At 60.9% G+C, this 362,094-nt stretch carries 337 protein-coding genes, 8 tRNA genes and 2 pseudogenes; 149 read left to right on the plus strand and 198 right to left on the minus strand.

Annotation, left to right across the window (positions count from 1 at the left end; genetic code table 11):
• Positions 1-7: 7 nt before the first annotated feature.
• The 9 genes from msrQ to mrcB form a co-directional block, all read right to left on the minus strand.
• The gene (gene msrQ / locus Q8O96_RS25230; protein WP_305949682.1) at positions 8-628 is read right to left on the minus strand and encodes a protein-methionine-sulfoxide reductase heme-binding subunit MsrQ; all 621 of its coding nucleotides are present in this window, start codon (positions 626-628) and stop codon (positions 8-10) included.
• Positions 628-1,641, minus strand: coding sequence for a protein-methionine-sulfoxide reductase catalytic subunit MsrP (gene msrP / locus Q8O96_RS25235; protein WP_305949683.1), 1,014 nt, complete (start codon positions 1,639-1,641; stop codon positions 628-630). Before msrP ends, msrQ begins: the two co-directional genes overlap by 1 nt.
• A 63-nt stretch (positions 1,642-1,704) precedes the next feature.
• Positions 1,705-2,562 carry a CDP-diacylglycerol--serine O-phosphatidyltransferase gene (gene pssA, locus Q8O96_RS25240; RefSeq protein ID WP_102865505.1) on the minus strand — a complete coding sequence of 286 codons (858 nt, stop codon included), beginning with the start codon at positions 2,560-2,562 and terminating at the stop codon, positions 1,705-1,707.
• A gap of 148 nt (positions 2,563-2,710) precedes the next feature.
• On the minus strand, positions 2,711-3,727 hold the full coding sequence (ilvC, locus tag Q8O96_RS25245) for a ketol-acid reductoisomerase (RefSeq protein ID WP_007959661.1): 1,017 nt from the start codon (positions 3,725-3,727) through the stop codon (positions 2,711-2,713).
• 45 nt (positions 3,728-3,772) lie between these two features.
• Positions 3,773-4,264 (minus strand): acetolactate synthase small subunit, encoded by a 492-nt coding sequence (gene ilvN, locus Q8O96_RS25250; RefSeq protein ID WP_016964842.1) that lies wholly within the window; start codon positions 4,262-4,264, stop codon positions 3,773-3,775.
• Positions 4,265-4,266: 2 nt separating this feature from the next.
• Entirely contained in the window at positions 4,267-5,991 is a 1,725-nt protein-coding gene (locus tag Q8O96_RS25255) for an acetolactate synthase 3 large subunit (protein ID WP_042940970.1), read from the minus strand.
• 549 nt (positions 5,992-6,540) lie between these two features.
• Positions 6,541-6,876 (minus strand): YqcC family protein, encoded by a 336-nt coding sequence (locus Q8O96_RS25260; RefSeq protein ID WP_102882215.1) that lies wholly within the window; start codon positions 6,874-6,876, stop codon positions 6,541-6,543.
• Positions 6,876-7,622: a M48 family metallopeptidase gene (locus Q8O96_RS25265; RefSeq protein WP_102865503.1), complete on the minus strand. Its 747-nt coding sequence runs from the start codon at positions 7,620-7,622 to the stop codon at positions 6,876-6,878. Before Q8O96_RS25265 ends, Q8O96_RS25260 begins: the two co-directional genes overlap by 1 nt.
• A 16-nt stretch (positions 7,623-7,638) precedes the next feature.
• Positions 7,639-9,960 carry a penicillin-binding protein 1B gene (gene mrcB / locus Q8O96_RS25270; RefSeq protein ID WP_207166562.1) on the minus strand — a complete coding sequence of 774 codons (2,322 nt, stop codon included), beginning with the start codon at positions 9,958-9,960 and terminating at the stop codon, positions 7,639-7,641.
• A 115-nt stretch (positions 9,961-10,075) separates the two neighbouring features.
• Between mrcB and Q8O96_RS25275 the strand changes: the two genes are divergently transcribed.
• The 4 genes from Q8O96_RS25275 (at position 10,076) to Q8O96_RS25290 (ending at position 13,387) form a co-directional block, all read left to right on the plus strand.
• Positions 10,076-11,632, plus strand: coding sequence for a bifunctional aminoglycoside phosphotransferase/ATP-binding protein (locus Q8O96_RS25275; RefSeq protein ID WP_102865501.1), 1,557 nt, complete (start codon positions 10,076-10,078; stop codon positions 11,630-11,632).
• Between the two features lie 92 nt (positions 11,633-11,724).
• Entirely contained in the window at positions 11,725-12,069 is a 345-nt protein-coding gene (locus Q8O96_RS25280; protein ID WP_102865500.1) for a pentapeptide repeat-containing protein, read from the plus strand.
• A 225-nt stretch (positions 12,070-12,294) separates the two neighbouring features.
• Positions 12,295-12,567, plus strand: a complete 273-nt coding sequence (locus Q8O96_RS25285; protein WP_011063495.1) for a TfoX/Sxy family protein — start codon at positions 12,295-12,297, stop codon at positions 12,565-12,567.
• A gap of 13 nt (positions 12,568-12,580) precedes the next feature.
• The gene (locus tag Q8O96_RS25290) at positions 12,581-13,387 is read left to right on the plus strand and encodes a Crp/Fnr family transcriptional regulator (protein WP_102865499.1); all 807 of its coding nucleotides are present in this window, start codon (positions 12,581-12,583) and stop codon (positions 13,385-13,387) included.
• A 227-nt stretch (positions 13,388-13,614) separates the two neighbouring features.
• Here Q8O96_RS25290 and Q8O96_RS25295 read toward each other — a convergent pair whose 3' ends face one another.
• The 4 genes from Q8O96_RS25295 to Q8O96_RS25310 are packed head-to-tail and all read right to left on the minus strand — an operon-like array spanning position 13,615 to position 17,176.
• On the minus strand, positions 13,615-14,478 hold the full coding sequence (locus Q8O96_RS25295; protein ID WP_102865498.1) for a ChaN family lipoprotein: 864 nt from the start codon (positions 14,476-14,478) through the stop codon (positions 13,615-13,617).
• 21 nt (positions 14,479-14,499) lie between these two features.
• Positions 14,500-15,267 (minus strand): heme ABC transporter ATP-binding protein, encoded by a 768-nt coding sequence (locus tag Q8O96_RS25300; protein ID WP_102865497.1) that lies wholly within the window; start codon positions 15,265-15,267, stop codon positions 14,500-14,502.
• Positions 15,267-16,304 (minus strand): iron ABC transporter permease, encoded by a 1,038-nt coding sequence (locus Q8O96_RS25305; RefSeq protein ID WP_102865496.1) that lies wholly within the window; start codon positions 16,302-16,304, stop codon positions 15,267-15,269. The genes Q8O96_RS25300 and Q8O96_RS25305 overlap by 1 nt, the downstream gene beginning before the upstream one ends.
• Positions 16,301-17,176, minus strand: a complete 876-nt coding sequence (locus tag Q8O96_RS25310) for a hemin ABC transporter substrate-binding protein (RefSeq protein WP_102865495.1) — start codon at positions 17,174-17,176, stop codon at positions 16,301-16,303. The genes Q8O96_RS25305 and Q8O96_RS25310 overlap by 4 nt, the downstream gene beginning before the upstream one ends.
• A gap of 218 nt (positions 17,177-17,394) precedes the next feature.
• Between Q8O96_RS25310 and Q8O96_RS25315 the strand changes: the two genes are divergently transcribed.
• Entirely contained in the window at positions 17,395-17,712 is a 318-nt protein-coding gene (locus Q8O96_RS25315) for a Rieske (2Fe-2S) protein (RefSeq protein WP_102865494.1), read from the plus strand.
• Positions 17,713-17,714: 2 nt separating this feature from the next.
• Here the strand turns inward: Q8O96_RS25315 and sfsA are convergent, their stop codons facing one another.
• Positions 17,715-18,422 carry a DNA/RNA nuclease SfsA gene (sfsA, locus tag Q8O96_RS25320; RefSeq protein ID WP_102865493.1) on the minus strand — a complete coding sequence of 236 codons (708 nt, stop codon included), beginning with the start codon at positions 18,420-18,422 and terminating at the stop codon, positions 17,715-17,717.
• Entirely contained in the window at positions 18,422-19,594 is a 1,173-nt protein-coding gene (locus tag Q8O96_RS25325; protein WP_102865492.1) for a pyridoxal phosphate-dependent aminotransferase, read from the minus strand. Before Q8O96_RS25325 ends, sfsA begins: the two co-directional genes overlap by 1 nt.
• Positions 19,595-19,933: 339 nt before the next feature.
• Here Q8O96_RS25325 and dksA point away from each other — a divergent pair, with 339 nt between their 5' ends.
• From dksA to Q8O96_RS25400, 15 genes and pseudogenes are all read left to right on the plus strand, one after another.
• Positions 19,934-20,374, plus strand: coding sequence for an RNA polymerase-binding protein DksA (gene dksA / locus Q8O96_RS25330; protein WP_011063504.1), 441 nt, complete (start codon positions 19,934-19,936; stop codon positions 20,372-20,374).
• 140 nt (positions 20,375-20,514) lie between these two features.
• On the plus strand, positions 20,515-21,414 hold the full coding sequence (gene gluQRS / locus Q8O96_RS25335) for a tRNA glutamyl-Q(34) synthetase GluQRS (protein WP_102865491.1): 900 nt from the start codon (positions 20,515-20,517) through the stop codon (positions 21,412-21,414).
• A 77-nt stretch (positions 21,415-21,491) separates the two neighbouring features.
• Complete coding sequence (locus Q8O96_RS25340; RefSeq protein WP_003176118.1) at positions 21,492-21,668, plus strand: hypothetical protein; 177 nt, start codon at positions 21,492-21,494, stop codon at positions 21,666-21,668.
• Positions 21,652-24,606, plus strand: coding sequence for a sensor histidine kinase (locus Q8O96_RS25345; protein WP_162884092.1), 2,955 nt, complete (start codon positions 21,652-21,654; stop codon positions 24,604-24,606). Before Q8O96_RS25340 ends, Q8O96_RS25345 begins: the two co-directional genes overlap by 17 nt.
• Before the next feature lie 22 nt (positions 24,607-24,628).
• Positions 24,629-26,056 (plus strand): sigma-54 dependent transcriptional regulator, encoded by a 1,428-nt coding sequence (locus tag Q8O96_RS25350; RefSeq protein ID WP_102865489.1) that lies wholly within the window; start codon positions 24,629-24,631, stop codon positions 26,054-26,056.
• A 744-nt stretch (positions 26,057-26,800) separates the two neighbouring features.
• Positions 26,801-28,198: a polynucleotide adenylyltransferase PcnB gene (locus tag Q8O96_RS25355; RefSeq protein WP_102865488.1), complete on the plus strand. Its 1,398-nt coding sequence runs from the start codon at positions 26,801-26,803 to the stop codon at positions 28,196-28,198.
• Positions 28,199-28,201: 3 nt separating this feature from the next.
• Positions 28,202-28,681 carry a 2-amino-4-hydroxy-6-hydroxymethyldihydropteridine diphosphokinase gene (gene folK, locus Q8O96_RS25360; RefSeq protein WP_102865487.1) on the plus strand — a complete coding sequence of 160 codons (480 nt, stop codon included), beginning with the start codon at positions 28,202-28,204 and terminating at the stop codon, positions 28,679-28,681.
• 394 nt (positions 28,682-29,075) lie between these two features.
• A complete protein-coding gene (panB, locus tag Q8O96_RS25365) occupies positions 29,076-29,876 on the plus strand; it encodes a 3-methyl-2-oxobutanoate hydroxymethyltransferase (protein WP_102865486.1) in 801 nt (266 codons plus the stop codon).
• Positions 29,873-30,733: a pantoate--beta-alanine ligase gene (panC, locus tag Q8O96_RS25370; protein WP_102865485.1), complete on the plus strand. Its 861-nt coding sequence runs from the start codon at positions 29,873-29,875 to the stop codon at positions 30,731-30,733. The genes panB and panC overlap by 4 nt, the downstream gene beginning before the upstream one ends.
• 470 nt (positions 30,734-31,203) lie before the next feature.
• Positions 31,204-32,868 (plus strand): glucose-6-phosphate isomerase, encoded by a 1,665-nt coding sequence (pgi, locus tag Q8O96_RS25375; protein ID WP_102882229.1) that lies wholly within the window; start codon positions 31,204-31,206, stop codon positions 32,866-32,868.
• Positions 32,869-32,996: 128 nt separating this feature from the next.
• Complete coding sequence (acs, locus tag Q8O96_RS25380; RefSeq protein ID WP_305949684.1) at positions 32,997-34,934, plus strand: acetate--CoA ligase; 1,938 nt, start codon at positions 32,997-32,999, stop codon at positions 34,932-34,934.
• A gap of 51 nt (positions 34,935-34,985) precedes the next feature.
• The gene (locus Q8O96_RS25385) at positions 34,986-35,852 is read left to right on the plus strand and encodes an oxygenase MpaB family protein (RefSeq protein ID WP_115580954.1); all 867 of its coding nucleotides are present in this window, start codon (positions 34,986-34,988) and stop codon (positions 35,850-35,852) included.
• A 44-nt stretch (positions 35,853-35,896) separates the two neighbouring features.
• Positions 35,897-36,025 (plus strand): annotated as a pseudogene (locus Q8O96_RS25390) (acetyl-CoA C-acetyltransferase); the annotation flags it as partial.
• Between the two features lie 115 nt (positions 36,026-36,140).
• Complete coding sequence (locus Q8O96_RS25395) at positions 36,141-37,157, plus strand: class I SAM-dependent rRNA methyltransferase (RefSeq protein ID WP_305949685.1); 1,017 nt, start codon at positions 36,141-36,143, stop codon at positions 37,155-37,157.
• Positions 37,158-37,262: 105 nt separating this feature from the next.
• Positions 37,263-40,181 (plus strand): DUF748 domain-containing protein, encoded by a 2,919-nt coding sequence (locus tag Q8O96_RS25400; protein WP_102865480.1) that lies wholly within the window; start codon positions 37,263-37,265, stop codon positions 40,179-40,181.
• A gap of 185 nt (positions 40,182-40,366) precedes the next feature.
• Here Q8O96_RS25400 and Q8O96_RS25405 read toward each other — a convergent pair whose 3' ends face one another.
• Positions 40,367-40,723, minus strand: a complete 357-nt coding sequence (locus tag Q8O96_RS25405) for a BON domain-containing protein (RefSeq protein ID WP_102865479.1) — start codon at positions 40,721-40,723, stop codon at positions 40,367-40,369.
• A 239-nt stretch (positions 40,724-40,962) separates the two neighbouring features.
• Complete coding sequence (locus tag Q8O96_RS25410) at positions 40,963-41,379, minus strand: pilin (protein WP_305949686.1); 417 nt, start codon at positions 41,377-41,379, stop codon at positions 40,963-40,965.
• Positions 41,380-41,604: 225 nt separating this feature from the next.
• Between Q8O96_RS25410 and Q8O96_RS25415 the strand changes: the two genes are divergently transcribed.
• The 4 genes from Q8O96_RS25415 to yacG are packed head-to-tail and all read left to right on the plus strand — an operon-like array spanning position 41,605 to position 44,517.
• Positions 41,605-42,822 (plus strand): type II secretion system F family protein, encoded by a 1,218-nt coding sequence (locus Q8O96_RS25415; protein WP_305949687.1) that lies wholly within the window; start codon positions 41,605-41,607, stop codon positions 42,820-42,822.
• Positions 42,823-42,824: 2 nt separating this feature from the next.
• Positions 42,825-43,697: an A24 family peptidase gene (locus tag Q8O96_RS25420; RefSeq protein ID WP_115580957.1), complete on the plus strand. Its 873-nt coding sequence runs from the start codon at positions 42,825-42,827 to the stop codon at positions 43,695-43,697.
• Entirely contained in the window at positions 43,694-44,317 is a 624-nt protein-coding gene (gene coaE, locus Q8O96_RS25425) for a dephospho-CoA kinase (protein WP_102865475.1), read from the plus strand. Before Q8O96_RS25420 ends, coaE begins: the two co-directional genes overlap by 4 nt.
• Positions 44,314-44,517 carry a DNA gyrase inhibitor YacG gene (yacG, locus tag Q8O96_RS25430; protein ID WP_102865474.1) on the plus strand — a complete coding sequence of 68 codons (204 nt, stop codon included), beginning with the start codon at positions 44,314-44,316 and terminating at the stop codon, positions 44,515-44,517. Before coaE ends, yacG begins: the two co-directional genes overlap by 4 nt.
• Positions 44,518-44,536: 19 nt before the next feature.
• On the opposite strand, the gene Q8O96_RS25435 is transcribed toward yacG, so the two are convergent.
• The 3 genes from Q8O96_RS25435 to Q8O96_RS25445 all read right to left on the minus strand — a co-directional run bounded on the left by Q8O96_RS25435 (position 44,537) and on the right by Q8O96_RS25445 (position 45,969).
• Positions 44,537-44,752: a hypothetical protein gene (locus Q8O96_RS25435; protein ID WP_102865473.1), complete on the minus strand. Its 216-nt coding sequence runs from the start codon at positions 44,750-44,752 to the stop codon at positions 44,537-44,539.
• Positions 44,753-44,815: 63 nt separating this feature from the next.
• The gene (locus Q8O96_RS25440) at positions 44,816-45,505 is read right to left on the minus strand and encodes an energy-coupling factor ABC transporter permease (RefSeq protein WP_102865472.1); all 690 of its coding nucleotides are present in this window, start codon (positions 45,503-45,505) and stop codon (positions 44,816-44,818) included.
• Positions 45,502-45,969, minus strand: a complete 468-nt coding sequence (locus Q8O96_RS25445; protein WP_102882239.1) for an FAD/FMN-containing dehydrogenase — start codon at positions 45,967-45,969, stop codon at positions 45,502-45,504. Before Q8O96_RS25445 ends, Q8O96_RS25440 begins: the two co-directional genes overlap by 4 nt.
• Positions 45,970-46,114: 145 nt before the next feature.
• Between Q8O96_RS25445 and Q8O96_RS25450 the strand changes: the two genes are divergently transcribed.
• The 3 genes from Q8O96_RS25450 to Q8O96_RS25460 all read left to right on the plus strand — a co-directional run bounded on the left by Q8O96_RS25450 (position 46,115) and on the right by Q8O96_RS25460 (position 48,465).
• Positions 46,115-46,744 (plus strand): DUF1780 domain-containing protein, encoded by a 630-nt coding sequence (locus tag Q8O96_RS25450; RefSeq protein ID WP_102882240.1) that lies wholly within the window; start codon positions 46,115-46,117, stop codon positions 46,742-46,744.
• Between the two features lie 188 nt (positions 46,745-46,932).
• The gene (locus tag Q8O96_RS25455) at positions 46,933-47,106 is read left to right on the plus strand and encodes a DUF3094 family protein (RefSeq protein WP_043274580.1); all 174 of its coding nucleotides are present in this window, start codon (positions 46,933-46,935) and stop codon (positions 47,104-47,106) included.
• 60 nt (positions 47,107-47,166) lie between these two features.
• Positions 47,167-48,465, plus strand: coding sequence for an NAD(P)/FAD-dependent oxidoreductase (locus tag Q8O96_RS25460; protein WP_102865469.1), 1,299 nt, complete (start codon positions 47,167-47,169; stop codon positions 48,463-48,465).
• Between the two features lie 61 nt (positions 48,466-48,526).
• Here Q8O96_RS25460 and Q8O96_RS25465 read toward each other — a convergent pair whose 3' ends face one another.
• Both Q8O96_RS25465 and Q8O96_RS25470 read right to left on the minus strand, forming a co-directional pair.
• On the minus strand, positions 48,527-49,429 hold the full coding sequence (locus Q8O96_RS25465; protein ID WP_207166571.1) for a proline iminopeptidase-family hydrolase: 903 nt from the start codon (positions 49,427-49,429) through the stop codon (positions 48,527-48,529).
• A gap of 88 nt (positions 49,430-49,517) precedes the next feature.
• The gene (locus Q8O96_RS25470) at positions 49,518-50,276 is read right to left on the minus strand and encodes a LuxR family transcriptional regulator (RefSeq protein ID WP_102865467.1); all 759 of its coding nucleotides are present in this window, start codon (positions 50,274-50,276) and stop codon (positions 49,518-49,520) included.
• Between the two features lie 297 nt (positions 50,277-50,573).
• Between Q8O96_RS25470 and Q8O96_RS25475 the strand changes: the two genes are divergently transcribed.
• Positions 50,574-51,785 carry a M24 family metallopeptidase gene (locus tag Q8O96_RS25475; RefSeq protein ID WP_305949688.1) on the plus strand — a complete coding sequence of 404 codons (1,212 nt, stop codon included), beginning with the start codon at positions 50,574-50,576 and terminating at the stop codon, positions 51,783-51,785.
• Between the two features lie 323 nt (positions 51,786-52,108).
• On the opposite strand, the gene Q8O96_RS25480 is transcribed toward Q8O96_RS25475, so the two are convergent.
• On the minus strand, positions 52,109-52,738 hold the full coding sequence (locus Q8O96_RS25480) for a response regulator transcription factor (protein ID WP_102865465.1): 630 nt from the start codon (positions 52,736-52,738) through the stop codon (positions 52,109-52,111).
• A gap of 329 nt (positions 52,739-53,067) precedes the next feature.
• On the opposite strand from Q8O96_RS25480, the gene Q8O96_RS25485 reads away from it, so the two are divergent.
• Together Q8O96_RS25485 and Q8O96_RS25490 are read left to right on the plus strand one after the other, a co-directional pair.
• A complete protein-coding gene (locus Q8O96_RS25485) occupies positions 53,068-54,243 on the plus strand; it encodes an EAL domain-containing protein (protein WP_305949689.1) in 1,176 nt (391 codons plus the stop codon).
• A gap of 121 nt (positions 54,244-54,364) precedes the next feature.
• The gene (locus tag Q8O96_RS25490; protein WP_371826209.1) at positions 54,365-58,012 is read left to right on the plus strand and encodes a transporter substrate-binding domain-containing protein; all 3,648 of its coding nucleotides are present in this window, start codon (positions 54,365-54,367) and stop codon (positions 58,010-58,012) included.
• Positions 58,013-58,110: 98 nt separating this feature from the next.
• Here Q8O96_RS25490 and Q8O96_RS25495 read toward each other — a convergent pair.
• From Q8O96_RS25495 to rluD, 7 genes are all read right to left on the minus strand, one after another.
• Positions 58,111-58,187, minus strand: a tRNA-Pro gene (locus Q8O96_RS25495).
• Positions 58,188-58,280: 93 nt separating this feature from the next.
• Positions 58,281-58,356: transfer RNA gene (locus tag Q8O96_RS25500), tRNA-Lys, on the minus strand.
• 5 nt (positions 58,357-58,361) lie between these two features.
• Positions 58,362-58,438: transfer RNA gene (locus Q8O96_RS25505), tRNA-Pro, on the minus strand.
• A 9-nt stretch (positions 58,439-58,447) separates the two neighbouring features.
• Positions 58,448-58,523 (minus strand) — tRNA-Asn (locus tag Q8O96_RS25510).
• 296 nt (positions 58,524-58,819) lie between these two features.
• A complete protein-coding gene (gene clpB / locus Q8O96_RS25515; protein ID WP_102865463.1) occupies positions 58,820-61,384 on the minus strand; it encodes an ATP-dependent chaperone ClpB in 2,565 nt (854 codons plus the stop codon).
• Positions 61,385-61,514: 130 nt separating this feature from the next.
• Positions 61,515-62,240 carry a peptidoglycan editing factor PgeF gene (gene pgeF / locus Q8O96_RS25520; protein ID WP_102865462.1) on the minus strand — a complete coding sequence of 242 codons (726 nt, stop codon included), beginning with the start codon at positions 62,238-62,240 and terminating at the stop codon, positions 61,515-61,517.
• Entirely contained in the window at positions 62,237-63,199 is a 963-nt protein-coding gene (gene rluD / locus Q8O96_RS25525) for a 23S rRNA pseudouridine(1911/1915/1917) synthase RluD (protein WP_102865461.1), read from the minus strand. Before rluD ends, pgeF begins: the two co-directional genes overlap by 4 nt.
• 150 nt (positions 63,200-63,349) lie before the next feature.
• Between rluD and Q8O96_RS25530 the strand changes: the two genes are divergently transcribed.
• The 3 genes from Q8O96_RS25530 to Q8O96_RS25540 all read left to right on the plus strand — a co-directional run bounded on the left by Q8O96_RS25530 (position 63,350) and on the right by Q8O96_RS25540 (position 66,209).
• Positions 63,350-64,372 (plus strand): outer membrane protein assembly factor BamD, encoded by a 1,023-nt coding sequence (locus tag Q8O96_RS25530; protein ID WP_102882249.1) that lies wholly within the window; start codon positions 63,350-63,352, stop codon positions 64,370-64,372.
• Positions 64,373-64,496: 124 nt separating this feature from the next.
• Positions 64,497-64,730, plus strand: coding sequence for a PP0621 family protein (locus Q8O96_RS25535; RefSeq protein ID WP_102865514.1), 234 nt, complete (start codon positions 64,497-64,499; stop codon positions 64,728-64,730).
• Positions 64,731-64,880: 150 nt separating this feature from the next.
• The gene (locus Q8O96_RS25540) at positions 64,881-66,209 is read left to right on the plus strand and encodes a sigma-54 dependent transcriptional regulator (protein ID WP_102865459.1); all 1,329 of its coding nucleotides are present in this window, start codon (positions 64,881-64,883) and stop codon (positions 66,207-66,209) included.
• On the opposite strand, the gene thiO is transcribed toward Q8O96_RS25540, so the two are convergent.
• Genes thiO through pilV form a run of 6 tightly spaced genes read right to left on the minus strand, consistent with a single transcriptional unit; the run spans position 66,206 to position 69,917 of the window.
• On the minus strand, positions 66,206-67,306 hold the full coding sequence (gene thiO, locus Q8O96_RS25545) for a glycine oxidase ThiO (protein ID WP_250330525.1): 1,101 nt from the start codon (positions 67,304-67,306) through the stop codon (positions 66,206-66,208). The two genes, Q8O96_RS25540 and thiO, sit on opposite strands and share 4 nt — an antisense overlap.
• Positions 67,307-67,362: 56 nt before the next feature.
• On the minus strand, positions 67,363-67,764 hold the full coding sequence (locus Q8O96_RS25550) for a type IV pilin protein (RefSeq protein WP_305949691.1): 402 nt from the start codon (positions 67,762-67,764) through the stop codon (positions 67,363-67,365).
• A gap of 15 nt (positions 67,765-67,779) precedes the next feature.
• The gene (locus Q8O96_RS25555; RefSeq protein WP_305949692.1) at positions 67,780-68,298 is read right to left on the minus strand and encodes a hypothetical protein; all 519 of its coding nucleotides are present in this window, start codon (positions 68,296-68,298) and stop codon (positions 67,780-67,782) included.
• Positions 68,285-68,725 (minus strand): PilX N-terminal domain-containing pilus assembly protein, encoded by a 441-nt coding sequence (locus tag Q8O96_RS25560; protein WP_115580966.1) that lies wholly within the window; start codon positions 68,723-68,725, stop codon positions 68,285-68,287. Before Q8O96_RS25560 ends, Q8O96_RS25555 begins: the two co-directional genes overlap by 14 nt.
• A 41-nt stretch (positions 68,726-68,766) precedes the next feature.
• Positions 68,767-69,477: a PilW family protein gene (locus Q8O96_RS25565; protein WP_305949693.1), complete on the minus strand. Its 711-nt coding sequence runs from the start codon at positions 69,475-69,477 to the stop codon at positions 68,767-68,769.
• Between the two features lie 8 nt (positions 69,478-69,485).
• Positions 69,486-69,917, minus strand: a complete 432-nt coding sequence (gene pilV, locus Q8O96_RS25570) for a type IV pilus modification protein PilV (RefSeq protein ID WP_102865454.1) — start codon at positions 69,915-69,917, stop codon at positions 69,486-69,488.
• A 390-nt stretch (positions 69,918-70,307) separates the two neighbouring features.
• Here pilV and Q8O96_RS25575 point away from each other — a divergent pair, with 390 nt between their 5' ends.
• The gene (locus Q8O96_RS25575) at positions 70,308-70,832 is read left to right on the plus strand and encodes a GspH/FimT family protein (RefSeq protein WP_268562409.1); all 525 of its coding nucleotides are present in this window, start codon (positions 70,308-70,310) and stop codon (positions 70,830-70,832) included.
• Here the strand turns inward: Q8O96_RS25575 and ispH are convergent, their stop codons facing one another.
• The 6 genes from ispH to murJ form a co-directional block, all read right to left on the minus strand.
• The gene (gene ispH / locus Q8O96_RS25580) at positions 70,833-71,780 is read right to left on the minus strand and encodes a 4-hydroxy-3-methylbut-2-enyl diphosphate reductase (RefSeq protein WP_102865452.1); all 948 of its coding nucleotides are present in this window, start codon (positions 71,778-71,780) and stop codon (positions 70,833-70,835) included. It lies immediately after the preceding gene.
• 103 nt (positions 71,781-71,883) lie between these two features.
• Positions 71,884-72,336, minus strand: a complete 453-nt coding sequence (fkpB, locus tag Q8O96_RS25585; RefSeq protein ID WP_115580968.1) for an FKBP-type peptidyl-prolyl cis-trans isomerase — start codon at positions 72,334-72,336, stop codon at positions 71,884-71,886.
• Positions 72,329-72,841 (minus strand): signal peptidase II, encoded by a 513-nt coding sequence (gene lspA, locus Q8O96_RS25590; protein ID WP_102865450.1) that lies wholly within the window; start codon positions 72,839-72,841, stop codon positions 72,329-72,331. The genes fkpB and lspA overlap by 8 nt, the downstream gene beginning before the upstream one ends.
• A complete protein-coding gene (gene ileS, locus Q8O96_RS25595) occupies positions 72,834-75,665 on the minus strand; it encodes an isoleucine--tRNA ligase (protein WP_102865449.1) in 2,832 nt (943 codons plus the stop codon). The genes lspA and ileS overlap by 8 nt, the downstream gene beginning before the upstream one ends.
• Positions 75,666-75,678: 13 nt before the next feature.
• The gene (gene ribF, locus Q8O96_RS25600; RefSeq protein WP_162884093.1) at positions 75,679-76,623 is read right to left on the minus strand and encodes a bifunctional riboflavin kinase/FAD synthetase; all 945 of its coding nucleotides are present in this window, start codon (positions 76,621-76,623) and stop codon (positions 75,679-75,681) included.
• Between the two features lie 129 nt (positions 76,624-76,752).
• On the minus strand, positions 76,753-78,291 hold the full coding sequence (murJ, locus tag Q8O96_RS25605) for a murein biosynthesis integral membrane protein MurJ (RefSeq protein WP_115580970.1): 1,539 nt from the start codon (positions 78,289-78,291) through the stop codon (positions 76,753-76,755).
• A 251-nt stretch (positions 78,292-78,542) separates the two neighbouring features.
• Between murJ and rpsT the strand changes: the two genes are divergently transcribed.
• Positions 78,543-78,821, plus strand: a complete 279-nt coding sequence (gene rpsT, locus Q8O96_RS25610; RefSeq protein WP_016967023.1) for a 30S ribosomal protein S20 — start codon at positions 78,543-78,545, stop codon at positions 78,819-78,821.
• Between the two features lie 111 nt (positions 78,822-78,932).
• Here rpsT and Q8O96_RS25615 read toward each other — a convergent pair whose 3' ends face one another.
• The 5 genes from Q8O96_RS25615 to rplU all read right to left on the minus strand — a co-directional run bounded on the left by Q8O96_RS25615 (position 78,933) and on the right by rplU (position 82,738).
• A complete protein-coding gene (locus tag Q8O96_RS25615) occupies positions 78,933-79,394 on the minus strand; it encodes a CreA family protein (protein ID WP_102865446.1) in 462 nt (153 codons plus the stop codon).
• Between the two features lie 19 nt (positions 79,395-79,413).
• Complete coding sequence (gene proB / locus Q8O96_RS25620) at positions 79,414-80,532, minus strand: glutamate 5-kinase (protein WP_047289314.1); 1,119 nt, start codon at positions 80,530-80,532, stop codon at positions 79,414-79,416.
• A 183-nt stretch (positions 80,533-80,715) separates the two neighbouring features.
• Positions 80,716-81,939: an Obg family GTPase CgtA gene (gene cgtA / locus Q8O96_RS25625; RefSeq protein WP_102865445.1), complete on the minus strand. Its 1,224-nt coding sequence runs from the start codon at positions 81,937-81,939 to the stop codon at positions 80,716-80,718.
• 194 nt (positions 81,940-82,133) lie between these two features.
• Entirely contained in the window at positions 82,134-82,391 is a 258-nt protein-coding gene (rpmA, locus tag Q8O96_RS25630) for a 50S ribosomal protein L27 (protein WP_003228360.1), read from the minus strand.
• A gap of 35 nt (positions 82,392-82,426) precedes the next feature.
• Complete coding sequence (rplU, locus tag Q8O96_RS25635) at positions 82,427-82,738, minus strand: 50S ribosomal protein L21 (RefSeq protein WP_007924746.1); 312 nt, start codon at positions 82,736-82,738, stop codon at positions 82,427-82,429.
• Between the two features lie 263 nt (positions 82,739-83,001).
• Between rplU and Q8O96_RS25640 the strand changes: the two genes are divergently transcribed.
• The 3 genes from Q8O96_RS25640 (at position 83,002) to Q8O96_RS25650 (ending at position 84,900) form a co-directional block, all read left to right on the plus strand.
• Positions 83,002-83,970, plus strand: coding sequence for a polyprenyl synthetase family protein (locus tag Q8O96_RS25640; protein WP_016967027.1), 969 nt, complete (start codon positions 83,002-83,004; stop codon positions 83,968-83,970).
• A 114-nt stretch (positions 83,971-84,084) separates the two neighbouring features.
• Positions 84,085-84,426, plus strand: a complete 342-nt coding sequence (locus Q8O96_RS25645) for a zinc ribbon domain-containing protein YjdM (RefSeq protein ID WP_016967028.1) — start codon at positions 84,085-84,087, stop codon at positions 84,424-84,426.
• A gap of 204 nt (positions 84,427-84,630) precedes the next feature.
• Entirely contained in the window at positions 84,631-84,900 is a 270-nt protein-coding gene (locus Q8O96_RS25650) for a hypothetical protein (RefSeq protein WP_102865444.1), read from the plus strand.
• Positions 84,901-84,989: 89 nt separating this feature from the next.
• Here the strand turns inward: Q8O96_RS25650 and Q8O96_RS25655 are convergent, their stop codons facing one another.
• The 3 genes from Q8O96_RS25655 to Q8O96_RS25665 form a co-directional block, all read right to left on the minus strand.
• Positions 84,990-85,607 carry an FKBP-type peptidyl-prolyl cis-trans isomerase gene (locus Q8O96_RS25655; RefSeq protein WP_044465159.1) on the minus strand — a complete coding sequence of 206 codons (618 nt, stop codon included), beginning with the start codon at positions 85,605-85,607 and terminating at the stop codon, positions 84,990-84,992.
• Between the two features lie 126 nt (positions 85,608-85,733).
• Positions 85,734-86,039, minus strand: a complete 306-nt coding sequence (locus Q8O96_RS25660; protein WP_115580972.1) for a DUF6482 family protein — start codon at positions 86,037-86,039, stop codon at positions 85,734-85,736.
• 133 nt (positions 86,040-86,172) lie between these two features.
• Complete coding sequence (locus Q8O96_RS25665) at positions 86,173-86,661, minus strand: TIGR00645 family protein (protein ID WP_102865442.1); 489 nt, start codon at positions 86,659-86,661, stop codon at positions 86,173-86,175.
• Between the two features lie 161 nt (positions 86,662-86,822).
• Here Q8O96_RS25665 and Q8O96_RS25670 point away from each other — a divergent pair, with 161 nt between their 5' ends.
• Positions 86,823-88,652 carry a hypothetical protein gene (locus Q8O96_RS25670; protein WP_305949694.1) on the plus strand — a complete coding sequence of 610 codons (1,830 nt, stop codon included), beginning with the start codon at positions 86,823-86,825 and terminating at the stop codon, positions 88,650-88,652.
• A 3-nt stretch (positions 88,653-88,655) separates the two neighbouring features.
• Here the strand turns inward: Q8O96_RS25670 and Q8O96_RS25675 are convergent, their stop codons facing one another.
• Positions 88,656-88,997, minus strand: a complete 342-nt coding sequence (locus Q8O96_RS25675) for a hypothetical protein (protein WP_102865440.1) — start codon at positions 88,995-88,997, stop codon at positions 88,656-88,658.
• A gap of 213 nt (positions 88,998-89,210) precedes the next feature.
• Positions 89,211-91,649, minus strand: a complete 2,439-nt coding sequence (locus Q8O96_RS25680) for a Lon protease family protein (RefSeq protein ID WP_102865439.1) — start codon at positions 91,647-91,649, stop codon at positions 89,211-89,213.
• Between the two features lie 276 nt (positions 91,650-91,925).
• On the opposite strand from Q8O96_RS25680, the gene Q8O96_RS25685 reads away from it, so the two are divergent.
• The 4 genes from Q8O96_RS25685 to Q8O96_RS25700 all read left to right on the plus strand — a co-directional run bounded on the left by Q8O96_RS25685 (position 91,926) and on the right by Q8O96_RS25700 (position 95,380).
• Complete coding sequence (locus tag Q8O96_RS25685) at positions 91,926-92,414, plus strand: DUF3015 domain-containing protein (RefSeq protein ID WP_011063564.1); 489 nt, start codon at positions 91,926-91,928, stop codon at positions 92,412-92,414.
• A gap of 92 nt (positions 92,415-92,506) precedes the next feature.
• Complete coding sequence (locus Q8O96_RS25690; RefSeq protein WP_102865438.1) at positions 92,507-94,360, plus strand: DUF4105 domain-containing protein; 1,854 nt, start codon at positions 92,507-92,509, stop codon at positions 94,358-94,360.
• A 99-nt stretch (positions 94,361-94,459) separates the two neighbouring features.
• Positions 94,460-94,816, plus strand: a complete 357-nt coding sequence (locus Q8O96_RS25695) for a hypothetical protein (RefSeq protein WP_305949695.1) — start codon at positions 94,460-94,462, stop codon at positions 94,814-94,816.
• Positions 94,817-94,888: 72 nt separating this feature from the next.
• Entirely contained in the window at positions 94,889-95,380 is a 492-nt protein-coding gene (locus tag Q8O96_RS25700) for a GreA/GreB family elongation factor (protein ID WP_305949696.1), read from the plus strand.
• Between the two features lie 6 nt (positions 95,381-95,386).
• Here the strand turns inward: Q8O96_RS25700 and gdhA are convergent, their stop codons facing one another.
• Complete coding sequence (gene gdhA / locus Q8O96_RS25705; RefSeq protein ID WP_305949697.1) at positions 95,387-96,724, minus strand: NADP-specific glutamate dehydrogenase; 1,338 nt, start codon at positions 96,722-96,724, stop codon at positions 95,387-95,389.
• 322 nt (positions 96,725-97,046) lie between these two features.
• Complete coding sequence (gene ettA, locus Q8O96_RS25710; protein WP_092309880.1) at positions 97,047-98,711, minus strand: energy-dependent translational throttle protein EttA; 1,665 nt, start codon at positions 98,709-98,711, stop codon at positions 97,047-97,049.
• 282 nt (positions 98,712-98,993) lie between these two features.
• On the opposite strand from ettA, the gene Q8O96_RS25715 reads away from it, so the two are divergent.
• The 5 genes from Q8O96_RS25715 to Q8O96_RS25735 all read left to right on the plus strand — a co-directional run bounded on the left by Q8O96_RS25715 (position 98,994) and on the right by Q8O96_RS25735 (position 107,493).
• Positions 98,994-102,842 carry a bifunctional diguanylate cyclase/phosphodiesterase gene (locus tag Q8O96_RS25715; protein ID WP_305949698.1) on the plus strand — a complete coding sequence of 1,283 codons (3,849 nt, stop codon included), beginning with the start codon at positions 98,994-98,996 and terminating at the stop codon, positions 102,840-102,842.
• Positions 102,843-103,035: 193 nt separating this feature from the next.
• Positions 103,036-104,289 carry a serine hydroxymethyltransferase gene (gene glyA, locus Q8O96_RS25720; protein ID WP_102865433.1) on the plus strand — a complete coding sequence of 418 codons (1,254 nt, stop codon included), beginning with the start codon at positions 103,036-103,038 and terminating at the stop codon, positions 104,287-104,289.
• 352 nt (positions 104,290-104,641) lie between these two features.
• The gene (locus Q8O96_RS25725; protein ID WP_102882270.1) at positions 104,642-105,955 is read left to right on the plus strand and encodes a C4-dicarboxylate transporter DctA; all 1,314 of its coding nucleotides are present in this window, start codon (positions 104,642-104,644) and stop codon (positions 105,953-105,955) included.
• A 79-nt stretch (positions 105,956-106,034) separates the two neighbouring features.
• Complete coding sequence (locus Q8O96_RS25730) at positions 106,035-106,748, plus strand: FadR/GntR family transcriptional regulator (RefSeq protein ID WP_102865431.1); 714 nt, start codon at positions 106,035-106,037, stop codon at positions 106,746-106,748.
• A 37-nt stretch (positions 106,749-106,785) separates the two neighbouring features.
• Entirely contained in the window at positions 106,786-107,493 is a 708-nt protein-coding gene (locus tag Q8O96_RS25735; RefSeq protein ID WP_102865430.1) for a GntR family transcriptional regulator, read from the plus strand.
• A 23-nt stretch (positions 107,494-107,516) separates the two neighbouring features.
• Here Q8O96_RS25735 and yjiA read toward each other — a convergent pair whose 3' ends face one another.
• The 3 genes from yjiA to Q8O96_RS25750 form a co-directional block, all read right to left on the minus strand.
• On the minus strand, positions 107,517-108,488 hold the full coding sequence (gene yjiA / locus Q8O96_RS25740; protein WP_102865429.1) for a GTPase: 972 nt from the start codon (positions 108,486-108,488) through the stop codon (positions 107,517-107,519).
• Positions 108,489-108,602: 114 nt separating this feature from the next.
• Positions 108,603-108,800, minus strand: a complete 198-nt coding sequence (locus tag Q8O96_RS25745; protein WP_007937254.1) for a YbdD/YjiX family protein — start codon at positions 108,798-108,800, stop codon at positions 108,603-108,605.
• 16 nt (positions 108,801-108,816) lie between these two features.
• Entirely contained in the window at positions 108,817-110,883 is a 2,067-nt protein-coding gene (locus tag Q8O96_RS25750; RefSeq protein WP_102865428.1) for a carbon starvation CstA family protein, read from the minus strand.
• A 286-nt stretch (positions 110,884-111,169) separates the two neighbouring features.
• Here Q8O96_RS25750 and Q8O96_RS25755 point away from each other — a divergent pair, with 286 nt between their 5' ends.
• Positions 111,170-111,538, plus strand: a complete 369-nt coding sequence (locus Q8O96_RS25755; RefSeq protein WP_115580976.1) for a PilZ domain-containing protein — start codon at positions 111,170-111,172, stop codon at positions 111,536-111,538.
• A 16-nt stretch (positions 111,539-111,554) separates the two neighbouring features.
• Here Q8O96_RS25755 and Q8O96_RS25760 read toward each other — a convergent pair whose 3' ends face one another.
• The 4 genes from Q8O96_RS25760 to katB form a co-directional block, all read right to left on the minus strand.
• Positions 111,555-112,283, minus strand: coding sequence for a hypothetical protein (locus Q8O96_RS25760; protein ID WP_371826210.1), 729 nt, complete (start codon positions 112,281-112,283; stop codon positions 111,555-111,557).
• Positions 112,284-112,316: 33 nt separating this feature from the next.
• Positions 112,317-113,684 (minus strand): DNA repair protein RadA, encoded by a 1,368-nt coding sequence (gene radA / locus Q8O96_RS25765; RefSeq protein ID WP_025129215.1) that lies wholly within the window; start codon positions 113,682-113,684, stop codon positions 112,317-112,319.
• A 45-nt stretch (positions 113,685-113,729) separates the two neighbouring features.
• Positions 113,730-114,290, minus strand: coding sequence for an ankyrin repeat domain-containing protein (locus Q8O96_RS25770; RefSeq protein WP_115580977.1), 561 nt, complete (start codon positions 114,288-114,290; stop codon positions 113,730-113,732).
• 67 nt (positions 114,291-114,357) lie between these two features.
• Complete coding sequence (gene katB, locus Q8O96_RS25775) at positions 114,358-115,899, minus strand: catalase KatB (protein WP_115580978.1); 1,542 nt, start codon at positions 115,897-115,899, stop codon at positions 114,358-114,360.
• 287 nt (positions 115,900-116,186) lie between these two features.
• Here katB and mscL point away from each other — a divergent pair, with 287 nt between their 5' ends.
• A complete protein-coding gene (gene mscL, locus Q8O96_RS25780) occupies positions 116,187-116,600 on the plus strand; it encodes a large-conductance mechanosensitive channel protein MscL (RefSeq protein WP_102865424.1) in 414 nt (137 codons plus the stop codon).
• 49 nt (positions 116,601-116,649) lie between these two features.
• Here the strand turns inward: mscL and Q8O96_RS25785 are convergent, their stop codons facing one another.
• Positions 116,650-117,426, minus strand: a complete 777-nt coding sequence (locus Q8O96_RS25785; RefSeq protein ID WP_102865423.1) for a ferredoxin--NADP reductase — start codon at positions 117,424-117,426, stop codon at positions 116,650-116,652.
• A 214-nt stretch (positions 117,427-117,640) separates the two neighbouring features.
• Here Q8O96_RS25785 and Q8O96_RS25790 point away from each other — a divergent pair, with 214 nt between their 5' ends.
• A complete protein-coding gene (locus Q8O96_RS25790) occupies positions 117,641-118,765 on the plus strand; it encodes a methyltransferase (RefSeq protein ID WP_115580979.1) in 1,125 nt (374 codons plus the stop codon).
• A gap of 65 nt (positions 118,766-118,830) precedes the next feature.
• On the opposite strand, the gene Q8O96_RS25795 is transcribed toward Q8O96_RS25790, so the two are convergent.
• The 3 genes from Q8O96_RS25795 to Q8O96_RS25805 form a co-directional block, all read right to left on the minus strand.
• Complete coding sequence (locus Q8O96_RS25795; protein WP_102865421.1) at positions 118,831-118,998, minus strand: DUF2474 domain-containing protein; 168 nt, start codon at positions 118,996-118,998, stop codon at positions 118,831-118,833.
• A gap of 112 nt (positions 118,999-119,110) precedes the next feature.
• Entirely contained in the window at positions 119,111-120,118 is a 1,008-nt protein-coding gene (gene cydB, locus Q8O96_RS25800) for a cytochrome d ubiquinol oxidase subunit II (protein WP_102882278.1), read from the minus strand.
• A gap of 3 nt (positions 120,119-120,121) precedes the next feature.
• Positions 120,122-121,561 (minus strand): cytochrome ubiquinol oxidase subunit I, encoded by a 1,440-nt coding sequence (locus Q8O96_RS25805; protein WP_102865419.1) that lies wholly within the window; start codon positions 121,559-121,561, stop codon positions 120,122-120,124.
• A gap of 574 nt (positions 121,562-122,135) precedes the next feature.
• Between Q8O96_RS25805 and Q8O96_RS25810 the strand changes: the two genes are divergently transcribed.
• Positions 122,136-123,374: an MFS transporter gene (locus Q8O96_RS25810; RefSeq protein ID WP_305949699.1), complete on the plus strand. Its 1,239-nt coding sequence runs from the start codon at positions 122,136-122,138 to the stop codon at positions 123,372-123,374.
• Between the two features lie 34 nt (positions 123,375-123,408).
• Here the strand turns inward: Q8O96_RS25810 and Q8O96_RS25815 are convergent, their stop codons facing one another.
• Entirely contained in the window at positions 123,409-123,705 is a 297-nt protein-coding gene (locus Q8O96_RS25815; protein WP_305949700.1) for a hypothetical protein, read from the minus strand.
• A gap of 334 nt (positions 123,706-124,039) precedes the next feature.
• On the opposite strand from Q8O96_RS25815, the gene Q8O96_RS25820 reads away from it, so the two are divergent.
• Together Q8O96_RS25820 and Q8O96_RS25825 are read left to right on the plus strand one after the other, a co-directional pair.
• Positions 124,040-124,318 carry a type II toxin-antitoxin system RelE/ParE family toxin gene (locus Q8O96_RS25820; protein ID WP_016966171.1) on the plus strand — a complete coding sequence of 93 codons (279 nt, stop codon included), beginning with the start codon at positions 124,040-124,042 and terminating at the stop codon, positions 124,316-124,318.
• 15 nt (positions 124,319-124,333) lie between these two features.
• Entirely contained in the window at positions 124,334-124,624 is a 291-nt protein-coding gene (locus Q8O96_RS25825) for a HigA family addiction module antitoxin (protein WP_305949701.1), read from the plus strand.
• On the opposite strand, the gene Q8O96_RS25830 is transcribed toward Q8O96_RS25825, so the two are convergent.
• Positions 124,602-125,177 carry a DJ-1 family glyoxalase III gene (locus tag Q8O96_RS25830; RefSeq protein ID WP_305949702.1) on the minus strand — a complete coding sequence of 192 codons (576 nt, stop codon included), beginning with the start codon at positions 125,175-125,177 and terminating at the stop codon, positions 124,602-124,604. The two genes, Q8O96_RS25825 and Q8O96_RS25830, sit on opposite strands and share 23 nt — an antisense overlap.
• Positions 125,178-125,239: 62 nt before the next feature.
• Positions 125,240-125,689 (minus strand): DUF4879 domain-containing protein, encoded by a 450-nt coding sequence (locus tag Q8O96_RS25835; protein WP_102865416.1) that lies wholly within the window; start codon positions 125,687-125,689, stop codon positions 125,240-125,242.
• Between the two features lie 207 nt (positions 125,690-125,896).
• On the opposite strand from Q8O96_RS25835, the gene Q8O96_RS25840 reads away from it, so the two are divergent.
• Both Q8O96_RS25840 and trmA read left to right on the plus strand, forming a co-directional pair.
• The gene (locus Q8O96_RS25840) at positions 125,897-127,192 is read left to right on the plus strand and encodes an NCS2 family permease (protein WP_102865415.1); all 1,296 of its coding nucleotides are present in this window, start codon (positions 125,897-125,899) and stop codon (positions 127,190-127,192) included.
• Positions 127,189-128,268 carry a tRNA (uridine(54)-C5)-methyltransferase TrmA gene (gene trmA / locus Q8O96_RS25845; RefSeq protein ID WP_102865414.1) on the plus strand — a complete coding sequence of 360 codons (1,080 nt, stop codon included), beginning with the start codon at positions 127,189-127,191 and terminating at the stop codon, positions 128,266-128,268. The genes Q8O96_RS25840 and trmA overlap by 4 nt, the downstream gene beginning before the upstream one ends.
• A gap of 207 nt (positions 128,269-128,475) precedes the next feature.
• Here trmA and Q8O96_RS25850 read toward each other — a convergent pair whose 3' ends face one another.
• From Q8O96_RS25850 to Q8O96_RS25890, 9 genes are all read right to left on the minus strand, one after another.
• Positions 128,476-129,813 (minus strand): TolC family outer membrane protein, encoded by a 1,338-nt coding sequence (locus Q8O96_RS25850; RefSeq protein WP_102865413.1) that lies wholly within the window; start codon positions 129,811-129,813, stop codon positions 128,476-128,478.
• Complete coding sequence (locus Q8O96_RS25855; protein WP_207166588.1) at positions 129,810-131,159, minus strand: HlyD family type I secretion periplasmic adaptor subunit; 1,350 nt, start codon at positions 131,157-131,159, stop codon at positions 129,810-129,812. The genes Q8O96_RS25850 and Q8O96_RS25855 overlap by 4 nt, the downstream gene beginning before the upstream one ends.
• Positions 131,156-132,940, minus strand: a complete 1,785-nt coding sequence (locus Q8O96_RS25860) for a type I secretion system permease/ATPase (RefSeq protein ID WP_115580985.1) — start codon at positions 132,938-132,940, stop codon at positions 131,156-131,158. The genes Q8O96_RS25855 and Q8O96_RS25860 overlap by 4 nt, the downstream gene beginning before the upstream one ends.
• Positions 132,941-133,158: 218 nt before the next feature.
• Positions 133,159-133,776 carry a heme acquisition protein HasA gene (locus tag Q8O96_RS25865; RefSeq protein ID WP_102865410.1) on the minus strand — a complete coding sequence of 206 codons (618 nt, stop codon included), beginning with the start codon at positions 133,774-133,776 and terminating at the stop codon, positions 133,159-133,161.
• An 83-nt stretch (positions 133,777-133,859) separates the two neighbouring features.
• Positions 133,860-136,565, minus strand: coding sequence for a TonB-dependent receptor (locus Q8O96_RS25870; protein ID WP_207166589.1), 2,706 nt, complete (start codon positions 136,563-136,565; stop codon positions 133,860-133,862).
• A 132-nt stretch (positions 136,566-136,697) separates the two neighbouring features.
• Positions 136,698-137,711, minus strand: coding sequence for a FecR family protein (locus Q8O96_RS25875; RefSeq protein ID WP_207166590.1), 1,014 nt, complete (start codon positions 137,709-137,711; stop codon positions 136,698-136,700).
• A gap of 63 nt (positions 137,712-137,774) precedes the next feature.
• Entirely contained in the window at positions 137,775-138,296 is a 522-nt protein-coding gene (locus Q8O96_RS25880) for an RNA polymerase sigma factor (RefSeq protein ID WP_102865512.1), read from the minus strand.
• Between the two features lie 121 nt (positions 138,297-138,417).
• The gene (locus Q8O96_RS25885) at positions 138,418-138,864 is read right to left on the minus strand and encodes a DUF2442 domain-containing protein (protein ID WP_305949703.1); all 447 of its coding nucleotides are present in this window, start codon (positions 138,862-138,864) and stop codon (positions 138,418-138,420) included.
• Positions 138,861-139,208 (minus strand): DUF4160 domain-containing protein, encoded by a 348-nt coding sequence (locus Q8O96_RS25890; RefSeq protein ID WP_305949704.1) that lies wholly within the window; start codon positions 139,206-139,208, stop codon positions 138,861-138,863. The genes Q8O96_RS25885 and Q8O96_RS25890 overlap by 4 nt, the downstream gene beginning before the upstream one ends.
• Before the next feature lie 261 nt (positions 139,209-139,469).
• On the opposite strand from Q8O96_RS25890, the gene aroQ reads away from it, so the two are divergent.
• Both aroQ and Q8O96_RS25900 read left to right on the plus strand, forming a co-directional pair.
• Positions 139,470-139,919 (plus strand): type II 3-dehydroquinate dehydratase, encoded by a 450-nt coding sequence (gene aroQ / locus Q8O96_RS25895; RefSeq protein WP_102865405.1) that lies wholly within the window; start codon positions 139,470-139,472, stop codon positions 139,917-139,919.
• Positions 139,916-140,770, plus strand: coding sequence for a shikimate dehydrogenase (locus Q8O96_RS25900; protein WP_115580990.1), 855 nt, complete (start codon positions 139,916-139,918; stop codon positions 140,768-140,770). Before aroQ ends, Q8O96_RS25900 begins: the two co-directional genes overlap by 4 nt.
• Positions 140,771-140,891: 121 nt before the next feature.
• Here the strand turns inward: Q8O96_RS25900 and Q8O96_RS25905 are convergent, their stop codons facing one another.
• From Q8O96_RS25905 to quiC, 3 genes are all read right to left on the minus strand, one after another.
• A complete protein-coding gene (locus Q8O96_RS25905; RefSeq protein WP_102865403.1) occupies positions 140,892-141,116 on the minus strand; it encodes a hypothetical protein in 225 nt (74 codons plus the stop codon).
• Between the two features lie 115 nt (positions 141,117-141,231).
• Positions 141,232-141,909: a TetR family transcriptional regulator gene (locus tag Q8O96_RS25910; RefSeq protein ID WP_115580991.1), complete on the minus strand. Its 678-nt coding sequence runs from the start codon at positions 141,907-141,909 to the stop codon at positions 141,232-141,234.
• 104 nt (positions 141,910-142,013) lie between these two features.
• Entirely contained in the window at positions 142,014-143,924 is a 1,911-nt protein-coding gene (quiC, locus tag Q8O96_RS25915) for a 3-dehydroshikimate dehydratase QuiC (protein WP_102865401.1), read from the minus strand.
• Between the two features lie 527 nt (positions 143,925-144,451).
• On the opposite strand from quiC, the gene Q8O96_RS25920 reads away from it, so the two are divergent.
• On the plus strand, positions 144,452-145,786 hold the full coding sequence (locus Q8O96_RS25920) for an MFS transporter (protein ID WP_102882294.1): 1,335 nt from the start codon (positions 144,452-144,454) through the stop codon (positions 145,784-145,786).
• A gap of 89 nt (positions 145,787-145,875) precedes the next feature.
• Positions 145,876-147,498, plus strand: a complete 1,623-nt coding sequence (locus tag Q8O96_RS25925) for a methyl-accepting chemotaxis protein (protein WP_305949705.1) — start codon at positions 145,876-145,878, stop codon at positions 147,496-147,498.
• A 6-nt stretch (positions 147,499-147,504) separates the two neighbouring features.
• On the opposite strand, the gene Q8O96_RS25930 is transcribed toward Q8O96_RS25925, so the two are convergent.
• From Q8O96_RS25930 to pcaQ, 7 genes are all read right to left on the minus strand, one after another.
• Positions 147,505-148,383 (minus strand): DMT family transporter, encoded by an 879-nt coding sequence (locus Q8O96_RS25930; RefSeq protein WP_305949706.1) that lies wholly within the window; start codon positions 148,381-148,383, stop codon positions 147,505-147,507.
• Positions 148,384-148,483: 100 nt separating this feature from the next.
• Positions 148,484-149,299, minus strand: a complete 816-nt coding sequence (locus Q8O96_RS25935; protein ID WP_305949707.1) for a sugar phosphate isomerase/epimerase — start codon at positions 149,297-149,299, stop codon at positions 148,484-148,486.
• Positions 149,300-149,306: 7 nt separating this feature from the next.
• Positions 149,307-150,359, minus strand: a complete 1,053-nt coding sequence (locus Q8O96_RS25940; protein ID WP_207166599.1) for a Gfo/Idh/MocA family protein — start codon at positions 150,357-150,359, stop codon at positions 149,307-149,309.
• Between the two features lie 577 nt (positions 150,360-150,936).
• The gene (locus Q8O96_RS25945; RefSeq protein ID WP_207166600.1) at positions 150,937-151,716 is read right to left on the minus strand and encodes an IclR family transcriptional regulator; all 780 of its coding nucleotides are present in this window, start codon (positions 151,714-151,716) and stop codon (positions 150,937-150,939) included.
• Positions 151,717-151,932: 216 nt separating this feature from the next.
• Positions 151,933-152,538: a protocatechuate 3,4-dioxygenase subunit alpha gene (gene pcaG / locus Q8O96_RS25950; RefSeq protein WP_102865394.1), complete on the minus strand. Its 606-nt coding sequence runs from the start codon at positions 152,536-152,538 to the stop codon at positions 151,933-151,935.
• Between the two features lie 10 nt (positions 152,539-152,548).
• A complete protein-coding gene (gene pcaH / locus Q8O96_RS25955; protein WP_207166601.1) occupies positions 152,549-153,268 on the minus strand; it encodes a protocatechuate 3,4-dioxygenase subunit beta in 720 nt (239 codons plus the stop codon).
• A 103-nt stretch (positions 153,269-153,371) separates the two neighbouring features.
• The gene (gene pcaQ, locus Q8O96_RS25960; RefSeq protein WP_102865392.1) at positions 153,372-154,301 is read right to left on the minus strand and encodes a pca operon transcription factor PcaQ; all 930 of its coding nucleotides are present in this window, start codon (positions 154,299-154,301) and stop codon (positions 153,372-153,374) included.
• Positions 154,302-154,440: 139 nt separating this feature from the next.
• Here pcaQ and Q8O96_RS25965 point away from each other — a divergent pair, with 139 nt between their 5' ends.
• Together Q8O96_RS25965 and Q8O96_RS25970 are read left to right on the plus strand one after the other, a co-directional pair.
• The gene (locus tag Q8O96_RS25965) at positions 154,441-155,337 is read left to right on the plus strand and encodes a neutral zinc metallopeptidase (protein ID WP_305949708.1); all 897 of its coding nucleotides are present in this window, start codon (positions 154,441-154,443) and stop codon (positions 155,335-155,337) included.
• Positions 155,338-156,309 (plus strand): alpha/beta hydrolase, encoded by a 972-nt coding sequence (locus Q8O96_RS25970; RefSeq protein ID WP_305949709.1) that lies wholly within the window; start codon positions 155,338-155,340, stop codon positions 156,307-156,309.
• An 86-nt stretch (positions 156,310-156,395) separates the two neighbouring features.
• On the opposite strand, the gene Q8O96_RS25975 is transcribed toward Q8O96_RS25970, so the two are convergent.
• The 3 genes from Q8O96_RS25975 to Q8O96_RS25985 form a co-directional block, all read right to left on the minus strand.
• Positions 156,396-156,989 (minus strand): HAD family hydrolase, encoded by a 594-nt coding sequence (locus Q8O96_RS25975; RefSeq protein ID WP_102865389.1) that lies wholly within the window; start codon positions 156,987-156,989, stop codon positions 156,396-156,398.
• A complete protein-coding gene (tesB, locus tag Q8O96_RS25980) occupies positions 156,986-157,855 on the minus strand; it encodes an acyl-CoA thioesterase II (protein ID WP_102865388.1) in 870 nt (289 codons plus the stop codon). The genes Q8O96_RS25975 and tesB overlap by 4 nt, the downstream gene beginning before the upstream one ends.
• A gap of 103 nt (positions 157,856-157,958) precedes the next feature.
• The gene (locus Q8O96_RS25985; RefSeq protein WP_102865387.1) at positions 157,959-158,528 is read right to left on the minus strand and encodes a GNAT family N-acetyltransferase; all 570 of its coding nucleotides are present in this window, start codon (positions 158,526-158,528) and stop codon (positions 157,959-157,961) included.
• A 75-nt stretch (positions 158,529-158,603) separates the two neighbouring features.
• On the opposite strand from Q8O96_RS25985, the gene Q8O96_RS25990 reads away from it, so the two are divergent.
• The 4 genes and pseudogenes from Q8O96_RS25990 (at position 158,604) to Q8O96_RS26005 (ending at position 162,917) form a co-directional block, all read left to right on the plus strand.
• Complete coding sequence (locus tag Q8O96_RS25990; RefSeq protein WP_207166603.1) at positions 158,604-159,524, plus strand: histone deacetylase; 921 nt, start codon at positions 158,604-158,606, stop codon at positions 159,522-159,524.
• A gap of 300 nt (positions 159,525-159,824) precedes the next feature.
• Positions 159,825-160,315, plus strand: a pseudogene (locus Q8O96_RS25995) (transposase); the annotation flags it as partial.
• Between the two features lie 170 nt (positions 160,316-160,485).
• Positions 160,486-161,499, plus strand: a complete 1,014-nt coding sequence (gene galE / locus Q8O96_RS26000; RefSeq protein WP_207166604.1) for a UDP-glucose 4-epimerase GalE — start codon at positions 160,486-160,488, stop codon at positions 161,497-161,499.
• A 185-nt stretch (positions 161,500-161,684) separates the two neighbouring features.
• Positions 161,685-162,917, plus strand: a complete 1,233-nt coding sequence (locus Q8O96_RS26005) for a TIGR03862 family flavoprotein (protein WP_305949710.1) — start codon at positions 161,685-161,687, stop codon at positions 162,915-162,917.
• A 78-nt stretch (positions 162,918-162,995) separates the two neighbouring features.
• Here Q8O96_RS26005 and Q8O96_RS26010 read toward each other — a convergent pair whose 3' ends face one another.
• Positions 162,996-164,330 (minus strand): DEAD/DEAH box helicase, encoded by a 1,335-nt coding sequence (locus tag Q8O96_RS26010; RefSeq protein WP_207166606.1) that lies wholly within the window; start codon positions 164,328-164,330, stop codon positions 162,996-162,998.
• Positions 164,331-164,603: 273 nt separating this feature from the next.
• Here Q8O96_RS26010 and Q8O96_RS26015 point away from each other — a divergent pair, with 273 nt between their 5' ends.
• The 3 genes from Q8O96_RS26015 (at position 164,604) to Q8O96_RS26025 (ending at position 171,811) form a co-directional block, all read left to right on the plus strand.
• Positions 164,604-167,033 carry a discoidin domain-containing protein gene (locus Q8O96_RS26015; RefSeq protein WP_207166607.1) on the plus strand — a complete coding sequence of 810 codons (2,430 nt, stop codon included), beginning with the start codon at positions 164,604-164,606 and terminating at the stop codon, positions 167,031-167,033.
• Positions 167,034-167,370: 337 nt separating this feature from the next.
• Positions 167,371-170,577: a discoidin domain-containing protein gene (locus tag Q8O96_RS26020; RefSeq protein WP_305949711.1), complete on the plus strand. Its 3,207-nt coding sequence runs from the start codon at positions 167,371-167,373 to the stop codon at positions 170,575-170,577.
• A gap of 178 nt (positions 170,578-170,755) precedes the next feature.
• Complete coding sequence (locus tag Q8O96_RS26025) at positions 170,756-171,811, plus strand: alpha/beta fold hydrolase (RefSeq protein WP_102865380.1); 1,056 nt, start codon at positions 170,756-170,758, stop codon at positions 171,809-171,811.
• Here Q8O96_RS26025 and yedA read toward each other — a convergent pair whose 3' ends face one another.
• The gene (yedA, locus tag Q8O96_RS26030; RefSeq protein WP_102865379.1) at positions 171,812-172,720 is read right to left on the minus strand and encodes a drug/metabolite exporter YedA; all 909 of its coding nucleotides are present in this window, start codon (positions 172,718-172,720) and stop codon (positions 171,812-171,814) included.
• A 159-nt stretch (positions 172,721-172,879) separates the two neighbouring features.
• Between yedA and Q8O96_RS26035 the strand changes: the two genes are divergently transcribed.
• Positions 172,880-173,332: an Lrp/AsnC family transcriptional regulator gene (locus Q8O96_RS26035; RefSeq protein WP_060841229.1), complete on the plus strand. Its 453-nt coding sequence runs from the start codon at positions 172,880-172,882 to the stop codon at positions 173,330-173,332.
• Positions 173,333-173,347: 15 nt separating this feature from the next.
• On the opposite strand, the gene Q8O96_RS26040 is transcribed toward Q8O96_RS26035, so the two are convergent.
• From Q8O96_RS26040 to Q8O96_RS26050, 3 genes are all read right to left on the minus strand, one after another.
• Complete coding sequence (locus Q8O96_RS26040) at positions 173,348-173,959, minus strand: PolC-type DNA polymerase III (RefSeq protein ID WP_207816031.1); 612 nt, start codon at positions 173,957-173,959, stop codon at positions 173,348-173,350.
• 27 nt (positions 173,960-173,986) lie between these two features.
• Positions 173,987-174,466 (minus strand): NYN domain-containing protein, encoded by a 480-nt coding sequence (locus Q8O96_RS26045; protein WP_060841231.1) that lies wholly within the window; start codon positions 174,464-174,466, stop codon positions 173,987-173,989.
• A 137-nt stretch (positions 174,467-174,603) separates the two neighbouring features.
• Positions 174,604-175,368, minus strand: a complete 765-nt coding sequence (locus Q8O96_RS26050; protein ID WP_305949712.1) for a DUF2076 domain-containing protein — start codon at positions 175,366-175,368, stop codon at positions 174,604-174,606.
• A gap of 180 nt (positions 175,369-175,548) precedes the next feature.
• On the opposite strand from Q8O96_RS26050, the gene Q8O96_RS26055 reads away from it, so the two are divergent.
• Together Q8O96_RS26055 and Q8O96_RS26060 are read left to right on the plus strand one after the other, a co-directional pair.
• A complete protein-coding gene (locus tag Q8O96_RS26055; RefSeq protein WP_102865376.1) occupies positions 175,549-176,211 on the plus strand; it encodes a YciC family protein in 663 nt (220 codons plus the stop codon).
• Positions 176,212-176,298: 87 nt separating this feature from the next.
• Positions 176,299-177,375: an endonuclease/exonuclease/phosphatase family protein gene (locus tag Q8O96_RS26060; protein WP_102865375.1), complete on the plus strand. Its 1,077-nt coding sequence runs from the start codon at positions 176,299-176,301 to the stop codon at positions 177,373-177,375.
• Between the two features lie 7 nt (positions 177,376-177,382).
• On the opposite strand, the gene hrpB is transcribed toward Q8O96_RS26060, so the two are convergent.
• On the minus strand, positions 177,383-179,902 hold the full coding sequence (hrpB, locus tag Q8O96_RS26065) for an ATP-dependent helicase HrpB (protein WP_250330507.1): 2,520 nt from the start codon (positions 179,900-179,902) through the stop codon (positions 177,383-177,385).
• 130 nt (positions 179,903-180,032) lie between these two features.
• On the opposite strand from hrpB, the gene Q8O96_RS26070 reads away from it, so the two are divergent.
• Both Q8O96_RS26070 and Q8O96_RS26075 read left to right on the plus strand, forming a co-directional pair.
• On the plus strand, positions 180,033-180,452 hold the full coding sequence (locus Q8O96_RS26070) for a polyribonucleotide nucleotidyltransferase (protein ID WP_102865373.1): 420 nt from the start codon (positions 180,033-180,035) through the stop codon (positions 180,450-180,452).
• 27 nt (positions 180,453-180,479) lie between these two features.
• A complete protein-coding gene (locus Q8O96_RS26075) occupies positions 180,480-181,376 on the plus strand; it encodes a cation diffusion facilitator family transporter (protein WP_102865372.1) in 897 nt (298 codons plus the stop codon).
• Here the strand turns inward: Q8O96_RS26075 and Q8O96_RS26080 are convergent.
• Positions 181,370-182,449 (minus strand): DUF6515 family protein, encoded by a 1,080-nt coding sequence (locus Q8O96_RS26080; RefSeq protein WP_305949713.1) that lies wholly within the window; start codon positions 182,447-182,449, stop codon positions 181,370-181,372. The genes Q8O96_RS26075 and Q8O96_RS26080 overlap by 7 nt on opposite strands.
• Positions 182,450-182,862: 413 nt before the next feature.
• Here Q8O96_RS26080 and Q8O96_RS26085 point away from each other — a divergent pair, with 413 nt between their 5' ends.
• The gene (locus Q8O96_RS26085; RefSeq protein WP_102865370.1) at positions 182,863-183,342 is read left to right on the plus strand and encodes an Lrp/AsnC family transcriptional regulator; all 480 of its coding nucleotides are present in this window, start codon (positions 182,863-182,865) and stop codon (positions 183,340-183,342) included.
• Between the two features lie 104 nt (positions 183,343-183,446).
• The gene (locus Q8O96_RS26090; RefSeq protein WP_003228500.1) at positions 183,447-183,656 is read left to right on the plus strand and encodes a DUF2788 domain-containing protein; all 210 of its coding nucleotides are present in this window, start codon (positions 183,447-183,449) and stop codon (positions 183,654-183,656) included.
• On the opposite strand, the gene Q8O96_RS26095 is transcribed toward Q8O96_RS26090, so the two are convergent.
• The 4 genes from Q8O96_RS26095 to Q8O96_RS26110 all read right to left on the minus strand — a co-directional run bounded on the left by Q8O96_RS26095 (position 183,651) and on the right by Q8O96_RS26110 (position 190,067).
• Positions 183,651-184,217 (minus strand): pseudouridine synthase, encoded by a 567-nt coding sequence (locus Q8O96_RS26095; protein ID WP_305949745.1) that lies wholly within the window; start codon positions 184,215-184,217, stop codon positions 183,651-183,653. The two genes, Q8O96_RS26090 and Q8O96_RS26095, sit on opposite strands and share 6 nt — an antisense overlap.
• 146 nt (positions 184,218-184,363) lie before the next feature.
• Entirely contained in the window at positions 184,364-185,836 is a 1,473-nt protein-coding gene (amn, locus tag Q8O96_RS26100) for an AMP nucleosidase (RefSeq protein WP_162884094.1), read from the minus strand.
• 137 nt (positions 185,837-185,973) lie between these two features.
• On the minus strand, positions 185,974-187,626 hold the full coding sequence (locus tag Q8O96_RS26105; protein WP_110596243.1) for an acyl-CoA dehydrogenase family protein: 1,653 nt from the start codon (positions 187,624-187,626) through the stop codon (positions 185,974-185,976).
• A 74-nt stretch (positions 187,627-187,700) separates the two neighbouring features.
• The gene (locus tag Q8O96_RS26110) at positions 187,701-190,067 is read right to left on the minus strand and encodes a hybrid sensor histidine kinase/response regulator (protein WP_102865366.1); all 2,367 of its coding nucleotides are present in this window, start codon (positions 190,065-190,067) and stop codon (positions 187,701-187,703) included.
• A 291-nt stretch (positions 190,068-190,358) separates the two neighbouring features.
• Between Q8O96_RS26110 and Q8O96_RS26115 the strand changes: the two genes are divergently transcribed.
• From Q8O96_RS26115 to Q8O96_RS26130, 4 genes are all read left to right on the plus strand, one after another.
• Positions 190,359-191,156: a hydroxymethylpyrimidine/phosphomethylpyrimidine kinase gene (locus Q8O96_RS26115; RefSeq protein ID WP_042941299.1), complete on the plus strand. Its 798-nt coding sequence runs from the start codon at positions 190,359-190,361 to the stop codon at positions 191,154-191,156.
• A gap of 18 nt (positions 191,157-191,174) precedes the next feature.
• Entirely contained in the window at positions 191,175-191,798 is a 624-nt protein-coding gene (gene thiE, locus Q8O96_RS26120; RefSeq protein ID WP_102865365.1) for a thiamine phosphate synthase, read from the plus strand.
• Between the two features lie 18 nt (positions 191,799-191,816).
• Complete coding sequence (gene hemL, locus Q8O96_RS26125; protein ID WP_102865364.1) at positions 191,817-193,100, plus strand: glutamate-1-semialdehyde 2,1-aminomutase; 1,284 nt, start codon at positions 191,817-191,819, stop codon at positions 193,098-193,100.
• Positions 193,101-193,321: 221 nt separating this feature from the next.
• Positions 193,322-193,876, plus strand: coding sequence for a tetratricopeptide repeat protein (locus Q8O96_RS26130; RefSeq protein ID WP_102865363.1), 555 nt, complete (start codon positions 193,322-193,324; stop codon positions 193,874-193,876).
• A 47-nt stretch (positions 193,877-193,923) separates the two neighbouring features.
• Here Q8O96_RS26130 and Q8O96_RS26135 read toward each other — a convergent pair whose 3' ends face one another.
• Complete coding sequence (locus Q8O96_RS26135) at positions 193,924-194,250, minus strand: DUF1820 family protein (protein ID WP_007927079.1); 327 nt, start codon at positions 194,248-194,250, stop codon at positions 193,924-193,926.
• Positions 194,251-194,384: 134 nt separating this feature from the next.
• On the opposite strand from Q8O96_RS26135, the gene miaB reads away from it, so the two are divergent.
• The 5 genes from miaB (at position 194,385) to lnt (ending at position 199,977) form a co-directional block, all read left to right on the plus strand.
• Positions 194,385-195,713, plus strand: coding sequence for a tRNA (N6-isopentenyl adenosine(37)-C2)-methylthiotransferase MiaB (gene miaB / locus Q8O96_RS26140; protein WP_162884095.1), 1,329 nt, complete (start codon positions 194,385-194,387; stop codon positions 195,711-195,713).
• A gap of 199 nt (positions 195,714-195,912) precedes the next feature.
• The gene (locus tag Q8O96_RS26145) at positions 195,913-196,932 is read left to right on the plus strand and encodes a PhoH family protein (protein ID WP_102865361.1); all 1,020 of its coding nucleotides are present in this window, start codon (positions 195,913-195,915) and stop codon (positions 196,930-196,932) included.
• Complete coding sequence (gene ybeY / locus Q8O96_RS26150) at positions 196,925-197,383, plus strand: rRNA maturation RNase YbeY (RefSeq protein ID WP_102865360.1); 459 nt, start codon at positions 196,925-196,927, stop codon at positions 197,381-197,383. The genes Q8O96_RS26145 and ybeY overlap by 8 nt, the downstream gene beginning before the upstream one ends.
• A gap of 42 nt (positions 197,384-197,425) precedes the next feature.
• Positions 197,426-198,265, plus strand: coding sequence for an HlyC/CorC family transporter (locus Q8O96_RS26155; RefSeq protein ID WP_011063653.1), 840 nt, complete (start codon positions 197,426-197,428; stop codon positions 198,263-198,265).
• A gap of 188 nt (positions 198,266-198,453) precedes the next feature.
• Positions 198,454-199,977, plus strand: coding sequence for an apolipoprotein N-acyltransferase (gene lnt, locus Q8O96_RS26160; protein ID WP_250330540.1), 1,524 nt, complete (start codon positions 198,454-198,456; stop codon positions 199,975-199,977).
• A gap of 45 nt (positions 199,978-200,022) precedes the next feature.
• Here lnt and Q8O96_RS26165 read toward each other — a convergent pair whose 3' ends face one another.
• Together Q8O96_RS26165 and Q8O96_RS26170 are read right to left on the minus strand one after the other, a co-directional pair.
• Entirely contained in the window at positions 200,023-200,784 is a 762-nt protein-coding gene (locus Q8O96_RS26165) for a YdcF family protein (RefSeq protein ID WP_102865359.1), read from the minus strand.
• A 123-nt stretch (positions 200,785-200,907) separates the two neighbouring features.
• Complete coding sequence (locus tag Q8O96_RS26170; protein WP_305949714.1) at positions 200,908-201,228, minus strand: hypothetical protein; 321 nt, start codon at positions 201,226-201,228, stop codon at positions 200,908-200,910.
• 260 nt (positions 201,229-201,488) lie between these two features.
• On the opposite strand from Q8O96_RS26170, the gene leuS reads away from it, so the two are divergent.
• The 5 genes from leuS (at position 201,489) to Q8O96_RS26195 (ending at position 207,571) form a co-directional block, all read left to right on the plus strand.
• A complete protein-coding gene (gene leuS / locus Q8O96_RS26175; protein ID WP_102865357.1) occupies positions 201,489-204,095 on the plus strand; it encodes a leucine--tRNA ligase in 2,607 nt (868 codons plus the stop codon).
• Between the two features lie 89 nt (positions 204,096-204,184).
• Positions 204,185-204,790, plus strand: coding sequence for an LPS assembly lipoprotein LptE (gene lptE / locus Q8O96_RS26180; RefSeq protein ID WP_102865356.1), 606 nt, complete (start codon positions 204,185-204,187; stop codon positions 204,788-204,790).
• Positions 204,791-204,829: 39 nt separating this feature from the next.
• Positions 204,830-205,867, plus strand: coding sequence for a DNA polymerase III subunit delta (holA, locus tag Q8O96_RS26185; RefSeq protein WP_305949715.1), 1,038 nt, complete (start codon positions 204,830-204,832; stop codon positions 205,865-205,867).
• A 156-nt stretch (positions 205,868-206,023) separates the two neighbouring features.
• Positions 206,024-206,185, plus strand: a complete 162-nt coding sequence (gene arfA, locus Q8O96_RS26190; RefSeq protein WP_007927093.1) for an alternative ribosome rescue factor ArfA — start codon at positions 206,024-206,026, stop codon at positions 206,183-206,185.
• A 63-nt stretch (positions 206,186-206,248) separates the two neighbouring features.
• Positions 206,249-207,571, plus strand: coding sequence for a lytic murein transglycosylase (locus Q8O96_RS26195; RefSeq protein ID WP_207166615.1), 1,323 nt, complete (start codon positions 206,249-206,251; stop codon positions 207,569-207,571).
• Between the two features lie 43 nt (positions 207,572-207,614).
• Here Q8O96_RS26195 and Q8O96_RS26200 read toward each other — a convergent pair whose 3' ends face one another.
• The 13 genes from Q8O96_RS26200 to Q8O96_RS26260 form a co-directional block, all read right to left on the minus strand.
• A complete protein-coding gene (locus tag Q8O96_RS26200; RefSeq protein WP_305949716.1) occupies positions 207,615-208,562 on the minus strand; it encodes an LD-carboxypeptidase in 948 nt (315 codons plus the stop codon).
• A gap of 162 nt (positions 208,563-208,724) precedes the next feature.
• Positions 208,725-209,747 (minus strand): lipoyl synthase, encoded by a 1,023-nt coding sequence (gene lipA, locus Q8O96_RS26205; protein ID WP_102865352.1) that lies wholly within the window; start codon positions 209,745-209,747, stop codon positions 208,725-208,727.
• Between the two features lies 1 nt (position 209,748).
• A complete protein-coding gene (gene lipB, locus Q8O96_RS26210) occupies positions 209,749-210,396 on the minus strand; it encodes a lipoyl(octanoyl) transferase LipB (RefSeq protein WP_102865351.1) in 648 nt (215 codons plus the stop codon).
• Positions 210,396-210,671, minus strand: coding sequence for a DUF493 domain-containing protein (locus Q8O96_RS26215; RefSeq protein ID WP_011063665.1), 276 nt, complete (start codon positions 210,669-210,671; stop codon positions 210,396-210,398). Before Q8O96_RS26215 ends, lipB begins: the two co-directional genes overlap by 1 nt.
• An 80-nt stretch (positions 210,672-210,751) precedes the next feature.
• Complete coding sequence (locus Q8O96_RS26220) at positions 210,752-211,909, minus strand: D-alanyl-D-alanine carboxypeptidase family protein (protein ID WP_305949717.1); 1,158 nt, start codon at positions 211,907-211,909, stop codon at positions 210,752-210,754.
• Positions 211,910-212,086: 177 nt separating this feature from the next.
• The gene (locus Q8O96_RS26225) at positions 212,087-213,088 is read right to left on the minus strand and encodes a septal ring lytic transglycosylase RlpA family protein (protein WP_102865349.1); all 1,002 of its coding nucleotides are present in this window, start codon (positions 213,086-213,088) and stop codon (positions 212,087-212,089) included.
• Positions 213,088-214,110: a lytic murein transglycosylase B gene (gene mltB, locus Q8O96_RS26230; RefSeq protein ID WP_371826211.1), complete on the minus strand. Its 1,023-nt coding sequence runs from the start codon at positions 214,108-214,110 to the stop codon at positions 213,088-213,090. Before mltB ends, Q8O96_RS26225 begins: the two co-directional genes overlap by 1 nt.
• Positions 214,111-214,115: 5 nt before the next feature.
• Positions 214,116-215,219, minus strand: coding sequence for a rod shape-determining protein RodA (gene rodA / locus Q8O96_RS26235; protein ID WP_102865347.1), 1,104 nt, complete (start codon positions 215,217-215,219; stop codon positions 214,116-214,118).
• Between the two features lie 31 nt (positions 215,220-215,250).
• A complete protein-coding gene (gene mrdA, locus Q8O96_RS26240) occupies positions 215,251-217,146 on the minus strand; it encodes a penicillin-binding protein 2 (protein ID WP_102865346.1) in 1,896 nt (631 codons plus the stop codon).
• Between the two features lie 12 nt (positions 217,147-217,158).
• On the minus strand, positions 217,159-217,626 hold the full coding sequence (gene rlmH / locus Q8O96_RS26245) for a 23S rRNA (pseudouridine(1915)-N(3))-methyltransferase RlmH (protein WP_011063671.1): 468 nt from the start codon (positions 217,624-217,626) through the stop codon (positions 217,159-217,161).
• Positions 217,627-217,635: 9 nt separating this feature from the next.
• Positions 217,636-218,058 (minus strand): ribosome silencing factor, encoded by a 423-nt coding sequence (gene rsfS, locus Q8O96_RS26250; RefSeq protein ID WP_015637171.1) that lies wholly within the window; start codon positions 218,056-218,058, stop codon positions 217,636-217,638.
• A 60-nt stretch (positions 218,059-218,118) separates the two neighbouring features.
• Positions 218,119-218,763, minus strand: a complete 645-nt coding sequence (gene nadD / locus Q8O96_RS26255) for a nicotinate-nucleotide adenylyltransferase (protein ID WP_102865345.1) — start codon at positions 218,761-218,763, stop codon at positions 218,119-218,121.
• Positions 218,763-220,028 (minus strand): glutamate-5-semialdehyde dehydrogenase, encoded by a 1,266-nt coding sequence (locus Q8O96_RS26260; RefSeq protein WP_102865344.1) that lies wholly within the window; start codon positions 220,026-220,028, stop codon positions 218,763-218,765. Before Q8O96_RS26260 ends, nadD begins: the two co-directional genes overlap by 1 nt.
• Positions 220,029-220,203: 175 nt before the next feature.
• Between Q8O96_RS26260 and Q8O96_RS26265 the strand changes: the two genes are divergently transcribed.
• Complete coding sequence (locus Q8O96_RS26265; RefSeq protein WP_102865343.1) at positions 220,204-220,890, plus strand: DNA-3-methyladenine glycosylase; 687 nt, start codon at positions 220,204-220,206, stop codon at positions 220,888-220,890.
• Between the two features lie 47 nt (positions 220,891-220,937).
• Positions 220,938-222,254: a bifunctional DedA family/phosphatase PAP2 family protein gene (locus tag Q8O96_RS26270; RefSeq protein WP_102865342.1), complete on the plus strand. Its 1,317-nt coding sequence runs from the start codon at positions 220,938-220,940 to the stop codon at positions 222,252-222,254.
• Between the two features lie 43 nt (positions 222,255-222,297).
• On the opposite strand, the gene Q8O96_RS26275 is transcribed toward Q8O96_RS26270, so the two are convergent.
• The 3 genes from Q8O96_RS26275 to Q8O96_RS26285 are packed head-to-tail and all read right to left on the minus strand — an operon-like array spanning position 222,298 to position 223,974.
• The gene (locus Q8O96_RS26275) at positions 222,298-222,888 is read right to left on the minus strand and encodes an LON peptidase substrate-binding domain-containing protein (protein WP_102865341.1); all 591 of its coding nucleotides are present in this window, start codon (positions 222,886-222,888) and stop codon (positions 222,298-222,300) included.
• 10 nt (positions 222,889-222,898) lie between these two features.
• Positions 222,899-223,615, minus strand: coding sequence for an LrgB family protein (locus Q8O96_RS26280; RefSeq protein WP_102882337.1), 717 nt, complete (start codon positions 223,613-223,615; stop codon positions 222,899-222,901).
• Positions 223,612-223,974, minus strand: a complete 363-nt coding sequence (locus tag Q8O96_RS26285; protein WP_115581012.1) for a CidA/LrgA family protein — start codon at positions 223,972-223,974, stop codon at positions 223,612-223,614. Before Q8O96_RS26285 ends, Q8O96_RS26280 begins: the two co-directional genes overlap by 4 nt.
• A gap of 178 nt (positions 223,975-224,152) precedes the next feature.
• On the opposite strand from Q8O96_RS26285, the gene Q8O96_RS26290 reads away from it, so the two are divergent.
• The 3 genes from Q8O96_RS26290 (at position 224,153) to Q8O96_RS26300 (ending at position 227,100) form a co-directional block, all read left to right on the plus strand.
• Positions 224,153-224,608 (plus strand): MaoC family dehydratase, encoded by a 456-nt coding sequence (locus Q8O96_RS26290; protein ID WP_102865338.1) that lies wholly within the window; start codon positions 224,153-224,155, stop codon positions 224,606-224,608.
• Positions 224,609-224,711: 103 nt separating this feature from the next.
• Positions 224,712-226,430, plus strand: a complete 1,719-nt coding sequence (locus Q8O96_RS26295) for a C13 family peptidase (RefSeq protein WP_115581013.1) — start codon at positions 224,712-224,714, stop codon at positions 226,428-226,430.
• A 28-nt stretch (positions 226,431-226,458) separates the two neighbouring features.
• A complete protein-coding gene (locus Q8O96_RS26300; RefSeq protein WP_102865336.1) occupies positions 226,459-227,100 on the plus strand; it encodes an oxidoreductase in 642 nt (213 codons plus the stop codon).
• A gap of 61 nt (positions 227,101-227,161) precedes the next feature.
• Here Q8O96_RS26300 and Q8O96_RS26305 read toward each other — a convergent pair whose 3' ends face one another.
• The 4 genes from Q8O96_RS26305 to Q8O96_RS26320 form a co-directional block, all read right to left on the minus strand.
• The gene (locus Q8O96_RS26305) at positions 227,162-227,449 is read right to left on the minus strand and encodes a YceK/YidQ family lipoprotein (protein ID WP_102865335.1); all 288 of its coding nucleotides are present in this window, start codon (positions 227,447-227,449) and stop codon (positions 227,162-227,164) included.
• Positions 227,442-228,074 carry a flavin prenyltransferase UbiX gene (ubiX, locus tag Q8O96_RS26310; protein ID WP_102865334.1) on the minus strand — a complete coding sequence of 211 codons (633 nt, stop codon included), beginning with the start codon at positions 228,072-228,074 and terminating at the stop codon, positions 227,442-227,444. Before ubiX ends, Q8O96_RS26305 begins: the two co-directional genes overlap by 8 nt.
• Positions 228,071-229,420 carry a UDP-N-acetylmuramate:L-alanyl-gamma-D-glutamyl-meso-diaminopimelate ligase gene (gene mpl / locus Q8O96_RS26315; protein WP_102882340.1) on the minus strand — a complete coding sequence of 450 codons (1,350 nt, stop codon included), beginning with the start codon at positions 229,418-229,420 and terminating at the stop codon, positions 228,071-228,073. The genes ubiX and mpl overlap by 4 nt, the downstream gene beginning before the upstream one ends.
• Positions 229,421-229,556: 136 nt before the next feature.
• Complete coding sequence (locus Q8O96_RS26320; protein ID WP_305949718.1) at positions 229,557-231,476, minus strand: sigma-54-dependent Fis family transcriptional regulator; 1,920 nt, start codon at positions 231,474-231,476, stop codon at positions 229,557-229,559.
• 376 nt (positions 231,477-231,852) lie between these two features.
• On the opposite strand from Q8O96_RS26320, the gene Q8O96_RS26325 reads away from it, so the two are divergent.
• The 22 genes from Q8O96_RS26325 to Q8O96_RS26430 all read left to right on the plus strand — a co-directional run bounded on the left by Q8O96_RS26325 (position 231,853) and on the right by Q8O96_RS26430 (position 255,727).
• Complete coding sequence (locus Q8O96_RS26325) at positions 231,853-233,373, plus strand: aldehyde dehydrogenase family protein (RefSeq protein WP_011063687.1); 1,521 nt, start codon at positions 231,853-231,855, stop codon at positions 233,371-233,373.
• A gap of 177 nt (positions 233,374-233,550) precedes the next feature.
• On the plus strand, positions 233,551-234,831 hold the full coding sequence (gene eutH, locus Q8O96_RS26330) for an ethanolamine utilization protein EutH (protein ID WP_115581015.1): 1,281 nt from the start codon (positions 233,551-233,553) through the stop codon (positions 234,829-234,831).
• A 25-nt stretch (positions 234,832-234,856) separates the two neighbouring features.
• Positions 234,857-236,293 carry an ethanolamine ammonia-lyase reactivating factor EutA gene (locus tag Q8O96_RS26335; protein WP_207166620.1) on the plus strand — a complete coding sequence of 479 codons (1,437 nt, stop codon included), beginning with the start codon at positions 234,857-234,859 and terminating at the stop codon, positions 236,291-236,293.
• Between the two features lie 28 nt (positions 236,294-236,321).
• Complete coding sequence (locus Q8O96_RS26340; RefSeq protein ID WP_305949719.1) at positions 236,322-238,517, plus strand: ethanolamine ammonia-lyase; 2,196 nt, start codon at positions 236,322-236,324, stop codon at positions 238,515-238,517.
• A gap of 51 nt (positions 238,518-238,568) precedes the next feature.
• Positions 238,569-239,963 carry an ethanolamine ammonia-lyase subunit EutB gene (locus tag Q8O96_RS26345; protein WP_102865327.1) on the plus strand — a complete coding sequence of 465 codons (1,395 nt, stop codon included), beginning with the start codon at positions 238,569-238,571 and terminating at the stop codon, positions 239,961-239,963.
• Between the two features lie 11 nt (positions 239,964-239,974).
• Positions 239,975-240,799 carry an ethanolamine ammonia-lyase subunit EutC gene (gene eutC / locus Q8O96_RS26350; protein WP_102865326.1) on the plus strand — a complete coding sequence of 275 codons (825 nt, stop codon included), beginning with the start codon at positions 239,975-239,977 and terminating at the stop codon, positions 240,797-240,799.
• A gap of 106 nt (positions 240,800-240,905) precedes the next feature.
• Positions 240,906-241,364, plus strand: coding sequence for an N-acetyltransferase (locus Q8O96_RS26355; protein WP_102865325.1), 459 nt, complete (start codon positions 240,906-240,908; stop codon positions 241,362-241,364).
• Between the two features lie 237 nt (positions 241,365-241,601).
• Positions 241,602-242,258, plus strand: coding sequence for a DedA family protein (locus tag Q8O96_RS26360; protein WP_102865324.1), 657 nt, complete (start codon positions 241,602-241,604; stop codon positions 242,256-242,258).
• Between the two features lie 5 nt (positions 242,259-242,263).
• Positions 242,264-243,076, plus strand: a complete 813-nt coding sequence (locus tag Q8O96_RS26365) for a zinc-dependent peptidase (protein ID WP_305949720.1) — start codon at positions 242,264-242,266, stop codon at positions 243,074-243,076.
• Positions 243,077-243,315: 239 nt separating this feature from the next.
• Positions 243,316-243,843: an inorganic diphosphatase gene (ppa, locus tag Q8O96_RS26370; protein ID WP_011063696.1), complete on the plus strand. Its 528-nt coding sequence runs from the start codon at positions 243,316-243,318 to the stop codon at positions 243,841-243,843.
• 549 nt (positions 243,844-244,392) lie between these two features.
• On the plus strand, positions 244,393-245,715 hold the full coding sequence (locus Q8O96_RS26375; RefSeq protein WP_102865322.1) for a UDP-glucose/GDP-mannose dehydrogenase family protein: 1,323 nt from the start codon (positions 244,393-244,395) through the stop codon (positions 245,713-245,715).
• 17 nt (positions 245,716-245,732) lie between these two features.
• A complete protein-coding gene (locus Q8O96_RS26380) occupies positions 245,733-247,064 on the plus strand; it encodes a flippase (protein ID WP_180988633.1) in 1,332 nt (443 codons plus the stop codon).
• Positions 247,061-247,738, plus strand: coding sequence for an FkbM family methyltransferase (locus Q8O96_RS26385; RefSeq protein ID WP_102865320.1), 678 nt, complete (start codon positions 247,061-247,063; stop codon positions 247,736-247,738). Before Q8O96_RS26380 ends, Q8O96_RS26385 begins: the two co-directional genes overlap by 4 nt.
• Before the next feature lies 1 nt (position 247,739).
• Positions 247,740-248,636: a glycosyltransferase family A protein gene (locus tag Q8O96_RS26390; protein ID WP_305949721.1), complete on the plus strand. Its 897-nt coding sequence runs from the start codon at positions 247,740-247,742 to the stop codon at positions 248,634-248,636.
• The gene (locus Q8O96_RS26395) at positions 248,633-249,439 is read left to right on the plus strand and encodes a methyltransferase, TIGR04325 family (RefSeq protein ID WP_102865319.1); all 807 of its coding nucleotides are present in this window, start codon (positions 248,633-248,635) and stop codon (positions 249,437-249,439) included. The genes Q8O96_RS26390 and Q8O96_RS26395 overlap by 4 nt, the downstream gene beginning before the upstream one ends.
• Before the next feature lie 121 nt (positions 249,440-249,560).
• Positions 249,561-250,493: a glycosyl transferase gene (locus tag Q8O96_RS26400; RefSeq protein WP_102865318.1), complete on the plus strand. Its 933-nt coding sequence runs from the start codon at positions 249,561-249,563 to the stop codon at positions 250,491-250,493.
• A complete protein-coding gene (locus tag Q8O96_RS26405) occupies positions 250,493-250,855 on the plus strand; it encodes an FdtA/QdtA family cupin domain-containing protein (protein ID WP_102865317.1) in 363 nt (120 codons plus the stop codon). The genes Q8O96_RS26400 and Q8O96_RS26405 overlap by 1 nt, the downstream gene beginning before the upstream one ends.
• A complete protein-coding gene (locus Q8O96_RS26410) occupies positions 250,852-251,949 on the plus strand; it encodes a DegT/DnrJ/EryC1/StrS aminotransferase family protein (protein WP_305949722.1) in 1,098 nt (365 codons plus the stop codon). Before Q8O96_RS26405 ends, Q8O96_RS26410 begins: the two co-directional genes overlap by 4 nt.
• Before the next feature lie 448 nt (positions 251,950-252,397).
• The gene (locus Q8O96_RS26415; protein ID WP_305949723.1) at positions 252,398-253,519 is read left to right on the plus strand and encodes a diguanylate cyclase; all 1,122 of its coding nucleotides are present in this window, start codon (positions 252,398-252,400) and stop codon (positions 253,517-253,519) included.
• Positions 253,520-253,686: 167 nt separating this feature from the next.
• Positions 253,687-254,058, plus strand: a complete 372-nt coding sequence (locus tag Q8O96_RS26420) for a cytoplasmic protein (RefSeq protein ID WP_102865314.1) — start codon at positions 253,687-253,689, stop codon at positions 254,056-254,058.
• A 10-nt stretch (positions 254,059-254,068) separates the two neighbouring features.
• Positions 254,069-254,518, plus strand: coding sequence for a DUF3828 domain-containing protein (locus Q8O96_RS26425; protein WP_102865313.1), 450 nt, complete (start codon positions 254,069-254,071; stop codon positions 254,516-254,518).
• A gap of 126 nt (positions 254,519-254,644) precedes the next feature.
• The gene (locus Q8O96_RS26430; protein ID WP_305949724.1) at positions 254,645-255,727 is read left to right on the plus strand and encodes a dienelactone hydrolase family protein; all 1,083 of its coding nucleotides are present in this window, start codon (positions 254,645-254,647) and stop codon (positions 255,725-255,727) included.
• Between the two features lie 53 nt (positions 255,728-255,780).
• Here Q8O96_RS26430 and nirK read toward each other — a convergent pair whose 3' ends face one another.
• The 7 genes from nirK to Q8O96_RS26465 all read right to left on the minus strand — a co-directional run bounded on the left by nirK (position 255,781) and on the right by Q8O96_RS26465 (position 267,209).
• Positions 255,781-256,872 (minus strand): copper-containing nitrite reductase, encoded by a 1,092-nt coding sequence (gene nirK / locus Q8O96_RS26435; protein ID WP_102865509.1) that lies wholly within the window; start codon positions 256,870-256,872, stop codon positions 255,781-255,783.
• Positions 256,873-256,985: 113 nt separating this feature from the next.
• Positions 256,986-257,801 (minus strand): YfaP family protein, encoded by an 816-nt coding sequence (locus Q8O96_RS26440; protein WP_305949725.1) that lies wholly within the window; start codon positions 257,799-257,801, stop codon positions 256,986-256,988.
• A 3-nt stretch (positions 257,802-257,804) separates the two neighbouring features.
• Positions 257,805-259,448 carry a DUF2300 domain-containing protein gene (locus tag Q8O96_RS26445; protein WP_250330479.1) on the minus strand — a complete coding sequence of 548 codons (1,644 nt, stop codon included), beginning with the start codon at positions 259,446-259,448 and terminating at the stop codon, positions 257,805-257,807.
• A gap of 1 nt (position 259,449) precedes the next feature.
• Positions 259,450-264,027: an alpha-2-macroglobulin gene (locus tag Q8O96_RS26450; protein ID WP_305949726.1), complete on the minus strand. Its 4,578-nt coding sequence runs from the start codon at positions 264,025-264,027 to the stop codon at positions 259,450-259,452.
• Entirely contained in the window at positions 264,024-264,683 is a 660-nt protein-coding gene (locus Q8O96_RS26455; RefSeq protein ID WP_102865308.1) for a DUF1175 domain-containing protein, read from the minus strand. Before Q8O96_RS26455 ends, Q8O96_RS26450 begins: the two co-directional genes overlap by 4 nt.
• Positions 264,668-266,380, minus strand: a complete 1,713-nt coding sequence (locus tag Q8O96_RS26460; RefSeq protein WP_115581025.1) for a DUF2138 domain-containing protein — start codon at positions 266,378-266,380, stop codon at positions 264,668-264,670. The genes Q8O96_RS26455 and Q8O96_RS26460 overlap by 16 nt, the downstream gene beginning before the upstream one ends.
• A gap of 37 nt (positions 266,381-266,417) precedes the next feature.
• Entirely contained in the window at positions 266,418-267,209 is a 792-nt protein-coding gene (locus tag Q8O96_RS26465; RefSeq protein WP_305949727.1) for a YfaP family protein, read from the minus strand.
• 594 nt (positions 267,210-267,803) lie between these two features.
• Between Q8O96_RS26465 and Q8O96_RS26470 the strand changes: the two genes are divergently transcribed.
• The 9 genes from Q8O96_RS26470 to Q8O96_RS26510 all read left to right on the plus strand — a co-directional run bounded on the left by Q8O96_RS26470 (position 267,804) and on the right by Q8O96_RS26510 (position 280,519).
• The gene (locus tag Q8O96_RS26470; RefSeq protein ID WP_305949728.1) at positions 267,804-269,375 is read left to right on the plus strand and encodes a BCCT family transporter; all 1,572 of its coding nucleotides are present in this window, start codon (positions 267,804-267,806) and stop codon (positions 269,373-269,375) included.
• On the plus strand, positions 269,372-270,673 hold the full coding sequence (locus Q8O96_RS26475; protein WP_305949729.1) for an OprD family outer membrane porin: 1,302 nt from the start codon (positions 269,372-269,374) through the stop codon (positions 270,671-270,673). The genes Q8O96_RS26470 and Q8O96_RS26475 overlap by 4 nt, the downstream gene beginning before the upstream one ends.
• A gap of 49 nt (positions 270,674-270,722) precedes the next feature.
• Complete coding sequence (locus Q8O96_RS26480; RefSeq protein WP_305949730.1) at positions 270,723-272,729, plus strand: CocE/NonD family hydrolase; 2,007 nt, start codon at positions 270,723-270,725, stop codon at positions 272,727-272,729.
• A gap of 77 nt (positions 272,730-272,806) precedes the next feature.
• The gene (locus tag Q8O96_RS26485; RefSeq protein WP_250330475.1) at positions 272,807-273,745 is read left to right on the plus strand and encodes a LysR substrate-binding domain-containing protein; all 939 of its coding nucleotides are present in this window, start codon (positions 272,807-272,809) and stop codon (positions 273,743-273,745) included.
• Positions 273,746-273,765: 20 nt separating this feature from the next.
• Entirely contained in the window at positions 273,766-275,079 is a 1,314-nt protein-coding gene (locus Q8O96_RS26490) for an MFS transporter (RefSeq protein ID WP_207815992.1), read from the plus strand.
• A gap of 308 nt (positions 275,080-275,387) precedes the next feature.
• Positions 275,388-275,630, plus strand: coding sequence for an exodeoxyribonuclease VII small subunit (locus Q8O96_RS26495; protein ID WP_011063724.1), 243 nt, complete (start codon positions 275,388-275,390; stop codon positions 275,628-275,630).
• Entirely contained in the window at positions 275,627-276,514 is an 888-nt protein-coding gene (locus Q8O96_RS26500; RefSeq protein WP_102882371.1) for a polyprenyl synthetase family protein, read from the plus strand. The genes Q8O96_RS26495 and Q8O96_RS26500 overlap by 4 nt, the downstream gene beginning before the upstream one ends.
• A gap of 112 nt (positions 276,515-276,626) precedes the next feature.
• Positions 276,627-278,525 (plus strand): 1-deoxy-D-xylulose-5-phosphate synthase, encoded by a 1,899-nt coding sequence (gene dxs / locus Q8O96_RS26505; protein WP_207815990.1) that lies wholly within the window; start codon positions 276,627-276,629, stop codon positions 278,523-278,525.
• Between the two features lie 101 nt (positions 278,526-278,626).
• On the plus strand, positions 278,627-280,519 hold the full coding sequence (locus Q8O96_RS26510; protein WP_305949731.1) for a TonB-dependent siderophore receptor: 1,893 nt from the start codon (positions 278,627-278,629) through the stop codon (positions 280,517-280,519).
• 16 nt (positions 280,520-280,535) lie between these two features.
• Here Q8O96_RS26510 and Q8O96_RS26515 read toward each other — a convergent pair whose 3' ends face one another.
• The 12 genes from Q8O96_RS26515 to nrdR all read right to left on the minus strand — a co-directional run bounded on the left by Q8O96_RS26515 (position 280,536) and on the right by nrdR (position 289,213).
• Positions 280,536-281,333, minus strand: a complete 798-nt coding sequence (locus Q8O96_RS26515; protein WP_305949732.1) for a cobalamin-binding protein — start codon at positions 281,331-281,333, stop codon at positions 280,536-280,538.
• Positions 281,333-281,752, minus strand: a complete 420-nt coding sequence (locus tag Q8O96_RS26520) for an MFS transporter (protein ID WP_305949733.1) — start codon at positions 281,750-281,752, stop codon at positions 281,333-281,335. Before Q8O96_RS26520 ends, Q8O96_RS26515 begins: the two co-directional genes overlap by 1 nt.
• Positions 281,749-282,366, minus strand: a complete 618-nt coding sequence (gene ribA / locus Q8O96_RS26525) for a GTP cyclohydrolase II (protein ID WP_102865295.1) — start codon at positions 282,364-282,366, stop codon at positions 281,749-281,751. Before ribA ends, Q8O96_RS26520 begins: the two co-directional genes overlap by 4 nt.
• Positions 282,367-282,479: 113 nt before the next feature.
• A complete protein-coding gene (locus tag Q8O96_RS26530) occupies positions 282,480-283,238 on the minus strand; it encodes an ABC transporter substrate-binding protein (protein ID WP_102865294.1) in 759 nt (252 codons plus the stop codon).
• 10 nt (positions 283,239-283,248) lie between these two features.
• On the minus strand, positions 283,249-283,752 hold the full coding sequence (locus Q8O96_RS26535) for a phosphatidylglycerophosphatase A (protein ID WP_102865293.1): 504 nt from the start codon (positions 283,750-283,752) through the stop codon (positions 283,249-283,251).
• Entirely contained in the window at positions 283,749-284,714 is a 966-nt protein-coding gene (gene thiL, locus Q8O96_RS26540; RefSeq protein WP_102865292.1) for a thiamine-phosphate kinase, read from the minus strand. The genes Q8O96_RS26535 and thiL overlap by 4 nt, the downstream gene beginning before the upstream one ends.
• Positions 284,715-284,732: 18 nt before the next feature.
• Positions 284,733-285,233 (minus strand): transcription antitermination factor NusB, encoded by a 501-nt coding sequence (nusB, locus tag Q8O96_RS26545; protein WP_102865291.1) that lies wholly within the window; start codon positions 285,231-285,233, stop codon positions 284,733-284,735.
• A complete protein-coding gene (ribE, locus tag Q8O96_RS26550) occupies positions 285,230-285,706 on the minus strand; it encodes a 6,7-dimethyl-8-ribityllumazine synthase (RefSeq protein WP_003185938.1) in 477 nt (158 codons plus the stop codon). Before ribE ends, nusB begins: the two co-directional genes overlap by 4 nt.
• A gap of 91 nt (positions 285,707-285,797) precedes the next feature.
• Positions 285,798-286,889, minus strand: a complete 1,092-nt coding sequence (gene ribBA, locus Q8O96_RS26555) for a bifunctional 3,4-dihydroxy-2-butanone-4-phosphate synthase/GTP cyclohydrolase II (protein ID WP_102865290.1) — start codon at positions 286,887-286,889, stop codon at positions 285,798-285,800.
• 16 nt (positions 286,890-286,905) lie between these two features.
• Positions 286,906-287,571 carry a riboflavin synthase gene (locus Q8O96_RS26560; protein WP_102865289.1) on the minus strand — a complete coding sequence of 222 codons (666 nt, stop codon included), beginning with the start codon at positions 287,569-287,571 and terminating at the stop codon, positions 286,906-286,908.
• Between the two features lie 47 nt (positions 287,572-287,618).
• Positions 287,619-288,752 carry a bifunctional diaminohydroxyphosphoribosylaminopyrimidine deaminase/5-amino-6-(5-phosphoribosylamino)uracil reductase RibD gene (ribD, locus tag Q8O96_RS26565; protein WP_102865288.1) on the minus strand — a complete coding sequence of 378 codons (1,134 nt, stop codon included), beginning with the start codon at positions 288,750-288,752 and terminating at the stop codon, positions 287,619-287,621.
• Positions 288,749-289,213, minus strand: coding sequence for a transcriptional regulator NrdR (gene nrdR / locus Q8O96_RS26570; protein ID WP_019095943.1), 465 nt, complete (start codon positions 289,211-289,213; stop codon positions 288,749-288,751). Before nrdR ends, ribD begins: the two co-directional genes overlap by 4 nt.
• Before the next feature lie 129 nt (positions 289,214-289,342).
• Between nrdR and Q8O96_RS26575 the strand changes: the two genes are divergently transcribed.
• The 3 genes from Q8O96_RS26575 to trxA are packed head-to-tail and all read left to right on the plus strand — an operon-like array spanning position 289,343 to position 291,412.
• Positions 289,343-289,801 carry a hypothetical protein gene (locus tag Q8O96_RS26575; protein ID WP_102865287.1) on the plus strand — a complete coding sequence of 153 codons (459 nt, stop codon included), beginning with the start codon at positions 289,343-289,345 and terminating at the stop codon, positions 289,799-289,801.
• Positions 289,798-290,508, plus strand: a complete 711-nt coding sequence (locus Q8O96_RS26580; RefSeq protein WP_102865286.1) for a methyltransferase — start codon at positions 289,798-289,800, stop codon at positions 290,506-290,508. Before Q8O96_RS26575 ends, Q8O96_RS26580 begins: the two co-directional genes overlap by 4 nt.
• Before the next feature lie 31 nt (positions 290,509-290,539).
• Entirely contained in the window at positions 290,540-291,412 is an 873-nt protein-coding gene (gene trxA, locus Q8O96_RS26585) for a thioredoxin (RefSeq protein ID WP_305949734.1), read from the plus strand.
• 92 nt (positions 291,413-291,504) lie between these two features.
• Here trxA and Q8O96_RS26590 read toward each other — a convergent pair whose 3' ends face one another.
• Positions 291,505-291,846, minus strand: a complete 342-nt coding sequence (locus Q8O96_RS26590; RefSeq protein ID WP_102882381.1) for a hypothetical protein — start codon at positions 291,844-291,846, stop codon at positions 291,505-291,507.
• 134 nt (positions 291,847-291,980) lie between these two features.
• On the opposite strand from Q8O96_RS26590, the gene Q8O96_RS26595 reads away from it, so the two are divergent.
• The 5 genes from Q8O96_RS26595 to Q8O96_RS26615 all read left to right on the plus strand — a co-directional run bounded on the left by Q8O96_RS26595 (position 291,981) and on the right by Q8O96_RS26615 (position 296,040).
• A complete protein-coding gene (locus Q8O96_RS26595; protein WP_115581035.1) occupies positions 291,981-292,574 on the plus strand; it encodes a DUF2796 domain-containing protein in 594 nt (197 codons plus the stop codon).
• Positions 292,575-292,638: 64 nt separating this feature from the next.
• Entirely contained in the window at positions 292,639-293,349 is a 711-nt protein-coding gene (locus Q8O96_RS26600) for an ABC transporter ATP-binding protein (RefSeq protein ID WP_102865282.1), read from the plus strand.
• Between the two features lies 1 nt (position 293,350).
• Positions 293,351-294,616 (plus strand): ABC transporter permease, encoded by a 1,266-nt coding sequence (locus Q8O96_RS26605; RefSeq protein ID WP_102865281.1) that lies wholly within the window; start codon positions 293,351-293,353, stop codon positions 294,614-294,616.
• Positions 294,617-294,641: 25 nt separating this feature from the next.
• The gene (locus Q8O96_RS26610) at positions 294,642-295,163 is read left to right on the plus strand and encodes a DUF3299 domain-containing protein (protein WP_102865508.1); all 522 of its coding nucleotides are present in this window, start codon (positions 294,642-294,644) and stop codon (positions 295,161-295,163) included.
• 178 nt (positions 295,164-295,341) lie between these two features.
• On the plus strand, positions 295,342-296,040 hold the full coding sequence (locus Q8O96_RS26615; protein WP_041120027.1) for an OmpW family protein: 699 nt from the start codon (positions 295,342-295,344) through the stop codon (positions 296,038-296,040).
• A 59-nt stretch (positions 296,041-296,099) separates the two neighbouring features.
• Here Q8O96_RS26615 and Q8O96_RS26620 read toward each other — a convergent pair whose 3' ends face one another.
• Both Q8O96_RS26620 and Q8O96_RS26625 read right to left on the minus strand, forming a co-directional pair.
• Positions 296,100-297,029, minus strand: a complete 930-nt coding sequence (locus Q8O96_RS26620; RefSeq protein ID WP_305949735.1) for an NAD-dependent epimerase/dehydratase family protein — start codon at positions 297,027-297,029, stop codon at positions 296,100-296,102.
• Positions 297,022-297,906 carry a sugar nucleotide-binding protein gene (locus Q8O96_RS26625; protein WP_102865279.1) on the minus strand — a complete coding sequence of 295 codons (885 nt, stop codon included), beginning with the start codon at positions 297,904-297,906 and terminating at the stop codon, positions 297,022-297,024. The genes Q8O96_RS26620 and Q8O96_RS26625 overlap by 8 nt, the downstream gene beginning before the upstream one ends.
• A 220-nt stretch (positions 297,907-298,126) precedes the next feature.
• Between Q8O96_RS26625 and Q8O96_RS26630 the strand changes: the two genes are divergently transcribed.
• Entirely contained in the window at positions 298,127-302,413 is a 4,287-nt protein-coding gene (locus tag Q8O96_RS26630) for a DEAD/DEAH box helicase (RefSeq protein ID WP_305949736.1), read from the plus strand.
• A 106-nt stretch (positions 302,414-302,519) separates the two neighbouring features.
• Here Q8O96_RS26630 and Q8O96_RS26635 read toward each other — a convergent pair whose 3' ends face one another.
• Positions 302,520-303,461, minus strand: a complete 942-nt coding sequence (locus Q8O96_RS26635) for a GlxA family transcriptional regulator (protein ID WP_243433865.1) — start codon at positions 303,459-303,461, stop codon at positions 302,520-302,522.
• Positions 303,462-303,620: 159 nt separating this feature from the next.
• Between Q8O96_RS26635 and Q8O96_RS26640 the strand changes: the two genes are divergently transcribed.
• The 13 genes from Q8O96_RS26640 (at position 303,621) to Q8O96_RS26700 (ending at position 320,889) form a co-directional block, all read left to right on the plus strand.
• Entirely contained in the window at positions 303,621-304,169 is a 549-nt protein-coding gene (locus Q8O96_RS26640) for a cysteine hydrolase family protein (protein WP_102865276.1), read from the plus strand.
• Positions 304,170-304,935: 766 nt separating this feature from the next.
• Positions 304,936-306,819, plus strand: coding sequence for a 3-dehydroquinate synthase (locus Q8O96_RS26645; protein ID WP_250330469.1), 1,884 nt, complete (start codon positions 304,936-304,938; stop codon positions 306,817-306,819).
• Complete coding sequence (locus Q8O96_RS26650; protein WP_102865274.1) at positions 306,816-307,700, plus strand: UbiA family prenyltransferase; 885 nt, start codon at positions 306,816-306,818, stop codon at positions 307,698-307,700. The genes Q8O96_RS26645 and Q8O96_RS26650 overlap by 4 nt, the downstream gene beginning before the upstream one ends.
• Positions 307,697-308,464 carry an EboA domain-containing protein gene (locus tag Q8O96_RS26655; protein ID WP_102865273.1) on the plus strand — a complete coding sequence of 256 codons (768 nt, stop codon included), beginning with the start codon at positions 307,697-307,699 and terminating at the stop codon, positions 308,462-308,464. The genes Q8O96_RS26650 and Q8O96_RS26655 overlap by 4 nt, the downstream gene beginning before the upstream one ends.
• 54 nt (positions 308,465-308,518) lie before the next feature.
• The gene (locus tag Q8O96_RS26660) at positions 308,519-309,403 is read left to right on the plus strand and encodes a TatD family hydrolase (RefSeq protein ID WP_305949737.1); all 885 of its coding nucleotides are present in this window, start codon (positions 308,519-308,521) and stop codon (positions 309,401-309,403) included.
• Positions 309,400-310,638, plus strand: coding sequence for a metabolite traffic protein EboE (gene eboE, locus Q8O96_RS26665; RefSeq protein WP_305949738.1), 1,239 nt, complete (start codon positions 309,400-309,402; stop codon positions 310,636-310,638). The genes Q8O96_RS26660 and eboE overlap by 4 nt, the downstream gene beginning before the upstream one ends.
• Complete coding sequence (locus Q8O96_RS26670) at positions 310,628-312,073, plus strand: alkaline phosphatase family protein (RefSeq protein ID WP_102865270.1); 1,446 nt, start codon at positions 310,628-310,630, stop codon at positions 312,071-312,073. The genes eboE and Q8O96_RS26670 overlap by 11 nt, the downstream gene beginning before the upstream one ends.
• Positions 312,052-313,239: a hypothetical protein gene (locus Q8O96_RS26675; protein ID WP_250330465.1), complete on the plus strand. Its 1,188-nt coding sequence runs from the start codon at positions 312,052-312,054 to the stop codon at positions 313,237-313,239. The genes Q8O96_RS26670 and Q8O96_RS26675 overlap by 22 nt, the downstream gene beginning before the upstream one ends.
• A 12-nt stretch (positions 313,240-313,251) precedes the next feature.
• Complete coding sequence (locus Q8O96_RS26680; RefSeq protein WP_305949739.1) at positions 313,252-315,678, plus strand: hypothetical protein; 2,427 nt, start codon at positions 313,252-313,254, stop codon at positions 315,676-315,678.
• A 66-nt stretch (positions 315,679-315,744) separates the two neighbouring features.
• Positions 315,745-316,692 carry a hypothetical protein gene (locus tag Q8O96_RS26685; RefSeq protein WP_305949740.1) on the plus strand — a complete coding sequence of 316 codons (948 nt, stop codon included), beginning with the start codon at positions 315,745-315,747 and terminating at the stop codon, positions 316,690-316,692.
• 13 nt (positions 316,693-316,705) lie between these two features.
• Entirely contained in the window at positions 316,706-317,992 is a 1,287-nt protein-coding gene (locus Q8O96_RS26690; protein ID WP_102865266.1) for a hypothetical protein, read from the plus strand.
• Between the two features lie 3 nt (positions 317,993-317,995).
• Positions 317,996-319,822 carry a hypothetical protein gene (locus tag Q8O96_RS26695; protein WP_115581044.1) on the plus strand — a complete coding sequence of 609 codons (1,827 nt, stop codon included), beginning with the start codon at positions 317,996-317,998 and terminating at the stop codon, positions 319,820-319,822.
• Between the two features lie 14 nt (positions 319,823-319,836).
• Positions 319,837-320,889, plus strand: a complete 1,053-nt coding sequence (locus Q8O96_RS26700) for a hypothetical protein (protein ID WP_305949741.1) — start codon at positions 319,837-319,839, stop codon at positions 320,887-320,889.
• Positions 320,890-320,985: 96 nt separating this feature from the next.
• Here the strand turns inward: Q8O96_RS26700 and Q8O96_RS26705 are convergent, their stop codons facing one another.
• Both Q8O96_RS26705 and Q8O96_RS26710 read right to left on the minus strand, forming a co-directional pair.
• Positions 320,986-321,495, minus strand: coding sequence for a single-stranded DNA-binding protein (locus Q8O96_RS26705; RefSeq protein ID WP_011063767.1), 510 nt, complete (start codon positions 321,493-321,495; stop codon positions 320,986-320,988).
• A 9-nt stretch (positions 321,496-321,504) separates the two neighbouring features.
• The gene (locus Q8O96_RS26710) at positions 321,505-322,899 is read right to left on the minus strand and encodes an MFS transporter (RefSeq protein ID WP_102865263.1); all 1,395 of its coding nucleotides are present in this window, start codon (positions 322,897-322,899) and stop codon (positions 321,505-321,507) included.
• A 177-nt stretch (positions 322,900-323,076) separates the two neighbouring features.
• Between Q8O96_RS26710 and uvrA the strand changes: the two genes are divergently transcribed.
• Positions 323,077-325,911 carry an excinuclease ABC subunit UvrA gene (gene uvrA, locus Q8O96_RS26715; protein ID WP_305949742.1) on the plus strand — a complete coding sequence of 945 codons (2,835 nt, stop codon included), beginning with the start codon at positions 323,077-323,079 and terminating at the stop codon, positions 325,909-325,911.
• 117 nt (positions 325,912-326,028) lie between these two features.
• On the opposite strand, the gene bfr is transcribed toward uvrA, so the two are convergent.
• The 49 genes from bfr to birA all read right to left on the minus strand — a co-directional run bounded on the left by bfr (position 326,029) and on the right by birA (position 361,985).
• A complete protein-coding gene (gene bfr / locus Q8O96_RS26720) occupies positions 326,029-326,493 on the minus strand; it encodes a bacterioferritin (protein ID WP_025129396.1) in 465 nt (154 codons plus the stop codon).
• Positions 326,494-326,648: 155 nt separating this feature from the next.
• Positions 326,649-328,097, minus strand: a complete 1,449-nt coding sequence (locus Q8O96_RS26725; protein WP_102865261.1) for a catalase — start codon at positions 328,095-328,097, stop codon at positions 326,649-326,651.
• A gap of 176 nt (positions 328,098-328,273) precedes the next feature.
• The gene (gene rplQ, locus Q8O96_RS26730; RefSeq protein ID WP_007924175.1) at positions 328,274-328,660 is read right to left on the minus strand and encodes a 50S ribosomal protein L17; all 387 of its coding nucleotides are present in this window, start codon (positions 328,658-328,660) and stop codon (positions 328,274-328,276) included.
• Positions 328,661-328,702: 42 nt separating this feature from the next.
• Positions 328,703-329,704 carry a DNA-directed RNA polymerase subunit alpha gene (gene rpoA, locus Q8O96_RS26735; RefSeq protein ID WP_007970428.1) on the minus strand — a complete coding sequence of 334 codons (1,002 nt, stop codon included), beginning with the start codon at positions 329,702-329,704 and terminating at the stop codon, positions 328,703-328,705.
• Positions 329,705-329,726: 22 nt separating this feature from the next.
• Positions 329,727-330,347 carry a 30S ribosomal protein S4 gene (rpsD, locus tag Q8O96_RS26740; RefSeq protein ID WP_011063772.1) on the minus strand — a complete coding sequence of 207 codons (621 nt, stop codon included), beginning with the start codon at positions 330,345-330,347 and terminating at the stop codon, positions 329,727-329,729.
• A gap of 18 nt (positions 330,348-330,365) precedes the next feature.
• Positions 330,366-330,755: a 30S ribosomal protein S11 gene (gene rpsK / locus Q8O96_RS26745; RefSeq protein WP_007924177.1), complete on the minus strand. Its 390-nt coding sequence runs from the start codon at positions 330,753-330,755 to the stop codon at positions 330,366-330,368.
• A gap of 30 nt (positions 330,756-330,785) precedes the next feature.
• The gene (gene rpsM / locus Q8O96_RS26750; RefSeq protein ID WP_003186020.1) at positions 330,786-331,142 is read right to left on the minus strand and encodes a 30S ribosomal protein S13; all 357 of its coding nucleotides are present in this window, start codon (positions 331,140-331,142) and stop codon (positions 330,786-330,788) included.
• A 130-nt stretch (positions 331,143-331,272) separates the two neighbouring features.
• Positions 331,273-331,389, minus strand: a complete 117-nt coding sequence (gene rpmJ, locus Q8O96_RS26755; protein WP_002555468.1) for a 50S ribosomal protein L36 — start codon at positions 331,387-331,389, stop codon at positions 331,273-331,275.
• Between the two features lie 24 nt (positions 331,390-331,413).
• Entirely contained in the window at positions 331,414-332,742 is a 1,329-nt protein-coding gene (gene secY, locus Q8O96_RS26760) for a preprotein translocase subunit SecY (RefSeq protein ID WP_007924182.1), read from the minus strand.
• Positions 332,743-333,177 carry a 50S ribosomal protein L15 gene (gene rplO / locus Q8O96_RS26765; protein ID WP_007924183.1) on the minus strand — a complete coding sequence of 145 codons (435 nt, stop codon included), beginning with the start codon at positions 333,175-333,177 and terminating at the stop codon, positions 332,743-332,745.
• Between the two features lie 3 nt (positions 333,178-333,180).
• A complete protein-coding gene (gene rpmD, locus Q8O96_RS26770; RefSeq protein ID WP_003176408.1) occupies positions 333,181-333,357 on the minus strand; it encodes a 50S ribosomal protein L30 in 177 nt (58 codons plus the stop codon).
• Between the two features lie 2 nt (positions 333,358-333,359).
• Positions 333,360-333,860 (minus strand): 30S ribosomal protein S5, encoded by a 501-nt coding sequence (rpsE, locus tag Q8O96_RS26775; RefSeq protein ID WP_007924184.1) that lies wholly within the window; start codon positions 333,858-333,860, stop codon positions 333,360-333,362.
• Positions 333,861-333,863: 3 nt separating this feature from the next.
• Positions 333,864-334,214 carry a 50S ribosomal protein L18 gene (gene rplR, locus Q8O96_RS26780; RefSeq protein ID WP_003186037.1) on the minus strand — a complete coding sequence of 117 codons (351 nt, stop codon included), beginning with the start codon at positions 334,212-334,214 and terminating at the stop codon, positions 333,864-333,866.
• Positions 334,215-334,224: 10 nt separating this feature from the next.
• Positions 334,225-334,758 (minus strand): 50S ribosomal protein L6, encoded by a 534-nt coding sequence (rplF, locus tag Q8O96_RS26785; RefSeq protein ID WP_025129400.1) that lies wholly within the window; start codon positions 334,756-334,758, stop codon positions 334,225-334,227.
• 12 nt (positions 334,759-334,770) lie between these two features.
• Positions 334,771-335,163 carry a 30S ribosomal protein S8 gene (gene rpsH, locus Q8O96_RS26790; protein WP_011063773.1) on the minus strand — a complete coding sequence of 131 codons (393 nt, stop codon included), beginning with the start codon at positions 335,161-335,163 and terminating at the stop codon, positions 334,771-334,773.
• A gap of 207 nt (positions 335,164-335,370) precedes the next feature.
• Positions 335,371-335,676: a 30S ribosomal protein S14 gene (rpsN, locus tag Q8O96_RS26795; RefSeq protein WP_003228726.1), complete on the minus strand. Its 306-nt coding sequence runs from the start codon at positions 335,674-335,676 to the stop codon at positions 335,371-335,373.
• Positions 335,677-335,689: 13 nt separating this feature from the next.
• Positions 335,690-336,229: a 50S ribosomal protein L5 gene (gene rplE / locus Q8O96_RS26800; protein ID WP_003210069.1), complete on the minus strand. Its 540-nt coding sequence runs from the start codon at positions 336,227-336,229 to the stop codon at positions 335,690-335,692.
• A 20-nt stretch (positions 336,230-336,249) separates the two neighbouring features.
• Complete coding sequence (gene rplX / locus Q8O96_RS26805; RefSeq protein WP_007896770.1) at positions 336,250-336,564, minus strand: 50S ribosomal protein L24; 315 nt, start codon at positions 336,562-336,564, stop codon at positions 336,250-336,252.
• A gap of 11 nt (positions 336,565-336,575) precedes the next feature.
• Positions 336,576-336,944, minus strand: coding sequence for a 50S ribosomal protein L14 (gene rplN / locus Q8O96_RS26810; protein WP_002555479.1), 369 nt, complete (start codon positions 336,942-336,944; stop codon positions 336,576-336,578).
• A 23-nt stretch (positions 336,945-336,967) separates the two neighbouring features.
• A complete protein-coding gene (gene rpsQ, locus Q8O96_RS26815) occupies positions 336,968-337,234 on the minus strand; it encodes a 30S ribosomal protein S17 (protein WP_003194644.1) in 267 nt (88 codons plus the stop codon).
• Between the two features lie 2 nt (positions 337,235-337,236).
• The gene (gene rpmC / locus Q8O96_RS26820) at positions 337,237-337,428 is read right to left on the minus strand and encodes a 50S ribosomal protein L29 (protein ID WP_002555481.1); all 192 of its coding nucleotides are present in this window, start codon (positions 337,426-337,428) and stop codon (positions 337,237-337,239) included.
• Positions 337,428-337,841: a 50S ribosomal protein L16 gene (rplP, locus tag Q8O96_RS26825; RefSeq protein WP_003228729.1), complete on the minus strand. Its 414-nt coding sequence runs from the start codon at positions 337,839-337,841 to the stop codon at positions 337,428-337,430. The genes rpmC and rplP overlap by 1 nt, the downstream gene beginning before the upstream one ends.
• Before the next feature lie 12 nt (positions 337,842-337,853).
• On the minus strand, positions 337,854-338,540 hold the full coding sequence (gene rpsC / locus Q8O96_RS26830; protein ID WP_007924192.1) for a 30S ribosomal protein S3: 687 nt from the start codon (positions 338,538-338,540) through the stop codon (positions 337,854-337,856).
• Between the two features lie 13 nt (positions 338,541-338,553).
• Positions 338,554-338,886 (minus strand): 50S ribosomal protein L22, encoded by a 333-nt coding sequence (gene rplV, locus Q8O96_RS26835; protein ID WP_003103908.1) that lies wholly within the window; start codon positions 338,884-338,886, stop codon positions 338,554-338,556.
• 13 nt (positions 338,887-338,899) lie between these two features.
• Positions 338,900-339,175: a 30S ribosomal protein S19 gene (gene rpsS / locus Q8O96_RS26840; protein WP_002555486.1), complete on the minus strand. Its 276-nt coding sequence runs from the start codon at positions 339,173-339,175 to the stop codon at positions 338,900-338,902.
• A gap of 16 nt (positions 339,176-339,191) precedes the next feature.
• Positions 339,192-340,016, minus strand: a complete 825-nt coding sequence (gene rplB / locus Q8O96_RS26845; protein WP_011063775.1) for a 50S ribosomal protein L2 — start codon at positions 340,014-340,016, stop codon at positions 339,192-339,194.
• A 14-nt stretch (positions 340,017-340,030) separates the two neighbouring features.
• Positions 340,031-340,330, minus strand: a complete 300-nt coding sequence (rplW, locus tag Q8O96_RS26850; protein WP_002555488.1) for a 50S ribosomal protein L23 — start codon at positions 340,328-340,330, stop codon at positions 340,031-340,033.
• Positions 340,327-340,929 carry a 50S ribosomal protein L4 gene (rplD, locus tag Q8O96_RS26855; protein ID WP_007924200.1) on the minus strand — a complete coding sequence of 201 codons (603 nt, stop codon included), beginning with the start codon at positions 340,927-340,929 and terminating at the stop codon, positions 340,327-340,329. Before rplD ends, rplW begins: the two co-directional genes overlap by 4 nt.
• A gap of 12 nt (positions 340,930-340,941) precedes the next feature.
• Positions 340,942-341,577: a 50S ribosomal protein L3 gene (gene rplC / locus Q8O96_RS26860; protein ID WP_007924205.1), complete on the minus strand. Its 636-nt coding sequence runs from the start codon at positions 341,575-341,577 to the stop codon at positions 340,942-340,944.
• Between the two features lie 80 nt (positions 341,578-341,657).
• Positions 341,658-341,969: a 30S ribosomal protein S10 gene (gene rpsJ, locus Q8O96_RS26865; RefSeq protein ID WP_003186070.1), complete on the minus strand. Its 312-nt coding sequence runs from the start codon at positions 341,967-341,969 to the stop codon at positions 341,658-341,660.
• A 140-nt stretch (positions 341,970-342,109) separates the two neighbouring features.
• Entirely contained in the window at positions 342,110-343,303 is a 1,194-nt protein-coding gene (gene tuf, locus Q8O96_RS26870; protein ID WP_060841339.1) for an elongation factor Tu, read from the minus strand.
• Between the two features lie 34 nt (positions 343,304-343,337).
• The gene (gene fusA / locus Q8O96_RS26875) at positions 343,338-345,485 is read right to left on the minus strand and encodes an elongation factor G (protein ID WP_102865260.1); all 2,148 of its coding nucleotides are present in this window, start codon (positions 345,483-345,485) and stop codon (positions 343,338-343,340) included.
• A gap of 30 nt (positions 345,486-345,515) precedes the next feature.
• A complete protein-coding gene (gene rpsG / locus Q8O96_RS26880; RefSeq protein ID WP_007925959.1) occupies positions 345,516-345,986 on the minus strand; it encodes a 30S ribosomal protein S7 in 471 nt (156 codons plus the stop codon).
• Between the two features lie 111 nt (positions 345,987-346,097).
• Positions 346,098-346,469 (minus strand): 30S ribosomal protein S12, encoded by a 372-nt coding sequence (gene rpsL / locus Q8O96_RS26885; RefSeq protein ID WP_003186084.1) that lies wholly within the window; start codon positions 346,467-346,469, stop codon positions 346,098-346,100.
• A 201-nt stretch (positions 346,470-346,670) separates the two neighbouring features.
• Positions 346,671-350,870 (minus strand): DNA-directed RNA polymerase subunit beta', encoded by a 4,200-nt coding sequence (rpoC, locus tag Q8O96_RS26890; RefSeq protein WP_102865259.1) that lies wholly within the window; start codon positions 350,868-350,870, stop codon positions 346,671-346,673.
• Between the two features lie 64 nt (positions 350,871-350,934).
• Positions 350,935-355,008 (minus strand): DNA-directed RNA polymerase subunit beta, encoded by a 4,074-nt coding sequence (gene rpoB / locus Q8O96_RS26895; protein ID WP_016968678.1) that lies wholly within the window; start codon positions 355,006-355,008, stop codon positions 350,935-350,937.
• Positions 355,009-355,229: 221 nt separating this feature from the next.
• Complete coding sequence (rplL, locus tag Q8O96_RS26900) at positions 355,230-355,595, minus strand: 50S ribosomal protein L7/L12 (protein ID WP_011063780.1); 366 nt, start codon at positions 355,593-355,595, stop codon at positions 355,230-355,232.
• Positions 355,596-355,675: 80 nt separating this feature from the next.
• Complete coding sequence (rplJ, locus tag Q8O96_RS26905) at positions 355,676-356,176, minus strand: 50S ribosomal protein L10 (protein WP_016968679.1); 501 nt, start codon at positions 356,174-356,176, stop codon at positions 355,676-355,678.
• Between the two features lie 199 nt (positions 356,177-356,375).
• A complete protein-coding gene (gene rplA / locus Q8O96_RS26910) occupies positions 356,376-357,071 on the minus strand; it encodes a 50S ribosomal protein L1 (protein ID WP_011063782.1) in 696 nt (231 codons plus the stop codon).
• The gene (gene rplK, locus Q8O96_RS26915; protein ID WP_003176435.1) at positions 357,071-357,502 is read right to left on the minus strand and encodes a 50S ribosomal protein L11; all 432 of its coding nucleotides are present in this window, start codon (positions 357,500-357,502) and stop codon (positions 357,071-357,073) included. The genes rplA and rplK overlap by 1 nt, the downstream gene beginning before the upstream one ends.
• Positions 357,503-357,620: 118 nt before the next feature.
• Positions 357,621-358,154, minus strand: coding sequence for a transcription termination/antitermination protein NusG (gene nusG, locus Q8O96_RS26920; RefSeq protein WP_010443972.1), 534 nt, complete (start codon positions 358,152-358,154; stop codon positions 357,621-357,623).
• Between the two features lie 9 nt (positions 358,155-358,163).
• Positions 358,164-358,532 carry a preprotein translocase subunit SecE gene (secE, locus tag Q8O96_RS26925; RefSeq protein ID WP_047306325.1) on the minus strand — a complete coding sequence of 123 codons (369 nt, stop codon included), beginning with the start codon at positions 358,530-358,532 and terminating at the stop codon, positions 358,164-358,166.
• A gap of 45 nt (positions 358,533-358,577) precedes the next feature.
• A tRNA-Trp gene (locus Q8O96_RS26930) sits at positions 358,578-358,653 on the minus strand.
• A 54-nt stretch (positions 358,654-358,707) separates the two neighbouring features.
• Positions 358,708-359,901: an elongation factor Tu gene (gene tuf, locus Q8O96_RS26935; protein WP_060841339.1), complete on the minus strand. Its 1,194-nt coding sequence runs from the start codon at positions 359,899-359,901 to the stop codon at positions 358,708-358,710.
• 84 nt (positions 359,902-359,985) lie between these two features.
• Positions 359,986-360,061, minus strand: a tRNA-Thr gene (locus Q8O96_RS26940).
• A 26-nt stretch (positions 360,062-360,087) separates the two neighbouring features.
• Positions 360,088-360,161, minus strand: a tRNA-Gly gene (locus Q8O96_RS26945).
• 24 nt (positions 360,162-360,185) lie between these two features.
• Positions 360,186-360,270: transfer RNA gene (locus Q8O96_RS26950), tRNA-Tyr, on the minus strand.
• 142 nt (positions 360,271-360,412) lie between these two features.
• A complete protein-coding gene (locus Q8O96_RS26955) occupies positions 360,413-360,859 on the minus strand; it encodes a hypothetical protein (RefSeq protein ID WP_305949743.1) in 447 nt (148 codons plus the stop codon).
• Between the two features lie 163 nt (positions 360,860-361,022).
• Positions 361,023-361,985 carry a bifunctional biotin--[acetyl-CoA-carboxylase] ligase/biotin operon repressor BirA gene (gene birA, locus Q8O96_RS26960; protein WP_305949744.1) on the minus strand — a complete coding sequence of 321 codons (963 nt, stop codon included), beginning with the start codon at positions 361,983-361,985 and terminating at the stop codon, positions 361,023-361,025.
• Between the last annotated feature and the right edge of the window lie 109 nt (positions 361,986-362,094).

Here is a 362,094-nt window from a genome sequence, read left to right on the forward strand (position 1 = left end):
GGGCTAATTACGCTTTTGTTGCAGAAGATGCTTTTTTAGCAAGAACCCGGGGAATCCGGCGCATGACTGACGGCACGCGCAACAACAGCAATAACGCGCCTATAGATGCATACACCGCCCACTCCTTCAGATCGGCCCGGACAATCCAGAGCATATGCAGCAATCCAAGCCCGAGAATGAAATACACCAACCGATGCAGCTTTTTCCAGCGTGCGCCCAGTCGGCGCTGACTGTAACGATTGGACGTGACCGCCAACAGCAATAGAAAGACGAAGCCCAGACTACCGACAAAGATATATGGCCGCTTGCGCAGCTCTACGCCCAACTGCGACCAATCCAAACCGAGAATGAATACGCCATAGGCACACAAGTGCAACACGACATAGGCGAAACACCACAACCCTAACTGCCTGCGCACCGCTATCCAACCCGCCCACCCAGTAAGGCGCTGCAACGGCGTCATACTTAAGGTGATCAACAGCAACACCAAAGTACCCAAGCCCAGACGATCAACCAAAACCTTGCCGGGGTCTGGCCCCAACACCGAAGCCCAGGCCTCATACAGCCAATACAGGGGCCAGACAGCCGCAGCAATAAAAACGGCGACACGCCAGAACGAATAACGCATCAGTAATTCTTCCGAAGGTCCATGCCGCTATATAGAGAAGCAACCTCGTCCGAGTAGCCATTGAACATCTGCGTTTCTCTTACGTTAGGACTGAACAGCCCACTCGGCAGACGACGCTCCCGTGCCTGAGTCCACCGAGGATGATCAACAGCTGGGTTCACATTTGCGTAAAAACCATATTCGTTGGCCGCAATGCTCTGCCATGTGGTCTTCGGCTGCTCACTGACCAGGCTGATACGCACAATCGACTTCACACTCTTGAAGCCATACTTCCAAGGCACCACCAGTCGCAGAGGCGCACCATTCTGGTTAGGCAGCTCACGCCCATACATCCCTACCGCAAGAATCGCCAATGGATTCATCGCCTCATCAAGACGCAAGCCTTCGACATAAGGCCAGTCGATCAAGGCAAAACCGGAACGCTGACCCGGCATGCTCTTAGGGTCCTGCAGTGTTTCAAAACGAATGAACTTGGCTTTACTGGTTGGCTCCACCTGCTTGAGCAACGCTGAGATTGGAAAGCCTATCCAGGGAATCACCATCGACCAGGCTTCTACGCAGCGAAGTCGATAAATACGCTCCTCCAGAGAGTAGGGCTTCATGAAATCTTCGAGGGTATAGCGTCCAGGCTTGGCGACCTCACCATCAACCACCACACTCCATGGTTCGGTCTTGAGCGCACCCGCGTTGGCCGCCGGATCCCCCTTGTCCGTACCGAACTCATAGAAGTTGTTGTAGTGGGTCGCATCCTTGAAAGGCGTGATCGCCTCTCCCTTGACTGTTACGGCTTGCCATTGGGTGTTGGTCAGCTTGTCAGAAAACCACGCAGGCGCACGGCCAGGCTCTACGTCGGCGTAACGCGCCATATCCTGCGCAACTGCCCAACGCGGCAAACCGGCAAAGGCCATGCCTGCTACCGCACCACCCAGCAAGCTGCGTCGAGAGAGATAAAGAGATTCAGGCGTGACATCCGACTCATTGCAGTCGGACGCTTTGGGGAATTTTAACAACATGGCAACTCCGCAGTATTGGAGGACAGATGTACCAATAGACTGCGGAGTATGGAGGAAATTACATCACTCGGCGCTTTTGCGACGACGCAGGTGCAACAGGTACTGGATAGGGCCTGAAGCTGCATAAGCCAGGAACACCAGCAGCAAAATACGTGGCGGATCGCTGAACACCACGGCAAACACCAGCACTACTGCCAGAATCGCTACAAAAGGTACCCGCCCTTTCAGATCCAGGTCCTTGAAGCTGTTGTACTTGATATTACTGACCATCAACATGCCTGCCGCCGCCACCATCAGCGCCACCAGAAACGACATCTTCGAACCCTGAATACCGTAGTCACTAAAAGCCCAGACAATACCCGCCACCACACCTGCCGCCGCAGGGCTGGCCAGGCCTATGAAATAACGCTTATCAGCAGTTCCCACCTGAGTGTTGAAACGTGCCAGGCGCAGTGCAGCACCCGCCACATAAATAAAGGCGACCATCCAGCCGACCTTACCCATATCGCCAAGAGCCCAACCGAAGGCAAGCAATGCCGGCGCTACGCCAAATGCAACCATATCCGACAGTGAATCGTACTCGGCGCCGAAAGCACTTTGGGTATTGGTCATGCGGGCAACCCGCCCATCCAAACCGTCAAGGACCATAGCGACAAAGATCGCAATAGCGGCAAAGGCAAAGTACTTGCTCGCCCCCGCCGTGTCCCCGGCACTCAGCGCACTCTGGGCACTCATGGAGCTGATAATGGAATAGAACCCCGCGAACAGGTTCGCAGTGGTGAACAGATTCGGCAGAAGATAGATACCACGATGCCGGACTTTACGGCCTTCAGCGTCATGCCCTTCTTCGACATGCTCATCGATCGGTAGCAGGCTTTCGGCGTCAGAGGCCTGGTTTGGCTCTTCGGGACGTTCGCTCATGGACAAATACCTTGCAACGGTGTGAAAAGTTTCGACAGATACCCAAGGGCCGTGATTCGGCCACAAAGGATCCAGCTTTATACCAGAACCTACCCGTCCAAACGAAAAAACGCGGCCTAGGCCGCGTTTTCTCTGACAAGACTCGAACTTAGTTCTTGGCTTTGTCGACGATTTTGTTGGCACCGATCCACGGCATCATCGAACGCAGTTGCTCACCGATGATTTCGATACCGTGAGCAGCGTTGTTACGACGCTTGGCGGTCATCGATGGGTAGCCAGTAGCGCCCTCGCTGATGAACATCTTCGCGTATTCGCCGTCCTGGATGCGCTTCAGAGCGTTGCGCATGGCCTGACGGGATTCGGCGTTGATAACTTCTGGACCAGTCACGTACTCGCCGTACTCGGCGTTGTTGGAGATCGAGTAGTTCATGTTGGCGATACCGCCTTCGTACATGAGATCAACGATCAGTTTCAGTTCGTGCAGGCACTCGAAATAGGCCATTTCCGGCGCGTAGCCAGCTTCAACCAGAGTTTCGAAACCGGCCTTGACCAGTTCAACGGTACCGCCGCACAGAACAGCCTGCTCGCCGAACAGGTCGGTTTCAGTCTCGTCCTTGAAGGTGGTTTCGATGATGCCGGTACGACCGCCGCCCACGCCAGCCGCGTAGGACAGGGCTACATTCTTGGCATTGCCGGACGCGTCCTGGTAGATAGCGATCAGGTCAGGAATACCGCCGCCCTTGACGAACTCGGAACGCACGGTGTGGCCTGGAGCCTTCGGCGCGATCATGATCACGTCGAGATCGGCACGTGGAACGACCTGGTTGTAGTGGATCGCGAAGCCGTGGGAGAAGGCCAGGGTGGCACCCTTCTTGATGTTCGGCTCGATTTCGTTCTTGTACAGCTGGGACTGGAACTCGTCCGGGGTCAGGATCATGACCAGGTCGGCGCCGGCAACGGCTGCAGCAACGTCGGTCACTTTCAGGCCATGAGCCTCAGCCTTGGCAACAGTGGCCGAGCCTTTGCGCAGGCCTACAGTCACGTCAACACCGGAGTCTTTCAGGTTGCAAGCTTGAGCGTGGCCCTGGGAACCGTAACCGATGATGGCAACTTTCTTGCCCTGGATGATCGACAGGTCGCAGTCTTTATCGTAGAAAACTTTCATGAATTTCCCCTATATCAGGCCGTTCCGGCCATTCGCTAATTTGAGTTAGATGCTCAGTACTTTGTCGCCACGGGCAATCCCGGTGACACCACTGCGTACGGTTTCCAGAATCGACGCGGTGCCGATCGATTGAATGAAACTGTCGAGCTTGTCGCTGGTACCGGTCAATTGAACGGTATACACGCTGGCGCTGACATCAACGATCTGCCCACGGTAAATATCAGTAGTGCGCTTGACCTCGGCGCGCTGTGCACCAGTGGCCTTGATCTTGACCAACATCAGTTCGCGCTCGATGTGAGCACTTTCCGACAGGTCCACCAGCTTCACCACCTCGATCAACTTGTTCAGGTTCTTGGTGATCTGCTCGATGATCTCATCATGACCAACCGTGGTGAGGGTGAGACGCGACAGGGTCGGGTCTTCGGTCGGCGCCACGGTCAAGCTTTCAATGTTGTAGTTACGCTGAGAGAACAGACCGACTACGCGAGACAAAGCGCCCGGTTCGTTTTCCAGAAGCAAGGAAATGATGTGCCGCATGATTAAGTACGCTCCGTCTTGCTCAGCCACATATCGCGCATAGAGCCGTCTTTGATCTGCATCGGATAGACGTGCTCGCTGGTGTCGACCTGGATATCAAGGAATACCAGGCGATCCTTCATGGCGAACGCTTCTTCCATCTTCGGCTTCAGATCCTTCAGATCAGTGATACGCATGCCCACGTGCCCATAGGCCTCAACCAGCTTGACGAAGTCAGGCAGCGACTCCATGTAGGAGTGCGAGTGACGGCTGCCGTAGCTCATGTCCTGCCATTGGCGCACCATGCCCAACACACCGTTGTTCAGGTTAACGATCTTGACCGGCAGACCGTACTGCAGGCAGGTGGACAGCTCCTGGATATTCATCTGGATACTGCCCTCGCCGGTGACGCAGGCGACATCATTATCCGGAAAGCTCAACTTGACGCCCATGGCTGCCGGGAAACCGAAGCCCATGGTGCCCAGGCCGCCGGAGTTGATCCAGCGATTGGGCTTGTTGAACTTGTAATACTGCGCCGCGAACATCTGGTGCTGGCCCACGTCGGAGGTGACAAAGGCATCGCCCTTGGTCACTTCGCACAGGGTTTCGATCACCGTTTGCGGCTTGATGATGCTGCCGTCGCCCTTGTCGTAAGGGAACAGGCCGCGATCACCACGCCACTCGTCGATCTGCTTCCACCAGCTGGCAACCGTGTCCTTGTTCGGGGTCTCGCCGATTTCCTTGAGCGCCGCGACCATTTCGGTCAGGACACTTTCCACAGGCCCCACGATAGGCACGTCAGCCTTGATGGTCTTGGAAATGGAAGCAGGGTCGATGTCCACATGAATGATCTTGGCGTTCGGGCAGAACTTCGGTGCACCGTTGATAACCCGGTCATCGAAGCGCGCGCCTACCGCAAGAATCACGTCAGCGTGGTGCATGGTCAGGTTGGCCGTGTAGCTGCCGTGCATGCCGAGCATGCCGACGAACTGTCGGTCAGTACCTGGATAGGCGCCCAAGCCCATCAAGGTATTGGTCACTGGCAGATTGAGCATCTTGGCCAGTTCGGTGAGCGGTGCAGAGCCGCCACCAAGGATCACGCCGCCGCCTGCATAAAGCACAGGTCGCTTGGCCGCCAGGAGCATCTCTGCCGCCTTGCGGATTTGCCCGGAATGACCACGGACAGCTGGGCTGTAGGAGCGCAGCTTGGCTTTCTTGGGGAAAACGTATTCGAACTTTTCAGCCGGGTTGGTCATGTCCTTGGGGATATCGACCACTACCGGACCGGGACGACCGGACTGCGCCAGATAGAAGGCTTTCTTCATGACTTCCGGGATTTCCGAAGCGTGCTTGATCATGAAGCTGTGCTTCACGATCGGCCGGGAAATACCGATCATGTCGGTTTCCTGGAACGCATCGGTACCGACCATGGTGCTAGGCACCTGACCGGAAATGATCACCATTGGAATCGAGTCCATATAGGCGGTGGCAATACCGGTAATGGCATTGGTCGCGCCCGGGCCGGAAGTCACCAGTACCACACCGGCTTTACCGGTGGCACGGGCATAGCCGTCAGCCATATGGGTTGCCGCTTGTTCGTGACGAACCAGGATGTGAGTCACTTCCGGCTCTTTGAACAGGGCATCGTAAACATGAAGGAGAGCACCACCTGGGTACCCGTAGATATATTTGACGCCTTCGTCACGCAAAAAGCGGACGAGCATCTCACCGCCAGATAAAAGCTCCACGTTGTTCACCTCTAAAACGCCAGAATACCGCCCTCAAAAGGGAGCGGGTCTTAATAGGTTTACTTCTCAGCAGAGCATGAGCGACGGTGGTCGCCGACTACGTCAGCACTGACTGAGCAAGTATTGGGAGCGCCCCAAAGTGTTGCGGGGTTTTCCCACCCAGCGCGAGGTAACGCGTTGCGGGTGTAGCACTTCGGCGCGGATGTGCGCCTCATGATCTGCTGAGTGGGTCTGCTTCTGGCAGTCCCTCTACAGCGGACTTTGGATTCTTCTGTTTCGTCCCCTTCAAGTCAAGTCGTCTATGTAGTTAATTCGAACTAAGCGCATGAGAACGCAAGAAAAAACCCAAAAACAACCACTGTCTGCACTTCGATTGCGCAATATTCGACAAGCAACTCAGAAATGCGCACCTTGACTTTGGTCATCGGCTTATAGACAGGGACTGGTCAAGGCTGCCGGCAGAACGGCAAGAAGAGCGCTAGGAAGAGCTGAGGAGGACGGTGCCTGGCATCCGAAGGCGACTGCCAGGCATACCTGGCAGTCTCGGATTCAGCGGGTGGCCGCGATGAGTTGATCGAACTCTTTGAGCAACATTCGCAACTGCAGATCGCGCCCCTGCATCGGCCGGGTGGAGAACACCATTTCGGCCATTTCCTGGATACCGGAGGCATTGGGTAGCGGCAGATCCTGCTCCAGGATCACCTTCATGCGCGGCAGGAAGATCCACTGCAGCCACTGCTCGAAATCCAGCGTATCCACGGCAAAAGGCTGAGTACTGGCCAGAGCCTCGGCACTGGGTGCTATCTCGTCCCACAGCCCCTGCACGCGCAACTCACGCTCGATCAGCAGCAACTGCTCGGCGATCTTGGGAAAACGCACATCCATCACAGCGAGACTCGGGCTTTCTGCCGTGCCTGGGCGGCACCAGCTGCATCACCCTGTTTCTCCCGTGCCTGGGCGATCAACTCCCACAAACTCGCCTGAAGATCGGGACGACCATTGGCAAAACTCAGACCGCGACGAGCAAACTGTTCGGCTTGCGGCGCATCACCCTGGGCCATGCGCACCTGAGCCAGGCGGTACAGCACCTGCGGCTCACGTGGAGCAACACGCTGCGCCCGCTCGAGGCTGGAAGAAGCACCGTTCAGGTCACCACTGGACTGCTGCTGTTGCGCAGTGGTTAGCAACGCTAGCACCGGACCGTCCAGTTGCTCATCAGCAGACAGGCCACCGGCACGTGCCGAAGGGATGCCACTGGGCGTGGAAGGCATGTTGTAGCTGCCCTGGTTAATCGGCGCCGGCTGATAGCCGGAGCCGTCCACCGGACCCGGGGTAATAGGCCCGGAGGTAATAGGCCCCGGAGTAATCGGCGAGCTGCTGATCGGCGCCGAAGCCGTTGCGCCACCACCCGGAACCATCACCACCACCCCGGAGTCCTCCGGAATCGCCTGTGCTTGAGCTTGCGCCGGACGCTTGATCGTCGTCTGTCGAAAGCCTCCGGAGGCAGAAATCCGCTCACTGTTGGACACGGCCGTGCCGGAGTCCACGACGGGAATGGAGCCGCGCTGCACACTGGCGCAACCGTTGAGCAACGCCAGAGCTGTAATAGCTGGAACCCACCACTTGTTCACGTCAAACCCTCATCGCTTAGTTCATCCAGCCCTTGACCCAATCCATCACATCGCTACCTGCCGGGGTTTCACCACCGCAGGAGGCGCCGGGAGGCGGTTCGCTGCCGCGAATATACGGCATCTGTACAGCCCCCGGACAGTTGGCATCGGAGCCCTGTCCGGTACGCGAATCGACCCAGGCTTGAACCACGTTGTCCGGCTGCGGCATATCCAGCGGCAGCGGATCGGCCTTGCGCATGAAACTGGTCCACACCTGTAAGGCACCCGTGGCGCCGGTAAACGGCGTCTTGCCATTATCGTCACGACCCAGCCAGACCACCGCCAGCAGGTCCTGGCTGAAGCCCGCGAACCAGCTGTCACGGGAGTCGTTACTGGTACCGGTCTTGCCCGCAAGCGCCAGGGTCTTGGGCAATACGTTGTAAACCGAGCTACCCGTGCCTTCGCGCATCACACGCTGCATCGCACTTTGGATCAGGTAGATAGACCCCGCATCGAATCGCTGCTGAATCTGGAACGGATAACGCTTGAGCGGTTCGCCTTCGGCCGTCAACACGCTGCGAATCCCACGCATTGGCGTATTGAAACCGCCATTGGCCAGGGTCTGGTACATGGTCGCCACTTCGATCGGGCTCATGCCACCGGCTCCCAGCAGCATCGAGGGGAACGCTGGGAACTCCCGGGTAACGCCCAGGCGCCCAAGGGTTTTCAGGACGTTGGGTACGCCCACTTCCAAGCCAAGCCGTGCGGTGGACAAGTTGTAGGAATGGGCCAGGCCCTGGTACAGGAAAACGGTGCCATGGGAACGACGGTCGTAGTTCTGCGGCTTCCACACCTGGCCGTCAGCGCCCTTCACCGAGAAAGCCTCATCGGAAAGCCAACTGGTCAGGGTGTACTGGCTGGGCTTTTCCAGAGCCGTCAGGTAGACCGCAGGCTTGATCAGCGAGCCGATTGGACGCACTGCGTCCAATGCCCGATTGAAACCCGCGAAGCTGGCTTGACGACTGCCGATCATGGCCTGGACTTCACCGGTTTCCGGATTGGTCACCACCATGGCCGCTTCAACGTCTTCCGAGCCCTTGCGTCCAGCCAGGCGTTTGAAGGTATCGTTGACCGAAGCCTCAGCCTTCATCTGCAGGATGGGATCGAAACTGGTGAAGATTCGCAGCCCTTCTTCAGTCAAGTCTTCGTCGCGATAATCTTCTCGCAACTGGCGCTTAACCAGGTCGAGGAAGCCTGGGAACGAGCTGTCCGCCAGGCTGCCGCGCTTGGTCACGCCCAATGGCATTTTTTTCGCAGCTTCAACCTGCTCGGCAGTGGCCACACCCTGTTGCTCAAGCAGGTCGAGCACCAGGTTGCGCCGTTCCAGAGCACGCTCCGGATAACGCCGCGGATTGTAATAGGAAGGACCTTTGACCATCCCCACCAGCAGCGCTACCTGATGCAATTTGAGCTCGGACAGCGGCTGGCTGAAGAAGAACTGGCTGGCCAAACCGAAACCGTGCACCGCTCGCTGACCATCCTGGCCGACAAAAACCTCGTTGAGATAGGCCTCGAGAATCTCGCGCTTGTCGTAATGCAGCTCCAGCAGCAGCGCCATCATGGCTTCATTGAGCTTTCGCGACAGGCTGCGTTCATTGGTCAGGAAGAAGTTCTTCACCAACTGCTGGGTCAGGGTGCTGCCACCCTGGCGCATCTGGCCCGACGAAGTGTTGACCCAGATCGCCCGGGCAATCGACTTCGGTGACACCCCGAAGTGCGAATAGAAGTCACGGTCTTCCACCGCCACCAGGGTTTCCAGCAGGTAGGGGGGAACCTGATCGATCTTGATCAGGATCCGGTCCTCCAGGTTTTTCGGGTACAGGCCTCCGATCAGCAGCGGCTCCAGCCGCACGACCGCAAGCTTGGCGCCCTTACTGCCGGACAGCTCCGCCACATAGTCACCGGAGAAACGCACGCGAACCGGCTGCGCTTGCTCCAATCCTTCATAGAACTGGAAGCCACGGGTATTCAGATCGACAGTGTTGCCGCTGACCGCAGCAGCACCGGGACCGTTGGCGACACTTTCGCGACGATAGCCCAGGGCATCGAGCTCCGTCAGGAAGTCCTCCTTGCTGAGCTTTTGTCCGACGAACAGCTCCAGCGGACGGGCATAGACCTTGGCCGGGATAGTCCAGCGCTTGCCGGAGAATTTTTCCTGGACCACAGCATCGAGGTAAACCGCAAAGCCAGCGAGCACTACCAAGCCGACCAAACTGAGCTTGAGCGCCCAGCCCAGCCAGGGGCGCAGGCCACCAGAGGGAGTTTTTTTAGCGGAACGAGAGGATCGGGTACGAGTCATGGCGGCGGATTATACGCACTTTATTCATCCTCAACATGCGCCACCCGAGGTTTGCGTTACCCCTCCCAACGGCCATAATGACGCCCTCGATTTTCCCGACTCTAAAGGATCACCCGTGAGCCAGTCACTGATCGCCGCCCTGCAAAACCCCGCTTTGTATCCTCATCCCGTAGAAGGGTTTCAGGTCATCGAAACCCACATCTCCTGGGTACTGCTCACCGGTCCCTTTGCTTATAAAGTGAAGAAGCCGGTGAATTTCGGGTTCCTCGATTTCACCAGCCTGGATGCCCGGGAGCATTTCTGCGGTGAAGAGCTGCGCCTGAACCAGCGCCTGACCCAGGACCTGTACCTGGAAGTCCTGCCGATCACCGGTAGCGCCGAAGCTCCAGAGCTGGGCGGCAACGGCCCGGTCATCGAATACGCGCTGAAAATGCGCCAGTTCCCTCAGAGCCAATTGCTCAGCACCTTGCAAACCAATAGCGAACTGACCACCGCGCACATCGACGAGCTAGCCAAGCAGATCGCCGAGTTCCACCTCAGCGCCCCCAAGGTCCCGGCCGCCCACGAAGCCGGTACACCGGAAAGCGTAATGGCGCCAGTACGCCAGAACTTCGAGCAGATACGCCCCTTCCTCAGCGATAAGGCCGACCTGCAGCAGCTCGAAGCCCTGGAGGCCTGGGCCGAGGCTAGTTTCGAACGCCTCAAGCCACTGCTGGCCCAACGCAAGAGCGAAGGCTTTATCCGTGAGTGCCACGGTGATATCCACCTGGGTAACGCCACTCTTATCGACGGTAAGGTGGTGATTTTCGACTGCATCGAATTCAACGAACCCTTCCGTTTCACTGACGTCTATGCCGACACCGGCTTCCTCGCCATGGACCTGGAAGATCGCGGCCTGAAAAGCCTGGCGCGGCGTTTCATCAGCCAGTACCTGGAACTGACCGGTGACTATCAGGGCCTGGAACTGCTGAACTTCTACAAAGCCTACCGTGCTCTGGTACGCGCCAAAGTCAGCCTGTTCAGCATGCCGGCCGATGCCACTCCGGTGCAGCGCGCCACCACCCTGCGCCAATACCGCAACTACGCCAACCTCGCGGAAAGCTACAGCACCATTCCATCACGCTTCCTGGCGATCACCTCGGGCGTCTCGGCCGTTGGCAAAAGCCGCGTAGCCATGCGTCTGGTGGAGGCACTGGGCGCCGTTCGCCTGCGCTCCGATGTGGAACGCAAGCGTCTGTTCGGCGAGCAACAAGTGCCGAACGACCCTCACGCCGGTATCTACAGCAGCGAAGCCAGCAGCGCCACCTACACCCGCCTGCATGAAATTGCCGAAACTATTCTGCGCGCTGGTTTCCCAGTCGTGATCGACGCTACCTACCTCAAGCGCGCGCAGCGGGATGCCGCAGCCAAGGTGGCCGAAGCCACCGGCACCCCTTGCCTAATCATCGACTGCAACGCACCCGAGGCAGTGGTCGCCAGCTGGTTGGCTCAACGTCAAGCCGATCAGAACGATCCTTCCGATGCCACTCTGGAAGTGATCGCCACCCAGCAAGCCACGCGTGAGGCCCTGACCGACGAAGAGCTGCTACGCAGCAAGCGCATCGAAACCAACGAAAGCGGTAGCCTGGATGCCCTGGTTGCCAACATTCGTCAGCGCCTCCCAGGCCTGTAAGCAGTAATTTCAGCCGTGAAGTGCAAAGACTTCACGGCTGAAAAATAGTGGCACTATACTGGCGTCATAAATCCAACACTGGTGACGTCGCCATGAGCCAACCGAAACTTCTGGATACTCCGCTTTACGCCCTGCTGCATAGAGACGACATCGTCGGTTTCAACCGCGAACGTCCAAAGGATCAACCCATCGACATGCGTGGCGGTGACTTCCGCGGCCTCGACCTGCGACAGTTGAACGCTCAGGGCATCGACTTCACTGACGCCTACTTCCGTTCCGCCGATCTGCGTGGCCTGGACCTGCGCAATGCCACCATGGAAGGCGCCAGCCTGGCCCATGCGCAAATCTCTGGCGCCTACTTCCCGGTAGAACTGACTGCCGACGAAATCCTCATGTCGGTCAACTTCGGTACCCGCCTGCGGTACAACACCCGCTGAAACCCCTGCACTGCTCTGTCCGGCGCCCAACTGCGCGCCGGACCCGCGACATCCCCATTGCTCCCTTACCCTGCAAGGCCCGAGCGCCCTCGCTGCCTCGCCCTGATCCCCCCCCTCCTTAGAAGCATTTGCGCCAAACCCGACCAAAGAACAGCGCGTTTTCTACTGAGCGCTACACTCCTTTGAGGCTGCCCACTCACCATTCGGCCATCGCCAGGAGGCTTAATGAATGATGAACTGCAACATTTGAAGAACCTTGGCAAGACCTCCGCACAATGGCTGCATGCAGTGGGCATCCATAGTGCTTCGGACTTGCGCCGCCTGGGCGCGGTAGACGCCTATCGGGCGGTGCGCACCCGCGGTTTTCGCGCCTCTAAAGTCCTGCTATACGCCATTGAAGGAGCCTTGATGGACATGCACTGGAACGACCTTCCTGCTGAACGCAAAGAGGCGTTGAACAAACAGCTGGACGCCATTTCCTCTCGCCACAAAAACTGACTGGCAGAACCTTATGTATCTGATGGGGGAGCAACCGGCCTACGCCGATGCCTTGATCAACCGTCTGCAAAGTATCCCGACGCAACTACTGGCGGGACTTTCACCCAGCGGTTCAGCCCTGGAATTTGAAGCTGTAGCGGACCTGTCCAGCGCACTGCCCGGTCACCAACTGTTCCTCCTCGACAGCGGCGTGATCCAGGCCAGCGTTGACGAACGACCACTTTTTTACCTGCATGAAGGGGATCTGGTGGGGTTGCGTCGAGGTATCGAGCAGCCACAGTGGCACTTGAGCAGCGACACACCACTGATATTGACCCCCTATTTGCGGACCGACGTGTTCCGGCATATCTACGCCGACGAACAGCGCTCGGAACTGTTGCTGCAATACCTGATTGGCCAGACCGCCCTACTCTCTGACGCAGTAGCTCGCTTGAAACCTCCGGAATTACGCAGCAACAACGGCTTCAAACGGGTAGCTTCCGGCGAGGTTCTGATTGCTCAGGGGGATGAGGCGGATCATGTGTTCGTGATTCTCGAAGGGCACGCCCAAGCCTTTGTCGATGGCCACAAAGTTGGCGATGTACCCAAGGATGAGATTTTTGGCGCGATGGCGGTCTTCACCGGAGAGAAACGCAGCGCCAGTGTGATCGCCAGCGAGCCGAGCACGATCATGCTGATTCCCAAGGAGCAGTTCCTCAGCCTGACCCAGAGCAATCCACGCATCGCCCACAGCCTGATCGAGAGCATGGCACGGCGCATCGACCTGCTGAACAAGGAAGTGACCCGTCTCATGGCCTTGAGCAGCCCGAGCCAAGATTGAACCAGCAGAGGATCCAAACAAGCGTTTAGCGAAATATGCGAAAACTGAAAAAGCCTTGTTGACTTCGAAATGAGAATCGTTATGATTATCACAACTGGTCGCGAGATCAGTCGATAACCTGGAAGACCAGTGGTTCGGACTCTCAGATTATCTCCTCATCAGGCTAATCACGGTTATTTGACCCGGCTCTTGCCGGGTCTTTTTTTGCCGGTGAAAAAGTGAGCCATTCAAGGTTTCAATTGCGCACAGTAATCCTTGGGTGGCTGGGGTGGCGTGTACCAGACGTAATCGGCCGATGCCGGGGAAACCTCACTTCCCTGCTCCGCCAGAATCAGCACCACAACTTCCTGCCCCTGATCCAGATCAGCCATATGCAAGGGCACCCCAAGATCCCGGCGCCCATGAAAAGATCCGGCAAACAGCAAGGCTGGAGTCGGTGCTGCCAGCAGCCGCTCGGCCATGCGCCGATCCCGCTGTTGCTGCACCGCCAGCATGGACGGCACCTGGCTTTCGGGCAGTAGGCCACAGTGGGACTCGCGAATTTGCGCGGACAAGAGCTGAGTCACCGGGCGGGCATTGCTCCGCGCCCCGGACAGAACAGGCGCCTGTGCATAAATCCTGCGCACGTCCTGAGTGTTCAGATTGGCTGCCAGCAAGGGATAGGGCTGCTTCAACGCATACCCCACCAGCGGACCGTAGAGACTCCAGTCCCAACCCGGTTGCCAGGCCAACGTAGCGGGTAATCCTTCAGGCAAACGCCGCCCATCCAGGGACCGCTTGACCTCATCGACTTTTGATTGCTGATCCGGATTGAGCATTTCCAACAACAGACTGCCCTGTTGCCGCTCCGCGGACATAGAGCGCAAGAGCCAGAGTTGCAACGCGTGATGATCGGCGTTGTCATGCTGCTCACCGACTATCAGCCTGGGCGCCTGTGCCAGGCGTTCAACCAGCTCGCCTGGGCTCAGCGCCTCACCATTGTGCAGATCAATAATGTTGCCTGGCTCCCGCGCAACCGGGGGCGGCAGCGTTTCCGGCATGCTGTGACAGGCCGCCAGCAACAAGGCCAGCAGTAGCGAGAGTGCACGCATCAGGTCTCTCCGTGTGTCAGATCAACGGGCAATGATCAACGGATGCCCGCGTTCAGGGTGCTGCTGCACCAGAACCTCCAGGCCGAACACCGCTTGCAACGGCTCGGAACGCAGCACCTCGGCTGGCGTCCCCAATGAATGCGGGCGTCCGCCTTCAAGCAGCAATACCCGATCACAGTAGCGCGCCGCCAGATTCAGGTCATGGAGGATAATCAGTACCGCCGCGCCGCGATCGGCAAACTCCCGGACGGCCTGCAAGGTGATGTGTTGATGCAACGGGTCGAGGGCAGACGTGGGCTCATCCAGCAACAGGTTGTGCCCACTCTGTCCTGGCCACAATTGCGCCAGGACCCGCGCCAGATGCACCCGCTGCCGCTCTCCACCCGACAACGCCAGGTAGCTGCGCCCCGACAGATGCATCACATCGGCCGCCTCCAGCGCGGCACTGACTATCTGCGCGTCACGCACGCGACCACTCTGATGGGGCAAGCGCCCAAGCCCCACCACTTCCTCGACCCGAAAAGCGAAGTCCAGACTCGACGCCTGAGGCAACACCGCCAGACGTTGCGCCCGCAATGTACCCTGCCACTGCGCCAACTCTTGCCCATCCAGCGACACTCGGCCCTGGTGGGCCGCCAACTCTCCACTCATGGCTCCGAGCAGACTGCTTTTACCGGCGCCATTGGGTCCAAGCACCCCCAATACCTGGCCCGGCAACAATTGCAGGTCCACGCCGGACAGAACATCTTTACCACCACGGCGGACATGCAGATTCTCGACTCGCAGCATCAGGCGCGCCCTCGCAACAACAGGTACAGAAAGAACGGGGCGCCGATAAAAGCGGTGACGATACCGATGGGCAATTCGGCTGGTGCCAGCGCCAGACGCGCCACCAGGTCAGCCAACAGCAGCAAGCTGGCCCCCGCCAGGATCGATGCCGGAAGCAAGGTGCGGTGATCCGGCCCCGACAGCAGGCGCACCAGATGCGGCACCACCAGTCCGACAAAACCTATCATCCCCGCTGCAGCCACGGCAGCTCCCACGCCCAGGGCAGTACAGAACACCAGCTCGCGCTTGAGTCCTTCGACATCGATCCCCAAATGCTTGGCCTCGGACTCGCCCAGTAGCAGCGCATTCAATGCCGTGGCCCGACGAGGCAACCACAGAGCTACCGCAGCCGTCACCAGCAGCAGCGGCCACAACCGCTGGTAACTGGCACCGTTCAGGCTGCCCAGGTTCCAGAAGGTCAAGGTTCGCAAGGTGGCATCATCCGCCAGGTAGGTGAACAAGCCCACAGCCGAGCTGGCCAGAGCCGTCAAGGCTATTCCCGCCAGCAACATGGTTGCTACATGAGTCTGGCCATTGCGCCGGCCAAGACGATAGACCAGCGCCGTAACTCCCAGGCCACCCAGAAAGGCACAGAGTGAAAGCAGGTAAGGGCCAATGGCTTCCGGTACACCGCCGAACATCGAGCCGCCAACAATGGCGATCGCCGCGCCCAACGCTGCTCCACTGGACACCCCCACCAGCCCCGGATCCGCCAGGGGATTGCGAAACAGTCCCTGCATGGCCACGCCGGACAGCGCCAGCACTCCACCCACCGCAAGGCCAAGCAAGGTCCGCGGCAAGCGGATCTGCCCGAGGATCAGCTCCGCCTGCTCCAGCCCCTGCCCATTGATCGGTATTCCAAGCAAGCGCAGGGCGGCGCGCAAGGTATCGAACAGGGGCAGGCTGACCGGCCCCAAGGCCAGTGACAGCCAAATAGCCAGGAGGCACAGGGCTCCCAACCCGAGAAACAGCGTTCTAGGTTTGACCAGACGACTCATTGAGCCGACTTGGCCTGGGGGTAGAACGCTGCCGCCAGGCGCTTCAGGCTATCCGGCAACCGAGGCCCCAAGCCCCCCACCAGCAGGGTCGGGTCCAATTCGACCACCCGCCCAGCCTTGACCGCCGCAGTAGACGCCAGCACCGGGTTTTCCTTGAACAGCGCAGCACGGGCCGCGTCGCCGCTCAGACTGCGATCGGAAAACACCAGGACTTGCGGACTCAAGCCGGCCAAGGACTCCACCGAAAACGGCTTGTAGCCGGTATGGGTCGCCAAGTTGTGCCCACCGGCCTGCTGCAGGAGCCAGTCCGCCGCAGTGTCCTTGCCGGCAATCAGCGGTTTACCACCAGCATGTCCCAGCAGCAGCAATACTCCCGGCGCCGCCTGGGCCTTCTGTGCCTCACTGACCCAGGCGTGTTGCTGTTCAAGCTGCTTTTGATAGTCCTGAAACAGCTCTGCGGCTTGCGCCTCGCGGCCCAGTAGTTGCCCCAGATGCCGCAAAGTGTGCTGCAAGGTAGGAAGATCGGCCTGGGCAGAAAACAGCTCGACCCTGACCCCGGCGCTACGAATCTGTGACAGCACCGGTGGCGGGCCCATTTCCTCTGTACCCACCAGAATCTGCGGCCGCAGGCTCAGGATGCCTTCCGCCGATAGCTGCCGTTGATAGCCAATGCTGGGCAGCGCCTTGAGTGATGCCGGGTGCTGGCTGGTGGTGTCGACCCCTACCAGCTTCGACTCCGCGCCCAGAGCTGTTACCCACTCAGACAAGGCCCCACCAGCACTGACCCAACGCTGCGGCAACTCATCGGCGGTGGCCCACTGGCTCACCAGCATTCCGGCACAGAACGCAATGGCGCTGGCACTCAGGCGCATAAGTACATTTCCTTTATAGACGTGGGGCCCGCGAAGCAGCTGTCCATGTGACATGCCAGGCAGAGCAGGCATCGAAATGAGCAAGCACCCCGTGTCGGGCGAGGCGGCCATTTGATAATTGTTTTCATTTAGCAGTCAAGCGTCGACATGTTTCATCCTGCCGCCACGGAAAAACTGTGACAGCCTTAGCGCAGAGCCTTGGGACCAAGAGGATAGACATGAAATTTCTTTGCGCCGGGAGTGACCTTCCCGAGGCCGGTAGCCGGGGTTTCCAGCTTGCGGGCTTGAAGCTCTTTGCCGTGCGCCGCGAGGGGCAGGCCTACGTGTATGCCAATCAGTGCCCGCACCGAGGAGTCCCCCTGGAATGGCAACCTGATCAGTTCCTCGATCCCAGCGCCAGCCTGATCCAGTGCGCCACCCATGGCGCACTGTTTCTGATCGAGAGTGGCGAATGTGTGGCAGGGCCATGCGCCGGGCAGTTCCTGAGGGCTATCGACTGCAGGGAAGACAGTCAGGGCATCTGGGTCGATCTTTAACCCTAAAACAGCACCTCTAGGCGCCGATCGATAGAGACTTCCTGTGCCGTCAGGCGAACGCCATAAGCCAGCACCTCGACACCGGCCGCTACCGCCTCCCTCAGGGCTACGGCATACCCCGGATCAATCTCCTCTGCCGGACGCACTGCTTCTATACCCGAGAGATTGACGCAATACAGCTGAACCGCACGTACCCCCTCCCGAGCCAGGCTTGCCAGTTCACGCAAGTGCTTGGCGCCGCGCTGGGTCACCGCATCGGGGAACGCCGCCACTGCGCAACCATCGAACCCCAGAGTGACACTCTTGACCTCGACATAGGCCGGACCGCACGGGTAATCCAGGCGAAAATCGATGCGACTGTTCTCCTGCCCATAAGGCACCTCGCGCTTCAACCCGGTGAAGCCGTTCAATTCATTGATCAGCCCCGCCCTCAACGCCTCTTCAACCAGGCTGTTGGCCCGCCCGGTATTGACGCAGGCCAGACGACCTTGAGGCGTTTCACTGATTTCCCAGGTGCCCGGCAGCTTGCGCTTGGGGTCGTTGGAACGGCTGAACCACACCTGCCCGCCTTCAACCATGCAATTGAACATCGAGCCGGTATTGGGACAGTGAATCGTCATCTGTTCGCCCGCAGCGGTTTCGATGTCTGCCAGGAAACGCTTGTAGCGACGCAGCAGACGCCCTTCTTCCAAGGGAGGATCGAAGCGCATCAGCCTTGCCAGCTCTGCAGGCCACGGGAGATACGCTGCACCGCTTCCTGGAGGCGCTCCAGGCTCTGGGTGTAGGCGAAACGCACATGGTGTCCCGCCTGGTGACGACCGAAGTCCAGGCCGGGAGTGAAGGCCAAGTGCTCGGTCTCCAGGAAGTGCCGGCAGAAAGCAAAGGCATCACCACCAAAAGCGCTGATATCGGCGTACAGATAGAAGGCTCCTTCAGGCTCCACGGCGATACCAAAGCCCAACTCGCGCAAGGCCGGGAGCAGGAAATCCCGGCGGCGCCCGAATTCGGCACGACGCTCCTCAAGCATGCTGATGGTTTGCGGCTCGAAACAGGCCAGAGCAGCGTACTGGGCCATGCTCGGCGCACTGATGTAGAGGTTCTGCGCCAGTTTCTCCAGCTCACCCACAGCCGCAGGCGGTGCCACCAGCCACCCCAGGCGCCAGCCGGTCATGCCGAAATACTTGGAAAAACTATTCAGGACGAAAGCGCTGTCATCCACTTCCAGCACGCTGGCGGCATCAGTGCCATAGGTCAGGCCGTGGTAGATCTCGTCCACCACCAGATGTCCGTTACGAGCCTTGATCGCAGCGGACAGGCCCGCCAGTTCATCACGACTGAGCACAGTCCCGGTAGGGTTCGCCGGGGAAGCAACCAGGGCGCCGACGCTGTCCTGATCCCAGTAACGCTCCACCAAGTCAGGAGTCAGTTGATAACGCACATCCGGCCCTACCGGCACCAACTGCGCAGCACCTTCCACCAGACGCAGGAAATGCCGGTTGCACGGATAGCCCGGGTCAGCCAGCAGCCAGTGCTTGCCCGGGTCCACCAGCAGGCTGCTGGTCAGCAGCAACGCACCAGAACCTCCGGGAGTGATCATGATCCGCTCGGGGTCGATATCCAGGCCATAACGCTGCTGGTAGAAACCGGAGATTGCCCCACGCAGCTCCGGGATACCTCGCGCCGCGGTGTAACGAGTCTTGCCGGCGCTCAAGGCCGCCTGCCCGGCCTTGATGATCGGCTCGGCGGTGGTGAAGTCCGGCTCGCCGATCTCCAGGTGAATCACATCATGTCCAGCGGCCTGCAACTCATTGGCGCGGGCCAGCAGGGCCATGACATGGAAAGGTTCGATAGCGCGACTGCGCGCACTGTAGGGCAGAGCCATTAGCCTTCCTTTATTCGAGGGGGAGCAAAAGTCCGATTCTACCCATCCAGTGAAGCTCGGGAGAACCCAACCCTATCCATGCGGTCTGTTGCCTTGCGCCAACTGGTGCAAACAGAAACCGCAGATTTGACTAAAATCAACGATTGAGCGGACCGATCTGCAAGCCATGCCAGAGTTTTCCCGTGTCTACGGACTGCGACTGGACACAGGCTCGACAACCGGGAGTAGCGCGCTCTGGTTTGATCTGGTAAGTTCGCCCGCTTGCAGCCGCAGGGCCGGCAAGTGTCGGAGATGGAGCAATCCTGCGCAATGGATTACAAGAGTAGAGGCGGTCCATTCATGCCCACCCAAGCAAAGCAACAGATTCAATCGATCAGCGGTTTTGAACCTTATGTTGAAACTGCGGGCGAAGAGTACATGGGCAAGCCCATGCGTGAGCACTTCACCAAGATCCTGAACAAGTGGAAACAGGACTTGATGCAGGAAGTCGACCGCACTGTTGATCACATGAAAGATGAAGCGGCCAACTTCCCTGACCCGGCCGACCGTGCCAGCCAGGAAGAAGAGTTCAGCCTTGAACTGCGCGCCCGTGATCGTGAGCGCAAGTTGATCAAGAAGATCGACAAGACCCTGCAGCTGATCGAAGACGAAGAATACGGCTGGTGTGAATCCTGTGGTGTCGAGATCGGCATCCGCCGGCTGGAAGCCCGCCCAACCGCCGATATGTGCGTTGATTGCAAGACCCTGGCGGAAATCAAGGAAAAACAAGTCGGCAAGTAATCGCCGGCCTGAACCTGAAACGGAGCGTATACACGCTCCGTTTTCGTTTCCGCCTTGCGCTGTAGAAGCGAGCTCACTCGCAAAAGCAATCCCCCCGTTCCTGTCATCACTCCGGGGCCAGCCCCGATAGCATCCTGCCCATGACTGCCTCCACATCTCCTTCTTCATACATCGGACGCTTCGCCCCCACCCCCAGCGGCTACCTGCATTTCGGCTCGCTGGTTGCAGCCCTTGCCTCTTATCTGGATGCCCGAGCTGTCGGCGGCCGCTGGCTGGTGCGCATGGAAGACCTCGATCCGCCCCGGGAAGAACCCGGCGCCCAGGCAGCGATCCTCAAGGCCCTGGAATGCTACGGTTTCGAATGGGACGGTGACATGGTCCGTCAGAGCGAACGCCACACTGCCTATGCCGAGGTGCTCAACCGCTTGTTCAACCAGGGCCTGGCCTATGCCTGTACCTGTTCACGCAAACAGCTGGAGCCCTACCACGGCATCTACCCGGGCCTGTGCCGCAACCTCGGCCATGCCCGAGAGCATGCAGCGATCCGCCTGCGCGTGCCGGAGCTGGAGTACCGCTTCACCGACCGGGTCCAGGGCGAGTACCGCCAGCACCTGGGCCGGGACGTGGGGGACTTCGTGATCCAGCGCCGGGATGGCCTCTATGCTTATCAACTGGCCGTGGTGCTGGACGACGCGTGGCAAGGCATCACCGACATCGTCCGTGGTTCTGACCTGCTGGACTCCACACCGCGTCAGTTGTACTTGCAGGAATTGCTGGGGCTGCCTCAGCCGCGTTACCTGCATGTGCCGCTGATCACTCAGCCGGACGGCCACAAACTGGGCAAGTCCTACCGCTCGCCACCACTGAGCGAAGATCAGGCGCCGCCCTTGCTATTGCGAGCGCTGCGGGCCCTGGGGCAGACAGCGCCAAGCGAACTGGCCGATGCCAGCGTGGCAGAGATCATGCGCTGGGGTACTGCGCACTGGGATGCAAGCTTGATTCCACGCACACTGAGCGTGCCGGAAGCCCAATTGAGCTGACGCCCCTTGCAGCTTGGCGCCCATCCGTTACCATCGCCGCACGTTTTCGGGCACGCACACAATAAAGAGAGGCCGAGATGTACATCTATCGCTTGGTCCTGCTCCTGGTAGTGGGGATCTATCTGTTCTCCCCCGCCATCATGGATTGGTGGATCGATGCTACTGGCGCCTGGTATCGCCCGTATCTGCTCTGGCTGATTCTGATCGTCGTGACCTTCATCCTGCAGAGCCAAAAAGATGCCGATGAGCTTTAGCCTGACCCAGATGATCCTGATCAGCGCCGCCTACTTGCTGGTGCTGTTCGGGGTGGCCTGGATCAGTGAGCGCGGCATGATTCCGCGCTCGATCATTCGCCACCCGCTGACCTACACCCTGTCGTTGGGGGTCTATGCCAGCGCCTGGGCCTTCTACGGCACGGTGGGCCTGGCCTATCAGTACGGCTACGGGTTCCTCTCCAGCTACCTGGGGGTGTCCGGGGCCTTCCTGCTGGCGCCGGTGCTGCTCTATCCGATCCTGAAGATCACCCGCACCTATCAACTGTCATCCCTGGCGGACCTGTTCGCCTTCCGTTTCCGCAGCACCTGGGCCGGCGCCCTGACCACCATCTTCATGCTGGTAGGAGTCCTGCCCTTGCTGGCCCTGCAGATCCAGGCAGTGGCCGACTCGATCGGCATCCTCACCCATGAACCGGTGCAACATCGAGTAGCGCTGAGCTTCTGCGCGCTGATCACCCTGTTCACGATTTTCTTCGGTTCACGGCACATCGCTACCCGGGAGAAACATGAAGGCCTGGTGTTCGCCATTGCCTTCGAATCGGTGATCAAGCTGATCGCCATCGGCGGCGTCGGCCTATATGCGCTGTACGGGGTCTTCGATGGTCCGCAACAGCTGGAACTCTGGCTACTGCAGAACCAGACCGCCCTCGCCGCGCTGCACACTCCACTGCAAGAGGGCCCGTGGCGCACCCTGCTGCTGGTGTTCTTCGCCTCGGCGATCGTCATGCCGCACATGTACCACATGACCTTTACCGAAAACCTCAACCCCCGAGCCCTGGTCAGCGCCAGCTGGGGGTTGCCGCTGTTCCTGCTGCTGATGAGCCTGGCGGTGCCGCTGATTCTCTGGGCCGGACTCAAGCTCGGCGCCACCACCAATCCGGAATATTTCACCCTGGGCATAGGTATCGCCGCCAATAGCCCAGCCCTGGCGCTACTGGCCTATGTCGGCGGGCTCTCGGCCGCCAGCGGCCTGATCATCGTCACCACGCTGGCCCTGTCGGGGATGGCCCTGAACCATCTGGTGCTGCCGCTTTACCAGCCCCCTGCAGAAGGCAACATCTATCGCTGGCTGAAGTGGACCCGTCGCGCCCTGATCGTCGCCATCATCATGGCCGGCTACGCCTTCTACCTGCTGCTGGGAGCCGAACAGGACCTCGCCAACCTGGGCATTGTCGCCTTCGTCGCTACCCTGCAATTTCTTCCCGGCGTGCTTTCGGTGTTGTACTGGCCGACCGCCAACCGTCGGGGCTTCATTGCCGGGCTGCTGGCGGGGATCCTGGTCTGGCTGGTGACCATGCTGCTGCCTCTGATCGGCAACCTGCAGGGTTTCTATATCCCGCTGCTGAACATGATCTACGTCCTCGACGACACGAGCTGGCACATGGCGGCCATCGCCTCGCTGGCAGCCAACGTACTGATGTTCACCCTGATTTCGCTGTTCACCAACGCCAGTACCGAGGAAACCAGCGCCGCCGAAGCCTGCGCCGTGGACAACGTGCGGCGCCCGCAACGACGGGAACTGCATGCCGCCTCGCCCCAGGAGTTCGCCACCCAACTGGCCAAGCCGCTGGGAGCCAAGGCCGCGCAAAAGGAAGTGGAACAGGCCCTGCGCGACCTGTATCTGCCTTTTGACGAACGCCGCCCCTATGCCTTGCGGCGTCTGCGTGACCGTATCGAGGCCAACCTGTCCGGCCTGATGGGACCGAGTGTCGCCCAGGACATGGTGGAAACCTTCTTGCCCTACAAGGCCGGCGGAGAAAACTATGTCACCGAAGACATCCATTTCATCGAGAGCCGCCTTGAGGACTACCACTCACGCCTGACCGGCCTGGCCGCCGAGCTCGATGCCCTGCGCCGTTACCACCGACAAACCCTGCAGGAACTGCCCATGGGCGTCTGCTCCCTGGCCAAGGATCAGGAAATCCTCATGTGGAACAAGGCCATGGAGGAGTTGACCGGCATTCCCGCTCAGCATGTGGTGGGATCGCGCCTGAGCACCATCACCAATCCATGGAAAGACCTGCTGCAGGGCTTTATCAACTTGCCGGACGAGCACTTGCACAAGCAGCATCTGGCCCTCGACGGCCAGACTCGCTGGCTGAACCTGCACAAGGCGGCCATCGACGAGCCGTTGGCTCCGGGTAACAGCGGCCTGGTGTTGCTGGTGGAAGACCTGACCGAAACCCAGACCCTGGAAGACAAGCTGGTGCACTCCGAACGCCTGGCCAGTATCGGACGCCTCGCTGCCGGGGTGGCTCACGAGATCGGCAATCCGATCACCGGCATCGCCTGTCTGGCGCAGAATCTGCGGGAGGAGCGCGAGGAAGACGGTGAGCTGACGGAAATCAGTGAGCAGATCCTCGAGCAGACCAAGCGCATTTCGCGCATCGTCCAATCACTGATGAGCTTTGCCCACGCCGGTAGCCATCAGCACAACGACGAAGCCGTCTGCCTGGCCGAAGTTGCCCAGGACGCCATTGGCCTCCTGGCCTTGAACCGGCGCAATTTCGAAGTGCAGTTCTTCAATCTGTGCGATCCCGACCACTGGGTCGATGGTGATCCGCAGCGGCTGGCGCAGGTACTGATCAACCTCCTGTCCAACGCCCGCGACGCCTCTCCTCCCGGCAGCGCGGTACGCGTCAAGAGCGAGGCTTTCGAACACACGGTCGATCTGATCGTGGAAGACGAAGGCAGCGGCATTCCCAAGAACATCATGGACCGATTGTTCGAACCGTTTTTCACCACCAAGGACCCTGGGGAAGGTACCGGACTGGGCCTTGCACTGGTCTATTCCATCGTTGAAGAGCATTATGGACAAATCACCATCGACAGCCCGGCCGATCCACAAAGCCAACGCGGCACCCGTATTCGGGTGACCTTACCGCGTCATGTCGAAGCGACGTCCGCTGTGAACTGAGACCGTCGAGAGAATTGAATCAATGCCGCATATTCTGATCGTCGAAGACGAAACCATTATCCGCTCCGCCCTTCGCCGCCTGCTGGAACGCAACCAGTACCAGGTCAGCGAAGCCGGCTCGGTGCAGGAAGCCCAGGAACGCTTCAGCATTCCCACATTCGACCTGATTGTCAGCGACCTGCGCTTGCCTGGCGCCCCCGGCACCGAACTGATCAAGCTCGGCCAGGGCACTCCTGTACTGATCATGACCAGTTACGCCAGCCTGCGCTCGGCTGTGGACTCAATGAAAATGGGTGCGGTGGACTACATCGCCAAACCTTTCGACCACGATGAAATGCTCCAGGCCGTGGCCCGGATTCTCCGCGACCGACAAAGCGCCGAGAACGCACCGGCAGATCGTCCAGCCACCAAGACGGGGAGCGTTGCGGACAAGGCCGGCGCCAGCAACCACAACGGCGAAATCGGCATCATCGGTTCCTGCCCGCCCATGCAGGACATGTACAGCAAGATCCGCAAGGTGGCGCCAACAGATTCGAATGTCCTGATCCAGGGCGAGTCCGGTACCGGCAAGGAACTGGTGGCCCGGGCACTGCACAACCTCTCCAAGCGGGCCAAGGCCCCCATGATCTCGGTGAACTGCGCGGCCATTCCGGAAACCCTGATCGAGTCCGAATTGTTCGGCCATGAGAAAGGCGCGTTCACCGGCGCCAGCGCCGGGCGTGCAGGCTTGGTGGAAGCGGCGGACGGCGGAACACTGTTCCTCGACGAAATCGGGGAGCTGCCACTGGAGGCCCAGGCGCGCCTGCTGCGGGTTCTGCAGGAAGGCGAGATCCGTCGCGTGGGGTCCGTGCAGTCGCAAAAAGTCGATGTCCGCCTGATTGCAGCGACTCACCGCGACTTGAAAAGCCTCTCGAAAATCGGCCAGTTCCGTGAGGACCTGTATTACCGCCTGCACGTGATTGCCCTGAAACTGCCCGCCTTGCGCGAGCGCGGCGCCGACGTCATTGAAATCGCCAATGCCTTCCTCGCCCGCCAGAGCGCACGCATAGGCCGCTCGGACCTGAAGTTCGCCGCCGACGCCGAACAGGCTATTCGCCATTATTCCTGGCCAGGAAACGTGCGTGAACTGGAAAACGCTGTAGAGCGCGCGGTAATCCTGTGCGAAAGCCCGGAAATCTCCGCTGACCTGCTGGGGATTGATATCGAGCTGAGCGACCTCGAAGACGATGACTTCGTCGGCCTGCCAGCGCAACAGGGCAACACCAGTCACGAGCCCACCGAGGATCTGTCCCTGGAAGACTACTTCCAGCACTTTGTCCTCGAACACCAGGACCACATGACCGAGACCGAATTGGCACGCAAACTGGGCGTCAGCCGCAAATGCCTTTGGGAACGTCGCCAGCGCCTGGGCATCCCGCGGCGCAAAAGCGGGGTAGCCAGCGAAAGCTGAACCCAGGCTGACCCGAGTGTGGGTAACACTCGACTTTGTGAAAAAAACTGTTACCTGTGTAATTGGACGTAACAAAAGCCGGGGCTAAAGGTAACGAAGCCCCGGTTTTTTTTGGCCTGAAAAACACCACCCGGCACGCCTAACCCCTTGTTTTACTGGGGATCGCAAAAGTTGGCACGGCAACTGCTATATGTCTAGCACAAGAACAATAACAAGCAATGCACAAGACAATAAAAATAAGACGAATCGACTCACGCATAATAAAAACAACACGGCGGAGGCGCAGCTAACTGATTCTTTTGGAGAGGCGTTGTATTTGGGGCATGCCCCACAACCAGGCCGAGAACAACAAAAACTGCCCTAAGGCAGAGCCTGAACTGGTTGGATCGAAAGGTCATTGCAACTCAGCGATCAAAGCAATCCGTTTGCTCTTGGCTCCCGATTGGGAGGGTCACTCTGGATAACCTCAGTGACAAGGGCGTTTAACAAAAACAAGAAGCCCGAAACCAATAATAAAAATAGAGCACGCAACTATTCTGGGGGAGCTTCGGCTCCCCTTGTGGTTTCCAGAATTCGCATTTCCCCCAAAAAAACCTACGCCAGCCCTGCTAGATCGCACCTTTGCGCAGGCCTGCACAAGTCGCGGCAGCTTCCTACACCATCCTTCGACTAAATGCTAGAATCCCCGCCCATCATGCGGTCATTCTTCGTTTTGGCCGAACATTCCTTCAAACAGTGCATCCCATGCTGAAGAAGCTGTTCCAGTCATTCCGTTCTCCCTTGCGTCGTACGCAACATAAACGCAGCACCCCTGAAGTGCTCAATAGCAGCCAACATTCGCTGCAACGTGCCCAGTTCAGCCGGTATGCGGTAAATATCGTCGAACGCCTGCAGAACGCCGGCTACCAGGCGTATCTGGTGGGTGGCTGCGTGCGCGACATGCTGCTCAACATCACCCCGAAGGATTTCGACGTCGCCACCAGCGCTACACCGGAGCAGGTCAAGGCCGAGTTTCGTAACGCACGGATCATTGGCCGTCGTTTCAAACTGGTGCATATCCACTTCGGCCGCGAAATCATCGAGGTCGCGACTTTCCGCGCCAACCACCCGCAGAACGACGATGAGGAAGACAGCAATCAATCCTCCCGTAACGAAAGCGGGCGAATTCTGCGGGATAACGTCTACGGCACCCTTGAAGAAGACGCGCAACGCCGCGACTTCACCATCAACGCCCTGTATTACGACCCGGTCAGCGAACGCATCCTCGATTACGCCAATGGCGTACACGACATTCGCAACAATCTGATCCGCCTCATCGGCGACCCTCGGCAGCGCTACCAGGAAGACCCGGTGCGGATGCTGCGTGCCGTGCGATTCGCGGCAAAACTCAACTTCGGTATCGAAAAGCACACCGCAACGCCGATCCGCGAACTGGCTCCCATGCTGCGGGAAATCCCTTCCGCACGTCTGTTCGAAGAAGTGCTCAAGCTGTTCCTCTCCGGCTATGCGGCCGACACCTTCGAAATGCTGGTGGACCTGCAACTTTTCGATCCATTGTTCCCAGCCAGCGCCGAAGCCCTGGAATACAACCCGACCTACACCCATACATTGATCAGTGAAGCCTTGATCAACACTGATTTGCGAATCAAGCAGAACAAGCCCGTGACTCCGGCCTTCCTGTTCGCCGCCCTGCTCTGGCCGGCCCTGCCCGCCCGGGTCCTGCGCCTGCAGGAGCGCGGCATGCCGCCAATCCCGGCCATGCAGGAAGCGGCCCACGAACTGATCGCCGAACAGTGCCAACGCATTGCCATTCCCAAGCGCTTCACCATGCCGATCCGCGAAATCTGGGACATGCAGGAACGGCTGCCACGGCGCAGCGGCAAGCGCGCCGACCAGTTGCTGGACAACCCGCGCTTCCGTGCCGGCTACGACTTCCTGCTGCTGCGTGAAAGCGCAGGTGAGCAGACTGACGGCCTGGGTGAATGGTGGACCGACTACCAGGACGCCAATGACTCCGAACGCCGCGACATGATCCGCGACCTGAGCGGCAAGGAAGACGCCAGCGGCGCACCACGCAAACGTCGGCGCAGCAGCGGTGCCAAACGCAAGCGTGCAGGCAGCTCCAGCGCTTCAGGCGAGTAATGGATGGAACGCATCTACATTGGCATGGGCAGCAATCTGGCTGCCCCTGAAGAACAACTGCGCAGCGCACTCGAGGCCTTGGCGCAGTTGCCCGCAAGCCACTTCCACGGCGTGTCGGCCTTCTATCAAAGCGATTCCCTGCTGCCCGGCCAGCCGCGCTACACCAATGCCGTGGCGGCGCTGGACAGTGACCTGGAGCCCTTGGCACTGCTTGATGCGCTGCAGGCCATCGAAAACCAGCAAGGCCGAGAACGTCATGAACGCTGGGGCCCTCGCACCCTGGACCTGGACATCCTCCTGTTCGGCGACCGCCTGATTGACGAACCGCGCCTCAAAGTCCCTCATTACCATATGCAGGCCCGCCCCTTTGTCCTCTATCCCCTGGCGGAACTGGCCCCCTCTGAATTGCAACTGGCCGACGGACGTACCCTGCAGGAGCTGCTCGACGCCTGTCCATTTGTCGGCCTGGAACGGCTGAAATAACCGCTGAAACGCATCAGTAACGGCGGTAACACTCCCGGCGTAACAAGGCGGTAACACATCTAATTGACTTCCAGAGTCCTCATCACGACTATAGGCGTCCCGTTGCCGCCATCCCGGCGTTAAAGGGCGCAATTCAAGCGAGGCTTGTTCGCGGCGACCCCAGGAAACGCTAGGCCAAGGCGCTTGTGCAACGGCGGTGGCACCCGCTGGTACACAGCCCCTTCTGGGCACAGAATAAGGCGTCCAACGCCACCAGCGCGATCCCGGTACCGCTTTCAAATCGCTTGGAACCAGGCTGTATAAGCACGACAAAAGACCGTGCGCCTGAATAACGAAGAATCACGCGCGTTACTCGCAGTAGTTTCCAAAGCGCCTGAAATGAGGACCCCTTTTCATGCCAGACATCACTCTGACCACCCTGCAAAGCCTCAAGCAGAAAGGTGAAAAGATCACCATGCTGACCTGCTATGACGCCACCTTCGCCCACACCTGCTGTGAAGCCGGCGTCGAAGTCCTGCTGGTAGGCGACTCCCTGGGCATGGTGTTGCAAGGGCACGACAGCACACTGCCCGTGAGCAACGCCGATATGGCCTATCACGTCGCGGCGGTCAAACGCGGCAACAACGGCGCGTTGATCCTCGCCGACCTGCCCTTCATGTCCTATGCCACCCCCGAACAGGCCCTGAGCAGCTCGGCCCAGTTGATGCAGGCCGGGGCGCACATGGTCAAGATCGAAGGTGCCGCCTGGCTGGCCGAATCGGTTCGCCTGCTGAACGAACGCGGCGTTCCGGTCTGCGTACACATGGGGCTGACCCCACAAACAGTGAATGTGCTGGGCGGCTACAAGGTCCAGGGGCGCAACGAGAGCCAGGCGCGGCAGATGCGGGCCGATGCCATTGCCCTGGAGCAGGCCGGTGCCGCCATGTTGCTGCTGGAATGCGTGCCCAGCGAGCTGGCGGCGGAAATCACTCAAGCGGTGAAAATCCCGGTGATTGGCATCGGTGCCGGCAGCGCCACCGACGGCCAGGTGCTGGTGCTCCACGACATGCTGGGCCTGTCTCTGAGCGGTCGCTCGCCCAAGTTCGTGAAGAACTTCATGGCCGGCAAAGACAGCATCCAGGCGGCGTTGAGTGCCTATGTCGAAGCGGTCAAGGCCGTTACCTTCCCAGGCGCCGAACACGGGTTCTCTGCATGAATACAGTCAAAACCGTGCGCGAGTTGCGCGCTGCGGTCGCCCGTGCCCGCAGCGAAGGCAAGCGAATCGGCTTCGTCCCCACTATGGGCAACCTGCACAGCGGTCACGCCGCCCTGGTGGCCAAGGCCGCCCAGCGAGTGGATTTCGTGGTGGCCAGTATCTTCGTCAACCCGCTGCAGTTCGGCGCCGGCGAAGACCTCGACAAGTATCCGCGGACCCTGGCCGCCGACCAGGAGAAACTGCTCGAAGCCGGCTGCCATCTACTGTTCGCCCCCAGCGTCGAAGAGATGTACCCCGACGGCATGGCTGGACAGACCCGGGTCAGCGTGCCACAGCTCTCCGAAGGCCTGTGCGGCGCCAGCCGCCCTGGTCATTTCGAAGGCGTGGCCACGGTGGTCAGCAAGCTGTTCAACATGGTCCAGCCGGACCTTGCCGTGTTCGGCCAGAAGGACTACCAGCAGTTGGCGGTCATTCGTGCCCTGGTGCATGACCTGAACATGCCGATCCAGATCATCGGCGAGCCAACGGTGAGGGCCACCGACGGCCTGGCCCTGTCTTCGCGCAATGGCTACTTGAGCGCAGAGCAGCGCGCCATCGCCCCCGTGCTGTACCGCAGTCTGAGCCAAATCGCTCAGGCCATTCGGGATGGCGAGCGTGACTATCCGAGGCTACTGGCCGAGCAACAGCAGCAGCTCGAGGCGGCCGGCCTGCGACGGGACTACCTGGAAATCCGTCACGCGAAAAACCTGCGTCCCGCCACTGCCGAAGACCGTGACCTGGTGATTCTGGTGGCGGCTTATCTGGGCGCAACACGCTTGATCGACAACCTGCATCTGGACCTCGACACGCCGGCATGACCGCCTGATTGCCCGAACGCCAACCTTCGGGCAAACTGCCGCCGGCTGGGGCCTGCAGCTGATACTGCAGGTCCTGTTCGAGGATCCGACCCAGGAATTTCCTATGCGTGCCATCTTGCCCAGGGTGAAAGCGATCTGCTCAGTGTCAGACCACGCAGGCGGTAGATGCCCCCGGCAACGAGCGGAGCCACGAAACCATGGGGTCCCCGTTGAAGCCAGCCGATTCCAACCCCGTTTATTCCCGCTGAAAGCCCCCATGCAGCCCTGATTGGCCCCGCCAGTACAAAATAGTACCGGCCACAAGGCGCACAAAGCCAAGACAGAACAGCACGCTGGAGTTACTGTTATCGCCCTGGGTGATTAATCGAATCAGCACAGGACTGAAGGAACGAGGTCCTTGAGACCGCGCAGGACGTTCCGGGCTTCTCAGTGTCCAAAAAGGCAGTTCAAGCAAAAGGAAAACCGCAGCGATGGCGTACTACCGCACTCCTCACGACGTTACCGCTCTGCCCGCCTGGCAAGCGTTGAAAGACCACCGCCAAGCCATGCAGGATTTCAGCATGCGCGAGGCGTTCAATACCGATCCACAGCGCTTCAACCAATTTACCCTGAGCAGCTGCGGACTGTTTCTCGACTACTCGAAAAACCTGATCACCAGCCAGACCCGCGATCTGCTGGTGAATCTGGCCAAGGAAGTCGGTCTGGCCGATGCCATCAAGTCCATGGTGACCGGTGAGCTGGTCAACGCCTCCGAAGGCCGTCCGGCGCTGCACACTGCACTACGCCGTCCAGTGGGCGACAAGCTGTCGGTCAATGGCGTCAACGTGATGCCGGAAGTACACAAGGTACTGAACCAGATCACCGAGCTGGTCGGGCGCATCCACGACGGCCTGTGGCGCGGCTACACCGAGAAACCCATCACCGACGTGGTCAACATCGGTATCGGTGGGTCGTTCCTCGGCCCGGAGCTGGTGTCCGAGGCGCTGTTGTCCTATGCCCAGAAAGGCGTGCGCTGTCACTACCTGGCCAATATCGACGGTAGCGAGTTCCATGAGCTTTCGGCGAAAATCCGTGCAGAAACCACGCTATTCATCGTTTCTTCAAAGTCATTCAACACCCTCGAAACCCTGAAGAACGCTCAGGCGGCGCGAGCCTGGTACCTGGCCCAGGGCGGCTCCGAAGCCGAATTGCACCGCCACTTCATCGCCGTATCGAGCAACAATGCGGCCGCCGTGGCCTTCGGCATTCGTGAAGAGAACATCTTCCCAATGTGGGACTGGGTCGGTGGACGCTACTCGCTGTGGTCCGCCATCGGCTTGCCGATCGCACTGGCCATCGGCATGTCCAACTTCAAGGAACTGCTGTCCGGTGCCTACACCATGGACCAGCACTTCCAAAGCGCACCGTTCGAGCAGAACATGCCGGTACTGCTGGCCTTGCTGGGAGTGTGGTACGGCAACTTCTGGGGAGCGCAAAGTCACGCGATCCTGCCGTACGATCACTACCTGCGCAACATCACCAAGCACTTGCAGCAGTTGGACATGGAATCCAACGGCAAGAGCGTGCGCCAGGACGGTACCCCGGTGGCCACCGATACCGGCCCGGTGATCTGGGGCGGCGTAGGCTGCAACGGTCAGCACGCCTATCACCAGTTGCTGCACCAGGGCACCCAGCTGATTCCGGCCGACTTCATCGTGCCGATCGTTAGCTTCAATCCGGTGGCTGACCACCACCAGTGGCTGTACGCCAACTGCCTGTCCCAGAGCCAGGCGCTGATGCTGGGCAAGACCCGCGCCGAAGCCGAGAGCGAACTGCGCGAGAAAGGCATGAGCGAAGCCGATGTGGCAAAACTCGCGCCGCACAAGGTGATTCCCGGCAACCGTCCGAGCAACACCCTGGTGGTGGAACGCATCAGCCCGCGGCGCCTGGGCGCCCTGGTAGCGCTGTACGAACACAAGGTCTTCGTGCAAAGCGTGGTCTGGGGTATCAACGCCTTCGACCAGTGGGGCGTGGAGCTGGGCAAGGAACTGGGCAAAGGCGTCTACAACCGTCTGGTCGGTAGCGACGAAACCCTGGCCGACGATGCTTCGACCCAAGGCCTGATCAACTACTTCCGCGGCCGTCACCGCGGCTGATCAACCTTCTCTGTCCCGGGAGCCGCCACGTCGGCTCCCGTCCGGGCCCCGGCCCTCCCCCCCTTGAACCTTCCTGACACTTGTGCGCACCCTTATGGCTTGTCGCAAAACAAGAATAAGGAACCGTCATGTTCGATATCAGCACTTTTCCGAAAGCCGATGCCGTCCGCCGGGCGGCGCAAATGAGTCAGGACGACTACCACCACCTCTACCGCCAATCCATTGAGCAGCCAGATGTGTTCTGGGCCGAGCAGGCCAAGCGTTTCCTGCACTGGAGCAGCCCCTGGGACAGCGTGCACAGCCACGACATGCGCACCGGCGAGGCCAGCTGGTTCCGTGGCGGCCAACTCAACGTCAGCTACAACTGCATTGATCGTCATCTGGAAAAACGCGGCGATCAGGCAGCCATCATCTGGGAAGGCGATAACCCCGCCGACTCACAGCGCATCACCTACAAAGAACTTCACGGGCATGTCTGCCGCCTGGCCAACGTGCTGAAAAGCCGTGGCGTGAAAAAAGGCGACCGGGTGTGCATCTACATGCCGATGATTCCCGAAGTGGCCTACGCCATGCTCGCCTGCACCCGGATCGGTGCCGTGCATTCGGTGGTGTTCGGCGGCTTCTCCCCGGAGGCCCTGCGCGACCGGATTCTCAACGCCGACTGCCGCACCCTGATCACCGCCGACGAAGGCGTGCGCGGCGGCAAACAGATTCCCCTCAAGAGCAACGTCGACAAGGCCCTGCTCAGTTGCCCGGACGTCAGCAGCGTGATGGTGGTCGAGCGCACCCGTCACCCGGTGAACTGGGTGGAGGGCCGCGACATTCACTACCAGCAGGCCGTAGCCGCGGCCAGCGACCAGTGCGCCCCCGAGCCGATGGACGCCGAAGACCCGCTGTTCATCCTCTATACCTCCGGCAGCACCGGCAAACCCAAAGGCGTTCTGCATACCACCGGCGGCTACCTGCTACAGGCCGCCATGACCTTCAAGTACGTACTGGACTACCGCGACGGCGAGGTCTTCTGGTGCACCGCCGACGTCGGCTGGGTCACCGGCCACAGCTATATCCTCTACGGCCCCTTGGCCAACGGTGCCACCACGCTGATCTTCGAAGGCGTGCCCAACTACCCCAGCACCTCGCGTTTCTGGGAGGTGGTGGACAAGCACCAGGTGAACATCTTCTACACCGCCCCCACCGCCCTGCGGGCCCTGATGCGCGAAGGCAACGACCCCGTGCAACGCACCTCCCGCAGCAGCCTGCGGCTCCTGGGCAGTGTTGGCGAACCGATCAACCCGGAAGCCTGGGAGTGGTATTTCAATGTCGTGGGCGAGCAGCGCTGCCCGATTGTCGATACCTGGTGGCAGACCGAGACCGGCGGCATCATGCTCAGCCCCCTGGTCAGCGCCCGACAGGTCAAACCCGGCTGCGCCTCGACGCCGATGTTCGGTGTACTACCGGTGTTGCTGGACGACCAGGGCAAGGAAATCCAAGGTGCCGGCAGCGGCATCCTGGCGATCAAGGCCAGTTGGCCGGCACAGATACGCAGCGTCTACGGCGATCCCAAGCGCATGATCGAAACCTACTTCGCGCCTTACCCCGGCTACTACTTCACCGGTGACGGCGCGCGCCGGGACGAGGACGGCAGCTATTGGATCACCGGACGCATCGACGACGTGATCAACGTCTCCGGGCACCGCATCGGCACCGCCGAAGTGGAAAGCGCCCTGGTGCTTCACGACGACATCGCCGAGGCCGCCGTGGTCGGTTACCCCCACGACCTCAAGGGCCAGGGGATCTATGCCTTTGTCACGCCCATGCAAGGCATCGAACCCGACGAGGAACTGAAAAAGCAACTGCTGGCCCTGGTCAGCCGTGAAATCGGCAGCTTTGCCAAACCGGAGCTGATCCAGTGGGCCCCGGCCCTGCCGAAAACTCGCTCGGGCAAGATCATGCGGCGTATCCTGCGCAAGATCGCCTGCAACGAACTGGAGACCTTGGGGGATACCTCGACCCTGGCGGACCCCAGTGTGGTGGAAGGCCTGATCGACAAGCGCCTGAACGCTTGAAACCGGCGCGGCCACGGCCGCGCCTTTTTTCACTACCCGCACCGAGCTGTCATGGAATTCATTCGCAGCCGTATCGAAAGCCAAGTCATGAGCTTGTCTGGCCTCTCCCTGGGGCAACTCGACCTGGAGCATCCCAAGGGCGACCCCGGTCTGTTCGGGCCGGGCTCGGTCAGTTGGCAGGTACACGCCGACTTCAGCAGCATGCTGATCGGCGGCATCAGTGCCTTGCTGATGCAAGCCCTGCACCCCCTGGCCCTGGCCGGGGTCTGGGACCACTCGAACTTTCGCCAGGACATGATCGGCCGCCTGCGCCGCACCGGCCAGTTCATTTCCGGCACCACCTTCGGCTCCCGTCAGGACGCCGAATGGCTGATCGAAAAAGTACGTACTATTCACCTGCATATCGTGGGCACCGCTCCTGACGGCCGTCCTTACGCCGCCAGCGATCCAGACCTGCTGACCTGGGTGCATGTGGCGGAAGTCAGCAACTTTCTCGCCGCCCACCTGCGTTACCTCAACCCTCGCCTGTCAGGGGCAGACCAGGACCGCTACTACAACGAGATCGCGCTGATCGCCGAACGTCTCGGCGCCCGGGATGTGCCCCGCTCGCGGCGGGCGGTGGCCGACTACCTGCAGGCCATGCGTCCGCAACTGCTGTGCGACGATCGCAGTCGCGAGGTTCTGCGCCTGCTACAGGCGGCTCCAGCTCCCAGTCGCCTGGCCAAACCTTTTGGCTCATTGATGATGCAGGCCGGTATCGACCTGCTGCCGGACTGGGCCAGCTCCATGCTTGACGTCAATCAGAACCCGCTGCAACGCCAGCTGATTCGAGCCAGCGTCAAACGCAGTACGCCGATGCTGCGCTGGGCGGTGCGGGACAGTTCGGTGCATCGAGCGAAACGACGCATGGGTCTTTAGAAGAAGACCGCTCATGCACAACACGCCCGGACAGTTCGCAATTGGCCGACCAGCCCCACGCCGTACCCAACATGATCCTGAACAAAGTCTGCGGCTCTGCCCTCAAGGCCTTGCACTTGAGCGCCCAGGCCATTGGCTGCGGCGATGCCAAAGTGATCATCAGCGGCGGCCAGGGCGTGGCATTGGCCATAGAGTCCGAGAGATCGCCTTCGCCAGCACTTGGCTCCTACAACGGGCAGGAGGCTGGTAAACTGCGGCGCCTTATTCCTCTTCTCCAAGGCGCCCTGCATGTCTTCCTTGAATCAGGCGCTGCGCGCCGCCCTCGATCACCGTCAAGACCTGCTCGCCGAACTGCACCAGCAAGGCACCGACTGCTATCGCCTGTTCCACGGCAGCCAGGAAGGCGCCGGTGGCCTGACCGTCGACCGTTATGGGCCGCAGTTGCTGGTACAGAGCTTTCACCAAACGCTGGAACGCGATGCCCTGCTGCAATTGCACGAGACCATCAATCAACAGCTGAACCTGTCGACCCTGCTGGTCTACAACGATCGCTCCCGCGGCAACTCGCGTATCGACCGTGAAGACTCGGTATTCCGCGCCGACGACAGTGCCCTGGAGGATCTGGTCGGCCATGAATGGGGGTTGAATTATCGTGTCCGTGGCCGTCATGCCGGGCAGGACCCGTTGCTGTTTCTCGATCTGCGCAACGCTCGCGGCTGGGTCAAGCAGCACAGCGCCGGGAAAAGCGTGCTCAATCTCTTCGCCTATACCTGCGGTGTCGGCCTCTGCGCTGCGGCCGGAGGCGCCCGGGAGGTCCTCAACCTGGACTTCGCCGAAGGCAACCTGGCGGTAGGCCGGGAAAACGGCCAGCTCAACCCGCAGCTACCCGGCATGCAGTTCGTGCAGTCGGACTACTTCCCAGCAATCCGCCAACTGGCGGGCCTGCCCATCAGTCAGCGACGTGGACAGAAGCTCCCCAGCTATCCGCGTCTTGAACAACGCCAATACGATCTGGTCTTGCTGGACCCTCCGGCCTGGGCCAAGAGTGCCTTCGGCACCGTCGACCTGCTGCGCGATTATCAGAGCCTGCTGAAGCCGGCGCTGCTGGCCACTGCCGAAGAGGGTGTGCTGATCTGCTGTAACAACCTGGCCAAGGTGTCGTTGCAGGACTGGCGAGAACAAGTGCTGCGCTGCGCCGAGAAAGCCGGGCGGCCAGTACGCGATTGCCAGGTCCTTGCCCCTGCTGCGGACTTCCCTTCCCAGGACGGACAACCGCCGCTGAAAACACTGATCCTGCAACTTTGATCAGGGGCAAAAAATCTGAACAATCCTGAAGACTGCGATGGTTTCGGAACCGTAAACGCGTGCCATACTCCAAGGCACTTCCGATCCAGATAGATGAAGCCTCGCATGACCAAAGGATTGATTCGCGCTCTCTGCGCCTTGTTGACCGCTCTCGCCCTTTACAGTCTGCTGGGCTTTCTGATTTTGCCGGGCATCGCCTTGCGGGTGGCCAACCAGCAACTGGCCAACTACGCCACGACCCCGGCCCATATCCAGCGTATCGAACTCAACCCCTTCAGCCTGGAACTGACCCTCTGGGGCCTGAGCGTCGGCGAACCGGGCAAGGAACAGATTGCCTTCCAGCGCCTCTACGCCAATCTGCAATTGGACAGTCTGTGGAAACGCGCTCTGCATCTGGCGGACATCGAACTGGACCAGCCCAAGACCGAGATCCTCTTCGACAAGGAAGGCAAGCTCAACCTCCTGGCCCTGTTCAAGCTGCCTGCCAGCGAACCGACCCCGAGCGATCCCGACGCCAAGCCATTTCCCGTTCGCATTGAACGCATCAAGCTGGCGGGCGGCTATCTGCACTTCAAGGACCTGCGCCCCAGCGAGCCCATCGAGTTTCTCTACAACAAGCTCGACTTTGAACTGAAGAACCTCAGCACCCTGCCGGATGACAGCGCCGACATGACCCTGATGGCCACCGGCCCGGAAGGTGGACAGATCGACTGGAGCGGCAACTTCAGCGTGACCCCACTGGCTTCAGAAGGCACCTTGAAAGTCACCGACGGCAAGATGAAAGCCTGGTGGCCCTATGTACGTGACGCCGTGCCGCTGGTGCTGGAAGACGGCGTGGTCAACCTCAGCACCCACTATAAATTCAGCCTGACCAAGGAAACCGAACTGCTGCTGGACAACACCTCCATCAGCGTTGCGCCATTCGCCATCAAAGCCCCGGACGGTCGCCCGCTAGCGCGCCTGGAGCGCCTGGACATCAGCGAAGCGACGGTGGACCTGGCCAAGCAGCACGTCATAGTCGGCAAGATCCGCAGCCAGAAACTGGAGACCTGGGCCGCCCTTGAAGCCGATGGCCAACTGGACTGGCAAAAGCTCTTCGCCAGCCAACCCGCCAAGCCGGCAGCCAAGCCTCAGCCAGCCACAGCCGATACCCCCAAGGAACCCGCAGTCCCCAGCAAGCCCTGGCAGGTACTGCTAAAGGATGTGGAACTGCGCAACTATCAGGTGCACCTGGCCGACCGCCAAGCCAAACCGGCCGTGGCGCTGGACGTTGGCCCGCTGAACCTGGATCTGAAAAACTTCGACAGCCTCAACCAGTCGCCTTTCACCCTAAAGCTCGATACCGGCCTGGGTAAACAAGGCAAGGTCAGCGCCACCGGCGAAGTCAATCTCAACCCCATCACCGCCAAGCTCAAGGTGCAGACCAAGGACATCGACCTGCGGGTCGCCCAGTCCTACATCAGCCCGTTCATTCGCCTGGAACTGCGCAGCGGCATGCTCGGCAGCGACCTGGCAGTGGACCTGAAGAAAGTCGAACCGTTGACCTTCAGCATCACCGGCCGGGCCGAAGTGGATCAGTTGCACACCCTGGACACCCTCAAGACCCGCGACTTCGTGAAGTGGAAACAAGTGGTGGTGGAGGGCCTGAACTATCAGCACGGTGACAGCCTGACCATCAGCCAGGTCAACCTGATGCAGCCTTATGCGCGCTTCATCATCAACGATGACCGCACCACCAATATCGACGACCTGCTGATTCCACAACCTGCAGGCGGCAGCAGCAAATCCTCGGGCAAGCCCGCCCCAAGTTCCAGCAAGCCACTGGGTATTCACATTGGTAAAATCGCCATCAACGATGGTTCGGCCAACTTCGCCGACCTGAGCCTGACACCAAACTTCGCCACGGCAGTCCAGCAACTCAACGGGCATATCGGCACCATCGACAGCCGCCAGGCCAAGCCGGCGGAAGTCGACGTCAAGGGCAAGGTCGACCGCTACGCTCCAGTGACCATCAAGGGCAGCGTCAACCCCTTCGATCCAATGGCCGCACTGGATATCGCCACCAGCTTCAAGCGAGTGGAGTTGACCACCCTGACGCCCTATTCCGGAAAATTTGCCGGCTTTCGTATTCGCAAGGGCCGACTCAACCTCGACTTGCATTACATGATCACCAAGGGCCAGCTCAAGGCCGAGAACAAACTGGTGGTCGAACAACTGCAACTGGGTGAAAAGGTCGACAGCCCAGACGCCGTAGACCTGCCAATTCGCCTGGCCGTGGCCCTGCTGAAAGACACCGACGGCAAGATTTCCATCGAGTTGCCAATTTCCGGCGACCTCAACAACCCACAGTTCAGCGTGATGCCAATCGTCTGGCAGACCCTGCGCAACCTGGTGCTGCGAGCAGCCCAGGCCCCCTTCAAGTTCATTGGCGGCCTGGTCACCGGCGGCGACTCTGAAGACCTGAGCAGTGTGTCTTTCGCGCCTGGCTCCAGCGAACTGAGCAAAGAGTCCGAGTCAGCCCTCACCACCCTGGCCAAGGCCCTCAAGGAGCGTCCGACCTTGCGCCTGGAGATCGAAGGCACCAGCGCCCAGAGCAGCGATGGTCCGCTGATCGCCGAACAGCGTCTGGAGCGCGAGTACCAGTACAACTACTACAAGATCCTGCAACGGCGCGGCGACAAGGTGCCGGCCCAGGCGTCCTTGCTGCAGGTTCCCGAGGGCGAGAAAGCGCCATTGCTGGAAGGCATTTACCGCACCCGTCTGAAACAGCAACCTCCGGCCGAATGGACCCAGCTCAGCCGCGACGAGCGCAGTGCCAAACTGCGTGAGGGGCTGATCAAGTTCTGGAGCGGCAGTGACGTGTTGCTGCGCCAACTGGGCCAGGAACGGGCCAGCAGCATCAAGGACTTCCTGGTGGACAAGGGCCAACTGGCCGATGACCGGGTCTACTTCATCGATGCCAACCTCGGCCAGGCCGAAAGCGACGGCAAGGTGATCACTCCGCTGCACCTGGACAGCGAGTAAGGCCCGCGCCGGCCTCAAGCAGCTCCACTTCCCCGCCCAATAGAACAGGCCCCGACACAAAGTGCCGGGGCCTGTAATGATCACATCCTTGTGATCTTCCGCATGAACCTTTGAAAGCAGCGGCAGACGTATCGCTTGGCTCGTCTACCGCGCCCTCTCCCTGTCCAGGCGAGAAGCTTGGAGTCTTACTCGGCTTTCAGGCCGTCGGCAGAGACCGCTTGAACGCCCTTGATTTTCTTGGTGATTGCCACTGCTGTGGCTTTCTGCGCCTCGGTAATGGCAACAGTGGACGACAGCGAGACGACGCCCTTGTTGGTTTCAACCTTGATGTCGGTGCCAGGAATGCCTTTCTCGGTTACCAGATCGCTTTTCACTTTGGTGGTGATCCAGGTATCGGAGGTGGCCTCTTTGGCCTTGGTCACTTCACCGGCAGCCACGACCATAGGCGACTGGGTGCTTTGAGTGGTCTGCGCAAATGCTGCGTTGGACATGGTCAGGGTCAGAGCGGTAGCAGTTGCAGCAGCGATAGCGAACTTCTTCATACGAGTAACTCCTGTTCTTTTAGAAAGCCTGCGCCGTGTCCTGGCAACAGGGTTATGAGGGATATTGCAGGTGCTGTGCCAAGTCCAGACCACATAAAAACCCCATAAAAAACAATAAGTTACAGATAAGGCGAAGAATCAGCATCATGCAAAATGCATGACCACACAACAATCTGCATGCAAGTTGCGGCTTTTTTCGACGCAGTTCATCAAGCCCACACCCAACAGCCTGCCAGGACTCAGGTGTCGTGCGCGGCACAGCCCTTGGGCGCATAGTCGGCCTCCACCGTGGTGTTGCACGTCCATCCCGAAGCTGGCGAACGGCTCAGTACCAGAGTCTTGTTCAACACTGCCCCCGGAGCATTGAGGAGGGTACAGCCGATACTGCCTTCACCGGTGGCGGCAGTGCCCTCGGCGCTCATTCGGCAGTTCAACGTCAAGGGCGTGCCACCGGCGAGGGCCAGAGTTGGGTCGATTCCCTGATTAAGCAGGTCCTCGATATTGACCTTCAGCGCCGACGCCTCGGCCAACGCGGCCATCATCTTGGCCCGCACCTGGTACTTGGAATACAGCGGCATCGCCACTGTGGTGAGAATGCCAATGATGGCCACCACCACCAGCAATTCGATCAGGGTAAAAGCGGATTGATGTTTCATGAGTTGCCTCCTGGCAAGAATACTCCGTGGGTAATCAGCAAGGCTTGAAGCATGCCCTGTGCCAAGCTCAACCCCACGGAATTCAAGGCCTGCAGCACTGATAGCCCATAACCTTGAGTACGAGGAGTTGCACAAACTGACAAATTTCGTCATCTAGCGCCCCTATGCGTCAGGTGCCCGGCGGCTAGGCTTCAAGAAGCTCACCCCTGCATCAAGGATTGAACCATGGCGGTAAAAGCACCTGTGGCCAGCGTCTATCTCTGGCAAGGCACCGACGGCCAGGGCCACAAGTTGGCCGGCGAGCTGAGCGCTACAAACCCGGCGCTGATCCGAGCTCAGCTGCGCAGGCAAGGCATCACTCCAACCCGGGTACGCCGCAAGCCCAGGGCCTGGCTCCGATCGGGCCAACGGATCAAGGCACGGGAGATCGCCCTGTTCACCCGGCAACTGGCAACCCTGATGCAGGCCGGAGTGCCACTGCTGCAAGCCTTCGAAATCATTGCCGAGAGCTTCGTCCAACCGCCGATGCGCCAACTGCTGGCCAGCCTCAAACGCGACATCGAGGCTGGCTCAAGCCTGGCCACAGCGCTGCGCCGACATCCGCGCCACTTTGACGAGCTGTACTGCAATCTGGTGGAGGCCGGCGAACAGTCCGGCGCCCTGGATACCCTGCTGGAACGGGTCGCCACCCATAGGGAAAAAAGCGAGAACCTCAAGGCCCGGGTAAAAAAGGCCATGGTCTATCCCGTGGCGGTGATCGGCGTGGCCGTCCTGGTCAGCAGCATCCTACTGATCAAGGTAGTTCCCCAGTTCCAGAGCCTGTTCGCCGGGTTCAACGCCCAATTGCCGCTACTGACCCAATGGGTCATCACCCTTTCCCATGTCATCCAGAACCACGGCGGATGGTTGCTCAGCGCCGGCCTGCTGATGGGAGTAGGGATCAGGCAGGCTTATCGGCGCTCGGAGCGCCTGCGGGACCGTGTGGATCAGGGACTGCTACGCCTGCCCTTGGCCGGCCCGCTGCTGTACAAGGCCGCAGTGGCCCGCTACGCCCGTACGCTGGCCACCACCTTCGCGGCTGGCGTGCCTCTGGTCCAGGCCCTGGACTCAGTGGCCGGAGCCAGCGGCAATAAGGTCTTCAGGCAAGCGGTGGAACGCATCCGCCAACAAGTGGCCAGTGGCATGCAACTGAACTTTGCCATGCGCGCCAGCGGCGTCTTCCCTACTATGGCGATCCAGATGACCGCCATCGGTGAAGAATCCGGAATGCTGGACCATCTGCTGGAAAAAGTCGCAGCACATTATGAGGTCGAGGTGGACCATCTGGTCGACAGCCTGACCAGCCTCATGGAGCCGTTGATCATGGTCATCCTGGGCAGTATCGTCGGCGCCCTGGTGGTTGCCATGTACCTGCCCATCTTTCAACTCGGCACAGCGATCTGAACATGTCATTGACTGAAGCCATGACCCTTTACCCCCTGGCCTTCGTGACTGCGGCCCTGGTACTGGGGCTGCTCGTAGGCAGCTTTCTGAACGTGCTGGTGTGGCGCCTGCCAAAAATGCTTGAACGCGATTGGCGGGCTCAAGCCCACGAAGTGCTGGGACTGCCCCCGGAGCCTGTGGCGGCGCCCTACAACCTGCTGCTGCCCCACTCCCAATGCCCCCACTGCGCACAACCGATCCGCCCCTGGCAAAACATTCCCCTGCTCAGCTATCTGTGGCTGCGGGGTCGTTGCGCCCACTGCAGGACCGTCATCAGCCGGCGCTACCCACTAACCGAACTGGCTTGCGGGCTGATCTCGGCGTACGTCGCCTGGCACTTCGGTTTTGGCTGGCCCGCGGGCCTGCTGCTGATCCTCAGTTGGGGGTTACTGGCCATGAGCCTGATCGATGCCGATCACCAACTGCTGCCAGACGTGCTGGTGTTGCCACTGCTGTGGCTGGGACTGATTGCCAACAGCTTCGAGGTACTGGTGAGCCTGGAGGACGCCCTGTGGGGCGCGGTACTCGGCTATCTGTGCCTGTGGTCAGTGTTCTGGCTGTTCAAATTGCTGACCGGCAAGGACGGCATGGGCCACGGCGACTTCAAGCTGCTAGCGATGCTTGGCGCCTGGGGCGGCTGGCAAATCCTGCCGCTGACCTTGCTCCTGTCCTCTCTGGTGGGAGCGATTCTCGGCACTGTCATGCTGCGCCTGAACCGGGCCAAGACCTCGACGCCCATCCCCTTCGGCCCCTTTCTGGCCATTGCCGGCTGGATTGCCTTGCTCTGGGGTGGTCAAATGACCGACTTCTATTTGCAGTTTGTCGGTTTCCAATGACTCGCTCCGTAAACACACCCTGGACCCTCGGCCTCACCGGCGGTATCGGCAGCGGCAAAAGCGCTGCCGCCCAGCACTTCATCGACCTGGGCGTGCATGTGATCGATGCCGATCACGCCGCTCGCTGGGTGGTGGAACCGGGCCGCCCGGCCTTGGAACAGATTGCCCAGCACTTTGGTGACAGCGTGCTGCAGGCCGACGGCCAACTGGATCGCGCGGCACTGCGCAAGTTGATCTTCGAAGTCCCCGAACAGCGTCGCTGGCTGGAGGCGCTATTACACCCGCTGATTGCCGAGGAGATCGTCAGCCATCTGGCCCGTGCCGAATCGCCTTACGCGATCCTGGTGTCGCCACTGCTGATCGAGTCAGGCCAGTTCCGGATGACCCAACGGATTCTGGTGATCGATGTGCCGCAACAATTGCAGATCGAACGCACCTTGCAGCGCGACCAGATCAGCGAACAGCAGGTCCAGGCGATTCTCCAGGCCCAGGCCAGCCGCGAGGAGCGCCTGCGTCACGCCGACGATGTGCTGGTCAACGACCGCGATCACGCCTGGTTGCGCAGCGAAGTCGAACGCCTGCATCACTTTTACCTAACTTTGCGTGGAGGCCAGTCATGAGCCAACCCCTGACCGTCGAATGCCCAACCTGTGGCGCCCCCGTGGAATGGACCGCGACCAACACCAACCGGCCGTTCTGTTCCGACCGTTGCAAATTGATCGACCTGGGGGCCTGGGCCGCCGAGGAACACAAGATTCCAGTGAGCCCGGATGCCGAGGACGAACTGTTCTCGGAGGAACTGCCGCCCCGCGCTCACTGAGTGCTCGAACCGACGCTGATCAGGGCCGCATGAAGCTGTAGTCCTGATCGTCGTCGAGGTTCTCCGCGAGGAACTGCAACTCGTCAGCCAGATCCTCGATGCTACGTACGCCCTTGCTCTGCTGCACCACCGCGCTGAGCAGCGCCCGCAGGCTCAAACCCGGTTCAAAACCTTCCTGCTGGGCACTGTGCAGACTGTCGCGCACTTCTTGCCGGGCCCACTGATAGACGCTCATGACCGCACTCCTGAGATTTTTGCCGAGCATGCAGCGCGGCCCCAGGCTCGGAGTTGATATGGATCAAGGGCGCGGGTCCTCATCCTTCCAGGGCGCACTGAGGTAGCGGGTGCGATTGAAGGTTTCCAGCCATTCCGGGCAGAACACCACCAGGGCGCTGATCACCATGCCGTTGATAAATGCCTCGGGAAAGATGATCAGCCACAGGTAGCCGACAAAATCCTCCAGCCATTCGGGCATGGCGAAACGCCCATCAAGCCACAAGAGCCCCAGGCCACAAAGCAGGCACAACAGCGCCGACAGGGCCGCGGCGAAGAATCCGGAGCAGAAGATATAGACGAAGGGATTGCGCGGTTGAGCCCGCTCCACCAGACCGGCACAGGCCTCGGTTACCGCCACCGGCAACAGGATCAGCAAGGCGCCATTGACCCCCATTGCCGCCAGTTCCTGCCGCCCCAGTGCCAGCAAGCCCAGCTGCGCAATCAGGCCACCGACAATCGCCAGTGGCCAATCCAGCAGTAAGGTCACCGCCGTCATGCCAATGAAGTGATAAGACACTCCAGTATCGAAATCCCGGCGCACCAACCACAGCAGAAACAACGCAAACACCGTTCCGAACAGTAGATGCTGACGGCGACTGTCGGTGAACAGCTCGACCCAGGGCGCCCGCCACACCGCCCAGATCAGAACCGGCACATACAGCAGCCAGCCGATACTCAGGCTTGCCGGTGACAGCAGCGCCGCGCTGATCATGGCCGGGCTTTCTCCAGCGCAGTCTTCAGTTGCTCGACGGTGGTGAATTCCTGCCGAGACACCAATTGGCCGTCCTGCAACTGCAGCCACAAGACCTTGTCCTCGGCGGCAGGGTAACGAGAGGCCACACGCCCTTCGCGGTCGAGCATCACCCGGTAGGGATAATCACGCATGGCCGGAACTGCGAACATCTTGGCGATCAGCGCCGGCATGCGCTGGATATCCGCGACAAACACCCCGTGACGCGCCTGCAGATAATCCTTGGGCTTGTCCTTGAGCGCCCCGTTCACCACCTTGGCCGCGTCCATACCGCGCGCCACCAGCAGGATCTGCGCCTGTGAATCGAGGCTGTAGGCTTGATCGAACTGATCCAGCAAGGTCCAGGGTGCCAGACGCTCACCGATTTCAAGGGCCTGGGCCCACAGGGGCAACAGGCCCAGCAACAGAATTGACCAGCGTTTCACTGCACACTCCTTATCGAGGGGTAGGACGGGAAACAGTCTACACCGCCCCTGGGCAGGCTCCAGCAAGCACCGCCAGGCACCGGGTGCAGAGGTTTTTCGAGAAGCGTGGTTTTTAAGGTCATATTTGAGCGCTAAGCTTGGAGATATGGATGACTCAGATTTTTTGCGCCTGCTCACCATTCAGGCCGAACAAGCCAACGCGTTTCTGTCCAATGCCCGCAAATGGGAGCGTGAGCGTTGGGTCTGCCAGCGCCTGCTGCAAGGCCTGAATATTCCCTATCGCAACGACGAATTCAGCGCCGCCGGGCAGGAGCCGCCGGATGTGCTGTTTCGCGAGGCCAGCTTCGAGGTGTTCTTCGTCCTTGATGAAGGCCGCCGACTCAATGATGAATGGCGCGACGAACTGCAACGCCGGCGCAGCGCATTTTCCCTGAGCCAACTGGTACGACGCGAAGCCAAGCCCAAGCGCATCCCGGCTAACGAACTGTTGCTGCGCCTGGGGCCGACCCTGCGCAAGAAGGCCCACAACTACAAGGAGCGTGGGATGAACCTCGGGGAGCTGGACATCATCGCCTTCGCCGCCCTGAAACGTGAAGTGCTGGATCTGAACAGCCACTTCCCGCCCCCCACTGAATACCTGCGCCAGGGCTGGCGCTCGCTGTCCCTGGTGGGACCGACCTTCGCCCGGGTGCTGTTCGCCCATCCGGATGCGCCGGAGTTCCTGCGTAGCAACCTGGGCCGCAGTATCGTTTTCGACGTCGGCATCAGTTTGTAAAGTCCGTCAATCCGCCTCGCCTGGGCATGGCGCAATGTTCCGGGCAATGGTAAAAAAGCGCTCTTGCCTGCCAACGCCGGGACTTCGTCATCGAGCCCCCACGCGCAGCGGCTATGCTCGGTAAATGCTCGATTGCATCGCGCTGTAACATTCCCCTGTGTTGCGACGTCTACCTGACGAGGCCCTTTATGAGCAGCCGCCTGAACCCCGACGACCAACGCCATGTCGAAGAATACCTGCAACTGCCCCAGCACCGAGTCGAGCGCCGGCCCTTTCGGCCGTGGATGCTCCTTGTGGTGGTGGTCGTGGTGACGGTCGCCCTGGGCCTGTTGAGCCGTTTTATCAGTTACCTGACGCTATGAGCTGCATCGCGCTCGCTCGGTTGACTGCACCGATTTCTTTTAGCCTTGCGAGATATCCCCATGACTCATCGTATTGTCATCGTTGGCGGCGGCGCCGGCGGCCTGGAGTTGGCGACCCGCCTGGGTAAGACCCTGGGCAAGCGCGGCACCGCCAGTGTGATGCTGGTGGACGCCAACCTGACCCATATCTGGAAACCCCTGCTGCACGAAGTGGCCGCCGGCTCACTGAATTCCTCCGAAGACGAACTCAACTACGTTGCCCAAGCAAAATGGAACCACTTCGAGTTCCAGCTGGGCCGTATGAGCGGGCTCGATCGTCAACAGAAAAAGATCCAGTTGGCTGCCACCTATGACGAGGAAGGCACAGAACTGTTGCCGGCCCGTGAACTGGGCTACGACACCCTGGTGATCGCCGTGGGCAGTACCACCAACGACTTCGGCACCCAGGGCGCCGCCCAGCATTGCCTGTTCCTTGACACCCGCAAACAGGCCGAACGCTTCCACCAGCAACTGCTCAATCACTACCTGCGGGCCCACGCCGGGCAGACAGATGCCGTGGAACAGATCAGCGTGGCCATCGTCGGCGCCGGTGCCACCGGTGTGGAACTGGCAGCGGAACTGCACAACGCCGCCCATGAACTGGCCGCCTACGGCCTGGATCGGATCCTCCCGGAAAACATGCACATCACCCTGATCGAAGCAGGGCCACGGGTGCTGCCGGCCCTGCCCGAGCGCATCAGCGGGCCGGTGCACAAGACCCTGGAGAAACTCGGGGTCAAAGTGCTGACCAACGCTTCAGTCAGTGAAGTGACCGCCGACAGTCTGATCACCGCTGATGGCCAGACCATTCCCGCCAGCCTCAAGGTGTGGGCTGCCGGCATCCGCGCGCCGGGTTTCCTCAAGGACATCGACGGCCTGGAAACCAACCGCATCAACCAGCTCCAGGTGCTGCCAACCCTGCAGACCACCCGTGACGAGAACATCTTTGCCTTCGGCGACTGCGCCGCCTGCCCTCAACCCGGCAGCGACCGCAACGTACCGCCACGGGCCCAGGCTGCGCACCAACAAGCCTCACTGCTGGCCAAATCGCTGAAACTGCGTATCGAAGGCAAAGACCTACCGACCTACAAGTACACCGACTACGGTTCGCTGATCTCGCTCTCGCGCTTCTCGGCGGTGGGCAACCTGATGGGCAATCTCACCGGCAGTGTGATGCTCGAAGGCTGGCTGGCAAGGATGTTCTACATCTCGCTGTACCGCATGCACCAAATGGCCCTGTACGGAGTGTTCCGCACGGCGATGCTGATGCTCGGCAGCCGGATTGGACGAGGCACCGACCCACGCTTGAAGTTGCACTAAGCGCCTGAAAGTACGCCCCGCTACGCAAGGTAGTGGGGTGCACGGGCGGGCGAAGCGTGTGCTACAGACACTCATCCAGAAAGCTCACCACCGTTCCCATACAGGCAACCCGCTCCTCGATATGGGGCATGTGGCTGGAGTTCTCGAACAGTGCCCAGCGAATGTTCGGAACGTTGTCCAGATAGGGTTTGACCACTACAGGGGTTGCTTCGTCGTAACGCCCTGAGATCAGCAGGCTCGGCACCTTGATTCGCGGCAGGCGCTCGACAACGCTCCAGTCCTGCAGGTTGCTCAGGAGAGGGAAATTCCTAGCACGCTGCGGCACACTTTCCACCGTGGTAGCGCAACATCCCCTGGAAAAAATGCGTACCACCTCTTCCGGCCAAGGCCGAAGCCGGCACACGTGCCGCTCAAAATACACCTGTGAGGCCTGCACGTACTCGGCGCTATGGAGGGTTCCAGCCTGCTCGTGGCCGATCAAGGTCTGCAAGACCCCCTCTGGCAAGGCCTCACGCAAACCCAGGGTTTCAGCCTGCCAGGTCCGCATGTCGGCCGGGGCATTGGCGATGATCAGGGCTCGCAGGCCCGCAGGGGTCAAGACGGCATGCTCGCTGGCCAGCGCCCCACCCCAGGAATGTCCGAGCAAGGCGTAGTCCTCACTGATGCGCAGGTGATCCAGAAGATTGTTCAGCTCTTCCAGATACAGCTCGACGCTCCAGAATGAAGAAGGCTTGTCCTCCAGGCGAGTGGAAAATCCACTGCCGAGATGATCGAACTGAACGATCGCCCGGCCACTGGCCGCCACATCCCTGAAGGCATCAACGGTGTCATAAGTGCAGCCCGGGCCGCCGTGCAATATCACCAGGGGCGTCAGACCACTCTGCAGATCCCCCGTCACCCGATACCAGGTCTGCCAGGAGCCAAAGGAGGCATAACCTTCCTGTGGTGGTTTACTTGCTTTCATTGCGCATCACTCCCTGATGACGATCACCCTGTGTCATTTTCGGCCTCGCCCCCGTATCAGCGATAAGACCGGGCCGGTTGTGCTCGCTTTAGTTTTCCAGCAAGCGATAGTGAACGGCTCGAACCACGGCCTGAACCCGATTCTTGGCGCCCAACTTGTGCATCGCCGAGGTCAGATGCAGGTTGATGGTGGCCACGGAACGCTGCAGGCGTTCAGCAATTTCACCAGAGGTCATGCCCTCGGCCGCCCATTTCAGGCACTCGCGCTCGCGCTTGGTCAGTTGAACCGGATAGCTGCGAATGCTTTTACTGAGCGGTAGGTAGAGGTGTTCCTGCAGAGCATGAGAAAGAAGCGTGAAATCCCTCAAGACCTGTTGCAGATCATGCAAGGCCACCTGGGTACTGCCCGAGCGCAAACCGGTCAGGCTGGCGAAACCACCACCAGGCAAGTGAATGGGAACAGTCATGCCATGGGACATTTGATGATGCTGCAGGTAACTCGATACCGGCGCGTGCTGCTGCCCCATAGCCTGGCGCAAGACGGTTTCCGCTTCGGGTCTGTAGGACCAGATAAAGGGAGAAATGCTGTCCAGCGCCACCTGCTGGACCGGGTCGATATGGTAATACCCCTCGTCGCACCAGAGCTCCAGCCAGTCCTTTGGGGTATTGCAGACCATTGCACTGGGAATGATCAGTTCGCCCTGCTGATCAAAAGGCACCGGACTGTAGTCGTAAACCAGGGCATCGAACCCCAACCCCGAGGCCACTTCCATGGTCCCCGCCATCCGCTCATGCAATGTGTTTCCGAGCAAAAGACGAGAGTTAACTTCCGCGAGCCTGCTTTGCATCCGTTCAGTCTCCTTACTGTCTGATCCTTAACAGCAGGGCCTAGAATGCCACGCTCGATAGGAGCCGACCAGGCAAAACCTATAAGAACTACTAGGTTGTGCTACCCGGTTTAGCGGTGCCCTTCATGAAAGAGGCCCATGTTTTAACCTATCCTGCCCCTCTGAACCGCCGCGCTGACAACCACATCAAGGTCGGTATCACGCATGCCCACACCTCCCCAGTCTGCTGCAATGCCGTTTCATGGCCCACCCGAGTGTGGCGCCGCGCATCGTTCATCGCAGACAAGGACCCGTGCCATGCAGATGCCCAAGACCCTTCAGATCCACAACGGTGAAAAAGTCCCTTCAACCTTCTCCCCTAAAGAGTACGCCCAGCGCCTGAGCACGCTGCGAGCCTATATGGCCCAGCAGGATATCGATGCGGCGCTGTTCACCTCCTACCACAACATCAACTACTACGCCGACTTCCTGTATTGCTCTTTCGGCCGTCAGTACGCCCTGGTGGTGACCCGGGAACGTAGCGTGCTGATCAGCGCCAATATCGACGGCGGGCAGCCCGGGCGTCGGGCGGTCTGCGATGATCAGGTGGTGTACACCGACTGGCAACGGGGCAACTTCTTCGTCGCGGTCAAACAGGCCTTGCCGCAGGCTGCACGGCTGGGCCTGGAGTTCGATCAACTGACCCTGCCCAGCCACCAGGCCTTCGCCGAGCTCTATCCTCGGGCGCAACTCCTGGATATCGCTGCACCGTGCATGAGCATGCGCATGCTCAAGTCAGTCGAAGAACAGGCACTGATCCGCCAGGGTGCACGCATCGCCGACATCGGCGGGGCCGCCGCCATCGATGCCCTGCAGGATCAGGTATCGGAATACGATGTGGCCCTGCACGCCACACAGGCCATGGTGCGGGAAATCGCCCGGACCTTTCCCGCAGCCGAATTGATGGACACCTGGACCTGGTTTCAATCAGGGATCAATACCGACGGCGCACACAATCCGCTGACCTCGCGGCGCATCAGCCCGGGAGAGATACTCAGCCTCAACTGTTTCCCGATGATCGCCGGTTACTACACCGCGCTGGAGCGCACACTGTTCCTTGGGCATTGTCCCGACGCGAATCTGCGACTGTGGGAAATCAACCTCAAGGTGCATGAGGCCGGATTGCAACTGATCAAGCCCGGAGCCCGCTGCAGCGACATTGCCCGACAGTTGAACGAAATCTACCTGGAACACGACTTGCTGCAATATCGGACCTTCGGCTACGGCCACTCGTTCGGCATCCTCAATCACTACTACGGGCGCGAGACCGGGCTGGAGTTTCGCGAGGACGTGGACACTGTGCTGGAGCCCGGCATGGTGGTGTCCATGGAGCCGATGATCAGGCTACCCGAAGGCAGTCCAGGTGCCGGTGGTTATCGTGAGCACGACATTCTGATCGTCAACTCCCAAGGCGCGGAAAACATCACCCGGCTGCCCTACGGACCACAGCACAACATCATCGGTCGCTGAAGAGACAATCAGGACCACTCGACCGGGATGCTCAACGCGCTCTTGATCAACAGGCATCTACAAAGCCAACAAGCCGTGAAGATTGCAGCGATTACCTCTGAAACCCCACGAGAAAAAGCTTAGGCAACAAGAGCTTTCAGGGCTTATCCAGGATGAGCCCTGAAACCCAATAGAAACAGATGCCATGCATTTCACTCAGGTGTCTACCCGGATACTTTCTAAGTCATGCACAACGAGCAAACACGGCATGCCCCATCGTTCGGTAGCGATCCAGACACAACTAAGTGAAAACTCGACATTACAAGTAACCGACCATGTTCACTTTATGGGATCAAAGCATTGCGCTTGGCAAACTCCGCCAGGCTTACTTGCGACCCCAACCCCAGCTTCTGCAACAGTCGGGTCTTGTAGGTGCTGACTGTCTTGTTGCTCAAGAACAGTTTTTCACCAATGGCCTTGTTGGAATGTCCCTGTGCTAGATACTGCAACACGATCATTTCCCGATCAGTCAGCAGGCCTATCTGCTCGGCCTCGGATTGTTGTTCCGCCGTGGGCATGGAAACATCCAAAGCCATCGACGGATAAAAAGTGTAGCCGGCCAACACAGCATTCAGAGCCACCACCAGATTGCCCAAATCCTCCTCCTTGTTGACGAAACCCCGAGCTCCCAGCTGAATACAGCGTCTGCAGAAGCTTTCAATCGACTGCGAGGTCAGCACCAGCACTTCAGTGGGCAAGCCCAGAGCCTTGATACGTGAAAGCACCTTGAGGCCATCCAACTTGGGAATACCGATATCGAGGATTACCACATCCGGCCTATGCTCGCGCACCAACTCCAGCGCATCCAATCCGTTGTCTGTTTCGGCCACCACCCGCATGTTGTTCTTTTCCAGCAAGACCTTAACGGCGAGCCGAACAACGGGATGATCGTCAACTATCAATACGCTGTGCATATTGTCACTTCACCTTAAAAACCCGGCCTTCGGTTGAGCCGGACCGACCGGAAAATACACGTAACCGCACCCTGTATGCTGCAACTTACGTATCCGTATAAAGACGCTGATGTCATGTAGAAGTTTCGTGCACAGCACCTTGATGTCGTCCAGAATTTTCAGATTCCTGGCAAATAACAGAGGATACAAGGGGTCAATGACTCCTCCTTAAGGAATCAGACAGTCTGATTTTTCAATGAGAAATTTCCTACTGCACATGAGGATTTACCTAATGGCTGCAACTCTAGAGCCTTAGCACTATGACCGGCAAATAATGACATGAGCCGGCAATGCAAAATTTGAACGTTCTGGTCCTGGAAGATGAACCGCTGCAACGCCTGGTTACCGTCACCGCACTGAAAAAAGTGATGCCTGGGCAGGTGCATGAAGCGGCCAGCGGTAGTGAAGCCCTGGCACTGCTGGAGCGCTGCGAAAGGATGGACATTGCCATCTGCGACCTGAAAATGCCCGGAATGGATGGTTTGGCCTTCCTGCGCCACGCCAGCCAAAGCGGCAAACTGCACTCCGTGATCCTGTGCAGCCAGATCGAGCCGATTCTGCGCCAAACTACCGTCTCGATGATCAGGGGCCTAGGCTTGAACTTCCTGGGTGATCTGGGCAAGCCCTTCAATCTGGAGCGCCTGACCACCCTGCTGACTCGTTATAAGAACCAGCGCCACGGCCTGCTCACTACTCTGAAACAGTCCGAACTACCCACCCTGGCGGACGTGATTCGCGGCCTGGACAACGGCGAATTCGAACCCTACTACCAACCCAAGGTGGCACTCGACAACGCGTCGCTCCAAGGAGCGGAAGCGCTAGCCCGCTGGAATCATCCACAGCTGGGAGTACTGCCGCCTTCGCACTTCCTGCACATCATGGAACACCACTGCTTGCTGGACCGCCTGTTCTGGCAACTGTTCGACCAGGGCCTGGCCTTGCGCCGCAAACTGGCGCAAAAAGGCATTCCCCTGAGTTTCTCGTTCAATCTGCACCCATCACAGCTGGCGTCCCAGACCCTGACTGAATCCATTGCCACCCTACTCGTGCTGTTTCAGGTTCCATCCAGCAGCATCACCTTTGAAATCACCGAAACCAGTCTGATCAGCGCTCCCGCCAGTAGCCTGGAAAATCTGGTACGCCTGCGGGTAATGGGCTGCGGCTTGGCCATGGATGACTTCGGTGCGGGCTACTCCTCCCTGGATCGCCTCTGCGAGTTGCCCTTCAGTCAGATCAAGCTCGACGGCACTTTCGTGCGCAAGATGGGGCATCACCCCAGAAGCAGCGCCATCATTAGCTACACGGTGGCGCTCGCCCGTTCATTGGGTATGTCGCTGATTATCGAAGGAGTGGAAACCCGCGAGCAGCAGCAACGCCTACTGGAACTGGGATGCGACATAGCCCAGGGCTTCGTGTTTGCACGCCCGATGCCGGAAAGCCATTTCATTGCCTACTGCATTCGTTAGTCCCTTGGGAGAGCCGATCAAAGAGGCGACCCGTTGCTCAGGTTCTGTACCGCCCGCCCGGCGCTCATTGCGCTGTGACTCGTTGATCGAGCCATCTGGCCCCCCACTATCTGAAGCGATCATGCATTCACGACTTTTCTGGCTTTTTATCTGCTTGGCGATATTGGCTGTTCAACCGGCAGCGGCCCAGCTTCCGAGTTTGCCCAATACGCTGTACAGCACGGCGCGCCTCGACCACCACGACCTTGCCCTTGACGATGAAGACTGGCGTTGGCTGCGCCACAGGTCGGAACTGAAAATCGGTGCCGTGGCTACAGAATCGTCCCCCTTCAATGTCAGCTACAACGACAATCACTACGAGGGCATTACCGCTGACGTCAGCGCTCTGATTGGGCAGATACTCGGGGTTCGTATCAAGATCGTGTCCTTTGCCACCCGGGCAGAGGCCATGCAAGCCTTACAGGCTGCCAATATCGACTTGCTAGGCAGCTACAGCTCCGAGCAGCCTGCCGAGGCCGTCAGGTTTACTCGTCCCTTCGCCGAAGCCCGACTGGCACTGTTCAAACGCAAGGATGAATTGCGCAAATCGCCTTCCAACCTGGACGGATTACGAGTTTCTGTGGCCCAGGAACACAGCACGCAACTGCAGTCGCACTTTCCCTTGGCCCACTTGATGGTCTATCCCACCCATGACGAGGCCATAGCCGCGGCAGCCTTCGGCCATGCCGACATGTACGTGGACGATGTTCTGAGCGCCTACTTCCGCATCAATCGTTCCTACTACGGCTTTCTCAAGTTCGAGCGCTTCGCCGACTTTTCCCAAGGCGGCTACGGCTATGCGCTCCAAGAGGATAACCAGCGCCTGCTGCGGATTATCAACCAGAGCATTGAGGCGATCGGTAAGGAAAAACTCCTCAATCTGAGTCGGCGCTGGGTGGGTAGCGGCTTCATTGCGTCGGACCAAAGGATGGCACTGACGCCGGAAGAGTCGCGCTGGATAGCCCGCAACCCAGTCATACGCCTGGTGATCAATGACGATCTGGCGCCCATTGCCTTCTTCGACGCCAATGGCGTTTTCTCGGGTGTCACCGCTGAACTGCTGGACGTGCTATCACAGCGCACCGGACTCGACTTCCAGGTCACCGCTCGCAACGGCGGCTACCCGGAACAGATTGAAGCCTTGCGCCAATCAGAGGCCGACCTGGCCATCATGACAGCCAGTGCACAACGCGAAGACAACCTGCGCTTCACTCGCTCCTTCCTGACCAGTCCCTTCGTCCTCGTGACCCAGACCGACAAGAAAGGCATGGCACAGCGGCCTGGAGACCTGGCAAACAAGCGCCTGGCCATCCCTTCCGGACACGTGACACTGCAGCATGTGCGCGAGCGCTACCCGCAAGCCGAAGTCATCGAAGTCGGCACCTCGCTGGACGCCATGAACATGGTCTATACCGGCGGCGCCGATGCCGCGGTGGTGTCATTGCCGGCCTCGCGTTACTACATTGTCCGCCTGTTCCAGAATCGCCTGGCTGTTGCCGATCTGATTCACACCCGGCAGGCGACCGCCAGCTTTGCCCTGAGGCGAAGCGATTCGGAACTGCAATCCATCATCGACAAAGCCCTGATCAGCCTCCCGACGGACGATTTGAACGCCATCGCCAACCACTGGCGCTCACCGCCGGGCATGAGCAGCGAAACCTGGCGCGACTACGCGTTGATGATCGCCGAAATCATAGCTGGCGCTTCGTTGCTGCTCCTGCTGTCGCTGCTCTGGGTCTTCTATCTGCAACGCAGAGTCAAGGCCGAGAAAACGCTCAATGAACAATTGCGCTTTATCGAGACCCTCGCAGAGAACATGCCTCCGGCCCTCTATCTCCGGGACATTGAGGGCAACATGCTGTCCTGCAACCGCAGCTATCTGCAGAGCGTCGGTCTGAGTGCCGAGGACGTCTTGGACAAGACTGTGCAGGAACTGCCTGATGAGCACTTTGCGGCAGGGCCCGACCTGCACCAGAACTACCTGCAAGCGATCAATGACGGCAAGACCATTACCTCGGTGCATGCCGTGCAATTGCAGGGCAAGGACGTCTGGATCGAGCACTGGATTCAGCCATTCCAGGACGCCACCGGTGTCATAAAGGGCGTGATCTGCGGCTGGCTGGACATTACCAAGCACCGTCATCTGGTTCAGGAACTGAAGGAGGCGAAGAATCTCGCCGATGAGGCCAGCCGGGCCAAGACCACCTTCCTGGCCACCATGAGTCATGAAATACGCACGCCAATGAACGCCATCATCGGCATTCTGGAACTGGCGCTCAAACGCGCCGACAGCGATCGGATCGAGCGCTCCAGCATTGAAATCGCCTACAGTTCGGCCAAGAGCCTGCTGGAGCTGATCGGCGATATCCTCGACATTGCCCGCATCGAGTCCGGACGCCTGAGCCTCTGCCCCAAACGCGCCAACCTGCGCGAACTGGTGGAATCAGTGGCTAGAGTGTTCGAGGGGCTGGCTCGGCAGAAATGCCTGAGCCTGATCCTCGAGATCGACTCCAGCATCAACGGCGATGTGCTGGTGGACGGGATGCGTTTCAAGCAGATCCTCTCCAATCTGGTGAGCAATGCCATCAAGTTCACCGAAGCTGGTTTTATCAAGGTGAGCATTTCCGGCGAGCTAGTGGAAAACGCTGTGCTGCGGGTCGAGCTCAGTGTCGAAGACTCGGGAATTGGTATTTCCCCCAGCAGCCAGCAACGCCTGTTCCAACCCTTCGCCCAGGTAGAGCGCAACGTGCAGAACATCGAAGGCACGGGGCTGGGCCTGGTGATTTGTCGTTCCCTGTGCGAAATGATGGGTGGCCAGGTGTCGATGAGCAGCACCCTGGGGCATGGCACCCGGGTGGATGTGGAGCTGCGTTTGCAAGTACTGGAGCGCACGGCCACCGCTGAGCGTCCGCCTCAGGTCAAGAGGCGCTACACACAACGTTTGCAGATTCTGGTGGTAGACGATCATCCGGTGAACCGCCAGGTCCTGCAGCAGCAGCTGTGCTTTCTCGGACATGACGTGTTCGAAGCGGAGAACGGCCTGGAGGCACTGCATCTCTGGCGCGAGCAGGACTTTGACGTGATCATCACCGACTGCCACATGCCCATCATGAACGGCGCCGAGATGAGCCGGGCGATCCGCCAGGATGAGCGGGACAAGGCCTGCGAACCAATGATGATCATCGGCCTGACCGCCGACGCCCAGCAGGAAGAAGTGGAACGTTGCATCCAGGCGGGAATGAATGATTGCCTGATCAAACCCATCAGCCTGGATGAGTTGGAAGAACGTCTGCTGACCATGGGACAGGCCGATGAGAGCGAACGTGAGAACCTCATCCCCACAAAGCACACCAGCCCCCGCTCTTCTCGGGTATTCGACCTGGAGTCCTTGCATACCCTGGTGGGCAGCGAGCCGACGATGTTGCATCACATCTTGAATGAGTTGCTCAGTAACAATCGCATGGACATGCAGAGCCTCGACACCTTGCTTCAAGAGCAGGCAACAGCTGAGTTGGCAGAGTTGGCGCATCGTATCAAGGGCGCTGCGCGCGTGGTCAAAGGCGAAGAATTGGTAGAGAGTTGTCGTCAGCTGGAAGATGCCTGCCTGAGCCCCGACCTGTCCCTGAACATGGTCAAGGAATGCGTGGAACAGGTGAGACAGGCCATCATCACCCTCGAACAGCGCCTGTTTGAACAACGTAGGGTCTGGGAAGAACTGCCTATCGACTGACAACAAGAGGCTCGCCTCTCGGGCGGCCCCTCGACCTCAGCGCTTTTTTGCAGACAAACGAAAAAAGGCACCTCTAGAGGTGCCTTTTATCGTGAATATGGTCGGGGTAAGGGGATTCGAACTCCTGACATCCTGCTCCCAAAGCAGGCGCGCTACCGGACTGCGCTATACCCCGGTAAAAAAAAGGCACCTTTAAAAGGCGCCTTCTGCGAACAGAGCTTTTGGCGTCTGATCTTAAGATTCGATTCCAGCGAACTGGTCTCAAAAATGGTGGGTCGTGTGGGATTCGAACCTACGACCAATTGGTTAAAAGCCAACTGCTCTACCAACTGAGCTAACGACCCAAAAATGGTCGGGGTAAGGGGATTCGAACTCCTGACATCCTGCTCCCAAAGCAGGCGCGCTACCGGACTGCGCTATACCCCGGTTTTAAATTGGCTCCGTGACCAGGACTCGAACCTGGGACCCAATGATTAACAGTCATTTGCTCTACCGACTGAGCTATCACGGAACTACATATTTCAAGCTACAACGTTTTTACTTCATCCTCTTTGGCTTTCCCGTATCGTTACGTTCATGCCTCTGAGGCGCGCTATTTTACAATCTTCAAACTACCTGTCAACCCCTTAAATTGCTTTTAAGACAATGATTTGCGACTTCATTGCCGGTTTCTTCTACATCAGAAAAAACCTATGGGGTGACTGACTGCGGGGCGCACTTTACAAGCCTTTTCCTTTCAGTTCAACGCCCTAGTGAAAAAAAAGGCCTCGCCATGCGAGGCCTTTTCATCAATACGCCACTGAGCGATCAGGCAAAGACGATTTCATCGTCCCGCACCGACGCAGTGACTGTTGCTCCTGGCAGGAAACCACCGGACAGGATCAACTGGGCCAACGGGTTCTCGATCCAGCGCTGGATCGCACGCTTCAGCGGCCGTGCGCCATACACCGGGTCGTAACCCACGGCGATCAGCTTGTCCAAGGCCTCGTCGCTCAGTTCCAGGCTCAGCTCGCGCTCCGCCAGACGGCTGCGCAGGCGCCCCAACTGGATCTGCGTGATGCCAGCGATCTGATCCCGTGCCAGAGGCTCGAAGATCACTACTTCGTCGACCCGGTTGATGAACTCCGGCCGGAAGTGGGTGGACACCGCATCCATCACCGCTGCCCGCTGTGCCTCGCGATCCCCTACCAACTCCTGGATCTGTGCCGAGCCCAGGTTGGAGGTCATGACGATCACCGTGTTGCGAAAGTCCACAGTGCGTCCGTGGCTGTCCGTCAGGCGACCATCTTCCAGAACCTGCAGCAGGATATTGAACACATCCGGGTGCGCCTTCTCGACTTCGTCCAGCAGGATGACCGAGTAAGGCTTGCGACGCACGGCTTCGGTCAGGTAGCCACCTTCTTCATAACCGACATAGCCTGGCGGCGCACCGATCAGGCGAGCCACGGAGTGTTTCTCCATGAACTCGGACATGTCGATCCGCACCATGGCTTCCTCGGTATCGAAGAGGAACTCCGCCAAGGCCTTGCACAACTCAGTCTTACCCACGCCGGTTGGGCCGAGGAACATGAACGAACCACTTGGCCGGTTCGGATCGGACAAGCCAGCCCGGGAGCGGCGCACTGCGTTGGATACCGCCACCACGGCTTCGTTCTGGCCGATCACCCGTTGATGCAGCAGGCTTTCCATCTTCAACAGCTTGTCGCGCTCGCCTTCGAGCATTTTCGACACCGGGATGCCGGTCCACTTGGACACCACTTCGGCAATTTCTTCCTCGGTGACCTTGCTGCGCAGCAACTGGTTCTCGCTGTGGCCGTGCTGGTCGACCATCTGCAGGCTGCGCTCCAGATCCGGGATCACCCCGTACTGCAGCTCGGCCATGCGGTTCAGGTCGCCTTTACGCCGCGCCGCTTCCAGCTCCTGACGCGACTGCTCGATCTTCTGCTGGATCTGCGCAGAGCCCTGCACTTCGGCTTTCTCCGAGGTCCAGACTTCTTCCAGGTCAGCGTACTCACGCTCCAGGCGGACAATCTCTTCCTGGAGTTTTTCCAGACGCTTGATCGCCGCCTCGTCGTCTTCCTTCTTCAGCGCCTGGGATTCGACTTTCAGTTGAATCAGGCGCCGCTCCAGACGGTCCAGCACTTCCGGCTTGGAGTCGATCTCCATGCGGATGCGGCTGGCAGCTTCGTCGATCAGGTCAATGGCCTTGTCCGGCAGTTGCCGATCTGTGATGTAACGATGGCTGAGCTTGGCCGCGGCAATGATCGCACCGTCGGTGATGGCTACCTTATGGTGCACCTCATAGCGCTCTTTCAGGCCACGCAGGATGGCGATGGTGTCTTCCTCGCTCGGCTCGTCCACCAACACTTTCTGGAAGCGCCGCTCAAGGGCTGCATCCTTCTCTATATATTGGCGGTACTCGTTGAGCGTGGTGGCACCGACGCAATGCAGCTCGCCACGGGCCAGGGCCGGTTTGAGCATGTTGCCCGCATCCATCGAGCCTTCGCCTTTACCGGCGCCGACCATGGTGTGCAGCTCGTCGATGAACAGGATGATCTGACCTTCCTGCTTCGACAGCTCGTTGAGCAGGGATTTCAGGCGTTCCTCGAACTCGCCACGGTACTTGGCACCGGCAATCAGCGCGCCCATGTCCAGGGACAGCAGGCGCTTGCCTTTCAGGCCATCAGGCACTTCGCCATTAATGATCCGCTGGGCCAGGCCTTCGGCGATGGCGGTTTTACCCACGCCAGGTTCACCGATCAGCACCGGGTTGTTCTTGGTCCGGCGTTGCAGCACCTGGATGGTCCGGCGAATTTCATCGTCACGCCCGATCACCGGGTCAAGCTTGCCCTCTTCGGCGCGCTTGGTCAGGTCGACGGTGTACTTGTCCAGGGCCTGGCGCGACTCCTCGACGTTGGCGTCATTCACCGCCTCGCCGCCGCGCAGGTTGTTGATGGCGTTTTCCAGGGCTTTCTTGCTCACGCCCTGACCCAGCAGCAACTTGCCGAGCTTGCTGTTTTCATCCATGGCGGCCAGCAGTACCAACTCGCTGGAAATGAACTGGTCGCCTTTCTGCTGGGCCAGGCGATCGGCCTGGTTGAGCAGGCGCGCCAGATCCTGGGACATGTTGACGTCGCCAGTGGGGTTCTGGATTTTTGGCAGTTGGTCGAGCTCTTTGCTCAGTTCCTTGCGCAGGCTGTTGACGTCGAAGCCCACCTGCATCAGCAGTGGCTTGATCGAGCCGCCTTGCTGTTCAAGCAGCGCCTGCATCAGGTGCGCAGGTTCAATGGCCGGATGATCGAGGCCAACGGCCAAGGATTGAGAATCGGATAAGGCCAGCTGCAATTTGCTGGTTAATCGGTCTATACGCATTAGTCACCTTCCTTTTGAGCAGGCCGGAGCGATGGACACACCTAAATAGAGAAACCTGCCAGATGTTTCTCTAGATGCGGTCGATTCTGGGAGATTCAAGCGTCAGCTGCTTGACGCAAGTCAGATTAGTCTAGCGTTCAAGCCAGATAAGGGAGGCAAAACGCCCGGTACGTGGGCTGCGCCGATAAGAGAAGAAGCGTGGGTCGGTCACGGTGCAGTAGCCACCACCATAGACCGCCGTCACACCCCGGGTGGCCAGACGCAGGCGCGCCAACTGGTAGATGTCAGCCATGAAACGCCCGGCATTGACGCTAGGGACAAAGGCTTGCTCCGCGGCCGCCAATTGGGCAACGAAAGCTTCACGGACCTCCGCACCAACTTCGAAACTCTGAGGACCTATAGCGGGCCCCAGCCATACCAAGACCTCAGCGGCAGGGACATCCAGGCTGTCGAGAGTGGCTTCCAGCACGCCAGCTGCCAGCCCGCGCCAACCGGCATGGGCTGCCGCGACCCGGGTTCCGGCTCGGTTGCAGAACAACGCAGGCAGGCAGTCGGCGGTCATCACCGCACAGGCAATGCCTGGCGTGGCGGACCAACTGGCATCGGCGCTGACCACGACGCCAGGATCGGCGTGAGCCACAGCAATCCCGTGCACCTGTTGCAACCAGGCCGGGGCAATAGCGAAGTGTTCGGTCAGGCGCCGGCGATTCTCGGCCACCGCTTGAGGCCGATCCTCAACGTGGTCGCCCAGATTGAGGCTGTCAAACGGCGCCAGGCTGACGCCGCCATCGCGGGTAGTAACACAGGCTTTGACCCCAGCCGGCGCGGGCCAGTCAGGAATCAGCCAGCCACTCATCCGATGAACGCCTCACGGTCCTGCTTGAGCAGCGACAACAACCAGACGAAGTCATCCGGCAACGGTGATTCCCAGCTCATGCGTTGACCAGTGGTCGGATGGTCCAACTCCAGGAAACGCGCGTGCAAGGCCTGGCGCGGGAAGTTTTTCAGCGACTCGACCATGGTCTGGCTGGCCGCCGGCGGAATGCGGAAGCGACCGCCGTAAGCCGGATCGCCCACCAGCGGGAAGTTGATGTGGGCCATGTGCACCCGAATCTGGTGAGTACGACCGGTTTCCAGCTTGACCCGTACATGGGTGTGGGAACGGAAGCGCTCCAGAACGCGGTAGTGGCTGACAGCCTGCTTGCCCCCCTCCATCACCGCCATGCGCTGGCGCTGCTGGCCGTGGCGACCAATGGGAGCATTGATCTTGCCCCCCGCAGTCACTACACCGATCACGATGCATTCATAGATGCGGCTGACGCTGCGGCTCTGCAGTTGAGCCACCAACTGGGTCTGCGCCTGAATGGTCTTGGCCACCACCATCAGACCGGTGGTGTCCTTGTCCAGACGGTGGACGATACCCGCACGCGGCACATTGATAATGTCGGGGATGTGATGCAGCAGGGCATTGAGCAGCGTGCCATCGGCATGGCCGGCAGCCGGGTGCACCACCAGGCCCGCAGGCTTGTTGATCACCAGGATGTCATCGTCTTCATAGACGATGTCCAGCTCGATGTCCTGGGCAATCCACTCACCCTGAGCCTCCTGCTCGGCGGTCAGTTCGAGAACGGCACCGCCGTGCACGATGTCCCGAGGGCGGATCACCGCTCCGTCAACAGTCAGGCGGCCGTCTTTGATCCAGGCGGAAAGGCGCGAGCGCGAATGCTCAGCGAATAGTTGTGCGGCGACTTGATCGAGGCGTTGACCGCCCAGTTCGGACGGCACCTCTGCGCGAAGTTCAATTTTATCGGACATGCTCGGACTGGGCGTCGGCACAGCCTTTGGTTTCGGCTGCGCGCTTGTGGTTAAATACGGCGTCTTTTGCCCCGAGGCTTTCAACGGGGCGCTCATCATAACAGGACGGCCCCGCCCAAGACAGCGGCCGTCATAGGGACGCAAGCCGCCATGCAAGTGAAACACCTGCTGCTGATCGCCATCCTCGCACTGACCGCTGCTTGCTCATCGAAGGAAGTCGTTGACGAAAACCTGAGCGAAGTCGAGTTGTACCAGCAGGCGCAGACCGACCTGGACAACCACAGCTACACCAGCGCCACCGCCAAGCTCAAGGCCCTGGAATCGCGCTATCCCTTTGGTCGCTACGCCGATCAGGCACAGCTCGAGCTGATCTACGCCAACTACAAGAATGCCGAGCCAGAGGCTGCGAAATCCGCCGCCGAGCGCTTCATTCGCCTGCACCCACAACACCCGAACGTCGACTACGCCTACTACCTCAAGGGCCTGACCTCCTTCGATCAGGACGTCGGCCTGCTGGCGCGCTTCCTGCCACTGGATATGACCAAGCGTGACCCGGGTGCCGCCCGCGACTCCTACAACGAGTTCGCCCAGCTCACCAGCCGCTTCCCCAACAGCCGCTACGCCCCGGACGCCAAGCAGCGCATGATTTACCTGCGCAACCTGCTGGCCGCCTACGAAATCCACGTGGCCGACTATTACCTGACCCGTCAGGCCTATGTCGCCGCCGCCAACCGTGGCCGCTACGTGGTGGAAAACTTCCAGGAAACCCCTTCCGTGGGTGACGGCCTGGCGGTGATGACCGAGGCCTACCAGCGTCTGCACCTGGACGAACTGGCTGCCACCAGCCTGGAAACCCTGAAGCTCAACTACCCTGACCACCCAAGCCTGGTTGATGGTCAGTTCGTGCCACGGGTGGCCGAAGCCGACAACCGCTCCTGGCTGAGCAAGGCCACCCTGGGCCTTATCGAGTCCCGTCCACCGCTGCCGCCGGGAGAAACCCGCGCCAATCAGGACGTGATGAAGCAGTATCAGGATGCCAAGGACGCGATCCCGTCGGAGCTCAAGCCTAAAGACAGCAACGGCGACGTGGTCGAGGAAGAAGAGCACGAGGCCACTGGCAACAACAGTGACCGCTCCTGGTTCAGCTACATGACCTTCGGCGTGTTCGACTGATAGCGCCGCAGTAAAAAAGGGAGACTTCAAGTCTCCCTTTTTCATGCCCGCAGCTTGATGGGCCTGTGCGCCCGCCGGGCGCTTGGATAAACTGCTCCCTCTTTTCCCCATAAAGCTGGTCACCATGGTTCGTCTACTGTTCTGGATCGCTCTGATTGCCGCTGCGGTATGGTTCTGGCGCAAATTCAAGCGCCCCGCTGCAACTCCCCGCACGCCCCAGGAGCCGGGGAGTACGCCAATGGTGCGCTGCGCTCACTGCGGCGTACACCTGCCTCAGGACCGGGCGTTGAGCCTGTCACAACAGTGGTACTGCAGCCAGGCCCATCTGGAGCAGGGCCCGGGTAGCAAGGATCGCTGAGCCCTACCCCCATCGTCCGCACAATTGGCGACAAAATAACCCGCCCCCGGCACCCTGCGCCGCCCACCCCAAGGGCCTAGACTGAGCTCTCGCCCCCCAACACGGGCGCTATTGCCCGCTGTTGACTGACCCATGAAAACGGCAGCCGCCATGAACCCAATGCCCAGGGTGCTGGTGGTCGATGAGGCCATGGAAGTCCGTGCCCTCGTGGAAATCACCCTCGGCCGCATGCGCCTGCACACCCAAAGTGCCCGCACCTTGCAGGAAGCCCGGACTCACCTGGCCCGGGAGCGCTTCGACCTGTGCCTGACAGACCTGCATTTGCCGGATGGCAGCGGACTGGACCTGCTGCTGCATATTCGCCAATGCCACCCTCAATTGCCGGTCGCACTTCTAAGCAATGACCCAGGCACGCAGGCCTGCGCCCTGGAAGTCGGGGCTTGCGACCTGCTGCACAAGCCGCTACACCCCATGCGCCTTCGAGAATGGATAAGCAGCAGACTGAAGCGGCTGCCCACCGCCACAAAAAAACTACCCGACCATCAGTTGTTGGGGCATTCACCGCCCATGGACAACCTGCGCCAACACATCGACAAGTTGGCCCCCAGCCTGGCGGCGGTCTACATCAGCGGCGAATCCGGCAGTGGCAAGGAGCGAGTGGCGCGTTTGATCCACCAGTTGGGTCCCAGGGCCAGGGCGCCCTTCATTCCGGTCAACTGTGGCGCCATTCCTGGCGAACTGATGGAGAGTGAGTTTTTCGGTCACCGCAAAGGCAGCTTCAGTGGCGCCCTGGCTGATCAGCCTGGACTGTTCCAGGCCGCTGAGGGGGGAACCCTGTTCCTCGACGAGGTCGCCGACCTGCCTCTTGCCATGCAAGTGAAGCTACTGCGTGCACTGCAGGAAAGGTCTGTGCGTCCGGTGGGCAGCCAGGAGGAAAGAGCCGTCGATGTGCGGATTCTCTGTGCCACTCACAAAGATCTGAAGTGCGAGGTAGAGTCCGGCCGCTTTCGCCAGGATCTCTACTACCGCTTGAATGTGATCGAACTGCGAGTCCCCGCGCTGCGCGAGCGCCCGGGAGATATCGAGATACTGGCGCGGCACATTCTGCAACGCCTGGCCAAATCCGGCGACAAGCCTGCCACCCAACTAAGCCCGCAAGCACTGCAAGCCCTGGAGCGCTACGACTTTCCCGGCAACGTACGTGAACTGGAGAACCTGCTGGAGCGGGCCCAGACCCTTTGCGAGGGTCCGTGGATAGAGCTGAGCGACCTGCATCTGCCTGTCAGTGAACACCAGGACCTCCCCGCCCCTTCGCTCCCTCCCAACCTGGACCTCGCGCTGCACCTGCAACAGGTGGAGCGCCATTTATTGCTCCAGGCCCTGGAGGAAAGCCGCTGGAACCGCACAGCGGCGGCCCGACGGCTGAGTCTGTCCTTGCGTTCGATGCGTTACCGCATGAAGAAGCTTGGCCTGAATTAAATTCGACCTTCGGGCGCATAGGGCGCCGGATCGATGATCGGCGCTTGTCCCAGCAGCAGGTCGCAAAAAAGCTGGCAGGAAGCGGGCGCCAGCACCAGGCCGTTACGGTAATGCCCACAGTTGAGCCACAAACCGGCAAAGCCGGGAACTGGCCCGATGTAGGGAATGCCCTCCGGCGACCCCGGACGCAGCCCAGCCCAATGCCCCACGACCTCAGCGTCCGCCAGTGCCGGGATCAGCTCGACAGCAGAAGCCTTGAGGCTTTCCAGAGCGGATGCAGTAGGCGTCTTGTCGAACCCCTCGTGCTCCAGAGTACTGCCTACCAGGATGTGTCCGTCACGCCGGGGAATCGCATAACGGCCCTTGGCCAGGACCATGCAGGACAGGAAGTCGGCAGCGCATTTGTACAGGATCATCTGCCCTTTGACCGGTTCCACCGGCAGTACAAGCCCCAGGCTGCCCAGCAACTCGCCACTCCAGGCCCCGGCGCAGAGCACCACCTGATCGGCGCGGATCTCACCCAGCGAACTGTGCACGCCTGCCACCTGCCGGCCTTCACAAATAAAGCCGCTGACGCTGCACTGCTCGTCGATGTGCACGTTGGGCAAAGCCTGCAAAGCGGCCTTGAGGGATTTGACCAGCCGCGGATTACGCACATTGGCCACATTGGCCATGTAGATCGCCCGCTGGTAGCCGCTCCCCAGCACCGGCACCCCATCATGTACCGCCGAGATATCCACAGCGCTCAGAGGCCGCCCCTCACGCCGCGCCCATTGCAGGGCCTGGGCCTCATCCTCCAGGTCCAGCCAGTAGAGCCCGGTGGTATGCACTTCGGGATCAACCCCGGTAGCACTCAGCAGTTGCTCCGCCAGCTGTGGATAAAAGTCCTGGGACCAATGGGCCAGCGCCGTGACTGCCGGACTGTAGCGCCAAGGGTACAGCGGCGAGACGATGCCTCCACCAGCCCACGACGACTCACGCCCCAGTTCCGAACGCTCTACAAGACGCACCTGCTGGCCCTGGGACGCCAGATTGAAAGCCGTGAGCAGGCCGATCACTCCGCCGCCCACCACCAGCACTTGCTGTTGCTTGACCATAATTCGATCCAATCATGAGAAAGACAGTGGGCGCCGCAGCTCCCCGATACAGAGACTCAGCGTCCCCAGCAATCCTTAGCCGCGAGCCCGTCGGCTTGACCGCTGATGCTGGTGGCACCTGTCTGATCGATGCTGAAGCTGCCGCATTTGTCCCCCGCCATCATCCCATCGGCTTTTGGCGTCGCGGTCAGCGAGAACCCGCTGTCGCTCAGAGCCGGGGTGATGCTGTAGTACTCATTGCCGGTGCTCAGATCCGGGGCGTTGCTGTAGACACCAGTCTTGGAGAAGTGGCGCTCAAGTTGCTGCGCCTGCTCGGTGAGCAGCACGGCGATTTCACTGCGATGGGGCTTCTTCATGTATTCGGTGATGCTGGGAAGGCTCAAGGTAAGGACCAGACCGATGATCGCAATCACGATCATGATTTCGATCAGGGTGAACCCTTGGTTGGATCTGCGCATGGTCAAGAATCTCGCTTACTGAATTTGTCGCCACAGGATGCGCCGGCTGCCACCGTCGTTTTTGTCCACCCGGGGGCTGATGCCGCCACTGGAATCGCGGATGATCTTGCCAGTGCCATGGGTGTGCGCAACCGCAGCGTCGAGCATCTTACCGCTGAACGCTTGCAGCTCGATCAATTTCCCACTACCAGTGTTTGAGTCGGGGCCATCGTTCTTGAACGGCAGAAGGTTGCAGGACACCCGCCTAGCGTCACGAACATGCACCAGCCGCCACGGAACCACACCCATGGGCTCGCCGGCACTGCTCATCGCTGCACAAGGCAAGACCTGTCCGCGTACAAGGGGCAGGGTTAATGGCCGAACATAAGGAGTGCCGGTTATCACTTCAGGCGCTGCTGCAACAGCGCCTGGGAGTAGGCTGTTGGCGGGACCGCGCGCCTGGGCAAATCCCCCTTGCCACAAACTGCCCAGCAACGTAGCGGCAACGACGAGCAACAGCCGGCTACCTTTCGAATCAGGTTCAGTATTTGGCATAAATGCTCTCCAAGACGCTGCGCGAATGACCGGCCAAACCCACGGCAGTCACTCGATACAAGGTGGCGACGGTATTGATCGGCAGGTTGACCGCATCCGTAGAAGCCCCCAGGTTCTGCACCCCATAGAAACCCTCTCTGGTGGCGATCCAGGTCACGGCGGAAACACTGTTGAAGCCCGCGCTGCTGACCGCTGCAGACTCAGCGGGAGGGGCACATTCAGAAGGATTGGCGCATACCGACAAACGATAGTCATCCATGCGCACCGCGTTTTCCCCGACGCGCAAGGCCGCTTCTGCAGCCTGGAATGCGCGGTTGTTCAAGGTCAGGCTGGCGCTCATCTTTTCCTGGAGGATGGCGTTCTGCAGCGATGACAGGCCGATCATGGTCAGCAGCAACAAGAACACCAGGCTCACCAACAGCGCCATGCCTCTCTCCCTGGTGGGCCCTGCGCGATTGATGCCAGGCATCAGGGCAACCTGTTACGCAAGGCCGCCACTAGCGTAAAGCGCTGCGGACGCACACGCTGCTGGGGATCGGACAATGTCAGCTGCAACCGCACGCTGCGAATACGTGCCGGATCTCCCGGGTTGCGGCTGTAGCTGGAAGCGGCACTATCCGTTGTGGTACGGGCCATACCGAAACTCACCTCGAAGGCCTCGACATTATCCAGCAGCACCGCCTGCTGCTTGCCCAAGCCGCTGCCCAGCATCAATTGGTGGTCCTGGAGGCTATAGAACAGCCGGCGCAAGGCCAGGACCTGCTGTCCGCCCTCCCCTTGATGAGCCCCCGAATAGACCACGGCGCTGCGCTGACAGTCGGTGACCAGGCTCCAGGTCGGCGTCCCGCCATAATCACCGATGTCAGCGGTGATCAAGGTCAGCTTGCGCTCGACATTGCTCCACTGAATCGGGGTAGCCGCGTAGCGGGAAAACTCCTTAGCCGTACTGCGATCATTGACGGTGCGCAGGCAACCGGAAAGCCCTGCCATGCGAATTTCCTGGAGCATCTTGCTCAAAACAAAACGCGCATCCTCCAGCAGGTAGGCCGAGGCGTTCTGGCTAAGGTAAGTAGCCTTCGCCGCGATAAACACCTGAGCCGCACCCAGCACCAGCACCAGGCTCAAAGCCAGTGCCAGCATTATCTCTACCAGCCCGAAGCCATGGCTGCCCTGCCTCATCGCGCCCCTCACGAATCCACGGCCACGCGGCTGCTGAGCACCAGAGCGCGCTGACTCCGCGAATGCCCCTCGGCCCGGGAATCGTCCCACGTGATGCGGATGGTATAGACCTGCTGATTGACACTGATACTGCCCTTAGCACTGGGGCCCCCGAAGTTCGCCACGTTGCTGGCGAAATCATGCAGGTCCTGATCCCGCACATTGCCCGGGCTGCCTGCGGCGGGCGTGGCAACACCATAGTCGGCCGCCGCATTGGCACGGATCCGGTCAAGCATGTCATAGGCGATAAAGCTGGCCTGGGCACTCATCCGTGAACTGTCGGTGTACTGCAAGGCCTTGATCTGGACCGCCGCGGCCCCCAGCAGCCCCACCGCGAGAATCAACAGGGCCACCAGCACCTCGATCAGGGTCATGCCGGCCTGTGCATGCTGCTCCCTCATGTTCCAATCTCCGTCACGCTCCCAAGCCCATGCAGACAACCACCGATCTCCGATGAAGCAGACTCGTGTGAGCCCACAGAAGCGATGGAAACCAATGCTCTCGACTTCAAAGGTTAGTGCCAGAGTCAGCCCCGGGCCGCCTCTCGGAACAACCCGCAATACATTGCTCACAGCCCCCTTACCTCTCCCTTGAGGCCGAGCCGCAAGGGCCCAGGCGCCGGGCCGTTTCAATCGGGTGAAACCCTTTGTACCCAAATACACCACCCACCCTGGAACAGGCATCGGCTATAACGGGCGGCGATTCGCCCCATCCCAGACCGGCAAGCTGGTCATCTGCTCAGCGCCTGCATACGGATAGCGTGAACGCCTCATCTCCAGGGAGGAGACACCATGCATGAAAAGGGCTTCAGCCTGATTGAACTGCTGATCGCGCTGGCCTTGCTGGCACTTTTGCTGCCGCTGTCCACGGCTGCGCTCAGTGAACTATTGCGCACCAATCGACAGCAGGAAGCGGCGCAGATGCTCGCCAGCGGCCTGCGCAATGCACGGGCGGCGGCCATCCTGCACCAGCGCACCGCGCTGATACATAGTCTGAACGACGACTGGAGCCAGGGCTGGCGCATCATTCTGGATGTCAGTGGCAAGGGGTGGGAGGATCCAGAGAATCCGCTGCTGATCGAGCGTCAGAGCGGTGGGCAAGTGCTGATTGTGGGTAATCGTCCGGTACAGCACTTCGTGCGCTTCAGTGCCCAGGGCAATCCGTTGCTGCCCAGTGGCGCCTTCCAGGCCGGCACCTTGCATATCTGCCAGGCCGACCAGGAACACAGCCGCCACCAGGTGGTGCTGTCGCGCAGCGGGCGGGTCAGCCTGCGCAGCGAAACCGCCGAGCAGGCCCTTTGCGTGGGAATGGACTGATCAGAGCAGGGAGCGAACCCGCAACTCTTTGGGCATGGAGAAGGTGATGTTCTCTTCGCGGCCAGCCAACTCGTCGGCACCGGTGGCGCCCCAGGCCTGCAACTGCTGGATCACCCCACGCACCAGCACTTCCGGCGCCGAAGCGCCGGCGGTAATGCCGATGCGCTCGACACCGTCGAACCAGCTGCGCTGCAGGTCCTCGGCACCGTCGATCAGGTAGGCGGGAGTGGCCATGCGCTCGGCCAGCTCGCGCAGGCGGTTGGAGTTCGAACTGTTGGGACTGCCCACCACCAGCACCACATCGCACTCGTCGGCCAGTTGCTTGACCGCGTCCTGACGGTTTTGCGTGGCGTAGCAGATATCGTCCTTGCGCGGCCCGCCAATGGCCGGAAAACGCGTGCGCAGGGCATCGATCACCCGGCTGGTATCGTCCATGGACAAGGTGGTCTGGGTCACGAACGCCAGGCGTTCAGGGTTCTGCACCTGCAGCTCGGCTACATCCTTTTCATCTTCCACCAGGTAGATGGCGCCGCCGTTGCTGGCGTCGTACTGACCCATGGTGCCTTCGACTTCAGGGTGGCCGGCGTGTCCGATGAGGATGCACTCACGACCATCACGGCTGTAGCGCGCCACTTCGATATGCACCTTGGTCACCAGCGGGCAAGTGGCATCGAACACTTTGAGACCGCGACCGGCCGCTTCACTGCGTACAGCCTGGGAGACACCGTGGGCGCTGAAGATAACGATGACGTCGTCCGGCACCTGTTCCAGCTCTTCGACGAAGATCGCACCACGATTGCGCAGGTCTTCGACGACAAATTTGTTGTGCACCACTTCATGCCGGACGTAGATCGGCGGCCCGAAGACTTCCAGGGCGCGATTGACGATTTCAATCGCCCGGTCCACACCGGCGCAGAAGCCACGGGGATTGGCGAGTTTGATTTGCATGCTGTGCCTCGTGTCTTGCGCGCAAGAAGTTAGATCGTTATAGACAGCGGATCGCCAGCAAACCAACCCCTACAGAATAGGGCACGGCATGCCGGCGATGCTGTTAAAGCGCTTTGACGTCGATGATTTCCACGTCGAAGGTCAAGGTCTTGCCGGCCAGCGGGTGGTTGAAGTCTACGGTGACTTGAGCATCATCGAAGGCTTTGACCACACCCGGCAGCTCAGTATTGGCCGCGTCATTGAAGATCACCAGCAAACCTTCCGACAACTCCATGTCCTGGAACTGCGAACGCGGGATGACCTGCACGTTCTGCGGGTTCGGCTGGCCAAAGGCGTTTTCCGGCTCAATCGTCAGGCTACGCTGGTCACCGGCCTTGAAGCCGAACAGCGCGGCCTCGAACCCAGGGAGCAGGTTGCCGTCACCGACCTTGAAGGTCGCCGGGGCCTTGTCGAAAGTGCTGTCTACGGTATCGCCGTTCTCCAGGCGCAATGCGAAGTGCAAAGTGACTTCCGTGTTCTGACCGATGCGTTGCTCAGTCAATACCTGTTCAGTCATGAACGGCTTCTCCGGTTTTCTTGCTCTTGAACATATCCAGGGCCAGCATCACCGCGCCAACGGTGATAGCACTGTCGGCGAAGTTGAATGCCGGGAAGTACCAGCGGTTCTGCCAGTGCACCAGGATGAAATCGATCACATGGCCCAGGGCAATGCGGTCATACAGGTTGCCCAAGGCACCGCCCAGTACCAGGGCCAGAGCGATGGCCAGCCAGGTTTCGTTACGCCCCAGGCGCTTGAGCCAGACCACCAGCACGGCGCTGACCACAATCGCGATCAGGGCGAACAGCCAGCGCTGCCAGCCAGAGCTGTCCGCGAGGAAGCTGAAGGCTGCGCCGGTGTTATAAGCCAGGGTCCAACTGAAGTACTCGGGGATCACCACGATCTGCTGGTACATGGTCAGCGAGCTTTCAAAGTGCAGCTTGCTGGCCTGGTCGATGACCAGGACCAGCAAGCTCAACCACAGCCAGCCCAGACGGCCGAAACGGCCTGCGGCGTTAGGCATAGTGACGAACCTCGCCCGCGCCGCTGATGTTATCCACACAACGACCGCAGATTTCCGGGTGCTCAGGGTTCACGCCGACGTCTTCACGGCAGTGCCAGCAGCGGGCGCACTTAGGGAAGGCCGACTTGACGACTTTGAGCTTGAGGCCCGGTACTTCGGTAGCCACGGCATCCGCTGGCGCCTGGGCAAACGGTGCCAGGCTGGCGGTCGAGGTGATCAGCACGAAACGCAGTTCGTTGCTCAGCTTGGCTAGGTCGGCGGTCAGGCCATCCTCGGCAAACAGGGTGACTTCGGCTTGCAGGTTGCCACCGACGGCCTTGGCCGCACGCTGAACTTCCAGCTCCTTGTTCACTGCAACCTTGACCGCCATCACGCCCTCCCAGTACTCGCGACCCAGTTCGAAGTCAGCTGGCAATTCGCTCAGGCCTTCGTACCAGGTGTTGAGCATCACGGATTCGTTACGCTCGCCCGGCAGGTATTCCCACAGTTCATCAGCGGTGAAGGCCAGGATCGGCGCGATCCAGCGCACCAGCGCTTCAGAGATGTGGTACAGCGCGGTCTGCGCCGAACGACGTGCCTTGCTGTTGGCGCCGGTGGTGTACTGGCGATCCTTGATGATATCGAGGTAGAAACCACCCAACTCCTGCACGCAGAAGTTGTGGATCTTCGAGTACACGTTCCAGAAGCGGTATTCGCCGTAGTGTTCCTGCAACTCGCGCTGCAGCAACAGGGTACGGTCCACGGCCCAACGATCCAGGGCGAGCATGTCCTCGGCCGGCAGGATGTCGGTGGCCGGGTTGAAACCGCTCAGGTTCGACAGCAGGAAGCGTGCGGTATTGCGGATACGGCGGTAGGCGTCGGCACTGCGGGCCAGGATCTGGTCCGACACGGCGATTTCGCCCGAGTAATCGGTCGACGCCACCCACAGACGCATGATGTCGGCACCCAAGGTGTCGTTGATCTTTTTCGGCTCGATCACGTTCTTCAGCGACTTGGACATCTTGCGGCCCGTCTCATCGACGGTGAAACCGTGGGTCAGCAGTTCGCGGTACGGCGCGTGGTTGTCGATGGCGCAACCAGTCAGCAACGACGAGTGGAACCAGCCGCGGTGTTGGTCCGAGCCTTCCAGGTACAGGTCGGCACGTGGGCCGTTCACGTGGCCCATTGGGTGCGAACCGCGCAGTACGTGCCAGTGAGTGGTGCCGGAGTCGAACCACACGTCGAGGGTGTCGCTGATCTTGTCGTACAGCGGCGCTTCGTCGCCCAGCAGCTCGGCGGCGTCCAGCTTGAACCAGGCCTCGATGCCTTCCTGCTCAACACGCTGGGCCACTTCTTCCATCAGCTCGACGGTGCGTGGGTGCAGTTCGCCGCTTTCCTTGTTCAGGAAGAACGGGATCGGCACGCCCCAGTTGCGCTGGCGGGAGATGCACCAGTCCGGACGGTTGGCGATCATCGAATGCAGACGCGCCTGGCCCCAGGCGGGGACGAACTTGGTGTCTTCGATCGCTTTGAGCGAGCGCGCACGCAGGGTGTCACCGCTGACCGGCTCTTTGTCCATGCCGATGAACCATTGCGCGGTGGCACGGTAGATCAACGGGCTCTTGTGGCGCCAGCAGTGCATGTAGCTGTGGCTGATGATTTCGGTGTGCAGCAACGCACCCACTTCACTCAGCTTATCGACGATGAGCGGATTGGCCTTCCAGATGAACTGGCCGCCGAAGAACTCCAGCGATGGCACGTAGACGCCGTTGCTCTGTACCGGGTTGAGGATGTCGTCGTTGACCATGCCGTAGCGCTTGCAGGTCACGAAGTCGTCTTCACCATAGGCCGGGGCCGAGTGAACCACGCCAGTGCCAGCCCCCAGTTCCACGTACTCGGCCAGGTACACCGGCGACAGACGATCGTAGAACGGATGACGGAAGTTGATCAGTTCCAGGGCAGAACCCGGGGCGGTAGCGATCACCGAACCTTCCAGGTTGTAGCGAGCCAGGCAGGACTCAACCAGCTCTTCGGCCAGCACCAGCAGGCGCTCGCCGGCATCCACCAGGGCGTAGTTGAACTCCGGATGGACGTTCAGCGCCTGGTTGGCCGGGATGGTCCACGGGGTGGTGGTCCAGATCACGATAGCCGCGGGCTTGGCCAGTTTGGCCAGGCCGAAGGCGGTGGCCAACTTGTCTTCATCGGCGATCGGGAAGGCCACGTCGATGGTCGAGGACTTCTTGTCTTCGTACTCGACTTCCGCTTCGGCAAGGGCCGAACCGCAGTCGAAGCACCAGTTCACAGGCTTGAGGCCCTTGAACACGAAGCCGCCTTTGACGATTTCGGCCAAGGCGCGGATTTCTCCGGCCTCGTTCTTGAAGTTCATGGTCTTGTACGGGTTGTCCCATTCGCCCAGAACGCCCAGACGGATGAATTCGGACTTCTGCCCTTCGATCTGCTCGGTAGCGTAGGCGCGGCACAGTTCGCGGGTTTTATCTGCGCCCAGGTTCTTGCCGTAGGTCACTTCGACTTTGTGCTCGATCGGCAGGCCGTGGCAGTCCCAGCCCGGAACATAAGGTGCGTCGAACCCCGACAGGGTTTTCGAGCGCAGGATCATGTCCTTGAGAATTTTGTTCAGCGCATGACCGATGTGAATAGTGCCGTTGGCATAAGGAGGACCGTCGTGCAGAACGAACTTCGGACGATCCTTGCCAATCTCGCGCAACTTTCCGTACAGGCCAATGCTGTCCCAACGCTGCAGAATCTGTGGTTCGCGCTGAGGCAGGCCGGCCTTCATTGGGAAGGCGGTGTCCGGAAGGTTTAACGTGGCTTTATAGTCGGTCATTTAAGGCTCTTCATTAGCGATTGGCGCTATGGATACGTGCCACTTGGGCACGGGCGGCGGCAACATCCGCATTGATCGCCGTCTTCAACGCCTCCAGGGAGGCGAAACGCTGCTCTTCACGCAGCTTGTGGTGGAAAACCACCGTCAAACGCCGGTCATACAGATCGCCGGCAAAATCTAAAAGGTGAACTTCAAGGTGGGCCTTGCCATCACCTGCGACTGTGGGCCGGACGCCGATATTGGCGACCCCCGGCCACGTCTTGCCGGCGATGTCGACACTCACCAGGTAAACCCCGGAAAGTGGCACACGCCGGCGCTTCAATTGCACGTTGGCAGTGGGCGTACCCAACTGGCGTGCCAGTTTCTGCCCGTGCAGGACCCGCCCGGCAATCCGGTACGGCCGACCAAGCAGACGCTCGGCCAGTTCAAAATCTGCTGCGGCCAAGGCATTGCGGACCTGGGTGCTGCTGACACGCAAACCATCCAGTTCTACGGTCTGCGCTGCCTCGACGGTAAACCCGTGGTTGGCGCCAGCCTGCTGCAGGAACTCGAAATCTCCGACCCGGTCGCAACCAAAACGGAAATCGTCGCCGACTTCCAGGTGCTGCACGCCCAGGCCATCCACCAGGATCCGTTCGACAAATTCATTGGCGCTGAGTTTGCTCAGACGCTGGTTGAACGCCAGGCACAACACCCGATCGACACCGGCCTGGGCCAGCAGTTGCAGCTTGTCACGCAGGCGGGCCAGGCGCGCCGGCGCCGTCTCGGGGGCAAAGAATTCCCGCGGCTGGGGCTCGAAAATCACCACACAGCTGGGCACGCCCAACTCGAGCGCACGCTCACGCAGCCGGCCCAGGATGGCCTGGTGACCACGGTGAACACCGTCAAAGTTGCCAATAGTGGCGACGCAGCCCCGATGCTGGGGGCGCAGATTGTGGAGGCCTCGAACCAGCTGCATAACGCGCTTCTTGCTCATAAAGTGGTCGATTATAACCACACCCGACGGCCGACGACAGGCAGCACCGTCACCCAAATTGATCGAACCGACAAAACCGGTAGTTGCCTCGCACCAACGACTAAACAGCCGTCAGTTCAAGGCCTTGCGATTGAAGTCGCGCAAACGGAAGCCCAGCAGGGCCAACATGCCGAAATACGCCACCACCCCAGCCACCACCAACACGCCCAAGCGCAGGAAACGCTGGAGCATGTGCCCCTGGTCCCAGGCCGGCATAAAGTGCAGCAGCCCCAGCAATACCGCCGACATCACCGTCACAGCCACGATCAGCTTCAAGGCAAACAGCCCCCAGCCCGGCTGCGGCTGAAACATCTGCTGCTTGCGCAATTGGTAGAACAACAGCCCAGCGTTGATACAGGCACCAGCGCTGATGGCCAAAGCCAGGCCAGCGTGCTTCAAGGGACCGATAAAGGCCAGGTTGAGCAGCTGGGTGACGATCAGCGTGAAGATGGCGATCTTCACCGGTGTGCGAATGTTCTGCTGTGCGTAGAAACCCGGCGCCAGCACCTTGATCACGATGATCCCCAGCAAGCCCACGGCGTAAGCCACCAACGCACGCTGAGTCATAGAGGCGTCGAAAGCGCTGAACTCACCGTACTGGAACAGCGACACCGTCAACGGCTCGGCAAGTATTCCCAGCGCCAGGGAACATGGCAGCACCAGGATGAAGCACAGACGCAGCCCCCAATCGAGAATCCGCGAGTACTCATGGCGATCCTTGTTGGCGTAGGTCTTGGCCAGGGTCGGTAGCAAAATAGTGCCCAGGGCCACGCCCAGCACACCGGAAGGCAACTCCATGAGACGGTCGGCGTAATACATCCAGGACACAGAGCCCGCGACCAGGAAGGAAGCAAAGATGGTGTTGATGATCAGCGAGATCTGACTGACGGACACCCCGAGGATCGCCGGCAGCATCTGCTTCATCACCCGCCAGACACCGGTATCACGCACATTCAGGCGAGGCAGCACTAACATGCCGATCTTCTTCAAATGCGGCAGCTGATAGAGCAATTGCGCCAAGCCCCCTGCCAGCACTGCCCAGCCCAGGGCCATCACTGGAGGATCGAAGTAGGGCGTAAGGAACACCGCGAAGATGATCATGCTGACGTTGAGCAGAGTCGGCACGAACGCCGGCACCGAGAAGCGGTTCCAGGTATTGAGAATCGCCCCGGCCAGGGAGGACAGCGAGATCAGCAATATATAAGGAAAGGTCACCCGGAGCAGATCGGAAGTCAGGGCGAATTTTTCCGGGGAGTCGACAAAACCCGGTGCCGTAGCCCAGATCACCCAGGGTGCAGCGATGATGCCCAGGGCAGTGACCAGGGCCAGAACCAGGGTCAACAAGCCCGATACATAGGCAATGAAGGTCCGAGTCGCCTCGTCCCCCTGCTGACTCTTGTACTCCGCCAGAATCGGCACGAAGGCTTGAGAGAAGGCTCCCTCGGCAAAGATCCGCCGCAACAGGTTGGGCAACTTGAAGGCAATGAAGAAGGCATCCGTAGCCATCCCGGCGCCGAACGTGCGCGCGATGATGGTATCGCGGACAAACCCCAGTACCCGGGAAAGCATCGTGATAGAGCTGACCGCGGCCAATGACTTGAGCAGGTTCATGAAAAGGTTGTTTGCCTGTAGATAAACAGCAGGCGAAAAGACGCCCACTTATGCGATACTCCGCGCCGCAACAGCACAGAGCCAAAGCTCGCGAGTTTACAGGTCAAGCGCCGGAAATAAATATCCCGCCTCTTCAGATCGACCACTCAGCGGAACGCATCAGCTGCCCTTGACAAGACTTCAACTCATCGGCATGATTCGCGGCCTATTTTGTTTGCTATTTCCCAAAAAGTCTTTCGAGGAGCTCGACGGTGGCCAACACACCTTCCGCCAAAAAACGTGCAAAACAGGCTGAGAAGCGTCGCAGCCACAACGCCAGCCTGCGTTCCATGGTTCGTACCTACATCAAGAACGTAGTTAAGGCCATCGACGCCAAAGACGCTGCTAAAGCGCAAGCCGCTTATGTTCTGGCCGTGCCAGTTATCGACCGCATGGCCGATAAAGGCATCATCCACAAGAACAAAGCTGCTCGTCATAAAGGTCGTCTGAATGGCCACATCAAGGCTCTGAACCTTGCTGCTGCAGCCTAAGCGACACGCTTGTTAAAAAACCGACCCAAGGGTCGGTTTTTTATTGCCTGCAATTTACCCGCCCGCAACAAGCCAGCCCCATCAGGGGCCGACCCGGCAATTCTCAACAGGTCATTGATGAGGCCAAGGCAGAATAGGAATCGCCGTTACCGCATTCTGCGGACTGCCCTCGATCACACGATCGCTATAGACCAGATACACCAGGGTGTTGCGCTTCTTGTCGAGGAAGCGCACCACCTGCATGGTCTTGAACACTAGCGAGGTGCGCTCCTTGAAGACCTCGTCACCATCCTTGAGCTCGCCCTTGAAAGCGATCGGCCCCACCTGGCGACAAGCAATGGATGCCTCAGCACGATCCTCAGCCAAACCCAAGCCACCCTTGAGACCACCCGTCTTGGCTCGCGACAGATAACAAGTCACGCCATCCACCTTGGGATCATCAAAGGCCTCGACCACGATCCGGTCGTTAGGCCCGACAAATTTGAACACCGTGGACACCTGGCCAATTTCCTCGGCCGACACCATGAACGGCATCGCCAAGAGCAGACCCAACAATCCTTTTGCTATGCGCATTCGCTTTTCCTTAGGTCACTTACACCAGAATCAGGTTATCGCGGTGAACCAATTCCGGCTCAGCCATGTAACCCAGGACACCGACAATCGCATCAGAGGGCTGACCGATGATTTTCTGCGCCTCAAGGGCACTGTAGTTGGCCAGGCCGCGGGCAATTTCACGCCCATCAGGCGCCACGCACACCACCATTTCACCGCGACGGAAACCACCCTGGACCTGCTTGACCCCCACTGGCAACAGACTCTTGTTGCCCTGAGACAGGGCCGACACAGCCCCCTCATCCAGCACCAGGGTACCGCGGGTTTGCAGATGCCCGGCAAGCCACTGCTTGCGCGCCGCCAACATGCCACGCTCCGGCGACAACAAGGTACCGATGCGCTCCCCCGCCTTCAGGCGATCCAGCACCCGCTCCAGACGCCCACCAACAATGATGGTATGCGCCCCGGAGCGCGCCGCCAGGCGCGCCGCTCGCAACTTGGTCTGCATACCACCACGCCCCAACGCCCCACCAGTACCGCCAGCCACGGCATCCAGCGCCGGATCATCGGCCCGCGCCTCGTAAATCAACTGCGCATCGGGATTGTTGCGCGGATCAGCATCGAACATGCCATCGCGATCAGTGAGGATAACCAGCAGGTCCGCCTCCACCAGATTGGCCACCAGCGCCGCCAGGGTGTCGTTATCGCCGAAGCGGATTTCATCGGTCACCACGGTGTCGTTTTCATTGATCACCGGAATCACCTTGAGCTCCACCAGTGCCCGCAAAGTACTGCGAGCATTGAGGTAACGCTTACGGTCCGACAGATCGTCATGGGTCAGGAGAATCTGCGCCGTATGCCGGCCATGCTCGGCAAAGCTCGACTCCCAGGCCTGCACCAAGCCCATCTGGCCAATGGCCGCAGCCGCCTGCAGCTCATGCATCGCACTCGGTCGTGCGGTCCAGCCAAGGCGACTCATTCCGGCCGCCACAGCACCCGAAGAGACCAGTACCAATTCGACACCCGCCTCATGCAAGGCCACCATCTGCTCGACCCACACGCCCATTGCCGCGCGATCCAGTCCCTTGCCGTCCGCCGTCAGCAGTGCACTGCCGATCTTCACGACCCAGCGCTGCGCACCCGTCACCTTGCTCCGCATCTTATTCAACCTTTGCCAGCGAGCAGCGCGACCGAGCGCCACTCATGGGGTTATTCGTATTTAAGCCTTGCAGATACCAAAACGCCGCTCGAATGAGCGGCGCCTTGAGAGCTGGCTGGCAGCGATGATAACACCGCGCCCGCCCAGATAAACCGTGTTCGCGGACAAGCCCGCACCACAGGATCAGTCGCGGACGTAGATGATTTCCGGGCCGTCCTCGTCATCCACATCCTCTTCATCCCAGTCATCGTCGCCGATGTCATGGACACTCTTGACGCCGCTACGGCGCAGGGCACGCTGATCGTCCAGCGCCTGCAACTGGGCACGCGCCTCATCTTCGATGCGCTGATCCAGCTCGGCCAGCTCATCGGCATAGGCCGGGTCGGCTGCCAGGCGATCGGCACGATCTTCCAGATAACGCATGATGTCGCGACTCAGACGCTCGGTACCATCCTTGGAGATGGCCGAGATCACGTACACCGGACCAGTCCACTCCAGGCGATCAACGATCTCCTTGACGCGCTCCTCACGCTCCTCCTCAAGAATCTGATCGCTCTTGTTCAGCACCAGCCAGCGCTCACGCTCAGCCAGGGACGGACTGAACTTGACCAACTCGTTGACAATCACTTGCGCAGCATCCGCCGGATTGGTTTCATCCAGCGGAGCCATGTCCACCAGATGCAGCAGGATGCGCGTACGCGCCAAGTGCTTGAGGAAGCGAATCCCCAGGCCAGCACCATCGGAAGCCCCTTCGATCAGACCTGGAATATCGGCGATTACGAAGCTCTTCCAGCGGTCGACACTGACCACGCCCAGGTTGGGCACCAGCGTGGTGAATGGGTAATCAGCCACTTTCGGCTTGGCGGCGGAAACCGAGCGAATGAAGGTACTTTTACCGGCATTCGGCAAACCCAGGAGACCGACGTCCGCCAACACCTTCAATTCCAGCTTGAGATCACGCTGCTCACCCGGCTTGCCCGGAGTGGTCTGTCGCGGCGCACGGTTGGTACTGGACTTGAACCGGGTGTTACCCAGGCCGTGCCAGCCACCCTGCACCACCATCAGGCGCTGACCAGCCTTGGTCAGGTCGCCGATGACTTCCTGAGTACCGGCATCAATGATGGTGGTACCGACCGGAACCCGCAGCTCCAGATCCTCGCCCTTCTTGCCGGTGCAGTCGGTGCTGCCACCATTGGAGCCGCGCTCAGCATCGAAGTGCCGGGTATAACGGTAGTCCACCAGGGTGTTGAGGTTTTCGTCTGCGACCATGTAGATCGAGCCACCATCACCACCATCACCGCCGTTGGGACCACCGTTCTCGATGAATTTTTCCCGACGGAAACTCATGCAGCCATTGCCGCCGTCGCCAGCTTTTACTCGAATCGAAACTTCATCAACAAACTTCATGATCAAACGCCTCTCACCGCACGGGCGAGCTGAAGAAACCAAGACATAAGACTCTTGCAAAAATGAGCGCAGCGACCTCAATCAACGACCGAAACATCCAACGCTGGCAGCTCGTACAAACAGTTTTGCAAGAGACTCATCCCACAAACGAAAAAGCCCCGTCGCGAGACAGGGCTTTTCCAGCGATCGCGCAATTAAGCTGCGACGACGCTCACGTAACGACGACCGAAGGCGCCTTTTACTTCAAACTTGATCACGCCTTCGATTTTCGCGAACAGGGTGTGATCTTTACCCATGCCAACGCCGTAGCCAGCGTGGAATTGGGTGCCGCGCTGACGCACGATGATGTTGCCGGCCTTGATGACCTGGCCGCCATACATCTTCACGCCAAGGCGTTTGGCTTCTGAGTCGCGACCGTTACGGGTACTACCACCAGCTTTTTTGTGTGCCATGAGTTCAATTCTCCTAGTGAGGAATTAGGCTGAAATTAAGCCTGAATACCGGTGATTTTGATCTCGGTGAACCACTGGCGGTGGCCCATACGCTTCATGTGGTGCTTACGGCGACGGAACTTGATGATGCGGACTTTATCGTGACGACCTTGGGAGATCACTTCAGCCTTGACGGTTGCGCCAGCAACAACAGGTGCGCCGATGTTCACGTCGTCGCCATTGGCAACCAACAGAACGCGGTCAAAAGTCACGGACTCGCCAGTGGCGATTTCCAGTTTTTCGATCTTCAGGTATTCACCTTCAGCGACCTTGTATTGCTTACCGCCGGTAACGATTACTGCGTACATGGTATTTCTCCGATAATCCTGCTCACCCAGCTCTTTATAAGAAGAGGTATTGGCTGGCATGGCTGCATGGGGCTGGAACGGCCCAAGTGCAATTGCGTAAGGCAGGTGCTGCCCAGGAAGTTCAGGGTGCGCGATTGTACGCAAGGCACAATAGCGATGCAAGTGCCGTTCAGGCGGCGGCAAGCACCGCCGGGAGCGCGCCTTGACACCTGCGGACGCGGGTCCTAGCATGCCGCGCAACCCTTCTGGAGCACCTGTCGCTGATGCAACCCCAAGCTTTCTACCGCGCGGTGGCGGACGATTTTAGCGCCGTCGACGGCATCATCAAGAAACAGCTGACTTCCCGAGTGCCGCTGGTTTCAAAAATTGGCGACTACATCACTTCGGCCGGAGGCAAGCGCCTGCGTCCTTTATTAGTGCTGCTGTGTGGCAAGGCACTGGGGCGCGAAGGCGACGATTTGCGCCTGCTGGCCGCCACCATCGAGTTCCTGCACACCGCCACCCTGCTGCATGACGACGTGGTCGACATGTCCGGCATGCGCCGTGGCCGCTCGACCGCCAACGCTATGTGGGGCAATGCGCCCAGCGTCCTGGTGGGAGACTTCCTGTACTCCCGTTCGTTCGAAATGATGGTTGAACTGGGCTCGATGCCGGTCATGCGCATCCTGTCCCAGGCCACGCGGATCATTGCCGAAGGCGAAGTCCTGCAACTGTCCAAGGTGCGCGACGCCAGTACCACCGAAGAAACCTATATGGAAGTCATCCGCGGCAAGACCGCGATGCTCTTCGAAGCCTCGACCCACAGCGCAGCCGCCCTGGCCGGCGCCACACCGGAACAGGCCGAAGCCCTGCGCACCTTCGGCGATCACCTGGGCGTGGCCTTCCAACTGGTGGACGACCTGCTGGACTACCGTGGCGACGCCGAAACCCTGGGCAAGAACGTGGGTGACGACCTCGCGGAAGGCAAACCCACCCTGCCGCTGATCTACACCATGCGCGAAGGCACCCCAGAGCAGGCAGCCCTGGTTCGCCAGGCCATCCAGAAAGGCGGTATCGAAGACCTGGAAAGCATCCGCGCCGCCGTTGAGGCTTCGGGCTCCCTGGACTACACCGCGCAATTGGCCCGCGACTACGTGGCTCGCGCCATCACCTGCCTGGAAGCTCTGCCACCCAGCGAATACCGCGACGCTCTGGTGGAGTTGAGCGAATTCGCCGTCGCTCGCACCCACTAAAGCGCACCGGCTCCTGCCGATTGGCAGGAGCCGGCGCAACTCCCCAGCGCCCCCTCCCCGAAAAAACCCTATACAATGTGCGCTTTTTAGCCATCCTGACTTTGAGGAGCTTAAGTGAGCACTTTGCCACCCTGCCCAAAATGCAATTCCGAATACACCTACGAGGACGGCACCCAGCTGATCTGCCCCGAGTGCGCCCACGAGTGGTCCGCCAGCGGCGAAGCCGAAGCCGCATCCGACGAAGCCGTGAAGAAAGATTCGGTGGGCAACGTGCTGCAAGACGGCGATACCATCACCGTGATCAAGGACCTCAAGGTCAAGGGCACCTCCCTGGTGGTCAAGGTCGGCACCAAGGTCAAGAACATCCGCCTGTGCGATGGCGACCACGACATCGACTGCAAGATCGACGGCATCGGCCCGATGAAGCTCAAATCCGAGTTCGTCCGCAAGGTCTGACGCCTGCACCCTCTCGCGCCTGCCGCGAGAGGGTATCCCGCCTATACCCCCGCCATGCTTGATCCACACACCTGCTAGCGAAAAGCCAGCCGATTTGATCGAAAACAATTTCCACACAGAAAAAAGCAGAAACCGCCAATAGGTACTTGCTATTCATTGAATAAGAATTATTCTCATTGAAACCCATTCAAGGAGATGACACCCATGACTTATTTGATTGATGCCTGGCTGGACCGCCCACACCCCTACCTGCGCATCCTGCATCGGGAAACCGGGGAAGTCTGTGCTGTGTTGGAAGAGGAAGCCCTGAGCGAGCTGCAGGACCAGGGAGATCTGGACCTGATCGGCTTGAGCTCCAGCGAACCGCTGGTTCTCAAGGAATTGGTGCGCAACCTGTTTTTGTTCTGCTACGCCAGAGCCTTGCGGCCAACCGGCGCCGATGGCCACAGCCTGGGCGCAAAAATTCGTCTATGAAACCAAAACCGCGAAAGGGGCAAGTTGGCCGAGGATGAACTGACCGCGCGTGCGCGGCCGTCATCGCCAGCCATCTGGCCCCTACCGGGTTACAGAACGTCCAGCAGCTCGACGTCGAACACCAGAACGCTGTGCGGCGGGATGCTGCCCACGCCTTGTGCGCCGTAAGCCAGTTCGCTCGGCACGTACAGACGCCATTTGCTACCGGCGTTCATCAGTTGCAGCGCTTCGGTCCAGCCGGCGATCACGCCGCCTACCGGGAACTCAGCAGGTTGGCCACGCTCGTAGGAGCTGTCGAACACAGTGCCGTCGATCAGGGTGCCGTGGTAGTGAGTACGCACGCTGTCTTCACGGGATGGCTTGGCGCCGTCGCCCTGGGTCAGCACTTCGAACTGCAGACCGGAAGCCAGAGTGGTGATGCCTTCACGCTTGGCGTTTTCCGCCAGGAAAGCCAGACCGGCACCCGCAGCAGCTTCGGCTTTGGCAGCGGCTTCAGCTTGCATGATTTCGCGGATGACCTTGAAGCTCGCGGACATTTCTTCCTGACCCACACGGCTTGGCTTACCGGCGAAAGCGTCGGTCAGACCCGCCAGGATCGCGTCCAGGCTGACGCCCGGTGGAGGGTTGTCGCGCAGTTGGTCGCCCAACTGACGGCCAATGCCGTAGCTGACGCGGGTTTCGTCGGTGGACAGATTTACTTCGGACATGACACTGCTCCGCTGTGCGGACGGCTCGGAAAGGCCGCAGGAACACAGCGCCTCCCGGAGCGCCCGGAATCAAAAGGGCGAGCAGACTAGCACAGAAGCCCGGCACGGATCATCGCCGTGCAGGCCTCAGCTACCCGAGTGCAGAGTGATGGGCACTTTCAAGCTTTCCTCGACACCCACGGACAAGCCGCACATCTCGTCATGCACTGACGTGTGAATCAGATTGAACGGCAACTTGGGAAAGGACTGCAGGACCTCACGAGCATGCTCCACGGAGCGCAGATGAAACATCTGACCCTGGGCATCGCTCAGTGGATAAGCCGCCCCGTGCATGCGCGCCTCAAGCAGATAGATTCCGCCCTCCAGGGAGATCAGATTCAATTCGTCGACTTTTCCGGCAATGGCGTAGGCATTCATTTCTTGCAGATTCATGAGAGCACCTCGTGCTTTTACAGCCCTGACAGCTACAGGCATATGCCCCAGCCAGGAAAAGCACAAGCCACAAACAACGCCGCCCGTCCGTTTCGCAACGGCCGGGCGGCATTCATTCACGCAGCGAAACCTGTCAGTGCTTGGTCAGCTTGTCCAGGTAACCCATGGCAAACGCCGAAATCACGAACGTCATGTGAATCACCACGTACCACAACAGGTACTCGGTAGGGATGTTCTTGGCATCCATGAACACTCGCAGCAGGTGGATCGACGAAATCGCCACGATGGACGCGGCCACTTTCATCTTCAACGACGAAGAATCCATCTTGCCCAACCAGTTGAGCTTCTCCTTGTCTTCGTCGATGTCCAGTTGCGACACGAAGTTCTCATAACCGGAGATCATCACCATCACCAGCAGACCACCTACCAGCGCCATGTCGATCAACGACAACAGCACCAGGATCAGGTCGGACTCGGCCATGGAAAACACATTGGGAATGACGTGGAAGACTTCCTGGAAGAACTTCAATGCCAGTGCCAGCAAGCCCAGAGACAAACCGAAGTAGATCGGCGCCAGCAGCCAGCGTGAGGCATACATTGCATTCTCGATAAAACGTTCCATTGAATCTCGCACCCGGTGTAAAAACGGCGGCGAGTATATCAGCGCCGGAAACCCCCATAAACCACAGACAATCACCTGATCCACGGGTTTTTCCGGGCGTATTTTCTGCTAGTGTCGAAGCCATTGCTCACGCTCACCGACATTGGACAGGAAGATTGGAAATGGATGTGCGATTGCCTTTGGCCAGTGTCGGCCTTGGTCTGGCGCTGCTGATCAGCGGCTGTTCTCCCAGCGACGAAAAGAAACAGGCGAGCCTCGAAGAGAAAACCGTACAGTTTGAACAGTCGCTGGACGCCATCCAGGATCCGAAGCTCAAGGACGCCATTGCCAATCTTGGTGGCTCCCTCCTGCTGCTGGAACGAGCACAGCTCAAACTTGACAGCAAGCCGCTGGAAACCGAATACGGCGACGACAGCCTGGCCCTGCTCAAGCACTATCCCACTGCCCAAGCCTTGGTGGACACCTACGTCAACGGTCTGTTCGTACTGCGCAAATCCTCCAATTCCGACTACCTGACCGATCTGCAGCCCGTCTTCCCCTTCAGCTTCAACATGCCCACACAGTTCCCGTTTCCCCACGGGCTGGAATGGCAGTCGGTCACCCTCAGCAACAAAAAAGTCATTCCCTTCCAAGCCGAATGGTCGGAGACCGATCCGGGCATCCAGCTCAGCCCCTCCAGCTCCAACCTGACCAATCCGGATGACTTGACCATCACCTACCCCTTTATCGAGGGCCTGGAGGTGGACAACAAGAATCAGCCGCAGCCAGTTTCCCTGCAAGGCAAACTGGAGGTGATAGCCCCAGGTCGGGTGCTCGCTTTTGAACTGACCAAGGCCGACATCGGCAAACCGCGTCAGGACGGCAATATCCGCCTGACCCTGTTGACGCTGGACAGGAACGTTGCCGAGATCGAGCTGAGTAATAGCGCCCCCCTGCCCGCAGAAGCCAATGATGTCGCCCTCAATCCCTTGCTGGCCCAGGCCCGTGACAGCAAGGGGCAGATTCTGTCCCGCGCAGGCTCGATCAACGAAAGCGCCCAACAGATTGCCTTCTACCAACAGCAGTTGGCCGAGATGCAAAAGCAGAAGGCGTGGAGCGAGGCATTCGAGAAACAACTGGAGGACGAGCAAAAGGCCTTCGACCAGCAACACACCAATCATTACGCCAAGGTGTATTTCAATGGCCTGGTGGATCGGCTGGAAGTCGCGGTACTGGATTTCTCCCAGGCCAGCGTCACGCGCAAGGACCTGGACCTGCCGGTACATCGTTTCGACCGCAATACCACCGACAGAAACATCCAACCGCTGCCAATGCCGGTGGTGGTCTATGACGATCAAGCCCCCCACTACCTCAAGGGCGCACAGCTGGACGAAGAGTCACTGAAAAAATCCGTGACCATCAGCCAGTCGGTGGAAGATGCCAGCGCAGCGCGCATCGAGTTCAACCACCCGCGGACCTTCAATGATGAGTTGCTGGGCTCAGAGTTCAGCACCAACGATACCCCGCTGACTTTCTTCACCCAGAACGAAAAGGGCCAACGGGGTGAACCGATCGAACTGCCGGACGAGGCCTTCGACATCGACCCATTGCGGGGCGTCATCACCTACGACCTCAACCTTTTCCCGGAAACCCCCGCCTACGCCGTAGGCTCCATTCCTCTGTTCCTGGCCACCATCGAGAAGAGCAGCATCAACGCTCAACAGCTGCCCAAAGGCCTAGAACTCAGGGGCAACGCCTTGATCGTCGACCAGAAACTCTTTCCTGCTGATGCCTGGCGCTTCTTTGCCAAGGACGCCAGCGGCCAATACCTGAAGGAGATTCTTGCAAGCAGCCACAGTGCTTCGGCCGACGGTACGGCGTTATTCGATGTGCACTACTTCTACGGCGAGCCCTGCCAGTTGGAAAGCTACACCCGCAGCACACTCGACACTGTGCAATACGGCTTTGAGGTCAAGCTCGACAAAGCCGAGTCGACGCCCCCGCCCCCCTAAGGATCAGTGTTCAGGATGGAACTGGAAATCACCGGCATGGCGTCCCCGCTCACCATTGATCTGACGTAACTGGGCCTGCAGATGCAGGCACCAGATCTGTGGATCATCGGCCAGCTGATAGCCATGGGTGGTCAGGCTTTCAACAATCGAATCAAGGATGGACTCCGCCACCACAGGTCCACAGAACGGGCCTTGGGACTTGATCGCTGAGGGTTGTTCACCCGCCATTCCGGCGGCGAAGAGAAGGGTCCACATACCGTTGTCCCCCGCCAGTGGGCGGACGCTGCATTCGATACGGGTGACCAAGCCAAGGCATTGGCGGGTGAGGCAAAGGTTGCGCGACATGGCGGCGACCCTCGGTAGAACCACTGTTCAGCCTTCAATAGAGGACTGTTTCGATCCAGCGACGACTGTCGTTCTCCTTGCCCTGAGAATAGAAGAAAAGCCTGATAAACAAAGTTGACCGATCCAACAGGCGCCGAATGGTCTATTTTGAGAAATTGGCGTCAGCCCTCTGACGCCGCTGGCGAGGGACAAAGCCCTCGCCAGCGGCCACTGTCACGCCGGCTTGGCCTCTGTCAGCGCCTCTTGCGCCAGTTCCTTTTCCGCTTCTTTCAGGTCTTCTTCGCTGATCATCTCGGCAATGACCCGCAGGCGCTCCACCACCCGCGCGTTGACGCTGCCTTCGGGGAACTGACCTTCGGCATCCGGTTCACCAGCCGGCTCGCCCACCAGCAGGCTCAGGGCCTCATCAGCCTGACGCACCGCATACACATGGAACTGTCCAGCACGTACGGCCTGCAGTACCTTCTCGTCGAGCATCAAAGTGGCCACGTTGGCCTGAGGAATGATCGCGCCCTGCTCTCCCGTCAAGCCGCGGGCTTCGCACAGGCGGAAGAAGCCTTCGATCTTCTCGTTGACTCCGCCCACAGCCTGCACCTCGCCGAACTGGTTGATCGAGCCGGTGATGGCGAAACACTGTTTGAGTGGAGTTTTCGACAACGCCGAAATCAACGTGCAGGCCTCCCCCAGCGAAGCACTGTCGCCATCCACGTAGCCGTAGGACTGCTCCAGGGCAATGCTCGCGGAAATCGCCAGGGGGAACTCCTGGGCATAGCGACTGCCCAGGTAACCGGTCAGGATCATCACCCCCTTGGAGTGGATGGGCTGGCCAAGATTGACCTCGCGCTCGATGTCGACGATGCCACTGCCACCGGGGTAGACCGTGGCGGAAATCCGCGCTGGCACGCCGAACGCCGAGTCCCCCACTTCCAGTACCGTCAGGCCGTTGCACTTGCCCACGGCGGCACCATCGGTGTCGATGAGAATGATGCCGGCGAGCATGTCATCGAGAATCCGTGCCGATACCCGACCGGTACGCGTCGCCTTGGCCTTCAGCGCCCTTTCGATATGTCCAGCATCAGTCATTTCGTCCGAAGCCAGGTGGCGGATAAAGTCGGCCTCGCTGACCAATTGGAACAGATCGCCGATCCGCGCCGACAGACGCCCCTGGTGCTCCGCCAGACGCGCGCTGTAGGTGGCCAGGCGCGCCACCGCATCAGCGGTCAGCGGGGCCATGCCCTCCTCCGAGGTGCGGGTTTTCAGCAACTGGGCAAACTGCTCCAGGCTTTCATCCACCATCGGGATGTCTTCGTCGAAGTCCACCAGTACCCGGAACATTTCCTGGAAGTCCGGATCCAGGTCCTGCAGCGTGTAATACAGCTGGCGAGCACCAATGATGATGACCTTGACCTGCAGCGGAATCATCTGCGGCGTCAGGGTCACGGTCGCCAGACGCCCCATCTCGCCCAGAGGCGATTCCATCTTCAGCTTGCGCGATTGCAGGGCACGCTTCAGGGCGTCCCAGACAAAGGGTTCGCTGAGCATCTTCTCGGCTTCCAGAATCAGGAAACCACCATTGGCTCGATGCAGTGCACCGGGACGCAACTGCCGGTACGTGGTGTAGAGCGCGCCCTGGTCGGTGCTGTACTCGATCCGGCCGAACAGGTTGTCGTAGGTCGGATGCGGCTCGAACACCACCGGCGCGCCGCCACTGGCCGGGTGGCCCACCACCAGGCTTGGGCAGTACTGTTCTTCCAACAGCTTGCGTGCCACCGCATCGGTCTTGCTGTCGTCCACCAGTTGCTCGACCACGGTCTTCAACAGATAGACCTGCATGGCTTGCAAGTAACCGCAGACCGCAGCGTTTTCCGCGTACTTCTCGGACAGTGGCGCCAACAACGGCTGCAGGGCCAGGGTGATGGTTTCTTCATTGAGCTGACGCAACTGGTTGCTCGACTCGCGCTTCCACTGCGGCAAGCTCGCCAGCTCTTCATTAAGGCGCTCTTCCAGAGCGGAAATATCCTCGTGGAAACGCTCGCGATCAGCCTCCGGCAGTTGGGCGAACTCGGCTTCGTCCAGGGCCTTGCCATCGAGCATCGGGGTAAAGGCGATATTGCTGCTGTCGCGGTACAGCGCCACGTCCTTTTCCAGGGCCAGACGCTCGATCACGTCCAGGGCGCGGTCGTAACGCTGGTTGAAAGCGCGGTCGATGGCGCTCTTCTTCTGCTGATAGGACGGATGCTCGAAGACTGCCGGGAACGTCGCCAGCAGGTTATCGATCAAACCGTTGATGTCGCTGATGAAACTGCCCGCGGCACCGGCCGGCAGTTCCAGCGCCCGAGGCTCCCGGGGCTCGTCGAAATTGTTGACATAGACCCAGTCTGACGGGGTCTGCAGGCGCTTGCCTTCAGCCTTCAGATAGCGCTTTACGAAAGAAAAGCGCCCCGTGCCAGGTTCCCCCATGACAAACACGTTGTAACCGGGGCGTGGCATGGCCACGCCGAACTGCAAGGCTTCGACCGCACGTTCCTGGCCAAGCACACCGCGAAAGGGCTCCAAATCATTGGTGGTCGAGAAGCTGAACTGTTCAGCAGAGAAAGGACGGGTCAGCGCTTCAGGCGCAAGACGCAGGCTGGCAGCAACAGGATCAGGCATCGGGCTTCCTTACATCAGGCGGGGCAGATGGCGGCATTCTGGCGCCGGGTATGCCCGGCTGGCAAGGCGCGCCTCAGGGGAAAGCATAGACAAGGCGGATACAGCTACCCGCCCCATGTAAAACCAGCTATTTCAGGCATTGTTTTGTAAAAATCTACGGAACCCATGGAACCTGCCTAAACTCCAAACTGCGCGGCTGGATAGATAACCGGCCCACTGGCGCCAATCAGCGCCAGTCTCCCTGTCCATTGGTATGCACACAAAGAGAACAACGCTATGAAACGGATTCTTCTCGGTACTCTTTTCACCGCTGTATCCCTCAACGCCATGGCTCAGGCGCCAGGTGGTCCGGATTGCGGCTGGGGCAACATGCTGTTCGAAGGTCAGCGTGGTACTCCAGCGCACTTCCTGGCTTCCACCACCAACGGCACCTCCGGTAACGCGACCTTCGGCATGACTTCCGGCACCAACGGCTGCTCCACCAATGCATCACTGACTTACGGTGGTAAATCCTGGTTCGCCATGAACGGCATGATGAACGAGCTCTCCGAAGACATGGCCAAGGGCCAAGGCGAAGCCTTGACCACCTACGCCGTGGTACTCGGTGTCGCCCCTGAAGACCGTGCGCACTTTGCTGCGGTCACCCACGAACACTTCCAACAGATCTTCAGCAAGGCTGACGTGACCGCGGAAGATGTGCACACCAATACCCTGGCCGTGTTGAAGAACGATGCGCGCCTGGCGAAATACGCCACTCCAGCTTAAGCTCGACCCGCCCGCTCCCCCCGGGGAGCGGGTTTTGTCTTCTTGACCTTGCCCATCTTGGGTCTTTGTATTTCCGACTTAAGTTGCCCACCATGCTCAAACGCCTTGCCTACCTGGCGCTCTTTGTCTGCGCCCCGCTGTATGCCGCGCCCCACATCGATCCCCAACGTTTGCAGCAACTGGCCAATGACCCGTTCTGGATTTCCATCGGACACTATGAAACCGCCAAACTGGGCGGCTGGCGCAGTTATGTCAGTGATCCGAAGTTCTTCCTCGCAACCGATGGCGCCCACCATCCCGACGCCGAGCTGAGCGCGACGCTGAACGCCCTCTACGCTGCCCCCGACGCCGGTGACCGGCATGCGCAGTGCGTCTATCCGTCCCGCACTCGCTGGCTCAAGGCACAACTGGGGCTGAATGACTTGCCCCAGGTCGAGTGCACCGAATTCAAACAATGGTTCAAGGATGTCTCGCCCCACAGCACCGTGATGATTTTCCCCGCGGCCTACCTCAACAGCCCCTCCTCGATGTTCGGCCATACCCTGCTACGCATCGACCAGGCCGACGTACAAAGCAACAACACGGCCCTGCTCAGCTACGCGATCAACTTCGGTGCCTATATCGAAGGTTCGGACAACAGCATCCTCTACGCGTGGAAAGGCCTGATGGGCGGCTACCCCGGACTGTTCGCCCTGGTGCCCTACCAGGAGAAGCTTTCGGAGTACCGCAGCCTGGAAAACCGCGACCTGTGGGAGTACCGCCTGAACCTGACGCCAGTTGAAACCGAACGCATGGTTGAGCACGTCTGGGAGCTCAAGCAGATCAAGTTCGACTACTTCTTCTTCGACGAGAACTGCTCCTACCGCCTGCTGGAGTTGCTACAAGTCGCCAGGCCCAGCCTGCGCCTGACCGGACAATTCCCCTTGACCGCCATTCCCACCGACACGGTGAAGGCGGTCAAGGACGCCGGGCTGGTGGAGCGCATCGACTATCGCCCGTCCCGGGAGCGGGAGCTGCTCAGCCGCGCCCAGCCCCTGAGCCACGACGAACAGCAATGGGTACTCAAGGTCAGCGCCGATCAGAAACAACTGCAGGGCGCCGAGTTCAAGGCCCTGCCGCGGGCTCGCCAGGCCTTGATCGTCGACGCTGCCTACCGTCTTGAGCGTTACCGGGCCAACGGGCTGGAGCGCGATACCGAGCGCTCCCAGCGCAGCTTCGAACTGTTGCGGGCGATCAACCAGAACCCCGCGCCGGAACTACAGATCGAACGCCCTGGCCTGCCGGAAGATGGTCACCAGTCCCGTACCTGGCAACTGGGGCTCGGAACCCGGGACGACAAGGCCTTTGCCGAATACGGCCTGCGCATGGCCTACCACGACCTCAATGACAACGCCGAGGGTTTCCCATTGGGGGCGCAGATCGAAATCCTGCAGATGAAACTGCGCCAGTACGAAGGCAACCGCTGGCAGTTGCAACAACTGGACCTGGCGACCATCCGCTCCCTGACTCCACGCAACGAACTGCTGCAACCCTGGTCCTGGCAAGTCACAGGCGGCCTGGAGCGGGTGCCTGGCAAGCACGACGATGAAACCCTGGTCAGCCACGTCAACGGCGGCGCCGGCGGTACCTGGCAGTTGGGCGAGGACACCCTGGGTTTTGTCCTGGGCACAGTGCGGGTAGAACACAACGCCGACTTCGCCGGGTTCATCGCCCCGGCGGCAGGCTTCAACTCCGGGCTGCTGTGGAAGAACCCACTGGGCAACTTCAGCCTCGAAGCCAAGGGCGATTACTTCACCAACGGCGAAGTCCGCCGCAGCCTGAGCCTCAACCAGCAATGGGAACTGTCCCGCAACCTGGGCCTGCGCCTGAGCGCGCAGCGCGAGTTCAGCCAATTGGCTAGCCCGGTCAACGAAGTCATGCTCGAACTCAAGTGGTATCACTATTAAGAACAGCTGCAAGCCTCAAGTTGCCAGCGACAAGGTTTTCACGCGTCGCCGACAATCGCCCTTCTAGACTTCACTCAGGTGAAGCCTGGGAGTGACTCGATGTGGCGTTTTGGTTGGGCAGTGCTGGCACTGGCACTGATCGGTGGTTGTGAGTCGAACCACGAGTATTTGCTCAAGCAAGGCTATCCGCCGGCCTTTGTCGACGGCTTCGACGCTGGCTGCGTCAGCGGCCGTCAGGCGGCAGGATCGATCAGCGGGGAGTATCGCAAGGACGTTCCGCGCTACCTCAAGGACCCGCAGTATGCCGAGGGCTGGAACGATGGTTTCCGCCAGTGCCAGGGCATGCTGGAGAACCAGGACCGCAATGAGAACCGGGAACGTCACTGGAACGAACGGGAACGTGCCTGGCAGCAGGAGAAGGACCGTGACGCGGCTCGGGCCTATCGCTCGCAGTAAGTCGTTTTCAGCTAACCGCCCGGGTCAAAAGCCTGCAACCATGGTCCATCGCTCCCTTTAAGGAGAACAACCATGAGCCGCGCTTTCGTCAATGAAGATCTGGCCGCAGCCCAGGTCGAGCAACCCGTGGAACGTCAGATCAGCACCCTGCCCAACTACGTCACGCCCCTGGGTTTTGCCGAGTTGCAGACCAAGGTGGCAGAACTGCACAGCCAGCACTCGGCACAAACCGACTTGGGGGACGCCGCAGACCAGCAGCAGGTGGCGGAACTGGAACGGGACCTGCGCTATTTCTCGTCACGCCTGCACAGCGCCCAGGTGGTCAATGCGAGCACCTGCGACAAGGTGCAGATCGGCAACCGGGTGACCTTCGCCGATGAACAGGATCAGCAACAGAGTGTGCAGCTGGTTGGTGAAGACCAAGCCGATGCCGCCAGAGGCCTGATCAATTGGGCCTCGCCCCTGGGCCGTGCCCTGATGGGGGCGCAACCCGGTGACGAAGTCCTGTGGCAACGGCCGGCTGGGGATCAGTTGATCGAAATCATCCGAATCGAACTGGCCTGAGACGGCTCAGACCACGCCCTGGGCCAGCATGGCATCGGCAACCTTGACGAAGCCGGCGATGTTCGCCCCTTTGACGTAGTTGATCCGACCGTTCTCTTCGCCGTAATGCACGCAAGCATGGTGGATCGACTGCATGATGGCGTGCAGCTTGCTGTCCACTTCACCGGCAGTCCAGAGCAGGCGCATGGCGTTCTGCGACATCTCCAGCCCGCTCACCGCCACTCCGCCGGCATTGGATGCCTTGCCCGGCGCAAACAGAATGCCGGCGTCGATAAAGATATCCACAGCCTCCAGGGTGGTGGGCATGTTGGCGCCTTCGGCAACACAGGTGCAGCCGTTGCGCAGCAAGCTGTGGGCAGCATCGGCATCCAGTTCGTTCTGTGTGGCGCACGGCAGGGCGATGTCGCAGGCCAGGTCCCATGGCGTCTTAGCGGCCCGGAACTCCAGGCCGAAGCGGCTCGCCAGCTCGCTGATCCGCCCGCGGGTGACGTTCTTCAGCTCCAGCACCGCTAGCCATTGGTCTTCGCTCAAGCCCGATTCGCAATACAAGGTGCCCTCGGAGTCGGACAGGGAAATCACCTTGCCCCCCAGGTCCATCACCTTGCGCGCGGCATATTGCGCCACGTTGCCGGAACCTGAGATCGCCACGCGCTTGCCCTCGACCCGGTCACCACGACGCTTGAGCATCTCCTCGGCGAAGTACACGCAACCGAAACCTGTGGCCTCCGGGCGGATAAGACTGCCGCCGTAGCTGATGCCCTTGCCCGTAAAAACTGAAGTGAACTGGTTGCTCAAGCGCTTGTACTGACCGAAAAGGAAACCGATTTCCCGGGCCCCCACACCAATGTCTCCCGCCGGCACGTCCACATCGGCACCGATATGCCGGTACAGCTCGGTCATGAAGGCTTGGCAGAAGCGCATCACTTCAGCATCGCTCTTGCCTTTGGGATTGAAGTCGGAGCCACCCTTGCCGCCGCCCATGGGCAGGGACGTCAGGGAGTTCTTGAAGGTCTGCTCGAAGGCGAGGAATTTCAGCACCCCCATGTTGACCGACGGATGGAGGCGCAAGCCGCCCTTGTAGGGACCGATGGCGCTGTTCATCTGGATGCGGAAACCACGATTGACCCGGACCTTGCCCTGATCGTCGACCCAGGACACGCGAAACACCACAGTGCGTTCCGGTTCGCAGATTCGCTCGAGAATACCGGAGCTCAGATAGTGCGGATTGGCCTCGAGAAATGGCCAGAGGCTGCGCAGGACCTCTTCCACCGCCTGATGAAACTCAGGTTGGTCCGGATCGCGCTTTTTCAGGCGGGCGAGGAAATCTTCGACGGATTCGATCATGGGAAGTCTCGGCAAATTTATTGTCGTTAAGGGGAGATTTGCCCGGGACTTTATCAATTCAACTCGCACCGCGACAGCGCAAAATGTCGCAGATATGAATTTAAATGGTGCATTAGATATAAATGACGACGATTTCCAGGGATTTTGTGCACGGATTTGGTGGCACAAATTGCATGACCTGCACGTTTTTGGGGAGCCGCAGAAAACCCTTCGCCGGTCAGCCGACGCCTACCGCAACGGCAGTATTTTTCTAGGCGCCGGCTTACCGGCGAACAAAAAAAACGGAGCCCGAAGGCTCCGTTTTTTTCAAGCAGCGAACCGATCAGGCCAGCTTCTTGTGCCGCACACGGTGCGGTTGCGCTGCGGCTTCGCCCAGGCGCTTCTTGCGATCGGCTTCGTACTCGGTGTAGTTGCCTTCGAAGAACACCGCTTGCGAATCGTCTTCGTACGCCAGGATGTGAGTGGCCACCCGGTCCAGGAACCACCGATCGTGGGAAATCACAATGGCGGCGCCCGGGAAGTCCAGCAGGGCTTCTTCCAGGGAACGCAAGGTTTCGACGTCGAGGTCGTTGGACGGTTCGTCGAGCAGCAGGACGTTGCCGCCCTCTTTCAGGGTCAGGGCCAGGTGCAGACGGCCACGCTCACCACCGGACAGGTCCTTGACGAACTTCTGCTGGTCGCCACCCTTGAAGTTGAAGCGACCGACGTAGGTACGCGACGGGATCTCGTAGTTACCAATGCGGATCTGGTCGGAACCGTCGGAAATCTGCTGGAACACGGTCTTGCTGCCGTCCAGGTCCTCACGGCTCTGATCCACACAGGCAAGCTGCACGGTTTCACCGATCTCGATGCTGCCCGAATCCGGGGTTTCCTTGCCCATGAGCATGCGGAACAGGGTCGATTTACCGGCACCGTTACCACCGATCACGCCGACAATGGCGCCTTTGGGCATGGAGAACGACAGATTGTCGATCAGCACGCGATCGCCGTAGCCCTTGGTGACGTTCTTGAACTCGATGACCTTGTCACCCAGGCGCGGACCGGCCGGGATATAGATCTCGTTGGTTTCGCTGCGCTTCTGGAATTCCTGGGACTGCATTTCCTCGAAGCGTTGCAGACGAGCCTTGGATTTCGACTGGCGGGCCTTGGCGCCTTTGCGCACCCACTCCAGCTCTTCCTTCATGGCCTTTTCATGGGCCGACTGCTGCTTGGATTCCTGGGCCAGACGCGCGGACTTGGCTTCCAGCCAACCCGAATAGTTGCCCTCGTAAGGAATACCGGCGCCGCGGTCGAGTTCGAGAATCCAACCGGCGACGTTGTCCAGGAAGTAACGGTCGTGCGTAATCGCAACCACGGTGCCTGGGAAGTCGTGGAGGAAGTGTTCCAGCCAGGCCACGGAATCGGCATCCAGGTGGTTGGTGGGCTCGTCGAGCAGCAGCATGTCGGGGGCGGACAGCAGCAGGCGGCACAGGGCCACACGACGCTTTTCACCACCGGACAGGTGCTCGACCTTGGCGTCCCAGGCCGGCAGGCGCAGGGCGTCGGCGGCCACTTCCAGCTGACGCTCCAGGTTATGACCGTCGCTGGCTTGCAGGATGGCTTCCAGCTTGGCCTGCTCGGCGGCCAGCTTGTCGAAATCGGCATCCGGCTCGGCGTAGGCGGCGTAGACTTCGTCCAGGCGTGCCTGGGCGTCCTTGATCACGCTCACCGCTTCCTCGACCACTTCACGCACAGTCTTGGTTGGATCCAGTTGTGGTTCCTGAGGCAGGTAGCCGATGTTCAGGTCCGGCATCGGACGGGCTTCACCTTCGAACTCGGTATCGACGCCGGCCATGATTTTCAGCAGCGTGGACTTACCCGAACCGTTGAGGCCCAGTACGCCGATCTTGGCGCCGGGGAAAAAAGACAGGGAGATGTTTTTCAGGATTTCCCGCTTCGGCGGAACAACTTTGCCCAGCCGATGCATGGTGAAGACGTATTGAGCCATGGTGAACCTAGCGTCAGTGACAGATGAATAGAACGGGCCGGGCCCGGGCCAGGCCATGCGCGGCACCGGCATTGACCATGATCAATACCGACGGGCGGAAAAAGCCTGATTGTTTGGAGCTGGAACGCTCCCGCGTAACCGGCAAAACTACCTCAATGCACGATCCAGGTCCAGCCAAGCGGGACTGGCACTTTGCCACAACTCAAGGCATGCTAGCCGCCCTTCGGGCGTCCGGCTTATAGTGCACGTCGCGCCAGCCCAGCCAAACCGCAGGATCACAGCTTGTCCAACGTCATTTCGCCACAGCCCGCGCGCGCTAAAGCCTCCGCGTCGGCCCTTCCTTTGCGGGGCACACTCAAAGGCGCACTGGCGACGCTGGTGCTATTGCTCCTGGCCCTGTTGTTCTGGCAACTGCTCGATCAACTGCAGCAAACCCGCAAGGACCAGCGCCAGCACGCCATCGACTACAGCGCCGATCTGGCCGACCACCTGAGCCTGAACCTGGCGCTCAATGCCCAGATCGCCCTCAATCTGCTACCGACCGTCGAAGCCCCCCAAGACAGCCAGCAACAACAGCAACTGCTGCAAAAGCTCCAGCGCTCCCTGCCGGACGTCCGCAGTTTCGCCCTGCTGGACAGCCAGGGGCAGATCCTCAGCGACAGTGCCGCCGACAGCCAGGATGCTCTCTGGCTCGCCGAACTGGTCCAGCGCAGCCGTTCCCAGCGCTATTACTACAGCAATCCTGCCGACGGTTCAGTGGTGCATGTCTTGCTGCACCAGGCCAGTGGCTCGACTCGCAGTTTCTGGGTACTGCGCATGTCCCCCAGTTTCCTGCAGCCCCTGGTGCGGCAAAGCGAGGAAGGTTTCAAGCCGACTTGGGTGATCGAGAATCGCCTGAGCCGACAGGTGATCAAGCGCGATGAACGCAGCGCCCCGACCCCAGGCATGCTGGCCCCCGACGAGATGGCCAGCAGTGTGCTGCTGGTGCCTTTGAACAATAGCGACTGGCAACTGCGCGGGCTGTTCGACCAACGGGCGGTGATCGAGGAACTGCTGCCGGCCTTTATCGGCAAGTGCCTGCTGGGCCTGGCGTTCTCCCTGCTGCCGGTGATTGCCCTGCTCAACATGCGTCGGCGCCAACGCCAGCTCCACGAGGGCCGGCGACGCTATCAGGATATTTTCGAGGGCACAGGGGTCGCCCTCTGCGTCCTGGATATCTCCGGGCTCCCGGAGCTGCTCGGCCAACACCATTTACACAACAGCGAGCAGCTCAAGCGCTGGCAAACCAGCCATCCGGACCACCCTCGCCAGTTGCTGAAAGAATTGCGCATCACCGAAGTCAATCAAGTGGCGCTGCGCCTGCTCAATGTCGAATCCAGCGACCAGGCCTGGCAACTACTGATCGAAGGCTGCCCGAAGAACGGCAACGCCATCGGCGGCCAGTTACTGGAAGCCGTGGTCAACCAGCAGAAACAGTTGGAACTGGAGATCAAGCTCAGCGACGCCCAGGGCAATGACCAGCATCTATGGCTGGTACTGCGCCTGCCGGAAGCGACAGAGGATTACAGCGCCGTGATCCTCAGCATCAGCGACATCACCAGCCGCAAGCTGATCGAGCTGTCGCTGCTGGAGCGCGAAGGTTTCTGGTCGGACGTGGTGCGCACCGTGCCCGATCACCTGTATGTGCAGGACGTGATCAGCCAGCGGATGATCTTCAGCAACCACCACCTGGGCCAGACCCTCGGCTACAACAAGACCGAACTGCACCAGATGGGCGAATACTTCTGGGAAATCCTCCTGCACCCGGAAGACGCCGACCTCTATCACCGCCTGCGCCAGGAACAGCGCCACTCGGCCTACGCCCAGCTCCTGCAATGCCAACTGCGCTTCCGCCACCGCAGCGGCCAGTGGCGGCGCTTCGAGATCCGCGAACAGGCCCTGGCCCGGGATCGCTACGACCAGGTGACGCGAATCATCGGCGTGGCCAAGGACATCACCGACCAGATCGAGGCCAGCGAGTCGCTGCGTGACAGCGAACAGCGCTACCGCATGCTCGCCGAAAGCATCAGCGACGTGATCTTCTCCACTGACAACAAGCTGTCGCTGAACTACGTCAGCCCCTCGGTGCATGCGGTGCTCGGCTACGACGTGGAGTGGATCTTCCAGAATGGCTGGCAGTCCACCATCGCCAACCCACAGCAACTGGCCGGCATCTACACCCTGATGGACCGGGTCAGCAAGGCCCTGGACAAACCCGAGCAACTGGCGCAGTTGCGCAGCCAGGTGCAGACCCAGCTGTTCCTGTTCGACTGCCTGCGAGCCGATGGGCGCAAGATCCCCATCGAACTGCGCCTGGTCCTGGTGTGGGACGAACACGGCGCCTTCGAGGGCGTACTCGGGGTTGGCCGCGATATCAGCCAGCAACGCCGGGCGGAAAAAGACCTGCGCATGGCGGCCACGGTATTCGAGCACTCGACTTCGGCGATCCTGATCACCGACCCCGCCGGCTACATCGTCCAGGCCAACGAGGCCTTCAGCCGGGTCAGCGGCTACGCGGTGTCCCAGGTGCTTGACCAGTTGCCGAACATGCTCACCGTCGACGACCAGCAGGAAGCCCACCTGCGTTATGTGCTCAAGCAGTTGCACCAGCACAGCAGCTGGGAAGGCGAAGTCTGGCTCAAGCGCCGCAATGGCGAGCACTACCCGGCCTGGGTCGGCATCACTGCAGTGCTCGACGATGAAGGCGACCTGGCCAGCTACGTGTGCTTCTTCAGCGACATCAGCGAGCGCAAGGCCAGTGAACAGCGGATTCACCGCCTGGCCTACTACGACGCCCTGACCCACCTGCCCAACCGCACCCTGTTCCAGGACCGTCTGCACACCGCGCTGCAATCGGCGGAGCGGCAGAAGTCCTGGGTGGTGCTGATGTTCCTCGATCTGGACCGTTTTAAGCCGATCAACGACTCCCTGGGCCACGCGGCGGGCGATCGCATGCTCAAGGAAATGGCCACCCGCCTGTTGGGTTGCGTCGACGATGACGACACCGTGGCGCGCATGGGTGGCGACGAATTCACCCTGCTCCTGCAACCGCGCGCCAGCCGCGAGATTGCCCTGAACCGGGCCATCAATGTGGCCGAGAAGATCCTCGCCAGCCTGGTCAAGCCCTTCGTCCTCGAAGGTCGGGAGTTCTTCGTCACCGCCAGTATCGGCATCGCCCTGAGCCCTCAGGACGGTAAAGAACTGAGCCAGCTGATGAAGAACGCCGACACCGCGATGTACCACGCCAAGGAGCGCGGCAAGAACAACTTCCAGTTCTACCAGGCCGACATGAACGCCAGTGCCCTGGAGCGCCTGGAGCTGGAAAGCGACCTGCGCCACGCCCTGGAACAGGAAGAGTTCGTGCTCTATTACCAGCCGCAGTTCAGCGGCGACGGCAAACGCCTGACCGGTGCCGAGGCGCTGCTGCGCTGGCGTCATCCGCGCCGCGGGCTGGTGCCGCCGGGCGACTTCATTCCGGTCCTGGAAGAACTGGGCCTGGTGGTGGATGTGGGCGACTGGGTAATCAGCGAAGCCTGCCGCCAGCTCAAGTCCTGGCACCAGGCCAAGGTGCGGGTGCCGAAGGTCTCGGTGAACATTTCCGCGCGGCAGTTCTCCGACGGCCAGCTGGGCATGCGCATCGCCACCATCCTCAAGGACACCGGCCTGCCGCCGGCGTGCCTGGAGCTGGAGCTCACCGAAAGTATCCTGATGCGCGAAGTCAGCGAGGCGATGCAGATTCTCGACGGCCTGAAGAATCTGGGCCTGAGCATCGCGGTGGACGACTTCGGCACCGGCTATTCATCGCTGAACTACCTCAAGCAGTTCCCCATCGACGTGCTGAAGATCGACCGCACCTTCGTCGACGGCCTGCCGTCCGGCGAGCAGGATGCGCAGATCGCCCGCGCCATTATCGCCATGGCCCACAGCCTGAACCTGGCGGTAATCGCCGAGGGCGTGGAAACCCACGAGCAGCTGGAGTTCCTGCGCGAACACGGCTGCGACGAGGTCCAGGGCTACCTGTTCGGCCGGCCGATGCCAGCCAACCGCTTCGAAGCGCAGTTCAGCAACGACGCGCTGTTCATGTTCGACTAACCCCCGCGTACGTAGGAACCGGCTTGCCGGCGAAGGCGATTCAGGGGCCTTTTCGCTGGCAAGCCAGCTCCTACGAGAGATCACGTACTACGTGAAGGCCACTTGTCTGCGACATGATGTCCTTTCATATGCCATCTAAAACCCATTGGGTTAGAATGCCTCCCCTTTCTGCCCCCGATCCTTGAGGACCGCCATGTTCAGCCGTGATTTGACTATTGCCAAGTACGACGCCGATCTCTTTGCCGCCATGGAGCAAGAAGCTCAGCGTCAGGAAGAGCACATTGAGCTGATCGCTTCGGAAAACTACACCAGCCCAGCGGTGATGGAAGCTCAAGGCTCGGTACTGACCAACAAATACGCCGAAGGCTACCCAGGCAAGCGCTACTACGGCGGTTGCGAATACGTCGACGTGGTTGAGCAACTGGCCATTGATCGCGCCAAGGAGCTGTTCGGCGCCGACTACGCCAACGTCCAGCCACACGCCGGCTCCCAAGCCAACGCAGCGGTCTACCTGGCCCTGCTGCAAGGCGGCGACACCATCCTGGGCATGAGCCTGGCCCACGGTGGTCACCTGACCCACGGTGCTGCCGTTTCCTCCTCCGGCAAGCTGTACAACGCTGTTCAGTACGGCATCGACGCCAACGGCCTGATCGACTACGACGAAGTCGAGCGCCTGGCCCTTGAGCACAAGCCGAAAATGATCGTGGCCGGTTTCTCCGCCTACTCGCAGATCCTCGACTTCCCGCGTTTCCGCGAAATCGCTGACAAGGTCGGTGCCTACCTGTTCGTCGACATGGCCCACGTGGCCGGTCTGGTCGCCGCTGGCGTCTACCCGAACCCAGTACCATTCGCCGACGTGGTCACCACCACCACCCACAAGACCCTGCGCGGTCCACGTGGCGGCCTGATCCTGGCTCGCGCCAACGCCGACATCGAGAAGAAGCTGAACTCCGCAGTATTCCCGGGCGCCCAGGGTGGCCCGCTGGAGCACGTGATCGCCGCTAAAGCGATCTGCTTCAAGGAAGCGCTGCAGCCTGAGTTCAAGGCCTACCAGGAACAAGTGGTGAAGAACGCCCAAGCCATGGCCGAAGTGTTCATCGCACGCGGTTTCGACGTGGTTTCCGGTGGTACCAAGAACCACCTGTTCCTGCTGTCGCTGATCAAGCAGGACATCTCCGGTAAAGACGCCGACGCCGCTCTGGGCAAAGCGTTCATCACCGTGAACAAGAACTCCGTGCCTAACGACCCACGTTCCCCGTTCGTCACCTCCGGCCTGCGCTTCGGTACTCCGGCTGTGACCACCCGTGGCTTCAAGGAAGCCGAGTGCAAGGAACTGGCCGGCTGGATCTGCGACATCCTGGCGGACCTGTCCAACGAAGCGGTGATCGACGCCGTGCGTGAGAAGGTCAAGGCCATCTGCAAGAAGCTGCCGGTATACGGCGCTTAATCAGCCCGCAGACCGCAACAGAAAAAGCCCGGCCCAGCGCCGGGCTTTTTTGTGCCTGGATGGCCGCCGCACCAGGCGCTGAAAGGAGCCTGCGAGGTCTTGCGAACGCAAGATACTCGGGCGGCCGTTCCAGCCGATCGCAGCCTACGGCAGCGGCTACAGTGGCCAGGGGAGGAAAAACCACTGGTCAGACCGGTAAAGCCAATTTTCGTTCAGCCTCTTGTAAACCCATAAAACCCGAGCGTAGACTGCGCCTGCACTGGACATACCGGTAAGACCACAATAATTAAGTCCTCCGTCCGCTGTGCTCCCCCGCACACGGCAGACAGGACACCGACCAGGATTCCTCCCCATGCTCAGATGGTGCTCGCGCTCGATTTTCCTCCAGGTTGTGCTCGGACTGATGCTTGGCATCGTCTGCGGCCTCACCCTCCCCGAATACTCCTCACAACTCAAACCACTGGGCGACGGCTTCATCAAGCTGATCAAGATGCTCATCGGCCTGATCGTGTTCTGCGTGGTGGTCAGCGGCATCTCCGGCGCCGGCGATCTGAAGAAGGTCGGCCGCATCGGCCTCAAATCAGTGATCTACTTCGAGATCCTCACCACCATCGCCCTGGTGATCGGCCTGGTCATGGCCTTCAGCACCGGCATCGGCAGCGGCGCCAATATTCACCTGGAGCAGCTGTCCACCGCCGACATGGGCGATATCGCTCAACGCGGCCAGCACATGCACACCACCACCCAGTTCCTCATGGACCTGATCCCCACCTCGGTGATCGGCGCCTTTGCCGAGAACAATATCCTCCAGGTGCTGCTGTTCTCGGTGCTGTTCGGCAGTGCCCTGAACCTGGTGGGCGAAGCCGCCTCCGGCATCTCCCGGCTGATCAATGAACTGAGCCACGTGATCTTCCGCATCATGGGCATGATCGTGCGCCTGGCGCCCATCGGCGTGTTCGGCGCCATCGCCTTCACCACCAGCAAATACGGTCTGGATTCGCTGCAGCACCTGGGCAGCCTGGTGGGCCTGTTCTACCTGACCTGCGTCGCTTTCGTCGCGCTGATCCTCGGCCTGGTCATGCGCCTGTCGGGCCTGCGCATGCTGCCCTTCCTCAAATACCTGCGCGAAGAGTTGCTGATCGTTCTCGGCACCGCCTCCTCCGACGCCGTCCTGCCGCAGATCATGCGCAAGCTGGAGCACCTGGGCATTGGCAGCTCCACCGTGGGCCTGGTGATTCCAACCGGCTACTCGTTCAACCTGGATGGTTTCTCCATCTACCTGACCCTGGCCATCGTCTTCATCGCCAATGCCACCGGCACGCCGTTGTCCATGTCGGACCTGTTGACCATCCTCCTGGTGTCGCTGATCACCTCCAAGGGCGCCCATGGCATTCCCGGTTCGGCCCTGGTGATCCTGGCCGCGACCCTGACCGCGATCCCGGCAATTCCGGTGGTGGGCCTGGTGCTGGTGCTGGCCGTGGACTGGTTCATGGGCATCGGTCGCGCCCTGACCAATCTGATCGGCAACTGCGTGGCCACCGTGGCCATCGCCCGCTGGGAAAAGGACATCGACGTGCAACGGGCCAACAAGGTGCTCAGTGGTCAACAGGGCTATACCTTCCAGGCGCGAAAACCGGTGGCCGGTGCCCACCAGCAGGAATTTTGATCCAACCTTGTGCCTGCCGACGGCAGGCACAACAATCAGCGCGGCAACAGCGCGCTACCGATAGCTCATGGAGTCAACAGTGATCAGCTCGTCAACGGTTGTGAATTCAGTGGTAGAAAAGCTCCGGGCGGCCCTTGCCCGAGGCCAGTGGCGCTCCGGCGACATGCTGCCCGGGCAACGTGAATTGGCCGAGCAACTGGGCATCAGCCGCCCCAGCCTGCGCGAAGCGGTGATCGTCCTGGAAACCCTGGGCCTGGTGCGCTCCATGCCTGGCAAGGGCGTGGTGGTGCTGGATGCGCCCCAGAGCGAAGCCCAAGGTGCCGAGCGCAGCGTGGCCGGCGCCAGCCTCGAGGACGTGCTGCAACTGCGCTACACCCTGGAGCCCTTCATCGTCGGGCTGGTGGCGCAATCCATCAGCAGCAAGGAAGTCGGCCAGCTGCGCCTGACCCTGATGGACATGCGCGAAGCCCTGGAGGCCAATGACAGCGAAGCCGGGGTCAATGCCTACATCGCCTTCCACGAAGAACTGTTCACCCTGACCAGCAACCCGATCTTCCAGAACGTGGTGCAACAGACCAGCAATGCCCTCAAGCAAAGTGCGCAGATCCTGCGCAATTCGCCGGAGCACCTGGCCGAACGCCTGGAAGAAAATGAAGCCGTGGTGCGGGCGATCCGCAACAAGAACAGCGCCCTGGCCAGCGCCGAGATGCGTCGGCACATCCTCCAGGAAGGCCAGCGCATGGGCATCGAACTGAATATTCCGGACGATCACCTGGGCTCCAACGCCCTGTAATCAACCCCCGAGTCAGCAACTGGACTGGAGACAGGCCATGGTCAGCTACGCCCTGAAAAACAACCCCTTCACCCTGGTGGCCAGCCTGCCTCGGCGTCAGTGCGGCGAAAAAAAACTGCTGGTCGATGATGTCTATCCACAGATCTTCGACGCCATTCTCGAACAGCGCATCGCACCCGGCAGCCGCTTCACCGAAGACAGCCTCGGGCAGGCCTTCGGCGTCAGCCGCAGCATCATCCGCCAGGTCCTGGCGCGCTTGTCCCACCAGCAAGTGGTGATCCTGCGGCCCAATTACCGCCCCCAGGTCGCGGCTCCTGACCTGGAGCAGACCCGGCAGATCCTGCACGCCCGGCGCCTGACGGAAATCACCCTGGTGCGCCTGGCCTGCCAGCAACCCCGGCGCCAGTTGCAGTCCCTGCGACAGTTGATCGCCCGGGAACGTGAAGCCATTGAGCGCGACCAACGCGGTCCGGCCATCCGCCTGTCCGGGGAGTTCCACCTGCAACTGGCTGAAGTGGCCGGCAACGCCCCACTGGCGCAGTTTCTCGGCAGCCTGGTGCCGCTGACCTCCCTGGCCATCGCCCAGTTTGAAGGCCGCGCCCGCCACTGCTGCGCCTGGCAAGAGCACGCGACGATCATCGATGCGCTACAGGCGGCTGACGTCGAAAAGGCCGAAGCCCTGATGAACCGCCACCTGGATCACCTGGAACAACGCCTGCTAGGCACAGCGCCCGCCGACCTGTAGGAGTCGGCTGGCCAGCGAGGACTTCAGCCCCCCAGCATCTTCTCGAAGCCCTGCCGGATCTTCTCTTCCGGCAGATCGTCGGCAATGAACACCATCACACTCTCCCGCGCCTCGCCCTCAGCCCATTCGGTATCCCAGTCGAAGCCGTAAAGCTTGAGCACGCCCTGGAACACCATGCGCCGTGGCTCGTCGATCACGTTCAGCACGCCCTTGTAACGCAACAATTGCTTGCCATGATCCTCCAGCAGCTCATTCATGAACTCGCTGAGGCGATCCAGATCCAGGGCCTGTTCAGTGCGCAGCACCAGGCTGGAAATCCGATCCACCGAGGGTGCCGGGCTCACCGGACGCAGGCTGATGCCGCCGCCCAGATCAGCATTCAAGTTGAAGCCCCGCACATCCAGCAGTTCCGCCAGATCGATCCGGCCGTGCTCCACCAGGCGAATCGGCGCCCGGCGGTTGATCCGCGTCAGGCGCTGGCTGAGGGCCTCGAAGGTCTGCTCATCCACCAGGTCGCGCTTGCTCACCAGCAGCCGGTCGGCAAAGCCGATCTGCGCCTGGGCGATGGTCTGGGTCAGGTGGAACTCGGCGTGCTTGGCATCCACCAGGGTGATGATGCCGTCGAGGATGTAGCGCTCACGCAACTCTTCATCAATGAAAAAGGTCTGCGCCACCGGAGCCGGGTCGGCCAATCCGGTGCACTCGATCACCAGTCGATCAAAGGCGATCTCGCCACTGTCCAGGCGCTCCAGCAGCAGATACAGGGCCTTGGTCAGGTCGGTGTGGATGGTGCAGCAGACACAGCCATTGGACAGGGTCATGACCTGGACCGGCTCGTCCCCCAGCAGCTGGGTGTCGATACCGGCATCACTGAACTCATTCTCGATCACGGCGATCTTCAAACCGTGCTCGGCCTTGAGCAGATGACGCAGCAAAGTGGTCTTGCCGGCGCCGAGGAAACCGCTGAGCACGGTGACGGGAATAGGATTTTGCAAAACAGGATCTCCCACGCATAAAAACGTAGGAGCCGGCTGACCGACGATGGCGTCAATCAGAGCGCTATCGCCGAGCAGCCGGCTCCTACATGGGTGTGGCTTACACGCTGTACTTCAACAGCACTTCGGACCGCCCTTGCCGCCGTACCGCGCTTCCTGGCGTTCACGGAAGAACGCCTCGTACGACATCACCGGCTTGTCCGGGTGCTTGGTTTGCATATGCTCGACGTAGTTGTCGTAGTCGGGCATGCCGACCATCAGGCGCGCGGCCTGACCGAGGTATTTACCGAGGCGACTCAGGTCATTGAACATGGTTGCAATCCTCGGGTTACGCGTCAGGCACAGCCTGGTAGGGCGATTCTTTATCCGTACGTTCCTTGCTGCCCCAAGCCGCGATACCGACCTTGAGCGCGTAGAACAGGATGCTGAACACCACCAGCAGGAACAAGGCAGTCAGGGTCGCGTTGGTGTAGGCGTTGAAGATCACGTGCTGCATCTGCGTGATGTCCTTGGCCGGAGCGAGGATCTGACCATTGGCCATCGCATCGCTGTATTTCTTCGCCAACGACAGGAAGCCGATCGCCGGGTTGGCGTCGAACAGCTTGATGAAGCCTGCAGTCGTGGTGCAGATCAGCAGCCAGACAGCCGGCAGCAGGGTGACCCAGATGTAGCGCTGGCGCTTCATCTTGATCAGGACCACGGTGCCCAGCATCAGGGCAATACCGGCCAGCATCTGGTTGGAGATGCCGAATAGCGGCCACAAGGTGTTGATGCCACCCAGCGGATCGATCACGCCCTGGTACAGCAGGTAGCCCCACAGGGCCACGCAACCGGCGGTAGCAATCAGGTTGGCGGTCCAGGATTCAGTGCGTTTGAGCGCTGGAACGAAAGACCCCAGCAAATCCTGGAGCATGAAACGACCGGCACGGGTACCGGCATCCACCGCGGTCAGAATGAACAGGGCTTCGAACAGGATCGCGAAGTGGTACCAGAACGCCATGGTGTTCTCACCCGGCAGTACTTGGTGGAGGATCTGCGCGATACCCACCGCCAGGGTCGGTGCCCCACCGGCACGGGCCAGGATGGTGTTTTCACCGATGTCCTTGGCCACCGCCTGCAGTTGTTCCGGGCTGATGACAAAACCCCAACTGCTGACAGTCTGCGCCACGGCCACCACATCACCGCCGACGATGGCCGCCGGGCTGTTCATGGCGAAGTAAACGCCAGGCTCGATCACCGAAGCCGCGACCATGGCCATGATCGCTACGAAGGACTCCATGAGCATGCCGCCGTAGCCGATGTAGCGGGCATTGGCTTCGTTATCCAGCAGCTTGGGCGTGGTCCCCGAGGAGATCAACGCATGAAAGCCCGACACCGCGCCACAAGCGATGGTGATGAACAGGAACGGGAACAGGCCGCCTTTCCATACCGGGCCAGTGCCATCGGTGAACTGGGTCAGGGCCGGCATTTTCAGCTCGGGCATGGTGATCAGGATGCCAATCGCCAGGGCGATGATGGTACCGATCTTGAGGAAGGTCGACAGATAGTCACGGGGCGCCAGGATCAGCCACACCGGCAGCACCGCGGCGACAAAACCGTAGCCGATCAGCATCCAGGTGATCTGGATGCCGGTGAAGGTAAACATCTTGCCCCAGACCGGATCGGCGGCCACCTGCCCCCCCAGCCAGATGGAACCCAGCAGCAATAGAACGCCGATCAACGAAATCTCGCCGATGCGGCCCGGGCGGATGTAGCGCATGTACACGCCCATGAACACCGCGATCGGAATGGTCGCCATCACCGTGAAGATGCCCCACGGGCTCTCGGCCAGGGCCTTGACCACGATCAGCGCCAGTACCGCGAGGATGATGATCATGATCAGGAAGCAGCCGAACAGCGCAATGGTGCCGGGAATACGCCCCATTTCCTCACGAACCATGTCGCCCAGGGAACGGCCGTTACGTCGGGTGGACAGGAACAGCACCATGAAGTCCTGAACCGCACCGGCCAGGACCACCCCGGCGATCAGCCACAGGGTACCGGGCAGGTAGCCCATCTGCGCCGCCAGGACCGGGCCCACCAAGGGACCGGCGCCGGCAATGGCCGCGAAGTGGTGACCGAAGAGAATGTGTTTATTGGTCGGCACATAGTCCAGACCGTCATTGTTGAGCACGGCGGGAGTGGCCCGACGTGGGTCCAGCTGCATCACATTATTGGCAATGAACAGACTGTAGTACCGGTACGCCACCAGATAGATGGCCACCGCGGCCACCACAATCCACAAGGCGTTGATCGCCTCGCCGCGACGCAATGCAACTACGCCGAGGGCGCACGCTCCTACGATTGCCAGCAGCAGCCAAGGGACATGGCGCAGCAGGCTATTATTATTTTTCATTTTTTTATTCCGGCCAGGGGGATAGAAAAACAGCATTTCGAGTGTAGCGCTACTGTTCTCAAAGACCACCCCCCACGTTGGTCTAGAGCCTTCTTTTATCTTGTGAGCGGCATTTTTTGGGACATTTTTCTGCGCAAGGCGCACCGCCACAAAACCCTGAATCAGCCCCATTCGTCCGGCAAGCCGCGAGCACGGCGGCATTGCATTTTTTTTGCGGTCCGATGGCTTTGTAGCGACAGTCATAAACCGGGGTCTATAGTCAGTGCACCACGCAGAGGGCCAGCCCATGAGCGAGCAACACGCCGAACGCCGACGCTTCAAACGCATCGCCTTCGATGCCACGACTGAACTGAGTCAAGGCACCCACCGCTGGCCGGTGCGGCTGCTGGACCTGTCCCTCAAGGGACTGTTGATCGAACGCCCCGATCCCTGGCTCGGAGATCCCAACCGCCCCTTCGAAGCCGATGTTCACCTGGGCCTCGATGCCGACGTGCGTATGGATGTGCAACTGGCCCACGACCATAACGGTCAGTTGGGCTTCGTCTGCCTGCACATCGGCCTGGAGTCCATCGAACACCTCAGGAGGTTGATCGAGCTGAACCTTGGGGACCCCGAGGAGTTGGAGCGGGAACTGGGTGCACTGATCAGTATTTGATCAAAAGCACCCGTGTTCAGGGGAACAGCGCGGTTTCGGGAAAGTCGCTTTCCGTGTCCCAGTAACCCGCTTGCTGCCGCGAAGATGCTGTCCATTGGCCGTCGACATAACGGAAGGTGCGATAGGTGGTGATGAACTCTTCGTTCTCCATCGTCGACGCCGATGACACCTGCTGGATGCTTTCGGTGCCCCCTTCCCGGGACGGCACGATCCGCCACGCCGCCTTGCCAGTCTGGGCGAACACCAGCGGCTGCCTTTCCCCTCCTTCCCCCAGATAGAGCACCGAGTCCAGCTGACCCTGCTGCGGCATCAGCACTTGCGTGGCCGGACCACTGTAGCTGCCCATGGGGGCGGTCTGGTCGACAGTGAGGAAAAACGCCGGCGATGGCAGGCCGTTGAGCGGCGCCTTTTCCACCGTGGCCAGGGGATAGTCCAGGGGCTTCTGCGCCAGCACCTCGCCGCTGTCGGAAACCAGGCGCACCTGAGCGCCCAAGGGCGTGGTCGGGTGATCGTCCTCGGACTGGGCAAAGCTGTCGGCGTCCAAGCCATTGCCCCAGCTGTCGGCGTGCAGTTGCGGCGTGATGCGCACATCCTCCAGCACCTCCAGCAGCGAACCATCGCCCACCAGCACTTGCTGGGCCACGCGATAGCCCTCGGGCACCTCGCTCGGCTGCGCCACGGCAAAGCCGCTGCCACACAGCAGGCTGAGGCCCAGCCACCAGCCCTTCAACTTTGTCATGCCCATTACCTGCTTCCTTCCATGAGAGCCCAGCTCGATTTATTCGAAGAGCGCATCCAACGCCTGTTCCAGGCGGGTCACGGCAATGATCTTCAAGCCCGGCGGCGACTCTTTCGGCGCATTGCCCTTGGGCACGATGGCCCGTTTGAAGCCGTGCTTGGCGGCCTCTTTCAAACGCTCCTGGCCGCTGGGCACCGGACGCACTTCACCGGACAGGCCGACTTCACCGAACACCAGCAAGTCATGGGGCAGCGGACGATTGCGCAAGCTCGACATCACGGCGGCCATCAACGCCAGGTCGGAGGCGGTTTCCAGCACCTTGACCCCACCCACCACGTTGAGGAACACGTCCTGGTCATGGGTCGGAATCCCGCCGTGGCGGTGCAGCACCGCCAGCAGCATGGCCAGGCGGTTCTGATCCAGGCCCAGGGTGACCCGGCGCGGATTGGCCAGGTGGCTGTCATCCACCAGCGCCTGGACTTCAACCAGCATCGGCCGGGTGCCTTCCCAGGTGGCCATCACCACGCTGCCGGGCACTTCTTCCTGAGCTCGTGTGAGGAAAATCGCCGAAGGGTTGGACACCTCCTTCAGACCGCGGTCGGTCATGCCGAACACACCCAGCTCGTTGACCGCACCAAAACGGTTCTTCACCGCCCGCAGCAACCGCAGGCGGCCGTCGGACTCGCCTTCGAAATACAGCACGGTGTCGACCATGTGCTCCAGCACCCGCGGCCCGGCCAGGGCGCCTTCCTTGGTCACGTGGCCCACCAGGAAGATCGCCGTGCCGCTCTGCTTGGCGTAACGCACCAGCAAGGCCGCGCTCTCGCGCACCTGGGACACGCCGCCGGGAGCCGATTGCAGCTGTTCGGTGAAGATGGTCTGGATCGAGTCGATCACCATGACCTTGGGTTTTTCCACCCGAGCGGTGGCGATGATGGTTTCGATGCAGGTCTCGGTCATCACCCGTAACTGATCCTGGGGCAGGCCCAACCGCCGGGCGCGCATCGCTACCTGCTGCTGGGACTCCTCGCCGGTGACGTACAAGGCCGGCATGCGCGTGGCGATGTTGCACAGGGTCTGCAGCAGGATGGTCGACTTGCCGATCCCCGGATCGCCGCCGATCAGCACCACCGATCCGTCCACCAGGCCACCGCCCAGCACCCGGTCGAGTTCGCCGGAGGCAGTGGAGAAACGCGGGATTTCCTCGACGCTGACTTCCGCCAGGGTCTTGATCTGCGCCTGCTGCCCGGCCCAGCCGGTGCGCCCGGCAGGTGCCGCGGCGCCGCCACTTTCGATCATGGTCTCGGTCAGGGTGTTCCAGGCCCCGCACTCACCGCATTGCCCGGCCCATTTGGGAAAGGTGGAGCCGCACTCGGTGCAGCCGTACATGCGCTTGGCCTTGGCCATCTGAACCCCCGGCAAAAACCGCGATGATAGCTCAGCTGGAACCGATCAGCGCGGCGCCGTGGTGCGTATCTGCCCGCTGGCCAGACGCGTGGCGCTATTGCCCAGCGGGTCTTCGGCATTCAGGTCAGCGCCCTTGGCGGCCAAGGCGTCCAACAGTTCGACCCGCTTGAACAACCCGGCGTACATGGCCGCCGTCTGCCCGGCGCCATTGCGCTGATCGGGACTGCAATCGGTCGCCAGCAAACGCCGAGCGATCTGCACCTCGCCCTTGAAGATCGCCCCCATCAACGCCGTGTTGCCGCGTTTGTCCTGGGCACAGGCATTGGCGCCGGCGTCCAGCAGGCGCTCCACTGCCAGACCCTGGCCGTGATAAGCGGCGAGGATCAATGCCGTGTAGCCCTTTTCATCCTGGGTATCGAGGGAGTAACCAGCCTCGATAAAGGTGTCGAGCATTTCCACATCGCCCCGGCGGGCGGCATCGAAATAGTAGTGTTCCAGCTGCACCTTGACCGCCACCGGGTCGGCGGCGGTCGCGGGTTCGGCCGCCGGCTGCGCGTAGGCGGCAAACGAACAGGCCGCTGACAGCAGCGCTGTAAAAAGACGCATGGCGCGACTCCTCTGTCGGAAAAAGTCGTCACGCCCAGGCGGGCGTGACGGAGTGAAACGCGCTCGATCAATCGCTCAGCTTGGCCGCCAGCGCCTTGACCCGAGTCAGGTCGCCCTTGGCCACACCGGTCACGCCGGTGCCGTACTCCGGGTCGGCCTTATACAGGAACGACAGAATGATGTGCTTGCTCTCGTCATCGGTGGTGGCCAGGGAGCCGCCAAAGCTGTCGATCAGGTCCTGACGTTCCTTCTTGCTGAAGGAACGGTACAGATCACCGGCCTGCTTGAAGTTCTGCTCGCGCTGGATCTTCGCCTGCTGGGTGCTGCCCGACAGTGCCAGCTGGCTGTAACGCGCGATTTGCGGCTCTTCGCGGGGCATCAGGCGGCTCGGCTGGTAGTTGACCCCCGTGCTGGTGTGGCCCAGGTTCATCGCACCGTCCTGGTTGCCGTTGTTCACCGGATTCTTCGGTGCGTTGATCGGCAGTTGCAGAGCATTGGCGCCGATGCGGTACATCTGGGTATCGGCATAGGAGAACACCCGGCCTTGCAGCAGGCGGTCTTCCGACGGCTCGATCCCCGGTACCAGGTTGGACGGGGCCATGGCCACTTGCTCAGTCTCTTGGAAGACGTTGGCGGGGTTACGGTTCAACACCATCTGTCCCACTTTGCGCTCGGGTACATCCGGCCAGATCTTGGTGGCGTCCAGGGGATCGAAATCAAACTTGGCCAAGTCTTCGGGTTTCAATACCTGGACATACAAGTCCCACTTGGGAAAGTCCCCTTTATTAATGTGGGTTACCAAGTCATGGGTCATATGGCTGTAATCACGCCCTTGTACCTCGACCACCTGTTTCGGATCGAGATTCTTCAGACCTTGCAGACTCTTCCAGTGAAACTTCACGTAGTGCACTTCACCCTTGGCGTTGATCAACTTGTAGGCGTGCACCCCATTACCATCCATTTCCCGGTAACTGGCCGGAGTTCCGGAGTTGGAATACAGCTCGGTCAATGTGCGAGTGGCTTCGGGAACATGAGAGAAGAAATCAAAACGTCGCGAGTCATCATCCAGGTTGGTACGCGGATCGGGTTTGAACGCGTGCACCATATCCGGGAACTTGATGGCATCGCGAATGAAGAAGGTCGGGAAGTTGTTGCCGACCAGGTCCCAGTTTCCCTCTGCGGTATAGAACTTGGTGGCGAAACCCCGTGGATCACGCAAGGTTTCCGGGGAGTGGTTACCATGCACCACCGACGAGAAACGCACGAATACCGGAGTCACCTCGCCGGCGGCAAACACCTTGGCACGGGTCAGGTCGCTGAGGTTGTCGGTGACGGTGAAGGTGCCGTGGGCGCCGGTGCCACGGGCGTGTACCACGCGCTCTGGAATGCGCTCGCGATCAAAACGCTGAAGTTTCTGGATCAGTTGCACATCTTGCAGCAACACCGGGCCGGTGGCGCCTGCGGTCTGTGAATTCTGGTTATCGCCCACTGCCGCGCCATTGTCGCGAGTCAGCGTGGCGGCCTGTACGGAAAGGGAAAGCAGACTGGCGGCAAGCACGCCCAGTACGCGTCGCTGGGAAAAACTCCCAAGGCCAAGAGAAGCGGTCATGTTGAATTCCTCTAGTTATATAAGGCGCATCTCGGTGCGCCTGCTAGAGGCTAGTGACTAAACATTTGAAAGATAAATAGAAAGGCCATAACCCATCGATTGACAGAATGTTCTGGTTATCTCGTCAAATGCGGGGTATATCGCGCGCGATCCGATGGCACTTTGAAAAAACTCTTTGCCTGTTTATCGGTCAATAACCTCGCGTGCTGTTAAAAGTTGTGTCGGCAAAATGCTTTTTGCTGAATTACACTGCCGTAACCAACCTCATCTGTAACAAGGAATAACCTATGGGCGTGCTAAGTGAGTTCAAGGCCTTCGCGGTCAAAGGTAACGTGGTCGATATGGCCGTGGGTATCATCATCGGCGCCGCGTTCGGCAAGATCGTCTCGTCCTTTGTCGGCGACGTGGTCATGCCGCCCATCGGCGTGTTGGTCGGTGGGGTGAACTTCGGGGACCTGGCAGTCACGCTGAAAGCGGCGGCAGGGGATACACCCGCGGTGGTTCTGGCCTATGGCAAGTTCATCCAGAGCATCATCGACTTCCTCATCATCGCCTTCGCCATCTTCATGGGCGTCAAGGTCATCAACCGCCTGAAACGCGAAGAAGCCGTGGCCCCTACCCTGCCACCGGTACCGACCAAGGAAGAAGAGTTGCTGGGAGAGATCCGCGATCTGCTCAAGGCGCAGAACAACAAGCCCTGATACAGGCTTCAGCACTCGAAGAAACGGCGCCCCCAAGGCGCCGTTTTGGTTACCAGTAAGTCTCCACCGCCACCTGCCCCGGCCGTCGACTCAGGCTCAGGTTCATCCCTCGCTGCTTGAGCAGCGCACGGGTGTCGTCAATCATCTGTGGGTTGCCGCAGAGCATCACCCGGGAATGCTCGGGGGTCAGTTCCACGCCAGCGGCGCGTTCCAGCTCGCCGTTCTCGATCAGTTGGGTGATGCGCCCATTGAGGCTGCCCGGGTGCTGCTCGCGGGTCACGGTGCTGATGAACTGCAACTTATGCGCGAACTCGGCCAGGTACTCACGTTGCGGCAACTCGGCAAGCAACTGCTGATAAGCCAGCTCCCTGGCCTCGCGCACGCTGTAGACCAGGATGATGCGTTCAAATTTCTCCCAGACCTCGAAGTCCTGGAGGATCGACAGGAACGGCGCAATCCCGGTGCCTGTGGATAACAACCAGAGATCGCGACCGTCGACGAAACGATCCAGGGTCAGATAGCCAAAGGCCTGACGATCCACCAACAGGCTGTCCCCCACTTCCAGGCGGCTCAGCTCGCTGGTGAACTCGCCACCGGGCACCACAATGGAAAAGAATTCGAGAAACTCGTCGAACGGCGACGACACCATGGAATAGGCGCGCCATACCGTGCTGCCATCGGCCTTGGTCACCCCGAGACGAGCGAACTGCCCGGCGCGAAAGCGAAAACCCGCATCCCGGGTGGTGCGCAGGGTGAACAAGCTGGAGGTCAGCGGCTGGACCTCGAGCAGGGTCTGGCGAGTGTACTTTTCTTCACTGGCGGTCATGACGGGCTCCACAAAAGCGATGCGCTAGTGTCCCGCAAAGCGCCGGACAGAAACACCGGCGGTTTGTAGTGGCATAGAGCGCGGGCAATCCCCGGCAAAAAAACGTACCATTTAGCCCCGCTTCGAACGGCCCGCGCCTGCGCTGTTCGAGGGTTCCCGTGCGCGCGACAGCCCCCACCGCCGGGACATTCACCGATTACCTAGAGTCCGCCCCATGCCCCTGCTTGCAAGCCCCTTCGCCCAGCTCGACCTGATCCGCCAGCCCGAACAGCAAAACGAGCCGCTGCAAGCCTTCGACGCAGCGGACGAATACCTGCTCAACCATCTGGCCGAGCAGCAACCGACCAGCGATACCCGGGTGCTGATCCTCAACGACAGCTTCGGCGCCCTGGCTGCAAGCCTGCTGGGCAAGGTCCAGGTCAGCAGCAGCGGCGATTCGTACCTGGGCGCCCTGGCCCTGGAAAAGAACCTGGTGCGCAACGGCCTGCCCTTCGACGCCCTGCGGGTGATACCGGCCAGCGAGCCGTTGCACGGCCCCTTCGACCGGGTGCTGATTCGCGTGCCCAAGACCCTGGCCCTGCTGGAAGAACAGCTGATCCGCCTGCAGGGACAACTGGCCCCTGGCGCCCAGGTCGTGGCGGCGGCCATGGTCAAGCACCTGCCCCGCGCCGCCGGTGACTTGCTGGAGCGCTACATCGGCCCGGTGCAGGCCTCCCTGGCGGTGAAAAAGGCCCGCCTGCTGGTCGCCACGCCAGAAGCCAGACCGCCGGTCGCATCGCCCTACCCGACCCGCTATCGCCTGGAGCAGCCGGCCATCGAGCTGCTCAACCACGCCAACGTGTTCTGCCGCGAAGGCCTGGACATCGGCACCCGCGCCTTCCTCCCGCATCTGCCACAGAACCTCGGCAGCGCCCGGGTCGCGGACCTGGGCTGCGGCAACGGCGTGCTGGCCATCGCCAGCGCCCTGGACAACCCCCAGGCCCACTACACCCTGGTGGACGAATCCTTCATGGCCGTGCAGTCGGCACGGGAGAACTGGCAGGCACTGCTGGGCGAGCGCGAAGCCGAGATGCGCGCCGGCGATGGCCTGGCCGGTCAGGCGCCGCAGTCCCTGGACGTGGTGCTGTGCAACCCGCCGTTCCACCAGCAGCAGGTGGTGGGCGACTTCCTCGCCTGGCGCATGTTCCAGCAGGCCCGGGAAGCCCTGGTGGTGGGCGGTGCGCTGTATATCGTCGGCAACCGTCACCTGGGTTATCACAGCAAGCTGGCGCGGCTGTTCCGCGGCGTCGAACAAGTGGCGGCCACGCCCAAGTTCGTGATCCTCAAAGCGCGCAAGTAACAGGCAAAAAAAACCCTCCGCTGGCGGAGGGTTGAAACCGCGCCGCAAGGCACGGGATGGGATGATCAGTGGGTAGTCAGGCCCGCGGCGCTCATGAACATGCGCATCAGGCTGGCCACCACGAACAGGGCCAGCACACTGCCACCCCAGATCATCGCCAGCCAGCCCAGGCGCCGCCACAGGGGCTGTTTTTCCGCCTGTTCGATTTCCTGCAAAGAGTGTTTATCGCTCATGATTTCAACTCCTGCTTGACCCAAACCCTCGCCGGGGCTGGCTGGCCAGTGAAAGCGCCGGCCAGCCAGGCACAAGGTGCAAGGGCCTGTTCGCCGGCAAGCCGGCTCCTGCCTAGTGGTAACCGTCTTCGTGGGTGACCTTGCCGCGGAACACGTAGTAGCTCCAGAAGGTGTAGCCCAGGATGAACGGGATGATGAACAAGGTGCCCACCAGCATGAAGCCCTGGCTTTGCGGCGGCGCCGCGGCGTCCCAGATGGAGATCGACGGCGGCACGATGTTCGGCCACAGGCTGATACCCAGGCCGCTGTAGCCGAGGAAGATCAGCACCAGGGTCAACAGGAACGGCGTGTAATGCGCGTTGCGGGCCACAGCACGGAGCAGGCCGTACATGGTCACCAGCACCAGGATCGGCACCGGCAGGAACCAGAACAGATTGGGCAGGGTGAACCAGCGCGCCGCGATGTCGGCATGGGCCAAGGGCGTCCAGATACTGACGATGCCGATCACCGCCAGCACCACATAGGCCAGGGGCCGGGCCAGGTCATGCATCTGCTGCTGCAGCTTGCCTTCGGTCTTCATGATCAGCCAGGTGCAGCCGAGCAAGGCATAGGCCACCACCAGCGCCAGGCCGCAGAACAGGGTGAAGGGCGTCAGCCAGTCCAGGGAGCCACCGGCAAACTGGCGGTCCACCACCGGCAAGCCGTCGATGAATGCGCCCAAAGCCACACCCTGGAAGAAGGTCGCCGCCGCCGAGCCGCCGATAAACGCCTTGTCCCAGATATGACGCTTGTCTTCCTTGGCCTTGAAGCGGAACTCAAAGGCCACCCCGCGGAAGATCAGGCCGATCAGCATCAGGATCAGCGGCAGGTAGAGCGCCGAGAGCACCACCGAGTAGGCCAGCGGGAAGGCGCCGAACAAGGCCGCGCCCCCCAGCACCAGCCAGGTCTCGTTGCCGTCCCAGACCGGGGCGACGGTGTTCATCATCACGTCACGGTCGCGGTCGTCCTTGACGAACGGGAAGAGAATCCCGATCCCCAGGTCGAAGCCGTCCATGACCACATACATCATGATGCCGAAGATGATAATCACGGCCCACAACAGCGGAAGATCAATACCCATGACTCAGTTCCCCTTGTTCAGGCGGGTGCCGTGGTCGGCGTCGTGGTCATCGTCGGCTGCGGACAGCGGACGGGCCGGAGTACGTTTCTGCCCGGGACCACCGTGGCTGGTTTCGGCACCTTCGTTGGTGACCGGGCCTTTGCGCACCAGGCGCATCATGTAGCCCAGACCCACGCCGAACAGCGAGAAATACACCACCACGAACAACGCCAGGGTGATACTCATCTGCACAAAACTGTGTGCGGACGAAGCATCCGCCGTGCGCATCAGGCCATAGACCACCCAGGGCTGACGGCCGATCTCGGTGGTGAACCAGCCCGCCAGGATCGCGATCAGGCCGGACGGCCCCATCCACAACGTCAGGTACAGGAACGGACGCGAGGTGTAGAGGGTGCCGCGCTTGCGCAGCCAGACACTCCACAGGCCAGTGAAGATCATCAGCATGCCCAGGCCCACCATGACCCGGAACGACCAGAACACAATGGTCGAGTTGGGACGGTCTTCGGGCGGGAACTCCTTGAGCGCCGGCACCTGCTTGTCCAGCGAGTGGGTGAGGATCAGGCTGCCCAGGTAAGGGATTTCCACTGCGTATTTGGTTTTCTCAGCCTTCATGTCCGGCCAGCCGAAGAGGATCAGCGGGGTCGGCTCATTACCGACGTTTTCCCAGTGACCTTCGATGGCGGCGATTTTCGCCGGTTGGTGCTTGAGGGTATTAAGACCGTGGAAGTCACCGATCACCGCCTGCACCGGCGCCACGATCAGGGCCATCCACATGGCCATCGACAGCATGCGACGAATGGCCGGGTTGTCGCGCCCCCGCAGCAAGTGCCAGGCTGCGGACGAGCCGACGAAGAACGCCGTGGCGACGAACGCCGCCACCGCCATGTGCGCCAGGCGATAGGGGAATGACGGGTTGAAGATCACCGCCAGCCAGTCCACCGGAATCACTCGGCCGTCAACGATTTCGAAGCCTTGCGGGGTCTGCATCCAACTGTTGGAGGACAGAATCCAGAAGGTCGAAATCAGCGTGCCAATGGCCACCATCACCGTGGAGAAAAAGTGCAGCTTGCGCCCGACCTTGTTCCAGCCGAACAGCATGACCCCGAGGAAACCAGCCTCGAGGAAGAACGCGGTGAGCACTTCATAGGTGAGCAAGGGGCCGGTGACAGCACCAGCAAAATCGGAGAAACGGCTCCAGTTGGTGCCGAATTGGTAGGACATCACCAGACCGGACACCACCCCCATGCCGAAGTTGACAGCGAAGATCTTCGACCAGAAGTGGTAAAGATCACGATAGGTATCGTCGCGGGTCTTGAGCCACAGGCCTTCGAGTACCGCCAGATAACTCGCCAGACCAATGGTGATGGCCGGGAACAGGATGTGGAACGAAACGGTGAATGCGAACTGAATTCGGGCGAGATCAAGCGCCTCTAAACCGAACATAAGCTTTCCTCTATCAGGTAAAACCGGCTGCGGGCCAAAGGCCAGCGCCTACTGCCCCCACGGATATGGAGTTCGGCGAATTCGGATTCGTTCTTTTTTAAACCATCGCAACGTAGGGATTCTGGCCCTTGGGCCGCCACATCAAACCGCTGGAAAAGGTTTTGATCTGGGTCAAGCAACGTTAAAAGAGTAGTCCTATTTTCAGCGCGCAACTCTGTGGTTATTTGCCGCGTGACAGCTTGCCTCACCCCGCCAAACCCGGGGTTTTCCCAGCTTTTCCCCACACAAAACGCCTGTAGCCGCTGCTGAGTCTGCGAAGCTGCGAAAGGCCGGGCCGCATTCGGTACGCAGGGTCTTGCCTGGCGATTGCCCGTCGAACCTGCGGCGTACTCAAGAGCCTGGCGTCTCCTCCGGAGCCGTTCGCAGCCTGCGGCAGCGGCTACAAGGGTTGGCGGCCCGGCATACGAGCAAAAAATCAGATAGATGCGCAGCTAACGATTTTCCCGCACGCCGCAACTATTGGTTACATCTTGGTGATAACCTCGTCGCACTCCCCGCTCAGATTGACCGCCCGATGCCCAGCCAAGACCCTCTGTTGCTCCGTCACCATCGCCCGTTCATCGCTTTCTGGCTGGCCCGGATCTTCACCGCCAGTGGTTTCCAGATGCTCACCGTGGCCATCGGCTGGAACCTCTACCAACTGACCGGCAACGTGCTCGACCTGGGCCTGGTGGGGCTGGTGGAGTTCGCCCCGCGCGTGCTGTTCATGCTGCACACCGGGCACGTGGCCGACCGCTACGACCGGCGCCGAGTGGCGGCTATCTGTCAGTCGCTACAAGCCTTGATCGCCCTGGCCCTGGCCGTCGGCAGCCTGACCGACAGCGTGACCCGGGAAATGATCTTCATCCTGGCCTTCCTCCTCGGCGGCGCCCGTTCCTTCGAGATGCCCACCACCCAGGCCCTGCTGCCGAGCATCGTGCCAGCGGCGCTGTTTCCCCGGGCGGTGGCCGCCGCGCAATCGGCGCAACAGTCGGCGACCATCGTCGCCCCGGCCCTGGGCGGGTTGCTGTATGCCTTCGGCAGCGTCTGGGTCTACGGCCCCACCGTGGTCCTGTACCTGATCGCCTGCCTGCTGATGCTCAACCTGCCGGCCCGGCAGACGCCGCTGAACAAGGGCAAGGCCACCCTCGATTCGCTGCTGGCGGGGATTCGCTTCATCCGCAGCCGCCCGGACATCCTCGGCGCCATCTCCCTGGACCTGTTCGCGGTGTTGCTGGGCGGCGCCACCGCATTGCTGCCGGTGTTCGCCAAGGACATCCTGTTGACCGGCCCCTGGGGCCTGGGCCTGCTGCGTTCGGCGCCAGCGGTGGGCGCACTGCTGATGTCACTGTGGCTGGCGCGTTTCAGCGTCGAGCGCAAGGTCGGGCGGGTGATGTTCACCGCCGTCGGCGTATTCGGCGTGGCCACCATCGCCTTCGGCCTCTCGACTTCGTTCTGGTTTTCCCTGGCGGTGCTGGTGGTGCTGGGGGCGGCGGACATGATCAGCATGGTGATCCGCGCGTCCTTCGTGCAGCTGGAAACCCCGGACGAAATGCGCGGCCGGGTCAGCGCGGTGAACGGCTTGTTCATCGGTGCTTCGAACCAGCTGGGGGAATTTGAATCCGGGCTGACCGCCCACTGGTTCGGCACCGTGCCGGCGGTGGTGCTGGGCGGGGTCGGCACGCTGGTCGTGACCGGGGTCTGGATCAAGCTGTTCTCGACTCTGGCCAAGCGCGATCGGATGATCGAGCGAGTGGAAGAGGCCAAGGCCTGAAGCCGCGCCGGACGGGCGCGGCCAGATTCAGTTATCAATGACTGGGCTGAGCCTCAGCGGCTACACGCCATTTCGCCGCCTCCAGCAGGTCGCAACCATCCTGGGTCAGTACATAGAGCACATCGATGATGTGCGGGATGTCCTTCACATCGCCGTGGCTGAAGTTCAGGCAGCACAGGGTTTCCAGCAGGTTGGCAGCAGTGCGCATGCGTTGCTCTGCAGCCTCGTGCAACGCCTCAGTGGACGCATTGGCGTTGATGAAGAGAACACCTGGAAGGCCAGCGCTGGATTTGAGCGGGAGGTAGCGAGGAGTATCAATTGAAATATTCATCGAGAAATCCTTTTTGGTCATGAATGCACTGGGCTGAATAACAACCCAGCGCCCGCCGAACTTGAATGCAAAGCGCCTTCTAATTTCGGGTGACCAAACCCGTTCGCTGAATTGGCAGCGACGGCGCGAACTATAGAAGTGCTGGAGCGAACGGTGCAATGAGCGGCCTGTTAACCTTTGTTACCCGCTTTCGAGCCCCACCGTCAGGCCGCTGTAGCCGGCCCTCTCCAACAACAATCAATGCACGCAACCACCTCGTAACAGCGCGTTGATCATTCTCTGCAATACAAAACCGCTACGAAGAGTGTAATGTATCGCCTTACACTCACTCCCCATGATCAAGTCCTTTCAGCACAAAGGCCTGCGCGCCTTCTATGAAACCGGATCGACTCGTGGAATACGGGCTGAGCATGCACGCCGGCTGGCCCGCCAGCTGTCGTTCATGGATCACGCCAGCGAACCGGCAGACCTCAACCTGCCGGGTTGGCGGCTGCACCCACTCAAGGGCGACCTGCACGGCTATTGGTCTTTGGTGGTGTCCGGCAACTGGCGAGTGATCTTTCGTTTCGTAGGTTCGGATATCGAACTGGTCGATTATCTGGACTACCACTGAACAGGAGGCAGGATCATGCCCATTCACAACCCACCCCACCCCGGTGACACCCTGCGCCAGGATGTCCTGCCCGAGCTGGGCATCAGCGTGACGGAGCTGGCCCGGCATATCGGCTATGCCCGCCCGCATCTGTCCAAGGTGTTGAACGGCCATGCGCCGATCCGCGCGGAACTGGCGGTCCGCCTGGAACGTGCCGGAATCGGCAAGGCCAAGGTCTGGCTGGCGGTGCAGGCCGATTACGACATCTGGCACACCGAGCAGGAGTTGCAACCGGTGATCGAGCCTATCGCGGCCCATGTCGGCTGAGCCCTATACCGACAACTCTGCTGCCACCTGAGCGCTTGCCGCGACCGCACAGCGCCTCCACCAGGGCCAGGGCAAACGTCAGGGCCGCGCCGGAACCCTGGGCGGTGATGCAGTTGCCATCCACCACCACCGGCTGGTCGACAAAGGTACAGCCCAACAGCTGATGGCTGGCGCTGGGCAGGCAGGTCATGCGCCGCTGGCGCAGCACGCCATAGGCCTGCAAGGCCAGGGCCGGTGCTTCGGCGATGCCGGCGAAGAACCTGCCAGCGGCCGCCTGATCCTTGAGCAGCTGCATTAAGGGTTGATGGCCCGCCAAATGCTGGGCACCTACCGCGCCGCCGGGCAGCACAATCAGGTCGAAACGCTGGGCCAGCACATCCACCAGCATGGCGTCGGCGGTCAGTCGGGTGCCGCGGGCGCAGGTGAGCATGCGCCGGTTTTCGACGCTGGCCGCCAACACCTCGATTTCGGCACGGCGCAGTACGTCGATCAGGGTCACGCTTTGCAGGTCATCAATGCCTTCGGCAAGGGTGACCAAGGCTCTGAAGGTCATGGGGATGACTCCACAAGGAAGGTCTTTAGAGCTTAGTCAGCTTTGCCGAACGCCGTTCGGGGCTACCTGATGTAGATCTGCGCACTCAGGGTATTGCCCGGCGCGTTGATCGAGGTGTTGCTGAAGCTGAAGGTGCCTTCCTGCTTGCCCGCCAGGTCGAAGACATAGATGTAGCCCACGGTGATTCCCGAGTTGCCGCAGGGCACATAGGCGGAGCCGTCCTCGCACACCGGCGAGCGAGTGCCGTCGACCTCGAAACCGTCCAGGTTCACATGGGGCTCGCGGCCGTAGCCGATCTCCAGCACGTAGACCTTGATGTTCGGACCGTTGTGGTCGCACTGGGTGCGTTCACGCCCATCGGAGACATCTTCCAGGCCGCAGGAAGGTGACAGCACCTTGAGAATCTCCACCTGGCTCAACGGCGGCGCCGAACGCGCCAGGGCCGGAGACGCCAACCAGCAGGCTGCTGCCCCCAGCAGCGTCAATGCTGTCATTTTCACTGTGCTGCGCATAAATCCCCCCTTAAAAGCAGCGCGCAGTATGCGCTACTTGCCAGCAGTGCAAAACATCGCCGACGATCGCAGCCATTGGCCCACGCTGCTGGTATGATGCGCGGCTTTTTCCGACCCAGGGCAAATCCACAGGCACCTTATAAAGTCTGTGCTTTGCTGTTGGAGTCGATACATTCACGGCGCCCGGCGGCGCCACGGGGAGCAGACATGCTGGAAAGGCTGTTTCAACTCAAGGCACACAACACCAACGTGCGCACCGAGATTCTTGCGGGCGTCACCACCTTCCTGGCCATGGCCTACATTCTCTTCGTCAACCCGAGCATTCTCGGCGAGACGGGCATGGACAAGGGCGCCCTGTTCGTTGCCACCTGTCTGGCTGCCGCCATCGGCTCCACCATCATGGGCCTGATCGCCAACTACCCGATCGCCCTGGCCCCGGGCATGGGCCTGAACGCCTTCTTCACCTACACCGTGGTCCTGCACATGGGCCACACCTGGCAAGTGGCGCTGGGTGCGGTGTTCATCTCGGCGGTGCTGTTCTTCCTGCTGTCGATCTTCAGAATCCGCGAATGGATCATCAACAGCATCCCCCTGCCGCTGCGCTCGGCGATTGCTGCCGGTATCGGCCTGTTCCTGGCGCTGATCGCCCTGCACAACGCCGGCATCGTGGTCAGCAACCAGGCCACCATGGTCGGCCTGGGTGATCTGAAAAAGCCGGCACCGATCCTCGCCACCCTGGGCTTTGCCCTGATCGTCGCCCTGGAAGCGCTGAAAGTGCGCGGGGCGGTGCTGATCGGCATCCTCGCGGTGACCATTGCCTCGATCATCATGGGCTTCACCCCGTTCGCCGGCGTGACCTCGATGCCTCCGTCCCTGGCCCCGACTTTCCTGCAACTGGACATCAAGGGCGCCCTGGACATTGGTCTGGTGAGCGTGATCTTCGCCTTCCTGTTCGTTGATCTGTTCGACAACTCCGGCACCCTGATCGGCGTCGCCAAGCGCGCCGGCCTGATGGGCAAGGACGGCCACATGCCGAAAATGGGCCGCGCGCTGATCGCTGACAGCACCGCCGCCATGGCCGGCTCCCTGCTGGGCACCTCGACCACCACCAGCTACATCGAATCCGCCGCGGGCGTGAGCGCCGGTGGCCGCACCGGCCTGACCGCCATCGTGGTGGCGATTCTGTTCCTGCTGGCACTGTTCTTCTCGCCGCTGGCGGCCAGCGTGCCACCGTTCGCCACCGCGCCAGCACTGCTGTTCGTGGCCGTGCTGATGACCTCGGGCCTGGCGGAAATCGACTGGGAAGACATCACCGTCGCCGCCCCGGTGGTGGTCACCGCCCTGGCCATGCCGTTCACCTATTCGATCGCCAACGGCATCGCCTTCGGCTTCATTGCCTGGACCGCGATCAAGCTGCTGTCGGGCCGCGCCCGCGAGCTGAACGCACCGCTGGTGATCCTGTCGATATTGTTCGTGATCAAGCTGGGTTGGTTCGCCGCATGACTTTTGACGCCGCAAGCTACAGCACCCAATTGAACGACAAGGTCACGCGCCTGCGTGACCTGCTGGCGCCCTTCGCTGCGCCCGAGCCCCAGGTCTTCGACTCGCCCCTGCAGAACTTCCGCCTGCGGGCCGAGTTCCGCCTGTGGCGCGAGGCCGGTGAACGCCATTACGCAATGTTCTCCCAGGACGACAAACGCACGCCGATCCTCATTGAAGAGTTCCCCATCGCCAGCCAACGCATCAACCAGTTGATGCCCCGGCTCAAGGCCGCCTGGCAAGCCAGCGCGCCTTTGAGCCACAAGCTGTTCCAGGTGGAGTTCCTCACCACCCTGGCGGGCGACGCGATGATCACCCTGTGCTACCACCGCCCGCTGGACGAGCACTGGCACAAGGCCGCGAGCCAACTGGCCGCCGACCTCAATGTCAGTGTGATCGGCCGTTCCAAGGGCAAACGCGAAGTCATCGGCCAGGACTACGTGGTGGAAAAGCTCGAAGTCGGCGGGCGTACCTTCAGCTATCGCCAACCCGAAGGCGCCTTCACCCAGCCCAACGGCACGGTGAACCAGAAGATGCTCAACTGGGCCTATGAAGCCCTGGGCGAACGCCAGGACGACCTGCTGGAACTGTACTGCGGCAACGGCAACTTCACCCTGCCCCTGGCCACCCGGGTGCGCAAGGTACTGGCCACCGAGATCAGCAAGACCTCGGTCAACGCCGCCTTGAGCAACCTCAGCGAAAACGCTGTGGATAACGTCACCCTGGTGCGTCTGTCCGCCGAAGAGCTGACCGAAGCCCTGAACGAAGTGCGGCCGTTCCGCCGCCTGCAGGGCGTGGACTTGAAGAGCTACGAATTCGGCAGCGTGTTCGTCGACCCGCCCCGGGCCGGCATGGACCCGGACACCTGCGAACTGACCCGGCGCTTCGACAACATCCTGTACATCTCCTGCAACCCGGAAACCCTGGCGGCCAACATCGCCCAGTTGCATGACACCCACCGCATCACCCGCTGCGCGCTGTTCGACCAGTTCCCCTGGACTCACCACATGGAATCCGGGGTCCTGCTGACCCGCCGCTGATTTGCCCCGCTGCCCAACGGCCGTCCTCGAGACGGCCGTTGTCATTCACGGCCGCCGATCCCCCTACCGCTTCCTGTAGCCGCTGCTGCAGGCTGCGATCGACTGCGAAGCTGGCGCAAACCTGACACCGCGGTGCATCAGGCACGTCTGCGTCGCCGGGTGTGCGGGGCTGCGCCCCGGTCGCAGCCTGCGGCAGCGGCTACAAGGTCAGCCCGCGGGTTGAAAGTACCCGGCCAGTTGCTGCAGGTCCTGTTCATTGAGCAGGCCGGCGTAATACTTGAGCTCAATCCGTGCCAGCAGGTAGGCATGCCGGGCATCCGCCAGGTCACGACGGGCAGTGAACAGTTGCTGCTCGGCGTCCAGCACATCGAGGTTGACCCGCTCGCCACCCTGCACGCTTTTGCGGGTCGCGGTCACCAGGGCCTCGGCTGAGCTGACGGCCATTTCATAGGCGCGGACCTTGGCCGCCGCACTGGTGTTGAGGTTGAACTGCTTGCGCAGCTGGTTGAGGGTGTTGGCGGTTTGCGCATCCAGTTCATATTGCGCCTGGGACAGCTGACTGGCCGCCTGGCGGGTCGAGGCCGAGACCGAACCACCGGCAAACAGCGGCAGGCTGACCTGGATACCCACGGTGTTGGTGTCGTACTGCTGGTTGTAGGTGCTCTCCGAATCAGAGCGGGTCTGCCGGCTGCTGGCGTACAGGCTGATCTTGGGCAGGTGCCCGGCGCGCTTGCGCTCCACTTCGTATTCCGCCGCCCGCAGGGCCTGCTGCTGGGAAGCCAGTTCAGGGTTGTTGGCCATGGCCAGGTCACGCCAACTGTCGAAGCGGTTGGGCAGCAGCGGCTGGATCTCGAACTGCCGGGTCAGCGGGTCCAGCTCGTCGATCTGCAACGGCTCGCCGACTATGGCTTGCAGCTCGCGCAGGGCCGCATCCTGCTGGTCCTGGGCCTCGATCTCTTGCGCCAGGGCCAGGCTCAAACGGGCCTGGGTCTCCAGCACATCGGTGCGGGTGCCCTCGCCGCCCTTGAGCAGACGTTCATTGAGCTGCAAGCGTTCGGCGTAGGCGCGCTTCTGTGCCCGGCTCAGCTCGATGCGCTCCTGGGCCAGCAGCGCCTGGCTGTAGGCACTGAGCAGGCGCACCGCCAGTTCCTGGCTCTTGCCGCGAAAACGCTCGTCGGAAAACAGCGCCTGGGCCGAGCCCTGGCGATAGCGCGCATAGGCCTCGTAGTCCAGCAGTGGCTGTTGCAGGGTCAGGGTCGAGGCGTAGCTGCGGTAGTCACGATCGGTGGTGACATCGCCACGAACCGTGTCCTGGGTCACCTCGGACTGGTTGCGCGAATTGTTGTAGCTCCAGGACAGGTTCGGCAACAGCCCGGCACGGCCGATGGCCCGGTTCTCTTCACCGGCATCGCGCTCCTTGATCGCCGCCTGGAAGGTCGGGTCGTTACGCAGAGCCAGATCGTAGGCATCGAGCAAACCCAGGGCCAGGGCCGACGGGCTGCTCAGCAGGCACAGCAGCGCGAGGAAGCAAAAGGCGCGAGTCATTCTTCCACCAACGCCATATGGGTCCGGTCCAGCAACGGCTTGAACAGGTAGTTGAGCATCGAGCGCTCGCCGGTACGGACAAAGGCCTCCACCGGCATTCCCGGACGGATCTGCAAGCCCTGCAACTGCTGCATGCCTTCGGCGCTGACCGTGGCGCGCAAGGTGTAATAGGGCTCTTCGGTACGTTCGTCGACCTGGCGATCGGCGGACACCAGGGTCACCTCCCCCGGCACCCTCGGCGTGGTGCTCTGGTTGAAGGCCGAGAACATCAGTTCCACGGGCAGCCCCGGGTGCACCTTGTCCACCAGTTGCACCGGCACCCGCGCCTCCACCAGCAGCGGCTCGTCCTGGGGCACGATGTCCATCAGCGGCTGGCCCGGCTTGATCACGCCGCCCTCGGTGTACACCTCCAGGCCCACCACCACACCGGCAGCCGGGGCGCGCACCTGGCTGTTGGCCAGTTCGAACTCGGCGGAGGCCAGGCGATTGCGCAGGTCTTCGGTGCGAATCCGGGTGTCGGCCAACTGGCTGCGCAGGTCTTTCTGGAAATCCTCGGTGGACTGGCGGATGCGCAGGCGCAGTTCGAGGATCTGCCGCTGCAACTGGCCGATGCGGCCGAAGTCCTCGGCGATCGAGCCGTCGATCTGCGCGTACAGGCGTTCGCTGTCCAGCAGGCGATTGCGTGGGATGTAGCCGTCCCGGGCCAGCTCCCGCAGGCCCTGCAACTGTTCGTTCAAGGCACTGCGCTGTTGCCGCTTGCTGGCCTGGGAATCCCGGGTACCGCGCAACTGCGCTTCGGAGCCGGCAATGGTCTCGGCAATGCCCTGTTGCTCCATGCTCAGGGCCTGGCGCCGACTGCTGAACAGCTGTCGTTGCAGGGCCAGGCTGGCGGCCACCTCAGGTTCGCTCGCCAAGGCCTGGAGCTGTGGATCGAAGACGATCTCGCTGGCGCCATCGCGCTCGGCATTGAGTCGCGCTTCGCTGGCCAGGGAACCCAAGTACTGACTGCGCAAGGACTGCATCTGGGTGCGCAGGGGGGTCTCGTTGAGGCGCAGCAACACCTGCCCGGTGCTGACCCGGTCGCCCTCCTTGACCTCGATCCGCTCGACGATGCCGCCGCTCTGGTGCTGCACGGTCTTGCGATGGCCCGAGACCATGACCTTGCCCGACACCGCCACGCCCTTGTCCAGCGGCGCCAGGGCGGCCCAGCCGATAAACCCGGCAAAGCCTCCCAGCACCAGGAGCCAGCCGAGGCGTGAATACTTCCTTTCGTCCAGGACCAACACATTGTTCGCTGCGGGCCCTGGGGCAGGCGCCGTGCGGCCTGTGGATAACCTCGCGTTCATGCTTTCTTCCCTTCGCCGCCGGCCACGCCCAGTCGGTAATTCATGTTCAGGCTGGTCACCGGATTGCTCACCGGTACCGCGGGCGGCGGCGCGGCCTTGGCTTTCTGGTTCGCTTCCAGCACCCGCGCCGTCGGGCCGAAGGCTTGCAGCTGGCCTTCGCGCAGAATCATCAGCTGGTCGGTCAGGCTCAGCACATTGGGTTTGTGGGTGATCAGTACCAGGGTCCGCTGCCGTTGCTTGAGTTGGCCGATGGCCTGCAGCAGCGCCTGTTCGCCAGCTTCATCAAGGTTGGAGTTGGGTTCGTCGAGCACGATCAGCGCCGGCAAGCCGTACAACGCGCGCGCCAGGCCGATGCGCTGGCGCTGCCCGCCGGACAGCCCGGCACCACCCTCACCCAGGCGCGTGTCATAGCCCTGGGGCAGTTGCAGGATCAACTCATGCACCCCGGCCATTTGCGCAGCCTGCAGGACCTGATCGGAGTCCAGCGGACCGAAACGCGCGATGTTCTCGGCAATGCTGCCGGCGAACAGTTGGATGTCCTGGGGCAGGTAGCCGATATGCGGGCCCAGTTGCTGCTTGTCCCACTGGGCCAGGTCCGCGCCATCCAGGCGCACCTTTCCCGTCAGGGGCGTCCAGGCACCGACCAACAGCCGGGCCAGGGTGGACTTGCCGCAACCGGAAGGGCCGATCACCCCCAGGACCTGGCCGGCCTCCAGGGTGAAACCGAGGTTGCTCAGGGCCGGACGGCGACTTCCCGGGGCACAGGCACTCAATTGCTCGACACTCAACTTGCCCTTGGGCGTCGGCAGGCTCATGCGCACCGGCCGCGGCGGGTTGGCCTGCAACAGCTCGGACAAGCGCTCGTAGGCCAGGCGCGCCGAGCTCCATTGCTTCCACACCGCGATCAACTGGTCGATGGGGCTGAGCACCCGGCCCATGAGGATCGAGCCGGCGATCATCATCCCCGGAGTGATCTGCCCCTGCACCGCCAGCCACGCGCCCAGGCCCAATACCAGGGACTGCAAGGCCATGCGCACGCCCTTGGACCAGGCGCTGATAGTGGCGGTCTTTTCACTGGCCAGGTTCTGCTGAGCGAGAAAGCCCTGGTGACCGACGAACCAGCGCTCGCGCAGCGCGCCGAGCATGCCCATGGCTTCGATGGCGTCGGCGTTGCGCAGGTTGGCCGTGGCCTGCTGGCTGGTGATGATCGACAACTGGCTGGCCTGGGCCAGCGGTGCCTGGCAGATATGCTGGTTGATCCAGGCCAGCGCCACCAACAGCAGCGCACCGCACAGGGCCAACAGACCGAGCCAGGGGTGAAAGAGGAAGATCACCAGCAGATAGACCGGGAACCAGGGCGCGTCGAAGAAGGCGAACAAGGCATTGCCGGTGGCGAACTGGCGCAGCGCGGTCAGGTCATTCAAGGCCTGGCCGGCGGCCTGGGGGCTGCCCTTGAGCTGGGCCTCGAACGCCGCGTCATACACCCGCTGGTTCAGGCGCATGTCCATCTGGGTGCCGAGGTGGATCACCACCTGGCTGCGCACCCACTCCAACGCCCCCATCAGGCCGAACAGGCCGAGGATCATCAGCGTCAGCATCAACAGGGTCATCTGATTGCCCGAGGCCAGCACCCGGTCGTAGACCTGCAGCATGTACAGGGCCGGGGCCAGCATCAGCAAATTGATCACCGCCGAGAACAGGCCGATGTTGAAGAAGCCGCCCTTGTAGGCCGTCAGGGCCGCCAGCGTCTCGGAAGCGGCAAGTGGATTCGGCCTGCTCATCAAGGTGTCCTGTGCAGAGTTTAGGGATACAAGGTCTTCCGCTCAGGCAGAGCGGAACGACAAGAGGCGCGCCCGGTGCGTTGACAGGCACCCCGGCGCTCCCCAGAATTTGCCACCGCCGCCGCCCTGGCCTTCGAAAACTCGGGCGACGGAGGTGAGTCAGACCAGCGAATGGAGGAGCGATCCTGCATTCGCTTTTTTATGCCTCAAGCCAGCACTCAGGCGGCCAGTGCCCAGTCCTGGGCCACGTCCTGCACACCCACCAGGCCGACATCGGCTGCGGCGGCGGCAGCCGGGGTGACGTGGGCCACACCGGCGGCGGCCAGGTCGTCGAAAGTGGAGTTCACCGACAGGCTTGGGTCGATCGCCTTGAGCAGGGCATCGATCTCGCCGGCCAGCGCCGAACTGTCGCCGCTCATCAGGCCGTAGACCACCTTGTGCACTTCACCGGCACGGCCTTCATCTTTCAGGCTGTTGAGGCCCAGGTTGCTGAAGCTGACTTCCTGGCTGACCAGGTGGTAGTTGCTGCCCGAACCACCGGCGAGGGTGTCGCCCAGGGAAACGCTGTCCAGCGAGCCCCACAGGGTGTGGCTCGGGTTGCTGAACAGGGTGTAATGCAGGTTGCCGTCGGCCACGAAGGCGGCGTCGCTGGCGGTGCTCTTGATGGCGTACTGGGTGCCGTCGAACGGGCCCGGGTTGAAACCACCGGTATTGGTGCCATCAACCACTTCGCCTGGGCGGTGGTTGACGTCGCCGAAGTAGGCCGACCAGTCAGTCAGGTATTGCGCAACAGTGTTACCGCCGTAGGTAGCGCTGTAAGAGATCGAAATGCTCATGCAAAACTCCAATACATTAGGTGGGTCAGGTCCGCAGCACGCCAGTGCCTGCTGCGGTTTTGCCCTTCAATGGGCAAAAGCGGTCAGAACTGATATTCCACGGTGCCCTGCAAGGTGCGGCCACGGCCGAGGGTGAAGGCCAGGACATCGCCGAGGGGCACCAGGTAGGCGCGATCGGTGACGTTTTCCATGGCTAGGCGCAGGGTCAGTTCTTCAGTGGCGCGGTAGCTGCCATACAGGTCGTAGACGGTGTAGGGCTTCCAGTCGGCCGGGTAGACGCCGGTCTGGCTCACGGTCCCGGTCGCCGAGCCGGCGATCGAGTAGCCGGCGCTGTAGCGGGCCCGGGCACCGATATCCAGTTTGCGTTCGAAAAAGCGCGCACCCAGGGTCAGGGTGCCGCGGTCCATGGGCATGTGTTCGGCCGAACCGAGGATCGCGGCGTTGCAGCGGCTGGCATTGTTGGCCGCCTCATCGGGACGCATGCCGGTGACAATCGCGCCCCGCCCTGTGCCGTTCTTCACCGGCTGGGTCACCCCTCCCAGCCAGGCGGTCTTCATGCAGAAATCGTTGTCGCCGATCATGTGGGTGTAATTGAGCTGGCCGTAGGCGCGACCGGCGTCATAGTCGAGCTGGTACTCGACGCCCTTGAAGCGGGTGCTGCTGAGATCGTTGACGTAGGCGCTGTTGCCGATGCCGGGTGAGCCATAGCCCGGGGGCTGCACGCCCATGGCCATATAGATGAAATCATCGACCCGGGTATCGAAGTAGGCCACCTTGATGCCCAGGCGGTCATCGTTGAACCAGAGGTTTTCCTTGAAGACGTTGACCCCCGCTTCCCAGGTGGTGGAGCGCTCTGGCTTGAGGAAGGGGTTGGGAAAGGTGCTCTCAGAACCTCCACCATGGGGGCGTCCGGTGATCATGGTTTCGGTCACCGCCGGTGGCCGCCAGCCCTTGCCATAGCTGGCGAACAGTTGCAGCCACTCGACCCCGGGCTTGACCGACAGGCCGAAGGTCGGCGAGAAGCGCCCTGCCTGGTTGTCGATGTCATAGGCCACCGGCACCGAGATTTGCTGGGGCGTCTTGCCGATCACGAAGGTGCGGGTGTTGATTCCGGTTTCGCCGCGCAGGCGGTAGCGGTCGTAACGCAAGCCGGCATTGAGGTTCAGCCAACCGTCGTAGTCGAAGTCCAGGCGGGTGAACAGGCTACCCAGGGCTCGATCGCCCTCGGGGGTCATGCTCGCCGCAGGCGAGGCGCTGACCGCCGAGCCCTTCGGCACCGGCTGGCTGGAGTCGGGGCGGACCTTGTCGTAGAAGAACTCCAGGCCGTAGTTGGCCTTCAGCGTGGACAGCCCGCCCAGGGCAAAGGTCGACGTGTTCTGCGCCTGGGCGCCATAGGTATCGGTCTGGTAGGTGATCGAGTAGCCAGGGCTGCTGCGGCGGGTCAGGGTGCTCTGGTCATTGCTGTTGTCGACGTAATAGAGCTTGGCCTTGAAGTCGATCAGCGGGTTGTCCGGGGTGTAGCTGTAGTCGATGCCGAAGTTCTGCGAATGCACATCGCTGCTGCCGAGCTTTTCCCAGAGCTGATCCTTGTTCTCGGTGTTCATCATGTTGGCGTCGTCGTAGGACACCTCAGTGGTCAGGTAGCTCAGTTGCAGACGCTGGTCCTGGGGCAGGTTGAGCCCCAGCTTGACCAGGCGCGAGCGCATCACCGAAGCGGAATAGGCCACCTTGGAATGCTTCACCCGATCATTGATCGACGGGTCCATCCAGCTGCCGGTGCGCAATTCGCCAATGCCGCCACGGGTCCCCGGCTTGTAGTCCCCCAGGTGTCGTTCACTGGCGGCCAGCAGCATGTCCCAGACTTCGGTGCCGATGGCGAAGGCGGAACTGCCGATGAAGTGGGTGCCGTTGCGGCGGCCGCCCAAGCCGGTGGTCAGGCGAATTCGGCCACCGATCTCCTGGCCGGGCTTGAGCAGGTCACGGGCCTCGATGGTGCGAAAGTTGGCAACCCCGCCAATGACGCCGGCGCCGCCCATGGTGGAGGTGGCGCCCTTCTCCACCACCACTTCGGAGAGCAGCTCGGGGTCGACATAGAGCGTTCCGTTGCGCTGCTGGTGGCCGCTCTGCTGATAGTTCTGGCGCATGCCGTCCACCGACATGTTGACCCGACCATAGTCCTGGATACCGCGGATGTTCACCGACACGCCCGGGTCCTGCTGGCTGAGCGCCGAATACACGCCGGACGTTTCCTCCAGCATTTCGGCGGCATGCCGCGGTGGATTGCGATCAAGTTGCTCGCGCCCGACCACGCTCACCGAGCGCGGCGCGTTGTACACCCAATCGCTCTGCCGGCCTTCGAGGTCACCGGAAATCGTGGTGGGGGCCAAGGCCAGGGCGCCATCACGTCCGGTTTCCACCCGACTCAGGGTCACCTGGCGCTCGCCGCTAAAGCGGTACTCCACCGGCGCATTGCCCAGCAGCCGGGCCAGTCCTTCCTCGGCACTGTAGCGGCCCTTGAGCGGCGAGCTGTGCAAACCATGCAGGCGCAAACTGTCGAACAGCACCTGTACCCCGGCCTGCTCGGCAAAAGCCAGCACCGCACTGCCGAGGGCCTGGGCAGGGATATCGAAATCCAGTTCGCGTGGTTGCTGAGCACTCTGCGGGGCTAGGCCCACGGGCTCTGCCGCGTGCAACAAACCGCCTCCTGCCAACAGCCCTGCTACGCCCAAGTGAATGGCCAGGGCCAGACGACTTGCGGCGTGAATTCCAGTGCGACTGCCTACCCTCATGTTCCTGATTCCTGCGCTGGCTACTTTTAGTGCATGCGAATGCATCTCAATTAGCTAGACGTGCCAGGCAGGAAAACTCAGTAAGGTTTTTTCAGTTATTTTTCGCCGAAGGTGAAAAAAGGCCCGCCGGCCTCAATAAATCAGGCTGACGCCGGCCAGGTCGAAACGCTGCACCTGCAACTCCTGGGTGAGGGTGACCAGGGCCGCGTCGAGCATATCCAGACGGAATACACCGCTGACCTGACGCTGGGCCAGGGCACTGTTGGCCAGCACCACTCGCCCGGATCGATAGCGATTGAGGCGCTCCACTACCGCGCTCAGGGGCTGGCGGTCGAACACCAGGACGCCGCGCCGCCAACTGGTGGCGCGCTGCAGGTCGAGCCCATCAAGTGCCACCACCCCCGACTGCGAGTCATAGCGCACGCTCTGTCCCTCTTGTAGAACCCGCTCGGAAACGCCGCGTTGCGCCGGGGTATCCAGGCTCACGGCGACACTGTGCTGCAACACCCCAACCCAGGCTTGTTGATCGCTCTCGCGCCCGACCACAAAACGGGTGCCCAGGGCCCGGGTCTGGCCGCTAGCGCTGTGCACGATGAAAGGTCGTTGCTCCTCACCGACCATGGGCGCCACATCAAACACTGCGGAGCCGGCCAGCAATTGGATCTGACGCTTGTCGCCGCTGTAATCCAGGCGAATGGCGCTGCTCGAGTCCAGCTCCACTTGGCTGCCATCGGCCAGTTGCACGGTGCGCACCTCGCCCTTGCCGGTCTGGTAGTCGGCCTGCAGGTACAGCAGTGCCTGCGGCCCTTGCAGCCAGCCCAGGGCCACCGCCAGAACCAGCATGGCCGCACTGGCGACCCGCACCAGCCGGCGTCGACGGCGCGGGCGCTGTATTGTCGCCGCAGGCCGTTCCACCTGGCGTCTTGGTGGGGCAGTGGCCGCCAACTCGGGGTCCAGGCGCAGCTCGCCCAAGGCCTCCCAGGTCTGCCGGGCAAACACCAGAGCCTGGGAATGACGCGGGTCCTCGGCCTGCCATTGGGCAAGCTGCGCCTGCTCGGTGGCGCTCAGGCCTCCCGCGTGCAAACGCACCGCCCAATCGGCGGCGGCCTCGGTGATACTGCGCTCTTGCGGACCCTGGCTATTCACGTGTGAATCTCGATTTCTCGTTATATATAAGCAGTGACGTCTGACCCCGACTTTTACCGTAACTCACTGGTCAACCGGCCGACCGTCGGTAGCCTGCAGGCGTTGCATCACATAAGCCAGCGCCCGGGACAGGTGCTTTTGCACCGAGCTGTCGGAGATATTCAGGTGCCGGGCCACCTCGGCGTGGGTCATGCCTTCGATACGGTTCAGGCGGAAGATTTCCTGAGTGCGCGCAGGCAGCTCCGTGATCGCCTGTTTCAGTGCCTTGCGCTGTTGTTGCGCCATCGCCTGAGCCTCCAACCCGGCCGCCTCATCCTCGATGTCGGCCAGCACTTCATGGGGCACGGTCTCGGTCTTGCGCCGCGCCTCCTGACGTACATGGTCGATCAGCAGGTTGTTCGCCGTGCGGTAGAGATAGCCCTGGGAGTTGTCGATCCGCTCACCGCGCGTTTGCTCGGCCAGCCGCAGAAAACTCTCCTGCACCAGATCTGCGGCCAACTGCGGGTCCCGTACCTTGCGCGCCAGGTACCCACGCAAGGTCGCGGCATGCTTGAGAAACAGTCCCTTGAGATCCACGTCCGACAAACCGACTCCCTGGAACATGAAGGAAATTGCCGGCATCTTACGGTCAGTCGAGAATGATTTTCAATTGATATCAGTATTCATTAGCGATCGCTTACACCAGCTGCCAGCCGCTTTCCAGGACCTAGGCTGGCACCTCGACCTTGCGCGGCCGGCCGCCCTTCTTGCCGTTCAGGCGCGCCGCCCGAGCCTTGGCCGCGCTGCTTTGCCGACCGTTGCGGGAGGCGACCAACTGGGTCGCCAGTTTCATCAGCGGCTCGCTGGCCGACAGCAGCCCGACAATCGACACCTGCAGGTCCAGGGCCTCATGGCACACCGCCGTGGCGGAAAAGCCCAGCTGCAGTTGCTGCAACTGGGTGTCGCTCAGCGCCGCCAGCTCCGGATAGTTTTCCACAGGCAAATGAATCGAGCTGCCATCGGCAAAGCCCAGGCACAGGCACCCGGCCGCATAGCTCAAGGTACTGACTTGCAAACCCGCGTCGTGACGCGCCTCACCACGTTCGACCGCTTGATCCAGCTGCTCCTGGGTCAAGGGCACATCGACAGGCACCGCTGCTTTGACGACTTTCATAGTTCGATCTCCACTCCTTGCGCCGCACCCACCAGGGTCAGGCGAGTCAGGTTTCGTTGTTCCTCGTAATGCGCTGACTCGATCAGGTACACCCCGCAGCCGGCGCTTGAACCTTCCACCACAGCGTTCGCTTGCCAATCCCACAACTGCTGCTCAAGGCACAAGGTGCGCAGCTTGCTCCACCCGATACGCCGAGCCAGATGCACCCGTTGCTTCAAGGCCTGGCGCAAGCCTTCAAGGACTGCCAGTGCCGGGCGACGGCCATGGGGGACAACGTCCCAGAGCTCGACACCGTTGTGCCAGAAGCTGAAGCGAAAACGGGCACTCCAACGACCGCCATCCAAGTGAGGTGACCTGCTTGAGGTTAGTCCCGGAGAAGGTCAGGAAGGCCTCCGGGCGGCCGCAAAGTCGTCAGCATTTATTGCCGGGCAAGGCCTCGCCACGGCCATCGCCCATAACAGCGTTCGGTTATCGAACACTTAATCAGCCTTCCCGGGTTCCGCTCTCGGCCATCAATTGACCAAATTAACCAGTTAGTACAATTTACCTCCCCAGTGCCTCGTACCCGCTCCCGAGGCTGACAATAACAACGGAGATCTACCCCCATGCGTCCTATCGTTCTGGTGCTTAACGGCCCGAACCTGAACCTGCTCGGCAGCCGTGAACCTGCCACTTACGGCCACGAAACCCTGGCCGATGTCTCGGCCTTGTGCGGCCGTGCCGCCGAGGAACTGGGCCTGGCCGTAGAGTTTCGCCAGACCAACCACGAAGGCGAATTGCTCGACTGGATCCACGCCGCCCGCGGGCGCTGCGCCGGCATCGTGATCAACCCCGCCGCCTGGACCCACACCTCGGTGGCGATCCGCGATGCGCTGGTGGCCAGTGAACTGCCAGTGATCGAAGTGCACCTGTCCAACGTCCACGCCCGCGAACCCTTCCGCCATCACTCCTTTGTCTCGGGTATTGCCCTGGCGGTGATGTGTGGCTTTGGCAGCCACGGCTATCGCCTGGCGCTGGAACACTTCAGCCTGCGGTTCAAGGAGCAAGGTCTATGACAGGCCATACAGGCGTACTCGCCGGACTGATCGGCGCCGGCATCCAGGCTTCACGCACCCCGGCCCTGCATGAACACGAAGGCGACGCGCAACGCCTGCGCTACCTGTACCGGCTGATCGATCTGGACCAGCTGGGGCTCGACAGCAGCGCCCTGCCCGACCTGCTCAGCGCCGCCGAACGGATGAACTTCACCGGCCTGAACATCACCTTTCCCTGCAAGCAGAGCATCTTGCCGCTACTGGACGAACTGTCCCCGGAAGCTCGCGGCATTGGCGCGGTCAACACCGTGGTCCTCAAGGACGGCAAACGGGTCGGTCACAACACCGACTGCCTGGGGTTTGCCGAAGGGTTCCGGCGCGGTCTGCAAGGCGTGGCCAGACGGCACGTGGTGCAGATGGGGGCCGGCGGCGCCGGAGCGGCAGTGGCCCACGCCCTGCTCAGTGAGGGTGTGGAGCAACTGAGCATTTTCGATGTGGAAAACCAGCGGGCGCAGAGCCTGGCGGACAACCTCAACCAGCATTTCGGCGCCGGTCGGGCCAAGGCCGGCACCGACCTGCCCAGCACCCTGGCGAGCGCCGACGGCCTGGTGAACACCACGCCCATGGGCATGGCCAAGCTGCCGGGCACGCCGGTGCCGGTGGAACTGCTGCGGGCGGAGCTGTGGGTCGCCGAGATCGTCTACTTCCCACTGGAAACCGAGCTGCTGCGCAATGCCCGCGCCCTGGGTTGCCGAACCCTGGACGGCGGCACCATGGCGGTGTTCCAGGCGGTCAAGGCGTTCGAGCTGTTCAGCGGTCAGAGCGCCGACCCGCAACGCATGCTGGCGCACTTCCACAGCATGAATGGCTGAAATACGCCTGTAGCCGCTGCCGCAGGTTGCGACAGGCCCCGCAGGGGCCTCGGCATCCGTCAGGACGCTGGCGAGCCTGCGGCTCGTTCGCAGCCTTCGGCAGCGGCTACAGGTACTGCGTTTACTCGGGCTTGAGCTGCAGGCGCGCGAGCAGGCCGATCAACAGCACGTTGAAGAGAATCATCAGCAGACTGCCGAACAGGCCCACTACATTGATCAGCGAGCTCGGCAGCCAGTCGAACACGCTGAAACCGGTCAGGGACAGCAGGCGCTCACCGAACCAGAACGAGTCAACGACGATCATCAGGATCAGGATGATTTTAAGCGTTGGGACGGGGTTACCCATGGTGCCTTCCTTGTCGTGGGGGATGATGCGAGAGCCGGGGTGGCGAGGCGATCTTACGGACGCTTTCGCCAGCAAGCCAGCGCCTGACCAGCCAACCCGGCCCTAAAGCTCCGGGTCAGGCCTGCAGGTAGCGCAGCACCGATTCGCAGATCATTTCCCGGTGCCGCTGCTTGATGGCTTCGTCCGGCAGGTCGATCTGGAAAATCTCGCCAAAGGTATGACGGTTCGACACCCGATAGAAACAGAACGAGCTGATCAGCAAATGCACGTCCAGCGGGTCCAGGCCGCTGCGGAACACGCCTTCCTGCGCACCGCGCTCAAGGATCTCGCCCAGGGCATGGAGGATGGTGTTGTTCATCGCCTTGATCACGCCGGACTGCTTGACGTACTCGCCCTTGTGGATGTTCTCGATGCTGACGATACGCACGAAATCGACATTGCGGTCGTGGTGGTCGAAGGTGAACTCCACCAGCCGGCGAATCGCCTCCCGCGGCGCCAGCTCGGCCAGATGCAGGCGGCTCTCGGTGCTGCGGATATCGCCGTAGAGTTTTTCCAGGACTTCGACGTACAGCTGCTCCTTGCTGCCGAAGTAGTAATAGATCATGCGCTTGGAGGTATGGATGCGCTCGGCGATCGCATCCACCCGCGCACCGGAAAGTCCCTGCTGGACGAACTCGACAATGGCTTCTTGAAGGATGTTCTCGCGGGTTTTTTCCGGGTTGTTCTTGCGACTCTTGCGCGGTTCGAGAGCAGGCTCATCGGACGCAATCGAGCGTTCACTGGTCATTGTCATTCTGGGCTCACGGCCATCACTGAACACGCGGGCGATTATGGGCCGCGTCCAGTCGCGAAAGAAAGCACAGAGGCGGTGGATTACCGCCTCCGGTTACCAATGCGCTACAACTTGGCCTGGCGCACCGCGCCACTGCGAGACTTGGCCATGGCCGCCAGGCGCACCGCAACGTTGGCCGCACCATAGCCGGCGTAGCCGTTCTTGCGCTGGATGATCTCGAAGAAGAACCGCCCCTCGAACGGTTCGGTGTAGACGTGAAACAGCTCGCCGCCCTGGGCATCGCGGTCATACAGGACGTTGTAGTAGGCCAGTTCGCTGAGAAACTCGTCGTCGAAATCAAAACGCGCCGCCAGGTCATCGTAGTAATTGAGCGGAATATCCAGCAGCGGCACTCCGGCCTGCTTGGCCCGGCTGACCTCGGCAAAAAGGTCGTCGCAGTCGAAGGCAATGTGATGCACCCCGCTACCACGATAACTGGACAGTGCGTGGGAAATCGCGGTGTTGCGGTTCTCCGAGATGTTCAGCGGCAAGCGGATCGAGCTGCAACGGCTGCGCAGGGCGCGGCTTTTCACCAGGCCATAAGGATCGGGCAGCACCACTTCATCATCGGCCTCGAAATCCAGCAGGCTCTTGTAGAACAGCGCCCAACTGTCGAGGCTGTCCGCCGGCAGGGCCATGGCCATGTGGTCGATACGCTTGAGGCCGCCCTTGGCCTGCACACCGTCATGCATGTTGAAGTCGGTGTCGTACAGGTGCTGGCCGCCCTGCTGCGGGTCCACCAGATAGATCAGGCTGCCATCGGGCTCGCGCACCGCCGCCAGTTCCAGCTCGTTGGGGCCTACAAGCCCGCGATAAGGCTGGCCCTTGTAGGCCACCGCCCGCTCCAGAGCCTTGGCGCTGTCCTTGACCCGGATGGCCGTGGCACACACCGAAGGGCCATGGGCCTCGAAGAAGCTGTGGGCGAAGGAATAGGGCTCGGAGTTGAGGATCAGGTTGATATCGCCCTGGCGCATCAGGCTCACGTTCTTGGAGCGATGCTGTCCAGCCTTGGCAAAACCCAGGCGTTCCAGCCAGCTCCCCAGCTTGGCGCCCAGGGCATCGTCCACCGCGAACTCAAGGAACTCGGTGCCGCCATAGGCTTCAACCGCTGGCGGGGCGAACAGCGTGTCCAGGTTGGCCACCGGCTGCGCCTCCTGCAGCAGGCGCTCGCGGGTCTTCTCCTCCAGGTACAGCAAGGAGCGCAAGCCGTCGGCGGCATTGGCCCGCGGCGGCGCGGCGCGAAAGCCGTCGTTGAAGATTTCCAGGGACAGCGGCCCGGTGTAGCCGCTCTTGATGATCGGCGCCAGAAAGCCCGGCAGATCGAACTCGCCCTGGCCCGGAAAACAGCGGAAATGCCGGCTCCACTCCAGTACATCCATGGCCAGGATCGGTGCATCGGCCATCTGCACGAAGAAGATCTTGTCCCCGGGAATCTCGGCAATCGCCGTCGGGTCGCCCTTGAGCGACAGGGTATGGAAGCTGTCCAGCAACACTCCGAGGTTGGGGTGATCGGCGCTGCGCACGATGTCCCAGACCTGTTGATAGGTGTTCACGTGACGGCCCCAGGCCAGGGCTTCGTAGCCGATGCGCAAGCCACGCAGTGCGGCCCGTTCGGCCAACAGGTGCAAATCATCGATGAGAATCTGCCGGTCCCCGAGGCTGTCGGCCTGGGCGTTGCTGCACACCAGCACCAGGTCGGTGCCCAGCTCCTGCATCAAGTCGAACTTGCGTTCGGCACGTTCCAGGTTGCGCGACAGGCGATCGCGACGGCAGCCCTCGAAATCCCGGAATGGCTGGAACAGGGTGATGGCGATCCCCAGGTCGGCGCACATCTGCCTGATTTCCCGAGGGCTACCGTCGTAATAGAGAAGGTCGTTCTCGAAAATCTCCACCCCATCGAAGCCGGCGGCGGCGATGGCTTCGAGTTTTTCCGGCAGGGTGCCGCTCAAGGAAACGGTGGCAATGGAACGCTGCATGATTGAACTCCCGGGGGATGACGGCCGGTGGCACCCGAGCCTTTTATTCGATGTTGCGGATTATTCCACAGCATGATTTAAAGTGTACGAACCAGTTAGTTTTGTGTTCGATTATCGAACAAAAAGCCGCTTGGCGAATTGACGATTTTTCAGCCACTGCGCACCATCGACAGCACATTGAGCCGCCCCAAGAAACCGTGGCTTCAATCACCCAGACCCAGAACACACCATAAAAATTTTAAAAATCGGGTACATCCTCATGCTTGCACTCAACGCCCCGCCCTGCTGCTCATCCCTTTGGCTCGCGCCTGGAACGGCCTCAATCGGCACCCTGGATCACGACCCGCTACTGCCCTGAGCGGATCGTCGTACCGATGGCGTTCGCCGGCCCGCAATCAACGGCTCGACGAACCAAACCAGCCGATCAATCACCCAGTCCCTGGCGCTCATGCCCTCGCTGACGATTGATCACGCGCCCTTGAGTTCCGACGAGCCCTGGCTCGTCAGTCACTGAACGGATGGCCTATATGATTCCTTCCCAAAGCTCTCGCATCGCCCCGAGCCTCAGTGTTGCCGGCGGCATCGGCGACAAGATCCGCGGCGCCATGGCCGTCGGCAAGACCCGCTGGGGCATGCTCGCCCTGGTGTTCTTCGCCACCACCCTGAACTACATCGATCGCGCCGCACTGGGCGTGATGCAGCCGATCCTGGCCAAGGAAATGAACTGGACGGCGATGGACTACGCCAATATCAACTTCTGGTTCCAGGTCGGTTACGCCGTGGGCTTCGTGCTGCAAGGGCGCCTGATCGACCGAGTCGGCGTGAAACGGGTGTTCTTCTTCGCCGTGCTGCTCTGGAGCCTGGCCACCGGCGCTCATGGCCTGGCCACTTCGGCGGCGGGCTTCATGGTCTGCCGCTTCATTCTCGGGCTCACTGAAGCCGCCAACTACCCGGCCTGCGTGAAGACCACGCGCCTGTGGTTCCCGGCCGGCGAACGCGCGGTAGCCACCGGCATCTTCAACGCCGGGACCAACGTCGGCGCTATGTTCACCCCCATGCTGCTGCCGTTGATCCTCCACGCCTGGGGCTGGCAAGCGGCGTTCCTGTGCATGGCGGCACTGGGCGGCGTCTGGCTGCTGTTCTGGGGCCTGAAGTACTTCAACCCGGAAGATCACCCCAGCGTCAAAGCCTCGGAACTGGCCTATATCCAGCAACAGGTGGAACCCGAGCCGACCCGCGTGCCCTTCAGCCGCATCCTGCGCATGCGCGGCACCTGGGCCTTCGCCCTGGCCTACTCGCTGACCGCGCCGGTGTTCTGGTTCTACCTGTACTGGCTGCCGCCGTTCCTCAACCAGCAGTACAACCTGGGAATCAACGTCACCCAGATGGGCATCCCGCTGATCATCATCTACCTGACCGCCGACTTCGGCAGCGTCGGTGGCGGCATCCTCTCCTCGTTCCTGATCGGACGCGGCATGAACCCGATCAAGGCGCGGCTGCTGTCGATGTTCCTGTTCGCCTGCTGCATCATCGGCGTGATCATGGCCGCCGGCACCGCCAACCTGTGGCTGGCCGTGTTCGCCATCTCCCTGGGGATCGGTGCCCACCAGGCCTGGACCGCCAACATCTGGAGCCTGGTGATGGACTACACGCCCAAGCACATGATGAGCACCGTGTTCGGCTTTGGCGGCATGTGCGCGGCCATCGGCGGCATGTTCATGACCCAGATCGTCGGCCACATCCTCACCGTCACCAACAACAACTACACCCTGCTGTTCACCCTGATCCCGGCCATGTACTTCATCGCCCTGACCTGGATGTACTTCATGGCCCCGCGCAAGATTCCTCACGTAGAAGACTGATGCTCCTTTCACGCAGGCCCGCCCAGGGCCTGCGTTTTTTTTATCGCCACCCTCCCCCCTTTTGTTTTTCCACACTCGGAGATCGTCCCATGACGCTGGGTAACCTGAGCATCGCCAAACGCGCCGTGATCAGCTTCGGCGTGATTGCCCTGCTGGTCCTGCTGCAGGGGCTGTTCGCCCTCAAGCAAGTGGCCGAAGTCCGCGCCACCGGCCAGCACACCGAAAACATTTCCCTGCCCAGCACCCGCTACCTGGGAGAAGTGCGCGACTACGTGCTGAGCATCCGCGTGCTGAGCCTGCGCATGGCCCTCAACCGTGAACCCAAAGTGCTGGAAAGCACCATTGCCCGCCTGCATCAGGTGCAAGCCTGGCTCGACCAGGCCCTGGCCAGGTTCGCGCCGCTGGTGGGCGATCACAACCGGGTGCAGTACGAGACATTCCTCGCCACGGTCAAGAGCTACCAACAGGCCCTGGCCCAGTACGAAGCCCTGTCCCAGGACAATCGCAGCAGCGAGATGACGGCCCTGCTCAACGGCAGGATCCAGGATTACTCGACCCAGACCGGCGACCAGTTCGCCGAACTGATGAACATGACCGCCGAGGAAGTCAGCCAGTCGGCCCAGCATGCAGACGCGCTGTACACCCAGGTCAAAGTCACGGTGATCGGCGCCCTGATCGCCGTCGCCCTGCTGACCCTGTGCCTGGCCTGGCTGCTGATTCGCAGCATCGTCGTGCCCATCCGCCAGGCCGTGGGCGTGGCCGAACAAGTAGCCGCCGGCGATCTCAGCCGCCCGATCCACAGCGAGGGCAGCGATGAAACCGCGCGCCTGCTCAAGGCCCTGGCCAGCATGCAGGCGAGCCTGCGTGAAACCCTGCAACTGATCAGCAGCACCTCGACCCAACTGGCCGCCGCCGCGCAACAGATGAGCCAGAGCACCCACCAGGACTCCAGCCGCCTGCAGCAGCAACACAACGAAATCGAGCAAGCCGCCACCGCCGTCAACGAGATGACCGCGGCCGTCGAGGAAGTGGCGCGCAACGCGGTGTCCACCTCCGACACCACCCGCCAGTCCACCACCCAGGCGACCCAGGGGCAGGCCCGGGTGATCGAGACCCTGGACTCGATCCAGGCCATGAGCAGCGATGTCGGCACCGCCTTGCAGCAAGTGCAGACCCTGGCCGAGCAGTCACGGGAAATCGGCAAGGTGCTGGACGTGATCCGCGCCATTGCCGAACAGACCAACCTGCTGGCCCTGAACGCCGCCATCGAGGCCGCGCGGGCTGGTGAAGCCGGGCGTGGTTTTGCCGTAGTGGCAGACGAAGTGCGGGCCCTGGCCCATCGCACCCAGCAGTCGACCCAGGAAATCGAACAGATGATCGGCCGGGTCCAGGGCGACACCGACAGCGTGGTGCAGTCCATGCACGGCAACAGTCAGCGGGTGGCCCAGACCCTGTCCATCGCCGAACAGGCCGGGCTGGCCCTGGGGCAAATCACCCGGGCCATGGAGCAGATCCACGAGCGCAACCTGGTGATCGCCAGTGCCTCGGAAGAACAGGCCCAGGTGGCCCGTGAAGTGGACCGCAACCTGCTGAACATCCGCGACCTGTCCCTGGAAAGCGCCGACGCCGCCACGCGCACCAACGCCACCAGCCAGGAGCTGTCGCACCTGGCGGCCGGCCTGCAGAACCTGGTGGTGCGCTTCCGCTTCTGAGTCGTCTCAGCGGCGGCGTTGCTGCCAGGCCGCCGCCAGCCCGCTGAGGCAGATCACGGCGATGCCCACTTGGGTAATCGCATCCGGCGTGTGGTTGAACAGCAGCCAGCCCAGTAGCCCGGCAAAGACAATCTGGCAATAGCCGAACGGCGCCAGCAGCGCCGGCGCCGCGTGACGGAAGGCCTGGGTCAGGAACAGGTGGGCGCACATGCCACAGGCCCCCAGCGCCAGCATCAGCACGCCATGGACAAAGCCCGGGGGCTGCCAGAAGAACGGCACCAGCGCACTCATCACCAGGGTGTTGCACAGCCCGGCGAAGAAGTTGCTGGTGGTGGGGCTGTCATGCTCGGCCAGCTTGCGCGTCAGCAACTGATAGAAGCAGAAGAACAGCGCCGAGCAGAACGGCAGCAACACCGCCGGCGTGAAGAGTTCACCGCCCGGGTGGACGATGATCAGCACCCCGACAAAACCGCAGATCACCGCCAGCCACTGGCCTCGGGTCACCTGCTCGCCGAGCAAGAGCACCGACAACGCGGTGACCAGCACCGGCGCGAGAAAGTTGACCGCCGTGGCCTCGGCCAGGGGAATGAACAGCAGTGCCGAGGTGAACAGCAAGCTGGTGCTGAGCAGGCACAAGGCCCGCAGCACTTGCAGCAGCGGTCGCTTGCTGCGCAGCACCCGCAGGCCGGATTGCGGCAGGAAGATCCCGGCCATCAGCAAGGTATGGACCAGGTATCGGGCCCAAACCACCATGATCACCGGGAAGAACCCCGAGAGGTATTTGGACAGGGCATCGTGGCTGGCGAACAGAAAGGTCGCCAGGACGATCAGCAGGATGCCCTTGAAAGGCTGATTGATCCCGGAAAGGGGCGTGCTGCGGGTCATGGGCATTCCTTGGGGTGATTGAAGACACGGCTTCGCGGCCAGCCGGCACCGAGCGGATAGGCGCAGGAACCCGCTGGCCGGCGAAAGCCCTCCCGCCGACTCAGGTCCTGGCCAGCAGCGCGCGAGTTGCATCCAGCGCCATCTGTGCCCGCTGCAAGGCACTCACGCCCTGTTCGAGCAATTGCACCGTGGGAATTTCCAGACTCAGGGGCAACTCCGGCGGCAGACACTTGAGCAACCCCGCCAGATCACAATCGCCCTGCCCCGGAAAACGCCGTTCGTTACGGGCCTGGCGCAGGATCTCCTGCATGTCGTCCGGACGCGGCCCGGCCACGTCGCACAACTGCGCGTAACGCAGGCGCGCCGGAGCGACCTTGGCCAGGTCCGCCAGACGCGAACCCGAACGGTCGAAATGGAAGGCGTCCACCAGGATGCAGCCATTGTCACGACCGGCGTTTTCCACCACCCGCACGGCCTGCTCCAGGTTGCGCGCGTCGGTCCAGGGCATGAACTCCAGGTGCGGGTGCAACCCGTACTGCCGCGCCAGATCGCACAGGGCGGCGAAGTTGTCGGTCATGCGCGCCTCGTCCGGGTCATTGCCCGCCACCAGCAACTCGCTGGCGGCGAACTCGGCGCCCACCGCCAGCAGCGCTTCGAAGTCCCCCACCCGGGTCTGCGGCTTGAGCCGCAGGATCTCCACATCCAGCACCCGCACGCCGCTATCGCGCAGGCGCGCCAGGGTCTGGCGACGCAAGCCGGCATCCGCCACCAGCGGGAAGTGATGCTCCTCCGGGGTCGCCGGTTCCAGGCGCAGGCCGACATGGCTGTAGCCGGCCCGGGCCGCCACCTCCACCATCTCCGGTGGCGATAGCTCCAGCACGGTCAGGCTGGCCAGGGAAAAAATCCGCTCACTCATCAGTCGTTCACTCAATCGGGGTGGGGGTGCAGGCGCGACCCGTGGCCGCGGCCTGGCGAATCGCTTCAACCAGCGCCAGGGTGCGCGCGGCATCGGCGGCACTGACCAGGGGCGCGACTTCGCCGCGGGCGACTTGGACGAAGTGCAGCAATTGCAAGCGCAGGGCCTCGCCCGGATCAAAGGCTTCCTGCTGCATCAGTAAGGGTTGATGCCAACCCTCCCCGGCTTCGGCGTAATGCCAGCGCTTGAGCTGGGGAATGCTCAGCGCGCCCTCGGTGCCGGCCAGCAGGTAGCAAGGCTGATCGGCCTGGCGCGGGTACACCGGGTTCTCCCCGGCATCCAGCTCCCAGCTCCAGGGCGCGGCCGCGGCATCGGAACCGGTCAGGCTGCCCAGGGCGCCGTTGTCGAACTGCAACAGCACCGCGGCGCAATCTTCGTTGGCGTAGCCGCGCACGCTGTTGCTGGTGATGGCCTGCACTTGTCGCACTTCGCCACACAGGTGGCGCAACAGGTCCAGGTCGTGGATCAGGTTGGTCAGCAACATGCCGGCCCCGGCCTCGCGGCGCCAGGGAATATCGAAGTAGCTCTCGGGTTTGCGCAACTGCCAGAGCGCGGTGACGTTGGTCAGGCGACCCAAGGCGCCGCTGTGCACCAGTTCATGGGCACGGGCGATCAACGGGTTGTGTCGTCGATGGTGGCCCACCAGCACCGGCACGCCCGTGTTGCGCGATGCCGCCACCAGCTCGCGCACTTCATCCAGGTGCACACCCACGGGTTTTTCCAGCAGCACCGGCACGCCTGCGGCCAGGCAATCCAGGGCCGTGCTGACGTGGAGGTTGTTGGGATTGGCGACAATCACCGCATCCGGGCGCACGTCCTTGAGCAAGGTCCGGTGATCGCTGAAATGCGGCACCTGCCATTGCCCGGCAATGGCTTGCGCCTGGGGTCCGGGATCGGCCACGGCGCACAGCCGGGCCTCGGCCAGGGTCTTGAGGTGCTGGTAGTGCTGCTGCCCCATGTTGCCGACGCCGATCAGGGCAATGCGCAGTGGCGGGTTCAATGGAAGATCCTCTTGTGATTGTTATAGGGACAATGAATTCCAAATATTTAGAACTCAGTTCCATTTTCATACAAGAGGGATAAAAAATACCGTCCGATTATCGAACGGCTTTGTGCCGAGCCGAGGCTCGTGTAGCCGCTGCCGCAGGCTGCGAACGGCTGTGCAACAGACGCGGCGGTATCAAGGCCACCACCTGCTCGACGGTAGATCGCCAAGCAAGGCCCTGCGGGCCTTTGCGCAGCCTCGCAGGCTCGGCAGCGGCTACAGAGGGCATACCGAAGCCTATGTAGCCGCTGCCGCAGGCTGCGAACGGCTGTGCAACAGACGCGGCGGTATCAAGACCACTACCTGCTCGACGGTAGATCGCCAGGCAAGGCCCTGCGGGCCTTTGCGCAGCCTCGCAGGCTCGGCAGCGGCTACAGAGGACAAGGCCATACCGAAGCCTTTGTAGCCGCTGCCGCAGGCTGCGAACGGCTGTGCAACAGACGCGGAGATATCAAGGCCACTACCTGCTCGACGGTAGATCGCCAGGCAAGGCCCTGCGGGCCTTTGCGCAGCCTCGCAGGCTCGGCAGCGGCTACAGGTTGAACAGTTCGGAAGCCTGGCTGGCGGCCGACAGCTCTTCGGCAAATCGCAGCAGCAACGGCGCCAGTTCATGCAGCCGCGCCAACGGTAGGCGCGCGCTGGGACCGGCGATGCTGAGCACCCCCACCACCCGGCCATCGATGGGATGGCGCACCACCGCGGCAATCGCCGAGGTGCCGACCGCCGAGCTTTCTTCGACCCAGGCATAGCCCTGCTCGCGGGCCAGACGCAGGCGCTCCAGCAACTCGATGTTCGAGCGCGGTGCATTGGGCCCCAGGTCCGCCGGGGGCTCCACACCCTGGCGTTCCACCAGCGACAACGCCTCGGCGTCACTCAGCGTGGCCAGCCAGGCATGCCCGGAAGCGGTGTAGAACAGCGGCGCCTCGCGGCCCATGTCCGGATCGTAGCGCAGGCCGGAACGGGCGCCCTGGGACTTGGCGATCCAGGTCTGGCGCTCGCCTTCGATCACCCCCAGGCGTACCAGCTCGCCGGACTCCTGGGCCAGACGATCGAGTACCGGCTGGACAATGTCGGCACCGCTGACCGCAAGGTAGCGAAAGCCCATGGCCACCAGCCGGGTGGACAGCTGGTAACGCAGGTTGTCCGGGTTCTGGCGCACGTAGCCCAGGCGAATCAACTCCGCCAGCAGGCGATGGGTTGCACTTTTGGGGATCTCCAGTTGTTCCGCCAGGGTCTGCAACGGCAGGCCGCGGGGATCACCGGTAAGACGTTCGAGAACGCTGAAGACGCGTTCGATTTGACTGCCAGCCATGGTCGGGTCCCGACAAAATTTGGCCGATTCTAGTGACAACGGGCCGGTTGGGGAACTGCGCGGCAGGGTTCGATGACCGCCCAGAAGCGACGAGGCCGGACCTTGGGGCCCGGCACAACGTCTTGTGCGCAGATTAGCCGAGCCCGGCTATTTTTTGGAACAACCTTCCATAAACCAGTCAGGACCGAAACTTGCCATCGGTGGCGGGACGCTGGGTCAAAAATCGAAGAACACCGTCTCGCCCTCACCCTGAATGCGGATATCGAAGCGGTAGGCGCGCTGGCCGTTCACTTCACAGGGGTGGGCCAGCAGGGTTTCCCGACGTTGCGGCTGCTCGATCAGGTTCAACACCGGGCACTGGGCGTTAGCCTCCGGCTCGTCGGCAAAGTACAGCCGGGTATGCAGGTGGATGTTGATGCCCCGGGCAAACAGCGACAGGTTGATGTGCGGTGCCATCGGCACGCCGGCGGCGTTGTTCACCACCCCGGGCTTGACGGTATGGAGGGTCCATTCCCCGGCATCGAAGGTGGTGGCGGTGCGGCCAAAGCAGTTGAAGGGCTTTTCCGTGTCGAACACCGGGTCGTAGACCCCGGCAGAATCGGCCTGCCAGAACTCCAGGAAGGAGTCGCGCACCAGGTGGCCGTTGCCGTCGTACACATGGCCGATCAGCAGAATCCGCTCGCCCGGCGCATCGGGCTTGGCCATCTGGTTCCAGATCTCCTCGGGACGGGTCGGATTTCCCGCCGCCGCCAGGGCCAGGCCGATGTGCACATAGGGGCCGGCCGTTTGCGAGGGGGTTTCAGGCAGCAATTGAACAGGCATGGCAGGCTCCTCAGCAGTTTTCGAAGTGGGTCTTGCGCTGGCCGCGCAGCACGATGTCGAAGCGGTAGGCCAGGCAATCCATGGGGTTGGCGCTGCCCATGTCCAGGCGCGCGATCAGACTCTGCACCGCGTCCGGGTTGGCGATGGACTTGACGATCGGGCACAGCGGGATCAACGGGTCGCCTTCGAAATACAGCTGGGTGATCAGCCGCGTGGCAATCGACGGGCCGCTGATGGAGAAGTGGATATGCGCCGGACGCCAGTCGTTGGGACCGTTGCGCCATGGGTAAGGCCCGGGCTTGATGGTGCGGAAGCTGTAGTAGCCGTCACGGTCGGTGAGGGCTCGGCCGACGCCGCCGAAGTTCGGATCAAGGGGCGCCAGGTAGCGGTCGTTCTTGTGCCGGTAGCGGCCACCGGCGTTGGCCTGCCACATCTCCACCAGGGTGTGGGGGATCGGCTTGCCGTATTGATCGCAGACTCGCCCGGAAACGATGATCCGCTCCCCGATCGGCAAGCCGCCGTGGTTGAAGTTGAGCAGCAAGTCGTTATCAAAACGCCCGGTGCGCAAGTGGGAGAAGTCCGGGCCGCTGGTTTCACTGGCCGATTGCGGAATGCTCACCAGTGCCTGGCGCGGCGAGCGGGCGACGGAGGTCTTGTAGTCGGGGGTCAGGGCCTTGGGGTGCCAATTACGGTCGCGAATCACGAAGCGACTGTTGTCTGCATCAGACATGTCGATCTCCTGTTGTTTGATTTATGGAGCGCAGCCGGCGCAGTTTCAAACAAACCAGGAGTGGGGAAAATTGAAAAGCCGCCCGCCATCCATAACCAAAAGGTTATGGATAACTGCCCTCGTGATAGGCCCGCCCCACTTCCCTGAGCACGTCCACCGCCCATTGCGCCGCCAGGGACAGCGGCAGGCTGGCATTGCTGGAGATACCCACCGAACCGCCGGGCTCGCGCAGGCCCAGATCCAGCTCCTGCAACTCGCCATTGGCCAGATCCAGGCGCACCGCATCCAGTGGCGCTATCCACAGCGCATCGCTGGACAGGGTGTAGCGCCGGCTCAGGGCCACCGACAGGGTTTCCAGGCGTTGTTGCGACTGGGCGATACCGCACTGAATGAACAGGCTGTCGGCGTGCTTGCGAATGCTGGTGCCAGCCAGGGGCAGTACCAGCGGATAGGCGCTGAGCGCATCGCGATCCAGGGGCCCGGCCGCCAGGGGATGCTCGGGGCGGGCCACCAGGGTCATGGATTCGCTGTACAGGTGCTCGAAGCTCAGGCCGTGGATCTCCGGACTCTCGGTCATGCGGCCAACCACCAGATCCAGGTCACCGACTCGCAGTTGCGAAAGCAGATGAGCGCTGGGGCCGGTCAGCACACTCACGGTCAACGCCGAATGCCGCTGGTGCAGGCGCCGCATCACCTCCGGCAGCAGCAGGCTTTCCACCGTGGACAACACGCCGATGCGCACCAGCCCGGCGGCGTATTCGCCGCCGCGCAAACTGCTGACGCCTTCGCGCAGGGCCTGCACCGAAGGCCCTGCATAGCGCAGGAAGGCTCGCCCGGCTTCGGTCAGGCTGAGCCCGGCCTTGCTCCTGGCAAACAGCCGAGTGTCCAGCAGCTCCTCCAGTTCCTTGAGGGTTTTCGACATTGCCGGCTGGCTCACCGACAGCACGTCGGCGGCCCGCGCCAGGCTGCCTTGGCGGGCCATTTCAAGAAAACACACCAAGTGACGGAATTTGATGCGGGTATCGATGTTCAATAGGAAGCCCCGAATGCGCCAGGAGCGGAGAGATCCGCGATCGGGCCATGGTAGCGTGCGCAAAAATCCCTGACGACCGGACTGGCGCCGCTGCCTGCCAGCAGCAACACTGACCAGCAGAAAAAACGAGGACTCCCCCATGCTTTGGAAAAAAGGCCGACGCAGCGACAACGTCGTGGATGCGCGAAATGACAGCGGTGGCGGCGGTGGTGGCGGCGGCCTGCGTTTTGGCGGTGGCAAGGGGCTGAGCCTGACGGCGATCATCCTGATCGTCGGTATCGGCTGGGCCACCGGCCAGGACCCGCTGCAGATCCTCGGTCAACTGGTGGGCCAGAGCGGCCAGACTTCGGCCCCGGCTACCACCCAGGCGCGCAAGAGCCCACCGGCCAATGACGAGCAGGCGGAGTTCGTCCGCGCCATCCTCGGCGACACCGAAGACACCTGGGGCCAGATCTTCCAGCAGGCCGGCCGCCAGTATCAGGCGCCCAAGCTGATTCTGTTCCGTGGCCGGGTCAACTCCGCCTGCGGCTCCGCCACCTCTGCCAGCGGCCCCTTCTATTGCCCTGCCGATCAGCAGGTGTACCTGGACATGGACTTCTTCCGCGAGATGGCCCAGCGCTTTTCCGCTGCCGGCGACTTCGCCCAGGCCTACGTGATTGCCCATGAAGTCGGGCACCACGTACAGACCCTGCTGGGGGTCTCGGCGAAAATGCAGGCCGCACGCCAGCAAGGCCGGCAAATGGAAGGTGACGGCGGTCTACTGGTGCGCCAGGAATTGCAGGCCGACTGTCTGGCTGGGGTCTGGGCCTACCATGGGCAGAAGCGCCTGAACTGGCTGGAGCCCGGGGATGTGGAAGAAGCCCTGAACGCTGCCAATGCCATCGGTGACGACCGACTGCAGCAACAGGGCCAGGGCCGGGTCGTACCGGACTCCTTCACCCACGGCACCTCGGCGCAACGGGTGCGCTGGTTCAAGACCGGCTTCAGCCAGGGCCAGGTTGGCCAGTGCGACACCTTCGCCGCCAAGAGCCTGTAGATGGGCCGACTGCTGGCGGCATTACTGTGCCTGGGCTGCCTGGGCGCCCAGGCCGCGGAACACACAGTCAAGGTCGTCAGCCCCGAACGCCTGCCCCTGGAGGGCGGGCAACTGGCCCTGGGCCTGAGCCAGGACTGGCGCCAGCCACTGCCTGGGGTGCAGCGCGCGCTGATCATGGTTCACGGTCGGCTGCGCAACGCCCAGACTTACCTCAAGAGCGGCGAAAGTGCTTCACGACAAGCAGGGCAAAGCGCCGCAACCCTGGTGATTGCCCCCCAGTTTCTCAACCAGAGTGACATCGCCCGCCATCAGCTACCGGACGCGCTACTGCGCTGGAAAGGTAATGACTGGATGGCCGGCGAACCTGCTGCCGGCCCCGTGGCCATCAGCTCCTACGCGGTACTGGATGCCGTCCTCCAGCGTCTGCAGGACCGCCAGTTCTTTCCTGCACTCAAGGAAGTGGTGATTGCCGGCCACTCCGGCGGCGCCCAGGTGGTGCAGCGCTATGCCCTGACCACAGGGCAACATGCCGAGCTGAAGCAGTCCGGAATCGAACTGCGCTACGTGATCGCCAATCCGTCGTCCTACGCCTACTTCGATGCAACGCGCCCGGTGGCTTTCGAGCCGGCCAGTTGCCCGGGGTTCAACGACTGGAAATATGGCCTGAACCGGCTCCCGGCCTATGCCAGCGCCCCATCCCCGGCGCAGCTCGAACAAGGCTACGTGATACGCCACATCACCTACCTGCTGGGCCAGCAGGACATCGACCCCAACCACCCGGCCCTGGACAAGAGCTGCGCGGCCGAGACCCAGGGCGCCTACCGGCTGATTCGCGGGCACAACTACTTCGACTACCTGATGCGGCGTCACCCGCAAGGCTTGCCACAACGGCTGGTGGAAGTGCCCGGGGTCGGGCATGACGGCGACAAGATGTTCACCTCCCCCGCAGGGCAGGCGGCGCTGTTCAAGTAGAGAAAGGCGCTGTCTGAAATGGCGCTTTCGCCGGCAAGGCGGTTCCTACGGGACGGGTAAGAACCGACTTATCAGCGAACAGGCCCTCAGGCCGACAGCAGTTCGCGTAACTGCGCGCAATCCCGGGCATGCCAGTCGGTCAGCTCCGGCCAGGGGTTGTCCGGCAGGTTCACCAGCACCGTGCGCGTTCCCGCGGCACGCCCGCAGTCCAGGTCGAAGCGGTAGTCACCGACCATGACCATGCGCTGCGGCGCCACATCCCAAGCCTCGGCCAGTTTCAGCAAACCACCGGGATGGGGTTTGGGCGGGGCCTCATCGCGCCCCAGCACATCAGCTTCGGCAAAGCAGTCCGCCAGGCCGATGGCCTCCAGGGTCACGTGGGCCAGCTCCCGGGCATTGCGGGTGAGGATGCCCAGGCGATAACCGCGTCCGGCCAGTTCCCGCACCAGTTCCACCGCACCCGGCGCCGGGCGCGAACCCAGGGCCAGGTCGCGCTCGTGCTCCAGCAGCCAGGCGTGCTTGGCCGCAGACTCCTCTGCCGGCAAGGCCGCCAGGTGAGTGAGGATGTCGTCCTCCGGAGGAATCGACAGCGCCTGGCGGATCGCCGCGAAATCATGCACGGCGATGGTCAGGGTGCCGTCCATGTCGAACACCCAATGTTCTATGTCTGAAAGACTCATGCCCAATCCTTGCGATGACGGATCAACCCTTCCTGAGTCACCGAGGCTACCAGTTGACCGGCACGGTTGAACACGCTGCCCCGGGAGAAGCCCCGGGAGTTACCGGCCCAGGGGCTGTCCATGGCGTACAGCAGCCAGTCGTCGGCCCGCAGGTCGGCGTGGAACCACAGGGCGTGATCGAGGCTGGCGACCTGCATGTCCTTCTGCCACACCGACTTGCCATGAGGCAGCATCGAGGTGGTCAGCAAGCCGAAGTCCGACGCGTAGGCCAGCAGGTACTTGTGCAGGGCCGGGATGTCCGCCAGGGCGCCGTCGGCGCGGAACCAGACGTACTTCACCGGGTCCATCGGCTGCGGGTTGTACGGGTCCTTCTCGGTCACCGGGCGCACTTCGATGGGCTTGGGGCACAGCAGCTTCTCGCGCATGTGCTCGGGAATCAGGTGCGCACGCTGGGTGGTGATTTCCAGTTCCGACGGCAGGTTCTCCGGCCCGACCACCTGGGGCATGCTGTTCTGGTGCTCGAAGCCTTCTTCGTCGTACTGGAAGGAAGCACTGCAGGTGAAGATCGGGTTGCCCTTCTGAATCGCCGTCACCCGCCGGGTGCTGAAGCTGCCACCGTCGCGCACCCGATCCACCTGGTAGACCACTGGCAAGGCGGCGTCGCCGGGACGCAGGAAGTAGCCGTGCATGGAATGCACGTGGCGTGCTTCCTCTACCGTCTGACTGGCCGCGGACAACGACTGGCCGAGCACCTGGCCGCCAAACAGCTGGCGAAAACCCAGGTCCTGGCTGCGACCGCGAAACAGGTTTTCTTCAATGGCTTCCAGGGTCAACAGATCGACCAGATCATCCAGCACATGACTCATTCAGACTCTCCTCACACAGGGCAACACCGCGCAATCTCGGCTGCGGCGGTGATATCAATTGGGGCCAGGTATCTCGTCGGCACATTCTAAACGTGCGCGCCTGCTATCCATGCAAGGTTTCCAGCCATTGTTCGCGGGTAATGCGGTACAGCACATGCTCGCGCAACGGATGATCGGCGGCGAGTTTAGGGTGTTCGAAATCCTCCTGGGCCGCGTGATGCATGCCAATGGCCTGCATGACTTTCTGCGACGGCAGGTTATTGCGGGTGGTGAAGGCCACGACTTCGTCCAGGGCCAGTCGATCGAACGCGCAACGCAAGGCAGTCCAGGCCGCTTCGCTGGCATACCCCAGGCCCCAGTGTTCCCGGGCCAGGCGCCAGCCGATCTCCACCGCAGGGGTAAAGGGCGCTTCGAAGCCCACCTCCAGCAGCCCGGTAAAGCCGATAAAGGCACCGTTATCCTTACGCTCAAGCGCCCAGAGGCCAAAGCCATGTTCGGCGAAATGCCCGCGTATGCGCCCGATCAGCGCGGCACTTTCCAGACGACTCAAGGGCGCGGGAAAGTAGCGCATGACCTGCGGATCGGCACACATCGCGGCAAATGCCGGCAAATCATCGTCACGCCACTGGCGCAGCAGCAGACGCGCGCTTTCGAGTTGCAGTATTGGCTCCATCAGGCCCCTCCGTTTCCGTGGGTGCAAGTCTACATCGCTGGTAGGATCCTTCACGGGTTCCTCTAAGAAAATGCCATGTCATTGCCACTGATCTATCACGACGACTACAGCCCCGAGTTCCCGGCGGAGCACCGCTTTCCCATGGACAAGTTCCGCCTGCTGCGCGACCACCTGGTGGACAGTGGCCTGACCCACGATGCCGATCTGCTGCGCCCCGAGCTGTGCCCGGCCGAAATCCTCGCCCTGGCCCACGACCCTGGCTATATCGAACGCTACATGAGCGGCGAGTTGTCCCGGGAAGACCAGCGGCGTCTCGGCCTGCCCTGGAGCGAAGCCCTGGCCCGGCGCACGGTGCGCGCTGTCGGCGGCTCCCTGCTGACGGCCGAAAAGGCGCTGCAACATGGCCTGGCCTGCCACTTGGCCGGCGGCACCCACCACGCCCACTACGACTACCCGGCGGGGTTCTGCATCTTCAACGACCTGGCCGTGATCAGCCATTACCTGCTGCAAAGCGGGCGGGTGGGGCGGGTTTTGATCTTCGACTGTGACGTGCATCAGGGCGATGGCACCGCTCGGATCCTGCAACATACCCCCGACGCGGTGACCGTCTCGTTGCACTGTGAAAAGAACTTCCCCGCACGCAAGGCCCAGAGCGACTGGGATATCCCGCTGCCCATGGGCATGGGCGACGCCGACTACCTCAAGGTGGTGGACGACGCTCTCAACTACCTACTGCCCCTGTATCAGCCAGATCTGGTGCTCTACGACGCCGGGGTCGACGTGCACCAGGACGATGCCCTGGGCTACCTCAAGCTCACCGATGCCGGCCTGGCCGAGCGTGACGAGCGGGTCATGCGCCACTGCCTGGGCCGCGACATCCCGGTGGTCGGCGTGATCGGCGGCGGCTACAGCAAGAATCGCCAGGCCCTGGCCCGACGCCACGGCATCCTCCACCACAGCGCACAACGCGTCTGGGAGTCGTCAGGCTGCTACTGAGCCCTTGCGGCCTTACCCACATCCACTGTGGAGCCGCTTGTGGATAACCTGGGAGAAAGCCTCTACAGCCCTTGCTCTACGGGGCTTCAAGGCTATCGCCTGTTTTTTGATCAATGTCACCAGACGGTCATGTTGTTGTGGATCGCTTACCCCCAATACCTGTGGAGCTGCCTGTGGATAACCTGAGTGAAAGGCGCTAGATCCCTTGCTCTGCAAGGCTTGTAGAGCGGTGTCTGTTTTTTGATCAGGGTAGCGACACACCTCCCTGGCGTTTTTCGACGCCCGCACTCGTTGCCAGATAACGGTTTGCTCGATAAGCCAGGTGGGGCCGTAAACCTTTTCTGCCCCGCGAAGCTGTGCGTCGCGTCCTTGAGCCAGTCACTCAACCTCACATCGGTAAAGCTCGATGGAGTTGCCGAAGCATCATGCAGTCGCACGATTATCTGCGTCATGGCACCGCCACGCTGTTCACGGCCTGGACTCACTTCAGGGGCATTTGATTAGGAATATTGAATATCAACATCGGCATCAACAGTGGCTGGAAGTTTCTCAAGAAGATCAATCGAGAAATACCCAAGCATCTACAACTGCATTTGATTACCGACAACTACACCACCCACAAACATCCCAATATGAAAGCGTTGCTGGAAAAACATAAACACTTCCAAGTGCACTCCCCCCCGACGTTCAGCTCTTGGATGAACATGGTCGAGCGCTTTTTCCGGGACATCACCGTGTATTTGTGTGAGGGGACCACGTTTGCGAGTGATCAAAAGCAAGATCTCGCGATCTGACAAGCGCACTGGACATCGGGCTTGACGCGAGCAAATTTTATTATGTTGTCAGAATGAAAGCGTTAAAAACCTATTGGCAGTGCTGTATCATTTTTCAAAATCCACCATCAGATCCAGATAATACTGCGGCCGGACTGTCAGCACTCACTTGAAACAGGCTCATAACTATGCGGTTCTTAATAACTGGCGGTGCAGGGTATATCGGTTCACACACATTGCTGGAATTGCTTCAAGCAGGCCACGAGGCGGTGGTTCTGGATAACCTGTGCAATAGTTCCATGCTCTCGCTACAGCGCGTGCAACAAATTACCGGTAGCCCCCCTGTATTTGTTCAAGGTGATGTTTGCGACCGCGCCATCCTTGACCGTATTTTTACCCAGCACGAGATTGATGTGGTACTGCACTTCGCTGGCCTGAAAGCCGTCGGTGAGAGCGTAAAGCAGCCCTTGTCCTACTATCAGAACAACGTGAGTGGCAGCATCACCTTGTGCCAGGCCATGGCCACCGCAGGCGTCTACCGCCTGGTGTTCAGTTCCTCCGCCACAGTGTACGGCGACCCGGTGCAGATACCGATTGTCGAGAGCTGCCCGCTGGGAACACCTACCAACCCCTATGGCACCTCCAAGTTAATGGTCGAAAAGATGCTGCAGGATATGGCAACTGCCGATCCACGCTGGTCAGTTGCCCTGCTGCGCTACTTCAATCCGGTGGGCGCACATCAGAGTGGACTTCTGGGCGAGGACCCCAACGGCCTGCCGGAAAATCTACTGCCCTACATAAGCCGTGTCGCAGTGGGAAAACTCGAAAGGCTTTCCATCTATGGCAACGACTATCCGACCCCCGATGGCACCGGTGTTCGGGACTACATTCATGTCGTTGATCTTGCCAAAGGGCACGTAGCAGCCGTGAACTACATTTCCCAGCACACCGGTATAAATGCCTGGAACCTCGGGACTGGGGTGGGTTACTCAGTACTGGAGATGATCCAGGCCTTCGAGGACGCCTCTGGCTGCAGCATTCCCCACACGTTCTCCCCACGTCGCCAAGGCGACATTGCGCAATGCTGGTCAGACCCGTCCAAGGCACTTCAGGATCTGGGCTGGAAGGCGGAGCTCGGGTTGAAGGAGATGATGGAGGATACGTGGCGTTGGCAGTCGAATAACCCAGATGGGTACCGGTAGTTTTAGATGAAGACTGCACTGGCCGGCGCGACTGCATCATGCGTTTACGGGGTTCGTGCAGATTTAGTCAAGGACTTGGTTACTGCCGGTCATGACGTTGTACCAATGGCCGGCAACTCATCCAGCAACTGCTGTTCCCGAGCAGTGCTTACAATAACCACCCCTCCCATTTTCTAGGCTTTTTGATGTCCCCCTCCCCTACTTCCCACGTCGCGATCATCGGCGGCGGTCCCGCCGGCCTGATGGCTGCCGAGGTACTGAGCCAGGCCGGCGTTCGGGTCGATCTGTACGACGGCATGCCATCGGTGGGCCGCAAGTTCCTCCTGGCCGGGGTCGGTGGCATGAACATCACCCACTCCGAAGCCTACCCGGCCTTCCTCTCGCGCTATGCCGAGCGAGCCCCGCACATCGCCCCGCTGCTGCGCGAGTTCGGCGCCGAGGCCTTGTGCCAATGGATTCACGGCCTGGGTATCGACACCTTCGTCGGCAGCTCGGGACGGGTCTTCCCCACCGACATGAAAGCCGCGCCGCTGCTGCGCGCCTGGCTCAAGCGCCTGCGCGACGCCGGGGTGGTTATCCACACCCGGCACCGCTGGCTGGGCTGGAATGCCGACGGCAGCCTGCGCATCCGGCACCCCGAAGGCGAGCGCGCGGTAGAGGCCGATGCCACCCTGCTGGCACTGGGCGGTGGCAGTTGGTCGCGCCTGGGTTCCGATGGAGCGTGGCTGCCCCTGCTGCAACAGCGCGGAGTGCAGGTAGCCCCCTTGCAACCAAGCAATTGCGGGTTCGAGGTCAGTGCCTGGAGCGAGTTGCTGCGCAGCAAATTCGCCGGGGCGCCGCTGAAGAACGTGGCCATTGGCCTCAATGACGACATCCCCCGGCTGGGGGAATGCGTGATCACTGCCAGCGGTATCGAAGGCAGTCTGATCTATGCCCTGTCGGCGCCGATCCGCGACAGCATCCACCAACACGGGAAAGCCACCATTCATATCGACCTGCTGCCGGGCAAGCCTTGGGACAAGGTCCAGGCCGCCCTGGCCAAGCCGCGTGGCTCGCGCTCCATGGCCAAGCACCTGCAGAGTCAGTTGGGGATCGAGGGGGTGAAAGCGGGGTTGCTGCGGGAGCTGACGGGCGCCGACACCTTCAACGATCCGGCGCGCCTGGCGGCGGCGATCAAGGCACTGCCCTTGACCCTGGTACGCCCACGGCCCTTGGACGAAGCCATCAGCAGCGCCGGCGGCGTCGCCTTCGAAGCGCTGGATGAAAGACTGATGCTGGAGCAACTGCCCGGGGTGTTCTGCGCCGGGGAAATGCTCGACTGGGAAGCCCCCACCGGCGGTTATCTGCTAACCGCCTGCTTTGCCAGCGGCCGTCGGGCCGGGCTGGGAATGCTGGAGTGGCTGCAACACCGGCCATAAATAGCTTCGCCGGCCAGCCGGCTCCTACGGGGGATTGTAGGAGCCGACTGGCCGGCGAAGAGGTCAGCACAATTCAGATCAAGGCTTGCGCTTGCGTGGCCCGGTGTTGAACGCCGGGACCTTGCGTACCGGTTTCACCGCCGGGGCTTCGGCCACTTCACCACTGTCCACCCACTTGCCCAGGTTGCGCTTGCCGCCACCGCCGGACGTTTTCGGTTTCTTGGGCTTTTTCGGTTTTTTCACCACCTGACCGCTGGCGTCGGTTTCCGGTACCCGGTGCTCGGGCTCGAAATCCTGCTCTTCATGGCGCTTCAAGGTCTGGCGAGTGAGCATCTCGATTGCCGACAGTAGGTTGACTTCGTCGGCACACACCAGGGAAATCGCCTCACCGGTAGAGCCGGCACGGCCGGTACGACCGATGCGGTGGATGTAGTCCTCAGCGACGATCGGCAGGTCGAAGTTGACCACCAGCGGCAGGTCTTCGATGTCCAGGCCACGGGCCGCCACGTCGGTGGCCACCAGGATCTGGATCTCGCTGGCCTTGAACCGGTCCAGGGCGCGCTGGCGCGTGGCCTGAGGCTTGTCGCCATGGATGCCGTCGGCGTTCACGCCCTGGCCCTGAAGCTTTTCCACCAGCGCATCCACGCCGTTGCGGGTCTTGGCGAACACCAGCACCTGCTTCCAGCGGTTCTTGCGCAGCAGGTGGCTGAACAGCTCCGGCTTGCGCTTCTTGTCCACCGGCACCACCCATTGCTTGACCGTGTTGGCGGCCACATTGCGCGGACTGACCTCGATGCTCAGCGGGTCGTTGAGCATCTGCCCGGCCAGTTGGCGGATGGCATCGGAGAACGTGGCGGAGAACAGCAGGGTCTGGCGCTTCTTCGGCAGCGCGGCATAGATGCTCTTGAGCTCCTCGGAGAAGCCCAGATCCAGCATGCGGTCGGCCTCATCCAGCACCAGGGTCTGCAACTGGCTGAACTTCACCGCGTTCTGGCGGAACAGGTCCAGCAGACGCCCCGGGGTCGCCACCAGCAGATCGATACCTTTGCGCAGTTTCATCATCTGCGGGTTGATGCTGACCCCGCCGTACACCGCGTAGGTGCGCAGCGGCAGGTGCTCGGCGTACTGACGCACGCTTTCGTGGACCTGTTCGGCCAGCTCCCGGGTCGGCACCAGGATCAGCGCGCGCACCGAGTTGCTGTCGACCTTCGGCCCTTCCATGGTCAGCAACTGCAGCAGCGGCAAGGCAAAACCGGCAGTCTTGCCGGTGCCGGTCTGGGCCGCCGCCATCAGGTCACGACCGCCCAGCACCGCCGGAATGGCTTGTGCCTGTACCGGGGTCGGGGTCTGGTAGCCGAGGGTTTCAAGGGCGCGCAGCAAGGGGTCGATCAGGCCAAGAGTGGCGAATGTCATTGGGGGTACCGTAGGAAAAAGTCAGCACAGGGAGGCAATGGCCGGCAGTTTACCGCACTTTTGCGCGCTTGCTTTCCCGACCGCCGCTTGGCATCTCCGGCCATCCACCGCCTCGTACATGACCGAAAAGGCCTGGCGGACATGTACAAGCAACAGGTCGATTCATAAGATTCATCGCGCCGGCAAACCTCCCAAACACACCTCATCAGCGCCTGTCACTCAACGATTCCCCAAACAGGTTTCGCACTGCGCTGTGCCTTTCCTGGAGTGGTTATGCCCCACCGCACATTGCCTCCCCTTTCCCTGGCCGACGCCATCCGCGCAGCCGGCCTGGGTGCCGTCCTGCTCATGCCCTTGGCCAACCCGGCCCTGGCCGACGAGACATCACCCGCCACATCTGCCGTTGCCAGCGCCGCTGTGATCAGCGGCCCGTTCATCGACATCCAGGCCTTGAACCCCGATCCCAGGCTGCGCAACGCGCCTGCCGCCAGTACCGAGCGCCTGACCCAGGCCACCGGACTGAGCATCGGCGCCCTGCGCCTGGATCAGGACGATCGCTTCAAGGACATCAAGGTCCTGGTGGGCCGGGCCCAGGGCCCCGCTCGTCTGGCATTCGGTGAAAGCAATGTCATCGTCACTGCCCGCAGCGACGGCAGCTTCATTGCCCTGCTGCCCAATGCCACCATTCGCGGCGATGCCAATGGCCAGCAGACGCTGATCCCCGCCGAAACCAGGCACTCCCATGCGCCCGGCAACATCGACTATGTGCAGTCCGAGCAAGCCCAGGAGCCCAACCTGCTGCAGACTCGCAACGGCCAGCGCAGCTTTCAGGTCGACCGCAACGCCCAGGGCGAAACCGTCATCGACCTGCTGGCCGGTTTCTCCCAGGCCGCCGCCGACTACATCGGCGACCACGAAGCCTACGCCCTGGCCCAGGTCGCCTCGGTCAACCATGCCTTGCGCCAGTCACAGATCGAAGGGGTACGCCTGCGCCTGGTGGGCACCCAGGTGATTGCCGAGGATCACCCGATCACCTCCGGCCCCGACGGCACCATGCGCAAGGTCAGCACCCTGTTCGCCGAAGGCATGCGGCAATACAGCCCCGACCTGGTGACCGGGTTCTTCGTCGGCACCCCGGGGGTCGACACCATGCTCGGCTGGGGCAATATCAACGGCCGCTACTCGATCAACAACATCAAGTCCCCCACCACCTTCCGCCACGAGGTGGGGCACAACATCGGCGGCGATCATTGCTCGGACGGTAGCAGCGACCGTTTCGGCTACCACAACGGCCGGGTGGGCACGATCCTGTGTGGCAACCACGTGGGCTACTACTCCAACCCGGAGGTCAGGGACAACCTGGGCGTGCCCCTGGGCCAGCTGGGCACCGCCAACATGGCCCGCCTGTGGCGTGAAGGCGCCCAGCGCATGTCCGCCTACAGCCCGGCGGTGATTCCCATGGATCACGAGGAAGCCCAACCGCTGCTGAGCAAATCCATCGACCTGCGACGGGACGCGATCCACTACGAGGCCCTGGACATTCCCGAGGGCACCGAGCGCCTGGCGTTGTCGATCAACCACGGCCCGCGCCATGAACGCGCGGGCAAGGTGCAACTGCTGCTCAAGCACGGCGCCCGCCCCAGCGCCAGCGACTATGACTACCGCTCCCTGGAAAACCATGGCGTCGCCCTGGGGGTCAATCATCCCAAGCCCGGACGCTGGTACGTCGGGGTACGAGCCGAGAAGAACAAGAGCGCCAGCGACCAGTTGCTCGAAGGCCATGTCTTCGCCAAGACCCGGGAAACCAGCCAGGCTCGCTACCTGCGCTTTGTCGCCACGTCGTCGATCAACGGCAGCAACGTCGCCAGCATCGCCGAACTGCTCCTGGCCGACGCCAAGGGCAAGCCGCTGCCAAGAAGCGGCTGGCGCGTCCACTCGGTCAACGGCAAGACCTCCGGCATCGACAACAGCCTGTGGTTCGTCGATGGCAAACCGAGCTCGTACTGGAGTTCGGGCAGCGCCCGCTATCCCCACGAGATCATCATCGACCTCGGAGCAGAGCGGGGCTTCTCCTCCTTGAACTACCTGCCGCGGCAAAACAACGATGCCGCCGGCAACATCAAGGGCTACGAAGTGTATGGCGGCGACAGCCCGACCAGCGCCTGGGCGCTGCTGGCCAAAGGCGAGTTCAGTGCCGACAACGAGGTCAAGTCCGTTGCCCTCAAGCCAGTCGAGGCCAGCCTGCCACCTGTCGCCGTGATCAGCGGTCGTAGCCAGGCCAACGCCGGTGAACGGGTGCTGCTGGATGCCTCGGGCTCCAGCGACCCACAAGGCAAAGCCTTGAGCTTTGCCTGGCAAGTCACGCCGGCACTGGACTTCAGCCATGACGGCGCAAGCGTCAGCTTCAACGCCCCGCAGCTCAAGCAGGACACCCGCTACCGCTTCACCCTGAGCGTGGACAACGGCCAGAAAACCGCCACCGCCGAGCACAGCGTCACGGTCCTCGCCCCACCGCAAACGGCGCCCGGCTGCACAGCTGCCTGGAATCGCAGCAAGGCCTACCTGGGCGGTCAGAAAGTCAGCCACAACGGGCGCTTCTTCCTCGCCCGCTGGTGGACCCAAGGCCAGGAGCCGGGCAACCCGGCGTTCACCGGGCCGGACTTCAGCGGCAAGGTCTGGAACGACCTCGGCCCCTGTCACTGACAGCCGCCGGGGGCTTCACGCCCCCGGCAACCAGCCCCCTTCCCCCAGCACAGGCGACGGCCCCTGTGGCCGCTACCTGCGTGACCTCGCCTGCCTCTCTGTGACACCGCACCCATGCTGTTGTTTAGCGGCCTGGACGCTCCGCCCCACCCGCTCCGGCGATCCTGCCAGGCGCCTAGGACCGGTACGAAAAGCCCCCTGTTCGATGTACGCCCGGAGCGCCCCTGCCTATGATGCCCTCCGCCGGCAAAACTCCTTATCCACCTTCTCAGCGCGGACGCTTTAGCGGTCCTGTTCGCCAGGTTTCGCACCGCGCCGAGACTCTCCAGGAATAGTTATGTCGAGCTTCAGATTGACTGCCTTGTCCCGCGCTACCCGCCTATGGGGCGCCAGCCTGGGCGCCGCCCTGCTCTTGCCCCTGGGCATGGTCCAGGCCGATGTCGGCCAGTACACTCCCGATGCGACTCTCGGCGCGACGGTGATCCAGGGTCACTTCATCAACCTGCAGTTGCCCGGCGCCAGGGCGATGCCGTTTGGCGCCGCCGAAACCGGCACTGAGCAGTTGCAACAGGTCACCGGGATGCGCATCCGCAACCTGATCGGGCAACAGGACGATACCTTCAAAGACCTGCGGGTCATGACCGGCCAGTTGGAGGGACGCGCACGGACCCTGAGCGCCCCTGGAGAGATGACCCTCGCCGCGCGCCCAGACGGCAGCTTCATCGCCCTGTTGCCGGACGCCAATGCCATCATTCGCGGCGACGCCAACGGCCAGCAGTCGCTGATCCACTTCGACGCCGGAGCCACCTTTGCCCCGTCGAGCGTCGACTACCTCACCGATGACGGCAGCGAAACCCCAGCCCTGAAGGAGTCGCAGAGCGGCCTGCGTAGTTTCCAGGTCAACCGCAACGTCCAGGGCGAAACCGTGATCGACCTGCTGGCCGGGTTCTCCCAGGCCGCCGCCGACTATATCGGGGACCACGAAGCCTACGCCCTGGTCCAGGTCGCCTCGGTCAACCGCGCCTTGCAACAGTCCAAGGTCCAGGGCGTGCGCCTGCGCCTGGTGGGCACTCAGGTGGTGCCTCAGGATGCGGCCATCACCGGCAACAACCTGGGCCAGGTCAGCAAGGTCTTCGCCGAAGGCATGCGTCGCTACAGCCCCGACGTGGTGGCCAGTTTCGTCATGGGCACCCCCAGCCAGGACACCGCCGTAGGCTGGGGCTACATCAACGGCCGCTACACCATCAACTCCATCAAATCGGCCACGGTCTTCCGTCATGAGCTGGGCCACAACATCGGTGGCAGCCACTGCTCCGATGGCAAGAGCTACCGCTTCGGCTACAACAACGGCCGGGTCGGTACCATCCTCTGCGGCAACCAGGTGGGCTATTTCTCCAACCCGGACGTCAAGGACAGCCGCGGCGTGCCGCTGGGCCACGCGGACACCGCCAACATGGCCCGGGTCTGGCGGGAAAACGCGGCGCGGATGTCGGCCTACAGCCCTTCCGTGGTCCCGCTCGAACAGGAGCAAAGCACCTCGATCCTCAACCAGAAAGTCAGCCTGGCCAGCGGTCAGACGCGCTACTTCCCGGTGGATGTGCCCGAAGGCACCCGGCGCCTGGTATTCACCGTGGTGGACGGCGAACTTACCGAGAAGGCCGGCCAGATCCAGTTGCTGCTCAAGCGCGGCGCCCAGCCCAGCGGCTCAAGCTACGACTACCGCTCGGTACGCAGCCACAACGTGTCCCTGGGGGTGAACGACCCGCAGCCGGGGCGCTGGTACCTGGCGCTCAACACCGACAACCGGGCCACTCATGACCAGGTGCTTGAAGGCCACGCCTATGGCCTGACCCAGGACACGGCCCAGGGCCGCTACCTGAAATTCGTCGCCACCTCCGCGGTGGACGGCAAGGACAACGCCAGCGTCGCCGAACTGCTGCTGGTGGATGCCAAGGGCAAGGCCCTGCCCCGCAATAGCTGGAAGGTCATGTCCACCAGCAGCGCGGTGCCTGGCGCAGCGGTCGGCAACCACGCCATCGACGGCAACCCCAACTCCTACTGGAGCACGGCGGCGGGGGCGCGCTACCCCCATGAAATACTGATCGACCTGGGAGCCGACAGCCGTTTCTCGCAACTGCACTACCTGCCGCGCCAGGACGCCGGCCTGAGCGGCAACATCAAGGGCTATCAGGTCTACGGCAGCAGCAGCGTGAACGGCGGCTGGACCCTGCTGGCCGACGGCGAATTCAGCGCCGACAACGAGGTCAAGGCTGCGTCCCTCAAGCCGGTGAATGCCGGTGAACCTCCGGTGGCGGTGATCAGCGGCAAGACCGAAGCCAACGCCGGGGACAGGATCGTCCTCGATGCCTCGGCCTCCAGCGATCCCCAGGGCAATGCCCTGAGCTTCGCCTGGGAAGCCTCGCCGCGCCTGGACTTCGACTACGACGGCGCGCGCATCAGCTTCACCGCGCCCGAGCTGCAGGAAGACACCCGCTACCGTTTCACCCTGACCCTGAGCAACGGCAAGCAGAGCAGCACCCGGACCCACGAGATGCTGATCAAGGGCAAGGCCGGCACCGCCAGTTGCAAACCGGAATGGACGCTCAGAGGCACTTACGTCGGCAACGATGTGGTGCAGTGGAAAGGTCGTCAGTACCAGGCTCGCTGGTGGACCTCCGGCGCCGAGCCGGGCCTGGCCAGCACCACCGGCCCGGACGGCGCCGGCAAGGTCTGGCGGGACCTGGGCCCGTGCCAGAGCGAGGGTGAGAAACCGGTCGAGCCACCGGTGGAAGAGGTCAAACCGCCGGTAGCGGTCATCGGCGGCGCGAGCGAGGCCAAGCCCGGAGAAACCGTGTACCTCAACGCCACAGGGTCCAGCGACCCGGCGGGCCTGAAGCTCAGCTACAGCTGGAGCATCAGCCCCAGCGTCGCCTTTGACGCCGCAGGCACCCTGATGAAGTTCGTCGCCCCGAAGGCCGAGCAGGATGTCACCTACAACGTCAACCTGACGGTGAACAACGGCAAGCACAGCGCCACCCGCACCCATCAGGTCAAGGTCCTGGCCGAGAAGCCGGCGCCGGTCAAGCCGCCGGTGGCGAGCATCGTCGGCGTCAGCCAGGCCAAGGGCGGTGAAACGGTGACCCTGGATGCCGCAGGCTCCAGCGATCCGGCCGGTCTGGCGCTGAGCTACCAATGGACCGTGACGCCCAGCGTCGCCTTCCAGGCCTCGGGGTCGAAACTGACCTTTGTCGCGCCCAAGAGCGACAAGGACACCAGCTACCGCTTCACCCTGAACCTGGGCAACGGCAGCCACACGGTCAGCCGCGACCATAGCGTGACCGTGCTGGCCGACAGCGTGGAGTCGCCAGCCGGTTGCCTGGGCGCCTGGAGCCGTCAAGGTACCTACCTGGCCAACGACAAGGTCAGCCACAACGGCCGCTACTACATCGCCCGCTGGTGGACCAAAGGCAACGAGCCGTCTGCTGCCAGTGTCGGTGGCGAAGGCAGTGGCAAGGTCTGGCGCGACGCCGGCGCCTGTAACTGATGCCTGAGGCGTGACCGCTTGCTCCGCAATCCGGTCACCCTTTCCCGGCCACTTCAGGTAAAAGGATGGGCGGCGACTGCCATCAGTCGTCGTCCGCCCTCTGCCGCTGAACGCCGTCGACTCCTCCAAGGCGCGCCCCCACTGGCAGAACACCGATGCTTTGCCAATGGAGATCCGAATGCGCAAATCTGCCCTGTCCGCATGGATGCTAGCGGGCCTTTCCCTGTGCCTGTCCCAGGTGCAGGCCGCCGAACTCATCGGCTTTCGTGAAGTGACGCTGGCGGACGCCAGTCAGCAGCGCCCCCTGCATGTCGCCCTCTGGTACCCCACCACGGCCACCGTCCCTCTCCTGCCATCGGCTGAAAACCCGATTTTCCAGGGTGTAGCGACCATCAAGAATGCCGCCCCTAGCGGCTCTGCCCATCCGCTGGTGGTGCTATCCCATGGCTATCGCGGCAACTGGCGCAATCTCAGCTGGCTGGTATCGAGCCTGGTGGATCAAGGCTATATAGTCGCGGCTCCCGACCATCCGGGCACCACCACATTCGACCAGCGCCCCGCGGAAGCCGCCAAGCTCTGGGAGCGCCCGCGTGACCTGAGCCGGGTCATCGACAGGCTCACCCGCGATAACACCCTGGCCGGCACAGTCAACCCGCAGCGCATCGCCGCCATCGGCCACTCCCTGGGCGGCTGGACGGTCACCGCGCTGGCCGGCGCCCGCTACAGCCCGGAACGTTACCTGGAGGAATGCCGGCTGCATCCCAATCCACGCCTTTGCCACATAGCTCCGGAACTGGGAATCACCGCGCACAATCAGGGCCCGCTGAGCACCGATCTGCGGGACCCGCGAGTCAAGGCCGTCGTTGCGCTGGACCTGGGGTTCGCCCGCGGCTTTACCCCCGAAAGTTTGTCGACACTGCACACACCGGTTCTGGTCCTGGGGGCCGGAGTGAACATCGCGGACATGCCCGTGGAAGAAGAGTCGGGCTATCTGAACGCCCATCTGGCGTCCCCGCCTTCGCGCTATGAGGTCCTGGCCAATGCCAGCCACTTCAGCTTCATGCAAGTCTGCAAGCCAGGCGCCGTGGCCCTGCTCAAGGAAGAGGCGCCTGGGGATGAGATTATCTGCCGCGATGGCGATGCCGGTGATCGCCAGGGCATCCACCGGCAGGTGGCAAAGCTGATCGGCGACTTTCTGGATCAGAAGCTTGCCGGCCAACCACCGGCAGGCTGATCAGACAACCTCTTGCTGAGGAGCGGCTTTCGGCTTGCGCCACTGGGGCAGGCCGATCAGCACCACCGCGCTGATGATCACCAGCATGGCCAGGCCCTCCTCGATGCCGATGGTTTCACCGACAAAGACGATCCCCAGCAGCACCGCCACCGCCGGATTGACGTAGGCATAGCTGGTGGCCGCGGCCGGCCGCACGTGCTTGAGCAGGTACATGTAGGCGTTGAAGGCGATGATCGACCCGAAGCCGGCCAGATAGGCCAGGGCCAACCAGCCTTCCAGGGGCGGCATGGCGTCCAGATGCTCGCCGCTCAAGACGCTGCCGATCATCAGCACCACGCCACCGACGAGCATTTCCGCAGCGCTGGCCATGGCCCCCTGAGGCAGCGGCAGGTGCCTGCTCCACACTGAACCGAAGGCCCAGGCCGCGGCGGCGAAGAGCAGCAAGGCCGCACCCAGCGGGCTGGATTGCAGGTTGGAACCCAGGTTGAGCATGCCGATACCGATCATCCCGAGGATGATCCCGGCCCACTCCAGACGCGTGTTGCGTGCACCCCAGAAATAGCCGCAGAGCAAGGTGAACAAAGGCACCGTGGCCACCGCCAGGGCCGCCACTCCAGAGGTCACCCCGGAGTGTTCGGCCAGCGTCACCGCACCGTTGCCGCAACTGAGCAGCAACACGCCGATGATCCCCGCGGCCTTCCATTGCGCCCAGGTCGGTGCCGGAACCCCGCGCCAGCGCAGGAAGGCATACATCAAGCTGCCGGCGATGATGAAACGCACACCGCCGAGCATCAATGGTGGCCAGTACTCGACGCCGATGCGGATCACCAGATAGGTCGACCCCCAGATCACGTACAGGGCAAAAAAGGCGGCAATCAACGGCAAGGGAAAACGGCTTTGGCCAGGCATGGGGGCAGCTCGGAGCAGGCAGGGGGAGGACTATTCTAGAAAGGTGACCCGGGGAACTTAAGTTACAAAAAGTGTTTATAACGGCAGTACACTTTCCAAAACATGGAGTTCAGGGCTATATGCCGTGCTTTCGAAAGTCGTACCTATTAGAGGCCTTCCATGGACAAATACGATCGCTTGCTCCTGGCCAGCCTGCTGGAAAACGGCCGGGCGAGTTACGCCGAGCTGGCGCGCAAGGTCAACCTCTCGGCGCCGGCAGTGGCCGAGCGCGTGGCCAAGCTGGAGGCCAGCGGCGTGATCACCGGTTATCAGGCCAAGGTCGACATGGCCAAGGTGGGGCTGCCGATCCAGTGCGTGATCGAACTGCGCCTGGCCCAGCATGGCAACCAGAAGAACTATGACGAACTGATCAAGATCCCCCAGCTCACCGAGTGTCATCGGGTGACGGGAGATCCTTGCGTGATCATGCAGGCTGCCGTGGGCTCGATGCCGGAGCTGGAGGAACTGATCAATCGCGTGGCCCAGTTCGGTTTCAGCAAGACTTCCATCGTGCTGTCCAGCGCCATCGAACGGCGGGTGCCCCTGGGGCAACTGGAAAGCAACGGCAAATGAATCCGGAGCCTGGGCTCAGCCCCCGCGCTGACGTTTGAGGTGCTCGGGGATCTTGGCCGCCGGGACTTTCTGCAGCTTGCAGAGAAAGTCGTGGGACAGCTCACGCACGCCATGGGTGTGCCGCAGCTCGCTCGCCAGATGCGCCACCAGGTTGGCGGCCATTTCCGCATCGGCCATGGCCCGGTGCGCCTGACCGGTGTGGGGCAAGCCGGCGAATGAGGTCAGGGTGCCCAGCTTGTGGTTCGGCGCCGCCGGCATCAGGCGCCGGGCCAGCAGCAGGGAACAGGCGAAATTCTGCAAGCGGGTGCGCTTGATCCGCCCCAGTTCGAAATCCCAGAACTTCTGGTCGAAGGCCGCGTTGTGGGCCAGCAACGGCGTGGTGCCGACAAACTCGTTGACCTCGTTCATCACCTGATCCGCTGGCGGGGCGCTGCGCAGCATGGCGTTGCTGATGCCGGTCAGTTGTTCGATAAAGCCCGGCACCCGCACACCGGCATTCATCAGGCTCTGGTAACGCTCGACGATGCGCCCCTGCTCAAGAATCACCACGGCGATTTCCGTGGCCCGGCAACTGCTGCTCGGGGAGATTCCGGTGGTTTCAAAGTCGATGACGGCAATACGTTCCAAACCTGTGCAGCTCCGTATAAAAAATGATCAGCTTTTCAGCAGCAAGGCGCCTTCGATCGGCACATAGCGGGTAGCGGCGCGAATCAGCGAATTGGCAGTCAGACCCGGCACGCCATAAGCCACCGCGCTGACCCCATGCTTGTGGATGATGCGCTCGAGCAGCAGGTCGAAGTCGCCGTCGCCGGAGGCCAGCACCACTTCGTCGACCTGGGCGGCCGCGTCCATGATGTCGATGGTGATGCCCACGTCCCAGTCGCCCTTGGCCGAGCCATCGCTGCGCTGAATATAGGGTTTGAGTTTTACCGTGAAGCCCAGGTTGCGCAGGATCTGCTGAAACTGCTGCTGCTTGCTGTCACCGCGATCGATGGCATAGGCATAGGCTTCGACGATCTGCCCTTGCTTGCTGATATCCGCCCACAGCGCCGCGTAGTTGAAGTGACAACCATAGGCCTGGCGGACGGTGTAATAGAGGTTCTGGACGTCGGCGAACACCGCGATTTTCTTCACCGCTAATCCTCATGGCGCAGCAGCGCAGGGGCTGGAACGGGGCTCAAGACCCGAAAAGTCGCCCAGTATGCCAGTCACAAGGAATGTTCCGCGAATAATCGGTCCGGGGCAGGTGCCTGCCCCGGACCGACGGAGCCTCAGACGAAGGAATCGTCGTCGGAGAAGAACGAACTGTCGTCGTTGCCGTAATCGGCGTTGCTGAAGCCGCCCTGGTCGCTGTTGCCCCAGGAGTCGTTGTTAGCCAGCCGCTGATCGTCATTGCCCCAGCCACTGTTGTCGCTGGCCGGTGCCGGTTCTTCCTTGATGACTTCGACGACTTCCTGAGGCTGCTGGTTGCTGTGGAACAGGCTGCTGATGCCCTGGGCCAGCATCACCCCGCCGGCCACGCCGGCTGCGGTTTTCAAGGCCCCACCGAGGAAGCTGCTGCCGGCAGCCGGTGCCGGTTGCGGCGCATAGTTCTGCTGCGGGGCGCCGAAATTCTGCTGCGGGGGCGCGCCAAAGGAAGAACGCGACGGCTCACGCCAGCCACCGCCGGAGGATGGCGCCACACTCGGGGCCTGCGCGGGAGCCGGTTGCGGCTCGCGGGAACCGCCGAAGATGCTCGACAGAAAGCCGCCACTGGCCGCCGGAGCTGCAGCGCGGGCCTGGGAGCGAGCCTGTTGCAGTTCGGCCTGCAACTGCTGCACTTGCTGGCTCAATTGTTTGTTCTGCTCATCGAGGCTTTTCAGGGCAGCCTCCTGCACCAGGATCGCCTGGGTCATGAAATACCCGGCCGCAGGCTGGCGGATCAGGTGTTCCTTGATCCGCGCTTCGGCCTGGGCGTCACGTGGAGCTGAGTCCGTCTCGGCTTGTTGCAACCGTGAAAACAGTCCATCGATCAGGGTTTGCTCTTCGCTGTTCATGGCGACCTCTTTAGATTGCCGGTAAAAATCTGGTCCGTGCCCCCACAGGGCCGCGGCACGCACCAGTTATGGGGTTGGGGCGACGACTTTCAATGGTCTTTACTCAAGGTTTACGTTTGCTCCCGAGGGGCCAGCTTCGGTTAAAGTGTTCAACCGCTTGGTCAACTGCGATCCCCATCAATGACTCCGTTAGATGTTCTGCGCGACTCTTTCTATTTTTTCCAACGCAACTTCGGCCGCATCGCCCAACTGTGCCTGCCCCTGGTGATTCTCGAAGCGCTGCTGCAACAAGGCGTCAGCAGCGCCCTGGGCGAGAATGCCTTTCCCGGCTCCAGCGTGGTGGTGGGGCTCTTGCTCTATCCGCTGTACACCGGCGCGCTGATCCTGTTTCTCGACGCCCGCACCCGGGGGGAATCGCCTCGCAACCGTGATCTTTGGGCCATGGCCCTGAGCCTGTGGCCGCGCTTCGCCGTGCTGACGGCGGTCAGCACGCTGCTGATTCTTCTCGGGCTGTCGCTGTATTTGCTGCCGGGGCTGTGGCTGATGGTGGTGCTGGCCTTCGCCGAGTACCTGCTGGTGCTCAAGGGCCTGGCGCCCCTGGCGGCCATCAAGGAAAGCCTGCGTCTGAGCCGCGGGCACTTCCTGCGCATCCTGTTGTGCATCCTGGCGGTCATGGCCCCGTTGTGGCTGCTCAAAGGGGCGAGCGAAACCGCCTATCCCGATCCGCACAACCCGATCCTGTCCCTGGCCATCGACAGCGCTTACAGCTTCCTGCAGCTGTTCACCAGCGTGGTGCTGTTCCGCCTGTTCATGCTCATCAACGAGCCAACGGACAACCGCTGATTCACCTTGCGGCCGCTCTACCCCTTGGGTGAGCGCCGCGCACTCGGTTATGCTCCGGCCCATCCTGCAACGCCATAAGCCGAGCCGATGACCCGTCTACTGCGCATCACCCTGTTGAGCCTGCTCCTGATCGGCCTGGTACTGGCCGGCCTGATCTACAGCCTGACCTGGCGCCCTCTGCCCAAGGAAACCCTGACGGTCAGTTGCAGCGCCCAGGCCACGCCGCTGGTGCCGGGCCAGGCACTCAAGGTGATGACCTGGAACCTGCAGTACCTGGCGGGCAAGCGCTACGTGTTCTGGAACGACCAGGCCCGGGGCGAGGACGAACGTCCGACCCTGGAAGACATGGCCTTCAGCCTCGACGAAGTGGCCCGGGTCATCCGCGACGAACAGCCGGACCTGGTGCTGCTGCAGGAAGTGGACAACGGCGCCAAGGCCAGCGCCTATCAGGATCAACTCAAACTCCTGCAGGAGCGGCTCGCCGACCTCTACCCCTGCAGCACCCAGGCTTACGACTGGAAGGCGGACTTCGTGCCCTCGCCGCACATTTTCGGCAGCGTCGGCCGACAACTGGCGACCCTCAGCCGCTACCGCATCGATCACGCCGAACGCTTGCAACTGCCGGTTGCCCCGCACCCGCTCATCAGCCGGCAGTTCCAGCCCAAGGACGCCCTGCTGCTGAGCTACCTGCCCCTGAGCGATGGCGGCCAACTGGTGGTGCTGAACACCCATCTGGAACGTGCACAGCGCGCCGACGACACTCAGCACAAGCAGGTGACGGCCATTGCCAAGGTTCTGGACAAACTGGAGAGCCGCGGCACCCCCTGGCTGATTGGCGGCGATTTCAACCTGCTGCCCCTGAGCCAGTACCAACGCCTGAGCGAAGAACAGCGCGCGCCCTACAACGCTGACAGCCCGCTGCACCTGCTATGGGACAAGTACCCGATGATCCCCAGCAACACCCAGGCCAGTGGGGTCGACCGTGCTCGCTGGCTGACCCACTACCCCAACGACCCGAGCCTCGACGGCCCGGATCGCACGGTGGACTACCTGTTCTACAGCCCACGACTGAAGCGGGTTGAATCCCGAGTACGCCAGGACGACACCCAGCGCATCTCCGACCACCTGCCGGTGCTTGCCCGGTTCCTGTTGCCGGCGTTGTAACCCCGCTTCACTTGCGGGGTTTGATCCGCGCCGTAGCCTCGGCAATCAGCGGATCGTCCGGCCAGTAATGCTTGGGATAACGGCCCTTGAGATCCTTCTTCACCTCGGCGTAAGTGCTGCGCCAGAAGTTCGCCAGATCCTGGGTGACCTGCACCGGACGCCGCGCCGGCGACAGCAGGTGCAACTTGACCACTTGGCGGCCACCGGCAATCCGCGGCGTGTCCGACAGCCCAAACAGCTCCTGCAGGCGCACCGCCAGAATCGGCGGCTGCTCACTGTAGTCCAGACGGATCGAGGAACCCGAAGGTACCGTCAGATGATGCGGAGCCAGCTCGTCCAGGCGCTGGGGCAGCGGCCAGGGCAACAGGTTGTGGACAATGCTGGCCAGCTCCAGGTTGGCAAAGTGACTCAGTCGCGACACCTTGCCCAGGTAGGGCTGTAGCCACTGCTCCAGCCCTGCGAGCAAGGCGCCATCACTGACATCCGGCCATTGGCTCTCGCCCTTGTCCGCCAGATCCAGCTGCCGCAGCAAGGTCACCCGAGCCTGCCACTGGCGCAGCTCCGGGGTCCAGGGCAGCAGCTCCAGGCCCTTGCGCCGCACCAGATTGACCAGGGCCTGGCTACGGGCTGACTCGTCCAGGCCGGTGAGCGGTTCACGGCTGAGTACCAGCTCACCAACCTTGCGTTGACGCTCGGCCCGCAGCACGCCTTCGCGCTCGTCCCAATCCAGCTGGTCGACGTTGCGCACCTGCTCTGCCAGCACCGTATCGAACAGGGTCGGATCAAAATCCGCTGCCAGGTAGATGCGCTCCTCACGCTGGCCCTGGCGGCTGCCCAGGTCGGCGATCACCAGCCAGGGCTGCTTCATCAGGTTGTCGGTTTCGCTGAACAGCGCCGCACGGCCGTTGGCCAGTCGATACTCGGCACCACCGGGACGGCGCTGCTGGGCCACCCGATCGGGGTAGGCCAGGGCCAGCAAGGCACCAAGCCAGCGCGGATGCTCGGGATCGGCGACCGCTGCCTCGGGCTGCCCTCGCAGGTAGCCACGGTACTGCCGCGCCAGTTGCCGCGCACGCTGGACACCACCCTGGGCACCACGGGCCGCGCGCTCTTCCCCGGAAAGCAGCACCAGGCGACTGTGCAGGTCGGCGCCGGCCCCGCGCAAAATGTCCCGTTCCCCCAGCAGGGCCGCGACCTCGCAGGCCATCTGCGCCAGCCCCAGGGACTGGCCGCGCAACAGCAAGTGGGCAATGCGCGGATGGGCCGGCAACTCGGCCATGGCCTGACCGTGGCGGGTCAGTGTGCCGTCATCGTTGAGCGCTCCCAGGCGCTGCAACAGGTCCTGGGCCTGTGCATAAGCGGCGCTGGGAGGCGGGTCCAGCCAGGCCAGCTGATTCGGGGTCACGCCCCAGCGCGCCAGTTGCAGGGCCAGACCGGCCAGGTCGGCCTGAAGGATCTCCGCGCCGGCATAGGCCGCCAGTTGTTCCTGCTGATCCGCCGACCACAAGCGATAGCACACGCCAGGCTCCAGGCGCCCGGCCCGGCCGGCGCGCTGGGTGGCGCTGGCCCGGGAGATACGCTGGGTGTCGAGGCGGGTCATGCCGCTGCCGGGATCGAAGCGCGGCACTCGGGCCAGCCCGGCGTCCACCACCACCCGCACGCCGTTAATGGTCAGGCTGGTTTCGGCGATATTGGTGGCCAATACCACTTTACGCCGCCCCGCCGGGGCCGGATCGATGGCCGCGCGCTGGGCGGCCAGGTCCAGCTCGCCATGCAGTGGACAGAGCAGAATCTCACTGCGCTGTCCCAAGGACTCGGCCAACTGCTGATGCACTCGACGAATCTCGGCCTGGCCTGGGAGAAACACCAGCAGGCTGCCGCTTTCATCGTTGATGGCTTCAAGCACGGTCTGCACCACCCGCGGTTCGATGAACTCGCCGGGCTGGAACGGCCGCCCCCAGCGCTGGGTCACCGGGAACATGCGCCCCTCACTGCGCAGGATCGGCGCATCGCCCAGCAGCGTGGAAAGACGTTCGCCCTCCAGGGTCGCCGACATCAACAGAATCTTCAGGGGCTGCTCGTCACGAAACAGCTCCCGGCCATTGAGGCTCAAGGCCAGGGCCAGGTCGGCATCCAGGCTGCGCTCGTGAAACTCATCGAAGATCAGCAGGCCAACCCCTTCCAGGGCCGGGTCGTCCTGCAGGCGTCGGGTGAGGATGCCTTCGGTGACCACTTCGATACGGGTCCGCGGGCCGACCTTGCTCTCCAGGCGGATGCGGTAGCCCACGGTTTCACCGACTTTCTCCCCCAGTTCGCTGGCCAGGCGCTCCGCCGCAGCCCGGGCCGCCAGGCGCCGGGGTTCGAGCATGAGGATGGTCTGTCCGGCCAGCCAGTCCTGATCCAGAAGCGCCAGGGGCACACGGGTGGTCTTGCCGGCACCGGGCGGGGCTTCGAGCACCGCTTCATGGCGCGCCGCCAGGGCCTCGCGCAATGCAGGCAAAACTTCATCAATTGGCAAAGAATTCATGCTGGCTCCAAAACAGAGGCGCGAGTATAACGGCGAACTGCCTGGGGTTAATCATGGTCTGAGTGCTGATCGACAAGACTCAATGCCCCGCTCCATTTCGCTTTGTCTGCATATTTACCAGGAGATATCCATGCGTATTCCCCACCGTGTCATTGGCGGCGTTCTGGTGACCACTCTGCTGACCCAACTCACGGCCTGTGGCTCGATCTTCTTTCCCGACCGCCGCGGCCAGATCGACGGCAAGATCGATCCAGTGGTGGTGGTGCTCGATGCCGTGGGCCTGCTGTTCTATGTCATTCCGGGGCTGATCGCCTTTGGCGTCGACTTCGCCACCGGGGCGATCTACCTGGAGCCGGGCAAGACCGCGCAAATCGCGCCGGAAAAACTCCAGCAAGCCATTGGCGCCGACGGTAAAGTCGACAACCGCAAACTGCAGGCCATTCTGGAAAGCGAACTGGGGGGCAGCTTCCCTCTGGATGATCCGCGCCTGATCCAGCACAAGGGCAGCGTGCAGCAATTGGCCTTGTACGGCCTGCAGCCTGCAGCCTGACTCCAACCTTCAAGGAACCCGCCGCCGATGATTGGCAACCCGGAACACGCTCGCCTCCTGCGCCTGGCCACCCGCGCCTCGGTTACGGTGGCAGGCATCCTGATTGTGACCAAGGCCATCGCCTGGTGGCTCAGTGGCTCGGTGAGCATGCTGGCGGGGCTGACCGACTCGGTGCTCGACGGCTTCACCTCGCTGCTCAATCTGTTGGCGGTGCATTACGCCCTGCGCCCGGCCGATGATGATCACCGCTACGGCCACGGCAAGGCGGAGTCCCTGGCGGGCATGGCCCAGGCGCTGTTCATCGCCGGCAGTGCGGTGCTGATTGCCTTTCAGGCGTTCGAACGCCTGCAGCACCCGGAACCGGTAGGCGCACCCTGGCTGAGCATCGGGGTGATCGGGCTGTCGTTGGTGCTGACCATGGCGCTATTGATCCTGCAGCATCGGGTGATCCGCGAAACCGGCTCCAACGCGGTACGGGCCGACTCCCTGCACTACCGCTCCGACCTGCTGCTCAATGGCAGCATCCTCCTGGCCCTGGTACTGGCGGCCTTCGGCTGGCATCAGGTGGATGCCTGGTTCGGCCTGGGGATCGCCGTCTACATTCTCTGGAGCGCGATCCAGATCGCCCGGGAAAGTTTCTCGGTGCTGATGGACGAGGAACTGCCCGCCGATGTCAGCCAACACATGCTGGAACTGGCCTGCAGTGTGCCCGGCGTGCTGGGCGCCCATGACTTGCGCACGCGGATTTCCGGCAGCCACTGGTTCGTCCAACTGCATCTGGAACTGCCCGGCGACCTGAGCCTGTCGGTGGCCCACGCCATCAGCGATCAGGCCGCCGACGCGATCCACCAGGCCTATCCACGGGCCGAGGTGCTGGTACACGCCGATCCGCAGGAAGTGGTCGACACCGCCAGGGCTCAGTAAGTGACCTGGTAGCCCCGCGAGCTCAGGCAGTTGCCCTGGGCCTGACGGTAGGCCTGCACCACTTGCGGGGCCGGCTGATAGGTTGCGCTGGCCGGATCGAAGCCACTCTGCTGCACCGCCCAGCGATAGCAGTCGTAGCGATCCTGATCGATCTGCTGTGGCGACTGGCCGTTGACCGGGTACGCCAGCACATCATAGCCATTGCCAGTCGGCTGCTGGTCCGGCGGCGGCACACCCACGGGCGGTTCGACCACAACATACTGCTGGGTGTTGGCTTCATAGGTGTAATAAGCCCCGGCAGCGAGGAAAAACAGCGCGCTGCCGATCCACACTTCCCGCGCGTAGTCAGGCAGGTAGGCCACTCGAATCCCATAAGGCGGGCGCACCACCACATACCGTGGACCTTGTGGACGATACCAATAGCCCCCCGAGAAAAAGTAATCCTGGCCACGGTAAGGCACCCGGTAATTGCGCTCGGGGAAACGGTCAATCACGTAACCCGGGCGATACTGCGGACCTGGCCCCCAGCCGTTGCCATGCCCGTCGGGACGGCCCGGCCAGCGATAGTCGTTGGGGCGACCATGGTCGGGACGCGAGCCTGGACCACCGGCCTGCCAATGCGGGTTGTAGTCATTGCGCCGGGGAATGTCCTGGTAGTAGCCGCGCAGGGGTTCCTGGGTCTGGCGCACGGTATCGGGACGGCTCTGGATGGGCAGCCCTGGCGCCGGCTGCGGCTGCTGAGGAGCCGGTCGCCCCTGCTGATTGGGATCATGCTGGGGACGGTTCTGCCACTGCCCACCCGGATTCTGGCCGTTGTGTTCGAACTGCCGGCTGTTATCGCCACGAATGATCTCATTCTGCGGACGCGGTTGCTGCGGGGCAGGTTGCGCACGTTCAGGCGAGTTCGCCGGACCGCCCTGATGGCCCTCGCCACGCCCTTCGGGGGCATGCTCACGCTGCCCGCCGGAAGGTGCTCCCTGCAGTCTCTCGTCCCGCTCATCGGCGAGCACTTGCGCGCTGACGCTCACGCACAACACACCAACACCTGCCAAACGCCAGATGCGCGACTTCATGCTATTCCTCACTGCGGATTGGGGCCTGTACCTAAGACTGAAAAAGCCTGGGGCGGTTCTGCAGCAGATTATCAGTCACGAGACTTATTTCGCAGGCAATAAAAAAGGGCGGCCCGTCGGCCACCCCTTGAGATTTTGTCCGTGCTCGACGCTTGTGGCGCCGGCTCACCTCACTCCGTCTTCTGGACAGGGTGTAGCCCGGGGGCCGGATCAACCCTGTGGGGTTGGCGGCCGCGGCAGGCCTGATTCGGCGGGCCGCAGTGGACTCTATGTCCGGGCAGTGATTCTGGTGATAAGAATAGGCCTGGGCCGGCGACAGCGGATTGCGAAGATTGCTTGCAAAAACACCTCTTGCGCAATTTTTAACTCAAGATAGATAATTCAACGCAATACTTATGACAAAGGCCTGATTGATGAGCAAACTCGACCGCTATGACCTGAGTATTTTGGCGGAATTGCAACGCGATGCCCGCATCTCCAACCAGGAACTGGCCGAGCGCATCGGTCTGTCGCCCTCGCCCTGCTCGCGCCGGGTCAAGCAGCTGGAAGACGACGGTTATATTTCCCGCCAGGTCGCCCTGCTGGACCGCAAGATGCTCGGCCTGAGCCTGACCGCCTACGTATTGATCGGCATGGACCGGCACACGCCGGAACGCTTCGAGAACTTCGAAGCGGCCATCCGCAGCCTGCCCCAGGTACTGGAATGCAGCCTGGTGACCGGTGTGGACGCCGACTACCAGCTCAAGGTGGTGGTGCCGGACATGGATCACTATCAGAAGTTGCTGCTCGGCCACCTGACCCGTATCGACGGCGTGACCAGTGTGCGCTCCAGTTTCGTGCTCAATCAGGTGCTCAACAGCACCGAACTGCCCCTGACCCACCTGCGCAGCTGAATAGCGGCTGTGGCGACGTAACGCAGGCAGATCAATGCTCGGCAAGTGTCCCATGGCGTATACTCGCCCGGCGTTTTTTGACCTGCCTGCAATGGAGATGATCGATGGACCCAGCAGTATTCGAAGAGTGGATGATGACCGGTCTGGTCAGCATCCTGATCATATTCATGGGTTTCATCGTCTGGGACCTGGCCAAGAAGTCCAAGGCCGGACGCTTCGGCTCCTTTATCCTGTTCTTCGTACTGGGCCTGGGCGTGGCCGCCTTCATCATCAAGAGCGTGGTGATCGGCCTGATCGAATCCGGCGCTCTATAAGCGCGCCGGCACTTCCTTCCACTGGCCCTGATCCAGGCCATCCAGGGTCCAGTCGCCAATCCTGACCCGCACCAGCCGCAAGGTCGGCAAGCCGACGGCGGCGGTCATGCGCCGCACCTGGCGATTGCGCCCCTCACGAATCACCAATTCCAGCCAATGAGTAGGCACGCTCTTGCGAAAGCGCACTGGCGGATTGCGCGGCCACAGCTCTGGCTCTTCCAGCCGTCGCGCCTCAGCCGGCAAGGTCATGCCGTCGTTCAACTCCACGCCGTCACGCAAGCGCTGTAACTGCTCAGCGCTGGGTTCGCCTTCGACCTGTACCCAATAGGTCTTGGCCAACTTGTGCTTGGGATCGGCGACCCGCGCCTGCAACTGCCCGTCATTGGTCAACAGCAGCAACCCTTCGCTGTCGCGGTCCAGGCGCCCGGCCGGGTAGACCCCGGGAATGGCGATGAAATCCTTGAGCGTCGCCCGTCCCTCACCATCGCTGAACTGGGTCAGCACGTCGAAAGGCTTGTTGAACAGGATCAGCTTCGGCTCGGCCGGTGGCGCCTTGGCCACGCGCTTGGAGGGAGAAACGGAAAACGGCTTCGCGCCAGGGCGACGGGAAGCAGGACGGGACGGACGGGACATGGGATCAGGAACATTCAGCGATCAGGACCGACAATGCTAGTGGCCTGATCGCCAAATGACCATGGATTAAACGCTTAGCGGAAAGGCGGCTCGTCGAAGCTGCGCAGTTTGCGCGAGTGCAGGGAGTTGAGCTCACTGCGCATCAGGTCCACGGCTTCGATACCGATCTTCAAATGCTGGCTGACCGCCCGCTCGTAGAAGGCATTGGCCGCCCCCGGCAACTTGATCTCACTGTGCAGGGGTTTGTCCGAGACACACAGCAAAGTGCCGTAAGGCACCCGCAGGCGATAGCCCTGGGCCGCGATAGTGCCGCTTTCCATATCCACCGCCACGGCCCGGGACAGGTTGATGAACGGACGTTCCTCGGCCCAGCGCAGCTCCCAGTTGCGGTCGTCGTAAGTCAGGACGGTACCGGTGCGCAGGCGCTTCTTCAGTTGCTCGCCCTTCTCCCCGGTGACATTGGCCGCCGCTTGCTGCAACGCCAGCTGGACCTCGGCCAAGGCAGGAATCGGAATGTTCGGCGGCACCACGCGATCAAGAATGCCGTCACGCCGCATGTAGGCGTGAGCCAGGACGTAATCGCCGATGGTCTGGGACTGCCGCAGTCCACCGCAGTGGCCAATCATCAACCAGCAATGAGGGCGCAGCACCGCCAAGTGGTCAGTGATGTTCTTGGCATTGGAGGGGCCGACGCCGATATTCACCAGGGTCACACCGTGGCCATCGCTGGCCTGCAGGTGATAGGCCGGCATCTGGTAGCGATGCCAGACAACACCAGCGGCGATTGCCGAAGCCTCGCCATGATCCATGCTCTTTTCAATGATCACGTTGCCCGGCAGGACCATGCGCACAAAACGCGGATCACTGCGCAGTTGCTCCAGGCCATGGACGATGAACTGGTCGACGTAACGGTGATAGTTGGTTAGCAGGATCCACGGCTGCACATGACGCCAGTCGCTGCCGGTGTAATGCACCAGGCGCCGCAAAGAGAAATCGACCCGCGCCGCATCAAACAGCGCCAAAGGCAGCGGGTGAGTGTTTTCCCAGTCGTAGAGACCGTCGGCGATACCGTCGGTGGCAGCCGACAGGTCGGTGCTGGGGAATACCCGGGCCAGGGCCGCCGCGGTTACGCCGGAACCGGCCAGTTCGTCGCCCTGTTCCACCACGTAGGGATAAGGAATGTTCTGCTCGCTGACACCCACTTCCACCGTGACGGTGAAGTCATGCATCAAAGGCACCAGTTGCTCGAGCAGATAATTGCGAAAGGCCGCGGGATGAGTGACGGTGACGCTGTAGGTGCCCGGCAGTTGCACCTTGGCATAAGCCCGGGTGGTCTGCGGAACTTCGCCATGGCAGTGGTAGGTCAGGCGCAATTCGGGATAGCGAAACAGCGCTCTTTGCTCGGCATCCGGCTCGACCCGGTCCTTGAGGTAACGCTTGAGCGCCTGGCTCAGGGCCGTGGTGGCCCGCTCATGCAAAGCAGCAAGCCGATCCACGGCTTGCTCGGCGGTTTGAACGACAATAAAAGCTTCGGTCACGGTAAGCATCCTGTGTTCTGATCTTGCAGGCGTTCATCTTGCCTGCAACACCGCCCCACGGGAACAGCGGAGTTACAGGAGCCGGCGTGTCGGCGCTGGCCATGGCGACAACGCCTCTTCGCCGACAAGCCGGCTGCTACGAAAGGTCAGAAGCCTTGAGGCGTGGAGCGGGCAACAATGGCGGCTACGTCCAGCCCGCGGGGCAAGGTACCGTAGACCCGACCGCTCTGCCCTCCAAGACGACTGGCGATAAAGGCGTCGCTGACCACCTCGTTACCAGCCTCAAGCAGGAGCTTGGCCTGCAGGCCCAAGGCAATGTCCTCGGTCAGTTGGCGGGCGCGGTACTGGATGTCGCCGGTGTCCCTGAAGCTGTCCTTGAGCGCCGCAATATGCGCCGCCAGACGCTGCTCGCCATGCCCGTCCCCCAGCTCGGCAAACAATACATCGAGTACCCCGGGCTCTTTCGACAAGGCCCGCAGCACGTCCAGGCATTGCACGTTGCCTGAGCCTTCCCAGGTGGAGTTCACCGGCGCCTCGCGGTACAGCCGCGGCAGGATGCTGTCTTCGACATATCCGGCGCCTCCCATGCATTCGGCGGCCTCGTTGATCATGGCCGGGGCGCGCTTGCAGATCCAATACTTGCCCACTGCCGTCACTAGCCGAGAGAACTTCGCTTCCTGGGCATCGTCCTGATGATCCAGGGCTCGTCCCATGCGCATGCTCAAGGCCAGGGCCGCTTCGCTTTCCAAGGCCAGGTCGGCCAGCACGTTCTGCATCAGCGGTTGCTCACTGAGCACCCGCCCGCCGACGCGGCGATGGGCACAATGATGGCTGGCCTGAGTCAAGGCCTGGCGCATCAGCGAGCTGGAGCCGACCATGCAGTCAAAGCGAGTCATGGCGACCATTTCGATAATGGTGGGTACGCCGCGCCCCTCGTCACCGATCATCCAGGCCAGAGCGCCACGGAACTCCACTTCGCTGGAAGCATTGGAGAGGTTGCCCAGCTTGTTCTTCAAGCGCTGGATATAGAACTGGTTGCGGCTGTCATCCGGACGATGACGGGGCAGAAGGAAACAAGTCAGGCCCTTGTCGGTCTGGGCCAGGGTCAGGAAGGCATCGCACATCGGCGCCGAGCAGAACCACTTGTGCCCCACCAGCTCATAAGCCTGCCCCGGTCCCGGGGCTCCCACCGGATAGGCTCGGGTGGTATTGGCACGAACGTCGGTCCCGCCCTGCTTCTCGGTCATGGCCATGCCAATCGTCAGCCCGGTCTTGTGCTGCATGCCAACATTACGCGGGTCGTATTGAGTGGCGAGGATCTTCGGCAACCACTGCTCGGCGATGTCCGGCTGCAGTTTCAGCGCCGGCACGCAGGCAAACGTCATGGTCAACGGGCAACCGCTGCCCGCCTCGGCCTGACTGTGCAAATAGGTCATGGCGGCGCGGGCTACATGAGCCCCCGCTTGTGGGTCGGTCCAGGGCAGTGAGGTCAGCCCGCCCTCGATGGCCGCCTGCATCAACTGGTGATACGCCGGATGAAACTCCACCAGGTCGATCCGGTGACCAAAGCGGTCGTGACTGGAAAACACCGGTTTGTTCTGATTGGCCAGGAACCCCGCCTCCATCAGCGGACCACCCGCCAGGGCGCCATAGGCATCGACCCGGGATTCGGCCCAGCCGGCATCGAAGCGCCGCATCCACTGCTGTAACGGCAGGTCGATCCGATAGAGGTTGGCGCCGTCCAGGGCGGGCGGCTGGTTGGTGACTTCGTGAGTTTCAGCGAACTGGTGGAGGTTCATTGCGGGACTCCTTCAGGGTGTGCCAAGACCCCAGTTAAGCACCCGCTCTACCCCGAACAAAGTGGCATATCAGCCTAAATATCGGCACTTTCGCCTTGTTCAACACAAAGTACCCGCTTCAACAGCACCGCTTGCAGTGCCTCGAATTTCACCGGTTTGCCCAGGCAGTCGGCTCCTGCTGTCGCTGCACAACCTTCAGTACCAGGAGCGCAGGCCAGCAAGATGGGCAGGTGGGCGTATCCGGGCATTGCCTGGGCCTGAAGACGAAATGCCCCCAGTTGCGCTGCTGTGATCTGGCCATCGATCAGCACCGCGCTGACAAGTTCACGCCCCAGCAGTTGCAGCGCATCGGTGGGACTGCCGACGGTGCGTACTCGGTACCCCAGCTTGAGCAACATGCCCCGCACCACCAGTTGATCGACGTCGTTATCGTCCATCAGCAGCACGGTACAGTCCTGGGGCGCACGCCGATGAAGGGCTGTCGGCGCCCGAGGAGTGGGTTCCTGGACATCGAACTCCACCAGCAAGCGGAAACAACTGCCCTGTCCAGGCGTGGACTCATGGGTCAATTGCCCGCCCAGCAAGTCCACCAATTGCCGGCAGATCGCCAGGCCGATGCCCAATCCGCCGTATTCACGCGTCATGGAACCGTCGAGCTGGAAGAAACGCTGGTACAGCGTCGCCTCGTCCAGATTGACAAAACCTATCCCGCTGTCGATCACCTCAAAGCTCAGGCTCACTCGCTCGGCCGAAACAGACCGGGTGACCACCCGCAACACCACGCCACCGGAATGGGTGAACTTGACGGCATTCTCCAGCAGGCACTCCAGGCAATGGCTGAGCTTGCAGCGATCTCCCTGCAAGCGGTCGGGCAGCCCGGCACTGAGGTCGACCTGAAAGGACAGGGACTTGGCCGCCGCGCTGGCGCCAAACTGGGTTTGCAGTGCGCTGAGCATCGAACGCAGGCTGAACGGCTGGCGCTGGGCGCTGAGCTTGCCGGCTTGCAGTTCGGTCAACGTGAGGATGCCGTTGACCATGCGCATCATGTCCCGTGCCGAGCCGGCGGCGGTCTGCTGGTACTGCTCCATCTCCGGGTCCAGTTCCAGGGTCTGCATCAGCTCAAGCGAGCCGATGACACCGTTCATCGGCGTACGCAACTCGTGGGTCAGGGTAGCCAGGAACTCATCCTTGAGACGGTTACTGTGAGCCAGTTGCTGGTTCAGCACTTCAAGCTTCTGCCCGGCCTCAAGCAGCGTCTGGGCTTGTTGCTCACGCATCGAGTTGATCCGGTCGGCCAGGGCCAGGGATAGCAGCGCCACCTCGATCGCCGAGCCGATCTGGCTGGCGTACATGGTCAGGAATACGTTCGGCAGGTAACCCAGCACCATCAAGGTGTTGATCACCCCACCGAACAGAAAGGCCGACCAGGCAATGATGAAATAACGCGCCACCCGCAATCCGCGACACCAGGCGACGATCCCCGCCACATAAATCACCACGGTAAACAGCAGCGCCAAGGTGGTTGCCAGGCGCAAGGCCAGGGCGTAGCTGGTCATCAGTGACAAGGCCATGACCACTGCGCCGAACGCCATCAGCGCCAGCAGCACCCGGTCAACCCAGGGACTGTGCCGGGAGGTCTGCAGGAAACTGCGGGCGAACTGACTGCCGAACAGCCCCGCGGCGCCGATGAAGAATGGCGTCGCCGCATTGGCCCACCACGGACTGTTGGGCCAGAAGTACTCCACTGCGGCACCGTTGACCGACAGTTGATAAAGACCGAACGAAGCGATGTAGACGATGTAGTAGAGGTAGCTGGTGTCACGCACGCTGAGATAGATGAACAGGTTGTACACCAGCATGCCCAGCAACACCCCGTAGATCAGCCCCAGCACGTAGAGCCGCACTGGCTGCGCCTCAAGGTAGGCAGTGGTGGACCAGAGGCTCAGCGGCGCCTGGATCGAACCTTCACTGGCCAGGCGCAAATAGACAGTCTTGTGCTCATGGGGGGAGAAATTCAGGTTGAACAGGTAATTGTTCTGGCGAATCTGTCGGCTGTCGAATGGCAAGGCATCGCCGGTGCGCTCCGCCAGACGAAAGCCACCGGCTTCATCGGGGACGTACAGATCCAGGTGATCCAGGGGCGGATAGGCCAGTTCCAGCAACCAGCTGCGCTGTGCCGTGGGATTGCCGGGGCGGTATTGAAGGTCGATCTTCAGCCAGAAGGCCGAACGTGAGTAACCGGCATTGAGGGTGTCTTTATCGTGGGGCTTGAAGTGCTCAGCCAAGGGCCCCGAACTAACATCGGCAATGGTTGCTTCGCCACCCGCGTCTTCGAATACTTGCATCACTCGGCCCAAAGGCAAGCGTTGAGTGAACTCGTCGAACTCGACGGCGCCAGCCAGCATCGGCAAGCTCAACAGCAACATCAGCAAATAGCGCATTAAAGCCCCAGCGTGGCTTGTCCGGTGGTGTCAGGAAGTCCCCCATTTCCCTTGAGCAGACGCAAGACCGGCATGACCTGTTATTGGTTTGAATGCACTCTAGCATAGCCGTTGATGGCCAATGAACACCATTGAAAATTTTAGTCTAAAGGCTCTAGAACGGGCCTTTCAGCGCAATCCAGCGAGCTAGAGCTGTTGCATCGGTCAAGAAGATCGAACACGGCAAAGCGACAACTTCCATTGCGCACCAGGCGCCGCGAAAAAAAGCGTTTGGTGGTAAGCTCGCCGCCCATGAATATCTACAGCTCTCGCCCCGTTGTCCTCTGTCTCTCCGGCCACGACCCCAGTGGTGGCGCCGGCTTGCAGGCAGATATCGAAGCCCTGCTGGCTCAGGGTTGTCACGCAGCTCCGGCTGTCACCGCCCTGACCGTGCAAGACACGGTCAACGTCAGCGATTTCCGCGTTCTGGATCGCGAGTGGGTATTGGCCCAGGCCAATGCCGTGCTCAACGACTCCACTGTCGCCGCGGTCAAGCTGGGCATGCTGGGCTCCCTGGAGATGGTCGACACCGTGGTCGAACTGCTCCAGGCACACCCACACCTGCCCCTGGTGTGCGACCCGGTGCTGCGCGCCGGCGGCGGTGGCCGTCTGGGCAAGGATGAAGTGGGCTACGCCATGCGCGAACGCCTGCTGCCCCTGGCCACCATTGCCACTCCCAACCTTCCCGAAGCCCGAATTCTTGCGGAACTGCCAGAAGGCAGCGCCGACCAATGCGCCGAAAAACTCCTGCCGTTCGTCAAGCACCTGCTGATCACCGGCGGCCATGGCGATGAACACGAAGTGCACAATCGCCTGTACAGCCGTGACGGCCTGCGCGAGACCTACACCTGCCAGCGTCTGCCAGGCAGCTACCACGGCTCCGGCTGCACCCTGGCCAGTGCCCTGGCCGGACGTCTGGCCCAAGGCGAACATCTGGCCAGCGCCGTAAAGTCGGCCCTGGACTACACCTGGCGCACCCTGCGCGACGCCGAGCAACTGGGCCGCGGCCAGTTTGTCCCGCGCCGCTTGCCGTTGGATTTCTGCTCGTAATGTCATGAGGCCCGCTCAATGAAACTACGTGGTCTGTACGCCATCACCGACAGCCAGCTGTTGGCCGGCAAGTTCCTGAAGTACGTGGAGGCAGCGCTGGAAGGCGGCGTCACCCTGTTGCAGTACCGCGATAAAAGCGATGACCAGGCCCGCCGTCTGCGGGAAGCCGAAACCCTGCTGAACCTGTGCGAGCGCTACAAGACCCGCCTGATCATCAACGATGACGCCGAGCTGGCGGCACGCATCGGTGCCGGCGTGCACCTGGGCCAGAGCGACGGTCCCCTGACGCCGGCCCGCGCCCTGCTGGGGCGCCAGGCCATTATCGGATCGACCTGCCACGACCAATTGCCACTGGCCGAGCAAGCCGCGAAGGAAGGCGCCAGCTATGTCGCCTTCGGCCGCTTTTTCAATTCCACCACCAAACCCGGCGCGCCCACGGCCAGCCTGGAGTTGCTGGATCAGGCCCGGGCCAGCCTGCATCTGCCGATCTGCGTGATTGGCGGCATCACCCTGGAAAACGCCGCTCCCCTGGTGAACCACGGCGCCGACCTGCTGGCGGTGGTTCACGGCCTGTTCGGCGCCGATAGCGCCGACGAAGTGACCCGTCGCGCCCGCGCCTTCAACGCCCTATTCAACAGCTGATTTTTTGAGAGCCCGATCATGTCCCGTTCCGAAACCCTGTTTGCCGACGCCCAGAAACACATCCCTGGTGGCGTCAACTCGCCGGTCCGCGCCTTCAAGAGCGTGGGCGGCACCCCGCTGTTCTTCAAGCACGCCGAAGGTGCCTACGTCACTGACGAAGACGACAAGCGCTATGTCGACTATGTCGGGTCCTGGGGCCCGATGATTCTCGGCCACAGTCACCCGGACGTGCTGGACGCGGTACGCAAGCAGCTGGAGCATGGCCTGTCCTACGGCGCCCCGACTGCCATGGAAACCGAAATGGCCGATCTGGTGTGCTCCATCGTTCCCTCCATGGAAATGGTGCGCATGGTCAGCTCCGGCACTGAAGCCACCATGAGCGCGATTCGCCTGGCCCGTGGCTTTACCGGCCGCGACAGCATCATCAAGTTCGAAGGCTGCTACCACGGGCATTCCGACAGCCTGCTGGTCAAGGCCGGTTCCGGCGCCCTGACTCAAGGCGTACCCAGCTCTGCCGGTGTACCTGCAGCTTTCGCCAAACACACGCTGACCCTGCCCTTCAACGACATCGCTGCAGTGGAAAAAATGCTGGCGGAAGTGGGCCAGGAAGTGGCCTGCATCATCGTCGAACCTGTGGCCGGCAACATGAACTGTGTGCCGCCGGCACCGGGCTTCCTCGAGGGGCTGCGCACTCTTTGCGACCAACACGGCGTAGTGCTGATCTTCGACGAAGTGATGACCGGCTTTCGTGTCGCTTTAGGCGGCGCCCAGGCCCATTACGGCGTGACTCCAGACCTGTCCACCTTCGGCAAGATCATCGGCGGCGGCATGCCAGTGGGCTGCTTCGGCGGCAAACGCAAGATCATGGAACACATTGCGCCCCTGGGTCCGGTCTACCAGGCCGGCACCCTGTCCGGTAACCCGCTGGCCATGGCTGCCGGCCTGACCACCCTGCGCCTGATCAGCCGCCCGGGCTTCCACGCCGAACTGAGCGACTACACCAGCCGCCTGCTCGAAGGCTTGCAGCAACGCGCCGATGCCGCAGGCATTCCGTTCGTCACCACTCAGGCGGGCGGCATGTTCGGCCTGTACTTCAGTGGCGCGGACGATATCGTCACCTTTGACGATGTGATGGCCAGCGATGCCAACCTATTCAAGCGCTTCTTCCACCTGATGCTGGAAGGCGGCGTGTACCTGGCGCCAAGTGCCTTTGAGGCCGGTTTCACCTCGATCGCCCACGGCGAGACTGAGCTGCAACTGACCCTGGATGCCGCAGAGCGCGCATTTGCCGCCCTGAAATAAGCGCTACATGGCTGGCATGGTGACCGACCATGCCAGCTTCGTGCTTTACTCGAACTTTCCCTTGGCAAAGGGGGAAATACGCGGCAAACCAGCGGATATCGCGGCCACGCAGCAGAAAAACGAGTAAAGACTTTGTAAGGTTGGCCCTGCTTATTTCATAATGCGCGCTTATTGGACCCCCTCGCCGGGTCCGCGCGCCCCTCAGAGGTAAGTCGATTCCCATGAACCGCACCGGCCGCGCCCTGACATTGGGCTGCCTGTTGCTCCTTCAGCCCCTGCTCGCGCACGCACAAGCAGGCGGCAACTCGTTGTTGATCCCAGCGATGGGTCGCTGCACCCTCGATCCCCAGGCACAGGAACAGGCCGAGGCGCTAGCCGCGTGCCAGAAAGCCGCCGATGAAGGGGATGCACAGGCGCAATACGAGTTGGGTGAGTTCTACTACGAGGGTAAAGGCGCGCCGCAGGACCTCAATCAAGCCCTGAGCTATTTCGAAAAGGCCTCGTTGCAAGGCCATGCCCAGGCGCAGTTCAAGCTCGGCACCATGTTCTTCCACGGCGAAGGCGTGCCGGCCAACAACGTTCAAGCCTACATCGTGCTGAAGATGGCTGCGGTCAATGGTGCCGAAGACGCCCTGGACACTGCCGACGAAGTCGCCGAGCACATGCAGCGTGACGAACTGGAAGTTGCGACCCAGGTGCTGGGGCAGATCTTCCGTAAATACCTGATGGAACTGCAAAGCGCCGATGGGCGTTCGCCTTTCTCGCCCCTGCCGTAACCGCTTTACGCCACTCACCGGCAAACTGGCGCCTACGCAAACCAGGCTTACTTTTCGGGCATTGGCATGGGAAACGGCATGACGTTGCTTACGCCACGAGCCTCGCTGATCTTTGGTGTGCCTAGGCGCTCCACTTCGTCGATGCGCACAATCGAATGCATCGGCACAAAACTGCGCACAACGCCTTCGAACTGAGCCTTGAGTTTTTCTTCGCTCGGATCGACGACCACTTGCGTGCGCTCGCCAAAGACGAACTCTTCCACTTCCAGAAAGCCCCACAGATCACTTTGATAGATCTGCTTGGCGTACATTTCGAACACCTGGCCCTGGTTGAGAAAAATCACCTTATAGATTGGGGCTTCACGTTTGGTCATGGTGGGCGGGCAACACATCGGGGGACAAAAATAGGGCGCGAACTATAGCATAGCTACCCGATGCACAACGCTAGGAACCTGTAGGTATGGCCCCTATAATGCGCGGTTCTTTGAATCACGTGAGACCGAGGTCCATGGCCAAGAAGCTTTACATCGAAACCCACGGTTGCCAGATGAACGAGTACGACAGCTCGCGCATGGTAGACCTGCTGGGTGAACATCAGGCCCTGGAAGTCACCGCCCGCGCCGAAGACGCTGACGTCATCCTGCTCAACACCTGCTCCATTCGCGAGCGCGCCCAGGACCGGGTGTACTCGCAACTGGGGCGCTGGCGCGAGCTGAAGCTGGCCAACCCGGACATGGTGATCGCCGTCGGTGGCTGCGTGGCCAGTCAGGAAGGCGCGGCCATCCGTGATCGAGCGCCCTACGTGGACGTGGTCTTCGGCCCGCAGACGCTGCACCGCCTGCCGGAAATGATCGACGTCGCTCGCGCCACCAAGCTGCCGCAAGTGGATGTCTCATTCCCGGAAATCGAAAAGTTCGACCACCTGCCCGAGCCGCGCATCGACGGCCCCAGCGCCTATGTGTCGGTGATGGAAGGCTGCAGCAAGTACTGCACGTTCTGCGTAGTGCCTTACACCCGCGGCGAAGAGGTCAGCCGGCCATTTGACGACGTGATCGCCGAGATCATCCACCTGGCGGAAAACGGTGTGCGTGAAGTCACCTTGCTGGGCCAGAACGTCAACGGCTACCGGGGTCAGACCCACGACGGGCGCATGGCGGACCTGGCCGAGTTGATCCGCGTAGTCGCCGCTGTCGATGGTATCGAACGAATTCGCTACACCACCTCGCACCCCCTGGAGTTCTCCGACAGCCTGATCCAGGCTCATGCCGAAGTACCAGAGCTGGTGAAACACCTGCACCTGCCGGTGCAATCGGGCTCGGACCGCATTCTGGCGGCGATGAAACGCAATCACACAGCTTTGGAATACAAGTCCAAGCTGCGCAAGCTACGGGCGGCAGTCCCGGGAATCTGCATCAGCTCGGACTTTATCGTCGGCTTCCCCGGCGAGACGGAGAAAGACTTCCAGCAAACCATGAAGCTGATCGAGGACGTAGGCTTTGACTTCTCCTACTCCTTTATCTACAGCCAGCGCCCAGGTACCCCGGCTGCAGACCTCGCCGACGACACACCCGAAGCGCTGAAGAAGGAGCGTCTGAACGCACTGCAGCATCGCCTGAACCAGCAAGGATTCGAGATCAGCCGACAAATGGTCGGCTCGACCCAACGCATTCTGGTCACCGATTACTCCAAGAAAGACCCTGGCGAATTGCAGGGCCGTACCGAGAACAACCGGATCGTCAACTTCCGTTGCGACAATCCCACACTGATCGGCCAGTTCGCCGACGTGCACATCGATTCGGCGCAGCCCCATTCGCTGCGCGGCTCGCTGTTATCGTAAGCACTGACTCGTGTAGGAGCGGGCTTGTGCAGGAGCGGGCTTACCGGCGAAGAAACCTTCAAGAGCACCTTCGCCGGCAAGCCGACTCCTACAAAGAAAGCATCACCGGCCATTGCACCGCATAAGAGCTTTCGCACCCAGGCCGCTGGCGTTATCCTTGAATTCATCTTAATTGCCGTTGGGCGGCTAAAAAACGACCTTGAACGCACCCATAGAACCTCATCGTTTCATCCTCGAGCCCTTCGAGGCTCGCCGCTTCGCCAATCTGTGCGGGCAATTCGACGAGCATTTGCGCTTGATCGAACAGCGCCTGATGATCGAGATCCGCAACCGCGGCAATCAGTTCGAGCTGATTGGCGAACCCAAGCACACCACCTCCGCGGAAAATCTTCTGCGCCGTCTCTACCGGGAAACCAAGGGCACCGAGCTATCGCCGGACCTGGTACACCTGTTCCTCCAGGAATCCGCCGTGGAAGAGTTGGACAACCCATCGGTGGCCGATGCCGCCATAGCCCTGCGCACCAAGAAAGGCATGATTCGCCCTCGCGGCCTGAATCAGCAGCGCTATGTCAAAGAAATCCTCGGCAATGACATCAACTTCGGCATTGGCCCGGCCGGTACCGGCAAGACCTACCTCGCGGTGGCTTGCGCCGTAGATGCCCTGGAGCGCGAGCAAGTGCGGCGCATCCTGTTGGTGCGGCCAGCCGTGGAAGCGGGCGAGAAGCTCGGTTTCCTGCCCGGCGATCTGGCACAAAAAATCGACCCGTACCTGCGCCCGCTGTATGACGCGCTGTATGAAATGCTCGGTTTCGAACAGGTGGCCAAGCTGATCGAGCGCCAGGTCATCGAGATCGCGCCTCTGGCCTATATGCGCGGCCGGACCTTGAACAACAGCTTCATCATCCTCGACGAAAGCCAGAACACCACCGTGGAACAGATGAAAATGTTCCTCACCCGAATCGGTTTCGGCTCCACCGCAGTGATCACCGGCGACATCACCCAGGTCGACCTGCCCAAAGGCACCAAGTCGGGCCTGGCCCAAGTGATCAACGTGCTCAAGGATGTACCCGGCATCAGCTTCACTCACTTCATGCCCAAGGACGTGGTGCGCCATCCACTGGTGCAACGCATTGTCGAAGCCTATGAACGCTTCGAGCTGCGAGCCGAGGACGAGGCCGCCAAGGCTTCAGCCGACAGAGGCAACCGCCGCGATGCTTGAGCTTGACCTGCAACGCGCCAGCCAGCAGCCGGCCCCCAGCGATGAAGAGTTCCGCCAGTGGTGCGAACTGGCTCTGCGCCAGCGCACCGCCGATTCGGAACTGACCATCCGCCTGGTGGACGAAGACGAAGGCCGTGAGCTGAATCACACCTGGCGTCACAAAGATTACGCAACCAATGTGCTGTCATTTCCTGCCGACGTGCCGGATGAACTGCTGGATATCCCCTTGCTGGGGGACCTGGTGATCTGCATTGCGGTGGTCGAACGCGAGGCCGCCGAACAAGGCAAGGAACTTAAGGCCCACTGGGCCCATCTGGTCATTCACGGCTGCTTGCATCTGTTGGGTTACGACCATATAGATGATGACGAAGCCGAAGAAATGGAAGCACTGGAACGAACGTTGCTTGCTGAGCTGGGTCACCCCGACCCGTATGCAGACGACGAAAGCTGATCAACAACCACCTGTAACAACCAAGGATTCAGAGCAATCGCTATGAGCGAAGATCGATCGAGCAACGGGCAAAAGTCATGGCTGGGCAAACTGACCCAGGCTTTTGCCCATGAGCCGAAAAACCGCCAGGAGCTGCTGGAGCTGCTGCGCGAAGCCCATCAGAACAAATTGCTGGACAGCGAAGCGCTGGCCATCGTCGAAGGCGCCATCCAGGTAGCTGATCTGCAAGTCCGGGACATCATGGTTCCGCGCTCGCAGATGATCAGCATCAAGGCGACCCAGACACCCCGGGAGTTCCTGCCTGCAGTCATCGATTCGGCGCACTCGCGCTACCCGGTGATCGGCGAAAGCCATGACGACGTGATGGGCGTCCTGCTGGCCAAGGACCTGCTGCCGCTGATCCTCAAGGAGAACGGCGACAGCTTCAACATCAAGGACCTGCTGCGCCCGGCGACCTTCGTCCCCGAGTCCAAGCGCCTGAATGTGCTGCTGCGCGAGTTCCGCGCCAACCACAACCACATGGCCATCGTCATCGACGAATACGGCGGCGTGGCGGGCCTGGTGACCATCGAAGACGTGCTGGAACAGATCGTCGGCGACATCGAGGACGAGCATGACGTCGAGGAAGACAGCTACATCAAACCGCTTCCCAGCGGCGACTTCCTGATCAAGGCGCTGACGCCGATCGAGAACTTCAACGAGTTTTTCGACAGCGACTTCTCCGATGACGAGTTCGATACCGTGGGCGGCCTGGTGATGAGTGCTTTCGGCCACTTGCCAAAACGCAACGAAATCACTGAAATCGGCGCCTATCGCTTCCGCGTGCTCAACGCCGACAGCCGGCGGATTCATCTGCTGCGCCTGACCCCCATCTCCCGCTAAGGACAAGGGGCATCAGCCCTCCCCCGCACAGAATCATCGTCCCCAGGCCAAACCTGGCCTGGGGACGACAGATCTCGGGGGCGGACTGTCAAACAGCGCTGCAGGATTCGCTGCTCATCTGAATCCACCCACCCCATCTCCTCGTGCCCCGCCCGGCGCGAAACAGGAAAGAGCTGATGAAACGCCTCTTGCAGCGCTCAACCCGACCCGGCTGGCCCGGCAACCTGCTAGCCGTTGCAGCCGGCGCCATTACCACCCTGGCCTTGGCGCCCTATGACATCTGGCCGCTGGCGCTGCTGGCGGTAGGACTGTTCTATGCCGGTCTGCGGGAGCTCACGCCCCGCCAGGCCCTCGGCCGGGGCTGGTGCTTCGGCTTCGGCCTGTTCGGCGCCGGTACCAGCTGGATCTACGTCAGCATCCACACCTACGGCGGCGCATCGGCTTTGCTCGCCAGCGTGCTGATGCTGGCCTTCATCGCCGCCATTGCCTGGTTCTTTGCCCTGCCCGCCTGGCTCTGGGCCCGCTGGCTGCGGCGCAACGAAGCACCGCTGGCGGATGCTCTGGCTTTCGCTGCCCTGTGGCTGGGGCAGGAAGCGTTTCGCGGCTGGTTCCTTACCGGTTTCCCCTGGCTCTACTCTGGCTACAGCCAGCTCGACGGTCCCCTGGCCGGACTCGCGCCTGTAGGCGGCATCTGGCTGATTTCCTTCTCCCTGGCGTTGACCGCTGCATTGCTCTACAACCTGCCGCGCCTGATCAAGGCCGGACGCAAGGGGTTTATCGCCGCTGGCCTGTTGCTGCTGGCTGCGCCCTGGGCAGTTGGCCTGGCACTCAAAGGTCACGCCTGGACCAGCCCTTCGGGTGATCCGCTTTCGGTCGCCGCCATTCAGGGCAATATCGAACAAAGCATGAAATGGGACCCGGCCGAGCTCAATGCCCAACTGGCTCTGTACCGCGACATGAGTTTCAGCAGCAAGCGGGTTGACCTGCTGGTCTGGCCGGAAACCGCGGTTCCGGTGCTCAAGGAGTCCGCCGAGGGCTACCTGACGATGATGGGCAACTTTGCCGCCGAGCGTCATTCCGCATTGATTACCGGCGTTCCGGTGCGCCAACTGGTGCACCATGAAAAACGCTACTTCAACGGCATCACCGTGACCGGCGAAGGCGATGGCACCTACCTGAAACAAAAACTGGTGCCCTTTGGCGAGTATGTGCCCCTGCAGGAGCTGCTGCGTGGCCTGATCGACTTCTTCAACCTGCCAATGTCGGATTTTGCCCGCGGCCCGGCCGACCAGCCGTTACTGCAAGCCAAGGGGTATCAGATTGCGCCGTTCATCTGTTACGAAGTGGTCTACCCTGAGTTCGCCGCCGGTCTTTCGGCCCGCAGCGACCTGCTGCTGACCATCAGCAACGACACCTGGTTCGGCACCTCCATCGGCCCTCTTCAGCATTTGCAGATGGCGCAGATGCGCGCCCTGGAAGCCGGACGCTGGATGATCCGCGCCACCAACAACGGAGTCACCGGGCTGATTGATCCGTTCGGCAAGATCACCGTGCAGATTCCACAGTTCGAACGAGGCATTCTCTATGGCGAAGTAGTGCCCATGCATAACCTGACACCGTACTTGCAGTGGCGCTCATGGCCACTGGCAGTGCTCTGCGCCCTGCTGTTTGGCTGGGCCTTGTTGGCCAGCCGCATCGCCAAGACCGTTTAGAAAGCTTCGCCCGCAAGCCGGCTCCGACTGGAGTCGGCCCTGTGATCAGCGATAAAAGAGGCGATAACCTAACTGGCCCACCGCCTCGTTCAGCAACTGGCCGCTCTGCCAGATCGACTTGAACTCCGGCATCCAACCTCCCAACGGCCGAGCGTTGTCCACGCCCAGAAATCCTACCGGTGCTGGCACCACAACAAACCCTGCGCGCTCAAAACTCCAGACCGAACGGGGCATGTGCCAGGCCTGGGTCACGACCACCACGCGCTTGATACCCAGTGGCTGCAAGACTTCGGCGCTGAACTGGGCGTTTTCCCAGGTGGTGCGGCTACGACCTTCCTGCCAGCGCACGCTCACGCCAAAGTCATTGAGCAGCGATTCGGCCATCAGCGCAGCTTCGGTGGGCGGCGTACCGTAATGCAGGCCGCCGCTGGTCAACAGGGGCAGCCCGGAAGCCTTGGCCAGCCGCGCGGCATAACGCTCGCGCTCCAACCCCACACCCGTGGGCTGATCAGAACCCCAAGCCGGATCACCCCGCTCACGGCCGGAACCCAGGACCACGATCGCGTCCGCCTGCTCTGCCAGGCTGGCCCATTGGCTCTGTGGCAAGGGCGGCAACCGTTCAAGCCCACGGGCACCCCACTCCACCATTACCGGCAGGCTCATCAACCAGAAGCCGCCCAAGCCCAGGACAAAGCACCATCGCGCCAGCCGAGGCCTGGACCGACGCAGACTCCAGGCCAGTAGAAGCAACAGCAAGAGAATGCCGGGCGGCAGCAGTAACTGTTTGATGAAATAACGAAAAGGCATCGAGCATCTCCAAAAGATGCTCGAAGCCTAAAGGGGATACCCATGCGGCAACAACCGTTGCCAGGCACTTTCGCTTTCGAGGTCCTCGGCAACGACCTCTCAACCCAATGAAGGGCTCGGGACCTACTTGAACTGCTGGGACCGGACGCTTACCGAATCCCTGAAGGGCGCCTGATCCTTCAACCAAATGACCTTGGCCGAACGGGGCCTTTCCTGGTGTTGCGGACTGCCCGATACATTGACCTGCATTTCATGCTGACTGCGGGCCAGGTAGGCCCTGATCAACTCGAACTCAGCAGGGCTCAACCCCCGCAGCTCCAACTCGACCGGCCGTTCATTGCGCAGTCGATCCGCAGTTCTTGCCGCATCCAGGGCCAGAGCCAGTCGATTCAGCAGCCTTTCATACACCTCCGGTTCTGTTACTTTTCGCTGCGACTCAAGCATCCGTTCACCTCATCGAAGATAAGAATCACTCCCCTTTTTGAGCTTAGTCGGACAGCTGGAAGCGACGCGCCGCCGCGACCAACGGCCCGCGCGAGCAATCAGGGTTTCCCTCGGCAGAGTGCGGTCATGTATGCTACGGCGCTTCCTGTAACTCCACTTCCAGCTCCACCGGGCCCTGAAAAACGCCGTATTTGGCGCCATCACTACCCGAGGTTGCGTTGAAGAGGATTAGGCCACCCCTATTCAGTACAAAAGTAGCCATGCACGAACACTATCAGCCCCGTGAAATCGAAGCCGCCGCCCAGTCGTTTTGGGATGAGCAAAAGTCCTTTGAAGTCAGAGAACAGCCAGGCAAGGAAACTTACTACTGCCTATCGATGTTCCCTTACCCCAGCGGCAAGCTACACATGGGGCACGTGCGCAACTACACCATCGGCGACGTGATTTCCCGCTACCAGCGCATGCAAGGCAAAAACGTCCTGCAACCCATGGGTTGGGACGCCTTCGGCATGCCGGCGGAAAACGCCGCGATGAAGAACAACGTCGCACCGGCCAAGTGGACCTACGAAAACATCGCCTACATGAAGACCCAACTGCGCAGCCTGGGCCTGGCGGTGGACTGGTCTCGTGAGGTCACTACCTGCAAGCCGGACTACTACCGCTGGGAACAGTGGCTGTTCACCCGCCTGTTCGAAAAAGGCGTGATCTACCGTAAGAACGGCACCGTGAACTGGGACCCGGTCGACCAGACCGTCCTGGCCAACGAACAGGTGATCGATGGCCGCGGCTGGCGCTCCGGCGCGCTGATCGAAAAGCGCGAAATCCCGATGTACTACTTCAAGATCACCGCCTACGCGGATGAGCTGCTGGAGAGTCTCGACGAGCTGCCGGGCTGGCCCGAGCAGGTCAAGACCATGCAACGCAACTGGATCGGCAAGTCCCGTGGCATGGAAGTGCAGTTCCCTTACGATCAGGCGTCGATCGGCGAAACCGGCACCCTGAAAGTCTTTACCACCCGTCCCGACACCCTGATGGGCGCGACTTACGTCGCCGTCGCGGCCGAACACCCGCTGGCCACCCTGGCCGCCCGCAACAACCCTGAGCTGCAGGCGTTCATTGCCGAATGCAAAGGCGGCAGCGTTGCCGAAGCCGACATGGCGACCCAGGAGAAAAAAGGCCTGCCGACCTCGCTGTTCGTCGAGCACCCACTGACTGGCGAGAAGCTTCCGGTCTGGGTCGCCAACTACGTGCTGATGCACTATGGCGATGGCGCAGTAATGGCAGTGCCTGCCCACGATGAGCGCGACTTCGAATTCGCCAGCAAGTACGGCCTGCCGATCAAGACCGTGGTGCGCACCAGCGCCGGCGATGAGACGCCTGCCCCTTGGCAGGACGCTTACGGCGAGCACGGCGAACTGATCAACTCCGGCGAATTCAACGGCCTGGACTTCCCCGGCGCGTTCGACGCCATCGAAGTGGCCCTGCTGAAGAAGAACCTCGGCCAATCGCGTACCCAGTTCCGCCTGCGCGACTGGGGCATCAGCCGCCAGCGTTACTGGGGCTGCCCGATCCCGATCATCCACTGCGACAGCTGCGGCGATGTGCCGGTGCCGGAAGACCAATTGCCGGTCGTGTTGCCGGAAGATGTGGTGCCGGACGGCGCCGGTTCGCCCCTGGCACGCATGCCTGAGTTCTACGAGTGCAGTTGCCCGAAATGCGGCGCACCGGCCAAGCGTGAAACCGACACCATGGACACCTTCGTCGAATCGTCGTGGTACTACGCCCGCTACGCCTCGCCGCACTATGAAGGCGGCCTGGTGGAAAAATCGGCAGCCGACCATTGGCTGCCGGTGGACCAGTACATCGGCGGTATCGAACACGCCATCCTGCACCTGCTCTACGCGCGCTTCTTCCACAAGCTGATGCGTGACGAAGGCCTGGTGAGCTCCAACGAGCCATTCAAGAACCTGCTGACCCAAGGCATGGTGATCGCCGAGACCTACTACCGTCGTGAAGCCAACGGTGCCTACACCTGGTTCAACCCGGCGGACGTCGAACTCGAACGCGACAGCAAGGCCAAGGTCATCAGCGCCAAGCTGATCGCGGACGGCCTGCCGGTGGAAATCGGCGGCACCGAGAAGATGGCCAAGTCGAAGAACAACGGCGTCGACCCACAGTCGATGATTGACCAGTTCGGCGCAGACACCTGCCGCCTGTTCATGATGTTCGCCTCGCCACCAGACATGAGTGCCGAATGGTCGGACTCCGGCGTTGAAGGCTCGCACCGTTTCCTCAAGCGCGTCTGGCGCCTGGCTCAAGCACATGTCACACAGGGCCTGCCGGGCACACTGGACATCGCCAGCCTGAACGACGAGCAGAAAGCCATTCGCCGCTCGATCCACCAAGCCATCAAGCAGGCCAGCCACGACGTGGGCCAGAACCACAAGTTCAACACCGCAATCGCCCAGGTGATGACGCTGATGAACGTGTTGGAAAAAGCCCCGCAAGGTACCGAGCAGGATCGCGCACTGGTTCAGGAAGGCCTGGAAACCGTAACCTTGCTGCTGGCGCCGATCACCCCGCACATCAGCCACGAACTGTGGAATCGCCTGGGTCACGCCGACCCGGTGATCGACGCCGGCTGGCCGGTATTGGACGAAAGCGCCCTGGTTCAGGACAGCCTGCAACTGGTCATCCAGGTCAACGGCAAGCTGCGCGGCCAGATCGAAATGCCGGCCAGCGCCAGCCGTGAAGAAGTCGAAGCCGCGGCGCGCAGCAACGAGAACGTGCTGCGCTTCACCGAAGGCCTGACCATCCGCAAGGTCATCGTGGTGCCTGGCAAACTGGTCAACATCGTCGCCAGCTAATTGGATCGGGCGCCCGGTCCGGGACCGGGCGCCGAACAAAACCTTCAGGGCCACAAGGTTGGCCCATATGGTTTCAAGGGGAGCAATACATGATCAAACGTAACCTGCTGGTGATGGGCCTGGCTGTTCTGCTGAGCGCCTGTGGCTTCCAGTTGCGCGGCACGGGAACCCAGGAGCTGACCATCAAGGAGCTCGACCTGAGTGCTCGGGACGCCTACGGCACCACCGTGAAAATGCTCCAGCAGCAACTGGAAAACAGTGGCGTACGGGTCCATGCCGGCGCGCCCTACAAGCTGGTGCTGCTGAATGAGGAAAACTCCCAGCGCACGCTCAGCTACACCGGCGGTGGCAGCTCGGCCGAATACGAGATCAGCACAACCCTCAGGTACGAGATCCTGACTCACGACAACCTGCACCTGCTCAACGACAAGCTGGAAGTGCAGAAAGTCTTCCTGCACGACGGCAACAACATCACCGGTTCGGATCAGGAATCGTCGGAAACCCGCAAAGAAATGCGTCGCGACCTGATCCAGCGCATGCTGATCCGCCTGCAACTGCTGACCCCGGAACAGCTTGCTCAGTTGCAGGCTACCGCCGAGGCCAAAGCCAAGGCAGAAGCCGAGGCCCTGGAAGCCGCACGCAAGGCTGAGGCGGAAACTCCGCAACAGTCTCCCTTGGAACTGCCGAACCAGTAAGCCTTGCGGGGCGCTCAGGCGCCCCTCTGGCCCCCGCCTATGAAACTCGCCCCCGCCCAACTCGGCAAACACCTGCAAGGCACACTAGCGCCGGTCTACGTGATCAGCGGCGACGATCCCCTGCTGTGCCAGGAAGCCGCCGACGCCATTCGCTCTGCCGTGCGCCAGCAGGGATTCGACGAGCGCCAGGTCTTCAGCGCCGATGCCAGCTTCGACTGGGGCACCCTGCTGCAAGCGGGGGCCAGCATGTCGCTGTTCGCAGAAAAGCGCCTGCTGGAGTTGCGCCTGCCTTCGGGCAAGCCTGGGGACAAGGGTGCAGCAGCACTGATCGAATACTGTTCGCGTCCGGCCGAAGACACGGTGCTGTTGATCAGCCTGCCCAAGCTCGACGGCAGCGCACAGAAGACCAAGTGGGGCAAGGCCCTGGTCGAAGGTGCCCAGACTCAGTTCGTGCAGATCTGGCCGGTGGACGCCAACCAGCTTCCACAGTGGATTCGCCAGCGCCTGTCACAGGCCGGCCTGTCCGCCAGCCAGGACGCCGTGGAGCTGATCGCCGCCCGGGTAGAAGGCAACCTGCTGGCGGCCGCACAGGAAATCGAAAAGCTCAAGCTGATGGCCGAAGGCGGGCAGATCACCGTCGAAACGGTACAGGCCGCCGTGGCCGATAGCGCTCGCTTCGACGTGTTTGGGCTGGTGGATGCGATTCTCAACGGCGAGGCCGCCCATGCCTTGCGCATGCTTGAGGGACTGAGGGGCGAAGGCGTCGAACCGCCGGTCATTCTCTGGGCCCTGTCCCGGGAACTGCGACTGCTGGCCAACCTGGCACTGCAATTCAGCCAGGGTGTACCACTGGACAAGGTGTTCAGTCAGGCTCGCCCTCCCGTCTGGGACAAGCGCAAACCCCTGATGAGCAAAGCCTTGCAGCGCTATTCGGCGCAACGTTGGGGCCAATTTCTACTGGATGCCCAGCGCATTGATGCCCAGATCAAGGGCCAAGCCAGTGGTTCGCCCTGGAGCAGCCTGAGCCGGCTGTCGCTGCTGATGGCCGGCCAACGCCTGGCCCTGCCTGCCGAATAATCGCGCTACTTATCTTTTGCTTGCACTAGGGTCTGTTCTCGTTTGGCCCAGCAACGCGGCTCGTCACCAAACAGGAACAGACCCTAGACAGCAACTCCACTCTGGCCGATGATTCGCGCCGCAACACTTCTATTCCTGAAACAGCGAGCACTCACCATGAGCAAGCCATCCAAGCATGGCCCCAACAAGGCCAAATCCATCATCGCCCAGCCACTGTTCCGCAGCCGTCAGGAACGCCCGGCCAAGGGCAAAGGCAGCTACCGCCGCGAAGCCTTCCAGTCTAAAAGCTGGGAGGCTTCTTACTTTCTGGCCGCCTAAAGCCCTGAACCCCGTTGGCATGATAAGGTCTGCACCTGATTGTTATTCTCTCTGGACCTGTGCATGCCCTTTTGTCTTTCTCGTCGTTGGCACATGCGCCAACTGATCGCTGCCTCCAGCCTTGTTCTACTCGTCGCCTGCGCGGAGAAACCCACTGCCGCCGACGCCCAGCCGCTACCCAACCTCCAGGCAGCCCCCCTTGCCGCACCTGCCACCGTCGCACCACTGGCCGTCGACAATCTGGACATCCAGCCCACTCAGACCTTCGATGAATGGATGAACGCATTCCGCGCCGAAGCCTTGGGCGCCGGGATTCGCGCCGATGTATTCGACCGTGCCTTCGCCGGGATCACCCCGGATATGAGCGTGATCAAGGCCGACCGCAGCCAACCGGAATTCACCCGCCCCGTCTGGGAATACCTGGATGGCGCGCTGTCCCCGGTACGGGTACGCAAGGGCAAGGCACTGCTGGTCCAGTACAGCGACATCCTGCAACGGATCGAACAGCGCTATGGGGTTGATCGCCAGACCTTGGTGGCCGTTTGGGGCATGGAGAGCAATTTCGGTGACTTCCAGGGCAACAAGTCGGTGATTCGCTCCCTGGCAACCCTGGCGTATGAAGGACGGCGCCCGGCCTTTGCCAACAGCCAGCTGATTGCCGCCTTGCAGATCATTCAACACGGCGATATCCAGCCAGAGAAGATGCTGGGTTCCTGGGCCGGGGCCATGGGCCAGACCCAATTCATTCCAACCACCTACAACACCCACGCTGTGGACTTCGACGGCGATGGTCGGCGCGATATCTGGAACAGCCCGGCCGACGCCCTGGCCTCCACCGCTCACTATCTGCAAAGCTCAGGATGGCAAAAGGGCCAGCCCTGGGGTGTTGAAGTCCAGCTCAACAGCGGCTTCGACTATGCCCTGGCCGATGCGTCCACCCGCAAGACCGTGGCCGAGTGGATGCGCCTGGGGATGACAACCGCCAATGGCAAGGCGTTGCCTTACGGATCAGAGCAATTGTCCGCTTCGTTGCTGCTGCCTGCGGGTTATCGGGGGCCGGCGTTCCTGATCCTGGATAACTTCCGAGCGGTGCTCAGGTACAACAACTCATCGTCCTACGCCCTGGCAGTCAACCTGCTGTCCGAACGCTTCGGCGGCGCCGGCCTGATCAGTGGCGACTGGCCCAAGGACGACCTGCCCCTGAGCCGCTCCGAGCGCATCGAATTGCAGAGCCTGCTCAACGCCAACCAGTATGACGCCGGCAACCCCGACGGCATCATCGGAGCCAACACCCGCAAAGCCATTCGTAGCGCCCAGCAAGCATTGGGTTGGCCCGCAGACGGCTACCCTACTCACAAGTTGCTGGACAGCCTGCGCAACCGCTAAGCCCGGAGCTGGCGAAGGGCTTCCCCCTTCGCCAGGGCCAGCCCTACTTGAACACCACGTCCTGTGCCAGGGTCAACTCCCTCACCCCTGCGTCCAGCCTGACCAGAGCGCCCATGGGCAAAGTCAGGTTCGGGTCACAATGGCCACTGCGCCATCCTGCCAGCACCGGAATCCGCAGCGGCTCGAAGGTCTGCTTGAGCAGGCGGCACAATGCGCTGAAGTCCACACCGGCCACATCCCCCACCAAGACGCCCCGCAGGTTGTCCAGTTTGCCGGCCAGCCGCAGGTGATTGAGCAAGCGGTCAATACGGTACAACGGCTCGTTGACGTCCTCGATAAACAGGATGACGCCGTCGGTATTGATTTCGTAAGGCGTGCCCAGCGTGCTGGCAATCATCGACAGATTTCCCCCCAACAGCGGACCCAACGCAATGCCCGGCTCCACAGTGGTCAATGGGAAAGCCACGGGATGAGACAGCAGACTGCCCGCCTTTACCTGGCCCCGGAGCAGGTTGAAAAAGGACGCCTCGGTTGGCGGTTGCTTGTCACCCAGCAGGTCGGCATTGAGCATGGGTCCGTGAAAACTCACAAACCCGGCATAGCGGTTGATCGCCAGGTGCAGGGCGGTGATATCGCTGTAGCCGACAAAGGGCTTGGGGTTGCGCCGCAGCAACTCAAAGTCGATCTTGTCCAGCAAACGCGGACTGCCATAGCCCCCGCGCAGGCACACAATGGCGTCGACTTGGCTATCGGCAAAGGCGCTGTGCAAGTCATCGAGGCGCACCTCGTCGCTGCCAGCCAGATATCCCTCCTGCTGGCCAACGCCGGGAAAGATCCGCAGCGTATAGCCACGGGAACGCATCCATTGAAAGGCTTTTTCGGTATCCAGCACTGCGGGACCGGCGGGGGCAATAAGGCCGATGACGCCTTCCGCAGCCAGTGCCGGCACCGGCAGGTGAGCATGAAGGGCAGCAGTCGGTTGGATGGGCATGCAGATTCTCCCTGTGTGAATTCACTCAAGCACAGTAGCCATGAATCTCGTTAAACAGAAGAGGATGACGCGACCGGGTGGGCGAAAAACAACCGAGACTGCAGAGGTGCTCGAAAGAGCCGGGAAACTGCCCGCAAGACCCAAGCCTTGCGGGCAGGCAAATCAGGAAACCAGGCCTTCTCTGGCCAGTTTCGCTTGTTCGTCGGCGTGATACGAGGAACGTACCAGCGGGCCCGAAGCGACATTCTTGAAGCCCATCTTGTAACCTTCCTCGGCGAACCAGGCGAAGGTATCCGGATGCACGAAACGCTGAACCGGCAAGTGGTTGCGGGACGGCTGCAGGTACTGGCCAAGGGTCAGCATATCGATGTCGTGCTCACGCATGCGCTTCATGACTTCGATGACTTCGTCGTCGGTTTCGCCCAGGCCCAGCATCAAGCCGGACTTGGTCGGTACATGGGGCACTAGTTGCTTGAACTTCTGCAGCAAGGTCAGCGACCACTGGTAATCCGAGCCCGGACGCGCAGCCTTGTACAGGCGCGGCACGGTTTCCAGGTTGTGGTTGAACACATCCGGTGGCGTGGCAGCGGTGATTTCCAGGGCTACATCCATGCGACCGCGGTAGTCGGGCACCAGGGTTTCCAACTGTACGTTCGGCGACAGCTTGCGGATCTCGCGAATGCAGTCGGCAAAGTGCTGGGCACCGCCGTCACGCAGGTCGTCGCGGTCCACCGAAGTGATCACCACATACTTCAGGCGCAGGTCGGCGATGGCCACTGCCAGGTTCATCGGCTCGTCGACATCCAGAGGTTTTGGACGACCGTGGCCAACGTCACAGAATGGGCAGCGACGGGTGCAGATGTCGCCCATGATCATGAAGGTTGCGGTACCGCCGGAGAAGCATTCGCCCAGGTTCGGGCAGGATGCTTCTTCGCAGACGCTGTGCAACTTGTGCTTGCGCAGCAGTTGCTTGATCCGGTCGACTTCCGGGGATACCGGAATACGTACCCGGATCCAGTCCGGTTTCTTCGGCAGTTCGGTGGTCGGAATGATCTTCACCGGAATGCGCGCAACCTTCTCCGCACCGCGCAATTTGACGCCGGCTTCAACTTTCGGACGTGGCGCCCGCTCGGAGACATCCACCGTCGGGATCAGGGTTTGAACAGCGTCTTGCGCAGTAGTCATATCAGTCGATTCCGCCCGTTAGGGTCGTCTGCTCAGCATAGTCGAGGTGTTTGACGAGCTGCGCACGCAGCCGGGCACTTACCTCGGCAAATTCAATCGGCCCTGCATGGTCGCTCAGCTGGGTCATCGCCAACCCGGCATAACCACAGGGGTTAATCCGTCGAAACGGCTGCAAATCCATGTCCACGTTCAAGGCCAGGCCATGAAAGGAACATCCATGGCGGATACGCAGGCCCAGGGAGGCGATTTTCGCCCCTTCGACGTAGACACCCGGTGCATCGGGCTTGGCCGCCGCCGGCACGCCGTAGCTGGCCAACAACTCCACCAGGCATTGCTCCATGCGACTGACCAGATCACGCACGCCGAATCCCAGCCTGCGCACATCCAGCAGCAAGTAGGCCACCAACTGGCCGGGACCGTGATAAGTCACCTGTCCGCCGCGATCGGCCTGCACCACCGGTATATCTCCCGGCAGCAGCAGATGCTCGGCCTTGCCCGCCTGGCCTTGGGTAAACACCGGCGGATGCTGCACCAGCCAGATTTCGTCTGGGGCGCTGGTGCCTCGTTCATTGGTAAAGCGCTGCATGGCCTGCCAGACCGGCTCGTAAGCCATCAGGCCAAGCTCACGAAAGCCCAGCGTCTGTGGCATCACAGCACCATGTGGACGACACCGGTAGCACGCAGGGCACTATTGATATCACGCAGTTGGTCTTCACCGGTGGCGGTGATGTGCAGTTGTACCGTGGTGTACTTGCCGTTGCTGCTCTGACGCTCGGCCAGGGACTTGATGTCCAGCTTGGCGTACTTGGCGAGTATCTCGATCACGGTGTCCTTGAAGCCGACAACCGTGTCACCGATCACCTTGATCGGGTAGTCATCGACGGGAAATTCAATCTTGTGCGACTTAACGTCAGTGTCTGTCATGGCAGTAACGGCCTCGTAAGCCGGACGACGGACATGGCCCCCGCTCCACTTCGGAGCGGGGGCCATGCAGGTCGACAATATCAGTTGAACAAGCCGTAGAAGAATAGACGGATGCTATCCCACATGCGGCGGAAGATACCACCTTCGTCGACCGCTTCCAGGGCGATCAGGTCAGCGCTGTGCACTACCTTGTCGTCCAGTTTCACTTCGACTTTACCAATCACGTCGCCCTTGGCGATCGGCGCAACCAGTTGCGGGTTCATGGTCATGCTGGCGGCGAGCTTTTTCAACTGGCCTTTAGGCATGGTCATGGTCAGATCTTCAGCCAGACCGGCCTTGACCTGATGAGAGATGCCCTTCCACACCTGCGCCTGAGCCAGCTCGGTGCCTTTCTGGTAGAAGGTCTGGGTTTCGAAGAAGCGGAAACCGTAGGTCAGCAGCTTCTGGGTTTCGGCGGCGCGGGCCTGCTCGCTGTTGGTGCCGAACACCACGGCGATCAGACGCATGCCATCACGTACTGCCGAAGACACCATGCAGTAGCCGGCTTCATCGGTGTGGCCGGTTTTCAGACCATCGACGGTCTTGTCGCGCCACAGCAGCAGGTTACGGTTAGGTTGCTTGATGCCGTTCCAGAAGAACTCCTTCTGCGAGTAGATCGCATAGTGGGCAGGGTCTTCATGGATGATCGCGCGAGCCAGCACCGCCATATCATGGGCCGACGAGTAGTGCTCAGGGTTCGGCAGGCCGGTCGGGTTCATGAAGTGGCTGTTGCTCATGCCCAGATCGGCAGCCGTCTTGTTCATCATGTCGGCAAAAGCGTCTTCGCTGCCGGCAATGTGCTCGGAAACCGCAACACTGGCGTCGTTGCCCGACTGAATGATGATGCCGTGCAGCAAGTCGCTGACGGTGACTTGCGAACCCACCTTGATGAACATCCGCGACCCGCCGGTACGCCAGGCGTTCTCGCTGACGGTTACCGGATCGTTCTCGCCGATCTGGCCGCGACGGATTTCCAGGGTCGCGATGTAGGCGGTCATCAGCTTGGTCAGACTGGCCGGTGGCAGGCGCTGGTCACCATTGTTCTCCACCAGCACGTTACCGCTGCTGGCGTCCATGAGCACATAGGATTTGGCGGCCAGTTGCGGTGGCGACGGCATCGCTTCGACCGCCCAGGCGGCGGGCGTGATGATCAGCGGGACAAGCAGGCACAGGCGTTTGGCAAAGGTGGTGATGTTCATCCGTCTCTCGAAGTTGCTAATGGAAACTTGCCCGAGGGCAAAACTATTTCAGACAGCCTTCTAAAGGGCTGTCGCGTGTTCAGTTGCTCACTCACTGACCCTTGCCGGGCTTTTGTTGTTCGACGAGCCAACAACCAGGGTCCGCCCCCCAATACCGCAAGCGGACCCTCAATCTTCTTACTCGGCAGTCACCACACTGGGCTGGCCAAGGTTAGCCAAGCGCACACTGTTCTGCGCTTGCTGAGCCTCACCCGGCGTGCCGAATGGCCCCAAGCGTACCCGATGCAGCGTCTGCTGATTACGTACGATCGAGCTGATGAACACCGGGGCGCTCACCATGCTGCTCAATTTAGACCTCAACAGCTCCGCAGCGTCCGGGTTGGCGAAGGCCCCCACCTGCAGATACTGGCCTGAGGCGGCTGCAGGAGTGTTTTTAACTTGTACGGGAACTACCGCTGCGGCGTGTTGCTGGGGCGGCGGTGTCCATTGCTCGACAGTACCGGCCGAAGCCGTGATCACCGGCGCGTTATTTTGCGCCACTTGCGGCTCATTGAGCATCAACGGCGCAGGACGGCCACGCTGGGCCCACCACTGCTGCGGATCAATGCCTTCGACCTTGACCCGAGCGGTGCCGGTCTCGGCATAACCGAGCTTCTTTGCAGCCGCGTAGGACAGGTCGATGATGCGGTCGGAGTAGAACGGACCACGATCGTTGACCCGCAGGATCACGCTGCGATTGTTGTCCAGGTTGGTGACCTTCACGTAACTGGGCAACGGCAGGGTCTTGTGTGCGGCACTCATACCGTACAGGTCATAGACCTCGCCATTGGCGGTGTTCTGACCATGGAACTTGGTGCCGTACCAGGACGCCGTACCGGAGGCCACGTAGTTCTTGGACTCCTGGATGGGGAAATAGGTTTTGCCCAGCACCGTATAGGGGTTGGCCTTGTACGGGCCGGTGTGCAGGGTCGGGGTCGCATCGGGAATGCGCGAGACGTCGACGTCCCACCAGGGCGCGCCATCCTTGTGTGCACGGTTGACGTCCAGGCCCGGCATGGCGCGCACGCCACTCGTGGACTTGTGCTGCGGCGAGCGGCTCGTCGAGCAACTGACCAACAACAAGGACAACGCGGCAAAAGCCACCAGCTTCAGGGGTTTGCGGATTGGCATTGCCAGCATTACTTGACGCCCCGTGCTTGGACCAGTTGTTCAGACAACTGATGTACGGCCATGGCATACATCACGCTGCGGTTATAGCGAGTGATCGCGTAAAAGTTCTTCAGGCCCATCCAGTATTCCGGGCCACTGTCACCTTCCAGACGGAAAGCGGTGACCGGCAGATCATCGCGCAGCGCATCATGACTCGACCAGCCCAAGGCCCGCAACTCCCCGACCGTCTTGGTCGGCTCTATCCCTGTGGTCAAGCCTTCGTCCACGCGATCGCCACGCACGTCGGCGCGACTCACCACCGGCTCGCCGGCCACCCAGCCATGACGCTTGAAGTAGCTGGCAACGCTGCCGATGGCATCGTCCGGGTTGGTCCAGATATTGATGTGGCCATCACCGTCGAAGTCCACCGCATAGGCGCGAAAACTGCTCGGCATGAACTGCGGCAGCCCCATGGCTCCCGCGTAGGAGCCCTTGAGGCTCAAGGGATCAAGTTGCTCTTCACGGACCAGCAGCAGGAACTCGCGCAGTTCCTTGCGGAAGAATTCGGCGCGGGGCGGATAATCGAAGCCCAGGGTAGATAACGCATCGATCACCCGGTAATTGCCGGTATTACGCCCAAAAAAGGTCTCAACGCCGATAATCGACACTATGACCTGGGCCGGTACGCCATATTCCTGCTCGGCGCGAGCCAGAACCGCCTCATGCTGACGCCAGAAATCCACACCGCGGGCAATGCGCGCGTCGGTGATGAACATCGGCCGGTATTCTTTCCACTGCTTGACCCGCTCGGCCGGCCGCGAAATGGCGTCAAGAATCGATTGCTTGCGCTCGGCCTCGCGGAACACCCCCATCAGCTGTTCCCCGGCAAAACCATAGTCCCGGGTCATTTCGCCAACGAATTCGGCCACTTGCGGCGAACCTTCGTAATCACCGGCGAACGCGGGTTGCGCTGCACCAAGGATGCTTACCAGGCCGACCCACGGCGCATGCCGAGCAGCCCAGCCACGCATTACTTGCATTGAATTCTTCACCTTAATCAAACCTGCGCGATCCACTTGCGATGGGTATGGATCGACATCAAAACCCCAAACGCTGACAGTAGCGTCACCAGCGAAGTTCCTCCGTAGCTAATGAACGGCAACGGAACCCCCACTACCGGCAACAAGCCACTGACCATACCGATGTTGACGAAAACGTAAACAAAAAACGTCATGGTCAGGCTGCCTGCGAGCAACTTGCCGAACAGCGTCTGCGCCTGAGCGGTGATCACCAACCCGCGCCCGATCAACAGCAGGTAGATCAGCAGCAGCGCACAAATGCCCACCAGGCCGAACTCCTCGCCCATGACCGCAATAATGAAGTCGGTGTGGCTCTCCGGCAAAAAGTCCAGGTGCGACTGCGTACCCAGCAGCCAACCCTTGCCGAAAACCCCGCCGGAACCGATGGCCGCCTTGGACTGGATAATGTTCCAGCCCGTGCCCAGGGGGTCGCTCTCGGGGTCGAGAAAAGTCAGGATTCGCTGTTTCTGGTAGTCATGCATGATGAAGAACCACATGGCTATGGCCACCGGCACCGCGGCCGCCAGCACACTCAGAATCCAGCGCCAGCGCAGCCCACCCATGAACAGCACGAAGGCGCCACCGGCCAGGATCAGCAGGGCGGTGCCCAGGTCCGGCTGACGCACGATCAGGATGAACGGAATGCCGATCAGTATCAGGCTGATCCCCACATGCTTGAGATGGGGCGGCAAGGTGCGCTTGGACAGGTACCAGGCGATGGTCGCCGGCATGATGATCTTCATGAACTCCGACGGCTGGAAGCGGATCACCCCGGGAATGTTGATCCAGCGGGTCGCGCCCATGGCGTTGTGGCCCATGACGTCCACCACCACCAGCAACACCACGCCGAACACATAGCCCAGAGGCACCCAGCGCGCCATGAAACGTGGCTCGAACTGGGCGATGACAATCATCGACACCAAGCCGATGCCGAAGGACGTGGCCTGCTTGGCCAGCAGATCCCAGCTCTTGCCACTGGCGGAATACAGCACGAACAGGCTGCCGGCGGCCAGCGTCAACAGCAACACCAGCAAGGGGCCATCGATATGCAGGCGCTGCAACAGCGTCGCACGACGGCGCATCACATCCTCACTGGAGAGGATGCGGTCAAAATTACTCTTCACGGGCCGTAGCCTCCGCGCTGATAGGGCTGGCGAACTCAGGCTTGAGCTGGCCGTCCTGGCCGAGAAGCCAGGCATCCATCACCTGGCGCACCACGGGAGCCGCAACGCCGGAGCCCGACTCGCCGTTCTCGACCATGACCGAAACTACGATCTTGGGGTTTTCCGCCGGGGCGAAGCCGACAAACAGGGCGTGGTCGCGATGGCGCTCCTGAACCTTGGAGCGGTCGTATTTCTCGCCCTGCTTGATCGCCACCACCTGGGCGGTACCACTCTTGCCGGCAATCCGGTACTGCGAACCAACCGCAGCCTTGCGCGCAGTGCCGCGGGCGCCGTGCATCACCTGCTGCATGCCGTGATTGACCCTCATCCAGTCCGACGGGTCGCGCAGGACGATGTCCGGCATCGGGTTGTGATCCACCGGCTTCTCGCCTTCGATGCTCTTGGCCAGGTGCGGTCGGTTCCACTTGCCCTTGCTGGCAACCAGAGCGGTCGCCTGGGCCAGTTGCAACGGCGTCGACTGCATGTAGCCCTGGCCGATCCCGAGAATCAGGGTTTCTCCCGGGAACCAGGCCTGACGCCGGGTGGCGCGCTTCCACTCGCGGGTCGGCATCAGCCCCGGGGATTCCTCGAACATGTCCAGGGAGACCTTCTGGCCGATGCCGAACTTGGTCATGTAGGCCGAGAGCCGATCGATCCCCAGCTTGTGGGCCAGGTCATAGAAATAGGTGTCGTTGGACCGCATGATCGCGGTGTCCAGGTCGACATAACCGTCACCGCTTCGGTTCCAGTTGCGGTACTTGTGATCGTAGTTGGGCAGTTGGTAGTAGCCCGGGTCGTAGACGCGGGACGAGGCCGTCACCACCCCGGCATCCAGCCCGGCAATCGCCACCGCCGGCTTGATGGTCGAACCCGGTGGATACAGACCGCGCAGCACCCGGTTGAACAGCGGCCGATCAATGGAATCACGCAATTCGGCATAAGCCTTGAAGCTGATACCGGTGACGAACAGGTTCGGATCGAAACTTGGCTGGCTGACCATCGCCAGAACTTCCCCGGTGCTCGGGTCCAGCGCCACCACCGCACCGCGGCGGCCGCCCAGAGCCAGCTCCGCGGCCTCCTGCAACTTGATATCCAGGCTCAGGACAATGTCCTTGCCGGGAATCGGGTCGGTGCGCTTGAGCACCCGCAGCACTCGGCCACGGGCGTTGGTTTCAACTTCCTCGTAACCCACCTGGCCATGCAATTCCGGCTCGTAGAAACGTTCGATGCCAGTCTTGCCGATATGGTGGGTGCCGCTGTAGTTCACCGGGTCCAGGGACTTCAGCTCTTTCTCGTTGATCCGCCCCATATAGCCCACGGAGTGCGCAAAGTGTGCGCCCTGCGGGTAGTGCCGGACCAGTTGCGCAACCACTTCCACCCCGGGCAGACGGAACTGGTTCACCGCAATGCGGGCTATCTGCTCTTCCGTCAACTCGAACAGGATCGGCACCGGTTCGAAAGGGCGCCGCCCCTGTTTCATGCGCTTTTCGAACAGCACCCGGTCTTCCGGGGTCAGTTCCAGCACCTCGACAATCACATCGAGGACCTGCTGCCAGTTGCCGGAACGTTCGCGGGTCATGCTCAGGCTGAAACTGGGCCGGTTATCAGCAACTACCACGCCATTGCGGTCGAAAATCAGTCCGCGAGTCGGGGGAATCGGCTGCACATGCACCCGATTGTTCTCCGACAGCGTGGAGTGATAGTCGTACTGAATCACCTGCAGGTAATACAGCCGGGCAATCAGCACGCCAATCAGGCAGACCACCATAATGGCGCCGAACACGACCCGGCTACGCACCAGACGGGCGTCTTTTTCGTGGTCCTTGATGCGGATCGGCTGGGACATTAGGGGCGCGGGCTACTTGTGGTAAGGGTGCCCGGACAACACGGTCCAGGCGCGATACAGCTGTTCACCGATGAGAATCCGCACCAGCGGGTGCGGCAAGGTCAGCGGCGACAGCGACCAACGCTGATCCGCTCGCGCACAGACTTCCGGCGCCAGCCCTTCCGGGCCGCCGACCATGAAATTCACGGTGCGCGAATCGAGACGCCAACGATCCAGTTCCACCGCCAACTGCTCGGTGCTCCAGGGTTTGCCGTGCACCTCGAGGGTGACGATGCGCTCGTTATGCCCGACCTTGGCCAGCATGGCTTCGCCTTCCTGACGGATAAAGCGAGCCACGTCGGCGTTCTTGCCCCGGGTATTGAGCGGAATTTCCACCAGTTCCAGCGCCAGCTCGGAGGGCAGACGCTTGGCATACTCGTGCCAACCCTCTTCCACCCACTTGGGCATGCGTGAACCAACAGCGATCAGACGCAGGCGCACAGCTGTCCCTTATTGCTGGTCTTTGTTGAGCTTGGTGAAGTGCTCGTGGCCATGCTCCGGGCTGTGGTGCTTGCCATCGGCCGCGCGGCTCTGCTCGGCGCCCTGCCACAGACGCTCCAGGTCATAGAACTGACGAGCCGAGGCAGTCATCATGTGCACGATCACATCGTCCAGGTCCAGCAGCACCCAGTCGCTGTCGCCCTTGCCTTCTTCACCCAGCGGACGCACGCCCTGGGCCTTGACCATCTCGCGGACCTTTTCCAGCATCGCGCCGATCTGGCGATTGGAGGTACCGGTGGCGATGATCATGTAGTCAGTGATGCTTTGCTTGTCGCGAACATCGATCACCAGGACATCCTGGGCCTTGACGTCTTCCAGCGCGGCAACAGCCACCTTGACCAGATCTTCGCCTTTCATTACTTGGTTAGTCATATAAAACTCGTTCAGCTCGTATGTTTGGAGCGCCGCTCAGCACAGGCCGGCAGCGTTCCTTCAGTTCGGCGCACGGTAAAGTCCGTGAGCATCGATATAGGCCAGGACCGCGTCAGGCACCAGGAAACGTACCGACTTACCGCTGGCCAGCAGTTGACGGATCTGGGTGGCGGACACCGCAAGCGGCGTCTGCCAGACGAATGCAATGTGTCCCCCCGGCCCTTGCAGGGCCAGTGGGTCGCTCACCGAGCGCGCCGCCAACAGGTTGCGCAAGGCATCCGGTGGCTCGCTGTCGGCATCCGGGCGTTGCAGCACCAGGATGTGGCAATGCTGGAGTAATTCTTCCCAACGATGCCAGGTGGGCAGGCCGCAAAACGCGTCCCAGCCCAGTAACAGAAACAACTGGTCATCCGCGGCCAACTCGGCCCGCATCTGCTCCAGGGTGTCGATGGTGTAGGACGGCTTGTCCCGTTTCAGCTCACGGTCGTCCACCACCAGGGGTGAAACGCCCGCCACCGCATATTCGACCATCGCCAGACGATCGAGCGCCGACACCTGCGGTGTATCCCGATGCGGCGGCCTGGCACTGGGTGTCAGGCGCAGCTCATCGAGTTGCATGGATTCAGCCACCTCCAGCGCACCACGCAAGTGGCCGATATGCACTGGATCGAAGGTGCCGCCCAGCAGACCGATACGTTTGCCCATCAAGTGCGCACGTGACCGTCGCCGAAAACCACATACTTCTCGCTGGTCAAGCCTTCCAGGCCCACCGGGCCACGGGCGTGCAGCTTGTCGGTAGAAATGCCGATCTCAGCGCCCAGGCCATATTCGAAACCGTCGGCAAAGCGCGTAGAGGCATTGACCATGACCGAACTGGAGTCCACTTCATTGAGGAAGCGCCGAGCGTCACTGAAGTTCTCGGTGACGATGGAGTCAGTATGGTGCGAGCCGTAAGTGTTGATGTGTTCGATGGCCTGCTCCAGGTTGTCCAGCACCCGGATCGAGAGGATCGGCGCGGTGTACTCGGTGCGCCAGTCTTCTTCGGTCGCTTGCAGCACATCGGCGCCAAGAATTCCTCGGGTTTGCTCGCAGCCACGCAACTCGACGCCCTTGTCGCGATAGATCGCAGCCAATGGCGGCAATACGCGCTCGGCAATGGCGGCGTGAACCAGCAGGGTTTCCATGGTGTTGCACGGCGCGTAGCGCTGGGTCTTGGCGTTATCGGCAATACGAATCGCCTTGTCCAGGTCCGCCGCCACATCGATATACACGTGGCAGACGCCGTCCAGGTGCTTGATCACCGGCACTTTGGCATCGCGGCTGACCCGCTCGATCAGGCTCTTGCCGCCACGAGGCACAATTACGTCGACAAACTCGGGCATGGTGATCAACGCACCCACCGCGGCGCGATCAGTGGTTTCCACCACTTGCACCACGTGAGGCGGCAGATCGGCAGCCGCCAATCCCTGCTGAATGCAGGTGGCAATGGCACGGTTGGAATGAATGGCCTCGGAACCACCCCGCAGGATGGTGGCGTTGCCGGACTTCAGGCACAGGCTGGCAGCATCGATGGTCACGTTCGGACGGGACTCGTAGATGATGCCGATCACTCCCAGGGGCACACGCATCTTGCCCACCTGGATGCCCGAAGGCAGGTAGCGCATGTCGCGGATTTCACCGATGGGGTCAGGCAGCTTGGCCACCTGACGCAGGCCTTCGATCATTTCATCGATACGCGCCGGAGTCAGCGCCAGACGATCCAGCAGAGCCGGTTCCAGACCATTGGCCCGGCCGTTGGCCAGGTCCTGCTCGTTGGCTGCGGTCAGCTCCGGTCGCGCAGCGTCCAAGGCATCGGCAGCCGCCAACAGCGCACGGTTCTTCTGCGCAGTGGTGGCACGGGCGATCACCCGGGAAGCTTGGCGGGCAGCGCGACCCAAACGGGTCATGTAGTCAAGAACGGACTCAGTCATGGTCTGGTGTGGTCTTGGCAAAGAGGAAAGCGGCTGATTATAGCTGTCGCGCCCGTTCACGGACAGCGGTCACGGGCGGATGGTCGAAATGGAGTGTAAATACCCGCAGTTCAGCCTGAATTAAGCCTGGAGTTGTTACCATTACGTCACTTTTTCCGCCATAACCCTCGCCACCATGTCCATCCTGACCTCTGCGAACCCGCCCAAAGCCTTGCCTGACGGCTTTTTCGACCGTGACGCCGAGCTTTTGGCCCGTGAACTGCTGGGCAAAGTCATTCGCCATAAAGTCGGCGAGCTGTGGTTATCCGCGCGCATTATCGAAACCGAAGCCTATTACTGCGAGGAAAAAGGCAGCCACGCCTCCCTCGGCTACACAGAAAAGCGTAAGGCTTTGTTTCTCGATGGCGGCCACATCTATATGTATTACGCACGCGGTGGCGACTCGTTGAACTTCAGCGCCCAGGGGCCCGGCAATGCGGTACTGATCAAGTCCGCCTATCCCTGGGTTGACACCGTCTCCGGCCCGGCCAGCCTGGCGCAGATGCTACTGAACAACCCGGACGCCAGTGGCCGCCCGCGCCCCTCGCAAAAGCTCTGCGCCGGCCAGACCCTGCTGTGCAAGGCCATGGGTTTGAAAGTCCCAATCTGGGATGCAAAGCGCTTCGATCACGAAACCCTTTTCGTCGAGGACGTCGGCAGCGCAGTGCCGCACATCATCCAGACCACCCGCCTGGGTATCCCCCGCGGTCGTGACGAACACCTGATGTACCGCTTCGTCGATGCCGCCTATGCGCCCTACTGCACACGGAACCCGCTGCGCCGTGGCCAAGTCGAAGGTCGCGACTACCTGATCCTCGACTGATTAGCGCAACCCCGTACCCGCCAGACACTGACAATGGAGTTGAAATTATGGGCCCATGGCTCGACAGCGTGACCGCCTGGCTGACCACCAACCCGCAATGGCTGGCCGCCGCTGTATTTATTGTGGCCTGCGTGGAGTGCCTGGCCATTGCCGGCCTGATCGTTCCGGGAACGGTGCTACTGTTCGCGATTGCCGTGCTGGCGGGCAACGGCGCGCTGTCACTGGGAGAAACCCTGCTTCTGGGGTTGTTCGGCGGTTTGCTCGGGGACGTGGTGTCCTACCTGCTGGGGCGTCACTTTCACCAAAGCATCCGGCGCCTGCCGGGACTGCGCCATCATCCGGAATGGATCAACGGCGCCGAAGCCTATTTTCAGCGTTACGGCATCGCCAGTCTGCTGGTAGGACGCTTCATCGGCCCGCTGCGGCCAATGTTGCCAATGGTTGCCGGCATGTTCGACATGCCATTTGTACGATTTTTCGCCGTCAGCCTGCTGGCAGCCGCGGGCTGGTCGGTGGCTTACCTGCTGCCAGGCTGGGCCACGGGTGCGGCGATTCGCCTGCCGCTGCCCGAAGGCTTCTGGCCACAAGCCGGTGTCGTGGCCGGCAGCCTCGCAATACTGATCGGCTTGAGCGTCGCCAGCAGCCTGCGTCGCCATCGTCGGGCTACCCTGCTGATGTCCGGCCTGAGCCTGTTGATCCTGGCAGGGCTGTTCATCGGTTACCCCTATCTCACGCAGTTCGACCAGGGGCTGATCGCCCTGGTGCAGGAACACCGGAACCCGACCCTGGACAAGATCATGGTGATGGTCACCCAGATCGGCGAGTTTCGCGCCATGTTCATCATCAGCGCGGTACTGACCCTGCTACTTCTGGCCCTGCGCCAATGGCGTCACGCCGTATTCGCCGGCGCCACCCTGATGTGCACCGCACTGGCCAACACTGCCAGCAAATGGTTCTTTGCGCGGGTACGTCCCGAGGTCCTGACCGAGCCCCTCACCAGTTTCAGCATGCCCAGCGGGCACTCTTCTGGCTCCTTCGCCCTGTTCCTGACCCTGGCGGTATTGGCAGGCCGTGGCCAGCCACCACGAATGCGCCTGACCTGGCTGCTGCTGGGCTGCCTGCCGGCGGCATCCATTGCCTTGTCCCGGGTCTACTTGGGGGCTCATTGGCCAACCGACATTCTCGCCGGTGCCATGCTCGCGACCTGTGTCTGCGCCGCCAGCCTGACCCTGATTCAATGGCAAGAATCGCTCAAGCCGATGTCGGCCAAGGTCTGGTGGCTGCTACTGCCAGTCATGCTGCTGTTGTGCGGATTCATGGCGACACGGCATCTGCCTCACGCCCTGCTGCGATACGCCTATTAAGCGTGCAGGCGGCAACCTGTAGCCGCCGCTAGAGGTTCAGGTCTCAGGCGAAGAGCTCGCCCTGCAGTTCATCCAGCAGTTGCTGGATGGCATCGAGACGCTGCTGCGGATCATCCAGTTGCAGCAGGTCGATCTTGTCCTGTTCGGAAAAGGGCAACAGGTAGGCCAGCTGATTGGCCAGGGACAATTGCCCCTGGGCCTCGCTGCCCATGTCCAGGGCCTCCACCATCGGATGCTCGGCCAGAGCCTTGAGCAGCGCGATCAGGTCTGCGTCCTCATCCTGCAATGGTTGCTCCGCAGCCTCCGCCAGCCACTGGACCTGGGCCACCGTCAGTTGGTCTTTCTGCACTTCGCTCTCCAGCACGCGGAAGCGTCGACCACCCTTGACCCTGATTCCCAACAGTCCATTGTCCTGCTGGTGAAAGTCGGTAATCAGTGCTTCGCACCCCACCAGGGCATAGCCTGGCGCGGCCGTACCGACCTCCTCGCCCTCCAGGATGCACACCACCCCGAAGCCGCAACCCTGCTTCATGCAGCGGCCGATCATGTCCAGGTAGCGCGCCTCGAAAATCTGCAGATCGAGGATGCAGTCAGGGAACAGCACGGTATTCAAAGGAAACAGCGCCAGGCTCATACACCCATCCTTAAACCAGCAAAGACACCGCCAACGGCAGCAGTACCGCCGTGGCCACGCCCATCAGACTCATGGCCAGCGCCGCAAAGGCGCCGCACTCCTCACTCTCCTGCAAGGCCACCGAAGTGCCCACCGCATGGGCGGTCATGCCCAGGGCCATGCCCCGCGCCTCAGGCCCATGAACGCCCAGGCGGTCGAGGATACTCGGGCCGAAGATCGCCCCGATCACCCCGGTAATCAGCACGAACACCGCCGCCAGAGCCGCGACGCCACCAATCTGCTCGGCCACCAGCATAGCGATCGGCGAAGTCACCGACTTGGGTGCCATGGTCATGAGGATCATGTGCTCAGCACCGAACCACCACCCCAGCAGTACCCCCAGGCTGGTGGCCAGCACCCCGCCCACCACCAGCGTAGTCAATATCGGCCAGAACAATTGGCGGATGCGCCGCAAGTTGAGGTACAGGGGCACCGCCAGGGCCACCGTGGCAGGGCCCAGCAGAATGCTCAGAATCTCGGTGCTCTTGCGGTACTCCGCATAACTCAAACCACAGCCGAGCAGCACACCGATCACCAGCAGCATGGACACCAGTACCGGCTGCAGGAACATCCAGCGAGTTTTCTCAAAGGCCGCCAGCACCAACTGGTAGGCACCCAGGGTGATGCCGATGCCGAACAGCGGATGGTGAATCACCGCCGCCCAGGCGCCTTGCCAATCAACACTCATTGACTGTCCTCCTGGCGGGACTGGCGCTTGACCAGGCGCTGCATCAGCACACCGACAAAGGCCATGGAGATCACCAGAGACAGCACCAGCGCGCCACTGATCGCCCAGAAGTCCGCGGCAATATCCCGGGCATAGACCATCACTCCGACCGCAGGCGGCACCAGTAACAGCGGCAGGTATCGCAGCAAACTGCTGGCCGCCAGGTTCAACGGCTCGCCCACTTCGCCGCGCACCACCAGAAAAACCAGCAGCAACAACAGGCCGATGATCGGCCCGGGAAGTACGGGCAACAGCAGATGATTGAGCGCCGTGCCGAGCAATTGGAACAGCACCAGCCATGTCAAACCGCGTAACAACATACCGCCTCTCCAGCCAGATCCCGTGGCGCATTATAAGCACGCAGGCGCTATGAACCGGCATTCGCCAAAAGCATGGATGTTTACCGGGAAGGATCGCCATGATGATCTAAAGTGGATACTTCAGACCACAAAGCACTGGGTCGAATACTAAAAAATCGTTGAACCAAGGAGAGTCTCAATGCCCTATGTTCCTGTTGCAGAGCTCAAAGATTATGTCGGGAAGGAACTCGGACGTTCCGCATGGCTCACCATTGACCAGGAGCGTATCAACCTGTTCGCCGAAGCCACTGGCGACTTCCAGTTCATTCACGTGGACCCGGTCAAGGCAGCGAAAACGCCGTTCGGCACCACCATCGCCCACGGGTTCCTGACCCTGTCGCTGATCCCCAAACTGATGGAAGACATCCTCGTGCTGCCCGAGGGCCTGAAGATGGTGGTCAACTATGGCCTGGACAGCGTGCGCTTCATCCAGCCGGTGAAAGTCGACTCCAAGGTGCGTCTCAAGGTCGAACTGACCGACGTCACCGAGAAGAAACCCGGCCAATGGCTGCTCAAGGCCACGGCCACCCTGGAAATCGACGGCGAGGAAAAACCTGCCTATATCGCTGAGCCTCTTTCGCTCTGCTTCGTCTGAAATGTCCCTGATGCGAAACAGCTCATGCTGTTTCGCTCAACCTCTCTATATATAAGTCACACCGCTGCGGCATACTCGGTCCCCTAATTATCCGGAACCCGTTATGCGCCCACTTGTACCCCTGGTCTTGACTCTCTTGCTCAGCGCTTGCGGAGACGGCGAATCGCTGTTGCCGCCCGATGCCCGACTGCCCGACGGCGGGCGCTATCGCGGCGACCTGGTCAATGGCCTGCTCCAGGGACAGGGACGCATCGACTACCCCAACGGCAGCTGGTACGCCGGCCAGTTCGACAAGGGCCAATGGCATGGCCAGGGCGAATGGCACGGCAGCAATGGCGAGGTCTATCGCGGCCAGTTCCAGCAAGGGCTGTTCCACGGGCAAGGCACCCTGACCACCAAGGACAGCAGCTACAGCGGCGGCTTCAAACTAGGCCGCCGGGACGGCGAAGGCACCCTCAAAGAAGACGGCATGACCTATCGCGGCGAGTTCAAGGCCGACCTGTACTCGGGCCTGGGCCGCCTGGAACTGGAGGACGGCAGCCAGTACCAGGGTCAATTCGCCAAGGGCAAGCCCAATGGCGAAGGCCAGCGCAGCGATGCCAGCGGCAACCAGTTCAGCGGCAACTTCGTCAACGGCCAACTGGAAGGCAACGGCACCTTCAACAGCGCCGAAGGCGACATTTATGTCGGTGGTTTCAAACACAACCAGCTCAATGGCAAGGGCCGCTACGAAAACTCCGACGGCGACGTCTGGATCGGCCAGTTCAAGGAAGGCGCCCTGGGTGGCAAGGGCGAGCTGATCGGCGCCGATGGCAGCCATTATGTCGGCACCTTCAGCGACTGGCGCTTCAGCGGCGAAGGACGACTGAACCTCAGTGACGGCAGCTTCTACATCGGCGGCTTCGACAGCGACAACTACCAGGGCCACGGTGTGCTGGTGCTGCGCGATGGCAGTGTGCAAAGCGGTGTCTGGAGCAATGGCATGCGGGTTCGCGACGCCGACGGCAAACTACTGCCGGACCCCTTGGAAACTGCTCTGCTGGTCCAGGGTCGCCTGCTCAAGGAGGCCCTCGATGCGGTGCCTGCCTCCAGCCCGACCATCGAACTCTATAGCCTGACCCTGGCCGGTGACGGCAAGCAGAGTGTCTTCCTGCGCGAAGCCGACTACGTCAGCAACATGCTCGCGAGCCGCTTCGGCGCCTACGGTCAGATCCGCCTGGTCAACCACCGGGACCACCTGATGAACCGGCCCATGGCCACCCGGGAGAACCTGCGCCGCGCCGCACAGACCCTGGCCGAACGCAGCGGCCCCGAGGACCTGGTGTTCATCTACCTCACCAGCCATGGCACCAGCGAGCACGAACTGGTACTGGATCAGCCGCGCATGGAGTTGACCGACCTACCAGCCGATGAACTGGCCATCGCCTTGGCCCCCCTGAAAAACCGCGACAAGATCATCGTCATCTCGTCCTGCTACTCGGGCGGTTTCATCCCTGCGCTCAAGGACGAACGAACCCTGATCATGACCGCCTCCCAGGCCGACCGGGTATCTTTCGGCTGTTCCGAAGAAGCCGACTTCACCTACTTCGGCGATGCTATGTTCGCCCAGGCACTGAACCAGACCGATGACCTGGAGCACGCCTTCAAGCTGGCCCGGGCCACTGTGGCCGAACGTGAACAGGCCGATGGTTTCGAAGCGTCAGAACCACAGATCTGGGCCCCCAAAGGCGTGATCGCGCATTGGCAACAATTGCGCAAACAGCAGGCACGAAAAGCGCTGCAAAGTGTCTCTATAGGCAGCAAGGAAGCACAGAGCAACTAAGCTGAAACAGTATCAAGGGGGAATGACTATGTACTTGACGCCTCAGCATATCCTGCTCGCCGGCGCCTCCGGACTGACCGGAGAGCATCTGCTCGATCGCCTGCTCAACGAGCCCACCATCATTCGTGTTCTGGCACCCAGCAGACGCCCGCTAAGCAAGCACCCACGCCTGGAGAACCCCGTCGGCGATCCGGCGGTATTCCTGCCGCAACTGAGCGGCAAGGTGGAGATCGCCTTCTGCTGCCTGGGCACCACCATCAAGCAGGCGGGTTCCGAAGCGGCCTTTCGCGCGGTGGACCTGGACATGGTGGTGGCCTTCGGCAAACGCGCCCTGGAAATGGGCGCGCGGCACCTGATAGTGGTCAGCGCCCTGGGCGCCGACCCCAAGTCATCGATTTTCTACAACCGGGTCAAAGGTGAAATGGAAGAGGCCCTTAAGCAGCAGGGCTGGCCACAGCTGACCATTTGCCGGCCGTCACTGCTGCTGGGAGACCGGATCGAACCGCGCCTGACCGAACAACTGGCCGGCCCGTTGTCGCGACTGATCCCGGGCAAGTACCACGGCATCGAAGCCTGCCAGTTGGCACGCGCCATGTGGCGGTTGGCCCTGGAAGAGCAAAGCGGCACTCGGGTCGTCGAATCCGATGAGTTGCGCAAGCTAGGTAAATAAAGCACTCGCCGGCAATCCGGTTCCTGCACATAGCTGCAGGAGCCGGATTGCCGGCGAAACACTACAACCCACCCGTTGCCTGAAACCCCACCCCCAACACTGTCAGCACCGACAACGGCAGCAACAGCGTATCGAGCAAGGCGCTGGCCGGCAGGTCTACTCCCGGATAGCTCGGTGCCTCGGCGCCAAAGCGGTCCATGGCACAGCAACCACCCTGCATGGCATAAAGATCCAGGCGCGTCCCCGAATACACCACCGGCGCCCCAGGTTGTGCGGCGTTCAAGGTGCGGACCGTGGCACAGCCCCCCAACTGCAGGGCAGCCAGTAGCATCAGCAGGGATTTATTCATCGCTGCTCAAATGATGCTCGCCCCAGCGCGGCAACATGTCCTGGGGGATGTTCAGCAGATTGAGAATCCGCGCCACGACGAAGTCCACCAGGTCATCGATGGTCTGCGGCTGATGATAGAAACCCGGCGAGGCCGGCAGGATAGTCACGCCCATGTTCGACAACTTGAGCATGTGCTCCAGATGAATGCTGGAATAGGGAGCCTCGCGAGGCACCAGAATCAACTGCCGGCGCTCCTTGAGGGTCACGTCCGCAGCCCGTTCGATCAGGTTGTTGCAAGCCCCGGTAGCAATCGCCGACAAGGTGCCGGTGGAACAAGGCACCACCACCATCGCCGCCGGCGAGCCGGAACCCGAGGCTACCGGCGACATCCAGTCTTCCTTGCCGTACACCCGGATCTGCCCCGCCGCCGCACCGGTGTACTCGGTGAGAAAGGCCTGCATCATCTGCGGCTTGGGCGGCAGGGTCACATCGGTTTCCGTGGCCATGACCAACTGCGCAGCCTTTGAGATCAGAAAGTGCACTTCCCGATCCTCACGCACCAGGCAATCCAGCAGGCGCAAACCGTACTGGGCGCCCGAGGCACCGGTCATGGCCAGGGTGATGCGTTCCGGGCCGTTGCTCATTGCAGTGCCTCGGCCAGTTTGCCGTGCAGGCCGCCGAAGCCGCCGTTACTCATGATCACCACCTGGGTGCCCGGCTTGGCCTGGCTTTTCACCCGTTCGATGATGCCTTCCAGAGAGTCGCTGACAATCGATGGCACCGAACACAAGGCCGCCGTTGCCGCCAGGTCCCAGCCCAGGTTGGCCGGTGCGTACCAGATCACCTGATCGGCCTGGTTGACGCTTTCCGGCAGCCCATCACGGTGGGCGCCAAGCTTCATGGAGTTGGAGCGCGGCTCGATGATGGCGATCACCGGTGCGTCGCCGACCCGCTTGCGCAGGCCGTCCAGGGTGGTGGCGATGGCCGTCGGGTGGTGGGCGAAGTCATCGTAGATGGTCACGCCATGCACTTCGGCGACCTTCTCCATGCGGCGCTTCACGCTCTTGAACGCACTCAGGCCAGCAATGCCCATCGACGGCACCACGCCAACATGACGAGCAGCGGCCAGCGTCGCCAGGGCATTGGCCACGTTGTGCTGCCCGGTCAGTTCCCACTCCACCACGCCCTGGCTCACGCCCTCGAACATCACTTCAAAGGCCGAACCGTCGGCACTGAGCAACTTGACCTGCCACTGACCACCGGCACCGGTGGTCTGCACCGGCGTCCAGCAGCCCATCTCGATGACCCGCTGCAAGGCAGGTTCGGTGGTGGGATGAATCACCAGGCCTTCGCTGGGAATGGTCCGCACCAGATGGTGGAACTGCCGCTCGATGGCTGCCAGGTCAGGGAAGATGTCCGCATGGTCGAACTCAAGGTTATTGAGGATCGCAGTGCGCGGGCGGTAGTGGACAAACTTCGAGCGCTTGTCGAAGAACGCGCTGTCGTACTCATCGGCCTCGATCACGAAGAACGGTGTGCCGCCCAGGCGGGCCGAAACGGCGAAATTCTGCGGCACCCCACCAATCAGGAAGCCCGGGCTCATGCCGGCATGCTCCAGTACCCAGGCCAGCATGCTGCTGGTGGTGGTCTTGCCGTGGGTGCCGGCTACCGCCAAGACCCAGCGCCCTTGCAGGACATGGTCCGCCAACCACTGCGGGCCGGAAACATAGGGCAGGCCTTTGTTCAGCACATACTCCACGGCCGGGTTGCCCCGGGACATGGCATTGCCGATCACCACCAGATCCGGAGCCGGGTCCAGCTGGGCCGGGTCATAGCCTTGAGTCAGCTCGATGCCCTGGGCTTGCAGCTGGGTGCTCATGGGGGGATAGACGTTAGCGTCGGAGCCGGTGACATGATGGCCCAGTTCTTTAGCCAGAACCGCCATCGAGCCCATGAAAGTGCCGCAGATACCGAGAATATGGATGTGCATAGTCGACCTCATAAAACATCGGCGCAGGTTAGCCTAGAGGGCTGCAAATCGCACCCATTAGCTGACCGGGAGGCTGCTGAGCTTGCCGCTGCTGGCACAAGGCAAGCGGCCCTATACCGGCGGTCACAGGTGCGGTTTAACGCGCAATACCGTGTTTGCGCAGCTTTCTATAGAGGGTGTTGCGGCTGACCCCCAGCTGTTCGGCGGTATGGGTCATGTGCCAGCGCTGTTGCTCCAGGGCTGCCAGTAACGCAACCCGCTCGGCGTCCTCCAGGGGGCGCTCCTGCGCTTCGGCAACCGGCTCGCCAACTGGCGCCGGGCGGCTGTTGCGGATCAGCGGCGGCAGGTCTTCCAGACCAATGCGGCCGTTTTCACACAAGGCCGCCAGGGTTCGCAGGACGTTGCGCAATTGCCGCACGTTTCCCGGCCAGGAATAACTCAACAGGCTCTGACGCGCTGCTTCGTCCAGCACCACCGGTTGCCCACCCGCTTCTTCGGCCAGGAGAAAGTCCAGCAACTGGGATTTGTCGCTGCGATCACGCAGGGCCGGCAGCGCGATCTCCAGGCCATTGAGCCGGTAATACAGATCCTCACGGAAACTGCCGTCGCGGACCCGCTCCAGCAGATCCCGGTGGGTGGCGCTGATGATCCGCACGTTGACCGATTGCGGCTCACCGCCAATCGGCACCACCAGGCGATCTTCCAACACCCGCAGCAAACGCGTCTGCAGGGCCAGGGGCATATCGCCGATTTCATCGAGGAACAAGGTGCCGCCATCGGCCTGCTGCAACTTGCCGCGCATGCCCTCCTTGCGTGCCCCGGTAAAGCTGCCGCCGCGATAACCGAAGAGTTCGCTCTCGATCAGGCTCTCCGGAATCGCCGCGCAATTGAGGGCGACAAAGGTTTTATCCGAACGGGCACTGCCCTGGTGCACGGCCTTGGCGAAAGCCTCCTTGCCGGAGCCGGTTTCACCATTGATCAACAGCGGCACATCACGCTCGAACACCCGCGAGGCGCGGCGAAAATCATTCTGCAGCCCTTCATCCCCAAGGCAGATGCTTGAAGTGCGTGGCGACGTAACACCAGCCGGCACCCGCGGTGCTGGTTGCGATACCGGGTGCGGCTGACCGCGCAACAAGGCAAACAGGCGCCGCCCATCCCGGGTGCGCAAGGGCCAACTGGCGCTGGCATTGATGCTGGCGCGACTGAGCAATTCATCCAGGGAACAGTCGAAAAAGCTGTCCACCGGCTTGCCCAGCAAACCACCGCGAATATGCCCCAGCAGATTCAGGGCGCTCTGGTTCACCGCACAGATTCGCCCTTCGCCGTCAAATGCCAGCAAACCCTCGCTGAACAGCCCCACAGACTCCGCCTGCAGATGAAAGCGCAGCAGCCACTGGTTCTCAAAATAACGCAGGAAATAGCAGCTCTCGATCATTTTCGCCGAGAGATTGACCAAAGCCATGGTGTGGAACTGACTCTGCCGGGAAACATCCTGACGCGCCGAGGACACATCCAGCACCGCCAGCAATTCGCCATGGGGATCGAACACCGGGCTCGCCGAGCAGGTCAGGCCAGTGTGCCGGCCACGGAAGTGCTCGCCCTGGTGAATGGTCAGCGACTGGCGCTCCACCAGGCAGGTGCCAATACCATTGGTGCCTTCCCGGGCCTCGCTCCAGTCGGCGCCCAGCCAGAGACCGGCATGCTCGAAAATCTTGCGCTCGCTAGGGGCGGTGATGCAGTTGAGGATTACCCCTCGGGCATCGGTCAGCAGCACGGCATGGCCCGCGCCGGACAATTGCTGGTGCAGGTTGGCCATCTCGGTGCCGGCTATTTGCAGCACATCCTGCAGGCGTTCGCGACTTTCCAGCAGGCGACCATGCTCCAGCACTGTGGGGGCCATGGCCTGGGCCGGATCCAGGTGATAGTCCTCAAGGCAGCGCAGCCAGGAGCGAGCAATGGATGGATCGCTGCCGGGGCCCTGCAAATGGGCTTTACCCTGGGCCACCGTCAGCACCTGCTGGGCATGTCGACTCAGATGATTACTACTGTGCATTTCTTATTATTCTCCTGATGCGCTGTCACGCTCAGACGGAACACTGGCGCCGCTGCAGGCCGCAATCGGCCCTGTAAAGAAGGACAGACCATCAGATCTATCCGACAAGATTCGACACGCGAACCAGCATCCTCCAGCCGCTGTTTCATTGCAATGCCGGCTAGACCCATGAGTCACAGCTTGTGCCATCCAGGTTACAAACTGTCACTCAGTGCCGTACCAGATTCGTCACACGCTGCCGTTGGCACCGCTTCGAAACATCCGCAAACCCTTGATTCGTATGGCCTGCACCCCACTGGCCCGACCTTTGCTCTACGCTTGGTATGCGCTATAGCGCGTCCTCCCCCATAAGCATAAAAGCCAGGAGATACCCACCATGCGTTACGCACACCCCGGTACTGAAGGCGCTATTGTTTCGTTCAAGAGCAAGTACGGTAACTACATCGGCGGCGAATTCGTTGCGCCAGTCAAAGGCCAGTACTTCACCAACACCTCGCCAGTCAATGGCCAGCCGATTGCCGAATTCCCCCGCTCCACCGCCGAAGACATCGACAAAGCGCTGGACGCCGCCCATGCCGCCGCCGACGCCTGGGGCGCCACCTCGGTACAGGCCCGCTCGCTGATCCTGCTGAAGATCGCCGACCGCATCGAACAGAACCTGGAACTGCTGGCCATCACCGAAACCTGGGACAACGGCAAGGCGGTACGCGAGACCCTGAACGCCGACATTCCCCTGGCCGCCGACCACTTCCGCTACTTCGCCGGTTGCCTGCGGGCCCAGGAAGGCAGCGCCGCGGAAATCGACGGCAACACCGTGGCCTACCACATCCATGAACCCCTGGGCGTGGTCGGGCAGATCATCCCGTGGAACTTCCCGATCCTGATGGCCGCCTGGAAACTCGCCCCAGCCCTGGCTGCCGGCAACTGCGTGGTACTCAAACCCGCCGAGCAGACCCCACTGGGCATCACCGTACTGATGGAAGTGATCGGCGACCTGCTGCCACCGGGCGTGCTCAACGTGGTGCAAGGTTTCGGCCGTGAAGCCGGCGAGGCCCTGGCCACCAGCAAGCGCATCGCCAAGATCGCCTTCACCGGCTCGACTCCGGTGGGCTCGCACATCATGAAGTGCGCCGCCGAGAACATCATTCCGTCCACCGTGGAACTGGGCGGCAAGTCGCCGAACATCTTCTTCGAAGACATCATGCAGGCCGAACCGAAGTTCATCGAAAAGGCCGCCGAAGGCCTGGTGCTGGCGTTCTTCAACCAGGGTGAAGTCTGCACCTGCCCCTCCCGCGCCCTGGTGCAGGAGTCGATCTACGACGAATTCATGCAAGTGGTGATGAAGAAGATCGAGCAGATCAAGCGCGGCGACCCGCTGGACACCGACACCATGGTCGGCGCCCAGGCCTCCGAGCAGCAGTTCGACAAGATCCTCTCCTACCTCGACATCGCCAAGAACGAAGGCGCGCAGCTGCTCACCGGCGGCAAGGTGGAGAAACTCGAAGGCGACCTGTCCAGCGGCTACTACATCCAGCCGACCCTGCTCAAGGGCACCAACAAGATGCGCGTGTTCCAGGAAGAAATCTTTGGCCCGGTGGTCAGCGTCACCACCTTCAAGGACGAAGCCGAAGCCCTGGCGATTGCCAACGACACCGAGTTCGGCCTGGGTGCCGGGGTCTGGACCCGCGACATCAACCGCGCCTATCGCATGGGCCGCGGGATCAAGGCCGGCCGCGTGTGGACCAACTGCTACCACCTGTACCCGGCCCACGCCGCGTTCGGTGGCTACAAGAAGTCCGGCGTTGGCCGTGAAACCCACAAGATGATGCTCGACCACTACCAGCAGACCAAGAACCTGCTGGTGAGCTACGACATCAACCCGCTGGGCTTCTTCTGATCGACCCTCCCGGCGACCCAGGTCGCCGGGAGGCCTTTTCGCGGCCTTGCCGCACTTGTTCACCTGCTCTGATCCGGTGCCAAAGGCTGGCCGGACGGAACACTGCTGTCGGAAGTTCTGCGCCAAACCAGTCGTGCACAGACCCTGCTTGAAAAACAATAACAAGGGACAAACGCAATGGATCAGATCGGCAACTACGTGCTCTACCTCATCATGCTCTGCGCCGTAATCGGTGCCTTCGCCGCCATCTATGACAGCGAGCGAGGCTTGGGCAAAGAATTCATGGAAGGCATCCATGCCACCGGCTACATCTTTGTGCCGGCCGCAGGGATCATGGCTTCCATTCCCTACCTGACCGTGGTCATCGAGACCGTCTTCGGTCCGTTCTTCAACTCCCTGGGCGCCGACCCGGCCCTGGCGGCGACCATGATCATCGCCTCGGACATGGGTGGCTATCAGCTGGCCTCGGCCCTGGCCGCCAGCAAGGAAGCCCTGGTGATGGCCCTGATCACCGGCTTCATGGGCGGCGCCACCATCGTCTTCTCGATCCCCATGGGCCTGGCGATGCTCGACAAGCGCGACCACAAGTACATGGCCCTGGGGATCATGTCCGGCATCCTCACCATCCCCGTCGGGGTGATGATCGCCAGCCTGATCCTGGCCTTCAGCAACCCGGTGGTACGCGAACTGGTGAGCACCAACGGTGAAGCCAGCTACCAACTGGCCCTGGGCCTGGGCAGCATCTTCGCCAACCTGCTGCCGATCCTGATCTTCGTCGTGGCCCTGGCCCTGGGCCTGCGCTTTTTGCCGGACATGATGATCAAGGGTTTCATCATCTTCGGCCGCGCCATGGACGCGGCCATCAAGCTGGTGCTGGTGTTCTCCATCGTCGAATACTTCACCGGGGTCTTCTCCGTGGTATTTGGCGGCTGGGGCTTCCACCCGATCATCGCCGACGCCCAGGACCAGACCCGCGCCCTGGAAACCGCCGGCTACATCGGCATCATGCTGGCCGGCGCCTTCCCCATGGTCTACCTGCTGCGCAAATACCTGGGCAAGCCTCTGGAAAACCTCGGCGGCAAGATCGGCTTGAGCGCGGTAGGCAGCGCCGGCATGCTGGCGACCATCGCCAACATCCTCGCCATGTTCCGCCTGGTGCGCCTCATGCCCCCCAAGGACAAAGTGGTGAACATCGCCTTCGGCGTCTGCGCCGCCTTCCTGCTGGGGGACCACCTGTCCTTCACCGCCAACTTCCAGCCCACCATCATCCTGCCGGTACTGATCGGCAAGATCAGCGCCGGCTTCGTCGCCGTCGGCCTGGCCTACTGGCTGTCGGTGCCCAAGGCGCTGCAACTGGAGGCTCAGGATCGGGCAGCGGGCATCATCGCCCCGGGCGAGTACCTGGGCGGCACTGCGCTGGACACGCCGGAACCTGCAGGCCAGAAGGCCACCGCCTGACTGCGGCGCGGCGAGGAACGCCTGCATGCAAGCCATCACGGGCGGCGCATCGGTACTGCTGCTGGGGCTGGACTTCGGGTCCACCACCAGCAGCGCGCTGATCGCCCAGGCCAGCCTGAGCAGCCACTGCATCACCGGACGCATGGCCCTCAACGAGCCACGGGTACTGTTTCGTGGCGAGCCGGTGTTCACCCCGTTCAAGGGCCAGGTCATCGATGAAGCCGCGATCCGGTCCCTGATCGAAACCTGGCTCGAACAGGCCGGCGTAAGCCCGCAACAGCTGTTTTCCGGTGGCGTGATCATCACCGGTCTGGCGGCGCGGCGGCACAACGCCCAGGCCCTGGCGCAACTGGTCGGCCAATTGATCGGCAACGCCCTGATCACGCGCGCCGACGACGGCGGGCTGGAGTCCTGGCTGGCCTTCATGGGCAGCTGTTCGGCGCTGAGCCGCTTCCACGCTCGGCAACCGATACTCAACCTGGATATCGGCGGGGGCACCACCAACGCGGCCTGGGGCCTGGATGGCAACGTCCTGGCCAGCGGCTGCCATTTCATCGGTGCCCGGCACTTGCAGTTCGAGCCGGGCAGTTATCGTCTCAGCGGCGTTTCGGAGTTCGGTCAGGCACTGCTCGATCACCTGGCAATCCGCAAGCATCCCGGACAGGTCCTGGAGCGTTCCGAGCTGGAGGCGGTGGTCAATTGGTACATCGATGCCCTGGTCGCCATTGCCGAAGGTGATCGCCACTTCTTTGCCGGCCCGCTGGGCCAACTGACCGAGCAACTGCCGCTGATCCTCCCTGCACGCAATGCCGACCCGGCCCTGACTTTTTCCGGTGGTGTGGGCGAGCTGCTCTATCGCCACCTGCAAGGCGAACCCATGCCCGGCACCACCTATTACGGCGATCTGGGCATCGATCTGGCCCTGGCCATTGCCCGCCAACCGCGACTGGTGCAGGCGGCCACCCGGCTGGTGCCGGAAAACCGCGGCCGGGCCACGGTCTACGGCCTGACCCTGCACAACACCGAGATTTCCGGCAGCACCCTGTTTCTGCCCCAGCCCGAGGTGCTGCCCCTCAAGGACCTGCCCATCGTCGCCCGGCTGCCCATGGATGCCACCGAGCAGCAACTGGACGACGCCCTGGCCCTGGCACTGAGCAGTTGCGACGGCGCTTGCCTGCAATTGCTCGACAACGGCCAGGCGCCACGACTGGAGGACATCCGACAGCTGGGCGCACGCCTGGCCCGCGCCCTGGAGCAGGCACGACCCGCCCCGGACTGGCCGCTGGTGCTGCTGTTGGAAAGCAACGTCGGCAAGGTCCTGGGCAACTACGCCACGGATTGGGGGCGCAGATCTTGCAACCTGATCGTCATCGATGAAGTACGCGAGCGTTCGGCACACTTCATCAACCTGGGAAAACCCCACCAGCACATCGTGCCCGTCGCCTTCTACGGCGTGCACTGAGCCGATGCCGGCCAAGGAGCGTCTTGCCATGTCACTCACCGCACTGCAGCACATCCGCCTTCCCGAAGCGCTTGCCGAACGGGCCTACAGCACCCGGGTGCTGGACCGCGAGATAGGCTTCGCCAGCCTCAAGGCGGTGCTCGGCGCCGCCGACATCAGCAAGGCCGGGGACCGGGTGGCAGGGCTCGCGGCGGCTGATGAAATCACCCGCGAGGCGGCGCGCAAGGTGCTCTCAGAACTGACCCTGGATCACTACTTCCAGCATCCACTGACCGATCGCCACGGCCGCATCGACAGCGTCATGCAGGTCAACTACGACATCGACCACAGCGTCTTTGGCGAAATCGCCGACCTGACCCTGGGCGCCCTGAAAGATCGCCTGCTGCGCAGCCATGGCACTGAAATACGCCGTATCGGCACGGCCCTGACCGGGGTCATGGTGGCGGCCCTGGCCAAGCTGCTGGACGTGCATGAACTGATCCTGCTGTCGAAAAAGCTCAAGAGCGGCGCGGCGGCCAAGGCCCGGACCCTGGTGGGCCTGCCCGGTACTCTGTCGTCGCGGCTACAGCCCAACCATCCCACCGACAACCTCAGCGGCATCACGCTGCTGGTCTACACCGGCCTGAGCATGGGCTCGGGGGACGCGCTGATCGGCCTTAACCCGGCCATCGACACCGTGGACAACATCAGCGCCACCCTGCGCCACCTGGATAAATTGCGTAGGGAAACCGGAGCGCCGACGCAGATCTGCGTGCTCTCCCACATCAAGACCCAACTGGCCTGCCTCGACCAGGGCGCGCCAGTGGAAATCATGTTCCAGAGCCTGGCCGGCACCGAACGCACCCTGACCGACGAGTTCGACGTCACCGTGCAGTTGCTGGATCAGGCCTGGCAGACCATGACCGAGCGCGGCCCGCTGCGCGATGTTGCAGAAAACTTCATGTACTTCGAGACCGGCCAGGGCAGCGAGCTGACCTACGGCAAGCACGAAGGCATCGACATGACCACCTGCGAAGCCCTGTGCTACGGACTGGCCCGGCGCTATCGGCCGTACATGGTGAACAACGTCACCGGTTTCATCGGCCCGGAAACCCACCTCGACAACTTCGAGATGACCTATTCCTGCCTGCAGGACCAGTTCATGGGCAAGCTGCTGGGGCTGCCCATGGGCATGGCGCCCTGCTACACCCTGCACTCCCAGGTGACCGTGGAAGGCCAGCAAATGGCCACCGAATTGCTGACCGCCGCCGGTGCCAACTTCTTCATGGACGTGTACCTGAGCACCGACCGCATGCTCGCCTACTTCGACACCAGCGCCCACGACAACCAGACCCTGCGCGAAGTCCATGACCTGGCGCCGGCCCCGGAATACCTGCGCTGGGCCCTGGGCAAGGGGATTTTCCAGGAGGACGCCCACGGCAACGTGGAACGCGGACCGAACTGGGGCAACCCGCGGATTTTCTGTGAGTCGGACATCGATTTCCAGCGCCTGCTGGAGTCCACCCCGGCCACCTACGGCTTCGACAACGCCGGCCCACGCCCGGCCAACGCGGTATCGCGGACCGTGCGCGCCAACCTCGCGGTGGCCCGAGAGGCGATCTACGTCGACCTGCGCCCTGCCGAAATCGCCGCCATTCCCCTGCGGGAACTGCGCACTGCCGCCCCGGACAAGCTGGCCCACCTGCAGGACCCGGAGTTGGGCGCGCGGCTGACCGAGGAGGTGCTACGGCGCCTGCAACCGGAATACAACGACGTGCAGATCGTGATTTCCGACGGCCTCAGCGCCGAGGCCATCCACCACAACATTCCCGAGCTGCTGCCGGTGCTGCTGGACGGTCTGCAGAGTCGCGAGCTGCGCATCGGCCAGCCGATCCTCGCGCCCTATGGCCGGGTCAAGCTGGCGGAGTCGGTGGGTGAAGCCCTGCAACCGCAACTGATCATCGTGCTGATTGGCGAGCGTCCCGGCGGCGATGCCCTGGCCTCGCGCAGCATGTCCGCCTACCTGGGCTACCGCCTGCCGGACGACCAGGCACGCCGCGCCGCCGCCCAGTTCAGCGGCAATCCGGACATTCGCTACGAATACACCGTGATTTCGAACATCTACAGCGGTGGCCTGCCACCGCTGGAAGGCGGCAGCCTAGTGGCGGAAAAGGCCTTTGCCATCCTCCACCACCGGGCTGCCGGAAACCGTCTGGAAAACCTGCTGAAGAAGGTGGCATCCTGATGATCCGCCAGCACTCGGCAACGCCCCTACATCGTTGAAACGGAGACTGAGATGGCCCAATTTTCCCACAGCGTAGGTTCTCAGACCTATCGCTTCGACAGCCTCAAGGAAGTCATGGCCAAGGCCAGCCCGGCCCGTTCCGGAGATTTTCTAGCCGGTGTCGCCGCCCTCAACGACGGCGAACGGGTCGCTGCCCAGATGACCCTGGCGGATATCCCCCTCAAGCACTTTCTCGAAGAAGTGCTGATTCCCTATGAGTCCGACGAAGTCACCCGGCTGATTATCGACAGCCATGACAAGCAGGCCTTCGCCACCGTCAGCCACCTCACCGTTGGCGGTTTTCGCGATTGGCTGCTCAGTGACGCCGCCGACGAGCAGAGCCTGCGTGCCCTGGCGCCGGGCCTGACCCCGGAAATGGCTGCCGCGGTGTCGAAGATCATGCGCGTGCAGGACCTGATCCTGGTGGCGCAGAAGATTCGCGTGGTGACACAGTTTCGCGGCACCCTGGGCCTGCGCGGGCGCCTGTCCACCCGCCTGCAACCCAACCACCCCACCGACGAGCCAGCGGGCATTGCCGCGAGCATTCTCGACGGCCTGCTGTACGGCAACGGCGATGCGATGATCGGCATCAACCCGGCCACTGACAGCATCGCCTCGATCTGCGCCATGCTGGAAATGCTCGACGCCATCATCCAGCGCTACGAGATCCCGACCCAGGCTTGCGTGCTGACCCACGTCACCACCTCCATCGAGGCCATCAATCGCGGCGTGCCCCTGGATCTGGTGTTCCAATCGATTGCCGGCACCGAAGCCGCCAACGCCAGCTTCGGCATCAACCTCAACGTGCTCCAGGAAGGCTACGAAGCAGGCCTGAGCCTGAACCGCGGCACCCTCGGGCAGAACCTGATGTACTTCGAGACCGGCCAGGGCAGCGCCCTCTCGGCCAACGCCCACTTCGGCATCGACCAGCAAACCTGTGAAACCCGCGCCTACGCCGTGGCCCGGCACTTCAAGCCGTTCCTGGTCAACACCGTGGTCGGTTTCATCGGCCCGGAATACCTGTACAACGGCAAGCAGATCATCCGCGCCGGCCTTGAGGACCACTTCTGCGGCAAGTTGCTGGGCGTGCCCATGGGTTGCGACATCTGCTACACCAACCACGCCGAAGCCGATCAGGATGACATGGACAACCTGCTGACCCTGCTGGGCGTGGCCGGGATCAACTTCATCATGGGCATCCCCGGCTCCGACGACATCATGCTCAACTACCAGACCACGTCCTTCCACGACGCACTCTATGCTCGCCAGACCCTGGGCCTGAAACCTGCCCCTGAGTTCGAACAATGGCTAGCCAGGACCGGTATCTTCACCCAGGCCGACGGCAAGGTGCATTTCGGCAACAACCTGCCACCGGCTTTCCGCCAGGCACTGGCCCAGCTGGGATAAGGAACAGGCACATGCAAAAACATCCGACCGACTCGCAAAATCCCTGGCTGGAACTGCGCCGCCTGACCCCCGCGCGCATTGCCCTGGGCCGCACCGGCACCAGCCTGCCGACCGGTGCCCAACTGGATTTCCAATTCGCCCACGCCCAGGCCCGGGATGCCGTGCACCTGCCCTTCGACCACGCCGGCCTGAGCGCCCAACTGGCCGAGCGCGGCCGTGACAGCCTGCTGCTCCATAGCGCCGCTACCGATCGCCACAGCTACCTGCAACGCCCCGACCTGGGGCGCCGGCTCAGTGATGAATCGGCCCAGAGCCTGCGCGACTACGCCAGCGCCCATCCCGGTGGGGTCGACCTGGCGGTGGTGGTGGCCGATGGTCTGTCGGCCCTGGCGGTGCATCGCCACACCCTGCCCTTTCTGGCGCGCATGGAGGAACAGACCGCCGCCGAAGGCTGGTCGCTGTCGCCGGTGATCCTGGTGGAACAGGGTCGGGTAGCGGTGGCCGACGAGATTGGCGAACTGCTGGGGGCGAAGATGACTGTGATCCTGATCGGTGAGCGTCCCGGGCTCAGTTCTCCCGATAGCCTGGGGTTGTACTTCACCTACCAGCCGAAAGTCGGGCTCACCGATGCCTATCGCAACTGCATCTCCAATGTGCGCCTGGAAGGCCTGAGCTATGGCATGGCCGCCCATCGCCTGCTGTACTTGATGCGTGAAGCCTGCCGCCGGCAATTGTCGGGAGTAAACCTCAAAGACGAAGCGCAAGTGCAGACTCTGGACAGCGACTCAACGGCAGACATGAAGGGCAACTTCCTTCTGGGGCCGCCCCAAGCGTGATTTTGCAAGACGATTGCGCTTTTTTTCCGCTTTGGGCAGCATCGGAACACGGCTGCCCGAGTCATCCAACCTGTGCCGTCACATCCACTTGAAGTTGAGAGCCACCATGCGGATTACTCAAGCAACCCTCGAGCACCTGGATCTGTTGACCCCGTTATTCGTCAAATACCGCGAGTTCTATGGCGCCCTGCCCTATCCGGATTCGTCCCGGGCCTTTCTGGAAAAGCGCCTGCGCCGCAAGGAATCGGTGATCTACCTGGCCCTGGCCGATGATGACAGCAACAAATTGCTGGGTTTTTGCCAGCTGTACCCAAGCTTCTCCTCCCTGTCGCTCAAGCGCGTATGGATTCTCAACGACATCTACGTCGCTGAAGATGCCCGGCGCCAGTTGGTGGCCGACAACCTGATGCGCACCGCAAAGAAGATGGCCAAGGAAACCAACGCCGTCCGCCTGCGTGTGTCCACCAGCAGCAACAACGCCGTGGCGCAGAAAACCTACGAGTCCATGGGCTTTCGCGAAGACAGCGAGTTCAAGAACTACGTCCTGCCTCTCAGCGATAGCTGATCTCACCAACAGCGGCCTGCGGGCCGCTTTAGTCCCTCAGGCCGGGGATGATCCCAGGGGGCCTGCCGCGCTTTGCACGCCGAAACGCCCCGCTACAATCTGAACACGCATTTCACCTCTCTGCCTTTATAATGGCCGCCCTTTTCGGCGCGTAAGAAAAGCTACACGTCCTTGTAGTCCCTTTCTCCGAGTCATCGCACAGGCCTGCCGAGCCAGGCTGTCACCACAGGTGCCCCCATGGATTTCAACCCGATCGACCTAATCCTTCATCTCGACGTTTACCTCGACATGCTGGTGAAAAACTACGGGACCTGGATCTACGCCATCCTGTTTCTGGTGATTTTCTGTGAAACCGGCCTGGTGGTGACGCCGTTCCTGCCCGGGGACTCCTTGCTGTTCATCGCCGGCGCAGTCGCTGCGGGCGGCGGCATGGACCCGGTGCTGCTGGGGGGCCTGCTGATGCTGGCGGCGATCCTCGGTGACAGCACCAATTACGTGATCGGGCGAACCGCGGGCGAACGGTTGTTCAGCAATCCCAATTCGAAGATCTTCCGTCGCGACTACCTGCAGAAAACCCATGATTTTTATGAAAAACACGGTGGCAAGACCGTAACCCTGGCGCGCTTCCTGCCGATCATCCGCACCTTCGCACCGTTCGTCGCTGGCGTGGCCCGCATGCCCTACCCACGATTCTTCGCTTTCAGCGTGATCGGTACCATCCTCTGGGTCGGCGGCCTGGTGACCCTGGGCTACTTCTTCGGCAACGTACCGTTCATCAAGAAAAACCTGTCGTTGCTGGTGGTGGCCATCATCCTGCTGTCCCTGGTGCCGATGATCATTGGCGTGCTGCGCAGCCGCTTCGGCCGCAGCGCTGAAAAAGCCGAAACCCGCTAAACACCATGTGGTCCCTCAGTGCCTGGCGCCGCAAGCGCCGGCTGGCCAAGCACCCGGTCAGCGATGAAACCTGGCAGCGGGTGCGCCAGCACCTGCCCTTCCTCGACGGCCTCAGCGTTGCCGAGGACCAGTGGCTCAGGGAAGCCAGCGTGCTGTTTCTCGATGACAAGCACCTCACCGCCCTGCCCGGCGTGCAGCTGCATCAGGAACAACGCCTGTTGCTGGCAGCCCAGGCGCAACTGCCATTGCTGCACCTGGGCGACCTGAACTGGTACCAGGGCTTCCATGAAATCATTCTTTATCCCGACGACTTCCTCAGCCCCCAGCGCCACCGCGATGCCAGCGGTATCGAGCATGAATGGGACGGCGAGCACAGCGGCGAAGCCTGGCAACAGGGGCCGATCATCCTTGCCTGGCCCGGGGTGCAAGCCAGCGGCGGCTGGGAAGCCTACAACCTGGTGATCCACGAACTGGCCCACAAGCTGGACATGCTCAACGGCGACGCCAATGGCCTGCCGCCGCTGCACAGCGACATGCGAGTCAGCGACTGGGCGCAGGTGATGCAAAGTGCCTACGACGATCTCAACCGCCAGCTCGACCATGATCCGGACGCCGAAACCGCCATCGATCCCTACGCGGCGGAAAACCCGGCGGAGTTCTTCGCCGTCACCAGCGAATACTTCTTCAGTGCCCCGGACTTGCTCGTGGCGGCCTATCCGAAAGTCTATGAACAGTTGCAGCTGTTTTATCGGCAGAATCCATTGGCCCGACTGCAGCAACTTCAAGCTGAAGATCCGGTCTATCAAACGCATCACTAATGTCCTGTCGCGCCGATACGTTGTTCATCTGAAGGCCAGTTGAAAGACCACTGCACCGCCTGCCGACCGATGGCAAAACCGCCGGTCGCAAGGCTCGCCCGAACATGTCTGCGAGACAGTACAACCAAGGTTCTACGACCCTTGGCACGTAGCAACGGTTGCGGAGTGTGTCTATAATCGCCGCCACTTTTTGGTCAATCCGGCCAAGTCATTTGGTCAACTAACGGGGGCAACGCCCAATGAGCTACAGCAAGATTCCGGCGGGCAAAGACCTGCCGAACGACATCTACGTCGCTATCGAAATCCCGGCCAACCACGCGCCGATCAAGTACGAAATCGACAAAGACAGCGACTGCCTGTTCGTTGACCGTTTCATGGCCACCCCCATGTTCTACCCGGCCAACTACGGCTTTATCCCCAACACCCTGGCTGACGACGGCGACCCCCTCGACGTGCTGGTCGTGACCCCGTACCCAGTAGCGCCAGGCTCGGTGATCCGTGCTCGCCCAGTGGGCATCCTGAACATGACCGACGACGGCGGCGGCGACGCCAAAGTGATCGCGGTTCCTCACGACAAGCTGTCCCAGCTGTATGTCGACGTGAAGGAATACACCGACCTGCCAGCCCTGCTGCTGGAACAGATCAAGCACTTCTTCGAGAACTACAAAGACCTCGAAAAAGGCAAGTGGGTGAAGATCGACGGTTGGGGCAATGCCGATGCAGCCCGCGCCGAGATCCTGAAGTCGGTTGCCGCCTATAAAGGCTGAGAAGCAGCGTTAAGCTTCGAGCGACAAGCTTCAAGAGAAAGCCCCGAGTGATCGGGGCTTTTTCGTACCTGTTCCCCCATCACAATCGTCCTGCCAGCCAACAAGGCCGCACCAAACACGCACCCGGCAACAAATTCCCACGCACTATTTTCGTCCCCAGGGCCTCTGGATAGCGCTTCGCACTGGGAATTGCCGGCGAATATGCGTATGCTGCGCCCCACATTTGCGCATCGACCCTCCCTGCGGTCAGATCGCCCGACGAAGCGGATGACTTTCCTGCCCAGTCCCACAGCCAGCCGCAAGAGCTGGGTGTACGTTTTGAAGGCTGGTGCGGTTTACCAAAAATGAACCAAGCCAGTCCCCGAGAAGCCGGCCACAAGCCGGCTTTTTAATTACACCGAAATAATCCTACCCAATTCTAAAATCTCCCTGATAGCCTATGCACAAAAAGGTCTGGAACCAACAAGGTACGGGGCAAAAAACACCGAGCACTACCTAGCACCCCCTGCTACAGGTCATATCTGCAGTTTTTCTAAGAAAGGATTATTTATGAATGTCACCGTTTTCGGCACGGGCTATGTTGGGCTTGTCCAAGGAGCTGTGTTGGCTGAAGTGGGACATCATGTGGTGTGCGTTGATGTTGATCAAAATAGAATCGAAAACCTGAAAAAAGGAAAGATTCCGATCTATGAACCGGGTCTAGAGGCCCTAGTAACAAATAACTACGCGGCTGGTCGCCTACAGTTCACGACTGATGCAGCCGAAGGTGTGATGCATGGTGATATCCAGTTCATCGCGGTAGGTACACCTCCCGACGAGGATGGCTCAGCCGACCTCAAATACGTCCTGACGGTAGCTGAAACCATCGCGACAAACATGCAAAACTCGAAAATTATCATCAACAAGTCGACCGTACCTGTAGGTACAGCTGACAAAGTGGGGGCGTGTGTTGCCACAGCCCTCTCCAAACGCAACAGAGCTGATCTTGGTTTCGATGTTGTTTCAAACCCAGAGTTTCTGAAAGAAGGTTCTGCGGTAGCAGACTGCATGCGTCCTGATCGTATTGTGATTGGAACGGCGAGCAAACGCGCTGAAGATGCCATGCGCGAACTCTATGCGCCCTTCAACCGCAACCATGAAAAAATCATTATCATGGACGTTCGCAGCGCGGAGCTGACGAAATACGCAGCCAACTGCATGCTTGCGACAAAAATCAGCTTCATGAACGAAATGGCCAACTTGGCGGAAAGACTGGGCGCTGATATTGAAATGGTTCGCCAAGGCATCGGTTCCGACCCGCGCATCGGCTATCAGTTTATATATCCAGGTGCAGGTTATGGCGGCTCCTGCTTCCCCAAAGATGTCCAAGCCCTGGTTCGAACCGCTGAATCCATAGATTTCGACGCAAGGGTTCTCAAAGCTGTCGAGCATCGTAATAACGAACAAAAGCGCGTCTTATACCAAAAAATACTCAACCATTTTAAGGGTGAGCTAAAAGGTAAGGTCTTTGCGCTTTGGGGTCTGAGCTTCAAGCCCAATACCGACGACATGCGCGAAGCTCCCAGCAGAGTATTGATGGAAGCGCTATGGGCAGCCGGAGCTATTGTTCAAGCGTTCGACCCAGAAGCAATGAGTGAGGCGCAGCGGATTTATCAAGACAGGGCCGACCTTCGCCTATGCCTAAGCAAAGAGGCGGCACTGGAGGGAGCGGATGCCTTGGTAATCATTACTGAGTGGCAGGCGTTTAAAGCTCCCGATTTCGGGCTGATTTCAGCGAAACTTAGTCAGCCGGTTATTTTTGATGGTCGGAACTTATACGAACCGACAAGAATAGGGGGCTTGGGCTTTGAATATTATGCAATTGGTCGTTAGTACAGACTATAAATTCCGTGAATAAGTTAACTTTATTATTGCATAAGCTCACACCTAAATCTGTTCTAAAAAAACTACAGCTTAGGGCCGACTTACAAGTTATAGCTTACAATAGCGGCTGGCTTCTACTTGACAAAGGCCTTCGCCTCCTACTTGGATTGTTTGTTAGTGCATGGGTTGCGCGCTACTTAGGACCAACTGAACTTGGAGAGCTTTCTTATACCATTACTTTGATTGCATTCTTTCAAGCCATAGCAAGCTTAGGTGCGGAATCCATCGTAGTTAGGGATATATCTCATAAAAGCTCCGATGCAGGCGAGATACTTGGCACAATTTTTGTTCTGAGACTGGTAGTTGGGCTTCTATGTTGGCTAACTATAATTGCGTTCTTAATTGTAACGAACGGACTCCACGAGCGTATAGTCCTACTAGCAACTCTAGCAGGCTCGGTTTTAGTCTTTCAAGCTGCCGACACAATAGATCTATGGTTTCAAAGTCAAAATCAAAATCGAAAAACCGTAGTTGCAAAAATGATTGCCTACTTACTATCAAGTAGCACGAAGATTGCACTAATATTATACGAAGCACCCTTGGAAGCTTTTGCAGCAGCTATCGCGCTAGATATGGCGTTTACCGCTATTGGCCTTTATATAATTTACAAAAAATCTGCAAAAAAGAATAGATGGCTGGCAACAAAAAAGTGTGCTCGTAGAATCCTTCGAGAATCATGGCCTTTTATCATTAGCGGGCTATCCATCATGACCTACATGAGAATAGACCAGTTAATGATTAAAAACTCCCTCGGAGCCGAGGCTCTTGGACTTTACTCCGCCATGCTCCCACTATCTACTTTGTGGCATGTCATACCAACGACGCTGAGTATCGTTCTACTTCCATTTATATCGAAGAAAAAAATAGAAAGCGCTGAAGCATACAACAATACACTTCTAAGTATATTCAGATATTTTTTGGCCTGCAGTGTAACAATTGCAATAGCAGTATCAGCACTATCACCCTTCATAATTACTGCACTCTACGGCCCGACATATAAAGACGCCGCTGCGATACTTAGCATTCATATATTTACAATCATACCCGTTTTTCTCGGAGTCGCACGCAGCCTATGGATTGTAAATGAAAGAAGATCAATGCTGTCGCTTTACTCTACACTTATTGGTGGCGCCATTTCTGTAACCTCTAACTGGATTCTGATACCGATACTGGGTATGACAGGAGCCGCGATTGCAGCAGTAGCTTCTTATTCCATCTCAGCAGTTCTCCTAACCGCCATATTTGATCCTAAAATATTCCTTATGCAACTAGGGATTCGACATTCGGAAAAATCATGAAAAAAAAACTAAAGAGCATCATAAAAGGCATCTTTAATCGCCACTACTACTCAAATAACTCATACGCACAAGAGGGGGAAGATTTAATTATCGACAGACTTTTAGAGAAAAAAAATAAAGGATTTTATCTTGAAGTAGGTTGCCATCACCCATTCCGCTTTTCAAATACATACTTCTTCTACAAGAAAGGCTGGAGTGGACTCTGCATTGACCCATTGCCTGGAGTAGGTGAAGAATTCAGTCGTTGGAGAAAACGAGATACCATTATCGAGAAAGGTGTCTCAAGCACAGAAGGCCACTTAATGTATTATATGTTTAATGACCCTGCGCTGAACACTTTCGACGAAGCTCTCGCTAAGAAAAGAGACGGCTTCCACGGATACAGACTTATTGAAAAAAGGAAAATTCAAGTTAGCCCACTTTCCTCCATTATCGAAGATAGCGGCTACAATGGAAAAATTGACTTTTTATCAGTAGATGTTGAAGGTCTTGATCTTGAAGTTCTGCAATCCAACAACTGGGAAAAATATCGCCCCAAAATTGTAGTTGCCGAGTCTCTTTCCCAAGAAGTAGTATTTTTCAAAGACCGCATATATCAATACCTCCAGGATCTGGACTATAAATTTTATGCAAAAACAGGTAACAGCTTAATCTTTATCGACGCTCGAGGTTAATGTGTACGCACCTGTTATTTTGTTCGTATATAACCGCATCCATCATCTCCAAGTCACGATAGATTCATTAAAGCTTAACAAGCTAGCTCCCAAAACAGACTTGATAATTTACTCGGACGCAGCAAAAAACAAACAAAGTGCAGAGGACGTATTAAAGGTTCGACTTTACCTCACAAAAATAGATGGTTTTCAGTCAATCACCATCATTCATCGAAAGTCAAATTTCGGCCTCGCCAACTCCATTATTGACGGTGTTAGCGAGACACTAAAAACATACAAACGAGCTATCATCTTAGAAGATGATTTAGTTACAAGCCCATACTTTCTTAACTACATGAATGACGCTCTTGAAATGTACCAAGAGCACTCTGAGGTCGCGAGTATTCATGGCTACATTTATCCGATAAACAATAAAAACCTGCCTAATTATTTTTTCATAAAGGGAGCAGACTGCTGGGGCTGGGCAACCTGGGACCGTGCCTGGCAACACTTTGAAGCCGATGGAAACTTGTTACTAGAACAAATTAATAACGCCCCTGACAAAGCGGATTTTGACTTCTCAGGAGGCTACAAATATACAAAAATGCTTCAAGATCAAGTGGAGGGTAAAAATAACTCCTGGGCTATACGCTGGTATGCATCTGCATTCCTAAGAGGAATGGTTACACTTTATCCATCACAATCATTCGTCCATAATATTGGCAATGATGGCTCAGGCACTCATTCTGAAACAACTAATCATTTTGATGCCGACATTTTGAAACATTACCCCCCGTTGTCATTGAATAGTACAAAAGAGAATACAGTCGCCCGGACTCGAATAACGGAATACTTCTACTCCACCAGACCGAGTTTTTTTCGCCGAGCCATTCGTGCAATTATGCGGAGAATACGATGAAGAAAATTATAAAGCAGTTTCTACCGCCAATAATTCTTAGCGCATACAGAGCGATTAAAAGCTCACGTTTCGGCTTTATGGGAGACTACCCATCCTGGCAAGAAGCTGAAGACGAATGCAAGGACGGCTACGCCGCAGGTCCCATCTTTGAGAGTGTTAAACAGGCCGCACTTAAAGTGAAGAGTGGAGAGTATTTTTGTGAACGTGACTCTGTACTTTTCGAGTCCCCCCAATACTCTTGGGAGTCGCTGGCCTGTCTAATGCATGTTGCCGCTCGCTCCTCCGGCGAACTGAATGTGCTGGACTTCGGGGGCAGCCTGGGCAGTAGCTATTTCAACAATCGACTGTTTATCTCTGGACTGAAGACACATTGGTCAATTGTTGAGCAGGAACATTTTACAAGCTTCGGTTCAGAACACCTTGAAGACCAGAGTCTTTGCTTTCATAAAACCATTGAAGAAAGTATCAGCGCGCATCAACCAAATGTAATTTTACTCTCGAGTGTCCTGCACTATCTACCTGAGCCGTACGAGTGGCTTGAACGGTTACTCTCGGTTGCCCCCCCCTTCGTTTTGATTGATCGAACCCCCATGGGAAAAAATGGTCGAGACATAATCAAAGTACAGCGGGTACATCCATCTATATACTCAGCGAGCTACCCCTGTCGCATACTCGACCTTGACAAGATAATCAGCTATTTGAAAAGCCACAATTATAAAATCCTAGAATGTTTCCCTACACATATTGACGGTGACATCAAAGGCGGTGAGTACATGGGGATCTTTGCTGAAAAAATCGCTTAACTTTCAGCCATCAACTTGCACCCAAACGTAAACACCCAAGAAAAACCAAAGCCTCAGGGATAGCAACATGTATAATTTTTGCACATTATTTGACTCTCGATACATGTCTCGAGGACTTGCCATGTATGAATCCTTGAGCGTCAACTGCCAGACTTTTCATTTATTCATATTCGCATTTGACAAACTATCCTACGAATACCTTTCAAACGAAAATCTTCCTAACGTAACGATAGTATCCCTAGAGGAGTTTGAAACCGAGGCGCTGCTCTCAGTCAAGAAAGAGCGTAGCCCAGGTGAATACTGTTGGACATGCACTCCCTTTACTATCCTGCATGCACTAGAGCATTATAATTTAGAAAACTGCACCTATCTGGATGCAGATCTATATTTCTTTTCAAATCCAGTCGTTCTCATTGATGAGATGCAGAACAACTCCGTCCTAATCACGGAACACCGCTACACAGAGATATACAATCAAGAGACTACCAGTGGAAAATACTGCGTTCAATTCATGACCTTCAAATCCACAAAAGCAGGGATGAAAGCCCTTCGCTGGTGGGCAGAAGCATGCCTAGAGTGGTGTTTCGATAGGTTCGAAGATGGGCGCTTCGGCGATCAGAAGTATCTGGACGACTGGACGGAACGCTTCGAGGAGGTTCATGTGCTCTACCATTTAGGTGGTGGTGTGGCCCCTTGGAATGTACAACAATATGCCTTTACTCTTACTGATCAACAGGTAACAGGCACTGAGTTGACTACACAGCAAGCATTCGACTTGGTCTTTTTCCACTTTCATGGATTTAAAATCCTACCAGATCAGAAGGTTGATCTTGGGGGGTATAGACTCTCCGAAAAAACCAAAAAAATGGTATACCAGCCATACGTAAAGCATCTCATGCAAATTGAGCAGTCAATTCAAACCAAGACGTCAGCCACTGGCAGCCTATCCATCACCAGGCCCGCTCCCAATGACTGGAGGAGCCTCGCACGAAAGTTGCGACAAAAAATAACCGGGTGTTATAATATTCATTTAATCAACTGGTTTTATAGATAATGGCCAAACTGATAGTTATCCCAACATTTACTGATGCACGAGGATCTCTATCAGTAATAGAAAAACAGATACCATTCTCAGTAAAGCGAATTTATTACATTTACAATGTTGTAGGTCAGCGTGGCGGACACCGTCATAAAACTACTAAACAAGCGCTGATCTGCCTGGGTGGTAGTTGTAAAATTTTTGTAGATGATGGAACTGATAAAAGGACCTACACTTTAGATAGTCCTGACCAATGTTTGCTTTTGGATGCAAAAGACTGGCATACAATGCAAGATTTCACCACATCAGCGACTTTACTGGTCCTAGCTTCTGAGCTTTATGATTCATCTGACTATATTGATGAGAAATATCCATGATCGAATATGAAAATCTAGGTCGTCTGAACGCTTCTTTCTTCACGGAGTATGAAAGCGCCTTCAAACAAGTGCTCGAAAGTGGATGGTACGTACTAGGAAAGAATGTCGCTCAATTCGAGTCAGCTTTTGCTGAATATTTGAGTGCGGATTACTGTACTGGTGTCGCCAACGGCCTTGATGCATTAGTTCTTGCACTGCAAGCACTAGACCTCCAAGCCGGAGATGAAGTCATCGTTCCAGCAAATACCTATATTGCAACCATTATCGCGATTGTGCGCCTTGGATTGAAGCCTATATTGGTTGAACCCTGCCTTTACTCTTACAATATAGATCCTGGTAAAATCGAAGCCCATATTACACAACGAACTCGAGCCATTTTGGTTGTACACTTATATGGCAAATCCTGCGATATGGATCCAATTCTAGATATCTGCAAAAAGCATGAACTACGCCTTATTGAAGATTGCGCTCAGTCTCACGGCTCGACCTATAAGGGCAAGATAACAGGCACCTTTGGAGACTTCGGTTGTTTCAGCTTCTACCCTACTAAAAACCTGGGAGCGCTGGGTGACGCTGGAGCTGTTATAAGTGCCAATGAGGCTCTAGATAGCGTCATAAAAAAACTAAGAAACTATGGATCTGTAAAAAAATACCATAATGAATTAGTGGGCTACAACTCCAGACTTGATGAATTACAAGCTGCGTTCCTGAATATAAAACTCAAGTCACTAGAGAAAATAAACAAACATAAACAGGCTCTGGCTGAAACATACTTCACCCATCTTGACAAGGAATTCATCAAGCCTCTTCGCAATGAAGACTTTGGAGATGTATTCCATATCTTCAATATAAGACACCCCCATCGCGACAAGCTGAAAAACTATCTCTTAGAGCATGGCGTAGGGACCGAAATTCACTATCCGATCCCCCCTATCGACCAGGTTGCCATGAAGGGAATTATTAGCGGTAGCTTCCCCATATCCGAGCAAATACACAAAACCACATTAAGCTTGCCCATCTCTTTCTTCCATACTAAGGAAGATATTCTTTTCGTATGTAAAACTGCGAATAGTTTTATTGCCGAGCACGGGTAAGCTCAGAAAACAACAGAGCACCTATGCGCCAAACACAGACCAGCTCTTGTTTGGCCAGCTCACCTTTTAAACACTTTCCTGTTCAACACCCAAAAACACACTCATACAAAACCCAATAAGATTTAAAGTGACACACCAAAATACCATCATTTTTTGAACAATTACTTTTCAATCAACACCATCCCCCAAAAAAACACCTGAACCACCAAATTTTAAAACCCACTGACAACCCCGACACCATTTACATAACATCAACTCATCCCCTACAACTTACGTTCAGAACGAAACAAAAAAAGATTAATAAGAGCTCCAACTGTAAGTTTCCAGCACCATTTACAATTGCACCAATACTCGCAACTCAGCCCTGATAGGATGCTTGGCCATATTCCTGAGTACGGAACTTCACATCCCCACACTGCTCGTGGTGTCAGTCTTCATTTTCTTCTTAATGGGACTGCTAACCTTCCATGCCTGGCTGCGGGAAACCCGTGAGCGTGCATTGGCCTACCTAGGCGGCACGATGTTGCTGGCGGCTGCCGGAATGTTGCTTGTCAGCTTGCGCGACCTTGAGGCCGAGCTAGTGCCCAAGGTCCTAGGCAACGTGACCCTTTTACTCAGCGCAGCCTTAAACTGGACGGCCATGCGGGTATTCGCCGGACGTCCGCCCCATGCACCGGGCATGCTCGCCGGGGCCGGCATCTGGCTGGCCCTGTGCATGGTTCCAGCGTTCTACCAGTCGATGACGGTTCGGGTCTCGGTGTATTCGCTGCTGGTGGCCGGCTATGGCCTGCTGATCATGCTGGAGTTCTGGCGCAGCCGTCGGCAGTTGGAAGTTGCCTATATGCCTGCCCTGGCCCTGACTCTGCTGCACACCGTGTTCTACAGCGTGCGCGCGGTGATTGACCAGGGCCTGGCCATGGATCAGGTGCTCAAAGGCTACGGCGCCGGAGTGCCGCTGTTCTCGCTCATGTTGTTCGAATCGATGCTGTATGTGATCGGCATCGCCTACGTGACCCTGTGCATGGTCAAGGAACGGGTCGAACTGCGCCTCAAGGCCGCAGCCTTCTGTGACGCCCTGACCGGCATCGGCAACCGCCGGGCGTTCATGGTCCATGGCGAGCGGATGCTGCTCGAATGCCAGCGTCGAGGCGCGCCAATAGCCTTGCTGTTGTGCGACCTGGACCATTTCAAGCGTTTGAACGACGCCTTTGGCCATCAGACCGGTGACCAGGCGCTGATCGCCTTCAGCCGGGTACTCTCAGACACCCTGCGCGGCAAAGACGTGTTTGCCCGCATCGGCGGTGAAGAGTTCGCTTGCCTGCTGGAATCGACCGACGAGCAGTCCGCCGTGCGGGTCGCCGAACGGATTCGCCAGGCATTTGCCCGGTTGCCTCTTTTGGAGCCAGGGCTGCTCAGTGTCAGCATTGGCGTAGTAACCAGTGAAACCCAAGGCTACGATCTGCCGCGCCTGCTTTCCCTGGCCGATGAAGCCCTGTATGGGGCCAAGGACCGGGGGCGCAACCGGGTGCAAACGGCGGCGCGCAACGTCCCTGAGCTACAGCCGGGTTGAATGGTCAGGGCAACCTTTGCCGAAGTGGACTCAACGCGGTTTTAGCGGCCTTAACGATAACTGTGATACGCCCCCCAAAGCCCGAAGAAAAGGCACTTAGCCAGTATTTCCGCCCCCGTTGCGCAAGCATAGAATCGCCGCTCTTCAGGACTCTCGGATAACAAGGAATGTGGAATAAACAAGCCGCTATCAGTCACTTGAACGCGCACGCTCACGCCGGCAGTACCGGGCGCTGCGCGGCCTATACCCGCAAAGCAATCGAAGCCGGTGGCGGTGGGGTGATTTTGCACAGGAAGCACTCGGCCAAGGATTTCGGCTCATCATTGACCTCCGCCGGTTTTATCGAGCAACCGGCCGGCCAGGCGCCCGCAGCAGGCGACGTGGTCATCATCCAGCCCATTCCCGGGCACCCCCACGGCCACATGGCGATGTTCAACGGCACCATCTGGGTGTCAGACTTCAAGCAACTGCACGGTTTTTACCCGGGGCATTCCTATCGGGTGCAGAAGCCTGCCTACAAAATCTATCGCCATCCGTAAGGGGTTCCCCATGAGAATGCTGTTCTGCTCGCTGCTGGCAGCGGTCGCCATGCATCAGTCGGTCGCCCTGGCCGACTGCGCCAGCTCGCCAAAACCCGCCACCCAGGCGTTCTACAGCTGGTACCTGCAAACCTTCAGCGAAGACAAGGACCCGATCACCGACAGCGTCCCCGAGATGAAGAAATACGTCACGGACTCGCTGATCGCCAAGATCAAGAAACAGATGGCCAGCCCCGACGGCCTGGAAGAGGACTACTTCCTCAAAGCCCAGGACTACATGGATGAGTGGCTGACCCAGATCAAGGTCAGCGAACCGCAGGTCCAGGGCTCCAGCGCCAAGGAACAGGTGACGCTGGGCAGCACCCCGGACACCACCCAGATCGTCGATGTGCGGATGATCAAGGACAAGGGCTGCTGGAAGATCGACGAGGTACTTTCCACCGCCGATCAGAGCGACTGATCTGGCATTTCGGCGTTGAATCCAGCCAGTGCACGGGTCGTCCGCCAGGGCGATCCACCATGCTAAGCTGCGCGCCGTTTCGGGCAACGGCCCGGGACTTCCTTCACTGAAAAAGGACGCTCAGTCATGTCGTTGCCGGCCGCAGTACGCCTGCCCCTGTCATTCCTCTCGTTGTTCGGGGCTCTGAGCCTCAGCGGTTCCTGGGCCCATGCCGATGCGCAACAGGACGTCGCCAAGGGCCGTTGGCAAGGCCTGGCCAGTATGGCCAACCTGTACCTGGACGAGGCCACGCCGGCGGATTTCATTGAGGCCGGGGACAACGAAAAGAGCCAGCATGACAACTACGCTGGCGCCCTCGCCTACTACCTGACCGCCGCCCGCCTCGACCCGAAGAATGCCTACGCCTCTTACCAGGCGGCAGGCAGCCTGGCCGCCATGGACAAGAACAAGCGCGCCGCCGAATTCCTCGATCAGGCCCGCGAGCGAGGCTTCTGGCAGTTGGTGATTCTCAAGGAGGACGACGAACTGCAATCCCTGCAGCAGACCCCGGCCTACCAGAAGCTGCTGCGAGCCGCGGAACAGAACTACCCGGCCAAGGCCAAGGATGCCGGCCTTGCGGCCTTCAGTATTCCCCAGGGCAAGGCCCCGGCCGCAGGCTGGCCGGTGGTGGTCTGGCTATCGGGATTCGGCACCGAGGGCAGCGACGGCGTCGATATGCGCACCGACCTTGTGGGCGAGCAGGCCGTGCTGGTGGGCATCAACGGCACCCTCAAGCGCGATGAGCACCAGTTCATGTGGCAGCAGCACTCTGTAGCGCCCACTCAGGAAGCGGTCAGCGCGGCGTTGAAGAAACTGGAAAAACAGACTCGCATCGACCGCTCGCGCATTGCCCTGATGGGCTTCTCCCAAGGCGCCGAGCACGCCTCGCACTTGATCGCCGAATACCCGCAGCAGTACAGCGGCGCGTTGCTGCTGTCCCCCGGCGGCTACCGGATTCCGTTCGGCGAAACCCGGGCCCGGGACAAGCGCATCGTCATTGTCCATGGCGCCCAAGAGCACGAGAGCAACCAGAAGCTCACCGCCACCACGCAACAGGCCCTGGAACCCGGCAACCAGGTCCAGAGCCATGAACATGCCGAAGGCCACACCTTCCAGGACGATTGGCGCCAGGCGTACCCGGGCTACCTGAAGTTCGCCCTGAACCTCTGATGCCAGGTTTCGGAGCCGCGGCTTGAACCCCGCGGCCACGGCGCGGCTTCAGGTCAAGGCTTGGCCGGAACAATGGGCCCCGGGGCCTTTACCTGGGTCATCAGGTCATCGTCCCAGGTGCCTTCGACCTTGACCTGAGCCAGGGCCCCCAGCTCCATGGCCTCGATCAGGTTGTGGTTGAGGTACACGTAGGTGCCGGGCTGCTTGAAGGTGTAGAGCGCGGCCAGCGCCGAACCGCCGGGGATGAACCAGGTTTCCAGATTGCGCAAAGGGGCATTGGCGAACTTGCCGGTGGTCCAGACCCAGTCGCCATGGCCGCCAATCAGGTGCGGGCGGCTGTCGCGGTTGGCCTGGGAGTGGATGAACAGCACGCTTTCCCCGACCTTGGCGGTCAGCGCATTGGCCCCGGTCAGAGCCCCAACCCGGCCGTTGAACACCACATGGCTCGGGGTCAGCTTGCGCATCACTTCACGGGTGTCCTGGTAGCTGGAGGCCAGGTCCGGGTAGTCCTTGTAATGCCCGTCCTTGTCCTTGGGGATATACAGATCGAACTCACCGATGGTGTAGGCGCGGTCATAGTGCAAGGGCTTGCCGGCAGGGTCTTTCAAACCATCGCGAGGCAGCACCATCAAGGTTCCGCTCATGCCCGAGACCACGTGCCAGGGCACCATGCCCGACGGCGCGCAGTGATAGACAAAGGTGCCGCTACGATCAGCCTTGAACCGCAGCACCACCTCCTGGCCCGGCACGACCTGGGTCAGCGCGGCCCCGCCCAGGGCGCCGGTGGCGGCGTGAAAATCGATGTTGTGGGGCATGCTGTTGCTGGCCGGGTTGCTCAAGGTCAGCTCGACGTAGTCGCCCTCGTGCACCACCAGCGTCGGGCCGGGCATGGAGCCGTTGAAGGTCATGGCCTGCAAGGTGGTGCCCTGGTCATCCACCTGCATCTTTTTCTCTTCCACAGTCATGCGAAACTGCACGACCTTCGGCGGCCCGCTGACCACTTGTTCATGGGCGTGCACCTGGGGCGGTGCCACCAGGTCAACCTTGACCCTCTGCAAGCCGTCGGCACCGGCAGCCAACACCAGGCCGGAGGCACAACTGCCGACCACCACACAACACTTCAACCACGATTGAAACCTACCCATGTTGCGCATTTCCCTGCCAATGAATGGTGATTCATTGCAAGGCAAGCGCCGGGCAACCGTATTGTCTCAGGGCAATGAACCAATGCTCGGGCAGGCGGATAGATTGAGCCCGATCATGGATAGCTGAAACTGCGTACCAGGGTCAGCTCCCCAGGCGCCCGCATCGGCACGATGAAGGATTCGCTCTTCTCATCCGGCGTGCCCTCCTCGGTAATCACCGTGACCTGGGCCGTGGTCAGGGGCTGCACGGCGTTTTCCTGGCCGCCGTCTTCATCGTCACTGCGATAGCCGCCACCGTAGTAGTTCACATACACCAGGTACTGGCCCTTGAGCGGCGCCGGCATGGAGAAGATTTCCGGGCCGTAGCCGGTGGTCACGTCCACGTCCAGGGCCGCGCCGTTGGGGGCCACGCGCTCGCCGTACCAGATGTGCGCGCCGTCTGGGGTCACCAGGTGCAGGTCGAGGTCGGTGTTGTCGCTGTCCCAGGACAGCAGCACCCGCAACTTGGGCGGAGTCACGCCACCGCCGGTATTGAGGAACTGCACGCGCTTGCGCTGCTGGCCGTCCGGGCTGCGCACCTCAACGCTGTTGCTGCCATTGGGGAAGGAATATGGCCGGTCGAAACCACCTTGTTCATTGAACTTGAGCGGCATGCTGACGCCATTGACGATCAGTTGGCCCGGCTCCTTGCTCGCTTTGGGCGCGCCTTTGATCTGCCCGCTGATACGCGCGCTATCGGCCTGGCCCTGGGGCGTGTTCACCGAGGAGGCTGGGTAGTTGACCTCCTGAATGTATTGCTCGCCATCGACGGCGCGGGTCCGCCAGCCGCCTTTGGGGGTGTCGAGCCGAATGCCGCTGTCGGCCAGGGCCATGGGCAGGCTGAACATTCCACAAAGGAACAGGAGGACCGGGGGAGCAGGAAGTTTCATGGCCTATTCCAATAAAAGATGACGGGCGAGCCCTTCGATGTAGGTTTCATCCTGGCCGTTGGGATGAGCTTCAAAGGCCAGGTGCAGGTATTCGTGAGTCAGGTCGAGGCGGTCTTGCAGCGAGAGCACGCCACGCACGTAGATGCGTTGTCGTTCGCGGTCGACGTAGGGCCGACCGAAGCTCAGGCGGCACACGGCGAACTGGCTGATTTCGTTGTAGCCGATCTCTTGCTCCAGCGGCTGGCGCCAGCGCCGACGCTGGTTCAACAGCCATTCCTGAGCTGCGGGCAAGGGTTCGCAAGACGCCACCGGGTTGTCCCAGCGGCTGAGGCTGGCCCGAGGGTAGGCATGCAGCAGGATGGCGTCGTAACGCTGGCCAGCGCGCGCCTGCTCAACGGCCTGCTGCCAGGACAGTTTGTCCGGCGCACTCAGGTCCGAGTGGTAGGTGACTTGCGTGCCAGCCAACACCAGATCACTGGTCCAGGCGGCAACGGCGCGGGCCTGGGCGGTCGCCGGGCGCGGCGCGACCCGCTGGCGATTGCTGCTGTCGTCGATGCTCAGGCATTCGCCGCTGCGTCCGGCGTTCTGCAGCAGGTAGGTGCGGATCGCCACGGCCAGGGCCTTGGCGGCCTCCGCCGGTTCACTGCTGGCCTCGCGTTGCAGCACACGGGCCACATATTCTTCACGGTCCAGGCGCGCCACCAGTCGCTGGGCCGCAGGGTCTTGCTGCAGGAACAACTCGCCGGCGCTGTGGATATCCAGCCGGTTGCCGTTGGCAAATTCCACCCGATAATCCCCTTGCAGAGCGCCCGGCCTGGCTGGCTGCCCCTTCTGGCTGACGCTTTTGAGCGGGTAGCGGGAAAACAGGCTGACTTCCACACAGCGGCCTTTATCCACAGGCGGATTGTCCGGCAGCACTTGGTTCAGGGCCTGGGCGTAGTCCTTCAGCACCCGCTGGCTAGTACCGCGCCCGCCCACCCACAGCGGCGTACCATCCACCAGCCAACCGGCAAAGCCGCCCTGGCGCGACTGCGGGTCCTGATCCGCCAGCCAGCTCCAGGTCTTGACCCGCAGGCGCCCACCCAACTCGCCCGCTACGGCACCGTCACCGGCATTGAGCACCACATCCAGCAGCACGCGCCGCGCCGTATCCCGTGCTGGCAGCAGCGCCAGCACCTGCAACAGTTGCGTCACCGGAACCCGGGTCTGGGGTTGCAACTGGTCCAGGTCCTGCAGCCAGTTCGGAGCATTGCGCGCTTGCCAGTAGGCGCGCCAGTCAGCACTGGACAGCTGCAAGCGCTGAGGCTCGAAGTACAGACCACAGGAGCGAACCAGGGCCTGATCCCGGGCAATGCTGCCGCCTGCCGTGCAGCAATAGACCTCGTCCTTGGACTTGCCCTGGCAGGCATAGGCCGGTTCTTGTGCGCCGGTATCCACCAGCCAGGCGTAGACGAAGAGTTTCCAGATGCTGCCCAGGGGCGCTTGCAGATCCTGCGGCAACGGCTCGCGAGCCAGCACCTGGGTCTTGCTCAGGCTCACCAGCTCACTGTCCGGGGCGGTTTTCCAGGCCAGGCGCAGAGGCTCGTCCTGGGCTGTCACCAGCCCAGGGAGTAGACACAGGCACAACCAGGCCCAACACCGCGTCATGTTATTTGACCGTGACCTGACCCAGTGCCGGCGTGCGTTCCTGGGCCTGATGCTCTGGCGCATACACCTGGTAGTAACGTGCCGCAGGCAGGTTGAACTGGCCCTTCTGGGAGAAGCGGATCAGATGCCGCAGACGCACTTCGCTGTTGTCGTTCAACGCATCCAGCGGCACCGCGTAACTCATCTGCCCGGGTTCGAAACGCGCTTTTTCCAGGGACGCCGCTTCAGTGCCCGCAGGACCGGCCAGCTTGATGCCCCAGGTGGTGCGTTCGACATCGGCGCCCGGCGGCAACGGCACTTCCAGCATGCCGTACAGCAGCGGCCGGTTGCCCTCGTTGGCGATGATCACTTCGTCCAGATACAGGCCGTCACTGGCGATCGGCTTGTTGCCCACCGGCTCCAGCTTGAAGGTGAAGGCTTCATCCCCGGGCACCAGGCGCAACAGGCGACGGGTAATGTTCACCGGCGACGGCGTGCCCATGTCCAGCTTGCTCAGGTAGCTGACCGAGGCCTGCAGCGGACGCTCCGGCACCTTGTCCAGGGTCAGCACGGCCGGCACCTGCGGCCCTTGCCACTGCCAGTAGCGTTCGCCGCTGGCGCCCTGCTGCTGTTGCCAGCCCTGCCCCGGATTCAGGGCCTCGGCCGGTGCCGACTGGGCCACGCTACGCTGCAGCCAGGTCAGGGCCAGAGCACGGTCCAGGGTCGGTTGCGATGGCAGCAGACGTTGCAGCAATGCGCGCGCCGTCGCTTGATCGAAAGGCTTCAAGGACAGATTCATTGCCTGAGCGAACGGCTGCGAGCTGATGTCGACCTGCTGCTGTGCCGCCTCCAACTGCGCCACGAAGGCAGGTGGCGGCGTGACCTTGGCGTCCCGCGCCAGGGCGGCTGTCAGCACCCGGGCGCTGGCCAGGCCGAGGGCCGAATCCGGGTCCACCATCACCAGGCTGTCGCTGCTGTCGTCATCCATGCTGGCAGCCGGACCGGCCCCCACCTTGGCCAGGTCGTCCATCAGTCCCCTGACCAGGGTATTGATCGGCAGGTTCATCTCACGGGCGAAGGACAGGATCAGCGCCCGTTGCAGCAATGGCGTGCTGCCGGCCTGCTTGGCATAGACCTCCAGCACCCGCTGCCAGTGTTCCGGCGGCAGGTTCAGGTCCATGACCTTGCTGGCATTCCAGTCAGCGTAATAGGCATAGGCGGTGAGGAACGCATCCGGTTCGGCGTCTTCACCCCACCAGGTGAACGCCGCTTCCGGCCCGGCCAAATGCACCAGGCGCAGGCGACTGTTCTGCATGATCAGGCGCAAGCGATCGCGAATCTGCGGGTTGCTGGCCAGCGCCGGGTAGGCAACGCTCAACGGCAGCAACTGGCTGGCGGTCTGCTCGACGCCGCCATAGGGGTATTCCAGCAACCCATCCAGGGCCGAACGGAACAGCGCTTGCGGGCTGTCGTCCAGACGCAGGCGAATCTCTGCGGCATCGGCCGGCAGGCCCAACGGCGTCGTGGTGCTGACCACGTCCAGGCTCTGGGTTTGCACCGTCTGCCAGCCGGCCGCGCTGCTCACCAGACGCACAGCCAGGGCGTCCACTGTCTTGCCGCCCTGCACCAGCTCGGCGCTCCACTCGCCATTGCCAGGGGCAATGGCCGGCAGCGCCACATAGTTGATCCCGCTGTTCAAGGTCAGCGGCAGGCGCTGGGATTCCCCGGCGTAATGAATCACCAGCTCGGCCTTGACCGGTTGTTCGGACTGGCTGAAGGCAAACACCCCCAGGTCCGGCTTGTCGCCACTGCGGAAGCGGCTCGGGCCGCTCCACTTCAGGTACAGAGCCTTGTCGGAACGAACGAACTGTTTCTTCTGCCCCACTTGGCCGTCATCGGCGATGGCCCGAGCGGTAATGCGCCAGCGGGTCAGGGAATCCGGCATGCGGAAGGTGAAACGCGCCTTGCCGCTGCCATCGGTCACCAGCTCCGGCTGCCAGGCGGCGGTGTCGACGTCTTCACGACGTGGCCGCTCCAGCACCTTGACCCCACGCTCGCTGCGGTTGGCCTTGCCCGGTGCGGTGGGGCTGCCCGGCAGGGCCACGTCGTAGCTGATGAACGACAGGCTGGCGCTGGTGCGCACGTTGTTGCGCCGAGGGTGGTAGAAGAACTGGTCGATGGTCGGCGCCACTTCCGGCTGCAACGCGTAGACCATTTCGTCCACCACGCTGACCGTCAGGTGCGCCGGCACCGGCTTGCCGGCGAACTGGGTGGACAGGTCCACGGTGACCAGGTCACCCGGCTGGTACTTGTCTTTGTCGGTGTGGATGGCCACATCGATCTGCGGTGTCAGCACCTTGATCCCGGCATTCTGGAAGCTGTATTCGCCGCCCTTGGTGTAGAGCACAGAGAACGTCAGGTTCGGTGCGAAGTTGTCCTTCACCGGCACCCGGGCGCGGTACTGGGTAGGGCTGAGTTTTTCCACCTTCAGCCAGTCGCCGCCCTTGGACAGCAGCGCCGTGGCTTCGACCTTGTCGCGCTCCAGCGACAGCAGCGCATCGTTGATCGGCTCGGGGAAGGTAATCAGCGCCAGAGCTTCGTCACCGGTCTTGTATTCGGCCTTGTCGAGAACGATTTCCACGGTGCCCGGCACCGCTTTAACGCCTTCGCCGGTGACCGAGTGGCTGGTGCCGCCCAGCACTCGGTCGTGCTCGTCCTTCAGGGTCAGGTTGTAGGTGCCGGGACGTTCGAAGGCCAGGGCAAAGCCCTTGTCGGCCTCGCCCAGCTTGCCCTCGCCGGTGGACTGGTCTTCCAGGCGCACCCAACTGTAGCGGCTGGGGGAAACCTTCTGGCTCTGCTCGCCGGTGTTCTGGTTGACGTAGCTGAACTGCACCTTGTCGCCGGCGGCGCTGAAGCGCTGTGGCGCACTCAGGCTGAAGCTTGCAGCGCCGCGCTCGATGAGGATTTCCTTGGTGGTCTTGACCCGGTACGCCGCACCGTCACTGGCGAACACGGTGAGCATGTAGCGGCTCGGCTTGCTGGCCGCTGGCAGGTCGAGGGTGGCACTGCCCTTGGCGTCGGTGGTCAGCTCGGCACTGGTCAGTTCCACCGGGAACTGGCCCATGTACTGCAGTTCGTTGTCCACCATGGACAGCTGCTGGGCCCGCAGGCTCAGTTGCAGGCGCGCATTGGCCACCGGCTTGCCGTCCGGATAGAGCAGTACCAGGTTGCCCTTCACCGGCTCGCCGGTCTTGAAGTCCGGCTTGGCCAGGCTCAGGGCAATCTCGAAGTGCGGCTTGATGTATTCGGCCACGCGGAAGGCGCTGCTGTAGACCTGGTCCTTGTAGGCAAAACGCAACTCATAACCACCGGCCACGGCATTTTCCGGCAGTTGGAAACGGCCTTGGGTGCCGGACTTGGAATCCAGATTCAGGGTCAGGTTCTGCAGCGCGGTGCCGGCGGCATCCAGCACGCTGACATTCACCGTGCCGGCACCCGGCTGCACCGAATCCCGGGCGTTCTTGAACTCGCGGCCGACGATTTTCAGCGATACCCAGTCCCCCGGGCGATACAGCGGCCGGTCGGTGAACGCATAGAGCTTGGTGTCGTAGATTTCGCTGTCGTAATAGAAGTTCTCGGAGACGAACACCCCGCCTTCCTGGTCCTCGCCGATCACGTAGGAGCGCTCGGGGCTGACGTGTTTCAGGCGCACCAGGCCCTGCTCGTCAGTGGCGCCGCTGTTCATCACGCCCAGGCCGTCGGTCCACAGCACGTTGACCTTGGGCACAGAGTTGCCTTCATGCTTGCCTGCGGCCCAGACCAGCAGCTCGTCACCGGCAATCTTGCTCACCGCCACGGTGTTGGAGACGAAGACCATGGTGGTCGCGCGGTACTTGCCCACCAGGGCTTCCACTAGGTACAGGCCCGGCTTGAGTTGCCCCAGCGGGATGTAGACGTTGCCCGGCGCGACGTTGATGAACTGGCTGGAGGAGCCGGACAGGTCAACCCCAGCCGGCGGCTGGATCGGCTTGGCCTGCCACAGCGGATAACGGAACTGGGTCACCAGCGGCAGCCCCGGAATCAGGGCGAACTGCGGCTGGGCGTCATAGGGCGTCGGCGCCAGCATCGAATTGCCGACCTTCAGTTCCGGCACCTCCTCGGTCACCTGCTTGCGTGACTCGTAGGAGAAGGCGCGCTGCATCACCCGGCGGGATTTGCGATACCAGTTGTCCCACAGGTAGGCCAGGGTGTTGGACAGGCCCTCGCCCTTGAACTGGCCGTCACTGACCACCCGGTGCAGGTTCTTCTGGCGCTTGAGGAAGTCCAGCGGCTGGTTGATCCGGTACACCCGGATGTCCGCGCCGCCGTAGGGCTCCATGCGAAAGCGCCGGTAATCCCGGCCCGGAGCCTCAAGGCGCACCATGGCCTGCTCGTCGCTGGCAAAGCTGCTGTCGGCCAGGAGGAAGAAACTCTCGCCGGAGACCGCCGCGTAATCGCTGGACGGCACCGAGTCTTCGGCATTGACCAGGCTCGCGGGGGCCGCGAGGGTCAGAACAACAGTCAGTCGAAACAGAAAACGCCACATACGCGATTCGCTCATTGGGTGAGGAAGTTCAGTCGATAGATGCCGATGAAGTTGGGGTTGGCGGGGTCGGGTATCCATCGAGTGTCCTTCCATGTCATCAGTTGCTGCACGCTGGCCGAGCGCATGCCGTTGTCGGTGGGGGTGGTGGTGCCGGTGTGATAGGCGATGTTGCGGCCCATCCAGATCATCAGGTGCTGGTCGTCGCCCTGATCGAAGAACAGCAGGTCACCGGGGCGCGCCTGGCCCAGGTCACGGCTGACCAGATGGCTGTTGAACTGGATCAGCTTGATGGCGTTGACGTAGGGCCCGGTCTGGCCGCCGCCCTGCTGCCACTGCTGGGCCAGGCCACGCTGGCCTTCGCTCAGTTGCAGCTCCGGCGGCAGGTAGCGATTGGACATGCCGTTGGCCCGCAGCCATTTGCTGTCGTGGGCCTTGAGCGCTTCGTTGGCGGCAAAGCGCACCAGGCCGGCGCAGTCCTGCTGGTACCAGCGCGGGCTCGGCCCCTGGCTCAGTTGCTCCTGGGCAATGCGCACGAACCAGGCGCGAAACACCTGGGACTGCTGCACATCCAGTGGCGGAACCTGGGTCGCGCCCACGGCATTGCTCAGCAACAGGGCCAGCAGGCCGAGGCTGGAAAGACTCTTGCGCCATGCACTCACAGCGCGCGCCATTGCAGGGGCAGCCATTGCCAGTGACCGTTGGGCTCGCTGCCTTCGGGCAGAGTCAGGGCGTACTTGCCGTAACCGCCAAGGGTGCGCAGCTTGGGCACCAGGTAGGTTTGCGCAGCGTTGTTGAACACCGGCTCCATGTCCTGGGGCAAGCTGTCGAAGGTTTCCTGCTGGATCAACTGCGCCAGGGATTGCGGGCCCAGGTACACCGGCATCAGTGCATCCTTGGGTACCACATCGGCCAGGGGCGGGAAGCGTTTATCCAAAGTATCCAGGGCCTTGCTCACCAGCTTGTCGTCCAGGGAGAACACCAGGGTCGAACCATGGCGAGCCAGGCTGACCTGCATGAAGGCGCGGCCGGTGATGGCCTGCGGGTCCTTGGCCTCCTTGGCCGGATACTGACCGAAGTTGGAACTGACCTGGCGCTGCCACTGGTGTACCTCGCCGTTCTGCTGCTCGACCACAGGGAAGATGCGCTCCGGCACCTTGCTTTCCCGGGCCCCGACCATGGAACCGAACAGCTTGCCCAGTTCCCCATCGAGCTGGGTGTTGTCCTTGTCCTTGAGGCTGGCCACCAGCAGCGGCGTGTACAGCCGCGAATCGGCGTACCAGCACAGGCCGGCGGTGCCGGCCATGTGTTCAGTCAGGCTGCTGGCCACCGCTTCTTCGGCACCGAGCTTGACCAGCAGCGGTTTCTGCTGCTCCGCTGCCAGGGGCAGCGCCACGCAGGCACTGGCGCCCATGGGCATGGCCTGCCAGATCGGCTTGAAGTCGAAGGCCGGCTGGTTGTCCTGCTCTTGCATGGCCAGGTAGCTGTGCCAGCCCTTGGCGTCCATGTCGAAGCGCAGGCCGGCGAAGTTGGGGATGAAACGCTGGTAACCCATGGCCAGGACACTGGAGTTGACCGCCAACCGCTGCTGCACTTCAGGCTTGCGCGCCTCCAGGCCAAAGGCTTCGGGGAACAGTTTGTCACCGTTGAGCAGGGCTTCCAGGGCAGCGGTGGAGACGGCGCCATGCTCATCGTCGGCACCGCTGCTCAGGTCATACAGCTTGGCCGGGTTGGACAGCACCACCAGTTTGTCGCCGTGGGAAGCGAACGCCAGGGATTTACCGGCGTTGTAGTTCAACTGGTAGAGGGTCACCGCATCGCCGCCGACCTTCAGCTCAGCCAGCTTGCTCAGTTGCGTGTCGTCCAGGGCAACCTTGGCCAGGGGCTCCAGCAGCTTGGCCAGCCCGCCACGATCCATCACCAGCAGGAAATCCTTGAGACGCCCATCGACACCGCGCCACAGCGCCACATCCGCCGGCTGGTCGAACAGTTGCTCGATCAGGTTGTCCTGCAATTTCAGGTCATGCTCGTAGATGATCCGCCGCAGGCTGCCGATCAGGCCCAGGCGGTCGGCGTGGGCCTGGTAATAGAAGACGAAGTCTTCGGTCAGGGTGTCCTTGAGGAAAGGCACCGCCAGCAGGTCCTTGGGCAGTTGCGTCAGGGAGTGGGTTTCCAGTAGCCCGTCGGGGCGACTCAGGCCCAGCTTGTCGCCGGCCAGTTCGACCACCGGGGTCTTGGGCTTGCAGCCCACACCCGCGACTGCGGCGGCGACCAGACACAGGCCCGCGACCAGTGCTGGCCAGCGCCGTTTGCTACCGGGTTGTACAGGGCCGGGAACGCCGGCCGCCGGGGATGCTGTGTTTTCGCTCATGATTCACAAAGCCCAATTCATCCGTGGTGCGGGATGTTCAGTAGTTGAAAGACTTGACCAGCAACAGGTCGCCGATGGCCCGCATGGGCACGATAAAGGTCTCGCGTTTCTCATCGACGGTGTTTTCGTTAAGGATCAGGTTGATCTGCGAGGTGATCACCTCGTTCTGATTGCTGCCTTCGTCGAAGTTGTACCCGCCACCGCCGAAGTTGCCCCAGTAGTTGACGTAGATCAGATAGGTGCCCCGCAGCGGCGCGGTCATGGTGAACATTTCCGGGCCCGGCCCGTCGACGCCGTCCGGGTCCAGGCCGCCACCGTTGGTCAAACCGGGGTGACCGAAGAACGCGTGCTGACCGTCGGGGGTGATGATGTGCATGTCCAGCTCGGCCTTGGGATCATCCCAGCCCAGCACCACGCGAATGCGTGGGGGCGTCTTGTTCTGATTGGCTTCGTAGAATTGCACGCGTTTGAGGGACTTGCCCTCGGAGCTGCGCACTTCGACGCTGTTGGAGCCGGCGCCAAATGCATAAGGGCGAGCGAAGCGGCCCTGTTCGTCGGTGTAGAGGTTCAGCGGATTGCCGTTGACCGACAGGCTATGGGGCTGGCGCATGTGACCGATCGCCTTGAGCTGGCCCTCGATCAGAGTGCGGTTGCGCTGAATGCCACGGTCGATGGGTGGCGTCGGATAGGCCACCCGGTCCTGCTCGGTACGGTCCAGCAGTCCGGAATAGCGCCAGCCGGCCAGGGGTTCCTGAAGTTCGGCGGAAGGTTCGGCGAACGCCGCCCCGGCCACCAGCAAGGTCAGCAGGAGGGAGGATAAAACGCGCATGTAATGCGTCCTGCCATGCATGGGAAAACCCTGGCGCCAGATCCTCGGCGCGGCTGCGAATATTCAGAAAGAGTGCCCGGCGACAAAGGGCGCTGGAAAGGCCGCAGATTAGCGACTTGGCGCCTGTTGCACAATTGGCGAAAAGGGATTTTGCAAGGCAATCGACACCCTGCTGAAGTCCGGCCCGCAGGTGCCACTACGGCGACATTATCCGCGCCGAAAAAGGTGGCCATACGCCATTAATTGCACACCTCATCAGCCGACAAGAAAAACCCTTAGTTCAAGTACGAATCTGCCCCAGAGGCCCCCTCTCCCAAGCACTCGCAAGCGTCCGGCCGCCAACCACCGACGGCTGCCGATCGACCCTGCGGCAAGCGCTCTGCAATGCCTGCTACACCAATCGGCCCGGCCATCGCCCATGGCAGCCAGGGGCCATCGCGCATTCCCTCAGGGAATGACCCCATACCCATTAGTCGATTGCTACAGCGCACCACTCAACGCTTATCTAAGAACGCCGCAGCGTTGCACCGCGGCGCCCTGTGATTGCGGCCTCGCCTGGCCATAAAAAAGATAAGCAACGGGAGTGCCTCACTGATGAAGTATCCGTTAAGAGCCTGGGTCTTCTGGCCCACCTTTCTGATTCTGCTGGCAGCCGTGATCGCCAGCTACCTTGATCTGCAGGGTTTCCTGGCGGTGAGCAGGCAGCTCAACCGGATCATCCTCGACAACTTTTCCTGGCTGTTCAGTGCCGGCAGCTTCTTCCTCCTGGTACTGACCGCCATCGTCTACTTTTCGCCCCTGGGGCGGGTGCGCATCGGTGGCGAAGACGCCAAGCCCCTGCTGAGCAAGCCGCGCTGGTTCATGGTGGCCCTGTGCACCACCCTGGCGGTCGGCGTGCTGTTCTGGACCACCGCCGAGCCGCTCTATCACCTGTATGGCCCGCCCACGAGCCTGAACATCGAAGCCGGCAGCAGCGAGGCCAAGCACTTCGCCATGTCCAGCATGTTCCTGCACTGGACCCTGACGCCCTACGCCATCTATCTGGTGCCCTCACTGGTGTTCGCCCTGGTGTTCTACAACCTGCGCGGCCACTTCTCCATCGGCGCCATGCTGCAACCCCTGCTCGGCCAGGCATGGGTCAAGCGCCATGCCGGACTGATCGACACCCTGGCGATGTTCGCCCTGGTGGCGGGCATGGCCTCTTCCCTGGGCACCGGCGCCCTGACCCTGTCCGGCGGCCTGAGCCAGTACATCGGCGGAGAAACCACACCGCTGCGCCTGGGACTGATCATCGCGGTGATCGTCGCCACCTTCGTGTTCTCCGCCGCCAGCGGCTTGCAGAAGGGCATCGTCAAGTTCTCCACCTTCAACACCTGGATCATGCTGGCGCTGGGGCTTTTCGTTCTGGTCTGCGGGCCGACCCTGTACATCTTCAGCCTCGGCATCGAGTCCTTCGGCACCTACCTGCAGACCTTCTTCGGCCGCAGCCTGTTCACCGGCGCGGCCAGTGGCGATAACTGGCCCCAGAGCTGGACGGTGTTCTACTGGTCGGTGTGGTTCGCCTGGGCCCCGGTGAGTGCGATGTTCCTGGGCAAGATCGGCCGTGGCTATACCGTGCGCGAGTTCATCCACATCTCCATGCTCTACCCGGCGCTGTTCACCGCCCTGTGGATCTGCATCTTCTCCGGCAGCAGCCTGTACTTCGACGCCCAGGGTGATGGGGTGCTCAACCGCGTGCTCAGCGAGCAAGGGGTGGAGCATGTGCTGTACCAGGTGTTCCAGCAGCTGCCGGCGAGCGGCCTGATCATTGCCTTCCTGCTGTTCATTGCCTTCATTTCCTTCGTCACCGCTGCCGACTCCAGCACCGACGTCATCGGCAATCTGTGCAGTCGCGGGGTCACTGCCGACTCCGATCTGGACGGCAGCCCGCTGCTCAAGGTGATCTGGGGCGCGATCATCGGCTGCGTGTCCTGGGTGATGGTGGCCTACGTCGGCATCGACGGGGTCAAGATGCTCTCCAACCTGGGTGGGCTGCCGGGCATGCTGATTGTCCTGCTCTCCAGCAGCGCACTGATCATCTGGATGAAAAACCCATCCTTGCTGACGCCGCCGCGGCCAGCGCAAGAGCCCGGGGAAAGCCACTCGCCACGAGGGCCTATCCCATGAACGTCCGTCTCCTGATCCTGGGCGGCCTGGGCCTGACGCTGCTCTGCCCCGCGCTGGCCCACGCCAGTCAGGCGCAATCCCGGGGCTTTGTCGAAGACAGCCGAATCAACGGCCTGGTGCGCAACAACTACCGCAACAACGACCATCGTCAGTTGGACCTGGATGCCCGCGAGTGGGGCCAGGGCCTGCAGCTGGACTACGCCTCCGGCTACACCCAGGGCACCCTGGGCTGGGGCCTGGATGCCCATGCCTATTTCGCCACCCGACTCGACAGCGGTGGTGGCCGGGCGCGCACCATGATGCTGGTCAGCGACAGCGACGGCAGCAGCCGCCGGGAATCGGCTACCGCCGGGGCCGCGCTGAAAATGCGCCTGTCCAATACCGAGCTCAAGTACGGCGACCTGCGGCCACAGACCCCGGTGCTGGCCCTGGCCGACAACCGGCTGATGCCGGCGACCGCCACCGGCCTGGCCTTCAGCAGCCGCGAGGTGGAAGGCCTGTTGCTGGAGGGCGGGCACTTCACCGCCTCCCGGGACTTCAACCAGACCGGCCATCGGGGCGGCTTCCACGCCGGTTACGCCAGGGTCGAGGGCGGCGACGCCAGCTATCTGGGCGGCACCTACCAGTTGCATCCGCAGGTCGAACTGGGGCTCTACAGCTCGCGCTACCAGGACCTGTGGCGCCAGCATTACCTCAACCTCAACCTCGACCAGCCCCTGGACGCCGAGGAGCGGCGCAGCCTGAACCTGGACCTGCGACTCTACCGCTCCCTGGACGACGGCAAGGCCCTGGCCGGGGATATCGCGGTAACGGCCTGGTCGGCGGCGCTGGCCCTGAACCAGGGCCCGCACACCGTGACCCTGGCCCACCAACGCATCCATGGCCAGCAGCCCTTCGACTACCTGGCCCTGAGCGGCGGCGGCTTCCACGGCTCGATCTACCTGGCCAACGCCTCGCTGATCGCCGATTTCAACGGCCCCGGCGAGCGTTCCTGGAGCCTGGGCTACCGACTCGACCTGGAACACCTGGGCCTGCCCGGCCTGACCTTCGGCACCCGCTACATCCGTGGCAGCCATGTCGACGGCCGGCGGATCCCCCAGGACAGCCCCTACCGCTACTACGCCGACAAGGAGCGCCAATGGGAGCGGGACATCGACCTGAGCTACCGGGTGCAGAGCGGCGTCGCCAAGGACCTGTCCCTGAGCCTGCGCCAGGGCACCTACCGCATCCACGGAACCTCGAACGGCGATATCGACCACATCCGCCTGGTCACCGAATACCCCTTCAGCCTGCTGTGATCCACCGCGCTCGGCCCGGTGCCGGCCCCTTTTTCGACTGGAGTAGCCCATGGACGTCATCCGCGACTTTCCCCATCCGATCCGCGAGATCGAGCACTGCCTGATCCCTCTGCGTGACGGCACCCAACTGGCCGCGCGTATCTGGCTGCCGGCCGATGCCGGCACCCGGCGTTACCCGGCAATTCTCGAATACCTGCCCTATCGCAAGCGCGACGGCACCGCCGTGCGCGATGCCCTGACCCACCCCTGGATGGCGGGCCAGGGTTACGCCTGCGTGCGCGTGGACATGCGCGGTAACGGCGAATCCCAGGGCTTGATGGCCGACGAGTACCTGCCGCAGGAACAACAGGACGCCCTGGAGGTGCTCGACTGGCTCTGCGCCCAACCCTGGTGCGACGGCAACCTGGGGATGATGGGCATCTCCTGGGGCGGCTTCAACGGCCTGCAAGTGGCAGCCCATCAACCCGCAGCGTTGAAAGCCATCATTACCCTGTGTTCCACCGACGACCGCTATGCCGACGACATTCATTACAAGGGCGGCAACCTGTTGATGGAAAACCAGGGCTGGGCCGCCACCATGCTCAACTTCAGCGCCGCAGTACCGGACCCGCTGCTGGTACCGGACTGGCAGGCGCAATGGCAGCAACGCCTGGACGCCATGCCGATGCTGGCCGAAACCTGGCTGCAGCATCAGACCCGTGACGACTACTGGCGCCAGGGCTCGGTGTGCGAGGACTACGCGGCGATCAAGGCCGCGGTGTACTGCATCGGCGGCTGGGGCGATGCCTACAAGAACAGCGTGCCGCGCCTGATGCAGCACCTGAATGGCCCGAAGAAAGCCCTGCTCGGCCCCTGGATTCACAAGTACCCGCACTTTGCCGTGCCCAACCCGGCCATTGGTTTTCTCCAGGAGGCCAAGCGCTGGTGGGACCACTGGCTCAAGGGCACCGACAACGGGGTGATGGACGAGCCCGCCTGCACCTTCTACCTGCAGGACGCCGTGCCGCCCAGGGCCAGCTACGCCGAACGCCCGGGTGTATGGGTGCAGACCGCCGGCTGGCCCGATCCACAGATCCAGTGGCAGACCTTCAGCCTCAGCGACAACGGGCTCAGCGCGGGAGCGCAAGCGCTGAGCGCAAGTCGCAGCATTTGCTCGCCCCTGACCACCGGCCTGCATCAGGGCGAGTACTGCGCCATCTGGTTCGGCCCGGACGGCCCCACCGACCAGCGCCGGGACGACGCCCACTCGCTGTGCTTCGACAGCCAGCCCTTGAGCGAGCCCCTGGCCTTGCTGGGCGATGTGCGCCTGGACCTGCGCCTGACCTCGGACCAGCCTTGCGGGCAGATCGTCGCCCGGCTCAATGCCGTGGCCCCGGACGGTCAGGTGGCGCAGATCACCTACGGCACCCTGAACCTGTCGCTGCGCGACGACTTCGCCGTGGCCAGCCCACCCGAGCCCGGCGCGCCCCTGCAGGTGCGCTTCAACCTCGACCATGTCGGTTATCGCCTGCCGGCCGGTTATCGCCTGCGCCTGGCGTTGAGCACCGCCAGCTTCCCGTTGCTGTGGCCGGCCCGGGAGCTGACCACCCTGACCCTGCTGCCCGAGGTGCAGAGCGTGCAGTTGCCGGTGTTCATCGGCGAAGCCGTGGCGTGTCCGTTCGAAGCCCCGCAAAGCGCCCCGCCGGCCAACCTGGAAATCATCCGCGCCGCCGCCCCCAAGCGCACCCTCAGCGAAGACGTGGCCAGCGGCGAAGTCTGCGTGCGTATCGACGACGACCTGGGCGCCATGCGCTTGCTCGATCACGGCCTGTGGGTCGACCAGCGCTGCACCGAGCAGTACCGCACCCTGCCCTGGGACCCGCTGTCGACCCGGGCCGACATCCAATGGCACTACCGGGCCGGCCGCGGCACCTGGTCGGTGGAAGTGGACAGCACCCTGGGCCTGCACGCCGACGCGCAATGGTTCTACCTGCGCGCCACCCAGGTTGCGCGACTCGATGGCCGGCAGATTCATCAACGCCAGTGGCACAAACGGATCGCCCGATCCACGCTGTAAAGCGTGGCAGGATGCCCAATCTCCGAGACTCGGCGGGACGCAGGACACAGCGCCCGCCCCTGTAGACTGGTACCCGCATGTCGCATCGAAACGTCGATCTGCCCCCTCTCAACTGCCTGCAGCCTTTCGAGGCCGTGGCCCGTCATTTGAGCTTTACCCGGGCCGCCCAGGAACTGAACCTGACCCAGAGCGCGGTCAGCCGCCAGATCAAGCGGCTGGAGGAAAACCTCGCCCGGCCGCTGTTCCACCGCCACAACCTGGGCATCAGCCTGACCCCGGCGGGCGAGCGTTACTTTCGCACCATCCAGCGCCTGCTGCGCGAGCTGGACCGCGAGTCGGCGGAACTGCGCCGGCGCGGCGCCGAGCGCCAACTGACCCTGGCCAGCACCCCGACCATCAGCTCGATCTGGCTGGCGCGCCTGCTGCCAGCGTTCCAGAGCCTGTATCCGGAGCTGGACATCCGCATCCTCTGCAGTGAAAGCCCCCAGCACCTGGATGTCAGCGAGTACGACCTGGGACTGTTCTATCACCTGGACGAGTTGCCGGCGCCCCTGGGCCTGGAGCTGACCCCGGTCTTTGCCGGGGAGCAGGTGATCTGCGTCTGCAGCCCGGACTACCTGAGCCGCAAGGGGCCGATTCGCGATGCGCAACACCTGCTGCAGGAACACCGGCTGCTGATCGTCGAAGACCACTATCACGACTGGCTGACCTGGTCCGACTGGTTCAGCGCCGTGGGCGCGACCTATCACTCCCCGCAACATGCCCTGCGCACCAACAGCTACCAGTTGCTGATGCAGTCGGCGGTGATGGGCCAGGGCGTGGCCCTGGGCTGGGAAAGCCTGCTGCAGGACGAACTCGCCGCCGGACGCCTGCAACGCGCACTGCCGCAGCGCATGCCCAGCCGCGGGCGCCTGAACCTGATGCAACCGCACCACCGCAATCCGCCATCCGCCGTACGCCGCTTTCGCCAATGGCTGCTGGAACACACCCACCTTGCCCACGACACCGGCCCTTGACCGCCCCGACCTGACGACTCATGAACCTGAACCTGCTGACATTCCCCGCGCTCTACTGCGCCACCCTCCTGATGCTTGCCGGCAACGGGCTGTTCTTCAGCTTTATCGGCCTGCGCCTGACCAGCGACGGGGTCGGCGAACTGTGGATCGGTGGCCTGACCGCCGCCTATTACGCCGGCATGGTCTGCGGCGCCAAGTTCGGCCATCGGATGATTGCCGCCGTGGGCCATATCCGCTCTTACGTCGCCTGCGCGGGTGCCGCGACCATGATCGTGCTCCTGCACCTGCTGTTCGAAGATCTGTGGTTGTGGCTGGTGCTGCGCTTCATCACCGGCCTGGTGATGATGAACCAGTACATGGTGATCGAAAGCTGGCTCAACGAGCAGGCGGGCAACCAGCAGCGCGGCGCGGTGTTCGCCGGCTACATGGTGGCGGTCTCCCTGGGCTTGATGCTGGGTCAGAGCGTGCTGATCTGGCGTCCCGAGCTGGACTTCAAGCCTCTGCTGATCGTCGCCCTGTGTTTCGCCGCGTGCCTGATACCCGTCGCCCTGACCCGACGCCTGCACCCGGCCAAGCTAGTGACAGCACCCCTGCAGATCGGCTTTTTCTGGCGCCGGGTGCCGCAAGCCCTGAGCACGGTGTTCATCACCGGACTGCTGGTCGGTTCGTTCTATGCCCTGGCACCGGTGTTCATCACCTTGAGCGGCCTGGACACGGCCCAGGCCGGCACTTTCGTCGCCGTGGCGATCCTGGCCGGGCTGTGCGCCCAGTGGCCGCTCGGCTGGCTTTCGGATCGCCTCGACCGCGCGCGACTGATCCGCGCCTGCGCGCTGCTCCTGTGCCTGGTGACTGTGCCTTTGTGGGGGCTGTTCGGCCTGTCGTTTACCTTCTTGCTGCTGTTCGCCTGCCTCAGCGGCCTGCTGTTGTTCAGCCTCTACCCGCTGGCGGTCGCCCTGGCCAACGACCACATTGAGCAACCCCAACGCGTGGCCCTGAGCGCCATGCTCCTGGCCACCCACGGCGTCGGCGCCTGCCTGGGGCCGCTGCTCAGCGGCGCACTGATGAACCTCTATGGCCACAACGCCTTATACATGGTGTTTTCGCTGTTCGCCCTGCTGCTGGCCTGGCGGGTACAACCGAGCAAGGTCAGCGGGGAGTTCCGGGTCGACGACGCGCCGTTGCAGCACGTGGCCATGCCCGAGCATCCGCCAAGCGTGCAGGCCTCGACCCTTGATCCACGCATCGAGGCTGTGCCCGGGGAGTGGCTGATCCAGGCACCACCGCCCGGTGAACCAGGGCGCAGCACGCTCAAGACCGACGCTGCATCCGCCTGATTCAGGCAGGGTGCAACTGGACGCTGAGCCGAATAGCGCATTTATTCGGCTCATCCCCGAAGAGCCCGCCCATGGACCACCCACGCTGGATCTGGCAACAGCACGGCGCCTGGCCTGGAACTCTCTCTGGAAAGCCGCACCAGTCCACGCAGCGAAGACCTGCCGGAGCGTCTCGGCACCCTGGAAAAACCCCGTGAAACGCTCAAGCCAGGGCCAGTGAAACGCGTGCCAGCGAGCGCTTCTCATTTGCCCGAAACCCCGGTGTCTGCTAGTGTCGCGCCGGTTTAACGTCAACCGGGATAGCCGCCATGGCCCGCAAAAAAGCTGCCTTAGATTTCGAACAATCCCTCGCCGACCTGCAAACCCTGGTCGAGCGTCTGGAGAACGGCGAGCTGTCGCTGGAAGACTCGTTGACCGCCTTTGAACAAGGCATCGGCCTGACCCGTGATTGCCAGGCCGCACTGGCCCAGGCCGAGCAGAAGGTGCAGATCCTGCTGGAGCGCGACGGCGAACTGGCCGAACAACCTTTCGACGCGGAACAGCCAGAATGATTGCCGCTTATCAGGCCACCAGCCAGGCCCGCGTCGACGCTGCAATGCACACCCTGTTCACCGCGCCAAGCCCCGAACTTGCCCGTCTTTATGAAGCCATGCGCTACAGCGTGATGAATGGCGGCAAGCGTGTACGCCCGCTGCTGGCCTACGCCGCCTGCGAGGCCCTGGGCGGCCGGCCCGAGCAAGCCAACGGCGCGGCCTGCGCGGTAGAACTGATTCATGCTTACTCCCTGGTCCACGACGACCTGCCGGCCATGGACGATGACGACTTGCGTCGCGGCCAGCCCACCACCCACAAGGCGTTCGACGAAGCCTGCGCGATCCTCGCCGGCGACGGCCTGCAGAGCCTGGCCTTCAGCGCCCTGCTGGACCCGGGCCTGAGCGACGCCAGCGCGGAGATCCGCCTGCGCATGGTCACCACCCTGGCCCAGGCCGCAGGCCCGGCGGGCATGGTGGGCGGCCAGGCCATCGACCTGGGTTCGGTGGGGCTCAAGCTCGATCAGAAAGCCCTGGAGTACATGCACCGGCACAAGACCGGCGCGCTGATTGAAGCCAGCGTGATTCTCGGGGCCCTGGCCAGCGGCCGGGCCGAGAAAGACGAACTCAAGGCCCTGCAGACCTACGCTCAGGCAGTCGGCCTGGCATTCCAGGTGCAGGACGACATCCTCGACGTCGAAAGCGATACCGCCACCCTGGGCAAGCGCCAGGGTGCCGACATCGCTCGGGACAAACCGACCTACCCGGCGCTGCTGGGCCTGGCCGCAGCCAAGGAATACGCCCTGGAATTGCGGGACCAGGCGCTGCATGCGCTGCGTCCGTTTGACGCAGCGGCCGAGCCCTTGCGCGAGCTGGCGCGGTATATCGTCGAGCGCCGCAGCTGATCGACTCCCGATAGCCGGACCGCATATCGGCCAAGTTCGGCGCTCCGCGTGGGCAGCTTGCGATGCATAAGGTAAACTGCCGCCTCTTTCTATACCTATAACGATTCGCCTGATGCCCACGACGTTTCATGAGATTCCCCGCAAACGCCCTACCACGCCGCTGCTCGACCGTGCCCAGACGCCGGACGGCCTGCGTCGGTTAGGTGAAGCCGAGCTGGAAACCCTGGCCGATGAGTTGCGCCTGGAATTGCTCTACACGGTCGGCCAGACCGGCGGGCATTTCGGTGCCGGCCTCGGGGTCATCGAGCTGACCATTGCGTTGCATTACGTGTTCGACACCCCGGACGACCGGCTGGTGTGGGACGTGGGTCACCAGGCGTATCCGCACAAGATCCTCACCGGTCGTCGCGAACAGATGGCCAGCCTGCGCCAGAAAGACGGCCTGGCGGCCTTCCCGCGGCGCTCCGAGAGCGAGTACGACACCTTTGGCGTCGGCCACTCCAGCACCTCCATCAGCGCCGCCCTGGGCATGGCCATCGCCGCCCGCCTGCAGCACAGCGAGCGCAAGGCCATCGCGGTGATCGGCGACGGCGCCCTGACCGCGGGCATGGCCTTCGAGGCGCTGAACCACGCGCCGGAAGTGGACGCCAACATGCTGGTGATCCTCAACGACAACGACATGTCGATCTCGCGCAATGTCGGCGGGCTGTCCAACTACCTGGCCAAGATCCTCTCCAGCCGCACCTACGCCAGCATGCGCGAAGGCAGCAAGAAAGTGCTGTCGCGCCTGCCCGGTGCCTGGGAAATCGCTCGCCGCACCGAAGAATACGCCAAGGGCATGCTGGTCCCCGGCACCCTGTTCGAAGAACTGGGCTGGAACTACATCGGCCCCATCGACGGCCACGACCTGCCGACCCTGATCGCCACCCTGCGCAACATGCGTGACCTCAAGGGCCCGCAGTTCCTGCATGTGGTGACCAAGAAGGGCAAGGGCTTCGCCCCGGCGGAAGTCGACCCGATCGGCTACCACGCCATCACCAAGCTGGAACCCCTGGATGCTCCGGCGGCCGCACCGAAAAAGGCTGGCGGTCCGAAGTATTCCGGCGTCTTCGGCGAGTGGCTGTGCGACATGGCCGCCGCCGATCCGCGCCTGGTGGGCATCACCCCGGCGATGAAGGAAGGCTCGGACCTGGTGGCCTTCAGCGAGCGTTTCCCGCTGCGCTATTTCGACGTGGCAATTGCCGAGCAACACGCAGTGACCCTGGCAGCCGGCATGGCCTGCGAAGGTGCCAAACCGGTGGTGGCGATCTACTCCACCTTCCTGCAGCGCGGCTATGACCAACTGATCCACGACGTGGCGGTACAGAACCTCGATGTGCTGTTCGCCATCGACCGCGCCGGCCTGGTGGGCGAAGACGGCCCGACCCACGCCGGCAGCTTCGACCTGTCCTACCTGCGTTGCATCCCCGGCATGCTGGTGATGACCCCGAGCGACGAGAACGAGTTGCGCAAGATGCTCAGCACCGGGCACCTGTACAACGGCCCCGCCGCCGTGCGCTACCCGCGCGGCACCGGCCCCAACGCGCCGATCGACAAGGACCTGGAACCGATCGAGATCGGCAAGGGCGTGATCCGCCGTCAAGGCAAGCAAGTGGCCCTGCTGGTATTCGGCGTGCAACTGGCGGAAGCCCTGCAAGTGGCCGAAAAGCTCGACGCCACCGTGGTCGACATGCGCTTCGTCAAACCCCTGGATGAGGCCCTGGTCCGCGAGATCGCCGGTAGCCACGAACTGCTGGTGACCATCGAGGAAAACGCCATCATGGGCGGCGCCGGTGGCGCGGTCAGCGAGTTTTTGGCCCGCGAAAGCATCCTCAAGCCGATCCTGCACCTGGGCTTGCCCGACGCCTACGTCGAGCACGCCAAACCGGCGCAGATGCTTGCCGAATGCGGCCTCGACGAAGCCGGCATCGAAGCTTCGGTGCGCCAGCGCCTGGAACTGCTGGGCCTGTAACCGCCACACTCGAATGCACACGCCCGCCACGCGGGCGTGTGCTGCAAGACCCGACCTTTCGCTGTACGCGGTCAAGGCCGCAGTGCGCTAATGGAATAGCCATGCAACTTGCTCGCTTTGCCCTGCCCCTTTGCCTCCTGCCTTGCACTGAACTCCTGGCCGAGACTCTCGGGCGCGATCAGGCATTGAAACTGTCCGAGACACTGATCAGCACCAACCGCCAGGTACAGGCGCGCAACGACAGTAGCGCGGCGAACACGGTATTCACCCGGGAAGATATCGACCACCTGCAACCCACCAGCCTGACCGACCTGCTGCAACGGGTGCCCGGGGTCCAGGTTGCCCAGAGCGGCGGCCGCGGCAGCCTGCCAGGCATCTTCATTCGCGGCACCAACTCGGCCCAGAGCCTGGTGCTGGTGGATGGCCAGCGCATCAGCAGTTCATCCTCCGGCGACAGCAATCTGCAATTCATCAGCGTCGAGCAGATCGAGCGAGTGGAAGTGCTGCGCGGCTCGCGCTCGGTGATCTACGGCAGCGACGCCATTGGCGGGGTGATCCAGATCTTCACCCGGCGCGGCGCCGAGTCGGGACTGCATGGGCGCATGCGCGTCGCCGCTGGCAGCAACCAGACCTGGGAGCGCAGCCTGGGCCTTTCCGGCGGCGACGCCCAGACCCGCTTCAGCCTCGGCGCCAACCTGGATGAAAGTGCCGGAATCGACTGGACCCACGCCTCCTACCCCAGCGATGCGGATCACGATGGCTACCGCAACCAATCCCTGAGCTTCACCCTCAGCCATGCCCTCAGCGACGACCTGGAAGTGGGCTTCAACCTGCTGGATAACCGAGGCCGCAGTCGTTATGACAACCCGTTCGGCCCGGAGCAGGATCTTTACACCGACTTCACCGTCAGCAGCGTCAGCGGCTTTATCGATGCAATGGTTAATGATCACTGGCAGTCTCGACTGGAACTGGGCCACAGCGAGAACCGCGACCTCAAGCGCGATAAGCTCAGCGACCAAAACAGCGTGTTTAACACCTACCGCGACTCGCTCGCCTGGCAAAACGATCTGCGCCTGAATGCGCAGCACAGCCTGATCCTTGGCGCCGACTGGTATGAGGACCGACTCAATACCGGGCCGGCCTTTTTCATCGGTAGCACCCCGCTGTACTTCGCCGAAGACAGCCGCTGGAATCGTGGAGCCTTTATCCAGCATCGGTTTCAAGGCGAGAGCTTTTCCACCGAACTGGGCCTGCGCCGTGACCAGAACCAGCAGTACAGCAGCCAGAACACCTGGAGCGGCACCCTGACCCTGCCACTGAATCCGGACAACGACCTGCTGCTGTCCTACAGCGAAGGCTTTCGTGCGCCGAACTTCAGCGACCTGTATTACCCAGGCTTCAGCAACCCGGACCTCAAGCCGGAGCACTCCAGGAGCTACGAACTGCAATGGCGCAGCCAACTGACGCCAAGCAGCCGCCTGGAAACATCGGTGTACCGTACCGACATCAGGGACGCGATCATCTTCGACTTCGGCGCGCAGCGCCCGGAGAACATCGGCTCGGCGAGGATCAATGGCCTGGAAACGGCCCTGAAGCAGGAGTGGTTCGGCTGGCAGAGCAGCCTTGGCGCCGCCATCATCGACCCACGCAACCGTCAGAGCGGAGAGCAACTGCCACGCCGAGCCAGGCGCACCCTGAACCTGGATCTGGACCGGCAGTTCGAGCAGTTGGGCCTGGGCGCCAGTTGGCAGTTGGTAAGCGATAGCCGTGAAGATCAAGCTCCGCAGAAGCAGGCGCGACTCGGCGGCTATGGGCTGGTTGGATTGCGCAGCAGCTGGACCGTCAATCGCGAGATCAAACTGGACCTGAAGCTCGACAATTTTTTCGACAAGTCCTACTCCCGAGCGCTCTACAGCTACCAAGGCGGCGACTATGACTACCGCACTGAAGGCCGCACCTGGATGCTCGGCGTGACCTGGACGCCCGAGCTGTAAGATCCGCCGAAGGGGCTCAGCGCTCAGGCGCGATCAAGGCACAGAGCTTGGCCGTCGCCGCGATCATCTGCCCGCTGGGTCGCTCCAGCCCCTTGTCCCTCACCAGCAACAGCCGCCCCTGCTGCACCGCCGTGATCTGCGGCCAGGCCTTCCAGGCATCCAGCTGCCCCTGGGCGGTGGCCAGGATCGCCTGCGGATTACGCTGCAACACCGATTCGATGCTGACCTGGGGCGCCGGCAACGACTGGTCGGCAAACACATTGCGGGCGCCACAGACGCTCAGGGCTTCGCTGATGATCTGGCCACCGCCCACGGTATACAGCGGCCGGTCCCAGACCTGGTAGAACACCGGCAATGCCGGTTCGCGGTGATAGCGGGCACGCAAACCGGCCAGTTGCCCGTCCAACTCGGCGGCCAGTTTACGAGCGGCCGCCGAGCGCCCCAGACGCTCGCCGATTTCGGCGATCTGCGCCGTCAGTTGCTTGAAGTCATGAGGCTCGGCGACATAAGTGGGGATCCCCAGGCGCGCCAGCTGATCGCGCTGGACCGGGCCGATGCTGCCCGGCCAGAGCAAAAGCAAATCCGGTCGAAGGCTCAGCAGACGCTCGATATCCAACTGGCCGTAACGCCCTACCGAAGGCAGGTCCTTGAGCGGTGCCGGCCGCTCACCGGCATCCAGCACGCCCACCAGCAAGTCGGAAGCCCCCAGCTCGACGACGATTTCCGAGAGTGACGGCGCCAGGCTGACCACCCGCTGCGCCGCCAGTGCCGGTGTGCCGACCAGCAGGCACAGGACCGCCAGCCAGCGCCACATCAGCCGAGCTGACGAGGAATACGGTAGAGGTAGAACAGCACTGCGGTGGACAGGGCCAGGAGCATCAGCGGCACCGCTTCCAGGCCGACGAACACCGCCAGGGCACCGATCCAGGCTGGCAAGGATGCCGCCAGGAAGGCGGCACGACGACGGGCCGCCAGGGTGATCCAGGCGGCAGGTTCCTCAGGGGTATCCAGGGCCTTGCCAGCGGCGATCAAGGCATGTTTGTAGCCGTTGAAAAAACGCAGGCTGACGAACATCGAGGCCGTACCGGCGATAAAGAATGGCATCGTCAGCACTGGCATCAAGGCCTCGCCCTGACCAAACACCAGGTTGATCACAAACAGCGGCAGCAAGGCCAGGGCCAGGTATTGCCACCAGCTTACGGTCAGACGCCGTTTGACTTGACCCCGAGTCACGCGCGGTCGACCTCGCCCTGGTGCTCGTTGCCCATCATGTGGTCGAGCTTGCTGGCCTTGGTCGCCAGGTACAGCTTGTTGTGGGGGTTGTGCCCGGTGTGCAGCGGCACCCGCTCGGCAACCTGGATGCCCATCTCGGTCAACGCTTTGACCTTGCGCGGGTTGTTGGTCATCAGGCGTAGGGACTTGACCCCCAGATGCTCGAGCATCGGCAGGCACATGCCGTAGTCACGCTGATCCGCGGCAAAGCCCAGGCGCTCGTTGGCTTCCACGGTATCGGCGCCACCATCTTGCAGCTCATAGGCACGGATCTTGTTCAGCAGGCCAATACCGCGACCTTCCTGACGCAGGTACAGCAATACGCCGCGACCTTCCCGGGCGATGGCCCGCAGGGCGGCTTCCAGCTGCGAGCCGCAATCGCAACGCTGGCTGAACAGGGCGTCGCCGGTCAGGCATTCGGAGTGCAGGCGACCGAGAACCGGCGCGCCATCGGCGATGTCCCCCAGGCTGAGCACGACGTGCTCGCGACCGGTGGCTTCATCGAGAAAACCATGCATGGTGAATTGCGCAAAAGGCGTAGGCAGCTTGGAAGCGGCAACAAAAACGACGGGCACTGTTGTGCTCCTGATCTGTATGAGGACTGGAGATTCGCAGAGGCGGCATTGTAACAGCAGCCTCCACTGCACGCTTAGGCTGAATTATCGGAGATAAAGATCGATAAGTTTGATCAACGGACCGCCGGACGCGGACTCCCATCAAAGGGATAAGGCTGCTTCCAACGCTCGAAGATTGGCCGTAATCGCCCTGTACTCACCAACTGCGCCATGCGCTGGTCATACAGCTCGCGCATTTCCCGGCCCCGGGGATTACTGGCAAACCCCAGGTACAGCGGCAGCTCGGCCAAATGGGTGCGCTTGAACTGGCTCGGGTCCTGAGCCTGGCTCAACACATAATCGATCTCGGTCTGGGCATCGATATAGTAGTCGGCGCGACTGTAGAGCAGCATCGGCAGGATACCGACACGGCGCCGGATCTCGTTGTAGCGGCGAACATTGGGCAGGTAGTCCTGGTACTTGTAGCCACGCACCCAGACCAGCCGGTAACTGCCGAGCGTCGCCAGGCTCAGTTCCGGACTGCTCGCCAGGCCCAGGGCGTAGATGTGGTCCGTGTCGTAGTTCCAGTGCGGGTACAACACGCCCGGCGATTCGTCGCGATAAGCCCCAACCTGTGCATCCACCTCGCCGCGCTGCACCAACCCGACCGAACGGGTATAAGGCACGCTGCAACGCTCGATGGTGATTCCCACGGGCTCGAAGACTTCGCGCAGGATGGCCCAGGCCAACCCATCGCCGTCGGCCTCGGTGTATTCGCTCCAGACCTCACTGGCGATGCGAATCTGCCCGGATGGCGCCTGCAGCTCGCCGGCCCGGACGCTGCAACAGCTCCAGGCAACCAGCAACACCAGCAGCACGCGGCAGACATCCATGCCTAATTCCTCAGTTGAAGCACCACACCAGCCCTTGCATCGCCAACCAGGCAAACACGCCAGCCAGCACATCATCGAGCATGATGCCGACACCGCCATGCACATGCCGGTCGACCCAGCGAATCGGCCACGGCTTGAGAATGTCGAAGAAACGGAACATTAAAAACCCCGCCAACAGCCAGTACCAGCCCTCGGGCACCAGCCACAGGGTGATCCACATACCGACCATTTCGTCCCAGACGATACCTTCGTGGTCATGCACCCGCAGATCGTCGGCGACCTTGCCGCACAGCCAGAAGCCGAACAGCATGGTGACGCCGAGCATCAGCCAGTAGCCCCAGTCCGGCAACATCTGCCACAGCGGGATAAAGGGTAGTGCAACCAGCGAGCCCCAGGTGCCTGGCGCCTTGGGCAAGGTGCCGGAACCAAAACCGAACGCCAGGAAATGCCAGGGATTACGCCAGACCGACGGCGGTACGAACTCCGCCGGGACCTGTTTGGGATGATCTGTCACGGTGTCTCCGCAAAGTGTTGATAACCCCGGGTGCCGGGGGTGATGTCCTGGCCGCCGGCGTCCAGCAGGGTCACACCCTGCCCGGCCACCACTTGCCCCACCACCTGCACCGGCCAACCAGCCGCCAACAGCGGCGCCAGCTCGGCAGGCGGCAAGGTAAAGGCCAAGACATAGTCATCGCCGCCACTCAAGGCCGCAGCGCGGGCACCCTGTTCTCCAAGAAAGCTCAACAATGCTGGCGACAGTGGCAGTTTCTCCACCTCCACCTGCAAGGCGACCTTCGAAGCGGCCGCGATATGCCCGCAATCGGCCAGCAGGCCATCGGAGATATCCAGGGCCGAGGTGGCCTTGCCCCGCAGTGCCTGGCCCAGGGCCAATTGCGGTTGCGGTGACCAGTAGTGAGCCAGCAAGGGGGCGGCGATGCTTGCATCAGCGCTGCGCTGGCCCAGGACCAGCGGCAGGGCTCCGGCGGCATTGCCCAGCTCACCGCCGACGCACAGCAAATCACCCACACGGGCACCACTGCGGGTCAGGGCAAGGCCTGCGGGCACTCGCCCGAAGACGGTCAGGGTCAAGGTCAGCGAGCCACGAGTGGTGTCGCCACCGATCAGGCGCACGTCGCAACTCTGGGCCATGGCGTTCAGGCCACGGGCATAGGCCTGCAGCCAATCGGCGCTTACCGTCGGCAGGGTCAGGGCAAGGGTAAAGGCCAGCGGGGTGGCGCCCATGGCAGCCAGATCGCTGACAGCCACCGCCAGGGAGCGTTGGCCTAAAAGATAGGGGTCGCAGGGATCGGCGAAATGCACACCGGCCACCAGGGTGTCGGTGGAAATCGCCAACTGCTCGCCCGAAGCAACCGCCAGCAAGGCGCAGTCGTCACCAATCCCCAGGGCAACACCCTCGCCGCCTTGCGCACAAGGCGCGGCAGCGAAGAAGTTACGGATCAGCTCAAACTCGCCCATGGCAGCTGCAAGCGCGGTTCAGCGCTTGAACGCCTTCACTTCAGCTTCACGCAGGCGTGGGGCCAGCTTGTCGAGAACACCGTTGACGAACTTGTGGCCGTCGGTGGAACCGAAAACCTTGGCCAGTTCGATACCTTCGTTGATCACAACGCGGTACGGCACGTCGACGCGCTTGAGCAGTTCCCAGGTGGACAGCCGCAGGACCGCCAGTTCAACCGGGTCCAGCTCATCGATGGCCAGGTCCAGGCAAGGCACGAGCGCGTTGTCGATCTCGTTCTTGTTGGCCGGAACTCCATGCAGGATCTCCCGGAAGTAGGCGCCGTCGATGTCAGTGAAATCGTTGTCGACCCGAAACTGCGCTTCGATCTCGTTCAGCGAATGCTTGGCCATGTGCCATTGGTACAGCGCCTGGGTCGCGAGCTGACGGGCTTCGCGACGCTTGGCGCTCTTGGATGGCTTGCCGGCGTTGGCAGGCTTGGGATCGCGCGGGTTGAAACGATCGCTATCGTCGCTAATCACTTGGCCTCCAACTGCGCCAGCAGGCTGACCATTTCCAGGGCGGACAAGGCAGCTTCGGCCCCTTTGTTGCCGGCCTTGGTGCCGGAACGTTCGATGGCTTGTTCGATCGAATCAACGGTCAGCACGCCGAAGGCCACTGGCACGCCGAACTCCATGGACACCTGGGCCAGGCCCTTGGTGCATTCGCCGGCTACGTATTCGAAGTGCGGAGTACCGCCACGAATGACCGCGCCCAGGGCGATGATCGCCGCGTATTCACCCTTCTGTGCGACTTTCTGCGCGACCAACGGAATTTCGAAGGCGCCAGGGGCACGGATGATGGTGATGTCGCTTTCGCTCACGCCATGGCGAACCAGGGCGTCAACCGCGCCGCTGACCAGGCTTTCGACGACGAAGCTGTTGAAACGGCCGACCACCAGGGCATAGCGGCCTTTAGGGGCGATGAAGGTACCTTCGATGGTCTTCAGGGTCATTCGACAAATCTCTTAAAGAGCCAGAGCGTGTCTAGCACACGCTCTTCAGTGATATTTGAACCGCGAATTTCAAGCCGGAAACGACCGGCTTTTATTCGGAGGGCACGTATTCTACAACTTCCAGGTCGAAACCGGATATCGCATTAAACTTCATCGGCGCACTCATCAGGCGCATTTTGCGGACGCCCAGATCGCGAAGGATCTGCGAACCGGCACCGACGATGCTGTAGGTGGTGGGTTTCTTCACCGGCTGGTGTTCCGCGGTTTCACGGATGTGCGCCAGCAGTACATCGCCATCCAGCGGGTGACCCAACAACAGCACCACGCCACTGCCGGCCTCGGCCACTTTGACCATGGCCGCGCGCAGGCTCCAGCGGCCCGGCTGCTTGACCATCAGCAAGTCGCGCAGCGGGTCCATGTTATGCACGCGCACCAGGGTCGGCTCTTCAGCACAGATATCGCCCAGGGTCAGGGCCATGTGCACGTCGCCTTCCACCGAATCACGATAGGTCACCAGGTTGAACTGGCCCAGTTCGCTGTCCAGGGGCTGCTCGGCAATCCGCTGAACGGTACGTTCGTGGATCATCCGGTAGTGAATCAGGTCGGCGATGGTACCGATCTTGATGTTGTGTTCAGCGGCGAAGGCTTCCAGTTCGGTACGACGGGACATGGTGCCGTCGTCGTTCATCACTTCGCAGATCACCCCGCTTGGCTCGAAACCGGCCATGCGCGCCAGGTCGCAGGCGGCTTCGGTGTGGCCGGCACGGGCCAGGGTACCGCCGGGTTGGGCCATCAGCGGGAAGATGTGACCCGGGCTGACGATGTCCTCGGGCTTGGCGTCCTTGGCCGCTGCCGCTTGTACGGTACGCGCACGGTCAGCGGCAGAGATGCCGGTGGTCACGCCTTCGGTGGCCTCGATGGAGACGGTGAACTTGGTGCCGAAGCCGGAACCGTTGCGCGGCGCCATCAGCGGCAGCTTGAGCAGCTCGCAGCGCTCGCGGCTCATGGGCATGCAGATCAGGCCACGGGCGTGCTTGGCCATGAAGTTGATGTGCTCGGCCTTGCAGCACTCGGCGGCCATGATCAGGTCGCCTTCGTTCTCGCGGTCTTCGTCATCCATGAGGATGACCATCTTGCCTTGGCGGATGTCTTCAACCAGTTCTTCGATGCTGTTGAGCGCCACGCGGCACCCCCTTGAGTCAGGATTTGAGATAGCCGTTAGCGGCCAGAAAACTTTCGGTAATGCTGCTGCCGGTGGTGGCTTCGGCCGCCTTGTCACCCAACAGCAGGCGTTCCAGGTAGCGCGCCAGAAGGTCGACCTCGAGGTTGACCTGCCGACCCGGCCGGTAGTCGGCCATGATGGTTTCCGCCAGGGTGTGGGGCACGATGGTCAGCTCGAACTCGGCGCCATTCACCGCGTTGACCGTCAGGCTGGTGCCGTCGACGGTGATCGAGCCTTTATGGGCGATGTACTTGGCCAGCTCCTTCGGCGCACGGATACGGAACTGAATGGCCCGGGCATTTTCTTCCCGCGCCACCACTTCGCCGACACCGTCGACGTGACCGCTGACCAGGTGACCGCCCAGGCGGGTGGTCGGGGTCAGGGCTTTCTCCAGGTTGACCCGGCTGCCGGCCTTCAACTGATGGAAGGCCGTGCAATCGAGGGTCTCACGGCTGACATCGGCCCAGAAACCGTCACCCGGCAACTCGACTGCGGTCAGGCAGACGCCGTTCACCGCGATGCTGTCGCCCAGTTTGACGTCGGCCAGATCAAGCTTGCCGGTTTCTACATAGACCCGCACATCTCCGCCTTTTGGGGTCAATGCGCGAATGCTGCCGATGGATTCGATGATGCCGGTGAACATGGAGTCCTCCTCGAGAACAGGGCCGCCGGGTAGGCGAAAGTCGGGAATTATACGCTCGCTGGCGGGGTCGGGATGGCAGTGACTCGCCAGTCATCGCCCACTGCACGCATTTCAATGATCTTGAGCAACGGTGCCTCGCTCATCTGCGCCAGCGGCCAGTCCAGCAACGGCCGCGCCGAGGAACCGAGGAACTTGCCGGCGACGAAGATCTGGTACTCGTCCACCAGCCCCTGCTGGGCAAAGGCTCCCGCCAGCCGCGGGCCGGCTTCCACCAGCACTTCGTTGACGCCACGGGCGGCCAGCTCCAACAGCAAGCGATGCAGGTCGACCTGGCCATCGGGGCCGGGAACGATCAGGCACTCCGGGCCGTTGGCATATTGCTCTTCCACGGCCGCACAGGTGGCCACCAACACCGGTCCGGCCTTGAAGAACGGCGCGTCGAGAGGCACCCGCAAACGGCCATCGATCAACACCCGCAGCGGTGGGCGACTCATGGCCAGGGCAGTCTGCTCAGGGTCCAGGCCCAGCTCAGCGGCGCGCACGGTCAGCCGGGCGTCATCCGCCAGCACTGTGTCGGCACCAGTCAGCACCACCGAAGATTCGGCCCGCAGACGCTGCACCGCGGAGCGGGCAGCAGGCCCGGTAATCCATTGGCTCTCGCCACTGGCCATGGCAGTGCGACCGTCGAGACTCATCGCCAGCTTGACCCGCACATAAGGCAGGCCGTGCTCCATGCGTTTCAGGAAACCCTTGTTGATCCCCCGGGCCTCGGCTTCCAGCACTCCGCTGTGGGTGTCGATGCCGGCCTGGGCCAGACGCTGCAAGCCGCGCCCGGCCACTTCCGGGTTCGGGTCCTGCATCGCCGCAACCACCCGCGCCACCCCGGCATTGACCAGGGCATCGGCGCAAGGCGGTGTGCGGCCGTGATGGCTGCAAGGCTCGAGAGTCACATAGGCCGTGGCGCCACGGGCCAGTTCCCCGGCGGCACGCAGGGCATGGACTTCAGCGTGGGGTTCACCAGCCCGCACATGCCAGCCTTCGCCTACCACCTGGCCGTCGCGAACGATGACACAGCCGACGCGGGGGTTGGGATGGGTGGAGTACCGGCCCTTGCGCGCCAGTTCCAGGGCACGGGCCATGTAGTGCGCGTCGAGTACCGCTTGCTCCGGGGACAGGCTCATTGCTTGGCCGGCTCGCGGGCGAGACGGTCGATCTCTTCGCGGAATTCGTTGAGGTCCTGGAAACGTCGATAGACCGAAGCGAAACGGATATAGGCGACTTCATCGAGCTTCTGCAGCTCGGTCATCACCAGTTCACCCACGACCAGGGATTTGACTTCGCGCTCGCCAGTGGCCCGCAGCTTATGCTTGATGTGCACCAGCGCCGCCTCCAGACGCTCGACACTGACCGGGCGTTTTTCCAGGGCGCGCTGCATGCCGGCGCGCAGTTTTTCTTCGTCGAAGGGCTGACGGCTGCCGTCAGTCTTGATCAGGCGCGGCATCACCAGTTCGGCAGTTTCGAAGGTGGTGAAACGTTCACCACAGGCCAGGCATTCACGCCGGCGGCGCACCTGTTCGCCCTCGGCGACCAGACGCGAGTCGATGACCTTGGTGTCGTTGGCACCGCAGAAGGGACAGTGCATGGTGGCAGGCAACAAAAAAAGGGAGGGCCATGGTAGCGCATCCCACTGGCAAGACAAGCCATAGCCTTTACGGTATACAGACCGACTATTATGTTTCGCACATGGACATTCGCCTTGTTGGAGCTTCAGATGCCGCTCAGACCGCTCGTTTTGCTCAGTCTCGTCAGCCTGCTGGTCGCTTGCAGCAGCGATGCCCCAAAACCTGCGGCCCCCTCTTCTTCACAGCAACAGACCACGCAAAAAAATCAGGAACCTGCCGATCTTGGGCCCTTGCCGGCCTACCAGCGCGAACTGAGCGGTACCCTCGACGGGGTGCCGGCCGGCGCCAACGTCGAACTGGCGCTGTTAGTAATCGATGAGCGCGGCCGTCCGCAACGCTTGCTGGCCAGCAACAACTTGACCGGTACCAACCAGGCCCTGCCCTTTCGCCTGCGTTTCGCTCCCGACGCCTTCCCCGCCGGCGCCCGGGTCGAACTGCGCGGCCGCGCCAGCCAATCCGGCCAGTTGATCCTGCACCTGCCGGCAGTACGCATCGACCAACCCACCACCCAGGCCCTGGGACCACTGCAATTCGTCAAAGCCCCATGAAGGTACCGCTCGACCTGCAAGACGCCCTCAGCGAGCTGCTGGGTGATGCGCAACTGGTGGCCTGCGAGCTGCCCGACACGCGCCTGAAACTCTGGCTGATCGACGCCCAGAACATGGACCGCGCCTTCACCCCGGAAGAAACCCGACGCATTCTCCATGAACCGCCTTACTGGAGTTTCTGCTGGGCCAGCGGCCTGGCCCTGGCCCGTTACCTGGCCGAACACCCGCACTGGGTGCAAGGCAAGCGGGTGCTGGACTTCGGTGCCGGCTCCGGGGTGGCGGCGATTGCCGCGGCCAAGGCCGGTGCCCTGGAAGTGGTGGCTTGCGACCTCGACCCACTGGCCATCGCCGCCTGCCGGGCCAACGCCGCACTCAACGACGTCGATCTGAGCTATTCAACGGACTTTTTCGCCGAGGCTGATCGCTTCGACCTGATCCTGGTGGCGGACGTGCTCTATGACCGAGCCAACCTGCCGCTGCTGGATGAATTCCTCAGCCGCGGCCGCGAAGCCCTGGTGGCGGATTCCCGGGTCAGGGACTTCCAGCACCCGCTGTATCAGCGCCTGGAAATGCTCAACGCCCTGACGCTGCCTGACCTGGCCGAGCCTTGGGAGTTTCGCAATGTGAGCCTGTATCACGCGCAGCGGCCATTCACCGGCGACCCGGCTGCCACGGGCAATAGCGATCTACTTCGCGCAACTTTATAGTGGTTCCATTCCCGCTTATTCGAGATACCCCATGAGTCAGGACACGCCGTATATCTTCGACGCCCGCACCGCTGATTTCGACCAGTCGGTGATCGAGAATTCCTTCCACAAACCGGTCCTGGTGGACTTCTGGGCAGAATGGTGCGCGCCCTGCAAGGCGCTGATGCCGATGCTGCAACAGATCGCCGAGAGCTATCAGGGCGAGTTGCTGCTGGCCAAGGTCAACTGCGATATCGAGCAGGACATCGTCGCCCGCTTCGGCATCCGCAGCCTGCCCACCGTGGTGCTGTTCAAGGACGGTCAACCGGTGGACGGCTTTGCCGGCGCACAACCGGAATCCGCAGTACGGGCGATGCTCGAACCCCATGTGCAGATGCCGCCACCCCCTGCCGCCGACCCGCTGGAGCAGGCCGAAGCCTTGTTCAGCGACGGCCGGATCGGCGACGCCGAGGCCCTTCTCAAAGTGCTGCTGGGGGAAGACAACAGCAACGCCAGGGCCCTGATTCTCTACGCCCGCTGCCTGGCCGAGCGCGGCGAACTGGGCGAAGCCCAGACCGTGCTCGACGCGGTCAAGAGCGATGAACACAAGGCCGCCCTGGCCGGTGCCAAGGCGCAGATCACCTTCCTCAAGCAGGCCGCGGACCTGCCGGATGCCGCCGACCTCAAGACGCGCCTGGCCAAGGACCCGCTGGACGACGAGGCAACCTACCAGCTGTCGATCCAGCAACTGGCCCGCCAGCAATACGAAGCGGCGCTGGAAGCCTTGATCAAACTCTTCATGCGCAACCGCAGCTACAACGAAGGCATTGCCCACAAGACCCTGCTGCAAGTTTTCGACCTGTTGGGCAACGATCACCCATTGGTGACCGCGTATCGCCGCAAACTGTTCGCCGCGCTGTACTGAGACTGATCTGCCGGCTGATGGAGGAGCTGGCTTGCCAGCGAAAGGGTTCTGACAGACAGAACCCATTGGCCAGCAAGCTGGCTCCTACAGGATCATTGCACCCAGCTGTAGAGCGGCGTATCGGCGCCGCTGATCACCTTGACCTCGGCGCAGTGGCGCAAGCGCACCAGCAAACGCTTGCCCGCCGCCGCGCTGCCGGTCAGCCCCTGCAACTGCTCCAGCAACTCGGGCCCGCTGATCTGGCCCGCCTTGCGCAACAGATCCTTGGCGGTCTGCCACAACGCATCGTCCTGACTGGCCGGCCGGGTAGCTACCGCGACACTTTCAGGCTTGGCCGCCTGCAACTGCGCGCCCAGTTGCGCCCAATCGCCTTCGTCCAGTTCCAGGGTCAAATCCACCGGCCAATCGCCGATGCTTCCACGAATCCGCAACATCGCTGTGCTCCCACATTTTTCTGACGAGCATGCTCCCACGCGTCTTGCGCAACGCCAAGCAGGCGGTCAAACTCTGCGGCCTATTGTTATAAGATCACATAACATTTATTTCATCTTCGCCCTGGAGACTTGCTATGCGCCGTCTGCTACTCGCCCTGCCCTTCGCCCTGTTGCCGCTGGCCGTTGCCCAGGCCGCGCAAGCCCATGATCACGAGCATGAACACGGCAGCCTCGGCGCCCATGAACACGGCGTGGCCCGTTTGAACGCGGTGCTCGACGGCCAGGCCCTGGAGCTGGAACTGGAAAGCCCGGCGATGAACCTGGTGGGGTTCGAACACGCCCCCAGCACCGACGCCGACAAGGCCAAGGTCGCTGCCGCCCGCACTCAACTGGAACAGCCCCTGGTGCTGTTCAGCCTGCCCAAGGCCGCCGCCTGCACAGTGGCCAAACAGGAACTGGAGAGCCCGCTGTTCGGCGACAAGCCCGAAGCCGATGACCACGATGACGATGACAAGGACGCGGCAGGTCATGAACATCACCACGAACACAGCGAGATCCACGCTCACTACCAGTTCACCTGCGCCAAGCCGGACGCCCTGAAGCACCTCGACCTGGAACAAGTCTTCAAGACCTTCCCCGCCACCCAGAAAATTCAGGTACAACTGATTTCGCCAAACGGCCAGCAAGGTGTCGAAGCCACCGCCAAGGCTGCCACCCTGAAGTTCTAAGCGCTGCGCCTGTAGCCGCGGCTTCCAGCGGCGGCTACACCACTCACTGCATGATCGGCCCAACATGACCCAAGCACTCATCGAACTGTCCGACCTGGGCTTCAGCTGGCCCGGCCACCCTCAGTTGCTGGACATCCCGAGTTTCCGCCTGGAAGCCGGCGAAACACTGTTCCTCAAGGGCCCCAGCGGCAGCGGCAAGACCACGCTGCTGGGCTTGCTGGGCGGGGTACAGAAACCCAATCAGGGCAGCATCCGCCTGCTGGGCCAGGAGCTGACCGAGCTGGCCGCCGGAGCACGTGACCGCTTTCGCGTCGATCACACCGGCTACATCTTCCAGCAGTTCAACCTGCTGCCGTTTCTCTCGGTACGCGAGAACGTCGAACTGCCCTGCCACTTCTCCAGACTGCGGGCCAGCCGCGCCATTCAGCGCCACGGCAGCGTCGATCAGGCGGCTGCCACTTTGCTGGCCCATCTGGGTCTGAAGGACCCCGACCTGCTCGGCCGTCGTGCCGACTCGCTGTCCATCGGCCAACAGCAACGGGTCGCCGCCGCCAGGGCCCTGATCGGCCAGCCAGAGCTGGTGATCGCCGACGAACCCACCTCGGCGCTGGACTACGACGCCCGGGAAGCTTTCATCCAACTGCTCTTCGCCGAGTGCCGTGAGGCTGGAGCCAGCCTGCTGTTCGTCAGCCATGACCAGAGCCTGGCGCCGCTGTTTGATCGCAACCTGTCGCTGGCCGAACTCAATCGCGCCGCCACGCCCGCAGAGGTCTGAGATGTATCTGTTCCGTCTAGCCATGGCCAGCCTGGCTAACCGCCGCTTCACCGCGATCCTCACCGCCTTCGCCATTGCTCTCTCGGTCTGCCTGCTGCTGGCGGTGGAACGGGTCCGCACCGAAGCCCGGGCCAGTTTCGCCAGCACCATCAGCGGCACCGACCTGATCGTCGGCGCCCGCTCCGGCTCGGTGAACCTGCTGTTGTACTCGGTGTTTCGCATCGGCAACGCCACCAACAACATCCGCTGGGACAGCTTCGAGCACTTCGCCAACAACCCTAAGGTGAAGTGGGCGATCCCGATTTCGCTCGGTGACTCCCATCGTGGCTACCGGGTCATGGGCACCACCGAGGCCTACTTCCAGCACTACCAGTACGGTCATCAGCAGAGCCTGCAACTGGCCGTGGGCCGGGCTTTCGCCAGTGATCCTTTCGAGGTGGTACTGGGGGCCGAAGTCGCCGATGCCCTGCACTACAAACTTGGCGACAAGCTGGTGCTGGCCCACGGCGTGGCGGCCATCAGCCTGGTCAAGCATGACGACAAGCCCTTCACCGTGGTGGGTATCCTCAAGCGCACCGGTACTCCGGTGGACCGCACGCTGCACATCAGCCTGGGCGGTATGGAGGCGATCCACATCGACTGGCACAACGGCGTGCCGGCCCGTGGCGACGGTCGTATTACTGCCGATCAGGCGCGCAACTTGGACCTGACGCCCCAGGCGATCACCGCCTTCATGCTTGGCCTCAACAGCAAGATTTCGACCTTCGCCCTGCAACGGGAGATCAACGAATTTCGTGGCGAGCCGATGCTGGCGATCCTGCCCGGCGTGGCCCTGCAGGAACTCTGGAGTCTGATGGGCACCGCCGAGAAAGCCTTGTTTGTGGTGTCGCTGTTCGTGGTTCTTACCGGCCTGATCGGCATGCTCACGGCAATCCTCACCAGCCTCAACGAGCGTCGCCGGGAGATGGCCATCCTGCGTTCGGTAGGCGCCCGTCCCTGGCATATTGCAACATTGCTGGTACTAGAAGCCTTTGCCCTGGCACTGTTCGGGGTCCTGGCCGGTCTGGGCCTGCTGTACCTGGGCATCGCCCTGGCCCAGGGCTACGTGCAATCGAACTACGGCCTGTACCTGCCGCTGTCCTGGCCCAGCCAGTATGAGTGGACGTTGCTGGGCGGTATCCTGATCGCCGCGCTGCTGATGGGCAGCGTGCCGGCCTGGCGCGCCTACCGGCAATCCCTGGCCGATGGCCTGTCGATTCGTTTATGAGCACCGCTTTATGAAAGCCCAACGCCTGCTGCGCCCCCTGCTTGCCCTGTCGCTGCTGATCGCCACGCCGCTGTGGGCGGCCGGAGCGCCGAAGGATCTGACCTGGTCGGAAATGATCCCGCCGGACGCGCCGCCGGAAGTGCCGAACATGCAGCCGCTGCACGACCTGTCGCAGATGAGCGATGCACTGGCCGCCGAATCGGCCCCCGCCGCCAAGCAGGACCTGCCCAATGCGCCGGTGGTGAAGAGCCTGGACGGCCAGACGGTGCGCCTGCCCGGCTATATAGTGCCCCTGGAAGTAAACGAGGAAGGCCGCACCACGGAATTTCTCCTGGTGCCCTACTTCGGCGCCTGCATCCACGTGCCACCCCCGCCGTCGAACCAGATCGTCCACGTCACCAGCGAGCTCGGAGTAAAACTCGACGAGCTGTATCAGCCTTACTGGATCGAGGGCGCCATGCAGGTCAAACCCTCTACCAGCGAGCTGGCGGACGCCGGCTACCAGATGGCGGCGCAGAAGATCTATGTCTATGAGTTGCAGGAGTGAGTGCAGCAGCGGTGCCGGCTCGGACAGGGTTCGGGCACCAGGCCAAAAGAGTGCAGAACAAAAGAATAGTTCAGCCCTGCCACCGGGGTTCGCCATTTCATTGAGCTGAGTCAAGGCAGTCAACTTGACGATCCTTACCATTGGACATAGCCAATTTGAATCGTCCTTTGGAGCTCCCATGCACAAGTCTCTGCTTAGCGCTTCCCTGATCGCGCTCGCACTCGCCGCCCCGATTGCCAACGCCCATGAAGCTGGCGATATCCTGATCCGCGCCGGTGCCATTACCGTCAATCCAAAAGCCAACAGCTCCGACGTCAAGGTCGACAGCGGCCCGTTGGCCGGCGCCAACCTGGGCGGCAAGGCGACCATGAGCAGCGACACTCAGCTGGGTCTGAACTTCGCCTACATGGTGACCAATAACGTCGGTATCGAACTGCTGGCCGCCACTCCGTTCGAACACGATGTGAAGATCAAGGACACCTCCCTGGCCGCCGCCAACGGCAAGCTCGGTACCCTCAAACACCTGCCGCCGACCCTGAGCGTTGTGTACTACCCGCTGGATAGCAAATCGGCGTTCCAACCCTACGTCGGTGCCGGTATCAACTACACCTGGATCTACGACGAGCACGTCGGCAGCCGCGCCCAGGCCGCAGGTTTCGACAATTTCCGCGCCAAGAACTCCTGGGGCCTGGCCTGGCAGGTCGGTGCCGACTACATGCTGACCGACAAGATCATGGTCAACGCCCAGGTGCGCTACATCGATATCGATACCCGTGCGTATGTGGATAACAACGCCCTGGCCGCCGGCACCCGTGCCAAGGTCAATGTCGACGTTGATCCTTGGGTCTACATGGTGGGTCTGGGCTACAAGTTCTAAGCCCGCCGACAATAAAAAAGGCGCCTCGAAAGGCGCCTTTTTCATGCCTGCACTTTCCCTCAGCGCCCCATCAGGCGGGCGAGGCCGACACTCATCGGAGTCGGCTCGGGAAACGTGAAGCGCTGCAGCAGACGCTGGTTGCTGGCGCGGGAATGACGGATGTCACCGGCCCGGGCCGGACCGTAGCTGATGGCAGGCAATTCGCCGACCACCTCGGCCAGGGCCGCAAGCATCTGCTTGAGGGTGGTGGCCTGATTCAGGCCGACGTTGACCGCCCCCACTTCCAGCTGCGGTGCCTCGACGGCCTGCACCAGCACCTGCACCAGATCACCGACGTAAACAAAGTCCCGCGTCTGCTCGCCATCGCCGAACACGGTAATGGGCAGCCCCTGTTGGGCCCGCTCGCTAAAGATGCTGATGACCCCGGAATAGGGCGAGGAAGGGTCCTGACGCGGGCCGAAGATATTGAAGAAGCGGAAGATCGCCGGCTCCAGGCCATGCTGGCGCCGATAGAAATCAAAATAATGCTCGCTGGCCAGCTTGTCCGCCGCATAAGGGGTCAGCGGCGCCTTGGCCGTGTCCTCATCAATGGACTGGCCTTCGCCGTTGTTGCCGTACACGGCCGCGCTGGAGGCGAACAACACCCGCTTGACGCCGCACTGGCGCATGGCCTCGCAGACATTCAGGGTGCCGATGAAATTGCTCTGGTGAGTCTGCACCGGATCGTCCACCGAGGCCTGTACCGAGGCCACCGCCGCCAGATGCGCTACGGCGCAACAGCCTTGCATGGCACGGCTCACCAGCCCCGCGTCGGCGACGTCGCCCTCGATCAGTTCTACCCGCGGGTCGTCCAGCGGCAGGTTGCTCGGTTTGCCAGTGGACAAGTCGTCCAGCACCCGCACCGAGTAGCCCTTGGCGAGTAGGGCGTCGGTCAGGTGCGAACCAATGAAACCGGCGCCGCCGGTGATCAATACAGGGCCATCAGCCATGACGATAAAACCTATCCAGTAAGGCCGGGAGCGCGGCACGCCAGGCGCGCGGCTTGATCCCGAAGGTATGAAGAATCTTCTTGCAGGCCAGCACCGCGTGCTGCGGTTCTTCGGCAGCATCGCCACAAGCGGCATGGGCCTGGGCAGTCGGGGCCTCGATGGCCAGCGGGTGCAGTTGCCGTGCTTCCGTCAGCACCGCCTGGCCCAGAGCCAGGGGCGTGGTCGCTTCCTGGCCGGCATAGTGATAGGTGCCCCACAGCGGCGCGGCACAATCGAGCTGCTTGAGCACCGAGATGATCACCCGCGCGGCGTCGTCCACCGGGGTCGGATTGCCCCGACGGTCGTCCGCCATCAACAGTTCTTCCGGGGATTCGGCCCGGGCCAGGAAACGCCCGAGAATGCCGTCGGAGCTGTCGTCCAGCAACCAGCCGAAACGCAGCAAGACGTGCTGCGGACAGGTGGCGCGAACGCTCTGCTCGATCCGCCACAGTGCCTGACCGCGCAGCCCCAGGGGCACCGGCTCGTCTTTCTCGCTGTAGGCGGTGGCCCGGGAACCGTCGAACACTCGATAGCTCGAAGGCTGCGCAAGAATGATGTTGTGATGCTGGCAAAGCTCCGCCAGCCGTTCGACCGCGCGCTCCTGAGCACTCAGGCGTGCCTCGCTCACCGTCTCCGCCTGAAACCAGTCGAAGTAGTAAGCCAGGTTGATCAAGGCATCCGGGCGGGTGTCGTCGAGCAGTTGCGTGAGGCTCGCGGCATCCCAACCGTCTTGCGGCGGACGGGGGGCGAGGAAACCGATGTCCTCCTCCGCACCCAGGCGAATCAGCGCCTGCCCAAGGGCATTTCCGCCGCCCAGTAACATAAGGCGCATTCGCATAGAGTCAGCAGGCCCAGTCTGTTCAGAACGATGGTTTGGATCGGCCAGTCCCGTGGGTTTGACCGTCGAGAATTGCCGGAATCGTTGCATTTTGCGGGTTTGTGGCGCAAGCGTCACTGAGAAAGTGTCGGTGCGACCTTGTGCCCTCAGCGCCGACTGCGACGCCAGCTGCACAGCACGCTACTTGCAAGTTGCCCCGAGCGGCCGCATAAACCCATCCATGACCCTCGCCGAATCCATGAACCCGGTCCTGGACGGTTTTCATCCCGCCGTCAGCGCCTGGTTCGAGCGCACCTTTGCCGCCGTGACCACGGCCCAGGCCCGCGCCTGGCCGTTGATCGCCCAGCGCCGCTCGACCCTGATCGCCGCCCCCACCGGCTCGGGCAAGACCCTCACCGCCTTTCTCGCCGTGATCGATGACCTGGTGCGCCAGGGCCTGGCTGCTGGCGGCCAGTTGCCGGACGCCACCCTGGTGGTCTACGTCTCGCCGCTCAAGGCCCTGAGCAACGATATCCAGATCAACCTGCAGGAGCCGCTGGCCGGCATCACCGAACAACTGCGTCTGATGGGCCTGCCGGAACTGTGCATCCGCACCGCGGTGCGCACGGGCGACACCCCGCAGAAAGAACGCAACGCCATGCGCAAGAGCGCGCCACAGATTCTCGTCACCACCCCGGAATCGCTCTACGTGCTGCTGGGTTCGGACTCCGGACGCAAGATGCTGGCCAGCACCCGCAGCGTGATCGTCGACGAGATCCACGCCCTGGCCGGGAGCAAGCGCGGCAGCCACCTGGCCCTGAGCCTGGAGCGCTTGCAGGCGCTGTGCGCCGAGCCCCTGTTGCGCATCGGTCTGTCGGCCACGCAGAAACCCATCGAGGCCGTGTCACGTTTTCTGGTGGGGCATGCGCGGCCTTGCGACATCGTCGACATCGGCCATGCCCGCCCCCGGGACCTGGATATCGAAGTGCCCCCGGTGCCGCTGTCGGCGGTCATGGCCAATGACGTCTGGGAGCTGGTGTACGAACGCCTCGCCACCCTGAGCCGGGAACACCGCACCACGCTGATTTTCGTCAACACCCGACGCCTGGCCGAGCGGCTGGCCCGGCACCTGAGCGAACGCCTGGGCAAACAGGCGGTGGCCGCGCACCACGGCAGCCTGGCCAAGGAGCAGCGCCTGGAGGCCGAGCAGCGGCTCAAGGCCGGGGACCTGCAAGTGTTGATTGCCACCGCCTCCCTGGAGCTGGGCATCGATATCGGTGATGTCGACTTGGTGTGCCAGATCGGCTCGCCGCGCTCGATCTCGGCCTTTTTACAGCGCGTCGGGCGCTCCGGCCACCAGGTCGGCGGCACCCCGAAGGGCCGGTTGTTTGCCCTGACCCGGGACGACCTGATCGAATGTGCCGCTCTGCTGGACTGCGTGCACCGCGGCGAGCTGGACAGTCTGCTGATTCCCCATGCGCCGCTGGATGTGCTGGCCCAGCAGATCGTCGCCGAAGTCAGCTGCCAGGAATGGCCGGAAGGAGCGCTGCTGGACCTGCTGCGCCGGGCCACGCCGTACGCCGACCTGGATCAGGCCCACTACCAGGCCCTGCTGCAGATGCTTGCCGAAGGCTTCAACGGTCGCCAGGGCCTGCGCAGCGCCTATCTGCATCGCGATGCCCTGACCCGCACCCTGCGCGGCCGTCGTGGGGCCAAGCTGACGGCGGTCACCAGCGGCGGCACCATTCCCGACAACGCCGACTACAGCGTGCTGCTGGAACCTCAGGGCCTGAACATCGGCAGCGTCAACGAAGACTTCGCCGTGGAAAGCATTGCCGGCGACGTGTTCCAGCTGGGCAACACCTCGTATCGCATCCTGCGGGTGGAAGCCGGCAAGGTGCGGGTCGAGGACGCCCAGGGCCAGCCGCCGAACATCCCCTTCTGGCTCGGTGAGGCCCCGGGGCGCAGTGCCGAGCTGTCCAGCGCCGTGGCCCGCCTGCTGGCGCAACTCGACGCCCTGCTCGGCGCGACGCCGGGCCAGTTGCAACCGGCCATCGACTGGCTGCAGCAGGCGCTGGGGCTGAACCGCGCCAGCGCCGAGCAACTGGTGGATTACCTGGCGCCCGCGCGCCTGGCCCTGGGCGCCCTGCCGTCCCAGGACACGCTGATCATGGAGCGTTTCTTCGACGAATCCGGCGGCACCCAACTGGTGATCCACAGCCCCTTCGGCAGCCGCATCAACCGCGCCTGGGGCCTGGCCCTGCGCAAGCGTTTCTGTCGCACCTTCAACTTCGAACTGCAGGCTGCCGCCAGCGAGGACGCCATCGTTCTGTCGCTGTCTACCAGCCACAGCTTCGCCCTGGATGAAGTCTGGCGGTATCTGCATAGCAACAGCGCCGAGCACATCCTCATCCAGGCGCTGCTGGACGCCCCACTGTTCGGCGTGCGCTGGCGCTGGAACGCCGGGATCGCCCTGGCACTGCCGCGCTACAGCGGCGGGCGCAAAGTGGCGCCGCAGATCCAGCGGATGAAAAGCGAAGACTTGATCGCCAGTGTGTTTCCCGACCAGATCGCCTGCCTGGAAAACCTCGCCGGCGAACGGGAAATCCCCGATCACCCGCTGGTGGAACAGACCCTCGACGACTGCCTGCACGACGCCATGGACAGCGAAGGCTGGCTGCAGCTGTTGCGGCGCATGGAACAGGGTCAGGTGCGCCTGCTGAGCCGCGAGTTGCCGGCGCCCTCGCCCCTGGCGGCGGAAATTCTCAGCGCCAAGCCCTACACCTTTCTCGATGACGCGCCTCTTGAAGAGCGCCGCACTCAGGCGGTATTGGCGCGGCGCTGGAGCGACCCGCAAGCCACCGACGACCTTGGCGCACTGGATGCCGACGCCATAACCGCCGTGGCTGAAGAGGCGTGGCCAAACCCGGCCACGGTCGATGAAATGCACGAAGCCCTGATGAGCCTCGCCGCCATCAGCGAGGCTGAAGCCCAAGCCAGCCCCCAGTGGCCGCAATGGCTGGCAACCCTGGCAGCCCAAGGCCGTGCCTGCCGCTTGCCGGTGGGCCCCAGTGAACAGGTATGGCTGGCCCTGGAACGCATTACCTGCCTGCAAGCCCTGTATCCCCAAGCGCCTGTGCAGCCGGCCCTGAAACCCGTACCCGGCTTCGATCAGGCCTGGGACCCGGAACCTGCGCGAGTGGAACTGATTCGCGCGCGCCTCAGCGGCTTTGCCCCCCAGACCCTGAGCCAGATCGCCGCCCCCCTGGGGCTGCCTCCCGGGCAAATCACCCAGGCCCTGGTCCAGCTTGAAACCGAAGGCTATGTACTGCGGGGGCGCTTCAGCCCCGATTGCCAAGAAGAACAGTGGTGCGAACGCCACCTGCTGGCACGAATTCACCGCTACACGGTCAAGCGCTTGCGCCGGGAGATCGAACCGGTGGCCCTGCAGGACTTCATGCGCTTCCTGTTCGACTGGCAGCACCTGTCCCCAGGCACCCAGGGCCAGGGCAGCGCCATGCTCGCCGAAGTGGTCAGCCAGCTCGCAGGCTACCCGGCGGCGGCCTCAGCCTGGGACAGCGACCTGCTGCCGGCGCGGATCAAGGATTACTCCGCCAATTGGCTGGATGAGCTGTGCCGCAGCGGCAAGGTGGTCTGGAGCCGGATCAACAGCACGGGCAAGACCGCCAGCAGCGCCCTACGCAGCACGCCGATCGTGCTGCTGCCACGCTCCCAGGCCGCTCTCTGGAGCGCATTGACCTGTCCGGCCGACAGCCACGAGCTCTCGCCCAGGGCGCAGAAAGTCCACAGCGTACTGAGCCAGCAAGGCGCTCTGTTTTTCGATGAGCTGCTGCACGAAGCCCACCTGCTGCGCAGCGAACTGGAAAGCGTGCTCCAGGAACTGGTGGGCGCCGGCCTGGTGAACGCCGACAGTTTCGCCGGGCTGCGCGCCCTGATTACACCGGCGAGCAAACGCCAGAACCGCAGCAGCCGACGAGGTCGCGGGGCCTTTGTCGGTGGCATGGACGATGCCGGACGCTGGGCCTTGCTGCGTCGTTCAGCGACTCAAGACTCGACAGCCACCCTGGAACAGGTGGCCATGACCTTGCTGCGCCGTTACGGCGTGGTGTTCTGGCGACTGCTGGAACGCGAGGCGGACTGGCTGCCCAGCTGGCGCGAACTGCTGCGCACCTTCCATCGGCTGGAAGCCCGGGGAGAGATCCGTGGCGGGCGCTTTGTCAGCGGTCTGGCCGGCGAGCAGTTCGCCCTGCCGGAAGCCATCCCGCTGCTACGGGAGGTACGCCGCCGGCCCCATGACGGCAGCCTGATCGCGGTGTGTGGCGTGGACCCGCTGAACCTTGCCGGCACCCTGCTGCCCGGGCCCAAGGTGGCGGCACTCAGTGGCAACCGCCTGGTGTATCGCGACGGCCTGCCCGCCGCGGCCGAGATCGGCGGCACCCAACACTGGTGGCTGGAACTGGAACCCGAGGCCGCCCAGGCCCTGCGCAACAAACTCATCCAGCACTGACCCTCCCCTGCGGGAGCCGGCATGCTGGCAGAGGCGGCAGCGTCAATCCCCGGCCATTGCCCGGTCTTCCCAACAGCTACAGGGCCGGGCTTTACCGCTGCCGGGTCTATTGCCCTCGATTGGCGGCACTGGGAGACACACCGAAACGGTTGCGGTATTCGCTGGGGGCCAGGCCGGTGATTTTCTTGAACAGGCTGCGAAAGGTCGCCGGGTCCTGGTAACCCACGGTCCAGGCGATGTGATCGATGGTGCCGTTGGTGAACTCCAGCATCTCCCGCGCCTTGCCCACCCGCAGGTGCTGGCAGTACTGGGTCGGTTTGAGGCCGGTGGCGGCGCGGAAACGTCGCAGCAGGGTGCGCTCTTCAAGACCCGCCTGTTGCGCCATCGTCGGCAGCGACACATCCACCGCGCCATTGGCCTGCAGCCAGTGCTGCAACTTGAGGATCGCCCCATCACCATGGTTGAGGATCGGCGCGAAATTGCTACCGCACTGGCTGGCGCTGTCGCTGTGCTCCATCACCAGAAAACGCGCCGTGGCACTGGCGATGCTCGGCCCCAGCAGGCGGTCCACCAGGCGCAGTCCCAGTTCGGCCCAGGCCATCAGCCCGGCCGTGGTGATCAGGTCGCCATCGTCGACTATGGGCTGGTCAGCCTCCAGGCGCACCTGTGGATAACGGGCGGCGAACGCCTTGGCCGAAGTCCAGTGGGTGGTGGCGCTGCGGCCATCGAGCAGGCCACTCTCGGCCAACAGGATCGAGCCCACACAGACCCCGCCAAGCGTGGCGCCGGCCGCATGCTGCTGGCGCAACCAGCTCACCAGGGCAGAGGACGACTGGTTTGCGGAAAAACCTGCCAACGAAGGCGGTATCACCACGGCCAGTAGCTTGCCGCTCTCTCCCTCCTGGCTGTCATAGATCCGCCGTGGGCCTTGTGCCTCAGAGGCTTGCCAATGGCTGACCCGCAACCGCGGCAGTTGCGCCAGGGGCTGCTCACCGGCAATCCGATTGGCCACTTCGAACAGATCGGTCAGACCATGCACTGCCGCCATCTGCACCCCGGGATAAAGCAGTACGCCCAGTTCGGCGACCGAGCCTTGAATGCCCACTGTCAGTTTTCCCCCTGTTAATGTCGATGCGGCCAATCCTCCTGGGAGCAAGGGCCACCGATACTGGGCCCCAGGTTATCCACTCACTTGGAGGCAACACCCATGGCCAAACAGGCGCTCATCGTAATCGATATCCAGAACGACTACTTCGCCCACGGCAAATGGCCCCTGGTCGGGGTCGACGCAGCGGCGGACAACGCGGCAAGGCTGATCCAGGCCTTTCGCCAGAAGGCGCAGGCGGTGGTGCACATCCGCCACGAATTCACCTCCGACAGCGCGCCCTTTTTCACCCCAGGCTCCGAGGGTGCGCACTTGCACCCCAAGGTGCTGAACCGCGCCGACGAACCCGTGGTGCTCAAGCACTTCGTCAACTCGTTCCGGGAAACCGAGCTGCAGGCGATCCTCCAGCAACAGGGCATCGATGAACTGGTGATCGTGGGCAACATGAGCCACATGTGCGTAGAGGGCACCGCACGGGCCGCTGCCGACCTGGGCTACCCGGTCAAGGTGATACACGACGCCTGTGCCACCCTCGACCTGGAGTTCAACGGCCAGCGAGTAGCGGCGGCGCAAGTACAAAGCGCGGTGATGTCGGCCCTGGCATTCGCCTACGCCGATGTCCTGTCCACCGAAGAGTTCCTCGCGGCCTGATCGCTTGCATTCTGCGCCGACGATGGCGGTGAGCTCAGCCTCACCGCCGTTTGTGTCTGGGCAGACAGGCATGCCCCAGACAGATATCAACGGGCAAGGACGCCACACCGCCTGTTGTCGCCAGCAAGACAACTTTCCGAACTACTTACGAATGATTCTTGTTATTCAGGCTAATTGTTAGTTGCGACCAAACTCTCGTCGCCACAACTCAAAGCGGTCAAATAAATGGCGCCATTAACAATGATCGACATTCAATAGCTAACTAATGGAAATGTTTTAACCCCCGATTATTTCAAATCCTGCCTTGAGCTTTACCAAGAGTCGCTTCGCGCCTAATAACATCAACACTTATAAATCTCAGTGCTTACTTCTTACGGTTACCTCTAATTCAATATAGCCAAAGCGAATAATACATATAACAAAAAACAAGCTCACCTATCACAGGACTCCCCACCCCCGGATTCATTGCCCTTAAAGCCAAGCAACAAGGTTGCACCACGTCCCTGGGGAGGGTGTTTGCAACAGTATCAACAGCAGAACTCGATACTTTCCCAGCGCGCCAGAAAAGAGCCTTGCGAGCCACTTCAATCACCTTACTTGCAAATCCAGCGGCCTTGGCTAAGTTGATAGCTACTCGCCACTGAAGTGCTCTTCAGCCGCCAGAAAACCAATAAAAAACTGTCGAGGAACTCAATAACCGGACGCCCCCGCCTGCCCCAGCTGAGACTGACACGGAATTAGTCATATTAATCAAGAGGGATGCTTGATGAAGCGCAGTTCATTGCCTCGAGTTTTTTCATTCAAGGGTGCGGCCGAAAATTACTGGCTCTCGTTAGTGCTGTTTTCGATCCTGGTGGTCGCAAGCTTCCTGCTGTTTGAACAACAGATCCAACAGTTGCTGAATCACCTTGGCAACTTCCTCCCTTCCGATCCCGTGCAACGCACCAGCCTCGCTCTGCTGCTGGTCACCCTGCTGGCCCTGGACGTGCTCTTGCCGGTGCCTTCCAGCCTGGTGGCGCTGCTGGCCGTTGCGGTTCTGGGCGCCGTTGGCGGCTATCTGGTGATTTTCATCGGCCTGTGCCTGGGAGCCTGTCTGGGCTACTGGCTGGGGGCCGGCTACTTTCGCCTGCTGTCCAACTGGCTGGGGCTCAGGAGCTGGCAGCCGGGGCAACTGGCCTATCGCCTCAGCACCCTGTCGCTGATCTGCCTGCGCGGAGTTCCAGTGCTGGCAGAGACCTCGGTGCTGGCCGCGGGCATGCAGCGTTATCCACTGCGCCAGTTCCTGCTGGTCACCACCCTGGCCAATGCCGGGCTGGCCCTGGCCTACGCCGCCATCGGCAGTTTGCTGGTGGAGCAGAACGCACTGCTGGCGACCATTCTCGCCAGCATGGTGCTGCCGGGGCTGGTCCTGGGCGCCCGCAGCCTGCTCAAGCCTCGCGCTGCGCAGCCGCCGATGGAGCAAAACCATCCTCTGGAAGGACGCTTCGAGGTGAGCTACCACTACCCGGTGCTGTTCACCGATCACATTTTCCAGGCCGACAATCCCTGCCTGCACCGGCAACTGGTCCACGCGCAACAGGGACGCACCACCGTGCTGGTGTTCATCGATGAACAATTGCTGCAGTGCTGCCCACAACTGCCGCAACAGATCGACGCCTATTTCAGCGCCCACGCCGCCGACCTGCATCTGCAGGCCGCACCGATCCCGGTGCCGGCGGGCGAACTGAGCAAGACCCCGGACGTGCTCCAGCAGTTGTATGCCCACATGCTTGAACACGGCCTGGACCGCCATTGCTATGTGCTGGCCCTGGGCGGCGGCGCGGTACTGGACGCCGTCGGCTATGCCTGCGCCACCTTTCATCGGGGGATGCGGCTGATCCGCATCCCGACCACGGTGCTGGCCCAGAACGACGCCGGCATCGGGGTCAAGAACGGCATCAACGCGTTCGCCCAGAAGAACCTGCTGGGCGCCTTCTACCCGGCCACGGCAGTGATCAACGACTTCCAGCTGCTGCTCAGCCTGTCGCCCCGGGACCAGATCGCCGGGCTGGCCGAAGCGGTGAAAGTGGCCGTGATCAAGGACGCTGCATTCTTCCAGTGGATGGAGCAGCAGGCCGAGGCCCTGGCGAGCTTTGAACACAGCGCCAGCCGCTACGCCATCTTCCGCTGTGCGCAATTGCATCTGGGCCATATCACCGGGGCCGGCGACCCCTTCGAACGGGGCAATGGCCGCCCCCTGGATTATGGGCACTGGGCTGCGCACAAGCTGGAGAACCTCAGCCAGCACCGCTTGCGCCATGGTGAGGCGGTGGCGGTGGGCATGGCCCTGGACGCGCTCTATGCCAATGCCACCGGCTTGCTGAGCCATGCTGAAACCCAGCGCCTGTTGCAGCTGCTGGACAAGCTCGGCTTCAACCTGTGCCCGCCGGAGTTGCGGTTGCAGGATGCCCAGGGCCGCTCCCTGGTGCTGCTGGGGCTGGAGGAGTTTCGCCAGCACCTGGGGGGCCAGTTGTCGATCCCGATGCTCAACCGCCTGGGCCAGTCCACCGATGTGCACCACATCGAACTGCCGGTCATGGAGCAGGCCCTGCTGCGTCTGAGCAGTTTCGGTGGGCCGGACTTCGCCTGGACCGAAGGCTGCGCCCAATGAGCCACTCCTCCCTGACCACCTGGCTGACCCTGGGCCGGGTATCCAACCTGCCGACGGTGTGGACCAACGCCCTGGCCGCCGCGTTGCTGGCCAGCAGCGCCACCACCCTGGCACCGCCCTCGCCACTGGTGTGGACCCTGCTGCTGGTGGCGCTCTCGGCGCTGTACCTGGCCGGGATGCTGCTCAACGACCTGCTGGATGCCGATTGGGACCAGCAACATCAGAACCCGCGGCCGATTGTCCTGGGCCTGGTCAGCCGGACTCAGGTCAGCCTAGCCACCGCTGCCCTGTTGCTGCTAGCGGCGCTGTCGGTACTGGGCCTGAGCCACCTGATCGCGCAGCCCCATTGGCTGCTGGCCAGCGCCGGCTTGCTGCTGCTGTTCATCCTGGCCTACAACCTGCTGCACAAAAAATACCCCCACAGCGTCTGGCTCATGGGCGGCTGCCGCTCGGCCCTGTACCTGACCGCCGCCGCCAGCCTGGCCATGCCACCGCAGCCGCTGTGGCTGTGTGCCGCGCTGCTGGGCACCTACATCGCCGGCCTGACCTACCTGGCCCGACTGGAGCATCGCAACCAACTGCTCAGCCGCCTGCCGCTGCTGCTGATGCTCAGCCCCCTGGCCCTCGCCGCTTACGCAGACAACGGGGTGTTCTGGCTGGTCCTGCTGCTGTGGCTGGGCTGGTTGGGCTGGCACTACCGGCGTCATTTGGCCAACCCGCAACAGCGGCAGATTCGTGCCTTTATCGGTGCCGGCCTCGCCGCCCTGCCGTTGTTCGATGCCCTGGTGCTGGCCCTGGCCAATCAACCCCTGGGCAGCCTGCTGTGCGTGCTGGTGTTCTTTCTGCTGCCCCACCTTCAACGCTGGATCAAGCCGACATGACCATGGACGTCACTTTCCCCGCCTCGCTCCCGCTCGTCATGCGCCATGAGGCCTTTGCCGAACGCCGCCGCCAACTCGACGACCAGCTCGACGACGAGAACCGCCGCTGGTGGCTCGCCGCCCTGGAGCAACTGGCCAGCCAAGCGTCGGCCAACACCCTGGTGCTGCTCAGCAGCCAGTGCAAGCGTCGCTTTGGCAACGCCGAGGTCAGCGCCAGCCCAGGCTGGAACCGGACTCAACTGGCCCGCGCCTTGCTCCTGGAGCAACTGCTGGAACAGCAGGCCGGCGGCGATCAACTGGCCCTGCTGCGCCAGCTGTTTCTGTGGGGCGACGACCAGGAAAAAAGCGTGCTGCTCAGGGTCCTCGACGACCTCGACACAGAGGGTCGCAGCCTCGAACTGGCGCTCCAGGCAGGACGTACCAACAACCGTGAAGTGTTCGCCGCCCTCGCCCTGGACAACCCCTTTCCCGCTCGCCACTACCACGACCGGGCCTTTCACCAGTTGCTGCTCAAGACCCTGGGCATGGGCCTGGACAGTGGGCGCATCGAAGGCCTGGCCCAGCGCCACAGCGTCGACCTCAACCAACTGGCCCTGGAGCATATGGAAGAACAGTTGGCGGCGTTCCGCAGTGTCAGCGACGGGCTGCCCCATGCCATCGCCTTCGAGCTGTTGAGCCAGGCCCAGCGCCAACGCTTGCGCCACCTGTGCCAGCAGCGACGACTGCCACCGCACTGGCTCCAGCACTTGCCACCCGACGCCTGATTCGACACCGGCGCACCCACTCCATTTTCTCTACCACTGCATCAGGGACTCACCATGCCGAAGTACTTCGACCCGCACATTCATATGGTCAGCCGCACCACCGACGACTATCAGAACATGGCCGCCGCCGGTATCACCGGGGTGATCGAGCCGGCCTTCTGGCAAGGCCAGGCGCGCACCAGCGTCGGCAGCTTCATTGACTACTTCGACACCCTTCTGGGCTGGGAGCGCTTTCGCGCCAGCATGTTCGGCATTCACCACTTCTGCACCATCGGCCTCAATCCCAAGGAAGCCAATGACCTGTCGGTGGCCAACGAGGTGCTGGAGATCCTGCCGCGCTACCTGGTCAAGGACGGTGTGGTAGCGGTCGGCGAGATCGGCTACGACGACATCACTCCCGAGGAAGAACGCTTTCTCGCCGCGCAACTGGAGCTGGCCAAGCAGTTCAACCTGCCGGTGCTGGTGCACACCCCACATCGGGACAAGATCGGCGGCACCAAGCGCACCCTGGCGGTGATCCGTGAAGTGGGCATCGCCGAGCATCTGGTGATCATCGATCACCTCAACGAACTGACCCTGCCCCTGGTGCTGGACAGCGACTGCTGGCGCGGGCACTCCATCTACCCCAACACCAAGATGTCGGAGCAGCGCATGGTGGCCCTGCTCAAGGAGTACGGCACCGAGAAGATGGTGGTCAACAGCGCCGCCGACTGGGGCATCAGCGATCCGCTCAAGGTGCCCAAGACCGGCCAGGCCATGCTCGCCTCCGGATTCAGCGAGGCTCAGGTGGAACAGGTGCTGTTCCATAACCCGGTGGATTTCTTCGCCCAGAGCGGACAACTCGACAAGCAACAGGTGAGCACCCCGCTGCCCATCGATCAGCGTCGCCAATGGCAGGACAACTCCGCCCTGCGCGGCCAGGAACCGGTGGTCAAATGAGCGCCCGGGCCGGTTGGAGCGCCGCGCAGATCGGTTACTGCAGCAACGTGCACCCGGCGCGGGACGTGGCCGGCCTGGAAAGTTCGATCCTCCAGCACTTCCAGGGGGTGCGCCGCCAGCGTGGCCTGGCGGTGCAGGACAGCGGCCTGTGGATCAGCGCCCAGGCGGCCGCCGAGCTGCAGCAGCCCGCAGTGCGCGAATCCTTCCTCGGGCTGTTGCACGACAGCGGGATGCGCCTGACGTCCCTCAACGGCTTTCCCTACGGCCAGTTCCATCAGGGTGCGGTGAAGGCCGAGGTCTACCGACCGACCTGGGCCGAACCACAACGCCTGGAGTACAGCCTGCAACTGGCGGAGTTGCTCGCCGCCGCGCTGCCCCTGGACTGCCAACAGGGCGTGATTTCCAGCGTGCCCCTGGGTTATGCCGCCCTTTGGGACGACGCCCAGCAACAACAGGCCGAGGCCCAGCTGTTGCAGTTGACTGCCGGGCTGGCCAGCCTGCATCGACGCAGCGGCAAGAAGATCCTGCTGTGCCTGGAGATGGAGCCGGACTGCGTACTGGAAAACACCGATCAGGCCATCGCCTTCTTTCAGCGCTGGAAAGCCACCGACCCCCACCATCAATACCTGGCGCTGTGCTTCGACGTCTGCCACCAGGCGGTGGTCTTCGAGGACTGTTACCAATCGCTGCAACGGCTGCTGCAGGCGCGTATTCCGGTGAGCAAGATCCAACTGTCCAATGCACTGATCTGTCACTTGCCGGTGACGGACCTGGCACGCCGCGAGCAGGTACTGCAGGCCCTGGGCAACTTCGCCGAAGCCACCTACCTGCATCAGGTGAAGGCCCGTGACCGCAAAGGCCAACTGCTGGCCTGGGCCGACCTGCCCAAGGCACTGCAGGCGGTGGAAGCGGTGCAGGGCCAGTGCCGCGAGTTGCGCATTCACTTTCACGTGCCCTTGTTCAGTGAACAGTTCCTGTTGCCAGAGCTCAACGGCAGCCAGCAGGCCCTGATGCGCACCTTCGACTTTCTCGCCGCCCATCCGCAGTGCCAGCCGGTGCTGGAAGTCGAGACCTACAGCTGGAACGTACTGCCCGGCACCCTGCGTCCGGACACCGAACAAGCCCTGCTCAAAGGCATTGCCGCAGAGCTGCAGTGGGTTGAACAACAGTTGCGCCAGCGGCAATTGCTGCATGGGCAATCGTCCCCCATGGAGGCGCCAGCCCATGCCCTCTGAAGCACTGCGCCAGCCCCTGCTGCTGATCAACGTGGTCGGCCTGACCCCCAGCTTGCTGGGCCCGGCCACGCCGCGGATCAACGCCCTGCTGCAACGGGCCAAAATGGCCCGGCTGCGCCCGGTGTTCCCGGCCGTGACCTCGACGGTACAGGCTTCGATCCTCACCGGCTTGCCACCTTCGCAACACGGCATTGTCGGCAACGGCTGGTATTTGCGCGATCAGGCCGAAGTGCGCTTCTGGCTGCAGCCCAATGCGCTGATCCAGGGTGAAAAGGTCTGGCAGACCTTGCAACGTGAGATCCCCGGCCTGCGCTGCAGCCAGCTGTTCTGGTGGTTCAACATGTACGCCGAGGTGGATGCCGCCATTACGCCACGCCCCCACTACCCGGCCGACGGGCGCAAGATGTTCGGCCTCTACTCGTCACCGCCCGGGCTGCACGAACGCATCGAACGGCAGATTGGCGAGTTTCCCTTTCCGGGCTTCTGGGGCCCGGCGGCGGGCATTGCCTCCAGTCGCTGGATCGTCGACTGCGCCATCGCCGAGTTCCAGATCAGTCGCCCCGACCTGCAACTGATCTACCTGCCGCACCTGGACTACAGCCTGCAACGCCTGGGGCCCGAGCATCCGTCAATCAGCGACGAAGTGCGGGCCATCGACCATGAAGTCGGGCGCCTGCTGGACTTTGCCCAGCAACAAGGCGCGGCGGTGATGCTGGTTTCCGAATACGGCATCGAAGCGGTGCAGCAATCAATCTCCATCAACCGCGTGCTGCGGGAACAGGGCCTGCTGCAAGTACGCCGTTCCCTGAGTTGGGAGCTGCTCGACCCCGGCGCCAGTGCCGCCTTTGCCGTGGCCGACCATCAGATCGCCCACGTCTACGTGCGCCAGCCCAGGGACATTGCTCGGGTCAAGGCCCTGCTGCAGCGCCAGCCGGGCATCGAGCAGGTACTGGATAAAACCGAACAGCGGGCCTGGCAGCTCGATCACCCGCGCAGCGGCGAGCTGGTGGCGGTGGCCGCCCCGGGCTTCTGGTTCGATTACTACTACTGGTTCGACGACCGCCTGGCCCCGGACTTCGCCCGCACCGTGGATATCCACCGCAAGCCGGGCTATGACCCGCTGGAGCTGTTCATCGATCCGGCGATCCGCTTTCCCAAGCTGCGGGTCGCCCGCCGCCTGCTGCAGAAGAAGCTCGGCTTTCGCTACTACATGGACCTGATTCCCCTGGACACCCGACTGATTCGCGGCAGCCACGGACGCTTGCCGAGCAACGATGAGGTGGGACCGCTATTGATCACCGATTGCGATTTACCACTGCCGGAGCATCTGCCGGCCACTGCGGTAAAGCACCTGCTCCTAGAGCATTTCCTAGGGCGCCCCTATGACGACACGGCTCAAGCCAAGGAGATTCCATGCGGCGAACCATCCCTATAGCGGTACTCAGTGTGTTGAGCGGTCTCGCTCAGGCACAGAGCCCGAACACCTTCGATTGCAACAAGTTCCTGACCTTCGCAGACGACCCCACGACCACTCTGGCGACGTTCAAGCAGAGCCCGGAAACCATGGCCTGGAACTGGTTTGTCTGCCTCAACCAGCCGGATGCCAGCCATAACAACAATCGGGTCTGGGAAACGTTCAAGCCTTCCGATCAGGTTTACCTGTTGAAGGGGGCCGAGCCCCTGCCCTACTCCGACCATGAAAACCTGCCGAGCGAAGTCCCGGAACTGGCACAAAAGCAGGGCATGGACCCCAAAGGGCTGTTTCAGTTTCTCGGCAACGACATGCCAGGCAGCCCGCAGAACGGTATCCAGCAGGTGGATGGCCTGGCTTTGAAAATGCGCAGCGGCCCACCGGTGCCACCGTCGAAAAACGAACAGTTGGTGCGCTTTCACCTGTTGATGGGCGAGGACACCTTCAACTACATCGTCGCCAACAAGATCTACAACCGCGATGGCCTGGCCAAGCTCACCAGCAACCTGGACTTCCCGGACACGGCCTGGGAGCTGAAAACCTCCTGGTTCTGGATCGGCACCGACCAGGACTTCAAGGCCCTGTTGACCCAGGACGGGTACTACATCTCCCAGGCCTATTACGTGGACAGCACGGGCCAGTATCAGGTGGGCTACGCCGCCCTGAGCGGCATGCATGTGATCAACAAGCTGACCCCGGACTGGGTCTGGACCACCTTCGAAAACCGCAACAATCCCAAGTACACCGTCACCAATGACACCCCACCCAAGCCGATGACCAACATCACCGGCCCCACCGAGGCGGCCAAACCGGTGAACACCAGCTTCCAGCAGCAGTATTCGAACCTGGCCCAGTACGAACTGATCGGGGTGCAGTACGACCAGAACCTTGCCGAACCCAAGCTGCTGGCCAACTCCCAGCTGGAGTCGGCGTTCCAGGGCAGTTCTTCATGCCTGGCCTGCCACAGCACGGCGGCCTATTCGACGAAGAAGAACACCTTCTTCTCGTTCAACATCGACCACACAGGCGGAATCCTCTACCCCACCAGCGTACTGCCGGACAAAGACTTCATCGGTTATCAAAAACTGGATTACGTCTGGTCGCTCAAACGCGCCCAGTGGAAACGCTAAGGAGAGCAGCCCATGAGCGTCTTGAACTTTCCACGGATCTACCTCAACGGTTTCATGTTCTGGAACCCGCCAACCTTCAACAACAACGATGTGCTGCCGCTATACGACGCGGTGAAGATGCAGATGAACTGGCCTTTCCTGAACCGGTACGGGATCAACGACAAGAATGCCCCGCAAACGCTGATGCCCTGGGGCATCACGCCGCTGGCCTACAAGAACGTCCCGGACTACGTGCTGCAGGTGCCCACCAACGGCGATCCCAACAACTACCCGATGATTCCCGCCGAGTGGGATCTGTTCGGCGACAACGCCTGCGGCACCGTGGACTACCAGCAGTTGCGCTCGGTGATCATCGGCGGGGAATCCAAGGTCGACAGCTACATCGACAGCGATCCGCTGATCAACAAGTCCTACCAACTGCTGGGCAACTCCTTCGGCAACCCGACCCCGACCGCCGCACGCTTCGTCGACGTCAGCCCCTGGCAGAACACCTTCACCGCCCTGTACTTCGACAAGTTGGTGCTCGGTGACGCCACCTGTGGCCTGACCCTGAAACACACGTACCGCATGCTCAACCGCTTTCTCGACTTCAACTGGGGCGCCTTTGGCGGCCTGGTCTACGTCACGGCCACCTGGCAGACCTGCTTTCCCAAGGACCAACTGGAATGGGTCATCGGCGACTCAAAACTGTTGAAAAACCTGCAGGATGAAATGCTCAGTCAGAACGCCCAGGGCCTGATGATCAGGTTCACCACCTACCTGACCGTCTATGACAAGAACGGCCTGTTCAACGACTTCAAGATCGTCAACAGCCATTCCCAGGCGCCCTGGGACATGTCCAGGCTGCAGATGCTCTATCAAATGGGCCTGGACAACCCGACCGAAACCTTCTTCAACCCGGCCTACAGCCGCACCGCTGGCACCCTTGGCCTGTGGTTCGCCAATGAGTTCCCCACCGCACCGGCCGGCCAGCGCCTGGTGCCTAAGACTTCGGTGCCGTTCTACAAAAAGGTCCCGGACGATACGCAGATCCATGCGGATGAACAGTTGGTCAATCTGGGCGTGATCAGCGCCGAGCTCCACGGCGACACGCTGTCTCTGGATCTGGGCAATACCTTTCCGATCTACCCGGACGTCCATGATGGCCCGGCCGCCCCCGATCTGGATGGCCGCAACAACGCTGTTCCGGTCGCCGCCAAGTTCCACGTCGGCGACTTTGAGTTGGGGGTCCAGCAGGGCGGCAACTTCGAGCCCCTGACCAGCGTCAGCTACGAGCAATATCAGCAGAGCGCCTTTGACAAGCGTTCCGGCCTGCTGGACCTGCCCCTCGATACCAGCGCCCAGGCCCTGTTGAAAAACGGCAACCTGGCACTGCGCCTGAAGGGCACGGATACCATCGCCGCCGAACAGCAGATGTGGACCGCGGAAGTCATCGAGAGCGGCAGCTTCATCGACGTCGGTGACAGCCGGACGCTGAACATCATGGTGCAAAACAACGGCAAGCCCGCAACGGCCGGCACCACCTTGTGGGTCGCCGAGTACAACAACGCCTACATGCTGACCACCAGCAACTACTACCTGGCGTTCAGCAACCCGGCAGATTTCGTGCTGATCACTGACTATCCCAAAGCGCGTGCCAAGAACAAGCCGGGAATGCCCCAGTTCATCGGCGGTTCGCAGCATCCGAGCCTGTTAAGGGAGGGCAGTGGCAGGAGCCTGAGTGCCATGATCGTCAGGGGTTCCGCGTGCGATGAGCCGGTCAGCAACGCCATCACCTATCAGGAGTTCCTGAAAACCCCGGCCGCGGTCGATCTGAGGCCCTGCCTGAGGTTCGAGAACCCGCAAGCGATGAGCGGGCAACTGGATAATGACGCCGGCATGGGCGCCACCGTGAACTACAGCCTGACCCGCATCCAGACCAATGCCGACGGCATTGCCCAGTTGACGGTGCATGCCGTGGCGCCGGGCTTCCCCACTGTGCGGTTTTTCATCCAGGACGATCCGACGGGCATTCCGTTCAGCTTCTCCTACACCGGTGCCTTCACCGACTTCCTTTCGCCGCTGCGGGTGCTGCCGCAAGAACCGCAGATGCTCAAGGACTTCATCGACTTCTGGAACGGCGTGTGCAAGTTCGACGACGCCAACGTGCGGATCTGGAACGGCTTCATCTTTCCGCAAATCCTCCAGCCCTTCTATTACCTCTACCCGATCATGAACAAGTACATGCCGCTCAACTCCCTGCAACGCATCGAGGGCGCGATCGAGCAGTTCATCAAACTGATCAGCAAGGAGTATCAGGAGGCCAGCACCCTGGCCATGCCTATCACCCGGGACTTGCCGCAGAGCCGTCGCCAGGTGCTGGAAATCTGGGCCAAGGACCTGGTGAGCACCGGCTACCCGCCGACCCAGCTGAACCTCGACGACTATCAGCAAGGCTGAGCCGCAACGGCCATGCACTGGAACACCGGGCGACCTGGGTCGCCCGGCTTTGCAAAGGAGAGTCAGATGAACGCCAGTTTCTTCAAGCGCCTGCTGTTGGCCGCCACCCTGCTGTGCGCCAGCCAGACACTGTGGGCCCAGAAATACCCCGACAACGTCTACTTCAACATGGGCGTGCACAACACCAAGGGCTGCGACGCCCTGAACAACAACTGCGTGATCAAGCGCAAGGCCGGCGAGCCGACCGATCCGCTCTATCCGGCAACCTGGGTCAGTGACTGGACCATGTACCGGGTCACCGCCAACTACGATAAGAACCCGCCGCCCTACAGCAGCCCGCCCAGCACCCTGCAACCTGCCGACTACACCGTGTCCCAGGGCAGCAGCTACTACGACAATGACTATGTCCCGGCCGACGGCGACGGCTCCGGGGCGATGATGGAGCACTACGAGAAATACTGCCTGCCGATCTTCCCGATCAAGGACAACAACTACACCTGCTCCTTCGTCTCCCTGGGTAACAAGGCCTACTTCCTCACCTACCCCGAGGACCGGCCTAAGGACATGCCGGCCTGCTGCCTGTTCTCGCCCATGAACCACCCGCCGCGCCGGGACTTCATCAAGCACCTGCCCTACAGCGCCGCCCGCAGCCAGCATCTGGACGGCAGCGTGCAGGCCTACGCCTTGGAGCTCAAACCCGGCAAAGGCAGCCCACCCATCCTCTTCGGCTATGCCTTCTACAAGCAGGCCACCAGCGACGGGCCGGGCCAACCGGCCTATCAACATCCGCAGTCGTTCTATTTCTCCGGTGATGCCAGCGTCGCCAACGCGCCCATCGTCAGCCAGAACTACCGCAACTGGAGCAATGCAAAGCCGGACCCGGCCAAGACCTGGGACCAGGTGGCGAAGATGTGCCCGGTCAACCCGCCTGACTGCCAGCTCTTCACGCCACCGCCATCGCTGAAGAACGGTGCACGGCCACAGTGGAACCAACTTTCACCCACCCCGCAGTGACAGGAGCCGCCTCATGAACCATTGGAGCCGTTTCACCGCCCTGTTGTTGCTTGGCCTGGGCAGTCAGCAAGCCAGCGCCCTGCAACCCAGTGCAGCGGGGGCGCAAACCAGCTGCCCACCCACAGCAACGGTGCCTGCCGCCGGCGCCTCGCAGCAGGCTTTCGATCAATACAGCTGGCAGATGTTCATCAACCTGAACTGGCCGGCCCAGGCGGGGCAGCGCGGAGTGGCCGATTGCAGCAAGCCCCTGGGCAGCCCAGGCGATACCGTGTGGCAGACCTACAAGAGCGTCAGCGAGACCTTCCTCCCCGGGGCCAAGAATCCGGGCCCCTGGAACTCGCAACTGCCCCGCAGAAACCTCAGCCTGATCAACATTGCCGCGGTCAAGAACACTCAGGTGGTGCAAGCGGACAACCAGGCGGTGGGCGGCTGGCTGATTGATCAGCGCGGCAACCCGACCTACTACGACATCGCCGCCAACGAGGTCTCCTACAACTACATCGTCGCTAACGACTTCTACAACGCGGTGGTCGTCGATGCCGCGAAGAACATCGGCTTTCCCAACAACGCCGGCGAGATCAAGAGCAGCTGGCGCATCCTCACCAGCGCCGACGACAGCAGCCGCTATCTGACGATGAAGGCACTGGTCACCCAGTTCGACAGTCAGGGACAGCCCAATGGCACCACCGAGGCCAACTTGGGATTGGTGGGGCTGCACATCATCAGCAAGGTGGAGGGGTTCCCGCAGTGGATCTGGTCGACCTTCGAGCAGGTCGACAACGTGCCGCCCAAGACCCAGCTGGGGGGCCGTTGGGTGGACCAACCGGCCTCGGGGATTTTCTACTCCTACTTCAACGCCAAGGCACCCGCCGAAAGCCTCAACCAGTCCCCGTGCCTATGGCAGCAACAGGCGGGAAAGATGGTCTGTACGCCCAAACCCGGTAGCAGCTTCAGCACCCCTGACCCGCTGAACCGGGTCACCCCGATCACGGACGTCACCCAGCAGATCAATACCCAGTACCAGAGCGATCCGCAGGTACAGCAGAGCGTGTTCAAGTACTACCAGTTGATCACCACCCAACGCCCACAGTCGCCGGACAACCCCGGCAATCCGTTGGGGCAGCCAACGCCGTCGCTTTCGGCCAACGTCACCATGGAAAGCTACATCCAGACCAACAGCAGCTGCATGAACTGCCACTCCATGGCGGCACCGCTCAACAGCCAGTACAAGAGCGACTTCTCCTTCCTGTTCAGATTCGCCCAAGCCCCGGTCAGCAGCGTCACCAAGGATAAGGAATAGAACATGAGCATATTGAATGGACCCCGACTGAACTTCTGGGGCGGTATCTCCACCGACGTCAGCGTGCCGAACAACTCGCCGACCTTGCCCAACGGCATCACCACGTCCCTTGAGCTGTTCGACCTGACCACCTCGACCGTGGCGGACCAGGCCAAGACCTACAGCGATGAGCACCTGTACCAACTGATCAACGCCCCGGACCCGAGAATCGGCCCCAACAGCCGGTACACGGCCGGCGGCTGGAACCACTATGGCGAACACGTGGTGACACTGCACAAAGCGTTGATCAGTTCCCAAGGCACCCCGGGCAACATTGCGTTGGAAGGGGATATGGTCGGCCAACCGGTCTACCTGCTCGGCTCCGTTACACCCGGCACCGGACAAGGGCCCTACTCCGGCCCGATGATGGTCGACCTGGACCCCACAGCCAGCACCACGACCCAGATCTTTGTCGGAGGCCTGCAGATCGGCAACGGCAACACGCCTGAGCTACTGATTCGCTGGGATACCGTGTGCAGCAGTTTCGACCTCAACACTCGGGTGCTGGAGCCGGCAACCATGGACTCACCAGGTTCCTTCCATGCCAGCGGCACCTTTCAACTGACCTTTCCGCTGAGCAGCATCGTCAGCTACAACAAGGAAAGTGCCGGACTCAGGGCCCTGATCGAAGCGCCTAACGCGACTGGGATCGTGCTGCGTTTCGTGATGTTCGAAATGTGTCCGACCCTGACTACCGAGCAATTGAACGCCGACTACGCCGCCAACCAGTTCAGCCCGAACCCGAGCATCGGCCGAATCATCGGCACCCTGGCCACGGCGTTTACCGATGAGCCGCAAATCTGTCCGCCGGGCCGGCAAATCATCAATGCCGACAAAGACCTGAACATCAACAGCGTTGCCTATGCCGAGGTTGCCAACGGGCAACTGAGCATCGACATGGTCAACCTGATCCCCAAGCAGACGTTCAGGGCTGTACGCGACGACATCACCAGCCCCATCGGTCCCAACGCCGACTACGGGACCGTCACCATTGCGGCCGGAACGACGCCCCTGGCGAGCTTTGAGCCCAGCGACCCGCTGCTGCAGGACTACTACCGGTACGGCGGCATCATCGACGTGCCGCTCAACTCGACCCAGACACAGTTGGTGCAGAGCACGCCCTTGTGCATCAGTGCCCCCGGGACCACCCGCAACCCGGCGCTGTCGGCTCCCGAATGCCCGTATCGGGTCTACAGCGATCAGCGCAACACCTACCTGGACCCCGACAGCAGCGGCGTGCAGATCACCTTGCAAGTCCGTTACCTGGGAGCACCGGTACAGGAAGATACGCCAATCAGCATCGACGCCTCGGCGACCGCCGTCTATCAAGCCAATCGCTACTGGAACTTCCTGGAGCTTCCGAACTCGGTAACGGTACCGGCTGGTCAACCTTCGGTGAGCTTCAACGTCGTCCCCGTCGCCGGTTCCAATACCCAGGCCGGTTTCACCACACTGACCTACACCATCGACAACAACCCTCTGACCCAGAGCTTCAGCAACTTCCGCAAGTACGCCTGGAGCGACTTCGGCATTCCAACCGGCAGCATCGTCACCTGGGAGCAGGCGTTTCAAAACGTGCTGCGCTTTCATTACCTGGCCTTCCCTGCCATGTCGCGCTACATCCAGCTCAATCAACCCGACGCGGTGATGGGTTACAAACAGGCGATCCTGGCCCGGATATCCCCCGAGTACCAGAACACCACCTTGTACATGTCCGTGGTGCGTTCGATGTCGCCGAGCCAGCGCTCCCTGCTGACCGCCTATCTCAACGGCACGCCCTGGCAACCTTGAACAAGGAGAAGACCATGCCCGTTGCTTTACACATTCCCGCCCAGCCGGAACAGTTGCTGCGCTCAAGCAACATCATCGCCCAGGGGCTGCTCAACCCTCGCGGTATCTGCGTGGAAAACGATGGCAGCCTGCTGCTGGTAGAAGCTGGCTCAGGCCTGCCGGACCAAGCGTTCAGCGGTCGCATCAGTCGCCTGCGACCAGATCCTCACGCCCCCGGCACCTACCTGCCACCCGAGGTTCTGGCCAAGGGTTTTCGCTCGATGAACATGCAGTCGCGGATGCTGCGCGATGAAATCATGGGGCTGTCGGACATTGCCTTCGGTACCGGGCGCTACCTGGCCAGCCAGACCGATTACGTCGCCGGTTCCAAGCTTCTGGACCTGCAATACAGCCCGCCCGAGCCGCTGTTCCACAGCCACGGCAACCTCAACTCATTGTGCTATCACCCCGCGCGCCAGAGCTGGCTGGCGGTCAAGCCCGATACCAACCAGTTGGTGGAGTTCACTCAGGGTGAGGAGCAGATCCTGGCCCAACTGCCCGACCTGGATCAGGGCCAGGAAGCCGTACCCGTGACCCTGGTGCATGAGCCACAGACCGACGCGGTGCTGATCAGCCTGTTCTCTGGCGAGCTGCACAGTGACCCGGCGCGAAAGGGCATCGACTTCGCCGACAAGGCGGGCCAGGTAATCCGGGTCTGGCCCGAGAGTGGCAGGATCGAGGTACTGATTCGCGGGCTGCAATTGCCCACCGGGCTGGCGCTTGACCCGCAGGAGCGGATTCTGGTGCTGGAACTGTGCGACCGGCTGTTGCAGCCCCTGCAGCCCGACTGGTCCGGCGAGACCTTGCACGGCGGCTTTGCCCGCTTCAGTGGACGGCTGCTGCGCTGCGACCTGCAGCAACGCAGTGTGCAAGTGCTCGCCAACGAACTGGATACACCGTCCAATCTGTGCTGCGTCGAGGGGGCGGTGCTGGTGAGCGAAGGCATGGGCCTCAGTGGACGGCCGATTCCCACACCGGATCATCAGGTGGTTGCCCTGAGCGGTCGATTGCGCCGAGTGCAACTTTGAGCCCAATCCCAGCGCCTGAAAGGAAACAGTCCGGCATAAAAAAGGGGCCCTGTACGGGGCCCCTTTCTCATCGATACTGAATGCTCGAGGGAGCAATCAGAACGGAATATCGTCATCGAAGCTGTCGAAATCCGGTGCCGGCTGCGGAGCGGCCTGCTGTGGCGCCGGACGCGACTCACGCTGTGGCTGCGGAGCAGGACGGGACTGCTGAGGACGCGGTGCCGAGTTGGACATGCCGCCCTGGCCTTGCTGGTCGCCCTGTGGACGGCCACCCAGCAGCTGCATGGTGCCTTGCATGTCGACAATGATCTCGGTGGTGTAGCGCTTGATGCCGTCTTTTTCCCACTCGCGAGTCTGCAGTTTGCCCTCGATGTAGACCTGGGAACCCTTGCGCAGGTACTCACCGGCAATCTCAGCGACCTTGCCGAACATCGAAACACGGTGCCACTCGGTGCGCTCGACCTTCTGACCGGTCTGCTTGTCGGTCCACTGTTCGCTGGTGGCCAGACTCAGGTTGGTCACGGCGTTACCGTTAGGCAGATAGCGAACTTCGGGATCCTGGCCGCAAGTACCGACCAATATGACTTTGTTAACCCCACGGGCCATAACGTTCTCCTAGGCTTCGCGCGGCGACGGCGCTGAGTTGACCAACTGCTCGAGCGTCGCGCGATCCAATAATTCGGTGTCCAATTTGATGTAAATGGCAGCCTCTTCGGCCACCACCACGGCATCTGTTACTCCAGCGACGGCTTTCAGGCGCTCAACCAGACCAGCTTCGCGGATCGCTTCAGGCGATAACGGCAAGCGCAGGCTCGTCACATATGGAGGCTCGCGCATGGTAACAGCAAAGCCCAACCAGAGTGCAGCCAGACCTGCGCATCCAAGGAACACAACCGACAAACCGCCATGCTGGAACAACCAGCCGCCGAGGATGCCGCCCAGTGCCGAACCGAGGAACTGGCTAGTGGAATACACCCCCATCGCCGTGCCCTTGCCGCCTGCCGGCGAGACCTTGCTGATCAGCGACGGCAACGACGCCTCCAGCAGGTTGAATGCGGTGAAGAACACCACGGTGCCGATCACCAGCGCCCGCAAACTGTCGCCGAACTCCCAGAAGAATAGCTCGGTGAGCAGCAGCGTACTGACCGCGCCGAGCAGAACTCGTTTCATCTTGCGTTTTTTCTCGCCATAGATGATGAACGGGATCATGGCGAAGAAGGAAATCAGCAACGCGGTGAGGTAGACCCACCAGTGCTGTTCCTTGGGCAAACCGGCCTTTTCCACCAGTGCCAGGGGCAAGGCGACGAAGCTCGACATCAGCATGGCGTGCAACACGAAGATACCAAGATCCAGGCGCAGCAGATCGGGATGCTTGAGGGTCGGGATCAGCGCTTGGCGCGCCACGCCGGACTCGCGGTGCTGCAACGGGCCGGTGGAGCGCGGGACCATGAAAGCAACGATCAGGATGCCCACCAGGGCCATGGCCCCCGTGGCCAGGAACAGCCCCGACAGACCAAAGCTGCGGGTCAGCAGCGGACCGACCACCATGGCCACGGCAAAGGACAGGCCGATGGTCATGCCGATCATGGCCATGGCCTTGGTCCGGTGCTGCTCGCGGGTCAGGTCCGAAAGCAGCGCCATCACTGCGGCGGAAATCGCCCCGGCACCTTGCAGGATTCGTCCGGCGATCACGCCCCAGATCGAATCGGCATTGGCCGCCAGCACGCTGCCCAGGGCGAACACGATCAACCCCAGGTAAATCACTGGGCGACGACCGATACGGTCGGAAATGATGCCGAAGGGAATCTGGAAAACCGCCTGGGTCAGACCATAGGCGCCAATCGCCAAGCCGATCAGAGCCGGGGTCGCTCCTGCGAGATCCATTCCATAGGTCGCCAGGACCGGCAGTACCATAAACATGCCAAGCATACGGAAGGCGAACACCAGGGCCAGACCGCTCGCTGCGCGGGTCTCGCTGCCACTCATGCGTTCGCTGTGGGGATCGTGCATGGATAAACCTCATGTGAACCGGCGGCGATTCTACCAGTCCGATCGATTGAGGGGGTATATGGCGACGCTTTGCCGCGCAGCCCCAACAGCGAGCAAAAAAGCACCGCATGATAGTGTGCATCCATCCAGTGTTTGGTTTTATACTCCTGCCTTTACGCCCGCCGATCGAGGCCACTTTTGGACAAGATTCTGATTCGTGGGGCCCGCACCCACAACCTGAAGAACATCGACCTGACCCTGCCGCGGGACAAGTTGATCGTCATCACCGGGCTGTCTGGGTCCGGCAAGTCGTCCCTGGCTTTCGACACGCTTTATGCCGAAGGCCAGCGCCGCTATGTCGAATCGCTGTCGGCTTACGCCCGACAGTTCCTGTCGATGATGGAAAAGCCCGATGTCGACACCATTGAAGGGCTGTCGCCGGCGATATCCATCGAACAGAAATCCACCTCTCATAACCCGCGCTCCACCGTCGGCACCATTACCGAAATCTACGATTACCTGCGCCTGCTCTATGCCCGCGTGGGCACCCCGCGCTGCCCGGACCACGACATTCCGCTGGAAGCCCAGACCGTCAGCCAGATGGTCGACCTGGTGCTGGCGCAGCCCGAAGGCAGCAAGCTGATGCTGCTGGCCCCGGTCATTCGTGAGCGCAAGGGCGAACACCTCTCGGTCTTTGAAGAGCTGCGGGCCCAGGGCTTCGTGCGGGCCCGGGTCAACGGCAAGCTGTTTGAACTGGACGAGTTGCCGAAGCTGGATAAACAGAAGAAGCATTCCATCGATGTAGTGGTCGACCGCTTCAAGGTGCGTGGCGATCTGCAGCAGCGTCTAGCAGAGTCCTTTGAAACCGCGCTGAAACTGGCGGACGGGATTGCCCTGGTAGCGCCGATGGACGACGAGCCGGGGGAAGAGATGATCTTCTCCGCCCGTTTCGCCTGCCCGATTTGCGGTCATGCCATCAGCGAACTGGAACCCAAGCTGTTCTCCTTCAACAACCCCGCCGGCGCTTGTCCTACCTGCGACGGTCTGGGGGTCAAGCAGTTCTTCGACATCAAGCGCCTGGTCAATGGCGAACTGACCTTGGCCGAAGGGGCGATTCGCGGCTGGGACCGCCGCAACGTCTATTACTTCCAGATGCTCGGTTCACTGGCCTCTCATTACGGCTTCAGCCTGGAAGTACCGTTCAACCAACTGCCGGCGGATCAGCAGAAGGTCATCCTGCACGGCAGTGGCACCCAGAACGTCGACTTCAAGTACCTCAACGACCGGGGCGACATCGTCAAGCGCTCCCACCCCTTCGAAGGCATAGTGCCGAACCTGGAACGGCGCTATCGGGAGACCGAATCGGCCACCGTCCGTGAAGAGCTGGCCAAGTTCCTCAGCACCCAGCCCTGTCCGGATTGCCGTGGCACGCGCCTGCGTCGCGAGGCTCGCCATGTCTGGGTCGGCGAGAAGACCCTGCCGGCGGTCACCAGCCTGCCCATCGGCGATGCCACGAACTACTTCGGTACGCTGAAACTCACCGGACGCCGTGGTGAGATTGCCGACAAGATCCTCAAGGAGATCCGCGAGCGCCTGCAGTTCTTGGTGAACGTCGGGCTCGACTACCTCACCCTGGATCGCAGCGCCGATACCCTGTCCGGCGGCGAAGCCCAGCGTATTCGCCTGGCCAGCCAGATCGGTGCCGGCCTGGTGGGGGTCATGTACATCCTCGACGAACCATCCATTGGCCTGCACCAGCGGGACAATGATCGGCTGCTGGGGACCCTGAAACACCTGCGGGATATTGGCAACACCGTAATCGTGGTTGAACACGACGAAGACGCTATCCGCCTGGCCGACTATGTGGTGGATATCGGCCCGGGCGCCGGTGTGCACGGTGGCCATATCGTCGCCGAAGGCACGGCTGCTGAAGTCATGGCGCACCCGGACTCGTTGACCGGCAAGTACTTGTCGGGCCGGGTGAAGATCGTGGTGCCGGCCAAACGTACGCCGCGCAACAAGAAGCTGTCCCTGACACTCAAGGGCGCTCGCGGCAACAACCTGCGCAATGTCGACCTGGAAATTCCCATCGGCCTGCTGACCTGCGTGACCGGGGTTTCCGGCTCGGGCAAGTCGACGCTGATCAACAACACCCTGTTTCCATTGAGCGCCACAGCATTGAACGGTGCCACGACCCTGGAAGCAGCGCCTCACGACAGCATCAATGGTCTGCAGCACCTGGATAAGGTCGTGGATATCGATCAGAGCCCGATCGGTCGTACTCCGCGCTCCAACCCAGCCACTTACACCGGGCTGTTTACGCCGATCCGCGAGTTGTTCGCTGGGGTTCCTGAGTCCCGTTCCCGAGGCTACGGGCCTGGACGCTTCTCCTTCAACGTCAAGGGTGGACGCTGCGAAGCCTGCCAGGGCGATGGCTTGATCAAGGTCGAGATGCACTTCCTGCCGGACATCTACGTGCCCTGCGATGTGTGCAAGAGCAAGCGCTACAACCGCGAGACGCTGGAGATCAAGTACAAGGGCAAGAGCATCCACGAGGTGCTGGAAATGACCATCGAGGAGGCCCGCGAATTCTTCGCTCCCGTCCCGGCCCTGGCGCGTAAGCTGCAGACCCTGATGGATGTGGGCCTGTCCTACATCAAGCTCGGTCAGTCGGCTACCACGCTGTCTGGCGGCGAGGCTCAACGGGTCAAGCTGTCACGCGAGCTGTCCAAGCGTGACACTGGCAAGACCCTGTATATCCTCGATGAACCGACCACTGGGTTGCACTTCGCGGATATCCAGCAATTGCTGGACGTCCTGCACCGCCTGCGTGATCACGGCAACACAGTGGTAGTGATCGAGCACAACCTGGATGTGATCAAAACGGCCGACTGGCTGGTGGACCTGGGGCCGGAAGGCGGCTCCAAAGGCGGCCAGATCATCGCCGTCGGCACCCCGGAACAGGTAGCGGAAATGCCGCAGTCCCACACCGGGCACTACCTCAAGCCGCTGCTAACCCGCGATCGAGCCTGAGCCCCATGAAAAAGCCCCTGTCATCTCACGGTGACAGGGGCTTTTTTACATCTCAGGCTTGACGCATCTACCGTAGGAGCGAGCTTGCTCACGAACCGGTATCCACGCCTTATGCAGTCAGAACTGCGACTGCAGGTAGTTCTCCAGCCCGATGGATTTGATCAGGCCCAACTGCTTCTCCAGCCAGTAGGTGTGATCCTCCTCGGTATCTGCCAACTGGATACGCAGAATGTCGCGGCTGACGTAGTCCTTGTGCAGTTCACACAGCTCGATGCCTTTGCACAGCGCAGCGCGAACCTTGTATTCAAGGCGCAAGTCGCTGGCCAGCATGTCCGGCACCGTGGTCCCGGTGTCGAGATCGTCAGGACGCATGCGCGGCGTGCCTTCGAGCATCAGAATGCGGCGCATCAGGGCATCGGCGTGTTGCGCCTCTTCTTCCATTTCGTGGTTGATACGCTCGTAGAGCTTGGTAAAGCCCCAGTCTTCGTACATCCGCGAGTGGATGAAATATTGGTCGCGTGCTGCCAGTTCGCCCGTCAGCAACGTGTTGAGGTAATCGATTACGTCCGGGTGACCTTGCATCGCCCTACATCTCCCTGCTTGAAAGTCGATAGTGTGAACCAAGCTGACTTGCAGGTCACTTAGAAATAACCGAAAAAGTGAAGATTATCTGAGAAAAGCAGTATAAATAACGCAAAAACCGCCCAAATGAGGGCGGTTCTGCTTCTTATTTAGACTTACTTGAGCGATACACCCAAAGCCTTGGCAATACCCTCGCCGTAAGCCGGGTCAGCCTTATAGAAATGTTGCAGCTGACGATCAACCACATCAGCAGTCACTCCAGTCATGGCACCGGCAATGTTGTTGATCAACAGAGCCTTCTGCTCATCATTCATCAAGCGGAACAGAGCTCCTGCATGACTGTAATAGTCGGTGTCTTCGCGATGATCGTAGCGGTCTGCGCCACCGCTAAGGGCAAGGGGCGGTTCTGCGTAGCGTGGAGCCTGCTTAGGCGCATCGCTGTAGCTGTTGGGCTCGTAGTTCGGCGCAGCACCGCCATTGCTTCCGAAAGCCATGGAGCCGTCGCGCTGATAGCTGTTCACCGGGCTCAGCGGCGCATTCACTGGCAGTTGCTGGTGATTGGTACCAACGCGATAACGGTGAGCATCGGCGTAAGCAAACACCCGGCCCTGCAGCATGCGATCTGGAGAAAGCCCGACCCCTGGCACCATGTTGCTTGGTCCGAAAGCGGCCTGTTCGACCTCAGCGAAGTAGTTCAGCGGATTGCGGTTCAACTCCAACTCGCCAACCTCGATCAACGGGAACTCCTTCTGCGACCAGGTCTTGGTCACATCGAACGGGTTCTCATAGTGCGCCGCGGCTTGCGCCTCAGTCATGATCTGGATGCACACGCTCCACTTCGGAAAGTCGCCGCGCTCGATCGCGTTGAACAGGTCGCGCTGAGCGTAATCCGGATCGGTACCCGCCAGACGTGCAGCCTCTGCCGGCGCCAGATTCTTGATGCCCTGCTTGGTCTTGTAGTGCCACTTGACCCAGTGCCGCTCGCCCTTGGCGTTGATCAGGCTGTAGGTGTGACTGCCAAAGCCGTGCATATGACGGTAACCGTCTGGAATGCCCCGATCGGAAAACAGAATGGTTACCTGGTGCAGCGCCTCAGGCGAATGCGACCAGAAGTCCCACATCATCTGAGCACTTTTCAGGTTGCTCTGAGGAAGGCGCTTCTGGGTGTGGATGAAATCGGGAAACTTCAGCGGGTCACGAATGAAGAAGACCGGGGTGTTGTTACCCACGATGTCCCAGTTGCCTTCTTCGGTGTAGAACTTAAGGGCAAAGCCGCGGGGATCGCGCTCGGTGTCAGCCGAACCACGCTCGCCGCCTACTGTAGAGAAACGCAGGAAGGTCGGAGTTTTCTTGCCAACCGCTTCAAACAACTTGGCACTGGTGTATTGGGTGATGTCGCGAGAGACCGTGAAAGTGCCGTAGGCACCCGAGCCCTTGGCGTGCACGCGACGCTCAGGGATATTCTCGCGATTGAAATGGGCGAGTTTTTCGATCAGGTGAAAATCGTCGAGAAGCAGCGGGCCACGAGGGCCGGCGGAACGGGAATTCTGGTTATCAGCGACAGGAGCGCCACTAGCGGTAGTAAGAGTTTTGGTCTGGCTCATGCACAATCTTCCTCTGTCAGTCTGTGAAACTGCCGGCTAATCGGCTGACGAAGAGTATTGACCAGCAGTGTTACAAGATCCAATGCATTACACATTAGCTAACGATAGAAATATCTAATACATACAGATACAAAAAACCGGGCACTAGGCCCGGTTCCTTGTTTCAGACTGACGTCTTACTCAGCGGATACAGCTTCACCGCCGACAGCACGATCAACCAGTTCAACGTACGCCATAGGAGCGTTGTCGCCAGCGCGGAAACCGCACTTGAGGATGCGCAGGTAGCCACCCTCACGGGTAGCGTAACGCTTGCCCAGGTCGTTGAAGAGCTTACCAACGATAGCTTTCGAACGAGTACGGTCGAAAGCCAGACGGCGGTTAGCCAGGCTGTCTGTCTTGGCCAAAGTGATCAGCGGCTCGGCAACGCGGCGCAGTTCTTTAGCTTTCGGCAGTGTAGTTTTGATCAGCTCGTGCTCGAACAGCGACACCGCCATGTTCTGGAACATGGCCTTGCGGTGCGAGCTGGTGCGGCTCAGGTGACGCCCACTTTTACGATGACGCATGGTTCATTCCTTACCAAACACAACGTTCGGTGATTACGACGATCAGGCAGTCGCCTTGTCGTCCTTCTTAAGACTTGCAGGCGGCCAGTTGTCGAGGCGCATGCCGAGGGACAGACCGCGGGAGGCCAGAACGTCCTTGATTTCGGTCAAGGATTTCTTGCCCAGGTTCGGAGTCTTCAACAGTTCTACTTCGGTACGCTGAATCAGGTCGCCGATGTAGTAAATGTTTTCCGCCTTAAGGCAGTTAGCCGAACGTACAGTCAGTTCCAGATCGTCAACCGGGCGAAGCAGGATCGGATCGATCTCGTCTTCCTGCTCGACTACCACTGGCTCACTGTCACCTTTGAGGTCGACGAACGCAGCCAACTGCTGTTGCAGAATGGTTGCAGCACGACGGATAGCCTCTTCAGGATCCAGAGTACCGTTGGTTTCCAGATCAATAACCAGCTTGTCCAGGTTAGTACGCTGCTCGACACGGGCGTTTTCCACCACGTATGCGATACGGCGAACCGGGCTGAACGAAGAATCAAGCTGCAAGCGACCAATGCTGCGGCTTTCGTCTTCATCGCTCTGACGCGAGTCGGCCGGTTCATAACCACGACCACGAGCTACTACGAGCTTCATGTTCAGGGCGCCGTTAGACGCCAGGTTAGCGATTACGTGATCGGGGTTAACGATCTCGACATCATGATCCAGCTGAATATCGGCAGCGGTAACCACCCCCGAACCCTTCTTCGACAAGGTCAGCGTAACTTCGTCACGGCCGTGCAGCTTGATAGCCAGACCTTTAAGGTTCAACAGGATTTCAATTACGTCTTCCTGTACACCTTCGATGGCGCTGTACTCGTGGAGCACACCGTCAATCTCGGCCTCGACTACTGCACAGCCGGGCATTGAGGACAACAGGATGCGGCGCAGCGCGTTGCCCAGGGTGTGGCCAAAACCACGCTCGAGAGGCTCGAGGGTGATCTTGGCGCGGGTTGGACTGACAACCTGCACATCAATGTGGCGGGGTGTCAGGAACTCATTTACCGAAATCTGCATGGATGCACCTATTTTCTAGCCCTTACTTGGAGTAGAGCTCGACAATCAGGCTTTCGTTGATGTCGGCGGACAGATCACTGCGAGCTGGAACGTTCTTGAAAACGCCCGACTTCTTCTCAGTGTCTACTTCTACCCATTCTACGCGGCCACGTTGAGCACACAGATCGAGAGCTTGGACAATGCGAAGTTGATTTTTTGCTTTCTCGCGAACAGCAACCACGTCACCAGCACGAACCTGGTAGGACGGAACGTTAACGGTCTGACCGTTTACGCTGATCGACTTGTGCGATACCAGCTGACGGGATTCGGCACGAGTAGAACCGAAGCCCATGCGGTATACAACGTTGTCCAGACGGCATTCGAGCAGTTGCAACAGGTTTTCGCCGGTTGCGCCCTTCTTGCCAGCTGCTTGTTTGTAGTAGCCGCTGAATTGACGCTCGAGCACGCCGTAGATACGACGAACTTTTTGCTTTTCACGCAGCTGAGTACCGTAGTCGGATTGACGACCACGACGCTGGCCGTGGATGCCAGGAGCTGCTTCGATGTTGCACTTGGATTCGATAGCGCGCACGCCGCTCTTCAGGAAGAGATCGGTGCCTTCGCGACGAGCCAGTTTGCATTTTGGACCAATGTAACGAGCCATTCTTTACAATCTCCTGGATTACACGCGGCGCTTCTTCGGCGGACGGCACCCGTTGTGCGGGATTGGCGTCACGTCGGTGATGCTGGCGATCTTGTAGCCACAGCCGTTCAAAGCGCGGACTGCGGATTCACGACCTGGACCTGGGCCCTTGACGTTAACGTCGAGGTTCTTCAGGCCATATTCCAGCGCAGCTTGACCAGCACGCTCGGCAGCTACTTGAGCAGCGAACGGGGTGGACTTGCGAGAACCGCGGAAACCCGAACCACCGGAGGTTGCCCAGGAAAGAGCGTTACCTTGACGGTCGGTAATGGTCACGATGGTGTTGTTGAAAGACGCGTGGATGTGGGCGATGCCATCAACCACTGTCTTTTTAATCTTTTTACGAGGACGAGCAGCAGGTTTTGCCATGACTAAATTCCTGTCGATTCGCTGGTGCGATTACTTGCGGATCGGCTTACGCGGACCTTTGCGAGTACGCGCGTTGGTCTTGGTACGCTGACCGCGCACTGGAAGACCACGACGATGGCGCAGACCGCGGTAGCAGCCCAGATCCATCAAGCGTTTGATTTTCATGTTGATTTCGCGACGCAGGTCACCTTCAGTGGTGAACTTCGCCACTTCGCCACGCAGCTGTTCAATTTGCTCGTCGCTCAGATCCTTGATCTTCGCAGCTGGGTTGACCCCAGTCACCGCACAGATTTTCTGCGCAGTAGTGCGACCAACACCATAGATGTAGGTCAGCGAGATAACAGTATGCTTGTTATCTGGAATGTTAACGCCTGCAATACGGGCCATTCAGTGGGACTCCAATTGACAGCTACCTACGCCCCGGAAGCCAAGAAATAGGGCGCGAGATAATATCGCTGTAATAACAAATAATCAACCCGGCAGCGCACTAGCTGCCGGGCTTGAAGCACAATCACACTCAGCCTTGGCGCTGTTTGTGACGCGGTTCCGCGCTGCAAATTACTCGAACAACACCTTCGCGGCGAATAATCTTGCAGTTACGGCACAGCTTTTTCACCGATGCACGAACTTTCATCACCAACTCCTCGAACCTTATGGATTAGCGCAGCATGCCGCTGCCGTAACCCTTCAGGTTGGCTTTCTTCATCAGGGATTCGTACTGGTGGGAAACGAGGTGCGATTGTACTTGCGACATAAAGTCCATAACAACCACGACCACGATCAGCAACGAGGTCCCGCCAAGGTAGAACGGAACGTTTGCAGCAACCACCAGGAACTGGGGCAACAGACACACGGCCGTCATATATAGAGCACCGAACATGGTCAAGCGGGTCAGAACGCCATCAATGTAGCGCGCCGACTGCTCACCTGGACGGATGCCCGGAATAAAGGCACCGGACTTCTTCAGGTTTTCCGCTACGTCTTTCGGATTGAACATCAACGCCGTATAGAAGAAGCAGAAGAAAATAATCCCTGCACTAAACAGCAGAATATTCAACGGCTGACCAGGAGCGATCGACTGCGAGATGTCCTGCAACCAGCCCATACCTTCAGACTGACCGAACCAGGCACCCAACGAAGCCGGAAACAGCAAAATGCTGCTCGCGAAGATAGCAGGAATTACACCGGCCATATTCACTTTCAGCGGCAAGTGGCTGGTCTGCGCAGCAAAAACCTTGCGGCCCTGCTGACGCTTGGCGTAGTGAACAGCAATACGACGCTGGCCACGCTCAATGAACACCACAAAACCGATAATCGCTACTGCCAGCAAACCGATCGCAACCAAGGCAAAAATGTTGATATCACCCTGACGCGCAGACTCGAAAGACTGCCCGATCGCTCTCGGAAGACCGGCGACGATACCTGCGAAAATCAACATCGAGATACCGTTGCCAACACCACGCTCAGTAATCTGCTCACCCAGCCACATCATGAACATCGCACCAGCCACAAACGTGGATACCGCGACGAAATGGAAGCCAAAGTCACCAGTGAACGCAACGCCCTGCCCTGCCAGACCAACGGACATGCCGATGGCCTGAACCAGAGCTAGGACGACAGTGCCGTAGCGGGTGTACTGGCTGATCTTGCGACGGCCAGCTTCACCTTCCTTCTTCAACTGCTCCAACTGCGGACTGACGGCTGTCATAAGTTGCATGATGATCGAAGCCGAGATGTACGGCATGATCCCCAGTGCAAAAATGCTCATCCGCTCCAGCGCGCCGCCGGAAAACATGTTGAACAAGCTAAGAATGGTCCCCTCATTCTGTCGAAACAGGTCTGCGAGTCGGTCCGGGTTGATACCTGGAACCGGGATGTGTGCGCCTATTCGGTAGACGATAATCGCCAGGAACAGAAAACGCAGACGAGCCCAGAGTTCAGACATACCGCCTTTGCCGAGCGCAGAGAGAGCACCTTGCTTAGCCATTTATTCCTCGAACTTGCCGCCAGCTGCTTCGATAGCCGCACGCGCACCTTTGGTGGCTGCGATACCCTTGATGGTCACAGCGCGAGTAACTTCGCCGGACAGCATGATTTTCACACGCTGAACGTTCTGGTTAATCACGTTGGCATCTTTCAGGGACTGCACGGTAACGATGTCGCCTTCCACTTTGGCCAGTTCGGACAGACGCACTTCTGCGCGGTCCATGGCTTTCAGGGAAACGAAACCGAACTTCGGCAGGCGACGATGCAGCGGCTGTTGACCGCCTTCAAAGCCTGGAGCGATGGTGCCACCGGAGCGGGAAGTCTGACCTTTGTGACCACGGCCACCAGTCTTACCCAAACCACTACCGATACCACGGCCCGGACGATGCTTTTCGCGACGGGAACCCGGCGCTGGACTCAGATCATTGAGTTTCATCGATTAACCCTCGACACGCAGCATGTAGTAAGCCTTGTTGATCATCCCGCGGTTCTCGGGAGTATCTTGGACTTCTACAGTGTGACCGATGCGACGCAGGCCCAGACCCTTAACGCACAGTTTGTGGTTAGGGATACGGCCGGTCATGCTTTTGATCAGCGTTACTTTAACGGTAGCCATGATCAGATGATCTCCTGGACGCTTTTGCCACGCTTGGCGGCAATGGATTCAGGGGACTGCATAGCCTTCAAACCTTTGAAAGTGGCATGAACCACGTTTACTGGGTTAGTCGAGCCGTAGCACTTGGCCAGAACGTTCTGAACACCAGCAACTTCGAGGACAGCACGCATAGCGCCGCCAGCGATGATACCGGTACCTTCAGAAGCAGGCTGCATGTACACCTTGGAAGCGCCATGAGCGGACTTCATAGCGTACTGCAGAGTGGTGCCGTTCAGATCAACTTGGATCATGTTGCGGCGAGCAGCTTCCATTGCCTTCTGGATCGCAGCAGGCACTTCACGCGACTTGCCACGGCCGAAGCCAACACGGCCCTTACCATCACCAACCACGGTCAACGCGGTGAAAGTGAAGATACGGCCGCCTTTAACGGTTTTGGCTACGCGGTTAACTTGAACCAGCTTCTCGATGTAGCCTTCGTCGCGCTTTTGGTCGTTATTTGACATAACTTAGAACTCCAGCCCAGCTTCACGAGCAGCATCAGCCAGCGCCTTGACGCGGCCGTGGTACTTGAAGCCAGAGCGGTCGAAAGCCACCTGCGAGACGCCAGCGGCTTTTGCACGCGTAGCGACCAGCTGGCCAACCTTAGTGGCCGCGTCGATGTTGCCAGTGGCGCCATCACGCAGTTCTTTATCCAAAGTCGAGGCACTCGCCAAGACTTTGTTGCCGTCGGCCGAAATGACCTGGGCGTAGATGTGCTGCGAAGAGCGGAACACGCAGAGACGCACGACTTCGAGTTCGTGCATTTTCAGGCGTGCTTTGCGAGCGCGACGCAGTCGAGTAACTTTTTTGTCGGTCATTTGCTATGCCCTACTTCTTCTTGGCTTCTTTACGACGGACGACTTCGTCCGCGTAGCGCACACCTTTACCTTTGTAAGGCTCTGGTGGACGGAAGTCGCGGATCTCAGCGGCCACTTGACCTACCAGCTGCTTATCGATGCCCTTGATCAGGATATCGGTCTGGCTAGGAGTCTCAGCGGTGATGCCTTCCGGCAGTTCGTAATCCACTGGATGCGAGAAGCCGAGGGCCAGGTTCAGCACTGTGCCTTTTGCTTGTGCCTTGTAACCAACACCGACCAGCTGGAGCTTACGCTCGAAGCCTTGGCTAACGCCTTGGACCATGTTGTTTACCAGAGCACGAGTGGTACCGGCCATTGCACGAGTTTGTTGGTCGCCATTGCGAGCAGCGAAACGCAGCTCACCAGCTTCCTCAACAATTTCAACGGACGAGTGAACGTTCAGTTCGAGAGTGCCCTTGGCACCCTTCACCGAAAGCTGTTGGCCGGCGAATTTAACTTCGACACCAGCTGGCAGCTTAACGGGGTTCTTAGCGACGCGAGACATGCTTATCCCCCCTTAGAACACAGTGCAAAGAACTTCGCCGCCGACACCGGCAGCGCGCGCAGCACGATCAGTCATCACACCTTTGTTGGTGGAGACGATAGACACGCCAAGGCCGCCACGTACTTTCGGCAGTTCTTCAACGGACTTGTACTGACGCAGGCCTGGACGGCTAACGCGCTTCACTTCCTCGATGACCGGACGGCCTTCGAAGTATTTCAGCTCGATGGACAGCAGAGGTTTGATTTCGCTGCTGATCTGATAACCCGCGATGTAACCTTCGTCCTTCAGGACTTTTGCTACAGCCACCTTCAGCGTGGAAGACGGCATGCTTACGACGGACTTTTCAGCCATCTGGGCATTACGGATTCGAGTTAGCATGTCCGCTAACGGGTCCTGCATACTCATGGGCTAGATGCTCCTGATACAAAAAGAATTAGCCTTGCGGCTACAACTGTCGCCGAGAAATTCCGGGCAAAAAACACGGGCTCAGGCGAGCCGGTCATTCTAGACACACCCCAGAAATGAATCAAGCCCCAAAAGGGGCTTGATTCAGATTCAAGGCCACCGGTGATCGGGATCTTACGACCCCAACCACCGCGACTTTGATAGCTATTACCAGCTGGCTTTAACCAGACCTGGTACGTCACCACGCATTGCAGCTTCACGCAGCTTGTTACGGCCAAGGCCGAACTTGCGGTAAACGCCGTGCGGACGACCAGTCAGGCGGCAGCGGTTACGCATGCGCGAGGCGCTTGCGTCACGTGGCTGCTTCTGCAGCGCTACGGTAGCTTCCCAACGTGCTTCTGGACTTGCGTTCAGATCCACGATGATAGCTTTCAGCGCTGCACGCTTGGTGGCGTACTTGGCAACAGTGAGCTGACGCTTCAGCTCACGGTTCTTCATGCTCTTCTTGGCCATTTTCCTACTCCAATCAGTTGCGGAACGGGAATTTGAAAGCACGCAGCAGAGCGCGGCCTTCATCATCGTTCTTAGCAGTGGTGGTCAGGGTAATGTCCAGACCGCGGAGAGCATCGATCTTGTCGTAATCGATTTCCGGGAAAATGATCTGCTCTTTCACGCCCATGCTGTAATTACCACGACCATCGAAGGACTTGGCATTCAGGCCGCGGAAGTCGCGAACCCGAGGCAGGGAGATCGACAGCAGACGATCCAGGAACTCGTACATACGCTCACGGCGCAGGGTCACTTTGACGCCGATCGGCCATCCTTCGCGGACTTTGAAGCCAGCGATGGATTTACGAGCGTAGGTCACAACGACTTTCTGGCCGGTGATCTTTTCCAGGTCAGCAACAGCATGCTCGATGACTTTTTTGTCGCCGATTGCTTCGCCCAGACCCATGTTCAGGGTGATTTTGGTAACGCGCGGAACTTCCATCACGTTCGAAAGCTTAAGTTCTTCCTTAAGTTTCGGAGCGATTTCCTTCCGGTAAATCTCTTTTAGTCGTGCCATGGTCTTCTACCTAGCAGTGTTCAAGCATCAACCGCTTTTTGGGTCGACTTGAAGACACGAATTTTTTTGCCGTCTTCTACTTTGAAACCAACGCGGTCAGCCTTGTTGGTTTCGCCGTTGAAAATGGCGACGTTGGAAGCGTGCAGTGGCGCTTCTTTCTCGACGATACCGCCCTGTACGCCCGACATCGGGTTAGGCTTGGTATGACGCTTGACCAGGTTCAGGCCACCGACAACCAGACGGTCATCAGCCAGAACTTTAAGCACCTTACCGCGCTTACCTTTGTCTTTGCCGGCGATCACGATGATCTCGTCGTCACGACGAATCTTTTGCATGTCGGATCTCCTTACAGCACTTCTGGGGCGAGCGAGACGATCTTCATGAACTTCTCAGTACGAAGTTCACGGGTCACTGGCCCAAAGATACGGGTGCCGATCGGCTCTTGCTTGTTGTTCAACAGAACAGCAGCGTTGCCATCAAAGCGGATGATGGAGCCGTCAGCACGACGAACACCATGGCGAGTGCGGACTACAACTGCAGTCATCACTTGGCCTTTTTTCACCTTACCGCGAGGAATTGCTTCCTTGACGGTAACTTTGATGATGTCACCGATACCAGCGTAACGACGATGGGAGCCACCCAGCACCTTGATGCACATAACGCGGCGAGCGCCGCTGTTATCGGCCACATCGAGCATGGATTGAGTCTGAATCATATAATTTCTCCGACCCCTAGCCCTTAGACTTCCACAGCGCGTTCGAGAACATCAACCAGAGCCCAAGACTTGGTCTTGGCCATCGGACGAGTTTCACGAATAGTGACTTTGTCGCCGATGTGGCACTGATTGGTTTCGTCGTGCGCGTGCAGCTTAGTCGAACGCTTAACGTATTTACCGTAGATAGGGTGCTTAACGCGACGCTCGATCAGAACGGTGATGGTCTTGTCCATCTTGTCGCTGACAACACGGCCAGTCAGCGTACGGACAGTTTTTTCGGCTTCAGCCATGATTACTTACCTGCCTGCTGGTTGAGCACAGTCTTCACGCGAGCGATGTCACGCTTAACTTGCGAGAGCAGATGAGACTGCCCCAACTGGCCAGTTGCTTTCTGCATACGCAGATTGAACTGGTCGCGCAGCAGGCCGAGCAGTTGCTCGTTCAACTGCTGTGCGGATTTTTCACGAAGTTCATTCGCTTTCATCACATCACCGTCCGCTTAACAAAGGAGGTGGCGAGCGGCAGCTTTGCAGCAGCCAGGGCGAAAGCCTCACGCGCCAGCTCTTCAGAAACACCCTCGATTTCATACAGGACTTTGCCTGGCTGAATCTGGGCAACCCAGTATTCGACGTTACCCTTACCTTTACCCATCCGAACTTCGAGTGGCTTCTTGGAAATAGGCTTGTCCGGGAATACACGGATCCAGATCTTGCCACCACGTTTTACGTGACGGGTCAGAGCACGACGCGCTGACTCGATCTGACGAGCGGTGAGACGACCACGAGCAACAGACTTCAGCGCGAACTCGCCGAAGCTGACTTTGCTACCGCGCAATGCCAGACCACGGTTGTGGCCGGTCATTTGCTTGCGGAACTTCGTACGCTTTGGTTGCAACATTTGGCGTACCCCTTACTTAGCAGCTTTTTTACGAGGCGCAGGTGCTTGCGGCTTCAGCTCTTCTTGGCGACCACCAATTACTTCGCCTTTGAAGATCCAAACCTTCACACCGATCACACCATAAGTGGTGTGAGCTTCGTAGGTGGCATAGTCGATATCGGCACGCAGGGTGTGCAGTGGCACACGACCTTCGCGATACCATTCAGTACGTGCGATTTCAGCACCGCCGAGACGACCGCTCACTTGGATTTTGATGCCCTTGGCACCAATGCGCATGGCGTTCTGTACGGCGCGCTTCATAGCACGACGGAACATTACGCGACGCTCCAGCTGCTGAGCTACGCTCTGCGCAACCAGCATACCGTCGAGCTCCGGCTTGCGGATCTCTTCGATATTGATGTGCACAGGCACACCCATTTGCTTGGTCAGGTCCTGACGCAGCTTCTCAACATCTTCACCTTTCTTGCCGATCACGATGCCGGGACGAGCGGTGTGGATGGTGATGCGTGCAGTTTGAGCCGGACGATGGATATCGATACGGCTTACGGACGCGCTTTTTAGTTTGTCTTGGAGATACTCACGCACATTCAGATCTGCGAGCAAATAGTCCGCATAAGTCCGACCGTCTGCGTACCAGACGGAGGTGTGCTCCTTGACGATTCCCAGGCGAATGCCAATGGGATGTACTTTCTGACCCATCTCTTCGACTCCGTTACTTGTCAGCAACCTTGACAGTGATATGGCAAGACCGCTTGACGATGCGATCAGCACGGCCTTTGGCACGTGGCATGATGCGCTTCAGCGAACGCCCTTCGTTGACGAAAACGGTGGAGACCTTCAGGTCATCAACGTCTGCGCCTTCGTTATGCTCGGCGTTGGCTACGGCCGACTCCAGCACTTTCTTCATGATCTCGGCGGCTTTCTTACTGCTGAAAGCCAACAGGTTGAGCGCTTCGCCCACCTTCTTCCCGCGGATCTGGTCGGCGACCAAGCGGGCTTTCTGGGCGGAGATTCGAGCGCCCGACAACTTAGCGGCTACTTCCATCATTCCTTACCCCTTAACGCTTGGCTTTCTTGTCAGCCACGTGCCCGCGATATGTACGGGTACCGGCGAACTCGCCCAGTTTGTGGCCGACCATGTCTTCGTTCACGAGAACTGGAACATGTTGACGACCGTTATGCACAGCGATGGTCAGACCGACCATTTGTGGCAGGATCATGGAACGGCGCGACCAGGTCTTAACTGGTTTGCGATCGTTCTTTTCCGCCGCCACTTCGATCTTCTTCAGTAGGTGAAGATCAATAAAAGGACCTTTTTTCAGAGAACGTGGCACTGTCGTATCCCTCTATTTACTTGCGACGACGGACGATCATTTTGTCGGTACGCTTATTACCACGAGTCTTCGCGCCCTTAGTCGGGAAGCCCCATGGCGATACCGGATGACGACCACCAGAGGTACGACCTTCACCACCACCATGTGGGTGGTCAACCGGGTTCATGGCAACACCACGAACGGTTGGGCGAACGCCACGCCAGCGTTTGGCACCAGCTTTACCCAGCGAACGCAGGCTGTGCTCGGAGTTCGAGACTTCGCCCAGGGTCGCACGGCATTCAGCCAGCACTTTACGCATCTCACCAGAACGCAGACGCAGGGTCACGTAGACGCCTTCACGAGCGACCAGCTGAGCCGAAGCACCAGCCGAACGAGCGATTTGCGCGCCTTTACCTGGCTTCAGTTCGATGCCGTGTACGGTGCTACCAACTGGAATGTTGCGCAGTTGCAGAGCGTTGCCCGGCTTGATCGGTGCCAGAGCACCTGCGATCAGCTGGTCGCCAGCGCTCACGCCCTTAGGGGCGATGATGTAGCGACGCTCGCCATCTGCGTACAGCAGCAGAGCGATGTGAGCAGTACGGTTTGGATCGTATTCGATACGCTCGACAGTGGCAGCGATGCCATCTTTGTCGTTGCGACGGAAGTCGACCAGACGGTAATGCTGCTTATGACCACCACCAACGTGACGAGTGGTAATGCGGCCATTGTTGTTACGACCACCAGACTTCGATTTCTTCTCGAGCAGCGGTGCGTGAGGAGCGCCTTTATGCAGCTCCTGGTTGACCACCTTGACCACAAAACGGCGGCCAGGGGAAGTCGGTTTGCATTTAACGATTGCCATGATGCACCCCTTCCTTACTCAGCACTGCTGCTGAAATCGAGATCTTGGCCTGGCTGAAGGGAGATAACTGCCTTCTTCCAGTCATTACGCTTGCCCAGACCGCGAGCGGTACGCTTGCTCTTACCCAGAACGTTCAGGGTAGTAACGCGTTCCACTTTCACGCTGAACAGGCTTTCGACGGCCTTCTTGATTTCCAGCTTGGTTGCGTCAGTAGCAACCTTGAAAACGAACTGGCCTTTCTTGTCTGCCAGAACCGTAGCCTTCTCGGAAACGTGCGGGCCAAGCAGAACTTTAAATACGCGTTCCTGGTTCATCCCAGCAGCTCCTCGAATTTCTTCACGGCCGACACAGTGATCAACACTTTGTCGTATGCGATCAGACTAACTGGATCGGAACCTTGCACGTCACGAACATCAACGTGTGGCAGGTTACGAGCAGCCAGGTACAGGTTCTGATCAACAGCGTCCGACACGATCAGAACGTCGGTCAGGCTCATGTTGTTCAGTTTGCCCAGCAGATCTTTGGTTTTCGGAGTTTCAACAGCGAAATCCTGAACCACGACCAGACGATCAGTACGCACCAGCTCAGCAAGGATGGAACGCATTGCTGCGCGATACATCTTCTTGTTCAGCTTCTGGGAGTGATCCTGAGGACGAGCTGCGAAAGTGGTACCGCCGCCACGCCAGATTGGGCTACGGATAGTACCGGCACGAGCACGGCCAGTACCTTTCTGACGCCATGGGCGCTTGCCGCCACCGGAAACGTCGGAACGGGTCTTTTGCTGCTTGCTACCTTGACGGCCGCCAGCCATGTAGGCCACGACTGCTTGGTGAACCAGCGTCTCGTTGAATTCGCCGCCAAATGTCAGTTCGGAAACTTCGATCGCTTGAGCGTCATTTACATTTAATTGCATGTCAGCTTCCCCTTAACCGCGAGCCTTGGCCGCCGGACGTACAACCAGGTTGCCGCCAGTAGCGCCAGGAACAGCACCCTTGACCAACAACAGATTGCGTTCAGCGTCGACGCGCACTACTTCCAGGGACTGCACGGTCACGCGCTCAGCGCCCATATGACCGGACATTTTTTTGCCCTTGAATACACGACCAGGAGTCTGGCACTGGCCAATAGAGCCCGGGACGCGGTGGGAAACGGAGTTACCGTGGGTGTTATCTTGACCGCGGAAATTCCAACGCTTGATGGTACCGGCGAAGCCTTTACCTTTCGACTGACCGGTAACATCTACCAGTTGGCCAGCTGCGAAGATTTCTGCATTGATCAGATCGCCAGCTTGGTACTCGCCTTCTTCAAGACGGAATTCCCAAACGCCACGACCGGCAGCAACGTTCGCTTTAGCGAAGTGACCTGCTTGAGCAGCAGTCACGCGCGAAGCACGACGCTCACCTACAGTGACTTGCACTGCACGATAGCCATCGGTTTCTTCAGTTTTGAACTGGGTGACGCGATTCGGCTCGATCTCAATGACCGTGACCGGAATGGAGACACCTTCTTCGGTGAAAATACGGGTCATACCGCATTTACGACCGACTACACCAATAGTCATGTTGTAAACCTCATGAGTGTACGGGGCTTTCACCCGCTATGGCCGCCCATTTCAGAGCGTTACACGACTAAGACCGAGTCTTAGCCGAGGCTGATCTGCACTTCCACACCTGCCGCAAGATCAAGCTTCATAAGAGCATCAACGGTTTTATCCGTTGGCTGGACGATGTCCAGTACGCGCTTATGAGTACGGATCTCGTACTGGTCACGCGCGTCTTTGTTGACGTGCGGGGAGACCAGAACGGTGAACCGCTCTTTACGGGTAGGCAGTGGAATTGGACCACGCACTTGAGCACCAGTACGTTTCGCGGTTTCCACGATTTCCTGGGTGGATTGGTCGATCAGGCGATGGTCGAAAGCCTTCAACCTGATACGGATTTGCTGATTTTGCATTGGATTTCAGACTCCAGGCTGCTATTCCCACCGGGCGCAATACGCCCGTTAAAAGGAGGCGCAATTCTATAGACGGCCCCACAGAGTGTCAACCCAATAAAAAAGCCCCCGCAAGCGGGGGCTTCTTCATGAGTCGTCGATTACTCGATAACTTTGGCTACGACGCCGGCGCCGACGGTACGACCGCCTTCACGGATAGCGAAACGCAGACCATCTTCCATCGCGATGGTTTTGATCAGAGTGACAGTCATCTGGATGTTGTCACCTGGCATTACCATTTCAACGCCTTCTGGCAGCTCGCAGTTACCAGTCACGTCAGTAGTACGGAAGTAGAACTGTGGACGGTAGCCTTTGAAGAACGGAGTATGACGGCCGCCTTCTTCCTTGCTCAGAACATAAACTTCAGCGGTGAACTTGGTGTGCGGCTTAACGGTGCCTGGCTTAACCAGAACCTGACCACGCTCAACGTCGTCACGCTTGGTACCACGCAGCAGAACGCCGCAGTTCTCGCCAGCACGACCTTCGTCGAGCAGCTTGCGGAACATTTCAACGCCGGTGCAGGTAGTCTTCTGAGTATCGCGCAGACCAACGATCTCAACTTCTTCCTGGATGCGAACGATGCCACGCTCAACACGACCAGTTACCACGGTGCCACGACCGGAGATCGAGAATACGTCTTCGATTGGCATCAGGAACGGCTTGTCGATTGCACGCTCTGGCTCTGGGATGTAAGTGTCCAGAGTTTCTACCAGACGCTTAACAGCGGTGGTACCCATTTCGTTGTCGTCTTGGCCGTTCAGGGCCATCAGAGCCGAACCGATGATGATCGGAGTGTCATCACCTGGGAAGTCGTAAGTGCTCAGCAGATCGCGCACTTCCATCTCAACCAGCTCCAGCAGCTCAGCGTCGTCAACCATGTCAGCCTTGTTCAGGAAGACAACGATGTACGGAACGCCTACCTGACGGGACAGCAGGATGTGCTCACGAGTTTGTGGCATCGGACCATCGGCAGCCGAGCAAACCAGGATCGCGCCGTCCATCTGGGCAGCACCGGTGATCATGTTTTTGACGTAGTCGGCGTGACCTGGGCAGTCAACGTGCGCGTAGTGACGAATGTGCGAATCGTACTCTACGTGTGCAGTGTTGATGGTGATACCACGAGCTTTTTCTTCTGGAGCGCTGTCGATCTTGTCGAAGTCAACACGAGCCGAACCGAAAACTTCGGAGCAAACGCGAGTCAGAGCAGCAGTCAGAGTGGTTTTACCGTGGTCAACGTGACCGATAGTGCCAACGTTGACGTGCGGTTTGTTACGTTCAAATTTTTCTTTAGCCACGACAATTAACTCCTAGCCTAAAGGGGAGACTGAATCAGCCTTGTTTTTTAACGAGAGCTTCGACGATGTTCGACGGAGCTTCGGCGTATTTGGAGAATTCCATGGAGTAGCTCGCGCGACCCTGAGACATGGAACGAACGTCAGTTGCATAACCGAACATTTCACCCAGTGGAACTTCAGCACGGATAACCTTGCCGGACACCGAGTCATCCATACCCTGAATCAGACCACGACGACGGTTCAGGTCACCCATCACGTCACCCATGTAGTCCTCTGGGGTTACTACTTCAACCTTCATGATCGGCTCGAGCACAACGCCGCCACCCTTTTGGGCCAGCTGCTTGGTCGCCATGGAGGCCGCCACCTTGAACGCCATCTCGTTGGAGTCGACGTCGTGGTAGGAACCATCGAACACGGTAGCCTTCAGGCCGATCAGCGGATAACCGGCAACGACGCCGTTCTTCATCTGCTCTTCGATACCCTTCTGGATAGCCGGGATGTATTCCTTAGGAACCACACCACCAACAACTTCGTTGGTGAAGACCAGACCTTCGGTGATGTTGCCGTTCGCATCGACGTCCGGCTCCGAGAAACGGATCCAGCAGTGACCGAACTGACCGCGACCGCCGGATTGACGAACGAACTTGCCTTCGATCTCGACGTTGCTCTTGCTGATCTTCTCGCGGTACGAAACCTGCGGCTTGCCGATGTTGGCTTCGACGTTGAACTCGCGCTTCATGCGATCAACGAGGATGTCCAGGTGCAGCTCACCCATACCGGAAATGATGGTCTGACCGGTCTCTTCGTCGGTCTTGACGCGGAACGACGGGTCTTCCTGAGCCAGCTTGCCCAGTGCAATACCCATCTTTTCCTGGTCCTGCTTGGTTTTCGGCTCTACCGCTACCGAAATCACAGGCTCAGGGAAGTCCATACGCTCAAGAATGATCTGCTTGTCGAGATCGCACAGAGTGTCACCAGTGGTGACGTCCTTCATGCCGATCAGGGCAGCGATATCGCCTGCACGTACTTCCTTGATCTCTTCACGCTGGTTGGCGTGCATCTGCACCATACGACCAACGCGCTCTTTCTTGCCCTTGACCGAGTTGATCACGGAGTCGCCCGAGCTCAGGAAGCCCGAGTAAACGCGCACGAAAGTCAGAGTACCAACGAACGGGTCGGTAGCGATCTTGAATGCCAGAGCCGAGAACGGTTCAGCATCATCAGCGTGACGCTCGTCGTAATCCGCCTCTACCAGCTCATCCTTCGGCTTCTCGATGAGATCCGGATGGATACCTTTGATCGCCGGGATCTCGGTAGGAGCAGGCAGGAAGTCGATAACGGCGTCGAGAACCAGGGGAACACCCTTGTTCTTGAACGAAGAGCCGCAGACAGCCGGAACGATTTCGCTAGCCAGGGTGCGCGCACGCAGACCAGCCTTGATCTCTTCTGGAGTCAGGTCACCTTCTTCAAGGTACTTGTTCATCAACTCTTCGTTGGCTTCAGCAGCGGCTTCAACCATGTTGGAGCGCCACTCGTTAGCCAGGTCCAGCATATCGGCAGGAATTTCTTCCTCGCGATAGGTAGTACCCTTGTCGTCGTCGTTCCAGTAGATAGCCTTCATCTTGATCAGATCAACCTGACCTTCGAAGTTATCTTCAGCGCCGATAGCCAGCTGAACCGGAACCGGGGTGTGACCCAGGCGGTTTTTGATCTGACCAACAACACGCAGGAAGTTAGCGCCGGCACGGTCCATCTTGTTCACGTAAACAACACGTGGAACGCCGTACTTGTTGGCTTGACGCCATACGGTTTCAGACTGAGGCTCAACACCGGAAGTACCGCAGAACACAACGACCGCGCCGTCGAGTACGCGCAGCGAACGCTCTACTTCGATGGTGAAGTCTACGTGGCCAGGGGTATCGATAACGTTTACACGATAGTTATCGTATTGGCCGCGCGAACCTTTCCAGAAAGTAGTTACAGCAGCGGAGGTAATGGTAATACCCCGCTCCTGCTCCTGCACCATCCAGTCGGTGGTAGCAGCGCCGTCATGCACCTCACCCATCTTATGGCTGAGACCTGTGTAAAACAGGATCCGCTCGGTAGTGGTAGTCTTGCCCGCGTCAACGTGGGCACAGATACCGATGTTACGGTAGCGGTTGATTGCTGTAGTACGAGCCATAAAGCCCTCGCAAAATGAATGATGCTGAGATTAGAAGCGGTAGTGCGAGAAAGCCTTGTTGGCTTCAGCCATACGGTGAACGTCTTCACGCTTCTTAACTGCAGCACCTTTGCCTTCGGCAGCGTCCAGCAGTTCGCCAGCCAAACGCAGAGCCATAGACTTCTCGCCGCGCTTGCGGGCGAAGTCTACCAACCAGCGCATTGCCAGAGCGTTACGACGGGACGGACGAACTTCGACCGGAACCTGGTAAGTAGCACCGCCTACACGGCGCGACTTCACTTCGACCAGCGGAGCGATGGCGTCGAGAGCTTTCTCGAAGATTTCCAGGGGATCGCTGTTCTTGCGCTCTTTAACTTTTTCCAGCGCGCCATAAACGATACGCTCGGCAACGGCTTTCTTACCGCTTTCCATTACGTGGTTCATGAACTTGGCGAGGATCTGGCTTCCGTATTTCGGATCGTCCAGAATCTCACGTTTGGCTGCTACGCGACGTCTTGGCATTGATAAGCCCTCAAACGGTCTTCAGGTTAGCTCGGGACAGTTGATCCAATGGACGCGTGCCCGACCTTACTCTTATCGACTCAATATAATTAAAAACTGCAAAACGGCCGATTACTTCGGACGCTTGGTACCGTACTTCGAACGACCTTGGTTACGACCTTTAACGCCGGAGGTATCCAGGGAGCCGCGAACGGTGTGGTAACGAACACCTGGCAAGTCTTTTACACGGCCGCCACGAATCAGTACGACGCTGTGCTCTTGCAGGTTGTGGCCCTCACCACCGATATACGAGGAAACCTCGAAACCGTTGGTCAGACGCACACGGCATACTTTACGCAGTGCCGAGTTAGGTTTTTTCGGCGTAGTGGTATACACGCGAGTGCACACGCCACGACGTTGCGGGCAGTTCTGCAGCGCAGGCACGTCGGATTTCTCGACGATACGCTTACGCGGCTGACGTACCAGCTGGTTGATAGTTGCCATCTACTAGCTCCACTGTTGTCTTTCGACATAAACAAAATGGCAGAGCACAAGCTCCACCAAATTTAGGGGTACAAGAGTCTAAAGAGGATCTTGCCCCCAGTCAAGGCAAGGCCCCGGGCTCCCCGATCAGCGAACCTCGACAAAAAGTGTCTCGATTCTCAATCGGAAAAACCGGGGCCCCATCTCAATCTATTGCAGACCTCAGTTACCGCTGGAGTTCAGCGCTTCAGTCAGTGCTGCTTCGACTTCGCTCGCGCTTACGCGCAGAGGCTTGTCTGCATCACGACGACGCTTGCGCTCGCTGTGGTAAGCCAGGCCGGTACCAGCCGGGATCAGACGACCCACAACCACGTTTTCCTTCAGGCCGCGCAGGTAGTCACGCTTGCCGGTCACTGCCGCTTCGGTCAGTACACGAGTGGTCTCTTGGAAAGAGGCCGCCGAGATGAACGACTCAGTGGACAAGGACGCCTTAGTAATACCCAGCAACACGCGGGTGAACTTGGAGATGAACTTGTCTTCAGCGCTCAGACGCTCGTTTTCTACCAGTACGTGAGTCAGTTCCATCTGGTCGCCCTTGATGAAGCTGGAGTCGCCAGACTCGGCAATCTCAACCTTACGCAACATCTGACGCAGGATGGTCTCGATGTGCTTATCGTTGATCTTCACGCCTTGCAGACGGTAAACGTCCTGGATCTCGTTGACGATGTACTTGGCCAGCGCACTTACACCCAGCAGACGCAGGATGTCGTGTGGATCGCTCGGGCCGTCGGAGATAACTTCGCCGCGGTTCACTTGTTCGCCTTCGAAGACGTTCAGGTGACGCCACTTCGGAATCAGCTCCTCATACGGATCGCTACCGTCGTTCGGGGTAATGACCAGGCGGCGCTTGCCTTTGGTCTCTTTACCGAACGCGATGGTGCCGCTGACTTCAGCCAGAATCGAGGCCTCTTTCGGACGACGAGCTTCGAACAAGTCGGCAACACGCGGCAGACCACCGGTGATGTCACGGGTCTTCGAAGTCTCTTGCGGAATACGAGCGATAACATCACCGATCGCAATCTGCGCACCGTCAGCAACACCTACAAGTGCGTTAGCCGGCAGGAAGTACTGGGCCGGTACGTCAGTACCTGGCAGCAGCAGATCCTTGCCATCCATACCCACCATCTTCACCGCTGGACGAATGTCCTTACCGGCAGCTGGACGGTCTTTGACGTCAAGTACTTCAATGTTGGTCATACCGGTCAATTCGTCAGTCTGACGCTTGATCGTGATGCCTTCTTCCATGCCCACGTAGGTCACGGTACCTTTCATTTCGGTAACGATTGGGTGAGTGTGCGGATCCCACTTGGCCACGATGGCACCAGCGTCGACCTTATCGCCTTCCTTCACCGAAATCACAGCACCGTAAGGCAGCTTGTAGCGCTCGCGCTCACGACCGAAGTCGTCGGCAATTGCCAGCTCGCCAGAACGGGATACAGCTACCAGGTGACCGTCAACACGCTCAACATGCTTCAGGTTATGCAGACGGACGGTACCGCCATTCTTCACCTGTACGCTGTCCGCTGCCGAGGTCCGGCTTGCCGCACCACCGATGTGGAACGTACGCATGGTCAGCTGGGTACCCGGCTCACCGATGGACTGGGCAGCAATTACGCCTACCGCTTCACCAATGTTCACCAGGTGGCCGCGAGCCAAGTCACGACCGTAGCACTTGGCACAGATGCCGTAGCGGGTTTCGCAACTGATCGGCGAGCGCACGATCACTTCGTCGATGCTGTTCAGCTCGATGAACTCAACCCACTTCTCGTCTACCAGAGTGCCAGCAGGAACGATGACGTCCTCGGTACCCGGCTTGAATACGTCACGGGCGATAACACGACCCAATACGCGCTCACCCAGCGGCTCTACAACGTCACCGCCTTCAATGTGCGGAGTCATCAGCAGGCCGTGTTCGGTGCCGCAATCGATCTCGGTTACAACCAGATCCTGCGCCACGTCTACCAGACGACGAGTCAGGTAACCGGAGTTCGCAGTTTTCAACGCGGTATCCGCCAGACCTTTACGAGCACCGTGAGTCGAGATGAAGTACTGGAGTACGCTCAGACCTTCACGGAAGTTCGCAGTAATCGGCGTTTCGATGATGGAGCCGTCCGGCTTGGCCATCAGACCACGCATACCGGCCAGCTGGCGGATCTGTGCAGCGGAACCCCGCGCACCCGAGTCAGCCATCATGTACATCGAGTTGAACGATTCTTGCTCGACTTCGTCGCCATTGCGGTCGATGACTTTCTCTTTCGAGAGATTGGCCATCATCGCCTTGGATACTTCGTCGTTGGCTTTCGACCAAAGGTCGATCACCTTGTTGTACTTCTCGCCCTGGGTTACCAGGCCGGAGGCGTACTGGCTCTCGATTTCTTTCACTTCGTCGGTGGCAGCACCGATGATGCGGGCTTTTTCATCCGGGATAACGAAGTCGTTAACACCGATGGAAACGCCGGAAATGGTCGAGTACGCGAAACCGGTGTACATCAACTGGTCAGCGAAGATTACGGTCTCTTTCAGACCTACCACGCGGTAGCACTGGTTGATCAGCTTGGAGATCGCCTTCTTCTTCATCGGCAGGTTGACGACGTCGAACGACAGACCTTTCGGCACAACCTGGAACAGCAGCGCACGGCCGACAGTGGTGTCGACGATACGGGTAGCGCTGACGCTGCCGCCATCACGATCGTTAACGGTTTCGTTGATACGAACCTTGATCTTGGCGTGCAGGGCTGCTTCGCCGGCGCGGAATACGCGGTCGACTTCCTGCAGGTCGGCGAACACACGACCTTCGCCCTTGGCGTTGATCGCTTCACGGGTCATGTAGTACAGACCCAATACAACGTCCTGCGACGGAACGATGATTGGCTCACCGTTGGCTGGCGACAGAATGTTGTTGGTCGACATCATCAACGCACGCGCTTCCAGCTGGGCTTCCAGCGTCAGCGGTACGTGCACGGCCATTTGGTCGCCGTCGAAGTCGGCGTTGTACGCAGCACAGACCAGAGGGTGCAGCTGGATAGCCTTACCTTCGATCAGTACCGGTTCAAACGCCTGGATACCCAGACGGTGAAGGGTCGGTGCACGGTTGAGCAGCACTGGGTGTTCGCGAATCACTTCAGCGAGAACGTCCCAAACTTCCGGCAGCTCGCGCTCGACCATCTTCTTGGCGGCTTTGATGGTGGTAGCGAGACCACGCATTTCCAGCTTGCCGAAAATGAACGGCTTGAACAGCTCGAGAGCCATCTTCTTCGGCAGACCGCACTGGTGCAGACGCAGGGTCGGGCCTACGGTAATTACCGAACGACCGGAGTAGTCAACACGCTTACCGAGCAAGTTCTGACGGAAACGACCTTGCTTACCCTTGATCATGTCAGCCAGGGATTTCAGAGGACGCTTGTTGGAACCGGTGATAGCACGGCCACGACGGCCGTTGTCGAGCAGTGCATCGACAGCTTCCTGCAACATACGCTTTTCGTTGCGCACGATGATGTCCGGAGCGGACAGATCAAGCAGGCGCTTCAAGCGGTTGTTACGGTTGATCACTCGACGATACAGGTCGTTGAGGTCGGAAGTCGCAAAGCGACCGCCATCCAGCGGAACCAGTGGACGCAGATCTGGCGGCAGAACCGGCAGAACGGTCAACACCATCCACTCTGGCAGGTTGCCGGAACCCTGGAAGGCTTCCATCAACTTCAGACGCTTGGACAGCTTCTTGATCTTGGTTTCGGAGTTGGTTTGCGGAATCTCTTCACGCAGACGGCCAATCTCGTGCTCCAGGTCGATAGCGTGCAGCAGCTCGCGGACAGCCTCGGCACCCATGCGGGCGTCGAAGTCATCACCGAACTCTTCCAGCGCTTCGAAGTACTGCTCGTCGTTCAGCAACTGACCCTTTTCCAGGGTGGTCATGCCTGGATCGATAACAACGTAGCTCTCGAAGTAGAGAACGCGCTCGATATCACGCAGGGTCATGTCCATCAGCAGGCCGATGCGGGACGGCAGCGATTTCAGGAACCAGATGTGGGCAACCGGCGAAGCCAGTTCGATGTGCGCCATGCGCTCACGACGAACCTTGGCCAGTGCAACTTCAACGCCGCACTTCTCGCAGATCACGCCGCGATGCTTCAAGCGCTTGTACTTACCGCACAGGCACTCGTAATCCTTTACCGGGCCAAAGATCTTGGCGCAGAACAGGCCGTCACGCTCAGGCTTGAACGTACGGTAGTTGATGGTTTCCGGCTTTTTAACTTCGCCGAACGACCAAGAACGGATCATCTCAGGCGAGGCCAATCCAATACGGATGGCGTCGAACTCTTCGACTTGACCCTGGTTTTTCAGCAAATTCAGTAGGTCTTTCAAGGCCTTTCCTCCTGGCGGAGCAGAGAGCGGGCAATCCTGCCCCGCTCTCGATTCGCGTCACGTGTTATTCGGTTTCCAGATCGATATCGATGCCGAGGGAACGAATTTCTTTGATCAACACGTTGAAGGACTCGGGCATGCCCGGCTCCATACGGTGATCGCCGTCCACGATGTTTTTGTACATCTTGGTACGACCGTTCACATCGTCCGACTTCACTGTGAGCATTTCTTGCAGAGTGTATGCAGCACCGTATGCTTCCAGTGCCCAGACCTCCATCTCCCCGAAACGCTGACCACCGAACTGCGCCTTACCACCCAGCGGCTGCTGGGTAACCAGGCTGTACGAACCGGTAGAACGAGCGTGCATCTTGTCGTCTACCAAGTGGTTCAGTTTCAGCATGTACATGTAGCCAACGGTAACTGGACGCTCGAACTTGTTGCCGGTACGGCCGTCGGTCAGCTGCATCTGGCCGCTCTCTGGCAGGTCCGCCAGTTTAAGCATCGCCTTGATTTCGCTTTCCTTGGCGCCGTCGAACACCGGAGTGGCCATAGGCACACCGCCGCGCAGGTTGTTCGCCAGATCCAGAATCTCCTGATCGGAGAAGCTGTCCAGGTCTTCGTTACGACCACCGATCTGGTTGTAGATCTCATCCAGGAAGGTGCGCAGTTCTGCCACCTTACGCTGCTCTTCAACCATGCGGTTGATCTTCTCGCCCAGACCCTTGGCCGCGAGGCCCAGGTGAGTTTCGAGAATCTGACCAACGTTCATACGCGAAGGTACGCCCAGCGGGTTGAGGACCACGTCGACCGGGGTGCCATTGGCATCGTGCGGCATGTCTTCAACCGGCATGATCACGGAGACCACACCCTTGTTACCGTGACGACCGGCCATCTTGTCGCCCGGCTGAATGCGACGACGGATTGCCAGGTAGACCTTGACGATTTTCAGCACGCCTGGAGCCAGGTCATCGCCCTGCTGCAGTTTGCGCTTCTTGTCTTCGAACTTGTCGTCCAGCAGACGGCGGCGATCAACGATGTAGGCCTGAGCCTTCTCGAGCTGCTCGTTCAGAGCATCTTCAGCCATGCGCAGTTTGAACCACTGGCCATGCTCAAGACCGTCGAGAACTTCGTCGGTGATTTCCTGACCTTTCTTCAGACCGGCGCCGCCTTCGGCTTTATGGCCGACCAGAGCGGAGCGCAGACGCTCGAAGGTTGCGCCTTCAACGATGCGGAACTCTTCGTTCAGATCCTTACGGATCTCGTCGAGCTGGCTCTTCTCGATGGACAGTGCACGAGCATCACGCTCAACGCCGTCACGAGTGAAGACCTGTACGTCAATGACAGTACCTTTGGTACCAGTAGGCACACGCAGGGACGTGTCTTTAACGTCGCTGGCTTTTTCACCGAAGATCGCGCGCAGCAGTTTCTCTTCCGGAGTCAGCTGAGTCTCGCCTTTCGGAGTGACCTTACCGACCAGGATGTCGCCTGCGCCAACTTCAGCACCTACATAAACGATACCGGCTTCGTCCAGCTTGTTCAGTGCAGCCTCACCCACGTTCGGGATGTCCGCAGTGATTTCCTCTGGGCCAAGCTTGGTGTCACGGGCCACACAGGTCAGTTCCTGGATGTGGATCGTGGTGAAGCGGTCTTCCTGAACCACACGCTCGGACAGGCAGATGGAGTCTTCGAAGTTGAAGCCGTTCCATGCCATGAACGCGATACGCATGTTCTGACCCAGAGCCAGCTCACCCATATCGGTGGACGGGCCGTCGGCCATGATGTCGCTGCGCTGAACCCGATCACCCTTTCTCACCAGCGGACGCTGGTTGATGCAGGTGTTCTGGTTGGAGCGGGTGTACTTGGTCAGGTTGTAGATATCAACACCGGCTTCGCCGGTCTCAACTTCGTCATCCGCAACACGAACCACGATACGACTGGCATCGACCGAGTCGATCACGCCGCCACGGCGAGCCACGACACAAACGCCGGAGTCACGGGCAACGTTGCGCTCCATGCCGGTACCTACCAGCGGCTTATCAGCACGCAGGGTCGGTACAGCCTGACGCTGCATGTTGGAACCCATCAACGCACGGTTGGCGTCGTCGTGCTCGAGGAACGGAATCAGCGACGCTGCAACCGAAACTACCTGCTTCGGCGAAACGTCCATCAAAGTGACGTCTTCCGGCGCCTTGACGGTAAATTCGTTCAAGTGACGAACAGCCACCAGCTCATCGATCAGCTGACCTTTGTCGTTCATGGTCGCCGAAGCCTGGGCGATCACGTGATCGGCCTCTTCGATGGCGGACAGGAACACGATCTCGTCAGTGACCAGGGCGTCTTTCACCACACGGTACGGGCTCTCGAGGAAGCCGTACTGGTTGGTGCGCGCATAGGCCGCCAGGGAGTTGATCAGGCCGATGTTCGGACCTTCCGGCGTTTCGATCGGGCATACACGACCGTAGTGAGTCGGGTGCACGTCACGAACTTCGAAGCCTGCACGCTCACGGGTCAGACCACCTGGGCCGAGTGCGGAGACACGACGCTTGTGGGTGATCTCGGAGAGCGGGTTGTTCTGGTCCATGAACTGCGACAGCTGGCTGGAACCGAAGAACTCTTTCACTGCCGCAGCCACTGGCTTGGCATTGATCAAGTCTTGCGGCATCAGGCCTTCGCTTTCGGCCATCGACAGACGCTCTTTGACCGCACGCTCTACACGCACCAGACCAACGCGGAACTGGTTCTCGGCCATTTCGCCTACGCAACGAACACGACGGTTACCCAGGTGGTCGATGTCGTCGACGATGCCTTTACCGTTACGGATGTCGACCAGAGTCTTCAGTACGGCAACGATGTCCTCTTTGCACAGGACGCCCGAACCTTCGATCTCGGTACGACCGATACGACGGTTGAACTTCATCCGGCCAACGGCGGAGAGGTCATAGCGCTCAGGGCTGAAGAACAGGTTGTTGAACAGAGTCTCGGCAGCATCTTTGGTTGGCGGCTCGCCAGGACGCATCATGCGATAGATCTCGACCAGCGCTTCCAATTGGTTGCTGGTGGAGTCGATCTTCAGAGTGTCAGAAACGAACGGACCACAGTCGATGTCGTTGGTGTACAGCGTTTCGATGCGAACAACCTGGGCCTTGGCGATTTTTGCCAGGATCTCGGTATTCAGCTCGGTGTTGCACTCTGCCAGGATTTCACCGGTAGCCGGGTGCACGATCGCCTTGGCGGTGGTACGCCCCAGGACGTAGTCCAGAGGTACATCCAGCTCTTTGATACCGGCTTTTTCCAGCTGGTTGATGTGGCGAGCGGTGATACGACGACCCTGCTCGACAATAACCTTGCCCTTGTCATCCTGGATGTCCAGAACGGCAATTTCACCACGCAGGCGCTGAGGCACCAGCTCCAGGCTCAGGCTCTCGCCTTTCACGTGGAATACGTTGGTGGTGTAGAAAGCATCCAGCACTTCTTCAGTGGTGTAACCCAGCGCGCGCAGCAGAACCGACGCAGGCAGCTTGCGGCGACGGTCGATACGGACGAACACGCAGTCTTTCGGGTCGAACTCGAAGTCCAGCCACGAACCGCGGTAAGGAATGATCCGCGCGGAGTACAGCAGCTTACCGGAGCTGTGCGTCTTGCCACGGTCGTGGTCGAAGAATACGCCAGGGGAACGGTGCAGCTGGGAAACGATTACACGCTCGGTACCGTTGATTACGAAGGTACCGTTCTCAGTCATCAGGGGGATTTCACCCATGTAGACTTCTTGCTCTTTGATGTCCTTGATCGCTTTGTTCGACGATTCTTTGTCGAAAATGATCAGACGAACTTTTACCCGCAAAGGTACGGCGTAAGTCACACCACGCAACACGCATTCTTTAACATCAAACGCCGGTTCGCCCAGGCGATAACCGACATACTCCAACGCAGCATTGCCGGAGTAGCTGATGATCGGGAAAACGGATTTGAAGGCCGCATGCAGGCCCACGTCGCGGAACTGATCTTTAGTCGCTCCCGCTTGCAAGAATTCACGATACGAATCCAGCTGGATGGCCAGGAGGTACGGCACATCCATGACGTCCGGCAACTTGCTAAAGTCCTTGCGGATACGTTTTTTCTCAGTATATGAGTAAGCCATCAGCGTTCCCCAGCTTGGTCACCTGCTTATTCGGCTCCTCCCGACGGGAGCAGCCAGAAAATCGTGCAAACCCTTTGGTTTGCGCCACCGCACAGGGTGGGTTACAGCACGTTAAAGGCACCGACCCAGTCGGTCGCCAATAACGGAAAAAGGCCGGTGGCAAAAGCCACCAGCCATCAGCCGTTCGCTTAACGCTTGGGCTGGAGACACAAAGTCGATGCTTACTTGAGCTCGACTTTAGCGCCTGCTTCTTCCAGAGCTGCTTTGGCTTTGTCAGCTGCTTCTTTAGCAACAGCTTCCAGAACCATGGCAGGAGCGCCGTCAACTACAGCCTTGGCTTCTTTCAGGCCCAGACCGGTCAGCTCACGTACAGCCTTGATCACGTTAACTTTCTTCTCGCCAGCTTCGGTCAGCATGACGTTGAATTCAGTTTGCTCTTCAACAACAGCGGCAGCTGCAGCTGGGCCAGCAGCGGCAACAGCAGCGGTAACGCCGAAGGTTTCTTCCATTGCTTTGATCAGCTCAACAACTTCCAGAACGGTTTTCTGGCCGATTGCTTCGATGATTTGCTCGTTAGTCAGAGACATGACTATAAATTCCTGTATTGGGGTGACAGCCTACGCAGCCATCAAATTAAACATATGATTTTGAAAGGGCTTGCGGTGCCTTAGGCAGCAGCAGCTTCTTTCTGGTCGCGAATAGCCGCCAGAGTACGAGCCAGCTTGCTGGTAGCGCCTTGAATCACGCTCATCAGCTTCGCAATAGCTTCGTCGCGAGTTGGCAGCGAAGCCAACACGTCGATCTCGTTTGCTGCGAGGTACTTGCCCTCGAACGCAGCTGCCTTGATCTCGAACTTGTCCTGACCCTTTGCGAACTCTTTGAAAATACGAGCAGCAGCGCCCGGATGTTCCTTGGAGAATGCAATCAGGGTAGGGCCGACGAACGCGTCGTTGAGCACGTCATATTGAGTGCCTTCAACAGCGCGCTTGAGCAGGGTGTTACGTACAACACGCACGTAAACACCAGCTTCGCGGGCCTCTTTACGGAGTCCGGTCATTGCGCCTACTGTCACACCGCGGGCATCAGCCACAACAGCAGACAGAGCGACTTTGGCAGCCTCGTTGACTTCAGCGACGATGGCCTTCTTGTCTTCGAGTTTAATTGCCACGGGTTTAACTCCTGCTTGTTACCGTTTCATCCAACCTGGGCTGGATGTCGTTTTGGTGTCTGATTCGGTAAGGAACCGGGAGCACCATCTGCGTAGGCTTGAGGTTTAAGACTTGCGTCGCCTACGGTCTTGGATAGCCCCCGCCAGGCAGGGACCCCAATTTTTTCAACTGGCGCAATCGCTTGTGCCAGCCTGTGTCTTATACGTCCAGCGAGCCTTGGTCGATGACCAGACCTGGACCCATGGTGGTGCTCAGGGTAACGCGCTTGACGTAGATACCTTTCGAAGAAGCTGGCTTGATACGCTTCAGGTCAGCGATCAGGGCTTCAACGTTTTCCTTCAGCTTGACGGCGTCGAAGCCGACCTTGCCAACGGAGGTGTGGATAATGCCGTTTTTGTCGGTGCGGTAGCGAACCTGACCAGCCTTGGCGTTCTTAACTGCCGAGGCCACGTCTGGGGTTACAGTGCCGACTTTCGGGTTAGGCATCAGGCCACGAGGACCCAGAACCTGACCCAGCTGACCTACAACGCGCATTGCATCCGGAGAAGCAATAACTACGTCATAGTTCAGGTCGCCGCCTTTCATTTCGGCAGCCAGATCATCCATACCTACGCGGTCTGCACCGGCAGCCAGAGCAGCTTCAGCAGCTGGACCCTGAGTAAACACAGCAACACGTACAGTCTTGCCAGTGCCGTGTGGCAGCACGGTAGCGCTACGAACAACCTGGTCAGATTTACGTGGGTCTACACCCAGGTTCACAGCTACGTCTACGGACTCGCTGAACTTAACGGTCGACAGCTCGGTCAGGAGAGCGGCGGCTTCTACGAAGTTGTAGGCCTTGCCTGCTTCAATCTTGCCGGCGATAGCCTTTTGGCGCTTGGTCAGCTTAGCCATTACACACCCTCCACGTTAAGGCCCATGCTACGAGCAGAACCGGCGATAGTACGCACGGCTGCATCCATATCAGCTGCAGTCAGATCCGCGTTTTTGGTTTTCGCGATTTCTTCCAGCTGAGCACGGGTAACAGTGCCAACCTTAACGGTGTTCGGACGAGCGGAACCGCTGGTCAGGCCAGCAGCTTTCTTCAGCAGAACCGAAGCAGGGGTGCTCTTAGTTTCGAAAGTGAAGCTGCGGTCACTGTAAACAGTGATGATCACAGGAGTCGGCAGACCTGGTTCAAGACCCTGAGTACGGGCGTTGAAAGCCTTGCAGAACTCCATGATGTTCACGCCGTGCTGACCCAGAGCTGGACCAACGGGCGGGCTTGGGTTGGCCTGAGCGGCCTTAACTTGCAGCTTGATGTAAGCAGTAATCTTCTTAGCCATGAGGCACTCCAATTACGGGTTCAGACGCCTAGAAAGGCTCCCCGGTTACTTGCGCGTTTATCCCAGTGACGAAAAAACCCCACAGCCTAAGGCTGCGGGGTATGGGATTCTCGTCCAGTTAGACCTTCTCGACCTGACTGAACTCTAGCTCTACCGGAGTAGAGCGACCGAAAATGAGCACCGCCACTTGGATCCGGCTCTTTTCGTAGTTAACTTCTTCGACCGTACCGTTAAAGTCTGCGAACGGGCCGTCAGTAACACGGACCACTTCACCTGGCTCGAACAGCGTCTTAGGCTTGGGCTTATCGCTGCCATCAGCAACGCGACGCAGAATTGCTTCCGCCTCTTTATCAGTGATAGGCGCTGGCTTATCAGCAGTACCACCAATGAAACCCATGACACGAGGGGTGTCCTTGACCAAGTGCCAAGTACCCTCATTCATGTCCATTTGAACCAGCACATAGCCTGGAAAGAACTTGCGCTCGCTTTTGCGCTTCTGGCCATTGCGCATCTCAACCACTTCTTCAGTGGGGACCAGAATCTCGCCGAAGCCATCTTCCATGCCAGCCAGCTTTACACGCTCGATCAACGAGCGCATTACATGCTTCTCGTAACCCGAGTAAGCATGCACAACGTACCAACGCTTAGCCACGGGACACCCTTAGCCAACAATCAAGGAAACAAGCCAGCCAAGCAGGGAATCTAGCCCCCACAACAGCAACGCCATAACCAGAACCACAGCCACTACAATAAGCGTGGTCTGCGTGGTCTCTTGGCGAGTTGGCCATACGACTTTACGAATCTCAGTGCGCGCTTCCTTAACCAACACGAAGAACGACTTGCCCTTGGCAGTTTGCAGACCAATGAAGGCAGCAACTGCGGCAATGGCAAGCAGCGCCAATACGCGATACAGGATCGGCGAAGCAGAATAGTACTGATTGCCAACAACACCAACAATCACCAAAGCAACCACAACGAGCCACTTGAGCAGATCGAAGCGAGAGCCTTGAGCTTCAGCCTTAGGAGTCATCTATGAAGATCCTGTGAAAAGAAAGCCAGACACATTGAGTGAATCTGGCAGGTCAGGAGGGAATCGAACCCCCAACCTACGGTTTTGGAGACCGTCGCTCTGCCAATTGAGCTACTGACCTAAAAACAAAATCAGGCCGACCATTATGTCGGCCCGATGGAGATATTTCAAGAGCTTATTCGATGACTTTGGCCACGACGCCGGCGCCGACGGTACGACCGCCTTCACGGATAGCGAAACGCAGACCATCTTCCATCGCGATTGTTTTGATCAGAGTGACAGTCATCTGGATGTTGTCACCTGGCATTACCATTTCAACGCCTTCTGGCAGCTCGCAGTTACCAGTCACGTCAGTAGTACGGAAGTAAAACTGTGGACGGTAGCCTTTGAAGAACGGAGTATGACGGCCGCCTTCTTCCTTGCTCAGAACATAAACTTCAGCGGTGAACTTGGTGTGCGGCTTAACGGTACCTGGCTTAACCAGAACCTGGCCACGCTCAACGTCGTCACGCTTGGTACCACGCAGCAGAACGCCGCAGTTCTCGCCAGCACGACCTTCGTCGAGCAGCTTGCGGAACATTTCAACGCCGGTGCAGGTAGTCTTCTGAGTATCGCGCAGACCAACGATCTCAACTTCTTCCTGGATGCGAACGATGCCACGCTCAACACGACCAGTTACCACGGTGCCACGACCGGAGATCGAGAATACGTCCTCGATTGGCATCAGGAACGGCTTGTCGATTGCACGCTCTGGCTCTGGGATGTAAGTGTCCAGAGTTTCTACCAGACGCTTAACAGCGGTGGTACCCATTTCGTTGTCGTCTTGGCCGTTCAGGGCCATCAGAGCCGAACCGATGATGATCGGAGTGTCATCACCTGGGAAGTCGTAAGTGCTCAGCAGATCGCGCACTTCCATCTCAACCAGTTCCAGCAGCTCAGCGTCGTCAACCATGTCAGCCTTGTTCAGGAAGACAACGATGTACGGAACGCCTACCTGACGGGACAGCAGGATGTGCTCACGAGTTTGTGGCATCGGACCATCGGCAGCCGAGCAAACCAGGATCGCGCCGTCCATCTGGGCAGCACCGGTGATCATGTTTTTGACGTAGTCGGCGTGACCTGGGCAGTCAACGTGCGCGTAGTGACGAATGTGCGAATCGTACTCTACGTGTGCAGTGTTGATGGTGATACCACGAGCCTTTTCTTCTGGGGCACTGTCGATCTTGTCGAAGTCAACACGAGCCGAACCGAAAACCTCGGAACAAACGCGAGTCAGAGCAGCAGTCAGAGTGGTCTTACCGTGGTCAACGTGACCGATAGTACCCACGTTAACGTGCGGCTTATTACGTTCGAACTTTTCCTTAGCCATCGAAATCACCCCTAGGAGAAGAATTGAGCAAGTCACACAAGCCATTAAAACAAAGGCAGATATTTTCATATCTGCCTTGTTATATGGAGCTCTTGAGCGGATTTGAACCGCTGACCTCACCCTTACCAAGGGTGTGCTCTACCAACTGAGCTACAAGAGCGTAACACTTTGCAAAATCTGCAAACCTGGAGCGGGTAGCGGGAATCGAACCCGCATCATCAGCTTGGAAGGCTGAGGTTCTACCACTAAACTATACCCGCGGAGCCTGCAGCTCTCGCTAAATCTGGTGGAGGGGGAAGGATTCGAACCTTCGAAGTCGTAGACGTCAGATTTACAGTCTGATCCCTTTGGCCGCTCGGGAACCCCTCCTAAGCGAGGCAGCATTTTATACTACGCTACCTTTCTGTCAAGCATTTTCTCAATAAAATCTTGAGGTTAGCTGCGTTGACTTAGCTCTGCTGCTTTAACCTAAAAAGGTCTTCACTGCGGAGCGGGCGCCATTCTATGCAACCTATTCGACAGTTGCAAGCCCCTCACAAGGCATTATTTTATGTTTTAACTCATTGAATTCCTTAGCAAGGTTCTGCAGCTGTAGATCATCCAGCAAATGCTTGCTCTCAGGGGCCACACGCAACCAGAAACCAGAAGATCCAGGAACACTCAAGGACAGTAGCCTGACATCCGCCCCCAGCCCTATAAGCCGCAGCTCAAGCATCTGAGCCATATCTCGACGAGCAAAGCCCCCCAGATAGAGACAGCTTGCATCAACCTCTCCAACCCTCCCCTTATCCCTCCGCTCGACCGAATCTGCAGACTCACTCAACAAGCGAATATCTTGCTGAGAGCCTCGATAGAGCGAGAGAGGCATAACCTCTTTCGCACGAAGAGGTGCTTCTTGCTGGTGCCAGATGTAATAGAAACCATTGAGGACCAGTAACAACAGAAACAGCCAGCGCATAAATACCTCGAGACGAAAGACAAGCCTTAGTCAACTCGAAAAAACAAATCACGAACAAACTGATCCTGCGAAACCAACACAACGCCCAGAGCAGCTATACAAGCCTCCCCACCTATTAGCCTAAGGTAGCGCAGGCACATTTCATGGCGTTTCGCAGCCAAACTCAAGGATCATCACGCAACCTTAGACTGAGCTCCCCACCGCTATAAGTTTTCTCTTCACCTTCAACGCTCAACCGCAACGCCCCTTGGCGATCAATACCCAGCACGACACCATCGATCTTATTGACCCCCGCAATCAGAGACACCTCACGCCCCTGCCAGAGATGACCTTGCTCCCATTCGCCCTGGATAGCGGAGAAACCATCCAGCCGATGACGCTCCAGATAAGCCACAAGGGTCTCACTCAATCGAGCAACCAGCTGATTGCGATCAGTGACCTGGCCAGACTCCAACCTTATCGAGGTCCACTCCTGATCGACCCCCTCAGCGCTCTGCATATTCACATTAATCCCAACCCCCAGGACCACATGACACACGTCCGCAGGATCGCCCACCAGCTCCAAAAGTATTCCCGCGACCTTCTTCTGACCAACCAAAACATCGTTTGGCCACTTCAAACCCGCACTTGGGATTCCATACTCACGAAGGGTATGCATAACCGCCAACCCTACGACCAGACTGAGACCCTCCAATTGCCGGAGACCTCCATCTATGCGCAAGACCAAGCTGTAATAGATATTCTCGGCAAAAGGACTTATCCACTTGCGTCCACGCCGGCCACGCCCTGAGGTCTGACGCTCAGCTAGCACCAGAAAAGGAGCCACAGCCCCCCCCTCGATGGATCGCAGTGCCTCAGCATTTGTGGAGTCGATAGAATCAAAAATTCGAACGTCCCAAGCACTGCTGGGAGAAGAGCACCGACTTATCTCCGCACTGCTCAACAAAGTGATTGGAGTGGCCAACTGATATCCACGACCTCGTACCTTATGGATGACAAGCCCCAATTCCGCCTCAAGAAGCTGTAACTGCTTCCATATGGCACTACGACTAACACCCAGCACCTCTCCGAGCGCCTGGCCCGAGTGAAATCGCCCATCCTTTAGAAGCTCTAACAACGTCGACATGCAGTATCCGCCTCACAATGAGCCCGGCATGATAGCCATGCCCAAAACCATTGCATAGAAAGCACCACTTGGCGAGCAGGTCGATCGGGCAGATAAAAATCAAATCCAC

The sequence above is a fragment of the Pseudomonas sp. LPH60 genome (assembly GCF_030718165.1).
Classification (GTDB): Bacteria; Pseudomonadota; Gammaproteobacteria; order Pseudomonadales; family Pseudomonadaceae; genus Aquipseudomonas; species Aquipseudomonas danubii.

Excerpts from the sequence above, each read along its gene's own strand:
- Q8O96_RS26630 (WP_305949736.1), top strand. The coding sequence starts at position 298,127 with ATGACCCTCGCCGAATCCATGAACCCGGTCCTGGACGGTTTTCATCCC.
- Q8O96_RS25555 (WP_305949692.1), bottom strand. The coding sequence starts at position 68,298 with ATGCCAAATACTGAACCTGATTCGAAAGGTAGCCGGCTGTTGCTCGTC.
- eutH (WP_115581015.1), top strand. The coding sequence starts at position 233,551 with ATGGATCAGATCGGCAACTACGTGCTCTACCTCATCATGCTCTGCGCC.
- Q8O96_RS26220 (WP_305949717.1), bottom strand. The coding sequence starts at position 211,909 with ATGAACATCACCACCTTTGCCAAACGCCTGTGCCTGCTTGTCCCGCTG.
- Q8O96_RS25805 (WP_102865419.1), bottom strand. The coding sequence starts at position 121,561 with ATGTTCGGTTTAGAGGCGCTTGATCTCGCCCGAATTCAGTTCGCATTC.
- Q8O96_RS26430 (WP_305949724.1), top strand. The coding sequence starts at position 254,645 with ATGTCGTTGCCGGCCGCAGTACGCCTGCCCCTGTCATTCCTCTCGTTG.
- Q8O96_RS26020 (WP_305949711.1), top strand. The coding sequence starts at position 167,371 with ATGTCGAGCTTCAGATTGACTGCCTTGTCCCGCGCTACCCGCCTATGG.
- Q8O96_RS25835 (WP_102865416.1), bottom strand. The coding sequence starts at position 125,689 with ATGCGCAGCACAGTGAAAATGACAGCATTGACGCTGCTGGGGGCAGCA.
- Q8O96_RS25690 (WP_102865438.1), top strand. The coding sequence starts at position 92,507 with ATGCTCAAACGCCTTGCCTACCTGGCGCTCTTTGTCTGCGCCCCGCTG.
- secY (WP_007924182.1), bottom strand. The coding sequence starts at position 332,742 with ATGGCTAAGCAAGGTGCTCTCTCTGCGCTCGGCAAAGGCGGTATGTCT.
- rpoB (WP_016968678.1), bottom strand. The coding sequence starts at position 355,008 with ATGGCTTACTCATATACTGAGAAAAAACGTATCCGCAAGGACTTTAGC.
- birA (WP_305949744.1), bottom strand. The coding sequence starts at position 361,985 with ATGTCGACGTTGTTAGAGCTTCTAAAGGATGGGCGATTTCACTCGGGC.
- rplK (WP_003176435.1), bottom strand. The coding sequence starts at position 357,502 with ATGGCTAAGAAGATTACTGCTTACATCAAGCTGCAAGTTAAGGCCGCT.
- ybeY (WP_102865360.1), top strand. The coding sequence starts at position 196,925 with ATGCTTGAGCTTGACCTGCAACGCGCCAGCCAGCAGCCGGCCCCCAGC.
- clpB (WP_102865463.1), bottom strand. The coding sequence starts at position 61,384 with ATGCGTATAGACCGATTAACCAGCAAATTGCAGCTGGCCTTATCCGAT.
- lspA (WP_102865450.1), bottom strand. The coding sequence starts at position 72,841 with ATGCCTAACGCCGCAGGCCGTTTCGGCCGTCTGGGCTGGCTGTGGTTG.
- ribF (WP_162884093.1), bottom strand. The coding sequence starts at position 76,623 with ATGCAGCTGGTTCGAGGCCTCCACAATCTGCGCCCCCAGCATCGGGGC.
- Q8O96_RS26035 (WP_060841229.1), top strand. The coding sequence starts at position 172,880 with ATGGACAAATACGATCGCTTGCTCCTGGCCAGCCTGCTGGAAAACGGC.
- Q8O96_RS26710 (WP_102865263.1), bottom strand. The coding sequence starts at position 322,899 with ATGCACGATCCCCACAGCGAACGCATGAGTGGCAGCGAGACCCGCGCA.
- rpsH (WP_011063773.1), bottom strand. The coding sequence starts at position 335,163 with ATGAGTATGCAGGACCCGTTAGCGGACATGCTAACTCGAATCCGTAAT.
- rplX (WP_007896770.1), bottom strand. The coding sequence starts at position 336,564 with ATGCAAAAGATTCGTCGTGACGACGAGATCATCGTGATCGCCGGCAAA.
- Q8O96_RS26400 (WP_102865318.1), top strand. The coding sequence starts at position 249,561 with ATGTATGAATCCTTGAGCGTCAACTGCCAGACTTTTCATTTATTCATA.
- Q8O96_RS26640 (WP_102865276.1), top strand. The coding sequence starts at position 303,621 with ATGGCCAAACAGGCGCTCATCGTAATCGATATCCAGAACGACTACTTC.
- Q8O96_RS26070 (WP_102865373.1), top strand. The coding sequence starts at position 180,033 with ATGCGTATTCCCCACCGTGTCATTGGCGGCGTTCTGGTGACCACTCTG.
- Q8O96_RS25815 (WP_305949700.1), bottom strand. The coding sequence starts at position 123,705 with ATGAATATTTCAATTGATACTCCTCGCTACCTCCCGCTCAAATCCAGC.
- Q8O96_RS25395 (WP_305949685.1), top strand. The coding sequence starts at position 36,141 with ATGTCTTCCTTGAATCAGGCGCTGCGCGCCGCCCTCGATCACCGTCAA.
- Q8O96_RS26595 (WP_115581035.1), top strand. The coding sequence starts at position 291,981 with ATGCGCCGTCTGCTACTCGCCCTGCCCTTCGCCCTGTTGCCGCTGGCC.
- Q8O96_RS25475 (WP_305949688.1), top strand. The coding sequence starts at position 50,574 with ATGCAGATGCCCAAGACCCTTCAGATCCACAACGGTGAAAAAGTCCCT.
- Q8O96_RS26090 (WP_003228500.1), top strand. The coding sequence starts at position 183,447 with ATGGACCCAGCAGTATTCGAAGAGTGGATGATGACCGGTCTGGTCAGC.
- nadD (WP_102865345.1), bottom strand. The coding sequence starts at position 218,763 with ATGGGCAAACGTATCGGTCTGCTGGGCGGCACCTTCGATCCAGTGCAT.
- Q8O96_RS26305 (WP_102865335.1), bottom strand. The coding sequence starts at position 227,449 with ATGAATAAATCCCTGCTGATGCTACTGGCTGCCCTGCAGTTGGGGGGC.
- Q8O96_RS25575 (WP_268562409.1), top strand. The coding sequence starts at position 70,308 with ATGCATGAAAAGGGCTTCAGCCTGATTGAACTGCTGATCGCGCTGGCC.
- Q8O96_RS25680 (WP_102865439.1), bottom strand. The coding sequence starts at position 91,649 with ATGCCTGATCCTGTTGCTGCCAGCCTGCGTCTTGCGCCTGAAGCGCTG.
- amn (WP_162884094.1), bottom strand. The coding sequence starts at position 185,836 with ATGCTTACCGTGACCGAAGCTTTTATTGTCGTTCAAACCGCCGAGCAA.
- Q8O96_RS25910 (WP_115580991.1), bottom strand. The coding sequence starts at position 141,909 with ATGACAATGACCAGTGAACGCTCGATTGCGTCCGATGAGCCTGCTCTC.
- Q8O96_RS26260 (WP_102865344.1), bottom strand. The coding sequence starts at position 220,028 with ATGACTGAGTCCGTTCTTGACTACATGACCCGTTTGGGTCGCGCTGCC.
- Q8O96_RS25725 (WP_102882270.1), top strand. The coding sequence starts at position 104,642 with ATGCTCAGATGGTGCTCGCGCTCGATTTTCCTCCAGGTTGTGCTCGGA.
- Q8O96_RS25535 (WP_102865514.1), top strand. The coding sequence starts at position 64,497 with ATGGTTCGTCTACTGTTCTGGATCGCTCTGATTGCCGCTGCGGTATGG.
- Q8O96_RS26485 (WP_250330475.1), top strand. The coding sequence starts at position 272,807 with ATGTCGCATCGAAACGTCGATCTGCCCCCTCTCAACTGCCTGCAGCCT.
- Q8O96_RS25930 (WP_305949706.1), bottom strand. The coding sequence starts at position 148,383 with ATGACCCGCAGCACGCCCCTTTCCGGGATCAATCAGCCTTTCAAGGGC.
- Q8O96_RS25285 (WP_011063495.1), top strand. The coding sequence starts at position 12,295 with ATGAATGATGAACTGCAACATTTGAAGAACCTTGGCAAGACCTCCGCA.
- pcaG (WP_102865394.1), bottom strand. The coding sequence starts at position 152,538 with ATGCCTGTTCAATTGCTGCCTGAAACCCCCTCGCAAACGGCCGGCCCC.
- Q8O96_RS26155 (WP_011063653.1), top strand. The coding sequence starts at position 197,426 with ATGAGCGAAGATCGATCGAGCAACGGGCAAAAGTCATGGCTGGGCAAA.
- thiL (WP_102865292.1), bottom strand. The coding sequence starts at position 284,714 with ATGGGCGAGTTTGAGCTGATCCGTAACTTCTTCGCTGCCGCGCCTTGT.
- pssA (WP_102865505.1), bottom strand. The coding sequence starts at position 2,562 with ATGAGCGAACGTCCCGAAGAGCCAAACCAGGCCTCTGACGCCGAAAGC.
- nirK (WP_102865509.1), bottom strand. The coding sequence starts at position 256,872 with ATGGGTAGGTTTCAATCGTGGTTGAAGTGTTGTGTGGTGGTCGGCAGT.
- Q8O96_RS26080 (WP_305949713.1), bottom strand. The coding sequence starts at position 182,449 with ATGAAGTCGCGCATCTGGCGTTTGGCAGGTGTTGGTGTGTTGTGCGTG.
- Q8O96_RS26410 (WP_305949722.1), top strand. The coding sequence starts at position 250,852 with ATGATCGAATATGAAAATCTAGGTCGTCTGAACGCTTCTTTCTTCACG.
- Q8O96_RS26355 (WP_102865325.1), top strand. The coding sequence starts at position 240,906 with ATGCGGATTACTCAAGCAACCCTCGAGCACCTGGATCTGTTGACCCCG.
- Q8O96_RS26340 (WP_305949719.1), top strand. The coding sequence starts at position 236,322 with ATGTCACTCACCGCACTGCAGCACATCCGCCTTCCCGAAGCGCTTGCC.
- Q8O96_RS25325 (WP_102865492.1), bottom strand. The coding sequence starts at position 19,594 with ATGGCTCTGCCCTACAGTGCGCGCAGTCGCGCTATCGAACCTTTCCAT.
- Q8O96_RS25315 (WP_102865494.1), top strand. The coding sequence starts at position 17,395 with ATGAAATTTCTTTGCGCCGGGAGTGACCTTCCCGAGGCCGGTAGCCGG.
- rpsQ (WP_003194644.1), bottom strand. The coding sequence starts at position 337,234 with ATGGCTGAAGCCGAAAAAACTGTCCGTACGCTGACTGGCCGTGTTGTC.
- Q8O96_RS26085 (WP_102865370.1), top strand. The coding sequence starts at position 182,863 with ATGAGCAAACTCGACCGCTATGACCTGAGTATTTTGGCGGAATTGCAA.
- Q8O96_RS26955 (WP_305949743.1), bottom strand. The coding sequence starts at position 360,859 with ATGCGCTGGCTGTTTCTGTTGTTACTGGTCCTCAATGGTTTCTATTAC.
- Q8O96_RS26470 (WP_305949728.1), top strand. The coding sequence starts at position 267,804 with ATGAAGTATCCGTTAAGAGCCTGGGTCTTCTGGCCCACCTTTCTGATT.
- Q8O96_RS26335 (WP_207166620.1), top strand. The coding sequence starts at position 234,857 with ATGCAAGCCATCACGGGCGGCGCATCGGTACTGCTGCTGGGGCTGGAC.
- Q8O96_RS26385 (WP_102865320.1), top strand. The coding sequence starts at position 247,061 with ATGAAAAAAAAACTAAAGAGCATCATAAAAGGCATCTTTAATCGCCAC.
- Q8O96_RS25925 (WP_305949705.1), top strand. The coding sequence starts at position 145,876 with ATGACGCTGGGTAACCTGAGCATCGCCAAACGCGCCGTGATCAGCTTC.
- trmA (WP_102865414.1), top strand. The coding sequence starts at position 127,189 with ATGACTTTTGACGCCGCAAGCTACAGCACCCAATTGAACGACAAGGTC.
- Q8O96_RS25640 (WP_016967027.1), top strand. The coding sequence starts at position 83,002 with ATGCAACCCCAAGCTTTCTACCGCGCGGTGGCGGACGATTTTAGCGCC.
- gluQRS (WP_102865491.1), top strand. The coding sequence starts at position 20,515 with ATGACTGCCTCCACATCTCCTTCTTCATACATCGGACGCTTCGCCCCC.
- Q8O96_RS26465 (WP_305949727.1), bottom strand. The coding sequence starts at position 267,209 with ATGCGCGTTTTATCCTCCCTCCTGCTGACCTTGCTGGTGGCCGGGGCG.
- Q8O96_RS26725 (WP_102865261.1), bottom strand. The coding sequence starts at position 328,097 with ATGAGCCAGACCAAAACTCTTACTACCGCTAGTGGCGCTCCTGTCGCT.
- Q8O96_RS25975 (WP_102865389.1), bottom strand. The coding sequence starts at position 156,989 with ATGAGTCTTTCAGACATAGAACATTGGGTGTTCGACATGGACGGCACC.
- Q8O96_RS25355 (WP_102865488.1), top strand. The coding sequence starts at position 26,801 with ATGCTGAAGAAGCTGTTCCAGTCATTCCGTTCTCCCTTGCGTCGTACG.
- Q8O96_RS25935 (WP_305949707.1), bottom strand. The coding sequence starts at position 149,299 with ATGAGTGAGCGGATTTTTTCCCTGGCCAGCCTGACCGTGCTGGAGCTA.
- pgeF (WP_102865462.1), bottom strand. The coding sequence starts at position 62,240 with ATGAGTGGCTGGCTGATTCCTGACTGGCCCGCGCCGGCTGGGGTCAAA.
- Q8O96_RS25945 (WP_207166600.1), bottom strand. The coding sequence starts at position 151,716 with ATGGCTGGCAGTCAAATCGAACGCGTCTTCAGCGTTCTCGAACGTCTT.
- Q8O96_RS25900 (WP_115580990.1), top strand. The coding sequence starts at position 139,916 with ATGACAGGCCATACAGGCGTACTCGCCGGACTGATCGGCGCCGGCATC.
- Q8O96_RS26655 (WP_102865273.1), top strand. The coding sequence starts at position 307,697 with ATGACCATGGACGTCACTTTCCCCGCCTCGCTCCCGCTCGTCATGCGC.
- Q8O96_RS26460 (WP_115581025.1), bottom strand. The coding sequence starts at position 266,380 with ATGAGCGAAAACACAGCATCCCCGGCGGCCGGCGTTCCCGGCCCTGTA.
- Q8O96_RS25385 (WP_115580954.1), top strand. The coding sequence starts at position 34,986 with ATGGAATTCATTCGCAGCCGTATCGAAAGCCAAGTCATGAGCTTGTCT.
- fusA (WP_102865260.1), bottom strand. The coding sequence starts at position 345,485 with ATGGCTCGTACTACAGCAATCAACCGCTACCGTAACATCGGTATCTGT.
- Q8O96_RS26690 (WP_102865266.1), top strand. The coding sequence starts at position 316,706 with ATGAACCATTGGAGCCGTTTCACCGCCCTGTTGTTGCTTGGCCTGGGC.
- Q8O96_RS26135 (WP_007927079.1), bottom strand. The coding sequence starts at position 194,250 with ATGACCAAACGTGAAGCCCCAATCTATAAGGTGATTTTTCTCAACCAG.
- rsfS (WP_015637171.1), bottom strand. The coding sequence starts at position 218,058 with ATGACTAACCAAGTAATGAAAGGCGAAGATCTGGTCAAGGTGGCTGTT.
- gdhA (WP_305949697.1), bottom strand. The coding sequence starts at position 96,724 with ATGATCGAATCCGTCGAAGATTTCCTCGCCCGCCTGAAAAAGCGCGAT.
- rpsK (WP_007924177.1), bottom strand. The coding sequence starts at position 330,755 with ATGGCAAAACCTGCTGCTCGTCCTCGTAAAAAGATTAAAAAGACAGTG.
- Q8O96_RS25465 (WP_207166571.1), bottom strand. The coding sequence starts at position 49,429 with ATGAAAGCAAGTAAACCACCACAGGAAGGTTATGCCTCCTTTGGCTCC.
- rplN (WP_002555479.1), bottom strand. The coding sequence starts at position 336,944 with ATGATTCAGACTCAATCCATGCTCGATGTGGCCGATAACAGCGGCGCT.
- Q8O96_RS26050 (WP_305949712.1), bottom strand. The coding sequence starts at position 175,368 with ATGAACAGCGAAGAGCAAACCCTGATCGATGGACTGTTTTCACGGTTG.
- rplB (WP_011063775.1), bottom strand. The coding sequence starts at position 340,016 with ATGGCAATCGTTAAATGCAAACCGACTTCCCCTGGCCGCCGTTTTGTG.
- rpmJ (WP_002555468.1), bottom strand. The coding sequence starts at position 331,389 with ATGAAAGTTCGTGCATCGGTGAAAAAGCTGTGCCGTAACTGCAAGATT.
- Q8O96_RS25405 (WP_102865479.1), bottom strand. The coding sequence starts at position 40,723 with ATGAAGAAGTTCGCTATCGCTGCTGCAACTGCTACCGCTCTGACCCTG.
- Q8O96_RS26325 (WP_011063687.1), top strand. The coding sequence starts at position 231,853 with ATGCGTTACGCACACCCCGGTACTGAAGGCGCTATTGTTTCGTTCAAG.
- Q8O96_RS26365 (WP_305949720.1), top strand. The coding sequence starts at position 242,264 with ATGTGGTCCCTCAGTGCCTGGCGCCGCAAGCGCCGGCTGGCCAAGCAC.
- pilV (WP_102865454.1), bottom strand. The coding sequence starts at position 69,917 with ATGAGGGAGCAGCATGCACAGGCCGGCATGACCCTGATCGAGGTGCTG.
- Q8O96_RS26345 (WP_102865327.1), top strand. The coding sequence starts at position 238,569 with ATGGCCCAATTTTCCCACAGCGTAGGTTCTCAGACCTATCGCTTCGAC.
- Q8O96_RS26615 (WP_041120027.1), top strand. The coding sequence starts at position 295,342 with ATGCACAAGTCTCTGCTTAGCGCTTCCCTGATCGCGCTCGCACTCGCC.
- Q8O96_RS26225 (WP_102865349.1), bottom strand. The coding sequence starts at position 213,088 with ATGCTGGCAATGCCAATCCGCAAACCCCTGAAGCTGGTGGCTTTTGCC.
- Q8O96_RS26200 (WP_305949716.1), bottom strand. The coding sequence starts at position 208,562 with ATGCCCATCCAACCGACTGCTGCCCTTCATGCTCACCTGCCGGTGCCG.
- Q8O96_RS25650 (WP_102865444.1), top strand. The coding sequence starts at position 84,631 with ATGACTTATTTGATTGATGCCTGGCTGGACCGCCCACACCCCTACCTG.
- lptE (WP_102865356.1), top strand. The coding sequence starts at position 204,185 with ATGATCAAACGTAACCTGCTGGTGATGGGCCTGGCTGTTCTGCTGAGC.
- sfsA (WP_102865493.1), bottom strand. The coding sequence starts at position 18,422 with ATGCGCTTCGATCCTCCCTTGGAAGAAGGGCGTCTGCTGCGTCGCTAC.
- Q8O96_RS26170 (WP_305949714.1), bottom strand. The coding sequence starts at position 201,228 with ATGCTTGAGTCGCAGCGAAAAGTAACAGAACCGGAGGTGTATGAAAGG.
- Q8O96_RS25700 (WP_305949696.1), top strand. The coding sequence starts at position 94,889 with ATGAGCCGCGCTTTCGTCAATGAAGATCTGGCCGCAGCCCAGGTCGAG.
- Q8O96_RS25310 (WP_102865495.1), bottom strand. The coding sequence starts at position 17,176 with ATGCGCCTGAGTGCCAGCGCCATTGCGTTCTGTGCCGGAATGCTGGTG.
- Q8O96_RS26025 (WP_102865380.1), top strand. The coding sequence starts at position 170,756 with ATGCGCAAATCTGCCCTGTCCGCATGGATGCTAGCGGGCCTTTCCCTG.
- Q8O96_RS25340 (WP_003176118.1), top strand. The coding sequence starts at position 21,492 with ATGTACATCTATCGCTTGGTCCTGCTCCTGGTAGTGGGGATCTATCTG.
- rpmD (WP_003176408.1), bottom strand. The coding sequence starts at position 333,357 with ATGGCTACCGTTAAAGTAACGCTGATCAAAAGCATGACCGGCCGTATC.
- Q8O96_RS26475 (WP_305949729.1), top strand. The coding sequence starts at position 269,372 with ATGAACGTCCGTCTCCTGATCCTGGGCGGCCTGGGCCTGACGCTGCTC.
- Q8O96_RS26105 (WP_110596243.1), bottom strand. The coding sequence starts at position 187,626 with ATGAACCTCCACCAGTTCGCTGAAACTCACGAAGTCACCAACCAGCCG.
- Q8O96_RS26680 (WP_305949739.1), top strand. The coding sequence starts at position 313,252 with ATGAGCGTCTTGAACTTTCCACGGATCTACCTCAACGGTTTCATGTTC.
- galE (WP_207166604.1), top strand. The coding sequence starts at position 160,486 with ATGCGGTTCTTAATAACTGGCGGTGCAGGGTATATCGGTTCACACACA.
- ppa (WP_011063696.1), top strand. The coding sequence starts at position 243,316 with ATGAGCTACAGCAAGATTCCGGCGGGCAAAGACCTGCCGAACGACATC.
- rpmC (WP_002555481.1), bottom strand. The coding sequence starts at position 337,428 with ATGAAAGCGAATGAACTTCGTGAAAAATCCGCACAGCAGTTGAACGAG.
- Q8O96_RS25810 (WP_305949699.1), top strand. The coding sequence starts at position 122,136 with ATGCCCAGCCAAGACCCTCTGTTGCTCCGTCACCATCGCCCGTTCATC.
- Q8O96_RS25885 (WP_305949703.1), bottom strand. The coding sequence starts at position 138,864 with ATGAAAGTCGTCAAAGCAGCGGTGCCTGTCGATGTGCCCTTGACCCAG.
- panB (WP_102865486.1), top strand. The coding sequence starts at position 29,076 with ATGCCAGACATCACTCTGACCACCCTGCAAAGCCTCAAGCAGAAAGGT.
- Q8O96_RS25260 (WP_102882215.1), bottom strand. The coding sequence starts at position 6,876 with ATGGATGTGCGTTTTCCCAAGATCGCCGAGCAGTTGCTGCTGATCGAG.
- rplA (WP_011063782.1), bottom strand. The coding sequence starts at position 357,071 with ATGGCTAAGCTGACCAAGCGCCAAAAGGCTATCGCCGGCAAGATTGAA.
- Q8O96_RS26670 (WP_102865270.1), top strand. The coding sequence starts at position 310,628 with ATGCCCTCTGAAGCACTGCGCCAGCCCCTGCTGCTGATCAACGTGGTC.
- Q8O96_RS25470 (WP_102865467.1), bottom strand. The coding sequence starts at position 50,276 with ATGCAAAGCAGGCTCGCGGAAGTTAACTCTCGTCTTTTGCTCGGAAAC.
- trxA (WP_305949734.1), top strand. The coding sequence starts at position 290,540 with ATGAGTCAGGACACGCCGTATATCTTCGACGCCCGCACCGCTGATTTC.
- leuS (WP_102865357.1), top strand. The coding sequence starts at position 201,489 with ATGCACGAACACTATCAGCCCCGTGAAATCGAAGCCGCCGCCCAGTCG.
- tesB (WP_102865388.1), bottom strand. The coding sequence starts at position 157,855 with ATGAGTCATGTGCTGGATGATCTGGTCGATCTGTTGACCCTGGAAGCC.
- Q8O96_RS26625 (WP_102865279.1), bottom strand. The coding sequence starts at position 297,906 with ATGCGAATGCGCCTTATGTTACTGGGCGGCGGAAATGCCCTTGGGCAG.
- Q8O96_RS26115 (WP_042941299.1), top strand. The coding sequence starts at position 190,359 with ATGAATATCTACAGCTCTCGCCCCGTTGTCCTCTGTCTCTCCGGCCAC.
- rplE (WP_003210069.1), bottom strand. The coding sequence starts at position 336,229 with ATGGCACGACTAAAAGAGATTTACCGGAAGGAAATCGCTCCGAAACTT.
- Q8O96_RS26165 (WP_102865359.1), bottom strand. The coding sequence starts at position 200,784 with ATGCCTTTTCGTTATTTCATCAAACAGTTACTGCTGCCGCCCGGCATT.
- Q8O96_RS26675 (WP_250330465.1), top strand. The coding sequence starts at position 312,052 with ATGCGGCGAACCATCCCTATAGCGGTACTCAGTGTGTTGAGCGGTCTC.
- Q8O96_RS26590 (WP_102882381.1), bottom strand. The coding sequence starts at position 291,846 with ATGTTGCGGATTCGTGGAAGCATCGGCGATTGGCCGGTGGATTTGACC.
- Q8O96_RS25480 (WP_102865465.1), bottom strand. The coding sequence starts at position 52,738 with ATGCACAGCGTATTGATAGTTGACGATCATCCCGTTGTTCGGCTCGCC.
- Q8O96_RS26445 (WP_250330479.1), bottom strand. The coding sequence starts at position 259,448 with ATGACGCGGTGTTGGGCCTGGTTGTGCCTGTGTCTACTCCCTGGGCTG.
- Q8O96_RS25665 (WP_102865442.1), bottom strand. The coding sequence starts at position 86,661 with ATGGAACGTTTTATCGAGAATGCAATGTATGCCTCACGCTGGCTGCTG.
- Q8O96_RS25770 (WP_115580977.1), bottom strand. The coding sequence starts at position 114,290 with ATGCGTCTTTTTACAGCGCTGCTGTCAGCGGCCTGTTCGTTTGCCGCC.
- rplC (WP_007924205.1), bottom strand. The coding sequence starts at position 341,577 with ATGACTATTGGTGTAGTCGGTCGTAAATGCGGTATGACCCGTATTTTC.
- ilvN (WP_016964842.1), bottom strand. The coding sequence starts at position 4,264 with ATGCGGCACATCATTTCCTTGCTTCTGGAAAACGAACCGGGCGCTTTG.
- rpoA (WP_007970428.1), bottom strand. The coding sequence starts at position 329,704 with ATGCAGATTTCGGTAAATGAGTTCCTGACACCCCGCCACATTGATGTG.
- Q8O96_RS26455 (WP_102865308.1), bottom strand. The coding sequence starts at position 264,683 with ATGGCGCGCGCTGTGAGTGCATGGCGCAAGAGTCTTTCCAGCCTCGGC.
- Q8O96_RS26515 (WP_305949732.1), bottom strand. The coding sequence starts at position 281,333 with ATGTGGCGCTGGCTGGCGGTCCTGTGCCTGCTGGTCGGCACACCGGCA.
- lipA (WP_102865352.1), bottom strand. The coding sequence starts at position 209,747 with ATGACTACTGCGCAAGACGCTGTTCAAACCCTGATCCCGACGGTGGAT.
- rplO (WP_007924183.1), bottom strand. The coding sequence starts at position 333,177 with ATGAAACTCAATGATCTGAGTCCAGCGCCGGGTTCCCGTCGCGAAAAG.
- Q8O96_RS26295 (WP_115581013.1), top strand. The coding sequence starts at position 224,712 with ATGCGCCCACTTGTACCCCTGGTCTTGACTCTCTTGCTCAGCGCTTGC.
- Q8O96_RS25745 (WP_007937254.1), bottom strand. The coding sequence starts at position 108,800 with ATGTTCAATGACCTGAGTCGCCTCGGTAAATACCTCGGTCAGGCCGCG.
- yacG (WP_102865474.1), top strand. The coding sequence starts at position 44,314 with ATGAGCCAACCCCTGACCGTCGAATGCCCAACCTGTGGCGCCCCCGTG.
- fkpB (WP_115580968.1), bottom strand. The coding sequence starts at position 72,336 with ATGACTGAACAGGTATTGACTGAGCAACGCATCGGTCAGAACACGGAA.
- Q8O96_RS25540 (WP_102865459.1), top strand. The coding sequence starts at position 64,881 with ATGAACCCAATGCCCAGGGTGCTGGTGGTCGATGAGGCCATGGAAGTC.
- Q8O96_RS25565 (WP_305949693.1), bottom strand. The coding sequence starts at position 69,477 with ATGAGGCAGGGCAGCCATGGCTTCGGGCTGGTAGAGATAATGCTGGCA.
- aroQ (WP_102865405.1), top strand. The coding sequence starts at position 139,470 with ATGCGTCCTATCGTTCTGGTGCTTAACGGCCCGAACCTGAACCTGCTC.
- thiE (WP_102865365.1), top strand. The coding sequence starts at position 191,175 with ATGAAACTACGTGGTCTGTACGCCATCACCGACAGCCAGCTGTTGGCC.
- mscL (WP_102865424.1), top strand. The coding sequence starts at position 116,187 with ATGGGCGTGCTAAGTGAGTTCAAGGCCTTCGCGGTCAAAGGTAACGTG.
- acs (WP_305949684.1), top strand. The coding sequence starts at position 32,997 with ATGTTCGATATCAGCACTTTTCCGAAAGCCGATGCCGTCCGCCGGGCG.
- Q8O96_RS25615 (WP_102865446.1), bottom strand. The coding sequence starts at position 79,394 with ATGCGCATAGCAAAAGGATTGTTGGGTCTGCTCTTGGCGATGCCGTTC.
- dxs (WP_207815990.1), top strand. The coding sequence starts at position 276,627 with ATGCCCACGACGTTTCATGAGATTCCCCGCAAACGCCCTACCACGCCG.
- Q8O96_RS25820 (WP_016966171.1), top strand. The coding sequence starts at position 124,040 with ATGATCAAGTCCTTTCAGCACAAAGGCCTGCGCGCCTTCTATGAAACC.
- Q8O96_RS25350 (WP_102865489.1), top strand. The coding sequence starts at position 24,629 with ATGCCGCATATTCTGATCGTCGAAGACGAAACCATTATCCGCTCCGCC.
- ettA (WP_092309880.1), bottom strand. The coding sequence starts at position 98,711 with ATGGCTCAATACGTCTTCACCATGCATCGGCTGGGCAAAGTTGTTCCG.
- Q8O96_RS26075 (WP_102865372.1), top strand. The coding sequence starts at position 180,480 with ATGATTGGCAACCCGGAACACGCTCGCCTCCTGCGCCTGGCCACCCGC.
- Q8O96_RS25985 (WP_102865387.1), bottom strand. The coding sequence starts at position 158,528 with ATGGAGCCAATACTGCAACTCGAAAGCGCGCGTCTGCTGCTGCGCCAG.
- rpsM (WP_003186020.1), bottom strand. The coding sequence starts at position 331,142 with ATGGCCCGTATTGCAGGCGTTAACATTCCAGATAACAAGCATACTGTT.
- tuf (WP_060841339.1), bottom strand. The coding sequence starts at position 359,901 with ATGGCTAAGGAAAAGTTCGAACGTAATAAGCCGCACGTTAACGTGGGT.
- Q8O96_RS26055 (WP_102865376.1), top strand. The coding sequence starts at position 175,549 with ATGACTCCGTTAGATGTTCTGCGCGACTCTTTCTATTTTTTCCAACGC.
- rpsJ (WP_003186070.1), bottom strand. The coding sequence starts at position 341,969 with ATGCAAAATCAGCAAATCCGTATCAGGTTGAAGGCTTTCGACCATCGC.
- hrpB (WP_250330507.1), bottom strand. The coding sequence starts at position 179,902 with ATGAATTCTTTGCCAATTGATGAAGTTTTGCCTGCATTGCGCGAGGCC.
- Q8O96_RS25735 (WP_102865430.1), top strand. The coding sequence starts at position 106,786 with ATGGTCAGCTACGCCCTGAAAAACAACCCCTTCACCCTGGTGGCCAGC.
- Q8O96_RS26575 (WP_102865287.1), top strand. The coding sequence starts at position 289,343 with ATGCCGCTCAGACCGCTCGTTTTGCTCAGTCTCGTCAGCCTGCTGGTC.
- Q8O96_RS25530 (WP_102882249.1), top strand. The coding sequence starts at position 63,350 with ATGCAAGTGAAACACCTGCTGCTGATCGCCATCCTCGCACTGACCGCT.
- dksA (WP_011063504.1), top strand. The coding sequence starts at position 19,934 with ATGCCCACCCAAGCAAAGCAACAGATTCAATCGATCAGCGGTTTTGAA.
- Q8O96_RS26645 (WP_250330469.1), top strand. The coding sequence starts at position 304,936 with ATGAAGCGCAGTTCATTGCCTCGAGTTTTTTCATTCAAGGGTGCGGCC.
- Q8O96_RS25345 (WP_162884092.1), top strand. The coding sequence starts at position 21,652 with ATGCCGATGAGCTTTAGCCTGACCCAGATGATCCTGATCAGCGCCGCC.
- Q8O96_RS26375 (WP_102865322.1), top strand. The coding sequence starts at position 244,393 with ATGAATGTCACCGTTTTCGGCACGGGCTATGTTGGGCTTGTCCAAGGA.
- Q8O96_RS26495 (WP_011063724.1), top strand. The coding sequence starts at position 275,388 with ATGGCCCGCAAAAAAGCTGCCTTAGATTTCGAACAATCCCTCGCCGAC.
- rluD (WP_102865461.1), bottom strand. The coding sequence starts at position 63,199 with ATGTCCGATAAAATTGAACTTCGCGCAGAGGTGCCGTCCGAACTGGGC.
- Q8O96_RS25560 (WP_115580966.1), bottom strand. The coding sequence starts at position 68,725 with ATGGCGCTGTTGGTGAGCCTGGTGTTCTTGTTGCTGCTGACCATGATC.
- Q8O96_RS25855 (WP_207166588.1), bottom strand. The coding sequence starts at position 131,159 with ATGAACGCGAGGTTATCCACAGGCCGCACGGCGCCTGCCCCAGGGCCC.
- Q8O96_RS26060 (WP_102865375.1), top strand. The coding sequence starts at position 176,299 with ATGACCCGTCTACTGCGCATCACCCTGTTGAGCCTGCTCCTGATCGGC.
- Q8O96_RS26015 (WP_207166607.1), top strand. The coding sequence starts at position 164,604 with ATGCCCCACCGCACATTGCCTCCCCTTTCCCTGGCCGACGCCATCCGC.
- Q8O96_RS25825 (WP_305949701.1), top strand. The coding sequence starts at position 124,334 with ATGCCCATTCACAACCCACCCCACCCCGGTGACACCCTGCGCCAGGAT.
- Q8O96_RS25410 (WP_305949686.1), bottom strand. The coding sequence starts at position 41,379 with ATGAAACATCAATCCGCTTTTACCCTGATCGAATTGCTGGTGGTGGTG.
- Q8O96_RS25295 (WP_102865498.1), bottom strand. The coding sequence starts at position 14,478 with ATGCGTGCACTCTCGCTACTGCTGGCCTTGTTGCTGGCGGCCTGTCAC.
- rpmA (WP_003228360.1), bottom strand. The coding sequence starts at position 82,391 with ATGGCACACAAAAAAGCTGGTGGTAGTACCCGTAACGGTCGCGACTCA.
- Q8O96_RS26530 (WP_102865294.1), bottom strand. The coding sequence starts at position 283,238 with ATGGATGTCTGCCGCGTGCTGCTGGTGTTGCTGGTTGCCTGGAGCTGT.
- Q8O96_RS26620 (WP_305949735.1), bottom strand. The coding sequence starts at position 297,029 with ATGGCTGATGGCCCTGTATTGATCACCGGCGGCGCCGGTTTCATTGGT.
- rodA (WP_102865347.1), bottom strand. The coding sequence starts at position 215,219 with ATGCGCCGTCGTGCGACGCTGTTGCAGCGCCTGCATATCGATGGCCCC.
- Q8O96_RS25455 (WP_043274580.1), top strand. The coding sequence starts at position 46,933 with ATGAGCAGCCGCCTGAACCCCGACGACCAACGCCATGTCGAAGAATAC.
- rplW (WP_002555488.1), bottom strand. The coding sequence starts at position 340,330 with ATGAACCAGGAACGCGTATTTAAAGTTCTGCTTGGCCCGCACGTTTCC.
- Q8O96_RS25870 (WP_207166589.1), bottom strand. The coding sequence starts at position 136,565 with ATGAGGGTAGGCAGTCGCACTGGAATTCACGCCGCAAGTCGTCTGGCC.
- Q8O96_RS25840 (WP_102865415.1), top strand. The coding sequence starts at position 125,897 with ATGCTGGAAAGGCTGTTTCAACTCAAGGCACACAACACCAACGTGCGC.
- Q8O96_RS26650 (WP_102865274.1), top strand. The coding sequence starts at position 306,816 with ATGAGCCACTCCTCCCTGACCACCTGGCTGACCCTGGGCCGGGTATCC.
- Q8O96_RS26405 (WP_102865317.1), top strand. The coding sequence starts at position 250,493 with ATGGCCAAACTGATAGTTATCCCAACATTTACTGATGCACGAGGATCT.
- Q8O96_RS26215 (WP_011063665.1), bottom strand. The coding sequence starts at position 210,671 with ATGACAGACACTGACGTTAAGTCGCACAAGATTGAATTTCCCGTCGAT.
- msrP (WP_305949683.1), bottom strand. The coding sequence starts at position 1,641 with ATGTTGTTAAAATTCCCCAAAGCGTCCGACTGCAATGAGTCGGATGTC.
- Q8O96_RS25450 (WP_102882240.1), top strand. The coding sequence starts at position 46,115 with ATGGATGACTCAGATTTTTTGCGCCTGCTCACCATTCAGGCCGAACAA.
- Q8O96_RS25920 (WP_102882294.1), top strand. The coding sequence starts at position 144,452 with ATGATTCCTTCCCAAAGCTCTCGCATCGCCCCGAGCCTCAGTGTTGCC.
- rpsD (WP_011063772.1), bottom strand. The coding sequence starts at position 330,347 with ATGGCTCGTTACATTGGTCCAAAATGCAAACTGGCTCGTCGCGAAGGC.
- arfA (WP_007927093.1), top strand. The coding sequence starts at position 206,024 with ATGAGCAAGCCATCCAAGCATGGCCCCAACAAGGCCAAATCCATCATC.
- Q8O96_RS25790 (WP_115580979.1), top strand. The coding sequence starts at position 117,641 with ATGCCCCTGCTTGCAAGCCCCTTCGCCCAGCTCGACCTGATCCGCCAG.
- katB (WP_115580978.1), bottom strand. The coding sequence starts at position 115,899 with ATGACCGCTTCTCTTGGCCTTGGGAGTTTTTCCCAGCGACGCGTACTG.
- rplU (WP_007924746.1), bottom strand. The coding sequence starts at position 82,738 with ATGTACGCAGTAATCGTTACCGGCGGTAAGCAATACAAGGTCGCTGAA.
- Q8O96_RS26685 (WP_305949740.1), top strand. The coding sequence starts at position 315,745 with ATGAACGCCAGTTTCTTCAAGCGCCTGCTGTTGGCCGCCACCCTGCTG.
- Q8O96_RS25655 (WP_044465159.1), bottom strand. The coding sequence starts at position 85,607 with ATGTCCGAAGTAAATCTGTCCACCGACGAAACCCGCGTCAGCTACGGC.
- bfr (WP_025129396.1), bottom strand. The coding sequence starts at position 326,493 with ATGCAAGGTCACCCGGACGTAATCGATTACCTCAACACGTTGCTGACG.
- Q8O96_RS25300 (WP_102865497.1), bottom strand. The coding sequence starts at position 15,267 with ATGCTGCGAGTCGAGAATCTGCATGTCCGCCGTGGTGGTAAAGATGTT.
- Q8O96_RS26195 (WP_207166615.1), top strand. The coding sequence starts at position 206,249 with ATGCCCTTTTGTCTTTCTCGTCGTTGGCACATGCGCCAACTGATCGCT.
- eutC (WP_102865326.1), top strand. The coding sequence starts at position 239,975 with ATGCAAAAACATCCGACCGACTCGCAAAATCCCTGGCTGGAACTGCGC.
- Q8O96_RS25795 (WP_102865421.1), bottom strand. The coding sequence starts at position 118,998 with ATGAGCGATAAACACTCTTTGCAGGAAATCGAACAGGCGGAAAAACAG.
- murJ (WP_115580970.1), bottom strand. The coding sequence starts at position 78,291 with ATGAACCTGCTCAAGTCATTGGCCGCGGTCAGCTCTATCACGATGCTT.
- pgi (WP_102882229.1), top strand. The coding sequence starts at position 31,204 with ATGGCGTACTACCGCACTCCTCACGACGTTACCGCTCTGCCCGCCTGG.
- panC (WP_102865485.1), top strand. The coding sequence starts at position 29,873 with ATGAATACAGTCAAAACCGTGCGCGAGTTGCGCGCTGCGGTCGCCCGT.
- rplD (WP_007924200.1), bottom strand. The coding sequence starts at position 340,929 with ATGCAATTAAATGTAAATGACGCTCAAGCGATCGAAGTTTCCGAACTG.
- ribD (WP_102865288.1), bottom strand. The coding sequence starts at position 288,752 with ATGAGCCTGTCCCCGGAGCAAGCGGTACTCGACGCGCACTACATGGCC.
- Q8O96_RS25400 (WP_102865480.1), top strand. The coding sequence starts at position 37,263 with ATGACCAAAGGATTGATTCGCGCTCTCTGCGCCTTGTTGACCGCTCTC.
- Q8O96_RS26660 (WP_305949737.1), top strand. The coding sequence starts at position 308,519 with ATGCCGAAGTACTTCGACCCGCACATTCATATGGTCAGCCGCACCACC.
- rplQ (WP_007924175.1), bottom strand. The coding sequence starts at position 328,660 with ATGCGTCATCGTAAAAGTGGGCGTCACCTGAGCCGCACCAGCTCGCAC.
- rplV (WP_003103908.1), bottom strand. The coding sequence starts at position 338,886 with ATGGAAGTAGCCGCTAAGTTGTCGGGCGCTCGAATCTCCGCCCAGAAA.
- Q8O96_RS25280 (WP_102865500.1), top strand. The coding sequence starts at position 11,725 with ATGAGCCAACCGAAACTTCTGGATACTCCGCTTTACGCCCTGCTGCAT.
- folK (WP_102865487.1), top strand. The coding sequence starts at position 28,202 with ATGGAACGCATCTACATTGGCATGGGCAGCAATCTGGCTGCCCCTGAA.
- Q8O96_RS25305 (WP_102865496.1), bottom strand. The coding sequence starts at position 16,304 with ATGAGTCGTCTGGTCAAACCTAGAACGCTGTTTCTCGGGTTGGGAGCC.
- Q8O96_RS25460 (WP_102865469.1), top strand. The coding sequence starts at position 47,167 with ATGACTCATCGTATTGTCATCGTTGGCGGCGGCGCCGGCGGCCTGGAG.
- rpsN (WP_003228726.1), bottom strand. The coding sequence starts at position 335,676 with ATGGCCAAGAAGAGCATGAAGAACCGTGAGCTGAAGCGTCAGCTCACT.
- Q8O96_RS25760 (WP_371826210.1), bottom strand. The coding sequence starts at position 112,283 with ATGGGCATGACAAAGTTGAAGGGCTGGTGGCTGGGCCTCAGCCTGCTG.
- Q8O96_RS26110 (WP_102865366.1), bottom strand. The coding sequence starts at position 190,067 with ATGCGCTATTTGCTGATGTTGCTGTTGAGCTTGCCGATGCTGGCTGGC.
- Q8O96_RS26005 (WP_305949710.1), top strand. The coding sequence starts at position 161,685 with ATGTCCCCCTCCCCTACTTCCCACGTCGCGATCATCGGCGGCGGTCCC.
- nrdR (WP_019095943.1), bottom strand. The coding sequence starts at position 289,213 with ATGCACTGTCCCTTCTGCGGTGCCAACGACACCAAGGTCATCGACTCG.
- proB (WP_047289314.1), bottom strand. The coding sequence starts at position 80,532 with ATGCGGAGCAAGGTGACGGGTGCGCAGCGCTGGGTCGTGAAGATCGGC.
- Q8O96_RS25670 (WP_305949694.1), top strand. The coding sequence starts at position 86,823 with ATGGATGTGCGATTGCCTTTGGCCAGTGTCGGCCTTGGTCTGGCGCTG.
- Q8O96_RS26695 (WP_115581044.1), top strand. The coding sequence starts at position 317,996 with ATGAGCATATTGAATGGACCCCGACTGAACTTCTGGGGCGGTATCTCC.
- coaE (WP_102865475.1), top strand. The coding sequence starts at position 43,694 with ATGACTCGCTCCGTAAACACACCCTGGACCCTCGGCCTCACCGGCGGT.
- Q8O96_RS25785 (WP_102865423.1), bottom strand. The coding sequence starts at position 117,426 with ATGACCGCCAGTGAAGAAAAGTACACTCGCCAGACCCTGCTCGAGGTC.
- Q8O96_RS26010 (WP_207166606.1), bottom strand. The coding sequence starts at position 164,330 with ATGACATTCGCCACTCTTGGCCTGATCGACCCCTTGCTGCGCGCCCTT.
- Q8O96_RS25415 (WP_305949687.1), top strand. The coding sequence starts at position 41,605 with ATGGCGGTAAAAGCACCTGTGGCCAGCGTCTATCTCTGGCAAGGCACC.
- Q8O96_RS25860 (WP_115580985.1), bottom strand. The coding sequence starts at position 132,940 with ATGAGCAGGCCGAATCCACTTGCCGCTTCCGAGACGCTGGCGGCCCTG.
- Q8O96_RS26600 (WP_102865282.1), top strand. The coding sequence starts at position 292,639 with ATGACCCAAGCACTCATCGAACTGTCCGACCTGGGCTTCAGCTGGCCC.
- rplF (WP_025129400.1), bottom strand. The coding sequence starts at position 334,758 with ATGTCTCGCGTCGCTAAGAACCCCGTTAAGCTGCCAGCTGGTGTCGAA.
- Q8O96_RS26500 (WP_102882371.1), top strand. The coding sequence starts at position 275,627 with ATGATTGCCGCTTATCAGGCCACCAGCCAGGCCCGCGTCGACGCTGCA.
- msrQ (WP_305949682.1), bottom strand. The coding sequence starts at position 628 with ATGCGTTATTCGTTCTGGCGTGTCGCCGTTTTTATTGCTGCGGCTGTC.
- rplR (WP_003186037.1), bottom strand. The coding sequence starts at position 334,214 with ATGACCGACAAAAAAGTTACTCGACTGCGTCGCGCTCGCAAAGCACGC.
- glyA (WP_102865433.1), top strand. The coding sequence starts at position 103,036 with ATGTTCAGCCGTGATTTGACTATTGCCAAGTACGACGCCGATCTCTTT.
- Q8O96_RS26425 (WP_102865313.1), top strand. The coding sequence starts at position 254,069 with ATGAGAATGCTGTTCTGCTCGCTGCTGGCAGCGGTCGCCATGCATCAG.
- Q8O96_RS26700 (WP_305949741.1), top strand. The coding sequence starts at position 319,837 with ATGCCCGTTGCTTTACACATTCCCGCCCAGCCGGAACAGTTGCTGCGC.
- miaB (WP_162884095.1), top strand. The coding sequence starts at position 194,385 with ATGGCCAAGAAGCTTTACATCGAAACCCACGGTTGCCAGATGAACGAG.
- rplL (WP_011063780.1), bottom strand. The coding sequence starts at position 355,595 with ATGTCTCTGACTAACGAGCAAATCATCGAAGCAATCGGCCAGAAAACC.
- Q8O96_RS25990 (WP_207166603.1), top strand. The coding sequence starts at position 158,604 with ATGTCATTGCCACTGATCTATCACGACGACTACAGCCCCGAGTTCCCG.
- Q8O96_RS26635 (WP_243433865.1), bottom strand. The coding sequence starts at position 303,461 with ATGGCGGCAGTGCATGGTCTGACCGATCTGTTCGAAGTGGCCAATCGG.
- rpsE (WP_007924184.1), bottom strand. The coding sequence starts at position 333,860 with ATGTCAAATAACGACCAAAAGCGCGACGAAGGCTACATCGAGAAGCTG.
- rpsL (WP_003186084.1), bottom strand. The coding sequence starts at position 346,469 with ATGGCAACTATCAACCAGCTGGTACGTCAGCCGCGTAAGCGTATCGTC.
- rplP (WP_003228729.1), bottom strand. The coding sequence starts at position 337,841 with ATGTTGCAACCAAAGCGTACGAAGTTCCGCAAGCAAATGACCGGCCAC.
- Q8O96_RS26490 (WP_207815992.1), top strand. The coding sequence starts at position 273,766 with ATGAACCTGAACCTGCTGACATTCCCCGCGCTCTACTGCGCCACCCTC.
- ispH (WP_102865452.1), bottom strand. The coding sequence starts at position 71,780 with ATGCAAATCAAACTCGCCAATCCCCGTGGCTTCTGCGCCGGTGTGGAC.
- Q8O96_RS25485 (WP_305949689.1), top strand. The coding sequence starts at position 53,068 with ATGCAAAATTTGAACGTTCTGGTCCTGGAAGATGAACCGCTGCAACGC.
- holA (WP_305949715.1), top strand. The coding sequence starts at position 204,830 with ATGAAACTCGCCCCCGCCCAACTCGGCAAACACCTGCAAGGCACACTA.
- Q8O96_RS26395 (WP_102865319.1), top strand. The coding sequence starts at position 248,633 with ATGAAGAAAATTATAAAGCAGTTTCTACCGCCAATAATTCTTAGCGCA.
- Q8O96_RS26440 (WP_305949725.1), bottom strand. The coding sequence starts at position 257,801 with ATGAAACTTCCTGCTCCCCCGGTCCTCCTGTTCCTTTGTGGAATGTTC.
- Q8O96_RS26450 (WP_305949726.1), bottom strand. The coding sequence starts at position 264,027 with ATGAGCGAATCGCGTATGTGGCGTTTTCTGTTTCGACTGACTGTTGTT.
- ilvC (WP_007959661.1), bottom strand. The coding sequence starts at position 3,727 with ATGAAAGTTTTCTACGATAAAGACTGCGACCTGTCGATCATCCAGGGC.
- Q8O96_RS26480 (WP_305949730.1), top strand. The coding sequence starts at position 270,723 with ATGGACGTCATCCGCGACTTTCCCCATCCGATCCGCGAGATCGAGCAC.
- Q8O96_RS25490 (WP_371826209.1), top strand. The coding sequence starts at position 54,365 with ATGCATTCACGACTTTTCTGGCTTTTTATCTGCTTGGCGATATTGGCT.
- Q8O96_RS25695 (WP_305949695.1), top strand. The coding sequence starts at position 94,460 with ATGTGGCGTTTTGGTTGGGCAGTGCTGGCACTGGCACTGATCGGTGGT.
- Q8O96_RS25830 (WP_305949702.1), bottom strand. The coding sequence starts at position 125,177 with ATGACCTTCAGAGCCTTGGTCACCCTTGCCGAAGGCATTGATGACCTG.
- pcaH (WP_207166601.1), bottom strand. The coding sequence starts at position 153,268 with ATGTCTGATGCAGACAACAGTCGCTTCGTGATTCGCGACCGTAATTGG.
- Q8O96_RS26705 (WP_011063767.1), bottom strand. The coding sequence starts at position 321,495 with ATGGCCCGTGGGGTTAACAAAGTCATATTGGTCGGTACTTGCGGCCAG.
- Q8O96_RS25420 (WP_115580957.1), top strand. The coding sequence starts at position 42,825 with ATGTCATTGACTGAAGCCATGACCCTTTACCCCCTGGCCTTCGTGACT.
- Q8O96_RS26510 (WP_305949731.1), top strand. The coding sequence starts at position 278,627 with ATGCAACTTGCTCGCTTTGCCCTGCCCCTTTGCCTCCTGCCTTGCACT.
- quiC (WP_102865401.1), bottom strand. The coding sequence starts at position 143,924 with ATGCAGCGTTCCATTGCCACCGTTTCCTTGAGCGGCACCCTGCCGGAA.
- Q8O96_RS26415 (WP_305949723.1), top strand. The coding sequence starts at position 252,398 with ATGGGACTGCTAACCTTCCATGCCTGGCTGCGGGAAACCCGTGAGCGT.
- yedA (WP_102865379.1), bottom strand. The coding sequence starts at position 172,720 with ATGCCTGGCCAAAGCCGTTTTCCCTTGCCGTTGATTGCCGCCTTTTTT.
- mrdA (WP_102865346.1), bottom strand. The coding sequence starts at position 217,146 with ATGTCCCAGCCGATCCGCATCAAGGACCACGAAAAAGACGCCCGTCTG.
- Q8O96_RS26360 (WP_102865324.1), top strand. The coding sequence starts at position 241,602 with ATGGATTTCAACCCGATCGACCTAATCCTTCATCTCGACGTTTACCTC.
- Q8O96_RS26285 (WP_115581012.1), bottom strand. The coding sequence starts at position 223,974 with ATGTTGTTACGCGGTTTGACATGGCTGGTGCTGTTCCAATTGCTCGGC.
- Q8O96_RS25970 (WP_305949709.1), top strand. The coding sequence starts at position 155,338 with ATGGGCCGACTGCTGGCGGCATTACTGTGCCTGGGCTGCCTGGGCGCC.
- Q8O96_RS25755 (WP_115580976.1), top strand. The coding sequence starts at position 111,170 with ATGAGCGAGCAACACGCCGAACGCCGACGCTTCAAACGCATCGCCTTC.
- mpl (WP_102882340.1), bottom strand. The coding sequence starts at position 229,420 with ATGCACATCCATATTCTCGGTATCTGCGGCACTTTCATGGGCTCGATG.
- Q8O96_RS26605 (WP_102865281.1), top strand. The coding sequence starts at position 293,351 with ATGTATCTGTTCCGTCTAGCCATGGCCAGCCTGGCTAACCGCCGCTTC.
- Q8O96_RS25435 (WP_102865473.1), bottom strand. The coding sequence starts at position 44,752 with ATGAGCGTCTATCAGTGGGCCCGGCAAGAAGTGCGCGACAGTCTGCAC.
- eboE (WP_305949738.1), top strand. The coding sequence starts at position 309,400 with ATGAGCGCCCGGGCCGGTTGGAGCGCCGCGCAGATCGGTTACTGCAGC.
- Q8O96_RS25660 (WP_115580972.1), bottom strand. The coding sequence starts at position 86,039 with ATGAATCTGCAAGAAATGAATGCCTACGCCATTGCCGGAAAAGTCGAC.
- Q8O96_RS25905 (WP_102865403.1), bottom strand. The coding sequence starts at position 141,116 with ATGGGTAACCCCGTCCCAACGCTTAAAATCATCCTGATCCTGATGATC.
- Q8O96_RS26320 (WP_305949718.1), bottom strand. The coding sequence starts at position 231,476 with ATGCACAGTAGTAATCATCTGAGTCGACATGCCCAGCAGGTGCTGACG.
- Q8O96_RS25440 (WP_102865472.1), bottom strand. The coding sequence starts at position 45,505 with ATGATCAGCGCGGCGCTGCTGTCACCGGCAAGCCTGAGTATCGGCTGG.
- Q8O96_RS26560 (WP_102865289.1), bottom strand. The coding sequence starts at position 287,571 with ATGTTCACCGGCATCATCGAATCCATCGGCAGCATTCGCGCATTGACC.
- rpsG (WP_007925959.1), bottom strand. The coding sequence starts at position 345,986 with ATGCCAAGACGTCGCGTAGCAGCCAAACGTGAGATTCTGGACGATCCG.
- Q8O96_RS26275 (WP_102865341.1), bottom strand. The coding sequence starts at position 222,888 with ATGAGCCTGGCGCTGTTTCCTTTGAATACCGTGCTGTTCCCTGACTGC.
- Q8O96_RS25550 (WP_305949691.1), bottom strand. The coding sequence starts at position 67,764 with ATGCGCAGATCCAACCAAGGGTTCACCCTGATCGAAATCATGATCGTG.
- Q8O96_RS26290 (WP_102865338.1), top strand. The coding sequence starts at position 224,153 with ATGCCCTATGTTCCTGTTGCAGAGCTCAAAGATTATGTCGGGAAGGAA.
- thiO (WP_250330525.1), bottom strand. The coding sequence starts at position 67,306 with ATGGTCAAGCAACAGCAAGTGCTGGTGGTGGGCGGCGGAGTGATCGGC.
- Q8O96_RS26580 (WP_102865286.1), top strand. The coding sequence starts at position 289,798 with ATGAAGGTACCGCTCGACCTGCAAGACGCCCTCAGCGAGCTGCTGGGT.
- Q8O96_RS26130 (WP_102865363.1), top strand. The coding sequence starts at position 193,322 with ATGAACCGCACCGGCCGCGCCCTGACATTGGGCTGCCTGTTGCTCCTT.
- Q8O96_RS26265 (WP_102865343.1), top strand. The coding sequence starts at position 220,204 with ATGTCCATCCTGACCTCTGCGAACCCGCCCAAAGCCTTGCCTGACGGC.
- Q8O96_RS26300 (WP_102865336.1), top strand. The coding sequence starts at position 226,459 with ATGTACTTGACGCCTCAGCATATCCTGCTCGCCGGCGCCTCCGGACTG.
- Q8O96_RS25290 (WP_102865499.1), top strand. The coding sequence starts at position 12,581 with ATGTATCTGATGGGGGAGCAACCGGCCTACGCCGATGCCTTGATCAAC.
- Q8O96_RS25675 (WP_102865440.1), bottom strand. The coding sequence starts at position 88,997 with ATGTCGCGCAACCTTTGCCTCACCCGCCAATGCCTTGGCTTGGTCACC.
- ribE (WP_003185938.1), bottom strand. The coding sequence starts at position 285,706 with ATGACCCTGAAGACCATCGAAGGTACCTTCATCGCCCCTAAAGGCCGC.
- Q8O96_RS25850 (WP_102865413.1), bottom strand. The coding sequence starts at position 129,813 with ATGACTCGCGCCTTTTGCTTCCTCGCGCTGCTGTGCCTGCTGAGCAGC.
- hemL (WP_102865364.1), top strand. The coding sequence starts at position 191,817 with ATGTCCCGTTCCGAAACCCTGTTTGCCGACGCCCAGAAACACATCCCT.
- lipB (WP_102865351.1), bottom strand. The coding sequence starts at position 210,396 with ATGCCACAGACGCTGGGCTTTCGTGAGCTTGGCCTGATGGCTTACGAG.
- Q8O96_RS25685 (WP_011063564.1), top strand. The coding sequence starts at position 91,926 with ATGAAACGGATTCTTCTCGGTACTCTTTTCACCGCTGTATCCCTCAAC.
- Q8O96_RS26420 (WP_102865314.1), top strand. The coding sequence starts at position 253,687 with ATGTGGAATAAACAAGCCGCTATCAGTCACTTGAACGCGCACGCTCAC.
- Q8O96_RS26270 (WP_102865342.1), top strand. The coding sequence starts at position 220,938 with ATGGGCCCATGGCTCGACAGCGTGACCGCCTGGCTGACCACCAACCCG.
- cydB (WP_102882278.1), bottom strand. The coding sequence starts at position 120,118 with ATGGGTATTGATCTTCCGCTGTTGTGGGCCGTGATTATCATCTTCGGC.
- secE (WP_047306325.1), bottom strand. The coding sequence starts at position 358,532 with ATGACTCCTAAGGCTGAAGCTCAAGGCTCTCGCTTCGATCTGCTCAAG.
- Q8O96_RS25750 (WP_102865428.1), bottom strand. The coding sequence starts at position 110,883 with ATGAAAAATAATAATAGCCTGCTGCGCCATGTCCCTTGGCTGCTGCTG.
- radA (WP_025129215.1), bottom strand. The coding sequence starts at position 113,684 with ATGGCCAAGGCCAAGCGCATGTACGGCTGCACCGAGTGCGGCTCCACC.
- rpsC (WP_007924192.1), bottom strand. The coding sequence starts at position 338,540 with ATGGGTCAGAAAGTACATCCCATTGGCATTCGCCTGGGAATCGTCAAG.
- Q8O96_RS25965 (WP_305949708.1), top strand. The coding sequence starts at position 154,441 with ATGCTTTGGAAAAAAGGCCGACGCAGCGACAACGTCGTGGATGCGCGA.
- cgtA (WP_102865445.1), bottom strand. The coding sequence starts at position 81,939 with ATGAAGTTTGTTGATGAAGTTTCGATTCGAGTAAAAGCTGGCGACGGC.
- Q8O96_RS26280 (WP_102882337.1), bottom strand. The coding sequence starts at position 223,615 with ATGAGTGTTGATTGGCAAGGCGCCTGGGCGGCGGTGATTCACCATCCG.
- ileS (WP_102865449.1), bottom strand. The coding sequence starts at position 75,665 with ATGACCGACTATAAAGCCACGTTAAACCTTCCGGACACCGCCTTCCCA.
- ubiX (WP_102865334.1), bottom strand. The coding sequence starts at position 228,074 with ATGAGCAACGGCCCGGAACGCATCACCCTGGCCATGACCGGTGCCTCG.
- Q8O96_RS25865 (WP_102865410.1), bottom strand. The coding sequence starts at position 133,776 with ATGAGCATTTCGATCTCTTACAGCGCTACCTACGGCGGTAACACTGTT.
- mrcB (WP_207166562.1), bottom strand. The coding sequence starts at position 9,960 with ATGACTCGTACCCGATCCTCTCGTTCCGCTAAAAAAACTCCCTCTGGT.